Genomic DNA, 461,373 nt, shown 5'->3' with positions numbered 1-461,373 from the left:
CTGATGCGGTCGTAGGGCTGGCGCACCGTCGTGAGGGCGGGGGTGGCCTCCGTGGCCGCGCTGGAGTCGTCGAAGCCGCCCACGGACACGTCCTCGGGCACCCGGCGGCCTGCCCGGTGGAGCGCCGTCAGGGCGCCCTGTGCCATCAGGTCGGAGGCCACGAACAAGGCGTCCATGTCCGGGGCCTGCGCCAGCAGCCGCTCGGTGCCCGCCTCGCCACTGGCCCGGCTGTAGTCGCCGGAGACGATGAGCGCATCGTCGATCTCGACGCCCGCTTCCGTGAGTACCTCCTTGTAGCCGGCGAGGCGATCGACGCCGCCCGGGGTGTCCAGCGGGCCGCTCACCACGCCGATCCGGCGCCGGCCCAGGGACAGCAGGTGGCGCACCATGTCACGGGCGCCGTCCCGGTCGTCCGCCGCCACGTAACTCACCTTGGAGCCGAGCCCCATGGGCTTGCCGCACTGGACGAGGGGCACCCCCGCCTCGCGCAGTTCGTCGGCCACCGGGTCCCCGGAGTGGCTGGACACCAGCAGCACCCCGTCGACGTGCCCCGCCGTGATGTACCGCGTTATGCGCCGCCGTTCGTCCGGCGTGCCCGCCAGCATCAGCAGCAGCGGGATGTCGTGCGCCGCGAGCGCCTGTGTGCAGCCGCTGAGCAGGACGTTGAAGTTGGGGTCCTCGAAGAACCGCTCCTGCGGCTCGGTCAGCAGGAAGCCGATCGAGTCCGAACGCCCCGTGATCAGCGAGCGGGCGTGCCGGTTGACGACGTAACCCGTCTTGCGGATCGCCGCGTTGACCGCCTCCTGGGCGGTCGGGCTGACGTAGTGCCCGCCGTTGAGCACCCGCGAGACCGTGCCCCGTGAGACTCCGGCCTCGCGCGCCACGTCGTGGATCGTCGGCGGTCTGCGTCGGCCCCCCGTGTTGCTCATGGTCATGACTTTACGGCTCCGGAGAGCAGATCGAGGCTCCAGAACCGCTGGATGACCAGGAAGAGCACCACCAGCGGAATGACCGCGAGGAACGCACCGGTGATCACCAGCGTGTACAGCGCGGGCGTGTTGGCGCCCTGTTCGAGGAGCGTGAACAGACCGAGCGTGATCGGGAACTTCTCGTCGTCGCTGAGCATGATGTACGGCAACAGGAAGTTGTTCCAGATCGCCACGAACTGGAAGAGGAACACCGTCACCATGCCGGGCACCATCATCGGCAGCGAGACCCGGGTGAAGATCCGCCACTCGCTCGCCCCGTCCATGCGGCCCGCCTCGACCACGTCACCGGGGACGGCCGCGGCGGCGTAGATCCGCGAGAGGTAGACGCCGTACGGCGAGAGGATCTGCGGGAGCAGCACCCCCAGGTAGGAGTCCGTCAGGTCGGCCTTCGCCAGCAGCAGGTACTGCGGGATGGCGAGGATGACCGGTGGCATCAGCACACCCGCCAGCAGCACGTTGAAGATCGTCTCGCGGCCGCGGAAGCGGTAGATCGCCAGCGCGTAGCCGCTGAATGCCGACACACACGTCGACAGCAGGGCGCCGAGACCGGCATACAGCGCGGAGTTGCCCATCCACTGCCAGTACACGCCGTCGCGGTAGGCGCTCAGGTCCGAGAAGTTGTCGGCGAAGCCCGTGCCCGGCAGGAAGGTGAACGTGGAGAACAGCTCACTGCCGGACTTGGTCGCCGCGATCACCACCCACGCCACGGGCAGCAGGCAGTAGAGCGCGCCGAAGAGCAGCGTGACCGTGGGGATCAGCGCGATCCGGCGGCGCAGCGGCGGGCGGTTCTGGACGGTGCCGGGCGTGGTGCCGGCGGCCGATTCGGCCTTGCCGACGGCAAGGGAACTCATCGCGCCCCTCCTTGACTGACGTCCTGCTTGTTACGACGGTTCGCGGCCCGCAGGAACCCGAAGGACAGCAGCAGCGTCGCGAGGGCGATGATCGTGGCCTGGGCGGCCGCCGCGTAGATGTCGCCCTTGCCGAAGGCGTCCTGGTACACCTTCATCAGCGGACTCCAGGTCGTGGACACGGAGTTGGTGAGCGGCTTGAGGGTGGTCGGCTCGCTGAACACCTGGAGCGTGGCGATGATCGAGAAGAAGAAGGTCAGCACCAGTGAGGGCGCCACCATCGGGATCTTGATCTTCAGCGCGACCTGCAGCGGTGTGGCACCGTCCAGCTTGGCCGCCTCGTACACCTCGGCCGGGATCGCCTGCAACGAGGTGTAGATGACGATCATGTTGAAGCCGGTGCCGCCCCAGACCGCGATGTTCGACAGGGCGAGGTACAGCGGGCCGCCGTCCAGCAGGTCGGGCTGCGGCATGCCCAGCTTCTCGAGCACGTAGTAGAACGGGCTGACGTCCGGCAGGTACAGAAAGCCCCACAGCAGCGCGGCCACGACGCCGGGGATGGCGTACGGCAGGAAGATCGCGAGCCGGGTGAAGGGCGCGAGCCGCACCTTCTCGGAGTCCAGCATCAGGGCGAACAGCAGGGCGAGGCCCAGCATCACCGGCACCACGATGCAGCCGTAGCCGAGCACGCGCAGCGCGCCGTCGACCAGCTCGTTGTCGGTGAGGGCGTCGGTGTAGTTCTCCAGCCCGGCCCAGACCTCCTTGCGGGCGCCGGCGCCCAGGCCGAGCCCGGAGACCTTCACCTTGTGGAAGCTGAGCCAGATCGCGTACCCGATGGGCAGGGCGAAGAACAGCGCGAAGAGGATCGTTGCGGGGAGGAGGAAGGCATACGGGGCCCCCTTGACCCCGTACGCCCGCCGGCTTGTGCTGGTCACTCGGAGACCTCGAAGCCCTGCTTCTCGAGGTCGGCGACCGTGTCGTCCTGCATGGTCTGCAGGGCGGCGGCGAAGTCCGACTTGTCCTTGGCGGCCTTGCCGAAGGCGTCCTTGAAGGTCGTGTAGGCGACGTTCACGTTCGGGCCCCAGGCCGACGGCGCCGTCGTCTCGGCGATCTCAGCGGCCTTCGTGTAGAAGTCGGGCTGGTTGGAGAAGTAGTCCGGCGGGGTGGTGAAGGCGCCGCTGAGCTGGGCCGACGTGGAGGCCGGGTAGATGCCGCTCTCCTTGGCCAGGGCGTTGAGGGCGTCGCCGTCGGTGTTCAGCCAGGCGGCGAACTTGGCGGCGGCCGCCTTGTTCTTGGAGTCCGTGGTGACGGCGGTGGAGGAGCCGCCCCAGCTGCCCGTGACGTTCTCGGAGTCCGACCACTGGGGGAGCGGCGCCATGGCCCACTTGCCCTTGGTGTCGGGCGCGGCCGTGGTCAGGGTCCCCGGCGCCCACACGGCGCTGACCCAGGCGATCTGCTTGCCGGTGTTGAGCGCCTTGTTCCAGGCCGGGGTGTACATCGGCTGGTTGTCGATGGCGCCCTCCTTGACGAGGTCGCCCCAGAACCCCGCGACCTTCTGCGAGGCCGCGTCGTCGATGCCGACCTTCCACTTGTCGCCGGAGGTCGTCCACCACTTGGCGCCGGCCTGCTGGGCCAGGCCCGCGAAGAGGCCGGAGTCATTGGCGGAGAAGGTGGTCAGGTCCTTGTCCGGGGCCTTCTTCTTCAGCGCGCGGGCGGTCTCGGCGAACTCTTCCCAGGTGGCCGGGACCTTCAGGCCGTACTGCTTGAAGAGGTCCGCGCGGTAGTAGAACATCATCGGCCCGATGTCCTGCGGCACCGCGTAGACCGCGTCCGTGCCCAGCGTGGTCTGCTGCCACACACCCTCGGCGAACTTGTCCTTCGCGTCGCCGACCTCGCTCGCTATGTCCGCGACCGCGTCATTGCTGACCAGCGTGGGCAGCGCCTGGTACTCGGCCTGGACCAGGTCCGGGGCCTTGCCCGCCTTGTGCGCGGTGAGGATCTTGGTGACCAGCGTGTCGCCGGACGCCTGCTTCTTCACCGTGACCGTGATCTGGTCCTTCTTGCCCTGGCCCTTGTTCCACAGGTCGACGACCTTGTCCATGCCGGGCGTCCAGGTCCAGTACGTCAGCGAGACCGGCCCCGACGGGTCCTCGCTCGCGTCTTCGGAGCCGCAGGCGGCGAGGGCGGTGGCGCCGAGGGCGACGGCGACGGACGTAGCTGCACTTCTGACAAAGAGTCGCCGGCGCTTCGTGTTGGGCATGGATCTCTCCCCTGACCTGGGGTCTCCGCCTGGTGCGAAGACCTGCCATGCTTCTGTGAGCGTTCACAGTAGAGAAACATCCCGGACACTTGTCAATGGTTGTTGCTGTGCGGTTATGTTGGGCTCGCACCGCCGATCCAGTGTGTGCACGTTCCCAAATGATCGATAAAACGGGAGAGATCCATGCCGGAGACCACCCCCAGGGGCCTCACCAGGCTCGCCTTCGGTGGGGACTACAACCCCGAGCAGTGGCCGGAAAGCGTCTGGCAGGAAGACGTCCGGCTGATGCGGGAGGCCGGCGTCACGATGGTGAGTGTCGGGATCTTCTCCTGGGCCCTGCTGGAGCCCTCACCCGGGGTGTACGACTTCGGCTGGCTGGACCGCCTGTTCGACCTGCTGCACGAGAACGGCATCCACGTGGACCTGGGCACGCCCACCGTCTGCCCGCCGGTGTGGTTCTACCGCGCGCATCCTGAGGCCCTGCCCGTCACGGCGGAGGGCGTGCACTACGAGTTCGGCTCGCGCGCCGCCATCTGTCACAGCAACGCCGACTACCGCGCGGCCGCCGCGAGCATCACCACCGAGCTCGCCGAGCGCTACGGCGACCACCCGGCGCTGGCGCTGTGGCACGTGCACAACGAGTACGGCGTCCCCGTCTCGGCCTGCTACTGCGACTCCTGCGCCGCGCACTTCCGGCGCTGGCTGGCGGTGACGTACGGGACGGTCGACGCGGTCAACGAGGCCTGGGGCACGGCATTTTGGGGCCAGCGCTACTCCGACTTCGAGCAGATCAACCCGCCGCGCGCCACGCCGACGGCCGTCAACCCGGCCCAGGCGCTGGACTACAAGCGGTTCGCCGACGCCACCATGCGCGAGAACTTCCGTATGGAGCGGGACATCCTGCACCGCCTCTCGCCAGGCGTCCCGGTCACGACCAACTTCATGACCGCCCTCAGCCAGTGCGACTCCGTGGACTACTGGGCCTGGGGCCGTGAGGTCGACATCGTCACCAACGACCACTACCTGATCACCGACGGCCGCCGCACCCACGTCAACCTCGCGATGGCCGCCGACCTCACGCGCTCGGTGGCCGGGGGAGCGCCCTGGATCCTCCTGGAGCACTCCACCTCGGGCGTCAACTGGCAGCCCCGCAACCCCGCCAAGGCCCCCGGCCAGATGGCCCGCAACTCCCTCGCGCACGTGGCGCGCGGCTCCGAGGGCGCCATGTTCTTCCAGTGGCGGCAGTCCCGGCGCGGCGCCGAGAAGTTCCACTCGGCGATGCTCCCGCACGGCGGCACGGACACGCGCGTGTGGCGCGAGGTCGTCGAACTCGGCGCCGCCCTCGACTCGTTGAGCACCGTGCGCGGCACCCGCACACAGGCCGACGTGGCGATGCTGTGGGACTGGCACTCCTGGTGGGCGCAGAACCTCGACTGGCGCCCCAGCGAGGACCACGACCCGCGCGAGCGCGCCGACGCCTTCTACGAGGTGCTCTACGACCGCCACCTCACCGTCGACTTCGCGCACCCGGAAGCCGACTTGTCGGCCTATCCCCTTGTCGTCGTGCCCGCGCTGTACCTGATGACGGAGACGGCCGGCCGCAATCTGCGCCGGTACGTGGAGAACGGCGGCACCCTCGTCGTGTCGTACTTCTCCGGCATCGTCGACGAGCACGACGCCGTGCACGAGGGCGCCTACCCCGGACCGCTGCGGGATGTCCTCGGCCTGACGATCGAGGAGTTCTCGCCGCTGCTGCGGGAGCAGCTGGTGCGCATCACCGGCCCGGACGGCTCCGAGCTCAGCGGCGACGTGTGGACCGAGTTCGTCGTCCCGCGCGGCGCCGAGACGGTCTGGACGTACGCCGACGGCCTGGCCGCGGGCCATCCGGCGGTCACCCGGCACCGCCTCGGCGAGGGCACCGCCTGGTACGTCTCCACGCGCCTGGGCGCCGAGGGGCTCGACGCGCTGCTGGGCTGGGCGATCGAGGACGCGCAGGTCGCCCCGCGTGTCGACCTGCCCCGTGACGTCGAGGTGGTGCGCCGCGCCGGCGAGTCGGGCAGCTACCTGTTCGCCGTCAACCACACCGCGGCGGACGCCAAGGTGCCGCTGGAGACGCACGGCACCGAGCTGCTGACCGGTGAACGCGCCGCGGGCCGCCTCGAGGTCCCCGCGGGAGCCGTCCGGGTCGTACGACTCGACGGCTGAGCCGAACTCCCCTCCGCCCGCGCGTGCCACGAGCCGCGGGCGGAGGGGCTCCTCACCGCCCAGGTGAGGGACACCCCCAATCCCCATTTACGTCGAAGGGACGACGGACGACGATGTTCCATCCCAGACGCACCCTCCGAGTCCTGCTGCTGCCGCTCGCAGCCGGACTCGCCCTCACCGCCCTGCCCGCGCAGACCGCCTCGGCGGCCAGCACGCTCACCAACGCCGGCTTCGAGTCCGACGGCACCGGCACGGCGACCCCGGCCGGCTGGTCCACGTACTCGGCGGCCGGTCAGAACTCCGCCTCCTTCACCGAGGCCGGCGGCCACGGCGGAAGCTACCGCCTGACCCACTACGCGTCCTCCGCCTACAAGGTGGAGACCTACCAGTACCTGTCCGGGCTCACCAACGGGAACTACAAGCTCACCGCGTGGGTCCGCTCCGGCGGTGGCCAGAACTCGGCGTACATAGCCCTGAAGAACTGCGGCGGCACGGAGCAGCGCACCGACCTTCCGGTCTCGGCCAGCGGCTGGATCCGTATCGTCGTGCCGGTCAACGTGACCAACAACCAGTGCACCATCAGCATCAACAGTGACGCCAACGCGGGCAACTGGATCAATGTCGACGACCTGACCTTCGCCTCCGGCACGGGTGGCACGTCGATCCATGGTGCCGACATCTCTTCCCTCGCCAAGAGCGAGGCCAAGGGCGGTGTCTACAAGACCAGTTCCGGCACCACCGGCGACGCGGTCACCATCCTGAAGAACGCCGGCATGAACTACGCGCGCCTGAAGGTCTGGGTCAACCCGGCCGACGGCTACAACAACAAGACGCGCGTCCTCGCCACGGCCAAGCGCGTCAAGGCGGCCGGCATGAAGCTGCTGGTCGACTTCCACTACTCGGACACCTGGGCCGACCCGGGCGCCCAGAGCAAGCCGTCCGCCTGGGCCGGGCACTCGTACAGTCAACTCAAGACCGATGTGTACAACCACACCTACGACGTGTTGAACGCGTTGAAGGCTCAAGGCACCACCGCCGACATGGTCCAGGTGGGCAATGAGATCAACGGCGGCATGCTGTGGAACGAGGGCTCCACGAGCAACTGGTCGCAGCTCGCCGGTCTGCTCAACTCGGGCTACGACGCGGTCAAGGCGGTCAACTCGTCCACCACGGTCGCGCTGCACCTCGCCAAGGGCGGTGACCTGTCCGGCACCCGCTGGTGGTTCGACAGCGCGGTCGCGAACGGCGTGAAGTTCGACGCGATCGGCCTGTCCTACTACGGCTACTGGCACGGCTCGCTCTACGACTTCCAGACGACCCTGGACGACGCGGCCTCCCGCTACGGCAAGCCCGTCTTCGTCGCCGAGACGGCCTACCCGTTCCGGCTGGACAGCGAGGACTCGCACGAGAACATCATCGACACCACCGGCGAACTGGTCTCCGGCTACCCGGCGAACACGGCCGGGCAGCGCCGCTGGATGAACGACGTGACCAGCATCGTGGAGGCCGTCCCGAACGGCCGTGGCCTCGGCGTCTTCTACTGGGAGGCGACCTGGACCGCCGTCTCCGGCAACGGCTGGGACCCGACCGACGCCTCCTCCGGCAACGGCTGGGAGAACCAGGCCCTGTTCGGTTACGACGACACGGCACTCTCGTCGATGGCGTGGTTCAGCCACCGATGAGCCAGTTGAGTCTGTCGTCTCCGTGACAAAGGGGCCCGGCCGCGTGCATGCGACCGGGCCCCCGGCGCGTCGGGCCGAACAGCCCTGTGTCGTACGGCCGTTCGGTACCGGACAAGGGTCGAAGAGTCCCGCTCACCGCGGCTTCGACTGCGGGACAGTGGGAAGACGCGTTAAGACGCGGCCCTACGGAGGGGGGACGAGATGCTGAGGACTCCCGTCAGCGCAAGGCGCCTGGACATCCTGGAATGTCTGAAGGATCCGGCCGCGCACTTCCCGCCGGGGCGGCAGGCCGACCCGGTCGAGGACGGCGTCACCGCGGACGCCGTGGCCGCGAAGTTCGGCCTGCCGCGCAAGGTCGCCGAGACACACCTCGCCCTGCTCGCGGACATCGGCCTGCTGCGCACGAAGCGGATCCGCCGACGCCTGTACTACCGGCGTGACGAGATGCGGATCGCCGAGGTCGCGCGCATGTTTGAGAAGGGCTGGTAAGCGCAGGGCGGCCACTGGACCCTCGCACCCCTAGCCCGCGCCGCGTCCCGAGCCCGCGCTGTGTCCCGATCCCGCACCGAGTTCTCGATGCTCGCCCACCGCGATCCGGGCCAGCTTCGTCAGCATCATGCCGTTGCGGATCGCGACGACATAGTCGACGGGCAGCCCGTGCATCCGGATGCCGGGGCCCCGTAGGGGGTGCCAGTCGAGGACGAAGAGGGTGTGCTCGCCCCAGGGGATCAACCTCATGGCGATACGGGCCGCCCCGAAGGGATCTGCCTTCGCCTCCAGTTCCAGACGGTGCTCCGGCTCGCAGATGCGGACGACACAGGTGTCCTCGAGGGCCAGTCGGCCGACCCCGACCCGGACTTGCAGACGGGCGCCCACCTGCGGCCAGTGCGGGTCCGCGGCGAGCACCTCCTGGGTGCCCGTGACCCACTCCCCGTAGCGATAGCCGTCGGACAGCAGGCTCCAGACCTCCGCGGGCGAACTCAGGATCAGGCGGCGATTCCGGGCCACGCCGACCACGCTCCTTCTCCTCAGCCGCTCACCTGCTCTTCAGCTGCTCACCCCGCACTTCGACAGTAGCCGCGCGGCGCACCTCCAGCACCCGCAGCGCGGTCGCGCGGGGCGCACCCGAAGTGCCCCCCGCGGTCGCCCGGAGATAGCCTGTTGACCGGCCGCGACCACCCTCGCGGCGCGGTGGTGGGGCCCGCCGTACCCGAACCGCGGCAGTGCTGCCGCCAACGGTCCCTACTTGCAACGACGCGGCCGGCATGCCCGGGCCCCGGCGAGTAGGAGACGTACGACCATGACAGCCCCGGACACCGAGAGCCTCCGCGCCCCCGCCCGCACCCCGCGGTCGCCCGCCTGGCGGACGCAGGCGCCGATCGTCGCGGTGGTCGCAGTCGGCGGAGCCGTCGGCGCCGCGGCCCGGTACGCGGCCGCACTGTGGTGGCCGGCCGACCCGGGCGGTTTCCCCTGGGCGACCTTCTGGACCAATGTCGTCGGCTGCACCGTGATCGGCGTGTTCATGGTGGTCATCACCGATGTGTGGGCCGCCCATCGCCTCGTCCGTCCCTTCTTCGGCACCGGTGTGCTCGGCGGCTTCACCACCTTCTCCACGTACGCCGTCGACATCCAGAAGCTGGTCGACAGCGGGCACCCCCGCACCGCCCTGGCCTACCTCGCCGGCACCCTGGCCGCGGCGCTCACGGCGGTCTGGCTCGCTGCGGCGACCACCCGCCGCATCCTGCAGTGGAGGCAGCCATGACGAGACCGACCGGCAGGGCCCTGCGTCTGACCGTCTTCGTCGGCGAGCACGACACCTGGCACCACAGGCCCCTCTACTCGGAGATCGTCCACCGCGCCCACGCCGCCGGCCTCGCGGGCGCCAGCGTCTTCCGCGGCGTCGAGGGCTTCGGCGCGTCCTCGGTGATCCACACCTCCCGGCTGCTGTCCCTGAGCGAGGACCTGCCGGTCGCGATCGTGATCGTCGACTCCGGGGAGCGGGTACGGGCCTTCCTGCCGCAGCTCGACGAGCTCGTCACCGAAGGGCTCGTGACCCTCGACGAGTGCGAGGTCATCCTCCCCCAGTCTCAACTTCGTTCGACCGGGGGCACCCCCATCGTCGGCCGCGACGACACTCCACCCGCATCGGACACGGAAGGTAAGAAGTCGCCGTGAACTGGCTCCTCGTGATCGCGGGTGCCATGGTCGGCGCCCCGCTCCGCTATCTCACCGACCGCGCGGTGCAGTCCCGCCACGACTCGGTGTTCCCCTGGGGCACCTTCGCGGTCAACGTCACCGGCTGCCTGATCCTGGGCCTGCTCACCGGCGCGGCGGCCGCGGGCGCCGCGAGCTCCCACGTCCAGCTGCTGCTGGGAACCGGCCTGTGCGGGGCGCTGACCACGTACTCGACCTTCTCGTACGAGACGCTTCGGCTGACTGAGACGGGGGCGGGGCTCTACGCCGTCGTCAACATCGTGGGCAGCGTGGCCGCAGGCCTGGGCGCGGCGTTCCTGGGCGTCTCGATCGCCGAGGCGGTCTGGTCGTAGGCGACCTGCCCGGGTCGCCGTATGCCACGGATCCACACCTGCACCTGGTAGGACAGTGCGCGCCACTGTCCCGCCGAACTCCCGGAACTGGATCCCATGAGCGCCATCAGCGTCGGTCAGGCCGTCGTCCTCGGAGCCGTCGAGGGGGTGACCGAGTTTCTGCCCGTCTCCTCGACCGGCCATCTGAAGATCGCCGAGGGGCTCATGAACATCCCCGTCGACGACGACGCGGTCGTCGGGTTCTCGGCCGTCATCCAGGTCGGCGCGATCGCCGCCGTGCTCGTGTACTTCTTCAAGGACATCGTGCGCATCGTCTCCGCGTGGCTGCGCGGGCTGCGGGACAAGGAGGAGCGGTACCACCACGACTACAAGTTCGCCTGGTGGGTGATCTACGCGACGATCCCGATCATCGTCGTGGGCCTGGCCGCCAAGCCGCTCATCAAGGGCCCGCTCGCCTCCCTGTGGGTCGTTGCGGGTTCGCTGATCGTCGGCAGTGGCGTGATGTGGGCGGCCGATCAGATGGGACGGCACAAGCGAGGGGAGGACGACACCTCCTTCAAGGACGCGATGCTCGTCGGCAGCTCCCAGATCCTCGCCCTGCTCTTCCCGGGCTTCTCGCGCTCCGGCGCCACTATGTCCACGGCGCTGATGCTCGACCTGGACCGGGTCGCCGCCACCCGCCTGTCCTTCTTCCTCGGCATCCCGGCCCTGACCGGCGCCGGCATCTACGAGTTGAAGGACGCCCTCGGCACCACCGGCACGGGCGCGCTGCCGCTGGCTGTCGGTACCGCTGTCTCCTTCGTCGTCGCCTACGCCTCCATCGCCTGGCTGCTCAAGTTCGTCGCCAAGCACTCCTTCAACGCCTTCGTGATCTACCGGATCGTCGTCGGGGTGCTGCTGTTCGGGCTGCTGGGCGCGGGGGTGATCAACAGCTGACCAGGTCCGGGCGGGGAGTCGATGTGAAGTCTGCTTTCAGGCTTCACATCCGGTGAATCTTTCCTTTCGGCTCCCTTGACACCACCCACGGCTCACCCGGAGTATCTCTCCCGTGAACCTGTCAGACAGCCGGACAGCCAGTCAGCCTCCGCGGCGCGTCAGCGCCATGGAAGCGGTTCTGGCGCACCTGCGTAGTGCCATCGAGCGCGGCGAGTACGCCATCGGCGACAAGCTCCCCTCCGAGGCCGAGCTCTGCCGCACCCTGGAGATCAGCCGACCCGTCCTGCGCGAGGCCCTCAGGGCCCTGCAGACCATGGGCCTGACCGTCTCCAAGACCGGCAAGGGCACCTTCGTCGTCGCGAACACCGTCGAGGACCCCACCTTCGGCGACTACGCGGCCAGCGACCTGCTGGAGGTGCGCCGGCACGTCGAGATCCCGGTCGCCGGGTACGCGGCCCTGCGCCGCACCCCGGAGAACCTCGACCACCTGGCTCATCTGCTCGACCGTATGGAGCGGGAGACGGACACCACCGCGTGGGTCGCGATGGACACCCTCTTCCACCTGGCCGTGGCCGAAGCCGCCCAGAACCCGGTGTTCCGCCGGGTCATCGAGGAGATCCGCGACGCACTGGCGCGTCAGTCGGCCTTCCTCAACGAGCTGGGCGGCCGCCGCGAGCAGTCCAACCGCGAGCACCGGGCGATCGTCGAGGCGCTGATCGACGGTTCCGAACTCGACGCGACCGACGCGATGGCCCATCACCTCGACCGCGTCGAGACCACCCTCACCGACATCGTGCGCCCCGCGCGCACGGACAGCCCCACGGAAGGCGGACCCGAGGCGTGAGCGAGCAGCACCTCAAAGAAGAGACGCGCCCCCAGTCCGGTCACGTCGACGCCGGAGACCTCGGCTACAGCAAGTCGCTGAAGTCCCGGCACGTCAACATGATCGCCATCGGCGGAGCCATCGGCACCGGCCTGTTCCTCGGCGCCGGCGGCCGACTCGCCGACGCCGGCCCGTCCCTGTTCATCGCCTACGCGGTCTGTGGAATCTTCGCCTTCCTCGTCGTCCGCGCCCTCGGCGAGCTCGTCCTGTACCGCCCGTCCTCCGGCGCCTTCGTGTCGTACGCCCGAGAGTTCATGGGGGAGAAGGGCGCCTACACCGCGGGCTGGATGTACTTCCTGAACTGGGCGACCACCGGCATCGCCGACATCACCGCGGTGGCCACCTACACCCACTACTGGGGCATGTTCTCCGACATCCCGCAGTGGGTGATCGCGCTGATAGCCCTGGCCGTCGTCCTCACCGTGAACCTGATCTCGGTGAAGATCTTCGGCGAACTGGAGTTCTGGTTCGCCATCATCAAGGTCGGCGCGCTCGTCGTCTTCATGTGCATCGGCATCTTCCTGCTGGTCACCCAGCACCCGGTCGACGGCACGACCCCCGGCCCGTCCCTGATCACCGACCACGGCGGCCTCTTCCCCAACGGCCTGCTGCCCATGCTGCTGATCATCCAGGGCGTCGTCTTCGCCTACGCCTCCGTCGAGCTGGTCGGCGTCGCCGCCGGTGAGACCGAGAACCCCGAGAAGATCATGCCGAAGGCGATCAACTCGATCATGTGGCGCGTCGGTCTGTTCTACGTCGGCTCGGTCGTCCTGCTGTCGATGCTGCTGCCCTGGTCGTCGTACAAGGCGGGCGAGAGCCCGTTCGTCACCGTGCTGTCCAACATCGGCATCCCGGCCGCAGGCGGCGTCATGAACCTGGTCGTGATGACGGCGGCCATGTCCTCGCTCAACTCCGGCCTGTACTCCACCGGCCGCATCCTGCGCTCCATGGCGATGTCCGGCTCCGCCCCGAAGTTCACCTCGGTGATGAGCCGCAGCCAGGTCCCGTACGGCGGCATCCTGCTCACCAGCGGTATCTGTGTCCTCGGCGTCGGTCTCAACTTCGTCGTCCCCGCGGACGCGTTCGAGATCGTGCTGAACTTCGCGGCGATCGGCATCCTCGCCACCTGGGGCATGATCATGATCTGTCACCTGCTCTTCTGGCAGAAGACCCAGAAGGGCGAGCTCACCCGCCCCGGCTACCGACTGCCGGGCTCCCCCTGGACCGAACTCGTGACGCTGGCCTTCCTCGCCTCCGTCCTGGTCCTCATGTACGCCGACGGAGGCGCCGGCCGCACCACCGTGCTGTGCCTGCCGCTGATCGTCGCAGCGCTGGTCGCGGGCTGGTACGCCATCCGAAGCCGTGTCGCCCGCGCCGCCACCAAGGCCGACGCGTGAAATCCGTGTCGGTCGACGACCCCTCATCGACCCACCACAACCAGGTAGTGATGTACAGCAGTTCCATAGCGGACGCACCCCTTGTCCGCGAACCTCTCCACGCCCCCGTCGCCCACCTCATACGCGGCGGAATGATCGAAGGCATCCACTACGGCTCCGTCGTCGTCCTCGGCGCCGACGGTGAGGTCCAGTTCCAGCTCGGTGACATCGAGGCCGCCTTCTATCCGCGCTCGGCGCTCAAGCCTGTCCAGGCCGTCGCCATGGCGCGGGTCGGGCTCCCGCTCGACGGCGAGCTGCTCTCGCTCGCCGCGGCGAGCCACTCCGGCGAGGAACGCCACCTCGCCGGAACCCGGCGCATCCTCGAACTCGCCGCGCTGACCGAGGACCACCTGCGCAACGTCCCCGACATGCCGTACGACCCGGTCGTGCGGGACGCCTGGGTACGGGAGGGCCGCCTGCCCTCCCGGCTCGCCCAGAACTGCTCCGGCAAGCACGCGGCCATGCTGTACGCCTGCCGGCTCAATGGCTGGTCACTGGAGGACTACCTCGACCCCGGGCACCCCCTTCAGCAGGCGATCGCCGAGATCGTCGAGGACCTCACGGGGCAGCGGATCGCTCGCATCACCGTCGACGGGTGTGGGGCGCCGTTGTTCTCCGTGTCGCTGCACGGCCTTGCCCGGGCCGCCGCCCGGATCACCACGGCGGCGCCGGGTACGCCTGAGGCGCGGGTCGCCGACGCGATGCGGGAGCATGCGGAGATGGCCTCCGGTTCGGGGCGGGACGTCGCGGCCTTGATGCGGGCCGTCCCCGGGCTGCTCGCCAAGGACGGATTCGAGGGTGTTCAGGTAGCTGCGCTTCCGGACGGCCGGGCCGTTGCCGTGAAAATCGCCGATGGGGCGAATCGGGCGCGGGTGCCGGTCGCTGCGGCGGCTCTCGCCAGGGCCGGGGTGGATCCGGAGCTGCTGACCGAGTTCCAAGGCGAGGCGCTGCTCGGAGGCGGCCAGGCGGTCGGGTGTGTGCGGCCCGTTCGTTCGCTGGAGCCGGTTGTTGTTTCGGCTTGCGCCTAAGGATGTGCCGGACTACCAGTACGGCGGCTGCGGGTTGTTTGTGGCTTGTCCCGCAGTTCCCCGCGCCCCTGACGGGGCGCTGACCCTCACCCTCTCAGAAAGAAGAACCGTTCCCTCATGAACGCCGTCACCCGCAGCGAGCACGATCTGCTCGGCGACAGGGACATTCCCGCCGACGCCTACTGGGGTGTTCACACCCTGCGCGCCACGGAGAACTTCCCGATCACCGGGACGCCGATCTCCGCGTACCCGCACCTGATCGACGCTCTCGCCGCCGTCAAGGAGGCCGCCGCCCTCGCCAACGAGGAACTCGGGCTGCTGGAGGCGAAGAAGGCCGCCGCGATCGTCGCTGCCTGCCGCGAGATCCGTGCCGGCAAGCTGCACGACCAGTTCGTCGTCGACGTCATCCAGGGCGGCGCCGGCACCTCGACCAACATGAACGCCAACGAGGTCGTGGCCAACCGGGCGTTGGAGCTGCTGGGCCACGCCAAGGGCGAGTACCAGTACCTGCACCCCAACGAGGACGTCAACCTCGGTCAGTCGACGAACGACGTCTACCCGACCGCCGTCAAGATCGCGACGGTCTTCGCGGTGCGCGGGCTGCTCAAGGCGATGTTCGTCCTCCAGGACGCCTTCGCCCGCAAGGCCGTCGAGTTCCGCGACGTGCTCAAGATGGGCCGTACACAGTTGCAGGACGCCGTGCCCATGACGCTCGGGCAGGAGTTCTCCGCGTACGCCGTCATGATCGACGAGGACCGGTCCCGTCTTGCCGAGGCCGTCGAGTTGATCCATGAGATCAACCTGGGTGCCACGGCCATCGGCACCGGCCTCAACGCCCCCGCCGGGTACGCCGAGTCGGCGCGCCGCCATCTCGCCGAGATCACCGGGCTGCCGCTGGTCACCGCCGCCAACCTGGTCGAAGCCACCCAGGACTGCGGGGCGTTCGTCCAGATGTCCGGCGTGCTCAAGCGCATCGCCGTGAAGCTCAGCAAGAGCTGCAACGACTTGCGTCTGCTGTCGTCCGGGCCGCGCGCGGGGCTCGGTGAGATCAACCTGCCGCCGGTGCAGGCCGGTTCGTCGATCATGCCCGGCAAGGTCAACCCGGTCATCCCCGAGGTCGTCAACCAGGTCGCCTTCGAGGTGATCGGCAACGACGTCGCCATCACCATGGCCGCCGAGGCCGGACAGCTCCAGCTCAACGCGTTCGAGCCGATCATCCTGCACTCCCTGTCGGAGTCCATCACGCACCTGCAGAGCGCCTGCCTGACCCTCGCCGAGCGTTGCGTGGACGGCATCACCGCCAACACCGAGGCGCTGCGCCGGACCGTGGAGAACTCCATCGGCCTGGTCACGGCCCTCAACCCGCACATCGGGTACACGGCGGCGACCGACATCGCCAAGGAGGCACTGGTCTCCGGCCGAGGCGTGGCCGAACTCGTCCTGGAGAAGGGCCTGTTGCCGGCCGAGACCCTCGCCGACCTGCTGCGGCCCGAGGTCGTCGCGGGCAGCGGCCAGGCCCTGGCCTGACCAGCCCGAACCCCTACTCGGATGCGCGCCGGGACCGGCAGGAAGGCACAATGGTGATCATGGCAGCGTCGACGTCGTCACTGACCTTCCAGCCGATCCTGGAGCGCATCGCGGAGGAGATCGAGCGGACCCCCGGCCGTGGCCGGCCCGCCGACTACATCCCGGCGCTCGCGGTCTGCGACCCCCGCAGCTTCGGCATGGCCGTCGCGGAACTCGACGGCTCGGTGTACGGCGTGGGGGACTGGCGCGAGCCGTTCTCCACGCAGTCCATCACCAAGGTCTTCACCCTCGCGCTCGACCTGGCCCGCGAGGGCGACGAACTCTGGGAACACGTGGGCCGCGAACCCTCCGGCAACCCCTTCAACTCCCTGGTCCAGCTGGAGTACGAGAACGGCATCCCGCGCAACCCCTTCATCAACGCGGGCGCGCTGGTCGTCACCGACCGCCTCCAGACCCGTACCGCAGACGCGGCGGGCGAACTCCTCGCCTTCCTCCGCGCCGAGAGCGGCAACCCGACCCTGGACTTCGACAAGGACGTCGCCGCCTCCGAGTCCACACACGGCGACCGCAACGCCGCCCTCGCCCATTTCATGGCGGCCTACGGCAACATCGACAACCCCGTCCCGGTCCTGCTCGACCAGTACTTCCGGCAATGCTCGATCAAGGCGTCCTGCGCCGACCTCGCCCTCGCCACCACCTTCCTGGCCCGCCACGGCGTCCGCGCCGACGGCACCCGCCTCCTCACCCGCAGCCAGGCCAAACAGGTCAACGCCGTCATGCTGACCTGCGGCACCTACGACGCGGCAGGCGACTTCGCGTACCGCGTGGGCCTCCCCGGCAAGAGCGGAGTGGGCGGCGGCATCATCGCGGTGGTCCCCGGCCGCTGCACCCTGTGCGTGTGGAGCCCGGGCCTGGACGAACGGGGCAATTCGGTGGCAGGAGTGGCGGCACTGGACCGCTTCACGACGCTGACAGGCCTTTCGGTGTTCTAAGGGAACTTCTCGGCGCCGGATGCGGACATGCCGTCAAGGGGCGCGGGGAACTGCGCGACCAACCCCCAACGGCCCGCAGTCTGCGAACAACCGCACCAGGCAGACGAGTAGCAGCCTGCAACCCCCTCGCGGTAGATCACCGGCCGGCCACACTCCGGCTTCCCCCCGGAGGGCCCCGCGTCAACTCAAAGCCACCCGGCGTTGACACGCTGACCGAGTGTTGGCCATGGCTTTCCCCCTCGATCTCCGCCGCTGCCAGATACTCGGTCTGGCAGGCACCGCCTTCCTCGCCCTGGGCGGTGAGACGGCCGGCGCGCTGCCGGTCCGGGAACTCCTGGCCCCGAGCTCCCCGCACGCGGCCCTCGGTCTGGTCGGCGTCTACTTCGGCGTCGTCCTGCTGATAGCGGCCTGGCTGCTGCTCGGCCGGCTCGTGCGCAGCGCCGACCCGCCGACCCCGCGCGCCCTACTGCTGGTGCTGGCCGTCTGGGCCGCCCCGCTGCTGATCGCGCCGCCGCTGTTCAGCCGTGACGTGTACAGCTACCTGGCGCAAGGCGCCATGGTCGACGCACACATCGACGTGTACGCGTACGGGCCCGCCCACCTCGGTGGCCCGCTCGCGGACGAGGTCGCCCCGCTGTGGCGGCACACCGCGGCCCCCTACGGCCCGGTGTTCCTCGGCGTCGCCTCCGCGCTGTCCGGTCTGACGCGCGGCGAACTGCCCGCCGGTCTCCTCGGCATGAGGCTCATAGCGCTGCTCGGCGTGGCGCTGATGGCGGCCGCGCTGCCCCGCCTCGCCCGGCACAGCGGGGCCGACCCGTCCGCCGCACTGTGGCTGGGCGCCCTGAACCCGCTGGTACTGCTGCACCTGGTCGCGGGCGCCCACAACGACGCCATCATGCTCGGCCTGCTCGGCGCCGGCCTGGTCGCGGCGCTCGGCCGGTGGCCGGTCGTGGGCGCCGTACTCGTCACCCTCGCCGCCCTGGTCAAGGCTCCCGCAGCACTCGGCCTCGCCGCGGTCGTGCTGCTCCAGATACGGGCCGGTCACCGCCCGGCGAAGGCCGTCGTCACCACGGCGGCCGCGTCCGCCGCCACCACGGTCTCCGCAACGGCCGCCGCGGGCACGGGATACGGCTGGATAGGAGCCCTGGACACCCCGGTCTCCCCGCAGAACTGGGCGCTGACCAGCCTGCTCGGTCGTGCCACCGCCTCGCTGCTGGAAGAGGTCGGCAGCGATCTGGCACCGCTGGCCGTTCCGGTGTGGCACGTCCTCGGGCTGGTGCTCACCGCGGTGCTGGTGGTCCTCATATGGTGGCGCTGGCGTCCACGCCCCGTGTACGCGCTGGGCCTGAGCCTGGCGGCCGTGGCCGCCTTCGGGCCGGCGATCCGCCCCTGGTACGCCCTGTGGGGCCTGTTCCTCATCGCGGCCGCCGCGCCCAGCACTTCGGTACGGCACCGGGTGGCGGCGCTGACGGGAGTGCTCGCGCTCGCCGTCCTGCCCAGTGGCGGTGCCGCGGACGTCGGCCAGTTGGTGCTGGCGGTCTCCGGGGGCGCGCTCGCGGTCGTCGTCCTGTGGCAGGCGCATCTCGCGGCGCAGGCCCCGGCGCTGGAGCGCACCGCATGAGGCTTCCGCGCACCGACCGAGGCCGGGTCGTACTGGTGCTCCTGCTGGCCGCCGCAGTGACCGTCTTCACCGCGACCGTGCCGTTGCTGCGCGACTGGTTCGACCTGCGCGTCTACTACGGCACCGTGGACAGCTGGATCCACCACGGCGGCCGTATCTACGACTACCGGGTGCCCGGCACGACGTACGGCTTCACGTACCCGCCGTTCGCCGCCGTCGCCATGCTGCCCATGGCGCTGCTCGATCTGCACGTGGCGATCGCGGTGGCGCTGCTGCTCAACCTGGCGGCACTGGCTTTCGTCCTGCGCATGCTGGCCGGACGGGCCTGGCGGCGCTACGGCTGGTACGGCTGTGCGCCGGCCGCCTGCGCGCTGGCCCTGTTCGAACCCCTGAGGGACACCTTCAGCTTCGGCCAGGTGAACATCCTGCTGCTGGCGCTCGTGCTCCTCGACTGCCGGCTGCTGGCCACGGGCCGGGGCCGCTGGGCGGGTGTGGGCATCGGCCTCGCCGCCGCGATCAAGCTGACGCCCGCCGCGTTCATCGGCCTGCTGCTGGTGGCCCGGCGCCCGCGAACCGCCGCCGTGGCGACGGCCGTTGCCGCAGCGGCGACGGCCCTCGCGGCCTGGGTGGCCCCCGACGCCTCCCGCTTCTACTGGACGCACGCGATGTGGGACACCACGAGGGTGGGCCGGCTCGACTATGTCTCCAACCAGTCGCTGCAGGGCATCCTGGCCCGCCTGGACGTGTCGAGCCGGGCCGTCTGGGCGGTGGTGGTCCTGCTGGTCCTGGGCGTCTGGGTGGCGCGTACCCGCCGGGCGGTCGCGGCGGGGGACTGGACGGCCGCGTTCGCCCTCACCGGGCTGACCGCCTGCCTGGTCAGCCCGATCACCTGGGTCCACCACCTGGTGTGGCTGCTGCCCTCCTTCGCCGTCCTGATCCGCGCCGGGCACCTGCGGATCGCGGGCGCCCTGTACGCGATGCTGTGCACCAGCGTGGTGTGGCTGTGGTTCGACGACGCCTCCGGCGTCGACGGCTTCCTCGGCAGCAACGCCTACACCTGGATCACCCTCGGCCTGCTGCTCAGGCTGCCGGTCGGTCAGTCCGACTCCGACGGCTCGACGACCCTGCCGCGCAGCACCAGCGACGTGGCACCGGCCCCCATCCCGGCGGCGCCCGCGATCGCCCACGCCTCCGCCCAGCCCGCCCCGCCCTCCGGCGCCACCTCCGCCACCACGGGCACCTTCGCGGGCCCCGGCCTCGGCTTGACCCGCAAGGCGTCCAGCGACCCCACCGGTTCGACCCGCCCGGCCGCGTCGAACCCCCAGTCGAGCAGCTCACCGGCCTCCTCGTAGACGGCGAACCCGCCCGCCCGGGGGTTCATCACCGTGACGACGAGGGTGCGGTCCCCCCGGCGGGCGGCGGCGATGAGCGTGTTGCCCGCCTTGCTGGTGTAGCCGTTCTTGACCCCGATCAGCCCCGGATACGGGTCCACCCCGTCCGCGCCGGTCAACAGCCGATTGGTGTTGCGGATCTCGTACGACCAGCCGCCCCCGCCCGGGAACCGCGCCTTGGCCGTGCCGCAGTACCGCGCGAACTCCGCGTTGCGCAGCCCGGCCCGGCCGAACACCGCCAGGTCGTACGCCGACGACACCTGGCCGGGTGTGTCGTAGCCGTCCGGCGACAGCACATGAGTGTCGAGGGCGCCCAGCGAGATCGCCTTGGCCTGCATCTGGGTGGCCGTGGCGCGCCAGCCGCCGTTCAGCCCGGCCAGCACGCGCACGGCGTCGTTGCCGGAGCTGAGGAACACCCCGCGCCACAGATCGGCGACGCGGTACGTACGTCCCTCGGCGAGCCCCACCAGACTGCTGCCGGGCCCGATCCCCGCCAGTTCCTCCTCGCGCACCGTGTGCGGGACGCCGGCGGGCAGGGTCGGCAGCACGGTGAGGGCGAACAGCGACTTGAGGGTGCTGGCGGGCGGCAGCTTCCGGTGCGCGTTGTGCGCGGCGAGCACCTCGCCGGTGTCGGCGTCGGCCACCAGCCACGACAGCGCGGAGACGCGCGGAATGCGGGGCACCGCGGAATCCGGGCGCACATGGGTGCCGGGCCGGTACAGCAGCGCGGGGCGCGGCTGCGCCGCCGTCGGCCCGCCGGGCGGGTCGGGGTCGTGCCCGGTACGGGCGACCGCGGTGGCGGGCGCGAGCGCCAGCAGGCCGGCCGCGCACAGTGCGCAGATGGACACGAGCACCCGGGTGGGAAGTGCGATCGTCATCCCGTCAACGTAGGAAGGCAGCCGTCGTACACCGTGCTGCCCGGGCCGGGAGGGGCGCGTCGGCACCCGGACGGGCGATGCTTCTACGACGCGTCACTCGCCCGGCAGCGTCGGCTGGATCCGCCGCAGGAACGTGGCGTTGTCCGGCGTCTCGCGCATGCGCTCCAGGAGGGTTTCCAGGTTGGCCTGGCCGTCCCGGGTCTGCAGCGCCCGGCGCAGGCCGCGCACGGTGGTCAACTCGGCCGGGGGGAGGAGGAGTTCCTCGCGTCGGGTGCCGGACGGGTTGATGTCGACGGCGGGGAAGACGCGGCGGGAGGCGAGGTCCCGGCTCAGGCGCAGCTCCATGTTGCCGGTGCTCTTGAGCTCCTCGAAGAAGAAGTCGTCGGCCCGGGAGCCGGTCTCCACGAGGGCCGTGGCGAGGATGGTGAGCGAACCGCCCTCCTCGGCCAGGCGCGCGGCGCCGAAGAACCGCTTCGGCCCCTGCAGCGCGGCCGCGTCGACGCCGCCGCTCAGGGTGCGGCCACCGGACGCGGCGGCGTTGTTGTGCGCCCGGCACAGCCGGGTCAGCGAGTCGAGGAGGATGACGACGTCCTCGCCGGCCTCGACGAGCCGCTTGGCCCGCTCGATGACGAGCTCGGCGAGCGCGATGTGCTGCTTGGGCGCCCGGTCGAAGGTCGAGGCGTACACCTCGCCCCGCACCGAACGCCGCATGTCGGTGACCTCCTCGGGGCGTTCGTCGAGGAGCACCACCATCAGTCGGCACTCCGGGTGGTTGCCGGCGACGGCCGCCGCGATCTGCTGGAGCAGCACGGTCTTGCCGGTCTTCGGCGGGGCCACGATCAGCCCTCGCTGGCCCTTGCCGACGGGCGCGATCAGATCGGCGACCCGCCCGGTCAGACCGGACGCCGGGTGCTCGAGACGGATCCGCTCACGCGGGTGAAGGGGCGTCAGCTCGCCGAAGCTGCGGCGGTTCTTGCCGGGGGTGCGGCCGCCCACGCGGGCGACTTCGGTGAGGGTGCGCTGGGTGCCGCGTACGCCGTCGACGAGGTCGCCCTTGCGCAGGCCGTAGCGGCGGATCAGAGCGGGGGAGACCTGAGGGTCGGAGGGAGAGGGAAGCAGGTTCTCGGCGCGCAGGTGGCCCTTCCCGTTCGCGTCGATGTCGAGGACGCCGGTGACGGCACGGACCGGGGTCTGCTGCTGGACTGGGGGGTGTTCGAGTGTGGTGGTCATGGTGGTCGGTCCTTTCACGGACGGAGGGCATGAGACATGCGGAAGGAAGGGGGGAGCCGCAGACATCAGGAAGGCGGACAGAGCACCTTCGGGCGGCGGGAAACAGCACCTCGGATACGACGGAACCAGTGGTCACGAGGTGGTGAGGTGAGCCGGCACGACGACCGGCCAACTGAAGGAGAACCAGTACCAGCGCCCACGACGGGGCGTACACAAGTACTAACGGGACGGTACCACGCTGGTTCAGCGTGTGGCGAGCAAACCGTAGAGCAGGGGGATCCGCGGCTCGGGGAGCCGCCACCAGCCGGAGGGGGTGCGCACCATCTGCGGCCAGCGCTGCCAGGGCAGCTCCTCGCTCTCGCGCAGCCGTCGCACGGTCAGTCCCGCTCCGGTCAACGCGCCGACGACCTCTCCTATTCCGTGCATCCACTCGTAGCTGTCGGTGGCGCCCTGCACGGCCGGACCGTCCGTGTAGGTGTGCGTCGCGTCCCGGTGCACGGCGCCGACGCCGCCCAGGTAGTCGTGGCGCAGCAGCAGCTCGGGTCCTTCGCCCGGACCGGGCTTCGGGCCGAGGGAGTTGAGCAGCGGGTGGAACTCGACGATGTACAACAGCCCACCGGGACGCAGGAGTTGAGCCAGGACCGCCGCCCACCGGTCGAGGTCGGGCAGATAGCACAGGGCACCCTTGCCCGTGTACACCACGTCGAACTGCCGCCGCCCCAGGGCCTCCACGGCGTCGTACACATTGGCCTGTACGTAGGTGACGTCGAGCCCCGACTTCTCGGCGATGTCGTTCGCGGCGGCCACGGACGCCTCGGAGAAGTCCAGGCCGACGGCCCGGGCCCCGCGCTGCGCGAAGGCGATCGTCTCGGTGCCGAGGTGGCACTGCAGATGGAGCACATCGCGGCCGGTCAGCTCACCGAGGTCGTCCCACTCGAAGGAGGCGAACCAGCGGGCGGGATCGAGGTCCTGGTCGAGGCCGTAGAACCGGCTGGCGAGGTGGACGGGGGTGCGGGCGTCCCAGTTCGCCTGGTTCGCCGACATCATCCGCGCGTGCTCGTCGGTGGTCATGAGGACATCCAATCGCGAACGGGCCACGCCCGGCGGCAGGAATGCGGGACACCGGCCACCCGGGTGTCGATTCCGGCCGGTCCCGTTCGTCGGTGGGGTGTAGGAAGCTCATGAGGACCGGGAGGATCCATGAAATACATGCTGCTCGTCTGTGGCGACGACACCGCCGATGCCTCGGGCATGACCCCCGTCGAGCCCTGGGTGGAAGACCTCGGCGACCGGAACGTACGCCTGCACGGCCACCGCCTCGCGCTGCCCGCCCAGGCCGTCACCGTGCGGGTGCGCGGCGACGAGGTGCTGCGCAGCGACGGTCCGTTCGCGGAGACGAAGGAGTACGTCGCCGGGTTCGACATCCTCGAGTGCGACAGCATGGAGGAGGCGATCGAGGCGGCCGCGAGGCATCCCGTGGCCACCATCGGGGCCTTGGAGGTGCGGCCGTTCTGGGAGGACGAGGACGCCGAGGCGCAGATCCGCGCGCTCGACGCCGAGCTGACCGACGCGGCGCGAGAGCGGGACGCCGACCGCACGGCGGACTGCTACGCCCCGGACGTGGCCGCGTTCGTCGACGGCCGGGAACACCGCGGCATCGACGCCCTGCGCAAGTCGCTTCAGGAGCTGTTCGCCGACGTCACCGGCCCCGTCGTCCGCGAGGTGCTGGACTTCCGGGTCCACGTCGACGAGAGCATCGCCTTCGGCCACGCCCTCGTCCGCCTGCGCGCCACCCGCACGGACGGCGCCCCACTCGACGACCTGATGCGCGTCACCACCGGCTACCGCAACGTCGGTCTGCGCTGGCTGATCGCGCACGAGCACGTCTCCGTCGACTCTCTCGCCTCTCCCGAAACCGAGGAGCGGTCATGAAGTACGTCCTGTTCATCTGCACCCCTGCCGACGGCGAGGAACTCAGCCCCGAGGAGATCGCCGAGGACCCCCGCTTCACCTCGTACATCGACGAGGTCCGCAGCCGCGACATCGTCAAGGGCGGGGCCCGGCTGCGCCCGCACACCGACGCCACCACCGTGCGCGTCCAGGGCGACGAGGTCCTGCTCAGCGACGGGCCCTTCGTGGAGTCCAAGGAGTACGTCGCCGGCATCGACATCATCGAGGTCGCCGACCTCGACGAGGCCATCGCCCTCGCCTCCCGGCACCCCGCCGCGCTGGGCGGCGGTTCGGTGGAGGTGCGGCCGGTCTGGGAGTGAACGAAGTGCCCGATGTCGAGGAGGCCGTCACCGTCGCCTTCCGCGAGGAGTGGGGCCAGGTCGTCGCCACCCTGATCCGGGTGACCGGCGACTGGGACCTCGCCGAGGAGTGCGCCCAGGACGCCTTCGCCCAGGCCCTCGACCGGTGGCGGCGCGACGGAGTGCCGCGCCGCCCCGGCGCCTGGCTGACCACGACCGCCCGCAACCGCGCCCTGGACGTACTGCGCCGGGAAGCGGTGGGGGCGGCGAAACTCCGGGAGGTGGCGGTGCTGGCCCGCGACGAACCGTCGTACGAACCCGAGGACGCCAGCGGTGACGGCAGAGGTGACGACAGCGGCGTGCAGGACGACCGGCTCCGGCTGATCTTCACCTGCTGCCATCCCGCGCTGCACATCGAGGCCAGGGTCGCACTGACCCTGCGGACGCTCGCGGGCCTGACCACACCGGAGATCGCCCGCGCCTTCCTCGTCCCCGAGGCGACCATGGCGCAGCGCCTGGTGCGCGCCAAGCGGAAGATCCGCAACGCCGGAATCCCGTACCGGGTACCTCCCGCGCACCTTCTGCCCGAGCGCACCACGGGAGTGCTCGGCGTGATCTACCTCCTGTTCAACGAGGGGTACGCCGCCACCGCCGGCGCCGAACTCGTCCGCACGAACCTCTGCGCGGAGGCGATCCGCCTGGCCCGCGTCCTGGCCCGCCTCATGCCCGACGAGCCCGAGGTGCTCGGCCTGCTCGCGCTCCTGCTGCTGCACGATTCCCGCCGGCACACGCGTGTGGACGCCGCGGGCGACCTGGTGACCCTGGAGGACCAGGACCGCACCGCCTGGGACCGCGCCGAGGCCGACGAGGGCACCGCCCTGCTGGAGGCCGCTCTGCGGCGCGGCCGCCCCGGGCCCTACCAGATCCAGGCCGCCATCTCCGCCTGCCACACCAACGCCCCCACCGCCGAGGAGACCGACTGGGCCGACATCGCGGCCCTGTACGGCGAGTTGGCGCGCTTCGTGCCCTCCGCCGTGGTCCGCCTCAACCGTGCGGTGGCCGTCGGTATGGCCGAGGGCACGGAGGCGGGCCTCGCCCTGGTCGCGGAGCTGGCGGACGAGGGCGACCTGGCCGGGTACCACCTGCTGCCGGCGACCCGGGCCGATCTGCTGCGCCGCAGCGGCCGTATGGACGAGGCGGCAGAAGCGTACCGGCGGGCGCTGGAACTGGTGGAGAACGACGCGGAACGGAGGTTCCTGGAGAAGCGGCTCGCGGAGTGTCGATCCGCCTGGAGCCGGTTCGTCGGTGGGGCGAAAGCACCCTTACGGCACTGGAGCCGATGACCACTCACGCCCGCTCGGGAGGCTGACCGATGACCGCCTCCGACGCCCGCCGCTGGTACGCCCTCGCCCTGCTCTGTCTGGCCGGGTTCATGGTGATCCTGGACGCGCAGATCGTGCTCCTCGCCCTGCCGTCGATAGCCGCCGACCTGGGCCTTTCGGCGAGCGGCGCCCAGTGGGTGATGAGTGCCTATCTGCTGAGCTTCGGCGGCCTGCTGCTCCTCGGCGGCCGGACCGCCGATCTGCTGGGCCGCCGCCGCGTGTTCCTCACCGGCACCTTGCTGTTCGGGCTGTCCTCGCTGGTGTGCGGGTTCGCCTGGACGGCCGGTGTGCTGGTGGCGGCGCGTGCCGTGCAGGGCGTGTCGGCCGCCGTGATGGCGCCGAGCGCGCTCTCGATCCTGCTCGACACCTTCGCCGAGGGACCCGAACGCAACAAGGCCCTCGCCATCTGGTCCGGCAGCGGTGGCTTCGGCGCCACCGCCGCCCTGCTGATCGGCGGACCGCTCACGGACGGGCTCGGCTGGGAGTGGGTGTTCTTCCTCAATGTGCCCGTCGCACTGCTCCTGCTGGTTCTGAGCCCGCTGCTGCTGCGCGAGAGCCGTACCGAGAACCGGGCCCGCACCCGGGCTCGCTCCTACGACCCGGTCGGCGCCCTCACCGTCACCGCCGCGCTGGTGACCTGCGTGTACGCCGTCGTCGAGGCACCCCGCGCCGGATGGCTGTCCGCGCGGACGCTCGCCCTGCTGGCTGTGGCGGTGCTGCTCGCACTGCTCTTCGTCCGGATCGAGGTGCGGTCCGCATCTCCCCTCGTGCCGCTGCGGCTGCTGCGCTCGCGGACCGTGATCGGCGGCAACCTGGTGGTGATCCTGCTCGGCGCCGCCGCCTTCGGAATGTCGTACACGCTGTCCCGGTACGGGAAGGACGTGCTCGGCTACTCGCCGCTGCGCTTCGGGATCGCCAACGTGGTGATGCCGGCGGGAGCGGTCGTCGGGTCGTACGCCGGGCAGGCGCTGGTCACCCGCGTCGGGCCGCGACCGGTCGCGATGGGCGGGCTGGCGCTGGTCGGTGCGGGCAGCCTGCTGCTGGCCGGGGTGCCGGTGGACGGCGGTTTCGTACACGACCTGCTGCCCGGGCTGTTCCTCTTCGGGCCCGGGCTCGGCGCCTGCGCGGTCGCCGGGGCGATCGCCGCGCTGACCGGGGTGGGGGAGCGGGAGTCGGGGGTGGCGTCCGGCATCAACACCGCGGCCTTCCAGATCGGCGGGGCCTTCGGGGTCGCCGTCGTCACGTCCGTGGCCGTGTCCCACACCACCGGTACCGAGCGGCTGACCGCCCTGACGGCGGGCCACCGGGCCGCGTTCATGGCATGCGTCGTGCTCGCGGCGGCCGGGTTGGCCTGTGCGACGGCGCTGCTGCGCGCGCCCCGGCGCCGACGTTTCGCTCGGCGTTCCGATCGGCGTTCCGATCGGCGTCGCGATCGCCCTGGCGCGGCAGTCAGGCCGACCGCGCCTCCGCCTCCTTCGCGATCTGCTCGAACTGCGCCCCCATCGCCTCGGCCAACGCCTGCGCGCCCGACAGCGGACGGACCATGACCATGAAGTCGTCGATGAGGCCGTCCTCGTTCACCCGGAGGAAGTCGCAGCCGGTGATCTGCCGGTCGCCCACGCGCGCGGTGAAGACCAGCGCGTGATCGCGGCCGCCCGGGTCGTTGATCTCCCGCACATAGCGGAAGTCCTCGAAGACCCGCACCACACCGCGCAGGATCGCCGCGGTGATCGCCTTGCCGGGGTACGGCTTGAACACGACCGGGCTGGTGAAGACGACATCCTCCGCCAGCAGGGCCTCCACGGCATCGAAGTCGCCGGCCTCGACCGCCTCACGGAACGCGCGCATCGGATCACCTCATAGTCAATTAATTGAGTAGGTGCCGATGAGGATAATCACCTGCTGCTACCGTGTCCATGTGTCCCTCAAGTACGCCGTCCTCGCCGCCCTCCTCGAGGGCGAGGCCTCGGGCTACGAGCTGTCCAAGGTCTTCGACGTGTCGTTCGCCAACTTCTGGCCGGCGACCCCGCAGCAGCTTTACCGGGAGCTGGAGCGCCTGGAGCGGGACGGTCTCGTCGAGGCCCGGTTCGTGCAGCAGGAACGGCGGCCGAACAAGCGGATGTTCACGCTCACCGCGGCCGGCCGGGACGACTTGCGCACCTTCGCCGCTGAACCGCCCCGGCGTCCCACCGCCGTCCGCGACGAACTCCTGATCAAGCTCCAGGCCATGGAGGACCCGGAGACCACCCGCGCTCTGATCAAGGAGCGCAGGACATGGGCGCGCGGCAAACTCGACCGCTACGAACGCGTCCGCGACCGCCTCCTCGACGGACGGAGCGAGGACGAGTACCTGCGCGAGTCCGACCGCATTGGCCCGTACCTGACGCTGCTGCGCGGAGTCTCCTTCGAGGAGGAGAACCTGCGCTGGTGCGAGCGCGTTCTCGCCGTCCTCGAGCAGCGCGTCGCCGCGGGATGACGCGGATGTTCAGTCCCGAGGGCCCCTCCCTGCGCGAACTCGCCGTCCAGGCGCTGTCGTCCGTCGAGCGCGGATACGACCTGCTCGCCCCGAAGTTCGATCACACACCGTTCCGTACGCCGGACTCGGTGCTCGAGGCCGTCACGTCGGCGCTCGACCGGAACGGGCCGTACGACGACGGCCTCGACCTGTGCTGCGGGACGGGCGCGGGTGTGGACGTGCTGGCCGAGGTGTGCCGGCGCAGTGTCACCGGCGTCGACTTCAGCGCCGGCATGCTCGACATCGCCGTCGCCCGGCGGCGGGAGCGGGGTGGGGAGGCGGGGGCGCCGCGCGTCGACTGGGTCCGCGCGGACGCCCGTGCCCTGCCGTTCGCGCCCGCCTTCGACCTCGTGGTGAGCTTCGGGGCGTTCGGCCATTTCCTGCCCGCCGAGCTGCCGGGGCTGTTCGCCCAGGTGCACTCCGTCCTGCGGCCCGGCGGGATCTTCGCCTTCCCTCTCGTGGCTCCCCCGCGTCCCGTGTCCGTCGAGTACTGGATGCTGCTGGGCTTCGACGCCGTGATGCGCGTGCGCAACGCCGTGTGGCGCCCGCCCTTCGTCATGTACTACCGAGCCTTCCGACTCGGGGAGGTGCGAGGCGAGCTCGCCCGCGCCGGCTTCCGGGTGGAGCTGCAGGTCCTGCCCGAGTTCGGGCGGCGGCGGGACGGGAGCCCGCGCGTGCGGATGGTCGTGGCGCGCCGCCCGGACTAGATCGGTTGGAATTTCCAACTTCCACTCGCCGGTGGGTTTGTTTTTCAAACTCACAACGTTATGGTGGGCCCGTGACTGCGACGACGACTGGCTCCGAGATCCATGTCGACCCCCTGTGGTGGTCCTGGGAGGGCGCACATGGCGGCCATGTCGCCGCCCTCGCCCTGACCGCCGTGCGTGATCGGTTCGCCGGTGGGGCCCACCCGGTCCGCACCCTGACCACGCACTATCTGGCGCCGGTCGACGGCAGCCCGCTGCACTTCTCGGGTGCGGCTCCCGCCGCCGGCCGTCGCACGGCGACCTGTGTCTTCACCGGTCACCAGAACGGCACACCGGTCGTCCTCGGCTCTGCGCTGTTCGGCTCGCAACGTCAGGCGCCGTCCTACGACGGACAGCCGATCCCACGGGTTCCGGCGCCCCAGGACTGCCGCCGCCTGGATCTCCCCCATGAACTGTCTCCTTTCGCCCGGCAGTTGGAGATCCGTCCCGCCACCGACGCCCTCCCGCTCGCCGGAGGTGACAAGGCCGAGCTCATGGCCTGGATTCGGTTTCTGGACGGCCGCCCCCTCGACGCTCCCGCGGCCGTCACCCTCACCGACGTCCTGCCGCCCGCGCTGTACGCCTGCTGGCGCACTCCGCGCCCGGTGCCGACCGCGGAACTCACCGTCCACCTCACCGACGCCCTCGACGGCGGTGCCCATGAGGGCTGGGCTCTCGTCCGGATCCGTACCGAGCACGCGGGAGGTGGCTGGGCGGTCGACGACAGTGCGGTCTGGTCGGCGGACGGCCGGCTGCTGGCGCTGGCCCGGCAGTCCAGGGTCGTGCGCGCTCAGCCCGCCGCGGGCAGCGTGAACTCGTAGACCAAGGCGTCCTGTTGGGCGTCCACGACGAGGTCGGTGATCTCCAGGGGCCGGGCGTACTGGTCGTGCACGCGCCGGGTGACCCGTACCGAAGGCGCGCCCGGGGGTCGGGTGATGGCGTCCCGGTGGTGCAGAGTGAGGCCCGCCTTGCGCATCCAGTCGTAGGCGCGGCGCAGTTGGGCCGTTCCGGTGCCGTCGGCGCGGTCGCGATAGCGGGCGAGCTCGGCCACCTCGGCGAGTGCCACCGCGGAGAAGGACGTCACGGCCGTACGCCGGCCGTGTCCATCGGGGCTCGCGGACTCGTAGCGGTGCACCAGGGTCGGCCGGTGCGGGGCGAGCCCCAGGGCCTCGGCGTGGTCCGGCGGGGGAGTCTCCCAGGCAACCGTGGCCCGGTCGACGGCATCCGGGCTCGTGGTCCGTGCGCCGACCGGAAAGGTGAGGGACGCCGGGGTCTCGACCGGCGGGCCGGGCAGGGTGGCATGGCTGCCCCGCCGGTCGGTGGCGACCAGACCGCTGCGGCGCAGTACCTCCAGCGCCTGCCGTACGGTCTCCCGGCTGACCTCGAAATGCTCCGCCAACTGCCTTTCCCCCGGCAGCCGTTCGCCGGGCGGAATGGTTCCGTCGCGCAGCTCGCCGACCAGCTGGGTGGCGATCCTCCAGTACAGCGGCTGCGCTTCGGCGAGCGGGCGGTCGTGCGGGGTGGTGCGGGCCATGCCGCGCCTCCTGTTGGTGACGTGTCGTAGCCGTGCGGGTTCGTTGCGCCACCAGATCTAAGCATTGGTCTAAACCACCAGGGAAGGGTGGCCTGTCACTTCGGCTGAAACGGCCCGCGTGGACCGGTCGTCACAGGGCGCTGTAGAAGGCGTCGAGCAGAGCCATCTTCCTTGGATCGTCGGCGATATGAGGCCCCATCCGGTTCATCACATAGCCCAGTGACACCCCGGCTTCCGGATCGGCCAGACCGCAGGAGCCGCCGAAGCCGTCATGTCCGAAAGCCCGCGGGTTGGGTCCGTACGAGCCGTTCGGACCGCTGAGCCACAGGCCGAGTCCGACTTCGGTCTCGCTCTCGAACCCGGCTCCGAGCACCAGATCGCGGCAGCTGCCCTGTCCCTCGCGCACCCGCTCGGCCGCCTCGGGGGACAGGACGCGATGGCCGTCGTACGATCCCCGGCCCGCGAAGATCCCGTACAGCGCGGCGACGGCCCGTGCGGTGCCGTGCCCGTTCGCCGCGGGGATCTCAGCGGCCCGCCACTCGGGCGAGTTGGCGTGGGGCGCCCCCACCGCGGGGTTGGTCAGCGCGGCCAGGGCGGCGGGCGCCAACTGGCTGAAGACCGCGGCCTGTTCACTGGTCGTGGCGACCGGCGGCTGCACCAGCTCGGCCACCCGCCCGGAGTCCTTCTCCGGCAGCCCGATCGCGAAGTCGATCCCGAGCGGCCCGGTCACCTCCCGCTCCAGGAAGGCCCCGGGCAGCAGCCCCGACACCCGCCGCACGACCTCCCCGACCAGGAAGCCGTACGTGAAGGCGTGATACCCGGACTGCGTCCCCGGCGCCCACCACGGCTCCATCGCCGCGAGCCGCTGGGTCGTCAACTCCCAGTCGCAGAGCTGCTCGAACGAGTGCGGCTCCCGCAGCCCGGACAGACCGGCCCGGTGCGAGAGAAGATGCCGTACGAGTATCTGCTCCTTGCCCGCGGCGGCGAACTCCGGCCAGTACGTGGCCACCGGCGCGTCGAGGTCGATCAGTCCCCGGTCGGCGAGGATGTGCGCGCACAACGCCGTCGGCCCCTTGGACGTGGACCATACGTTGACCAGCGTGTCGCGCTCCCAGGAGCGGCTGCGCGACGCGTCGGCCCACCCGCCCCACAGGTCCACGACGGTCTCGCCGCCGACGGTGACGGCGACCGCGGCGCCCAGCTCCCCGCGCTCCCGGAAATTCGCCTCGAACGCCGTCCGCACCGCCGCGAACCGCGGATCGCAATGCCCGTGTACCTGTGCCTCGTGCTCTGCCATTCCCCACCCCTGGTCGTCCGCCGGAAACCCGGGCCGCGACAGTGCGACTCGGGCTCCCTGAACGTACCGACTGGTCGGACTGGGTGGAAGGAGCCGAACACGCCGAACTCACACGAAGAACCGCGTGCCTTCCGGCTCCCGGTGACCCTCGACCGTGTGCCAGTAGTCGCGGGTCTCGACGGCCAGCCCCGCCGCGTCGAAACGCACGAAGACGCAGCCGGCCAGCGTCGACGGCACGCCGTCCTCCTCGGCGAGGACCCGGAACTCGGCCGCGGCCACGCCGTCCGCGCCGACGAGCGGCGCGGAGAAGCGCACGTCGGTCACCCGCTCGCCGGCGAACGACCAGCGCAGATAGGCGGCGAGTTCCGCGCGCCCCCGGTGCGGCGCGCGGAACGGCATCGAGCGGTGGACGCAGCCCTCGGCGTACAACTCCAGCAGCGCCTCCACGTCATGCTCGGCCCACGCCCGCTGCCAGACCCGGACGAACCGCTCCGCGGCCTCATGCGTCTGCATGCGCGGCCGCTCAGGCGTGTGAGCGCAGCCAGTCCAGCTTGGCCGCCTCGTGGAACGGGCCGCCGCCCTCGTGGTCGTTGAAGTCGTACACCTCGATCGCCTTCTCGTCGTGCTCCCAGGCGTTGTAGGCCGCGAACACGGTGGAGGGCGGGCAGGTCTGGTCCTCCAGGGCCGCCGAGAAGAGGGCGGGCGACCGGCCGCGGGCCGCGAAGTGGACACCGTCGAAGTAGGACAGGGTGCGCAGGACGTCGTCGGTACGGCCTCGGTGCGTCTTGAGGTAGAGGCCGATCTCGCGGTACGGGTGGCGGTCCGTGAGGGTCGCCGCGCGCGGGTAGTCGCACAGGAACGGCACGTCCGGCGCGATCGCCGTCAGGTCCGGCACCAGGCCACCGACCGCGATCGTGATGCCGCCGCCCTGGCTCGCACCGATCGCGATCGTGCGCGAGGCGTCGGTCAGGGGGTGCGAGCGGGCGGCCTCGACGGCACGCACCGCGTCCGTGAACACCCGGCGGTAGTAGTAGTTCTCGGGCGCGTCGATGCCGCGGGTCATGAAACCGGGGTAGGCCGGCGCGGCTCCCACCGGGTCCGGCGTCCCGCCACCGGCGCCCCACGCGCTGCCCTGACCGCGCGTGTCCATCATGAAGTGCGCCCGCCCCGTGGACGCCCACAGCAGATTCTCGTGCGGCAGGCCGCGCCCACCGCCGTAGCCGATGAACTCCACGACCAGCGGCAGCGGCTCGGCGGCCCCGGCGGGCAGCCGCAGCCAGCCCTTCACCGGGTGACCGCCGAACCCGGCGAACGTCACGTCGTACACCTGCACCGTGGAAAGCCCTGTGTCGACCGGCTCGAAGCGGGCGTCCAGCGGATGCTCGCGGGCCTCATCGAGGGTCTTGGACCAGAACGCGTCGAAGTCCTCGGGTTCGACGGACTTGCTGCGGTAGTCGCGCAGTTCGTCGAGCGGAAGGTCGAACAGGGCCATGGAGGACCGCCTTTGCGAAGAGTGAGTGCGGATGATCACACCGTACGTGGGTGATCGGAGGACTCGCCAGAACTTTCCGGTGCCGAGCGCCTACGATGGCGCCATGACGTCTGCCGTCGATGCTCCGGTGCAGACTGCGGACCTGCTGGTCAGGGACGCCGAACTGCTGGTCGTGGACGGGGAGCGGGAGATCCCGGGCGGCTGGCTGGCCGTCACCGGTGGTCGGGTCACCGCCGTCGGTACCGCCGGCAGCGAGCCCGAGGCCCGCACGACCGTCTCGGCGGCCGGACGGCTCGTCACCCCGGGCCTGGTCAACACGCACCATCACATCTACCAGAACCTCACCCGCTCCTACGCGCCCGCCGTCAACGGCTCGCTGTTCGACTGGCTGACCACCCTCTACCCGCTCTGGGCGGGCCTCGACGAGGAGGCCGCGTACGTGTCGGCGTACGTCGGTATGGCCGAACTGCTCATGGGTGGCTGCACCATGTCGTCCGACCACCTGTACGTCCATCCCCGCCCGCACCTCGTCGACGCCGAGATCCGCGCCGCCCGCGACATCGGCTTCCGCTTCCACGCCACCCGGGGCTCGATGACCCGCTCCGTCGAGGACGGGGGACTGCCGCCGAGGAGCGTCACCCAGACCGAGAACGAGGTGCTGGCCGACAGCGAGCGCCTCATCAGGACCTACCACGACCCCGAACCGGGCGCGCTGGTGCGGGTCGCGCTCGCGCCCTGCTCGCCGTTCTCGGTCACCAAGTCGCTGATGACCGCGACCGCCGAACTCGCCGAGCGCTACGACGTACGGCTGCACACGCACCTCGCCGAGGACCACGACGAGGACACGTACTGCCTTCAGACGTACGGCTGCCGTCCCGTCGAGTACTTCGAGGAGACGGGATGGATGAGCGACCGCAGCTGGGTCGCGCACTGCATCTACCCGAACGACGACGAACTGCGCCGCCTCGCGGACGCGGGCGTCGGCGTGGCGCACTGCCCCAGCTCCAACATGCTCATCGGCGGCGGCACCGCGCGCGTGAAGGAGATGCGCGAACTGGGCCTGCCCGTCGGCATCGGCTGCGACGGCTCCGCCTCCACGGACCACGCCTCCCTCTGGATGGAGACCCGGGCGGCCCTGCTGCTGGGCCGCTATCGCGGCGGACCCGGCGCGATGACCGCCCGCGACGCCCTCGACATCGCCACCCGCGGCTCGGCGCGCTGTCTGGGCCGGGACGACGAACTGGGCCATCTGCGGCCCGGTGCCTGCGCCGACCTGGTCGTGTGGGACCTGCACGCGGTCTCCCTCGCCGGCGCACTCAGCGACCCCGTGGAGGCCTGGCTGCGCTGCGGGCCGGCCCGGGCCTGGACCACGGTGGTCGCCGGCCGGATCCTGGTCGACCGCGGCGAGCCCCGGCAGGCCGGGCTGGCCGGGCTGGCGGACGCCCTGCGGGCGCACAACCGGATCGCACGCCGGATGCAGCAGGGCGAGTAGCGTCGGCCGCACGAAGCGCGCCCAAGAGACTGGCCGTCGGGACGTCACCGGTCATGCCCGGCGGCCCGTCCACTCCGGCTCCGTCCGGGCCCACTCCTGATCCCATTCGGCCAGGCGACGACGCATCGCGGCATGGCGTACGACCGCGTGGCCGAGGAGGATCACGGCGACCGCACCGCCGGTCGCGCAGACGCCGATGGCGACGGTGTGCTGCCAGACCGCTGTGCTGTCCGCGGGCGCGGCCACCGTCCGGCCCCGGGAATCCAGCCATACGTCGACCGTGTCGCCGTTCCGTGTGCCCGCCGGGACGCGCGCCGAGGCCGTACGCGGACCGCCCTCCGGCTCCGTCCAGCGGACCGTCGTCCTCGCGGACGGCTGCCGTCCGCCCTGTGTCATGGGCAGCGCGTCGGAGGTCCTGCCGACGACCTCGGCCCGGATCTGACGGCGATCGGCACGCTGTTCCCGGGCGGTGGCCCGGGCGTCGTCATGGGCCCACCAGGCCGTGAGCACCCCGACCAGGGGAGCGACGACGAGCAGCAGAACCGCCACGGTCAGTAACGTCCACGCCTCGACGACATCCGACCGGCGCCGCAGCGGACTGTGCCGCAGGCGCCGGCCACGCACCCGGTATCGCATGGCGTCCAGGTACCCCGTACACCGGACATCGTTCCTGACGATCCCAGCCGGCCCTGGGGCAGGCGCCGGACCACCGGTCAGCCGAAGCGTTCGATCCGGATGCGGTGCACGGGCTGACCTGCCGCGACGAGCAGCCGGGAGGCATGCTCGGCGAATCCATTGGAGCCGCACACATAGGCCTCCCACCCACCAGGAGGTTGCTCGGCCAGGAGTGGCGCCACATGTGTGGCGGCCATACGTCCCACTCGCACACCCTCCGGCGCGCTCCGCGTGAACACGGCCGTCGTCTCCGCGCCGTACTCCCGCGCGTAGATCAGCTCCTCGGGGCTGCGCGCCGACACCAGCAGCCGCAGCGGCACCTCCAGGCCCTGCGCCCTGTGGTGTCGCAGCATCGACATCAGCGGTACGACGCCGGAGCCGGCGCCTACCAGCAGCGCGGGCCGGTCCCCGGGCCAGGCGAAGAACCCGCTGAGCGGGCCGCGCACCTCGACCGTGTCACCGGGCTCGGCGAGCGTGTGGAACCAGCCGGACACCTCACCGCCCTCGACATGGTCCAGGGTCAGCTCGATGTGCCCGGCGTCGTCCGGCGCGGACGCGATCGAGTAGTGGCGCTGGGCCACATAGCCGTCCTCGGCGGTCAACCGCAGCATCAGGTGCTGGCCGGGCAGGTGGCCCGCCCAGGCGGGCACCGCGAGACGGAAGGTGGCGGCGTGCGGGGTCTCGCGGCGGATCTCGGTGATCGTGGCCGTCTGCCACACCGCGGCGGCCCGGTTGCTGACGGCGATCCGCCCGGGCACGGCGAAACGGGTCGGGGGAGTGAACGTCTCAGTCACCGTCGTCTCAGTCACAGTCACCTCAGTCACCGGAGTACCGCTGCTCCTCCCAGGGGTTGCCACGGGCGTGATAGCCGTTCTGCTCCCAGAAGCCCGGCTCGTCGTGGTCGAGGATGCGCAGGCCCGCGATCCACTTGGCGCTCTTCCAGAAGTACAGGTGCGGCACGAGCAGCCGTGCCGGGCCCCCGTGCTCCGGGGCGAGCGGCTCCCCGTCGAACTCCCAGGCGATCCACGCCCGCCCGCCGGTCAGGTCGGCGAGCGGCAGGTTGGTGGTGTACCCGGTGTGCGAATAGGCGACGGCATGTGTGGCGGACACATGGGGCCGGACCACATTGAGGAAGGCGTCCAGCGACACGCCACCGAACCGGACCCCGAACTTCGACCAGCTCGTCACGCAGTGGATGTCGCCCTCGTACGTCGACGCCGGCAGTTCGTGTGCCTGCTCCCAGCTCCAGCTGCGCTCCTCCTCGACCAGGCCGTCGATCCGGAAGGACCACTCGGCGGGCGTCAGCTCGGGCGTGACCTCTGCGGACAGGACGGGCCAGTCGTCGCCCGCGTCGTACTGGCCGGGCGGCAGTGCGGCGTTCGGGACGCGGGGGCGCCCTGTGAAGCCTCTGGTGACGTTCATACGGGTGGGGCCTCCAGGCCGCCGTGGGCGACGGCCCGCGGGTCGAGCGTGATCAGTACGTTTGTCATTCAACCGTATAGGCCCTGGCTGGCCGTCGTCGATGCGCGGGAGCTTCCGTGATCGTTGGGGTAGGGTTGCCGTTCGGTCGGGACGGTCCCGGTCGTGCGGAGCCCAGGAGGTGAGACCCATTACCGCTGTGTCAGGTCGGGTGCTCTCACCTCGGATCGACGCGGATCACCGCCAGTAGGCGACCGCGAGAGCACCCTTCGGCTTCCGAAAGGTTCTCGGCTTCCATGCCCTCTCTCTCCTCTTCGTCACCCTCGTCCTCCTCGTCCCGTTCCCCGCTCTCGCGTGATGTCGTCGTGACCGCACTCCGTGCCGCCGGGTGTGTCTTCGCCGAGGACGAGGCCCGGTTGATCCTGGCCGCCGCCCGCACCCCGGACGAGCTGGCCGCCATGGTGGACCGTCGCGTCAGCGGCCTGCCCCTCGAACTCGTCCTCGGCTGGGCCGAGTTCCACGGCCTGCGCGTCGCCGTCGAACCCGGCGTCTTCGTGCCCCGCCGCCGTACCGAGTTCCTGGTCGAACAGGCCCTCGCCCATGCCCCCGACGCGTCCGTCGTCGTGGACCTGTGCTGCGGCTCGGGCGCGGTCGGTGCGGCACTGGCCGTCGCGCTCGGCAAGGTCGAGCTGCACGCCGCCGACATCGACCCGGCGGCGGTGCGCTGCGCCCGCCGTAACGTGGCCGCCTTCGACGGTCAGGTGCACGCGGGAGACCTCTTCGAGGCGCTGCCCGACAGCTTGCGCGGCCGCGTCGGCATCCTCGCGGCGAACGTGCCGTACGTACCCACCGACGAAGTCGGCCTCCTGCCCGCGGAGGCGCGCGACCACGAGCCGCTTGTCGCGCTGGACGGTGGTCCGGACGGGCTGGACGTCCTGCGCCGCGTCGCCGCCGAGGCGCCCCGGTGGCTGGCCCCCGGCGGTTGTGTGCTGGTCGAGACGAGTGAACGCCAGGCGCCGACGGCCCTGGAGGCCTTCATCGGCAGTGGACTGTCGGCGCGTCTGCTCGCCTCCGAAGAGCTGTATGCGACGGTCGTGGTCGGCCTCAACCAAGCCGTCTGTTCTGCACCAGCCGACCGGTCAGCGGCGACCCGTTTCGGGTTTGCAGCATGTCCTGGCCGGGGTGAAGCTGGAAGCGTCAGCGATTCGCCAGAGTTCAATGAATGTGAATGCTGAAACGCCCATTTGCCAGAATGGAAGGTTTGACATGGCGGACACACTTCCCAACCCGGCAAGCGACAACACGACCCGATTTGAAGCCGCACCCGACGACACCTTGATCCCGATCCCCTCAGAGGCGCCGCAAGGCAAGGCAATTCGAGACGATGCCAGGATTATAGTCAGCGCACGTCAGGAACGCGGCTACTACGTGGAAATCTATAACGGCCCGCCCGACCCGCCGAGCGAAATCAACGACTTCATTGATGACCTCCTCACCGAGGCCACCATGAAAGAAATCGAAGACGCGCTCCTTGTCGGGGCGCCCAAGATTCTGGGTTTCCTCTCTTCGGTTGCCGGAGTGGTGGCCTCGGTACTCACAACGTCGCCCTTGCTGAACGAGCAACTGTTCAGAGGTGTCATGGACGACGGGACACAAGTCACGTATGTGGTGCTCACTCCCAAGGACTGAGCTTGGCAATTGAGTTCGCGGCACCGTAGCCGTCAACTCGGCGGCAGCACGCGCGCGATGAGCAGTGCCACGTCGTCGGAGTTGTCGGGCTGGTGCAGGGTACGCAGGAGGAGGTCGCAGCACTCCTCCAGGGGGCGGTCGGGGTCGTCGAGGAGCTCGAGGAGCGCGTCGAGGCGTTCGTCGAGCGGGTGTTGCCGGGTCTCGACGAGGCCGTCGGTGTAGAAGACCAGCTGGTCGCCGGGTTCGAGGTCGATGGTCGTCGTCGAGAAGGCGACGCCGCCGACGCCCAGCGGTGCTCCGGTGGGCAGTTCGAGGAGTTCCGGCGGGTGGCCGTGCCGGACACGGGCGGGCGGCAGATGGCCGGCGTTGGCGATCCGGCACTGCCTCAGCTGTGGGTCGTGGACGGCGTAGACGCAGGTGGCGATCGAGTGGTCGAGGCCCTCGGTGATCTTGTCGAGGTGTTCCAGGAGCAGGGTCGGTTCGAGGTCGAGGGAGGCCAGTGTGTGCGTCGCGGTGCGCAGCCGGCCCATCGTCGTGGCGGCGTCGATGCCGCTGCCCATCACATCGCCGACGACGAGCGCGGTCTTGCCGCCCTCCAGCGGAATCACGTCGAACCAGTCGCCGCCGACCTCGGCGCTGGCGCCCGCGGGCTGGTAGCGGGAGGCCACCTCCAGGCCGCCGGTCACCGGCGGATGGCTGGGCAGCAGGCTGCGCTGCAGGGTGAGGGCGGTGTCGCGGGCGTTCTGGTACCACCGGGCGTTGTCGATCTGCACCGCCGCGCGGGACGCCAGTTCACGGGCGAGCAGCAGGTCGTCCTCGCTGAACGGCAGCGGATTGCGGGTGCGCTTGAGGTCCAGGGCGCCGAGCACCTCGCCGCGCGCGATCAGTGGCACCGCCAGATAGGAGTGCACGCCCGCGCGGCCCAGCTGGACGGCGGCCTCGGGGGAGCGGGCGATGCGCGGCAGGTCCTTCTCCTCGACCCGCGCCACCATGACCGGGTTGGCGGTGCGCACGCACTCCGTGACGAGGCGGTCGGCGCCGTAGCGGGCGACCTGGCCGGGCTGGTCGGCGGCGTCGAGGGCCTCCGTGGCGTGCTCCCCCTTGACGGCCAGGGCGCGGATCACCGCTGATTCCGCGGGCCCGAGGCTGCTGCGTCTGCCCTCCACCACGGCTTCCAGCAGATCCACGGCCGCCACGTCGGCGAGCTCCGGCACGGCGACGTCGGCCAGCTCGCGCGCGGTGCGGTCCAGCTCCAGCGTGGTGCCGATCCGCGCGGAGGCGTCGGCGATGAGTGCCAGGCGCCGCCGTGCCGTCTCGGCCTCGACGGCGGCCTGGTGCTGCTCGGTGATGTCCACGGCCATCCCGGCCACGCCGAGCACCGTCCCGGCGGTGTCCTCCAGCCGGTAGAGCGAGATGGACCAGAAGTGCTCGCGGTTCGGGTCGGCGGGGGTCCGGCCCGTGATGCGCTGGTTGATGAGCGGATCACCGGTCCGCAGCACCTCGCGCAGTGCCCCTTCGATGGCGTCGGCGTCGATGTCCGGCAGCAGCTCGCGCGGCGTACGGCCGATGTGGTCCTCGGCGGGGATGCCGTTGAGCAGCGCCAGCGCCTCGTTGACCGAGACGTACCGCAGTTCGGTGTCGAGGACGGCCAGGCCGACCGGGGCCTGTGCGATCGTCCGGGTCGACAGCGCGACGTCCCGCTCCACCTGGCGGACCGTCGACCGGTCGGCGCACAGGCCCAGCGCGTAGACGTCCCCCTGGTCGTCCAGCAGCCGCATGTTGCGGAACTCCACCAGTCGTGTGGTGCCGTCCTTGCGCCGGATCGGGAAGGCCCCGGCCCAGCCCTCACCGGTCTCCATGACGTCGGCGAACAGTTTGACGACCAGATCCAGGTGCTGCTCGTGGACCATGATCCGGGCGGCGAACTCGCCCAGCGCCTCCTGCGCCGAATAGCCGAACAGCTCCTCCGCCTGCGGGCTCCACAGCACGATGCGCCCCTCGGTGTCCAGCACCACCGAGGCCACGCCCAGCACGTCGAGCAGCCCGCTCGGCCCTACCGGCCCGCGCACCGGCTCGTCGCCCTCGGTCACGGGACGTTCGGCTGCAGACATCCCACGCACCGCCTTCGCCCATTCACGCGGCACGCCGTTCCCCCGTGCCGACTCCCCTTGTTCTACCGCGTTCAACCGGATCCGGGCCCCCCTTGGTCGTTCACCTCCACCATCCCTCAACACGGCGGCAAACGTCCGCCGAAGTCATCGCGAGAGAACGTGACTGTGGCCCATCAGACAGCACACGTTCGTCCGCTTGGTCTGTACATGACCACGTGAGGTCGCGAAACTGTCCGCCGACACGCACCCCACCCCCCAAGGAGTCGCTCCCATGGCCATGCGCGCCCGGCAACGTTGTCACGCTGTCCTCACCGGCCTCGTCGCCCTCGCCTCCGCCGCCGTGCTGTCCACCGCGGCGCCCGCGCAGGCCGCCGACACCTGGACGGAGGTGGGCTCGGACCGCGCCGATCCACTCACCGAGAGCCAGGGTCTGACCTCCGTCGAGGTCCCGGCGAACAGCTCCAACCGCTACACGGGCATCGGCACCATCCCGACCTCGGTCAGCAGCCGTGGCTGGAACCATGTGGGTGACCCCGACGCCTCCTACAGCGGTTACTACATCGAGCCGTACCAGGCGGACTCGGGCAGCGCGAAGATGTTCCGGGTGCAGGCGCCGGGCGGGACCTGGTCGGAGTACGTGCACACGCTGGGCGCCGGGGAGGCGCTGAACAACTCCTTCGTCGCCATCACGCCCGGCGGCCAGTGGATGGTCTCCGGCGAGTGGGGCACCATGACCCGACTGCTGGTCCACCCGACACCGGGCGTCAACCCCGCCACGTCACCGTCGGCAAACCTGCCCTGGACGTCCAGCATCCGGCTCGACCACGCCGTACGCGACATCCAGGGCTGTGACTTCCTCGGCGCCACGACCTTGCTGTGCTCCTCCGACGACCCCGCGGGCACCCTCTTCGGCATGACCAAGCCGCTGCTCCAGATCGACCTCTCCGCCGAGCCGGGGACCTCCGACGTGACCGGCCACGTCACGGCACTGCGCCGGCTCCCGCTGCGCAGCTCCTGCTCGGGCGAGTTCGAGACGGAGGGCATCGACTACGACCGCCGTACCGGCACCCTGCGCGTGATCGTCATCTCGCCGGGCTTCTGCGTGCTGACGGACAGCAAGACGTACCGCTTCACACGCGGCTGAGGCGCGGACGGGGCGGTTCCGCCGGTAGTGCTCTGCGGCCCGTGGTGCTTTTCTTGGGGTTGGGGTCCGCTTCCGCGGGCAACCCGTGGTAGCGCGGTGCGGCCACGAGAGGAGCGATCACGATGGACCGTGAACGACTGCACGAGGAGCCCGTCTCCGTCGAGATCAGCGGATGCAGTAAGGAGGACGCCCGGATCGTCTTCGACACGCTGTGCACGTGCTTCGAGTCCGACCGGCGCCCCGAGGAGGTGCCGCAGCAGCTCCATGAGACGCGGCCCATGGTGTGGCTCGGCACGTTCGAGGTCACGGACACGCACGAGTGCCCGCCTCCCGCCCGGCTCTCGGCGTCCGTCGAGGCCGACGCGCAGGGCGGCTACTGGGCCATCGAACGGCTCCGTACGGCGCTGGACTCCCTGTTCACGGTGCACGACTTGTCCTCGGCCTCGGGCGACCAGGAGAGGGAGCTGCACGTGGTGCTGGAGAGCCGCGGCTCATGACGAGTCCAGCCATGAGGGGCTCGGTCATGGCGAGCCCAGCAGGCTGAGCACGGCACGCAGGTAGACGGCGTGGACGGCGGGCAGGTCCTCGAGGCAGGCCCGCTCGTCCACGCCGTGCAGCCCCTCGTGGCGCACTCCGAAACCCGCCGTGGCCGGGATGCCCTCACCCGCCAGCAGATTGCCGATGTTCGACGGACCGGCGGTCTTCGGCCGCACGGCCAGGCCTTCCCGGGTGGCGGCATCCAGCAGCGCGGCGGCGGGCTGCTCGTCCGTCACCAGTCGATAGGGCGGCCAGGCGGCCACCGGGGTGATCGTGGTCGGCCGTGGGGCGGGCACCCGTACGTCCAGCTCGCCCACCGCCGCACGCACCAGCTGCTCGGCGGAGCCGGCATCGAAGGCCGGAGTAGTGCGGATGTCGATGCCCAGCTCGCACAGGTCGGGCACCACCGAGAAGCCCTGACCGCCGTGGCAGGAGGTCACCGTCAGCTTCGGCGGCAAGGGGAACTCCCCTTCCGTGCCCGGGAGTTCGGCTTCCTCCAGGAGCCGTACGAGATGTGCCGCGCGGGAGACGGCACCCGGTGCCGTACGGCGCGAGCCCGAGTGGCCCGAGGCCGCGTGCACGGCGACCGTGGCCCGCCACAGGCCCCGCCCGCCGATCACGACCTCGTCGAGCCCGGGGTAGCCGATCATCACCCCGGACGGGCGGACCGCCTCCGGGTCGGCCAGGTAGGCGCGAGCACCGCCGAAGCCGCCCGTGTGCTCGTCGACGTCGAGCAGCACCGCGAGCCCGCCGTGCAGGGCGCCGGCCCGCCCGTGCAACTCGGCCGCGATGCCGCAGAACATCGCCGCGGCGAGCTTGGAGTCCGCGGCGCCCCTGCCGCGCAGCCAGCCGTCGACCACCTCGCCGGAGTCCGGCGTGAACGACCAGGCGGCCTCGTCGCCGTACGGCGCGGTGTCGACACAGGCGTCCAGCGCCCACCAGCGGCCGGGCCGGTCGCCCGCGATCTCGATCAGCAGGCCGACGGCGCCGCCCGTGTCGCCGTAGAGGCGGCGATACGGCAGCTCACGCCCCGCGAGCCAGTCTTCCAGGACACCGAGTACGGGGCCGTAGTCGTCGATCCCGGCGCGGCTGGGGCAGCGGATGAGCTGCTGGGCGAGGTCGATGATGTCGGCGTGTGTGGTCATGGGGTCACTGTGCCCGAAGCCGGATGTGGGGGCGGGCTGTGGATGTGCGGCGGCCGCGGGTGCGTGGGGGCTGGTCGCGCCCACGCGGCGGTAGCCGCACATTGAACACCGCCCCGCGCCCCTGAAGGTGCGTCCGCCGCACGCCCTCAAGGGGCGCGGGGAACTGCGCGAGCAACCACCCGCGACCCGCAGCCGCCCGGAGGTACGAGTGGCCCGTGTCACCCCAGCCCGGTTGTGCAACTAGTTGCATAAACGGCTCGCGGTCCTCTACAACTACGTCAGGCAAGACACCGCGCACGGAGGGGCCCCATGAGCCGTTACCCGCACCTGCTGAGCCCGCTCGACCTGGGCTTCACCACGCTGCCCAACCGCGTCCTCATGGGCTCCATGCACGTGGGCCTGGAGGAGGCCGAGCGCGGCTTCGAGCGCATGGCCGCCTTCTACGCGGAGCGGGCGCGCGGGGGAGTGGGCCTGATCGTCACCGGCGGCATCGCGCCCAACGACGAGGGCCGCCCGTACGAGGGCGGCGCCAAGCTCACCACCGAGGCCGAGGCCGAGCAGCACCGGGTCATCACCGAGGCCGTGCACCGCGAGGGCGGCCGGATCGCGATGCAGATCCTGCACTTCGGCCGGTACGCCTACCACCAGGACCTCGTCGCCCCGAGCCCGCTCCAGGCGCCGATCAGCCCCTTCCCGCCCCGCGAGCTCACCGACGCCGAGGTCGAGCGGACCATCGACGACTACGCGCGTGCCGCCCGCCTCGCCCGGGAGGCCGGGTACGACGGCGTCGAGATCATGGGCTCCGAGGGCTACCTCATCAACGAGTTCATCGCCACGCAGACCAACCGGCGCACCGACCGCTGGGGCGGCTCGTACGAGAACCGCATGCGCTTCCCGGTCGAGATCGTCCGGCGGGTGCGCGAGGCCGTCGGCGAGGACTTCATCATCGTCTACCGGCTGTCCATGCTGGACCTCGTGCCCGGCGGGTCGACCCTCGACGAGGTGATCACGCTCGCCAAGGCCGTCGAGGCCGCCGGGGCGACGATCATCAACACCGGCATCGGCTGGCACGAGGCGCGCATCCCGACCATCGCCACCTCCGTGCCACGCGGCGCCTACACCTGGGTCACCAAGCGGCTGATGGGCGAGGTGTCGGTCCCGCTCGTCACCACCAACCGCATCAACACGCCCGAACTGGCCGAGGAGTTGCTGGCGGACGGCTGCGCGGACATGGTGTCGATGGCCCGCCCGATGCTCGCCGACCCCGACTTCGTCGCCAAGGCCGCAGCCGGTAAGCCGGAGGCCATCAACACCTGCATCGGCTGCAACCAGGCCTGCCTCGACCACACCTTCAGCGGCAAGATCACGTCCTGCCTGGTCAACCCGCGCGCCTGCCACGAGACCGAGCTGACGCTGTCCCCGACCCGGCGGCGCAAGCGCGTCGCGGTCGTGGGCGCGGGACCCGCCGGAATGGCCTGCGCCGTCAGCGCGGCCGAACGCGGCCATGACGTCACGCTGTTCGACGCCGCGAGCGAGATCGGCGGCCAGCTGAACGTCGCCCGCAAGGTCCCCGGCAAGCAGGAGTTCGACGAGACGCTGCGCTACTTCCGCCACCAGCTCGACTGGCAGAGCGTGGATGTGCGCCTGAACACCTGGGTGTCGGCCGAGGACCTCGCCGCCTACGACGAGGTCGTGGTCGCCACCGGCGTCACCCCGCGCACCCCCGACATCCCCGGCATCGACCACCCGAGCGTCGTGGGCTACCTCGACGTCCTGCGCGACGGCGTCCCCGTCGGCGAGCGCGTCGCCGTCCTCGGCGCGGGCGGCATCGGCTTCGACGTCGCCGAGTTCCTCACCGACGGCGGCGACAAGGCGAGCGAGGACCAGGCGACGTACTTCCGCCAGTGGGGCGTCGACATGGACTACACGGGCCCCGGCGGCCTGGCCGCCCCCGAGCGCCCCGCCCCGCCCCGCACCGTCCACCTGCTCCAGCGCAAGACCACCAAGGTCGGCGCGGGCCTCGGCAAGACCACCGGCTGGATCCACCGCACCGAGCTCAAGCACCGGGGCGTCACCATGGTCCCGGGCGTGCGCTACGACCGTATCGACGACGCCGGACTGCACGTCACCGTCGGCGAGGAGAGCACGGTTCTGGCGGTCGACACCATCGTCCTGTGCACCGGGCAGGAGCCTCGTCGCGACCTGTACGAGGCACTGCTCGCCGCGGGCCGCAGCGTGCACCTCATCGGCGGTGCCGACGTGGCCGCCGAACTGGACGCCAAGCGCGCCATCAAGCAGGGCACGGAGCTGGCAGCGAGCCTCTAGCGACCGTTCCGGCACTGCTCAGGCCCCAAGGGCCGTACCTAGGATGAGCCCATGTCACTCCCGCACGCGATCCTCACCGCCCTGGTCGAAAAGCCGTCCTCGGGGCTGGAGCTGACCCGTCGCTTCGACAAGTCGATCGGGTACTTCTGGTCGGCGACGCATCAGCAGATCTATCGCGAGCTGGGAAAACTGGAGGCCGAGGGCTTCATCCGCACCCTGCCGAGCGCACAGCCGGCCCGCGGGCAGAAGAAGAGCTACGAGGTCCTGCCCGCGGGCCGCGCCGAACTGGCCCGCTGGACCGCCGCGTCCCAGGACCCGAGGCCGCACCGCGACACGCTGCTGTTGCGGATGCGTGCCGCGGCCGTCGTGGGCACCGAGGGCATCGAGGCCGATCTGCGGCGCCATCTCGATCTGCACCGGCGGCAGTTGGCCGAGTACGAGCAGATCGAGAAGCGCGACTTCCCGCCCGGCAAGGACAGTTCCCAGGACCGGCTGCGGCACCTGGTGCTGCGCGCCGGCATCGACCTGGAGACCTTCTGGACGCAGTGGCTCACACGCGCTCTGGACGAGTTCGCGGAACTGCCGCCCCACGAGCCGGCGTGAGCCGAGGGCCCTTCGGAGCCCGCACGGCCTTCGGATCCGGTACGGCGTTCAGAGCCGGTACGGCTTCGAACGGCGGCGCATGACCCAGGCCGCCGTGGCCAGCACACCCGTGCCCACCAGGGCGCCGCCCGCCACGAACGTCAGCGTGCCGTAGTCCTTGCTGCCACCGCCCATGCCGCCCATGACGCCGCGCGACGGCGAGGCGGTGGCGGAGACCCTGGGGGCCGTGACGATGACCGACTGGGTGCCCGCCGTGGAGCCGTTGGAGCACACGACGATGACGGTGTACGTGCCCGGGCTCACGCCCGACCAGGCCGCCGACTGCAGCGCGGCCGTCCCCGACAGGGAGACCTGGCGCCCCTGAGCGAAGTTCGCCTGGCGGCTGTTGAGCAGCGAGGCGGTGCCCCAGCTGCCGTTGACGTTCGTGCAGGCGCTGGTCGTGACGGAGACCGTGGACCCGGTGGTGCTCACGGAGATCCCCGAGACCGCGGCGGCCGGACCGGCGGCCAGGGTGAAGGGAAGAGCGGAGGCGGCTGCCACGGTCAGGCCCGAGCGGAGGAATAGCAATGATTTGCGCATGTGATGCCCTCCGGCGGCACGGTTGGCGGTACGTCCGTTGCGCCGCCGAGGGTCGGGAACGCCCGTGCTGCCTCAGGGGCAGCCAACGCGCCCCGGATCCGTCCCGCATGCGGACCTCCGCCGGACAGGTGACCGGTTGCTGCATCCGGGGGACGCCGGAGGGGGACGTCAGCCCCGCCCGCCGGTCGTCACCGTCCGCTGCGCCGAGAAGCCGCCCCAGGTGCCGTCCGGTAACCTGCCCCGGATCCGCACCCGGTGACCGACTCCGGCCTCCCGGCCCAGGTAGAAGCTGTACGTGGCCCGATCGCGCGGCGCGCTCCCGCCGTACACCAGTGAGGTGGCCGGACGGCCGTCGAGCTCGACCTGGTACTCCGCGACCACGCCGTCCGTGCGCGGCGGAACCCAGCTCAGATCGAGGTAGTACGCCCCGTCCGCGCGACGGGTCGTCGCCCGGAAGTCGGTCGGTGCGGTGCCGCGTCCGTCGTCGGTGCCGGGCGTGGTGACGTGGACCGCTGCCGTGGCGGGCGAGAGGTTGTCGGCCGCGTCCCGGGCCCGGACGGTGAAGGCGTAGCGGGTGCCGGGCCGCAGTCCGGTGACCACGGTCGCCGTCTGGTTTCCGCCCACACCGTGGATCTTTGTGTCGCCCTGATAGATGTCGTAGGACACCACGTCCCGGTCGTCCGTCGCACTGGACCACGACAGCTGAACCGCCCGGCTGCCGACCGCTCGGCCCTCGGCCCGCCCCGGACGAGTCGGGGCGGAGTGGTCGGCGGCCACGTCGGCGGGAGTCGTCGCCCGGACCTCCTTGCTCGGCGGCCCGAGCCGTCCGTCGGTGTCACGGGCTCGCACGGTGAAGGCGTACGCGGTGGACGGTCTGAGCATGGTGACATCCACCATGTGTGCAGAGCCCGGCACTTCCTTGACCTTTGTGGGTCCCCGATACACCTCGTAGCCACGGATGCCGCGGCCCGCGGCGACCGCGTTCCACATGACGTGCACGCTGGTCGCGCTGCCCGCGTCGGCCGTGACACCGGTGGGCGCCGCGGGCAGTCGGCCGCCCTCCTCTTCCGTCCCGCTCCACGCGCAGGACGAGAGCAGGGCGAGCACTGCGCAGAGCACGGGCACGAGGACGGGAACGCGTCGCACGACTCTGCCTCCCGGGGCCAACTGGCGGAAATGGTCCGGACCAATAGGGCTCCACTATCGCGCTGCTGACGCGATCACCTCAAGAGGGCGGTCGTTGGTGAACGGCCAGCGGCGTTACGTATGCTGAAGCCCCTCACGGCTGAACTCCCCATGAGGGAATGGGAGTTCGCGCCACCGGCATGGGCCGCTGTCGTCGCTGATCCCGTGCCGGACGCGGGGCGGCCGAGGGGCCGGGGTCCCGTCCGTGGGCTCAGGCCCCCGGCTCCTGCCGGAAGTTCGGGAACGATCGTCGTGTCGTCGTGTCGTCGGGGTGCACGCCGTAAGGCTCCGCTGGTGGCAGCATGATCGACACAGCATCGGACGGACTGCGTGTCCGTCGGTGTTCCTCGACGAGAGGGTTCCCCATCGTGCGTTTCCACTCGCTGACGCTGGCCGCGGCAGGCGCCGCCCTGCTCGCCCCGACGATGCCGCCCCCGACCCCGCCGCCCGTGCCGGAAGGGTCAACGGCCCACCGTGAGGCCGACGTCAGCGCCGCTGACCTGCTGTCGAGGGTGCGTGAGTGCGCCGCCGTCTCTCAGGGGCGCTACCGCAGCGACAGCGGTGCGCCCGCGACGATCCGGGTCTGCGAGGCGGGGGACGCGGTGTTCTGGAAGGCCGACATGGACATCGACTGCGACGGACAGCGCACCCGCCACTGCAACCGCCGTACCGATCCGTACTTCTCCGCCGCGACGGCCTATCAGCAGTCCGACGGCCGCCACTTGAGCGCCGAACATCTCCCGTACATCGTCGTGCCCGCTCCGAGCCGCCTCTGGAACCCACTTGACCACGGCATCCGCGGCGGCTCGGTCGCCGCGGTCGTGTACCAGGGCCGGGTGCGGTACGCGGTCGTCGGCGACGTCGGCCCGAACGACATGATCGGCGAGGCGTCGTACGCCGCCGCCGAGGCCCTAGGCATCTCGCCCGACCCGCACGGCGGCGGCACGGCCTCCGGGGTCACCTACATCGTCTTCAGGGACACGCAGGTGACGCCCATCGAGGACCACGCGGCCGCCGTGACGGCCGGGGAGAGGTTGGCGAGGGAGTTCGTGCACGGGAAGCGATTCGTGCCGGGCTATTGATGCGCGTACGGCACCTGATTTGTACGACTGGTGATCCGTGTACGGCAACTGTGCGCGCGGCTGCTGATTCGTGCGCGGTAGACGATGGCGTGGACGGCCAGTGTGGGGACGGCCAGTGTGGGGACGGCCAGTGTGGGGACGGCGAGTGAGGGGACGTCAGACCGCCGACCAGCCGTCGTCGACCGGCAGGACCACGCCGTTGATGTTGCTCGCCGCGTCCGAGGCGAGGAACACGATGGCGGCGGCCTGCTCCTCGGGCTGGGCGATCCTGCCGAGGTTGACGAAGTGCGGGCCGAGCGCCGCCGGTCCGTGCGCGTCCTGCGCGGCGTCCACCACGATGCCGGTCTGAGTGCCGCCCGGGGCGATGGCGTTCGCGCGGATTCCCTGCTTGCGGTACATCACCGCAAGGGACTTGGTCAGCCCCACCACGCCGTGCTTGGACGCCGTGTACGCGGCGCCCGCGGCGCTGCCGCGCAGGCCGGCCTCGGACGCGGTGTTGACGATGGCACCTCGGCGCGCCCGGAGCATGTGCGGCAGGACCGCCCGGGTGAGCAGGAAGGGGGCGGTGAGGTTGACCCGTATGACCCGCTCCCACTCGGCGTCGCCGACGTCCGCCAGTGCCGACATGCGGTCCATGATCCCGGCGTTGTTCACCAGGACGTCCACACCGCCGAAGCGCTCGACGGCGGTCTCGACGACCTGGTCGACGACGGCCTGCTCGCTCAGGTCGCCGACCACGGCGACCGCGCCGCCGCCCGCCTGCTCGATCTCCTTGACGATCGCCTGCGCGCCCTCGGCGTTCAGGTCCGCCGCCACGACCCGGGCACCCTCCTTGGCGAAGGCCAGCGCGGCCGCGCGCCCGATGCCCGAACCCGCTCCGGTGACGATGACGCTTCGTCCGTTCAGTCCGCCGGTCATGAGGTACTCCCATCCGTGAGTCCGAGGGCTGCCTGTCGAACACGCCCGGGAGCCCACCCTACGACTTAATGTCTCTCGGTGACATAAAGTCTTCGGGGAGAATTTCGGGAGAGAATTCCGGGAGAGCGAGCAGCGCCGGCCGGAGGAGAACATGACCGCAACCCGTGGACGTACGAGGCGACCTACGGGACGACCGCCCCTCACCGAGGAGCGCAAGGCCGAGATCCGGCTGGAGATCGCGCGGGCGGCGGTGGACCTGTTCGTCACCCAGGGCGTGGCGGCGACCACGGGCGAGCAGATCGGAGCGGCGGTCGGTGTCTCCGCACGCACCGTGTGGCGCTACTTCCCGAGCAAGGAGAGCTGCGTACGGCCGCTGTTCTCGGCCGGTATCGACCTGATCGCCGACTGCCTGCGGCGGTGGCGCCCCGGGCAGCCCCTCGATGAACTCCTCGACGAGGAACTCGCGGTCGAGGACCGCCTGCTCGCCGGACCCGACCGCGCCACCGTGGGGGCCCTGGTGCGGCTCACCCGCACCGAGCCCGGCCTGCGCGCGATCTGGCTCCAGACGTACGACGAGGCCGAACCGGCGTTCGCCCGCGCCCTCGCCGAACGCGCGGGCCTGTCCGCCGAGGATCTGCGCCCGAGGATCCAGGCGGCGACGCTCAACGCGGCACTGCGCGCGGCGGTCGAACACTACGCCTGGCACACCGCCGACATTCGCCCCGACCGGGCGACTGCACAGACCGAACTGGCGGCGACGCTGCGGTCGGCGCTGGGGGTTGCGGCGGAGGGGGTCGCGTAAGGGGCGGCGGGCTCGTGGGCGTGGGGCCCCGCGGCGCGCGAACCGTAGCCCGTAGCACGGGACACGGCCGAGGGGCCCGTGGTGCGGCGGCTGCCGTAGCTCGTCCTCACACCTTCCGATAGGTGTACGCCTCCGCGGCCGCCGCCTCCACCGCCGCGAGGTCGGCGCCCGTGGCCGCCGTGACGACCGCGGCCACCGTGCCCTCGACGAATGGTGCGTCCACCAGACGTGTGTTGTCCGGGAGTTCGTCGCCCTCGGCGAGCAGGGCCTTGACGGTGAGGACCGCGCTGCCCAGGTCGGTGAGGACCGCGACTCCGGCGCCGCGGTCCACGGCTGCCGCCGCCGCGGCGATCAGCTCGGCGCTGGTGCCGAGGCCGCCCGCCTCGGTGCCGCCCGCCGCGGCCACCGGCACCGCCGTTCCGCCGCCCGCGAGTCCCAGCGCCAGCTCGGCCACCGACGCGGCCACCTGCGCGCTGTGCGAGACCAGCACGATGCCGACGAGCCGCTCGCTCTTGTCGTCACCCGCCTTCTCGGCGCCCACCTTCTCGTCACTCACCGTTCGCCTCCACCAGCCCCGCGATCAGCAGCGCCGAGGACGTGGCCCCGGGATCCTGGTGTCCGATGCTGCGCTCCCCGAGATAACTCGCCCGTCCCTTGCGGGCCTGCAACGGCGTCGTGGCCAGGGCGCCCTCCTCGGCGGCCGCCCGTGCCGCGGTGAAGCCGTCGCCGAGCGCGTCCACGGCCGGCACCAGCGCATCGATCATGGTCTTGTCGCCCGGCGCCGCCCCGCCGAGCGCCATGACCGCGTCCACCCCGGCCCGCAGCGCCTGCGCGAACTGATCCTCGCTCACCTCGCCGGCCTCCCCGAGGGCTTTGCCGGTCCGGCGCAGCAGGGTCCCGTAGAGCGGTCCCGACGCCCCGCCCACGGTCGAGATGAGCTGCCGCCCGGCGAGCATCAGGACCGCACCGGGTGTCTGCGGGGACTCCTTCTCCACCGCCGCCGTGACGGCGTTGAACCCACGCTGCAGATTGCTGCCGTGGTCGGCGTCCCCGATGGGCGAGTCGAGGGCGGTGAGCCGCTCCGCCTCACGGTCGACGGCAGCGGCGGTCGCCGTCATCCAACGGCGGAAGAAATCGGCGTCGAGCACTGGATCTCCTTGCGTGACGGGTGCGTTGCGAGCGTCCGGCTCCGGATCACATACCCCACCGCAGCCCCGGCGTCTTCACCGGCGCGTTCCACAGCCGCAGCAGCTCCTCGTCCACCTGGCACAGGGTGACGGAGGCGCCGGCCATGTCGAGCGAGGTGACGTAGTTCCCGACGAGGGTGTGGGCGACGTTGACACCGCGCTCGGCGAGCACCCGCTGGACCTCGGCGTTGAAGCCGTACAGCTCCAACAGCGGTGTCCCGCCCATGCCGTTGACCAGGACGAGGACCGGGTTGCGCGGGGGCATGTCCTCCAGGATGGCGCCCACGGCGAAGTCGGCGATCTCACCCGACGTCATCATCGCCCGCCGCTCCCGGCCCGGCTCGCCGTGGATGCCGATGCCCAACTCCAGCTCGCCGGGCGGCAGATCGAAGGTGGGGCTGCCCTTGGCGGGGGTGGTGCAGGCGCTGAGGGCGACGCCGAAGCTGCGGGAGTTCTCGTTGACCTGCCGCCCGATCGCCTCCACCCGCTCCAGCGGCTGCCCCTCGTCCGCCGCGGCACCGGCGATCTTCTCCACGAACAGTGTCGCGCCCGTGCCGCGCCGGCCGGCCGTGTAGAGGCTGTCGGTGACCGCCACGTCGTCGTTGACGAGCACCTTCGCGACCTGGATGCCCTCGTCCTCGGCCAGTTCCGCGGCCATGTCGAAGTTGAGGACGTCACCCGTGTAGTTCTTCACGATGAACAGCACACCCGCACCGCTGTCCACGGCGGCCGCGGCACGCACCATCTGGTCGGGCACCGGCGAGGTGAACACCTCACCCGGACAGGCCGCCGACAGCATCCCCGGCCCCACGAATCCACCGTGCAGCGGCTCGTGCCCCGACCCGCCACCGGAGACGAGGGCGACCTTCCCCTCGACGGGTGCGTCCCGCCGTACGATGACGCGCTTCTCCACATCGACGACCAACTCGGGATGGGCGGCCGCCATACCGCGCAGCGCGTCCGTGACGACGCTCTCCGCGACGTTGATCAGCATCTTCATGGGTACCTCCTGGTGAAGCCGGCAGATGGGGTGGTGAAGCCGGCAGATGGGGGTGAGGCGGCGTTTTAGCAGGTCAGAAGGGATTCGGTCAGGAGTTGATCTTGGCGGTCGGTGGAAAGGCTACTGTCGGCAGTATCGACCTTGCGGCAGTGAAGGTCACGTGCGCGGGTGTTCCTGGGCGTGCCCGGCGCTCGAGCAGCCGAAGGAGTCGCCGCGCCTCCGGGGGCGGGAGCGGAAGCTGTCAAGACGTACGAGGCGACCGTGCGCGCGCCGGGCACGGCGGCGGCTTCAGGGAGCAGGCCGGGGATCGATCCACAATGACTCGGAGACGGCGCACAGTTCGCCCTCGGCCGTGGCGAGCGCCACGCCCATCATGTGCTTGCGGCCGGATTCCGACAGCAGCCACGCGTACGAGATGTACGGCTCACCCGCGGCGACCGGCCGAAGAATGGTGCCCGTGAGGCTGGCGGTGACCGCGCCCGGCTGCTGGGTGCCCAGGAAGCGGCCCGCCCAGTGCCCCGGGCAGTCCAGGGCGCCCCAGACCAGTGGGGGCGGGAGCAGGCCGTCCGGGTCGGCGAAAGCGCGGGACGGGATCCAGGCGGAGGCCACCAGGCCGAGGTCCGGCACGGGGGTGCCGTGCACCCGCAGACCGCGGTCAGCGGCGCGCAGGCCGCAGCCGAAGCAGTCGACCACACCCGACGGCGGCGCCGCCCGGAACCTCTCGGCCGCGGCGGCCGCCTCGTCCCAGGAGGGCGCGGCCGGCGCGTCGAGCAGCAACTCGGCGGGACGCGCCGTGGCAAGGGGCCGCTCGGCGGCGCCCAACTCCACGCCTCCGCCCGCCGTTTCGGCGATCCGCACGGGCGTCTCGACCGGCACCGGCCCTCGGAAGTCCACCCGTACCGCCTGCGCCCCGGACCTCTCCGCCAACACGCCGGCGACGTAGCCGCCGAAGGCCACCTGGGGGTAGCCGGCGTACAGCTCTGGCACCACGATCGCGTCACTGGTCGTCATGATCCCCACTTCACCACACCCCGAGGGCAACGCTCCTGCCGACGGTGAGGTGACGTGCAAGGGCTGCCCGTGCTGCTCGTCCCGTCCGACCTGCTCGCCCATGGCGCCTCCGCATGTTCGTCCGGCGTGCGTGCCGTGCCGCGGGGTTGCCGTGATGCTGCGCGAAGTCTTGACACCTTCTGTTCGACTGCGTAGATATGACACCGCAGTCATGACAGCGCAGTCATACAGGGCGACGGCTCCTCGCGACTGGCCCTGACTCGCTAGGATCTGAGCCGCCGGACATCGGGAGACAGCAATGACGCGAGTGGGAGGACAGGGCGCAAGCCCTGCTGCGCCGCGTGCCGTGGACGTGGCCCGGCGGGCCGGCGTCTCCCAGAAGACGGTCTCCCGGGTCTTCAACGGTGAGCGCTACGTCTCCGACGACGTGCGCCGGCGGGTCCTCGAAGCCGCCGAGGAGCTCGGCTACCGGATGAACAGCGCGGCCCGGGCACTGGCCTCCGGCCGCACCCGCACCATCGGCGTGGTCACGCTGGGGACCGCCCTGTACGGGCCGGCCTCGCTGCTCATCGGCATCGAACGGGCCGCCCGGGACGCGGGATATGCGCTCCGGGTGTACAACACGCTGGAGGGCGACCCGGGAGGCGTCGCCGGGGCCGTGGAGTCGCTGCTCGAGCAGGGCGTGGACGGCATCGTCGTATCCGAACCGATCGACGAAGGAGACGAGGGATCGGTCGCGCTCGGCGTCGACGTGCCGGTTCTCGTCTTCGGTGCGCCCGCGCCCTTCGGCGGTCCCCGGGCCGTGACCGCGGGGGTCGGTGCCGAGTCGCTGGCGCGGGCGGCCACCGAACACCTCTTGGACCTCGGGCATGTGACGGTTCATCATCTCGCCGGACCGCAGCGGTGGTTCGCCGCCCGTGATCGCCTCGCGGGCTGGCGGGCGGCGCTGTCGGCGCGCGGCAGGCAGCAGCCGCCCGTCCTCGAGGGCGACTGGTCGGCCGCCTCGGGCTACGCCGCGGGCCGCGAACTCGCCTCCGCCGGTGACGTCACCGCGGTGTTCGCCGCCAACGACGACATGGCCATCGGGGTGATCCGCGCTCTGACGGAAGCCGGCCTGCGGGTGCCGGACGATGTGAGTGTCGTCGGCTTCGACGACATCCCCGTCTCCGCCTATGTCACTCCTCCGCTGACCACGATGCGCCAGCCGTTCGACGCCGTGGCGCACGACGGGCTCCGGCTCCTGGTGCAGGCCATCGAGAAACCGGACGCGGAGCCGGCGCCGGCCAACGATCCGCCGATCGAACTGGTCGTCCGTGCCTCGACCGCGCCCCCGGCGGGCCGGAAGGCACCGGCACGCGGGCGGCGCTCGCCCTCCCGCTCGAACGACTCGGCACACGCACCGCCGGGCGGGGAGAACGGACCGCCCGCCGCCGACTGAGCAGCCCCCGCCCGAGCAGCACCCACCCCCCTCCTGAGCAACACCCCCGGGCCCGAGCGGCATCCGCTCACGGTCGGGCGGTGAGCCTGCCCACGGCGGAGCGGCGAGCCCCCTGCGGTCGCCCACCGCCCCGCAAAACCCTTCCACGACCGTGGACTTCCGCTGTCAGGCACGCGACGCGCGTGCCGGCCGCAGCCCGCGCGACGCACACCCGAACATGGCGACCCCGATGCCCCGGTAGCGACGTCCGCGCCTCGCTCCTCCTTACGCCTCTCCATCTCTCCACCTCTCCCTTCCCACCCTGCGACGCGCCCTCGCCAGGCGTGCCGTCCCTATGCCCATCGGCGGGAGTCCACCATGCCCCGATCCTTCGTTCCCACGTCCTCCATGAGCCGGCGGCGGTTCCTCGCCGCGACCGGAGCGCTGTCCCTCGGTGCCGCGCTCGCCGCGTGCAGCGGCGACAGCGAGTCCGGCGGCTCCTCAGCCGCCACCGAACCGGTCAGCCAGGCCGACATCGACAAGGCGATGAAGACCCCGACCCAGCTGACGTTCTGGACCTGGGTCCCGGATATCCAGCAGGAGGTCGCGCTCTTCGAGCAGAAGTACCCGGCGATCAAGGTCAAGGTCGTCAACGCCGGTCAGGGCGTCGAGCACTACACCAAGCTGCGCACCGCCCTCAAGGCCGGCACGGGCGCACCCGACCTGGCGCAGATCGAGTACCAGGCGGTCCCCACCTTCACGATCACGGACAGCCTGCTGAACCTGGGCCCGTACGGCGCCACGGCGCTGAAGGACCAGTTCGTCGACTGGACGTGGGGACAGGTCAGCGGGCCCGGCGGCGAGGTCTGGGCGATCCCGCAGGACACCGGCCCGATGGGCATGCTGTACCGCAAGGACATCTTCGACAAGCACGGCATCCAAGTGCCGAAGACCTGGGACGAGTTCGCTGCGGCGGCCCGCAAGCTCCACAAGGCCGACCCGGATGTCTACCTCACCAACCTCGCGGCGAACGAGCACGCCGCCTGGCACGGTCTGCTGTGGCAGGCGGGCGCGAAGCCGTACGCCACCTCCGGCAAGAGCGACCTCTCCATCAGCGTCGACGACGCGGTCTCCAAGAAGCTCGCCGAGTACTGGGGCGGGCTCGCGAAGGAAGGCGTCATCAGTACCGACCCGGACTTCACCGACGGGTGGTACGCCGGGTTCAACAAGGGCAAGTACGCCACCTGGCTCACCGCGGCCTGGGGTCCGGCGTTCCTGTCGGGTTCGGCCAAGTCCACCTCGGGCAAGTGGCGGGCGGCGCCGCTGCCGCAGTGGGACGCGGCCAAGCCGGTCTCGGGCAACTGGGGCGGCTCCACGACCGCGGTCATCCGCGCCACGAAGAACCCGATCGCGGCGGCCCGGTTCGCCCAGTTCCTCAACAGCGACCCGGCGAGCGCCAAGATGTTCGCCACCGAGCAGTTCTTCTTCCCGGCGACCAAGTCCCTGCTCGCGGACCCGAGTTTCACCGGCGACGCACCCGCCTTCTACGGCGGCCAGAAGGTCAACCAGATCTTCGCCGACATCAGCGACACCGTCCCGACCTCGTTCCAGTGGCCGCCGTTCCTGGACCAGGCGGCGAAGGACTGGACCGAGACCGTCGGCAAGTCCCTCGCCGACCAGGCCGACACCGTCGCCGCCCTCGGCACCTGGCAGTCGCGGCTGACGGCGTACGCCAAGAACCAGGGCTTCACGGTCAAGGGGGCCTGACATGGCAGCCACCACCGCGGCATACGCCAGGAAGCCGCGCCGAGCCGGGCCGTCGCGGCGCCGGTTCGGCGGTCCGGGCCCCCTGTTCGTGGCCCCGTTCCTGATCCTCTTCCTCCTGCTGTTCCTCGCCCCGCTCGGCTACGCCGCCTACCTCAGCCTCTTCCAGCAACGCCTCATCGGCGGCACGGTCTTCGTCGGCCTCGACAACTACGTCACCGCCCTCAAGGACCCGCTCCTCCTGCACGGCGTCGGCCGCGTGGCCCTGTTCTTCCTGATCCAGGTCCCGCTGATGCTGCTGCTGGCCCTGGTGTTCGCCCTCGCCCTCGACAGCGGCCTGCTGCGGCTGGCCCGCGTGATCCGGCTGGGCATCTTCGTGCCGTACGCCGTCCCGAGCGTGGTCGCCGCGCTCATGTGGGGCTATCTGTACGGCCCCGACTTCGGCCCGTTCGCCCAGCTGAGCCGGAAGCTGGACATGGCGGCCCCGCACTTCCTCAGCGAGGGCTGGATGCCGGTCAGCCTGGCGAACATCGTGACCTGGGAGTTCGTCGGCTACAACATGATCATCCTGTACGCGGCCCTGCGCACCATCCCGCAGGACCTGTACGAGGCCGCCGCGATGGACGGCGCGGGCGCCTGGCGGATCGCCTGGTCGATCAAGCTGCCCGCGCTGCGGCCGGCGCTCCTGCTGACCCTGCTCTTCTCGGTGATCGGCAGCTTCCAACTGTTCAACGAGCCGAACCTGCTGATGAAGATCGCCCCGGACGTCATCAGCAGCTCCTACACCGCCAACCTCTACTCCTACTCCCTCGCCTTCACCGGAAACCAGCTCAACTACGCGGCCACGGTCTCCTTCCTCCTCGGACTGGTCATCGTCATCGCCTCCTACGTCGTACTGCTCACCGCGAACCGCAGGAGGGCCGCATGACGACCACCTTGCAGCCGCCGACGACCGCAGCGGCCTCCACCGCCCCCGCGCGGCACCGGCCCGCGGCCCGCCGTCGCAGCACTCCACTGACCATCGTCATGCTGGCGGCGCTGGCCTACTTCCTCCTCCCGCTGTTCTGGCTGCTGGTCGCCTCGACCAAGGGCACCCAGGACCTGATCAACAGCTTCGGCCTGTGGTTCTCCGACGCCCCGCAGCTCCTGGCGAACATCAAGGCCACCTTCACCCAGGACGACGGCGTCTTCGTCGACTGGCTGCTCAACACCGCCGTGTACGCCGTCGTCAGCGCGGTCGGCGCCGCGCTGCTGGCGGCCGCCGCCGGGTACGGGTTCGCCAAGTTCCGCTTCCGCGGTGACCGCGCCGCCTTCAATCTGGTCCTCGGCGCCATCATGGTCCCCGCCACCGCGCTGGCGATTCCGACCTATCTGCTGTTCGCCAAGGTCGGCCTGGTCAACACCCCCTGGGCGATCATCCTGCCCTCGCTCGTCAACCCCTTCGGCCTCTACCTCATGCGCATCTACGCGGCCGACGCCGTCCCCGACAGCCTCCTGGAGGCCGCCCGCATCGACGGGGCCGGGGAGGCACGGATCTTCTTCCGGATCGCGCTCAGGCTGCTCGCTCCCGGACTGGTCACCGTCCTGCTGTTCACGCTCGTGGCGACGTGGAACAACTACTTCCTGCCGCTGATCATGCTCAACGACCCGCAGCTGTACCCCATCACGGTCGGCCTCTCCTCCTGGGCCGCGCAGGCGCAGAACGGGGGAGGCGGCGCCAGCAGCGACATGCTGCCGCTCGTCGTGACCGGCTCCCTGCTCTCCATCGTGCCGCTCGTCATCGCCTTCCTCCTGCTCCAGCGCTACTGGCAGAGCGGCCTGGCCACCGGCGGCGTCAAGCAGTAACTCCCCCTCACTTTCCGGAGGTTCCCTCATGGCGGATCTACCCGCCCGCGTCCTGTTCGGCGCCGCGTACTACCACGAGTACACCCCCGAATACGACCCCGAACTGCGGCCCGACGAACGGCTCAAGACCGACCTCGACCTGATGGCCGAGGCGAACTTCACCGTGATCCGCGTGGGCGAGTCGGTCTGGTCGACCTGGGAGCCTACGAACGGACGCTTCGACCTCGACTGGCTCCAGCCGGTGCTCGACGGCGCCCACGAGCGCGGCATCTCCGTCATCCTCGGCACGCCGACGTACGCCGTACCGCCGTGGCTGGCCCGCCAGTACCCGGAGATCACCGGCGAGTACGCCACCGGCCGGCGCCTCGGCTGGGGCGCCCGCCAGGAGGTCGACTTCACGCACCCCGCCTTCCGCTTCCACGCCGAGCGGGTCATCCGCAAGATCGTCGCCCGGTACGCCGACCATCCGGCGGTCATCGGCTGGCAAGTGGACAACGAACCCGGCCTGCACCTCTTCCACAACCAGGGCGTCTTCCAGCGCTTCGTGGACCACCTGCGCGACAAGTACGGGGACGTCGAGACCCTCAACCGCGAATGGGGCCTGGTGTACTGGTCCCACCGACTCTCCGACTGGGCCGACCTGTGGACGCCGGACGGCAACGCCCAGCCCCAGTACGACGTCGCCTGGCGGGAGTTCCAGGCCCGCCAGGTCACCGAGTTCATCGGCTGGCAGGCGGACATCGTCCGCGAGTACGCCCGCCCCGAGCACTTCGTCACGACCTGCATCTCCTACACCCGCCAGGGCGTCGCGGACGACGAGCTGTCCGCCCGGCTCGACATCGCCTCCGGCAACCCGTACTACGACATGCAGGACGGCCTCCTGCTCCCGGACCCCACCCCCGACGACCACGAGCAGATCTGGAAGACCACCGGCGTCTGGTCGATGTACCAGACCGCCGACTGGATGTTCTCCTCCCGTCAGGAACCCTTCCTGGTCACCGAGACCAACGCGAACTCCATCGGCTTCGCCTGGGACAACCGCCCCGGCTACGACGGCCAGTGGCGGCAGGCCGCCTGGGCGCACGTGGCGCGCGGCGCGCGGATGATCGAGTACTGGCAGTGGCAGACCCTGCGCTTCGGCGCCGAGACCTACTGGGGCGGCGTCCTGCCGCACAGCGGACAGCCAGGCCGCACCTACGCCGAACTCGCCCGCCTGGGCGCCGAGTTCGACAAGGCCGGCCCGCTCGTCGCGGGGCTCGAGCCGGACGCCGACATCACGGTGGTCTACTCGACGCCCAGTAAGTGGCTGATGCAGAAGCACCCCCCGCTTGCGACCGCCGACGGCGAGCCCGATCCCGCCGCCTACCACCGCATCCTCGATCCCTTCTACCGCGGCGCGTTCGAAGCGGGGCGCCAGGTGCGGATCGTGCACGCCCACCAATTGCACGATCCGAGCGGCACACGGGAGGGCATGGCGCCGGGGGAGGCCGCACGCCGTCACCCGGTGCTGGTCGTACCGGCGTTGTACCTCGCCGCCGACGCGACCCTCGACTGGCTCACCGCCTACGCCGACGCGGGCGGGCACCTGGTCCTCGGCCCACGCACCGGATACGCCGACCATGAGGCAAGGGCCCGCCTCGAACCGCAACCCGGACGCCTCGCCGAGGCCGCGGGCGTCACGTACGACGAGTTCAGCAACCTCGCGAGCGACCTCCCCGTCCACTCCGTGCCCGGCGGCCCGCTCCAACTGCCGCAGGACGCGACGGCAACCCGCTGGGCCGACGGCCTGACCGTCACCGACGCCGAAGTCCTCGCCGCGTACGACCACCCGCACTTCGGCCGCTGGCCCGCGATCACCACCCGCCGGCACGGTGCGGGCCGCGTCACCCACGTCGGCACGATCCCCGGCCGCTCCCTCGCCCGCGCACTGGCGCAATGGCTCACGCCCTCCGCGATCAGCGGCTGGCGCGACCTGCCGGAGACCGTCACCGCGACGACCGGAACGTCCCCCGAGGGACGCCGGATCCATGTGGTCCACAACTGGAGCTGGGAGCCGACCCGCGTGACGGCCCCGGTGGAGCTGCACGACCTCCTGTGCGGCAGCCGTATCCCCGCGGGCACGGCGGTGGAGCTTCAGGCGTGGGACGTACGGGTGTTCGTCACCGCGGACGGAACCACAGACGGACCAGCGGTTTAGGACGAAGGTCGCCGGCACGGCATAACCGTGGCCATCCCCAAAGGAGAGGCAATGCACAGAAGAACGCTCAGAAGGGCGCTGGGCACCGTCGTCGCGGCATCCGCGATGGTGGCGATACCCATGAGCAGCGCGCAGGCGTACAACCCGACCGGCGGCACCCTGTACCAGCTCGGGAACGAGCCGTGCCTGAAAGGGCGGGGCAACTGCGCGGTCTACCCGAAGTCGGCTCAGCTGCCGAGCGGGCGTCTGGTCGCGTCGTTCGAGAAGTCCACGGTCGTCGCGGAGACGGCAAGCGCGGACAAGCAGACGCTCCCGGTGTACAAGAGCGACGACCACGGGACGACGTGGCAGCCGCTGTCCGAGGTCAAGGCCCCGGCGTACCTCTCCAGCGACCCCCAGTACGCGAAGTACACGAGCAACTGGACCAACCCGTACCTCTATGTCCTTCCGCAGGACGTCGGGAACCTGAAGCAGGGCACCCTGCTTCTCGCCAGTGTCGTGTCGGGCGACGACTACTACTACAAGGAGCACAAGGCCGCCGACCCCAACTGGACGCCGTCCAACGACGGGGACCGCAGGGACATGGCGATCGCCCTCTACTCCAGCACGGACGACGGCGCCACGTGGAAGGTCGTCAACGTCGTCGCCACCGGCGGCTGGCAGGGCGGCAGTGCGGGTGCGACCGGCCAGAACATCGCCGCCGCGAACACGAACAAGCAGGTGGACCCCCTCTGGGAGCCCTACCTGATGGTCTACAAGGGTCGACTCGTCTGCTACTACTCCGACGAGAACGACTACATCGGATTCAACGCGACCACCGGCGTCCCCACCCTGGACCCGGCCAACGACACCGCCACGGACTCCAAGGGCCAGATCCTCGTCCACAAGACCTGGGACGGCCGCAGCGCGGCGTGGAGCGCCCCCGTCGTCGACATCGCCGGGCTGACCGAGGACATGGGCGGCGGCAAGACGGAGATCGGCGGCGGACGGCCGGGCATGACGAACGTCGTCCGGACGACGGACGGCAAGTGGCTGCTGACCTTCGAGTACTGGGCCGGCGGAGCCAATACCCGATACGTGCTGGCCGATGACCCGTTGAAGTTCTACCTCGGCTCCGCCACGGGCACGGGCGTCACCTCACTGCCGCTCGACGCCGGTTCCCGCGCCCTCGCGACGGGCGGCAGCCCGGTGATCATCAGGCTCCCTGGTGGTCGCCTGGTCTACAACGCCTCCGGCAGCGGCAACGTCTGGGTCAACGACAGCGGACGCAGCGACGGCGCCTGGAAGGAGTACCAGACGACCTCGCAGGCCGGCTACAGCCGCAATCTTCAGTACGTCGAGGGCACCGGCCGCGTCTCCATACTCAACAACCAGGGCACGTCGACACTCCGCTTCGCCGAGGTCGACCTCGGCCACTCCGACGGCGCCTACTACCAACTCGTCAACCGCAGGACCGACCAGGTGATCGGCACCGGAAACAAGACCAACGATGCGAACATCGGCAACGGAGATGTTCCCGACGTCCGCCTGGAGGCGCCCGGTTCGGTGGCGAACGGGGACACCCAGTACTGGCACGTGCTCACCGAACCGAACGGTGGCGTGAGCCTGCTGAACAAGTCGGGCGGCCGCGCGGCGGCCATCTGGACCGGGAACGCGACGGTCGGCCAACGGATCGGCCAGTGGGTCGACAACAGCGCCACGGGCAGCTGGAACCTCATCAAGACCGCCGACGGGTTCTACAAGTTGCAGTCGGTCAAGAACACGAGCCTGTACCTGACCGGTGCGACCGCCGGCGCGCCCCTGACCCTGCAGAACGCGGTCAGTGACGGTTCACAGGACTGGGAGCTCGTCCAGTAGGTTCCGCCACCCCGGAACCGGACGCGGTGGACGGCTGGAGACGAGAGGTCTCCAGCCGTGCTTGCCGGTCACGCGGTCAGCCCCCGTTGGGGGAGGGAGGCGAGCCGTCCTGGTTGAAGGTGACCGGCGTGACCGTGCCGGAGTTCGCCGTGTCCAGGAACATGCGGTAAAGGTCCACGCCCTGATACGTGCCACTGGGCGCGCCGCCGATGATCTCGACCAGCGCCAGGTGCAGATGCGAGTCGATGCCCGCGAACTCGTAGACCTGGCCCAGCACATCCCCGCGGGAGACCTGTGTACCGACGCCCAGCCCGCCCGGGATGTTGGTGAGATGGGTGTAGAAGCCGCCCATCTCGTCGTTGGGGGAGCGCATGAAGAGCTGCGCGCCATAGACCTTGCCGCTGTCGGTGGCAGGGTCGTGCGGGCTGAACTTGGTGATGTGGGCGTCGAAGGCGGCATGCACCTCCGTGCCCGCGGGGGCGCCGAGATCCATGCCGTACTGGATGTACCAGTGAGGCGACTGGTGGCCCCCCGTGCCGGGTCCGCCCAAGCCGGCGGTGAAGCCGCTGGGGAACGGGTTCGACATGTCGATGGTGAATGCGGACACCTGTCCTGCTCCTTGTTCGAGTCGCCGGCCCAACCGCATTCCAGTCTCCCGTCCTGCCTTGTCGATGGCGACTGCAATCACCCGCCGGGAAAAGGCAGTTGTGGAATGCGAAACGAATACTGCGGTGGCTGCCCGAGAAGGCCGAGCCTATACTGGAGCCAATCTGCGCTCCCGCCTCTCGGAGGCTCTCGGAGGCCGTTATGACCTGGTCCAACGTGACCGACTTGGAGCCAGGCGACGTCATCAGCATTCTCGGTGTGGACCATGTCTTTTACGACGACGTGATGCGCACGGGAGGCAGCATCGCCTGGAACGACCAGAATCCCGGGAACATCGTCAATTCTGGCGAAGCAGTGAGTTACGGCGCGTATCCCGGCAAACACAATGACATTTTCGCCGTCTTCCCCGACGAGGAGACGGGGTTCCAGGCCGTGCGCCGCTATCTCGCACGCCGTAGGGACAAGACCGTCCTCGAGGTGATGAAGGCGTACGCCCCGGCAGGGCACGGGTCCAACGACCCCCAGCGGTACGCCCAGCAGGTCGCCGACGCCATGGGGGTCGGTACCGGCACCGCCCTCGCCGCCCTGGACGACAACCAGCTCACCACGTTCGCCGACGCGATCCGGCGGGTGGAGGGCTGGCGGCCCGGAGCGGCGCACGGCCCCGACGACCTGCCGGGAGACGTCGCGCAATGGCTCGCCGAACACCCCAGCCGCCCCGAACGAACGGCGGCGGACCAGCCCTTCGCCCGCAAGGGCACCGTCGCGGAAGGCGTCAAGAACATCCAGCAACGCCTGAACGACCTCGGCTGCGACCCGCCCCTCGTCGTGGACGGCAACTTCGGCCCGCGCACCCAGGAGGCCGTGCAGCGGTTCCAGGCCGACAACGGCCTCACCGCGGACGGCATCGTCGGCAACAAGACCTGGCGGCAACTCGTGGGGGTCTAGGGACAGCGGGGCTCAGGAACAAGGCAGACGACAAACACGAGACGACAAACACGAGACGACAAACACGAGACGACAAACACGACTGGAGGAGACCCATGACCGCGACCGCGACGATTCTCGACGTCTACTGCGTCCACGCGGCGACCGGCACCGACGCGACCGTGAACGAGGCACTGGGCGCACTCGCCGCCAGAGTCCCGCTGAGCGAGGTCGGTGCGAGCTCCGTGCAGGACTTCGTGCAGTCGGTCCCCCAGGCCATCGCGGCGATCGACGCCGCCCGCGGCGACCCGGACGACCTGTACATCACGACGACCACTTCGAGCGGCGTCGACGGAGCCATCTGGCCGGGCAACGGCTCGACGGGCTCGGTGAATTCCGGCCAGACACAGCCGCTGGGAGTGAGCGTACCGGTGGACTTCGTGCAGAACCTCTCCCTGTGGGACTACGACAGCGCCTCCGGCGACGACCTGCTGGGCTCGATCCGGATCGAGGAGTCCGAGCGCGGGGCCGGCCCCATCGCCCGGCTCGCCTCGTCCCCCGGGGAGGGTTCGGCGTACTACGTCACCTACCGCGTCGAATAGGTCACGACGGTGGACGGCGCCTGGACGTGCGACCGGTGCGGAGCCGAGGCACCGCCCGACGCCCAGCGCTGCCGCAACTGCGGTGCCTGGCTGCCGGCGTACGCCGAAGACCAGGACACGGTGACACGAGGGCGGCGGCGCCACTGGCCCAGGACCGTGTTCACGCGGCAGCCGCCACCGCCACCGCCGCCCCCGGAGCCTCCGCCCCGGCCGTACGTCCCCCCACCACCCACGTGGAACCCCCCGGTCGAGCCTGAGCCGGAACCGCCGCGCCGGCTCCCGGTCGGCACCCTCCAGGGCAGCGGCAGCGTCGAGGGCGTGGCGCGCAACGTGCAGTTGCGCACCGAGGTCCGCGGCAGCGGGGGCAACACCGGCACGACCGTCGTCTGCAACTTCCGCGTGGAGGTGTACGACCGCCGAGGCCGCCCCGTGCGGCTGGTGCCGGTGGAGATGCGGGGCGACTCCTTCGAGGGGGCCGTCACCGAAGGGGACCGGGTGCGCGCCGAGGGTAGGGCCAAACGCGGCACCCTGCGGGTCAAGCGGCTGTACAACCTGACCACCGGCGCCGAGGTCTCGACCCGCGGTACGCACTGGGCCGTGGCCGTCGTCGTACTCCTGCTGTTCGCCGCCTGGATGATCTTCATCTTCTTCATCGCCGGACGCTGAGTCCTCTTCGCCGGACCTCCGACAGGCCACCGTGCCGGCCTACCGCCGGTGCGGAAACGGCACCCGTAGGTCGACCAGTTCGAAATCGTCGCCGCGTGGATCGATATAGGCGAGCGGGGCGTAGTGGTAGTGCACCCCGTGCGGGCGGCGCCGCAGCGGCTCGCCCTCGCGGCTGCGGGGCCATTCGACGTCCCCGGTGAGCACCCGGGCCGGGATGAGCCAGTAGTCGCCCCGGCGGTAGACGCGGGGCCACTCGTCGCTGGGTGAGAAGCGGATCTCGATGCCGTCCTCCAGCGGCAGCCACGTGTCCTCCCGTACGGGAAGGGCCGTTCCCTCCTCGCCGCACTCGCTGTCCCAGCGGCGCAGGAAGGGGTGCAGGGACCGGCGCTGCCCGGCGTCGTCGGCGGGTTCGGAGTCGAGCACGACCCGGTATCCGGCGTAGTCGACCTCACGGACCGTGTACAGCCGCCCGCACCGGGCATCGGGCCGGTCCGACGCGCCGCGGCACACCACCGCGTCGTCGACGATCTCCACCACGTCGCCCATGTCCACACCGAGCTTGTCGTCCCGGCCCAGCGTCTCCAGCTCGACCACGGCACCCTCGATCTTCCGGACGGGCAGCACGACCGAGCCGTTCTCCCGCGACCACTTGAACGTCGCCGTCCCTTCCCTGCCGCCTCGGTGCACCTCGACCCGGTACAACTGGTTCTCGAGCCCCCGGTAGCCCGAGGACGGGGGCAGCTCGCTCAGGGCCAGGTCGTCCTCGTCGGGGCGCCTGGTCCGGGCGGCGAGCAGGCCGCGCGGCTCGAAGTCGCCCCGGATGCGCTCCCGCAGGAAGCCCGCGGCGCTGCGCATGTCCGGCCGGAAGGAGCCGGGCTCCAGCGGCAGCCGGCACACCTGCCAGACCACGCGGGTGCGTGCGGTCGTGTCCGGGCCGCCCGGGCCGAGCGCCACCTCACGGATCCAGGGCGCCTCCACCGCGGTGATCAGGCGCTCCCACACCCTCAGGTACACGAGGAACGGCCCGGACGGCAGCCGGTCGTCGTCCCGGTCGCTGTCGAGGTGGCCGTCGGGCTGGTCCCAGTAGTCCGTGCCGTCGCACTCACAGAGGATGCCGTCGACGTACATGCGGCCCGAGGCCACGCTGAAGGTGTCCCCGTCGAACCCGTCGACCCCGAACCCGCCGAGGGCGTCCTCGTCCTTGTCGGGCGGGTACGCGGCCGGCCCCAGCAGGTCGGCGGCGAGCGTGCGCACGTAGTGCAGGAGGATCGCCGTCTGCTCGTTGATCTCGGCATCGAGCTGGACCCGCCCCTGCTGGGAGAGGACCGAGGAGAAACGCCGGGCGGGATCGAAGATGACGCGGGAGAAGTCGCCGTGCATGGGTGCTTCCTGCCTGGGCCGAGGGGGGTTGGGAGGTGGGGGGGGACAGCGGCCGGGGGTCGTTGCAGTGGGCTCAGGTGACGAAGAAGAGCCCCGTGTCGCATCCGGCGGGGGTGTACTCCTCCAGCCGGGTGCGGAGGTTGTCCTCGCGCAGCGGCTGGAAGAGGTGGTGCAGTGCGCCGGGCTCGCAGCCGTTGGCGCCGCCGCGGCGGATGGCGTCGGTGCAGTCGTCGGCGAGCCGCACGTAGTCGGGCGAGCCGTACCGGGTGGCGGCGAAGCGCAACCTCACCCGGTCCGGATCCCCGGAGTGGTCGGGTTCGCAGTGGAAGCGGGGCGGGGTCCGGGAGTGTTCGGGCAGCCAGCAAAAGCGCAGGGAGCCCTGGTCGCGCCGCTCGACGGACACCTTGCCGGCCAGCAGGCAGTCCTCCAGCACGTCGACCGCCCGGGCGTGCACGGCTCCGAGGACGGTGGTGCGGCGGGCGGTGAGGAGGATGCCGGCGGGGCCGCCGTCCGGCGCGCCGATCGCCGTCGCCTCGGACCCGGTGGCGTCCACCACGCTGTCGTAGAGCTCGACGCGGTTCTCCTCGCCGCCGTCGACCGAGAGGGCGCCGACGATGCTGTGGTGGATCTCGGTGCGCACCGGAGTGTCGGCGATGTCCAGCCCGGGCGCACCCGGCGCCAGCGGCGTGCCGCGCGCCTCCAGCACCCAGCCCGGTACGAACGTGCAGTGCCGCACGACGAGACGCTCCACCCCGCCCCGCACTCGCACGCTGCCGCCGGTCACCAGCAGACCGTCGAGGACGATCCGCGCCGTCGGCCTGCCGGCACCCGTGATGGTCAGGGCGCGCTGACGGTCGCCGCCGTGCCGTCCCCTCAGCCGGACGACGGGCCGCACCCCGTCCGCGGCGCGCAGGGTGAGCCGGTCGCCAGGGTCGAGGCGGATGTCGGTCAGGTCCTCGTACACCTCGTTGGCGGTGATCTCCACGATCACCTCCGTCTTGCCGCCGTGCGCCCGCTTCCCCGCGCGCCAGCGGTCGAGCGCGTCGGCGATGCTCGCATGGTCCTCGCCGGGGCCCACCCGGAAACGCTCCGGCGCGTCGGTCGTCGCGGGCTCGGGGCGCGGGTACTCGCCGCCGCCGAGGTCACCGGAGAACGCGTGGTGGTACGTCACCCGGACGCCATGGGCGGGAGCCGTGCCCGGCGGCAGCGCGAGCCGGCCGAGCACGGGGTCGACGGCGACCTGCCCACGGGCGGGGCGGTAGCGCCAGTCGGACAGATCGGCGGCGACGATCCGGTCGGGCGGCACGGCGTCGCCGTCCGGATCCGGACCGGTCCACACGCACAGGCTCTTGCCGGGCCCGTAGTAGTCGTGGAGCCGCTCGGCCAGGGCCCTGCGGCCGATGGGCTCCGGCACGTTCGTCTCGTCGGCGACATGACCGCTCGACGGCTCGGGCACCGGGGCGGTGTACAGGGGTGTGTCGATGGCGAGCACGTTGAAGGTGTAGCAGGCCCGGTCGCGATCCAGGCAGTACGCGGGGGCTCGTGTCACGGAGTACGTGCGCAGCCGCCACAGGTGCAGGCCGACGGACCGGACCCCGTAGCGGCCGGGGCGGCGGGCGGAACCGGCGCGCGGCACCTCCACGGTGCGGGCGCAGTCGTCGAACGGGCCGCCGAGGCGGTCCAGTGCCCCGGCGCGGCGTACGTCGACCAGCGCACCGCGTGCCGACCTGCGGCGGGCGTCGCGGCCGTCGGTGGAGTAGCGGCGCACCGGCTGGGTGACACAGAGCAGCCGGTGGTACTCGACGACCCGGGCCGGCCAGCCGGCCACGCCGGACGCCAGGTCCTCCAGCAGCGCCAGGGTGCCCTTGCGGCGCCGGTGCGTGACCGTGTCGGCGACGTCCCTGCGGGGCACGGCGGCGGCCGGCAGCCCGGTGGCCCGGGAGGTGTCGTCCGACAGGGCGGCGGCGATGCGGGGCAGCATCTCGTACCCGACGAGATCCCCGAGGTAGGGAACCACCCAGTCGTCGCAGGTCTCGATGAACCAGTTGTCGTAGAGCCCCTCGATGTCCTCCTGGACCACGGCCGCCTGCTCGGCGACAACCGTCAGCAGTGCGCGCAGCGGGCCGCCCTGTTGCGCGTCGCGTCTGCGGTGCACGGCGGGCAGCAGGTCATACAGCTCGTCCGGGGTCATGGAATCCTCCGCAGGATCAGGGTCCCCGGGACGGCCGGGTCCAGCAGGACGAGTTGGGCGGGGCGCAGCACCAGTCGCGGGGGCCGCCGCTCGGGCCGACCCGGTGCGGTCCGGCGGTCGAGGAGCACCGTGGGGGCCTGCGCGGCGTCGACGACGGCGGCCGGATCCTGCGGGCCGCCGACGGGGGAGAGGTCGCGCACCGCGCGCGGCCCGGCGGACAGGGCGGGCACGCAGGAGTCGACGGAGGGATGCGTGACGAACCGGACCACTTCGGCCGGGTCGGCGCCCTCCGGGATGCCGCCGAAAGCGTCCACGTCCACGAAGTCGACGCCGGTGACCCCGTGCGCGGCGGCGACGACGGCGCTCAAGTACACCGGCCGGGCCAAGTGCGCCTCCGCGAACCCCAGTCGGGCGGCCAGCGCCTCACGGACCCGCCGTTCGACCTTGTCAGGCAGATGACCGGGGGCCGTACGCACGCCGAGCACCAGCACCAGCCGGACGCGCTCGCAGGGCTCGACCCGCACGGGCAGCCGGGGGTCGCCGTAGCGCCGCAGTGCCGTGCGCAGTCCGGCGAGCAGCGAGGAGGAGGCGTCCAGCGGGGTGTCGTCGCGGGCCGCGACGGTGACGTGCAGGACGGGACGGCCGCCGTCCGTGCAGCGCTGGGCAACGGCCTTGTCGACGCCCGCGAAGGCCCGCGCGAAGGACTGGTAGTCGCGCACCGACACCAGCCGGTCGAAGGCGGCCAGCCGCAGCGGGATCGCCCGGCGCAGCTGTGCCGGCCCGTCGGCGTCGGCCCCGCCGGTCGCGGGCAGCGGGTTGGTGACGCCGCTGACGCCGAGCGGCCGGCTCACCACCTGGCTGATCCGCCCGGCCGCGACATTGCCGGCCCGCCCGCCCCCGACGCGGTAGCGGGCGGTGACGTTCTCGGTGCCCGAGGGCAGCCGGGCGCCGCGCAGGCCGTCGCCGAACTCCACGGCGGCCCTGCCGTCCGGGCCCGGGCGCAGTTGGAAGACCTGGGCGGTCGGGCCCGCCTCGCCCAGATCGACGGTGCGCCGCCACGCCACGTCGTCGACCCGGACGGTCAGCGCCTCCTCGCCGCCCTGGGCGGTCGCCGACGGCAGCCACACCAGCGGGCCCTGCCGCAGCGGCAGCACCTGGCCCGCCCGGCCGGAGTCACCGCTGCCGAGGATCTCCGTCACCGTCTCGCCCGCGGTGGCCGGGACGACATTGCCGTGTACGACGACCGTGTCCCGCCGGTAGCGGTGGGCGAGCGGAGCGGTCAGCTGCAGCGTCGTGCACAGCCGGTCGTCGAAGGCGTGGCGCACGCCCGCGAGAACGGCGAGTTCGCAGCCCGGCACGCCCGTGCCGGCGCCGGGAACGACGTCCGTGCGTTCCCCGGAGACGATGAGCAGCCGTCCGGGGGCGAGCCCCTCGAAGGTGCCGTCCAGCGTGAGGGCGTCGCCCTTCACATCGCTCGGATCGGGCGGGGCGGCGAGGACCAGTGGCTCACCCGCGGCCCACACGGTGGTCGCGCGCCGGGCGGCGATGTCGTCGCAGTCCTCGGTCCACGCCCCGGCCAGCCGCAACCGCGTCACCCGCACGGCGTCCTGCCCGTTCGCCACCGACAGTTGGCCGACCTCGGTGACCCGCAGGACACGGGTGCGCGGACGGCCCACCACGCGCACCGCGATCCAACTGCCCGGCTCGATCTCCTCGTGCACCGCGTCCAGCAGCAGGACGTCCGCCGCGAGGGGGGCGGTGCCGTCCGGCCGTGACCGTACGGCGGCGCGCAGCAGCCGTCTCACCCGGTCGTCGTCCGGGACGGAGGCACCGAGGGGGACTGCGGTGATCCGGAAGCGCTGCACACCCGGCCGGGCGGCGGCCGGGACGGATACGGCGGTCAGCGCCTCGTACAGGGACGCGGTGAGGCCTGGCCGGTTGCCCGCCAGCAGGCGGGGCAGGCCGTCGGAGCCGGCGCCCAGGGCATCGGCGACGGCGGGCGGGGTGCGCGGCGGGGGCTCGCTCCGGTCGAGCGCCCGCAGCAGCGGGTCCACGGCGTGCAGCACCGGGCGGCCGGGACTGCCGAGGTCGCGCAGCAGCGCCTGCGCGTCGGCCGACGTGGGCCGCGTGGGCTCCTCGGTCATCCGGCTCACGGCGTGCCGCACCGTCGCGAGCCGGACGGCGGCCCGCTCGGCCAGCGCGTCGGCGTCGTCGCCCCCGCCGAGGTCGGCGAGCCGCTCGCGCAGCCGGCCCAGCCTGCGGTCGAGCCGGGCCGCGAAGGTGTCCGGGTCGCGCAGCTCCTCGGCGCGGTCGCGCACCTCCCGCAGCAGCGCCAGCAGCTCCTCGAAGGGGCCGCGCGAGGGCGCCCGACGGGCGGTTTCCTCCACATCCTCCTGGAGCGCGTCCACCGCGCTGTCCAACTGCCGTGTCGCGTCCGGCACCCGCAGCCGTACGGCGGTCCGCCCTCGCGCGGGGTCCGGTTCCACGTCCCCCACCACCCGGGTCACGTTCAGCCGGGCGTCCGGATACGTGAACAGCAGACGGTCACCGGGCCGCAGGGCGGGCTGGACACCTTCGACGTCGACGGACGCGGTGGTGACGGCGAGCCCGGCCGCGAGGCCGGCCGGCCGGGTGGTGCGGACGGGCAGCCGGTTCCAGTCGGCCCGCGCGGTGAGGTCCTTGGCGGTCTCGAAGACCAGCGGCAGCCCACCGGGCTCCGGTTCGCTGCGCACCTGCGAGCCGGCCGGAACGACACAGCAGGTGCCGGTGTCCAGCGTGTAGGCGAGGTGGGTGGCGGCCGCCAGCGCGGGGCACGGCCGGTGCCCGACCAGCCGCCCCAGCCGGACCAGGGACTCCTGCTCCGTCGCGGTGCGCAGGAACCCCTCGTTGGCGATGCGCTCCTGATAGAAGGTCAGCACATCGGCGACCACGGCCCATGCGTCGAGCAGGGCGATCGAGGCGTCGTCGGGTTCCCGGGCCGTGAGCGCGGCCAGGGGAGGCTCCTCCCCGGCCGGGCCGGGCGGCTTGTCCCCGGCCGACGGAAGCCGGGCCGACATCGCGTCCAGGAACTGCTGATACGTCCCGACGCGATACGACAGCGCGGGCAGCCCGGGGCGGTTCCACACCCGCGTCGAGGGGGGCTCCGGGGCGGTCATCGTCCTCCTCGCAGCCGCAGCACCAGTTGCCCGTTCTCCGGGCGCGTGACATCGCCGTCGAGCCGCGGGACCTCCAGCGGGCGCAGCCGCAGCTCCCCGGAGGGCGGCACGTCCGGGCCGTCGGCCTCGGGCCCGGGCGCGTGGAGCCTGCGCAGCCGGGTGACTTCGGCGTGCCGCACCCCGGGCACCGCCATGCAGACGGCCACCAGGGCACTGGCCCGCACCGGGGTGCCGAAGGTCAGCGCCGCCGGGTCGAAGAACCCCGCCTCCCCCGGCAGGAGGCGGAGCTGGAGCGCCTGCCGTACCTCGGCGGTGACGTGGTGCGGGTCGACCAGGACGTACAGCGCCACATCGAGCGGCACCAGCTGCGCGGGGTGGGTGACGACCTCGTGGCCGATGCGCCGGTAGCGGCGCAGTGCGGCACGTACGTCCTCCAGCAGCTCCGGCGAGGGCACGGCGCCGCCCGCCGGATCGACGGCCACGTCGGCCTCGTACCAACTGCCGGTCCAGCGCAGCGCCGCGGCGGCGCGCTGCACACCGGGGCGGCCTTCGGCGAGCGTGGCGTAGTCCTCGGCGGTGACGGCGCGCAGCAGTGTGCGGAAGGGGGCGCGGGGCGCGGCCAGCCGCACCTCGGCCACCGGCTCCGGATCGGTGCCGCCGGTCGCAGGCACCGGGTTGCGCACCCGCGTGACCAGGCCCGCGAGGCCCCCGTCGCGGTGGGCGATCCGGTTGACGGCCTCGCTGCCCGCGTTGCCCGCACTGCCGTTGCCCACGCGGTAGACGGCGCGCAGCGTGCTGCCGGGGCGGGGCGCCCGGCCGCAGCGGTCGTCGCCGAACCGCAGGGTGAGCACACCCTCGTCGTCGGTCTCGCCGACCACATGCCGGTCGCGCGGGCCGCTCTCCAGCAGGTCCCGGCGCGGCTCCCACCGGGCCCGGGCACCCTCCGCCTCCACCAGGCGTACCGCGGGAAGCGCCTCGCGCGGATCGGGACGCAGGGCCGTGCTCGCGGGGCCGTGCAGGGCCGGGTTGTCCGGGCGCAGGCCCTCTGCGGCCAGGGCACCCCAACTGTGCCGGATCTCCCAGTCGGCCTCGGCCGGGTCGAGCACGTATCCGGAGCGGGCTCGGCGGGCGAGGGTTTCCAGGCGGCGCAGCCGGGGGGCGAGTACGTCTTCGAAGCGGGAGAGCAGACGGGCGGCCCGGCGGGGGTCGCTGACGCCGGAGACGCCGAACAGGGTTTCCAGGAGGTCCCGGCCCTCGTCGTCGATGTCGCCCTGCTGGTGCAGGTCGCGCAGCAGTTCACGGGCCCGGGCGGCGAGGCCGCGCAGGTGCCGGGACTGGGCCGCGGCCAGGTCCGCCGGGCGGGGATGGGGAGGGGACCAGGTGACGGGTGTGCCGCGCAACTCCGCCTTGAAGGGACGGGCCGTCTGCGGAACCTCGATCAGCTCGTCCGTGTCGCCGCCGGGCAGCCAGGTGTTCTCCAGACCGTGCTCGACCAGGAGCGCGTTGCCGCGGGCCACCACGGTCGCGCTCTTGCGGCCGTCGGGCCCGGGCGGGTTGCCCACCCACAGCGGGAAGGTGAGCGCGTCCTCCTCGGCCCAGGCGATCTTCACGACCGGCGTGCCGTGGTCGGCGTCGTAGTCCCGGACGGCACGGGCGAGCCGGACCGCCTGCCGATGGCCGGGGTCGGGCGCGCCGCCGTCGGGGGCCTGCAGCTCCTCCAGGACGAGGAGGTCACCGGGCTTGAGGTCCAGCGCACGCTCCACGTCGAGCAGCGCGGCCCGCGTGGTGCCGACGGGCAGGTGGAACGTGTCCTGACCCCACGCCCACAGCGGGATGCCGTTGTGCTCCGGACGCAGCCACATCCTGCGCCGCTCCAGGGGCCGGTAGACGGGATGCGACCCCGAGGCGAGGTCCTCGACGGACAGCACGGGGTCGCTGACCGGGCGCAGTGCGTCATCCGGCTGCGCGGCGAACGCCAGATGGTCGGTCCGCACCGACCGCGGCGCGGCCGTCTCCACGCACACGACGGTGCGGGCCGCGCAGCCGTCGTGCATCGGATAGCCGACGAGGCGTGCGTGCCGCCGCACCGAAGTGCGCAGCCGCGCGGTGTCGAGGTACGCCTCGGTGGCCACGGCGTCCTGCTGGTAGCTGAGCCGGTCTGCGACATGGGCCAGCAGCTCCACCAGGGTGACCCAGAGGTCGGGGACGTGGCGCTCGGTCCACTGCGGCAGGGTGAGGGACAGCCGCTCCAGGAGGAGGCGGCGGAAACTGGCGTAGTCCTTGGCCAGATAGTCGATGGCGGGTGCGGGGCGGCTCGGCGCCCGGGGCGGGGCGGGGGCGTCCTGCGGCCGGCGGGCGGTTCGGCGGAAGGTGAAGTCGGCCCGGTCGTGGGCGCCGTGGAAGCCGCGCCCCAGGACGCGCAGGCGGTAGGTGGAGTCGTCCCCGGGGCGGTCCAGGAACAACCGGAACCGCTTCGCAGGCGCACCGCCCTCGGACTCCTCCGTGACGGTAGCCGGCTCCTCGCCGGCCTCCGTGACGGGAGCCGGCTCCTCGCCGCGCTCGGGAACGACCCGCAGCACGCGAATGCCGACGACCCGCTGCCCGCCCTCGATCACGAACCGGGTGCGGTCCACGCCCCGCGGCAGCACCCCGGAGAAGGTCACCGTCAGCGTGCGCCGGTCCGGGTGCGCCCATACGTCCTCGATGCCGGCCGGACGGCTCCGGCGCCCGTCCGCCACGGTCATGAGCCGGTCCCCCCGCTCACGGTCAAGGTGCGGTTCTCCCCGGTGGCCGTCAGCACATAGGCGACCCGCACATGGAGCGTCGCCTCCTCCGCGGTCACGGTGAGGGAATCGACCGTCAGAAGGTCGCCGAGCCAGCGCTGCAGGGCCGCCTGAGCGGTCATCTCCAGGGTCGCGGCGAGTTCGGGGCTGCTTCCGGCGAAGACCAGGTCGAGCAGACCGCAGCCGAAGTCGGGCCGGTTGACCCGCTCGCCCGGGGTGGTGAAGAGGACCAGCTCGACCATGTCCCGGACGTGGTCGGCGTAGGCGGCCGACGCCGTGCGGCCACGGGCGTCGACGCGGTAGGGGAAGGCGACGTCCATGGCGCTCACATCCCCCGGACCCGCAGCTGCATGGCCTGCACCAGCGGGGGATTGGGCGGCGGCGTGCCGACCCCCATCGCCGGGCCGGGGCTGACCGGCGGGCTCGGCTGGAGCAGGACGGGCAGCCCGCCCACGAAGACCCGCGTGGAGGTGTGCAGCCACACGATGCTCGTGCAGGGCGGCGCCCCGAGCGTGGCGGCCGGGAAGCTGCAGCCCGCCACCAGGAACGTGTCGGCGCTGGTGGCGACGGGATGGGGGCCGACCAGAACGCGCTGCTGCACCGGCGCGGGAATGGTCACGAGGCCGGGCGGATGGGCGCACATCATCAACGCGCCGTAGTGGAGCAGCAGTCCGGGCATGGCGTCCTCACAACACCGTCAGCGCGCCGCCGTTGACGGTGAGCTGGGGTCCGACGAGCTTGAGCGTGGCGAGTCCGGACCCGCAGGAGATCTCGATCGACATCTCGTCGATCTTGATGAACGGCCCCTTCTCACCGTGCAGTTGGAGCTTGATCCCGCCCGCCGGACCGGGCATGTCGCTGATGACCAGGGCGTTGCCGGAAGGTGTGGCCAGCACGATCTGCGGGACGCCGGGCGGCGCCGACTTCGCCGCCGACGGCACGTCACCCGACCCGCCCCGCCGGAACCCGACCCACACGGCGCGCTCCGGGTCCCCGTCGAGGAACCGCACCCACACACCGGAGTCCGGCGGCGGCACCACGTACATGCCGCAGTCCGAACCGGCCAGCGGGGTGAGCGGGGCGGCCCACACGGGCGCCTCGTCGCCGAGTACCTCCGGGACCCGCACCAGAAGCCTGCCGACCCCGGTCGGGTCCACGGCGGAAACCACGACACCCTCGTACATGCCGTGCCACTGATGTGTCGTGTGCGTCTGCGCTGCTGTCATACGGTCACCACCTGGGTGTCGGCGCCGAGTCCGTCGCGGACCAGCGTGAAGTGCTGTCGGAACGTGGCCCGGGTGAGGTCGTGGGTCACCGCGGCCACGAGATAGCGCCCGTCGTACGCCGCTCCCGCCCCGCGCACCCCCACCAGAGCGTGGGCGGCCAGGACATGGCCGTAGCGCAGGACGTCGACGGTCCCGTGCCCGGTGACCGCGTCGGCGGCGACCTCGCGGCCGAGTCCGGCCAGCAGGGTCCGGGTCAGGGAGCGGCCGGTCTGCCCGGTGAGGGCACCGGCACGCAGGGCCTCGGCCGGTCGGGCCGCCAGGGATCCGCGCAGCACGAGCGGCTGCGGAGCGGTCGCCTCGGAAGCCGTCGTGGACGGGGGCTGCAGCCGGTGCGTGCCATAGCCGGACGCGGCCAGCCCGTCGAAGGAGAACGTCAGCTCCTCCACGTTGTCGGCGGCACCGCACCCGGTCGTCAGGGCCGGCTGGAGGGCACCCTCGCGGCGCTGCGGCCCCCAGTAGGCGGTGCTGACCCCCGGCGAGGGCCCCGGCTCGAGATGGAAGACATGACCGACGTCCGCCGCCATCGCCCGCAGATAGGCGAGGTCGGTCGCCACCTGCACCGGAATGTCGATCAGCGGATTCGGCTGGTCCGCGAGCACCGGCGCCACGGCCTTCGGCGTGATGCCGTACTGCGCGTACGCGGCACACACCGCCGTCGCCCGCAGGTGCGGCGCGAGTCCCGGATACGCCCGCCGGACGTGCCGCAGATTCATCAGCAGTGACAGATCCTCACCGGTGACGACGAGGAACGACGCCCCGGGAGCCCGCGCCGCGTGCAGCTCCTGATGCGTGATCACACCGTCCACGAGGACTTGGCACCGGCCCGCGAGGACCACGGCGACCACGACCCGCTTCTTCGCGTGCAGCGCCCCGTCCGGCAGGACCGCCCGGGGCAGCGCCGAGCCCGGAGCGACCGAGAAGGTCAGCTGGAAGCCGCTCGTCGCCCCGCTCGCCGAAGTGATCCGCACCCCGTGCAGGGCGTCGACGAACGCCGCCGGGGCCGGAGCGGGCACCGTGTCGCCGAGGAGCAGCATCACCTGCGGGCTGTGCTTCATCACCACGCCCGTTCGCCGCCGACAGCCCCCGCCGACGCCTCGGCGGGCAGGGTGATCCGCAACCTCCGGCCGGGCACGGCCGTCAACTCGTCCGGCCGCATCGCCCGGTTGGCGTCGGCGATCCGCCACGACTGCTCCGGCTCGCCGTACCGCCGGGCCGCGATGCCGTCGAGCCGTTCGCCGGCGGCGACGACATGCTCGCCGACGGCCGTCAACTCCTCCGGCCGGGGCAGGAACCGGCGGCGCAGGTGCGTGACGGTCCGGCCGTCCGCAAGGGTGTACGTCGTCGTGGGCAGCCCGTGGTACCTGCTGCTGGGCTCGAACATGGGACCTCCTCCGGCTGCTGGTGGGTACGCGGCGCGAGTGCGGCTCAGCCGCCCGGATAGCCGACGGTCGCCGGGCCGTTCGCGACCGTTGCCGCGAGGCGCTCCCGGCCCTGCTGGTACTGGAGGTAGAGACCCCCGGCCTTGTGGCCGAATCCGACGTCGTCGACGGTGAGGACCCGCACCGTCAGCGTCACGCGCGCCCGGATCGGATTCAGCTCCCCGTCGTACGCCTCCTCCGTCACGTCGATGTCCAGCATCCGCACGGGCAGCACCCGGCGCGGCCCCAGCACCAGCACGGACAGCGGGGCCTGCACGGGGGCGATCTCCAAAATTCCCTGCCCGGCCAGGTCGTTCTGCCGGGTCAACTGGGCGCTCGTCGGGGTGACGGCGCTCTCCAGCGCGGCCAGCGTCGCGCTCAGCCCCGATCCCGTGGGCGGTGCCGACATGGTCTTCGAGGCCGCTTGGTCCACGGCATCGAACTCCGCGTCGATCCGAAACGTCTCCCGGGCCGGACCCTGCAACCGCAACGCCTCCAGCCGGTCACCGGCGTCGGCGCCGATGCCGCGCGGCTGGAGGGTGCGGGTGATGCTGTCGGGGTTGTACTGGAAGGGCATGACCCGCAGCACCTGGCCCTGCTCGGGGTCCAGGAAGACGAAGCCGCCGCGGCGGGGGGCGGGGGTGGTCATGGGATGAGGGCTCCTGCCTTTGGCCGGGGACCGGACGTGGGAGTGGCGGGGGCGGCGTCGGGGGCCGGATGCTGGACCAGATGCCGGGAGCAGCGCTGTGGGTCCGGCGGTTGCCCGGCTCGGAGCAGGTCATGGACGGCGCGGGCGATCCGGCGGGCGTGCGCGGTGAGGGCGCAGTCCGCAGGTACGGCCGGGTCGGGGGCGTCGGCGGCGACGGTGGGGGAGTCGCCGAGCAGCACGGCGAGTTCGGCCTCGACGGCCGCGCACAGCGCCGCGGGCGAGGGCGGGCCGGCCCCCTCCCACACCAGCCGGCGGATGCGCAGCTCGACCCGCGTGGCCGTCGTCATGTGATCACCACCGCCGCGTCGGCGTCGAACTGCCCCGCCTCCACATCGATCAGCGGGCTGTCCACCCCGTCGACGCGCAACCGCAGCGGATACCGCCCCGGCGCACCCGCGGCCAGCCGGAACCGCAGCGTCCGAGTCGCCCGGGTGAACGGCTCCGCGAGCACGGGCCGATCCGCCACCAGCAGCTCGGCCCGCTGACCGGGATGCACGGCGGGCGCGCACTCCACGACCAGCGTCACCGCCCCCTTCTTGTCCCGCTCGGCGGTCAGCGGCAAGGAGCTGGTGATGCGCGGCGCGATGTGGAAGTGCCGTGGCTCGGTGGTCCGTTCACTGCCGTCGGGCGCGGTGAGGACGACGACGGCCGACCAGCTTCCCGCGCCGAGCTCCTCGCCGAGCGTCGCCCGCAACGAGCCGGCCTCGTCCGCGCGGGCCGGCAGTACCAGCGGCCCGCCGAGCAGCGGGTGCGTCAGACGCACGCTTACCGTCCCCGCCTCAAATCCGCTCCCGCTGAGCACGATGTCGGAGCCGGGCGCGGCGACCGGGGGCGCGACGGCCTGCAGTACCGGCCAGCGCGCGGCCGCCGTCGGGATCGCCTCGGGCCCGGTCCCGGCCGCCCCGCGCCGCAGCACCGGCAGGGGTGCCCGGCCGGGTACGGCGCTGTCGATGAGAACGACACGTGCCTCGTACGCGACCGACAGCCGGTAACCGTGGCCCAGGGCCGCCCACAGCAGACACATCTCCTCGGCCGTCATCATCGCCGGAGTGACCTTCACCGGCTCCTGCTGAAGATGCAGATCACTGAAGCCTGCGGCGGCCCTGAGGTCGTCGGCACGCAGCTGCGGCCGCTCGTGCAGCGCCGCCATCGCCGCACCCAGCAGCCGCTCGGGAACGGTGGAGTTCTCACCGGCCGGTACGTGCGCGGTGAACAGGTAGTGCAGGACCAGCGGCAGCGCGGGATGCCGACTCTCACCAGGGCGCGAGCCCTCGGGGTCGGCGTTGCGCCAAGCGGGGTCGATACCGGTCCGGTGGAGGAAGAGGTTGAGCACGGCCGTCGTGCCCTCGCCCTCGCCCTCGCCTCCGGCGAAGGCTGCGGCGACATCCGCCGGGTGACAGACCGTCACCTCAGCCCCGGGCACGATCTGTTGGAGGGACCTGCGCAGCACGGCCCGCAGCGTCTCGGTCACGGCGGCAATCGCCAACGCATCACTCACGCCCGCCTCCCCAGGTACTCCTCGAGACTCAGCCGGGGCTTGCGGTGCGGGGGAGGGGGCGGGGCGTCGACGGGGCGGGGAGGGGCGGTACGGACGACCAGGTGGTCGATGGTGACGCGAACGACGGTCGCGTGCGCCGCCGGTTCTTTGGGGGGTGGTGTCGCCGGCCGCCGGGTGGGGGTGGTGGCGGCAGGGCTTGCGGAACGGAGGTGGGGGGTGCGGCCTGAAGTGAGTGTGGAGGCGGGCTCCGGGGCGAGCGCGAGTGGAGATTCGGGGCGGGCTGGGGGCGGTTGGGGGAGGTCGTCCGATGGGGAGGGGCTGGTTGTGGGGGGCTTCGGTGACGGGGACGAGGACGGGGACGGTGAGGGTGAAGGCGGGACGGGGACGGGGAGCCCTACGGGCGCTGGAGGGGGAGATGTGGTGGAGCCGAGGGTGGATGAACCGATGTCTTCGCTCTCCATTCCGGAGCCCCCTAGCGGCGCGCCCGGGTGGCCGGGAGACATCGATTGACCTTGAGGCGCTGTGCCGGCTCCTGTCGGAAAGGGAGGGCGGTCCGCACCGAGGGCCTCCCGCAGGCCGAGCGTCGGGGCAGCCGTGTGCGTCCGGGTGCCGACGGGACGCTCCGGGCGACTTTGGCGACGTACGGGCGGCTCATCGGTCGTAGGACCACGCCTGTGGCCTGCCGAGGCAGAGCCGATCGGCAGGGCGTGGTGGCTGATGGCAGAGCCTGTCGGAGAGGGCCGCGACTGCTCTGCGCGCGGCGTTTCCGACGCGGCCGCGTCGTCAGGGACTTGGCTGGCAGGGGTCGTAGGAGAGGCGCCCCGCACAGCCTGCGGTTCGCCGTCGTCGCCCCGTTCGCGACGGCCGACACCGGGGGCCTCCGCCCAGGACCCGGCACCGGACGCCGGCCGCGACGCTGCGCTCGGCGATGGGGCCGCTCCGTTCAGTCGTACGTCCGTCCCGCCGGCCAGGCGGACGCCGTCCCCGGCCTCCGGGCGTACCTCGCTCCCGTCGGCGGGAGGCGTGGCCTCGACATGGGCCCGGCGGTGCTGCTCGGGCTGGGCGGTGTGCGTGGCATCGGCGGTCGGGTGTGCTTCCTCGGCGTCCGCGGGGTGTACGGCCTTGGTCTGTGCTGGGCCTGTCTTCTTGCGCTCAACCGGACGCAGGCCTCTGCCACCACCGCCCCCGTCGGCTGGATACGCGCCGTCGCAGTCGGCCGGGGCCGGACGCACGGCTCTGCTACCGCGCCCGTCCATCGGATGCACGGCATCCCTGCCGGTCCGAGCCGCCCTGTCGCTGTCGGCCGCCGGCAGAGCCCTGCCACCGCGCCCGCCGACCGGATGCGCCCCATCCCTGTGGGCATACCTGTCGGCCGGCCCCGCGCCATTGCCGTCGCCCGGATGCACGCGCCCAACCTCGCGGCCGTCAACCAAGCCGGCGCCACCGTCCCCGCCAACCGGACGTCCCCTATTGCCATCGGCCGGATGCACGCGCCCAACCCTGTGCCCGTCGACCAACCCGGCGTCACCGCCCGCGCCAGCCGGCCCCACGCCCCCGCTGTCGCGCGGACGCACGTCCTCCCCGCCAACGGGACGTCCCCTGTTGCCGTCGGCCGGATGCACCCTCTCCCCGCCAACGGAACGTCCGCTCTTGCCGTCGGCGGGACGCACCCCCTCCCCGCCCACCCAAAGCCCATCCGCCCCACCGGCCGTTCCCAGACCCTCCGCCGAGCCCCCGCCTCCGCCCCCGACCACGCCGCCCCCGTCCCCCGGAGCCACGTCGTACAACAACCCCCCGCCCCAGGCCGCCTCATACGAGAGCTCCCCAACTCCCGTCACCGCCAGCCCCTTCACCGGCCCCACCACTCCCTCCCCGGACGGCAGCGTGGACACCCACGTCTCCGCCTCCGCCTCCGCCTCTGTCTCTGGCTCCGCCTCTGTCTCCGCGTCCCCCTCGACCCCAGGCCCGAACACCGCCGCCCCCCGCCCGCCCCCAGGCAACCGCGGCGCGCCCGGGTCGAACACGTTCGGTGCGAGCGGGCGCAGTCTTGGGCCCGGTGCTCTGAGGACGCGGTCCACGAAGTCGTTCATCCGGTGCTCGCCTCCAGATAGAACTGCCTTCGCGTCGGGCTGATCGCGAGCACGTCGGCCTCCGTCCAGCCGTAGGCACGGGCGAGGGCGTGCACTTCGTGCAGGAGGCGGCGCACGTAACCGGACACGTCGGTCCACAGGTGTTCGGCGAGGTCGAGGGCAGCATCCCAACTGTGGTCGCACTGCGGGCAGTTCAGGGGGAGGACGGCATCGGCGCCGGGGTCGAGGTCGGCGAGCAGCCGGGCGACGTCCTCCAGGACCTCGTCGGGCAGGTCGTCGGCCGGTGGGTCGACGCGCAGGACGCAGCGCCGCAGCAGGGCCTGGCGGGCGCCGGGCGCGGCGGGATCGACGGCGCGGACGTCCCGCCCGGTCAGCGCGCGATACGTGACCGTCCTGCCGTACGACGTCACAGTCGCCGTAGCGGCCACGGCGCCGCCGCCTCCGCAAGGCAGCAACTCGCCCGCCGTCACGGTGACATCGAGACTCTCGCCGCACTCCGGGCAGTCCGCCGTGCACGGCAGCGCGTCGCCGAACGCACCGCGGCGCAGCTCGAGCAGAAGGGAGTTGAGCGCGCTGAGCGGCAGGTCCGCGACGCTGTGCCCGCTTGGCGCCGCCAGCGAGGCGAGCAGCAGGGAGCGAGCCGCCGGTGGCCCGGCGAGCCCGCTCTCCCACACGTCGAGGACGTTCGCCTCGGTCAGCTGCCGCGGCACCCCGCTCACCCCGCGGTGTCGGAGAACTGCGGTTCCTGCGGCGGGTTGGTGTGCTCCCGAACCCAGCCGTGGTGCTCCACCTTGATGTGCTCGAAAGCCACGCCGTTGGAACCGGCGTCCAGTTCGGGCAGCCCCTGGTACTCGGAGACCCAGCAGTCATGGACGGAGTAGGACAGCACCTGCTGTCCGCCCTCGTCGAAGACGTCGATGATGAGGTCGCGCCGGAAGTCCTTCAGCGAAGTCTCCAACCCGCCCGACGAGTTCTTCAGGCTCCAGACGCGGTTGGCCCACTCCTCGAAGGCGGTGTCGACGGTGCAGCCGCGTTCGAGGGTGATCGCCTCGTACTCGGTGCGGCCGGGAAGCTTGCGGCTGGTGCCGGGGTCTCCGCCGTCGCGATGCCGGATGACCTCGGTGGTGCGCTTGAGCCCGCTGACCTTGCTGATTCCCGCGATGTAGTCGGTCTCGCCGCTGAACTTCACCCGGAACCGGAAGTTCTTGAACGGGTCCCGGCGCTTGACTTCGGGCATCGGTCGTCCTCCTGGAGCTGGATCTCGACCTAGACCTGGATCTGGCCGGCGAGCTGCTGGATGTGCACGATCACGAACTCCGCGGGCTTGAGCGGGGCGAAGCCCACCTGGATGTTGACGATGCCGCGATCGATGTCGTTCTGCGGGTTGGTGTCCTTGTCGCACTTCACGAGATAGGCGTCCTGGGGCGTACGGCCCTGGAACGCGCCCGCTCGGAAGAGGGAGTTCATGAAGGCGCCGACGTTCAGCCGGATCGAGGCCCACAGCGGCTCGTCGTTCGGCTCGAACACCACCCAGTGCGTGCCCCGGAACAGGCTCTCCTCGATGAAGAGCGCGAGCCGGCGCACCGGGAGGTACTTCCATTCGCTGGCGAGCCGGTCGGCGCCGCGCAGCGTCCGCGCCCCCCAGGCGACCGGACCGGCCGCGGGCAGCCGCCGCAGGCAGTTGACTCCGACCGGGTTCAGCCGCCCGATCTCCAGGTCCGTCAGCGGCACCTCGAGCTCAGTGACACCGCCCAGCGAGGCATCCGTACCGGCCGGTGCCTTCCAGACCCCGCGCTGGACGTCGGTCCGGGCGAGCACGCCGGCCATCACACCGCAGGGCGGGAAGGGCCGGACGGCGCCGCCGAGCAGGGGGTCGGGCGCGAGGACACGGGGGTAGTAGACCGCGGCGTTCTTGCCGGGGTCACCCAGCTCCAGCTCCTTCATATTCGTCAGGACGGTGCCCACGACAGCGGCTTTGGAGTCGCCGCCATCCTGCCCGCCGGTCCACGATGCGGGCGGGTCGACCAGCAGAATGGCCCGCCGCTCGACGCACAACTGCAGCGCAGGGACGAGCAGGGCGTTCACGCTCCCGCCCGTGGCCCGCAACTTCTCGTCGAGCCAATGGACGTCGGGCAGGCACAGGATGTTGAAGATGTCCGTTTTCAGCAGCTGATAGAGGCCGGTCTTGGCTGCTGGGTCGCCCCGGTACGGCTTCAGCTCCTCGGGCCGTTCGTCCGCGTCCGTCTGGCTGCCCCCCGTCTCGGCAGGGGCATAGCAGTACGGCGGCTGCCCGGCCGGCGCAACTTCGGCCGTGGTGAAGGGATCCACTCCGTCCTTCGGATCGGAGTTTTCCTCGGGCACCGCGTGGATGGTGGCCTTCGGGTCCTCGACGCGCACGAGTTGAGAGGACTCCAGCAGGTGCGCGAGATTGCGGGGACTGTCCGGCTCGATACTGACGTTGAGGTAGCGCTCCTCCGCGCCTGTCTCCAGGTCTCGGACCGTGAGATTGAACAGCTTCCGCTTCTGATCCGGGATTTTCCCCTCGGCGGTGTCCCAGTCGACGCGGGCGCGAAGTTTGCGCGCCCACCGTCCAGGGGAGGCGGCGAGCAAGGCCGGGCCGTTTGCGGAAGCCGCCCCCGACGATCCGGAGGCCGAGGACCGCCTGGCGTCACCGCCGGACTCGTGCTCGCCCCGGCCCTTCTTCTTGTCCTCGCCGGAGGATTCGTCCTCCCCGGTGCCGGCGGAGGACTCGCCACCCTCACCGCCCGCCGCGGGCGCGGGCGCTGGCGAGGGCCGTGCGGACTCCCTCGCGGGTCGGGCGGCGCTCGTGCCGAGCGGCAGGCGGACCGTCTTCTCGTCCTTCACCACCCTGACGATCTCGGCCTCGCTGCCGCCGTTCAGATAGAACTGGTAGACCGCGTAGCTCAGCGGGCAGTTCGCCCGCAAGCCGCCGAAGACGGCCTCGTAGTCGGCCCAGCCGGTGATGTGCACCGGCCGGTCTGCCGGGCCGCGCGGCGCATGACCGACGAAGGCGGCCACGGCGGTGGGAACGCCCGTGATCGTCTTGACGGAACTCTTGACCTCGTCGACGTAGACACCCGGGTAGGTGACGTTCACCGGCATGCCGGCCCCTTCCGCTGCAGCCCCGATCCGCGATCACCGTATCCGGATATGTCCGGATACGTCATTCTGTGCGGTGCCGTCCCTGAGGCGTTCGGGTGACGCGGGCGTCGCCCGTGGGCAGGGCCTGGAGCTCACTCGGCGGAATGGGTCCGGCTCGGCGCGGCCGACCGCACCGGCGGTGAAGGTGACGCCCGCCCCGCACCTCGGCGACCGCCCCGCCCGTTGGCGACCCGCCCCGCTGCACCGGCATCGGCCGCCACGGGCGTGCCAAAGCCCACCACCTCGCCGGCGACCCCCGACCCACGTCTAGGTTATGCACAGACGTCCGCGCTCAACTCGGGGAGCACCCATGCCAATTGAACGTCCGCTCATCAACAGCGGCGTGCCGCACTCGGCTCGGATCTGGAACTACTGGCTCGGCGGCAAGGACTGCTACGAGATCGACCGGCAGGTCGGCGACCAGATAGCCGGCGCCAACCCGGCGATCCTCGACATCGCCCTGGCGCAGCGGGCGTTCCTCGTCAGGACGGTGGAGTATCTCGTCGGTGAGGCCGGTATACGACAGTTCCTCGACGTGGGGACCGGCCTGCCCACCGCGAACAACACCCATGAGGTCGCCCAGAGACTGGTCCCGGAAACCCGGATCGTCTACGTCGATCACGACCCGGTCGTCCTGGCGCATGCCGAGGCGCTGCTCACCAGCACGCCCGAAGGGGCCACGGACTACATCGACGCCGACCTGCGCGATCCCGAGGCCATTCTGGAACAGGCCGCCAAGACACTGGACTTCACCCAGCCGGTCGCGCTGATCCTGCTGGGCATCACCGCCCACATCACCGACGACACGGTCTACGACATCGTCAGGCGCCTGGTGGACGCACTGCCCTCCGGCAGCCATCTCGTGCTGTGCGACGACACCGAGGTGCTCAACCCGCAGCAGATGCGCGAGATGATCGAGCAGTGGAACGAGGCGAGCGACAACCCCCGTGTCAACCGCAGCCCGGAGGAACTCGCCCGGTTCTTCGCGGGCCTGGAGCTGCTGGAGCCCGGCGTGGTCTCCGTCTCCCGGTGGCGCGCCGGCGAGTCCGGTGAGCAGGCTCCCGCCGAGGTCGACGACTTCGGCGGTGTGGCGCGAAAGCCATAGCGTCGCCTGGCGAGCGCGCCGTCGGCGTCAACGGGGAGCGGGACAGCGTGAGTGCGCTGTCCCGCCCGGCGTCGGGGCTTGTGGGGGTCAGCTCGCTGCGGCCTCCTGGAGCTGTGCGACCTGGCCGGCGTTCAGTTCCAGGTGCGTGCCGGTGAAGCGGGTGCGCATGCGGCGGTCGTGGGTGACGACCACCACCGCGCCTCGGTAACCGGCCAGCGCTCCTTCCAGTTCCTCGACCAAGGCCGGGGACAGATGGTTGGTGGGCTCGTCGAGCAGCAGCAGGTCCACGGGTTCACTGACCAGGCGAGCCAGTTCGATCCGGCGCCGTTGCCCGTAGGACAGTTCGCTCAGTTTCAGGCGCAGGTCGCAAGGACTGAACAGGCCGAGCGACAGCAGGTGGTCGGTGTGCTCGTCCAGGTCGCCTCCGCGACCGTACGCGAACGCCTGCGGGACCGTGAGGCGGGGCGGCCACGGAGTTTCCTCCTGCCTCAGATGCCCGACCCGGCCCCGCGTGCGCACCGTCCCCTCATCGGGCCGCAGCTCACCCGCCAGCACGCGCATCAGCGTCGTCTTGCCCGCCCCGTTGGGCCCGGTGATCAACAGCCGCTCCTCGCCGCCGACCCGCAGTGACGGCACGTGCAGCCGGTCCCCGACACGGACGTCGGTGAGCTCCGCCGCCGGCTGCGACGTCCGGCCGTCGGTTGTCGTCATGCGGGCGGCGAACACCAGAGGTTCGGGCGGCGGCGCGACCGGATGGTCCGTGAGCCGTTCGACACGCTCCTTCGCGTTGCGGATGCGGCCCATCGCGCCGTGGCCACGGCTGCGGCTGCGGAAGCCGCCGTGGCCGAACACGGCGAACGGCAGCTTGCGCGGGATCGCCTCCAGCCGTGCCACGTTCGTCGCGGCCAGCTTCTGGTTGCGGGCCAGCTCCGCGCACCAGTCCTCGTACTCCTGCAGACGGCGCCGCCGCTCGGCGGCCTTGGCGGCGAGGTAGCCGTCGTAGCCGTCGCCGTAACGCGTCACCTTGCCCTCGCCGACCTCCAGGATCGTGGTGGTGACCCGTTCCAGGAACACCCGGTCATGGGTGACCGCGAGCACGGTGCCGCGATGCGCCCGCAGGTGGGCCTCCAGCCAGCCCACCGCCTGGTCGTCCAGATCGTTGGTCGGCTCGTCCAGCAGTAACAGCTCGGGCTGGGACGCCAGGGTCGCGGCCAGCGCCAGCCGGGAGCGCTCACCGCCCGACAGGGTGCCCAGGGTTCGGTCCCGTGCCAGGCCGGGCAGCCCGAGCCCGTGCAGGGCGATGTCCACCCGGGCGTCGGCCTCGTAGCCGGCGCGTGCCTCGTACTGGGCGAGCAGCCGGGCGTAGGCGTCCAGCGCCGCGGTGAGCTCCGCTCCCGTCAGGCCCTTGAGCCCGGCTTCGGCGTGGCGCATCCGCGCTTCGAGATCGCGTAGGTCGGCGAGAGCCACATCCACCGCGTCCTGGACGCTCGCCTCGGGTGGAAGGGCGAGCGACTGGGCGAGATGGCCGACGCCGCCGGGCGTGATCACGGTCAGCTCGCCGTTGTCGGGCCGGTCCTGACCGGCGATCAGCCGCAGCAGGGTGGACTTCCCGGCTCCGTTGTCGCCGATGACGGCGGCCTTCTCGCCCGGCTTGATGCTGAAGGACACGTCGTCCAGCACGGTGTGGTCGTCGTAGCGGCGGGTGACGTTCTGAAGGGATAGCTGTGCGGTGAACATGGAAGAGTCCCCTGTTCTCGGCCGAGCCGATCGGCACGGGCGGATGGACGCATCCGCGCACGCCGGATCACTCCGCTGCACGCCGGACGGGCGGCATCACGGGAGGGGCGCAAGCACGGATGAGAACGCGCGACGGCGGAGCGGAGCTCGACGCGGTCGCGCGGGGACTGTCACAGAGAACCCATGCGCAGCACCGTAGGCCGGGAACCAGAGCGCCTGCAAGCCTTTTTCGTGCCGGCCGCCACGGCTCGCATGACCGTGCGTCAGTTCCGCGAGGTCAGGATGCTCAACGAGTTGGCGGCGACGATGGCACCGATGCCCGCCCACTCCGGCCCACCCAGCCCCTGACCCAGGCCGACCCAGCCGACCGCGGCCGCCAGCACCGGGTTGACGCTCATGAACAGGCCGAAGGCCCGGGGCGGGACGTGCCGCAGGGTGAACAGGTCCGCGAGGTAGGGCACGGCCGAGGCGAGCACACCGGCCGCGACCGCGCAGGCGACGGCGCCGACCGTGGGCGGATGCCGTACGGCGACGGTGATGCCGATCGGCAGGAACAGCACGGCGGAAAGGCCGGCCGCGGCGGCCGCGCCCTGGGCTCCGGGGATGCGTCGGCCGACCGTGCGGTTGAGCAGGATGTACGAGGCCCAGCAGCCGGCGGCCAGCAGGCCCAGGGCCATCCCGAGGTAGTCGGTCGAGGGCTGTGGGCGCATCAGGGTGATGACACCGGCCGCGGCGATCACCGCGCAGCACACGTCCGCTCGACGGCGCGACGTGGCCAGGGCGAGGGTGAGCGGGCCCAGGAACTCCAGGGTCACCGCCAGACCCAGGCCGACGCGCTCCATCGCGGAGTACAGCGAGAGGTTCATGGTGCCGAACACCAGGGCCAGCAGGACCACCGGCCACCACTGGCGCCATGTGAACGAACGCCAACTCGGCCTGCCGACGGCCAGCAGCACCAGGGCGGCGACGTACTGGCGTACGGCGACGACGCCGACGGCGCCGAGGACGGGGAAGGCGAGGGAACCGATCGCGGCACCGGTCTGGGTGGACAGACCGCTGCCGATCATCGTGGCCACGCCTGCGAGACGGCCGTCGGTCTGCTCGGAACTCTTCCGGACGAGCGGGGCTGCCGGGGCAGCCTGGGCCGACGCGGGTGCGGGTGCGGGTCGGGTGCGCATGAGCTGATCGTGCGGACGGCCGATCTTTGCGCAAAATGCGTCACCGTCGGCATCCATACGCTGCAGTCATGGATGCTTGACCCATGGATGTGGAGCTGAGGCAGTTGCGCTGTCTCGTCGCGATCGTCGACGAGGGCAGTTTCACCGACGCCGCCATCGCCCTCGGCGTCTCCCAGGCAGCCGTCTCCCGTTCGCTGGCCTCGCTCGAACGGGCCCTGGGAGTACGCCTGTTGAGGCGCACCTCCCGAGAGGTGAGCCCCACGGGGACCGGGCTGCGCGTCCTGGCGCATGCCCGGCGGGTCCTCGGCGAGGTGGACGACCTGGTCCGGGAGGCCGGCTCCGGGCACGACCGGCTGCGGATGGGCTACGCATGGGCGGCGCTCGGCCGGCACACCCCGGCCTTCCAGCGTCGCTGGGCCGCGGCGCACCCCGGGACCGATCTGCACCTCGTGCGCGTCAACTCGGCCACCGCCGGTCTCGCGGAGGGCGCCTGTGACCTGTCCGTCGTACGCCGATCGGTGGACGACCGGCGGTTCGACTCCGCGATCGTCGGCCTGGAGCGGCGGCTGTGCGCCGTGGCCGCCGACGATCCGCTGGCCCGGCGCCGCGCGGTCCGGCTGGCCGACCTCAGCGGCCGTACCCTCCTCGTCGATCGTCGCACCGGCACCACGACCACCGACCTGTGGCCGCCCGATGCGCGTCCGGCGACCGAGGAGACGCACGACGTCGACGACTGGCTCACGATGATCTCCACCGGCCGCTGCATCGGCGTGACCGCCGAGGCCACCGCCAACCAGTACCCGCGCCCCGGCATCGTCTACCGGCCGGTACGGGACGCCGAACCCATCGCCGTACGGCTGGCCTGGTGGCGCGACGACCCGCCGCCCGCCGCGCAGGCCGTGATCGAGCTGGTCACGGCGTTGTACCGGGGCGACTGACGCTCTCGACGGCCCTTTGGTGTGCGGCGACAGCACAGGGCGGGAAGGGCCCTATCCACTTCTCGCGGATCCTGATTACGCGGTGCGCGGCCGTCATCCGCTTCCCCGCGTCGTTCTGGGTCCTTCCCGTCACCTCCAGCACACCATGCGCGCGGCGAATGCGCCAGAGCCGCTCACGGGTACTCGAGGAGCCGGGGTCCCGGGGGTGACAAGGCGCGCCCGGCGGGTACCCATGAGCGGATCCCGCCGGGCGCGGGAGGGCCGGCGAGTGGAGGTGAGCAGGCCGTGCGGTTCGCGTTCCGTGGTGCCGACCCACGCGGGCATCCCCTGGATGCCGTACCCGCGTGGCGCTGCCGCGCCCTCTGCTCGATCAGCGACCTGCCGGGACAGGTGTGACCGATGCATCGGCCCTCCACCCCGGACAGCTCCCGCGACATGCTCGCCCCGGTCCTGCGGGACGTACGCGCCGTCGTCTTCGACACCGACGGAGTGATCACCGACTCGGCCAAGGTGCACGCCGCCGCCTGGAAGGCGGCCTTCGACGGCTTCCTGCGCGCCCACCCGCCCGAGGACTCCGACCGGCGGCGCCCCTTCGACGAGCAGGACGACTATCTGCGGCACGTCGACGGCAAGTCCCGCCTCGACGGAGCCGAGGCCTTCCTGACCGCACGCGGCATCGAGGCATCGGCGAAGACGGTGCGGGCGGTCGCCGCGGACAAGGAGCGTCTCTTCACGGAGCGGCTGCGCGAGCACGGCGTGGAGGCCTTCCCGGGGACCGTACGGCTGGTGAAGGCGCTGCGTGCGGCGGGAGTGCCCCGGGCCGCGGCCTCCGCGTCCCGGCACGCCGGCGAGTTGCTGAGCCGGGCAGAGGTGCTCGACCTGTTCGACGCCCTCGTGGACGGTGACGAGGCGGCCCGGCTGGGCCTCGCGGGCAAGCCGGCGCCCGACCTCTTCCTGGAGGCGGTCCGCCGGCTCGGCGCCCCCGCCGACCGGGCCGCCGTCGTCGAGGACGCCCTCGCCGGGGTGGAAGCGGGCCGGCGCGGTGGATTCGCCTTGGTGGTCGGCGTGGACCGGGCCGCCGGCGCGGACACCCGGGCACGGCTGCTGCGGCACGGCGCCGACATCGTCGTACACGACCTCGGAGAACTCTGCGCGGGAGGAGCGCCGTGGTGACGGACGACCGGAGCTCTCAGGCCGAGGCAGCGGGCTGGAGCTGGGAGTACGAGGGCTACAAGCCTGCCGACGAACGCCTACGGGAGTCGCTGTGCACGCTCGGCAACGGCTACTTCGCCACCCGAGGCGCGCTTCCCGAGTGCGCCGCCGACGAGATCCACTATCCGGGGACGTATGTGGCCGGCATCTACAACCGGCTCACCTCCCGTGTTGCGGGCCGCCGTGTGGGCAACGAGGACATGGTCAACGTCCCCAACTGGCTGCCCCTGCGCTTCCGGCTCCCCGACGGGCACTGGATCGTCCCCGACACCGCGACCGTGCTCGACCACCGCCAACTGCTGCACCTGTCCACCGGGATGTTGGAGCGCCGGACGCGGTACGGCCTGGGCGGGGAGCGGGTGTTGACCGTGCGTCAGCAGCGGCTGGTGCATATGGCCGACCCCCATCTGGCCGCGCTGCGCACCGAGTTCACGGCCGAGGGATTCTCCGGCCCCCTCGAGGTGGAAGCTGCCCTGGACGGCTCGGTCACCAACTCCGGTGTGCCGCGCTACCGGGACCTCGACGGCCGTCACCTGACCCACATCCATACCGGCACCGCCGCCCCGGACACGGTCTGGCTGCGCTGCCGTACCCGCACCTCCGACATCCGGATCGGCATCGCGGCCCGGCTGGCCTCCGACGCCGATGCGCCCGTCACGATCCGTCACGAACGGCCGTACGCCATCCACCGGTTGACGCTCGACATGGTCCCCGGCCACACCGTCACCGTCGACAAGACAGTCGCCCTGCACACCTCCCACGACCCCGCCATCAGCGACCCGCTGCACGCCGCCGTCGACCGGGTGGCACGCGCCCCCGGCTTCGACTCCCTGGCCCAGTCGCACCGCACCGCCTGGAACCAGCTGTGGCGCCGGGCCGAACTCGACGTCCCCGGCGAGTCGGGACGCATCCTGCGACTGCACCTCTTCCACGTCCTGCAGACCCTCTCCCCGCACACCGCCGACCTCGACGTCGGCGTGCCCGCACGGGGACTGCACGGCGAGGCCTACCGCGGCCATGTCTTCTGGGACGAGCTGTTCGTCCTGCCCTTCCTCAACCTGCACTTCCCCGAGGTCTCCCGCGCCCTGCTCCGCTACCGCCACCGGCGCCTCGAACAGGCCTGCACCAGCGCCCAGGGAGCCGGGCACCGGGGTGCGATGTACCCCTGGCAGAGCGGCAGCGACGGGCGTGAGGAGACCCAGCAGCTGCATCTCAACCCGCGCTCGGGACGCTGGCTGCCCGACCACTCGCGGCTCCAGCACCATGTCGGCTCGGCGATCGCGTACAACGTGTGGCAGTACTGCGAGGCGAGCGGCGACATGGAGTTCCTGCACACCAAGGGCGCCGAGATGCTGTTGCAGATCGCCCGCTTCTGGGCGGCCAAGGCGGTCTACGACGACAGCCTGGGCCGCCACCGGATCAAGGGCGTCGTCGGCCCCGACGAGTACCACGAGTCCTACCCGGGGGCCGATCGGCCCGGCCTCGACGACAACGCGTACACGAACGTCACCGCCGCCTGGGTGCTCACCCGCACCATGGAACTGCTGGACATGCTGCCCGAGCCCCGCCGTCGCGAACTCCTCGAACGCACCGGCCTGGACGCCGGCGAGCTCGACCGGTGGGAGGACGTCTCACGCACCCTCCACGTCCCCTTCCACGACGACGTCATCAGCCAGTTCGCGGGCTACGGCGACCTCGCCGAGCTCGACTGGAACGGCTACCGCGGCAAGTACGGCGACATCCGGCGGCTGGACCGGATCCTGGAGGCGGAGGGCGACACCGTCAACCGCTACAAGGCCTCCAAACAGGCCGACGTCCTGATGCTCGGCTACCTCTACGCACCGGCCGAACTGCAGGGCCTGTTCCACCGGTTGGGGGTGCCGCTGGACGAGGACACCTGGCGGCGCACCGTCGACTACTACATGCACCGCACCAGCCACGGCTCCACCCTCAGCGGCCTGGTCCACGGCTGGGTGCTGGCCCGGTGCCGGCGCAGCGAGGCGTGGAAATTCTGCCAGGAGGCCCTCCAGGGCGACATCGCCGACGTCCAGGGCGGCACCACCGGCGAGGGCATCCACCTCGGCGCGATGGCCGGCACCCTCGACCTCGTCCAGCGCGGGCTGACCGGCCTGGAGACCCGGGGCGGCGCCCTGTGGTTCGACCCCGTGCCGCTGCCCGAGCTGTCCTCGTACGGCTTCGCCCTGCGCTACCAGGGCAACTGGGGCGTACGCCTGCACCTGGAACGCGGACTGCTGGAGATCGCCGTCCCGTCCCACGACGTCTCACCGATCCACGTACGGCTGCCGGGCCGCGAGGTGTCCCTGCAGCCGGGGGAGACGGGACGGCTCGTCCTTCCGGACTGACCCGGCCCTGTGCGGGACGCGGCCGACGGAGGGAGGCTGGGTGACAGCGGATCCTGCGCGAACACCCGCGGTTCCTGCACGGAAAGGGGAGCGCGATGAACGGCCCGGTTGTCGTAGGGGTGGACGGTTCGCCGTCGAGCATGGCGGCCGTGGAGGTCGCGGCCCGCGAGGCCGGGCTGCGCGGCGTGGGGCTGCGGCTGGTGCATGCCTTCGGCTGGCCGGCCGCGCACATACCGCACGGCGGGCGCCCCTGGGAGCCGAGCGGCGCCGGTCTGCGCGAGCTGATCGACGGCACGCTCAGCAAGGCCGAGCGGCGCGCTCACGAGGCGGCGCCGGGCGTCGAGATCTTGCGCGAAGTCGTCGTCGGCGAACCGGTGACGGTGCTGGAGATCGAGTCGCGCACCGCGTCCCTGGTCGTGGTCGGCAGCCGGGGCCACAGCCGGTTCGGCGCCCTGCTGCTCGGCTCCACCGCAGGTCATCTGGCCGCCCACGCCGGCTGCCCGGTGCTGGTGGTGCGTGGCAGGCCGAACCCCGAGGGGCCCGTCCTCCTCGCCGTCGACGGCTCGCCCGCGGCCCGGGGAGCCGTCGAGTTCGCCTTCGCCCTGGCATCCCTGCACGGCACGGACCTGGTGGCGCTGCACGCCTGGAGCACCCGCACCGAGCGCGCCTACGAGGCTCCCGCCGACCCGCCCTTCGTGACGTACGACGAGGAGCGACTGCGCGACGAGGAGGAGCGCGTGCTCGCCGAGGCGCTGGGCGGGCTGCGTGAGACGTACCCCGACGTGGCGGTGGACCGCAGGCTGGTGCGCGGCCGGATCCGCCACACGCTCATCGAGGCCAGTGCCGAGGCCGGGCTCGTCGTGGTCGGGGCACGCGGACGGGGCGGGTTCGCCGGGCTGCTCCTGGGCTCGGTCAGCCAGGCCGTGCTCCAGCACGCGCACTGCCCGGTCGCCGTCGTGCGGTCCGGTGCGGGGTGACGGGGGGAGCGGCCTGGCGGTGCGGGCTCAGAGGTTTGCCGCGTGGTCCGGGACGTAGTTCTGCAGATCGCGCGGCGGCCGTCGGTAGCCGGTCGACTCCGGTCGCTTGGGCAGGTCGGGGACCGGCGGGGACACGTCCTGGTACGGCAGGGAGCCCAGCAGGTGGGCGATCATGTTCAGCCGGGCCCGGCGCTTGTCGTCGCTCTCGACGACGTACCAGGGCGCCTCGGTGATGTCGGTGTGCACCATCATCTCGTCCTTGGCCCGGGAGTAGTCCTCCCAGCGGGTGATCGACTCCATGTCCATCGGGGACAGCTTCCAGCGCCGCAGCGGATCTTCCAGCCGGCGCCGGAAACGCTCCTGCTGCTCCTCGTCGCTCACCGAGAACCAGTACTTGCGCAGCAGGATCCCGTCCTCCACCAGCATCCGCTCGAAGAGGGGGCACTGGTGCAGGAAGCGCTGGTACTCCTCCTTGCTGCAGAAACCCATGACGTGCTCGACACCGGCCCGGTTGTACCAGCTGCGGTCGAACAGCACGATCTCCCCGGCGGCCGGCAGATGCTCGATGTACCGCTGGAAGTACCACTGCGTGCGCTCGCGCTCGGTCGGCTTGGGCAGGGCCGCGATCCTCGCCACCCGTGGGTTGAGATGCTCCGTGACCCGCTTGATGGTGCCGCCCTTGCCCGCCGCGTCCCGCCCCTCGAAGACGACGATCAGTCGGGCGCCCTCCGTACGCACCCACTCCTGCAGTTTCACCAACTCCATCTGCAGGCGCAGCAGTTCCTTCTCGTACGTCTTGCGCGGCAGCTTCTCCGCCTTGTTGCCGGCCATGCCGCCTCCCGCCGCCTGCCCGAACATCAGAACAGCACCGTACTGACCGACGACGGGCCGCGCACCCCGGACGCGGACCTGCGGCCTTCGTGTAGGCGGGCGGGCGACGGGCAGGATGGGCTCATGGACGGTGTCGATCCGCATATCCATGTCGAGCAGAGCGTGACCCGGTACGACGCCCGCGTGCGCAATCTACTGGCGGGCACGTTCGGGCTGGTCGGCGATCTGCCGGAGACGGTCGGGACCGGCTGTGGGGTGCGGGTGCCGTACGCGATGACGTCGTCGCGGCCGGAGAGCGTCACCTGCCTGGCCTGCCGTGAGCACGCCCGCGCCCAGCACCTGCGCCTCGCCGAGCAGGTGGCACGCCTGGGCACCATGCCGGGATCCACCGTCACCGGCGCCCAGGTCGACGGGGCGGTGCAGCACCATCGCGACCTGGCACGGAGGTTCGCCGAAGGGAGCGGCGACAACGACTGAGGCGCACGGGTGAATGCCCCGCCACACAGGACTGACCGCACCGCCGCCCGGGTACCCAGCGGCCCATGGCGGTGGACAGCAGGACCGAGCCGGTGCGCGCGATGCCGCCCCGGCCGCGCGGGAGACTCGGCCGGGCGTTGCTGCGGTGGGCGACGACGACCGACCACAAGGTGATCGGCAACCTCTACATGACGACCGCCTTCGGCTTCTTCCTCCTCGGCGGCGTCCTCGCGCTGCTGATGCGGGCCGAACTCGCCCGCCCCGGGCTCCAGTTGTTCAGCAACGACCAGTACAACCAGCTGTTCACCGTGCACGGCACGGTCATGATGCTGCTCTTCGCGACCCCGCTGTTCGCCGGGTTCGCCAACGCGATCATGCCGCTGCAGATCGGCTCCCCGGACGTGGCGTTCCCGCGGCTGAACGCCCTGTCGTACTGGCTGTACCTGTTCGGCGGCCTGATGGTCGTCGCGGGCTTCGTCGTACCCGGGGGAGCGGCCAGCTTCGGCTGGTTCGCCTACGCGCCCCTCAACAGCGCGGTGCGCAGCCCCGGCTCGGGCGGTGACCTGTGGACCATGGGCCTGGTCGTGACCGGTGTGTCCACCACGCTCGGCGCGGTCAACTTCATCACCACGATCCTGTGCCTGCGCGCCCCCGGCATGACCATGTTCCGGATGCCGCTGTTCACCTGGAACGTGCTGTTCACCTCGATCCTCGTCCTGCCCGCGTTCCCCGTCCTCACAGCCGCCCTGTTCGCCCTGGAGGCGGACCGCAAGTTCGGGGCGCACATCTACGACGCGGCGAACGGCGGCGCGCTGCTGTGGCAGCACCTGTTCTGGTTCTTCGGCCACCCCGAGGTGTACATCGTCGCGCTGCCGTTCTTCGGGATCATCTCCGAGATCATCCCGGTGTTCAGCCGCAAGCCGCTCTTCGGCTACGTCGGCCTCATCGGCGCCACCATCGCCATCACCATGTTGTCCGCGGTGGTGTGGGCCCACCACATGTTCGCCACCGGGGCCGTTCTGCTGCCGTTCTTCTCCCTGATGTCCTTCCTCATCGCGGTACCGACCGGAGTGAAGTTCTTCAACTGGATCGGCACGATGCGCGGCGGCTCCCTGTCCTTCGAGACACCCATGCTGTGGGCCTGCGGCTTCCTGGTGACGTTCCTGCTGGGCGGCATGAGCGGCGTCATCATCGCCTCCCCGCCCCTGGACTTCCACCTCACCGACTCGTACTTCATCGTCGCCCATCTGCACTACGTGCTGTTCGGCACGGTGGTCTTCGCGATGTTCGGCGGCTTCTACTTCTGGTGGCCGAAGTTCACCGGCAAGATGCTCGACGAACGCCTCGGCAGGATCCACTTCTGGACCCTCTTCGTCGGCTTCCAGACCACGTTCCTGGTCCAGCACTGGCTCGGCGAACAGGGCATGCCGCGCCGCTACGCCGACTACCTGACCGCGGACGGCTTCACGCTGCTCAACACGATCAGCTCCATCGGCGCGTTCCTGCTCGGCCTGTCCACGCTGCCGTTCCTCTACAACGTCTGGCGCACCGCCCACTATGGAACGCCGGTGGCCCGCAACGACCCCTGGGGATACGGCCGCTCCCTCGAATGGGCCACGTCCTGCCCGCCCCCGCGGCACAACTTCACGGCGCTGCCCCGGATCCGCACCGAGTCCCCGGCGTTCGACCTGCACCATCCCGCCATCGCCCGCCTCGACCAAAGGCAGCAGCAGTGAAGACCGAAGCCCGTCTGTTCATCGGCGTGGCGGGGTTCTTCCTCGTCACCGCGGTCGGCTACGGCTGGCGTTCCAGGGAACCCGCCGGCACCGCCGTCCTGACCATCGCCTTCCTGATGGCCGCCCTCGTCGCGTTCTTCCTGCACATGCAGTACCGCAGACGGGGCCTGAGGGCACAGGACCGCCCGGACGCCGAAGTCGCCGACACCGCCGGCCCGCTCCACTTCTTCGCGCCGCACAGCCCCTGGCCCATCACGACCGCCCTGGGCTCCATCCTGGCGGCGCTCGGCGTCGTCTACGGCCTATGGCTGTTCCTGCTGGGCCTCGGCGTGCTCGGGCACGGGGTGTTCGGCATGGTGTTCCAGTACGTGGGCCGGGGCGCTCAGCGCTCCAGCTCGTCCGCCGACGATGCCCGCTCTTCCTCGACGCGGTAGCCATAGCTGCGCAGCACATACCGCTGCTCCTCGTCGAGCGGCTCGTGGCTCTCCTCGTAACCGCCCGCGATGGTCTGCCGCACCTCGCCGGTCTCCTCACCCTTCGTCAGCCGCTCCTGGTCCGCCTCCTGCAGCGCCACACAGACACGCTTGGTGACCATGAACGCGAGCAGCGGCAGCAGCACGAAGGCGATCCGGAACACCCAGGTCAGTGCGTTCACGGAGATCTCGAAGGCGTGCGCGATGATGTCGTTGCCGCCGGCCGCCAGCAGGACGGCGTAGCAGCTGAGCGCCGCGACACCCAGGCCCGTGCGCACGGGCTTGTCGCGGGGCCGGTCGCACAGATGGTGCTCCTCGCGGTCACCGGTCGCCCATCGCTCGACGAACGGGTACGCGTACAGCACGGCGAACAGGACGCCCGGCAGCACCACGGCGGGCAACAGCACGTTCCACATCACCGTGTGCCCGGCCACCACCGTCTCCCAGGGTGGCACCAGCCGCAGCGAGCCCTCCAGGAAGCCGACGTACCAGTCCGGCTGCGATCCCGTCGACACGATGTCCGCGCGATAGGGGCCGTACGCCCAGATCGGGTTGATCTGCGCGATGCCCGAGAGCAGCGTCAGCAGCCCGAAGACCATCAGGGACAGGCCGCCCGAAGCCGCCGTGAACTGCGGGAACATGGGCTTGCCGACCGCGTTGCGGTTGGTGCGGCCACGGCCCGACCAGTGCGTGTGCTTGAGGTAGAAGACCAGGATCAGGTGCACGGTGATGAGCGCGAGCAGCAGTCCGGGGAGCAGCAGGATGTGCAGCGCGTAGAGCCGCGGGATGAGTTCCTCTCCCGGGAACTCGCCGCCGAACGCGAACATGCTCACATACGTCCCCACCACCGGGATCGACAGCATGATGCCCTGGGCGATCCGCAGGCCCGTCCCCGACAACAGGTCGTCCGGCAGCGAGTAGCCGGCGAAGCCCTCGGCCAAGGCCAGCATGAACAGCGTGACGCCGATCAGCCAGTTGACCTCGCGGGGCCGACGGAACGCGCCGGTGAAGAAGATTCGCAGCAGATGCAGCCCGATCGCGGAGAGGAACACCAGGGCCGCCCAGTGGTGCAGCTGACGGAGCAGCAGACCGCCGCGCACGTCGAAGCTGATGTCCAGCGTCGACTCGTACGCGGACGACATGCGCGTCCCGTCGAGCGGCACGAACGAGCCGTGGTAGACGACCTCCGTCATCGACGGGTGGAAGAACAGCGTCAGCCAGACGCCGGTCAGCAGCAGGACGACGAAGCTGTAGAGGGCGATCTCACCCAGCAGGAAGGACCAGTGGTCGGGAAAGGCCTTGCGCAGCAGACCGCCGCCCTCGGAGAGCGGCAGTCGTGCGTCGACGTAGTCAGCGGTGCGCTGAGCGGCATGACGGGCCCGCGCGTCGGCACGGGCCCTGCTCCTCCTCCACAGCACGGATCACCAGTGCCCCCGGCACCGCACCCGGAAACGGACAGTCACGCACGATCACTCTTTGGTTTGCCCCGCTGGTCGGGCGTACCGTGCGGCGGCGGGCCGAAGGGCTGGGCGGAGGTGGCGGGGGACACCGGGGAGCCGGCGTGGCGCGCGCTCTGCTCCGGACGCAGGGCGCCCGGATCGCCAGATGTCGGCTCGGCGCCGGCCTGGAGTTGCTCCAGCCGGGCGGCCAGCAGCTCGGTCACCGGCAGGCGGTCGGCGTGCGACCGTTCGTAGGCCACCAACTCCTCCACCTCCTCGGCGGTCAGCGACCGCACACGGCTCTTCAGTCCGCCGATCGGCAGGTGATCGTAGTCGGGCAGCGGCAGGGTGTCGCGTGCGTGGTCGGCCATGGTTCTCACTTCCCTGTGTACGACGGCGTACGGCGGCGTGCGACGACCTCGGACCAGGGCCGGACGACGCAGGACGGCGTCGACTCGCGGCCCGATCCGGCGACGGGCGTCAGGTTCGGCCCGGGCCCCCGCCGCCGAACGACCCGCTGCTGCCCTCGCTCCAGCGGCGCCGTGCCTTCGAGGTACTGGTGCGGGAGGGAACGTTGCCGTGGGCGGGCAGTTCGTGCGGGGTCAGCCGGTGCTCGCTTCTGGGCACCTCGTCGGGCTCCCGGTGCTCCCGGACCTCGTGCACCGGGCCCTCCTCGGGCAGCCTGGGCTGATCCTCGGGGCGTGGCGGCGGCGGTTCCCGGCGCCTGATGCGGGCGCCCAGCACGAAGGCGCCGATGAGCAGCGCCACGACGACCAGACCGGCGACCACCAGTCCGATGCCGAGCGCACCTTCCGCGGCGATGTCCGTCCTTGCGATGTCCATGCGGCCGCGAGTACCCCCGGCACCCCGCGTGAACCCGATCACCGGCGTGCTCAGCGGATTGCTCAGCGGCGTCCTCAGGGACGCGCTCAGGGGTGTGCTCGTCCGATCGCGCCGCCCGCGGAACCGGCCGGAACCCTTGCCGGCACAGGGTTTGGGCTCACTCGCTCCGGCTACCCGACCGGTGTGACACAGACAACGTCCCAGCAGCAGCTCGTCCAGTTCCTGGAGGACCGTTTCGCCGCCGCGCAGGCCTGCACCGAGTGCGCTCGAGCCTGCGCCCTGCGCGCGAGCCTGGTGGATCCGGACGGGACTGAGGATCAGGAGCTTCTGCGCCGCAAGGGCATCCTGTGCGCCGAGGTGTGCGACGCGACATGCCGTGTGCTCTCCGAGGAGTGCCACGCGGACGAGGGCGCCGAGGCCGCCCTGCGCGTCCAGCTGGAGTGGACCCGCACGGTGTGCCTGGAGTGCGCGCACCTCTTCGACCGGTACCCGGGCGCGGAGGACACCGCGAAGGCGTGCCGGGAGTGCGCCCAGGCCTGCACGGACTTCATGGCCACGCTCGACTGAGCGGAACACGCCCGGTCCGCGCCGCCGCCCCCGCACCGGATCAGGCCGCTCCTCGCCATTCCCAATTTCTGGAACACGTTCTACGGTGTGCGCCGTCAGGACCGGCCTTGGGGAGCCTGGAGGCGCCGTGCATCTCGAATACACGCCCGAGCAGCAGCGGCTGCGCAGCGAACTGCGCGACTACTTCGCCGAGTTGGTGCCGGATCTCGCGCACAGCCTCCCGCCCGGCCCGATAGGCGGGGGAGGTGCCCCCGCCGCCGACCCGGCGGCCCAGAAGCGCCGCTACCGCAAGATCATCCGGCGGCTCGGCACGGACGGCTGGCTCGGCGTGGGCTGGCCCAAGCAGTACGGCGGGCGCGGCCTGACCGCGATGGAACAGTTCATCTTCTTCGACGAGGCGGCCCAGGCGGGCGTACCGCTGCCCCTGATGGCCCTGAACACCGTCGGCCCGACGATCATGCGGTACGGCACGGACGAGCAGAAGGCGTACTTCCTGCCGAAGATCCTCTCCGGCGAGATCGACTTCGCGATCGGCTACAGCGAGCCCGACGCGGGCACGGACCTGGCCTCGCTCAGGACGCGCGCGGTACGGGAGGGCGACGAGTACATCGTCAACGGCCAGAAGATCTGGACGACCAACGGCGACACGGCCGACTGGGTCTGGCTGGCCGTCCGCACCGACCCGGCCGCCCCGCCGCACAAGGGCATCACCATGCTCCTCGTCCCGACCACCGAGCCCGGCTACTCCTGCACCCTCATCAACACCCTCGCCTCGCACGACACCACGGCCAGCTACTACGAGAACATCCGCGTCCCCGTCTCCCGTCGCGTCGGCGAGGAGAACCAGGGCTGGCGCCTGATCACCAACCAGCTCAACCACGAGCGCGTCACCCTCGCCGCCCACGGCACCATGGCCATCCGCGCCCTGCACGACGTCCAGCGCTGGGCGATGGAGACCAAGCTCGCCGACGGCCGCCGGGTGATCGACCTCCCCTGGGTACGCCGCCGCCTCGCCCAGACCCACACCAAGCTCGACGCCCTCAAGCTCCTCAACTGGCAGATGGTCAGCGCCGTCCAGGAGGGCACACTCACCCCGCAGGACGCCTCCGCCGTGAAGGTCTACGGCTCCGAGGCGCGCCGTGACGCGTACGCCTGGCTGATGGAGATCGTCGCCGCACCAGGGGCGCTGAAGGAGGGCTCGGCGGGGGCGGTACTCCACGGTGAGCTGGAGCGCGGCTACCGCTCGGCCGTCATCTTCACCTTCGGCGGCGGCAACAACGAGATCCAGCGGGAGATCATCTCGTGGATCGGTCTGGGGATGCCGAGGGTGCGGCGTTAGCCTGCGGGAGTGGACGCCATACGCACCGGTGACCCCGGTCTGTTCGGCCCGAGCTCCGTGACCTGGCAGATGCACGGCGACCCCGTCATGTGGGTCGCCGGAGTCCGCGCGCTCTACCTCCAGGCCCTGCACCCGCGTGCCGTGCGCGGCGTCATGCAGAACTCGGACTTCCGGCGCGATGCCTGGGGCCGCCTGCTGCGCACCGCGAACTTCGTCGGCACCATCACCTACGGCACCACCGAGGCCGCCGAGAAGGCCGGCGCCCGGGTGCGGAAGATCCACAGCATGCTGAGCGCGACCGACCCCGGCACGGGGGAGCGGTACGGCGTCGACGAACCCGAACTGCTGTTGTGGGTGCACTGCGCCGAGATCGACTCGTATCTGCAGGTCGCCCGGCGCTCCGGGTTCCACCTCACCGACGCGCAGGCCGACCGCTACCTCGCCGAACAGCGGGTCAGCGCCCGCCTGGTGGGCCTCGAACCCGCGGCCGTACCGGCGAACCAGCAGGAGATGGCGGCGTACTTCGAGAAGATGCGGCCCGACCTCGCGTGCGGACCCGAGGCACGCGCCGTGGACGACTTCCTGCTCCGCCCGCCGACGCATCCCCTTCTCGTCCCGGCGCGCGAGGTGCTGTGGCGGCGCGTGGCGCAGTTGGCGTACGCCGCCCTGCCGCCGTACGCCCACGAGCTGTACGGCAGACCGGCCCCGAAACCCGCCGCCGTCACCCGTCAGTTGCGTGCCACGGGCACCCTGCTGCGCTGCATTCCCGCACGTCTGCGCTGGCAACTCCCGCCGAAACACATCCTGCGCGCCATGGCACGGCTCGGTCCCGACACGCGCCCGGCACCGTACAAACTCGGACGATAGCTCGCCATACTGGACGAGCCGGGGGAGGGTGGGGCGGACCGTGACGGGGGGCGATCGCGGGAGATGGGGGACAGCAGGCTGATCCAGGGCCGGTACCGGCTGCTCGATCTGATCGGGCGCGGCGGTATGGGCGAGGTGTGGCGTGCGCGCGACGAGTCGCTGGGCCGTCATGTCGCGGTGAAGTGCCTCAAGCCGCTCGGACCGCACCACGACCAGTCGTTCACCCGTGTACTGCGGGAGCGGTTTCGGCGTGAGGCCCGGGTGGCCGCGGCGCTTCAGCACCGCGGGGTGACCGTCGTCCATGACTTCGGCGAGTCCGACGGCATCCTGTTCCTGGTCATGGAGTTGCTTCAGGGCCGCAACCTCAGCCAGCTCCTGGAGGACAACAAGCACCACCCGCTGCCCGTCCCGGACGTCGTCGAGATCGCCGACCAGGTCGCCGCCGCCCTCGCCTACACCCACCGACAGGGCATCGTGCACCGCGACCTGAAGCCCGCCAACATCATGCGGCTCGCCGATGGCACGGTGAAGATCTGCGACTTCGGCATAGCGCGTCTCGGCCACGACATCGGCTTCACCTCCCGGCTGACCGGCACCGGCATCGCGATGGGCACCCCGCACTACATGTCGCCGGAACAGATCAGCGGGGGCGAGGTGGACCAGCGCAGCGACCTGTACTCGCTGGGGTGCGTGCTGTACGAAATCGCCACCGGGGTACCGCCGTTCGACCTCGACGACCCCTGGGCCATCCTCGTCGGCCACCGCGACACCCCGCCCCGGCCGCCACGCAGCCACCGCGCCGAGCTGCCCGAGTACTTCGAGAAGGTCATCCTGGACCTGCTCGCCAAACGCCCCGAGGAACGCCCGCACGACGGCCGAGAGTTGGGGCGTCGGATCGGCCTTGGCCGTACGACACCGACGTACGTGCCGACGGTGGTGACCCCGCAGCCGGACCTCAGGCCCCCGGCGCCCGCGGCCCGCGAACCCCGCCTGCCGTCCTGGACCCGAGGCATGACCACCGGCCACAAGGCCACCGGCGCCGGACTGCGCACCACACCTCCCGACGCCGGGGCCGGCCTCACCGGCGAGTGGGTTCCGCGCACGACCACCGGCCGCATCGAGGAGACCGCCGTACCGTCCGAGCCCGCCGCCCCTTCCGCGGCGACGCTCACCGCGCTGGCCGGACGCCACAACGCCGGGCTCAGCCTGGGCCGGCTCGGCCGCTGGACCGAGGCGGGCGAGGTGCACCGGGCCGTCGCCGCCGAGCGCGAGCACCTCCTCGGGCCCGACCACCCCGACACGCTCGCCAGCCGCTTCGAGGTCGCCTTCACCCTCAGCCGCACCGGCCGCGCGGCCGACGCCCTGCGCGAGTACAAGCACGTCGCCCGCGCCCGCAGCCTCGCCCTCGGCCCGGACCACCCCGACACGCTGGCCGCCCGGCAGGAAATGGCGTACGTGCTCGGCCAGTTGGGCCGCCACTTCGACGCGCACCAGGTCTACACATCCGTGCTGACGGCACGGGAGAGCACCATGGGCGCCGAGCACCCCGACACCCTGCGCTGCCGCCACAACCTCGCCTTCAACCTCAGCAGGCTGGGGCGCCTGGAGGATTCGTACCGCATGGCCGACGAGGTCGCCGCGGCCCGTGCCCGCATCCTCGGCCCGCATCACCCCGACACCCTGGTCACCCGCTACGAAGTCGCTTACGCGCTGGGCCAGTTGGGCCGCTGGACGGAGGCCCTGCAGACCTATCGCGAGGTCGCCGAGGCGCGCGGGCAGGCCCTCGGCCCGGACCACCCCGACACCCTCGCCGCCCGCTACGAGGTCGGCATCAGCCTCGGCCGCCTCGGCCGCAGCGCGGAGGCACTCCAGCTCTACCGCGAGTTGATCGACGACCGCACCCGAGTCCACGGCCCCGCCCACCCCGAGACCCTCCGGGCCCGCCACGGCCTCGGCGTCAACCTCGGCCGACTCGGCCGCTGGGAGGAGGCCCTCGCCGAATCCCGCGACGTGTGCGCGATCCGCGAGCGGGTGCTGGGCTCCGACCACCCGGACACCTTGGTCAGCCGACGCGAGGTCGCCGTGAGCCTCGGCTGGCTGGGCCGCTGGCCCGACGCGCTCACCGAGTACCGCACGGTGGCCACCGCCCGCGAACGCGTCCTCGGCGCCGACCACCCCGACACCCTCGCCAGCCGCAACGACGAGGCCCACTGCCTTCAGCAGCTCGGGCGCGGCGCGGAGGCGGTCGAGCTGTACCGGAGGGTGGCGGTGCTGCGGCAGCAGCGCGGATCCGGCGGCCCGTGAGCTCGGCGGCGTCCCCTGGCCGGTGACTCCTGCGAGGCCGACCTATGGCCGACCTAGATCATCACGTGTTACGAAGAACCATGCCTGCACACGAGGGACACCCGGGACACCGTACGTACGACGCAGTCATCGTCGGCGGAGGCCACAACGGCCTGATCGCCGCCGCCTACCTGGCCCGGGCCGGACGGTCCGTGCTGGTGCTGGAGCGACTGGACACCACCGGGGGCGCCGCCGTGTCCACCCGGCCGTTCGCCGGCGTCGACGCACGGCTGTCGCGCTACTCGTACCTGGTCAGCCTGCTGCCGAAGAAGATCGTCCGGGACCTCGGCCTGGACTTCCGCGTCCGCACGCGCAACGTCTCCTCGTACACGCCCGTGGAACGGGACGGGCAGCCGACCGGACTGCTGGTCGGGGGCGGCGAGCGGCGCACCAGGGAGGCGTTCGCCCGGCTGACCGGCGGCGAGCGCGAGTACGCGGCATGGCAGCGGTTCTACGGCCTCACCGGCGAGGTCGCCAAGCGGGTGTTCCCGACGCTCACCGAACCCCTGCCGAGCCGCGAGGAGCTGCGCCGACGCGTCGACGACGAGGAGGCCTGGCGGATCCTCTTCGAGGAACCGATCGGTGTCGCGATCGAGCACCGCTTCACGGACGACCTGGTGCGGGGCGTGGTCCTGACGGACGCCCTGATCGGCACCTTCGCCGACGCCCATGACACCTCCCTGAAGCAGAACCGCTGCTTCCTCTACCACGTGATCGGCGGCGGAACCGGCGCCTGGGACGTCCCCGTCGGCGGCATGGGCGCCCTCACCGACGCCCTGGCCACGGCGGCTCGCGCGGCGGGCGCGGTCGTCGTCACCGGGCACGAGGCGGTACGGATCGACACGGACGGCCGTACGGCGGAGATCACATATCGGACGGCGGACGGTGAGGGCGTCGCCACCGCCCGGCACGTCCTGGTGAACGCCGCCCCACAGGAACTGGCCGCGCTCACCGGCGACACACCCCCGGCCCCCGCCGAGGGCGCACAGCTCAAGGTGAACATGCTGCTCAAGCGCCTGCCCCGGCTGCGCGACAGCTCCGTCGACCCCCGCGAGGCTTTCGCCGGCACCTTCCACATCGCCGAGAGCTACGGCCAACTGGCCACCGCCCACGCCCAGGCCGCCGCCGGCGAACTCCCCGCCGCGCCGCCGTCCGAGATCTACTGCCACTCACTGACCGACCCCACGATCCTCGGACCCGACCTCGTAGAACAGGGCTACCAGACCCTCACCCTCTTCGGCCTGCACACGCCGGCCCGGCTCTTCGAGCGCGACAACGAAGCCGTACGCGAGGAACTGCTGAAGTCGACCCTCGCCCAACTGGACGCCCACCTCGCCGAGCCGCTCGCCGACTGTCTGGCCACGGATGCGGACGGACGCCCCTGCATCGAGGCCAAGACCCCACTGGACCTGGAACGCGACCTGCGCCTGCCAGGCGGCAACATCTTCCACCGCGACCTGGCCTGGCCGTACGCCCAGGAAGGCACCGGACGCTGGGGCGTGGAGACGCGGCACGCGAACGTGCTGCTGTGCGGGGCGGGCGCGGTGCGTGGGGGCGGGGTGAGCGGCGTGCCGGGGCACAATGCGGCGATGGCGGTGCTGGAGGCCGCCAACGGCTGAAGTCCGAACCGGACTCGGGCGCGTAGTCGCGTGCGCCAGAGCCTTGGACGCTCGCGCGGCGGCCTGACCACCAAGCTGCACCTGGCCGTCGAGCAGGGCCAGAAGCCGATGTCGATCGTCATCACGGCCGGACAGCGCGCCTGCCACTCGCGCACGTCGGTGCAGCCCTGAGGTCGGCGTCGGGCCAGTGATCTTAGCTCCGGACCAGGGCCGGCCATCACTCACCACCATGATCCACTTCCGATACACGCCCCAGCAGACCGAGTTCGCCCCTCCCGCTGACCTGTCGGCTCCCGCAGTGTGATGATCGAACCCGTGATCAGCAAGGGGACTGGACCAGCCGGACGCAGTACGTGGATCGTGATAGCGGCTGCAGCGCTCCCGCTGTACCTGACGATGATCGCCGCCTCAGCCGGCGCCCTGGTCGACACCGCACTGCTCGGCAACCACGCCACCGCAACCCTCGCGGCCTTCGCCGTCGCCATGGCCGTCTTCAGCCCCGCTACTGCCACGGTGGCAGGCGCGCTGCGCGGTGTGATGCCGTTCGTCACGCCGAGCAAGGAGGATCCCGACCGTCTCCTGCCCGTGGTGCGCAGCGGAACGTGGCTCGCGATCACCGTCGGCGCCATCGCTGCGGCGGCGGTCGCGTCCGTTCCTCTGATCGGCCGAGCGGCCGAGGTTCCCCGCACCACCCTCGACCAGCTGGGAATGTTCCCCCTCCTGCTGGCCGGCAGCGTACTCGCCATCGCGGTCAGCTCGTCAGCAACATCCGTCCTGGTGGCACTCGGCCACTCAAAGTCGGTGATGCGGGCCGGACTGCTCGGGACCGCCGCATCCACCATGCTGTCCGTCCTCCTCGTGGGTGCTCCCGGCCCGCTGCCGAGTTACGGCCTGACCGGGGCAGGCATCGCCATGCTCGCCTCCAGCGTGGTCAGCGCCTGTGTCAACCAGGTGGCCATCAGCCGCTCTACCGTGCTCAGCGGCCACTCTTTGTATCCGGGCCGGCCTGATGTGAAGCAGGTCTGGGCATTGGGCACCGTGGGGATTCCGCTGGCCGGCACGGTACTCGTCAAGTTCGCGGTCCTGGGCGTATTGACCTTCGCGGCCGCCAGGATGGGGACGGACAGCGCCGCGGTTCACAGCGTCGGCATCTCCCTGGTCAACCTCATCTTCACAGCTGCGGTGGCGGTCGGCCAGGCCACCGTCCCACTGATCTCCGACTACGCAACGAAGCACGACAGCGCGCGCATTCGGCGCAGCGTTCGGGCGGGCACGTGGCTGGCACTGGCCGTTGTGGGGTCCATCGCGGCAACGGTGATCGCCCTCAGTTCGTGGGTCGTTCCGCTGTTCACCCAGGACGTCGATGTGCGGCCCCAGATCACGGACCTTCTGCCCCTGGTGCTGGTCGTGGTCGTCACCGACGCGCTGCAGGCAGTCGTCGGCTTCGGCCTCATCGGTCTCAAGCGCACCGTGCCGAGTTTCGTGTCGACCTTCATCTGCTACGGAGGCCTGGCCGCCGTCGCCGCTCCGGTAGCCACAACCGGAGGGCTTACCGCTCTATGGACGGCTCTCGCCCTTGCCAACCTCCTCCAGGCAGTCAGCAAGGCCTACTCCTTTCACCGACACAGCACTGACTGAGGGGCTGAGAATTCAGTCGGCGGAGGCTGCCCAGCCCGTCGCCTCGATCCGCGCCGCGTCCGCAGGGCGGGCTTCGTCGAAGAGGACGGTGGCCGGCGTTTCGACGCGCAGTCCGTCGACGTACGCGCCACGGCCCACGTACAGGCGGTCGGTCGTGTACCGCCAGCGGATCACCAGCTGCCGGTGCGCCGGGAGCTGGGCCGTGAGCCGGTGCCAGACGCGGCCCGACCAGCCGTTCACCGTGCCGGTCGGGTGATCCTGGGGTCGCTCGCCGTGGCGGGTTGTCGTGAAGGGGAGCTGCTGCCAGGTGGTGCCCCCGTCGGTCGTCGACTCCAGGGTGAGGGCGTCCGACTGGGGTTCGGTGTCCCACCACAGAGCGCAGCGCAGCCGTACGTCGCCGCAGGTCGTGTCGAGCGCGGGGAGCGCGAGGGTCGCGGTCGTGGCACTCGCCATTCCCGAGAACCACGCGGTACGACCGTGCCGTGGGCGTACCGGTACGGCCCGCGCCATGTGGTCGGCGGCGGCGACCCGGGGCGCGGAACCGGAGCGCCAACTGCGCACGGGGTGGACCGAGTTGCCCAGTACGACGAGGAAGGAGTCGGTCGTCGGGTCGAGAACCAGCGAGGTGCCGGTGAAGCCGGTGTGCCCCGCGGTGCGCGGGGTGGCCATCGCGCCCATGTACCAGTGCTGGTAGAGCTCGAAGCCGAGGCCGTGCTCGTCGCCCGCGAATGCGGTGTTGAAGTCCGTGAACATCAACTCCACCGACTCCGGCTCCAGGATGCGGGAGCGGCCGTAGGCGCCGCCGTTGAGCAGCGTCCGGCCGAGGACCGCGAGGTCCCAGGCGTTCGAGAACACGCCCGCGTGGCCCGCGACCCCGCCGAGGCTGAAGGCGTTCTCGTCGTGCACCTCGCCCCATACGAGCCCACGGTCCAGGCCGGACCAGGGGCGCCGGGCGTCCTCGGTGGCCGCGATCTTCGGCTTCCAGGCGGCGGGAGGGTTGTAGCGGGTGTAGCGCATGCCGAGCGGGGCGGTGATCTCGTCGCGGAGGAGGATGTCGAGCTCACGGCCGGTGATCTTCTCCAGGACGAGCTGGAGGGAGATCAGATTCAGGTCCGAGTAGAGGTACTTGGTGCCCGGCGCGTTCAGCGGCGCCTCGTTCCAGATGAGTTGGAGCTTCTCCTCGTACGTCGGCGCGTTGTACAGCGGGATCCAGGCGCGGAACCCCGAGGTATGGGTGAGGAGTTGGCGGATCGTGATGTCCTGCTTGCCAGCGCTGCCGAAGTCCGGGAGGTAGGAGGCGACCGTCGCCTCCAGCCCGAGCGCACCCCGTTCGATCTGCTGCACGGCGAGGATCGAGGTGAACAGCTTGGACACCGAGGCCAGATCGAAGACGGTGTCCTCGGCCATGGGGATCTGCTGGTCGGGCGGGAACTCGACGCCGGTGTCGGTCTTCTCGTCGTACGCCTGGTAGCGCAACGCCATCCCGATGGGCTGGTGCAGGGCTACGGTGCCGCCGCGCCCGGCGAGCAGGACGGCGCCCGCGTACCAGGGGTGCTTGGGGGAGGGGTCGAGGAACGTCTCGGCGTCGGTGACGAGTCGGTGGAGGTGGGCGGGGAGGAGCCCGGCGCGTTCGGGGGAGCCGTGGCGCAAGGTGCTGCGGCCGGACGAGGAGGCGGCTATCGCCGGTCCGACGGGGAAGGGGGTGATGGCCAGGGCGCCGCCCAGGACCAGGGCTGTTCGCCCCAGTTGACGCCGGGTCAGTCTGCTTCTGTCGTCCGTCATCGAGGTTCCTCCCGCCGCTCCGGCTGAAAGTATCTTTCCGGGATCACCTTGCGTGGTGAAACTTTCGTGTCAGGTGTGGGTCGTGTCAACGGGGCGGTCTACCCAAGAGACCTGGACGGTCGACCCAAGAGGCCTGGACGGTCGACCCAAGAGGCCTGGACGGTCGGCCCAAAGAGATCTGACGGTGTATCAGAAAAGGCCTTCCGTCGTCCGGAGGACTGCGGCATCCTGCGCCCATGCAGACGGAGCTGAGCAAGAAACTGGGAGTCGAGCACGCCATCTTCGGCTTCACGCCGTTCCCCGCCGTCGCCGCGGCCATCAGCCGGGCCGGCGGCTTCGGAGTGCTCGGCGCGGTCCGCTACACGGCCCCCGACGACCTCAAACGCGACCTCGACTGGATCGAGGCCCATGTCGACGGCCGGCCCTACGGCCTGGATGTCGTCATGCCCGCCAAGAAGGTGCAGGCCCCGAACAATCAAACACTGACCGAGGCCGATGTCGAGGCGATGATCCCCGAGGGGCACCGGCAGTTCGTCAACGACACTCTCGCCAAGTACGGCGTGCCCGAACTGGCCGAGGGGGAGGCGTCCGGCTGGCGTATCACCGGGTGGATGGAGCAGGTCGCCCGCAGCCAGCTCGACGTCGCCTTCGACTACCCGATCAAGCTGCTCGCCAACGCCCTGGGCTCACCGCCCGCGGACGTCGTGGAGCGCGCCCATGACCGGGGTGTGCTGGTCGCCGCGCTCGCGGGCAGCGCCCGGCACGCCGTCAAGCACAAAGAGGGCGGTATCGACATCGTGGTGGCCCAGGGCTACGAGGCGGGCGGCCACACCGGAGAGATCGCCTCCATGGTGCTCACGCCCGAGGTGGTGGAAGCGGTCGACCCGCTGCCCGTCCTGGCGGCCGGGGGGATCGGCAGTGGCCAACAGGTGGCTGCCGCACTCAGCCTCGGCGCACAGGGTGTGTGGCTCGGCTCCATATGGCTGACCACCACAGAGGCCGAACTGCCCTCGCCCAGGCTCATCCAGAAGTTGCTGGCCGCAGGCTCCGGCGACACCGTGCGCTCCCGCGCCCTGACCGGAAAGCCCGCACGTCAGCTGCGCACCGAGTGGACCGACGCCTGGGACGACACGAACGGGCCCGGCACCCTCCCCATGCCCCTGCAGGGGCTGCTCGTCGCCGAGGCCGTCTCCCGGATCCAGAAGTACGAGGTCGAGCCGCTGCTCGGCACACCCGTCGGCCAGATCGTCGGCCGGATGAACAGCGAACGCAGCGTCCAGGCCGTCGTCGACGACCTCACCCGCGGCTTCGAGCAAGCCGTCGATCGCATCAACCGCATCGCCGGAAGGAGCGGCCAGTGACGAGCACACCCCCCGCGGGCTTCTGGGCCCAGGCAGCGGCCGACCCCGACCGCACGGTCCTAGTCGCCCCCGACGGCGAGGAGTGGACCGCCGGCCGACTGCACGCCGCCGCCAATCGCCTCGTCCACGGCCTGCGCGCGGCCGGGATGGAACGCGGCGACGCCTTCGCCGTCGTCCTGCCCAACAGCGCCGAGTTCTTCACCGCCTACCTCGCCGCCAGCCAGGCCGGCTTCTACCTGGTCCCCATCAACCACCACTTCGTCGGCCCCGAGATCGCCTGGATCGTCGCCGACTCCGGCGCCAAGGTGCTCCTCGCCCACGAACGCTTCGCCGCCCCCGCACGTCACGCCGCCGACGAAGCCGGCCTGCCCGGCACCCACCGGTACGCGATCGGCACGGTCGAGGGCTTCAGGCCGTACGCCGAACTCCTCGACGGACAACCGGAGTCGGCGCCTGCGGATCGCGAGCTCGGCTGGGTCATGAACTACACCTCGGGCACCACCGGCCGACCGCGCGGCATCCGGCGCCCGCTGCCGGGCAAGGTCCCCGAGGAGGCGTACCTGGGCGGTTTCCTCGGCATCTTCGGCATCCGCCCGTTCGGCGACAACGTGCACCTCGTCTGCTCGCCGCTCTACCACACGGCCGTCCTCCAGTTCGCGGGCGCGTCCCTGCACATCGGCCACCGTCTGGTGCTGATGGACAAGTGGACGCCCGAGGAGATGCTCCGGCTGATCGACCGTGAGAAGTGCACCCACACACACATGGTCCCGACCCAGTTCCACCGCCTGCTCGCCCTGCCCGAGGAGGTGCGCGCCCGCTACGACGTCTCCTCCATGCGGCACGCCATCCACGGCGCCGCCCCCTGCCCCGACCATGTGAAGCGGGCGATGCTCGACTGGTGGGGCCCATGTGTGGAGGAGTACTACGCGGCCAGCGAGGGCGGCGGCGCCTTTGCCACCGCCGAGGACTGGCTGAAGAAGCCCGGCACGGTCGGCAAGGCCTGGCCCATCAGCGAACTCGCGATCTTCGACGACGACGGCAACCGGCTCCCGCCAGGCGAACTCGGCACCGTCTACCTGAAGATGAACACCGGCGGCTTCGCCTACCACAAGGACGAGGCCAAGACGAGGAAGAACCGCATCGGTGACTTCTTCACCGTCGGCGACCTCGGCTGTCTCGACGAGGACGGCTACCTCTTCCTGCGCGACCGCAAGATCGACATGATCATCTCCGGCGGGGTCAACATCTACCCGGCCGAGATCGAGTCCGCGCTCCTCGCCCACCCGGCCGTCGCCGACGCCGCCGCCTTCGGCATCCCGCACGACGACTGGGGCGAAGAGGTCAAGGCCGTCGTCGAACCGGCCCACGGCCACGAGCCGGGCCCCGACCTCGCCGCCGCGATCCTCGACCACTGTGCCGAGCAACTCGCCGGCTACAAGCGGCCCAAGAGCGTCGACTTCATCACCGAGATGCCACGCGATCCCAACGGGAAGCTGTACAAGCGGCGGTTGCGGGATCCGTACTGGAAGGGCCGCTCACGCCCCGTGTGACCGCGGCCGACACGGGATCCGGGGCCGGCGGTTTCAGGCGCGATGGCGGGGCACGGACTCCAGGCACAGGGCGAGGCCGCTGGCGTCGGTGCCGATCTTGCGGTAGACGGAGGACAGCAAGTGCCGCACGCCCTGCTCGGTGAGACGCAGCTCCTTGGCGACCACTGCCACCGGCTGGCCCTGGACGGTCAGTTCGGCGGTACGGCGTTCCTGAGCGGTCAGCGTGTCGGCTTGCACATACCGCAGCGGCAGCGGGCGCAGACCGGCCCCCGACAGTTCCTCCCTGGCCCGGGCGGCGAGCGCCTCGGCCCCACAGTGGACGGCGCCTTCCAGGCCTTGGTAGAGCCGATCGGCGGCCTCCTGGAGCCGCCCGTTGCGGGACAGCGAGGCGCCGTGGCCGACCAGGGCGCGGGCGAGTTCGTACGAGGACGGTGACTGCTCCAGGTGCTCGACGGCCTCCGCGTACAGGTCGAGCGCCGCCGGCCCGCCGGTCACCTCGGCGAGGGTGTGGAGGGACTGGCCGATGGTGGAGGCGGCGCCGAAGTCCCGGGCTCGCTTGACGGCCTCCTGGGCGTGGTCGACCGCCTCGTCCGGTGCGGTGGGCGCGAGCGCGGACGCGAGCCGCAGCTGCCACGGGCACCAGGCCGGATTGCGCCACGCTCGCTGGTCCAGCCAGTCCCCGACCAAGGACAACAGCGCCGCCGCTTCGGCGTGCCGCCCCTCCGCCAGGAGCAGCTCCGCGTACACGGTGCGCGGGTCGGGGTAGATGACGGCGTTCGGAGTCATCTCCCCGAAGTGGTGCTCGTCGGCCAGTGCGCGCGCCTCGGCGATGCGCCCACGGGCCAGTAGGGTCTTGATGAGAATGCCGACGGCGAACCACTGGGCGGGCACCGCCCCTTCCACCTTGTCGGCGATGCGCAGCCCCTCCCGTACGCGGTCCTCGGCCTCGGCCAGGCAGCCGCGGCGGTAGCGGATGTAGCCGGCGAGGGTCTGGCCGAAGGCGAGGTGAGAGCCGCGCCAGCCTTTGGCCGCGCACTCCTCGATGTCCTTGTTGAACAACTCCTCGGCCCGTCGCGGCTGGTCGCCGTACATGAACACCAGGGCGACCGAAACGGGTACCTCGAAACCCCGGTTCTCGTCGGTCCAGCTCATGCCGCCGCGCAGGGCCTTCTCGGCGTAGGCGAGGGCGGTCTGCCTGGGTTCGCCGCGCTTCACCGCGTCCCAGGCCCGCAGCCCCAGGATGTAGCGCTCCTCCAGTCTGCGACCGGGCAACTGCTCGGCCAGCCGCGTCAGCGTCCGGGAACGGGCGGGCGAGTCGGGGTCATCGGTGCGGACCATGCTCCAGACGAAATGATCGGCCTGCATACGCAGTTTGACGCGCGGATTCGTGGCCTGCCGCGCCTCCTCGGCCGCCACGGTCACGGCCTCCGCCAGCTGATCGGTGTGGGCCAGAGCCTGCGTCAGCCGATAGACGATGGAGGCGCGCAGATCGGGGTCGACGTCGGGTTCCGCCAGCGCCTGGCGCAGATACCGCACGGTGGCCGTGGGCTCGATCAGGAACGTGGAGCACGCGAGCTCGTGAAGGATCGCGGCACGGTCCTCGGGAAGCGGCGGCTCCTGCAGCGCACGGGTCAACAGACGCCGAGCCGCCTCGGTCGCCCCGGCGCGAAGGTATTCACCGGCCGCCTCGCGCAGACATGCGACCGCCTCGGGGTTGCCCTCGCAGGGGACCTCCAGCAGGTGCCGGGCGGCGGCGGTGGGGCCGTACCCCGCGGCCAGGACGGCCTCCGCGGCGGCGTTGTGCAGACCGACCCGGAAGGCTGAGCGGATGGACCGGTAGATCGTGGTGGCGATCAGTGGGTGAACGAACTCGAGCTCACCCCCGGGACCATGACCGTCGGCCAGGATCCGGGCGGCGCGCAACTGCTGGGTCGCCTCGGCGACGGCCTCGTCGCCGAGCACCGCGATCGTCGCGGCGAGCTGCGGTGAGAAGGGCGAACCCAGCACGGCCGCGATGTGCGCGAAGCGGACGGTCGACGTGTCGAGCCCTTCGAGACGCTCGATCAGCCCCGGGCCCTTGACCGCCGCGGCCAGCTCACGCATCGCAGGCAGGTCGCCCTCGGCGCCCCTCAGCTTCCGCTCGCCGAGTTCGAAGGCGAGCTCCACCGCCTCGAAGGGACTCCCGCCGGTGGCCGACCAGCATTCCTTGCAGAACCGGTCCTCGGCCTCCTCCCCGACCTCGTGCCTGACGATCCGCGCCACTCCGTCGGCGGTGAGCCGGTCCAAGGCGTGGGGACGGCCCCCGTGTCGTCCGACGAGTCTGCGGAGCTCCTCCGCCTCGGGCGGCAGTTCGTCGGGCCGGTAGGCGAGCACGATCAGCAGCGGAAGGTCCTCGACCCGTTGCGCGAAGGAGGAGAGCCAGTTGAGGGACTCGGCGTCCGCCCAGTGCAGGTCGTCCAGGAGCAGCACGACGGGCGCCTTCTTCACCGTGAGACGCGTCATGACCCAGTCGAGGCCTTCGCGGACCCCCGTCGGGTCCGGCACAGGGACGGGGTCGCGCGCCTCGAGACCGAGCGCGGCGGCGACGATGTCGTACCAACTGCCCAGGAAGGAGCGGAGGTCCGCCCCGTCCATCTTCGCCAGCGGAGGCTGCACGAGCTGGCGCACCACGCGGAACGCCAGCCCCTGTTCCTTCTCACCGCCCCGGCCCGAGAGCACGGTGAACCCGTGCGCCGCAGCCCGGGAGCGGGCAGCCCTGATGAGAGCGGTCTTGCCCAGCCCGGCCGACCCGGTGAAGGCCAGCAGCCCCCTGCGCCGCGCCCGCGGAACGCCGTCCGTGGTGTGCCGCAGTTCCTTGAACGCGGCGTCGAGGGCATGAAGTTCCCGCTGCCGCTCGATCAACATCCCTTGCTCGGTGACCGGGGGCCGCGGCTCCTTCGCCATGTGCCGTACCGCCTTCAGTAGTTCGGCCTCGGAGCAGCCGAGCGTACGCCTCCTGGAGGTACGGCAGGCCGGAATGTGCACCAATGGATGAATCATGGATCGAGGGGAATGAGAAAGCCCGTTTCTCGGGTAGGAAATTCGGATGGGCCCCTTCCCGGGAGCCTTTTCACCGCCCCGTGACGGCGGCCGTCACGGGAGCGCCGACACACACGCCGCATCCGCGTAGCGCGGCACGGTTCGGGACCAGTAGTAACAGCCGCGGATCCAGCCGATCATGCCCTCCACATAGCCGACGCCCGAGGGGCTCAACTCCGGTTCGACCTGCGCGTAGAGCCCCTGGAACTCCTTGATCGTGCCGTTGATCTGCCGGATGGCCAGCATGACGGCCGCCGGCAGCGAGCAGCGCTGTTCGCGCTGGTGCGCGAGGGCCAGGTTGATCATTCCGCCTGCGCGTTGTTCCTTCACCGCGGAGAACAGGTCGGGTATCCACACCGCAGCGTCGGCGGACAACCGGCCCAGTCGGCGTACGACGGGGTGGTGGAGTTCGGCGAGGCTCAGCTCGTGCGGCTGGGCGGCCTCGCACAGCGGATGGAACGGCTCGACGCCCGCGGTCAGTGACCGTATCGACGTGCAGTGCCCGGTCCGCAGGGGGAGGGGGTCGGCCTGTGCGACCGCTTCGTACAACAGGCCGTGCACGTACTCACGGCTCTTCCACGCCCACCGGGCGGCCTGGGCCGGCGTGCACCGTTCCCGGACCTGCCGGTGGAGATCGGCCAGGGCCGCGCCGAGCGGAGTGCTGGGCTGTCGGCTGTCCCGCAGAATTGCGATGCTCTCGAAGAGCATGGGCAGGAGCAGACCCGGAGAGTGCCGGCCGATTTCCTCCGCCCGGTCGTCGAAGACGAATTGATAGGCGATCTGATTGGCCACGATCTGGAGGAGACCGGAATCCATGGTGGGGCAGTTGTAGGAGGCGAGCTCGGCGGGGCGCGTGCGGGCGATCATCGACGCCACCTCCGGATCGTCGGTCAGACCCCACACGGCCAACCATGCGTCGACGCCGGCCGTGACTGCGGATTCATGGCGATTCCGCATGAATGGGAAGGGCATGTGGAGGTGGGTGTCGATCAGTTCCTTGAGATGGGGAACCGGAGTTCCGTTTTGCACACCGACCGTGATTTCCTCATGCGTTGTCGACACCGTTGCCACCTGCCGTCCAGGAATCCGATACGCGATGTGTGGCCCTGGGTTCGCAGTCCATGACCAGGGTGCGCGGCCCCAGAGTGATCGCGGGGCGCGGTTTGGGTTCGACATGCCCGGGCAGATGGCGCAGCCGCCAGCGCCCGGCAATGGTCGCGAGCGCCAGTGTGGCCTCCACCATGGAGAACTCGTCTCCCAGACATTTGCGGCTGCCTGCGGAGAACGGCATCATCGCGCGGCGCTGTACGGCGGTGACCTGCCCCGGCAACCAGCGGTCGGGGAGGAAACGATCGGGTTCGGTGAACGACGAGGCGTCGTGGTGCAGGAGATAGGGGCTGTACAGGACGGTGGCGCCCTGCGGCAGGCGGCACCCGGCGAGTTCCGTCTCCTTGGTGGTGAGGCGGGTGAAGAGCCAGCCGGGCGAGGTGTGGCGCAACGTCTCGGAGACGACGCACCGGGTGTAGACGAGGTGCGGCAGATCGTCGGGGCCGGGCCGGCGACCTCCGGGGAGAACGGCGTCGAGCTCGGCGTGCAGACGGCGTTCCGCCACCGGATGGCGGGCCAGCAGGCTGAAGGCGTCGGCCAGGCACAGCGCGGGGGCCTCGACACCGGTGAGCAGGAGCGTGATCAGGTGATCGTGGACTTCCTGGTCGGTGATCGCCGGCGTTCCGCCCTCCCCCCGCGTGGCCGCGAACAGGGTTCCCAGCACATCGTCGTGGGAGGCACCCCGGCGACGGTCCGCGATGGCGGCGTCGATGATCGTGTGCAGCCGGTCGACCGCGCGCAGATAGCGGCGGTTGGCGGGAGTGGGAAGGCGGAACAGGGCGTCGATCGGCACGGCCGTGCGGACGAACAGGCCACGGACGATGACGGTGAGACAGTCCCGCACCTCGGCGGACGTGGCGTCGTCGAGTGAGTCGGAGAGGAGAACACGGCTGATCACCCGGGTCGTCAGCGCCATCATCGCGTCACTGACGCGGACCGCCTGCCCGGCAGACCACGCCTGGCACACCGACTCGGCCTCCTCACCGACCAGGTTCGCGTAGGTGGCGACGTGGGAAGGGCGAAAACCTGGTTGCAGCAGCCTGCGTTTTTCCCGATGCGCCGGTTGGCGGCAGGTGACGAGACCGTCGCCCATCAGCTTCCCGAGCTTGTCGTAGAGCGGGCCCCCTTTGTCGAAGGTGTGGGGATCCTTGAGCATCTCGTGGACCAGCTCCGGGTGACACACCATCCAGGCGCGCTGGGGGCCCAGCCGTATCTCGACCAGATCCCCGTACGAGGGCAAAGAATTCAGAAACACCAGCGGTTGACGGAACAACGCGATACCGTGACCGAGGATGGGGAATATGCCTGGAGCAGTACCTGTCCGCCATACTCGCTCCTGTTCAGGCACAGCACGGCTCATGGGAAACCTCCTGCCTGATGTGACACGCAAAAAATCGGTGAACGTGCCACGGACTTGACACTTGAGACAAGTCCTGCCCAGTTCAAGCAGCAATCGGTTTCCGGAAACCTTTCTCCAAAGGGGCGCACAGGGGCACGGAGAAGCAAAGGAAGCATTCGGCCAGGGGTAGTTGATGCATCGTACGGCGATAGGCGAATTTCACCTGTCACTCAGATGTGGTTCCGCCCCATGTGGCCCCGCCCTATGTGGTCCCGCCCCATGTGGGACGGGACCACAGTCGCTCAGCGTTCGCGTACGTGGACGACCTTCAGGGCGGGAGACGACAGGATGTCCTTCTCTCAGAACCGCGCGGTCACCCACTTCTCACCCGAGAACAACCGGGTCTGGTCGCTGAAGTGGGCCGACCTCGGGTTCGAGGACTGCGAGTACGTCAGCAGCGTCCGGGCCACCGGGCAGCGGCCGCCGTCCCAGCCCACGGCCTGGATGTAGCTGGATCCGGTCGTCACCTCCGCGTAGCCGCCGCCCGCCGGATTCCACACCGGCTCGATCTTGTTCCACACGCCCAGCCCCTCCGTGCCACCCGGAACGGGGACGCGCTGACCGTTCCGTACGACGAACTGGTGCTCACCGAGGCGGGAGTCGAGGGCGATGCCCGTCGCCCGGAGTTCGGCGACCGTGTCCGCGAGGGCCGCGGCGAAGCCGGGGGCGGCGGTGTTGAGGGTGTTCGGCGTGCGCACCGGGTCCGCCGCCGAGAAGGGCACCTTCCAGCGCTGCGCGGCCGGCACCTTCGCCGTCAGCTTTCGCCAGAATCGGTCGAAGAGCAGGGCGCCCCGGCTGCCGGTGTCCATGGTGCGATCCCATCCCGCGAGCACCGAACAGGCCTCGGTGACGTCAACGGCCTTGCCGTCACTTCCTGTTGCCGTCCCGCCCGGCAGCGCGGCGCACGCCGTCGCCGTGTCGGTCGCGGCCAGGTCGGCCGCGGGCGCCCGGTTCGCGAACTGCTGCCGCTCCAGATCCCGGACGGTCAGCCCGCCCCGCTCGGCCAGCGCCGCCACGTCCTCGATCGCTCCACGCGTGCGCAGCGAGCGCTGGGTGCCGATGTTGCCGAAGATCCGCTCGTATCCGGTGAGCGGCCGGTCGGCGTTGGCCAGCCACGCGCTGTCGTTGGAGTTCTCCGCGTACGGCGCGTCCTTCAGCGTAGGCATGTGCGCGGGCCCGAAGGTCCCGGGCTGGACGGCGTCGGTGTCGCGCCCCAGGGCGCAGTCGCCCCGGGAGCCGTCGAGGACCGCGAGGCCCGCCGCCGGGTAGGTGACCTTGCCGAGGTCCGTGGAACACCGCGCCGCGACGTCGTCGGTGATCCGGGGCAGCACCTGCGACTGGGTGTACAGGGAATGCCCCGAGGAGTCCGCGGCGACGGTGTTCACCCACGGGAGCCCCTGGTGCCGGGCGAGGGAGGCGAGGACGTCGGCGGTGCCGCGCGCCTTGCTGAAACCGAGCGAGGTGTCGGCGAAACGCATGTTGGCCGCGTTGGGGTCATTGATCGCGTACGCCGTCGACGCGGTCCAGGGCAGCGGCAGCTCGCCGTCGGCGGAGGCGACCACCGGGCCGTACCGGGTCCACCACTGGGTGCGGGTCACCGGTGCGCCGCCCTTGACCGCGACGGTCACGGTCCGCTTCTTCATCCGCTCGGATTCACCGTCCACCACATAGACGGTGGGGTCGGCCGGATCCAGGGTCAGACGGTGCAGATTGAACGGGACGCCCGTAGAAACAGTGTGGCTCCACGCCACATGTGAGTTGTAGCCGATGGAGATCGTCGGTGAACCCAGCAGCGAAGCACCGGCCACGTCGAGCTCGCCGGGAATCGTCTGCTGCGCCTGCCAGAAGCGGCGTCCGCCGTGCCACGGGTAGTGCGGGTTGCCCAGCAACAGGCCTCGGCCTGTTGCTGTGGTGTCGCCACGGAGGGCGACCGCGTTCGACCCCATGCCCGCGTCGGCCGTCCGCTCGCGCACGGCCCGGATGAGGGCCGCGGCACTCGGACCGGTCCCGGTGCCCCGGGCCATGGCGGCTGATCCGGTGGTGGGCGGCTGGGCGCTCGTGATGTCGTCCACCGCGCCGCCCTGGCCGCCGAGCACGGTGATGGCGTAGAAGCGGGCGGCCACGTCCAGCGAGGTGACCGGCCGCACCCAGGCGGCGCCCTTGCACGCGGGGTCGGTGACCCGGTTCTGCTTCAGCCAGGCGTTGTACCCGGCCGCGAAGCCCCGCATGAGGTCCTTGACCTGACGGCTCGGACCGCGCGGTGCCGGCTCGGCGAGGAGCTTCTCCACCGTGCGCGTCTGGCGTACGCCTCGGAAGTACAGGTCGCTGGAGAGGTTCTTGGTGGCCGAGGACAGCGAGAAGTCGGTCGCCGCGTCCGGCCCGAAGAACCGCGAGCGCTCGCCGCGCACGGTCACGAACCCGTCGGCCAGCGTGCACACCTGGTCGGCGGCCTGCGCCCAACCGGTTCCGAAACCAAGGGACTTGTAGTCCTTGGCGACAATGTGCGGAATGCCGTACTCGGTATAGCGGACGTCGGCGGACAGGCCGCCGTGCGAGAGCTGTTCGTGCAGGTCCTGCCGGCCCTGACTGTCGTTCCGGTCCTGTCGTTCGGCCGCGGTCGCGGGCAGTCCGGCCGTGGCGGCGAGCAGGGCGACGGCCGCGACGACGAGCCGTCTGGGGCGGGTGCGCATCGTGCCTCCCAACGTCATTGAGGGAAGGAACCGTTGAGCGTACCAACGGGTATGTGCCCCCGGTGCAGTCTCGTGCCGTCCTGCTTGACCTGTCCGTGCGACACACCGAGGATCATGTGTCATGACGCCAGGACACGGCAGCACGGTTGACGGAGTACTGCGCCGAAGTGCCCGACGCACCCCGGCGCGCGTCGCGGTCGACCACCGCGACCGCTCCTGGACGTACGAGGAACTCGACGAGGCCGTATCGCGCGCGGCGCGCGTGCTGCTCGACCAGGGCCTCACCCCGGGCGACCGGGTCGGCGCCTACGGACACAACTCGGACGCCTATCTCATCGCCTTCCTCGCCTGCGCCCGCGCGGGCCTCGTCCACGTCCCCGTCAACCAGAACCTCACCGGCGACGACCTCGCGTACATCGTCGGCCAGTCCGGCAGCTCCCTGGTCCTCGCGGACCCGGACCTGGCGGACCGCCTCCCGGACGGTGTCCGTACGTTGCCGTTGCGCGATGCCGACGACTCACTGCTGGCGCGGCAGGCCACGGCGTCCGCCTACGACGGCCCGGAGCCGCGCAGCGAGGACCTGGTGCAACTGCTCTACACCTCGGGTACGACCGCCTTGCCCAAGGGCGCGATGATGACCCACCGCGCCCTGGTCCACGAGTACCTGAGCGCGATCGCCGCCCTCGATCTGAGCGCCGGCGACCGCCCCGTCCACTCGCTGCCGCTGTACCACTCGGCGCAGATGCACGTGTTCCTCTTGCCGTACCTGGCGGTCGGCGCCACGAACATCATCCTGGACGGGCCCGACGGCGAGCAGCTCTTCGATCTGATCGAAGCGGGCCGCGCGGACAGTCTGTTCGCGCCGCCCACCGTGTGGATCGGCCTGGCCAACCGACCCGACTTCGCGACCCGCGACCTGGATGGACTGCGCAAGGCGTACTACGGCGCGTCGATCATGCCGGTGCCGGTACTGGAGCGGCTGCGTGAGCGGTGGCCCAAGCTCGCCTTCTACAACTGCTTCGGCCAGAGCGAGATCGGCCCGCTGGCCACCGTGCTGGCCCCGGACGAACACAAGGGCCGCATGGACTCCTGCGGCCGCACCGTCCTCTTCGTCGACGCCCGTGTGGTCGACGAGGACGGCGAGGACGTGCCCGACGGCACGCCCGGCGAGATCGTCTACCGCTCCCCGCAGTTGTGCGAGGGCTACTGGGACAAGCCCGAGGAGACCGCCGAGGCCTTCCGGGACGGATGGTTCCACTCCGGCGACCTTGCGGTGCGGGACGCGCACGGCTACTTCACCATCGTCGACCGGGTGAAGGACGTCATCAACTCCGGTGGCGTACTGGTGGCTTCGCGCCAGGTCGAGGACGCGCTGTACACGCACGAGGGCGTTGGCGAGGTGGCCGTCATCGGCCTGCCCGACGAACGGTGGATCGAGGCGATCACGGCGGTCGTCGTCCCACGCGGCGGCGTGACCGAGGCCGAACTGATCGAGTACGCGCGCGAGAAGCTCGCCCACTTCAAGGCGCCCAAGCGGGTGGTGTTCGTGGACGAGCTGCCGCGCAACGCGAGCGGGAAGATCCTCAAGCGGGAGCTGCGGGACCGGTTCGCCGGTGACTAGCCGAGGCCGGTTCGGCAGCGGCTGCGGCTAGCGGGGCCGCAGGTCCTCGATCCGCCTGATCTTGCCCACGGACCGTTCCAGCGACTCCGGTTCGACGATCTCCACCGCGACCGACACCCCGATGCCGTCCTTCACGGCCGCCGCGATGGCCTGCGCGGCGGCGTCCCTCGTCTCGGGCGACGCGTCGCGGCGAGCTTCCGCCCGCACCGTGAGGGCGTCGAGACGGCCCTCCCGGGTGAGCCGCAGCTGGAAGTGTGGCGCCACCCCAGGTGTCCGGAGCACGATCTCCTCGATCTGTGTGGGGAAGAGATTGACCCCGCGCAGGATGACCATGTCGTCACTGCGCCCGGTGATCTTCTCCATCCGCCGGAACACCCGGGCGGTGCCCGGCAGGAGCCGCGTCAGATCCCGCGTGCGGTACCGGATGACGGGCATGGCCTCCTTGGTGAGCGAGGTGAAGACCAGCTCGCCCTCCTCGCCGTCCGGCAACACCTCACCAGTGATCGGATCGACGACCTCGGGCAAAAAGTGGTCTTCCCACACATGGAGCCCGTCCTTGGTCTCCACACATTCCTGCGCGACCCCCGGCCCGATCACCTCGGACAGCCCGTATATGTCGACGGCGTCGATCGCGAACCGCTCCTCGATCTCCTGACGCATCTGCTCCGTCCAGGGCTCGGCACCGAAGATGCCCACACGCAGGGAGGTACCGCGCGGATCGACGCCCTGCCGCTCGAACTCGTCGAGGAGAGTGAGCATGTACGAAGGCGTCACCATGATGATCTCGGGCCTGAGGTCCTGGATCAGCTGGACCTGGCGGGCCGTCATACCGCCGGACGCGGGGATGACCGTACAACCGAGCCGTTCGGCACCGTAGTGTGCGCCGAGCCCACCGGTGAACAGCCCATAGCCGTACGCCACATGCACCTTGTCCCCGCGCCGCCCGCCCGCCGCTCGGATCGAGCGGGCCACCATGTCGGACCACAGGGAAAGGTCGGCGTCCGTGTAGCCGACGACCGTGGGACGTCCGGTGGTGCCGCTGGAGGCATGGATGCGGCGAACACGGTCCTGGGGCACGGCGAACATCCCGTACGGGTAGTTCTCGCGCAGGTCGGCCTTGGTCGTGAACGGGAAGCGGGCCAGATCGGTGAGGGAACGGCAGTCGTCGGGCCGTACGCCTGCCTTGTCGAAGGACTCCCGGTAGAACGGCACGTTGTCGTACGCGTGCCGAAGTGACGTCCGCAACCGCTCCAGCTGCAACGCCCGCAACGCCTCCGGGCCGAGCCGTTCCCCCGAGTCCAGCAGCTCCGTCGCATCCGCCATGGGGAGTTCTCCCTCGCCAACCACATCAATCCGGGCGACCGATCATTCGGTCCGGCTGTTCGGGATCAGTAATCCAGGCGGCGAATGATCAGGCAAGGGGGTGGCTCGTACTTTCTGCGAGTGGCGCCGTTCAGAATGGAGCACCTCGGACCTGCGTGGCACCGGGGACTCCTCGGTGCCGGTGGATCCAGCCCACGTACCGCTGCGACCATCTTGTGGACGACGTCGACGTGTTGCGGGCCCACATGGGGCTGGCCCACATGAGGCGCGCCCACATGGGACCAGCCCACACCCGCTCCGCGCTCTCCCGACTCGCCGCCCCGTCCTCGTCCTCGCCGTCGAACGGGCTGGATCGGCCCGGCTGCTCGCCGGTCGTTAAAGTTTCGTCAAAGAGAGCTGGAAGAGGGACCTCAACGAGGGGGGACAGCTGTGGGCGCTCCACGCCTGAGCAGTACGCCATTGCCCGGCATCGGGGTCCGCTACGACCTCACCACGCGCGAACAGCGCCGCCTGTCGGTGGTCGCCCACCGGGACGGATCGCGGACGCTGAGCGCGTACCGCAAGGACGATCCGGACGCCTGTGCGCTGTCGGTGCGGCTCACCTCGGGTGAGGCGGCCACGCTGATCGACGCGTTGATGCCGGCGCACCACAGCCCCAACCTGCTGTCCACCACCGAACTGGGCCTCGTCGCCGAGCGGGTCGAGCTGTCCGCCACGTCGCACTGGAACGGACGGCTGCTCGGCGAGACCCGGATGCGCACCGAGACCGGCGTGTCCATCGTGGCCGTGCTGCGCCGCGCCGAGGCCATCCCCTCGCCGACGCCGGACTTCCGGCTGTCCGGCGGAGACACCCTGATCGTGATCGGCACCCGCGAGGGTGTGGAGGCGGCCGCCGCGATACTCGGACGGGAGTGAGCCGCGATGCACTCCTCCGCGGTCTTCCTCATCGAGTTCGGCGCGATCATCCTCGCCCTGGGTCTGCTGGGCCGGTTCGCCGGGCGGTTCCAGTTCTCGCCGATCCCCCTGTACCTGCTGGCCGGGCTGGCCTTCGGCGAGGGCGGTCTGCTTCCCCTGGGCACCAGCGAGGACTTCGTCGCCATCGGCGCCGAGATCGGTGTGATCCTGCTGCTGCTCATGCTCGGCCTCGAGTACACGGCCAGCGATCTGGTCTCCAACCTCAAGACCCAGTACCCGGCCGGTCTCCTCGACGCCGCGCTCAACGCCCTGCCCGGTGCCGCCATGGCGCTGCTGCTCGGCTGGGGCCCGGTCGCCGCCGTCGTACTGGCCGGCGTCACCTGGATCTCCTCCTCCGGTGTCATCGCGAAGGTCCTCGGCGACCTCGGGCGGCTCGGCAACCGCGAGACCCCGGTCGTCCTGAGCATCCTGGTCCTGGAAGACCTCTCCATGGCCGTCTACCTGCCGATCGTCACCGCCTTGCTCGCCGGTGCAGGTCTCGCCGCGGGAAGCGTCACGCTCGCCATCGCGCTCGGCGTCGCGGGACTCGTCCTCCTGCTCGCGGTGCGCTACGGCCGCCACATCTCCCGGTTCGTCTCCAGCGACGACCCCGAGAAGCTGCTGCTCGTCGTGCTCGGCCTGACCCTCGTCGTGGCCGGACTCGCCCAGCAGCTCCAGGTCTCCGCCGCCGTCGGCGCGTTCCTGGTCGGCATCGCGCTGTCCGGTGAGGTGGCCGAGGGTGCGCACCACCTCCTGGCGCCGCTGCGGGACCTGTTCGCCGCCGTGTTCTTCGTCTTCTTCGGTCTGCACACCGACCCCGCGAGCATCCCGCCGGTGCTGCTTCCCGCGCTCGCCCTGGCCGTCGTCACCGCGCTCACGAAGATCGCCACCGGCTACTGGGCCGCCAAACGCGCCGGGATCTCCGCGAAGGGCCGCTGGCGTGCGGGCGGCACGCTGGTCGCCCGCGGCGAGTTCTCCATCGTCATCGCCGGGCTCGCCGTCACCGCCGGCATCGAGCCGTCACTGGGCCCGCTGGCCACTGGCTACGTACTGATCCTGGTGGTCCTGGGCCCGCTGACCGCCCGCTACACCGAGCCCCTGGCAACCCGTCTGACGGAGCGTCTGGGCAGGCGTGCGCCGGGGCGCTCAGCATCCACGGCGAGCGAGGCCGTGGTCGAGGCCGACCCGTCGGCGGACGCACCGCACGATGTGGTGGAGGACCAGGACGTCGTCGGTCGGCCCCGAACGTGAGCGAGGGCCACGTGGTGCCTGGTATGGCCGGGGGTTGCCGGTCTGCGGCCGCCGTATGGGAGGGCCACACATCGGCTACGGACAGTCAGGGGCGGTCCGCCGGACAGCAGGTGCGCCTCAGCGGCTGAACCGGCGCCGGTACACGAAGTACCCGGCGGTCAGAGCCACCGCACCGACGGCCAGGCCGGCTCCCAGAGCCACCTCGAAGCTCGCCGGTCCCGTGCTACCGCCCAGGCCGCCCCTGACTCCCTGTGTGGGGAGGGGCGAGAGTGTGGGGATCGGCGAGCGTATGGGGAGGGGCGTGGAGACGGCCGCGTTGCGGTGGGGCAGGACCTCACAGGCGATGCCGTCGTGCCTCCCTCGGTCCTCGTCCAGGCGATGGTGGTCGTCGGGATCGCGGTTGAACTCCGCCTGTGCGTCTTCCTGGAAGGCGAAGTCGCTGCAGTCCATGTCGTTCCGGGCGTGGGCGATGTCGCTCGCCGGGCCTGCGGTGACAAGGACGGTGATCGCGGCTGCGCATATCGCGTGGATGCGTCGCTTCACGGGCGCTCCCTTTCGGTCCTGCGGTCTCGACGACCGTCATTGCGACCGTAGGGAGACCACCCGCTCACCGGCGCGTCCTGCTACGCCATACGACTTCTTCGCACGTCGGCGATGCCCGAACGGCCCAACCCGGGGTGCTCAGTCCCTCTGTGGCCCGTACGCCGTCATGAAACGGTCGCGGAACTTGTCCATGCCCCAGGTCGGCGCGTTCTCGGCCGGCTTGAGGCCGTCGGTCCACTGCCAGTCGGCGATCTTGTCCAGGACCTTCTGGTCGCGGGCGACGATGGTGACGGGGACGTCCTTGCTCGTGCTGCCTGCCGTGACGGTCGGGACGGGCTGGTGGTCGCCGAGGAAGACGAGGACCGTGTCGTCGGTGCCGTAGCGCTGCACCCATTCGGTGAGGCTGTGGATCGAGTACTCGATGGCACGGCGGTACTCGGTGCGGACGCGCTCGGGGTCCTTCCAGACCTCCTTGGGGTCCGTGCCCTCCTTCTTGATCTGGTGGAAGACCGAGCCGTCGCCCAGGTCGTCCCAGTCGACCATGCGGGCGATGGGGGACCAGGGGTTGTGGCTGGAGGCCAGGATGATCTCCGCCATGATCGGCTCGCGGTTCTTCTTGCCGTGCTCCAGGCGCTGGAAGGCCTCCAGGCTGAACTGGTCGGGCACGGGCGTCCAGCTGAAGTACGGGCCCTGGTAGCCCAGGTGCTCGGAGTCGTAGATGTGGTCGAGGGCGAAGAACTTGCCCTCCGGCCAGGCCCGCCGCACTCCGGGCACGACGCCGACCGTGCGCCAGGCACCGGTCTTGCGGAAGTAGCTGTTCAGTGTGGCGCGGTCACTGGTGGTCAGACTCCGGTACCGCTGCTGGTTCTTGATCCACAGACCGGACAGGAAGGTGGAGTGGGCGAGCCAGCTGCCGGCTCCCGTCACCGGGGACCTCAGCCAGGCGCTGCGCGACTGGAAGCCGGCCGTCTTGAGCGAGCTCGTCCCTTCCTTGAGTACCGCGTCGATCTGCGGCGCCATCGCCGGGTCGTCGATCGCGACACGGCCGTAGCTCTCGATGAACGTGAACAGCACGTCCTTGCCGCGTAGCCCCGTCAGCAACTGGTCCGGCGGGGTCTTCGCGAAGGCGTCGACCGATGCCTGCTTCTCGAAGACCCGTCCGTCCTTCAGGCCCGCGCGCACCTGCTCGATACGGTTGTTGACGAGGTCGGCGTTGCCCTTGGTGGCGAGCGGAACGCTGGTGACCTGGATGTTCAGCGTCATGCAGGTGATCCAAGCGGTGCCGAGGATCAGTGTCGTGCGGGCGGCGACGGCGCGGTGGCGGACCATCAGGTTCGTCACCCGCACCATCGCGAGCGTCATGAGGACGAGCACCGCGACGATCAGGACGAGCACCCCGACCACCGCGAGCACCTGGCCGGTACGCCCGAAGGACTCCCGCACGAACTCCGCCGCGTCGTCGAGCAGGATCCAGTCCAGGACCAGGTCGAAGGGGCGTGCCAGAACCGAGTAGAAGCCCATGTCCACGAACTTCAGGACAGTGAGCAGACCGAGGAGCGAGCCCGACACCACGGCCATCAGCCGCCGTGACCGCGTCGGGAGCGCCAGCAAGAGGCCCGCGAGCAGGATTCCCTCGGCCGGGAGGCGGAAGAACGCCTCGGCGTCGAGTCGTTCGAGGCGGTTCGGCACGAGGAGCGCGAAGAGCAGCAGTGCGCCGGCCAGGACCGTCGTCCCGATGGTGACGCCGCGTGCGGTACGGGGGTAGCGACGCCGCCAGCCGAACCAGCCGGGCGCTGGGGAGTCGGAGGCTGCCGGAGAGGGGCTCGCCATCGTTTCGCCGGCCGCCTCGACTGCCTGAGGGGTCTCAGCCGCGTCGGCTTCGTCGACCATCTGGGGCGTCTTAGCTGCGTCAGCTTTGTCGACCGCCTGGGCCGTCTCAGCAGCGTCAGCTCCGTCGGCTGCCCCAGCCGCGTCCGTCGTCCCCGCTTCTTCCTTCTCCTGCGTTACTTCGTCTGTTGCCTCCTGCGACACCCGGAGGTCCTCCCGTGCGGTCTTGCGATGGCATGGCAAACAGCGCCCGATGAACGAGCCTGCCACCACGAGTACGTCCGCACGTCACCTTAGGTTCAATCGGGCCTGCCCGGAATTCACCCGTCCGCCGCCGACACCGCCGCCACCGCCGTCTCCCGCGCCCACCGGTAGTCCGCCTTGCCGCTGGGCGAGCGCCGGATCGAGTCCGCGATCACCAGCTGACGGGGGATCTTGTATCCCGCGAGGTGGGAGCGGCAGTGGGTCTGGATGTCCGCCAGCGAAGGCTGTACCGCACCCGCCCGCAACTGCACCACGGCCGCCACATGGTGCCCCCACTTCGGGTCCGGCACCCCGGCCACCAGTACGTCGTACACGTCGGGGTGGGACTTGAGCGCCTGCTCGACCTCCTCCGGGTACACCTTCTCGCCCCCGGTGTTGATGCACTGCGAGCCGCGGCCCAGCACGGTGACGACGCCCTCCTCGTCGACCGTGGCCATGTCGCCGAGCAGCACCCAGCGCTCGCCGTCCTTCTCGAAGAAGGTCTCGGCGGTTTTCCCCGGGTCGTTGTAGTAGCCGAGCGGCACGTGACCGCACTGCGCGACCCGGCCCACCTCGCCGGCGGCGACCGGCTCGTGCGTGGCCGGATCGACCACCTGCGTACGGGAGTTGACGCGGATGCGGAAGCCGCGCTCGGGGCCGGAGTCCTCGGTGGCGGTGCCGTTGAAGCCGGACTCCGAGGAGCCGAAGTTGTTCAGCAGCAGCACGTTCGGAACCAGCGCCTGGAACTGCCGGCGCACCGTGTCCGACATGATCGCCCCGGACGACGACACGCTGAACATCGACGAGCAGTCCGTGCCCTTCATCGGCCCGCTCAGTGCGTCGACCAGCGGCCGCAGCATCGCGTCGCCGACCAGCGACATGCTGGTGACCTTCTCCTTCTCGATCGTGCGCAGAACCTCCTCCGGCACGAACTTGCGGTGGATCACGATGCGTTGACCGAAGTTGAAGCCGATAAAGGCGGTCAGCGTGGAGGTGCCGTGCATCAGTGGAGCGGTGGGGAAGAAAGTGATCCCGTCGCCGCCCGCCGCCACCCGCTCGGCGAGCTCCTGCGGCTTCTTCACCGGCTCACCGGTCGGCGCGCCGCCGCCCAGCCCCGAGAAGAACAGGTCCTCCTGGCGCCACATCACACCCTTGGGCATCCCGGTGGTGCCGCCTGTGTAGATGATGAACTGGTCGTCTCCCGACCGCGCCGGGAACCCGCGCTCGGGCGACCCGGCGGCCTCGGCGTCCGCGAACGCCACGGCCGGCACGACCGGCGCATCGGCCGCCCCGCGCGCATCGGCCGCACCCGACGCCACGGCGCCGACCCGCATCAGATGCCGTATCCCGTCCACCCGCGGCAGCGCAGCCGCCACCCGGTCCGTGAACTCCGCCTCGAAGACCAGGGCCACCAAGTCGGCGTCCCGGTACAGGTACACCAACTCCTCTTCCACGTAACGGTAGTTGACGTTGACCGGGACGATCCGCGCCTTCAGGCACGCCAGCACCGTCTGCAGGTACTCGATGCCGTTGTAGAGGTGGAGCCCGAGGTGCTCGCCGGGACGTATCCCGCTGTCGATCAGATGGTGTGCGATCCGGTTGGCTGCCGCGTCCAGCTGCGCGTATGTCAGACGGCGCTCCACGCCCGTGCCCGGATGGTCGATGTACACGAGCGCCTCGCGGCCCGGAACCACGTCGACGACCGACTCGAACAGGTCGGCAAGGTTGTACTCCACCGTTCCTCCTGACCTCGCTCTCCACCGGCTGCCGGTCATCAGAGCAAAGGGCGGCACAACTGTGAAGGGTCCGCGCACAAGAAATCTGACTGTCTGTCAGAAAACCCTTGAAGTGCCCCGGCGCCTCCTGCAACCTGTTCTCGTTCTTTCAGAGGGGAGATGGGCGATGGGTGGGACGGAACACCTCACCGTGCAGCGCGAAGGCGCCACACTGGTGCTCACGCTGAACAGGCCGGAGGCCAAGAACGCGCTCTCACTGGCGATGCTCGTCGGTCTGTACGACGGCTGGCTCGAGGCCGACGCCGACGACTCGGTCCGCTCCATCGTGTTCACCGGGGCGGGCGGCTCGTTCTGTGCGGGCATGGACCTCAAGGCCCTGGCCGGCAGGGGCATGGAGGGCGAGCAGTACCGGGACCGGCTGAAGGCCGACCCCGACCTGCACTGGAAGGCGATGCTGCGCCACCACCGCCCCCGCAAGCCGGTGATCGCCGCAGTCGAGGGGTACTGCGTGGCGGGCGGCACGGAGATGCTCCAGGGCACCGACATCCGTGTCGCGGGGGAGTCGGCGACCTTCGGGCTGTTCGAGGTGAAGCGCGGCCTGTTCCCGATCGGCGGCTCCACGGTCCGTCTGCAACGCCAGATCCCGCGCACCCACGCCCTGGAGATGCTGCTCACCGGACGTCCGTACAGCGCCCGCGAGGCCGCCGGCATCGGCCTGGTCGGGCACGTCGTACCCGACGGCACGGCACTGACCAAGGCTCTGGAGATCGCCGAACGGATCAACGCCTGCGGCCCCCTGGCCGTCGAGGCCGTCAAGGCGTCCGTCTACGACACCGCAGAGATGACCGAGACCGACGGCCTCGCCGCCGAACTCGAGCGCGGCTGGCCGATCTTCGACACCTCGGACGCCAAGGAAGGCGCCCGTGCCTTCGCGGAGAAACGACCGCCCGTCTACAAGCGCGCCTGACCGTCGTGACCGGCCCGTGCGCCCAACCTCCAAAGGAGATCCGCGGGATGCCCGAAGTCCTCAAAGCGCCGCTCGTCGTCGAGTTCCCCTTCACCCGCTCCCTCGGCCCCGTCCAAGGCGCCTTCCTCACCGGCCTGCGCGAACGAGTCGTGCTCGGGGTGCGCACCAGCGACGGCCGCACACTCGTCCCGCCCGTCGAGTACGACCCCGTCACCGCCGAGGAGATCCGCGACCTGGTCGAGGTCGCTCCCACGGGCACGGTCACCACCTGGGCCTGGAACCACGCCCCCCGCCGCGACCAGCCCCTCGACACCCCCTTCGCCTGGGCCCTGGTCCGCCTCGACGGCGCCGACACGGCCCTCCTGCACGCTCTCGACGCCCCCGGCCCGGACGCCGTGCACACCGGCATGCGCGTCCGCGTCCGCTGGGCCGAGGAGCGCGTCGGCGCCATCACGGACATCGCCTGCTTCGAGCCGTACGACGACAGCCCGAACGGCGGCGGTCCGGCCGAACCAGCGCACCACACCGGCGAGTTCGAGGACCCGGTCACGGGCATCGTCGCCCCCGCCCGCCTCGACTACACCTACTCGCCCGGCCGCGCCCAGACCGCCTACATCAACGCCCTGGCCGACCGTCGGAACGTCGGCGAACGCTGCCCGTCCTGCCGCAAGGTGTACGTCCCGCCAAGGGGTGCGTGCCCCACATGTGGTGTCGCCACATTGGAACAGGTCGAAGTAGGTCCGCGCGGCACAGTCACCACGTTCTGCATCGTCAACATCAAGGCGAAGAACCTCGACATCGAAGTGCCCTACGTCTACGCCCACATCGCCCTCGACGGCGCCGACCTCGCCCTGCACGGCCGTATCGGCGGCATCCCGTACGACCAGGTGCGCATGGGCCTGCGCGTCGAACCGGTGTGGACGGAGGGCGCCCGCTACCCCGACCACTACCGGCCGACCGGCGAGCCCGACGCGGACTACGACACGTACAAGGAGCTGGTGTAGATGACCAGGGACCTGCCGGTCAGGGACGTCGCCGTCGTCGCCTTCGCCCAGACCGACCACCGGCGTACCAGCGAGGAGCTCTCCGAGGTGGAGATGCTCATGCCGGTCCTGCACGCCGTGCTCGCCCAGACCGGCCTGAAGACCGCCGACATCGGCTTCACCTGCTCCGGCTCCAGCGACTATCTGGCCGGCCGCGCCTTCTCCTTCACCCTCGCCCTCGACGGCGTCGGCGCGTGGCCGCCGATCTCCGAGTCACACGTCGAGATGGACGGCGCCTGGGCGCTGTACGAGGCGTGGACCAAGCTCCTGACCGGGGACGCCGACACCGCGCTCGTCTACTCCTACGGCAAGTCCTCGCCCGGCCCCCTGCGCGATGTACTGACCAGGCAGCTCGACCCGTACTACGTCGCCCCGCTCTGGCCTGACTCCGTCGCCCTGGCCGCCCTCCAGGCGCAGGCCCTCATCGACGCCGGCGACACGGACGAACCCGCGCTCGCCACCGTCGCGGCCCGCAGCCGTGACGACGCCACCGCCAACTCCCACGCCCAGCTGCGGGGTTCGGTGCCGCAGGGGGAGTACGTCGTACGACCGCTGCGTACCGGCGACTGTCCGCCCATCGGCGACGGGGCCGCCGCCGTGATCCTCGCGGCAGGGGAGCGGGCCCGCGAACTGTGCGACCGGCCCGCCTGGATCCGGGGCATCGACCACCGCATCGAGGCACACGGCCTGGGGGTCCGTGACCTGACCGACTCGCCCTCGACCCGCCTGGCCGCCGAGAAGGCCGGCGCCTTCGAACGGCCCGTCGACACCGCCGAGTTGCATGCCCCCTTCACCTCTCAGGAAGTCGTCCTGCGCAAGGCACTGAAGCTCGACGGCAGCGTGCGCGTCAACCCGTCCGGCGGGGCGCTCGCCGCCAACCCCGTCATGGCCGCCGGGCTCATCCGCGTCGGAGAGGCCGCCGCCCGTATCCACCGGAGCGAGTCCGACCGGGCGCTCGCACACGCCACGTCCGGCCCCTGCCTCCAACAGAACCTGGTCGCCGTACTCGAAGGGGATCCACGATGAGCAAGGAGCCCGTGGCCGTCGTAGGCATCGGCCAGACCAAGCACGTCGCGGCGCGCCGGGACGTGTCCATCGCCGGGCTCGTCCGGGAGGCTGCCGGGCGGGCCCTCGACGACGCCGAGTTGACCTGGGCCGACATCGACGCCGTCGTCATCGGCAAGGCGCCCGACTTCTTCGAGGGCGTCATGATGCCCGAGCTGTACCTCGCCGACGCGCTCGGCGCGGTGGGCAAGCCCATGCTCCGGGTGCACACCGCCGGTTCGGTCGGCGGATCCACGGCCCTCGTCGCCGCCAACCTGGTCGCGGCCCGTGTACACGGCACCGTGCTGACGCTCGCCTTCGAGAAACAGTCCGAGTCGAACGCCATGTGGGGGCTCTCCCTGCCGATCCCCTTCCAGCAGCCCCTGCTGGCCGGGGCGGGCGGGTTCTTCGCGCCGCACGTGCGCGCGTACATGCGACGCAGCGGCGCGCCCGACACCGTCGGCTCGCTGGTGGCGTACAAAGACCGCCGCAACGCGCTGAAGAACCCCTACGCGCACCTCCACGAGCACGACATCACCCTGGAGAAGGTCCAGGCCTCGCCCATGCTCTGGGACCCGATCCGCTACTCGGAGACCTGTCCGTCCTCCGACGGCGCCTGCGCGATGATCCTGACCGACCGTGCCGGAGCCGCCCGCGCGCCCCGCCCGCCCGCCTGGATGCTCGGCGGCGCGATGCGCAGCGAGCCCACCCTCTTCGCCGGCAAGGACTTCGTGTCGCCGCAGGCCGGCAAGGACTGTGCGGCCGACGTGTACCGGCAGGCGGGCATCGCCGATCCGCGCCGGGACATCGACGCGGTCGAGATGTATGTGCCGTTCTCCTGGTACGAGCCCATGTGGCTGGAGAACCTCGGCTTCGCCGCCGAGGGCGAGGGCTGGAAACTCACCGAGGCGGGGGTGACCGAGCTCGACGGGGACCTGCCCGTCAACATGTCGGGCGGCGTCCTGTCCACCAACCCCATCGGGGCCTCCGGCATGATCCGCTTCGCGGAAGCGGCCCTCCAGGTGCGCGGGCAGGCCGGGGAACACCAGGTCGACAGGGCCCGCAAGGTGCTCGGGCACGCCTACGGCGGCGGCTCCCAGTTCTTCTCCATGTGGCTGGTGGGCTCCGAGCCCCCGGACGCCTGAGCGAACTCCCCGGACGGGGTGGCGGCGACTCCGGAAAGGTCCTCCTCACGTGGCCTGTTGACACTCGGAACCGATCGCTAGGCTGGCCCGCGGACGACGCGAATCGGGAGGAGCACGGACGTGGCCGAGAGCACCACCATCCAGCAGCAGCCGCTCACGGGCTGGGACAAGCCGGAGCTGGACCTCAGCAGCGCCGACTGGCACTCGAGCAGCCGTGGCCTGGGGGATGTCCAGATCGCCTTTGTCGAGGGGTTCATCGCGATGCGCAACAGCGGCCGCCCGGAGAGCCCTTCCCTGATCTTCACACCCGCCGAGTGGGGTGCCTTCGTGTCGGGCGCGAGGGAGGGCGAGTTCGACCTGACCTGACAGCCGTCCTCGGGCCGATCCGAGGGTGTTCCACCCGTTTTTCCGGACACGCGACCTTGACAACCCCCCTGGGGCCGATGCCTGAGCCAGGCTGACCCCGGGGAGGGGGAAGGTCGTATCCGGAGGTGAGGAACCCATGAGCACCCTGCCGGTCATCGCGGCGGTCGACGGCTCGGACGACAGCCTGGTCGCGCTGGACTGGGCCTTCGAAGCAGCCCTGCTGCGCGAGGCGCCGCTGCGGATGGTCCACGTGCAGCAGTACGCCGCCTGGGCGAAACCCGGAGTGCTGCCCGCCGGGCGACCGCAACCGGAGGACGATCCGGTGCTCGACGACGTACGCCGGTATCTGGCGGCGCGGGTCGAGCGGCCGGTGACGGAGTACCTCGCCCTGGAGGGCGCGCCCGCCGCGGAGCTGCCCGAACTGGGCTCCACCGCCCAGCTGTTGGTGCTCGGCTCCCGCGGACGCGGGGGCTTCGCCGGCCTGCTGCTCGGCTCCAACGGCATGGCCGCCGCACGCGATGCCGAGGCCCCGGTCGTCGTGGTGCCCAAGCCGGGACGCCAGGTCCACGACGACATGCCGATCGAGCCGGGCCCGCGGGTCGTCGTCGGCCTGCAGGTCGACAGCCCCGACGAGGCCACGCTGTCCTTCGCCTTCGCCGAGGCCGCCAGGCGCGGCGCCCGACTCCAGGTCGTCGCCGCCTACTCATGGCCGGCCCACCTCTGGACGGCGGCCCCCACCCAGATCGTGCCGCCGCCCCTCGACCAGGACGCCGTCGAGAACGAGACCCGCGCATTGATGGACGGCTTCCTCGCCCCGCACCGTGACCGTCACCCCGAGGTCGACACGGAACCCTACGTCGCCCCGGGCGATGCGGCCGGCCACCTCGTCGCGGCCTCCCGGGACGCGAACCTGGTCGTCGTGGGCCGCCACCGGCGCCGTCTACTGGCCCCCGCCCGCATGATGGGCTCGGTCACGCATGCGGTGCTGCTGCACGCCGCGAGCCCGGTGGCCGTGGTGCCGCCTGCGCCGCCGGAGCAGTGACAGGACGCCGGAGCGCGTCACGCGGTGCCGAACCAGGCCTCGGCCAGGGACGGCAGCGTACCGTCGGCCGGTGCGCCCAACTCCCGTATGTACCAAGGGAGATTGCTGTACACGTGCAGCAGCGTGTACGCCAGAAGCTCGGCTGGGGCGAAGACGGCGCCGTACGACTTGGTGAGGCGGGCCAGGAGTTGCGGATCGCCGCGGGTGACGAACAGGCCCACGCCGACGAAGTCGTACGCGCGGTCGCCGATCATGGCCGGCTCGAAGTCGAAGAGCCCGGTCAGGCGCCAGCCGTCGGGATCGACGAGGAAGTGCTGCTGCATGACCTCGGTGTGCAGCAGGGACCGGTGCGGGGTTCGCGGCAGCGGTACCGAGGCGAGGAACTCCGGGATCTGCTCCAGCCAGGCGGCCGGCAGACCGCGCTCGCGCTGCTGCTCCACCGCCCCGGCACGCTGCCGGTCCACGAACGCGCCCCAGTCCCCGGGCCCGAGGACGTCCTCGAGCGGCGCGGCATCCAGTGCGTGGAGTACGGCCAGGGCCTCGCCGATCTCGGTGACGAGCCGCTCACGGTCGGGGCGCGGGACGCGGTCCCAGGCGCCGGCCAGGTTCTCGCCGCGCAGCCGGGACATCAGGACGTACCGCCAGCCGTTCTCGTACGGACCGGCGTCGTGCACGGTCGGCGTCGGGACGGGCAGGAGCCCCTGGACATGGGACAGGACGCGGCCCTCGGCGATGCCGTCCCGGGCGGCGGCTCCCGGGAACAGCTTGAGGACGTGTCCGTCGCCCACGGCGTAGACCGGCTGCGACCCGTCCGGGAACCGCGTCAGCGGGAGGCCGGCCAGACCGAGGCGGGCGCACAGGTCCTCCGCACCGACTCGCATCACTTTCTCGTCGGGGACGACGGCGTCCCATTCCTCGTCTGTTTCCACCGGCGGCAGCATGATCGGGACCGTAGGACGTGCCGCTGCCGAAGGGCAACGGAATTCCGCGGCCCGCGACGGCTTCGCGGAGCACTCGGGAAGTCTCGCCCGCGCGTCAAGGAGCAGGCCCCGAACCCATGCCCGCACGTCACGGAGCAGGCCCGGCCACGTACCATGGCGACATGTCGTTCCTCCGCCGCCGCAGCGCCACGCCCGCCGGGCCCGACTTCGACGTACTGGCCATGGATCCGGGCGACTGGCCCGGCAATCTGGGCGCCGGGCTGTTGCCCGCCCCGGACGGCAGCTGCCAGGGCGTCTTCCTGCGCTACGACCTCTTCGGTGGCCGCGGCCCCGCGATGATCATCGGCAATCTGCCCGAGGGCTCCCCGGCCCGCGAGGTGGAGGACGGCGAGATCCCGTTCGAGGTCGCGCAGCTGCTGCTGGCCCTGGAGAACGAGGAGGAGGTCACCGTCGTCGGCAGCGAGGAAGTGCCCGTGATGCAGGGCGACAACCTCCTGATCGTGCGCCGTCTGAAGCTCTCCGAGAGCCGGATCTCCTGCGTGCAGTTCGACCGCAGCGACAACGTCCTGGTGACCATCGCCGCGTGGGACCGCCCCATCACCGACGATCTGTACGCGCTCCTGAAGCCGCTGCCCGCGGAGCTCTTCCAGCAGGGCTGAGTCCTCCGACCTGAGACCCCCGTTGTTCGGGGTTCCGCACATGTTGTCATGACCCTTGTCGCAGAGTCATCGGACCTCTAGCGTCAGGGGTCATGTCGTATGAGCCGCATGAGCCGCATGAGCCACATGAGATCACTCGAAGGACGACACTAAAGGCTGCAGTCAGCGGTGCCGGAGCGCTTGCTCTGGGGGCTGGTGCCGCCGAGGCAGCTGCCGCTGATTCCTCCGATGTATCGAGGGAGCCGTCAGTGCTCTGGTACACCGCTCCCGCCGCCGACTGGGAGCGCGAAGCCCTGCCCATCGGCAATGGCGCACTCGGCGCCATGGTGTTCGGCACCCTCGCCTCCGAACGGCTGCAGTTCAACGAGAAGACCCTGTGGACCGGCGGCCCCGGCTCCACCCAGGGCTACGACCACGGCAACTGGCGCGCACCCCGCCCCGACGCGATCACCGCCGTACAGGACGACCTCGACACGCGTACCACCCTCGACCCCGAGGCCGTCGCCGACCGCCTCGGCCAGCCGCGGATCGGTTACGGCGCCCACCAGACGTTCGGCGACCTCCACCTCGACCTGCCCGGCGCGCCGACGACGCCCCCGGCGGACTACCGCCGCCAACTCGACCTCGACAACGCCGTCGCCTCGGTCGCCTACACGCACCAAGGCGTCCGCCACCAAAGGGACTTCTTCGCCTCCCACCCCGACGGCGTGATCGTGGGCCGACTCGGCGCCGACCGGCCCGGCAGCGTCACCTTCACCCTGCGCTACACCTCGCCCCGCGCCGACTTCACCGCCACCGCGGCCGACGCGACCCTGACCGTGCGGGGCGCACTCGCCGACAACGGGCTGCGCTTCGAGGCGCAGGTACGGGTGCGCAGTCGGGGCGGCACCGTGGTGTCGGACGCGGACGGCACGATCACCGTGACCGGGGCCGACAGCGCGTGGTTCGTGCTGGCCGCGGGCACGGACTACGCCGACACCTACCCCGACTACCGCGGCCCGGACCCGCACGCCGCCGTCACCCGTGCCGTGGAGCAGGCGGGCGACCGCTACGAGGCACTGCTCGTCCGGCACACCCGCGACCACCGAGCCCTGTTCGCCCGAGTCGGCCTCGACATCGGCCAGTCACCGGCGGCAGACGTTCCCACCGACGCGCTCCTGGCCGCGTACACCGGCGGGACGAGCGCGGCGGACCGTGCCCTCGAAGCCCTGTACTTCCAGTACGGCCGCTATCTGCTCATCGCCTCCTCACGCCCCGGCTCCCTGCCCGCCAACCTCCAGGGCGTCTGGAACCACAGCACCACGCCCCCGTGGTCGGCGGACTACCACACCAACATCAACATCCAGATGAACTACTGGCCCGCCGAGGCCGCGAACCTCGCCGAGACGACGGCGCCGTACGATCGTTTCGTCGAGGCCCTGCGCGCGCCCGGGCGCCGTACGGCGAAGGAGATGTTCGGCTCGCGCGGCTGGGTCGTGCACAACGAGACCAATCCGTACGGCTTCACCGGCGTGCACGACTGGGCGACCGCGTTCTGGTTCCCCGAGGCGGCGGCCTGGCTCACCCAACAGCTGTACGAGCACTACAGATTCGGCGGCTCGACCGACTACCTGCGCACCACCGCGTACCCCGTGATGAAGGAGGCGGCCGAGTTCTGGCTCGACAACCTGCGCACCGATCCGCGCGACGGGAGCCTCGTCGTCACCCCCAGCTACTCGCCCGAGCACGGCGACTTCACCGCCGGCGCGGCCATGTCGCAGCAGATCGTCCACGACCTGTTCACCAACACCCTCGAAGCGGCCCGGATCCTGGGCGACACACCCGACTTCCGCCGCCGCGTCGAAGACGCGCTGAACCGGCTCGACCCTGGTCTGCGCATCGGCTCCTGGGGCCAACTCCAGGAGTGGAAGCAGGACTTGGACGACTCCACCGACACCCACCGGCACGTGTCCCACCTGTTCGCCCTCCACCCCGGACGGCAGATCGAACCCGGCAGCAAGTGGGCGGATGCCGCCAAGGTCTCCCTCACCGCGCGCGGCGACGGCGGTACCGGCTGGTCCAAGGCCTGGAAGATCAACTTCTGGGCCCGGCTGCGCGACGGCGACCACGCCCACAAGATGCTCGGCGAACAGCTCAAGTCCTCGACCCTGCCCAACCTCTGGGACACCCACCCGCCGTTCCAGATCGACGGCAACTTCGGCGCCACCTCCGGCATCGTGGAGATGCTGCTGCAGAGCCAGTACGACGCCATCGAGGTACTGCCCGCACTCCCGGCGTCCTGGCCGACCGGCTCGGTGCGCGGCCTGCGGGCCCGCGGCGGAGCCACCCTCGACATCCAGTGGGCGGCCGGCCGGGCGACCCGCATCGCCCTGAACGCGTCCCGGACACGTGAACTCACCGTACGCAGCGACCTGTTCAAGGACGGCCACCTGACCTTCAAGGCGGTCGCCGGGCGACGCTACACCTGGAAGAAGGAGGACTGACCCCGGCTAGGAACCCGACCCCACCACCCGCACATCCACCGCCCGCACGAACCCCACCCGATGGCCGAACTGGATCTCGTAGTAGAGGTCCTTGCCGACCACGTCCCGGTGCGAGGCCCCGTCGAAGGTCACGGCGTAGTAGTACTCGCCCGTCAGCTTGTCGCCCACCGCATACCTCTGGCCCGCGGGCACGGTGTACGGCAGCGGCGACACCGCCTGGGCGGGTACGTCCGTCGGATAGGCGGAGGCCTCGGGGTAGGCGCGCCCGTACACCGGGACGCTCTTGACGCCGTCCTTGGGCGTCACCACGAGGCCGGTCGCGTCCACCGCGGTCGGGTTCGTCTTCGGGTTCTTGAACCACGCCTTCTGGCCCAGGTACCAGATCGCCGTCCAGTCGCCGTCCCGGCCGGCGACCGCGTACTGCTGACCGGTCGAGACCCGCGAGGACAGGTCGTTCACCCCGGTGGTCGGCGTCGAACCCAGGCCGACGTCCTTGATCAGGGGATACGACTCGCCGGGCCCGGAGTACAGCCGCACCGCGCTCGAACCGTGGTCCGCGCAGGGCCGGCCCGCGCTGACGCAGCCGGTGTACCGGGGCCGGTTGGCGGCGTAGTCGGGGCGGATCGTCACCAGGCCACCGTTCGGGCCGGCGGTGGGCTCGAAGGGGCGGCCGAGCAGCTCGAAGTAGTGCCGCCAGTCCCAGTACGGGCCCGGGTCGGTGTGCATACCGCTGACCGTCGACGTGGTCGGACCCGGCACATTGTCGTGGCCGAGGATGTGCTGCCGGTCCAGTGGGATGCCGTACTTCTTCGCGAGGTACGTCACGAGGCGTGCCGAGGACCGGTACATCGCCTCCGTGTACCAGGCGTCCGGCCGCGCCAGGAAGCCCTCGTGCTCCAGGCCGATCGACTTGGCGTTGACGTACCAGTTGCCGGCATGCCAGGCGATGTCCTTGGCCTTCACATGCTGGGCGATGTGCCCGTCCGTGGAGCGCAGTGTGTATTGCCACGACACATAGGTCGGGTCCTGCACCATGGTGAGGACGCCCTCCCAGGCGCCCTCCGTGTCATGGATGACGATGTAGTCGATGTCTGGGGAGGCCGGACGGTTGCCCAGGTCGTGATTGCCGTAGTCGCCTTCCCCGAACTGCTCGTACGGTGCCGGGACCCACTCGCAGGACACCGTCGGCGGGCATTCGGTCTGCGTGGCGTCCAGCGTCCGCAACCCCGCCCGCCTCAGCTGCCCGGTGTCGAGGGAGAGGCGCGGCTGGGCGGCCAGGGCGACCAGCTGACCCGCGTCCGTGGCCCGCTTCTGGCCGGTACGCAGCACGTCGTAGACGTCGTTGGCGTACGCCGTCGCCGTCGCGGTGTCGTCGGCGCCGGAGAAGCGGGCCACCGCGCCGTACCAGTCCGCCGGGTCGGAGCTCAGCGGTGCACCCAGCTCCTTCTGCGCGGCGGCGAGCAGGGCGGCACCGCCGGCCACATTCGCAGCCGGGTCCGTACGAAGCTGCTCAGGGCGTAGCCCGGTCAGTTCGGCCGCCCTCGGCAACGTCCTGAGGCGGGCCGGAATCTCCGCGGTCTCCGGCAGCTTCGCCTCGGGGAGGAGGGGCGCACGGGCGCTGTCGCCGCGCGCGTCCTCCGAGCCGTCGCCGTGGTGCGGCGGCACGTCGGCGAGCGCGGTGCGTGCATCGGTGAGGTGCATCGGGCCGTAACCGCCGGTCACGCTCGGCGCCCCGGCATGCGCGTCCCAACGGGACTGGAGGTAGGAGACGCCGAGCAGGACGCTCTGCGGCACGTGATACTCGGCGGCCGCGGAAGCGAAGGCCGACTGAAGGCCGTTCTCGGAGTTCCGGGCATCGGACGGGGCCGCGCCCAGCAGCGGGAACAGCAGTGCCGCAGCGGCCATGGCGGTGACGGATCCTCGCAATGCAGCCTCCAGGGACGGTCGGGCGCGATGAGCCGTGCGGGGCCGGGCGTGCGTTTTGTGGTACCGGCTGTCCGACGATCCGTCAATCATGCCGACCGGCAGGCGAATACCCCTGTAAGTCGAGGGTCCCGGGAGTTTCGCGGCGGCGGCCTCAGGGCCTGCGGGGCGTCAGAGGCGTACACCAATGGGCCGTTTACGGCCGTACACACGACGATCCGCGGTGCGCCGCTGTCCAGCGCGCACCGCGGACCGTCGTCCCCGTCAGCGAGTGCCGACCGCCGCGCGCACGGCCCGTCGGGCCAGTTGGCAGTCGTCGTGCAGCCGCCTCAGCAGCAGCCGCTGTTCCTCGCCGGACGGCGCAGCACCCGGGTGGGCCACTCCTGGTGCCGCCGGGGTCGGAGCGTCGTGCATCGAACGCTGCACGGCCATCTCATAGGTACGGATCTCACGGGTCAGCACGAGCATCAGGTTCACCAGGAAGGCATCCCGTGAAGCCGGGCCCGCCGACTGTGCGATCTGGCTGATCTGCCGACGTGCGGCCGGTGCGTCCCCGAGCACCGACCACAGCGTCGCCAGGTCGTAGCCCGGCAGGTACCAGCCCGCGTGCTCCCAGTCCACCAGCACTGGACCGGCCGGTGAGAGCAGGATGTTCGAGAGCAGTGCGTCGCCGTGGCAGAACTGGCCCATGCCCTGCCGGCCCGCGGTCGCCGCGATGCCGTGCAGCAGCTTCTGCAGATCACCCATGTCCCGGTCGGTGAGCAGGCCCAGCTCGTGGTACCGGGAGATCCGGGTCGCGTAGTCCAGCGGGGCGTCGAACGTGCCCGCCGGTGGCCGCCACGCGTTGAGCCGGCAGATCGCTCCGAGTGCCGCCCTGATGTCCGCACGCGGCGGCGCCTCCAACGGGTGGCGCTGCAGTGCCGCCACCCGGCCCGGCATCCGTTCGATGACGAGCGTGCAGTTGTCCGGATCCGCTGCGATCAGTCTCGGCGCGCGCACCGGGGGGCGGTGCCGGACGAACGAGCGGTATGCCGCTATTTCGTGGCGGATTCGCTCGGCCCACGCCGGCGAGTGGTCGAGTAAACACTTGGCGACGGCCGTGCTGCGTCCGGTCGTGCCGACCAGGAGCACGGACCGCCCACTGCGGCGCAGCACCTGCACCGGAGCGAACTCCGGACAGATCCGGTGCACCGACGCGATCGCCGAACGCAGCTGGGCGCCCTGAGGGCCGGACAAGTCGAGTCTCCCGCTGAGCGGTTGCGTGCCGAGCCCCGCGGGGCGCCGCGTCCGGCCCGCTCCGAGCACGGGGGCGGCCGTCGGCCGCGCGGGGTCGAGGTAGGGGCCGCCGCCCGCCGGGCGGGGGCGCAGCGACCGGGGTGGGGCGGACACGGAGGACGATGCTGCGTACATGGGAGAGACAGATCCCTTCGTGTGCCTGCGAAGTCAAAGCGCCGCCCGATCCGGCCGCCCGGGTACACCCTGGGGAATGCACCAGCCGTATCAATAGGGCGACCGGGTCGGGGTGGCGCGTTCCTACCTGACACCCGATGCCCAGTGGCACACCATCTGGCGCACCCTGGCGAACCCTGGCGAATAGTCCCGGGGCAACTCTCACCGGGCTACTGTCAACTCAGCCGAGAACCTGGGGGCTTGACGTGAGCGGAGAACCCAACACCCGCCTATCGGACCTGTTCGGCCTGGCCGGCTGGTCCAAGGGCGAGCTCGCGAGGCTGGTCAACCGGCAGGCGGCGGCCATGGGCCACCCCCAGCTGGCGACCGACACCTCGCGGGTGCGTCGGTGGATCGACATGGGAGAGATCCCGCGCGATCCGGTGCCACGGGTGCTGGCGGCCCTGTTCACCGAGCGTCTCGGCCGTGTCGTGACCATCGAGGACCTCGGTCTGGTCCGGCACGGGCGTGCGGGGAAACGGCAGGACGGCGGGAGTGTGGAGCATCCCGACGGTGTGCCGTGGGCGCCCGAGCGGACGGCTGCGGTCCTCACCGAATTCACGGGAATGGACCTCATGCTCAACCGACGCGGCTTGGTGGGCGCGGGTGCCGCGCTCGCCGCGGGATCCGCACTCAGCAGCGCCATGCACGACTGGCTGCACACCGACCCGGCCCTCAAGGCCGACGCCCCCCAGTTCGACGACCCCTTGCACGCCGACCCCGCCGGGTTCGACCGGTACGAGGCGGCCCCGATCGGCTCACAGGAGATCGAGGAACTGGAGCGCTCGGTAGAGGTGTTCCGGGCCTGGGACGCGGCCCGCGGCGGCGGGCTGCAGCGCAAGGCAGTCGTAGGCCAACTCAACGAGGTGGGCGGCATGCTCGCCTACCGACACCCCGAACATCTGCAGCGGCGCCTGTGGGGCGTCGCCGCCAACCTCGCCGTCCTCGCCGGCTGGATGTCGCACGACGTCGGCCTGGAACCCACGGCCCAGAAGTACTTCGTCATCGCCGCCCACGCGGCCAGAGAAGGCGGCGACCGGCCCCGCGCCGGGGAGGCGCTCTCCCGAGCGGCTCGCCAGATGGTGCACCTCGGCCGACCCGACGACGCACTCGACCTCATGAAACTCGCCCAGTCCGGCTCCGGCGACGAGGTGCTGCCGCGCACCAGGGCCATGTTCCACACCATCGAGGCCTGGGCACAGGCGTCGATGGGCAAGGGCCAGGCCATGCGCCGCACCCTGGGACAGGCGGAGGACCTCTTCGTCTCCGACAAGAGCGACGTGCCGCCCCCGAGCTGGATGCAGACCTTCAAGGACGAGGATCTGTACGGCATGCAGGCCCTGGCCTACCGCACGCTGGCCGAGTTCGAGCCCGGCGCGGCAGCCCACGCCCAGCACTACGCGGAGAAGGCCCTGGCCCTGCGGATCGACGGCCGGGAGCGGTCGAAGATCTTCGACCATCTGTCCATGGCGTCCGCCTGCTTCATCGCGGACGACCCCGAACAGGCCGACCGGTACGCACGACTGGCCCTGATGTCCATGGGCTCGAACTCGTCCGGCCGCACCTGGGACCGGCTGCGCCAGATGTACCGGCTCACCGCCGAGTACTCCAGCTACCCGAGGATCAACGAACTGCGGGAGGAGATCCGGTTGGCGCTGCCCAAGGCGAGGAAGCCGGGCGGACGCAACAGCGCACAGGCATAGGGGGACTGTGCGACTGATTGATCCCAGTAGGTTCTAGGACGTCGTAGCTTCTAGGACGTAGTAGTTCTAGGACGTCACCCTGGCCACGAGCACACAGGCATTGTCCTCGCGCTCACTGTCACCGAACTCCTCGACGACCAGCCGTACGCAGTCCTGTGCGGTGTGTGCCTCGCCGACGCGGGGACCGAGGTCGAGGAGGCGCTGCACGGAGTCCGCCCCGCTGTGCCTCGGCACCAGTCCGTCGGTGTGCAGCAGGAGCAGGTCGCCCACCTCGAGGGTCTCTTCGGCCTGTGCGTAGACGGCACCCGAGGTGGCGCCGAGCAGGACGCCGTCCGGCGCGTTCAGCCTGCGCCCCGTCCCGTCGCGGAACAGCAGCGGGGCGGGGTGTCCGGCCTGTGCCCAGCTCAGGGTGCGGGTCTCGGGTCGGTAGCGGCAGCAGACGGCGCTGCCGAGGGCCGGCTGGACGGTGGCGTCGAGCAACTGGTTGAGCCAGGACATCAGTTGCCCCGGCTGGGTGCCCGCCATGGCCATGCCGCGTACGGCGCCCAGCAGGGTCGCCATGCCCGAGGCCACGGCGACGCCGTGCCCGGTGAGGTCGCCGATGCTCAACAGCGTTGCTCCGTCGGCCAGTTCGAGCGCGTCGTACCAGTCGCCGCCGATCAGCGCGCTCGTCGACGCCGGCAGATAGTGAGCCGCGAGGTCCAGGGTCTCCGGTCCCTGGTGCGGCAGCCGCAGGGAGCCGCGCCACGGCGGCAGCACGGCCTCCTGCAGCTCGACCGCGAGCCGGTGCTCGCTCTGCGCGTGGTGCCGGTGGCGCTGGAGCGAGTCACGGGTCTCGCTCACCTCGCGCTGGCTTCGGCGCAGTTCGCTGACGTCCCGCAGCACGGCCCACATCGAGGCGGTGCTGCCGTCGGTGTCGAGCACGGGCTCGCCCATCATGTGCACGGTCCGGACCTCGCCGTCCGGCCGTACGACGCGGAACTCGCCGTCGATGGGCTTGGCGTCGACGAGGCAGTTCGTGACCATCGCCGTCAGCTTCGGCCGGTCTTCGTCGAGCAGCAGGGACGGCAGCTCGTCGAGGGTGAGCGGTGGAGTGGCGGGGTCCCGACCCAGGATCTGGTAGAGCTCGCCGGACCAACTCGCCTCGTCCGTCAGCAGGTTCCACTCCGCGCTGCCGACCCGGCTGAGCAGCGAGCCGCGCCGAGGAGCGGGCGGCACGGCGTCGGGCGCGGCCGCGGGAGCCACGTCCACCGGGGCAGGGCCGTCCCGCAGCTGCGCCAGGTGCTCGTCGAGGTCGTCGAGCTGGTGCAGGGCGAGGTCGTACAGCGCCCGCTGCCACCGCTGCTGCGGATCCGAACCGTCGTCGCTCCGCGTGTCCCGTCGTACGGCGTCGACGTCGCCCTTCAGTCGCCGCGTCTGCGATATGAGCGCTTCGACCGAGCCGCGTCCGGGCGGCTGAGCGGCTGAGCGGTCCGCAGAGAGATGGGGCGGCATGACGCACTCCGATGCGAGGACGGTACGACCAAGGCTGACGGAAGGACCGTTACGACTGTTGCACAGCCCGCGACGCCCTGTAAGGGATTTGGCAACACCCGATACGGTGGTGCGTCTGGCATATGCCAGAGTCTTCACGGCGGGCTCGCGCCATGCGATTGCTGTAGGTCGCCGAAGGGGTCAAGTCGTAGACGGGGTACGTGATTTGAGGTCCTCTCGGAGTGATTGCGTAGCGCTCAATCGAGTGTTCGACGGCTGGATGTTCTAGGGGCGGGGCGGCGGTGGCGGTCGGTCGGGGCGATGCACTCTTCCGGAGTGATGCAGGTCACATAAATGATGTGCGTTCCGGCGTAATGCAAACGGCATCTGCGGGGTCGTAAAAGCACAGCGGCAAAAACCGTCCTACCTCCGACCCGCAGGGGAGACCGCCCATGGACATCGCCCTCGAGCAGCCCGCCCGCGCCCGTCTCATCACCGGCGAGGAGCGCGAACGCCCCGTTCCCGCCAAGCTGCGGTACGCCTCCACGGACCCGCTGGCGGTGCACATCGACTTCCCGGGCGAGGTCTCCCTCGACGGCCATGGTGCGACCTGGATCTTCGCCCGAAGCCTGCTGGAGGAGGGCCTGCGCGGGCCGGCCGGGGACGGGGACGTGCACATCTGGCCCTGCGGTCCGGAGCGTACGGTCGTGGAGCTGCACTCGCCCTACGGCATGGCGCTGCTCCAGTTCGACACGGCCGCACTGAACCGCTTCCTGCTGCGGACCTATGCGGTGGTCGCGACCGGTGAGGAAGACCTCGGGGCGGTCGTGGAGCGCGGCCTGAGCTCGCTCTTCGGCAGCGTCTGAGGCGGTCGACCGGACGAGGAGGCCGCGTAGGAGGAGGCGGCGTAGGGAAGGCCGGCCGTATGAGGAGGCGACCGGGCCACCGCCGCTGTGCCTCCTCATCGCTCCGGCGTCAGTACCGCAGCACCCCGGCGATCCCCTGAGAGTCGCTCAGCGTGCCGTCCGGTACGAAACGGACCTCGGCACCGGTCTCCAGGCACTGCTCGACGATCTCGTCCACGATGTCCTCGCGGGCGTCGAGCTCGCCGCTCTCGGCGGGGATGAGATGGTCGCCGTCCTCGCCGCGTACCGTCACCCGGTAGTTCTCCTCGACGGCCAGTAGCCGGATCCGGCCCTCCCGGGCGCTGCGCCAGACCTCGTCGACACCGGCGGCGAACGCCTTGCGGCCGAGGGCGGTTTCCAGTTCCCGGGCCACGGCGTCGGTGTTTCTGCGGTCCTCGGCGGTGATCACCGGCCGGATCGCCTGCCACACCGCCTCGTGCGTGCCGTGCGCGAGCCCGCCGTGCGGGACGTGCACCGCGTCCTTGGCGGTGCCGCCGATCTCGTCCAGCAGGGACAGCGCCGCCTGCTCGCCGGTGATGTACAGCGGCCGCGGATTGTCCCGGAGGATCGCGCTCATGGCGGAGTCGGCGTCCTTGAGGAAGTGGCGGGTGCCCTCGTCGCGGTACGTGCTCGGCATGTCGCCGATCTGCTCCTGGCGCTCGGCGTCGAAGTTGTCGAAACGCCTGGTCAGCGGGAAACCGCCGATGCGGGCCTCGGTGACGCGGTCCAGGCTGCCGGCCCACAGGGTGACCCGGTCGGGGGAGACCGAGAGCACCCAGTACGGCCGCTCGGCGGCCTCCGCGGAGACGAGGTTGCGGGTCAGGAAGGTGTCCGAGAGCACCACGCGCTCGGGCACCGTGCGGGCGAGCGACCACACCTGGTGCTCGCCCGGGGCTGCGAAGATCACCAGGCCGTCCTCGGCATAGGTGAGATCGACCTCGGCGAGGGCCTGGTCGAGCTGTCGCTCGACATCCACCCGTCGCTCGCGGGTGACCGAGGGGTCGGCCTCCAGCTGTTTCTTGGCCTCGGCCACGACGTTGCGCAGCCGAACCTGGTCCTGGGCCCGATAGGGCTCTCGGCGATGTGTGGGCGTCAGCACGGACACGGCCGGATAGGGGCGCGGGCGCCGCAGCTCGATGAGGGTCGTGGGACTGAGTGCGTGCTCCATAACAGCACGATAGGACCGATTCACCGATCGGGCATTAGGGGCAATCCCATCGCCCTTGCCCGGCCTACTCCCCGACGTCCTCCGGCCCGCAGGAGCTGCCGTCGGCCGGCAGCGTGCCGTACAGCAGAAAGGCGTCGATCTTGCCGTGCACGCACTTGGAGGAGGCGTATCCGGTGTGGCCGCCGCCCTTGTTGTCCAGGACCACGGCCGAGGGACCGAGTCGCTTCGCCGTCTCCACGGTCCAGCGGTACGGCGTCGCCGGGTCGCCGCGGGTGCCCACGAGAAGCATCTTCGACGTGTGCACGTCCTTCACGTCGTCGCGGATGAAGTCCGTGCCCCTGGGGCGGCCGTAGCACATCAGCACTCCCGTGAGCCGGTAGGGGCCGAAGACCGGTGACGCCTGCTCGTACTCGGCGCGCAGCCGGTCGAGATTGCCGATGATCTGCTCGTCCGTCGGGCGGTCCGGATCATCCGCGCAGTTGATCGCCATCAGTGCCGCCGGGAGGTTGTCGAGCGGGACGTCCTCGTCGTCGACGAGCCCGCCATCGGGATCCCCGGTCTCCTCGGTCACCTTGGTCGCCCCGGTCTCCTCCCGGCCCGTGGGTGCGGCCCCGCCGGTGGCGAACGTCTCGATGGCGTGCGGGTCGCCGTCCTCGAACAGCGAGGCGAGGGCCCGCTCCAGGGAAGGCCACAACTCCTCGCTGTAGAGCGCCTGTGCGAGGGCCCCGACCAGGTCCTGCCCGGTGAACGGCTCACCGAAGGCCGACGGCAGCGGGTCCTCGTCCAGCGACTCGACGCGTCGTACGACCTCCTTACGGGCCTCGCGAGGGTCCTGCCCGAAGGGACAGGCGATGTCCTTCACACACCAGTTGATGAACTCCTCCAGCGCCTTCTGCTGCCCCTGGGCGCCTGCCACCCCCTGCTCGGTCAGCGGTTCGGTCAGCGTGTCCACCCCGTCGAGCACCAATCGGCCGACTCTCTCGGGGAATTGGGCGGCGTACACCGCGCCGAGCCGGGTTCCGTAGGAGAACCCCAGGTAGTTCAGCTTCTTGTCGCCGAGGGCCTGGCGTATCACGTCCATGTCGCGCGAGGTGTTGACCGTGCCGATGTGGGGGAGTACGGGCCCGGAGTGCCGGGCGCACGCGTCGGCCGCCTTCCTCAACTGCTTCAGGACGGACTGCGGATCGCGGCCGATTTCCGTGCCGTCGCCCGTCACGGCGATGTCCTCCTCGCCGTCCCCGCAGCTGACCGGGGAGGACCTGCCGACGCCGCGCGGATCGAAGGTGACGATGTCGTAGCCGTCCGTCAGCTCCATGAACTCCTTGCCGCCCTCGGCGAATTCAGGGATACCGGGGCCGCCCGGCCCGCCGAAGTTCAGCAGCACCGAGCCCTGCTTCTCGCCCGTGGCCCGGTAGCGGGCGAGCGCCAGATCGAGCTTCCCCGCCCGGGGACGGGCATAGTCGAGGGGGACGGTCACCTTGCCGCACTGCAGATCCTTCGGCAGGCCCTCGCCCGGACACTTGGCCCAGGTGACCTTCTGCCGGTAGAAGCGGCTGAGGTCGGGCTCGGCGCTGTCCGTGGCCGCCGGCAGTCCAGTGCCGAGCAGGACCAGTCCGACCGCGCCGGTGACCGCGCAGCGCCGAAGTGAGGGCCGCGTTGACAGCTTGGCCAGCATCAATGCCTCCAGGGACGCCCGTCGCGGACCGGGGTACGGCGTCCTCGATCACGATAAGCGGGCCCTGGAACCCACGCCTCCGGACGAGCGGGCCGCCTGGCCGCCCGTACGCTGCGCGCCTTGTGTGCCCGTCGGGCGGGCCGCAAGCGGAGGGGATCGTACCGGTGGTGCGGATGATCTTTGATTGATTAGTGTGAACGTTCGAATTCCAGGCATTCGGAAAGTGGGCAGACAGATGCAGCAACCGACCTTCGTGTTGGTTCACGGAGCCTTCGCGAACTCCTTCTCCTTCGCACCGCTCCAGGCCGAGCTCGGTCTCCTCGGGCACCGCTCGGTCGCCGTGGACCTGCCAGGTCACGGCTTCAGGGCGACCTACTCGCGCGCCTATCAGGCCCCGCAGGATCTCGAAGCCCTCGCCACCACGCCCGGCTCGATCAAGGGCGTCACGCTCGCCGACAACGCGGCGCACCTGATCGGGATCCTGGAACGGGCACGTCGCAACGGTCCCGTGATCCTCGTCTCGCACAGCCGCGGAGGCGTCACCGCCACCGCCGCGGCCAACGCACGGCCGGACCTCATCGACCGCATCGTCTACGTCTCGGCCTGGTGCCCCGTCGATCTCGACGTCAGCGACTACTACGCCGAACCGGAGATGGCCACGGTCGACGCAGGCTCCCTGGCTGCGGCGATGGCCGGGAACCCGGCCGAACTCGGCCTGCTCCGCGTCAACTTCCGCACCGCGGATCCGGACGCCCTCGCGGCGTTCAAGGCGGCCTTCCTGGCCGACGGCACCGACGAGGAGTTCCTGACCTTCCTGAACACCTTCCAGCCCGACGAGAACCTGGATGTCGGCACCTCCGCCGACCGGGCGCAGGCCGCGACCTGGGGCCGCATTCCGAAGACGTACGTGCGCCTGGCCGACGACGCGAGTCTGCCGCTCGCCCTGCAGGACCGGCTGATCCGCGAGGGCAACGCCCTCACACCGGACAACCCGTACGACGTCCACACCCTCGAGGGCAGCCACCTGAAGTGGCTGGTCGCCCCGGCAGCGGCGGCCCGAGTGCTGGGGGAACTCGCCGCGACCAGGACGCAGTAGAGGCAGTGGAGGGCGGCCTGCGGGCGAGCGGCAACAACGGGGTCCGGCGTATGGCACAGCAGCCCCGCATGCGAGCGGCCGACGCAGGCCGCACCCTGGTGCCATGGACGGCGAGCAGCCCATCGCGATCTACCCGCCCGCCGAGGACGGCGGCCGACGGGTCCGTGCCGGTGACCATTTCCTCGGCATGGCGTACGGGCTGCTGGACGTCGCCGAGTTCCTGCGCCGGGCGGGGATCGAGGACGCCGACGAGGAGTACGTACGGCGGTCCAGGCTGATCGAGTGGCGCGGCGGCGGCCCGGAGGCGTGGAAGCGATGACGTCCAGCACCGCAGCAAGGGCACAGGGACCTTGCTGCGTGCTTCGTCGGCATCACCACATCGACGTCCCCCTCCTTGGCGAGCCTGAACAACAAGTCGGGTGAATGCGGAGTCATCACTCAGTTCGACAACCATGCCGCTCGATGGGGTGAAAGACCGATAAGCCATAACTCGAATGGTTCATCGGCGTTTTATCCGGTGCGGGCGAGTGCTCGCGAGCATGTCTGGAAGGCAGGGAGGGAACCTATGAGACGGGTTACCCGAAACGGTGTGATCGCCTTCGCCGCCACCGGCGCGATGGCTGTGACGATGCCGGCGTATGCCGACTCCGCGGCGGACGGTGCCGCGGCCGACTCACCCGGGCTGGTCTCCGGCAACACCATCCAGCTCCCGGTGCACGTACCGGTGAACGTGTGCGGGAACACCGTGAACGTGGTGGGGCTGCTCAACCCCGCCGTGGGCAACACCTGCACCAACAAGGGCGGTGGCGGCAAGACGGGAGGCACGTCGAACGGCGGAGCCTCGGCCGAGGGACGCGGAAAGGATTCGCCGGGCGTCGCCTCCGGCAACACCATCCAGCTGCCCGTCCACCTCCCGGTGAACGTCAGCGGCAACACGGTGAACGTGGTCGGCGTCGGCAACCCGGCGACCGGCAACGAGTCCGTGAACACCCCCGGCGACCACCCTCCGCACACCACCGAGCCGGCGCCCAAGCCGGCCGTACCGCCGACGAGGCACCAGCCGCGTCCGGCGCCGCCCGCGTTCGTCCCGCACGGGCCCGAGGTCGCCCTCGCCCACACGGGAGCGGACCAGACCCTCGCCGCCGTGGCGGGTGGCACGGTTCTCGTCCTGAGCGGGGCCATCCTGTACCGGCGTTTCCGTCCCGGGGCGGTGCGCTGACCCCGCGTCTTCGCACGCGGCACGGAAGGCCCCACCGGGCTGGCGAGCGGTGGGGCCTTCGTCGTGCCGAAGCACTTCAGTACTGAAGTACCGAACACCCGGACGGCCAAGGCCCTTTGGGGCGCGTCAACGGCTTGATCACGCCGTGGCGTCCTCTCGGACGATCCGCAAGGATGCTCCGTGCGCGGTCGATCACCGTGCGCATGCGAAGCCCCCATGGAATGGAGCGTACTCATGGCCTCTCCGGCCTCCGAAGACCTCGTCGTCAGCCGTGCAGGCCTCGACGACTGGTCGGTCATCCGCGGATGGGCCGCCGACGAGAGCTGGAACCCCGGGCTCGCCGACGGACCGGCCTTCTTCGCCGAGGACCCCGACGGCTTCTTCCTCGGCCGGATCGACGGCGAGCCCGTCTCGGCGATCTCGGTGGTCAACTACGGCACGGACTACGCCTTCCTCGGCCACTACCTGGTCCGCCCCGACCTGCGCGGCCGCGGCCACGGCCTCACCACGTGGAAGACCGCGCTGGCCCACGCCGGAGACCGCACGATCGGACTCGACGGGGTCGTCGCCCAGCAGGACAACTACCGCCGCTCCGGCTTCCAACTCGCCCACCGTACGGTCCGGTTCACCGGAACCGCGCCCACCTCCGAGGTGCCGGCGGATGTGCGGGTCGTACGGTCCGACGACATCGAGGACATCACCGTGTACGACGGCACCTGCACCCCGGCCGGCCGCCCCCGCTTCCTCGCGCACTGGCTCACCGGCACCGGACACCACGCCGTGGTCCGCCGCACCGGCGGCCGTGTCACCGGCTACGGCGTGATCCGCCCCGGCCACGACTGCCGGCGCATCGGCCCGCTCTTCGCGGACACCGCCGAGGACGCGCGGGCCCTGTTCGCCGCCCTGACCGCCGAGGCGGCCGGCCGCGAGGTCGCCATCGACGTGCCCGAGCCCAACGCGGCGGGCGTGGCCCTCGCCGAGGAGGCCGGTTTCACCCCCTCCTTCGAGACGGCCCGCATGTACACGGGCCCGGTGCGGCCGTACGCCGAGGAGCGCGTCTTCGGCGTCACGACCCTGGAACTCGGCTAGCACGTACGCCCGGTCCGCAGCACCCCTCTCGGCAGGCCTCAGCCGGTTCGCCGGTGGAAGCGGAAGTGCAGTGCGCGGACGTCGTCCGTCAGCTCGGGCACCGGGCCGTCCACGACCACGCCGGGGGCGACCTCCTGGACCGGAAGAGTCCGCACGGGCGGCGCGGGCACCCCCAACTCGCCCAGCCATCCAGCCAGTTGCTCGGAGGAGGCGACGTACGCGATCCGACCCAGGCCCACCCACGCGTGCGCGGCCGCGCACATCGGGCAGTGCTCGCCGGAGGTGTACACCGTGGCGGCGGCCCGCTCCTCGGGCGTCATGTGGGCGGCGGACCAGCGTGCCAGCGCGAACTCGGGGTGCCGGGTGCGGTCGCCCGAGGCCACCCGGTTGTGGTCCTCGGCGAGCACCACGCCGTCCGCCCCCACGAGAACCGAGCCGAACGGCTCGTCCCCGGCCTCCAGCGCCTGGGCCGCGAGCGCGACGCAGCGACGCAGGTGCGGCAGTTCGGAGTCCTTCACGACCATGACGTACGGCCCTCCTCGCGGTGCGGCTTTGCCTTGCGCACCCCATGTTCGCCCAGACTGCGTGCGGTCGGGTCGAAAAGGCCTTGCCGCGGCACGGGCGGGGTGCTGGAGTGATCCCATGGATCATGCCGCGGTGCTCGCCCTCTTCGATCGGGACATGCGGGAAGGCGCGCGGCCGGACGGTCCCGATGCCTTGGTCGAGAGGGTCGGCGGGGTGGTCCGCCAGGTGTCGTCCGCACTCGGCTGGAACGGCGTCGTGTGGTCCGACCTCGACGAGGCGAGCGCCGACGCGGCGATCGCCGCACAGATCGCCCACTTCTCCGGGCTGGGGCACGAGTTCGAGTGGAAGCTCTACGGCCATGACTTCCCGGTCGACCTCGGACAGCGGCTCAGGGACGCCGGGTTCACGTCCGAGCCCGAGGAGACGCTGATGATCGGTGAGGCAGCCGACCTGAACCTGGACGCGGAGCCGCCGGAGGGCATCCACTTCCTCTCCGTGACCGACCGGGCGGGAGTGGACCTCGTCGCCGAGGTGCACGAGAAGGCGTTCGGCACCGACGGCTCCCGCCTCCGGCACCAGCTGCTCGCCCAGCTCACGGCCGACCCGGACACCGTGGTCGCGGTCGTCGCGCTGGCCGGTGACACCCCGGTGAGCGCGGCCCGGATGGAGCTCGTGCCGGGCACGCGGTTCGCCGGGCTGTGGGGCGGCGGGACCGTCGAGGGCTGGCGGGGCCGGGGCATCTACCGCGCACTGGTCGCACACCGCGCCCGTGCCGCCGTGGACCGTGGCTACCGGTACCTCCAGGTCGACGCCATGAGCACGAGCCGGCCCATCCTGGAACGGCTCGGCTTCGAACCGCTGACCACGACGACGCCGTACGTGTACGCGCCGTAGGGACACCGAGGCGCACCGATCACGCCGGGTGGTCACCTCGGCCGGGATGTCACATCCGGGCTCGTTCGATCCGTCGCAAGGTCATGACGACGAACCAGAGCAACGACAGCGGCCACAGCCGGAGCATCCTCCTCGCGGGCGCCGGCGGCGTCCTGGGCAGGCACATCACCCATGCCCTGACGGAGGCGGGCCACAAGGTCACCGGCCTCGGCCGTGGCGGGCGCAACGACATCCAGGCCGACCTGACGAACCGCGACGCCCTGCTGCGCGCCGTCGACGGCCACCACTTCGACACCGTGATCCACGCGGCGACCGCGCTGCGCAAGCCGCCCATGCGCCACCGCGACATGCACGCCACCAACGCGCTGCGCGTCGACGGAACCGCCCACCTGATCGAGGCCGCGCAGGCCACCGGCGCCCGACGCTTCGTGGCGGAGTCCATGGTCTTCGGATACGGCTACGGCGACCACGGCGACCGTGTGATCGTCGAGGCCGACACCTTCGGTCCGCGCGGCCGCTCCCCGGAGCTGGAACGGCACATCGCGGCGATGCGCATCAAGGAACAACTCACCCTCAATACCCAGGGGCTGGACGGCATCGCGCTGCGCTTCGGCCTGTTCTACGGCCCCGGCGGCACCGACGCCCTCCTGTCCATGCTGCGCAAGCGGCAACTTCCCGTCCCCGCCGATCACGGCCGGGTCCTGCCCTGGATCGACCTCACCGACGCGGCCCGAGCGGTGGTCGCCGCCGTCGAGCGCGGGCGCCCCGGGCAGGCGTACAACATCGCCGACCGCACCCCGATGGGTTTCGGCACCCATGTCCGGTGCGTGGCCGAGGAGTTCGGGCTGCCGAGGCCGCTGACCGTACCGCTGTGGCTGATGAGGCCCATGTCGTACGCCCACACGGTGATGTCGACGACTCTGCGGGTGTCCACGGCGAAGGCGGAGCGGGAACTGGGCTGGACGCCCGCCCACCCGGCGACTCGCGACGGCCTCGCCGCGATGCGGGCCGCGGCACTCACGTGAACGGCGCGCCGCATGCCGTCGGCGCGCAGTCCCTTCACGACCCCGTGTCTGCGCGTTTGCCGCCTTCCGCGTGTGCCTCGCCCTGCTTCTCTTTGCTTCCCTTTATGTCTCTCTGCGTCCAACTATCCGCTTGGCGCGTCAGCGGCGCGCCTTCGTCCGGTCCAGTGCGACGACGCCCAGTGCGGCGAGGCCGATCTGGATGAGCCATTCGATCCAGTCGACGCCGTCGGTGTCGGCCACGTCGAGGCCGGCCGCGAGCGCCGAACCGAGCAGTGCGGCCACGATGCCGACGAGGATCGTCCACAGGACCCCGATGCGCTGACGGCCCGGCACCACGAGCCGCCCCAGCACACCAATGACGATGCCGATGACGATGGCACTGATGATGCCCGAGATCTCCATTTCGCCCCTCTTCCTCCTTCCCCCGCAATAAGTCGAGTTCCCCCTGGAGGGAGGGACAGTCCGTTCCGCTTCAACCAGCGGTGGACGCCGGACCGATCACCGCTCCGCCCCTGCCCGTGATGTCCGTGACCCACCCGGTGGTGGCCACCACCTCCGCGGCTATGTCGATCACCGGGCGGCCGTCGGTCACCACGCGCAGAACGTCCGCGGGCGCCCGCTCGTCCAGAAGCCGTGCCTTGCGGGCACTGCCCCTCACCTCGTGCTCCAGCTCGGAGCCGAGCTCGCGCCCGGTCAGCCGCTGTTCGGCCGTCTCGTCGGTGGCGGTGAGCAGAACCCGTACGAGTCGTACGCCGTCGCCCATGGCCCGGCGGAACATGGGCGCTGCCTCGTCGAGCACGCTGACGGTGTTCGTGTAGACGAGACGCCGGTATCCGAGCCGGGCATAGTTCCCCCACACGGCAGTCAGGTTCCGCTCCGTGATGTGGGCCCGGTGTGCGTCCCCGGTAGGCGCCGGATGGACGGCTCCCATGAAGTCCCCGTCGATCACGGCATGCGCGACCTGCGCGGCCCGCAGCCGAGCCGAGACCTCCCAGCCCACCGTGGTCTTGCCGACCCCGGCCCGTCCTCCGATGAGTAGTACCTCCGCATGATCCATGCGGGCAGCGTGCCCGGGCGTGGGCATCCTTGGCGAGCGGTTTTGGGTCGTGCTCGTGGTTATCGGCTGAGCTGCGCGTCGCCCGAACGGCCCGGACATGTGCGGGAGTTGCTCACGCACCCATGCGGCGCTCGTGCGCGTCGGCAGTCAACTCGTCCGACGTTTCCATGGCTTGACGCACTCAACGCCATTGGCAGGTGATCAGGACGGCGTATGCCACAACGACCTCGCCCATGTTTGGCGGCGCCGCCGGCCGCCCGGCCTGATTGACATGCAGGTAATTGCCTGCATAACGTTGAGTGTGCGATCAGAGAGCGACTCCGCGATGGACAAGGTCTTCAAGGCGCTGGCCGACGACACACGCAGACGGCTCCTGGACCGGCTGCACGAGGACAACGGGCAGACCTTGGGGGAGCTGTGCGCGCGTATCGACATGACGCGCCAGTCGGTGACCCAGCATCTGGCCGTCCTGGAGGCCGCCAACCTGGTCGGCACCGTGCGGCGGGGGCGGGAGAAGCTGCACTACCTCAATCCGGTCCCGCTCCACGAGATCCAGGAGCGGTGGATCGACAAGTTCGAGCGCCCGCGCCTGCGCGTGCTCGGCGCCGTGAAACGACGAGCCGAGGAAGCCATGACCGACAAGCCCACATTCGTGTACGTCACCTACATCGAGAGCACGCCCGAGAAGGTCTGGGACGCGCTCACCGACGCGGACCTGACCGCCGCGTACTGGGGCCACAGCAACGTCTCGGACTGGCGGCCCGGATCCCGCTGGGAACACGTGCGTACGGACGGCTCCGGCATCGCCGACGTCGTCGGCACCGTCGTGGAGAGCGAGCGCCCGAGCCGCCTGGTCACCACCTGGGCGGCACCGGACGAGGAGGGGCAGCAGGACAAGCACTCCCGGGTCACCTTCGACATCCAGCAGCACGCCGAGATCGTCCGCCTCACCGTGACCCACGAGGACCTCCCGGACGAGAGCGCGCGCGCCGACGTGTCGTCCGGCTGGCCGGCGGTGCTGTCCAACCTCAAGTCGCTCCTGGAAACCGGCCACGTACTGCCTCAGGAGCCGTGGCTCATGCCGGCCCGCTGAACGGGGTTGCCGCAAAGGCGGACGTGAGACGGCCGGTCCGCGTGGGCGGACCGGCCGACCTGTTGTCCTCTCGGGTGGGCTGCTACGGCCTGGGGGCGCTCTTCGCCGCCGTACCGGCACACACCAGCCCCAGGATCACGGCCAGCGCGCCGACGATGATGTTGTTCACGACGACACCCGCGTCCGGGCTGTCCCCGACGACCCACGGCGCGATGATCATCCAGACGCCGATCGCGCAGAAGGCCCAGCTGAGGCCGTACATGCGTTCCGGAGCCCGGGTGAACCCCAGGGCCAGCAGGCCGATCGCGATACCCATGATCAGGTTGTGGGTCACGAGCGGCGGCTGGCTGGTCGTGTAGTGGAGTATCCACGGGGACGCCGCGCAGTACAGACCGAGCAGGAACACCGGTCCGTCCAAGAGCGTCACATCACGACCGCCGAGCATGCGGGCGTAGCGTTCCCGCATTTCGGATACATCAGGGTGAGCAGTTATGTCACCTCTGGTGGGCGAGACGTTGGCCATGACTCGTCTCCTTTGACTCGCAGGCCTGACCGCGTCTGGTGCGGTGTGCGGTAAGCGCCGCCTACGCACATTCTGCGCTTATTTTTTCTTTATGTGTAGAGCTCGACGAGTTCATGACGATGTAAGCGGAGTCGCTCTCCGAAAAACCTGTCCGGTGTCGGTGTGCGGGGTGTCGATCCGGGGCCGCGTCGTTCGTGTAGGAGGTGAGAAAGGCCCAACGCCAACAGGAGGCCGTCATGAAGTACTACCTGCTCGCCATGCATCAACCCGTCGGGGACCCGCCCCCGCCGGAGATCCTGGACCCGATCATGAAGGACCTGGCAGCCGTGAGGGAGGAGATGGAGGCGGCCGGCGTGTGGGTCTTCGGTGGCGGTCTGCACGGCCCCGAGGCGTCCACCGTCGTCCGGATGCGGGACGGCGAGGTGCTCACCACGGACGGTCCGTACGCCGAGGGCAAGGAGCACCTCGGCGGGTTCACCGTCATCAAGGTGCCCGACCTCGATGCCGCGCTCATGTGGGCCCGCAAGAAGGCGGAGGCCGTGCGGCTGCTGCCCATCGAGGTCCGGCCGTTCCAGGGCGAAGCCGAGGACGGATGACCGCTGACGTCGAGGCCGTCTTCCGCGCCGAGTACGGCCGTGCGGTCGCCGTCCTCGTCCGCTTCCTCGGCGACATCGACCTGGCCGAGGAAGCGGTACAGGACGCCTTCACCACGGCGGTGCGGCGCTGGCCCGAGACCGGTGTGCCGCCCAGCCCGGCCGGGTGGATCATCACCACCGCCCGCAACCGTGCCATCGACCGGCTGCGCCGCGAGGCCAGACGGGACGAACGGCACGCCGAGGCCGCCCTGCTGCACGCCCCCGACGCACCGCCCGAGGAGGGCCCCGTGCGCGACGAACGGCTCCGGCTCATCTTCACCTGCTGCCACCCCGCCCTCGCCACCCAGGCCCAGATCGCCCTCACCCTGCGCCTGCTCGGCGGACTCACCACCGCCCAGATCGCCCGCGCCTTCCTGGTGCCCGAGCCGACCATGGCCCAGCGCCTCGTGCGAGCCAAGGCGAAGATCCGCGACGCCCGCATCCCCTATCGCGTGCCTCGCGACGCCGACCTCCCGGACCGGCTGAACGGCGTCCTCGCCGTCGTCTACCTGATCTTCAACGAGGGGTACGGCGGCTCGCCCGAGCTGTGCGCGGAAGCCGTACGCCTGGGTCGGCTGCTGTCCGAGCTGATGCCGGACGAGCCCGAGGTCACGGGCCTGCTCGCGCTGATGCTCCTCGTCGAGTCCCGCCGGCCCGCGCGGGAGGACGCCGACGGGGCGCTCGTGCCGCTGCCCTACCAGGACCGGGATCGCTGGGACCGCCGCCTCGTCGCGGAAGGACAGGCCCTCGTACGGCGGTGCCTGCGCCGGAACCAGCCGGGGCGGTACCAGATCCAGGCCGCCATCCAGGCCGTGCACAGCGACGCGCCCACCGCCGAGGCCACCGACTGGGGGCAGGTGCTACAGCTGTACGACCAGCTGATGGCTCTGGCCCCCAGCCCCGTCGTCGCCCTGAACCGGGCGGTGGCCGCGGCCGAGGTCGAGGGCGCGCAAGTGGCCCTCGACCTCGTGGACGCTCTCGACCTGAACGGCTACCACGTCTTCCACGCGGTCCGCGCCGATCTGCTGCGCCGCCTCGGCCGGGCCCCGGAGGCGGTGCGGGCGTACGAGGCCGCGCTCGCCCTGACCGAGAGCCCGGCAGAGCGTGCCTGGCTCGAACGCCGGCGCCGGGAACTCCTGCGCGCATGACAGCCGTACCGCGGCGCGGCTGCTCGCTCGACGCCTGGCGGGTGATCTCCCTGCTCTCCCTGCTCTCCGACGGCGAGGGCCACTACATGACGGTGGCGGCCGCCGCGTACTCGCCACCTCACCCCGCGCGGCGGGACCTGCCGACGACGGCCGTCCTGATGCCCCGGTGGCGAAACCGCTCCGATCTCCCTGGAAACCGCAGGTCAGCGACCTGGTGATCGTCACTCAGGTGGCGCAATGATTCAGCAACACCGCTGACCGGAAGCCGTGGGTATGGTCACCGCATGCCAGCCGAACGAACCCGCGAGCACACCGCGCCGCTCGCCGCCGCCCGCCGCCGACGGCTGCGTGCGGACCGGGCGCGGCAGCTCGCGGACCTGCTGCGGCACCTGGTCCTGACCGGGGGATTTCCCGGCGGCGCGCTGCCCCACGAGGACGTCCTCGCCGCCGACTACCAGGTGTCACGCAACACCGTCCGGCACGCACTGGACCTGCTGCGTGCCGAGCAGCTCGTGGAACGGCTGCCCGGCGTCGGCACCGTCGTCGTCGCCGAGAAGTACTCGCACGGCCTCGACCGGCTGATGGGACTCGCGGAGACCCTGCGAGAACACGGTCGGGTCACCAACGAGGTACGCACCATGGGGCCCGTCGCCGCGCCCGCACCCGTGGCCGAGCGGCTGCGGCTGCCCACCGGCACCGACGTGCTCTACATCGAGCGGCTGCGCAAGCTGAACGGACTGCCGCTCTCCCTCGACCTCACCTACCTGCCCCTGGACATCGGCGGCGAGCTGATCGGCGCCGACCTGGAGAACACCGACGTCTTCCGGTTGCTGGAGCAGATCACCGGGCAGGCGCTCGGGCACGCGGAGATCACGCTGGAGGCCGTCAACGCCGACGCGCACTCCGCCACCGTGCTCCAGGCACCGCGCGGTACCGCCGTACTGATGCTGGAGCGCCTCACCCACCTGTGTGACGGCAGGCCCGTGGATCTGGAGTTCATCCGGTTCCGCGGGGACCGCATCGCGATGAGCGGGCTGCTGCGCCGCTCCGTCTGAACGCCCGATAGGCGTCATCTCACCCCTCTCAGTACCTCACTGGAGACAGCCATGCCCTTGGTGCCCCAGCGGGCCGACGTGCCCGTGACCGTCGACGAGTCGAAGTGCATCGACGGCTGCACGCTCTGTGTCGACATGTGTCCGCTGGACTCCCTGGCGATCAACCCCGACAGCGGCAAGGCGTACATGCACGTCGACGAGTGCTGGTACTGCGGCCCCTGCGCCGCCCGCTGCCCCACCGGCGCCGTCACGGTCAACATGCCCTACCTGCTGCGGTGAAAGGCCCACTCCCGATGAAACGCACACGCCCCACTCCTGCCGTCCTGCTCGCGGCCGCCCTGGTCAGCACACTCGTCACCGGCTGCGGCGGCGACGCCTCGGCCGGCGACGACACCCACGTCACCGTCACCGTCGGCTACCAGTCCAAGACCATCAACACCGTCACCGCGGGCACCCTGCTGCGCTCCCTCGGCTACTTCGAGCGCGCACTCGCCGCACAGGGCAAGCGGGACGGCATCTCCTACAAGGTCGAGTGGCAGGACTACGCCACGGGCGCGCCCATCACGGCGCAGATGACCGCGGGGAAGATCGACATCGGGTCGATGGGTGACTTCCCGCTGCTCATCAACGCCGCCCGCGGCAAGCAGCTGAACCGTCCCACCCGGCTCGTGTCGGTCACCGGCTACAACCTGCGCGGCGCCCTCAACACCGTGGTGACGGCGCCGCAGTCGAAGCTCGGCTCGCTGCAGGACCTGCGGGGCAAGAAGGTGTCCACCAGCGTCGGATCCGCGGCCGACGGGACTCTCGTACGGGCGCTGCAGCGCGCCGGGCTCGACCCGGAGAAGGACATCGTCAAGCTCAACCAGCAGCCGGCGGTGGGCGCTTCGGCCCTCCAGGCGGGCAGCGCGGACGCCCTGTCGCAGTTCGTCGCCTGGCCCGGGCTACTCGTCTTCCAGGACAAGGCGAAGGCCCTGTACGACGGTGCGGAACTGAACCTGCCCACCTTCCACGGAGTGACGGTCCGCGAGGACTTCGCCGAGCAGCGGCCGAAGGCGCTCGACGCCTTCCTCACCGCGCAGATCGAGGCGACGCGGTACCTGAACGACCACCCTGTGCAGGCCGCCGAGAAGGTCGCCGAGGCCACCGGACTGCCCCCGGAGGTCGTCTACCTCTACAACGGCAGCGGTGGCATCGCCACCTTCGACCCGGCCCTCAAGCCACAGCTCGTCTCCGCGCTGCAGAAGGACGTCTCGGTGCTGCGCACGGCGAAACTCGTCGACGACGTCGACGTGGACGCGTTCGTCGACGACGGCCCGGTCAAGCGCGTGTACGGGAAGGAGTACGCCGAGCGGCTCGCCGCCACCCCCGGGACTTCGCGCAGCGAGGTGTGGCTCACCGGTGAGGACAGCACCCGCCCCTTCGACTCGCCCACCGCGCTGCTGAAGTTCGTCGCCGGGCACAAGGACCAGGTACGGGCCGCATACGTACCGGACGCCACCACCGGCACCCGCTGGTTCGCGGACCGGGCCGTCTGGGTGCGGGACGGCGAGGAGCTGAAGCCCTTCGTCACCGCCTCCGCCGCCCGCGCGTACGCCCAGGCGCACCCCGGCGCCCGTACCGTCTCCTACGCCACCGCACTTGAGCAGGCGGCGTCACGGGAGCAGAAGTCACTGGAGCACGCGTCATGACCACGGTGACCGCCCCGGCGGCCATGGAGGCGCCCGCGGGGCCGGCACCCGCTCGGCGCACGGCCCGCCTCCGGCCCGTCGTGCGCGCCCTGTCGCTGCTCGCGGCGCTCGGGCTGTGGCAGCTGCTCACCACGCTCGACATCCAACTGTGGCTGCGTTTCGACCAGTTCCCGTCCGTCGCCGACGTGGCCCGGGAGTTCGGGCAGCGACTCGGTGACGGCGCGTACTGGCAGGACGTGACCGACAGTCTGCGCAGGATCGTCACCGGCTTCCTGCTCGCCGCGGTGCTCGGCGTCGCGGCGGGCGTGGCTGTCGGCCGCTCCCGCTGGGCCGCCGATCTGATCGGGCCGGTGCTGGAGGTGCTGCGGCCCGTCCCGGCCATCGCGCTGGTGCCGGTGGCGATCCTGCTCTTCCCCAGCAACGAGCAGGGCATCGTCTTCATCACCTTCACCGCCGCCTTTTTCCCGGTCCTGGTCGCCACCCGGCACGCGGTGCGCGCACTGGCGCCGGTGTGGGAGGAGGCGGTGCTCACCATGGGCGGCGGACGGTGGCGGGTGCTCGCCTCCGTGGTGCTGCCCGGCGCGCTGCCCGGGATCTTCGGCGGGCTGTCGGTCGGAATCGGCGTCTCGTGGATCTGTGTGATCTCCGCGGAGATGATCTCCGGCGAGTACGGGATCGGCTACCGCACGTGGCAGGACTACACCGTCATCGACTATGCGGGCGTCTTCACCGGAATCGTCAGCATCGGCCTGCTGGGCTGGCTCACCTCCACCGTGGTGGAGCTCCTGGGCCGCCGGCTGACGCACTGGCTGCCGCGGCGCGAGGGGAGTGCCACGTCATGAGCACCGAAACGGACATCTCCACCACCGCCTCGCGGACCGACCTGCCCACGCCCGGTGCACGGATCGGCCTCACCGACGCGGAACTCGGACGGCCCGGTGCCGCCGTACTGCACGGGGTGGATCTCGAAGCCGCCCCCGGCGAGATCCTGACCGTCGTCGGCCCCTCCGGGTGCGGGAAGTCGACCCTGCTGCGGACACTGGCCGGGCTGCTGCCCGCGCTCGCCGGACAGGTCACCCAGGACGGGCGGCCCCTCACGGGCCCCGGCGCGGACCGGGCGCTGGTCTTCCAGGAGGACGCGCTGCTGCCGTGGCGCACGGCCCGCGCCAACGTCGAACTGCCGCTGGCCATCAGGGGACTGGGCCGCGCCGAGCGCAGGGCCACGGCCGAGCAGTGGCTGGAACGGGTCGGACTGGCCGGACTGGAGCGCCAGTTGCCGCACCGCCTCTCCGGAGGTCAGCGACAGCGGGTCCAGCTCGCCCGCGCCCTCGCCGGGCAGCCCCGGGCCGTCCTGATGGACGAGCCGTTCGGCGCCCTGGACGCCCAGACCCGGGCCGGCATGCAGCAGTTGCTGGTGGAGGTGTTGCGCGGGACCGGCGCCACCGTCGTCTTCGTCACCCACGACGTGGACGAGGCACTGTTCCTCGGCGACCGGGTCGCCCTGCTCGGCGCGGGCGCCCTCACCGGTATCCGAACGGTGCCGCGCCCCCGCGAACGCGACGCCCGAGCCGACCCCGCGACCGTCGCCCTGCGCCACGACATCCTCGAATCCCTCGGCCCCCGTACGTCCTGAGGGTGCTCCAGGCCTGTACGTCCTGAGAGTCCTCCGGGCCCTACGCCCTGAGAGTCCTCCGGCCTCTACGCCCTGAGGCCCTCCGGCTCCCTACACCCTGGAAGCCCCCCTCGGCCGCCCCCGCCCGCCCTGAAAGGCACCCCCGCCATGACCCCCGCGCTCCTGACGGAGATCCCCGACCCCGACTCGGCCGAGGAGCTGAGCTGCGACGTCCTGGTGATCGGCGGCGGCACCGCCGGCACCATGGCGGCGCTGACCGCCGCCGAGCGCGGTGCCTCCGTGCTGCTGCTGGAGAAGGCCCACGTACGGCACTCCGGGGCGCTCGCCATGGGCATGGACGGTGTCAACAACGCCGTCATCCCCGGCCGCGCCGAGCCCGACGACTACGTCGCCGAGATCACCCGCGCCAACGACGGCATCGTCGACCAGTCGACGGTTCGTCAGACGGCCGTCCGGGGCTTCGGCATGGTGCAGCGCCTGGAGTCGTACGGGGTGAAGTTCGAGAAGGACGAGCACGGCGAGTACGCGGTCCGCCAGGTGCACCGCTCGGGCTCGTACGTGCTGCCGATGCCCGAGGGCAAGGACGTCAAGAAGGTCCTCTACCGGCAGTTGCGCAGGCGGGAGATGCGCGAGCGGATCCGCATCGAGAACCGTCTGATGCCGGTGCGGGTCCTGACCGCGGGCGGCAGGGCGGTCGGCGCCGCCGCCTTCCACACCCGCACTGGGGCCTTCGTCGCCGTTCGCGCGGGCGCAGTGATCCTGGCGACCGGTGCCTGCGGCCGACTGGGGCTCCCCGCGAGCGGTTATCTGTACGGAACGTACGAGAACCCCACCAACGCGGGCGACGGCTACGCGATGGCGTACCACGCGGGTGCCGAACTCACCGGCATCGAGTGCTTCCAGATCAACCCGCTCATCAAGGACTACAACGGCCCGGCCTGCGCCTACGTCGCCAATCCGTTCGGCGGCTACCAGGTCAACCGGCACGGGCAGCGGTTCGTCGACTCCGACTACTGGTCCGGGCAGATGATGGCGGAGTTCGCCGCCGAGGTCGCCTCCGACCGCGGCCCGGTCTACCTCAAGCTCAGCCATCTGCCCGAGGAGTCCCTCTCTGCCCTGGAGTCCATCCTGCACTCCACCGAGCGCCCCACCCGTGGCACCTTCCACTCCGGTCGCGGCCACGACTACCGCACCCACGACGTGGAGATGCACATCTCCGAGATCGGCCTGTGCGGCGGGCACTCCGCGTCGGGGGTACGGGTCGACGACCACGCCCGCACGACCGTGCCGGGCCTGTACGCCGCCGGCGACCTGGCCTGCGTGCCGCACAACTACATGATCGGGGCGTTCGTCTTCGGCGACCTGGCCGGCGAGGACGCGGCGCAGTACCGGGCGTACGAGGGCGAGTTGCCGCGCGACCAACTCGCCGAGGCGCACGAGCTGATCTACCGGCCGTTGCGCAACCCCGACGGCCCCACGCAGCCCCAGGTCGAGTACAAGCTGCGCCGCTTCGTCAACGACTACGTCGCCCCGCCCAAGAGCGGCGCCCGGCTCTCCCTGGCCCTGGAACACTTCGAGCGGATGCGGGACGAGATCGCGGGCATGGGGGCGCGGACCGCGCACGAACTGATGCGGTGCGCCGAGGTCACGTTCATTCGCGACTGCGCGGAGATGGCGGCCCGGTCGTCCCTCGCCCGCACCGAGTCCCGCTGGGGCCTCTACCACGAGCGCCTCGACCACCCCCAGCGGGACGACACGGCCTGGCTGCACCACCTCGACCTGCGCAAGGGCCCGACCGGGGCGATGGAGTTCACGGCGCGCCCCGTCGACCCCTACCTCGTCCCCGTACCCGAGTTCACCCCCACCGGCGGCCCCGCCCGCCACCTGGGCGAGGTGCATCCGCTGCCGACGGCCACGGCCGGGCGCCGGGAGGCACCGCCGGCGGCCACCACGGAACCGGCCGGTGCGGAGCCCGGCGGTGTGGAGGCGGGCAGCGCGGCCGAGTCCACTGGTTCGGCGCACGGAGCCTCGGAATCCACCAGGGAACGACTTGTCGAACTCGTCGTGCTCACCGAGGAAGAACCCGACCTCCAGGCCCTGGAGCCGTACCTGAAGGACCCGGACGCCGCCGTACGTCTCGCTGCCGTGAAGGCACTGACCGAGACGGCCCCGCCCGGAACGGGCCCCGCACTGGCCTCCGCCCTGACCGACGGCGACGGACAGGTGCGGGCCGCAGCCGCAGCCTCGTTGCGCGAGCTGGCCGAAGTCCTCACGGCGGAGCCGGAGTTGCGCGCCCCGCTGGTATCCGCCGTGACGGCGGCGGACCCGACGGCCCGCAGCGCGGCCCTGGACGTGCTGCGAGCCTTGCGCCTCGGGGACGCCGCACTGTTCGCCGGGCACCTGGCCGACCCGGACGTCGAAGTGCGCCTGGCCGCCGTACGCGCCCTGGTCTCGGTGGACGCCGTCGACGCCCTCTGCGAAGGAGCGGGGGACGCGGCGCGCGAAGTACGGGTCGCCGTGGCGCGCGGGTTCGCCGCCCTGGCCGCGCACATCGAACGGGACCGTTTGGTCGAGGCGGACGAAGGCACGGCGATCGCCCTGCACCGTCTGACCGGTGATCCCGACGTCCTGGTGCGTGCCGCGGCCCTGGAATCCCTGGGTGTCCTAGGCGTCCCTGACGCCCTCCTCACCACCGTCACGGCGGCGCTCACCGACCCGGCCTGGCAGGTCCGCGCGGGCGTCGCGACCGCCCTCGGCGGGGCGGCACCGGACCACGGCGTGCCCGCCCTCGCCGAACTGCTGCGGGACACCGACGCCGACGTGCGCAAGGCAGCCGTACTCGCTCTGTTGCGCCACACCGCGCACGACGACGCCCGTACGGCACTGGCCACCGCAGTGGACGACCCCGACGCCGATGTCCGCGCGTACGCGGGCCGAGCGGGGCGGTGATCCGGCGCCTCGTCAACTCTCTCGGCCGTCTCTCGGCCAACTTTGCGAGTTGATTGGTCCGGACCATTGACTGGTACAGACCAAAGCGGTTGAGTGTGTCTCCACACCCCCCCACCACGGCCGCCCCCACGCCGTGGCCGACCTCGTCGGCGCGTGCGCGCAAGGCTCTGCTTCGCCCTGCCCTTGTCCGGGTGCGGCCGTGCTCCGCAAAGGAGTTGATCCCGTGTCGAGGCGCCGCATAGCCGCACTGCTGTCCTCACTCGCCCTCGCAAGCGCCGCGCTGCTGTTCCAGCAGGCCCCGAGCGCCTCCGCCGCCGGCTTCGTCGTGAGCGAGTCGCAGTTCAACCAGATGTTCCCGAACCGGAATTCGTTCTACACGTACAGCGGTCTCACCGCCGCCCTCAGCGCCTACCCCGGCTTCGCCAACACCGGCAGCGACACGGTGAAGAAGCAGGAGGCGGCCGCCTTCCTCGCCAACGTCAACCACGAGACCGGCGGCCTGGTCCACATCGTCGAGCAGAACCAGGCCAACTACCCGCACTACTGCGACTGGAGCCAGCCGTACGGCTGCCCCGCGGGCCAGGCCGCCTACTACGGACGCGGCCCCATCCAGCTCAGCTGGAACTTCAACTACAAGGCGGCGGGCGACGCCCTCGGCATCGACCTGCTGGGCAACCCCTGGCGGGTGCAGAACGAGGCGGCCGTCGCCTGGAAGACCGGCCTGTGGTACTGGAACACCCAGAACGGCCCCGGCACCATGACCCCCCACAACGCCATGGTCAACCAGGCCGGCTTCGGCCAGACCATCCGCTCCATCAACGGCTCCCTGGAGTGCGACGGCAAGAACCCGGCGCAGGTGCAGAGCCGCGTCAACGCCTACCAGCGCTTCACACAGATCCTCGGCGTCTCTCCGGGCGGCAACCTGTATTGCTGACGCCCCCGGTGTCCGAGGCGTGTGCGAGACTCCGCCGATGACCTCCGAAACGATCACCGCGGACGCCGCGGGCACCTGGAAACTGGGCGACCTGTCCGTGAGCCGCGTCGGCTTCGGCGCGATGCGGCTGACGGGCAGCGCCGCCTTCCACTTCGGCACGCCGAGCGACCGGCAGCGCTCGATCGCCGTTCTGCACAAGGCGGTTGAGCTCGGCGTCACCCACATCGACACCGCCGCCTTCTACTTCTCCGCGCTCCGCTCGGCCAACGAACTCATCAACACCGCGCTGGCGCCGTACCCCGACGACCTGGTCATCGCCACGAAGGTCGGCCCCTACCGCGACTACTCCGGCGAGTGGGGCACTTCGGCCCGCCCCGACCAACTGCGCGGCCACGTAGAGGAGAACCTGCGCCAGCTCGGCCGCGACCACCTGGACGTCGTATACCTGCGCCGTATGCGGCAGGACTCCATCGCCGAGCACTTCGGCGCGCTGGCCGAGCTGCGGGAGGCCGGCCTGATCCGCCACCTGGGCATCTCCGGCGTCGAGCCCCGCCACCTCGCCGAGGCCCAGGCCATCGCACCCGTCGTGTCCGTCCAGAACCAGTACGCCGTCGACCGCCTCGATCCCGTCGACGACGAAGTCCTGCGCATCTGCGGTGAGCAGGGCATCGCCTTCGTACCGTTCTATGCCGTGGCCGGCAAGGCCGGCGCGGAAGGCGGCACGACAGCCCACGACGACGAGGTCCTCGCCGTCGCCCGGGCGCACGGCGTCAGCCCCGCCCAGGTGCGCATCGCCTGGACCCTGCACCAGGGCCCGCACGTCCTCGCCATCCCCGGCACCGGCAACCCCGACCACCTGGCCGAGAACGTCGCCGCGGGCGCCCTGCGCCTGACCGCCGACGAGCTGGCGCGGCTCAACGCGGCGCGAGAACAAGCCGGTTGAGCCGGACCATCGCATCGTCGGCCTCGGTCAGCCCGTGTACCCGGTCACCGGATAGTGGTCGGAGAGGTTCGTGTACGTGTAGTCCGTCCCCCAGCTCGACACCGTCCAGGGCGCGCTCTGCTCCTTGACGACCTCGTTCTTCCAGACCGGGGGACGGGCGTGACCCGCCCGGTGCAGGACGTAGTCCAGGTCCTCGCGGGGGTCGTCGGGGTAGCGGTCGCGGGCGATGGAGTTGTCCCGCGTGTCGAAGGAGTACGGGTGCCCGGTGCGCGCGTCGGCCCCGACCAGACCGCCGTCGGCGAGCATCGAGGCGTACTCGGCGGTGCGCGAGTCGACGTTCAAGTCCCCGGCGACCAGGACCTGTTCACCCGAGGGGATGCTCTTGGCGTCCAGGAACGCGTCGATCGCCTTGAACTGCCGGCTGCGCATCGCGGCCGCCTCACCGGCGTCACAGCCCGCGTCGGTCGACTGCGCGTGCGTGCCGACGACGTGCACCTTCGTGCCGTTCACATTCAGCACCACGTACGCGAAGCCCTTGTTGGACCACCAGTCCGCCCCGCACGCGTCCTTGAACACGTACTGCTCCTTGCGCAGCACCGGCCACTTGCTCAGGATCGTGACCCCGCCGTCCTCGGGCGTCGTCGCCGAGTACGCCCCGCCCGTCGCGTCCCAGCCGTCCTTGCTCCGCCCCACCACCGGCGTCTGGTACGGATACTCGCCTGCCACCGCGGACTTCAGCGCGTCGGACGAGGAGTTGTCGAAGGCCTCCTGCACCACCACGACATCGTTCCCGCGGAAGAAGGACGCCTTGGCGATCTCCACGGCACGGTGGTCCTGGCCCCAGTTCGGGTACAGGGTCTTGCTGAACAGGAAGACGTTGTACGACAGCACCCGCAGCGGCGGAGCCTGTTCGGCGGCCGTCGCGGTGGGTGCGGCGCCCGCGAGCCCGGTGGTGGCGAGCGCGAGGGTGAGGACGGCTGCGCCCGGGGTGCGGCGCGAGACGAAGGGCGTCACTGGATCTCCCTGAGGGTGAAGGGGCCTGAGTGGCGCCGCACATCAAACCACCGGGGATTACTCCCAGGTAACTCCCGTGCGCAGAAAGAATGTCGGGCGGTGGTACGGCAGGGGAGCCGAACGAGCTGAACGAGCCGGACTCAGACGAGCCATACGCCGTTACGCATGAGGTGCCGACCCGTCATCTCGTGCTCCCCGTTCCGCACCTGCACCGCGCGCGGACGCACCCGGAAATAGACGTACGGTGCGCTGTCCGCCCGAGGGTCCCAGCCCGTCTTGGTCAGGAATGCCTCGGCGGCCGATCCCGGCACCTCGTCGGCGCCGTACATCTCCGCGTCGCCGTCGACGATCACGACATCCTGGGTGTCGCCCAACGCCAGCCGGGCCCGTCGGCGGTCCCGCAGATTCCGGCCGGTGGGGGTGGTCGGCCGGGTCGAGAGCCACAGGGCCTCGCCGTGCCACACGAACCAGAGGGGGACCAGGCACGGCAGCCCTTCGGCGCCCGTCGAGGCCACCCAGATGTCCCACTCGCTCTCCAGCCGGGCCAGGAGGTCGCGCTTGCGTCGCGCGGGACTGCGGGGCGGTTCGGTGATCTTCATGGCCGGGACGGTAGCGGGGGAGGGGAGCCGTGCAGATCGGACTCGGGTCCCGCCTCGGCTCGGGCTTGTGTCCTAGGCCGCTCTCGGTCCTGTCGTCAACTCCCTTCTGCCTCGCGACCCTCAGGTGCCCCACCCGTGCTCCAGTGGCTGAATCCCACTGCTTCTTTTGCCCCTTTCCGCCCCTCTTGTGCGGCACGGGCGTCATGTCTCGGCCGGGCAGGCATTCCCATGGCGTCGGTTCGGGGAAAGCCGCCGACGCCCGTCACGTGCGTACTCGTGCATGACGCGTACGAGTTGGAGGAGGCACAACATGGTGTGGGCATCGATGAACCGGCAGAGGCGGGCGAGCCTGAGAAGACGGGTCGGCGTAGGCGCGGCAGTGCTGGTGGGCGGACTGCTCCCGCCGATGGTGGGCGCCGACAGCGCGTCCGCGCAGCCGGACCAGCAGACGAGCTTCACGAATCCCGGCGTGTTCACCTTCACCCTCCCCGGTGGTCCCACTGACCTGAAAATCGTGACCTTCAGGGTCTGGGGAGCCGGGGCCGGCGGGAGTGGCGGAGCCGGTGGCGGCGGTGGTGGTGGCGGTGGGGGCGGCGGCAACGCCCTGCTCGCGCTGGGCGGAGGCGGCGGTGGTGGAGGCGGTGGCGGAGGGGGAGGTGCCGCCGGCGGTGGCGGCGGCTCCGGCAGCTTCGTGGAGTGCACCGAGGTACTGACCGGCGGCGTGACCCTGACCGTCGTGGTGGGAGCGGGTGGCAGTGCCGGCGGCGCGGGGACCGGCGCAAACGGCGGCCCGGGCGGCAGCGGAGGCGGCCCCTTCGGCGGCGGTCCCGGGAGCGCGGGCAGCTCCGGCTCCCTCGGTGGAGCCGGTCAGGAGAGCTCGGTGGGCCTCACCGCGGCGGTGGATCTCGCGTCCGCCTCCGGCGGGGCCGCAGGCACCAGGGCCCCCACGGGCGGCCGGGGCGGTGGCGGTGGCGCTGTCGGAGGGCTCGGCGGGGCCGGAGGGCTGGGCGGCGGCGGTGGTGCCGGCGGCGCCATCACCGGATCCGGCGGTACCGGCGGTCGGGTATCACGGTGTCTGGGTGTCCCCATCGCCGCGCTGAACGGCGATGACGGCAACGCCGGCGCCGCGGGCGGCTCCGGTACGGCAGGCGGCAGTGGCGCAAGCCAACACAGCGGTACGGGTGGGGCCGGTGGCAGTGGCGGCACCGGAGGCTCCGGTGGCAGCGGCGGGGCCGGTGGCGCCGGCGTCACCGTCGACGGGTTCACCTTCGGCGCAGGCGGCAGCGGCGGCGATGGCGGCATGGGTGGAGCGGGCGGCGCGGGTGGAGCAGGCGCCACCGGCGGCGGTGCTTCCGCGGCCGGCGGGTCGGCCGGTAGCGCCGGGGACGACGGTGTGGCCGGAAACGTCGGCGGAAACGGCGCCGTCGTCATCGACGCGACGCCCATCCCCTGACCGTGGAACCGGGGCGGGCCATGGCCCGGAGATGCGTCTCGGTCCGGTGATGCATCGCCCTGGTCCGGTGATGTGTCGCCATGGGCTGTCCGATGCCCAATTGGAGTTCCGACCGGCGCTTGCCGCCCCGGTCATGCCTGGGGCGCATCCCCGGGCATGACCGTTCGTTCACCGACTGGCGTCCACGACGTTTTACGTATAACCTCTCCCGTCAATCGCACCTCCCGGAAGGCCCCGATGAGACGCATCGCCCTGGTCACCCTCGTCGTCGACGACTACGACGAGGCGATCCGCCACTACACCGAAGCCCTCGGCTTCCGGCTCGTCGAGGACACCCCGCGCCCGGACGGCTCCCGCTGGGTCGTCGTCCAGCCCGGCGACGAGGGCACCGGTCTGCTGCTGGCCCGGGCCAAGGGTGAGCAGCAGCGCGCCCGGGTCGGTGACCAGACCGGCGGGCGCGTCGGGTACTTCCTGTACACCGACGACTTCGCCCGCGACCACGCCCGCATGCTCGCCGCGGGCGTGACCTTCCTGGAGGAGCCCCGGCACGAGCCGTACGGCTCTGTCGCCGTCTTCCAGGACCTGTACGGCAACCGCTGGGACCTGCTCCAGCCGGCCGGCTGACTCTCCTCCCGCGCCGTATCGAACCTCCGAAACTCCTCCCGACCCGCCGAGACCCTCCGACACTCCTCCCGCCGCTCCGAACCGCCCCGCTCAAGGCTCAAGGAAAGACCCGTCATGACTGCTACGCGCGTAGACGCCGAAGTGATCCGCCGCCTCCCCAAGGCCGTCCTGCACGACCACCTCGACGGCGGCCTGCGCCCCGCCACCGTGGTGGAGCTCGCGGAGACGGTCGGCCACACCCTGCCCACCACCGACCCGGACGAGCTCGCCGCCTGGTACTGCGAGGCCGCGAACTCCGGCGACCTGGTCCGCTACATCGCCACCTTCGAGCACACCCTCGCCGTGATGCAGACCCGCGAGGGGCTGCTGCGCACCGCCGAGGAGTACGTCCTCGACCTGGCCGCCGACGGTGTCGTGTACGGCGAGGTGCGTTACGCCCCCGAGCTGAACACCAACGGCGGTCTCACGCTCGCCGAGGTCGTCGAGACCGTCCAGGAGGGCCTGGCGGCCGGCATGGCGAAGGCGGCCGCGGCCGGCACTCCTGTCCGCGTCGGCACCCTCCTGTGCGGGATGCGGATGTTCGACCGCGTGCGCGAGGCCGCCGACCTCGCCGTAGCCTTCCGGGACGCTGGTGTGGTGGGCTTCGACATCGCCGGTGCCGAGGACGGCTTCCCGCCCGCCGACCACCTCGACGCCTTCGAGCACCTGCGCCGCGAGAGCGTCCCGTTCACCATCCACGCCGGCGAGGCACACGGTCTGCCCAGCATCCACCAGGCCCTCCAGGTGTGCGGCGCCCAGCGCATCGGTCACGGCGTGCGGATCACCGACGACATAGTGGACGGCAAGCTCGGCCGCCTGGCCGGCTGGGTGCGCGACCGCCGTGTCGCGCTGGAGATGTGCCCGACGTCCAACCTGCAGACCGGTGCCGCCACCTCCATCGCCGAGCACCCGATCACCGCGCTCAAGGACCTCGGCTTCCGCGTCACCCTCAACACCGACAACCGTCTGGTCTCCGGTACGACGATGACGCGCGAGATGTCCCTGCTGGTCGAGGAGGCGGGCTGGACGGTCGAGGACCTGCGCACGGTCACTGTGAACGCCGTCAAGAGCGCGTTCATCCCGTTCGACGAGCGCAAGGCCCTCATCGAGGACGTCGTCCTGCCGGGGTACGCGGCCGCGCTGTGAAGCGGCTCGCGGGCTGTGCGCTCCTCAGCGGCTATGAGCTCTTCAGCAGCCCGCGGAGATAGGCGGCCTGTCCGACGTGCTGCAGATCGTCGGACAGGACGCTGACCAGTCGTACGCCGAGAGTGACCGGCGGATCCCAGCGCTCGTCCACGATGCGCTCCAGATCCTTGGCGGCCACCTCGCGCAGTGCCCCGAGGGTCTGGGCGTGCACGGCGTCGTAGTAACGGGTCAGCAGGTCACCGGAGTCGACCCGCACCTTGGCGACCTTCGCGGCGCTATGCCCGTACCCGGTGTCATGGCGCGGCAGGTCGAGCCCGAAGGTCTTCTGGAAGTCCTGCGTCAGCCACACCTGGTCGAGTTCGAAGGCGTCGGCGATGTGGTCGTCCTGGACGCGGGTGAGATGCCAGACCAGCCAGGCGATGGAGTTGGTGTCGGAGGAGGGGCGGGCGTGCAGGTCGTCGGGGTCGAGGCCCTCGACGGCGGCGTGGACTTCTTCCTGGATGCGGTTGTACCCGTCGATGAGGATGTCCTTGGCATGCATGCATCCACCATTGCGCAAAGCCGTCCGTCACGCGCCCGCTGAGTCCAGCAATGCCATCAGCGCCCGGGCCGCCGGGCTCGTGGCCTGCGCGCGCGGCAGCAGGGCGACCGTCTCGTAGACCGTCTCGCCGGCGCCCTTCACCGGCAGCGCGGTCAGGGACCGCCGCTTGTGCCGGAAGTGACGCGGTACGACGGCGATGCCGAGGTCCTCGTCCACCAGGTCCAGGAGGCTGTGCACGTCGTTCACCTCCAGGGCGACGCTCCGCCGGACGCCGGCCGCGGCGAACGCGGCGTCGGTGGTGCGGCGCGGCCCCCAGTCCGGGTGGAAGTCGACGAAGACCTCGCCGCCCAGCTCCTCGGGAGTGACCGCGGCGCCGGCGGCGGCGAGCCGGTGGCTCGGATGGCACAGGACGGTCATCGGCTCGCTGGTCAGCGGTACGACCCGCAGCTGGTCGATGTCCTCCTCGGCCGTGCGCACCGCGAAGGCCAGGTCCAGGCGCCCGGCCGCGACCTCCTCCGCGAGCGCGCCCGACCCCGCCTGGCGCAGGCAGATCTCCACGTCCGGATGCTGCCGCCGGAAGGCCGCGAGCAGCCCCGCCACATGCACCCCGGCGATGCACTGCTCCGACCCGAGCGCCAGCATCCCGCGCAGCACGCCCTGCACCGCGGCCACCGCCTCATGGGCCGCCCGCACCTGCGCCAGGATCCGCTCCGCCTCGCCCAGCAGCGCCCGCCCGGCCGGGGTGAGCGTCACCCGGCGGGTCGTCCGCACGAACAGCGGGGTCTGCAACTCCCGTTCCAGGGCCCGGATCGAGGCCGACAGGCCCGACTGGGACACCATCAGGCGCTCTGCCGCCCGAGTGAAGTGCTGGTCCTCGGCGACCGCCACGAAGTGCTGGAGATGGCGCAGTTCCATGATTGAGCAGCGTAGCCGCTGAATCCCATCGGATTTACCTGTTGGACCACTGCCCGCAGGTCACGACAGAGTGGACGGCGACTGGAATACCGGTCGCCCACCGGTTCTGTGGAACCGTCCTCATGTGTGCCAACCCCTCTGGAGTCGCGTTGTACACCGCACACACCGACCGCTACGCGGACATGCCCTACCGGCGCACCGGACGCAGCGGCCTCAAGCTCCCGGCGCTGTCCCTCGGCCTGTGGCACAACTTCGGCCCGGCGGACCGCTCGGTCGAGCACCAGCGGGCCATCCTGCGCCGCGCTTTCGACCTCGGCGTCACCCACTTCGACCTGGCCAACAACTACGGCCCGCCGCCCGGGGCCGCCGAGTCGGCGTTCGGTGAGGCGCTGAAGACGGACTTCGCGCCGTACCGCGACGAGCTGATCATCTCCACCAAGGCCGGCTATCTGATGTGGCCCGGCCCGTACGGCGAGTGGGGCTCGCGCAAGTACCTGCTGTCCTCGCTCGACCAGAGCCTGAAGCGGATGGGCCTGGACTACGTCGACATCTTCTACTCGCACCGCCCCGACCCGGACACTCCGCTGGAGGAGACGATGGGCGCCCTGCACTCGGCGGTGCAGCAGGGCAAGGCGCTGTACGTCGGCGTCTCCAACTACTCGGCCGAGCAGACCCGCGAGGCCGCCCGCATCCTCGGCGAGCTGGGCACCCCGCTCCTCATCCACCAGCCGGCGTACTCGATGCTGAACCGCCGCCCTGAGGAGGAGGGCCTCCTCGACGCCCTGGACGAGCTGCAGGTCGGTTCGATCGTCTTCTCCCCGCTGGCGCAGGGCCAGCTGACCTCCCGCTACCTCGACGGCATCCCGCAGGACTCGCGGGCCGCGAGCGGCAGTCCGTTCCTGAACGCCGACGCGATCACCGGGGAACTGCTGGGCAAGCTGCGCGCACTGAACGACATCGCCGAGTCCCGTGGCCAGACCCTGGCCCAGCTGGCCCTGGCCTGGGTTCTTCGCGGCGGCCGGGTGACCTCGGCGCTTGTCGGTGCGAGCAGTGCGCAGCAGATCGAGGACAGCGTCGCCGCCACCCGCAACCTGGACTTCGACGCGGAGGAACTGGACCGTATCGACGCGATCCTCAAGGGCTGAGCCGCTCCGTCAGACGCACGGTCACCCAGTCGCCCTCCTGCTTCCCGATGGCCTTGCGCACATCGGCCTTGACGGGAAGCTTGTGGGTGCCGTCTCCGAGGGCCATGAACGAACTCTGGAACGGATGTCCGTCGACCGTCCCCCGGATCCTGACCAGTCCACGGGTACCGAAGAAGTCGACGGACTCCGGCCAGACGACATAGGTCCAGCCGCCCTTGGCGGTGCTCTTGACCAGGACGGCGGTGAATTCCGCGTCCAGTTTCCCGCTCGTGGTCATCTTCCCGTTCGCGGTCATGGTGTCCTCCCTCGCGGCGCTCTTCGCGGCCTTCACTGCTCAGACCGCCGCGAGGCACGGAACTCATCGCTCACGCCGTGCAGCAGCCCTGCGGGGTCCACTCGACGGCGACCGTCCGGGCCGGCGCACCGGGCTCGCGGGCGTTCCAGCCCTCGAAGGAGCGCGATCCCGCTCGCGGCGAACCGGCACCGCATCGATGCCCGCACGCTGCGGAAAGCTCGATCACTCCCGAGGTAATGCCCGGTCATCCCCCGAGGTTGACGTGTACCCGCCGTATTTCGGCCAACACCGGCTGTGAATATGCCAGGAGACTGGCCGGAAAGTCGTGGTGACAGTGTTTCAGTAGTGAACATACTCGACTACGAGGGTGCCTCACATGGGGCGACGGTGCCCTTACACACCGCTCACGAGCCGCACGGAAAGCGAGGTCCGCCGAGAGGCGAACACGGCAACACGGGGGAGGCTACGTGCACGACGAGTTCCTGTGCCATGTCACCGCATACGGCGTCTGCGGCGGACGGCGCATCGGTGTACCCCTGGGGACCTACCGGGCGCCCACCCTGGCCCTTGCCCTGTGGTGGTTACGTGACCGGGCTTCCTGGATCGCCGAGCGATTAGACCCGCAACCCGACGCCGAGCACTTCCCGCCGGGCGCGCTCGTCCCGGTCGGCGACACCGTGCTCGACGTACCGGCCGTACTGCGCACCTGGTGCGGCGACGTCGGCCAACAGGAGCTGGTCGCCGATGAGTTGGCGGCCGGGCGACTGGTGAGGCTCGCGGTGAGCGACGACACCACCGAGTACGAACTGCTCGCCGAGTCGGTGGACGCGCTGCGTATGCAGCGGACCATCCCGGCGCTGGTCGTGTCCGTCGGGTGAACCCGCTGTCCCGAGCGATCCCTGTTCTGAGCGGTCTCAGTCCCAGGTCCCGGGTGTTCTCAGTCCCGGGTGATCCAAGTCCTGGATCCAGGCAGGCGCATATATGGGCAGATCGATAGAATCTTGGCATGGCGGAGCGTTCGGCCGCACCGACTGCGCCCGTACTCGTCCTGGAGACCGAGTCGGGCTCCACCGTGATGACCCCGGGCCGTGACTACCACGTCGGACGCGACCCGCTCAGCGACATCGTCATCGACGACGCCCGCGTCTCCTGGCATCACGCGGTGCTGCGCCCCGAGGCCGACCACTGGACCCTCGAGGACGACAACAGCACGAACGGCACCTACACCGAAGGCCGCCGCATCCACGAGTGGGACGTCGGCCCCGGCACCGTCCTGCGCTTCGGCAACCCGTCCGACGGCCCCCGTGCGGTGCTGCTGGACCGCCCCGGCCGGACGGCGGCGCCGGAGCGTCCCTCGGCGGTCTCCATGCCCGGCCGCACCGGTACCTTTCGGCAGCCCACCTCCGTGCGCCCGCTGTCCACCCGCACCGTCCGCATCGGCCGCGCCGCCGACAACGACCTGGTCATCGACGACCTGATCGTCTCCCGCCACCACGCCGAGCTGCGCGCCCTCCCCGACGGGACCCACGAGATCGCCGATCTGGGCAGCCACAACGGCACCTACCTCAACGGCAGTCGCGTCACCGGCGCGCCCCTCGGCCCCGGTGACGTCGTCGGCATCGGCCACTCCGCGTTCTGCCTGGTCGGGGACCAGTTGCAGGAGTACGTCGACACCGGTGAGATCTCCCTCGAAGTGCAGGACCTCGAGGTCTTCGTCGATCACGGCCGCAGGACCCTGCTCGACCGCGTCTCCTTCCCGGTGGGGGAGAAGTGCCTGCTCGCGGTCGTCGGCCCGAGCGGCGCCGGGAAGTCCACGCTGCTCAACGCCCTCACCGGACAGCGCCCCGCCGACCACGGCACCGTGCTCTACGACGGCCGCGATCTCTACCGCGACTACGCCGAGTTGCGCCAGCGCATCGGTCTGGTCCCGCAGGACGACATCCTGCACGCACAGCTCACCGTCCGCAGCGCTCTGGCCTACGCCGCCGAACTGCGCTTTCCGCAGGACACCGCCAAGGCCGAGCGCCGGGCCAGGGTCGACGAGGTCATCCGCGAACTGGGCCTGCAGCAGCGCTCCGAGCAGCCGCTGCACAGCCTGTCGGGCGGGCAGCGCAAGCGGGTGAGCGTCGCCCTGGAGCTGCTGACCAAGCCGTCTCTGCTGTTCCTCGACGAGCCGACCTCCGGGCTCGACCCCGGCATGGACCGCTCGGTGATGCACATGCTGCGCGGCCTGGCCGACGACGGCCGCACCGTCATCGTCGTCACCCACAGCGTGCTCAGCCTCGACGTCTGCGACCGGCTCCTGGTGCTCGCGCCCGGCGGACGGATCGCCTACTACGGCCCGCCCGAGGAGGCCCTGCTCTTCTTCGGCTTCGAGCACTGGCCGGAGGCCTTCGAGGCCTTCGAACGCGACCAGGAGCGGGACTGGGCGGGCGACTACCGGACCTCGCTCCTCCACCGGAGGTACATCACCGACGCGACCGGACAGCCCCGGCAGCCCCGCACCGGCCCGGTCGTCATCACCCGGCCGCCCCGGCCGCGCAGCCGCGGCGCCCAGCTCGGCACGCTGATCCGCCGCTACACCACCGCGCTCGCCGCCGACCGCACCTTCCTCGCCATCATGATCGCCCTGCCGTTCGTGATGGGGGCGATGGCCCGCGCCCTGGCGGGGAGCAAGCTGACCCAGGAGACGGCGATGAACGCGCTGCTGATCCTGTGCGTCGGCGGAGTCCTCACGGGCGCGGCGAACGCCGTGCGCGAACTCGTCAAGGAGCGCGTGATCTACCAGCGTGAGCGGGCGGTCGGCCTGTCCAGATCGGCGTACCTGATGTCCAAGGTGGTGGTGCTGGGGACGGTCACCGTGCTGCAGGCGGTCGTGCTGACCCTGGTCGCCCTGCTCGGCGTCGACCTCAACGCCCCTGGCGGCGAAGGCGTGTTGATGCCACCCCTCGTCGAAATCACCGTCGCGGTGGCCCTACTGGCTTTCACGGCGATGATGCTCGGTCTGCTCGTCTCCGCGCTGGTGCGCAAGGAGGAGGTGACGATGCCGCTGCTGGTGCTGCTCGCCATCGTCCAGGTCGTCTTCTGCGGCGCCCTGCTGAAGCTGGACGGCGTGCCCGGTCTGGAGCAACTGTCCTGGCTGGTCCCCTCGCGCTGGGCGCTCGGCGCGATGGCCGGCACCGTCGAACTGTCCCGGATCGTGCCCGGCGACCTGACCGGCGATCCCCTGTTCGAGCACTCGGCCGGTGTGTGGCTGCTCAACGTGGCCATGCTGGTCGTGCTCTCGCTGGCCTTCGGCTACGTCGTCTCCCGGCTGCTGCGCCGGCACGAACCCGTCGTCATGCGGAAGTAGGAGGTCCAGGCGATGGCTCCCCCCGGCTTCCGGCCCACCCACGTCGTCCCCAAGCACGGCATGCCCGCCTGGCAGGCCCCCGACCCCGCCCGGCCCACCGTGCCCCTCGACCCGTTCCTGCCGGTCCAGCTCGTCGAACGGCGCGGGGACTGGGGGCACATCATGTGCGCCAACGGCTGGTCGGCCTGGGTCGACGGCCGCTTCCTGGTCGCCGTACCCCAGGACCCGCCCACCGCCGACGGTGGCCCGCTCACCGGCACCGCCGACCCGCGCCCGCTGCTCGCCCGGGCCGACCGGGCGCTGACCGGTTACCGGTCAGCGGTCGAGGACCTGGTCTCCGGCGACCTGGACGGCGAGACCTTCCGCGTCCGCACGCGGGGCCTGCGGGTCGGGGTCGTCGTGGACGGGGAGTCCGTGTGGCTGTACGACGCCGACCGGGGGCGGTGGATGTACGCGGAGGGCAACCGGCTGAGCACCTACGCGACGGACGAAGGGCCCCGCGACGCGGCCGATCACGGCCACGACCCGACTCAGATCGTGACGACCGATGACCCGTGACACGAGCCTCTTCTCGGGCCGGCCCTCCGAGCTGATCGGCCGGCAGGTCGCCGGCTACCGCATCGAGCGTGAGATCGGCCGGGGCGGCATGGCCGTGGTCTACCGCGCCCGGGACCTGCGCCTGGACCGCACCGTCGCGCTGAAGCTCCTCGCCCCCGAACTCGCCCGCAACGACACCTTCCGTCGCCGCTTCAGCCACGAGTCCCGGGCGGCCGCCGCGATCGACCACCCGCACATCGTGCCGGTCTTCGAGGCGGGCGAGACGGACGGCATCCTGTACATCGCCATGCGCTACGTCGAGGGCAGCGACCTGCGCCATCTCCTCGACCGCCAGGGCCCGTTGCCACCCGCGACGGCCCTGCGCATCGCCGCACAGGTGGCCTCCGCCCTGGACGCGGCACACGAGCACGGGCTGGTCCACCGGGACGTCAAACCCGGCAACATCCTCGTCGCGCGCGGCCCCGACAGCGACCACCCCGAGCACGCCTACCTCACCGACTTCGGCCTGACGAAGAAGTCGCTGTCCCTGACCGGCGTCACGAGCGTCGGCCAGTTCGTCGGCACGCTGGACTACGTGGCCCCCGAGCAGATCTCGGGCAAGCCCGTCGACGCGCGCTGCGACGTCTACGGATTCGCCTGCGTGCTCTACGAGTGCCTGGCCGGCCGGCCACCGTTCTGCCGCGACGACGACATGGCCCTGCTGTGGGCGCACCAGTACGACGAGCCGCCGCCCCTGACCGAGGCGCGCCCGGACCTCGCCCCGTCAGTCGACGCCGTGTTCGCCACGGCGCTGGCCAAGAACCCCGAGAACCGTCACGACTCCTGCCTCGCCTTCGTCGCCGACCTGCGCTCCGCAATGGCCGGGGGTGACAGGGAGCACGCGCCGACGGAGGTGGACCTCGAGGCCGTAGACCGCCCGAAGGAACCCACGAAGGACGTACCGAAAGCGGACGTACCGAAAGCACCACCCCGCTGGGCCGAGCCGGTCTTCGGGTGGTGACCGCGGGTCCGCCCCGCCGGCCCTCCCTCGACCGGATGCACGTCGATGTCCGACGTCATCCTTCCCCGAGTGCCGTGACCTCGCCCCTGTGCCGCACCGGCCGCGCCAGCAGCCCGCCGAGGAACCCGGCGATCAGCCCCCACAGCAGCGCCAGCCCGAACGCGGTCCACATCTCGGGCCTCAGGAACAGCTCTCCGCCCAGATCACCGCCCAGGTCGCCGATGCCGAGCACCGACAGGCCGTAGTGCGCGGAGATCCGGCCGACGAGGCAGATCATCAGCACCGTCAGCGCGAGAGCGACCGCCATGTGGACGGCGTGCTGCCAGGGACGCGTCCGGGCGGGTGAACGCATCGCCATCACGAACGCGACGGCCAGCAGCAGGGCCGAGTCGACGGCGACGAGCCACCACACCCGGCTGTCGTACTCGGCGAGCGTGCTCAGATTCAGCTCGGCGTCGTCCTGGCCGCGCAGCACCTCGTCGAGGACATGCGGCATGGGCAGTCCGAACGGCCCCTCCACGTGGCCGTTCCAGGTCGCGCCGAGCCCGATCGTGAGGGCGAGCCACACCAGGTTCGGCAACCCGAGCAGAATCACCGCGAGCGTCTCGACCGCGTGCCCGCGTGTCGCCGCGACGACCAGGCCGATGACGACACCCAGCGCGACCCACGCGAGCAACAGCACCACCATGGCGTGCGCGGCCGGCCGTACCGACTCCTGGAAGCGCAGCAGCCGCCCCGGCAGCGGAGCCCCGCGCGAGACCAGCAGGGCCAGCACCAGCACGCCCGCCAGCCACAGCAGGCCGAAGAACACGGTCGCCGGTACGTCCGTGGTGAAGCCGACCTCCGGTGAGATGCCGAACAGGTCACCGAGGTCACCCAGGGCGTCCTCGCCGAGGTCGTCGAGGGAGAGGGAGAAGGTCTGCCGGGCGGTGTAGGCCAGCGCCAGCAGACCGCCCAGCCACAGTACGGCGATCCTGACGGCCCATCCGGCCAGCTCCCAGGCGCCCGCGACCGCCCGGTGCCGCAGCGGCCGCAGGAAACCGGCGGCCAGGACGAGGGCTCCGACGAGCGTGACGGACAGCGGGATCACGGTCAGCCCGGCGTCGGACTCGGCCAGCCCACCGGCATCCCCGGAGAGCTCGACCGTGCCGCCGACCGCCGTGACCACGGTCGCGGCGACGACCCGCGGGAAGGCGTTGTCCGGGAGCTCCGTGGCCCCGGCCGCCCACAGCCCCAGCGCTGCGACCACCCCCATCGAGACCAGCGCGGCCAGCACCGAGGCGAGGGCCTGCACCCAGCCATGACTGGCCACGGCCGGACGAATGGGGGTCAGCACGCTCACCCTGCCCACGCTAAGCAGCGCCACTGCGGCGCGCCCGCCGGGAGGTCCGTCCGCGTCGGCTTGCGGGCGGTGCGGAACCCGGGCACAGAATGGGATCACCGCCGAAAGGCGACAAAAGCAGCAAAAAGTACTTATGCAGTGAAAGCGGATCAGGTAGCAGGAACAGGCGCCGCTGGAATCCCGTGCAGGGCTCCCGTGCAGGGAACCTGGCAGGAATCCCGCGTCGGGAAGAAGGCTTTGTGAGCGTCGAACCCCCGTCCTCCGGCCGCCCCACAGGACCGCCCTCGGGCCCCCTGTCGGGCCCCTCCGGCCCACCCTCGCAGCCCCCGGACGACGGCGGTCCCGGAGGACCCTGGCCCGAGCCCCAGCAGCCTTGGTGGAGGTCCGTACCCCGCCTCGCGGCGCTCACCGCCGTGGTGGTGGCAGCCGTGGTCCTCGCTGTCGTCTTCTCGCGAGGCGGGGGTGACAGCAGCCCCGTGGCCAGCGGTGAGGTCTTCCACGAGGGCAAGGACAAGCAGGGTCCCGCGCCGTTCACCGAGTCCACGGCGAACAACAACTCAGTCGCGCCCGTCACCCCGACCCCGGCCGGCGAGTCGGCGTCGACGAACGCCGTACGGCGTGTCGACGGGGGCGCACCCGGCCTGTACGGCGGCACCCGCAACGTGGCCAGCTGCGACGTGGAGAAGCAGATCGACTATCTCCGGGCGGACCCGGAGAAGAACAGGGCGTTCGCGTCGGTCGCCCAGGTCGACGTGTCCGAGGTCCCCTCCTATCTGCGCTCGCTCACCCCTGTCCAGCTGCGCATGGACACCCGCGTCACCAACCACGGCTTCCGCGACGGCGCCGCCACCACTTACCAGGCCGTCCTCCAGGCCGGCACGGCGGTACTCGTCGACGAGCACGGAGTGCCCCGGGTGCGCTGCGCCTGCGGCAACCCGCTGACCGATCCGGTCGCCCAGCAGGGCTCGTTCAAGCGGACGGGTGACTCGTGGCCGTCGTACAGCCCCTCGAACGTCGTGGTGGTCTCGCCCTCGACGACGATCGTCAACATCTTCGTCATCTTCGACGTCGAGCGCGACGAGTGGATCGCCCGCCAGCGCGGCGACGACGTCGACAAGGACAAGAAGACTCACCCGCCCGCGAGGCCCTCCCCGTCGGTGAGCGTGTCGACGCCGACGAGCTCCCCCTCGAAGTGCGTCCCGCTGCCCGACGACGCCACGGAGATGCCCCCGGGCTCCGTGTCGCCCTGCCCGCCCACGTCGACCGCCCCGTCCTCCCCGTCGACGAGTCCGGAGACGTCGACGAGCGAGCCGACGACCACGAAGCCGGAGACATCCAAGTCGTCCGAGACGTCCGAGTCGCCCGAGACGTCGGCTTCCACCTCCCAGCCGCCGTCGGACGGGGACACGACCGCGACGTCTCAGTCGGCGTCCACGGGGAGCGGGAGCGGTAGCGTGTCGGGGTCGCCGCCGCTGTGACGTACAGCGCCACCTGCACGGAGACTGCGCGGCTCCGCTCTGGGTACGAGGACTGGTGCAGCAGCGTCCGGCCAGTTCCGGCTTCCGAGAGAGAAACGCATGATCGAGCACGTGGACGGGGCAGTGATTCCAGCTGGTTTCGACGTGCCCGTGGAACCGCTTCGGCGGGCGGCGCACTACAGCGGTGAACCGGGATGCATCGCCGAGGCGCGGTCCTTCGCCGCAGTGTTCCTGGGCCGGCTCAGGACCGAGTGGTGCGCCACGATCGGCGAGCCGGCCGAGGACAAGGTGCTCCTGGTGGTCAGCGAACTGGTCACCAACGCCGACCGGCACAGCAACGGCCCGTACATCCTGGACCTGGAGGGTACGGACGACGCGGTGACGGTCTGCGTGTACGACAGCAGCTCCGCCCTGCCCCGCCGCTACCCCAAGGACCCGGAACGGGTCGGCCGCCACGGCCTGGAGATAGTGCACGCACTCGCGGCGGAGGTCGCGGTGGAAAAGGTGCCGGTCGGCAAGCGGGTACGGGCGCTGCTTCGGCTGACCGACGAGTGACGGGCGAACTCCGTCGGCGAGAGGGCGAGTTGGCCGGCGATTCTCCCCAGAGCAGAACGCCGATCCCTTCCCACCAGGTGCTGGGAATCTAGTCTGAAGTGGTGAGCAACCAACCGCCGAACGAAGCCCGCGTCATTCCGCTGCGCCCGCCCGCCGCGCGCCCGGCCGCCGCTCCGTCACAGCAGGGGGAGGCCAAGGAACCCCTGTGGCGCGACCTGGTCGGTGACGTCCTGCGCCGCGAGCGCCTGACCCAGGAGCGCACGCTCAAGGACGTGGCCGACGCCGCCCGGATCTCCATGCCGTATCTGTCGGAGGTGGAGCGGGGCCGCAAGGAGGCCTCCTCGGAGGTCCTCGCGGCCGCCGCCCACGCCCTGGGGCTCGGCCTCGGCGACCTGCTGTCGCGGGCGCAGGGCGAGCTCGTGCGGATCACCAGCCGCCGGGTGCCGGGCGCCGGCCGCAGCAGGGCCGGTTCGTCGTACGACGGGATGTGCCTGGCCGCGTGAGGACGCGCCGGCGCCTCAGACCCGCACTAGGCGTCGGCTCACCACCTCGTCGGCCAGCCCGTACGCCACCGCCTCCTCGGCGGTGAACACCTTGTCGCGGTCCATGTCCGCGCGCAGCGTCGCGATGTCGTGGTGCGTGTGCCGGGCCAGTACCTCTTCGACCTGCGAGCGGATCCGGACCATCTCCTTGGCCTGGAGGGCGAGATCGGACACCATGCCCCGGCTGCCCCCGCTGGCGGGCTGACCGAGCAGCACGCGCGCGTGCTCCAGCACGAACCGCCGCCCCGGGTCCCCTCCGGCCAGCAGTACGGCCGCCGTGGACGCCGCCTGTCCCACGCAGAACGTGGAGATCGGCGCCTGCACGTACGTCATCGTGTCGTAGATCGCCATGAGCGAAGTGAACGAGCCGCCGGGGGAGTTGATGTAGATCGCGACCTCGCTCTCCGGCGACGCCGACTCCAGATGGAGCAGTTGCGCGATGACGACGTTGGCGACGCCGTCGTCGATCTCCGTGCCGAGGAAGATGATGCGCTCCGACAGCAGCCGGCTGAACACGTCGTAGGACCGCTCGCCCTGCGGCGTGCGCTCGACGACGTTCGGAATCGTGTAGGTCCCCATGTCACAGCCCCATCCGTCGTCGGGAGGAAGCCGGGCGGACGTCCGTGAGGGACTCCACCACCCGGTCCACCATGCCGTACTCCCTGGCCTCCTCGGCCGTGAACCAGCGGTCGCGGTCGCCGTCGCGGGAGATCGTCTCCGGACTCTGGCCGGTGTGCTCCGCGGTGATCCGCTCGATGGTCTTCTTGGTGAACTCCAGGTTCTCCGCCTGGATCTCGATGTCCGCGGTCGTGCCGCCGATGCCCGCCGACGGCTGGTGCATCATGATCCTCGCGTTCGGCAGCGCGTACCGCTTGCCCTCGGCGCCGACGCTCAGCAGGAACTGGCCCATGCTGGCCGCGAAGCCCATGGCGAGCGTCGAGACGTCGTTCGGGATCAGCCGCATCGTGTCGTAGATGGCGAGGCCCGCGTGCACCGAGCCGCCGGGGCTGTTGATGTACAGGGCGATGTCGGTGCGCGGGTCCTCCGCGGACAGGATCAGCAGCTGGGCGCAGACCCGGTTCGCGGAGACCTCGTCGACCTGCGTGCCCAGCAGCACGATGCGCTGCGCCAGCAGCTGGGACGCGAGCTGGTCGTCGAAGCGGGTGGGAGGGGTGTCGCCCTCCTCCGCCCGCGGCGCGAGCGTGGTGGTGAGTGGTGTCATCGGTTCTCCTCGTCGTGGCGCGGATGCCGTCGACTCCACTGTTGACCGCGGACGAGGCCGGAACGCGGTTTCTCTGCCCGCGGCAGATTCGCCACGGGCAGAGCGCCGCCTCAGCCCTTCTCGCGCAGCTGCCGGAAGAACGCCCGTACGTCGTCCACCAGCAGGTCGGGCTCCTCCATCGCCGCGAAGTGCCCACCCCGGTCGAGCTCCGTCCAGCGCACGATGTTCTCCGTGCGCGCCGCCTTGTGGCGCAGCGGGATCTGCGGATCGCCGGGGAAGGAGGCCACCGCGGTCGGGGCGGTCGAGGGCTCGTGCGGGGCGGCGATCCGGTCGCCCGTGGCGTGGGCGCGCTCGTAGTAGACCCGGGCGGACGAACCGGCCGTGCCCGTCAGCCAGTACAGCATCACGTTCGTCAGCATCAGATCCCGGTCGACGGCCTCCTCGGGCAGCTGCTCGGAGTCCGTCCACTCCTGGAACTTCTCGACGATCCAGGCGAGTTGACCGACGGGCGAGTCCGTGAGCGCGTACGACAGGGTCTGCGGCCGGGTGGACTGCACATGGAAGTAGCCCGTCCCGTCGCGGAACCAGGCGGCCCACCGGCGCCACGAGGTGAGCGTCCGCTCCCGCTCCTCGGGGCTCAGTGCCGCCAGCTCCTCCGGCGTCGGCTCGGTGGCCGCCTGCGCGCCGGGCAGCAGGTTGACGTGGATGCCGATGGCCCGGTCGGGGTGGACGCGGCCCAGCTCGCGGGAGATCGCCGCGCCCCAGTCGCCGCCCTGGGCGCCGAACCGCTCGTAGCCGAGGCGGGTCATCAGCTCGGCCCACGCGTCGGCGATGCGGCGCGCCTCCCAGCCGGTCTCCCGGGTGGGACCGGAGAACCCGAAGCCGGGGATACTCGGCAGCACGACGTGGAAGGCGTCGGCGGGGTCACCGCCGTGCGCCGCGGGATCCGTCAACGGCCCCACGATGTCGAGGAACTCGACGATGGAGCCCGGCCAGCCGTGCGTGACGATCAGCGGGGTGGCATCGGGCTCGGGGGAGCGGACATGGGCGAAGTGCACATGCGCGCCGTCGATCTCGGTCGTGAACTGCGGCCACTCGTTCAGCCGTGCCTCGGCGGCCCGCCAGTCGTACTCGTGCCGCCAGTAGAGCACCAGCTCGCGCAGATACTCCGACGGAACCCCGTACGCCCAACCCACCCCCGGCAGTTCGTCGGGCCACCGGGTGGCGTCCAGGCGACGGTGGAGATCGTCCAGGTCGCTCTGCGGTATGTCGATACGGAAGGGACGGATGCCGCTGTCAGCGGGCGAAGACGTCATGAAAGGGATGCTAGTGCCGAAGGGTGTAGCGGCCATCTGGATTGACCGCCACGCGACCGATGAGTTCCGGGGCGAGGATCGGTCGACACAGGTGACAGCGTTCCGCACGCCCAGGAGGTACTCATGGCAACCGACGGATTCACCACGTGTCTCTGGTTCGACGGCCAGGCCGAGGAGGCCGCCCATTTCTATGTGTCGATCTTCAAGAACTCCAGCGTCGGCAAGGTCGCGCGCTACCCCGAAGGGGCGATGCAGCCTGCGGGCGGCGTGATGACCGTCGAGTTCACGGCCAACGGCCACAAGTTCCTCGGGCTCAACGGCGGCCCTCAGTTCAAGTTCACCGAGGCGACCTCCTTCATGATCTTCTGCGAGAACCAGGAGGAGATCGACTACTACTGGGCCAAGCTCACCGAGAACGGCGGCGAGCCCGGCCCGTGCGGCTGGCTCAAGGACAAGTACGGCGTGTCCTGGCAGGTCGTCCCGGACCGACTGCAGGAGATGGTCACCGACCCGGACCCGGCGAAGGCGGCCCGCGTGACCAAGGCGTTCATGGCGATGAGCAAGTTCGACATCGCCGCGCTGGACAAGGCCTACGCGGGCGAGTGAGGCACGCTAGCCGAGCTCGGCTCTGCCGATCATCCGTGTGATCTCCCTGGCGATCCGCAGGATCCCGGGGGAGCGGACCGGGCACGGCTTCGGCGTCGACGTCGTGGGCGCCAGACAGAAGTGCAGGTAGTCGTCGTCGCGGTGCAGCGCCGTCCGATCCCGGCCCGGCTGAGTGCAGTACCCGGAGAGTTCGCGCTCGTACCCCGTGCACGGCAGGTACTGCACCCAGGAGTAGCGCGCCCCGGCCGCACTCACCGCCTTGCCCGCGTCGGCGACCAGGTCCTCCGAGGCGGCGGCCTGCGCCTCGTAGAGGGCGTTGATGCGCCGGACCCGGTCGGGAGTGATCGGGTCCGGGCCCTGCGACACCCAGACGATTCGGGCGTCCCCGGCAGCGGCGATCTGGTCGGCGAGCCGCTCCATGTCGGCCGCGTACCGCTCGAAGTACTTCCCGGGGGAGGCGTCGTACGTGATCCCGTCCATGCACGGCGTGTAACCCCACGCGTTGCCCCAGAACTGCAGCACCACGAAGTCCGGCCGAAGCCGGCGCACCAGGGCGGCCGCCTTGTCCGCCACCGGCACGAGGGACCGCTTGCCCGTTCCCTCCAGGTAGTCGCACAGGGTGGTCCCCGAGTACGGGGCGCTCGTGTACGTCGCCCGCAGGTCGCGGCGCAGCTCCTGCCCGAGCACCTTCTGCGCCTCCATCGCCAGCGAGTCGCCCAGATACAGCACGGAGGGCGCCTTCGCGGCGGGCGCCTTCGCAGAGGTGCCGGGCGAGGCGGGCGCCCGCTGATGGGTGGTGGCCGACGCCTGAGGCACCTCGGGGGGCGCGGCGGCTTCGGGCCCGGACGCCGGGTCCCCGCACGCCCCGAGGAGCACGGCGGCCAGCAGCACCCCGACGATCCACGGCTTGCGCATACGGCAACTCCCGCCCCGGACACCGAAAACGGCTCCCCAGGCAAGCACAGCCGGGCCCACGGCGGAAGACCCGCGTCGGCCACGGAATGCCCGTGGCCGACGCGGGCCTGACGGTTGTTCAGAACGGTCGTTGAGAACGGTCGTTCAGACGCGGTCCGCCGCGATCAGCAGGTACTGGAAGCTGCCGTTCTTGTACGCGGTCAGGAACGTGTCCTCGATGCCCGTCACCAGGTGCTCGGCCTCGCGGCGCAGCTCCCAGTAGGGGATGGTCGCCTCGGTCAGGTCCTGCACATGGACCGGGACCAGCCGGTTGCGGGCCATGGCCCGGAAGTAGGCCGAGCGCGGGTGGATGTCGCAGATGTAGTGGGCGTTGATGAGCGACACCTCACGGGAGGCACGCCCGTAGGTGTCGTTGTAGCAGCCGGTGATCACCACATAGCGCCCGCCGCGGCGCAGCAGCCGGGCGTGCTCGGCGAACAGCAGGTCCAGCTCGACGTACATCGTGGACTCGTTGTTCCACGACGCCGCGAACTCCCCGGACGGCAGCCCGGTGTCGAGCATGTTGCGGCAGTGGTAGCGGACCCGGTCGTCGATGCTCCGCTTGCGGGCCTGCTCGTTGGCGAACTGGGCCTGCTTGGCGGAGAGCGTGACGCCGTCCGCCTGGCAGCCGTAGCGCAGATGCGCCACCACGCTGCCGCCGCCGCGTCCGCAGCCGGCGTCGAAGACCCGATCGGCGGGCGTCAGCGGGCCCAGGTGGGTGGCGAGCAGTTCGGCCTGGGCGTGTTCCAGCCGGTGCAGTTCGGCGGTGATGCGTTCGCTGCGCAGCCCGGGATCGGGTTCGTCGAGCACGGAGCGGTCGGCGTCGCCGATGCCGTAGTGATGGTGGTACAGGTCGTCGATCTTTCCGAGTTCGAGGTTGACCGGGTTCTCCTCGGCGTTCCAGTAGTCCGCGACGCGGGTCTGGTACGTGGACTGGGACGGCACCGGGACGGTCTTGGTGCCGGCTTCGGGGGCGATGGTCAACGGTGACTCCTCGTGCTGGTGCGTGTGACGTTCTGTCATTCGGTCGCGCATTACCAGTAGTTGGGCAGGTGGTAGCGGTGGGTGTTGGTGGCGTGCCACTCGTGGTTGCCGGCCACCCAGTCGGACAGGCTCCGGGTGTAGCGCTCGACGAGCGGCGAGGTGGCGGCCAGCACGGCCGACTCCTCGTCGAAGGCGTCCATGATCTGGTTGTGGATCTCGACGGCCTTCAGATAGGCGGCCTTGAGCCCGCACCGCTCGTTCGCGGCGATGACCTGCGGCAGGTTGAGATGCGTCGGATCGCTCGCCAGCTCCTTGGTGAAGGAGTACAGGTCGTTGACGATCGTGGTCGCGTTGCAGGCGAGCGCCGTCACCCGCTGGATCTCGGGCCGGGCGTAGAGCGCCTCGGGCAGTTCGTAGCCGTCCACGGCGTCCACGATCGACAGACAGGGACGGAAGTTGTTGAACTGCCGCATCACCAGGTACTCCCAGACCCTGGGCACATACCCGGTCTCCGCCCAGGCGGCCTCGGCGAGGTAGCCCATGTGCAGCCGGGCGATGTCGTGCACGAAGCGGTCGGTCTGGCTGGGCGTGGCGAGGTCGGCGTAGTCCTGGAGGGCGAAGTGGTACGAGCGCAGCGGACCGTCGGCCCGCACCCCCAGCCGCCACTCCTCTTCGTGTTCCGGAATGCCGTGGAAGGGGTCGATCGCCGACTGGGCCATGATCAGCCGGCCCGCGAGACCCCGGCGCTCCCCGCCCCGGCCCTCGTCCTCCTCGCAGTAGCAGGAGTCGACGACGTTCTCGGCGAGCAACAGCTCCCCGGCGACCGTCAGACGCTCCAGATCGACCGCCTCCGGATGCTGGAGCACCACGGCACGCCCGAACTGGAACCCCGTGAAGTCCCCGTTCCACGCCTCGGGGAACAGATCGAGGCGCCGCGCCCAGTCCTCCAGCCTGCGATCGACCTCCGCGGCTTTCTCGGGGTCGGCGGGGGCGACCTCCCGGTACCGCAGCCCCGGGATCGCGCCGCCGCGCCGGGCGTTCAGGCTGCTCGCCAGGTTCGGCGGGCCCGGCAGCGAGAAGGTGGACGACGTGCTCATGGCGTGCTCCACGCGGTCACTCGGCCGTCCGGCCGATCTGGGCGTTCTCCAGGATCCCGACGGCGTCGGGGACGAGGATCGCCATCGAGTAGTAGGCGGTGACGAGGTAGCGGATGATCGAGTTGGCGTCGATGCCCATGAACCGCACGTTCAGACCGGGCTGGTGCTCCTCCGGGATCCCCGTCTGGTAGAGCCCGATGGCGCCCTGGTCGTCCTCCCCGGTGCGCAGCGCGATGATGCTGCTGGTGTGCTGCGGGCTGATCGGGATCTTGTTGCAGGGGAAGATCGGGACCCCGCGCCAGGCGGGGATCTCATGCCCCTCCACGCTCGCGGTGCCGGGCACCAGACCGCGCCGGTTGCACTGCCGGAAGAACGCCGCGATCGCCTTCGGATGGGCGATGAACATCTTGGTCTTGCGGCGCATCGACAGCAGTTCGTCCATGTCGTCCGGGGTGGGCGGCCCGGTGAAGGTGCTGATGCGCTGCCCGTAGTCCACGTTGTGCAGCAGCCCGAACTCCCGGTTGTTGACCAGCTCCCACTCCTGGCGTTCGCGGATCTCCTCGACCGTCAGCCTCAGTTGCTGCTCGGTCTGGTTCATCGGGTTGTTGTAGAGGTCGGCGACCCGGGTGTGCACGCGCAGCACGGTCTGGGTCAGGGACAGCTCGTACTCGCGCGGGGCCAGGTCGTAGTCGACGTACCCGCCGTTGATGGTCGGCTCGCCGACGTGGCCCGCCTGCACCGGAACGTCGGCCTCGCCCTTGCGGTTCATGGGGAGGCTCTGCCGCGCGGCGTAGGCCTCCAGATGCGCCGCGAGGGACGGGACCCGGTCGGTGAACTCCTGGACCACGGTCCAGGGGAGCACGAGCAGCACGCCGGCGGTCTCCGCCCGCACCGAGCTCAGCCACAGCGGGTCGGGCTGGCCGATGCCTTCGTCGCCCATCTGGTCGCCGTCGGTGACGACCCCGAGGATCTCCTCCTCGCCGTACTTGCCCTCGGTGAAGCGGGTGAACCGGCCGTGCACGACCAGATAGGCCTCCGTGACGGGTTGCCCTGCCTCGACGAGCACCTGTCCGGCGCGGACCTCACGGACCCGGAACCGGCTGGCGACCTCTCTGAGCACGTCGATGTCGTCGTAGCCGCGCAGGACCGGCAGCTCGGTGAGGGTCTCGGGGATGACCTTGATGTCGTCGGCGCCGTTCTGGTCGAACTGCACCCGGCCCCGGCCGACGCGCAGTTGCAGACGGCGGTTGACCCGGTAGGTGCCGCCCTTCACATCCACCCAGGGCAGCATCCGCAGCAGCCAGCGCGAGCTGATCGCCTGCATCTGGGGTTCGGACTTGGTGGTTGTGGCGAGCTGCCGGGCGGCCTGGGTGCTGAGACTGGTGAGCTGAGCGTCGGAGTTCGGCTCGGGGTCGGGTTCGTCGACGGCGGGACCGGTGGCGCTGTCCGGTGTGGACACATTCACTCCTGGGAGGTGAGCGGGCTGACCGTGCGCGCGTCCTAGCCAAACAGTCGCCGTGACCAATGGATCAGGGCGTGAAAGGGGCGTCTTCAGGCCCTGGAGGTGCAAACCTGCCGCGTGAGGCAGTGGACGCACCGTGAGTGGTCCCGCTCCCCTCCCGTGCTCCCGCACGCCCGAGTGGCGGCGCTCAGGACAGGTCGTCCACCAGCACCGCCGCCCCGTCGAACCGGCCCGCCTTCAGATCCCGCAGCGCCTCGTCCGCCCGCGACAGCGGGTACGTGTGCGTCGTGGCGTGTACGGCGTGCTCGGCGGCGAGCGCCAGGAACTCCCGGCCGTCCGCGCGCGTGTTGGAGGTGACGCTGCGCAGCTGCTTCTCGTAGAAGAGCTCGCTCTCGTAGCGCAGCGCCGGGACATCGCTGAGGTGGATGCCGGCGATCGCCAGCGTGCCGCCCCGGTCGAGGGCCCGCAGCGCCACCGGGACCAGGTCGCCGACCGGCGCGAACAGGATCGCGCTGTCCAGCGGCTGCGGCGGCATCTCGTACGCGTCGCGCGCCGATGCGGCACCCAGGTCGAGCGCCAGCTTCCGCGCGGCCGCGCCCCGCGTCAGCACGTGCACGGTGGCGCCCTCGGCCAGCGCCACCTGCGCGCACAGATGGGCGCTGCCCCCGAACCCGTACAGCCCGAGCCGCCCGCCCGGCGGCAGCGCCGCCCGCCGCAGCGCGCGGTAGCCGATGATCCCGGCGCACAGCAGCGGCGCGCACGTCACGTCGTCGATGCCGCCCGGCAGCCGGTAGGCGTACGCGGCCGGTACGGTCGTGTACTGCGCGTAACCGCCGTCGGCGTCCCAGCCCGTGTACCGCGAGGCCGGGCACAGGTTCTCGGCGCCGCGCGCACAGTGGACGCAGGTGCCGTCGGTGCGCCGCAGCCAGGCCACCCCCACCCGCTCCCCGATGTCGAAGCCGCGCACCGCAGCCCCGACCCCGGCCACCTCACCGACCACCTCGTGCCCCGGCGTGACCCCCGGCCGGTGCACCGGCAGATCCCCCTCGACGACGTGCAGATCCGTACGGCACACCCCGCTGGCGCGCACCCGCACGAGCAGCTCGTCGTCCTCCGGCACCGGCACCGGCTTCTCGACGAGCCGCAGGGGCTCTTCCTCCACCGGCCCCGGCTCGACCACCGACCATGCGCGCATCGTCCCGCCCGTCATACCGTGTCCGCCTCCTTCCCCAGTCTGGAACGGAAGCGTCCATTCGGCGCGCGACCGGACCTCCGGGTGACTAGCGTGAGAATCCGGACAACTAGCCAAGCTGGAAGAGGGCCGCAGTCATGGCCGTGCAACCTGAAGGAACCCCCTGTTGGGCCGACGCGATGTTCAGCGACGTCGAGGGAGCCAAGAGCTTCTACGGCGATGTCCTCGGCTGGACCTTCGGCGAGGCATCGTCGGAGTTCGGCAACTACACCCAGGCCTACGCGAACGGCAAGGCCGCCGCCGCGGTCGTCCCGCCCATGCCGGGCCAGGAGGGCATGTCGCAGTGGTGCCTCTACTTCGCCGCCGCCGACGTAGCCGCGACCGCCGCCAAGATCCGTGAGAACGGCGGGGAGATCCTGATGGAGCCGATGGCGGTCGGTGACTTCGGCAGCATGTGCCTGGCCCGCGACCCCGGCGGCGTCGTCTTCGGGGTGTGGCAGGCCGGCACCCACGAGGGTTTCGACACGTCGATGGACGAGGCCGGCGCCTTCTGCTGGGCGGAGGTCTTCGCGCGCGAGCCGGAGAAGTCCGACGGCTTCTTCCCCGCCGTGTTCGGCTACGGGCAGCAGCAGATGGAGGACGACGCGATCGACTTCCGCCTCTACACCCTCGGCGAGGGGACCATGGCCCTCGGCCGGATGAAGATGACCGACGACTTCCCGCCCGAGGTCCCGCCTTACATCAACGTCTACTTCAACGTCCCCGACTGCGACGACGCCGTCGCCAAGGCGACCAAGCTCGGCGCTGTGCTGCGGTTCGGCCCGATGAGCAGCCCGTTCGGCCGGTTCGCCGCGCTGAGCGACCCGCAGGGCGCGAACTTCTCGGTGATCGACACCGGCACCACCGAGGGCGAGATGCCGAAGCTCGGCGACGTCTCCTGAACCCCCTCCGCGACCGGTCACCCGGCCCGACCATGGCATGATCGGCGCATGCGTGAACGAGTTGTGGCCGCGTGCGACGGGGCTTCGAAGGGAAACCCCGGGCCGGCGGGCTGGGCCTGGGTCGTCGCCGACGAGGAGGAGACCCCCACCCGCTGGGAGGCGGGCCCGCTCGGGCGGGCCACCAACAACGTCGCGGAACTCACCGCACTGGAACGCCTGCTCACGGCGACCGACCCCGGCGTACCGCTGGAGATCCGGATGGACTCGCAGTACGCCATGAAGGCCGTCACCACCTGGCTGCCGGGCTGGAAGCGCAACGGCTGGAAGACGGCCGCCGGCAAGCCGGTCGCCAACCAGGACCTGGTCGTGCGCATCGACGAACTGCTCGACGGCCGCACCGTCGAGTTCCGCTACGTCCCCGCCCACCAGGTCGACGGCGACCGGCTGAACGACTTCGCCGACCGCGCCGCCAGCCAGGCGGCCACCGTGCAGGAGTCCGCGGGCAGCGGCCTCGGCTCACCCGAGCCGCCGCCCTCCCCGGACACCCCGTCGGCCAAGGCCCCGCGCCGCAAGGCGGCGGCCACCCGGAAGAACGGCAACTCCTCCCGCACCATCAAGGCCAAGTTCCCGGGCCGCTGCATCTGCGGCCGCAGCTACGCGGCGGGCGAGTCCATCGCCAAGAACGCCCAGGGCTGGGGCCACCCGGACTGCCGTACCGCCGAGGCCTGACGGGCGGTCCGCACGGGCGGTGCGGACGGCGTCTCAGGCCGCGTCGAAGGTGTAGTGCGCGGTGTGGTCCAGCAGGTCGGCGGGACGCACGTCGTTCCACGGCTTCATCGTGTCGTTGAGGTCGACCACGTTCGGCGTCCCGGCGGCGGGCAGATAGCCGGAGCCGGGGTGCCGCCGCTGCCAGTCCGCCCACAGCTTGTCGATGTAGGCGTGGTGCAGCCAGAACACCGGGTCGTTGGGTGACATACCGGTCGCCATGTGCCCGCCGACCCAGACGTGGACCCGGTTGTGCAGATTGACGCCGCGCCACCCTTCGAGGTGGTTGCGGAAACCGTCCGACCCGCTGTTCCAGGGCGCCATGTCGTACGTCGGCATGGCGAGCACGGACTCCACCTCGGCCTTGGTCGGCAACTCCCGTACCGCGGTGCCGAGCGAGCGGCGCAGAAACGTACGGCCGTCGACGCGCACATTGATCGCCCAGTTGCCGGTCGACGCCGCGAACGGCCCGTCCATCACCTGACCGTCGCGGCTGCGCCCGGTGCCGCCGAGGAAGTCGGGCGCCCACAGCGAGGACCGTATCGAGCGGTCGGTGCTCCAGTCCCAGTACGGCAGCGCCACCGAGGCGTCCACCTCCTGCAACGCACGCTCGAACTCGAGCAGGAATCTGCGGTGCCAGGGCAGGAAGGACGGTGAACGGTGGCCGACGCGCTCCCCGTTGTCGGTGTCGCCGACGATGAAGGCATTGTGGGTCGTGACGAACGCGTCGTAGCGGCCGCTGCGCTTCAACTCCAAGAGCGCGGCGACGAATCGCCGCTTCTCGTCGGCGGTCAGCAGGGCCTGGTTCTTGCGGACGGTCATGGTCGCTGGTGCTCCAAAGTGCGGGTACGGCAGGTCAGTTGGCGGGGAAGGGCAGCAGTGCGGCGCCCTGTAGCTCGTCCACGGCGGCACGGGCGACGGCGCGCGGGGTGGGCACCGGGTCGTAGTGGCTGACGACGCTGATCCAGCTGCCGTCGGCGTTGCGCATCACATGCAGCTCCACTCCGTCGACGAACACGGCGTATCCGCCACCGTGATGCTGGTGGCCGCCGCCCGAGGCCGGCCGGCCCTGTATCCGGCGGCCCTTGTAGACCTCGTCGAAGGACGTGGGGGAGTGGTGGTCGTGCCCGGCGGCGGACGAGGTGGAGGCGGTGAGCGTCTGGACACCGGCCGCGGCCGCGGTGGCGAGGGTGGCCGCGGCGGTGAGCGCACGGCGACGGCTGAGTTCCGGCATGCGGACCTCCTGAGTTCGTTCGGTTGACGACTCCGCATGCCTATCGGGCCGGACGAGAGAGGGAGAAATCGGTCGGGAGTGGTTGGCTCCGATCAGGACAAGTCTGCACATGTCGTGCAGAGTTGAACAAAGATGATCTTGCTTTGGATGGCGCCCAAAAGTCCCGGAAGGGGGAATTCCTTCTCCTGGGAATCCCGTTTCGGGTGGTCCTTCGCGGGCGGGTGGGTCGCCAGTGGCCTGCCTCACCGGTCGAAACTGGCGCGATCCGAAATGTCGCGGCCGGACTGCTCTGCCTTGCTACCCTGCGAAGTGATATGACCGTTTTAAAACATTTCTAGGGGTGTGCGTGAAGGTTGTCTGCGTCGGAGCCGGGCCCGCCGGCCTGTATCTCTCGATCCTGCTGAAGCTGCGGGACCCGTCCCACGACATCACCGTCCACGAGCGCAACCCGGAGGGCTCCACCTACGGGGCAGGCGTCACGTACTGGCGCGGACTGCTCGACAAGCTGCACGAGCACGACACCACGTCCGCTCGCGCCGTCGAGGAGAGCTCGATCCGCTGGGACGAGGGCGTCGCCCACGTCCGGGGCCGCACGACCCGCCGCTCCGGCGACACGGGGCACGGCATCGGCCGCCACCAGCTGCTGGAGATCCTCGCCCGACGCGCCCGCTCGCTGGACGTGCGGCTGGAGTTCGAGCACGAGATCATGCCGGAGAAGCTGCCCGCCGCGGACCTGGTGGTGGCGGGCGACGGCGTCCACAGCACCCTGCGCACCCAGTACGCCGACGACTTCGGCACCCGGACCAGGCGCGGCCGCAACCGCTACATCTGGCTCGGCACCAGCAAGGTCTTCGAAGCCTTCACCTTCGCCTTCGTCGAGACCGGCCACGGCTGGATCTGGTGCTACGGCTACGGCTTCAGCCCCGAGGGCAGCACCTGCGTCATCGAATGCGCCCCCGAGACCTGGACCGGCCTAGGCCTCGACACCGCGAACGAGGCCGACGCGATGGCCCTGCTGGAGAGGGTCTTCGCCGACTTCCTCGACGGCCACCCGCTCATCGGCCGCTCCGGCGCCGACGGCAGCGCCCAGTGGCGGACCTTCCGCACCGTCACCAACCGCACCTGGCACCGCGACAACCTCGTCCTCATCGGCGACGCCGCCCACAGCACCCACTACTCCATCGGCGCCGGCACCACCCTCGCCCTGGAGGACGCCATCGCCCTCGCCGCCGCGCTGCACGAGCACGCCGCCCTCCCGCAGGCCCTCGCCCGCTACGAACAGGAGCGCAAGCAAGCCCTGTTGTCCGTCCAGAGCGCGGCCCGCTACAGCGCCCAGTGGTACGAGAACCTGCCCCGCTACATCCGCCTGCCCCCGCAGCAGATGTTCGCCCTGCTCGGCCAGCGCCACTCGCCCCTGCTGCCGTACGTGCCGCCCCAGCTGTACTACCAGATCGACAGGGCGGCCGGGCAGGTGGAGACGTTGCGGCGCCTCAAGCGCCGGCTCGGTCCCAAGATCGCGCGCACCATCCAGGCCAGGGCACTGGCCGCCCGCAAGTAGCCGCACTCACCGGAACAACCGGTCGAGGAAGGCATTGCCGAACACACCGTGCGGGTCGAGCCGATCCAGCACCCCGGCCGCCCGCCCCCACACCTCCTCCCCGAAGGAGCCGGGTACGGCCGTGCCCAGCACCTCGCCGTCGCTCCAGGCACTGTCCCTCGTGTAGGCCCAGCCCTTCGACCACTCGACCCGGGTCGTGGCGTACTCGCCGTCGAAGGTCCGCAGCACAAACCGCTCGATCTGGCTCAGGAACTCCTCCGCGTACGGCGTCCCCGGCAGCGTCAGGATGTTCAGCCACACGGCCGTGTCCCACTCGGGACGGTCGTCGCGCGGCCCGAGCGCCGACAACAGCGCGGTCCGCGCCCCGTCCACACCGGCGTCCGCCGGATCGTCGAGGCCCGTGACCCGGATCTCCAGCGAGCCGTTGACCGGGAATCGGCCCCGGTCGGCGTACGCAGTGAGCCGTTCCCGGTAGAAGGCGGTGAACTCGGCGACGACGCGCTGCACTTGGGCCCGGCTGGTGAGCACCGCGTACCCGTTCGTGGCTATCCTCAGCGTCGTCGGCCGCAGGTACAGCAGCGTGTTCTTGGACGGCCCCCAGATGTCCGCCGACAGCGTCGCCACCAGCCCGAGCGCGGCCACGTCGTACTGCGCGTTGCCGAGCACCGGCGCCAGATACCAGGCCTCGTCCGACACCATCCGCCCGACCAGGTCCGCCACCGGGCGCGGCACATTGTCGGAGAACGGGTAGTTGTACGGCGTCGTCACATGCCGTGAGGTCAGCGGTCGGGTGGGGGAGACGCTCCACACCTTCAGCCACGGGAACTCGGTGAAGGCGAACCAGATCGCCTCGACGCGCCCTGCCCGGTCCAGGAAGCTCGCAAGGGTGCGTCCGTCGGTGCCGGGCGCGGCGAAGAGCTCGCCGGCCGGGACGTCCGTACGGCTGACGCACCGCAGGTCGGTGTTGGCCCCCACGCGCAGCACGACCTCGGTGACCATCGAGCGGCCCACATGGGTGAGCAGCGCGGCACATTCCCCCTCGGCGCGGTCGTACGTCCGCAGCACGTACCCGCCACTGGCCTCGTCCCAGACGACGGCCGTCAGCGACAGCACGAGATTGCTCAGTGAGCCGTAGGTGTGCCCGGGCAGCCGCTGTTCGTCCCGCGCCGGTACGGCGGTGCCGTGCGCGCCGATGGCGAGCGCGCCGCCCAGGGTGAGGTTGCCGGGAGCGGGCGCGGCGGTGACGCCGAGGCCGTGTTCCTCCAGGTAGGTGAGCAGGGCCTCCAGGGTGACGCCGGTGCCGACCCGTACCGAGGTCGGCGACCGGAGCGACATGCCGGTGAGATGAGAGGCGGTGTCGACGAGGAGGACCGGCGCGTCCGACTCGGTGCCCTGGGTGATCGTCAGCGGGGACCAGCCGTGCGAGGAACCCCGGGCGCGGACTCTCCAGCCGTGCCGCCAGGCCCAGTTGACGACGGCCACCACCTGGTCCGGGCCGGCCGGTGCGCAGGCCCACAGCCCGTCGGCGGTGATCTCGCCGACCCAGTTCCGGTACGCGGAGCGGTACAGCGCCACATCCCCCGGGAAATCCGGCAACTCCTGTGCCGCGACGGCCGGATCCGCCGGGAGGAGAGTCGGTACGGCGGCCATGGCGGCGGCGGTGCGCAGGAAGCCCCTGCGGCTGAAGTCGTCGGTCACGGGCTCACGCTAGGGACGGGCTTGACAGTCACCACCGGCCTGTCGAATCGTTTCACTCGTGTGAGTGAAAGATTCACAGGTAACCACGCGGAGGGGCCCGTTCCGCACGCGTGCATGACGAATGACACACTGGCGCCATGGACGAGCGTGTAATCGGTAGGTCGGGTCAGCAGGCATCCGTCGTCGGTCTCGGGACGTGGCAGCTGGGCGCCGACTGGGGAGACGTCGACGACAAGGAAGCCCTGGCGGTGCTGGAGGCCGCGGTCGAGTCGGGGGTGACCTTCTTCGACACGGCCGACGTCTACGGCGACGGGCGCAGCGAGCAGACCATCGCCACGTTCCTGCGCGGCAGGCCCGAGCTGGACATCTTCGTGGCGACCAAGATGGGCCGCCGCGTCGACCAGATCCCCGAGAACTACGTGCTCGACAACTTCCGCACCTGGAACGACCGTTCGCGGCGCAACCTCGGCGTGGACCGCCTCGATCTGGTCCAGCTGCACTGCCCGCCGACGCCGGTCTACTCGACGGACGAGGTGTTCGACGCCCTGGACACCCTGGTCGAGGAGGAGCGCATCGCCCACTACGGCGTCAGCGTGGAGACCTGCGAGGAGGCGCTGACCGCGATCGCCCGCCCCGGCGTCGCGAGCGTGCAGATCATCCTCAACCCGTTCCGCATGAAGCCCCTGCGCGAAGTGCTGCCCGCCGCCGAGCAGGCGGGCGTCGGCATCATCGCCCGTGTGCCGCTGGCCTCCGGCCTGCTGTCGGGCAAGTACACCAAGGACACCGTCTTCCCCGCGAACGACCACCGCACCTACAACCGGCACGGCGAGTCCTTCGACCAGGGCGAGACCTTCTCCGGCGTCGACTACGAGTCGGGTGTGGAGGCGGCCGTCGAGTTCGCCGGCCTCGCCCCCGAGGGCTTCACGCCGGCCCAGCTGGCGCTGCGCTGGATCATCCAGCAGCCGGGCGTGACCACCGTGATCCCGGGCGCCCGCTCGCCCGAGCAGGCCCGCGCCAACGCGGCCGCCGCCGCGCTGCCGGAGCTGTCCGACACGACGCTCGCCGCGATCGAGGACCTCTACGACCGGCGCATCAAGGACCAGGTCGAAAACCGCTGGTAGACCCGTACGGCTCCGGGGCGGCCCCCAGCCGCTCCCGGAGCCCGCTCGTTTGAGTGTTCAGTGCCGGGGTTACCCGGCCCGCATGACCGAGAAGGAAAGACGGACGGGACGCGACGAGACCGCGGACGAGCGCGCCGACCGTATGTGGGGCGAACTCATCCAGGAAGTCCGGGTGGCCCAGATGGGCGTCCAGATCCTGTTCGGCTTCCTGCTCACCGTCGTCTTCACGCCGAAGTACGACACCCTCGACGACACGGACCAGACGATCTACATCGTGACGGTCGTGCTCGGTGCCGCCGCCACCGGCGCCCTGATCGGCCCCGTCTCCCTGCACCGCCTGGTGTCAGGACGGCGCATCAAGCCGAAGGCGGTGGAGTGGGCCTCCCGGCTGACCTTCGTCGGCCTGATCCTGCTCCTCGCCACCACGACGTGCTCGCTCCTGCTGATCCTGCGGGTCGCCACCCACGACGGCTATGTGCCCTGGCTGGTGTCGGGCGTCGTCGTCTGGTACCTGGTGTGCTGGTTCCTGCTGCCGCTGTGGACACGCCACCGCTACACAGAGTGAGCGGTGGCGTTCTCGCCGGCATGAGGACGGCTACTGCTGCCGCGCCGTGCCTCCCTGCGCCCCGCGCAGTGCGGCGATGCACGTGGAGATGGCCTGCTGGAGCTCCTCCAACTGCTGGACCATGTCGTCCTCGACGAACTCCTGCACATCGTCGAAGGTCAGTTCCTCGAAGACCCTCGTCGCCTTCTGCAGACTGCTGTAGAACTTCGTCCGCCGCTCCTGCACACGCAGTTCGGGGTCGGCCTCCACCACCTCGGCGACGAGCGACTTCATGGTGCCGTAGGCCTCGGTGGCCCACTCGCCGGTGTCCTCGTCCTCCTCCAGCTCGTCGATCAGCGACAGGTGCCGCTCGGCCTCCTGGCGAAGGTCGACGGGCGCGTCGACGGTCTGCCCGGCCGGGGTCTTGATCTGGCCGGACTCGGCGATCTGGCGGACGTAGTCGATCCGGTCGGCCGCCCGGCTCTCACTGGCGACGGCCTTCTTCAGGTCGTCGGTGCGTACGACGTCCCGCGCCAACTCGGCCTGCAGGTCGGGGTCCTCGAGGACCCGGTCGAGGAGAGCCTGGCGGGCCGCGCGGGCGGTCGAGGGGTCGGCGAGGATCGCGGCACGCAGCGCGGTGGGGTTCTCGGCGACCTCCAGGGCCTTCGTCGGGCGGATGCCCTCGGCCTCGGCGGCCTCGGCGATGGCGGTGCCGCGCTCGGAGGTGGCGCTGTTGCGGGAGACGTAGTAGCTGAGCCACACGTCGGCGTCCGGCAGCTCCACCTCCTGGCCCGGCGACAGCGCCTCGAAGTGCGGGACGAGGCCGTCGTCGGCGGCCCGGTCCCAGGCCTTGTAGTAGCGCATGACGCGCTCGGCGGAGCACCCGGCGAGCTCGGCGAACTCCTTCGCCGACACCTTCGGCGTCTCGCCCGCGCTCTGCCCGCCGGGCCGCACGCTGCGCGCCACCATCAGGCCGAAGGCCCAGCCGCCGGTCCGCGCGTAGACCCCGAACTCGCGCGCGTCCCGCGCGACGAGATCGGACAACGGGGCCTGGGGCGCGGGGGATGTCTCGGGCGGGACGAACGCCAGTGTCACGGGTGACTCTCCTGTAGGGACTGCTTGCCGATGGGCCCATTAGGTCATGGGGCCTGCTTGGACTGCAGAAATGCAGACCAGCAGCCTATGGCACCCGCGGACGTCGCTTTCGCGGTCTGCGGCGTCACCCGGTGCGACAGGAGCCGCGTACGCGTCCGGTCAGCCGAGAGCGTGCCGCAGCGCGGGCAGCAATGTCTTCTCCGCCCAGTCGAGATACGGCAACTGGGTCTCGCCGCCGATCTGTACCAGGGCGATCTCGGTGAAGCCCGCCTCGGCGTACGGGCGGACGGCCTCGACGAAGGCGTCCGGGTCGTCGCCGCACGGGATCGAGTCGGCGACGTCGTCCGGGGTGACGAACTGGTTCGCCGCCTCGAAGGAGTCCGGGTGCGGGAGTTCCGAGTTGACCTTCCAGCCGCCGCCGAACCAGCGGAACTGGGAGTGGGCGCGCTCGACGGCGGTGTCCCGGTCGGGGTCGTAGCACACCGGGAGCTGCCCCACACGCGGCTTGCCCGCGCCGCCGTGCCGGTCGAACGCCGCCAGCAGGTCCGCCTTGGGCTCCGTGGCGATCACCAGGTCACCGAGCCTGCCCGCGAGCTCGCAGGACTGCTCCCCGGAGACGGCGACGCCGATCGGCGGCGGCTGGTCCGGCAGGTCCCAAAGGCGGGCCGACTCGACGTCGAAGTGCGTGCCGCGACGATTCACATGGCCGCCCTCGAAGAGCGCCCGGATGATCCCCACCGCCTCCTCGAGCATCTCGTGCCGCACGTCCACGGACGGCCAACCGCCGCCCACCACATGCTCGTTGAGGTTCTCGCCCGACCCGAGCCCCAGCCGGAACCGGCCCTCGGACAGCAACTGCATCGTGGCCGCCTTCTGCGCCACCACAGCCGGGTGGTAGCGGAACGTCGGACACGTCACGTAGGTCATCAGCGGAATCCGCGACGTGGCTTGGGCGGCCGCGCCCAGCACACTCCAGGCGTACGGCGAGTGACCCTGCGATCGCAGCCACGGAAAGTAGTGGTCCGAGGTCACGGAGAAGTCGAAGCCCACCTCCTCGGCGCGGACCAGGTGGTCCACCAGCTCACGGGGGCCGGCCTGCTCGGTCATCATCGTGTATCCGATCTGCACCATACGGCCCGAGTCCCCGGACAGGGGTGAGGAAAACGGGACGGACGGGGCAGGGCCTCAGCTGACCGCGGGGGCATCGGGAGAGGATGCCCATATGTCTGTCCACCCGTTGCCCTCGAGCTCCCCCGCCGCCCAGGGCGTCGATGCCTCCGGTGTCCTCGCCTTCCTCGATGCCCTCGACACCGCCCCCGACATCGAGCCGCACAGCCTGATGATCCTGCGGCACGGCCACCTCGTGGCCTCCGGCTGGTGGGCGCCGTACGCCCCCGAACGCCCGCATCTCCTCTACTCGATCAGCAAGAGCTTCACCGCGACCGCCGCCGGGATCGCCGTCGGCGAGGGCCTGATACGGCTCGACGACCCGGTGATCTCGTACTTCCCCGAGTTCGAGGCCGACATCACGGACCCGCGCAGTCGCGCGATGCTCGTGCGGCACGTGGCGTCCATGGCCAGCGGGCACGAGACCGACACGATCTTCGCCGCCCGCGAACTCGACCGCGAGGACCTCGTCCGCGGATTCCTGCTGGTACCTCCGACCCGCGACCCGGGGACCGTCTTCGCGTACAACCAGCCCGCCACCTTCGCGCTCGCCGCCATCGTCCAGCGCGCGAGCGGCCAGTCGCTGACCGAGTACCTCCGGCCCCGCCTGCTCGATCCGCTCGGCATCGGCGAGATCGCGTGGCAGCGTGACCGCAGCGGCCGGGAACTCGGCTTCAGCGGGCTGCACGCCACCACCGACGCGATCGTCCGGCTCGGCCAGCTGTATCTGCGGGGCGGGGTGTGGGAGGGCGAGCGGCTGCTGCCCGAGTGGTGGGTGGCCGAGGCGACGCGCCGGCAGATCCCGAACGCCGGTGTCATGCCCTGGGACGACTGGCAACACGGCTATGGCTTCAAGTTCTGGATGTCCCGACACGGCTATCGCGGTGACGGCATGTTCGGTCAGTTCTGTGTGGTGCTGCCCGAGCAGGACGCCGTGATCGCGACGACCGCGGACACCTGGGACATGCCGGGCCTGCTGAACCTGGTCTGGGAGCATCTGCTGCCCGCGTTCCGGCCCGCGCCCCTGACCGGCGGCGAGGCGGCGGACGCGGCCCTGGCGGAGCGGCTGGCGGGCCTCGCGCTGCCGCCCGCCGCCGGCAAGCCCGCACCGCCCGAGCGCGTGGAGGCCTGGTCCGCCGCCGCGTTCACCCCGGACGACGGTGCCCGCGCGCACCTGCCCAAGCTGACCGCGATCGACCTCACGCAGGGCCCGGACGGCTGGACCCTGACGCTCACCGAGGACGGTCACCCGCTTCGGCTGCGGCTCGGCGACGCCGGCTGGAGCGTCGCCGAGGAGCCGGTGCCCACCGCGGTCAGCGGCGGCTGGACCGACGCGGACACCCTCGTCGCGGACATCGCCTTCCTGGAGACCCCGCACCACCTGGAGGTGACCTGCTCGCTCAAGGACCGGACATTCACGGCGAGTTGGCGCACCGCACCGCCGCACCGCCTGCCCTTGCGGGCGATGGGCGCACCTCGCGCGTCGGCCTGATCAGCCCTCGGGCACCCGGAAGGTCCGCAGGAAGACATCCAGGGCCTCCTGGTTGGCGGGGTCGTCCCAGTCGGCCGCCGGGGTCGTCCAGCGCAGTGAGTAGCCACGGTGATCATCGATGAGGAAGCCACGGCCGAAGGTACGGACACGGACGCCGTCCTTGTCCGAGAGCCACTCCATGTCGGCGGCCTCGTATCCCTGGTACGTCGTCGCCTTGATCTCGCCGATCCGCTGGAACCCGCTCCACTCCTCGAGGCCGGGCTCCACGGAGTCGCGCCAGACGGCGACGGGGTCCGGGCCCAGGCGTTCGCTGTAGGTGATGGCCAGCTTGCGCGCGTCGCCGTCGGCGCTGAAGAAGACGCGGTACGCCAGGTCCGAGGCACGCGTGGTGCGCAGCGGCTGCCAGCCCTCGGGCAGGGCGACCGAGAAGCCGTCCGGTGACTTGTACGTCGTGTAGTCGGGGGGCAGCGCCGTGCCCGAGGGGGAGGCCGTGGGCGGCTCCGCCTCCGTCGCTTCTTGCGTGGGGGACGAGCTGGGCGACGAACTGGGCGTGGGGGAGGGGGTGGGGGACTGGCCGGTCGGCGTCCCGGCGGAGGCGGGCGGACTGGGCGCCGTACCCGCCGCCGACGCATCCGAGTCGTCCGGCCGGCCGTTGGTCACCACCAGGACGGCGGCCGCGACGGTGACCACGGCGAGAGCGGTGCCGGCGATCATGGCCCGTCTGCCCCAGCCCGGCCCCACGGCGTACAGGCCGCGCAGACGGGGGCGCGACTGCGCCTGCAGGGGGGCCTGTGGGTCCTCGTTGAGGACGCGCACGAACGCGTCGCGGACCACCGGCCGGCTCAGCCGCTCCCGGGAGTCCTTGCGCAGCAGCCCCTGCACGGCCTGCGTGAGCGGCCCGGCGCGCACCGGGGCGCGCAGCGGCAGCCGGTCCACGCCCTTCAACGTGGCCTCGGGCCGATCGCGTTCCCGGTACGGCGGGCGCCCCTCGACCATCGTGTAGAGGATCGCGCCGAGCGCCCACAGGTCCGAGGCCGGTCCGATGCGCTCGTCACGGGCCTGTTCCGGGGACGCGTACGACGGCGCGGCGACTCGGGGCGCGAGGGTCGCGCCGGCCAGCCCGAAGCCGGTGACCACGACGGAGCCCTCGTCGCTCACGAAGACCTGGCCCGGGCTCAGCTCGCCATGGGTGATGCCCGCGACGTGCGCGGCCTCCAGCACGTCGAGCAGTTCGAGGCCGATGCGCGCGGCTCGGACATAGTTGAACGTGCCCTGCTGGGCGAGGAGTTCGCCCAGGGGCGTGCCGTCGAGCCACTCGGTGACGATCCACAGGCTGCCGGACTCCTCGACGGCGTCCAGGACGCTTGCGACCCGGCCCGGGCGCAGCAGCCCCATCCGCTCGGAGGTCCGCAGAATCCGCGAGGTGGCCCGGCGACTCTCCTCGGGGCACGGATCGTTCGGGAGTCCGATCTGGGTGAGGAGGCACGGACGTTCGGTCTCTATGTCCTCTCCGTAGTAACTGACGCGGTTCGTCTCGCGATGGACGACATCGACGAGCCGGTACCTTCCCGCGACCAACTCGGCTGTGGAGACACGCGCCTTGACCATGGTCATCCCTCGCTGAACCCCTGGCTCCCATTTCTCACAGGAAGTACGAGAGACGCGACGGGAAGCGTTCAACGAAAACCTCAACTAAAGGGCGTCTCTTTCTTTTTGCTTCTTACGTGTGAGTAAGTTTCAGGAAATCAACGCGAATTGAGCCAGCGGGGTTTCAGTGAAGACCGAAATCCGCCGCCCAGCGCAGCACATCCCCGGTCGTCGCGTTGCCCCCGCACACCACCAGCCCGAGCCGGGCGCCGCCCCCGACCCGCTCCACCACGCGCCGGGCCGCGGGCAGCAGACAGCCGGCGGCCGGCTCCGCCCACACCTTGGCGTGCTCGGCGAGGTCGAGCACGCCCCGCACCGCCTCCCGGTCCGGCACCACGAGCACCTCGTCGACCAGGGCGGACACATGGTCGTACGTCAGTTGCGACACGGCCGGCGCACTCAGCGTGGACACGATCGACGACAGCGCCACCGGCACCGGCGCGCCTGCCGCCAGCGCCTCGGACATGGCCTCGGCGCCCTCGGTCTCCACACCCCAGATCCGCACGTCCGGTCGGCGCGCCCGCAGTGCCACCGCGACGCCGGCGACGAGCCCGCCGCCCCCGACGCTGACGAGCACGTCCGTGAGGTCGCCGGCGTCGTCGGCGAACTCCAGCCCGACGGTGCCCTGGCCGGCGATCACCAAGGGGTCGTCGAAGGGGTGGACGAGCGTCAGCCCCTCGTCGCGCAGCCTCGTCACGAGCGAGAACGCGCCGTCCATGTCGTCCGTGAGCCGCACCGACGCCCCGGCGTCCTCGACGATCCGGACGGAGCGGGCCGGCGCCGTGCGCGGCATCACCACGGTGGCCTTCACATCGTGGACGGCGGCCGTCATCGCCAGGGCGATACCGTGATTGCCCCCGCTGACCGCGACGACCCCGGCGGCGCGCTGCGCGTCGCTCAGCGACAGCAGCTTCGCCGTCGCCCCGCGGGCCTTGAACGAGCCGGTGCGCTGGAGGAGTTCGAGTTTGGCCGTGACCGGAACGCCGAGGAGGGCCGACAGGCCGGGGCTGGGTACGGTCGGGGTGTGCACGACGTGTCCGGCGATGAGGTCGGCCGCGGCTTCGACGTCCGAGATCCCGATCAAGGCAGTCACCTCTCCGGCGTGGGGGCGGTGAACCACGCCGCTTCGCACCCTGACGCGGGTGGTGACGCCGGTCAACTCGGTTTCGCCGTGGGCGGCAAGGTGACGCGGAGTTCACCCCGGTGCGGCCGTGAACCGTGCTCTCACAGATCGCGCCGTACGAGGAAGTCGAGCAGCGCCCGCAGCTCCTCGGCGGCTCTCGCCTCCAGCGGCACATCGGCGAGAGCCCTCTCCACGGCGGTCACATGGCGCCGTGCCTGGGCGAGTGCGGCCGAGCGGCCACCCGACTCCTCGATCAGCGCGGCGGCCTCGGCGGGGTCGGCTGCCGACTCCAGGAGCGCGCAGAGCCGACCGGCGGCGGGGGAGTCGAGCGCGGCCAGCACGGGGAACGTCTTCTTGCGCTCCCGCAGATCGCCGTAGACCGGTTTGCCGGTGACGACGGGGTCGCCCCAGATGCCCAGCAGATCGTCGACCATTTGGAAGGCGATGCCCAGATGCCGGCCGGCACGGTCGAGGGCGGCCACGGTCGCGGGGGGCGAACCGCCGAGCAGAGCGCCCAACGCGGCCGCACACCCCAGCAGGGCGCCCGTCTTGTGCTCGGCCATGGTCCGGTACTCGTCCGGCCGCACCCGCTCCGGCCCCGTCCAGGGACGCGTGGCGAACAGCAGGTCGTCCGCCTGCCCGCGCACCAGGTCCTGCAACGCCACGGACAGCAGCCGTACGGCCTGCGGGCCCGCCGCTTCCACGGCGAGCGTCTCGACCGCGAGTGCGAACAGCGCGTCCCCGGCGAGAACCGCGGGTCCCGTGCCGTACGCCTTCCACACGGTGGGGCGGCGCCGCCGCGCCTCGTCGCCGTCCATGATGTCGTCGTGCAGCAGGGAGAAGGCGTGCACCAGCTCCACCGCGACCGCCCCGGGCACCGCGACACGCCCGGGCGCACCGGCTGCCTCGGCCCCGAGGACCGCCAGCGCCTGCCGTACGCCCTTCCCGCCGGACGCTGCGGCCGGTGCGCCGCCCACCTCGCACCAGCCGAAGGAGTACGCGGCCATCTCACCGACCCACGGATGCGTCCGCCCCACCGCCTCCCGCAGTGCGGGCCGCACCAAGGCGCGGCAGCGGTCGAGGACTTGGCGGGCGTCCGCCGGTGCCTGTACTGCGGAGGGGAACGCCGTCACCGTACGGCCACCGCCCCGGCGCCCACCACACCATGCTCAGCAGGGCTTTCTGCATCGGCCACGGCGCAGAACTCCTCCTGCGCCCGCGCCACCATCTCCCGCGCGTGCCGCAACCCGATCCGCTCCAACACCCCCGCCAGCTCGGCCAGTTCGGCGGCGGTCTCGGCACGATCGCGTCCCAGGTGGGCCCGCGACTTGGCCAGCCCCAGCCGGGACAGCGCCTCCCCGCGCGGCTCGCTCATGGCGCGGAACTCCGCGAGCGCCTGCTCGTACAGGTCCCGGGCCTCGGCGTAACGCCCGGCGCGGTAGAGGACGTTGCCTCGCATCTTGTGGTTGTAGGCCAGTGCGCTGGAGAGCTTCATCGCACGGCACGTCGTCTCCGCCTCGGACAGCAGGGCCAGCGCCCGCTCGACGTCACCGTCGCGCACCGAGACGATGTCCGCGAGTCCGCGCAGCGCCCAGGCGTGGCCACGCCGGTCCTCGGCACGCACGGCGATCTCGGCGGCCTCCTCGAACAGGGCGTACGCGGTGTCGTACGAGCCGGTGTTGCGATGGATCTGGGCTATGCCCTCCAGCGCCCACACGGTGTGCCGCGCCTCGCCGCGCCGCCGGGCCTCGGCCAGCAGCTGCTCGTGCAGCCGGTGGACGGCCTCGTAGTCGCCCTGGATCCGGCCGGTCTCCGCCAGGCCGGCCAGCGAGTAGCCGCGTACGACGATGTCGCCGCCCCGCTCGCCGAGGTCCGCCGCGAGCTGGAGCAGCCGCCGGGCCAGGGGGAACGCGCCGCGCTGCCGGGCCAGTGTGCCGCCGCTCCACAGCGCCCACGCCATCGCCGCGGTGTCGTCGACCTCCCGGGCGGCGCGGTAGCTCGCCTTCCACGCCCGCTCCGCGTCCCCGACCTGCCCCAGCCGGCGATGCGCCTCGGCGACCGCGAGCCCCGAGCGCGCCGCCTCGCCGTGCTGCCCGGCCCGCTCGGCCGCCTGCAACTGCTCGGTGCCGGCGGCGAGTACGTCGGTCAGCGAGGAGTTGACGGACAGTGTGGTCAGGGCGCCCTGATACTCCGGGGCGAATGCCTTGCCGTACATGGATTCCTTTCGATCCGGTATACACAGCATCTATACGCGCCGTGTATACATGGAGGGTATAGTGCGTCGGAAATGAGCCCCGGTCCAAAGGGCCAGGGCGTCATCCCAGGTCGGTCACCTGATGTTGTTCAGCTGTTGTCGATCAAGACGTCGGCGGGGCGGACAGGGTTGCTCGTGAGGCGCAGATCACGTCGCGGGACCCTATGCCTTCGGGGGGCCTCAGTGCTGCTGGGCCTTCTGCGGCGTCGCCTCGCTCGGCCGTACGACGACATGGCCCTGACCCTGCAGCATCAGCTGCACGGCCTCCCCGGAACCGCCGCGCAGCATCGAGCCGAGCGACTGCGAGCGGTGCAGCGAGGTCTGCAGTCCGGCGGTCCAGCCGACCACCGCGTCCGTGTCGACGTACACCGGGAACTGCGGCGAGACCGGTATGACCAGGGGGTTGCCCTCGCACACCAGGCCCAGCCGGCCCTGCCCCGAGAAGACGCTGTTGAACAGCCCACCGCCGGTGATGCCCGCGCCCTTCACCGTCGCGATCCGGTACGACAGCGAGGCGTCGAAACACAGGACGTTGCGGCCGTTGACCGTGAACTCGTCGCCGGGGTCGACCTCGACGATGAAGCAGTTCTGCGCCTCGTGCGCGAACCAGGCCTCGCCCTGCCCGCGCACCGCCATCAGCGGCAGCCCCTCACCGGTCACGGCCCGCTTGAGCATGCCGCCCACGCCCTGGCCCTTGCGCTCGAACTGGAGGTTGCCGCGGTAGGCGACCATCGCGCCCTGGCGGGCGTGCATCTCGCCGTTCACCGCGTACTTGATGCATTTGGCGTTCTCGATCGTCATGCCCGGCGCCGAGGCGGGCTGGACCATGTGCTCACTGGAAAAGAGGTCACCCTTCATGCGGGCATCCTGTCCCGGACGGTCCCGTTCCGACCAGATCGCGGCATGTCGCCGTCCTCCGGCCGTCAGGCGCCGAAGAGTTGTGTCCAGTACGTTCCCGCCGGTCCGCCGCCCGCGAAGCCGATCCCTATGTGGGTGAAGTCGCGCTTGAGGATGTTGGCGCGGTGGCCCGGGCTGTTCATCCAGCCCTCCACGACCTCGGCGGGGGAGCGCTGCCCGCACGCTATGTTCTCGCCGATCGCGCGCATCCGAGAGCCCGCGGCAGCCGCCCGGTCCCACGGCTGGGTCCCCTCGGGCGAGGTGTGGGAGTAGAAGGAGCGGGCCGCCATGTCGGCGCTGTACGCCTGCGCGGCGGTGCCGAGCGCGGGATGGACGGCCAGGGGGCGCAGTCCGGCCCTGGCCCGCTCCCGGTTGGTGAGGTCGACGACCTCGGCCGCCGTGCGGGACAGATCGCCCGGTGCGAGCGGCCTGGCCCACAGCGCCGTCCAGTAGGTGTCGCCGGAGCGGCCGCCCGTGACGTACGCGAGGGCGGCGTGGGTGAATGCCGGGTCCTGGAGGGTGCGGCGGGGGTGTTCGGTGCGCAGGCAGTACGCGACGAACTCGGCGGGCGTGCGGGGCCCGGAGACCAGCTGCTCGCCGACGGTCAGATACGCGTACCCGGCAGCCGTGATGCGCTGGTACACCGAGACACCGTCGCGGCCCTCGACGCCGAGCCGTCCTGCCGCGGCCATGGCGCAGGCGTGGGCCTGGGCGGCGGAGGCGAGACGGGCGTCGAGGGCGACCGGCGGTGAACCGATGCCGACGCGGGCGGAGTTGACCAGGCCCAGGAACCCGTCGCGATCGGGGAGCGGGGCGTGCAAGGTGGTGACGGCGGACAGGGTCTGCAGCGTGGGCCGTGCGGGGGGCGCAGGCGGAGCGGTGGGCACGGCAGGAGCGGTGGGCGGGGGTGCCGGTTGTGCGACGGGCGACGGCGGGGCAGGTGCCGACGGGACCGGCGAGGGCGTCGCATCCTCCACTACGTCGACCCCGAAGTCACGCGCGAGCCCCGCCAGCCCGTCCGCGTACCCCTGCCCCAGTGCCCGCAGTTTCCAGCCGCCGCCGCGCCGGTAGATCTCGGCGAGCAGCAGCACGGTCTCCTGTCGTGGGCGCGGCGGGGCGAACCGGGCGATCGGGTGGCCGCCCGGGCCGGTGACCTGGAGTGTGGGGGAGGGCAGGCGGGACAGGGGAGTGCCGGGGTCGGCGGGGCTGACGACCACCGTGACGCGGGTGGCCCCGGGGCGCAGTCGCGGTGGGTCGAGGGTCAGGGTGTCGCCGTGGAGCCGGGCGCCCGGAGCGGACGGCTGGTTGTAGAACACGAAGTCGGCGTCGCCGCGCACCTTGCCGCTGTCGTCGGTGACCAGCGCGGACACGTCGAAGGGGCCGGGCACCCGGACGCTCACGCTGCCGCCCGGGAGGGGCAGATTGCCCCCGGGAACCAACTCGCTCATCGTGCCGTCCTGGTGGGTGCTTCGAGATCCGATGGGGATGTCCGGAAAACGTCCACCGGATCTCTCGGGTTCCCGCCGGCCGGGAATGACGGTGTGGGGCCGCCCTCAGTGCGGCTTCACGCCCAGCGGGACCCCCGGCGCGATGTCCTCGCTCCGTTCGACGGGCACGGCACGACGCTGCGTCTTCACCTGCTTGCCGCAGAACGCGGACTCCAGCGTGCCCAGCATGGAGTTGAGGACCGTCCCGTTGTTGGAGGTGTTGGCGACCGCGGCCAGGCTGCGCTGACCGTCCTTGGACGCGAACGCATACGTGTAGTAGCCCTGCACGGCGCCCGTGTGGCCGTAGACGGAGATCCCGCACGACAGGTCGCGGCGCCGCAGCCCGAGCCCGTACGCCTGCGAGGTGCCCGACGGCACCCACCGCTCCATCTGGGCCAGTTGAGCCCGGGAGGTCAGCCGGCCGCCGAGCAGCGCCGACAGGAAGGTGTTGAGGTCCCGCGTGCTGGAGATCATCGCGCCCGCACTCTGTGCCCAGGACACCGTCTGCTCGGTGGAGTCGACGAGTGCCGCTCCGGCGGCATCCGGGGTGAGATAGCCGCGGGCGTGCCGACCGGGGATCTTCGTGCTGGGGTGCACATAGAGGGTGTCGCGCAGCTTCAGCGGGTCGATGATCCGGTTCTGGTACTCGGTCCGCACGGAGTGGCCGGTCAGTTTCTCGATGAGCATGCCGGCGACAACGAAGTTGGTGTTGGAGTAGGAGTACGCGCCGCCGGGCTCGGTGGTGCGGGGCTTGCTCAGGGACCGGTTCACCAGTTGCCGGTAGGTGAACACCTTGGTGCGGACCGCTTCGAAGCCGGGAACCGTCCGCGCGAACATCTCGTTGGTGTAGTCGTGCAGGCCGCTGCGGTGGCTCAGCACATGCCGCACGGTGATGCGGTCGTCGGGCAGCAGCCCGGGGAGATAGCGGTTGACCGGGGCGTCCAGCTTCAGCTTCTTCTCGTCCACCAGTTGCAGCAGGACGACGGCCGAGAAGACCTTGGTGACACTGCCGATGCGGAACCGGTCGGCGTTGCTGATGACCCGTCCGGACTTTCGATCGGCGACACCGACCGCCGCCCAGTGAACCGTGTTGCGGTCGTCGAGGCGCGCCATCGCGCCGGGTGCGCCCTGCCGCCGCACCGTGTTCAGGACGTTCCACACGCCCGCGACATCCGGCTCGGCCAGTGCGCGCGTCGAAGTGTCGGCCGTGGTGGTGGTGCCGGGTTCTCGCGTGGCGGCGTGTGCGGGAACCGCTACGAGCGACACGAGGGCCGCCGCTACCGCCGTGCCTCGGACCACCGTTGCTGAGACCATCCGGCTTCCTCCCATTTTCTGTCGATGTGCTGCCGATACGAGAACGATCACCTTCGTGCGGGGCAACGTTCTCGCATCCCGTCACATCGCCACAGACGACGCACAGTTGGACGACAGGGGATCACCGGGAGGGAGTCCTTCAGCGAATCCTGCTTCTTTTATTGACGGCGGAAAATAAGGGCTTTAGGTTCCGGGCATGTCCTCGATCCGCCGTGCCGAGACGTTTCCGGCGAACACGCCGGCCGCCTCGCAGATCTTCACCACGGTCCTGTCCCACGGGCCCCTCACCCGCCTCGAGGTGGCCCGGCGGGCGGGACTGTCCCCGGCCGCCGTCACCAAGGCGGTACGGCCCCTCATCGAGGCCGGCTACCTGGTGGAGGACGTGGACGAGCCGGCCCGCCCCGCGCTCGGCCGGCCCGCGAACCCGGTGCGGGTCGACGGGGGACGGGCGCTGTTCATCGGCGTCAAGGTGACCGGCGACGAGATCATCGCCGTGCTCACCGACCTGTGCTGCCGTATCCGCGTCGCCCGTCACGTGCCGCTCCCGGACCGGGAACCGAAGGGCGTGCTGGCCTCGGTGGCCGAGCTGGCGGGCGAACTGCTCGCCGAGGCGGGCGACTTGGGCGTGGCGGTTCTCGGCCTCGGCATCGCCGTCTCCGGTGACGTCGACCGCGGCGCGGGCGTCGTCCGCTACTCGCCGTTCCTGGAGTGGCGGGACGTGCCCCTCGCCGAACTCGCCGCCGCGACCACCGGGTTGCCGGTCACCGTCGACAACGACGTACGGGCCCTGACCGTCGCCGAGCAGTGGTTCGGCGCCGGTGTGGGCCTGTCCGACTTCGCCGTGGTGACGGTCGGCGCGGGCATCGGCTGCGGCCTCGTGGTGCACGGCCGGGTGGTCGCCGGGGCGCACGGCGTGGCCGGGGAGATCGGGCATGTGACCGTCGACCCGTCCGGCCCGCCCTGCCACTGCGGCAACCGCGGCTGCGTGGAGGCGATCGCGGGGGACGCCGCGATCGTCCGGCAGATCCGCGAGGCCACCGGCGTCGCGGTCGCCGACACCGCCGAGGCCGTGGCCCTGGCCCACCGAGGGAACGCCGGCGCGCGCGAGGCCTACGCCCGCGCGGGCGAGGCAATCGGCCTGGGCATCGCCACCGTGGCCAACCTGCTCGGACCCGAGTGCGTGATCATCTCCGGCGAGGGCCTCGCCGCCTACGACCTGTTCGCCGAACAGATCCGCGACGCCTTCGCCGCGGCCGCGTTCGGCTCCGCCGCCCAGTGCGACGTACAGACCCGCCCGCTGCCCTTCGAGGAGTGGGCGCGCGGGGCCGCGGCGACCGCGATCCAGTCCTTCATCCAAGCCGACCAGCAGCAGTAGAGCCGCTGAAACCACACCCTGGAGGTACGGCCCATGCGGTCATCCTCGTACTCCGTCATGCCCGCACGCACCCTCAGAGCCCTGGTGGTCCTGGCCCTCGCGGCGGGCGCCACCACCGCCGCACCGGCGGCCCAGGCGGAAACCACCGCGCCCGCCCTCGCCGCCAAGCCCTACATGGGCTGGTCGAGTTGGACCATGCAGTCGTCGAAGTATCCCGGCCTCAACCCGGACGGCGACTACAGCTACCTCACCGAGGCGAACGTCATCGAGCAGGCCGACGCCATGGCCGCCAAGCTGAAGAAGTACGGCTACGAGTACGTCAACATCGACGCCGGCTGGTGGATGGACAAGGCCTGGAAGTCCGGGTTCGACCAGTACGGCCGCCAAAAGCCCGACCCGGTCCGCTTCCCCAGCGGTATGAAGGCCGTCGCCGACCGCATCCACGCCAAGGGCCTCAAGGCCGGCATCTATCTCCCGGCCGGCCTGGAGAAGGGGGCGTACGGCGACGGGAGGAACCCGGTCTGGAACGCGGACGGCTGCACCACCGCCGACATCGTCTACGGCGACCTGCGCACCACCAACGGCTGGGACAGCGCCTACAAGCTCGACTTCTCCAAGCCGTGCACCCAGAAGTACATAGACTCCCAGGCCCAGTTGATCGCGGGCTGGGGCTACGACTTCCTCAAGCTCGACGGCGTCGGCCCCGGCTCCGGCAAGAGCGGCGATCAGTACGACAACGTTGCCGACGTGGCCGCCTGGCAGAAGGCCATCGCCGGCACCGGCCGCACCGTCCACCTGGAGCTGTCCTGGTCCCTCGACATCGGGCGGGTGGCCGACTGGAAGAAGTACTCCCAGGGCTGGCGCATAGACACCGACGTCGAGTGCTACTGCAACACCCTCGTCAGCTGGGAGAACTCCGTCGACGACCGCTGGGACGACACCCCCGGCTGGACCCGCCACGCCGGCCCCGGCGGCTGGAACGACCTTGACTCCCTCGACGTCGGCAACGGCCGGATGGACGGCCTCACCAAAGCCGAGCGGCAGAGCTACGCCACCCTGTGGGCCATCGCCAAGTCCCCGCTCTACACCGGCGACGACCTCACCCGCCTCGACTCCTACGGCCTGTCCCTGCTGACCAACCGCGAGGTCATCGCCCTCAACCAGGGCGCCACCCCGCCCGCACGCCCGGTCACCCCCTCCGACCCGCAGCAGGTGTGGGCCGCGAAGAACCCCGACGGCACCTACACCGTCGCCCTGTTCAACCTCGCCGACGCCCCCGCCGCCGTCACCGCCCACTGGGCCTCGCTCGGCTTCACCGGCAAGGCCGCGGTCCGCGACCTGTGGAACCACGAGAACCTCGGCACGTACAAGGAGAAGATCACCCAGGCGCTGCCCGCCCACGGCTCCCGCCTGTTCACCGTCACCCCGCACGGCAGCGCGCTCGGCACGACCGCCTACGAGGCCGAGTCCCCGGCCAACACCCTCGCCGGAAACGCCTCCGTCGCCGACTGCTCCGCGTGCTCCGGCGACCACAAGGTCGGCAACCTCTACCTCGGCGGCAAGCTCACCTTCGACAAGGTCGTCGTCGACAAGGCAGGCACCTACCAGGTGAAGGTCGCCTACATCAGCGGTGACGCCCGCTCGGTCGACGTCTCCGCGAACGGCGGCGGCGCCACCCGCCACAAGTTCCCCTCCACGGGGGACTGGAGCACCGTCGAGACGGTCAGCGTCCCGGTGACCCTCAAGGCCGGCGCCAACACGATCACGTTCGACAGCGGCTCGGGATACGCCCCCGACATCGACCGCATCGACGTACCCAAGTCGTCGTCCTGACCGAACCCGGAGCACCCCCATGGACACGAACCCGACCACCGGCCTGCCCAGACGCAGCCTCCTCGCCCTCTCCGCGGTGACCGGAGCCCTCACCGCACTGCCCGCCTTCACCGCCTCGGCCGCACCGCAACGGCCCGCCAACTCACCTGCAATGCCCGGCAGTTCAGCCCACGAGCTGTGGTGGCAGGCCCCTGCCGACGAGCACTCCATGATCGAGCAGGGCCTGCCCGTCGGCAACGGCCGCCTCGGCGCCCTCGCGAGCAACGACCCCGGCCGCGAACTCCTCCTCATCACCGACGCCACGATGTGGACCGGCGGCCTCAACGACACGCTCGACTCCGACGGCCAGTTCCCCTACGGCCGCGGCGACTTCGGCTCCCTCACCCTCCTCGCCCGGCTCACCGTCGACATCCCCGACCACGACCTGTCCGCCGTCTCCGGCTACCGCCGCGCCCTCGACCTGGACCGGGGCGTGGTGACCACGTCGTACGTCCGCTCCGGAGTGACATACCGACGGCAGATCTTCGCCGGCCGCCCCGACGATGTGATCGTCCTGCACTTCACCCAGAGCGGGGGAGGGCGGTACACCGGCACCGTCACACTGGAGGGAACGCACGGCGAGGACGCCGCGGTCTCGTTCGGCGCCGCCTTCCCCAACGGCCTGCGCTACGGTGCCGCCGTCGCCGCCCACGGAACCGGCGGGCGCGTCACGGTGAGCGGCTCGGGTATCTCCTTCTCCGGGTGCAGGGAGCTGACCGTGCTGGTCAGCGGCGGCACCAACTACGCGCCGGACGCGGCCAAGGGCTACCGCGACCCCTCCCTCGACCCGCAGAGTCTCGCCCGCACCAAGGTCCGCGACGCAGCCGCCCTCTCCGCGGACACGCTGCTGCGCACCCATGTCGCCGACTACCACGCCCTGTTCGGGAAGATGGACCTCTCCCTGGGAACGTCATCGCCCCAGCAGCGCTCCCTCGACACCTGGGAGCGCATCCGGGCACGCGCCCGCGACGGCGCGCCGGATCCGGAACTCGAAGCCGCCTACCTCCACTTCGGTCGCTACCTGATGATCTCCGGATCCAGAGGCAGCCTGCCGATGGGCCTCCAGGCACTGTGGCTCGACGGCAACGACCCGGACTGGATGGGCGACTACCACACCGACATCAACATCCAGATGAACTACTGGATGGCCGACCGCACGGGCTTGTCACCATGCTTCGACGCCCTCACCGACTATTGCCTCGCCCAGCTCCCGTCCTGGACCGACCTCACCCGCCGCCTGTTCAACGACCCGCGCAACCGCTACCGCAACTCCACCGGCAAGAACGCCGGCTGGACCGTCGCCATCTCCACCAACCCCCATGGCGGAGGCGGCTGGTGGTGGCACCCGGCGGGCAACGCCTGGCTGTGCACGACCCTTTGGGAGCACTACGAGTACACCGGGTCGCGGGAGTACCTGAAGAAGATCTACCCGCTTCTGAAGGGCGCCTGCGAGTTCTGGGAGGCCCGGCTGCTCACCACCACCCTCCCCGGCACCAAGCAGGAGGTGCTCATCGCCGACAGCGACTGGTCACCGGAGCACGGCCCGCTCGACGCCAAGGGCATCACCTACGCTCAGGAACTGGTGTGGGCGCTGTTCGGGAACTACTGCACCGCGGCGGCCGAGTTGCGCAAGGACGCCGACCACGCGGATACCATCGCCTCACTGCGCAGAAAGCTCTACCTGCCACAGGTCAGCCCGAGCACCGGCTGGCTGGAGGAGTGGATGTCACCCGACAACCTCGGCGAGACCACGCACCGGCACCTGTCCCCGCTCGTCGGCCTGTTCCCCGGCGACCGTATCCGCCCCGACGGCTCCACCCCGGCCGAGACCGTGGCCGCAGCCACCGCGCTGCTCACCGCGCGCGGCATGGAGAGCTTCGGCTGGGCCAACGCCTGGCGCAGTCTTTGCTGGGCCCGCCTGAAGGACCCGGAGAAGGCCTACCAGCTGGTCGTCAACAACCTCCGCCCGTCGACCGGCGGCAGCAACGGCACGGCACCCAACCTCTTCGACATCTACGAGGTGGAACGCGGCCGGGGCATCTTCCAGATCGACGCCAACTTCGGTACACCGGCCGCGATGATGGAGATGCTGCTGTACTCCCGCCCGGGGCACATCGAACTCCTCCCCGCGCTTCCCGACGCCTGGGCCGGCTCGGGCTTCGTCAGGGGTGTCGCCGCGCGCGGCGGCTTCGAAGTCGACCTGCGCTGGCGCGACGGAAAACCGACCGAGGCACGGATCCACAGCGTCGGCGGCCGCACCACGACGGTCGCGTACGGTGATGGGGCCCGCACGGTCACCATGAAGCCCGGCGCCTTTGTCACGTTGAAGGACTTCGCCCGGTGAGGGCCGGACTCCCGCTCGCCGCCGTCCTGTTGACGGCCGTGGCCTGTCAGTCCCCGCCCGCAGAGGCGACCGGCGACCCGAGCGGCGTCGTCACCTGGGCGGCGAGCGCCGACCGGATGGGCGACGGTGTCGCCGGCCGCAGCTACCGGCTCGTCGTGCACACCAGCGCGGGCGGGACCCACCTGCGGATCCGGCTCTCCAACGCCTTCGGGGACCGGCCGCTGACCATCGACAGCGTCCACGCGGGCATCCAGAAACAGGGCGCCGAGCTGCGGCCGGGCAGCAATCGGCGCCTGACCTTCGGCGGTGCGCGCACGGTCACCGTGCCGGCGGGCAGCACCGTGTGGAGCGACCCGCTGCCCGGCAGGCTGCCCGCCGCGACCAACCTCGTCGTCAGCCTGCACAGCCCGGACGCGGGCGGCCCGGCCAGCGGCCACTGGATGGCCCTGCAGTCGTCGTACGCCACCCAGGGCGACCACACCGCCGAGGAGAGCGGCGCCGCCTGGAACATCCCGACCGGCTCCTGGTTCTACCTGGACGCCGTCTCCGTACGCGCCCCAGCGGGCACCGGAGCGGTCGCCGCCCTCGGCGACTCCATCACCGACGGCTGGCAGTCCACCACCGACCTGAACCGCCGCTGGCCCGACTACCTGGCCCGCCGCCTGCAACGGGCGGACACAGCGGTGAAGGGCGTGGCCAACGAAGGCATCTCCGGGAACAAGGTCCTCGCGGACAACCCCGGCCAGAGCGCGCTGAACCGGCTGGAGCGGGACGTCCTGTCCCAGCCAGGGGTGCGGACCGTGTTCCTGTTCCAGGGCGTCAACGACATCAAGGCCCATACGGGCGTCACGGCCGAGGACCTGATCGAGGGCTACCGCGAGATCGTCGAGCGGGCCCACGCGGCCGGCAAGTGCGTCGTCGGCGCGACCGTCGGGCCCTTCAAGGGCTGGCACGAATGGGACCCGGCCGCCGAGGCCGTGCGCCAAGAGGTCAACACCTTCATCCGCACCAGCGGCGAGTTCGACGCCGTCACCGACTTCGACCGCATCCTGCGCAGCCCCTACGACCCCGAACGGATGCTTCCGGCCCTCGACGGCGGCGACCACATCCACCCGAACGACAAGGGGATGCAGGCGATGGCCGACGCCGTCGACCTGACCGCCCTCGACTGCGACACCACCGGCTGACGGCCACGACGGGAAGTCAGCCGACCGTCTCCTCGCGGGTGATCAGGCCCTCCCGATAGGCGATCGCCACCGCCTCCGTGCGGCTCGCGGCGCCCAGCTTGGCGAGGATGTTGGAGACGTGGACGCTCGCGGTCTTGCCGGTGATGTACAGCTCCTCGCCGATCTTCCGGTTGCTGCGGCCGAGGGCGAGGAGGAGCAGCACCTCCTGCTCGCGGGCCGTGAGCGGCGAGGAGCGGTCGGCGGAGGTTTCCGCGAGGCGGCCGCGCCGGATCAGGGCGTCCAGTCGCTCCAGCAGGAGTGTCGCGCCGAGCCGGGCCGCCGTCTCCCGTGCGGCCCGGGCCTCGATGGCCGCCGCCTCACGGTCGTCCGCGGCCAACAGGGCCTCGGCGTGGCGCAGTCGGCATCGCGCCCGCTCGTACTCGTCGCCGTAGTCGCAAGCGGCCACCGCCTTCGCCCACGCCCGCACGTCCGGTCCGGACACCACCCGTACCCACTCCGCCTCCGCACGGGCCAGCCACGCCACGCCTTCCGGGCCCTGTGGCGTGCCGCTCTCGCCGTGCACGGCCGTCGCCCGGGCCAGTTCGACCAGTTCGGTCGCCGTGTCCGCCCAGCGGCGCACCCCCGCCTCGTCCGAGGTGCGGCGCAACTCGGCGGCACGGTCGGCGACCGCGGCCAGCGCGAGGGCGACGAGCCGGACCGTGACGTCGGGCAGCGTCCCCGCATCGTCGGTGAGAGCCTCAACCGTGGACCGCATCCGCTCCACCGCCGCCTCCGCGTCACCGCGCAGCGCGGCGGCGTCGGTGAGCGCGATGCCCGCGACGAGTGTGCCCATCCAGTCGAAGGGTCCCTCCAGCAGGGCGCGAGCATGCTCGGCGGCCGTGAGGTTGCCGCGTGCGAGAGCGACGTACAGCGCCGGACCGGCCGTGTATCCGCCCATCGCGGGCAGCACTTCGGAGTCGGCCGCGGCGGCGTTCACGCACTCGTCCCAGTGGCCCAGCGTGTACAGCACCAGCAGCCGCAGATACCGCATCGCCAGCGGATACGTCGAGGACAGCAAACCGGCACGCCGGGCCCGGTCCAGCCCCTCCGTCAGCCAGGCCAGACACTCCTGGAGGTCACCTGACTCGTAGCAGCCGATGGCGAGGTTGAACAGCGCGCGCATCTCCACCGGCGCGTTGCCCGAGCGTCGCGCCAACTCCCGGGCCTCGCAGAGCCGTTCACGGCCCCGCGGTGTGTCGCGGCTGTCTCGTTCGAGTCCGGTCAGTGAGATGAGCAGGTCGGCCTGGGCATCTGTCACCTGCAGTTTCTCGGCGGTGCGCAGGGCCTCGCGGCCGACCCGCAGCGCGGTGTCGTTCTCCCCGACCTGGCGTGCCGCCATGACATGCGTGGCCGCCGCCCACGTCCACGTCCGCGACGCAGGCTCGGCGGGGATCAGCGCGAGCGCCTCGCTGCTGTAGGCGAACGCCGCCGTCAGGCTGTCGACGGTGAGCAGATTGCCGGCCAGCGTGTAGCGGACCCGGGCGGCGAGCTCGGTGTCCGTGTCCTGGCCGACGCCGGCCAGCGCGGAGCGGGTGAGGGTGACCGCGCGGTGCGACTCCCCGGCGTGCGCGGCCGCCGCGGACGCGCGCAGGGTGAGCGTCACCCGGTTGTTGCCCTCGCCCGAGGGCCGCGCCGACGGCTCCACCGACGACCACACGTCCAGGGCGGCCTCCAGATGCCGTAGCTCCTCGGCGGGAGCACCGACCCGGTGCGCGTGGTCGGCGGCCTCCAGTGAGGCGGCCAGCGCCTCGGCCAGGTCGTGGCTCTCGCGGTAGTGGTGGGCGCGCTCCGCCGCCGTCTCGGCGGGACGGCCGCGTCCGGTGAGCAGCCGGGCGAACGTGCCGTGCAGCCGGGCCCGTTCACCGGGCAGCAGATCGGCGTACACCGCCTCGCGCGCGAGCGCGTGCCGGAACGCGTACGTGTCGCCGTCGCCGGCCACCAGCAACTGCCGCCCGATCGCCTCCCGCAGTGCCGTCTCCAGCTCGCCCTCCGGGATGCCCACGGCGCCCCGCAGCAGCTCGTGTTCGACGTGGCGCCCCGCGACGGCGGCCGTACGCAGCACCTGCTGGGCGGTGTCGGACAGCTGCTCGAACCGTATGAGGAGTACGTCGGCCAGCCCGCTGGGCACACCGCCGGCCTCCGCGTCCGTGGCCGCGACCAGCTCCTCGGCGTAGAAGGCATTGCCCTCGGCCCGCTCGACGATCCGCCGGACCGTGACGTCCGACAGCGTCCGCTCCTGCACGGCCCGCACCAGCCGGGCCACTTCGGCGTCCGCCAACGGCCGCAGTTCGAGCCGCTCGACGGCGGGCAGCCGCACCAACTCGGCCAGCAACGGCCGCAGCGGATGACGCCGATGCAGATCATCCGCGCGGTACGACGCCAGCACGGCGAGCCGATGCCCGGGCGCCCCACCCGCAGTCCGCTGCAGGATCCCCCGACTCAACAGGAACCGCAGCAGATCACGCGACGACTGATCGGCCCAGTGCAGATCCTCCAGGACGAGCAGCACCGGCGCGACATCCGCCAGATCGGCGAGCAGCCCCGCAATGCCCTCGAACAACCGCAGCCGGTCCCTCACGGCGTCCGTCCCGCCGCCCAGCAGCCCTTCGACCACGGGATGCGCGGCAAGGACCTCCGCGAACCGCTCCTCACCGGCGAGCACGCCCAGCACCTCGGTGAACGGCAGATAGGGCAGCCCGACATCGCCGAGATCGACACAATGACCGGTCAGCACGATCATCCCGTCCCCGGCTGCACGCCCCGCCACCTCGTCGAGCACCCGGGTCTTGCCGACCCCGGCGTCCCCGGCGACCAGCACAGCCCGGGCCTCACCACTCCGGGCACGCTCCAGCACGGCGGAGAGCCGAGCGAGCTCGCCGTCCCGCCCGATCAACGGCGTGCTGAATGAGGTCTGCGACACGGAAACATCCTGTCACGCGCCACTGACAGCGCCTCTGGTTTTCAGGGGCGCGAGGAACTGCGCGACCAGCTACAAACGACCCGCACCCGCCGTAGAACCGACAGCCCCGAGCTCTCAGGCGCGCAAAGTCCTCGCCCAATCATCCGGCACCCGCCCCGCAGGCCCCGGCGCCGGCTGATCCACGGGATGACTCACCGGCGCCGCAAGCTCGGGCCCCGACTCGTACATCTCGTTCGTGGCGAAGTTCCAGAACCACTCCTCACCCGGCTCGAAACTCTGCACGAACGGATGCCCAGTAGCCTTGAAATGCCCCGTGGCATGCTTCGCGGGCGAACTGTCACAACACCCCACATGCCCGCACTGCGCACACCGCCGCAGATGGAACCACCACCCGCCGACCGCATCGCACTCGGCACACCCGCTCCCGCTCGGCGGAACGCTCGGGTCAATTCCGTTGTCGCTGCTCATGCAGGCTCCTCCTCGACCGATGTGAGCGGCAGCAGCACCTGGAAGCGGGTGTCACCCGGCTGCGACTCCACCTGGATGCTGCCGTGGTGCTTGTTGACCACGATCCGCCAGGAGATGTCGAGGCCGAGCCCGGTGCCCTCACCCACGGGCTTCGTCGTGAAGAAGGGATCGAAGATCCGCCCCCGGTGCTCCGGCGGAATCCCGACCCCCGTGTCGCGGAACTCCACCAGCAGCCGGTCGTGATCCGGCGCCGTCCGCACGGTCAACGTCCCTTCCCCGCCCGCGCTGTCGATCGCCGCGACCGCGTTGTCGATCAGGTTCGTCCACACCTGGTTGAGCTCCGCCGGGTAGGCCGGGATCTTCGGCAGCGTACGGTCGTACTCCTTGACGACCTTGATCTGCTTGCCGATCTTGCCCGACAGCATCAGCAGGGTGCTGTCGAGGAGTTCGTGCACGTCGGCGTTCTGGAAGGGCGCGCGGTCGAGCTGGGAGTACTGCTTGGCGGCGTCGACGAGGTGTGAGATGCGGTTGGTGGAGTCGTTGATCTCGTCCATCAACAGCTCGGTCTCGACGGTGTAGTTGAGCCATCCGATCGCGCTCGGCAGGATCTCCTCGTCCACGGCCGCCGCGATCTGGTCCAGCCAGTCCGCGTCGAGACCGGCCTGCACGAAGGTGGGCGCGATCCGCCAGCCCTCCGCAATGCCGTGGTCGTCCAGCCAGTCGGTGAGCTCGTCCTCCCGGTCCGACGCCTCCAAGGGGCTCAACGTCGGTGCCTTGGCGACCCGTTCCGCCGTGCGCTCCTGGATGTCGATGAGGTTCGCCATGACCTCGGGGGAGTAGGAGCCCTGCGCGATGATGGCGAGCTTGTGCCGCATCTTCGCCACCCGCTCCCGCAGCGTCGCGGTCGCCCGCACGGCCGCCGCCGCGGGATTGTTGAGCTCGTGCGTGAGCCCGGCGGACAACGAGCCGAGCGCCAGCAGTCGTTCACGCTGGCCGATGACCCGCTGGGTGCTCTTCGAGCCGAAGAAGAGCCCCTCCAGCAGATGCACCGCCATCGGGAACCACTCCTGCATGATGTCCGCGAACGTGTCGGCGGGCAGCACGAAGAACCGCGTCGGCTCGGTGACGCGCATGGAGTTGTTGTAGACCTGCCGCACCCGGTCACCCAGATACGCCTGCATGGACCCCGCGTACACCCCGCGCTGGGAAGTCCGGGTCACCTCCACGTCGTCCGTGCCGACCCGGCGGTACAGGACGACCGTGCCCTCGACCATCACGTAGAAGCACGTGGCCGGTTCACCCTCGGTGTACACGGGCCCGGGCTCGAACTTCTCCACCCGCCCCGCGCTGCACAACCTGCCGAGCTGCTCGGGCGTGAGCTTCTCGAACAGGAACAGCGCCCCGATCTCCTCGGGGCTGCACGGCATCAGCTGCCCGCTCATGACTGCTCCAGATAGCGGTGGACGAGCATGACGGCCATGGCTCCCTCTCCGACGGCGGACGCGACGCGCTTGGCGGACTCGGCGCGCGCGTCGCCCGCCACGAACACGCCGGGGATGTTGGTCTCCAGGTGGTACGGCGGCCGGTCCAGCTCCCAGCCGGCCGGCGGCCGCCCGTCGGACGTCAGGTCGGGCCCGGCCAGGATGAACCCGCGTTCGTCCCGCAGCACCGTCTCGCCCAGCCAGTCGGTCAGCGGGGCCGCGCCGATGAACACGAACATCCACTGGGCGTCGACGAGTTCGGTCCGACCGCTCTCCACGTCCCGCAGCGTCAGCTGCTCCAGGTGGTCGGAGCCGTGCGCGGACTCGACGACCGTGCCGGTGCGCACCGAGATGTTCGGCGCCTCCTCGATCTGCTGGATCAGGTAGTGCGACATGGACGCCGACAGCGACACCCCGCGCACCAGCAGCGTCACCGACTTGGCGCCCCGCGACAGATACATCGCCGCCTGCCCCGCGGAGTTGGCGCCGCCGACGATGTACACGTCCTGGCCCTGACAGGACGGCGCCTCCGTCAGCGCCGACCCGTAGAACACCCCGCAGCCGGTCAGGTCCTCGCAACCGGGCGCCGCCAGCTGCCGGTAGGACACGCCGGTCGCCAGGATCACGCTGTGCGCGGCGACCGCCGAGCCGTCCGAGAACCGTACGATCCGGGCGGCGCCGCTGACCTCCAGCGCCGTCACCTCGCGCGCGGTGAGGATCTCGGCGCCGAACTTCCCCGCCTGCCGCCGGGCCCGGTCGGTGAGCTGCGCCCCCGACACGCCGTCCGGGAAGCCCAGGTAGTTCTCGATCCGGGAACTCTGCCCGGCCTGCCCACCGGTCGCCGACCGCTCCACCAGCACGGTCCGCAGCCCCTCCGACGCCCCGTACACGGCCGCGCCGAGCCCGGCCGGGCCACCGCCGATGACGACGAGGTCGTAGAAGTCGGCCGTGGGCGTCGTGGCCAGCCCGACCTGCGCCGCCAGCTCGGGAGCCTCCGGGGCGACCAGCGGCGTCCCGTCCGGTGTGACCACCAACGGCAGTCGCTGCCCGTCCTGCCCGGCCGCGGCCAGCAGCCGCTGCCCCTCGGGCTCGTCGGCGGAGTACCAGCGGTACGGCACCTGGTTGCGGGCCAGGAACTCACGCACATCCGAGGAGCGCGCCGACCACCGGTGCCCGACCACCTTGGTGCTGGGCACGGGCCGGTAGTCGCTGCGCCGCCATGCCTCCAGCAGGTCGTCCAGAACCGGGTAGAGCTTCTCCTCGGGCGGATCCCACGGCTTGAGCAGGTAGTGATCAAGATCTACGACGTTGATCGCGTCGATCGCCGCGTTCGTGTCCGCGTACGCGGTCAGCAGCACCCGCCGCGCCCCCGGATACACGTCCAGCGCCTGTTCGAGGAACTCGATGCCGTTCATCTGCGGCATGCGGTAGTCGGCCAGGATCACGGCCACGAGATCGCCGCGCAGCTTCAGTTCCCGCAGCGCCTCGAGCGCGGACTCGCCGGACTCCGCCCGCACGATCCGGTGCGACGCACCGTAGCGCCGCCGCAGATCACGGGCGACCGCCCGGGACACCCCCGGATCGTCGTCCACGGTCAGAATGACGGTCCGCGCTGCGTCGGCGGCCTGTGCCATACGTCTCCCACCCCGAGGGTCGCGTTCTCGCCGCGGCGATCGCGCCCGGTGGCGCCCCCGCCGCGTCGACTCTGAGCCATCGTATGTTCGATCGCCCGGCTTCGCTCAGGTATGGCAGTCCGTCGCTCTCACGGCTTGGAGGTCCGAGAGACTCAGTCGCTGCTGCGTCGGCGATGACAGGCCACGACCTCGAGGGGATCAGCTGTGTCGCGGCCCGAGTACGCAAAACTCGTTGCCCTCGGGATCCGCCAGCGTCACCCACGGCTCCTCGCCGGTCTGCCCGACGTCCGCGTGGCGTGCGCCGAGCGCGAGGAGGCGGGCGACCTCCGTGTCCTGGTCGTCGGGACGGAAGTCGAGGTGGAGACGGTTCTTGACGGTCTTGCCCTCCGGGACCGGCACGAAGAGCAGGCCGGGCAGGCGGTCCTTCTCGGGCCGGATCTCGTACTCCTCGGCCGAGTCGTTCACCACGACCCAGCCCAGCGCCTCGGCCCACCAGCGTCCCAGGGCCGCGGCGTCGGCCGCGTCCACGTTCACTTGTTCCCATTCCAAAGACATGGGCGCAGCGTAGTGAAGACTGGGCCCGAAGGACGTGACCACGACACGAGGAGGCAGCCGGAATGACGCGCCCGATCACGGCAGGGGTGGACGGATCGGAGGAGAGCCTCGCCGCACTGGCCTGGGCGGCGCGGGAGGCGGTCCGGCGGGGACTCGCGCTGCGGGTGGTGCATGCCTGGCGGTTCCAGCCGCACGACGCGATCGACGCGGGGGACCCGGATACCCAGGCCCAGTGGGTGCGGGAGGGCCTGGTGGAGGCCGCCCGTACCGTCACCGAGCGGCACCCGGCCCTTGATGTGACCACCGACGTGCTCGACGGCGGGCCCGTCGAGACGCTGGTCGCCGCGGCGGCGGACGCCGAGATGCTGGTGCTGGGATCGCGGGGCCACGGCGCGGTAGTCGGGTTCCTGCTGGGCTCCGTCGGACAGCAGGTGATCGCCGAGGCCAAGAGCCCTGTCGTGCTTGTACGAGCCGGGGACCAGGCGTCCGCCGAGGCCGCCGGACGCGAGATCGTCGTGGGCCAGCAGGGCGACGCGGAGGACAGCGCCGCCGCGCTGCGGTTCGCGTTCGAGACGGCCGCGGCGCGCGGCGCTACCGTGCGCGCCGTACGGGCCTGGACCCTGCCGCCGCTGTTCGCCTACAGCCCGGCCTCCCTCAAGCTCCTCGACGAGGCCGGGGGCCTGGAGCCGTACGAGAAGAAGGCGTTGGGCGAGGCGCTGCGGCCGTGGCGGGAGCGCTTCCCGGACGTCCGTGTCGTCGAGCACGTGGAGATGGGCAGCGCCGGCCAGGTACTGCTGTCGGTCGCCGGGCGGACCCAGCTGATGGTCGTCGGGCGGCGCGCCCACCGCACGGCCGTGGGCGCCCGGATCGGGTCGGTCGCCCACGGCATGCTGCACCACGCCGACTGCCCGGTCGCGGTCGTACCGCACGACTGAGTCAGTCGGACGCCGTCGGCTGCAGCGTCTCCCGGGCCGTGGGCAGGATGTTCTTGATGTAGTCCTCGACCACCGCGTCCAGGCCGATGTCGTGCTGCGCCCGCTCGGAGAGGTACCAGCGGTGTTCGAGGAGCTCGTGGTAGATCTCCGCCGGGTCCATGGAGCCGCGCAGCTCCAGCGGCACGGCCCGGACCGTGGGGCGGAAGACGTCCCGCACCCAGCGGTGGGCGAGGACCTCCGGGCGGGCGCCGAGCGGGTCGCCCGGGGCGTAGTCGTCCTGGGTGGCCATCCAGCTCTCCAGGTCGTTCAGGAGCCGGCGGGCCTGGTTCTCCTCGGCATCCAGGCCCGTCAGCCGCAGCAGCTGACGCTGGTGGTGGCCGGCGTCGACGACCTTGGGCACGAAGGTGACCGTGTCGCCGTTCGTGGCGTGCTCGATCTGCATCTCGGCCACGTCGAAACCGAGGTCGTTCAGGCGGCGTATGCGGCGCTCTATGTAGTGGTACTTGCCCGCCGGGTAGACCGAGGTGCGGGTCAGCTCCTGCCACAGGCTCTGGTAGCGGGCGCAGATCTCCATGCCGAACTCGATCGGGTCGACGGACGGGTGCAGGGCCCCGGACGCCTCCAGGTCGAGCAGCTCGCCGCTGATGTTGACGCGGGCGAGGTCGAGGTCGTAGTCGCGCTGACCGGTGCTGAGCTGCGGGTGCAGATCGCCCGTCTCGGCGTCCACCAGGTACGCGGCATAGGCGCCCGCGTCACGCCGGAACAGCGTGTTCGACAGCGAGCAGTCGCCCCAGGCGAAACCGGCGAGGTGGAGGCGGACCAGCAGCACGGCCAGCGCGTCCATCAGTCGGTGCATGGTCGCCGGCCGCATCGTCGTCTCGAACATCGAGCGGTACGGCTGCGAGCCGCCCAGGTGCCGGGTCACCAGCACCGACTCCAGCGGGCCGCCGGCCGTGTCGATGCGGCCGGTGACCACGGCCAGCGGATCCACCGACGGGATGCCGAGCCGGTCGAGGTCACGCAGCAGCTCGTACTCGCGCAGTGCCGGACGCTCGGCGAGCTCCTTGACGGCGATCACCTCGCTGCCGGCCCGGGCGTACCGCACGACGTGGCGGGATATACCGCGCGGCAGCGGGACCAGGACCTCCTCCGGCCACTGCTCGAGCGGCAGATGCCAGGGCAGTTCCAGCAGGAGCGCGGGGTGCTCCGGATTCGTCGCGCTGATCTGCAGTGCCATGGGCCGTTCGTCCTCGCCTCGCCGGTGATCGTCACCTCACCCTAAAGTGCGCGCTCCCGCGCCTGAAGAGCAGCTTCTCGCACCGACCCCCGGTGCAGGGGGCCGTGTCCGGGCAGCAGCAGGTCGCCCTTGAGCCCTTCGAGCACCTCCAGCGAGGCCACGGCACGAGCCCGCTCGTGGTGGAACATGTCGGGCAGCAGCTGCGGCCCCTTGATCCGCGAGGTGGGATGCCCGCTGACCAGGGCGTCGCCCGCGATCACCACACCGGCGTCGGGCAGGTGGTAGGCGCAGTGTCCGCCGGTGTGGCCGGGCGTGTGCACCGGGACGGGCCGGCCGGGCAGGTCGAGCGGGCCGTCCGACGGGAACGGCTCGGGGGCGGTGACCGGGACGTGGGCTGTGCCGCCGGAGCGGATCGCGTGTACCGCCCAGGGCAGGACGCCCGGCCGCCAGCCGTTCTTCAGGACGGTGCCGACGTCCACCTGGTGCAGGAACTCCCGGCGGGCGTGCGGCAGTTCGGCGTCGTGGAGGTATATGGGCGTGCCGTGGGTGGTGCGCAGGTACTCGGCGTTGCCCAGGTGGTCCGTGTGCGCGTGCGTGATCAGTACGGCCCTGACGGCCTCCGGCGAACTCCCCACCTCCGCGAGCGAGGCGAGCAGCTTCGCCCGGTCCCCGGGGTAGCCGGTGTCGATCAGCGTGACCGCGTCGCCCTCGGTGAGGATCACCCAGTTGGTGTTGCTGCCGTGCACCAGATAGGTGCCGTCCGCCACTTGCTGCACATCTGCCCGCATGATCGTCCCGCGTGGTGAGGTCCGTGCCCGACGGACACAGCAAAGCAGATCACGAGGACGGTGTGACCGGCGGGTCGGGCCGCATCCCGAACAGGAACCGCGTCAGCCGCGTTCTGCGCACCACGCACTCGTACAGCACCAGGATCACCGCCAGCGAACCGGTCACGATCATGACGTACTTGACCACGATCGGCGCCGACCAGCCCACCACGCCGTAGGCGAAGGCGACCACCACCGGCTGGTGCAGGACGTACAGCGGCAGGGCCGCGATCCCGAGGTACACCATCGCGCGCGACGGCGGCCGCCCTTCGTGTGGCCGACCCCCGCGCGGCCGGTCCAGCAGCCCAAGGATTGCCACGACCCAGCACCAGCCCGCCGCCCCGAACACCGCCCGGGTCACCAGCGCCAGCGGGCCCCACTCGGTGAACGGGTCGTCCAGGGCGAGGAACCCGGGCGCGGTCCCCGCGAACAGGGCGACCCCGAACACGCCCACCGGCACGGCGAGTCGGCGCAGCCCGGCACGCACGCGTGCGTCGTCGGCGAGGACGTAACCGAAGAGGAAGAACACCAGGTACGCCCAGCGGTTCCAGCCCGCGAAGCCCTCCTCCATGCCCAGGATGGCGTTGATCGCGGCGAGCGGCAGGGCGGGCAGGAGGAGCAGGGCCGGGTGCCGCGCCACCAGTTGCCCGACGGGCTCCGTCCAGGCCGCGAGCGGCTTCGCGACCGGGGCGAGGAGCAGGCTGAAGGCGAGGAGCAGGACGACGAACCACAGATGACCGGTCTCGAAGTGCTCCCCTTCGAGGACGAAGGGGAAGTCGGCCGCATCCGGGCGGACGGTGAGGAAGCGCGGCCAGAAACGCCAGTACGACTCGTGGTAGCCGGGGTCGGCGGCCCGCAGCCGCAGCCACTGGGGGAGCGGGCACAGGACGAGCGTCGCGAAGACCAGCGGGACGCCCAGGCGCAGCAGGCGTTCACGGGTGAAACGGGCCGGCCCGCGGCGGCGGACCGAGTACCGCGAGCCCAGCCCGGCGACGAGGAACAGCACGGGCATGGCCCACACGACCCCGAGCCCGGCGAGCACGGTGATGGCGTCGGTCGTCTCCGGGTTCTTGACGTAGAAGTCGTCGTCCGGCGAGAAGACGAGGGCGGAGTGGAAGAAGACCAGACCGAGGACGACGAAGATCCGCAGCGCGTCCAGCTCGCCGCGCCGGGGAGCGGTGGCCGGTGCCTGCGTCTGAGCGCTCACCCGGACCAGTGTGGGGGCGCGGCAGGGCTTCGCCCAGAGGAAGGGCTGCCTCCGGCACCGTCCGCCGGAGGCAGCCCCCGCGTGCACCCGAGGCAGCCGCCTCCGAAGCCTCAGTGCACGCCGTGCGGACGGAACTGGACGCTGATACGCGGCCCCGTGGCGCGCGTGGTCTTCGGTACCGAGTGCTCCCAGGTCCGCTGACAGGAGCCGCCCATCACGATGAGGTCGCCGTGCCCCAGCGGACGGCGCACCGTCTCGCCGCCGCCCCGCATCGGGCGCAGCAGCAGATCCCGGGGCGCCCCCACGGAGAGGATCGCCACCATCGTGTCCTCGCGCGCACCTCGCCCGATCCGGTCCCCGTGCCAGGCGACACTGTCCCGGCCGTCGCGGTAGTAGCAGAGCCCGGCCGTGGTGAACGGCTCGCCCAGTTCCTCGGCGTAGTGCGCGGACAGCGCGTCGCGGGCCTGGGCGAGGACGGGATGCGGGAGTGCGTCGTCGACGCCGTAGAAGGAGAGCAGGCGAGGTACGTCGACCACGTGGTCGTACATCGTCCGCCGCTCCGCACGCCAGGGAACCTCGGCGGCGAGCTGTTCGAACAGGACGTCGGCCCCGCTCAGCCAACCGGGCAGGACGTCGATCCAGGCGCCGAGGCCGAGCCGGGTACGGCGGATCCCGGCGAGGGACCCGAGCCGCAACTCGTCGGTCTGGTCGAAGAGGGAGCCCTGGAGGTGCGTGGCCATGGCTCCAGCGTACCCCTGATTCGAAAATATGTTCCCATCAGATTTTCTACCGAGTTCCCGGCCTCCCCTTTGGATACGTTCGTGTATCGGATACATTCTCGTATCGAACGGAGGTCGGGACATGGCGGTGAAAGAAACGACCGGGCGCGTCACCAAGCGCCGGGTCCGCACGCGGGCCAATCTCCTCGACGCCGCGTTCGCCGTGTTCGCCGCCAAGGGGTTCGGCCGGGTCTCCATCGAGGAGGTCTGTGAGGCCGCCGGCTACAGCAGAGGCGCCTTCTACTCCAACTTCGACAGCCTCGACGAGCTGTTCTTCGCCCTCTACCAGCAGCGCGCCGACCTGATCGCCGAGCAGGTGTCCGGGGCGCTCGCCCTCGACGGGCCGGACCTGGACGTGCCCGCCGCCGTGGACCGGGTCACCGAGGTGCTGCTCCTGGACCGCGACTGGCTGCTGGTGAAGACGGACTTCCTGGTCCATGCCGCACGTGACCCGGCCGTCGCGCAGAGCCTGCTGGAACATCGCGCGCGGCTGCGCGAGGCGATCGCCGACCGGCTCTCCCGCGCGCGGGGACACACCGAACTGCCCGCGGTGCTCGGCGACATCGACGGCGCCGCGCACGCCGTGGTCGCCGCGTACGACGGAGTCACCACCCAACTGCTGCTGGACAGGGACGTCGAGCACGCTCGCGTCTGGCTGGGGCAACTGCTCACCGCGCTGCTCACCGACGGCAGCGACACCAGCGCATCAGCGCACAACAGGACATGAGGAAGGGACGGTCGCCATGGATGCCGACGTCATCGTCGTCGGAGCGGGACTCGCGGGCCTGGTCGCCGCGAGCGAACTGACCAGCCGGGGCCGCAGGGTCGCACTGGTGGACCAGGAGAACGCGGCCAACCTCGGCGGGCAGGCGTTCTGGTCCTTCGGCGGGCTCTTCCTCGTCGACTCCCCGGAGCAGCGGCGCCTGGGCATCAAGGACTCCCTCGACCTGGCCTGGAACGACTGGCGGGGCAGCGCCCAGTTCGACCGCGTGGACGACGAGGACTCCTGGGCGGTGCGCTGGGCACGCGCGTACGTCGAGTTCGCGGCCGGCGAGAAGCGGGCCTGGCTGGACGGACACGGCATCAAGTTCCTGCCCACGGTGGGCTGGGCGGAGCGCGGCGACCTGCGCGCCGACGGCCACGGCAACTCCGTGCCCCGGTTCCACATCGCCTGGGGCACCGGCACGGGCGTCGTGGAGCCGTTCGTCCGGTACGCCAAGCAGGCCGCGCGCGACGGGCTGCTCACCTTCTACCACCGGCACCAGGTCGACGAGCTGGTCATCGAGGACGGCGCCGCACGCGGCGTGCGCGGCACGGTCCTGGCCGACGACAACTCGCCCCGGGGCGTCGCCTCCAACCGCGACCGGATCGGCGAGTTCGAGCTGACCGCCCAGGCCGTCGTCGTCACCACCGGTGGCATCGGCGCCAACCACGACATCGTCCGCCGCTACTGGCCCGAGCGACTGGGTACGCCGCCCACCGAGATGGTCACCGGCGTCCCCGCCTACGTCGACGGACGCATGCTCGACATCAGCGCGCAGGCGGGCGTACGCCTCGTCAACCGCGACCGTATGTGGCACTACACCGAGGGCCTGCAGAACTGGGACCCGATCTGGCCCGGGCACGGCATCCGGATCCTGCCCGGCCCGTCCTCCATGTGGTTCGACGCCCTCGGCCGCCGCCTGCCCGACCCCTGCCTGCCGGGCTACGACACCCTCGGCACCCTCAAGCACCTGCGCACCGACGCGGACATCGCCGGGTACGACCACTCCTGGTTCATCCTCAGCCAGAAGATCATCGAGAAGGAGTTCGCGTTGTCGGGCTCCGAGCAGAACCCCGACATCACCGCCAAGGACCGCGCCGGGTTCCTGAAGGAGCGCGTGCTCGGCAAGGGCGCCCCGGGGCCGGTGGCGGCGTTCCTGCGCAACGGCGCGGACTTCGTGACCGCCCCGAACCTGGAGCAACTGGTCGAGAAGATGAACCAGTTGACGGACAAGCCACTCCTCGACGCCGAGGCCGTCCGGCGCCAGATCGAGGCCCGCGACCTGCAGATCGCCAACCCGTACAGCAAGGACTCCCAGGTCCAGGGCATCCGCAACGCCCGCCGCTACATCGGCGACCGCCTCGGTCGCGTCGCCACCCCGCACCGCATCCTCGACCCGGCGGCCGGCCCCCTCATCGGCGTCAAGCTGCACATCCTGACCCGCAAGACGCTGGGCGGCATCCAGACCGACCTCGACTCCCGCGCGCTCGCAGCCGACGGGACGCCCATCGACGGTCTCTACGCGGCCGGCGAGGTCGCCGGCTTCGGCGGCGGCGGCGTCCACGGCTACAACGCCCTGGAGGGCACCTTCCTCGGCGGCTGCCTCTTCTCGGGCCGCGCGGCGGGCCGGGCCGCGGCACGGCAGACGGCCTGACGGCGGCGCACGGCCCGTCTCCTTGCGATGTGAGCAGGCGTCACGCCTGCAGGAGACGGGCCAGCACGGCGGCGTGGCTCTGCTCGGGGGACTTCGACGAGGTCAGCAGGGTCACCTCACCCTTGCTCGCCAACTCCCTCACATGTTCGAGGAGTTCGGCCGCCTCCGGCTCGGCCAGCTCCGCCTCGTAGCGGCCGGCGAAGTCCTCGTACGACCTCTCGTCCGCGTGATACCAGCGGCGCAGCTCCGTCGACGGGGTGAGCCCTTTGGGCCACTCGTCCACGCGGGCCGCGTCCTTCGACAGACCGCGCGGCCACAGCCGGTCGACCAGGACGCGCACACCGTCTTCCGGCTCGGGCGGGTCGTACACGCGTCGGACGCGAATGCTCACAATCATGCCTTTCTCGGTCGAAGTCGTGCCCGGAGCCTACTGCCGCGAACTCTTACGGCCCTCGAAGCGACACAACCTGCCTCGAGCGAGGGGGTTCCGGGCGATCCGACGCCTAGGGTGAGGCCGTTGCCCACCCCCCCACGTTGGAGGAGCACAGGTGAAGCAGGCCAACAGAGAACAGGCCATCAGCCGCACGGCCGTCCTCCGCCGCGAAGCCGTGATCGTGACCGTTCCCCTCGCCCTGGCCGCGCTCCTCGCAGCCGCCGGGCCCGCGTCGGCCGGACCCATCGGCAAGGCCGGCGTGGGTGACCCCTACTTCCCGCTGGCCGGCAACGGCGGCTACCACGTCGGCCACTACGACCTGACCCTCCGCTACGACCCGACGAGCCGTCACCTCGACGGCCACGCGGTTCTCACGGCTCGTGCCACCCAGTCCCTGACCCGTTTCGACCTCGACCTCAACGGCCTGAAAGTCACCGGACTCACCGTCGACCACCGCAAGGCCGACTTCCGGCGCGAGGGTCAGGAACTCGTCGTCACCCCGCGCCGCGCCCTGCGCCAGGGCCAGGTGTTCCGTGTCGCGGTCAGCTACAACGGCACCCCCGGCCCGGTCACCGACCCGGACGGCTCGCTCGACGGCTGGATCCCCACCGACGACGGCGCCTTCGTCGCCGGGGAGCCACAGGGCGCCATGACCTGGTTCCCGGCCAACAACCACCCCAAGGACAAGGCGTCGTACGACTTCACGATCACCGTCCCCAAGGGCCGCACCGCCGTCGCCAACGGCGTCCTCCTGGGGCAGTGGACGACGAACGGCCTGACCACCTTCCGCTGGCACCAGCCCGAACCGATGGCCGCCTACCTCGCCACGGCGACCGTGGGGAAGTTCCAGGTCGAGCAGTACACCACCCGCGACGGCATCCGGGTCTACAACGCCGTCGACCCGCGCGAGGCCGCCGAGGCGGCACCCGTACTGAAGAAGCTGCCCTCCGTCCTGGACTGGGCGAGCAAGCTCTTCGGGCCCTACCCGTACCGGGCCGCCGGTTCGATCGTGGACCGGGCCCCGGAGGTCGGGTACGCGCTGGAGACCCAGACGCGTCCCGTGTACGACCGGGCGCCGAACCTCAGCACCCTCGTCCATGAGAGCGCCCACCAGTGGTTCGGCAACTCCGTGTCCCTGACCAGTTGGAAGGACATCTGGCTCAACGAGGGCTTCGCGACCTACGTCGACTGGCTCTACAGCGAGCAGCACGGCGGCAACAGCGCACAGCAGACCTTCGACGCGCTGTACGCCCGCCCCGCGGACGACGTTCTGTGGGAGTTCCCGCCCGGCGATCCGGGCAGCGGCGCGAACATCTTCGGCGTCCCCGTGTACGCCCGCGGCGCCATGGCCCTTCACCGGCTCCGTACGACGGTCGGCGACCGGACGTTCTTCCGGATCCTGCGGACGTGGGCGGGCGAGCGCCGCGACGGCCACGGCACGACCGCGCAGTTCGTGCGGCTGGCGGAACGCGTGTCGGGCAAGGAGCTGGACGCGCTGCTGCGGACCTGGGTCTACGGCGAGGGCAAGCCGAACGAGCCGTAGATCCTGCCGAGTCCTGACGAGTTCCTCACAACTGTCGGCCAAGGTCGACTCATGATCACCGACCGACCTCGTGCCGCGCTGCTGGCCGCCTCCCTGTTGTTGACCGGATGCGGCGGCGGAGCCGTGGCGACACCGGCTCACGAGCCCGGCGTCGCCACGGCCGCGACGGGCACGCCCACGACGGGCACTCCCACACCCGAGATCGCTCTGCGGGCCGCCCCGCGGCAACTGCCCGGCCTGGGCCCCAAGACGTGGGCCGAGGTGCCCTCCGAGACCCGGCAGGCCGTCGTCGTCACCGGACGCGGCAGGAACTCCCCGCAGTCCACCGTCGTCCTGTACGAGCGCACCGACGCCGGCTGGGAGGCCGGTGACAGCCGGCCCGCCCACAACGCGCTGCGCGGCTGGACCGACCACCACCGTGCCGGCGATCTGCGCTCACCCATCGGGGTCTTCACGCTCACGGACGCCGGCGGCCTGCTCCGCGACCCCGGGACCAGGCTGCCGTACGACCACGGCGTCGGATTCACCGCCACCGGCACCGGCTTCGAAGGCGAGCCCCTTGCCGGCTCCTTCGACTACGTGATCGCCATCGACTACAACCGCAAGCCCGGCACTTCGCCCCTCGACTGGACCCGTCCGCTCGGCGCGGGCCGAGGCGGTGGCATATGGCTGCACGTCGATCACGACGGGCCGACCCAGGGCTGTGTCAGCATCGCGCGGGAGCACATGCGGGAGCTGCTGCGGGCGCTGGACCCCGAACGGCATCCCGTCGTCGTCATGGGCGACGCCAAGTCGCTGGCCCGCTGAAAATCCCCCCGACCGCTTAGGATCCGCCGCGTGTGCGCACATGTGCTGGTCGCCGAGGACGACGAGATGCAGGCCGAACTCATACGCCGCTCCCTGCTGTCGGAGGGCCACACCGCCACCGTGGTCCACGACGGGGCCGCTGCCCTCGACGCCGCCCGCAGACTCAGGCCCGACCTGGTCGTCCTCGACCTGATGCTCCCCGTGATCGACGGGTTCGGCGTGTGCCGGGTGCTGCGCCGCGACGACGACATCCCCGTGCTGATGCTGACCGCGCGCTCGACCGAGGACGACGTACTGCTCGGCCTCGAACTCGGGGCCGACGACTACATGACCAAGCCGTACAGCCCGCGTGAGCTGATGGCCCGCATCCGCACGGTGCTGCGGCGCAGCGGACGTGCCGCCGACCGGCGGGAGGAACCCCTGGTGCGCGCGGCGGGCATCGCCGTCGACCCCGTACGGCACGAGGTGCGCTGCGACGGGGCCTTCGTCGAGTGCACGCCGGCCGAGTTCGAGATCCTGCTCGCCATGGCCGCCGAACCCGAACGGGTCTTCTCCCGGCGGCAGTTGCTGGAATGCACCCGGGGCACCGACCGGGCCTCCACCGAACGGGCCGTCGACGTCCACATCATGAACCTGCGCAGGAAGATCGAGGCCGATCCGCGCAGGCCGGTGCGGCTGCTGACCGTGTTCGGCGTCGGCTACAAGCTCAGCGGCGGCCGCGGATGAACCGGCGCGTACCGCTGCGCAAGCGCCTCCTGGTCCGGCTGCTGATCGCCACGGTGCTGATCGCCGTGTGCTCGGTGGCGGCCACGGCCTGGCTGGCGGTGGAGACCACCACCCGGGCGCTGCGGGAGGAGCAGGGGCAGGTCCTCGCGGAGGACATGGACGTCCTGGCCCGGCTCAGCGGCTACGCGGCGACGCACCCCGAGTGGCGGGGAGTGCAGGACGCCGTACGGGCGCTGTCGGCACGCACGGGTCGCCGTATCGCCCTGACGACCACAGACCGCAGGACCATCGCCGACTCGGCCCCGCCCGGCACCTCCCTGCCACCCCGCGCCGCCGCCACCGTCGACCCCCTGCACGTCGACACCTACACGGAGCGCGGAGCACAGCGCGGCGGCATCGATCCGCGGGTGGTGGGCCCGTACCGGGTGACGGATGCGGAGCGGGCCAGGCTGGACAAGCTCGCCCTGGTCCGGCAGAACTGCTTCGCCCGCAACGGCTACGACGCCGAGGTCGTCCAGACGCCGAGCGGCCGCCCCGTCGTCACGGACCACGACGGTCCCGTCGCGGGCGGCCATGTGCCCGACGCGTGCGCCGACGGGCTGCTCAACACCCCCACGCCGACCGAGGAGAAGGCCCTGGCCGATCTGGCCGAGCGCTCCCAGGCATGCCTGGACAAGCTCGGAACGAGTGGGGGCATGAACAAGTTCGTCGCGGTCGACGTGACCGAACAACGCCTCGGCACCCGCTACCTCCTGGGCGAGGCCGCCAGGCCCGGCGACCGTGAGGCGGTGCGCGAGGCCGAGCGGTGCGTCGACGCGGCACGCCGCGCCCAGCTCGACCCGTACGTCGCCCCCGTCGCCGAACTCTTCCTGGGCGGTGGGGACACCACCGCCGTGCGGTTCGACATGTCCCCGGCCAACAAGGCCAAGGTCGTCGGTGCCGCCGGGCTGGTGCTGGCCGTCACCGTGGCCGTGACCGCCGTCGTCGCCGCCCGGCTCGTCCGGCCGCTGCGGGCGCTGACGGAGGCGGCCCAGCAGCCGCCCGAGCTGCATGTGCGCGTCCCCGTCACCACCCTCGACGAGACCGGCATCCTCGCCGCCGCCTTCAACGACCTAACCGAGCGGCGCGAGCGGTTGGAGGCCCAGCGCAAGGCGATGGTCAGCGACATCGCCCATGAACTGCGCAGCCCGCTCACCAACATCCGCGGCTGGCTGGAAGTCACCCGGGACGGCGTCGTCGACCCGGACCCCGCCCTGCTCGCCTCACTGCACGACGAGTCCCTCGTCCTCCAACGCGTCATCGACGACCTCCAGGACCTCGCCGCCGCCGACGCCGGCACCCTGCGCCTGCACCGCGAGCCCGTCCGAGCCGACGAACTCCTCGACCAGGTCGCCGCCGCCCACCGCGTCGCCGCCGACACGGCGGGCGTCGGCCTGCGTACGGCAGCGGACGGCACCCCGTGGCTGGACGCCGACCCCGTCCGCATGCGCCAGGCACTCGGCAACCTCGTCTCCAACGCCCTGCGCCACACGCCGGCCGACGGCACCGTCACGCTCACCGCCCGGCGCGCCGGCGACGACGTGGTCCTCCAGGTCACGGACACGGGGACCGGCATCGACCCCGAGGATCTGCCGTACGTCTTCGACCGGTTCTGGCGCGCGGAGAAGTCCCGCAGCCGACGTACCGGAGGCAGCGGGCTGGGCCTGCCGATCGTCCGGCACCTGGTCGCCGCGCACGGGGGCACGGTCGAGGTGGACAGCGAGCCCGGTGCCGGTTCCGTGTTCACGCTGCGGCTGCCGGGAGCCGCGGCGCCCGACTGAGCCGCGCGGACGCGACGCGTCTGGCACTGATCCGCCGGTCATCCGGTTCGTCGGGCCCGCCGCCGCAGCGCCCGTCGCTCGTTCTCGCTCGTGCCGCCCCAGATCCCGATGAACTGCTCCGTGTCGAGCGCCCAGCGCAGACACTGCTCCTGGACCGAGCAGCGTCGGCAGACCGCCTTGGCCTGCTCCGTCTGCAGCAGCATCGGTCCGGATGTGCCGATCGGGTAGAAGAGGTCGGGGTCCTCATGGCGGCAGGCGGCGTGGTCTCGCCAGTCGTCCATCAAAGTCACCTGCGATCGTCGTACGTGCCCTCGGTGGATGCATTACTCGGTTTCGAGTCGCCTGTCGATGCGTGAGTGAAACCCCGTTGGACACCGGCGATTTCGGTCACTGTTCCCGCATGCCCCACGGAGAGCCGTATTCCGTCAGCAGATCCAGGAAGGGGCGGGCCGGGAAGGCCTCCGGGCCCAGCACGCCCGCGCCGGACCAGGCACCGGTGGCGAGGAGTTCGAGGGCGACGACCGGGTTGACGGCGGTCTGCCACACCACCGCCTGGCTGCCGTACTCCTTCATGGACCACTGGTTGTCGACCACGTGGTAGAGATACACTTCCCGCGCCTTGCCGTCCTTGACGCCCCGCACCCAGGTGCCGGCACAGGTCTTGCCGTGCATCCGCTCGCCCAGCGTCGCCGGGTCCGGCAGACACGCGGCGACGACGTCCCGGGGCGAGACCTCGACCGGCCCGGCGGCGCTCTGCACGGTCACCGGTTCGGTGCGGTCCAGGCCCAGCAGGTGCAGCGTCCTCAGGGTGCCGATGAACTCCTCGCCCAGACCGTACTTGAAGGTCACCCGGCGCGCGTCGACCCGGCGCGGGACCAGGAGCACCTCCTCGTGCTCCACGTTCACGCACTCGACCGGGCCGATCCCCTCGGGGAAGTCGAACACCTCGGGCTCGCTGAAGGGCTCGGTGGTGAACCAGCCGCGGCCGCTCTCGTAGACCACCGGCGGATTGAGGCACTCCTCGATCGTCGTCCAGATGTTGAAGGACGGGGCGAAGTCGTAGCCGTCGACGGTGAGGTTCGCGCCGTCGCGGACGCCGATCTCCTCGATCTGGTCGAAGAGTTCGTCCGCGGCGAACCGGGCGAAGACGTCCGACAGACCGGGCTCCACCCCCATGCCCACGAGCGCCAGGGCGCCCGCCTTCTCCCAGTCGGCGGCCTGCCCGAACTGGGCGTCGCCCAGCTTGACCCCGCACTCCTCGTACGGCCGCTGCGGATGCGGCTTCGACAGCGACATCGCCATGTCGACATACGTGGCCCCGGCCGTGCGCGCGGCCTGGAACAGCGGCATCACGAACCGCGGGTCGGTGGCGTTGAGAAGCACGTCGCACGCGTGCCGCTCCAGCAGCGCGGCCACCGCCGCCTCGTCACCGGCGTCGACGCGCTCGGCCCGGAACCGGGCGTCACCGCCGAGCGCCGCCACGGCCGCCTCGGCACGCGCCAGGTCGTAGTCGGCGACCACCATCGTCTCGAAGAACGGACGCCGGGCCGCGATCCGGGTGGCGGCGGTACCCACCCCGCCGGCGCCCACGAGCAGTACACGCATGACAAGACTCCCTCGGCTGAAGGTCAACAAGGTCTAGAAGGTCTAGAAGGTCTACGACGTGGTGGGGCCCCGCCGGAGATACAACGCCGCCCGTTCACGTAAGGTCAATGGCGTTGGCATAAGGGTGGAAGGATGGAGATCATGGTGCCGAAGCCGGTCGTTCCGGAAGAGAAGCGGCGCCGACGTCGTCCCACGAAGAGCGGCACCGTGCTCTCGGAGCGGCTGATCGTCGAGACGGCGCTGCGCATGCTGCGCGAACACGGCAGCGCCGGCCTCACCGCCCGCCGCCTCGGCCTGGCCCTCGACGCCGACCCCAGCACGCTGTACCGCTACTTCCGCGGCATGGACGAGCTGACCCTCGCCATCGGCGACGCCCTCATCGGCCAGGCGCTGGACGGCTGGGAGCCGACGGGACAGTGGCGGGCCGACCTGCGCGCCGTCGGGCTGCGCATCCACGCCGCGTACGTCGCCCACCCGCAGGCCGCCGCGCTGACGACGAGCCGGGTCACCGGCCGGGCCAACGAACTCGCCGCCGACGAGGCCGTGTTGGACATCCTGCGCACCGCCGGCTTTCCGCTGCCGGACACCGTGCGCATCTACCACGCCTTCATCGACCAGACGCTGGCCTTCGCCGCGCTCGACGCGGCGTCGCTGGCGTTGCCCCGCGAGTCGCTGCGTGCTGACGAGGACGTGTGGCGCTCTACGTACGGTCGGTTGCCCCGTGCCGTCTATCCGCGGATCGCCGAGGCGGCGCCTTTGCTGGCTGCCCGGATGGTGAACAGCGCTTATCCGACGGCGCTGGAGATGCTGCTGGACAGTGCCGCCGCCCAGTTGCCGGTCAGCGGTTCCGCAGCGCCCTGAAGGGGCGCGGGGCTGTATCGATCTGCGGCTCCGCCGCGTGGGCGCGACCAGCCACAGTGGTCCCGCGGACGAAGAACGGTATGGCGCGGCACTACCGGCGGAGCGCCTCTGTCGCCGCTGCCGTTACCGCCTCCGCCACCGCGACCAGTGCCGGTGAGTGCAGCTTCCATTGCTGCCAGTACAGCGGGACGTCGACCGGGCGCTCCGGGGCGAGCTGCACGAGGCGGCCGTCCCGCAGGAGGGGCTCCGCCTGGGACTCGGGGATCATGCCCCAGCCCATTCCCGCGGCCACGGCCGACAGGAAGCCCTCCGAGGTGGGGACGTAGTGCCGTACGGCACTCGCGCCGGTGCGGCTGCGGCGGAGTCTGCGGACGAAGGTGTCCTGGAGATCGTCGCTGCGGTCCAAAGCCATCACCGGCGCCTGAACCAGTGCGTCCCGCAGCGCGCCGCCGAGATGCCGCTCGGTGAACTCCGGGCTCGCCGCGGCCAGATAGCGCATCCGGCCCAGCGCGCGCACGGAACACCCCGCCACGGCATCCGGTGACGAGGTCACCGCGGCCATCACCAGGCCCTCCCGCAGCAGCGACGCCGTACGGCTCTCGTCCTCCCGCCGCAGCTCGAAGCTGAGCCATGGCTCCTGAGGCACGCGCGTGAGGGCCGGCAGGAACCAGGTCGCCAGCGAGTCCGCGTTGACCGCGATCGACACCCGGGTCGCCTCCCCGGCGCCGCTCATGCCGAGCTCGGCCCGCGCGTCGCGCTCCAGCCGCGCCAGCTGGCGGGCGAACCGGACGACGACCTCACCCGACTCGGTCGGCCGCACCGGCTTCGTCCGCACCAGCAGCACCCGCCCCGTGCGCTGCTCCAGCGCCTTCACCCGCTGGCTCACCGCCGACGGCGTCACATGCAGCGCGGCGGCGGCCGCGTCGAAGGTGCCCTCGTCCACCACCGCGAGCAGGGTGCGTACCTGGTCGAGGGGGAGCTCCGTGAGTTCTGTCTTCATCTCCGTCTCCATCTCTACCTTCAGCAGCGCTAATGATAAGTAAGAATCTTTAGCTGTACTTGAAGTGATCGTTTCCTTAGCGTCGATGTCATGACCAACGCCCTCACCACCGCGGCCGCCGGATTCGGCACCGGCCTCTCCCTGATCGTCGCCATCGGCGCCCAGAACGCCTTCGTCCTGCGCCAGGGGATCCGCCGCGACGCGGTCCTCGCCGTCGTCGGCATCTGCGCCCTGTCCGACGCGCTCCTGATCACCCTGGGAGTGGCCGGCGTCGGCGCGGTGGTCGTGGCGTGGCCCGGCGTGCTGACGGCGGTCGCCTGGATCGGCGGGGCGTTCCTGCTCTGCTACGGCGCTCTCGCCGCCCGCCGGGTGTTCCGGCCCAGCGGCGCCCTGCTCACCGACGGTGACGTGGCGGGATCACGGCGCCGGGCTGTACTGACCTGCCTCGCGCTGACCTGGCTCAACCCGCACGTCTACCTCGACACCGTCTTCCTGCTCGGCACGGTCGCCGCCGACCGCGGCCCGATGCGCTGGACGTTCGGGCTCGGTGCCGCACTCGCCAGCCTGTGCTGGTTCGCCGCCCTCGGCTTCGGGGCGCGGCTGCTGAGCCGTCACCTCGCGAAGCCCGTGGCCTGGCGCGTGCTGGACGGACTGGTCGCCGCGACGATGATCGCCCTGGGTGTCGGCCTGATCGCCGGAAGCTGAGACACGGACCCCAACTCCCGCCCGGTGCTGCGATAGTGATCCCGGACGAGAAAGATGTAACGAGCATCCAGGAAGCGTGTGGACACCAGCGAGAGCAGTACCGAACATCAGGAGAAGGACCCCTCTTCGGTGCCGCCCAAGCGGCGCGGCTGGCGCCGCTGGGCCATGGACACCCGGCCGCTGCGCCGCCCGGCGTACCGCCGCCTGTGGTCCTCGACCATCGTCACGGCCGTCGGCAGCCAGCTCACCGCGGTCGCCGTGCCCAAGCAGATCTACGACATCACCGGCTCCTCGGCCTGGGTAGGCGCCGCGAGCCTCGCCGGACTGCTGCCGCTCGTGGTGTTCGCCCTGTGGGGCGGGGCCGTCGCCGACACCATGGACCGGCGCAAACTCCTGCTGATCACCAACAGCGGCATCGCCGTCACCTCCGTGCTGTTCTGGCTGCAGGCCGTCACCGGCCTCGAGTCGGTGACCGCGCTGATGGTGCTGCTCGCCGTGCAGCAGGCGTTCTGGGGGCTCAACGCCCCGGCCCGCAACGCCTCCATCGCCCGTCTGGTGCCCGCCGACGAACTGCCCGCCGCGAGCGCCCTCGGCTCCACCGTCATGCAGACCGGCCAGGTCGTCGGACCGCTGCTGGCCGGGGTGCTCATACCCGTCATCGGCCTGGCCGAGCTGTACCTCATCGACGCGCTGGCCCTGTGCGTCACGGTCTGGGCGGTGCTGCGGCTGCCCGCACTGCCGCCCCTGGCGAGCGGGACGACCACCACGAAGCGGCGCGCCGGTGTGCGCGAGATCGCCGAGGGCTTCCGTTACATCGCCCTGCACAAGGTGCTGTTGCTGTCCTTCCTGGCCGACGTCGTCGCGATGGTCTTCGGCATGCCCCGCGCCCTGTTCCCCCAACTCGCGAGCCAGACCTACGCGTCGTACGGCGAGGGGCTGGCCCTCGGCCTGCTGTTCGCGGCGATCCCGATCGGCGCGGTGGCCGGCGGGCTGTTCTCCGGCACGTTCTCCCGGGCTCGCCGGCACGGCTGGATGGTGATCGGCGCCGTCGTCGCCTGGGGCGCCGCCATCACCGGCTTCGGGCTGAGCGGCAGCCTGTGGCTCGCGGTGATGTTCCTGGCCCTCGCCGGAGTCGCCGACATGGTCTCGATGGTCTTCCGCGGGGCGATCCTGCTGTCCGCCGCCAGCGACGAGATGCGCGGGCGGATGCAGGGCGTCTTCACGGTCGTCGTCGCGGGCGGCCCACGCCTCGCCGACGTCCTGCACGGCACGGTCGGCTCGGCCTTCGGCGCACGTACGGCGACCGTGGGCGGCGGGCTGCTCGTGGTCGCGGTCATGCTGGTCCTGGCCGCCGCGCTGCCCGCCCTGCGCCGCTACCGCGTCTGACGCTCAGAGCACACTGCGCCGGTGCTGCCCGTACTGCTCCATCAGCTTGCCCCGGGTCATCTCCAGCCGGTGCGCGAGGATTTCGGCGACATGCCGCACCAACGACATCCCGAGCCCCGGATCCTCCTCGCAGAGCCGCAGCACCGCCGCCGCCTCGAACTCGTAGGCACGCACAGGGCTGAAGGCCTCCGCGCCGAAGTCCCACTGGTACGGCGGGAACAGCCAGGACCAGCCGAGCAGATCGCCCGCGCCGAGGCTGGCCACGGTCACCCGCTGGATCGACGTCACGCGCTGGTCGAGTGAGACGGCGCCGGAGCGGATGACCCAGAAGCGGTCGGCCGTGCCGCCCGCCTCGAAGATCCGGGCGTCCTCCGGGAAGGAGACCTCCCGGGCCAGCGACATCAGGCGCTCACGCTGAGGTGGTGGAAGTGCCGTCAGCAATTTGATCGCTTTGGTCATGACAAGGGGCTCCTCACCGGCGACTGGGGTTCCGGGGCTTTCCCTGGATCCATTTCAGCTGCTGCCGCCGCCCTGAGCACCTCGGCGGAGGGCGGTTTCGGCCGGGAGTCTGCGCGCGGCGGGTCGCCGAGGGCATTAAAAAGCCCTGGCCGGACGGGGGAGGCCAGCCAGGGCCGTAGGTGGTGGTGCAGGGGGGACTTGTACGGTCTACCCCGTGACCACTTATGGATGAACCGTAAACCATCTACGAGGGTTCCGCGTAGCCGAAACCGGGTTACGTGACCCGTTTCACTTCGATCCGTGTTTCAGGGCCGCTCGGAGTGCTTGCCCGGGGTCAGGATCTCCTCCAGCACCGTGACGACGGCCTCGTAGGCCAGTGTCCGTACGGCGGCGTCGCGGGCCCCGTCGGGGTCGGCCGACCGCAGCTGCTCGCTCCTCGCCCGCCACGTCCGCTCCTCCTGCCGGGCGCAGGCCCTGGCGCGCTGCATGCGCCGCATCAGTTCGTCTGAGTCCACGACATCGGTCATGTCATCCGCGTACCCCGGTATCGGCCCGTTGAGCATTCATCCGTCCGACGCCTTCACCGGCACCCCCAGCGGACGGGCCAGACCGGCCACCCCCTCGTCGAGACGTTGCAGGTGCCGCAGGACGCGGTCGGTGACCCTGCCGTAGCGAGGTGCGCCGGGGGCGGCCGGTCCGAGGAGCGAGGCGATGCTCGGGCCGGTCTCGATCCGGGCCGTTGCGTGTTCGTCGGTGACGTGAGCGGCGATCGTCTCGATGTTGTGCGCGATGCGTGCCGCGGCCCGGCGCAGCCGGGGGTCCGCCGCGATCGAGGGGTGGGTGGGCAGCAGCTCGGCGGTCGCGGCCAGGGCACGCGCGTGGTACGCGCACGTCTCCAGCAGCGCGACGACGTAGCGTGCGGTATCCCGCCGGGCCCGCAGCGGCGTGACCGGATGCGTGAGCGGCTGGGTGGCGGCTCGCAGATCTGCCAGCGCCTGGTCCAGGTCGCGCGCCTGGTCGAGCAGGTCGAGAGGAGGCCCGCCGCTGAGCTGCTCGACGGCGCTGCGGGTGACGCCCCCGAGCCGTTCCAGGACCGTGGCGAGGAGTTCGTTCGTACGGCGGTCCGTCTGCACCGGCAGGACCAGTGCGGCCGCGATCACCCCGCAGGCCGCGCCGAGCGCCGTCTCCTCGATGCGCAGCACGAGCACCGAGAGGCTGTAGGTGTGCAGCAGGGTGTAGAGCAGCCCGAGCGCCGCGGTGACGAAGAACGACACCAGCGTGTAGGACAGCGGTGCCGAGTAGAACATCGCGAAGACGAACAGCAGCACCAGCGCGAACGCCGTCCAGGTGTGGTGCCCGACGGCACCCGCCAGCACGATGCCGGCCAGGACGCCGAGCACGGTGCCCAGCAGGCGGCGGTAGCCCTTGACCAGGATCTCGCCCGTGGACGCGGTGTTGAGGAACACGATCCAGCAGGTCAGCACCGCCCAGTACCAGCGGTCACGGGACAGCAGCTCGCCGCCCACCATGGCCAGCGTCGACCCGACGGCCACCTGCACGGCGGCACGCGTGGTGGGCCGCCGCAGCCCGGTGGGCTTCTCCTCGGCGTCCTCCGCGTCGGCGTCGGCGTCGAGCACGGCGTCCTCCGCGTCCAGTTCCTCGCGCGAACGGGCCGTGGCCGGGGTGTCGTCCGACTCGTCCTGGGGTCCGCCGAGGGCGATCCGCAGCCCGAGGACAGCGCGGGCGGCCTCGCCGACGGCCCGGAAGGCGTCCTGCACCGCGGGGGATGCGTCGGGCAGGTTCTCCTCTTCGCGGTAGTCGAGGAGCCGGTTGCGGACACGGGACAGGGCGGTTCCGGTGGCCTGGCCGACCGGACGCAGGACGAGCAGGCGCAGCGCCTGGAGGTCACGTCTCAGCGCGACGGTCCCCTCCTCCCGCACGGGCAGTCGGCCGCCCGAGGGGAAGGGCGCTCCCGGCAGATGCAGCGCCAGCGTGTCCGCCCGCTCGGCGCCGCGTGCGGCGAGCAGCGACAGCCCCAGCCGCTCGGCGGCGATCTCGGCGTCCGCGACGCGCCGTTGGACGAGTCGGGCCACGGCCTCGTCGGCGGTTCCCTCCGCCAGCCGGCCCTGGATCAGCAGCGCCGTCTCGTGCAGCCGCGCGGTGCCCTCGCGTACGCGCTCCAGCGCCCGGTCCGCTTCGTCCGGACCGGCGTCCAGCAGGTCGAGCTGCGCGGACAGCAACTGGGCCAGCCGGGCGCGGAAGGCCCCGCGCAGCCGCTCGAGGACCCCTGTCGGGGTCTCGGGTACGAGCGCGAAACGCACCAGCGCGCTGCACGCGAAGGCCACGGCGACAGCCCCGTACAGCTCGGGCAGACCGGAGACGGTGGCGCCGACGAACAGGGACACGAAGTAGATCTGGAAGCCGATCAGGCCGAGCGCGGTGCCGCGGTCGCCGAACCTGCGGCCGTAGACGGCACAGAAGATGAGCGCGACGAAGACGAGGTCGCCGGCCACGACATGGCTGTGCAGAGCCGCTGCCAAGGTCATGGACGCCAGCGCCACCGGCAGGCCGAGGGCGAGCGTGCCCGCCTGTTGTCCGCGCTGCTTCTCCCGGATGGCGAAGGTGGCGACCATCGCCGCCAGCGCCCCCGCCACCAGGTGGGTCACATCGGTGCCCAGCAGGGCGAGCACGGCGACCGCGAGGGCGATCGCGCCCGCCGTGCGCAGCCCGGCGGTCAGCCGCAGCAGTCCGGGGTCCGAGGCCGCGACACGGTCACGCAGTCGCGCCCGCACCGGCCGTCCCACTGCCCTCACGCTGCCCTCACGCCGCCGTACTCTCTTCCGCTCCTTCTCCCGCACTCTCCCCACTTACGCCACGAACGGGGCTCGGCCGAGGCCGTCACCTCACCCGTCCGCCCCGTCCGCCCCGTCCGCCCCGTCGGCGCCGTGCTCCCCGGTGACCTGCGCCCGCAGCTGCTCCGGCGTCAGATACGCGTGGACGAACTCGAAGTCCTTCAGCTTGGCCGGCCTGCGGGACTGGAACCCGGTGCGCACGAAATCGTCCCCCGCGACGGCGTTGAGCAGCCAGTTCGTCATGACGCGGGTCTTGGCGACGTTGGTGCGCAGTGCCGACCAGTGGTAGCCGCGGGCGACGGCGAGGGCGGGCAGGCCCTTCAGTTCGATGCCGAGGGGCTTGGAGACGGCGTCGCGGCCGCCGAGATCGACGACCAGGCCGAGATCCTTGTGCTTGTACGGCCGCAGCGGCTGGTTGCGCAGGGACGCGATGACGTTGTCGGCGACGACCTTGCCCTGGCGCATGGCGTGCTGGGCGGTAGGAGGGCAGACCGCGCCCTCCTCCTCCTTCGCCACGTCGGGCACCGCGGCGGCGTCGCCGAGGGCGAACACACCGTCGTGGCCCGGCAGGTTCATCTCGGCCGTGACCGCGAGCCGCCCCCGGACGGTCTCCGCGCCGAGCGTGCCGATGAGCGGGCTGGCGACGACACCGGCGGTCCAGATCAGGGTCCGGGTGGGAATGACGCGGCCGTCGGTGAAGGTGACCTCGTCGGGACCCGCCTTCGCGATGGACACGCCCAGCGAGATCTCGATGCCACGCTTGCGCAGGATCTCCTGGGCGTCACTGCCCAGCTTCTCGCCGAGCTCGGGCATCAGCCTCGGCGCGATGTCGATCAGATGCCACCGGATCAGCTTCGGGTCGAGCCGCGGATAGCGCTTGACCGCGTTGTGGGTGAGCTGCTGCAGGCACGCGGCGGTCTCGGTGCCCGCGTAACCGCCGCCGACCACCACGAACTGCAGCCGTGCGGCCCGCTCGGCCGGATCGTGGCTGGCGTCGGCGAGGTCCAGCTGGGAGATGACGTGGTCGCGGAGGTAGGCGGCCTCCGCGAGCGTCTTCATGCCGTACGCGTTGTCGGTGAGCCCCGGGATGTCGAACGTGCGGGTGATGCTTCCGGGGGCCAGCACGATGTAGTCGTACGGCTCGTTGACGACCTCGTCGGTGATGGTGCGGATGACGCAGGTCTTGGCCGCGAGGTCCACGCCGATGGCGCCGCCCGGGATGATCCGGGTGCGGTACTTGCGGCTGCGGCGCAGTGACACGGCGATCGACTGTGGGGTCAGGACGCCGGAGGCGACCTGGGGCAGAAGTGGCAGGTAGAGCTGGTAGGAGGACGGCGTCACCAAGGTGATCTCGGCTTCGTCCGGGGAGAGTTTGCGTTCCAGTCGGCGAACGCAGCCGACTCCGGCGAAGCCTGCGCCAACCACCAGGATCCTGGGTCGTGTCACGGTGATCTTCCCTTCTGCGGCTCCAGGCGGTCTGCCTCGACGTCGTTCGCCTGCCCCTGGATCGCTGCTTCGCACGCACCGATCCCACCGCGCCACCGGTCGTTCCGCCAGCCGGGTGCGGCAGGCAGATGAACCCGTCGACAGCCACCCTGCCCCAACCTGCGCGAGGGCACACCGGTTCGGAAGCGAAAGACATGTACGCGTGATCTCTTGACGGTTGATTGGTCTGGACCTAGCGTGCCAGTCGCTCGTCCAAGTCAGGGTCCGCAGTTCATGTACGTGACCGATGTGCCAGTGCGCGTGACCAGCGTGCGTGACGTGCGGCCCACCCCCACCTCGGACAGGAGGCAGGATGCTCGCACGCCTGCGCACCTTCACCGTCACCTCGGCGCTGTGCGCCACATCTCTGCTCGCCGCCCCGCAGGCCTTCGCCGAAGTCGAGCCCGGCGGCTGGCAGTCGGTCTCACCCGGCTACTCCGTGCAGGAGCGCGGCTGCGGCCAGGTCGACGGCCTGACGTTCCGGCTCACCTGCTCCACCGCGAGCGGTGACCAACGGGCTGAACGGCGCTACGCCACCTACACCGGAGGAACGCGCCAGTTCGAGGGCTACTTCCGCATCACCAGCCTCAGCGGCACCCGGATCAGCCTCAAGCAGACCTTCAACGAGTCCGCCTCCGGCCCGTACTTCATGCTCGCCGTCGAACGCGGCGGCAGGTTGTACGCGGTGCACGGCGGCACGACACTCTCCAATGCCGGGACAGTCGGCGCGACCGTCCGCGTCAACACGGTCCACCAGGTCGGCGTCGAGCACCGCACCTACATCAACGGCTCGCTCGAGCACACCTATGCGAGCCCCGGCGGCAGCTTCTACGACAAGTTCGGCGCCTACCGCACCAACAGCGGCAGCGGGCCGGCCACCGTGGAGTGGAGCAACATCCGCTTCTGGCGCAAGTAGCGGCGCCGTATGCGAGGAAAGGCGCGCATCGCAGCGTCGGCAGCGCTGCTCCTGGCGCTGTCGGCCTGCACGGCCGGCACGGCCGACGCCGAACAGCCGCTGCGAGGTGTCCTCACGACACCCACGGACATCGACCTCGACTGGCGGGACACCCGACCCGGCATCGCGGGCCACGTCCTGGAGTTCGCGACCGAGGAAGCCGGTCCGTACACCGTCCTGCGGTACCTCGCCCCCCAGGTGACGAGCTACCGCCACCCCGACCTCATGCCGCACACCACCTTCCACTACCGGCTGCGGTCCTACCGGGGCCCCACCGTCCGGCCGGTCCGGCTCGACCAGCCGGACCGCATCCGTTTCACCTGGACCGACCACTTGGCCGACGAGGACGGCTTCCTCCTGGAGCTCCGCAAGAAGAACAGCGACCGGTACGACCCGGTAGCCGTGCTCGCCCCGAACACCGAGGCCACCGAGTTCGTCCCCCTGCCGGGAGAGCAGCACGCCACCTACCGCATCCGCGCCTTCGTCCTCGGCGAGCAGTCGAACGTCGTAAGGCTCACCACCGGCGAATAGCTCCACTCGGCGCTCGGCGCTCGGCGCTCGCCGCTCAGCGGAAGACGTTGTCCGCGTCGTCCCAGTGCGCCAGCTCGTCCACCACGTGTTCCCGGGGCGCGCGCGAGCGGGCCTGGTACATCGCGTCGATCTGCGGCGCGTAGTGCCGCACGATCGCGTCCCGGCGCAGCTTCATCGACGGTGTCAGCAAGCCGCTGGCCACGTCGAAGGGCTCCGGCAGCACCCGGAACACGCGGATGGACTCCGAGCGGGACACCGCGCTGTTGGCGGCGGCCACGGCCCGGGCGAGCTCCTCCCGCAGCGCGTTCTCCTCCCGCGCCTCCCGGATCCGCGCGTCGCTGCGCACCGCGAGCGACTCGCGCCAGAACGCCAGGAAGTCCGGGTCCAGGGTGATCAGCGCACCGATGCAGGGCCGGTTGTCGCCCACGACCACGGCCTGATGGATCATCGGATGCTGTCGCAGGCGCTGCTCCAGGAGCGCCGGGGAGACGCTCTTGCCGCTGCTCGTGATGATGACGTCCTTCTTGCGCCCCGTGATCGTCAGATAGCCGTCGGAGTCCAAACGCCCCAGATCCCCGGTGGCCAGCCAGCCACCGCGCAGCGCTGCCCATGTCGAGGCCTCGTCGTTGACGTAGCCCTGGAACACCGACGGCCCCCGCACCAGGATCTCCCCGTCGTCGGCCACCCGGATGTCCACGCCCGGCAGGGCCTGCCCGACCGTCCCCGACATCTCCCGGCCCACCGGCTGCGCGGTCACCCCGCCGGAGGTCTCGGTGAGCCCGTAGGCGTCGTTCACGTAGATGCCGATGCCCTCGTAGAACAGGGAGAGTTCACGGTTCAGGGGCGAACCGCCGGACGTCGCCCGGCACACCCTGCCGCCCAGCGCGGCCCGCAGCTTGCGGTACACCGTCCGCTCGTACAGGGCGTGTTGCAGCCGCAGATCGAAACCGGGCCCGGGGCCGCCGCCCAACCGCTGCCGTTCCAGGGCCGCCGCGAAGTCCCGTGCCGTGTCGGCGGCCCGCTCGAACAGCGCGCCGCGGCCCGTCTGTTGGGCCGCCCGCAGGAAGTTCTTGTAGATCTTCTCGAAGATCGACGGTACGGCGCAGAACCAGGTCGGCCGGAAGGTGCGCAGCGCCGACGACAGTGCGGCCTCGTTGAGGTCGGGCTCGTGCCCCATCAGCATTCCGCCGCGGATGCACATGGCCTGCACCAGGAGGCCGTACACATGGGAGAAGGGCAGGAAGGCGAGCACCGACCCCTGCTGCTCGCCGGGCGGGATCACCGTGTGGCCCCAGCCGGCGAGGAGCGTGTCGCAGGGGCTCGCCAGACCGCGGTGGCTCAGCGCGCAGCCCAGGGGACGGCCCGTAGTGCCGGAGGTGTACATGACCGCGGCGGTGGAGTCCGGCAGCACGATGCGGCGCAGCGACTCGACCGTGGTGAGCGGAATGAACTCGCCCCGCTCCACGAGCTGCCCGAGCCCTCCCGTGTCCAGCTGCCAGACATGGCGCAGTTGCGGCAGCGATCCGCACACGGAGCCGACCGTCATGATCGCCTGCTCGTCCTCGACGACGACGGCCACGCACTCGGCGTCCCGCAGGATCCACTCGACCTGGTCGCGCGATGCCGTCGGATAGATCGGGACCACCTCGGCGCCCACCGCCCAGAGCGCGTAGCTGAGCACCGTCCACTCGTAACGTGTGCGCGCCATGATGGCCACGCGGTGTCCCGGCGAGATCCCGGACGCGATCAGCCCCTTGGCCAGATCGGTCACTTCGTCGCGCAGTTCCACGGCGGACACCTCCTCCCAGGTGGTGGAGGAGGGATCGGGGCGGCGCGCGAGCATCGGCAGTGTGGGAGCGAGGGCCGCCGTCTCGAAGACGCTGTCGGCGAGCCCGCCGGTCAGAGGTGTGACGGTCGGGGGAGCGAGGCCGAGATCGCGCATGCGCTGCTCCTGATGCGTACCGGGTGTGACGTCACCGATGAGTACTGTTATCGGCGCTGCCCGAATCTAGCCCAGCTGAGAGCGCGCGGTGCCCGGATCTGACAATTGACCCCGTTCGGTGATCTAGGCGCAGTGGGGGAACTCGGGTGGCATGACATATGCGAACCCTGATCCGAATTCCGCCCCGAACCACCGTCCGAACCCCGATCCGGAGCCCGAGCGCACCACCGGCCTCGAGCCCGGCGGGAGCGTACCTCCCGGCGAGACCCCGCCCGCGGAGAGCAGCATGCCCGGCGCGGGCCCCCGGGAGACACACAATCCGCCCAAGGGCTGGGCCAAGGCGCCCCTGGCCCTGATCCTCGTGCTCGCGGCCCTGATCGCCGCCTTCTTCCTGGTCTACGCCCTCATCCTGATCCTCTGAGCCCCACCGACCCGGGCTCACGGGATCAAGGCGACAACCACACCGTGGCGAGTGGAGGCAACGTCAGCCGAATGTGCCCGTCCTCCGGCTTGAGCGGGTCGGGGTTGGTGACGTCGCTGCCGCCGTAGTGCGCGGCGTCGGTGTTGAGGGTCTCCTGCCAGACGTCGATATGGTCCGGCACCCAGAGGCGGTAGTCGTGACGGACGACAGGGGAGAAGTTGGAGACGGCGAGCAGGACGTCGCCGTCGGCGCCGAACCGGAGGAAGGCGAAGACGTTGTCCTCGGCGGCGTCGCCGAGTACCCATTGGAAGCCGCCGGGGTCGGTGTCCCGCTCCCACAGGGCAGGAGTGGCCCGGTAGAACGTGTTGAGGTCACGGACCAGGTCCTGCACACCACGATGGTCACCCGCGGACGCGTACCCGGGATCCAGCAGCCACCACTCGGGACCGTGCGCCTGCGACCACTCCGCGCCCTGGGCGAACTCCTGGCCCATGAAGAGGAGCTGCTTGCCGGGGTGGGCCCACATGAAGCCCAAGTAGGCGCGGTGGTTGGCGCGTCGCTGCCACCAGTCGCCCGGCATCTTGGAGACCAGCGCCTGCTTGCCGTGGACCACCTCGTCGTGGGAGATCGGCAGGACGTAGTTCTCGCTGTAGGCGTACACCATCGAGAACGTCATCTCGTTGTGGTGGTACTTGCGGTGCACCGGCTCCTTGGCGATGTACTGCAGCGAGTCGTGCATCCAGCCCATGTTCCACTTCAGCCCGAACCCCAGCCCGCCGCTGTCGGTCGGCCGGGTCACCCCCTCCCAGGCGGTCGACTCCTCCGCGATCGTGACGACCCCCGGGTTGCGCCGGTACACGGTCGCGTTCATCTCCTGCAGGAACGCCATCGCGTCCAGGTCCTCCCGCCCGCCGAACACGTTCGGCGCCCACTGCCCGGAGTCCCGCGAGTAGTCGAGGTAGAGCATGGAGGCGACCGCGTCCACCCGGAGCCCGTCGATGTGGAACTCCTCGCACCAATACGTGGCGTTGGCGACGAGGAAGTTGCGCACCTCGGTACGTCCGTAGTCGAACTCGAACGTCCCCCAGTCCGGATGCTCGGCACGCCGCGAGTCTCCGGGCTCGTACAGCGGGTCTCCGTCGAAGCGCGCCAGCGCCCAGTCGTCCTTGGGGAAATGGGCCGGTACCCAGTCCACGATCACGCCGATGCCGGCCTGGTGCAGGGCGTCCACCAGGTATTTGAAGTCGTCGGGCGTACCGAGCCGGGCGGTCGGCGCGTAGAAGCCGGTGACCTGGTAGCCCCAGGAACCGTCGAAGGGGTGCTGTGCGACCGGCATGAACTCGACATGGGTGAAACCGAGGTCCTTGACGTACGCGGGCAGCTCCTCGGCGAGCCCGCGGTACGTCAGGCCCGGCCGCCACGACGGGAGGTGAACCTCGTAGACCGAGAAGGGGGCCTGGTGCACCGGGACGTCACCCCGGTGCGCCATCCACCTCTCGTCGCCCCACTCGTAGTGGGAGGCGTGCACGATCGACGCCGTGTCGGGCGGGACCTCCGCACGGCGTGCCATGGGGTCGGCCTTGAGGAAGCGGTGACCGTACCGGGAGGTGATCTCGAACTTGTACCGGGTGCCCTCGCCGATGCCCGGCAGGAACAGCTCCCACACCCCGGACGCCCCGAGGGACCGCATCGGGAACGCCGTCCCGTCCCAGCAGGTGAAGTCCCCGGCCACCCGCACGCCCCGGGCGTTCGGCGCCCACACGGTGAAGCGGGTGCCGGCCACGCCCTGGTGGGTCATCGGCTCGGCACCGAGCGCCTTCCACAGTTCCTCGTGCCGGCCCTCGCGGACGAGATGGAGGTCGAGCTCGCCGAGGGCGGGCAGGAAGCGGTACGGGTCATGGACCTCGCGCTCGTCGGACCCGTCCTCGGCGTACGACACCAGCAGCGTGTACGCGGGGATCGCATCCAGCGGCAGAACGCAGGAGAACAGGCCGCCGCCCTCCGAGACGAGCCCGGTGCGCTCGCCGTCGACCATGACGCTCACCGCACGCGCGAAGGGGCGCAGCGCCCGCACGGCGATCCCGCCCGGGACGGGATGCGCGCCGAGCAGCGCGTGCGGATCGTGGTGGGCGCCCGACAGCAGGCGCTCACGGTCGGCCGGGTCCAGGGCAGGCGCGGCGGCGGGCCGGCCCGGTCCGGCCGACTCGGGGCGCGAGGTCTCGTGCAGGGCCATGGGTCAGGCTCCTCTCACGGCGAGGCGTTCGATCGCCGCCATCGGTACGGGCAACCAGTCGGGTCGATGCCGGGCCTCGTACAGCACCTCGTACACGGCGCGGTCGGTCTCATACGCACGCAGCAGGCCGTGCTTCTTGCGCGGGTCCCAGCCCGCGAGGGCGGCATAGCCCGCGCAGTAGGCCTCCCGGCAGCGGCGCGCCCACTCCGGACGCCACGGGCGGCGCTGCCGGGCGGCGTAGTCGAAGGAGCGCAGCATGCCGGCGATGTCCCGCACCGGCGAGTGCAGGCCGCGCCGTTCGGCGAGCGGGCGGGACGGTTCGCCCTCGAAGTCGATGACGAACCACTCCCGGCCGGCCCGCAGCACCTGTCCCAGGTGCAGGTCGCCGTGGATGCGCTGGGCGGGCGGCCCGGGGTCGCAGCTGGCGAGGGCGCCGAAGGCGGTGCGCAGTCCTGGGACGTAGGGCTGGAGCGCGGGGACGAAGTGCGCGGCGATCTCCAGGCGCTCGGTCATCGCCGCCGCCGTACGCCCGTTCTCGCCGTGGGCCCGGGAGGGGAAGGCCGAGGCCAGCGCCAGATGCACCTCCGCCGTCGCCCGCCCCAGCTGACGGGCCTCCGCCGTGAAGTCGCCGCCCGAGGCCAGCGCGTCCAGCGCGAGCGTCCAGCCGTCGGAGGCGTCCCGCAGGAACGGCTGCAGCACACCGAGCGTGGCCTCCCAGGGATGCGTCGTCCGGAACCAGGCCACCGGGGCCGGTACGCGACGGCAGCCCTGTTCGGCCAGCGCGCCGGACAGCTCCAGGTCGGGGTTGACGCCCGGCTGGATGCGCCGGAAGAGCTTCAGGATGTACGCGTCGCCGTACACCAGCGAGGAGTTGGACTGCTCGGCGTCCAGCAGCCGGGGCACGAGCCCGGCCGGCAGCGACATGGACGGGTCCGCCTCGAAACGCAGGGGCCCCGCCGTGCCGGGGTGCCGCAGCCGGTCCAGGAGCAACTGGGCCGAGCGGGGGTCCTGAAGCGCGTCGAAGACCGTCAGGCCGGCCAGCGGCCCCTCCTCGGCAATGCCGATGAGCGCCTTCCCCAGGCGCGGCGACAGATGCTGCCGTACGCCGAGCAGCAGCTGGTAGCAGTCGCCGGCCGGGGGAGCGCCGCCCGGTGCGGGCACCGCCGAGTGGCCGGCGTGCACCAGCAGATGCAGACAGCCCGGGAACAGCTCTGTCATCGACAGCAGCGCGAGGTCCGTGACGGGCCGGTCCTTGCCCGCGAACCAGCGCTGCCGTGGCAGCCATTCGCGCAGCAGCCCGGCGAGCGAGGCCATGGGGCTCGCGTCGACCGTACGGCTCGGTCGGGGAGATGCGGTCTTCTGCATGGTGACCCGTCCTTTCCTCGGCACACGCTCGAAGCTCACGCTCAAAGTCGTCTGCCGATGCGGGATGCGACTCGGGAGAGCCGGAACCAGTAGAAGCCGTGGCCCCCGAGGGTCAGCAGATACGGCAGCTCACCGATCGCCGGGAAACGGACCCCGCCGAACAGTTCGACCGGGTGGCGTCCGCTGAACTCGCGCAGGTCGAGCTCGGTGGGCTGCGCGAACCGCGCGAAGTTGTTCACGCACAGCACGAGGTCGTCCTCGTATTCGCGCAGGAAGGCGAGCACCGCCGGGTTGGAGGACTGGAGTTCCGTGTAGGAGCCGAGTCCGAAGGCCGGGTTCTGCTTGCGGATCTCGATCATGCGGCGGGTCCAGTGCAGGAGAGAGGACGGGGAGGCCATCGATGCCTCGACGTTCGTCACCTGGTAGCCGTAGACCGGGTCCATGATCGTGGGGAGGCAGAGGCGCCCCGGGTCGCAGGAGGAGAAGCCTGCGTTGCGGTCAGGGGTCCACTGCATGGGCGTGCGTACGGCGTCGCGGTCGCCGAGCCAGATGTTGTCGCCCATGCCGATCTCGTCGCCGTAATAGAGGATCGGGCTGCCCGGCAGGGCGAGCAGCAGGGCGGTGAACAGCTCGATCGAATGACGGTCGTTGTCGAGGAGCGGGGCGAGTCGCCTGCGGATGCCGATGTTGGCGCGCATGCGGGGGTCCTTGGCGTATTCCGCCCACATGTAGTCGCGCTCTTCGTCGGTGACCATTTCGAGGGTCAGCTCGTCGTGGTTGCGCAGGAAGATGCCCCACTGGCAGCCGGAGGGGATGGCCGGCGTCTTGGCGAGGATTTCCGAGACCGGGTAGCGGGATTCCCGCCGTACGGCCATGAAGATGCGGGGCATGACGGGGAAGTGGAAGGCCATGTGGCATTCGTCGCCACCGCTTGGGAAGTCGCCGAAATAGTCGACGACGTCTTCCGGCCACTGGTTCGCTTCCGCCAGCAGCACCGTGTCCGGGTACATCGCGTCGATCTCGCGGCGGACGCGCCTGAGGAACTCGTGGGTGGCGGGAAGGTTCTCGCAGTTCGTGCCCTCCTCCGCGTACAGATAGGGCACGGCATCGAGCCGGAAGCCGTCGATGCCGAGGTCCAGCCAGAAGCGGAGGGCGGCCAGGATTTCCTCCTGCACGGCCGGGTTCTCGTAGTTCAGGTCCGGCTGGTGGGAGAAGAAGCGGTGGAAGAAGTACTGCCCCCGGACCGGGTCGTACGTCCAGTTGGAGGGTTCGGTGTCGACGAAGATGATGCGGGCGTCGGCGTACTGCTTGTCGTCGTCGGCCCACATGTAGTAGTCGCCGTAGGGGCCGTCGGGGTCTTTCCTCGATTCCTGGAACCACGGGTGCTGGTCGCTGGTGTGGTTCATGACGAAGTCGATGATCACCCGCATGCCGCGCTGGTGGGCGGAGTCGACGAATTCGACGAAGTCGGCGAGGTCACCGAATTCGGGGAGCACGGACGTGTAGTCGGAGACGTCGTAGCCGCCGTCGCGCAGGGGTGATTTAAAGAAGGGTGGCAGCCACAGGCAGTCGACGCCGAGCCATTGCAGGTAGTCGAGTTTGGCGGTCAGGCCTTTGAGGTCGCCGACGCCGTCGCCGTTGCTGTCCTGGAAGGAGCGGACCAGGACCTCGTAGAAGACGGCGCGCTTGAACCAGTCCGGGTCACGATCCTTGGCAGGGGTGTCCTCGAAGGTGTCCAGCACGGGCTCGTTGACGGTCATGAGGCTCAAGACCCTCCGATCTGCGGTGGTGATGCCTGGACGTGGAGCACGTGCGCGGGGGCCCTGCCGGGCTCCAGACGTACGTAGTTGGTCCTGCCCCAGCGGTAGGTCTCACCCGTCAGTTCGTCGTGCACGGACAGGGAGGCATCCCAGTCCAGGCCGAGGTGCGGCATGTCCAACGAGACCGTGGCCTCCTGGGTGTGGTGAGGATCAAGGTTGGCGACCACCAGAACGGTGTCCGGACCCGTGCGTTTGCTGTACGCGATGAGCGCGTCGTTGTCGGTCTGGTGAAAGCGGAGGTTCCTGAGCCGGTGGAGGGCGGGGTGGCTCCTTCGGATGGCGTTGAGCTGGGTGATCAGGGGGGTGATGGTGCGGCCTTCGCGTTCGGCGGAGGCCCAGTCGCGGGGGCGCAGCTGGTACTTCTCCGAGTGGAGGTACTCCTCGCTGCCGTTGCGCAGGGGGGTGTTCTCGCACAGTTCGTAGCCGCTGTAGATGCCCCAGGTGGGGGAGAGGGTGGCGGCGAGGACGGCGCGGAGTTCGAAGGCGGGGCGGCCGCCGTGCTGGAGGAATTCGTGCAGGATGTCGGGGGTGTTGGCGAAGAAGTTCGGCCGCATGTAGGTGGCCGCCTCGCCGGACAGTTCGGTCAGGTACTCGGTGAGTTCCTGCTTGGTGTTGCGCCAGGTGAAGTAGGTGTAGGACTGCTGGAAGCCGATCTGGGCCAGGGTGTGCATCATCGCCGGGCGGGTGAACGCCTCCGCCAGGAAGATCACGTCCGGGTCGGTGCGGTTGATGTCGGCGATGACCCGCTGCCAGAACACGACCGGTTTGGTGTGCGGGTTGTCCACGCGGAAGATCCGCACGCCGTGGGCCATCCAGTGCCGCAGCACGCGCAGGGTCTCGGTGATCAGGCCGTCCAGGTCGGCGTCGAAGGCGATGGGGTAGATGTCCTGGTACTTCTTCGGCGGGTTCTCGGCGTAGGCGATGGTGCCGTCGGGGCGGTGGTGGAACCACTCGGGGTGTTTGTGCACCCAGGGGTGGTCGGGGGAGCACTGCAGGGCGAAGTCGAGGGCGATCTCCAGGCCGAGTTCGCCGGCCCGGGCCACGAAGTGGTCGAAGTCCTCGAGGGTGCCCAGGTCGGGGTGGATCGCGTCGTGGCCGCCCTCGGGGGAGCCGATCGCCCAGGGCACGCCGACGTCGTCGGGTCCGGCGGACAGGGTGTTGTTCGGGCCCTTGCGGAAGGTGGTGCCGATGGGGTGGATGGGCGGGAGGTAGACCACGTCGAAGCCCATCGCGGCGATCGCCGGCAGCCGGCGGGCGGCGGTGCGGAACGTGCCGTGGGGGTGTTCGGGGGTGCCTTCGGAGCGGGGGAAGAACTCGTACCAGGAGCCGTACAGGGCCCGCTCGCGCTCCACCAGCAGCGGCAGCGGATCCGACGCCGTGACCAGATCCCGCAACGGATACCGCCCCAACACCGCATCCACGTTCGCCGCGAACGCCGCCTCCAGCCGTGACACGGGCGGCAGCGAGTCGTCCCGCAACGCCTCCGCGGCCGCCAGCACGGTCGCCCGCCCCGCGTCATCGGGCACCGCGGCCGCCGCACGCTCGTACAGCTCGCCGCCCTCCTCCAGGACGAGTCCGACATCGATGCCCGCCGGAACCTTGATTCGGGCAGTGTGGCGCCACGTGGCCACCGGATCGCTCCAGGCCTCCACCTGGAAGGTCCAGCGGCCCACCGAGGACGGCGTCACCTTGGCGCCCCAGCGGTCGCTCCCCGGGGCCAGCTCGTGCATCGGCGTCCACGGGCCGGGACGGCCGTCCGGATCGGTCAGCACGACATTGGCGGCCACGGCGTCATGGCCCTCGCGGAACACGGTGGCGGTGACCTCGAAGGTCTCTCCCGCGACCGCCTTCGCCGGATGCCTGCCGCACTCCACGGCCGGCTGTACGTCCCGTACCGGGATGCGGCCGATCGTCCCGGTCCTGGTCCTGGTTCCGGTCTTCGTCTTGGTCCTGCCCATGGTTCACCTCCGCCGTGCTCGAGGCCGGGCACCAGGCCCGGCCGGGGGGTCGAAACTGCGCCGGAAGGTGACTACCTCCCGGCAAGGAAACGCCACCGCCGTGATCTCGGTGGGCCCCGCCGGATGGCGGTCAGATGGGGCCGCTCGTCCTGCTCCCGGAGGTAGGCCGCCGGGGTGATGCGCAGATAGCGTTCCGCCGCGTCCGCGGCCTCGCGCGCGCAGCGCTTTCCCATCAGCACGCACAGGGTGTACCCGGCGTCCTCGAAAGTGGCGCGCACCGTGTGGTCGGCAGGGGCCGCGAGCATGGCGCGTTCCCAGGCCCGATATCGCCGCAGTTGCCGAGCGACTTCGGCTTTGGCCGGTAGCAGCATGGCGCCGTTCACCTTCCGGGCTGCTCGATGGCGCGTCTCCCGACCGTCGGGCGGCACCCGTGCGCGCACACACGGGTTCCGTTACGGGCATCGAGGTCTTCACACATGGTGCACGGTTGACGACTCAGCGTCTTGTTGGAGCTTCAACCACCCCAGGTGTTTCCTCCTGTTGCACGAATGGCGTACCACCCCCACCCTGGAGTGACTCAGAAGCGATCGGCGCTCACGCTCCGTGCTCGGGGCCCGTCCCGCAGGGGCGAGGAGAGCGGGAGCTTTCGCGGTGAGGAGGTAACGACGGTGAAGACCGCAGTGCCCTGCTACTACCACCTCGACGTGGAAGTCAGCCCCGAACGGGTGGGACAGGTCAGCCGAATTCTGGCCGCTCACCTCAGGTACTGGGACCTGGAGACACTTGTCGAACCCGTCCGCCACGGCACGGAGATGCTGCTGCGGGCCATCGACGAGCACGCCAAGGACAAGAACACATCGATCGAGATGTGGTGGAACGGCCAGCACCTCATCACCGCCATCGGCGACAACGACCGTGCCCTGCGCCCCGACCACGAACTGCGCGCCTGTCTGCAGCACCTGGCCGCCATGAGCGACGGCTGGGGATGCTGCGCCACCGAGACCGGCAGCAAGATCATCTGGTTCTCGCAGCGCGCCCGCGCCGGCGAACGTGCCCCGCTCGTGCCCACGGCCCCCGCACCCAACCTGCGGGAGGCGCTTCAGGTGCCCCGTGAGGTGCCCGTCACCGCCGTCGCCGATGCGGCGGGCACCCGGGACGTCGTCCTGGAGGAGGCCCGGTGACCGTGCGCCGACGAGGCAAAGGGGTGCCGGCCTGGAGCGGGCACCCCTACCCCCTGGGAGCCGTCTACGACGGACAGGGCACGAACTTCGCCCTGTTCAGCGAGGTCGCCGAACGAGTCGAGCTGGTCCTCGTCGACGACAAGGACCGGCACAACACCGTCGAACTGACCGAGGTCGACGGCTTCGTGTGGCACGGCTATCTGCCCGGCGTCGGCCCGGGACAGCGCTACGGCTACCGGGTGCACGGCCCCTGGGACCCGGGCCTCGGCCACCGGTGCAATCCGGCGAAGGTGCTGCTCGACCCGTACAGCCGGGCGGTGGACGGCCGGGTGGACAACCACGCCTCCCTCTTCGAGCGCACCCCGGGCGCCCCGTCCCCGGCCGACAGTGCCGGGCACACCATGCTCGGCGTGGTGACCGACCCGCACTTCGACTGGGGCGACGACCGTCCGCTCGGGCGGCCGTACGCCGACACCGTGATCTACGAGGCGCACGTACGGGGCCTCACACGCACCCACCCCGACGTCCCGCCGGAGCTGCGCGGCACCTACGCCGGACTCGCGCACCCCGCGGTCGTCGAGCACCTCACGTCCCTCGGGGTGACCGCCGTCGAGCTGATGCCGGTGCACCAGTACGTCCAGGACGGCGTACTGCTCGACCGGGGCCTGTCCAACTACTGGGGCTACAACACGATCGGCTTCTTCGCACCGCACAACGCCTACGCCGCCCATGGCACCCGCGGCCAGCAGGTCGACGAGTTCAAGTCGATGGTGAAGGCGCTGCACGCGGGCGGCCTCGAAGTGATCCTCGACGTCGTCTACAACCACACCGCCGAGGGCAACGAGAGGGGCCCGACCCTCTCCTTCCGAGGCATCGACAACGCCTCGTACTACCGCCTGGTGGACGGCGACTGGGCGCACTACTACGACACGACCGGCACCGGCAACAGCCTGCTCATGCGCCACCCCTACGTGCTCCAGCTGATCATGGACTCGCTGCGCTACTGGGTCACCGAGATGCACGTGGACGGCTTCCGCTTCGACCTCGCGGCCACCCTCGCCCGCCAGTTCCACGAGGTGGACCGACTCTCGGCGTTCTTCGACCTCATCCAGCAGGACCCGGTGATCAGCAGGGTCAAGCTGATCGCCGAACCGTGGGACGTGGGGGAGGGCGGCTACCAGGTGGGCAACTTCCCGCCGCTGTGGTCGGAGTGGAACGGCAAGTACCGCGACGCCGTACGGGACTTCTGGCGCGGTGAGCCCGGTTCGCTCGGCGAGTTCGCCTCCCGGCTGACCGGCTCCTCCGACCTGTACGCACACAGCCGGCGCCGACCGCGCGCCAGCGTCAACTTCGTCACCGCGCACGACGGCTTCACCCTGCGCGACCTCGTCTCCTACAACGACAAGCACAACGAGGCCAACGGCGAGGGCAACCGGGACGGCGAGAGCCACAACCGCTCCTGGAACTGCGGCGTCGAGGGCGAGACCCACGACCCGGCCGTCCTGCGACTGCGCGCCCGCCAACAGCGCAACTTCCTGGCCACCCTGCTGCTCTCGCAGGGCATCCCCATGCTCGGCCACGGCGACGAACTCGGCCGCACCCAGCGCGGCAACAACAACGCCTACTGCCAGGACAACGAGGTCTCCTGGATCGACTGGCGGCTCACCGACGAGCAACGCGACCTCGCCGACTTCACCCGCTACGTCATCGCCCTGCGCGCCGCCCACCCCGTCCTGCGCCGCCGTCGCTTTTTCCAGGGCGAGACGCCGACCCACCCCGAACAGCCGCTGCCCGACCTGGTGTGGTTGCTCCCGGACGGCCGCGAGATGACCGACGAGGACTGGCAGCGCTCCGACGCCCACTCGGTCGCCGCCTTCCTCAACGGCGACGCCATCGCCGAACCCGACTGGTGCGGCGAGCCCGTCGTGGACGACTCCTTCCTGCTGCTGCTCAACAGCTACTGGGAGCCGGTGGAATTCCAACTGCCGAACGCCTCGTACGGCGACCGCTGGACGACATTGATCGACACGGCGGAACCACAGGGCACACCGGACGAGTCAGAGCACAAGGCAGGCACCGCCCTGCTCATCGAACGCCGCAGCCTGGTGCTCCTGTCGAGACCCTCGCGTGCAACGCCCTGAAGGGGGCGCGGGGGACTGCGCGACCAGCCGGTCGCGCCTTCACCGCTGATGGCGTGAAGTCACCGTGAACTGCGCCCCATCAGGATCCCGCAGCACAGCCTCCTCGCTCCCCTTCGACAACACACTGCCCCCATGCAGCTCAGCCGCCCGCGCACACCCCGCCACGTCACCCACGGCGAAGTGCACCTGCCAGTGCGGCCGAATCGTCGGATCCGGCGCAGCCTCCAACGCACCCGACACGATCCGCGCCACGACATCACCGCCGCTGCGCAGCACGACCTCCCCTCCCTCGTAGCGCACCTCACAGCAACCGGGCCGCTCCGTCGCCCAGTCGAGTACCTCGCCGTAGAACATCGCGGCGTCGAAGGCGTCGCGGGTGTGCAGGCGGATGAAGGTGGGCGCCGCGCGCCGCCAGGTCTCCCAGCTGGAGTGGAGTTCCCCCTCCCAGACACCGAAGGTCGCACCGTCCCGGTCGGCCAGCAGCGCCGCACGCCCGGGCGGTAGCGAGAGCGGTCCGACGGCCGATGTGCCGCCGCGCTCCTGCACGCGTCCCACGGCCTCGTCCGCGCTCGGCACGGCGAAATAAGGCGTCCAGGCCACGGCCATCTGCCACATCGTGGCGACCGCCGCGACCCCGGCCACCGGGATGCCGTCCGCCAGCGCGACCCAGAAGCGGTCGCCCAGCTTGGCGGGCCGCCAGCGCCAGCCCAGCACGGCCGAGTAGAACTCGTGGGTCGCCTCGAGATCGCGGCTGGTCAGGCTCACCCAGCAGGGTGCCCCGTACACGGAGTGTGTGGACACGACATCGGTCGTGCTCCTGGGATTTCTCGCATCGTCGTTCATGGCAGTCGCGTCCTGGTCTCGCGCGACCGGCGGCCACCGGTCTCCTCCCAGTGTCCAGCCGGATCCGCTCCGGGGCCTGTCGAGTTACCCCCGGCGTGGCACCGAAACAGCCGAGGCCGCCCCTCCGCTTCACTGGCACACGACCGGCGAAACGGAGAGGATGGAGGCGTGGCACCGCTACCGCACGAGCCCGCGGACGAGACCGACCGGATCCTCGAGCTGCAAGAGGAAGTCGACCAGCTCAAGGAGGCGGTCGTCTCGCACGCCGTCGTGGACCAGGCGATCGGCATGGTCGTCGCACTGGGCCGTGTGTCGCCGGACCAGGGGTGGGCCGTGCTGAAGGAAGTGTCCCAGCACACGAACATCAAGCTCCGGCAGGTCGCGGAGCTGATCCTCCGCTGGGGCCGGAACGGGGAGATGCCGCCCGAAATCAGCGCCGAGCTCGAAGAGGCCCTGGAGCGTTACGGCCCGACGCAGATTCCGGGGTCGGCCCAGGAGTGAGTCACCCCTTCGGGCTCATCGGTTCGGGTTCACCGGGCCTCCGCGAGCATTTCGTCGCGCAGGTGGGCGAAGCAGCCGCTGAGCAGCCGGGAGACGTGCATCTGCGAGATGCCGAGCTGCTGCGCGATCCGGCTCTGGGTCATCCCGCCGAAGAAGCGCAGGTAGAGGATGGTCCGCTCACGCTCCGGCAGCCGCTGCAGGCACGGCTTGACGGTCACCCGGTCCACGACCACGTCGTACGCCGGATCCGGACCGCCGAGCGCGTCGCCCAGCGCGTAACCGTCCGTGCCGGGCATCTCCGCCTCCAGCGACAGCGCGGAGAAGCACTCCAGGGCCTCCATCCCGCTGCGGACCTCGCTCTCGCTCAGATGCGCGTGCTCGGCGATCTCGGCAACGGTGGGCGCGCGGCCGGGTGTCTGCTGCGACAGCTCCTTCGCCGAGCTCCGCACCCGGTTCCGCAGGTCCTGGACCCGGCGCGGCACGTGCAGCGTCCACATGTGGTCGCGGAAGTGCCGCTTGATCTCGCCGGTGATGGTGGGCACCGCGTAGGCCTCGAAGGCGTGGCCGCGTGCCGGGTCGTAGTGGTCGACGGCCTTCACCAGTCCCAGGGCGGCGACCTGGTAGAGGTCCTCGAGGGATTCGCCGCGCCCCTTGAACCGGACGGCGATCCGCTCGGCCATGGGCAACCAGGCCTGAACCAGCTCGTCCCTGAGGGCCTTGCGTTCCGGCCCGTCGGGCAGTTCCACGAGCCGGTCGAACGCTTCCGCGGTGTCGGGGGCGTCGTCGTGCGGATGCTGCTTCGTTCTGGTGGTGGCACTCATCCGTGCGCACCTCCTCCGCAGGTGCTGACTGGACAGACACCGTGGGAGGGGCGGATCGGGATCTCAGGAGGACACTCCGGAGCCCGGTGGGCCGGCTCCCACGGACGTGCCTCCTGTCCGAAGCACATATGGGTGAATTCCCCCCGAAAGGGGAACTGAAACAAATTTCGTGAATGCGACTTCGTGTTGTCGCCGAGTGACTGTGTGTTTGCGCGGAAACGGGTCGTCGTCGAGGCGGGACACATGGTGTCGTACGAGATCGGCGCGCCGCTTGCGCCACTCGCCGAGCCGGGCTTCGACCACGGGGGTGGGCAGCAGGCGCGCGGCGCGCCGGTCGGCCCGGTCCGTCTCACGGACCAGACAGCCCTGCCGGGCCAGCTGCTTGACCGGCGTCGACACCGAATTGCCCGCCAGGTACAGCTCCTTGGCCGCGTCCGAGATCCCGACGCCGGGCCGCTCCACGACCAGCCGCAACAGCTCCACCTCGGCACCGCGCAGCCGCGGGGCGGGCACCTCCCGCCGCAGCCTGCACCGGATCACTGCCCGAGGCGATCGGGGCACACTGCGCGAGGAGGCGGAGCGAGCATGACGCGAGACGTCGCCGAGGCGGTGACCTGCACCGGGCTCGCCTACTCCTTCGGTGAGACCAACGCGGTCGACGGACTCGACCTGACGGTACGGGAGGGCGAGGCCTTCGGGCTGCTCGGCCCCAACGGCGCCGGAAAGACCACGGCCATCCGGCAGGATCCGCGTCTTCGAGTACGACGCCGCGGACGACCGTATGGCCGTACGGCGCCTGCTCGGCTACGTCCCGCAGCAGCTGTCCGCCGATGCGAGTCTCGCCGGGCGCGAGAGCGTCGCCTTGTTGGCCCGCGTCTTCGACGTGCCCCGTCGCCAGAGTGCCGAACGGGTCGGCTAGGCGTTGGCCGCGGTCGGCCTCACCGACGCCGCCGACCGGCTCGCCGGCACCTACTCCGGCGGCATGGTCCGCCCGCTCGAACTCGCCCAGGCCCTGGTCAGCGCGCCCGGCTCACATCGGCGCCGTCCGCGCCGCCACCGGCACGACGGTGCTGGTCACCACGCTCCCCCAGAGGGGGTACACCCAACATGGACGAGGCCGACCAGTACAGCGACCAGGTCGGCCTGATGCAGCGCGGCCGCATCCGGGCCCTCGGCACCCAGACCGAGCTCAGGGAGGGGCTCGGCGCGCGCAGGCGTGCCGAGGGGGCGGCCGACAGCGACCCGGTGCCCACGCTGGAGGACGTCTTCCGCGACATCGCCGGCAGCCGACTCGACGAGAGTTCAGGAGACTTCCGCGATGTCCGAAGCGCCCGCCGCACCGCACGTTGCGTCGGCTGACCGGGACCGCGCCGACGGCATCGACCTGCTGCTGCGGCCGCCCGAACCCCGCCCCGGCTGGCGACTGCTGCCCGCCCGCGTCCTGGCGATGTGCGCCGTGGAGCTGCAGAAGCTGCGCCACGACCGCACCGAGCTCTACACCCGCGCGATCCAGGTCGCCCTCTGGCTGCTGATCTTCGGCCAGACCTTCACCCGGCTCCGAGCGATCCGGCATCCAGATCATCTGGGAGTGCGACGACGGCGTCCTCAACAAGCTCCCGGTCACCCCGACCCCGCGCTCGGCCCTGATCATCGGCAAGGCGTTCGCGGCCGGGGTGAAGTCCCTGGTCCAAGCCGTCGTCGTCCTCGGATCGGCGTTCTTCTCCTGCCTGTCGATCACCATCACCGGCATCGTCCTCAACCGCGACCGGCTGATGGGCTTCGGCCAGGCCATCACGATGCCGCTGATCTTCGGCTCCGACGCCCTCCACCCGCTGTCGGTGATGCCGGGCTCGCTCCAAGCGGTCAGCAAGGCCAACCCGATCAGCTACCAGGTCGACTCCCTGCGCGGCCTCCTCCTCGGCACCCCGGCCCACCTCGCGCTCGGCATCGCCGCTGCCTCCTCGCTGCTGGGCCGGCTGGCTCGCTGATCTTGGTGCGGAACGTGATGTGCGGCACGTGGCCGAACTCGGCCGCGGAGCCAGAAAGCGGATTCTTCCTGCCCACGGCTTGATCGGTGATCAAGGGGGCGAATGGGCTGGCCACAGCGCATTCTGCTCATTTGACAGTGCACTCAGCGCAAAGATAGGAAGCAGCTCTCTGGGTCGAGAGGTGGATTGTGTACGAGCCGAACGTGGTCGGGGACTGGCACGAGTACGACGAGCATGCCGGTCTGCGTGTCCGCGTCCACGGCCTGGAGGCCGCCGAGCCGCCGCGTGGACGGGACGACGCCGCCGAAGGGCTGACGTACTTCAGAGTCCGCGTCACCGTCGAGAACCGCGGCGAGAGGCACCTCGGCATCCATCTCGAGGACGGTCAGATCGACGTGCGGATCGGCCGCGACGGCGAGGCCGCGTTCATCGACTGGCGCAACTCGCAGTTCATCGAGGGCTTCGACGTCTACCCGCTGCGCCGGGCCACCGCCGTGCTGTACGCGGCGGGCCCGGAGGCGAGCCTGAGCCAGGTCGATGTGCAGATCCAGCTGCGCGTCGAGGAGGAGTGGGCGGACCGTCGGCTGTGGACCGGCGGCCTCGGCCTGCAGGAGAACTCGGTCGGCGCCCACGCCGCCACTCTGCGCGACGGCCTCGCGCTCCAGGTGAGCAACTTCCTGCGGGACCAGGCCGAAGAGGGCACCGCCTGACACGGAGCGCTACGGCGCGGGGCGTCACGGTGTGGGGCGTCGCCCGACGCGGGAGCGCCCTGCGGGCCCGATGTCTCAGTGCGGGATGCCGTCGATGATCTCCCGTGCTCCCTGACGCAGCAGCGCGACCGCCACCGACGTACCGAGCGTGGCCGGGTCGAGTCGACCCGCCCACTCGTGGGCGTTCAGCCGTGTCTTGCCGTCCGGGGTGAACACACAGGCCCGCAGGGACAGTTCGCCGCTGCGGTCCACGCGCGCGTACCCGGCGATCGGGCTGTTGCAGTGCCCCTGCAGGACGTGCAGGAACATGCGCTCGGCGGTGGCCTCCCGGTAGGTGTCCGGGTCGCCGAGGCCGCTGACCGCGTCGATGAGCGCGGTGTCGCCCTCCCGGCACTGCAGCGCGAGGATGCCCGCGCCGATCGGCGGCATCATCGTCTCGGGGGAGAGGACCTCGCTGATCACGTCAGGGCGGCCGATGCGCTCGAGGCCGGCCACCGCCAGCAACAGCGCGTCCGCCTCGCCGGCGGCCAGCTTCTCCAGCCGCCGGTTGGCGTTGCCGCGGAACGGCACGCACTGAAGATGCGGGTGGGTGGCGGCCAGTTGGGCGACGCGGCGCACCGAGGAGGTGCCGATCCGGGTCCCGGCCGGCAGCTCGTCCAGCGTCAGCCCGTCGGGATGGATGAGGGCGTCCCGGACGTCGTCCCGCTTCAGGAACGCGGCGAACGTCGTCCCCGCGGGCAGCGGCCGGTCGGCGGGGATGTCCTTGACGCAGTGCACGGCGAGATCGGCCTCGCCTGCCAGCAGCGCGGCGTCCACCTCCTTGGTGAACGCCCCCTTGCCCTCGACCTGGGACAGATCGCCCATCCACTTGTCGCCGGTCGTCTTCACCGGCACGACCTCGGTGCGCACGCCGGGGTGAAGGACCGCCAACTCGGCGCGGACACGCTCCACTTGGGCGAGCGCCATGGGCGAGTCACGGGAGACGATACGGATCAGTTCAGGGACGGACATGCGGACACGATAGACCGTCACAACCCCGCGTCCGTACGGTACCGCCCCATTCCCGCCCGGCCCTTGCCGCCCGCCGCGCCCTTGTCGCCCGCCCCGGCCTCGCCGCCCGTGCGCACCGGCCAGGTCAGAACCGCCGGCGCCGCCGCTGTCAGCAGTCCCCCGACCAGGAACGTGCCGCGCACCCCGACCACGGGCAGCAGGAAGCCCCCGAGCAGCGCACCGGCGGCGATGCCCACGTTGTAGGCGGCCGAGTTGGCCGCGAGGGCGGTCTCCGTGCGACCCGGCGCCACCTGGAGGACCCGGCTCTGCGTCGCCATGAAGATGGTCGCGACTGAGGCACCGAGCAGCATGATCAGCACGACGCTCACCGCCGGGACGTGTCCCGTCGCGTACAGACCGAGCAGCGCCACCGCCTGGACCGCCACCGGCACGGCCAGCGTGGCCCGCGGAAAGCGGTCGAGAAGTGGCCCGGTCACGGTGACCCCGGCCAGCGCCGCCGCACCGAACGCGAACAGCACCCCGCTCACCGCGCCCCCGCCCAGGCCGCTCACCTCGTCGAGGAAGGCGACGACGTAGGTGAACCCGGCGAAGAAGCCCGTCACCGACAGGGTGGTGACGATCAGCACGACGTAGAACCTGCGCCGGTCGGGGACGGCTCCGTACGCGCTGTGGCCGTCCTCCGGGCGGGACGACGGCAGCAGGACGCCGATGGTCACGAGCGAGACGAGCGCGAGCACGCCGAGCAGCGCGAAGGGTGTACGCCAGCCGGTGTGCCCGCCCAGCCAGGTCCCGGCCGGCACCCCGGCCACCGTGGCCAGGGAACCGCCGACGGACAGCAGCCCGATGATCCGCCCTCGCCGCTCGGGCGGAAACAGCCCCACCGCGACCGGCCCCATCACAGCCCAGAACAACGCCTGCGCCATCGCGGTCGCCACCCGCGCCGCCAGCAGCAGCCCGTACGGCACGCCTCCCAGTGCCGACACCCCACTGGCCACGGCGAGCAGGCCCAGCAGTCCCGCGAGCAGATACCGGCGTGGCAGGGCACGGGTGGCATGGGCGAGGGGCAGTGACACAACGGCCACGGTCAGGCCGTACCCGGTCACCAGGGCGCCCACGGAGGCCGGCGAAACGCGCAGGTCGTCCGCCATGAGCGCGAGCAGGCCGACCGGCAGGTTCTCCGTAGTGTTGAAGGTGAACGCCGCCAGCATCAGCGCCGCGACGACGGCGGCACGCCGCCAGGGTGCCGGACGTACGGTGCCCATCCATCCGCCTTTCCGACAGGGGGAGTCGGGGCAAGCGTGCCGGTCCGAGGTGGGCGCCTCTACTCTTTCGGTTCAGGACGAATCGCTGCTCACGACGGGGGTCGCCATGCCGCTCGCCCTGCACCTCGGCACCGACGACCTCACGCGCTGCCGGTTCGCGATCTCGCCGCTGTGCCAGACCCACGAAGCGCTGCGCATGCTCCGCCGGCCCGCCCGGCACGGCTATCACCAGGGCTGGCTGCGCCGCATGCGCCGTACGGTCGCGGGCCTCGACCTGGCACCGCTGTGGCTGTTCATCCCACCGGTCGGCGGCTACACCCCGGACTTCCTGGGCCCGCCGCCGCAGGAGCCGTATCCCTCGATCGAGGACGAGTTGGCGCGCATGCGCGCCACCGACCCCGACCTGGCCCACGCGGAGATGGCCCGCTCGCTCGACTGCACCCCCGGACTCGCCGAGTCACCCCAGGGGCGCGCCGCGCTCGACGACCCCGCCGGCACCGTCCGGCGCCTGGCCGACCTCACCGAACGGGCCTGGTACGCCCTGCTCGCCCCGGACTGGCCGCGCCATCGCGCCGTTCTCGAGGCGGACATCGCGCACCGCTCGCGCGGCGCGGCGGACGGTGGGCTCGACGTGCTGCTCGCCGGACTGCATCCAGCCGTCAACTGGGCCGGCCACACCCTCACGCTGCGCGAGTACGGCGATGTGCCGGACGCCCAACGCCCCGACGGCAGAGGCGTGTTGCTCATGCCGAGCGTGTTCGTGTGGCCGGACGTGGTGAGCGGCTTCGCCCGGCCCTGGCAGCCGACGCTCATCTACCCCGCCCGCGGCATGGGCCGCCTGCACACCGCGCCGGCACCGCGCCCGGCGCAGGCGCTGGCCCGGCTGCTCGGCCACCAGCGCGCCGCCGTCCTCGCCGGCCTCACCACCCCGTCGTCGACGACGGACCTGGCCCGCCGCCATGGCCTCGCCCCGTCGACCGTGTCGTCCCACCTCTCGGTCCTGCGGGAGGCCGGCCTGCTGGAGTCCCGGCGCCAGGGCCACTACGTCCTGTACGGGCGAACGGCCCTGGGCGACGCGCTCGTCGACGGGGACGTCAGGCGGGCGGCCGGCTGATTTCGACCGCCCGCAGGGTTGCCGCGAGGGCGGGTCCAGTGGTGCCCAGGGGGCGATGCGCGTTGTCGACGCTGTGGCGGCAGTCCGACCGTGCAGCACAGCTCTGCCCGGCATCGGCCCGCTGCTGGGTGCCGAGTTACTTGCCGCGACCGGCACCGACCTTGCGGGCTTCGCCGGCCCGGACCGGCTGGCAGCATTCGCCGGCCTGGCGCCGGCACCGAACGATTCCGGGAGGCGCAATGGCAACGTGACCGCAAGCGTGCTGAGGAGGGCCCTGATCCGAAACCGGCGCCCCAGCGAAGTGGCTCCGCCCCAGCCGATCGGCTAGTCCCGGCGATCATCCGACCGCCACAACCACCGCATGGCATCGGGGAGCAGGACTCCACCGTGGTTGGGACTGTGGCCGCCGTCGCCCAAGACGAGGCGGAAGTCGTACCCGGCTTCCGCGAGCGCGGCCGCGACGCGCAAGTTGCCGGCGAGCCAGTTCGCTTCGGGCTCGTTCCAGCGCAGGTCACGATGGCCCGCTTGCAGGAAGATGCGCAGCGGCTTGCGGGGAACGCCGGGGATCAGTTCGGGGTAGGGGTTGCCGCCTGGCATCTGCGTGAAGCTGGACAGATACCCGATGACGCGGCGGAACTTGTCCGGGCGCAGCCACGCTGCGGTAAAGGCGCAGTTGCCGCCACTGCTGCCACCACAGATGCCCCACCGGTCAGGGTTCTCGACGATCGTGTACCGCTGCGCGACCTCAGGGATGATCTCGTCCAGGAGGAAACTGACGTACCGGTCGTCGAACGCGTCGTACTCGGTGTTGCGGTTCTTCGGGTCCTCGGCGTCGGGGAAGACGCCGGGGTCGACGAACACGCCGATGGTGACCGGGATGTCGCCACGGTGGACGAGGTTGTCCAGGACGATCGCGCCGCGGACCTCTCCTTCGGGGTCCAGGTACCACCATCCGTCCTGGAACACCATCAGCGACGCCGACTGTGCGGGGTCGTACCGGGCGGGCACATGAACCCAGAACTTCCGGGACGTGCCCGGGTAGATCGCGCTGTCGTTCCAGCCGAACTCGATTGTCTCGCCGACAGGCACGCCAGGCTGGACAGCCGAGTCGGGGCCGTGGGCGTAGCGAACGTCCGACTGGTCGACCGGGAGGGACTGGTAGGGCACCTCGATCGTCACGCGGGCCAACCTAGGAGAGATCACGAGCCCTCTCAAAGGGGTTTGGTGCCGAGCGGCCAGACACGAGCCTCATCGGCGTCCGGCTCGGTGCCGAGTGCTGACTGTGCATACGTCCGTTTGCCCGGTCGGGCCCAGCGCGGAGCGTGGGAATGTACGACGTTCCCCTCGCTCGTCTGTGCCTGCGCGTCCGGGCTGAGCACACTGCGTCGACATGGAGCTGTCGGAGCTTCGTCCGGGGGTGGTCACATGACGAAACCAGACGACATGTCAGTCGCGGAGCTGCGTGCGGAGCTGAAAGCACGCGCGGAAAAGCAGGCAGTCGGTGGTGCCACGGCGGAAATGCTGCGGGACCCCGACTTGGAGGAGGTCGAAGACGCCGAACTCGTACAGACCCTCATCGCCAAGCAGAAGGTCATCTACGGCGTCGACGATCGGGCAGACATCTTCGAGCTGACCGACGCAGCTGACCGCCGGGACGCGGACAGCGTCGCTGCCCTCTTCAGGGCAGCGGAAGTGATCGACAACGGTGACGGTACCTCGAGGCTCGCCACACAGAACTTCGGTGTCTCGTACGGGTTGTGTGCCGGTGAACCCTTTCGTGACCAACCCGTGGGCGCGTTCTGTTCCGGCTTCCTGGTCGGGCCGGACGTCATCGCCACGGCAGGCCACTGCATCAACGCCACCACCGTCGGCACCGTGCGGTTCGTCTTCGGATTCCGCATGCAAGGGCCGGGGCAGCCGGCGACCGTGATACCCAACGGCGACATCTATCGCGGTGTTGCTCTGCTGGGCCACACACTGACATCCGCAGGCGCCGACTGGTCACTGGTCAGGGTGGACCGACCGGTCACCGGGCGGGCGATCCTTCCCGTGCGACGCGAGGGGAAGATCGGGAACACCGAACCGGTGTATGTCATTGGCCACCCGTGCGGTCTGCCGACGAAGTTCGCAGACGGCTCGGCGGTCCGCGGCAACACAGAAGCTGACTTCTTCGTCGCCAACCTCGATACGTACGGTGGAAATTCGGGTTCTCCGGTCTTCAACGAGAACACCCGCATCGTCGAGGGAATCCTGGTTCGCGGCGAACGAGACTTCCAGCAACTGGGCTCGTGCCGTGTCTCCTACCCCTGCCCCGACACCGGCTGTCGAGGCGAGGACTGCACGCGCGCAACGGTGTTCGCCGGACTCCTCACGCCGGCGAACCCTTGGCGGCACACCGATCTGACGGCGCACAGCAACGCTCCGTTGCCCGCGGGGCCTCTGCATGGGTACGTGATGGATCAGGGGGGAACTCCGAGTCAGCACGTGGTCTATCAGGGGGTTGACGGGCGTGCGCATGAGTTGTGGTGGTATGGGCACCAGGGTTGGTCGCACACCGATCTGACGGCGCACAGCAAGGCGCCGTTGCCCGCGGGGCCTCTGCATGGGTACGTGATGGATCAGGGGGGAACTCCGAGTCAGCACGTGGTCTATCAGGGGGTTGACGGGCGTGCGCATGAGTTGTGGTGGTACGGGCACCAGGGTTGGTCGCACACCGACCTCACCGCGCACTCCAACGCCCCTCTGCCCGCGGGCCCTCTGCACGGCAACACGAAGGTCTGGAACGGGGTGGCGAGTCAGCACGTCTACTACCAGGGCGTGGACGGTCACGCGCACGAACTGTGGTGGCACCCGGATCACGGGTGGAACCACACCGACCTCACCGCGCACACCAACGCCCCTCTGCCCGCGGGCCCGCTGCACGGCAACACGAAGGTCTGGAACGGGGTGGCGAGTCAGCACGTCTACTACCAGGGCGTGGACGGTCACGCGCACGAACTGTGGTGGCACCCGGACCACCAGTGGAACCACACCGACCTCACCCTGCGCACGCACGCCCCGCTCCCGGCGGGCCCCGTGCACGGATACGCACTGGACCAACACGGTGTCGCGAGCCAGCACGCTGTCTATCACGGCGTGGACGGTCATGCGCACGAGCTGTGGTGGCACCCGGACTTCCAGTGGAACCACACCGACCTCACCGTCCACGCAGCGGCTCCGCTGCCGGCCGGGCCGCTCCGGGGTTACACGATGCCCAACCAAGCGACCGCCGGGCAGCACGTCGTCTATCGAGGAGTAGACGGACGAGCCCATGAACTGTGGTGGCAGTAGAGGTACCGAGCGCGAGGCGCCGGAGATATCCGGTGCCTCGCGCCCGCTCGAGCAGTTGGGCCCCGCACCCCGGGCCCGAGGGGCTGATCAGGCGTAAGGGTCGAAGGAGATCCCCGACGGCTTCGCCGACGCCAGGTGGTTCGCGAAGTTGGCGTCCTTCAGGCCGAAGTTGGCGCTGCCGAAGTCGTACGCGACCAGCTTGTCGCGCACGCCCGACGGGTAGCCGTTCCAGCCGACCAGCGGCGGGTACTGCCAGTTGCCCTTGTGGTTCTCCGGCGGCTCGTCATTGGAGTTGGCCAGCCGGAAGCAGTGCGTGCTGACGCCGTCCTTGTGGTAAACGATCTTCGGATGGGTGCCGTCGAAGCGCACCGAGGACGCGGCGCTGATCGTGAACGAGCCGTGGTTGGACGTCGAGACGTACTGCACCGCGTTGTTCTGCACCCACACCACGACATGCTCCCAGTCGTGCCGGTGCCCGCCGATGCTGCTGCCCGCGACGGCCTGGTCCTTCTCGAAGTACAGGCCGTACATGTAGGCGCACCAGCCGTTGTTGCACTTGTAGCGCGAGTAGCCGTTGGTGTTGTCGAGGTCCGAGGCGTCACGGCAGTTGCCGTTGAGCGAACCGGTGGGGTTCAGGCCGCCGTTGACCGTTCCGTCGGGGCCTATCGCCGGCGTCGAGTAGCAGCCGTCGGTGTCGTAGTCGTAGGCCGGCTGATACGTCTTCTCGGCCGTGTCGGCGTTGGCGGGCAGCGCCGTCGGCGGGGCCGCGAAGGCCATGTTCGGAAAGGCGATGACAAGCGCGGCGGCACCGGCAAGCCCGGTGAGCCACCTCCTGCGATGTGTGCGGAACGTCTGTGACGCCACTGCGTCCTCCTCCTGGTCCGGGCGCAGCCCAACGGCTGTGGGGGGAAAAGCAGTTCAGGATCCTGGCTTTTCACTTCCGTGCCAAGAGTCACGGGCGTACCGGTGGTAACGATCAGTGCAACACTTGGGAGTGAAGCCGCCTCACACGCTCTCGTCCGGGATGTCGGCCGCCGACTCCTCCGGCGCGAGGTCGGGCCTCAGCCGCAGCCAGGACGGCTGGCGCAGCATCCCGGACCGGGTGCGGACGCTGTAGCGGACCTCGCCGACCAGCCGGGGCAGCACCCAGTGCGCGTCCGCCACGTGCGGGGCGGGGTCGAAGGGGCAGGTGTCCGTCCCGGACGCCCGCAACAGCTCGGCCAACCGCGTGCGTTCGGCCTCGCTCCAGCCGGTGCCCACGCCGCCGACGTACCGCAGTCTTCCGGCCGCGCGCTGCCCGACCAGAACCGCGCCCGGCAGACCCGTGAGCCGTCCCTTGCCGGGCAGCCAGCCCCCGACGATGACGTCCTCCGTGCGCATGTTGCGGATCTTGATCCAGGCGCGGGAGCGCACCCCGGGCTCGTACACCGAGTCCAGCCGCTTGCAGACGAGCCCTTCAAGACCGTGCTCGCGCGTCGCTCGCAGGGCCTCGGCGCCGTGTCCGACCAGCGCGCCCGGCGTCGACCAGAACGGCCCGCCCAGGCCCAGCTCCTCCAGGCGCCCGCGCCGCCGGGTGTAGGGCAGGGTGACCAGGGAGCGGCCCGCCAGGTGCATCACGTCGAACAGCACCAGATGGACGGGGGTCTGAGCCGCCATCCGCGCGGCCCGTGCCGGTGAGTGCGCCAGGCCCATGCGGGACTGCAGCAACTGGAAGTCGGCGCGGCCCTGTTCGTCCAGCGCCAGGATCTCCCCGTCCAGTACCGCGCGTGTGGTGCCGAGCGCGCCGCCCAGCGGACGCAGTTCTGGGTAGGCGGCTGTGATGTCCTCGCCGGAACGGGCGCGCAGCAGCAGGCTGCCGTCCCCTTCCAGATAGACCACCGCCCGCTGGCCGTCCTGCTTGGTCTCGTACGCCCAGCGCGCGTCCTGCGCGGCGGACGGCAGGGTGCCGGGCGTGGCGAGCATGGGAGGGATCAGCGGCAGACTCACGGGTCAGTTGTCGACGGTCCCGCCCGTCGCCACGCACCCCGGCCGCCGTTTTCCCCTGAACGGCGGCCGGGGCCTCAGCCGTCCCCGTTCGGCGGCACGGCCCGCACCAGACCCGACTGGTAGGCCATGACGACGAGTTGGGCACGGTCGCGGGCGCCCAGCTTCGTCATGGCGCGGTGGACGTGGGTGCGCACGGTCAGCGGGCTGACGAAGAGCTTCTCGGCGATCTCCTCGTTGGAGTGGCCCTCGGCCACCCAGGCCATGACCTCCCGTTCGCGGGCGGTGAGGCCGGCGAGGTCCTCCGGCGCGGTCGACTGCGAGCTCTCGGCGGGAGAGGCCAGGAACCGTGTGATCAGCGTGCGGGTCGCGGTGGGGGAGAGCAGGGACTCGCCGGCGGCCACGGTCCGGATGCCGTCGAGCAGCACGTCCGCCGTGACGTCCTTGCCGAGAAAGCCGCTGGCCCCGGCCCGCAGCGCCTGCGCGACGTACTCGTCGATCTCGAAGGTGGTGAGGATCAGCACCCGCACCGCCGCGAGGTCCGGGTCCGCACAGATCGCGGACGTGGCGGCCAGTCCGTCGGTGCCGGGCATGCGGATGTCCATCAGGACCAGGTCGGGGTGGTGGGCCCGGGCGAGATCGACGGCCTCGGCGCCGTCGGTGGCCTCACCGACCACCTCCATGTCCGGGCAGGAGTCGATCAGGATCCGGAAGGTGGCCCGCAGCAGGGCCTGGTCGTCGACGAGCAGTACGCGGATGGTCATGGGCGGGGGTCTTCCGGTTCCGGAGCGGTCGGGTGCGGAGGTGGAGCGGTGGTGACGAACGAGAGGTCTTCCCGCCTCGGACATCGGCCAGGGTCCATCTGGCCGGTCCCTCCGCCCGGTCCATCTGTCAGGGTTCATCTGCCAGAGTCCAGCGTCCAGGGAACAGCACCGCACGTCGTCGTGCGGCTGCCGACATTCGCCGGTACTCGGAACGCAGTACGCGCCACGGGCAAGGTCATCCCCGAGGGGGAGCCGGGCCCGTCCTCACCACACGCACGGCAGCTCCACCTCGATCACCGTCGGCCCTCCGGCCGGGCTCGACATCAGCACCGTCCCGTCGAGCGCCGCCACCCTGCGCCGCATCCCGAGCAGTCCGGAACCGTCCGACTCGTCGGCGCCGCCGTGGCCCCGGTCGGCCACCTCCACCCTGAGCCCGCGCCGCACACGGGCGATCCGCACCGAGGCCTCGGGTGAGCCGCTGTGCTTGGCCACGTTGGTCAGGGCCTCCGCCACCACGAAGTAGGCGGCCGCCTCCACCGCCGCGGGCGCTCTCGGGCCGTCGCCCTCCAGCCCCTCCACCTCCACGGTCACCCGCAGCCCGCTTCCGGCAGCCAGTGCCCGCACCGCACCGACCAGCCCGCGGTCGGTCAGGATCGGCGGATGGATGCCGCGCACCACGTGCCGCAGCTCGGTCAGCGCCTGCTCGGCCTGGTCCTGGGCATCGTCCAGCAGCTTGCGAGCGGCGTCCGGATCACGGTCGTAGGCCCGTTTGGCAAGCCCGATCCGCATGGACAGCGCCACCAGCCGGGCCTGCGCGCCGTCGTGCAGGTCCCGCTCGATACGGCGCAGTTCGGCGCCGTGCGCGGCGATCGCGTCGGCCCGGGACGTGCTCAGCTGCTCGACGCGCGCGGCCAGCAACGCCTTCGGGGACGGCCTGAGCAGCGCCGTCGACCAGTCGGCCTCCAGATCAGCCAGGCGCACGATCCACGGCAGCACGACGGCCCGCCGGCGCAGCAGCCCGCACCCCGCGCCGTCGACGACGAGCCCGACCGGCCAGAGCGGCAGGGCGAGGAAGACCAGCGCGCCGTAGACGTAGTAGGCGGCCATCCAGCGCAGATCGGTGAGCGTGCCGGGATCGCGTACGGCCGTCCGCAGCCGAACGGTCAGCGGCCCCTCGACGGCTTGATAGGCCTCGGGGATCTCGCGCCCGGTCCAACCGGCCGTGAGCCGCCGCTTCGCCCCGGCGATCCGCCGGACGATCAGCACCGTCTCGGGCAGCAGCCAGGCACCGATCACCGCGACGGTTCCGACGGCGGCGATCAGCAGCACCGTGATGAAGAGATACATCCCGAAGGCCATCGCGGCGGCCACCACCAGATGGACCGTCGCACGCCCTGCCTGTCGCACCGTCGCCCGCATGCCGGTCACGCCAGGTGCCCCGAGCGCCGCGCGCGTGGGCGCGGGCACCCGGGGTGCCGGTGTAGCCCGCTCCACCATCTGCCACCGTTTCGTTCAATCAAGTGACTTAGATTGTAGGTGTGCGAACCCGTGGCGGCTCGAGGGACTGGCCGTCGCAGGGCTGTGGGAAGTCCCGGTGCGGTGGTGATCATGGCAGGCAGGACGCTGCGGGACGAACAGGTCAACGCGACGCGGGAGCTACTCCTGACCGCGGCCGAGCGGCTGTTCGCCGAACACGGCGTGTACGCGGTGTCCAACCGCCAGGTCAGCGAGGCCGCGGGGCAGGGCAACAACACCGCGGTCGGCTACCACTTCGGCACCAAGACCGACCTGGTCCGCGCCATCGTCCGCAGACACGCCACGCGCATCGAGGACATCCGGGTCCGCCTGGTCGACGGCTTGGCGGACCCGGACGACCTGCGCGGCTGGGTGGACTGCCTCGTCCGCCCGGCCCTCGAACACCTCGCCGCCCTCGGCAGCCCTACCTGGTACGCGAGGTTCTGCGCCCAGGTCGTCTCCGATCCGGCCCTGCACCGGATCATGGTCGAGGAGGCCCTCGCCTCCCCGGCCCTCCAGAAGATCATCGAAGGGCTGAACCGTTGCCTGCCCGACCTCCCCGCCGAGGTCCGCGCCGAACGCGGCGAGATGGTCCGCCACCTGATCGTCCACGTGGCCGCCGAGCGTGAGCGCGCCCTCGCCGAGAACACCCCCACCCCTCGGTCCACCTGGGACGCCGCCGCCACGGGCCTCGCCGACGCCGTCGTCGGCATGTGGCTGGCACCCGTCTCACCCGGCCGCTGACCGCCGCCGCACAAGGAGTACGACCGTGAAAGCGACTCTCCGCCGAGGCCGCCGCCGCGGCGCCGCGCGACAGGGCGGGTTATGAGCCACCGTCAGGCAGCCGCGCCCCTGGACGGCGCCGGCGGCGAGAAACCCGCCCTCGCGCGCGGCGCCGGCCAACACCTCCTCATCGTCGCCGGTGAGCCCGACCTCGCCGAACTGCTCTCGACCACCCTGGAGTTGGCCGGCTACCGGATCAGCCTCACCGACACCGGCGCAGAAGCGCTGGCCCGCGTCGCGCGGCACCGCTTCGACCTGGTGGTCTTCGACACCACCCTGCCGGACATGGCGAACTTCAGCCGGGAGCGCCGACCCGCCCTCCCGCACCGCCCGCCGGTCCTGCTCCTCACCGAGTACGACCACCTGCACCGGCTGGTGCCCGAACTCGGCCTGGGGGAGCGGGACTACGTCACCAAGCCCTTCCGGGTGGCCGAAGTCCTCGCCAGGATCCAGGTGCTGCTGCGCGGCCCCCGCCCCGGCCCGCCCAGAGGCAACCCGCTGGAGTACGGCGACCTCGTGCTGGACGACACCGTGTGCCGGGCCCGGCGCGGGACGCGGGCGCTCGACCTCACGCCCGCCGAGTACCGGCTGCTGCGCCATCTCCTGGTCAACGCGCACCGGGTGCTGTCCAAGGAGCAGATCGGCCGCTACGTCTGGGGCGAGCACCGCGGCGACAACGCGATCGAGCAACTCGTCTCCCGCCTGCGCCGCAAGGTGGACCGGGACGACCCGGCGCTGATCCACACGCGCCGCGGCTTCGGCTACTGGCTGGGCCGGGCCGACAGCGGTTCCTGAGGCCCCGGCCCTCGATCCGGTCGCGACCCGGGAGCCGATCCAGCCCCCTCATGTGATCTGGGCCACGTCAGCCTCCTGTCAGGAAACTGACCGGAAGGCGTCAGACCCCTCTGTTTGCATGTGCCCATCGAGGCCTCGACACCCTTCGCCCCGGCGCTCCACCCCGACCGGAGCCCCCCACGTCCGAGGAGAACCATGGCCGACGCCACCCTGACCGGTCCCGCGCACCAAGCGCCGGACGCCGTCCCCGAGTTCCCGATGCCCCGGCAGTCCCGCTGCCCCTTCGACCCGCCGCCCGCGCTCAAGGAGCTGCAGGAACAGGGGCCGCTGACCAAGGTGCGGCTGTGGGACGGCAGTGAGCCCTGGCTCGTGACCCGGTACGCCGAGCAGCGGGCCCTGCTGGGCGACCAGCGCGTCAGCGCCGACACCGACCAGCCGGGCTATCCGACCAAGGCCAGCCCCGAGGCCGGTGAGGGCAAGCTCAGCTTCATCATGATGGACGACCCCGAGCACGCCCGGCTGCGCCGGATGGTGACGGGCCCGTTCGCCGTCAAGAAGGTCGAGGCGCTGCGGCCCGCCGTGCAGCGCATCGTGGACGGTCTCATCGACGACATGCTGGCCGGCCCCGGCCCCGGCCCGGTGGACCTCGTGGACGTGTTCGCCCTGCCGATCCCGTCGCTGGTCATCTGCGAGCTGCTGGGAGTGCCGTACGAGGAGCACGAGTTCTTCCAGGAGAACACCAAGACCATGGTCCGCACGACCGCCACGCCCGAGGAGCGGGGTGCGGCCAGCCGTGAGGTCGCCGGCTACCTGGCCGGGCTTCTGGGCAAGCGGATCGCCGAGCCGAAGGAGGACCTGCTCTCCAGCATCGCCGGACGCATCACCGCCGGTGAACTCACGCACCAGCAGGCGACCGAGATGGCCCTGCTCCTGCTGATCGCGGGCCACGAGACCACCGCCAACATGATCGCGCTCGGCACCCTCGCCCTCCTCCAGCACCCCGACCAGCTCGCCCTGCTGCGGGAGACCGACGACCCGAAACTCGTCGCCTCCGCGGTCGAGGAACTCCTGCGCTATCTGCACATCACCCACCTGGGCAGGCGTCGGGCGGTGACCGAGGACATCGAGATCGGCGGCCAGGTGATCAAGGCCGGCGAGGGCGTCATCATGGTCAACGAGATCGGCAACCGCGACCCCGAGGTGTTCGCCGACCCCGACCGCCTCGACATCACCCGCGACGCCCGCCGCCATGTCGCCTTCGGCTTCGGCGTCCACCAGTGTCTGGGCCAGCCGCTGGCCCGCATGGAACTCCAGGTGGTCTACGGCACCCTCTACAAGCGCATCCCCACGCTGAAGCTCGCGTGCGCGCTGGAGGACGTCCGGTTCAAGACGGACGCCTTCATCTACGGCGTCCACGAACTGCCCGTCTCCTGGTGACAGCTCCTCACCTCCCCGCACAACGAACCACACTCACGTCTGAAGAAGGGAAACCGATCATGAAGGTGGAGCTGGAAGCCGACAAGTGCGTCGCGTCCGGACAGTGCGTGCTCGCCGCGATGGACGTCTTCGACCAGGACGACGACGGCATCGCGATCCTGCTCGACGAGCGGCCGGCCGCCGAACACCTCGACGACGTCAAGGAAGCCATCGCCGTCTGCCCGGCCGCCGCGATCCGGCTGGTGGACCAGTGAGGCGCATTGTCGTCGTCGGGGCCTCGGCCGCCGGGCTCGCGGCGGCCGAGACGCTCCGCCGCGAGGGCTACGACGGCACGCTCACCCTCGTGGGCGACGAACCCCTCGCCCCGTACGACCGTCCGCCCCTGTCCAAGCAGCTGCTGGCCGCCGAGTGGGAGCCCGAGCGGCTGACCCTGCGCAGCCCCGACGACCTGGCCGGGCTCGACCTCGACCTGCGCCTCGGCGTGGCAGCCAGCGGTCTGCAACCGGCCGACAGGACGGTGGAGTTGGCCGACGGATCGACGGTGCCGTACGACGGCCTGATCCTGGCCACCGGAGTACGGCCACGCCGGCTGCCCGGTGCGGGCGGGCATGTGCTGCGCACCCTGGACGACGCGGTCCGGCTGCGGGACCGGCTGACGCCGGGCAGGCGACTGGTCGTCGTCGGCGCCGGGTTTCTCGGGGCCGAGGCCGCCGCCGTCGCCTGGCGGCTGGGCTGCGAGGTGACGCTCCTCGAACCCGCCCCGGTACCGCTGGCCCACGCCGTCGGCACGGAGGTCGGCGAGGTGCTGACGCGCGCCCATCTGGACCGGGGCGTGAACCTGCGCTGCGGAGTCACCGTGACCGAGGTGACCGGGGAGGGCGTGCGGCTCGCCGACGGTGAACTGGTCGAGGCCGACGAGGTGTTGGTCGCGATCGGCTCACTGCCCAACACCGACTGGCTCGACGGCAGCGGGCTCACCGTCGGCGACGGAGTGGTGTGCGACGAGTACAGCGCGGCCGCACCGAACGTGTACGCCGCCGGTGACGTCGCCCGCTGGCACAACCCGCTGTTCGGGCTGCCGATGCGCATCGAGCATCGCACCAACGCCGCCGAACAAGGCATGGCGGCCGCCCGCAACCTGCTCGCCGCACCGCAGGCCCGCAAGCCGTTCGCGCCGGTGCCGTACTTCTGGTCCGACCAGTACGGCATGAAGATCCAGGCGTACGGGTATCTCCGCGGCCACGACGAAGTCGCCGTCGTGGAGGGGGAACTGACGGAGGGCCGGTTCCTGGCCGCCTACCGCAGGGGCGAGAAGGTGACCGGGGCGCTGGCCGTGGGGATGCCGCCCAAGGCGATCCGGCAGTGGCGGCAGGCGATCGCGACGGGCGCGGACTGGGACGGGACCGTGGCGTCCCGGTCACGTGCCGAGGTTGTGCCGGAAGGGGTGTCCGCCTGATGTGTCGTGGGTGAACGTCCGCCGTAATTTAATTGAGTTACGCAACGAGATGGTAAAGTGGTCCCCATGTCCACACCACCGCTCCCCGAACTCCCCGACACACCCGCGTCCCCGGAAGTGATCGAGATAGAGCGCGCGCTCACCCGCATCACCTACCTGAGCACCCGCGCCCGGCAGCACGAGCGGCTCATGGCCCTGGCCGGTGTGCCGCTGGACCGGGCCGCCGTGGCACTGCTGCGCCAGGTCGCCGACTCGGAGTCGCTGCGCCCCGGGGAGCTGGCCGCCCGGCTCGGTGTGGAGGCCTCGCACGTCACGCGTACGGTGCAGCAGCTGCAGAGGACCGGGTACGTCACCCGCGTCCCCGACCCTCAGGACCGCCGCGCCCAGCGCATCGAACTCACCGAGCCCGGCCGGCAGGCCGTTGCCCGGGTCCGGGAGGCCGGCGCCCGCGGTATGCAGCTCGCCCTGGCCGACTGGACCCCCGAGGAACTGCGCCGGCTGGCCACCCTGTTCCACCGCATGGTCGACGACTTCCTCGCCCACGCCATCGACGAGGACACCGAACCGCAGACGACGGCACCGGCCGGCACCGCCTGACCGGACCGCACGGTCACCGCTCACGCCGACGCCGCGCGTGGGCGGTGCCCGGACGAGCCGGGTGCCGGGGCGGCCCCTGCGGGCGGTGCCGGCTCCCGCAGCCCGCACAGCAGCAGCCGCCCCAGCGCGGGCAGTGCGATGAGCGCCGCGAGCGAGGTCCGCAGAGACGTGGCGTCGGCCAGTGCTCCGACGACCGGGGCGAAGAGACCGCCCACGCTCACGGTCAGCCCCAGCGTCACACCGCTCGCGGTGCCCACCCGCCGGGGCAGGTAGTCCTGACCGAGCGTGACGTGCAGCGAGAACGGAACGTACAGGCCGGCCGACGTCAGGGCGACGAACAGATACACGCCCGGCCCGGGAACGACGACCACTCCGGCCACCGCGAGCCCGGTCAGCACATACGCCTGGCGTGCGACCGCGAGCCGCCCGTACCTGTCGGCGAGCCGCCCCCCGGCCACGGTGCCCACCGCGCCGCCCACGTAGAGCACACACAGCGCGGCCGTACCGGCCACGGCACCGCCGCCGGTCCGCTGCCGGACGTACAGCGAGACGAACGCGCTCAGCCCGACGAACACGATCGACCGGCACACAACGGCGCCGGACAGCCGCAGGAACGACCCCCAGTCGTCGGAGCCGGTGTCCTCGCCCTTGCCGACGGCGCCCCCACGGCTCCCGGCCGAGCGGACCGCTGCCGCACACAGGGCCGCTCCCACGACGGCCGGCGCGACCAGCAGGGGAGTCGCGCCCAGGCCGCCGGTGGCGACGACCGCCGCCACCAGCAGCGGGGCGAGGGCGAAGCCGACGTTCCCGCCGAGGGAGAACCACCCCATCGCCGTATGACTGCCGTGCGCGGCAGCGCGGGCCGCGCGGGCGGCCTCCGGGTGGTAGGCGGCCACCCCGATGCCGGAGACGGCCACCACCGCCAGCGTGAGCGCGTAGGAATCCATCACCCCGCTCAGCGCGACCCCGGCACCGCCCGTCAGCGCGCTCAGCGGCAGCAGCCAGGGCATCGCCCACCGGTCGGTGAGCGCCCCGAACAGCGGCTGCACCACGGACGACAGCAGGGAGGCGGCGAGGACGACGCCCGACGCGGCGGCGTAGCCGTAGGCGCGCTCGGCGACGAAGAAGGGCACGAGGGCCGCCACGGCGCCCTGGTACACGTCGACACAGGCGTGCCCCAGGGACAGCAGGGTGATGGCTCGGTTGCGTTTCGTGGACACCCTGCGATCGTCGCGGGACCGGTCAGTGGCCCGCTTTCGATAATCTGCCGAACTGTGTCGAACATCCGCCACACGCCGACCGCCCCGACCCGCGCCCAGGCACTCGCAGCCGGGGAACGCATCGACGCGCACCGGCACGACGACCACCAGATCGTCTACGCGGGCTCCGGCGTCCTCGCCGTCACCACCGACGCCGGCACCTGGTTCGCACCCCGCAACCGTGCCATCTGGGTCCCCGCGGGCACCGCGCACGCGCACCGCGCCCACGGCCACCTCGACCTGCACCTGGTCGGCCTGCCCGCCGACGACAACCCTCCCCCGGACTCCGTCCGGGGGCACCCCCATCCCGCTTCGCTCGGCCTGGACGCCCCCACCGTGCTCGCCGTCAGCCCGCTCCTGCGCGAGCTGATCCTCGCCTACACCCGCGACCCCGACGACGAAAGCCCTGAGCGCCGCCGACTGCTCGCCGTCCTGCGCGACCAGCTGCGCGCCTCGCCCCAGCAGCCCCTGCGCCTGCCCACCCCCACCGACCCCCGGCTGGCCGCGGTCTGCGCGCTCGTCCATGCCGACCCCGCCGACCCGCGCACCCTCGCCGCCCTCGGCGCCGCGACCGGAGCCGGCGAGCGCACCCTCAGCCGGCTCTTCCGCCGCGAGTTCGGCATGACCTTCCCGCAGTGGCGCACCCAGTCGCGGCTCTTCCACGCGCTGCGGCTGCTCGCCGAGGACACGCCCGTCACGACCGTCGCCCACCGCTGCGGCTGGTCCTCCGCCAGCGCCTTCATCGACGTCTTCCGCCGGTCCTTCGGGTACACACCCGGAACCCACAACCGCCGCACGGAGCAGGGCCGGTGACCGCAGGGGCGAGTGCCGGACCGCGATCTACCCTCCGGTAGCATCCGGCGGCAGATCACCCTAGGAGGATCCGTGCCCCGGTCCCAACGTTCGCCCCTGCTGCTCGCCGGCCTACTGGCCACCGCGGGCGTCGCCCACTTCGCCGCCCCACGCCAGTTCGACGCGACCGTGCCGCGCGCCCTGCCGGGCACGCCCCGGACCTGGACGTACGCCAGTGGTGTCGCCGAGCTCGCGCTGGCGGCCGGAGTGGCGCTGCCGCGTACCCGCAAGGCCGCCGCGCTGGCCACGGCGGCCTTCTTCGTCGGCGTCTTCCCCGCGAACGTGAAGATGGCCATCGACTGGCGGCACCGCCCCGCCCCGCAGAAGGCCGCCGCCATCGGTCGGCTGCCGCTGCAGATCCCCCTCGTGCTGTGGGCCCGCGGGGTCGCGAAGAGCGCGGAGGCCCAGGCATGAGCGCACAGCTGAAGGTCGGCGACAAGGTCGAGGACTTCGCGCTGCCGGACGAGACCGGCACCACCCGCAGCCTCACCGGGCTGCTCGCCGAGGGGCCGGTGGTGCTCTTCTTCTACCCCGCCGCCCTCACCCCGGGCTGTACCGCGGAGGCCTGCCACTTCCGCGATCTCGCCACCGAGTTCGCCGCCGTCGGCGCCCGGCCCGTCGGCATCAGCGGGGACGCGGTCGAACGGCAGCAGGAGTTCGCCGACCGGCACACGCTCGGCATCCCGCTGCTCTCCGACGCGGACGGGACGGTCCGGGACCGGTTCGGCGTGACGCGCGGCTTCTCGCTGGCGCCCACCAAACGGGTCACCTTCGTCATAGGGCAGGACCGCACGGTCCTGGAGATCGTCCGCAGCGAACTGCGGATGAACACCCACGCCGACCGGGCCCTCGCCGCGCTGCGCAAGTGAGCGGGCGGTCGCGCGGGGCGGCGGACGTGAGCGCCGTGACGGCGCGGGCGTAACCGTTGAGGCATCGCGGTTGATGCAGTGCGGCTCAGGACTCATCCTGGACGACATGGAGCACGTCTCCGCTGCGGCGATCATCGATGCCCACGGTGTCGTCACCGGGTGGAGCGAGGGTGCCCGGCGGCTCACGGGCCTGACATCCCAGGAGGCCCTGGGACGGCCGGTGCGGGAGCTGCTCGCCGAGCAGCCGCCGCCCGAAGCCGTGGCCGCGCTGGCCGGAACCGCCGTGGTACGTCACCGGGACGGCTCGGCCGTCGCCATGAACGTGACGGCATGCGTCCTGCTCGGCGACGACGGCGGACCGGGCGGTTACGTGATCACCACCGTGCCGCCCGACCGGGCCGGGCCCACGCTCGCCGAGCAGGCCTTCCAGCAGGCGTCCATGTCCATGTCCGTCTTCGACACCGACCAGCGCTACCTGCGGCTCAACGAGGCGGCCTGCATGGTCATGGGCGTCCCCGAGGAGATCCTGCTCGGCCGCCACTTCCCGGAGACCGTGGAGGACGGGACACACAGCCGGGGCTTCCTGTGGCATCTGCGCCAGGTCGCCGAGACGGGCAGGCCGCTGCGCTACGAGAGTTTCACCGGCGCCCCCGCCCTGAACCGGGAGCATGCCTGGACCACCGACATGTGGCCGGTGCGGGACTCCTCGGGCCGGCTGGTCGGAACCGCGCTGGCCGCGTTCGACAGCACCGAGCAGTACTGGGCGCGGCAGCGGCTGGCCCTGCTGAACGAGGCGGCGGCCACCATCGGCACCACCCTGGACCTGGTGCGCACGGCGGAGGAGCTGATCGGGGTCATGGTCCCCCGGTTCGCCGACTTCGCCAGCGTGGACCTGTTCGACTGGGTCCTGGGGGCGGAGGAGGCGCCGCTGCTGTCCGGCACCGAGATCGCGCTGCGCCGCGTCGCCCACGGCTCCGGCACCGAGGGCACCCCGGAAGCGGCCGTGCACCTGGGCGAGGTCGACTTCTACCCGCCGTTCTCGCCTCCCGCACGGGCGATCCTGGAGGGCCATGTGATCCTCAGCCAGGCAGGCGAGCCGGCGTTCATGCGCTGGGTGGCGGAACGCAACGCGCGCGCTCCGGCCGGCCGGCGCCACCGCGTCGGCGCCCACTCCATGATGGCGGCGCCGCTGCGGGCCCGCGGCACCACACTCGGCGTCGTGGTGGCCGTGCGCATCACGCAACCGGACGACTACGTCGCCGACGACGCCGTCTTCGCCGAGGAACTCGCCAGCCGGGCAGCCGTCTGCATCGACAACGCCCGCCGCTTCGCCCGCGAACGCACCACCGCGCTGGCCCTGCAGCACAACCTGCTCCCTCGGGGACTGCCCGGGCAGGCGGCCGTTGAGGTGGCCCACCGATACCGGCCCTCCGGATCGCAGGCCGGCATCGGCGGCGACTGGTTCGACGTGATCCCGTTGTCCGGCGGCCGCGTCGCCCTCGTCGTCGGCGACGTCGTCGGACACGGCATCCCGTCGTCGGCCACCATGGGCCGCCTGTGCACGGCCGTGCGCACCCTCGCCGACGTCGACCTGCCGCCCGACGAACTCCTCACCCACCTGGACGACCTGGTCATCCACCTGGCCGGGGACGACAACAGCGACGAGGTCGCCGAACTCGGCGCCACCTGCCTCTACTCCGTCTACGACCCGGTCACCCGCCACCTCACCCTGGCCGCCGCCGGCCATCCACCACCGGCGCTCGTCCTGCCCGACGGCACCACACGGGTCCTCGAGATGAGCGCCGGGCCCCCGCTCGGTGTCGGCGGGCTGCCCTTCGAGGCGCTGGAGGTGGAACTGCCCGAAGGCTCCCTGGTCGCCCTGTACACGGACGGCCTCATCGAGGACCGCGACCGCGACATCGACCACGCCACCGCCGAACTGTGCCGCGCGCTGACCGCGCCCGCCGAGACCCTCGACGCCCTGTGCGACACGGTGCTGAAGGCCGTCCTGCCGGAGGACCCCAGCGACGACGTGGCCCTGCTGCTGGCCCGCACCCGCGCCCTGGGCGCGGACCGCATCGCCACCTGGGACGTACTGCCGGACCCGGAGCACGTGGCGACCACCCGGCAGGCCGCCACCGAGCAACTGACCGCCTGGGGACTGGACGAGGCCGCCTTCGTCACCGAACTCGTCGTCAGCGAACTCGTCACCAACGCCATCCGGTACGGCGCACCCCCCATCCAGCTCCGCCTGATCCGCGACCGCACCCTCATCTGCGAGGTCTCCGACGGCAGTTCCACCTCCCCGCACCTGCGCCGGGCCCACGCCTACGACGAGGGCGGCCGCGGACTGCTGCTGGTTGCCCAGCTCACCCAGCGCTGGGGGAGCCGGCAGACCGGCAGCGGCAAGACGATCTGGGCCGAACAGCCGCTGCCGCCGGTGTGATCACCCCGACGCCGCGATCACTGGAACGGGCAGCCCGGGTTCGGCGCGTCCTGGGAGAACGGCGCGCCGTGCGGCAGCACATAGAGCACGTCGAGGACGACCGGCGTGTCCTCCAGGTTGCGGCCTATGTGTACGTTGCCGGGTCCGGCCGGCTCCTGGATGAAACTGCCCTGGGGGTAGACGCCGTCGGAGTCGCAGGTGGAGTTGAAGTGGCTGAGCGTGCCCTGCTTCGTGAACGCGTAGAGGGGGCCGTCGTGGAAGTGCCAGCCGGTGGCCTGACCGGGCGGAATGGTGACTTCCCGAAGTATGTAGTCGGTGTCGCCGACCGTCTTCTGGCTGATGATCCGGCCGGTGACGCCGGGCCCGGGCGGAGTCGCCTGGGCGGGCCCGGCGACCAGGACGGTGGCGGCGGCCACGGCGCCGGCGACAGCGGTGCGGAGCGCGGTGCGCATACGAGGAGCCTCCTGCGGCGAGAGCGGATGTCGCCGTGAACATAGAGGCAACGGACGGTAGTTGAGGCCGGAACCACATCATCCGCTGAACATTGCCACCGATCACCCCTCGACGCCGTCCGCGGCCACCTGGCCGAGCGTGCGACCGGTCCGCACCGAACGGGCCCGGTACGGGTCGGGCGTGCCGTGCCCGGGTGCCCGCCCCTTGCGGGCCTTCACCAGCAGCCACGCCTCCCGGTCACCGTCCTGCCCGTCGCGGATCCGGGTGAGCGCGTACTCGCCGTGCAGCTTCGACCCGCTCAGCCGGAACGTGGCATGACCCCGCTCGAGCGACTCGCCGAAGTCCACGGGCCGCCCCTTGCGGTCATGGCTCATCGGCTCGTACGTGCCGTTGTCCCAGACGATCACCGTGCCGCCGCCGTACTCGCCCTTCGGGATCACGCCCTCGAACTCCTCGTACTCCAGCGGATGGTCCTCGGTGGGCATGGCGAGCCGCTTGTCGTGGGGATCGTCGGAGGGCCCCTTCGGCACCGACCAGGACTTCAGTACGTCGTCCACCTGGAGCCTGAAGTCGAAGTGCAGGGTGCGGGCGTCATGGATCTGCACCACGAACCGCGGCTCCTGACCGGAGGCCGCCGCACGCCCCTCCGGTTCCCTGGTCCGCCCGAAGTCACGCTTGCCGTGGTAGTCCCGCAGCCGGTCCTTCTCGCCCATGAGCGCCTCCTTCCCGAGCGCCCCGAGTACCCTGCGGCGCGCCTGCGACGCCCGCTCAGAACTCCTCGTGCACCTCGGGATCCCCGCCACGGCGCCGTTGGGCGCGGTCCGCGATCGCCGTCATCTGGGCGGTGTCCAGTTCGAAACCGAAGACCTCGAGGTTCGCGCGCTGTCGCCGGGGATCGGCCGACTTCGGGATCGGGACGGCGCCCAGCTGGACGTGCCAGCGCAGGACGACCTGGCCGGGTGTCGCCCCGAGGGCGTCGGCGATCCCGGTCACGACAGGATCCTCCAGGAGACTGGTTCCGGGGGCCAGCGGGCTCCAGCTCTCGGTCAGGATGCCCTTGCCGGTGTGGAAGGCGCGCAGCTCCTCCTGCGGGAAGAAGGGGTGCAGCTCGATCTGGTTGACGCAGGGCAGGATCCCGGTCTCCTTCTCCAGCCGTTCGAGGTGCTCGGCCGTGAAGTTGGAGACGCCGATCGACCGGACGAGGCCGTCCTCCCGCAGCTTGATCATGGCCTTCCAGGAGTCGACGTACTTGTCGACGCGGGGGAGCGGCCAGTGGATGAGGTAGAGGTCCACGTAGTCCAGGCCGAGGCGGGCGCGGGACTCCTCGAAGGAGGCGAGGGTCTCCTCGTAGCCGTGGTGGCGGCCGGGGAGCTTGGTCGTCACGACGATCTCCTCGCGGGGCACGCCGCTGCCCGCGACGCCGCGGCCGACGCCGGTCTCGTTGCGGTAGTTCGTCGCGGTGTCCACGAGGCGGTACCCCAGTTCCAGCGCGCCGCGCACCGCCTGCTCGGCCTGCGCGTCGTCCATCGGCCAGGTGCCGAGGCCGAGGGCGGGGAGGGTCGTACCGTCGTTGAGCGAGTGGGTCGGGATGCTGATCACTGCCGGACCTTCCCTTGACTGTGTCGTGCATCCAGCGTCACGGATAGGGTGAGGATTGATCAACCGGACGGGTGGGGCATGAGGGCGGCGGACGGCATGGGCGGCACCGAGGAGAAGCACCCGACGGGATCGGGGCGACCCACGTCACGGGACGTCGCCCGACTCGCCGGGGTGTCGCACACGGCTGTCTCCTTCGTCTTCAACGGCCGCGCCGAGGGCAACCTCTCACCCGCCACCCAGGACCGCATCCGCCGCGCCGCCGCCGAACTCGGCTACCGCCCCGACCCCGTCGCCCGCGGCCTGCGCCGCCGCCGTACGGCTGTGATCGGGCTGGTCACCGACGAGATCGCCTCCTCGCCGTTCGCCGGCCGGCTGCTGCGCGGCGCCATGGAGACCGCCTGGGGCAGCGAGCACCTGGTCCTGACCATCGACTCCGGCGGCGACCCGGCCAAGGAGGACGCGGCCGTCGCCGAACTCCTCGACCGACGCGTGGACGGCATCATCTACGCCGCCATGTCGCTGCGCCGGGTCCGCGTCCCCGAGGGCCTGCACCGCACCCACTCCCTCCTCGCCAACTGCCTGCCGGAGGACGACTCGCTGCCCGCCGTCATCCCCGCCGAGCGCGCGGGCGGCCGTACGGCCGCCCGGCTGCTGCTGGACGAGGGGCACCGCAGGGTCGCCATGGTGGGCGGCCAGGACGACCTCGCCTCCGTCGACCGCCTGCGCGGCTTCCGCGACGCCCTGCGCGCCGAAGGAATCACGGTCCCCAAGGAGTGGGTCGTGCGCACCGGGGGCGAGATCAGCGGAGGATACGAGGGCGCGATGCGCGTCCTCGACGGCGTCCCCGCCGACCGACGCCCCACCGGCCTGTTCTGCTACAACGACCGGGTCGCGGCGGGCGCCCTGCACGCCGCGACCCGGCTCGGCATCACCGTCCCCGGCGAGCTGTCGGTGGTCGGCTACGACGACCAGGAGCACATGGCCGAGTTCCTCACCCCGCCCCTGACCACCGTCGCGCTGCCCCACCGGGCGATGGGTGAGGTCGCCGCCCGGCTGCTCCTCGACGCCATCGACACGGGCCGGACGCCGCCCGCGACGGTACGGCGCCTGGCCTGTCCGGTGATCAGTCGTGCGTCGGTGGGAGCAGCTCCCAGCCGGTGACCGTGGCTGCGGAGCCGGTGACGAGGAGCTTGGGCACGTCGTCGGGTCGCGGGTAGATCCGTTCGTTGCCTCGCCCCTCACCACGGTCGCGCTGCCCACCGGGCGATGGGTGAGGTCGCCGCCCGGCTGCTCCTCGACGCCATCGACACGGGCCGGACGCCGCCCGCGACGGTACGGCGCCTGGCCTGCCCGGTGATCAGTCGTGCGTCGGTGGGAGCAGCTCCCAGCCGGTGACCGTGGCTGCGGAGCCGGTGACGAGGAGTTCGGGCACGTCGTCCGGGCGCCGGTAGACCCGCTCGGTGACCGTGGCCCGGTCGCCGACGTACAGCTCGAGCAGCGAGCCGTCGACGAGGATCCGCACCTCACCGGCCGGCGCCCGCACCACGATCGGGGCCGATCCGTCGGGCCGTGCGCGCGGCCAGTCCCCGCGGTCGAGGGTCACCGTGCCCTCGTCCGGGTCCAGCACGACCGTCACCTCCGCGCCCGAGGCGGACCGCAGCAGGCTCACGGTGGTGCGGCCGGATGCGGTGACGGTCAGGTCGTACGCCTCCGGGAGCGCGGTACGGCGTCCGGGTGCCGTGACGAACGGCTCGGCCGCACGCAGCAGTTCGAGCTCCGGTGCCGGTACGACACGCAGGGCGCCGTCGGGATGGACGTCCACCACCCGAGGCGCCGTCAAAACCCCGGCCCAGCCCGCGTGGTCGACCTCGCCCTGCTCGCGGGCCTCCCACGACCAGCCCCACATCAACGCCCGGCCCGGCTCCTGGAGCACGGCGGGTGCGTAGAAGTCACGCCCGTGGTCGAGCCGCCCGCCGGTGCGGGCCTCGAAGCGCAACTCGCCGTCACCGTACGGCTGGAGACGGCCCGTCAGATAGCCGGTGGAGCACGGCTCGCCGTCCCACAGCGACACCACCAGCACCCACTCCCCGCCCGCCGTCGAGTACAGCTGCGGGCACTCCCAGCCGACCGCCTTGTCGCCGAACGCGTCCATCGCGACCGGGTCGTTGCCGTCGAGCAGCACCCCGGCGAACCGCCAGTCGGTCAGGTCGTCACAGTCGTACAGCAGAACCGACGCGGTTCCGTCGGCGTGTCCCGCGCCGACCAGTGCCCACCGTCGGCCACCGCTCCTGAACACGAACGGGTCGCGGAACATCACCACGTCCAGGTCGGCGGGTGGGCCGGTGACGACGGGTGTGGGCAGGGGCCGCCAGTCGGTCAGCGTCTCGTCCTCCGGCACCAGCGCCCGCGCCAGACAGATCGAGCCGAGGCCGGTGTGCTGCCGGTCGACGCCCGTGTACACGGCCGTCGGCATGCCGTTGTCGTCGACCACGCAGCCCGACCAGCAGCCCGCCTCGTCCGGGCCGCCCGGCGTCGGGGTGAGCGCGATCGGATGGTGCTCCCAGTGGACGAGGTCGTGGCTGGAGACATGCCCCCAGTGGACGTTCGCGTGCACCGGGGCGTCGGGGTTGTGCTGGTAGAAGAGGTGGTACCGGTCCCGCCAACGGAAGGGCCCGTTCGGGTCGTTGATCCAGTTGGCGGGGGGACGGACCCGAAAGCGCGGGGCGCTGGGGTCCGTGGACTGAGCGGTGAGGCTCAACGGTTGACTCCTGCGGACGTGATGCCCTCACGCAGAGGGCGCTGGCCGACGACGAACACGGCGACGGCGGGGATCATGGAGAGGACGACACCGGCGAGCACCACCGAGATGGAGCCGGTGCCCAGGTTGCCCTGGAGGGAGACGAGGCCGAGCGGCAGCGTGTAGTTCTGGCCGGAGGTCTCGAGGATCAGTGGGCGGAAGAACTCGTTCCAGTGGTAGTTGAAAGCCAGCACGCCCACGATCGCCAGACCGGGCGCGGCCAGCGGGGCGTACACGGACCGGAAGATCCGCCAGGGCCCGCAGCCGTCCAGCATCGCCGCCTCGCCCAGGTCCTTCGGCATGCCCAGGAAGTACTGGCGCATCAGGAACGTCCCGAAGGCGGTCGGGAAGGCCGGGATGATCAGGCCCAGCAGCGTGTCGGTCAGGCCCATCGACTTCAGCACCAGGAACACCGGCACGATGGTGACCTGCAACGGCACCATCATCGTCGCCAGGACCAGCCCGAACAGCGGCTTCTTGAACCGGAATTCCAGGCGCGCGAAGGCGTACCCCGCCAGCCCGGCCGTGATCATCTGGCCCACCGCGATCAGCGCGGTCACCAGCGTCGAGTTCAGGGCGAGCAGCCAGACGTCGATCTGGTCGAAGACCCCGCGGTACGCCTCCGTCGACGGGTTCGTCGGGATGATGCTCGGCGGCAGGTCGAAGGCCTCGGCGGGGGTGCGCAGCGAGGTGGAGACGGTCCAGATGACCGGGCCCAGGGTCAGCAGCGCGCACACGGCCAGCGCGGCGATCCGGGCCCATGGCGCGAGGGAGTGCCGGGTGCGGCTCAGGGACAGGGTTGCTTGGCTCAAGGGACTCACCCGGCTCACTGGTAGTGGACGAAACGCCGGCTGAGCCGGAACTGGAGGGCGGTCACCGCCATGATCAGCACGAACAGCAGCACACCGACGGCCGAGGCCTCGCCGAAGCGCAGCTGCTCGAAGGCGCTCTCGTAGATGACCATCACCACGGTCCGGGTGGCGTCACCGGGACCGCCGTTGGTGAGGACGTACGGCTGCTCGAAGACCTGCAGCGCGTTGATGATGCCGACCACCGAGGCGACCAGCAGCGTGGGCGACAGCAGGGGGAGCGTAATGCCGATGTGCTTGCGCAGGCCGGTCGCGCCGTCGAGGGAGGCGGCCTCGTGGACCTCCTTGGGGATGTTGTTCAGACCCCCGACGAACAGCAGGAACGAGAACCCGAACTGCTGCCACACATAGACCAGGATCACCGTCGCCATCGCCGCGTTCTCGGACGTCAGCCACGGCACCGGCGCGACCCCGACCAGCCCGAGCAGCCAGTTCACGACCCCGAAATCCTGGTTGAACAGGTACTTCATCACCACCGAGATCGACGCGGCGGACAGCACCAGCGGGAAGAAGAACGCCGACCGGAACACCGAGCGCAGCCACACCGGCATCCGCCCGTTCACCGCCAGCGCCAGCACCAGGGCGATCAGCAGCTGCAGCGCGACCGCGAACACCATGAACACCAGCGTGTTGCCGAAGGAGACCAGCACCGTCGAATCGGTGAAGACCTCCCGGTAGTTGGCGGCTCCGGCGAAGCTCGGGTCGTCGATCACGTTCCAGTGGAACAGGCTCAGCACCACCGAGCCGACGATCGGCACGACCGTGAAGACGACGATGCCGACGATCGTGGGCGCCAGGAACAGCGTGGCCAGCAGCCGGGTGCCACGGTCGCGGGTGGAGGGCCGGGGCGCGGGGGCCGGTTGTGCGGCCGGCTGCTTGGGCCGTACGGCAGGTATCTGGGTGTTCGTCATACGTCACGCTCCATGGCCTTCTCCAGGTCGCTCTGCATCCGGCGCAACGCGGGAGCCACCGAGCGCCGCGAGGCCAGGGCGGTACCGGTGTGCTTGAGCAGCACCTGCTCGACCTCGGCGACCTGCGGCGGCGCGGGGATCGGCCCGGTGTCGGGGAACTTGTCGAGGGTGTCGTAGAAGACCTGCCAGTGGTTCGGGCCGGTCTCGCGGTAGCGCTCGGCGGTCAGCATCGAGCGGCGCGCCGGGGTGGTCTGGTTGGTCTCGAACAGCCGCATCAGGGTGTCGCGGCGGGCGGCGTACTTGATGAACTCCCAGGCCTCCTCCTGCCGCTTGGAGGTGCGCAGCAGCGCGTAGCCGGCGGCGCCGTACTGCATGCGCTGGGTGCGCCAGCGCGGGAAGTACTGCACGTCGAAGGAGTCCGCCTTCATCCCGGCCAGATGCAGACCGCCCGCCCAGAAGCCGCCCGCGGGAGTGACACCGACCCGGCCGGTGGAGAACACGCCGATGAGGTTCTGGCCGTTGCCGCCCTCGGGCCGGCTGCACAGGCCCTCCTGGACGAGGGAGGCGAGGTAGTCGTACGCCTCCTCCACACGCGCGTCGGTGGCCTGCGGGGTCGTCCACCGGAAACCGCCCCCGCGCCCCTGCCGCTGGGCGGCCGGATAGAAGGAGTCCCACAGCCAGGCCCCGCCGGGCGCCTTGGACTCCGCGAGCAGGTTGGTGTCGTTGGCGAACAGCCACGGCACCACGCCGCCCCACAGTCGGTTGGTCCAGAAGTACGGCGTGAACTGGGAACCGCTGGAGCTCTTCATGTCCCGCAGCAGCGCGGTGAAGTCGTCGCGGGTCCAGTCGGCCGCCGGGAAGTCCGCTCCCGCCCGCTTCAGCACCTGGTTGTTGAAATACATGTCGGCCGCGTTGAACTCGACCGGCAGCTGGTAGAGGCTCCCCTCGTACATCATCGACTCCACCAGCGAGGGATGGACGTCGGCGAAGTACTCGCGCAGCTCCTCGGCGTCCCGCTTCACCCAGTCGTCCAGCGGGACGCCGAGGCGCTGCGCGAACAGCTGGACGCCCTCGGTGGCGACATATACGAGGTCGGGAGCGGTGCCCGCAGCGATCTGGGTGAGGATCTTCGCGAAGAAGTCCGACCAGTCGACGGCCTGCACGGCGTTGATGCGGAGCTTGATGTCGGGGTGGACCTGCTTGAAGCCCTCGGTGAGCGTGCGGATGGCCTCCGGGCCGTATGCGGGGCCGAGGGTGGCGACGACGAGCGAGCCGTCGTCCCGGCCGGGTATGTCGGCTCCGGTGAGCCGGTCCCAGCTCGCGGCGGTACCGGCCAGCGCGGCGGCTCCCGCGCCGTAGGCGCCGTACCGCAGCAGCGTGCGGCGGGTGAGGTGCGCGTCGGTCATCTAACGGGCCTAACTCGTGTTAGTCGAGTAGTGATGCCCCAGATGATGTGAAGGGTGTTACGTCCCTGTCAATAGTCGTGAAGCACTTGACCTTTAACGAGTTAGGTCGCAAAGTCCTGCTCCACGAGCCACAGTCCTGACGACGGCGTCGGGGAAGGAGCCGCACCATGCGTGGCGCATTTGGTATGCCCGGAATATCCAGGAGGTCGCTCTTCATCGCCTCGGCCGTGGGCGCGGCCGGCGCAGTGCTGCCGGCCGGTCCGAGACCCGCCGTGGCGGCGTCCGCGACGGCCGCCGCCTGCACCGGCAGCTACCGCGCCGAGTACCACTTGACGGTCCCCGACCAGTGGATGAACGACCCGCAGCGGCCGGTGTGGATCGACGGTGAGTACCACTACTACTACCTCTACAACCCCGACTACTCGACGGGCGGCACGACCGCCGGCACGACCTGGCGCCTGGCGACCAGCACCGACCTGGTCTCCTTCACCGACCGCGGGATCGCCGTGCCGAAGGACACCACACCCAACGGCGACGTCTGGTCCGGCTCGGCGGTGGTCGACACCGACAACACGGCGGGCTTCGGCGCGGGCGCGGTGATCGTCCTCGCCACCATGGCGCCCGGCGACGTCACCCAGGCGCAGTACCTGTACTACTCGACCGACGGCGGCCGTACGTTCACCAACCACGGCACCGCCCCGGTCCTGCCCAACCCCGGCGTCCGGGACTTCCGCGACCCCAAGGTCATCCGCGACGAGGAGCGCGGGCGCTGGGTGATGGCCCTCGCCGAGAACGACAAGGTGGGCTTCTACCACTCCGCCGACCTCAAGTCGTGGACGTACGTCGGAGGCTTCATCAAGGGCGGCATCGGCGTCCTGGAGTGCCCGGACCTGTTCCGCATCCGGGCGGCGGACGGCACCTGGAAGTGGGTGCTGGGCGTGAGCGCCAACGGGAAGGGATCCGGGCTGCCGAGCACGTACGCCTACTGGACGGGATCCTTCGACGGCACCACCTTCACGCCCGACCTGAGCGACCCGCAGTGGCTCGACCACGGCTGGGACTGGTACGCCGCCGTCACCTTCGAGAAGCGGGACGCCGGCGGCACGCTCGACCCGGCGGCACGGTACGCGATCGGCTGGATGAACCACTGGGACTACGCCAACACCACACCCACCATCGAGTGCGACGGCTTCAACGGCACCGACTCGATCGTCCGCGAGGTCACCCTGAAGCGGGCCACGGACGGCACGTACTACCTGGCCTCCCAGCCGGTCGCAGGCCTCGACGGCCACGTCTCCCGCACGGTCGACCTCGGCGACCTGGAGGTGAACGGGAGTCTGCTGCTCGATTACACCGGCACCGCCTACGAGCTGACCACCGAGATCAGCTGGGACCGACTGACCGGTGCCGGGCTCCAGTTGCGGCGCTCCTCGGACGGCGGACGTCACATCGACGCCGGGATCTACGGCACCTACGCGTTCGTCAACCGCGGGTACACCGTGAGCCCCGACTCCTCCGGACGGTGGCAGGAGAGCCGGAGCCCCTTCGCCCCGTCCGCGGGCACGGTGCGACTGCGCATCCTGATCGACCGTACGTCCATCGAGATGTTCGTGGACGACGGCCGGTACGTGCACTCCACCGAGGTCTTCCCGGACCCGGCCGACACCGGGCTCGCCCTGTTCACCATCGACGGCACGGCGGTGTTCCGGAACACGGTGATACGGGAGTTCGCCGTGGGTGAGTAGGGTCGACGGCATGCAGGACCTGCGTGTGGTGCTCATCGGAGGCACGTCCCACACCGGCAAGTCGACCGTGGCCCGGGCCGTCGCCGAGCGACTCGGGTTCGACTGCCGCTCGACGGACAAGCTCGCCCGGCATCCGGGGCGGCCCTGGCGGACGGCGGAGTGGGTGCCACCACCGCATGTCGCCGAGCACTACGCCGGCCTCGACGTCGACGAGCTGATCCGCTCGGTGCTCGACCACTACGCGCGCCTGTGGCCGCGCATCGAGGAACTGGTCACGGACCGTGCGACCGGGCACGGACCGGGCCTGGTGCTGGAGGGCTCCGCGCTCTGGCCCGCTCGCGTGGCCCGGTTGACCGTGCCGTACGCACGGGCCGTATGGCTCACGGCGCACGGCACGGTACTGCGCGGGCGGATGCGGGCGTCGGCCCGCTACGACGAACTGGCCGACCAGGAGCGGTACTTGGTGGACAAGTTCCTCGCCCGCACCGAGCACTACCAGGAGCTGATGGCGCAAACCGTCGACCGGTATGGCCTGGTGCGGATCGACACGGGAGGGCGCTCGGCGGCCGAGGTGGCGGAGCGGGTCCTGGCGGCCGTCGACGCGCGAGCCGCGTAGGCGAAGGGCTGACGAAGGGCTGGGTGAAGGACTGGGAGAAGGGCCCTGTCGCCGGCTCCGCGAAACACTGTCACGATCTTCGGGGAACCGGCTCGGACCGGAGCCGGTGCGGACTCACCTACGGAGCGCGCATGACGACGGACAGGGCCACTGCGGACGGGACGGAGCAGGTCGCGGGGATCGAGGTGAATCCGGTCGCCGGACACATCGGGGCGGAGATCACGGGCGTCGACCTGGCCGGAGCGCTCGACGACGCCGTGGTCGCCGCGATCCGGGCGGCGGTGCTGCGCTGGAAGGTGGTGTTCTTCCGTGGGCAGCGGCTGGACCACGCCGGGCATGTGGCGTTCGCGCGCCGCTTCGGCGAACCGGTCGTCCTGCGCAAGCGGGGGAGTGCCTCCCCGGCGGACTTCCCCGAGGTGGAGACGACCGCCGACCGGCTGGAGCTGGGCGGGAAGTTCGGCATGGAGCACGACGAATGGCTGCAACGCCGACGCCACACCCTGCTGCGCGGCTGGCACTGCGACCACGGTGCCCGCGTCGACCCGCCCGCCGCGACGATCCTGCGCGCCGAGACCGTACCGCCGTACGGCGGCGACACCACCTGGTCGAACCTGGCTGCCGCGTACGCCGGACTCTCGGGCCCGGTACGGGAGTTCGTGGACGGCCTGCGAGTCGAGCACCGCCTCGGCGTCGGCTACCAGCCGCGGCCCGGCGACGACGCGTACGTCCGCCATCTGCTGGACCATCAGACGGCCTCGCTGCATCCGCTGGTGCGCGTCCACCCGGAGACGGGGGAGCGGGTGCTGTACGTCAACGGCTACTACGTCGAGCAGATCGCCGACATCTCGCGGGCCGAGAGCCGGGCGATCCTCGACATGCTGCTGGAGCAGGCGGTACGGCCCGAGTACACGGTCCGCTTCCGCTGGGAACCCGGCAGCGTGGCCTTCTGGGACAACCGGGCCACCATCCACCTCGCCCCCAGCGACAACGCCCACCTCGACTTCCCCCGGACCATGCACCGGGTGATGCTCGCCGGTGACGTGCCGGTCGGGGTGGACGGCAAACCGTCGGAACCGATCATCGGGACCGCACCGGGGCGCTGGTAGCCGCCGTCGGCGCGGTCACCGGCGCGGTCACCGGTCAGTTCACCGTACTCAGCGGGCGAGCAGTTCCCGTAGAGCCTTCGCGATGTCGTCGGGCGCCTCCTCGGCCATGAAGTGGCCGCAGGTGACCGTGGTGTGCCGCAGGTCGGCCGCCCAGTCACGCCACAACGCCGCCGCGTCGAAGCCGAGGGCCGCGCCCCAGTCCTGCTGGAGCACGCTCACCGGCATCCGCAGCCGGTTTCCAGCAGCCCGGTCGGCCCGGTCGTGCTCGATGTCGACGCCGGCGGAGGCCCGGTAGTCGGCGACGATCGACGGCACCGCCGCACGGCACGCCGACAGGTAGGCGGCGCGGATCTCGGCCGGTACGGCCTCCGGGTCGGTCGTCCAGATGTCGAGGAAGTGGCCGAAGAACGCGTCCGGGGCTGCGCTGATCATGCGCTCGGGCAGGCCGGGCGGCTGGGCCATCAGGTAGAGGTGGAAGCCGACGGCGGCGCTGACGCCGCGCATCACCTCCCACATGTCCAGGGTCGGCAGGACGTCGAGACACGCCAGGTGGGTGACCGTGTCGGGATGGTCGAGCGCGGCACGGAAGGCCACCAGGGCGCCACGGTCGTGCCCGGCCAACGCGAAGCGCTCGTGACCGAGTTCGCGGGCCAGGGCCACGATGTCCGCGGCCATCGTGCGCTTGGCGTAGCCGGTGCCGTCGCTCTCCGCGGGTTTGTCGCTGGCGCCGTAGCCGCGCAGGTCGGGGCAGATCACGGTGTGGTCGGCGGCGAGGTCCGCGGCCACATGGCGCCACATCAGGTGGGTCTGTGGGAAACCGTGCAGCAGGACGACGGGCGTACCGGAGCCGCCGACGGCCGTGTGCAGGGACACCCCGTCGGCGACCGGGACGCGGTGATGATCGAAGCCGGCGATGACAGGTACAGGTGTCACGGCTGCGCTCCTTTCGATGCGATGGGGGAGGATTCCCCTCGGGAAGATCGGGTTCCTCGATCCTCTCGGCGGCGGATGAGCAGGCGATGAGCAGCAACTTGCAGGCGCCGAGCAGCGGCATGGCGGCGACCCGGGGTGGTGGACGGCGATGGAAGGCGTGGGCCCTGCCTTCGGCGTACTCGGGCCGGTGACCGCCTGGGACGGATTCGGGAACTCGATCGGCCTGAAAGGGCCGAGACACTGCTCGGTCCTGGCCCGGCTGATCGTCGCCCGCGGCCGAGTCGTTCCGGTCTCCCGCCCGGTCGAGGACCTGTGGGCGGACGACCCGCCCGCCGGCGCCGTGGGTGCCGTACGCACCTTCGTCGCCGCGCTGCGCCGGGTCCTCGAACCCGAACGCCCGCCCCGTAGCCCGGCCCGGCTGCTCGTCACCGACGGCCCGGGCTACGCCCTGCGCGCCGGGACGGACGCCGTCGACGCCTGGCGCTTCGAGCAGACGGTCGCCGCCGCCGCGACGCTGCCGACCGAGGATGCGACCGCACGGCTGGAGGAGGCGCTCGGCTGGTGGCGCGGGCCCGCCTATGCGGAGTTCGCCGACCAGCCGTGGGCCCGCGCCGAGAGCCGCCGCCTGGCCGAGCTGCGTCTGCACGCCGTGGAACTGCGCGCCGAGACGCTGCTGGCCCTCGGCCAGGCCGACCGGGCGGCCGCGGACCTTCGGGCGCACTCGGCCGAGCACCCCTGGCGGGAGAATGCCTGGCGCCTGCTGGCCCTGGCCTTGTATCGCACGGGCCGGCAGGCCGACGCGCTGGACGTGCTGCGCAGGGCCCGCGCGCTGCTGGCCGAGCAGCTGGGCATCGACCCGGGCCCCGCCCTGCGCTCCCTGGAGGCGGACATCCTGCACCAGGCCGACCACCTCGGCCAGGCGCTCGACCATCCCGCCGGCCGGGTCTGGGAGCAGGTCACCGCCACCTACGACCGCACCGTCGCCCCCGACGCCCGGGCCCGCCTGGAGTCCACGACCGGCCTGCTGCGCAACCTCGCCGTCACCGGAGGCAGCGGACTGCCGGCCGCCCGAGAGCACCGGGTCGCGGCGATCGCGGCCGCCGAGGAACTGGGCGACCCCGAACTGACCGCCCGGGTGATCGGCGCCTACGACGTCCCCGCCATCTGGACCCGCCTCGACGACCCCGAACAGACCGCACGCGTGGTCGCGGCCGCCGAGCGCACCCTCACCGCCCTGCCCGCCGAAGGCCATGAACCGGCCAAGGCCCGCCTGCTCGCCACGATCGCCCTGGAGTCGCGCGGCACCCCGCTCGCCCGTGGCCCGCAGGCCGCCCGCCAGGCCGAGGAGATCGCCCGCCGGCTGGACGATCCGGCGCTGCTGGCGTTCGCCCTCAACGCAGCCTTCATGCAGTGCTTCGACCGCACCGGGCTGGCGCCCCGCCGGGACGAGATCGGTGCCGAACTGGTCGCGCTCTCCGCCCGGCACGGCCTGGCCACGTTCGAGATCCTCGGCCACCTCGTCCGGCTGCAGGCCCGCAGCGCGCTGGGGGACTTCACCGCCGCCGACCGCCATGCGGCCGCCGCGGACGCGCTGGCCGTACGTCACGAGGCGCCGCTGGTGGGTGTGTTCACCGGGTGGTACGCCGCACTGCGGCTGGACGCCACCGGCCGGGCACCGGCGGCGGAAGTGGAGGCGGCCTACCGGGGCTCGGCCACCCTGCTGGACGGCGCGGGCATGCCGGGCCTCGCCGACGGCCTGCTGCCGCTCGCGCTGCTGTGCCTGCGCGTGCGGCACGCCCTGCCCCTCCGCTTCGACCCACACACGGACTGGGGCCCCTACGCCCCTTGGGCGCGCCCCCTGCTCCTCCTCGACCAGGACCACCGCCCCGAGGCAGCCGAGGCCCTCCGCGCGACGCCCGACCCACCCCGCGACCTCCTCCAGGAAGCCCTGTGGTGCCTCACCGCCCGAGCGGCGCTGACCCTCGGCGACCGGCACACCATGGAGCGCGCCCACACCGCCCTCACCCCGGCGACGCACGAACTGGCAGGCGCGGGCAGCGGCCTGCTCACGCTGGGTCCTGTCTCGGGACACCTGGCCGACCTGGCCGACGCCCTCGGTCGCACACGTGAACGGTTTGACGAAACTCGTCGTCGTACAGGTGAATGATCGACAACGCTCCTGCCCGACACCGGACTCCGGCACGGCACGGCACGGCGCGTCCGCGGGCCCTGGCCCAGTGCGATGAGGAAGGAAACGCATGTCGACTCCCGGGCGCCGCAGCGCCGGCACGCTCCTCGACATACTGCTGCACGCCGCCGAGGAGACGCCCGGTCAGGTCGTCGTCCATGTCCGGGGGGACGGCAGCGAGCGCCCCGTCACCTTCGCCGAACTCCGCGACGACGCACTGCGCGTGGCGGGGGGCCTGCGCGCGGCGGGACTGGAACCCGGCACCCCCGTGCCACTCGTCGCTGATCTCGGCGAGGACTTCCAGCCGATGTTCTGGGGAGCGCTGGCGGCGGGGCTCGTGCCCGTGCCGCTCGCCCCGGAGGCCCGCCGGGTGGGGCCGGTGTGGGAGTTCCTCGGCAGGCCCGCCGTCGTGGTGGACGCCGCCACCGAAACCCTGCTCGCCGAGATTCCGGGCCCCGTGCGCGCCCTGCGCGTGGACGTGCTGCGCGAGGCCGGCCCGTTGCACTCGCCGCCCTGCCGCGACGCACAGGATCTCGCCTTCCTGCAGTTCTCGTCCGGCAGCACCGGCACCCCGAAGGGCGTCGAACTCACCCACGAGGCCGTGCTCGCCAACCTCCGGCAGATCCGCGCCGCCATGGCGATCACGTCGGACGACGTGGTGGCGACCTGGATGCCGTACTTCCACGACATGGGCCTGATAGGCACCCACCTCGTCCCCATGGCGGCACGTCTGAAGCAGGTGCGACTGGAACCGCTGACCTTCGCCAAGCGCCCCACCCGCTGGCTGGAGGCGGTGGCCCGGCACCGGGCGACCCTGCTGTCGGCAGCGAACTTCGCGCTGGCGCTGGCGACGCGGCGGGTGCCGGCCGGCACCTGGGCCGGACTGGACCTGAGCTCCGTACGGCTGATGCTCGTGGGAGCCGAGCCGATCGCACCGCGCGTGTGGCGGGAGTTCACCGCCCGGGCGGGTGCGGCGGGGCTGGACGCCAGGGCGATGCTTCCCGTGTACGGACTGGCCGAGGCCACACTCGCCGTGACCGTGCCCCCGCTCGGGGAGATCGCCGAGCCCCTGCGCCTGGACCGGAAGGCGCTGAGCCGTGGCCGGGCCGTCCCCGCGGAACCCGGCCCGGACGCCGTCGAGTTGATGGACCTGGGCCGTCCGGTGCCGGACTGCGAGATCCGTGTCACCGACGATTCGGGCAAGCCGCTCGGCGACCGGCGGGTCGGTCACATCGAGGTACGCGGTCCGCAGGTCGCACGTGGCTATCATCGCGCCCCCGAGGCGAGCGCGGCCGCGTTCTGCGGGGGCTGGCTGCGCACCGGCGACCTCGGCTTCCTGAGCGGGGGCCGGCTGTGCGTCACCGGCCGCCACAAGGACGTCGTCTTCGTCGGCGGCCGCACCTTCCACGCACCCGATCTCGAAGAGACCGTCGCCGCAACTCCGGGACTGCCCGGCGGAACGGTGGCAGCGATCGGCTCCACCGACCCCGACGCCGGGAGCGATCGGGTGGTGGTGTTCGTGCAGTGGGCGCGGCTCGCCCCGGCCGCGGCCGTTGCGGTGCTCGACGCGGCGGCGGCCCGGGTCCGGCAGGCGCTGGGCCACGACGACGTACGGGTGTTGCCCCTGCCGCCCGGCGCGTTTCCCCGGACGACGAGCGGCAAGCTGCGGCGCGCTGTGATGCGCGCGCGGTTCGAGGCCGGTGCCTACGCGGCGATCGAGGAGCGGCTGTCGGCCGCGCGGGCAGAGGGCTTGCACGCCCCGACAGGGGGCTCGCCCGCTCGGCAGGAAGGGCGCGGTCCGCAGGGACCTGTGCCGCGTTCGCGGCGGGACGTCGAGGACGTGGTCCGGGGGATCTGGGCGCGGACGCTTGACCTCGCGCCGGCGGACATCGACCCGGACGTCCGGTTCTTCGCCCTCGGGGGCTCCTCGCTGAAGGCGATGGCGGTGCTCGCGGGGATCGAGGACGCCTTCTCCGTCGCGGTGGAGCCGCGCGTGTTGCGCGACCATGACACCGTGGCCGCGCTGGCCGGGCATGTGCTGGCACTGATTGCCAGTCGTGGGAGGGGAGTTGGCGAAGAAGCAGCCATCAACCTCGGGGCGAGCACGGACGCGGGGCGCGCGCCGCTGTCGTCCGCCGGGGATGCCGGAAACCGGGGGCCTGTTGCGGTTCTCGGTATGGCCTGCCGGTTCCCCGGTGCCGAAACGCCGGAGGCCTTCTGGGAGTTGCTCGTATCCGGCCGGGACACGGTGACAGCCGTACCCGAGGGCCGCTGGGATGGCCGCGAGAGCGCACCGGGCGCCCCCGGCCTCTTCGGCTCCTTCCTCCCCGAACCCGCCGACTTCGACGCCGCCTGCTTCGGCATGGACGACGACGAGGCCCGCGCGACCGACCCACAGGCCCGGATCTTCCTGGAGCTGGCCCACGAAGCCCTGGAGCGCTCGGGGTACGTGGGGCCGCGACGGACCGGCCGCAGGATCGGCGTGTTCGCCGCCCTCGGTGACAGCGGATACCGCGAGATCCTGGCCGCCGCCACCGACGGCGACCTCGCCGCCCACCCCGGCGCGCTCACCGGCAACCTGCCCAACCTGATCGCCGCCCGCCTCTCCCAGGCACTCGACCTCGACGGCCCCGCCCTCGCGGTGGACACGGCCTGTTCCTCCGCGCTCGTGGCGCTCCACCTGGCTCGGCGCAGCCTCCTCAGCGGCGAGTGCGACGTCGCCGTGGTCGGCGGCGTCCAGCTCGCCCTCACCGCGACCGGCCACCGGCTGCTCGCACGCGCGGGCGCGCTGTCCCCGACGGGCGGCAGTCGCCCCTTCGGTGCCGCCGCCGACGGAATCGTGCCCGGGGAGGGCGGAGCGGCCCTCGTCCTCGCACGCCTGGACGACGCGCTACGGGACGGCGACCCGCTCCTCGCCCTGGTCCGGGGCACTGCCGTCAACAACGACGGCCGGTCCCTCAGCCTGCTCGCCCCCAACCCGCGCACCCAGCGCGAGGTCATCACCCAGGCATACGGCGAGTGCCGCATCGACCCGCAAACGGTGTCGTACGTCGAGGCGCACGGAACCGGTACCCCGGTCGGCGACCCCGTCGAGGCGCAGTCGCTCGGGCATGCCTTCCCACCCCGCACGGACGGGCTCCCGCGCCTGCTCGGCTCGGTCAAGGCGAACATCGGACACCTGCTCAACGCCGCCGGCCTGCCGGGCCTGGTCAAGACGGTCCTGGCGCTCCAGCACCGCCAGGTCCCTCCCTCCCCGAGCAGCACCCCGCCCGCGCCGTACCTGCAACGCGTCGCGCCCGGCTTCGAACTCGCCACCGAGCTGCGGGAATGGCGGGCCCCCGGGCCTCTGATCGCGGGCGTCAACGCCTTCGGCTTCGGCGGCACCAACGCGCACGCCGTACTGGAGGAAGCACCTGGACGGACAACGGCCGCGGGTCCCGTCGCTCGCGGCCCGCACCTGCTCACGCTGTCGGCCCGCAGCGCCGACGCCCTGCGGGCATCCGCCGCAGACCTGGCCGGGTATCTGCGGGCGCACCCGGATCTGCCCGAGGCCGACATCTGCGCCACGGTCAACACCGCGCGCGACGACGGCCGTCATCGCCTCGCCGTGGCCGCCGACGGTGACCTCGCGGACCGACTCGACACCGCCGCCCGCACGGCGGACTTCACGGTCGCCCGGTCCTCGCGGCCGCGGACGGTGTTCCTGCTGCCGGGCCAGGGAGCACAGCGGCCCGGCCAAGGGCGCGCGCTGTACCGGTCGGCCCCGGTGTTCCGGGAGGTCCTGGACGAGGCATCGTCGCTGACGGGGCCGGTACTCGGGCGCTCGCTGGCCGAGTGGTGCCTCGATCCCCGTATGGATCCCGAGGAGTTGGCCAGGACGGAGGTGGCCCAGCCGCTGCTCGTCGCGTTCGGTGTGGGACTGGCCCGGCAGTTGGAGGCCTGGGGCCTTTCCGTGGACGCGGTCGCCGGACACAGCGTGGGCGAGATCGCGGCCGCGTGCGTCACGGGTGCGTTGAGTCTCGCCGAGGCGGTCGGGTTCGCCGCGGAGCGCGGCCGCCTGGTGGGCGAGCTGGCTCTTCCCGGTGCCATGGCCGCCGTCAGGGGCGACGAGGACACGGTCGCCGGGCTCGTCGCCGCATCGGGCGGCTCGCTGGGCGTGGCCGCCGTCAACGGGCCCGAGCAGGTGGTGATTTCGGGTGCCGAGGAGGCCGTCGAGCGAGCCCTCGCCGAGCTGACGGGGCGTGGCGTGGCCACGCGCAGACTCCGTGTCTCCCACGCCTTCCACTCGCCGCTGCTGCAGCCGGTCCTCGATCCCCTGGGGGAGGCCGCGAAGGCGCTCACGGTCAAACCGGCGGCCGTACCGATGCTGAGCACGGTCACCGGCGAGTGGCGACCCCGCCTCACGCCCGCCTACTGGCAGCAGCATGCCGTCGAGCCGGTCCGGTTCGGGGCGGCCGTCGCAATGCTCCTGGAGGAGGGCTACGACACCTTCCTGGAGCTCGGCCCGGGGAACACCCTGGGTGGGGCGGTCCGCGCGGTCGCCGGTGCGCACGGCGCCTCGGACGTGGCGGTGTCGACGACCGGGCACTCCCACGCCTCGGCCCGTGACGCCGATTCCTCCGAGGCGCGGGCGCTGCTGGAGACGGTGGGCCGACTGTGGACGCGCGGTGCGCCCCTGGACCGTGCAGCTCTGCACGGGACGAGCCAGGCCGCGGGGCGTCCGAGGGTCCCGGTACCGACGTACCCCTTCCAGCGCACCCGCTACTGGCCGCGCGAGGCCGACACGGCGGCTGCGGTGCGGCGCCTCGAGTGGCGGGACGCACCGCTCACACCTGCGGCGGGACCCCACGCGGTACGGCTGATCGGCGGCGACCAGGTGCTCGGCCGGACGCTGGCCGAGCGGCTCCTCGACCGTGGGGTGACGGTACTGGGGGACGACGTGGCTCACGGGTCGTCCGCGGCGTCGGCGGACACCGTGGTGTGGCTGGGAGCGGAGCACGCTGCTGGAGACGGAAGCCGGCAGGCCCCGGACGCCGCCGCGAGCGCCGCCGTGGCCGCACTGCGCCACGCACTCGCCCTGCTCACCGCTGACTGCTCCCGCCTCCTCGTGGTCACCGAGGACGCGTACGTCATCGGCGCATCGCCGAATCCGGCGCGCCCGGCCCAGGCACTCCTGCACGGCTTCACACTCGCGCTCCCGCAGGAGCACCCGGGACTCGCCGCCCGCAGCCTGGACCTTTCCTCCCGCGACCCGCTCGATGCCCGCGTCGACGCCCTGGAACGGGAGCTGTACTCGGCCCACGAGCCGGGCGCGGACGGCGCGGTCGCATGGCGCGCCGGCCGCAGGCTCAGCCGTACACCTGTCGACGTGACGGGCGCCCCCACGGCGCCCACCGCTCTGCGGCCGGACGGCACGTACCTGATCACCGGGGGAGCCGGCGGGCTCGGTTCCGCACTCGCGCGGGACCTGGCGGGACGCGGCGCGTGCGAACTGATCCTGACCGGACGCTCCGAGACCGCCCCCGACGATCTGCTTTCCGACCTCCGCGCCCACGGTGCCCGTGCCCGGTACCACGCGGCCGACGTGTCCGACGAAGCCGCCGTCCACGCCCTGTTCGCCGAACTGCCCCCACTGGACGGGGTGTTCCACGCCGCCGGCACGGTCCGGCCCGGCAGCCTGCGCTCCAAGGCCGACGGGGAGACCGAGCAGGTGCTCGCCGCGAAGGTGCGCGGCACGGTGCTGCTCGCCGAGGCGCTGCGCCGGCACGGCCACGAACCGGCCGTATGCGTCGCCTTCTCCTCCGTCTCCTCGGTGCTGCCCGGCCTTGCGGGCGCGCTCGGCGACTACGCGGCGGCCAACGCCTTCCTTGACGCCTTCGCCGCGTCCGAGCGCGCGGCGGGCCGGCCCTGGCAGTCGATCGGGTTCGGGCCCGTCGCCGATGCGGGACTGGCCGCCGGGTCACCTGCTCAGCAGCGGCTGCGCGCCCGGGGACTGAGCCCCATGAGTACGCGGGCGGCGATCACGGCGCTGCGCACGGCCGTCGCCACCGATGCCGCGCACGTGCTGGTGACCCGGACCGCGGCGTCCGCACCCCTGGAGGCCGCCGCCGCTGCGGACCGCACGCACGTGAGCGTGCCTCCCGCGCCGAGCGGCCTGCCAGTGGGCGACGGCGCCGTGACCGAGCCGACCCGCATCACCGACCTCATACGCCGCCTGCTGGCTGACTCACTGCACCGCGCCCCCGAGGACATCGGCGACGACGAGCAGTTCCTCGGCCTCGGGCTCGACTCGCTGACCGCCGTAGACCTCGCGCGCCGCCTGGAGACGGAACTCGGACTGCCCCTGCCCGCCACGCTGCTCTTCGAGTACCGGACGGTCGGCGAACTGACCGCCCACCTCAGCGGACAGAGGCCGACCACCCCCGTTGCGCCGGCCGCCGTCAGCCGCGACCAGGACGACACCCCACGCCCCCTCACACCGCTCCAACTCGCCTTTCTCACCACCGAGGCGCTGTACGAGGGCGTCACCGCGTACGGCTACATACGCCAGACCGTCCGCGGCCCCCTGGACCCCGACCTCCTCGGTCGCGCCCTGGCCCACCTCACCGCACGCCACCCCATGCTGCGCCTGCGCATCACCACGGACGGCACACCGCCGCGTCAGTACACGGCGCCGACCGACCCCGACGTCCGAGCTCCCCGCTGGTACGAGGTGCACCAGCCGGACGACACCGCGCTGCCGCTGCCGGACCTCGAACAGCGGCTGTACAACCGCCCGTTCGACCTGACCACCGAGGATCCGGTGCGCGCGGTCCTGGTCCGCGACCGGCGGGACGCACACCTCGCCCACCTCCTGCTGGTCGTCCACCACAGCGCCGCCGACGGCTTCAGCCTCAAGGTCCTGTGCGAGGAGCTCTGGTCGCTCTACACCGCACTCGCCGAGGACCGCAGTCCTCGCGAACTCCCCCTCCAGAAAGCTGAGTTCACCGAATACGTCGCCTTCGCCAACACAGAACGCCAGTCATCGGCGTTCACCCGGGACCAGCAGTACTGGCGTGACCGCATCGCCGAGCACACCACGGCGGCCCCGGCTGCGGCACTGCCGTACGACGGCGACCCGGACGCGCTCCCCACCCCGCCGCTCACCCACCACCAGACAGGCATCGACGCCTCGCTCACGGCAGCGTTGCGCGAGGTGGCCGCCCGGCACGAAGTCACCCTCTTCCACCTGCTGCTCGCGGTGTACGGCCGCTGCCTGGCCCGCTGGGGCGGACAGCGGGCCGTCGCCGTGAACGTGGCGCGTGCCCGACGCGAGGCGCCCCTGCCCGGCATCGACCGCCTCGTGGGGCCGCTCGCCGACACCCTGCCGGTGTTCGCCACCATCGACCCCGCCGAGCCCGTGACCTTGCTGGCCGGGCGGCTCCAGCGGATCTGGCAGGAGGCGGAGTCCCACGCCACCCTCGGCAGCCCCGACATCGCCGCGCTGCTGCCCGCCACCGGCCCCGCCCCGCGCACCGTCGCCCCGGCCGGGTTCAGCTTCGCCCGCTTCCCCGTGAGCCACGGCCGCGACTGGCCGGTCACCGTGACCCCGACCGCGGCGGCCACCGCCTCCGCCGCCACCCGGCTCGGACTGCTGTGCTGGGAATCGGACGCGACCCTTCACTTCTCCTGGAACCACCCCGCCCACCTCTTCAGGCCCGAGACCGTCGAGCGGCTCGCCGCGGAGTACGTGGAGGAACTGCACGCCGCGGCCGGGCAGTCCATCGATGCCGATGGGCATCACAGCCGCGCGGGGATCGTCGACCGCCTGTCTGCCCGGTTCCGCGCGACACCACGAGCCGTCGCGGTGGACACCGGCCGCACCACGCTCACCTACGCCGAACTCGACGCCGCCTCCGGCGCCCTCGCGGCCCGGCTGCACGCGAACGGCGTACGCCCCGGCGACCTGGTCGGCCTGCTCACCGAACCGGGCGCGGACACCGTCCTCGGTGTGGTGGGCATCCTCCGGGCGGGCGCCGGTTGGGTGCCCCTGGACGCGACCCATCCCGTGGCCCGCCTGCGGGACCAGGTACAACGCACCGGCGTCGGCGCAGTGGTCTGCCACGCGGCGACGCGCGAAGCCGTCGCCGCGCTGGACGGCATCACGCCGGTCGCAGCCGATGACACGCCCCCGGCCACCCCGTCCCCGGCCACTCCGTCCCGGGTCGAGCCACCACCCGCCGACCCTGACGCCATCGCCTACGTGATCTTCACTTCGGGTTCCACGGGCCGCCCCAAGGCGGTCCCGATCACCCACCGGTCCATGCTCAACTACCTCGACTGGTCACTGACCACCTTCGGATACCGCCCAGGGGACCGCCTCGTACAGACGGCGTCCGTCTGCTTCGACGCCTCCGTACGCCAGTTGCTGGCACCGCTGCTGGCCGGCGCCACGATCCACACCCTCACCAGGGACCTCCTGCGCGACCCCGAAGCGCTCCTGGACCGGATCGTCGACGACCGGATCACGGTGTGGAGTTCGGTGCCGACGCTGTGGGAGCGGCTGCTGACCGCCGCCGAGACCCGGGCGCGACAGGACGGAACACCCCCGGACCTCTCGGCGCTGCGCTGGGTCCACGTAGGCGGCGAGGCGCTGCCCGCCGCACACGTACGCCGCTGGTTCGACCTGCTCGATGCCTGCGGGGGACCGGTGCACAGGGTCTCGAACCTGTACGGGCCCACCGAGGCCACCATCAACGCCACCTGCCACATCATCGACACCCGACCGGCCGACGACGTACGTCAGTTGCCCATCGGCCGTCCGGTCGCCGGAACCGAACTGGCCGTCGTCACCGAGGACGGACGTCCCTGCGCGGCCGACGAGCCCGGTGAACTGCTCATCGCAGGAACCGGATTGACTCCCGGTTACCTCGGCGAGCCTCAGCTCACCGCGGAGGCGTTCGTCGAACGCGGCGGTCGCCGCTGGTACCGCAGCGGCGACCGGGTCCGCCGAACCACGGACGGTGTCCTGGAGTTCCTCGGCCGCCTCGACGACCAGGTCAAGGTCCGCGGCCACCGCGTGGAACTCGGCGAGGTCGAGGCCGCGCTGCTCACCCACCCGGACCTCGCCCGTGCCGCCGTGCTGCTCGTCGCCGGGCGTCTGGTGGCGTACGTCGAACCCCGGCCCGGCGCGGACGAGCCCGACGCACGCGAGGTGCGCGCCTTCCTGTCCCGGGTTCTGCCGCCGTACATGCTGCCCGGACCTATCCGCTCGATCTCGGCGATGCCCCTGACCGGCACCGGCAAGATCGACCGCAACCTGCTGGCGCGCACGTCGGAGGAGGGGGCCGACCTCGCCCCTGAAATCCCTGAAACCCCTGAAGCCTCTGAATCCCTTGAATCCCCCGAATCGCCTGAATCCCCGCCATCCGGGCCCGGGACCCCTCCCACCACCCCGACCGAGCACACCCTGGCGCGCATCTGGTCGACCCTCCTGGACGTACCGGAGGTAACCCGCGAGGACGACTTCTTCGAACTCGGCGGCGACTCCATCATGGTCCTCGAACTCTTCGCCCGCCTGCGCAAGGAACTGCCGGCTGTCCCACGGCCGACAACCGTCTACACCCACCGCACGCTGAGCGCACTCGCGTCGGCCCTCGACACCGCCGCCGACGCGACGCCCGATCCGACCGAGGAGGCCGCCCCCGCGCAACCGGCGGGTCCCTTCCCTCTCACCCCCTCCCAGCGGGGATTCCTGCTCGCCGAGACCATCAACCCGGGGGCCGGCTCCGGCTGGCTGGCCCGCTTCCGGCTGAGCGGCCCGCTGCGCCACGACGTCTTCCAGCGCGCCGTGGACGTCCTGGTGGCCCGTCATCCGATGCTGCGTACCGTCTTCCCGGCAGGCGCCCGCCCGCCCGTGCAGCAGGAACTGCCGGACTCGTTGCGCCTGCCCGTGGAGACGGAGACCCTCGCACACCCCGACCTGCTGGAGCAGCGGATCGCCGAGGAGGCACGGCGCCGACTTGAGCCCTGGGCCTGGCCGTTGCTGCGGCTGCGGCTGCTCACCGTGGCGCCCGGCGACCACGTGCTCCTCGTCCACGCTCACCACCTCATCGGCGACGGCTACAGCGCCGCCCTCCTCGCCAGGGAACTGCTCACCGCATACGACCGCCTCGAGCGAGGCCTGCCGCACGGCCTGGCGTCGCTCGACAGCACCTTCCGCGATCACGTCGCCCAGTCCGCCGTAGGCCCGCACTGGCTCGGACCTGAGGCCGAGGAGTACCGCGCACGCCTCCGCGCGCCCTACACGCCCCCTGTGCTGCGCCGGCCGACCGCCGACGACCCCGATGGCCAACCGGCGTTCCACACCACGGGGTTCACCCTGGACGCCGTCACGGCACAGGGGTTGCGCCGCCTCGCCCGAGCCGCCCACCGCACCCTGTACGCCCCGCTGCTCACCGCGTACTACCGCGCCCTCGTCGAACTCACCGGCCGACGCGACCTGCTGCTCGGGCTCGCCGTCACCGGACGCGAGGACTCCACGGTGGACGCACACCGGGTGTTCGGCCCGTTCGCGGAAGCGGTGGCGCTGCGCCCGGCAGCCCCGACCGACGCACACGAAGAGGTCCAACCGCCCGCATTTGACGAGGACTTGAAGCGTCTCGCCGCCGAAGCCGACTCGGCCCGGGCCGAAGGCCCCAGCGAGGTGCGCACGGCGGCGGGGTTGCCCCGCCACGCCCAGTTCTTCTTCACCTTCCTCGACTTCACTGCCCTCGGCTCCGAGGAAGGCGGCAGCCTGACACTGCATGCGGACGAGACGGACACCGCCCTCGCCCCGCCACCGCTGGGCACCGACGTGTTCCTGGCGGTGCGGCCGGTGGCGAACAGCGAGGCTCTGCGCGTCACCGTACGAGCTTCGGCTGCAGCCCTCACGACGGCCGAAGTCGCCAGGTTCACGCAGGAGATGTGGCGACAGCTGCGAGACGCGCTGAGCGAAGCCAGTTCCGACCCCGACCCCGACCCCGCCCCGGCCTGGAGCATCCGCCGACCACGCCCCCGCCTCGACGCCGCGCTCGTCGGATACCTGCCCGCCCCCGCCCATCTCGCAGCCCTCGCCGGACTCCCGCACGACAGCCCCGGCCTCGGCCGCGAGGCCGTCCGGGCGCTGCTCTTCCCGGACGGCCGCGCCCGGCTGCTGGAGCAGACCAGGACCCCGCTGGGGAACTCCGGGTTCGTCGCTCTTCCGCTCTTCGCCGACGAACTGGCCCCGGCCGCCGATCTGGGCGCCCGCACGGCCCGCGCCGTGGAGCAGGCCGCCTCACTCGGCGCCCGCTGCGTCTCGCTCGCGGGCATGATCCCATCCCTCACCGGCTACGGCTACGACGTCCTGCGGGAGACCACGACGAGCGCGGCGATCACCACCGGACACGCGTCGACGACCGTCGCCGTGACCAAGACCGTCCACTCAGCACTCGCGGCGACCGGCCGCAGCCTCGACGACCTCGCCCTCGCCGTCGTCGGATGCGGCTCGATCGGCACCTCGTCCCTACGACTGCTGCTGGCGACGGCATCCCGCCCACCGGCCCGGCTGCTGCTGTGCGACCTGCCCGGCAGCACCGTGCGACTCGAACGGCTGGCAGCAGACCTGTCGTCCGAGCATCCGGCGATGTCGGTCCAGGTCGTCGAATCGGGGCGGACCCTGCCCGCTCCGGTCTACGACGCCGACGTGATCGTCACCGCCGTCAGCGGCGCGACGGCCCTCCTGCAAGTCGACCGGCTGCGCCCCGGCACGATCGTGGTCGACGACTCCTTCCCGCATTGCTTCGACACCGCGAGCGCACTGGACCGTATGAGCCGGGACCAGGACGTCCTGGTCGTCGGAGGCGGGCTGCTGGCCCTCGACTCCACGGACACGCAGCTGAGCGAGGACCTGCCGACCGTGGCGAGCGCGGGCTTCGCCATGCGACCCGGGATCGCGGGCACCTTGGCTTCGTGCCGACTGGAGTCATTGCTCCACGCCCATCTCGGCGATTGCGGCCGAGACCCGAGCGCTCTGCCCTTGATCCACGGCCTCGTCGACCTGCCCCGCGCTCGCGCCCACTGGGACGCGGCCGAGGACGCCGGAGTGCGGCCCGCCCCGCTGCATCTGCTCGACCGCGTCATCGCAGAAGGCAGTGGGCTGCCCCTCAGGCCTTCGGACGCCATCCCAGGGCCGGACCCAGCCGGGCGGCGACATCGGTGAGGATCTGCACATAGTCGTCGTGCTCGAAGGTGAACGGCAGCGCGAACGCCACTTCGTCCACCTCACGGAACGCGGCGTGGGCATGGAGGCGTTCGGCGATCTCCGCCGAGGTACCGACGAGGTCCGGCGCGAACAACAGGCGCGCCGGACCCTGCGGTGACAGGGTCCGAGGGGTGCGCTTGGCGACGTACTCCTCGTACTTCGCGCGCTGCTCGGGCGTCGCGGAGTCGGTGGGGATGACGACGAGACCCTGCGACACGCGGGCGTTCTCACCGTCGGGATGGTGGGCGCGGAAGGCGCGTATGTGAGCGAGCTGGATCTCCGCGAAGTCCGGCGACTCCTCCGCTCCCTCCGCCCCCGCAGGCCCTTCCGCCTTGACGACGCTGCTGGTCAGGAAGTTCATCCCGTGCTCGCCGGCCCACTGCGCCGAACGCAGGCTGCCGCCGCCGTACCACATACGGCTGCCCAGGCCGGGGGAGTGCGGCTGCACACGGTCCGCGAACACTTCGAATCCCTCGACGCCGCTGAAGTCCGTGGCCGGCTTGCCCCGCACGAAGTCCAGCAGCCGCCGCACCCGCTCGTAGCCGAAGTCCTCGACGTCCGCCGTGTCGGGGTAGAGGGCCTCCTTGATGCGCTCGTAGTGCATCGGCGGACCCACGCTGACGCCCGGGTTGATACGGCCGCCCGACAGGAGGTCGACCGTCGCCAGGTCCTCGGCCAGCCGCAGCGGGTTCTCCCAGCCGAGCGGGATGACGGCAGTGCCGAGTTCGATACGGCGGGTGCGCTGCGAGGCCGCCGCCAGGACCGCGACGGGGGAGGAGATGCCGTACTGCAGATGACGGTGGCGGATCCACGCGCTGTCGAAGCCGAGCCGCTCGCCCAGCTCGATGATCTCGAGGGTGGACTCGTGGCCCCGACGTGGATCCGCCTCGTCGAACAGTCCGATGGTGAGGAAACCCAGCTTGCTGAGCGGTCGTGAGGTCGGCGGCACGGGCCCCTCCATCGTTCACTGATCGAGTCGTACGGCAGTGCCAACTGGCCCGCGGCCGATGATGTTCCCGTGCCCCCGGCTCAGACCAGGGAAATGGTGACCTCGTCCTCGACCGGCGGGTCGACCTCCTGGGCGCGGTTGCCGGTCGCGGCGTAGCAGCGCAGACGCACGGTCTGCGGGGTGACGTCCAGGCGCAGGAAGCACTTGAAGAACGGTGGGCTGTAGGTCGCCGAGCTCGGCGAGAACAGCTGGGTGTAGATCTTGCGCACAGGGAGGCGGAACCGCTTGGCCCGGTCGGGTCGGCGTCCGGTGCCCAGCAGGCCCGCGACCAGGCGCGTGCGCCATGTGACGCGGGCGTCCGGGGCCGGTGCGCGACCCGGCTGGATCTCCAGCCGCTCGGCGATGACGGCCGTCGCCTCCGCCTCGGTGAGGGAGAACAGGCGGCGCATGCGCAGCCGGCGTCCGTAGAGTCGGCTGTAGAAGGCCAGGGAGTCGCCGCGCAGGGGATAGCAGCGGAACTCCTTCTCGGTGACGTTCGCGATGTCGACCCGCGGAATGGTGTGCGTGGCGTGCATGAACGCACCGCCGCCGCCCGAGACCACGTACTGGATGGTGCGGCCGTCCACCTGCACCGGGTAGCGCTGGTAGTTGTGGATGTCGCCGCCTATCGCCGCGACATAGCGGTGCGCGGGGTCGCGGACGATCTCGTCGACGGTGCCGCCCCCTTCGATCGCGCAGGGGTGGTGCTCACCGTCCACGTACAGGGGCTGGCCCGTGATGAGGATCTTCGGCCGGGGATCCTTGGACACCTCGCGCAGCCACGCGCCCTGTTCGGCGTCGATGCCCCCCAGCAGTCCCGTGTCGATGCCTATGATCCGCACCGGCCCGGCGTCGATCGCCCAGTACGGCCCCGGCTGAACGGCTTGTTGGGCCGCGGCCGACCTCAACTGCCGTGCTTCGACAAGACGTTGGCCGTCCCCCTTGCGCGGCCGGTGCCACAGCAGCGACCGTAGCCACGCCCTGGTGAGCGGACGCGCCGCGGCCTCGGGTTCGAGGGGCGGGGCGTCGTCGCAGAAGACGCGCATGAACGCGCCGAGGTCCTCGTACCAGTCGTGGTTGCCCGGTATCGCGTACATGGGCGCCCGGTAGTCCTGGTACGGCCGGAAGAACTTGGTGCCGTAGTCGTCGGCGCTGCCCACCGGATAGATCACATCACTCGCGACGACCGCGAACCGTGTGTCCTGACCCACCTTCAAAAGGCCAGGTACGACGGCGTACTGGGAGTCGTCGCCCTCGCCCGTGTCACCGATGACGAGGAAGGAGAAGCTGTCCGGGTCGTCGCGCCGGATCACCTTGTCCGCGGGCGCCCCGGCGGCCGCCCGCTGCGCCGCCCAGCGGCTGCGGGTACGCCCCGTGGGGTCCCCGAACCAGAACGCGAGCACGCCGTTGCGGGCGGCCCACAGCGTCTTCGGGTTGAGCCAGGAGATCTTCTCGACCTTGTGCGGCATCAGCCGCTTGTACTCACCGAGTTCGGCGCCGCCCCAGCCGGCGCCTTCGGCGGTATCGCGTGAGGAGTCAGACACTGGTGCACCGTAACAATGATCTAGAGGATGCCGAGCAGGGGGAGGAGGGGCTCGGCGGGTCGCCCTGCCTTCCGCCCCCTCCATGTCACCACTTGTGGGCGTACGGCTCCCGGCTCCGGTGCGGCTGTCGGCCGCCGACAGGGGCAGCGAACGAGACATCGGCGCCGGGCTGTTGCTCGACGGCGCTGCTCGCACCGAACCGCCGGGCCGCGCCGGACCGGCCCCGTTCACCCTCTCCGAGGACCAGGAGCGGGTCGAACATCACCACCACTCCGGCCAGCACGAGGAAGACCATCGGCCCCAGGAGCATCGGCAGCAGCAGCGAGGTGGGCGAGTCACCGGCCCACGACCCGCCGGTCGTGTCGTGCAGATGCACACTCACGGCGGCCATACCCGTGTAGTGCATCCCGGAGACGGCCACACCCATGATCAGGCTGGCCCCGAGGCTGGTCAGAAAACCCCGGATGGTGACGGCCGCCCACAGTGCGGCGGTCGCGGCGACGATCGCGATCAGAACGGAGAGCCCCACGGCGAACGCGTCGTACCGGATGCTGCCGTCGAGGCGCAGCGCGGCCATGCCCAAATAGTGCATGGCGGCCACGCCGAGCCCGGTGATGACGCCCGCGCCGGTCAGCGCCCCCTTGCCCGCGCCCAGATAGCCCACGATGAACACGCCGATGCCGACGACGACGATCGCCACGGTGAGACTGAGGACGGTCAGGCCCGCGTCGTAACGGATCCGGGTCTCCTCGACCTCGAATCCGATCATGGCGATGAAGTGCATCGTCCAGATGCCGCAGCCGATCGACGCGGCGCCGAGCGCCAGCCAACCCGGCTTCCACGACTGTCCGTCGAGCAGGGACCGGACAATGCACCGAAGTCCCAACGCCCCTCCCAGGCAGGCCATCAGATAGGCCGCCACCGGGGTCACCGCTCCATAGCGGAACCCGTCAACCGTGCCTTGCATACGCCAACTCCCCCCAGAGTTGTGGCTGTTGTGAAAGGCAGGTGTACGCGTCAAGGGGGACATCAATCAAGCCTTTACCGCCGGTAGCAGTTGAACTCTGCATCACCTTGTTGAACTTCGGTCACTAAAAGGCGAGATTCAGCCAGTGAGGCGGACCAGGTGGTGTCGATCCTCAGGTGGTGCCGGGTCCGGGAATGTGGCACAGATGGTGTGGAGGCGCGGTCCGGTAGCCGAAGGGTCGGGACATGCGGAAACTGGCGATCATCGAGGCACCGTCCGTGCTCGGGCTGCGGCCGTCCGGCGTCCAGGAGCTGCCGGAGGCTCTGTTCGACGCCGGTCTGCTGGTCGGGCTCGATGCGGTACGCGCCGGCCGGGTCGAACCGTCGGCGTACGACCCGACGCGGGACGCCGACACCGGGATCCTCAACCCCCACGGCATCGCGGAGTACTCCGTCCGGCTGGCCGACGCGGTCGGGGGCGTCCTCGACGCCGGGCGTTTTCCCGTCGTCCTCGGCGGCGACTGCAGCATCCTGCTCGGCAACCTCCTCGCGCTGCGCCGCCGCGGACGCCATGGGCTGCTGTTCCTCGACGGCCACACCGACTTCTACCAGCCCCCGGCGGAGCCGGCCGGTGAGGTTGCCTCGATGGAACTCGCCCTGGCCACAGGCCGTGGCCCTCGGCTGCTCACCGACCTCGAAGGCCGTGGGCCCCTGCTGCGGGACGAGGACGTCGTAGCCTTCGGTTTCCGCGACGCCGCCGAGTCGGCCGAGGCCGGGATGCAGCCGCTCCCGGCCCACCTGCACGCGATCGACCTCGACGGCGTGCGCGCGACCGGCGCCACCACGGCAGCGCGCCAGGCGGTCGACCGACTCACCGACGGCACCGGCGCCGGATTCTGGGTCCACCTCGACGTCGACGTCCTGGACGACTCGCTCATGCCGGCCGTCGACTACCGCCAACCGGGCGGACTGACCTGGGAGGAACTGGAGGGCGTGCTGCATACGGCGCTGAGTGACCCGGGAGCCGTAGGGCTCGACGTCACGATCTTCAACCCCCGCCTCGACCCGGACGGCAGGATCGCCGCCCGACTCGCCGAGTGCCTGCGCCGGGGGCTGGCGGCACGGACCGATCACCTGCGTGACTGACCGTACCGCTGGGGCCGGGTACGCGCTGTCCGCACGTTCGTCCAAGCGTCGTCGATCTTTGTCCATGGGCAGATCCGCCACCGGGGACGAGGGTGGGGCCATGAGCGAATCAGGAGCCGGGGAGACGGACTTCCGCTTGCATGGGTCGCACGCGCGCACAACCGAACGGCGACGGATGCCCAGTGGACTGATCGCGCTGGCACTGGGCGGGTTCGGCATCGGGCTGACCGAGTTCCTGATCGCCGGGCTGCTGCCGCAGGTGGCGTCGAGTTTCGCGGTGTCCGAGGCGGCAGCGGGCCGGCTGATCTCCGGGTACGCCCTGAGTGTCGCGATCGGCGCCATCGCGCTGACCGCGGCCACGGCACGACTGCCCCGCAAGCCCGTCCTGGTCGGCCTGGTGGCGCTGTTCGTCATCGGCAACCTGCTGTCGGCCGTCGCACCGAGCTATCCGGTGATGCTGCTCGGCCGGATCGTCGCGGCGTTGTGCCACGGCTCCTTCTTCGGCATCGGCTCGCTGGTCGCTCGCAGTCTGGTCGCGGCGGACAAGAAGTCCCGCGCGGTGGCGGTCATGTTCGCCGGCCTGACGGTCGCGAACGTGCTGGGCGTGCCGTTCGGCGCGTGGGTGGGCGAGCGTTGGGGCTGGAGAGCGGCCTTCTGGGCGGTCACCGCGATCGGCGTCCTGGCGCTGGCCGCAATCGCCGCCCTCGTCCCCGGCCGGGCGGGCCGAGAAAAGCCGCCGACAGCGGCGACGAGCAGCTCACACCCCGTGCCGCCCAGCGACTTGCGGGCCCAGTTCCGTGCGTTCCGGTCCTGGCAGGTCTGGCTGACGCTGACGGCCACCGCGTTGAGCTACGGCGGCATGTTCGGTGCGTTCAGCTACATCGCCTACACGTTCACCGAGGTCGGCGGATTCTCACCGGCGGATGTCTCCTGGTTGCTGATGGTGTACGGCGTCGGCCTTGTCGTCGGGAACCTGATCGGCGGGCGAGCAGCCGACCGCGACCGTGACCGCGCCCTGGTCCACGCCCTGCTCGGACTCACCATCACCCTGGCCGCGTTCGGGCTGCTGGCCGACAGCGCCGTCGCGTCGGTGATCCTGGTGTTCCTGATGGGCCTCTTCGGCTTCGCCGGCGTGCCCGGCATGATCACTCGCGTCACCGATTACGCCCACGGGGCGGCGCTGGCCGCCAGTGCCAACGTGTCCGCGTCCAACCTCGGCAACGCCCTCGGCGCCTGGCTCGGGGGCGCGGCCATCACCGCGGGCCTCGGCTACACGGCGCCGCTGTACGTCGGTGCCGGTATCGTCCTGACCTCCGTCGCCGTCATGGCCGTAGCCGCACACCTGGCCAGATCACCGGCACACCAGTAGCCATCCCGGCGCCGTCGAGGAGCCGTCGATGACGGCCCAGAACCGATCACGCCCTGGGGCCGTACGAGAGTCCGTACCGGTGGCGTGCCGGGCCGGGCGGGGGCGGCGGGCGGGGTTACCGTCGGCGGCATGGACGGCGATCGCCGAGGGTGGCGCGAGTGTTTGCTCAGCGGGGCGGTGTTCGCCGTGTGCATGGCCGGCACCACACTGCCGACCCCCCTCTACCCCCTCTACCAGGAGAAGTTCGGGTTCTCCGAGCTGACGGTGACCATCGTGTACGCCGTGTACGCCTTCGGGGTCATCGGCGTGCTCCTGCTGGTGGGCAACGCCTCGGACGCGGTGGGAAGGCGCGCGGTCCTGCTGTGCGGCCTGGGCTTCGCGGCCGCGAGTGCCCTCTGCTTCCTGGGCGCCACCGGGCTGGGCTGGCTCTACGCGGGGCGGCTGCTGTCGGGGTTGTCCGCCGGCCTGTTCACCGGGGCCGCCACCGCGTACGTGATGGAGTTGGCGCCACCGGGCGGCGTCTCGCGGGCCACGTTCGTGGCTACGGCGGCCAACATGGGGGGACTGGGCTGCGGTCCACTGCTCGCCGGGGTGCTCGCCCAGTACGCCGACTGGCCGCTGTACCTGCCGTTCGTCGTGCACCTCGCCCTGGTGGCCGGCTCGGCCGCGGTCCTGCTGCGGCTTCCGGAGACGGTACGGGAGCGGTCGCCACTGAGCACCGTACGGCCGCAGCGGCCAGGCCTGCCCGCGCAGGTTCGGGCGGTGTTCGGGCCCGCGGCGATCGCCTCGTTCGTGGGGTTCGCGCTGTTCGGGGTGTTCACGTCGGTCAGCCCGGCGTTCCTCGCGGAGTCCCTCGACGTGGCCGACCACGCGGTGAGCGGGCTGGTGGTGGCGCTGGCCTTCTTCGCCTCGACCGCCGGACAACTGGCCGTCGGCAGGGTAGGGGTGGGGCGGTCGCTGCCGCTGGGCTGCGCCGGACTCCTCGCCGGGCTGGCGCTTCTCGCGGGGGCGCTGCGGTGGGACCTGATGGCGCTGGTGGTGGCGAGCGCGCTCGTCGGCGGGGGCGGGCAGGGACTGGCGTTCCGCGGCGCGCTGGCCGCCGTGGCCGAGGCATCTCCGGCGGACCGGCGCGCGGCAGTCATCTCGACGCTGTTCGTGGTGGCCTACGCGGGCATCTCGGTGCCGGTCATCGGCGTGGGGGTACTGACGGGCCCGATCGGCCTGGAGGGCGCGGGGCTGGTGTTCATCGCCTGCATGGCCGTCCTCGTCTCGACCGCGGCCGTCTACCTGGTACGGCGGCCGGTTCCGGCGAGAGCGTGAACGCCCCGCCCGAGGGTGAGCGAGGCCGGTAAGAGCAAGAGCAGACCAAAAGCAAAGGCAAGGAGGTGAACCACTCCTTGCCACTCTCAACGTATAACGCACCGGGGGCCTTGCGGCAAGACCCGGGTCGTGCCGCAGAATCGTCGGCCGAAGCCATTACCTGCGGAAATCAGGAATTCGCGAAGTGTGCGTAACATGGGGGTTTTCATGATCGACGTGATCGTGGTCGGCGGTGGCCCGACCGGCTTGATGCTGGCCGGTGAGCTGCGGCTGCACGGCGTGCACGTGGTCGTGCTGGAGAAGGAGACGGAGCCGGCCCCGTTCGTGCGGGCGCTCGGCCTGCACGTGCGCAGCATCGAGGTGATGGACCAGCGCGGGCTGCTGGAGCGGTTCCTCTCGCACGGAAAGCAGTACAAGGTCGGCGGTTTCTTCGCCGGCATCGACATGCCCTGGCCCGACCGGCTGGACACCGCACACGGCTACGTCCTCGGCATCCCGCAGACCACCACCGATCGCCTGCTGGCCGAACACGCCGTCGAGCTCGGCGCGGAGGTCCGGCGCGGCTGCGAGCTGGTCGGGCTGAGCCAGGACGAGGACGGGGTGAGCGCCGAACTGGCCGACGGCACTCGGTTGCGCTCGCGCTATCTCGTCGGCTGCGACGGCGGCCGCAGCACGGTGCGCAAGCTGCTCGGTGTCGGCTTTCCCGGTGAACCCACCAAGGTCGAGACGCTGCTGGGCGCGATGGAGGTGGGCGTGCCGCCGGAGACGGTGACCGCCGTGGTGGCCGAAGTCCGCAAGACCCAGAAGCGGTTCGGCCTGGGGCCCATGGGGGACGGGGTGTACCGCGTCGTCGTACCCGCCGACGGGGTGACCGAGGACCGCTCGGTCGCGCCGACCCTGGAGGAGTTCAGGACACAGCTCCGGGCGGTCGCCGGCACCGACTTCGGCGTGCACTCACCGCGCTGGCTCTCCCGATTCGGCGACGCCACCCGGCAGGCCGAGCGCTACCGGATCGGCCGGGTGCTGCTGGCCGGCGACGCGGCGCACATCCATCCGCCGACCGGCGGACAGGGGCTCAACCTCGGCATCCAGGACGCGTTCAACCTCGGCTGGAAACTGGCCGCCGAGGTGGCCGGCTGGGCCCCGGAGGGGCTGCTGGACAGCTACCACACCGAACGGCATGCGGTGGCCGCCGACGTGCTGAACAACACCCGCGCCCAGATGGAGCTGCTGTCCACCGAGCCGGGGCCGCAGTCACTGCGCCGGCTGCTGGCGCAGCTGATGGACTTCGAGGACGTGAACCGCTACCTGATCGAGAAGATCACCGCGATCGGAGTCCGCTACGACTTCGGCGACGGCCATGAACTGCTGGGCCGGCGCCTGCGGGACATCACGCTGAAGCGCGGTCGCCTCTACGAGCTGATGCACGGCGGCCGCGGACTGCTGCTCGACCGGACCGGCCGGCTCTCGGTGTCGGGCTGGGCGGACCGGGTCGACCATGTCGTCGACGTCAGCGAGGAACTGGACCCGCCCGCGGTACTGCTGCGGCCGGACGGCCACGTGGCGTGGGTCGGCGAAGACCAGCAGGACCTGCTCAGCCGGCTGCCCAAGTGGTTCGGAGCCCCCGTCAGCTGATCGAGCATCTGTGGCGCCCCGCCGACACGGGGCGCCACAGGGGGGACGCTTGCCGCCTGCTGCAGCATCGTCAGGCGTCGTACTCGTCCGGGGAGACGCAGTGCGGGGCCGCCGGCATGCAGGCGTCGGGCAGGTTCGCCCTGGTCGTCATCTCTGATCTCTCAGCTGCGCTCTTTCGCAACGTCACCTGAGCACACCAGAGGGGATCGATACTCAGAACGTCCGCTTCAGCAGATCGAGCAGCGCCGCCCAGTGCCGTTCGTCCGCCTCGGGGTTGTACGCGGAGGTGTCGGCCTGCGTGAACCCGTGGCCCGCACCCGGATAGACCTCGCAGCGGTGCCGGACCCCCGCCTCGGTGAGCGCGTTCTCGAGGCGCTCGATCTGCTCGGCCGGCAGGGACGGGTCCTGGTCAGCATGGCCGAAGTACAGCTCGGCGGTGATCTGCTCGGCCACCAGGTGCGGGCTGTCCGGCGCTTCCGTGGCCAGCCGTCCGCCGTGGAATCCGGCCGCCGCCGCGACCCGGTCCGGGAACGTGCCCGCGGTGAGCAGGGAGAGCCGCGCGCCCATGCAGTAGCCGGTCAGCGCCACCGGGCCGTCGGCGGCCACGGGGCAGTTGGCCAGCCAGCGCAGAAACACGTCGGCGTCCCGCATCGCGAGTTCGGGTGTCAGCGCCTGCATGATCGGCATGATGCTCTCGAAGATCTCCGGCCGGGCCCCGGGATCGATGAACTCCGGCAACTCGACCACCGGAGCGCGCCCATGACGGTAGAACACGTTCGGTACCAGCACCGTGTACCCGGCCTCGGCGAGGCGGTCCGCCATCTCCCTGAGCCGGGGCCGCAGACCGAAGGCGTCCATGTAGAGCAGGACCGCCGGACGGGGTTCCCCGTCAGCGGGATGGGCCAGATAGGCGTCGACGATGCCGTCCTCGGTGGCGATGTCGACGTCGGTTCCCTGTACGGCGGTCATGGCGGGGACATGCCTCTCTGCGTGGGGCGTAGGCGAGGGCCGGCCCGCGGGAGGGGCCGGGTCGAGATCATCGTGGCATGCAAGCCGGCGCACGCCGCGATCACCCCCCGCCTCGCCCCGTCTCACTCGAACCTGGACGTGTCGCCCGCTCCCTTCCGTACGATCTCGGCCTCACCGCCGGAGAAGTCGATCACCGTCGTCGGCTCGGTGCCGCAGTCCCCGGAGTCGACCACCGCGTCCAGCACATGGTCGAGCCGGTCCTTGATCTCCCAGCCCTGGGTCATCGGCTCGTCCTCGTCGGGCAGCAGCAGCGTGCTGGACAGCAGCGGCTCCCCGAGCTCGGCGAGCAGCGCCTGGGTGACGACATGGGCGGGGATGCGCACGCCGACCGTCTTCTTCTTCGGATGCTGGAGCATGCGCGGCACCTCCTTCGTCGCGGGCAGGATGAAGGTGTAGCTGCCGGGCGTCGATGCCTTGATCGCGCGGAACACGTCCTTGTCCACCAGCACGAACTGGCCGAGCTGCGCGAAGTCCTGGCAGACGAGGGTGAAATGGTGCCGGTCGTCCAGTCGGCGAATGGTCCGGATCCGGTCGATGCCGTCACGGCTGCCCAGTCGGCAGCCCAGCGCATAACAGGAGTCCGTCGGATACGCGATGAGCGCACCGGAGCGGACGCTGTCGGCGACCTGGGAGATGGTGCGCGGCTGGGGGTTGTCGGGGTGCACGTCGAAGTACTTCGCCATTCGCCGAGCCTATGCCCTCGATGCCCGGCAGCCGCGCAGGCCGGGGCACTCGGGTTCCTCGCGGCCGTCGGACGAGCGCGCCGCCGACCCATCGCCCCGCCGCCCCGCCGCCCCGCCGCCCCGGTCTCGCCGTGACCGCCCACGACCGCCGCCGCTCTCAATCCGCTGTACGCACCGAATCCCGGATCACGAGCTGCGTGCTCAACACGACGTGGTTGTCGGAGGCGAAGCCGACCTCTCGGTCCAGGGCGAGCCGTACGGCGGTGCGGCCCAGTTCCTCGTACGGGACACGGACCGTGGTGAGGGCCGGGGTGAGGTCGGCGGCGAACGGGACGTCGTCGAAGCCGACCAGGGAGACGTCGTGCGGTACGCGCAGACCGGCCTCGCGCAGGGCGGCCAGGGCCCCCAGTCCGACCACGTCGGACCCCGCGAAGACCGCCGTGAACTCGACTCCCGTGCGCAGCGCTTCCCGTGTCCGCAGGTAGCCCGACTTCCGGGTGTAGTCCCCGGTGGTGTCCAACTCCTCGAGGTACGGCGCGCCATGGGCGCGCAGGGCGTCCTGATGGCCGAGGTGGCGTTCCTCCGCGCTGCTGAAGCCGGGAGCGCCGCCGAGGAAGAGGACGCGCCGGTGACCGGCCGTCAGCAGGTGCGCGGTGGCCTGGAAGGCGCCGCCTCGGTTGTCGTAGTCCACGACCGTGGCCGGCACGCCCGCCGGCAGCGGGGGCCGGCCGCACAGCACCAGCCGGGATCCCGCGGAGTCCAGCGCCTTGGCGTAGCCGGCCATACGGCGGTGGTAGGCGTCGTCCGTCACGGTGCCGCCGACGAGGACGACCGCCGCGGCGTGCTGTTCCCGCATGAGCTGGACGAGGTCGTCCTCCCGCTTGGTGTCACCCTTGGTGGAGCAGACCAGGCTGAGGCGGCCTCGGCCGCCGGCCTCCTCTTCCACTCCCGCAGCCACGTGGGCGAGGGAGGGGCCGGTGATGTCGTGCATGACGAGGGCGATGGGGCCGGCGACACGTCCGGAGAGCGCCTTGGCGTGGACGTTCACGACGTAGTGGAGGGAGTCGACGGCGGCCATGACCCGCTGCCTGGTCTCCGCGGACACGGGGTAGTTGCCCGCCAGCGTCCGGGAAACGGTTGCTACCGAGACACCTGCCTTAGCGGCGACGTCGCGGATCGTGCTCGGCCTGTCGGTCGGCCTCCCCCTGCGCTTCGCCTTCTTCGCTCCCGGGGTGGCGGGTGGCCCCTTTTCCTCGTCCGTCACGGCTCCGACGTTACTGCACCGGCTCGGTCGTATTGAGCCCTGCCGATCAGAGAGGTACTCTCTAGTAGGGCGGTAAACGTTTTCTCTCCTCTGAGCCGGTGACGCTGTGCCTGCTGCCGGGGGTCAGCTCGGCTTCAGGACGACCGCCTGGCCGCCAGCCGGGGCCATGGCCATGCTCAGCGTGGTCTCCGAGGTGACGGTCCGGGTACTGACCACGACCGGGGTTCGGTACGGGCTGGTGCCCGGGGTGCCGTCGGCGTAGACGGTCGCGGTGTAGGTTCCGCTGCCCAGGAACGACAGGGGGATCGACAGGGTCCGGGACGTCTCGTTGGTCATGGCCCCGAGGTACCAGGTGTCGCCACCCCGGCGGGCGACCGCCACGTACTCGCCGATCGACCCGGCCAGGGTCCGGCTCTCGTCCCACGTCGTGGGGATGGCGTTGAACCAGGGCAGTCCCGGCCAGTTCGCGGGGTTGGAGTACTTGGACGGCTTGTCGTACCAGAAGAGGAAGTTGAGGGGCTGGTAGTACACCGCGGCCATCGCCATCTGATGGGCGTTGGTCGTCTTGTCGCGTGACTGGCCGTAGCAGATGGTGTAGTCCATCGGGCCGCCGATGTTGCGGGCGAAGGGCAGCGTCACGTTGTGCGTGGCCGTCGGGAACTGCTCATTGCCCCGGACGCCTTCCAGGCTGATGTAGTTCGGGTACGTGCGCTCGTAGCCGAACGGTCGGACGTCGTCGTGCATGTCGATCAGCAGCCGGTACTTGGCGGCCGCCTTGGCCCAGTCCGTGATCTGGTCGGTCATCGTCTGGGTGCCGTCGTTGATGAAGCCGAGCTTGATGCCCGCGACGCCCCAGCTCTTGTAGAGGCCGAAGAGTGAGTCCGCGTCGGTCAGCGCGAGCCGGTTGACGTAGAGGAAGACGCCGATGCCCTTGCTCGTGGCGTACGAGATGACGGACGGCAGGTCGATGGCGGCGATCGGCTTGGTCGCGTCGGGGGTGCTGAACTCGGGGCCGTACCAGCCGGCGTCGTACTCGATGTACTCCAGGCCCCGGGCCGCGGCGAAGTCGACGCCCGCGAGGCCCGCGGCGGTGCTGAGCTCGCAGCGGAAGACCTTGCCCGGCTTGATCCACGAGGTGTCGGTCAGCGCGCTGGGCGGGGCCAGGTTGAGGACCAGTTCCGCGTTGTCGACGAGTTCGGCGTGGGTGGATCCGATCACCAGCGCGCGCCACGGTGTGGCGAACGGGGTGGTGACCGTGCTGGTCGTCTCGACCGGGCCGGTGCCACGGGCGGTGTGCTCCATCAGGAAGGCGGACAGGGCACCCGGCTGTCCGTCGACCGAACTGAGCATCAGACGCGGGAAGTTCAGCCGCGAGGACTCGCAGATGCAGGCGATGAGCCCGTCGGCGAGGGTGGCGGTGAGCGGCAGGTCGGTCAGGGGGCCGTTGTCCGTGGTGGAGGTCCCGGTGAGCGGTATGGAGCCCGGCGCCACCGGGAGGTAGGCGTTCTCGTCACGGGCGCTGTAGACGGTGGTGCCGTCGGGGAAGACGAAGGTCGTCAACTCGTCGGCGATGGTGGCGGTGCCCTTGTCGAGCAGGACGTAGCGCAGCGCGACACCGGTCTTGTAGGCGCGGATCTGGACGCTGAAGTGGATCCCCGAGGCGGTGTCCCGCAGGTTCCAGCGCTGCTCCTGGTACAGGTCGGTGACGGTGGCGTTGCGCCCGTACACCGGTGTCCAGGTGGTGCGGGTGGTCCAGTGCTGGTTCCGGGTCACCGTCACATCACTGCCGAGGACGGTCCCGTCGCTCAGCCTCAGCCCCAGCACGGACGTGTCGATCACCGTCTTGCCGTTGTGCCGGGCGGACCACCGCAGCGCTCCGTCCACCACCGACATCGTGATGGCGTTGCCGCCCATCCGCGCGGTCACGCCGGCCGCGTCCCCCAGGACGGCCGCGTCGTCCGCCGCGTAGGCCGGCCCCGCGGCGCCGATGCCCGCCGCGGCCAGACCGGCGGTGACGGCCGTGCCCTTGAGCATCCCCCGGCGCGACAGTGCCACCGGGCTGCCGGCTCTGTCCGGCGTGGGCTCTTCCCGGTCCTGTGCAGTTCTCATCGTGCTGGGGACCTCTCCCTTGAGGGCCGCGTCGGTGCGCGGCTCGATCCGAGTGAAAAGAGGCGTTCAGTAAACGTTTTCTGCTGGGGAATGTTGTACGCGCCGACGCAGGGTGGGTCAAGACCTGCCGCCCGGCTTCGACACCGCAAGTCGGGGGATGGCCGCCGCGATCCTGGGAACCCGTCCCCGACGCCCACGTCGGCGTACCGCAAAGCAAAGGTGAGGTAACGTCCCGAGCGGTACGTCGTGGATGAAGTGCAGGACGAGGTGAAGGCCGACGTGGCTGGCAGAGAGGACGGGGTCCGTCAGGCGGGGGTGAGGGGCGCCGACGCCTCGGCTTGGGCGCAGGAGTTGCTGGACCACCTGCGGCCCACCGGGCAGGACGTCCCACGGGTCGTCGCCTGGCTCGCGGACGCCGTACAGGGGACCGCTTCGCTGCAGGACGACACCGGAACGCTCCTCGGCGGTACGCGGGCGCCCCTGGATGAGCACCTCGTCGCGGCCGTCACCGCCGGCCGTATCGCCTCCGCGGCCTGGGAGGGCCAGGGCCGACACCTGCGCATGGTCAGGGTGGCGTACCCGAACCGGCCGTCCGCCGGCGTCCTCGCGGTGTCGCGCGAGACGCCCTTCGACCGGCGCACCTCCGACATCGTCACGCACACCGTCCAGGTGATCGAACTCCTGCTCAAGGCGAGCGAGATGACCGCCGCCGGACGCCGGCTCGAGAGGGCGACGTCCGATCTGCGCCTGGCGATCCTGCAGTTGCTGATGGTGGAGGACACCGTCTCCGCACGCCGGGTGGCCGCGGGACTGTGGCCCGGCCTGCTCGACACCGACACCGCCTGCGTCTACGTCGTCGAGGGCACCGCCGAGGACCGGGACCGGTTGGCCGGGGAGTGCATCGACGCGACGGGCGAGCGGGCGCTGGTCGTACTCTGCCCGGCGGTGGACGAGCACGTGATCGTCGTGACGCCCGGCGAGGCCGAGGCCCGGGAACTGCGCTCACTGATCGGCCCACGCCCGCGCACCTTCATCGGCGGCAGCGCCCGGCAGAGCCTGGCCCGCACCGCCACCGCTTACGGCCAGGCCGTCAGCGCCCTCGCCGTCGCGCACTTCCGCCCGGACAAGGCCGCGGTCTACGCCGAACGCACCCACCCCGAGCGCCTGACCGACCCGGCGGCACTGCGCGGCTGGACGGCCCATCTGCTGCACCCGCTCGACACCCTGCCGCACCACACCCGCGCCGAACTGCTCGCCACCACCCGGCTGGGCCTGGAGTTCACCGCGGTGAACGCGGCCAAGGTGCTGGGCGTCAGCCGCAACACGGTCCGTGCCCGTATGGAACGCGTGGAAGCCCTGCTGCGCACGGACTTCGCGGACCTGACCGCCCGTGCCGTGGTCCACCTGGCACTCAACAGCCAGGTGAGCCTGGCGGGCACACCGGCCGACACCGGCTCCTCGGAAGCGGCCCACGCCTCGCTGTACGACCTGCTGTCCGGGCCCGCCATGCGCACCTGGGCGCAGGAACTCCTCGCCCGCCTGGAGCAGGACACCCGCGACCTGCGGCGCACCCTGCGCACCTGGATCGCCGAGGGCGGCAACGCCGAACGAGCCGCGCAGACCCTCGGCGTCCACGCCCAGACCGTCCGCGAGCACGTGCGCAGCGCGGAACCCGTCCTCGAACGGCAACTCCTCGCCGGCGGCAGCGATCTGTACGAGGTCGTGCTCGCCCATCTCGCCGTGGGCGACCTGGATCAGCCGGCCCTGCACGGGGCCAAACCGGGCCTTCCGGACTCACCTGTGCACAGGTGAGCCCTGCGGGCGCCGTAGCGGGCATCGACGCGATACCCAATCCCTGCGCGTAGACGTAAGTTCGACTCGCCGCGGGGGCACGACCGGAACGGGGGACCGGTCGCGTCCCCGTTTCCGGCCGTTCAGGCCCGCAACCGCACCGGAATCTCCTGCCAGCCGAACGCGATGAACGACGGCACCTGGCGCAACTCGTCCTCACCGACGGCAAGTCGCAGGTCCGGGAAGCGGTCGAAGAGCGTGGGCAGCGCCGTCAGGGCCTCCACGCGAGCGAGCGGGGCGCCGATGCACCGGTGCACTCCGATCCCGAACGCCAGATGGTCGTCGGCGCCGCGCGTCGCGTCGAAGCTGTCCGCGTCCGGCCCGTAGCGCTCGGGATCCAGCCCCGCGGCGGCGTACGTCGTGATGATCGCGTCTCCGGCCGCGACGGTCACGTCCCCGACCTTGATGTCGCTGACGGCGAACCGCAGGGGGAGCGAGGCGATCGACGGGTGCACCCGCAGCGTCTCGTCGATCACGGCGTCCCAGCCGATCTCGCCGGACCGTACGGCGGTCAGCTGCTCGGGGTGGGTCAGCAGGGCGACGACCGCGTTGCCGATGAGATTGACGGTCGTCTCGAAGCCGGCGCCGATCACCAGCAGCAGCGTGTACAGCAACTCCTCGTCGCTGAGCCGGTCGCCGTCCTCGTCGCGCACCCGGATCAGCTCGGTCGTCAGATCGTCCCCGGGGTGCTCGCTGCGGTGGGCGATCAGCGCCCCCAGTACCGCACCGATCTGCTGCTGCACGAACGCGGCGTGCTCCGGACTGGGGTCGGAGGTGTCCATGATGGCCGCGATGAGCGCCCCGGTGTCCTCCCGCAACTCCTCGGGCACACCGAACAGTTCGCAGATCATCCGCATGGGGAGGGGGTGCGCGAATGCGGCCTTCAGATCGACCACCGCGCCGTCCTCGCCGAGCGGAATGAGCGGAGCGAGCGCATCGACCGCGTCGAGCGAGTCGAGCAACTCCGTGGTGATCGCCTCCACCCGCGGCCGCATCATCTCCGTACGCCGCTGCGTGAAGCTCGGCGCGACCAGCCTGCGCAGCCGCGTGTGGTCGGCGCCGTACGTGGAGAGCATGTTGACCACGCCGACCCAGCCCAGGATCCAGCCCCAGGAGGGGTGTTCGGCGATCTCGGGCCACAGCCTCCAGTGCTGTCGCGGGTCCTTGCTGACCTGCGGATCGAGGATGAGCTCCTTGAGGGTGTCGTAGCCCGTGGGCGCCCATGCGGGGATGCCGCCGGGCAGCTCCACGGGCACGATCGGGCCGAGGGCGCGCAGCCGGGCGCTCTCGCCGGGGATGTCGGCGCCGAACGGGTCGATGGCGATGCGGTCGATACGGTCGGACACGGTCACGACGGAACTCCTGGCTGGTCGGGGGAGCGGGGGCTGAACCGGACGGGCAGGGAGGTCAGGGAGCGGTGGAAGGGGCCGGGGCGCCAGGTCAGGCGCTCGCGGGGCCGGACCGGCTCCAGGTCGGGAAGCCACTGGGTGAGCCGTTCGATCGCCTCGGTGGCGATGAGCAGCGTGTGCTGCCGGACCGGGCAGGCGTGCGGGCCCGCCGACCAGGACAGGTGCGAGGCGTCCTTGGGGTGACGGCCGCTGGTGACCTCCTGCTCGGCGAAGTGCGCGAGCGCCCCGTAGGAGACGACCACCGGCACCGCGGCCCTGATCCACGTGCCGTGGAAGGACACGGGGCTGCGGGCGTAGTGGATGCCGTAGTTCGCCAGCGGTGTCTCGTGATGCAGCACCTCCACCACCGCGTCCATCACGGGCCGCGCCCCGCTGGTGAGAGTGGAGTAGTAGAGCGGGTTGCCCAGGATCCGGGACAGGGCGTTCGACACCAGGTTCGCGGTCGGCTCGTGCCCGGCGCCGAGGGTGAGGAAGACCTGCCAGGTGACCTCCTCGGGGGTCAGCCCCGCCGGGTGGTCCAGCAGCCGGCTCGGCAGGTCCTCGCCCCGCCGCTCGGCCTTGGCGGCGATCAGCTCCAGCACGTAGCCGCCGAACTCCGCCTCGCCCTCGGCCGCTTCGGCGCCGCCCTCCATCATCTTGCCCAACGCCCCGTCGAGCCTCTCGCTCTGACTGTCCGGCAGTCCGAAGAGGTTGTTGAACACCAGCGCCATCAGCGGCCGCGCGAACTCGCCCACCAGATCGGCCTCGCCCTTCGGCCCGAACCGGCCCACCAGCACCCGCACCGCCCGGTGCACCCGCGCCCGCAGGTCGTGCGGCTCGATCTGGTCGAACGTGTCGATCAGCGAGGTGCGGTACCGGACATGGGCCGCGCCGTCGGCGAACAGCGTGTTGGGCCGCCAGCGCATCATGCCCAGGATCGGCGAGTCGTCGGCGACCGTCGACTCCCATGGCCGTGGGTCGTGCGAGAACGTGTCCGTGTCGTGCAGCAGATCCAGCGCCGCCCGCCGGTCGGTGACGACGTACGCCGGTACGCCCGGCGCCAACTCCGCCCAGCCGACCGGGCCCTGGGCGCGCAGGGCCTCGTAGTAGCGGTATGGATCCAGCGCGAAGTCGTCCTCCCACAGGCGCACGGGCGCCGAGCGGGTGAAGGCCTGCCGGTCGGGGGAGTGGGTGGTCACCGGTCGTCCTCCGGAGCGTTGCGGTCGATCAGGTGCTGGACCAGCGCGAGCAGCGCGTCGACGGACGAGTCGGCGTCCCGCGCGTCACACGTCACCATCGGCGTGTCCGCGTCCAGGTCCAGGGCGGTGCGCAGCTGTTCCTCGGTGTAGTGGCGGGGCGCGTCCGGAAAGGGGTTGAAAGCGACGGCGTACGGCAGCCCCGACTCCTCCACCAGCCCCAGCACGTCGAACGACGCATCGATGCGACGGCTGTCGACCAGGACCAGGGCGCCCAGCGCGCCGTAGGCGATGTCGTCCCACAGCGCCCGGAACCGCTGCTGCCCGGGCGTGCCGAACAGATACAGCACGACCCCGCCCGGCAGGCTGATCCGGCCGAAGTCGACGGCGACGGTGGTCGTCGACTTGTCCCGCACCCCGGCGAGATCGTCCACCTGCGCGGACGCCTCGCTGAGCGGCTCCTCGGTGTGCAGCGGCCGGATCTCCGAGACCGAGTCGATCAGCGTCGTCTTGCCCACACCGAAAGGACCGGCGACCAGGATCTTGACCAGGTCGCGGGCGGTGTCGGGCAGGTGGATGCCGCCGCCCGCGTCGGAGGTCTCACCAACTTCCCGGACAGTACGGCTAGTTGTGCTTGAGGGCGCGAAGGCCATCGGCCACTCTCTTCAGCAGGTCGGGGTCGAAGCGTCCGGCGGGTGGGATCGGCGCACGGGCCAGCACCAGGTCCCGGTCGATGAGTTCGGCCGCCAGGACGCGCACCGCGGACACCGGCAACCGCAGCAGCGCCGCGGCCTCCACCACCGTCAGTGAACCGTCGTCCAGGGCGTCCAGCAGGGCGAGTTGGGCGGCGGGCAGACCGGCGGGGGCGGGTGTGCCGGCGCCGGTCAGGACCGACAGCCGCTCCAGGTGGGGACGGCTGGGCCGGGCCACGCCGCCGGTCGACAGATACGCGGGAACCAGGGGGCGGCCGCCACGGCGGCCGGTCATGCCGGAGCGCCGCCGTCGGCACCTCGGGGCGCGGCGGCCATCGCCTTCTCGCCCATCCGGGCCACCTGCGAGTGCACCCGGTGCGCGAGCAGGTCAAGGCGCACCTCCTCGTCCCCGTAGGCGGCCACGCACGTGCCGTGGTCCGTCGGCACGATCAGCACGTAACCGTGGTCCGACTCGATGACGACCTGCCGCACCTCGGCCCGTTCCCGGTCGGCGAACGCGGCCGCCGCGGTACGGCAGGCTCCCTGCACGGTGCTGGTGATCGCAGCCACCCGCTCGGCCGAGGGCCGCGTGAGCGCGTCCGTGTACCCGGTCACCAGTCCGTCCCGCGTGAGCAGCACGGCGGCCACCACGTGCGGCACCTGCAGGATCGGTTCGAGCACCCACGCCGTGTCTCCCGCATCGCGGCTGGTCATCGAGCCGTTCCCCCTTCATCGTCGGTCTGATCGGTGTCGTTCGCCGCGGCTTCGGCCCGCTGCTGCGCCGCCCCCGCAGTCTCCGGTACGGCGGCCCCCGGTACGGCGGTGGAGGCGTCGCCGGTGCTTTCGTCGGCCGCGGACCGTGCGGCGGCGGTACCGGCCTGCAGCGCACCCAGCGCGGCGGCGGCCCGCTCCGGGCGGCGTACCGCAGTCCGCGCTGCGGGCACGTCGTTCGCCGCGGCGGCCACCCTCGAACGGCGCCGGCGCTGCGGCAGACCGCCGGCGTCTCGCGGAGCGTGATGCCCGGATACGGCGTCGGAGGCGTCGTCGTCGTGCTCGGCCCCGTATCCGTGTGAGGTGCTGGACGCCTCGCCCCGCGAGTCGGCGGACGCCTCGTCCCGGGAGGCTGTGCGGGTGGAGCGCGGCGCGCTCGCCGCGGGGGGTCGCTCGTCGGGGTCGATGGTGCTGAGCAGATGGCTGTCGACCCGCAGCACCGCCCGCACCCCGCCGTACGGCGACGGCGACGACACATCCACGCTCAGGTCGAACTGCCTGGTCAGCTGTCCGATCGCGGCGTGCCCCATGCGCGGCGGATCGCCGAGCTCGGTGAGGAGAATCGGCTCGGAGCCCGCCACCAACCGCTGCGCGCGGGCGCGTTCGTCCTGGGTCATGCCCAGGCCGGCGTCGTCGACGGTGACGCAGACGCCGTGATGGACGTGCTCCAGATTGACCACGACATCCGTGTCCGGCGCGGAGTGCCGCAGGGCGTTGTCGAGGAGTTCGGCGACGATGATCGCGACCGGCTCCACGGCGTGCGACACGAGCCCGGTCCCGGATGCCAGGTGGTTGTGGACCCGGACCCGGTGGTAGCCCACGAGCCGCGCCTGACCGCCGGTCACCGCGTCCACCAGATGCGACTCCTCGCGGGCCAGCCCGACCCAGGCCCCGCACACCACGGCGGCGACCTGCGCCCGCCGCAGCGACTGCTCGTTCTCGTGGTCCAGTTGGAACAGGGTCTGCGTCAACTCCGGGTCGTCGTACTTCTGTTGAAGCCCGCGCAGCGCGTCCTGCAGCCGGTACAGACCCGCCTGGATCTCGCGTGTCGCCCCGCGCATACCGGCCTGCGCGGCCGCGTCGATCCGGGTGCGCTGCGCGGCCAGCTCGGTCTGCATCCCGGCCAGCACCTGCTCCAGCGCGTGTCCCAGCGGTGCCCCCGCCGTCTGCGGATGCAGCGGACCCGGCACCGCGACGTGGGGATGCGCCGGCTGCCGGGCGGCGGCCGGGAGGCGCCGCGCCGCCAGATGCTCCACCTCGGCCGTGAACGCCTCCAGCACGCCCTCGAGTTGGCGGCGTAACGCGGCGTTCTCGGCGCGCTGCCTGGCCTGTTGTCGCTGTGCACGCAGCAGCCCGCCGCCCAGGGCGAGTGCGGACAGCATGCCGACGGCGAGCCCGCCGGTCGCCAGGTCCGGTATTTCGATCATCGAGTCGGTTCCCAGGGGGTCGGTTCGGGGGCAGTCGGGCAGGGCTCGTTCCGAGGCCTTGCGGCGAGGCGCTCGGAGCACAGTACACACCGTCATCGACCGATCTCGCACGGTCGATCGATACTTCGCTTCGAAAGCGCCCGGGCTCTGCTCGCTTCTGCGTCGACTGTCTGAATTGCCGTACAACATGGGGGAGTTGGTGTGGATGCCCGCCTCCAGCGGTGTCGGGTGTGTGCCGGTTCGGGCGGTGGGTACTCGGCGAGGCCAGGAACGACAACGCCGGAGGAGGCCAGAATGACCAGTGGCACGGAAACCGGCCGTGTGACCGGTACGCCGGACAAGGACTACAACCTGATCTGGTACGTGGAGGCATGCCTGAGCAACGCGCTGCGGCTGGAGACCTACATCGAGGACGCGGAGCGCGGCAAGGACACCGAGGTGGCCGACCTGTTCCGCAAGGCCCAGGCGGACAGCCGCAAGGGTGCCGAGCTGGGCAAGACACTTCTGAGCAGGCGGCTGAACGGCGGCTGATCCGTACGGCGGCCGACCAAGCCCTCCCGTAGGGTCAACCCCTCCCGCAGGGCCCGGACACTGACGAAACGGAGGTGTCCGGGCTTTCGTCCGTGCGGGGCGCGGTGGGGGACGCGTGGAGGGCCGTCACTTCTTCAACTACCTGTTGGACACATAGGGTTTACTTTCGTTCGGCCCGTCGCACCGAACGGGCTTGCTAGGGTGCTACTCGCCGGTAGCAAGTCGTATGGGGGGCGCGAGGGGTGGGCGGACCGCGCCACAGCTCCTCGGCGGGTCGTCGAGACGGAAGGTCTGGCAAGGGGGCCGGGCCGACCGAGGCGTCTGCGCGTTGTCATCACGCGCCCCTCGAACTCCAGTTCCTCACCCACTGATCCAGACAGGTGTGACTCGCCACATGGTTCGTTCCCTGGTCGATCTGCTGACCACGCACGCCTCGCACCATCCCGACCGAACCGCCTACCGCTACCTGGTCACCGGCGACTGCGACGGCGAGATACAGGAGATCTCGTACGGCCGTCTCACCCAACGGTCCCGGGCCGTGGCGGCCTGGCTGCAGGAGCGCGGACTGGCCGGCAGCCGCGCCATGCTGCTCTACCCGCCCGGCCCGGAGTTCATCTGCGGCTACCTCGGCTGCCTCGCCGCCGGTGTCGTCGCCGTACCGGGCGTCCCGCCGCAGGGCCGCGCGCAGAACCACCGTGCCCTGACCCGGATGAAGCGGCTCATCGCCGACGCCGACGCCAAGGTGATCCTGGGCGGCCGCGAGGTGATCACGGCCCTGTCCGGCATGGTGGAGCACTTGCCCGACCTGGCCGACATCACCCTCGTCGTCACCGAGGACATCCCCGACGAGGCGGCCGCCTCCTGGCGTGAGCCGCACCTCACCGCCGACTCGGTGGCCTTCCTCCAGTACACCTCCGGTTCCACCTCCGTCCCGCGCGGCGTGATGGTCACCCACGGAAATCTGCTGGACAACGAGCGGGTCATCACCGAGCGCATGGGCCACACGCCGGACGCCATCGCGGAGTACGGGCACGAGATGTTCGTCAGCTGGCTGCCCGTCTACCACGACATGGGTCTCATAGGCCCCGTACTCAACACGGTCTACCTGGGCGTGACCGCCACCCTCTTCTCCCCGCTGCACTTCCTCCAGCAGCCCCGACGCTGGCTGAGCGCGATCGACCGCTACCGCCCGCACACGAGCGGCGGCCCCAACTTCGCCTACGAGCTCTGCCTCAAGCACGCCGGCCCCGACCTCCTCGACCGCCTGGACCTCAGCAGCTGGAAGGTCGCCTTCAACGGCGCCGAACCGGTCCGCGCCGCCACCCTGCGACGCTTCACCGACACCTTCGCCCCGGCCGGCTTCCGCCGCGAAGCCCTCTACCCCTGCTACGGCCTGGCCGAAGCCACCCTGATGGTCACCGGCAGCACGGTCGGCACCCCGCCCACCCTCCTCCAGGCCCCCGAGAACGGCCCGCACGCCGGCCAGGCCGACGCGGCGGCCGTCAGCTCCGGACGCCCCGGACCCGACGTCACCGTCGCCATCGCCGACCCCGAGCGGCACGAGGAGCTGCCCGAGGGCGAGGTCGGCGAGATCTGGGTGCGCGGCGCGAGCGTAGCCAAGGGCTACTGGCGCAACGCCCTGGCCACCCGCGAGACCTTCCGCGCCACCTTGACCGGCCACGAAGGCCGCTTCCTGCGCACCGGCGACCTCGGATTCCTGCGCGACGGCGAGCTGTTCGTCACCGGCCGCCTCAAGGACCTCATCGTCATCGACGGACGCAACCACTACCCGCAGGACCTGGAACTGACCGCCGAGATGGCCCACCCGGCCCTGCGGCCGGGCTGCACCGCAGCGTTCTCCGTGGACAGGGGAGATGCCGATCGCGGAGACGGCGGCGGGGGAGGCGCGGGAGTCGGGTCGGACTTGAGCTTGTTCGGCGAGCAGCCCGTCATCGTCGCCGAGATCGCCCCCGACTCGGCAGGCGAGGCGGAGAAGATCATCGACGTCGTCCGCAGTGCGATCGGCGAGGCCCATGGTCTGGCGGTGCGTGACGTCGTCCTGGTGCGGCCGGGCACGATCCCCAAGACGTCCAGCGGCAAGATCCAGCGCCACGCCTCCCGGGCGGCCTACCTGGACGGCGTCCTCGCCGTGATCGACGCGCTCGCCCTGAGCTGACACCGCCCGGTTCACCGTCGTACGGCGATCTCCCTTGCCCGAATCCATGAGGACACCTGTCTACATGCCTGCGCACGAGTCCCCGAAGCAGTCCCCCGAGCCGTCCCTCACGACATCCCAGGATGTGCGGGCCTGGCTGGAGTCGGCGGTCGCCGAGGCGGCCGGGCTCGACCCGACGGCCGTCGACCCGGACCGGCCGATCGCAGAACTCGGACTGGGGTCACGGCAGTTGGTGACACTGGCCGCTGAGCTGTCCGCGCTCACCGGCCGATCCCTGGACCCGTCCCTGGTCTTCAACCACCCCACCATCGCGGCGCTCGCCGAGGCGGCCTTCGGCGACGCGCACGCTCGTACCCCGGTGGCGGATCCGGCCCCGGACGGCAGGCCCGCCCGAGTCGATGACGACATCGCGATCATCTCCATGGCCTGCCGCTTCCCGGGCGGTGCCGACGACCCCGAGGCGTTGTGGCGGCTGCTGGCGGCCGGCGAGGACGCCATCACCGAGGTGCCGGCGGGCCGTTGGGACACGCAGGGGCTGCACGACCCCGACCCGGAGGCCACCGGCAAGGCCTACTCCCTGCGCGGCGGCTACCTCTCGGGCATCGACCGCTTCGACGCGACCTTCTTCGGGATCTCGCCGCGCGAGGCGGCGGCCATGGACCCCCAGCAACGGCTGCTCCTGCAGACCAGCTGGGAGGCGATCGAACGCGCCGGGATCGTCCCGGACACGCTGAACGGCAGCTCCACGGGCGTCTACATCGGCCTGTACGACAGCGGGTACCTGGCCTCGGCCGCGCTGGACCAACTCGACGGGCACGTCGGCACCGGCTCGGCGTCCAGTGTGGCGTCCGGCCGTATCGCCTACACGCTCGGACTCCAGGGCCCGGCCGTCACCGTCGACACCGCGTGTTCGTCCTCCCTGGTCGCCCTGCACCTGGCGGCGCGGGCGCTGACGGGCGGCGAGTGCGACCTGGCCCTGGCGGGCGGCGTGACGCTGCTGGTGACCCCGCGCGGGCATGTCGAGTTCAGCAGGCTGCGCGGGCTGTCGCCGTCCGGGCGGTGCAGCCCGTTCTCGGCGGATGCCGACGGTGTGGTGTGGGCCGAGGGCTGCGGCGTGGTGCTGCTGAAGCGGCTGGCGGACGCACGCCGCGACGGTGACCGGATCCTCGCGGTCGTCAAGGGCTCGGCGATCAACCAGGACGGCCGCAGCCAGGGCCTGAGCGCCCCCAACGGGCCTGCCCAGGAACGGGTGTTGCGCGCCGCCCTCGACGCAGCCGGGCTCCGGCCGGACGACCTGGACCACATCGAGGCGCACGGCACCGGCACCCGGCTGGGCGACCCCATCGAGGGCCGTGCCCTCGCCGCCGTCTTCGGACCCGGCCGTCCCGCCGACCGGCCCCTCGGCGTGGGCTCACTGAAGTCGAATCTCGGTCACACCCAGGCCGCCGCGGGCATCGCCGGCGTCATCAAGACTGTACTGGCCCTCCGCCACGGACAGGTTCCGGCGTCCCTGCACGCCGAGACCCCGACCGAGCACATCGACTGGGCGCACAGCGGTCTGCGCGTACTCGCCGAGGCCCAGGCCTGGCCACGGGACCCCGAGCGGGTGCGGCGTGCGGGGGTGAGCGCGTTCGGGATCAGCGGCACGAACGCCCATGTGGTGCTGGAGGAAGCGCCCGAGGAGCAGACGCCGCCGCCCCGCGACCTCCCCGGCGCGACCCTCTTCCCGCTCTCCGCCCGCACCCCCACCGCACTTCGGGCGCAGGCCGGCCGCCTCCTCGAAACCCTCGACCGGCAGCCCGAGTTGCCGCTCGTCGCCGTGGCGGCGGCCCTGGCCCACCACCGCACCCACTTCGAGCACCGAGCCGTCGTCCGGGCGAGCGACCGCACCGAACTGCTCACCGCCCTGCGCGCACTCACCGAGCCCCAGCCCGCCGCCCACCCCGCCGCCGACCAGGACGCCGACGCCGACCTGATCACTGGCCCCCAACGGCCTGCCTCCACCGGCAAGTTGGCGTTCGTCTTCCCTGGGCAAGGAGCCCAGTGGCCCGGCATGGCACGCGATCTCCTCGACCGTGACCCGGTGTTCGCCGACGAACTCGACCGCTGCGACGCCGCCCTGCGCCCGTTCACCGACTGGTCCGTGACGTCCGTCCTGCGCGGCGACCCGGGTGCCCCGCCCCTGGACCGCGTCGACGTCGTCCAGCCGGCGCTCTTCGCCGTGATGGTGTCGCTCGCCGCCGTATGGCGTGCTCGTGGCATACGGCCGGACGCGGTTGTCGGACACAGTCAGGGCGAGGTCGCCGCGGCGTGCGTCGCCGGGGCGCTCAGCCTCAACGACGCGGCAGCGGTGGTCGCCCTGCGCAGCCAGGCCCTGACCGAACTGTCCGGAACCGGCACGATGGCCGTCGTCGCCCTGCCGCACACCGACGTCGAGTCCCAACTGGCCCGCCACGGCGGCCGGATCAGCGTCGCCGCCGTCAACAGCGGCCGCTCCACCGTGATCGCCGGTGCCGTGGACGCGGTGGAAGACCTGCTCGCCGTACTCGACCGGCAGCAGGTCTTCGCCCGTCGCCTCGACGTCGACTACGCCTCCCACAGCGCCCAGGTCGAGCCGGTCCGCACCACGATCCTCGACGAACTCGACGGAGTCACCTCCTACCCCACCCCCGTCGCCTGGTACTCCACGGTCACGGCGGAGCCGGTCACCGAGGAACTCGAAGCCGACTACTGGTACACCAACCTGCGCGAACCCGTCCGCTTCGCGCCCACCGTCGAGCGCATGGCCGCCGACGGCTACCGCTACTTCGTGGAACTCGGGCCGCATCCTTCCCTCCTCACCGCCCTGCACACCATCGACGAGGACCTGGTCGCGATCGGCTCCCTGCGCCGCGACGAGAACGGCCCCGCCTGCCTGGACCGCTCCACAGCCGAACTCCACGTCCACGGACGGAAGATCGACTGGCGCCGCCTGGTCCCGCACACCGCCCCCGCGGACCTGCCGACGTACCCGTGGGACGCACAGCGCCACTGGATCGAGCCCGCCGCCTCCGCCCACACCCCTGGCCTCTTCGACCGCGCCGCCCACCCGTTGCTCGGCATCCAGCTCCAGTCGGCGGACGAGACCCGCTGGACCTTCCGCAACGAGTGGTCCCCGGCCACCGCCGACTGGCTGCCCGACCACACTGTCTTCGGCCGAACCGTCGTCTCGGGCACCACCCTGATGGAACTCTGCCGCGCCGCGCTCGCCGTGGCCCGCCCGGACACCCCGGCCGACGTCACCGACCTGCTCCTCCTGACACCCCTCACCCTGCCCGGCGCCGGCGCCGGCACGGTCGAGGTGTCCGTGGAGGTGGTGACCGCCGGGACCGTCCCGGAGATCACGGTCCACAGCCGCCCGCGCGGCCAGGAGCCCACGCACTGGTCCCTGCACGCCACCGCGTCCGCCGCCGAGGCGCGTGCCCTGCCGACCGATGAGCCGCCGACGTGGCCCGAAACTGCCGAACCGGCCTGGGACGACGACACCTACGAGCGCCTGAACGGACTCGGCCTCGGCTACGGCCCGGCCTTCCGGGGCGTACGACAGGCCGCCGCGACCGGCGACGGAACTGTGCTGGCCCGCCTCTCCCTGCCGCCCGTGGCCCACGACGCGGCCGACCTCTACCCGCTGCATCCGGCGCTCCTGGACGCCGCCCTCCAGGTGGCCGCCGCCCTCGACACCAGCGACCGGCGGGTCCTGCTGCCGGTCGCGGTGGCCCGCTGCGTCCTGCCGCCCGGCGGCGCGACGGACCTGACCGCGTCCGTACGCCGGACGGGCGGCTCCGACACCGACCTCACCCTGGACGTCAGCCTGTGGGACGCCGACGGCTTCCCGGCGGGCCGCCTGGAGGGCGTACGCCTGCGGGCCGTGAACCCGGCCGACCTGAACAGCGGCTCGCCGCACGGCCGACACCTGTACGAGGTGGCGTGGACGGCCGTACCGGACAAGCCGGCCGGGACACCCGGCGCCGCCTGGGCCGTCCACGGCGAGCTGGCGGACCCGGCAGTCGCGACAGCCCTGTGCGAACTGCGCGCGGCGGGCGTCCAGGTCACCGATGCGGGAGCCGACACCGTCGTACGATTCTGGCCCCGGGCTGCGGCTCACGACGAACCGGCCGCCACGGCACATGAGTTGGCGACGACGGCCCTCGCCGAACTGCAGGCGCTGATCACCCTCCCGCCGGACGAGGCGCCCACGCGCACGATCTGGGTGACGCGCGGCGCGATCGCAGCCGCGGAGGGGGACGCCGTCCCGGGTCTCGCCCAGTCGGTGCTGTGGGGTCTGGCGCGCAGTGCCCGCACCGAACACCCGGACCTCGGGCTCACCCTGCTCGACCTCGACCTCCACGTCGACCTCGACGGCGACGACGAGGGGGACGAACCACCCCTTCTCTCCGCCCTCGTACACGCCGATGAGCCGGAACTCGCCCAGCGGGGAGGCGAGTTGCTCGCCCCCCGCCTGATACGGGCCCGTCCCGGGCCGTCCGAGCGCCCCGCTCCGATCCCCACCGACGGCACCGTCCTGATCACCGGGGGCCTCGGCGCGGTGGGCCGCCACATCGCCCGCATGCTCGCCGAGAACGGTGTCCCGCGCCTGCTGCTGACGTCCCGCCAGGGCGCCGACGACCCCCGCGCGGCCGAAGTCACCGCCGAACTGGCCGCACTGGGTGCCGAGGTCGAGATCGTCGCATGCGATGTCGCGGACGCTGCCGCCGTGTCGGCCGTACTGGCCCGAATCGGCGACGCCTCGCCCCTGCGCGGCATCGTCCACTGCGCCGGAGTCCTCGCCGACGGCGTGGTCGCCGAGCTCACCCCCGAACGCCTCGCACAGGTGCTGCGCCCCAAGGTCGACGGCGCCGCCCACCTGCATCGACTCACCGCCGACCACCCGCTCGACCTCTTCCTCCTGGTCTCCTCGGCCGCGGGAGTCGTCGGCAACGCGGGCCAGGCCAACTACGCGGCCGCCAACGTCTTCCTCGACCAACTCGCCCACCACCAACGCGCCTTGGGGCTGCCCGGCGTGTCCATCTCCTTCGGTGCCTGGGCGGGGGAGGGGCTCGCCGCCGAGCACGCCGACCTGGAGCGGATGGCACGCCTCGGCCACCGCGCCCTCACCCCCGACCAGGGCCGCGAGCTGACCGAGCTGTCCCTGCGACGCGACGCCGCGCACCTGGTCGCCTGGGCGCTGGACCTGCCCCGACTGCGAGCCGCCGCACCGACGGGCGCACTGTGGCGCTCCCTGCTGCCCGCACCCCGCCCCGAGCGGCCCGGCGACCACACCCTGGCGGACCGCCTGGCCCGGCTGCCGGAGCCCGAACGCGCCGCACGCGTCCTCGCCCTCGTCCGCGAGGAGGCCGCCCACGCGCTCGGCCTGCGCTCGGCGGAGTCCGTCCGCCCCGACCAGCCACTGCGCGACCTCGGCATGGACTCGGTGACCGCGGTCGACCTGCGCAACCGCATCAGCACCCGCATCGGCACCAAACTCCCCGCCACCCTCCTCTTCGACCACCCCACGCCCACCCGCCTCGCCGACTACCTGCTGGCCGGCGCCCTGGCGACAACAGGCCGGGCGAGTCACAGAGCCGCGCCCGCGCCCACACCCGCGTCCACATCTCCTTCGGACGAGCCGGTGGCCCTCGTCGCCATGGCCTGCCGGCTGCCGGGCGGAGTGCGCGACCCCGACGGGCTGTGGCGGCTGGTCGAGGAGGGCCGGGACGCGGTCGGACCGTTCCCGGCGGGGCGGTGGGACGTGGAGTCGCTGTACGACCCCGACCCGGACGCCCTCGGCAAGTCCTACGCCCGTGAGGGCGGCTTCCTCGACGACATCGAGTCCTTCGACGCGGGGTTCTTCGGCATCACCCCGAAGGAGGCGGCGGCCATGGACCCGCAGCAGCGACTGCTGCTGGAGACGGCCTGGGAGTCGTTGGAGCGCGCCGGAATCGTGCCCGCCGACCTGGCCGGCAGCACCACCGGCGTGTACGTGGGGATGTTCGGCAGCGACTACCTGTCCGGCACCCGACTCGACCAACTGGACGGCTACGTAGGTACCGGCTCCGCCCTGAGCGTCGCCTCGGGCCGACTCGCGTACACGCTGGGGCTGAACGGCCCCGCGCTGACGGTGGACACCGCGTGCTCGTCGTCGCTGGTGGCCGTGCATCTGGCGGCGCAGGCACTGCGCGCGGGCGAGTGCGATCTGGCGCTCGCCGGCGGTGTCACCTTGATGGTCACGCCGCAGACGTTCGTCGAGTTCAGCCGGCTGCGCGGCCTGTCGCCGACGGGCCGCTGCCGGTCCTTCTCGGACACCGCCGACGGCGCCATCTGGGCCGAGGGCGCCGGCATGGTCGTACTGAAACGACTGAGCGACGCCCGGCGCGACGGCGACCGGGTCCTGGCCGTCCTGCGCGGCACCGCCGTCAACCAGGACGGCCGCAGCCAGGGCCTGTCCGCACCGAACGGCCCCGCGCAGGAGCAGGTGATCCGGCGGGCTCTGGAGCAGTCCGGGCTGCGGCCCGCCGACATCGACCACGTCGAGGCACACGGCACGGGCACGACCCTGGGCGATCCGATCGAGGCGAACGCCCTCGCTGAGGTCTTCGGCGCCTCACGCCCCGAAGGCCGCCCGCTGTACCTGGGCTCGTTGAAGTCCAACATCGGGCACGCGCAGGCGGCTTCGGGCGTGGTCGGCCTGATCAAGGTCGTGCAGTCACTGCACAACGAAGCCCTGCCGCGCACCCTGCACGCCGACACGCCCAGCCGTCACGTCGACTGGGCGGACAGCGGGCTGCACGTGCTGCGGGAGCCGGTGCCCTGGCCCGCGGAGGCTCAGCGGGTACGGCGTGCGGGCGTGAGCGCGTTCGGGATCAGCGGCACGAACGCGCACGTGATCGTCGAGGAAGCCCCGCAGGCGGAGTCCGAGCCGGAAGCGACAGCTGAACTCCCGCCGGGCAAGCGCCTGTTCGTGCTGTCCGGCCGCAGCGAGGCGGGCCTGCGCGGACAGGCCGCGGCGCTGGCCCGCCACCTTGCCGAGGACGTCGAGGATGTCGCGGACGCCGAGGCCGAGTACGTCGATACCGCGCTGCCGGACATCGCCCACACCCTGGCCCACCACCGCAGCCACTTCGAGCGGCGCGCGGCGGTCCTGGCCGAGGGCCGGGAGGAACTGCGTTCCGCGCTCGGTGAGTTGGCCGCCGGACGGGTGCCGCTGCCCCCGCTCCGGGAGGAGCAGACGGGAAAGGTCGCCTTCGTCTACGCCGGACACGGTGGTCAATGGCCCGGCATGGGCCTGGACCTGATGACCGAGTCGCAGGCGTTCCGCGAGGAGCTGACCCGGATCGACGAAGCGGTGGAGCGGCACGTCGGCTGGTCGGTGCTCAACGCGCTGCGGGCACCGGAGGAGTTCTCCCCACTGGAACGGACCGAGTATCTGCAGCCGGCGCTGTTCGCGGTGAACGCGGCCCTGACCGCCGCCTGGCGCGCGATCGGCATCACCCCGGACGCCGTGACCGGCCACAGCCTGGGCGAGATCGCCGCCGCGTACAGCACTGGCGCCCTCACCCTGGACGACGCCGTGACCGTGGTGACCGGGCGCGCCCAGGCGGTAGCACCGGTCGCGGGCAAGGGCGGCATGCTGTCCTTGGACCTGCCGCGCCCGCGAGCCGAGGAACTGCTCGCGCCGTACGCGGGCCGACTGTTCGTCGCCGCCGTCAACAGCCCGCACTCCACGGCCGTCTCCGGCGACAGCGACGCACTGGCCGAACTGCGCCGGAGCCTCGACGACCAGGGAATCAAGGCCCGGCCGCTGTCGACGCCGTTCGCCTCGCACACGCCGCTGATGGCGCCGCTGCGCGGGCCACTGCTGGACCGAATCTCCGGCATCCGCCCCACACCTGCCGCGACTCCCCTGTACTCGACGGTGCTTGCGGAATCCGCGCCCGGCGACCGCCTGGACCCCGCCTACTGGTACGCCAACCTCAGCGAGCCAGTCCGCTTCGCGGACACGATCCGCCGCATGCTGGACGACGGCTACCGCTATTTCGTCGAGCTGAGCCCGCACCCCTCGCTCGGCTCGTCCATCGAGGCGGTGGCGGCGGAGGCCGGGATCGACGCGGTGAGCGTCGGCTCGCTGCGTCGGCAGCAGGGCGGGCGCGACGTACTGCTGCGCGGGCTGGGGGAGTTGTACTCGGCCGGACACACGCCCCACTGGCCGACGCTGTTCCCGGCGGGACGCCGTGTCGACCTGCCGACCTACGCCTTCGCCCGCGAACGCCACTGGCTCGCACCCGCTGCGGCCACCGCAACCGGCGCCTCACCCCTCCTCGGCACACACGTGGAGGCCAGCGACGAGGCCGACCGGCACATCTTCCAGAGCGAGGTGGACCTGCGCGACAGCCGCTTCGCCTATCTGGCCGACCACAAGGTCACCGGAGAGGTGTGGCTGCCCGGCGCCGCCTTCCTCGACATGGCCCTGGAGGCCGCGTCGGCTGTGCAGAACGGCGGCGAAGTACGGCTCGCCGAGGTCAGGTTCGTCCAGCCGCTCCGCCTCGACGAGTCCCGGCCGACCCGGCTGCAACTGGTCCTGCGCCCCACCGCCGACGGCTTCCGGGACTTCACCATCGCCTCGGCGCCCAGCGGCCACGGCGGACAGCACGCACGCTGGGAACGCCACGTCGGCGGACGCATCGCCGTCACCCCCGCCGAACCCACCGCCGCCCCGAGCGAGCCACTCGCCACGCTGCGCGCGCGGTGCACCGAGCAGGTCGACCTCCCGTCCGTCTACGGCGCCCTCGCCGCCCTCGGTATCGACTACGGCCCCGCCTTCCGAGGCCTGGAGTCGGGCCACCGTACCCGCTCCACCGCCCTCGCCCGACTGGCCGACAGGCCCGCCGCAGGACATCTGCTCCACCCGGCCGTCCTCGACGCCGCCTTCCACACGGCCGCACTACCCGGCAACGCTCCCCAGGGACGGGCGTTCGTCCCCGCCGGGGTCGGACGGCTCCGCCACACCGGCCGGCGCACCACCCCCGCCTGGGTCACGTGCGAGCTGCGCTCCGTGTCCGGCGACACCGCGACACTGGACCTTCGGCTGTACGACGACAAGGACCAACTGCTCCTGGAAGCCGAGGAGTTCGAGCTCGCCGCGCTCTCGCCCCTGGACGGAGCGCTGTTCGAGACCCGCTGGCGACCCCGCCCGATCGCCAACGAGCCGTCCACGAAGGGCAGTTGGCTGATCCTGGCCGACGATTCGGGCATGGCCGCCGAACTCGTCGAGCGGCTGGGCACCTCGGTGCCGTATGTGATCGCCCGCAGGGGCGAGGAGTTCGCCACCGAAGGCCCCGGCCGCTACGTCCTCGACCCGGCCGACCCGCAGCACCTGGCCCGCCTCCTCGACGAGGCCTTCGCGAGCGAGCCACCCGAGCGAGTAGTCCAGTTGTCGGCACTCGACGCGCCGGCGATCGAGGACGCGCGGACGGCCGAGGAGGCGGCGCGGCTGTGCTGCCTGAGCACCCTCCACCTGGTGCGCACGCTCGCCGAACGGACAGCGGGCCGGGCGCCCCGCCTCTTCGTCGTCGCACGGGGCAGCCAGGCAGCGGGTGACAGCACGTTGGTGACGAACCCTCAGCAAGCGCTCGCCTGGGGCTTCGGCCTCGCAGTGGCACAGGAGTACCCGGAACTGAGGACCACCCTCGTCGACCTCCCGCCCACGGACGGCGCCGACGCTCTGTGGACCCAGCTGCGGCACGCCGACGATGAACGGCTCGTCGCACTGCGCGGGGCCGGACGACTCGTACCCCGCCTGACCCGCACCCGCCCGGACGACGGCGGCCACGGCGCCATCACCCCGGACGGCGTGTACCTGATCACCGGTGGCCTGGGCGGCCTCGGACGCGTCGTCGCCGAGCGGCTGATCCGCCGCGGCGCCCGTCGACTTGCCCTGCTGAGCCGGAGCAAGCCCTCCGCGGATTCGGAGTCGGCGGGCTGGATCAGGGGTCTCGAGGAGCGCGGCGTGACCGTGCGAGTGGCGCGCGCCGACGTCGCCGACCGCGCCGGTCTGACCGCCGCCCTGGACGCCGTACGGCACGAACTCGGCCCGATCGCCGGCGTCGTCCACGCGGCCGGCGTCCTCGACGACGCCACGATCGCCAACCTGACCGACGAACGTGTCCTGCGCGTCCTCGCCCCCAAGGTCCTCGGCACCACCCTCCTCACCGAACTGACCCCGGACGCCCAGGACTTCGTTCTGTTCGCCTCGGCGGCCGGCCTGCTCGGCTCGGCCGGGCAGAGCCCCTACTCGGCGGCGAACGCCTTCCTCGACGCCTGGGCCCACCACCTTTCCCGCACGGACCGCCGGGCGCTGAGCCTGGACTGGGGCGCCTGGTCGGGCGTGGGCATGGTGTCCGCGTCCGGCGCCCGCGAGGCCGCGACGGCCCGCTCGGGCCTGGTCGCCTTCTCCGCACAGGACGGCGGCGAACTCTTCGACCGCGTCCTGACCACGGCCCGCCGCCAGCTCGCCCCCCTGGCCCTGGACCGGGAGATGCTGGCCCTCGACCCCGACGCGGCCCGCATCCGCCCGATCCTGGCCGACCTCATCGCCGCACCCACGGGCACACCCGGCACGGACGACCTCGTCAAGAAGGTGTTCGCGGCGACGACCGACACCGAGCGGGCCGTACGACTGGAGGCATACGTACGCGCCCGGGTCGGCGAGGTCTCCGGCGGCCCGGTGCAGGTCTCCGCGACCACGGCACTGAAGGAACTCGGCCTCGACTCCCTCATGCTCGTGCGGCTGCGCAACGCCTTCGCCCGCGAACTCGGCGTCGAACTCCCCGCCGCCACCGTCTTCTCGGCCTCCGACATCCGAGGCCTCGCCCAGGCCCTGTCAACGGCGCTTCCTGATCGGGAGACAACGACAGAGCGGGAGCAGGAGCAGGAGCAGGAGCAGGGGCAGGAGCGAGAGCGGGAGCGCACGACCGAGGTACCGCAGACCGCACTGCATCCCGCGACCCGCGACGTCGTACGGCTCCTCCGCAGCGCCCAGCCCGGCATGCCGGACGCCGCCCACGCCGTCGGGCTGGCGGTACGGCTCACCACCCCGACCACCCGCGAAACCCTCACCGGCATCGTCACCCGCCTCACCGCACGGCACGCGGCCCTGCGCACCGCCATCGTCACCGCCACGGAGGGTGGACGGCAGCTGAGGGTGGACCGCGAACTGCCGGAACCGCTCTTGCGGTGGACGGTCGTACCGCAGGACATCGCCCTCGATGCCGCCGACCGGCTGCGCGAGCTCCTGGAGCCACCGTTCGACCTGGCGGTCGCGCCCCTGTGGCGATTCGAGCTGCTGGACGGCGGCGCGCGCGGCCAGATCCTGGTGTACGGCGCCCACCACGCCGTCAGCGATCTGCAGTCGCTGCTGCTGGTGGCGGGCGAGATCGACGCCGAGCTGTCCGGGGGCATGCTCGGCGACACCGTCACCAACCGGGACATCGGCCTGCTGATCGAGGCGCAACAGACCAACGAGCAGGTCACCGAGCAAGCCGCTGACACAGTGGACGCGAACGCAGGCGACTGGCGCGAGGCGTTCCAGGGCAGCGCACGCCTCGACCTGACCCTGAGCCGACCGCGTCCCCAGACCCGCTCGTACCGCGCCGGCAGCGTCACCGTGCCGATCCCGGACGGGCTCATGGACCGCATCTCGGCCGCCGCGAGCCGCCTGGCCGTGACCCCTGCCGCCTTCTGCCTCGGCACCCTGACCGTCCTGCTGGCCAGGAAGCGCGAGCGCGAACGCTTCGTCCTCGCCGTGCCCGTGGACACCCGCATGCACGCCGACGCCTACGACTCGGTGGGTTTCTTCGGTGTGCCGGTGCCGTTCCCCGCCGAGGCGAACGCGGGGGAGCGGATCGAGGAGGTGCTGCGCCGCACCGACGGGCGACTGGAGAAGGTGCTGGCCAAGGGCGCCATGTTCTCCGACGTGCTGCCGGTGCTGGCCCGACAAGGCCTGTACCGGGCCAACGCGCCGCTGGTGGAGGTGTACTTCAACTACGTACGCGCCGCACGCGGGCTGACCGGCCTGGAGGTGCTGCCGGCCGGAACGGGCTACTCCGACCTCGACCTGATGATCACCATGACCCCGGACGCCGGCCGGATCCGCCTCGACCACAACCTCGACATCCTGGACGCGGCGACGGCCACCGAACTGGGCGAGGAACTGCTGGGCCTGCTTGCGGAGTCGGTCGAGGACCCGATGGGGTCGGTCCGTACGACGCGGACGGCCACCGAGGCCCCGGTAGCGGGGCTCTCCACCACGCCACGACCCGACACGCTCGCGTTCGCCGCCACTTTCGCCCTCGGCAAGCTGCCTCTGATGTGCGAGACGGCGATCAATGAGTCCGTCAACGAGTCCGTCAACGAGTCCGTCAACGAGTCCGTCGACAAGTTCGTACGGGACGCCGGCGTGACGACCATCGCGGAGGCCCCGTACCACCACGTACTGGCGAGCCTGCGTGACCCGTCCGGCGTGTTCGCCGACCCGGCCACGACGACGGGCGTCGTCCTGCTGAGGGCAACGGACCTGCAACGCTTCGGTCCCGTCGACGACGCGCTGCTCGCCGAACTGCGCACCGCCTACCCGGCCGCACTGCGTGCGCTCGCCGAGCGCACCCGCAGGCCACTGATCGTCGGCTTCCTGCCCGCCGTACAGGGCGGCGAGGACCGTTTCACCCGGTGGGAACGGGAGATCGCCGCCGAACTGGCCGACGTACCCGGCATCGCCGTACTCGGCCCCGGCGACTGGACCCGCCACCACCCCGTCGAGGAACGCTTCGACGAGCGGACCGAACGCCTGGCCCACCTCCCGTTCACCCCGCACTTCCAGGCGGCCGTGGCCCTTCGCCTCGCCGAGGTCGTCCAAGCGGTACGGCGCCCGGAACCGAAGGTGATCGCGGTCGACGGCGACGAGACCCTGTGGGGCGGCGTGGCCGGGGAGATCGGCCCCGAGGCCGTGGACCTGACCGGCCCGCGAGCCCTGCTGGCCCGCAGACTCTTGCAGTGGCGGGCAGCGGGCGCGCTGCTCGTGCTGGTCAGCAACAACGACGAGGACACCGTCCGCGCCGTACTGGACCGCCCGGACAGTCTCCTGAAGGCCGAGCACTTCAGCCTGCTCTCCGCAGCCTGGGACCCGAAAGCGGGCCGCCTCGCCGAGGCGGCACGTACGCTCAACCTCGGCCTGGACAGCTTCCTGTTCCTCGACGACAACCCGGCCGAGATCGCCAAGATGCGGGCCGTGCGGCCGCAGGTGCTGTCGCTGACCTGTCCGTCGGCGGCCGAACTGCCTGAGTTCCTGGGCCGGTTGTGGCCGCTGGTCCCAGCCGCGGCGACGGCCGAGGACGCGCTGCGAGCGCGGTTCTACGAGCAAGAGCGGGAGCGGGACGCCGTACGCGAACAGGCCGGCTTCGAGGAGTTCCTGGACGGGCTGGAACTCCAGGTCGACATCCGGGCCCTGTCCGACGCCGATGTGCAGCGGGCCGAGCAACTCGTCCGCCGCACCAACCAGTTCACCCTCCGCGCCCGCTCCGCCGACGGCGGCGACGTCGCCCGGTGGCGGGAACACGGCGAGGTATGGACGGCTGCGGCCCGCGACCGCTTCGGCGACTACGGCCAGATCGGCCTCCTCGCCCTGCGCCCCGAGGGCGACCAACTCGACGTCCTGGCCTGGCTGATGAGCTGCCGTGCACTCGGCCGAGGCGTCGAGGAACGCCTCCTGCAGTGGCTGGCCGACCGCGCCGAGGAACTGGACTGCGCCAAGGTCCGCCTGACCGCGCAACGCACGCCGCGCAACGCCCCCGCCCGCCGCCTGCTGTCGGCACTGGGAGGCGGCGATCAGGACGACGAACGGCTCGAGGCCGTGGTCACACCGGAGCAGCTGCGGACGTTCCGCTCCTGGCGGCAGCAATGACCAGGCGGACCAGTGTGCAGCCGGCAGCACCGATGAAGGGGCAGGGCAACACCGTGAAGGGCTCTCATGCGTGAGGTGAACGAGAACGTGTCGGCAGCCGCCGATCAGCGGGCGACCGCGGAGGCGATAGAGCGGGGTGGTGTCGGCCTGACCGTGACCGACCTGCTGGCCAAGGTCACGGGGGTGGCTGAGACGCCGCCTGCCCCCACCCCGCCGGGTGACGGGGACACGCTCGCCGCCACCGTCGCAGCCATAGCGGGCCGCTACGTTCCCTCAGGACACCTGGTGGCCGACGCCGACTTCTTCGACGCCGGGGGCACTTCGGTGAACGCCGTGGAGTTCGTCGGCGCGCTGGAGGACGAGCTGGGCATGGAGATCGACCTGGACGAGGTGTTCGCCGACGCCAGGCCGATCAGCCTGGCCAGGCGCCACCTGGAAAGGTCCGGTGCCGCCAGTGCCGTACCGGAAAGGGCTGCCCATGGGGCGATCCAGACGGTTCAGCCGCCGGCAGTCGCCGCTCCACCCCTCACCGTCGCCCGCACCGACGCGTCGGACTCCACAGCCCGCCCCGAAGACCTCACCCAGATCCTCGCCGACCTCGCCCTCGCCGACCGCCTCCCCTTCACCGCCTCGCCCGACCCCCTCCCGCCCCGGCGCATCCTGCTGACCGGTGCCACCGGCTTCCTCGGCAGCCACATGCTGCTGGACCTGCTGCGCCACAGCGACGCCCACGTGTACTGCCTGGTCCGGGCCACCGACGAGGAGGCGGCCGTAGCCCGGCTCGGCGAGGCGCTCAAGAGCTACGCGCTGCCCTGGTCGTCGGAGATCCGCCGTCGCATCACCGTGCTGCCCGGCGACATCCGCCACCCCCGCCTGGGCCTTACCGACGACCTCTGGAACACCCTCGCCCACGAAGTGGACAGCATCGTAGGTGTGGCGGCCGCCGTGGACTTCCTGCGCGGCTACCAGTCCCTGCGCACCAGCAATGTCCTCGGCGCCCTCACCCTCGCCGAACTCGCCGCGACCGGCCGCCCCAAGCCCCTGCACCACATCTCCTCCATCGCCGTCTTCAACGAGGTCGGCATCCCCTCCATGGGCGAGGACGACCCCCTCGCCCACATCGACCGCCTCGTCGCCGGCTACGACCAGACCAAGTGGGCCGCGGAAGTGGCCCTGCGCCGGGCCCGCGACCACGGCCTGGTCGTCACGGCCCTGCGTCCGGGCGGCATCGGCGGCCACACGAAGACCGGCGCGTACAACCCCCAGGACCTCAGCAGCGGCCTCATCTCGGCCTTCGGCCGCTTCCGCACCGTCCCCGCCTTCCGCTACCTCAACGCCGCCCCCGTCGACTGGGTCAGCCGCGTCGCCGTCGCCGTCATCTGCGACCCCGACGCCTGGGGCTTCGACTACAACCTCACCGGCGTCCCCAACACCCTCGACGACGTCGTACGGGACATGGCCCTCGGCGGCATGCACGTCCGCGTGCAGGACTGGGACGAGTGGCGCACCGACGCCCTGGCCCGCCTCCAGGCCGATCCGATCCCCGAACTGGCCTTCCTGAACCGCGTGTTGCAGAGCCCCACCGCCCTGAAACTCTGCGAGGCGACCCTGAAGGGCCCGGCAGCCACCGCCGACCGCACCGCGGCACTCGTCGAGGCCCTCGGCCTTCGCCCGGCCTCCCGCTACGACGCCCGAGCTCAGCTGAAGACCTTCGAACGCCTCGCCCACGACGGCCTGGCCCACCTCCCGCACAAGGACGACCAGCCCTACCTGTGGTTCACCGAGACCACCCAAGGCACCGTCACCCCGGTCGGGGCCCCTCCCACCACCCCCGAAATCCCCTGCGCGATGTCCCTCACCCTCTCCGTCGCGAGCATGCACCAGCTGGTGACGGACCGCCGCGTCGACGTCCGAGGCGAGCTCACCTGCCCCGCCCTGCACCCCGAGCCGCTCACCGTGGCACGCGGCGACATCTGGATCCGCCCCGAGGAAGGCATCCCGCACCGGCACGGCCTGCGCCACCAACTCCTGCGCTACCACCTGCAGTTGACGGACGCCGACGGCGGCCGCTGGTGGCTGGAGGGCCACAAGTACGCCCGCGCCCGCCGCGACCTCTGGCGCCAGACCCGCGCCCTGACCGTGGAGCTGGGCCGCGAGGGCGAACCGGCGAGCCTGGCAGGCGAGGTCGTCGTCCCCGCCGACTCCTACGTGCGCGACCAGATCGACGGCATCGAGGTCGACCCACGCCTGACCAGCCAGGAGAAGCGCGCCGCCAAGCTCACCTGGCTCGCCTGGTTCGGCCTGGAGATGGGCCGCGGCCTGCTCGGCCCCTTCGCCCGGGCCGCCGCGGACCTGCTCGACCTGCGCCGCACCACGAACCCCACGGAGCACCACCGATGATCTTCAGGACACCGAGCCCCAGGACCGCCAGGCCGGCCCTGCGCAAGGTCAGGACCACCACGACCCTGCGCCCCCTCCACCACCGCCTCGACCCGACGACGGTCGAGGAGATCCCGTTCCGCACGACCGACGGCGCACGCCTCGGCCTGACCCGCATCGACGCGGGGGACCGCGCCCCCGCCCACGACCGCCCCGCCGTCCTGCTCCTGCACGGACACACCGCGTCGGCCGACATGTTCCTGCTGCCGGAGACCCGCAACCTGGTCGACGTCCTCCTGGACGAGGGCTACGAGCCCTGGCTGCTCGACTGGCGAGGCAGCTGCCGGCTGCCGTACAACGAGACGGGCCGCCGCTACACCTACGACGACGTCGCCCTCTACGACATCCCCGAGGCCGTACGCCACATCCGCACCCGCATCGGCGGGCGTCCCCTGTTCGTCGTCGCCCACTGCATAGGCTCCCTCACCCTCTCCCTGAGCATGACGGCGGGCCTCGTCCCCGGCCTCGCGGGCGTGGTGTCCCAGGGCGTCTTCCTCACCCCGAAACTCGCGGGCCGCACCTCCCTGCGCATGACCCTGGCCGGGGAACTCCTCAAGTCCCGTATCGACCACATCCCCGTCGACTTCCGCAAGGTCGGCCTGTGGTCGAAGTACACCCCGCTGTTCGCCCTGGCCTCCCGCAAGGCGACCTGCCCGGACCCCACCTGCCAGATCCTGCACAACTCCGCCTGGGGAACCGGCGCCTCGCTCTTCGTCCACGAGCACCTGACCGACGCCACCCACGACCGTCTCGCCGAACTCCTCGGCCCCGCCCCGCTGTGGATCCTGCCGCACCTGCGCCGCATCGAACTGGCCCGCACCGTGGTCCGCTGGCACGACACCGACCAGCGCTACCGGACCCTCCCGCAGAACGCCCTGGACGCGGCGGCCCGCATCGACACCCCGCTCCTGCTCCTCGCGGGCAGCGAGAACGGCCTGTGGCTCGACTCCCAGAAACTCTGCCGGGACGTCCTCGCCCACCGCCAACCCCAACTGGACGTCACGTACACCGAGATCCCCGGCTACGGCCACCTGGACACGTTCCTCGGCAGGGGAGCGGCCCTCGACGTGTTCGGGCACATCCTCGATTTCCTGGGCGAACGCCGATGACGGCAGCCCGCACGGCCGGTTACCGTACCGGTCAGTAACCAGATATCGCACTCCAGGAGGCCACCATGCCGCAGCTCGAAGTCGACGGCGCGACACTGACGTACGACGACGAGGGCCCCCGCGACGGCGACGGTGTGCCCCTGGTGTTCGTCCACGGCTGGACGGCGAACCGGCACCGCTGGGACCACCAGGTGGCCCACTTCGCCGAGCAGCGCCGCGTCGTCCGCCTCGACCTGCGCGGGCACGGTGAGAGCAGCGGGTCGGGAGCGCGCACGATCGACGACCTGGCCAAGGACGTCCTCGCCCTTGTCGACCACCTGAAGATCGAGCGGTTCGTGATCATCGGCCACTCCATGGGCGGCATGATCGCCCAGACCATCGCCCTCGCCCACCCGGAGCGGGTCGAGCGCATGGTGCTGGTCAACTCGATCGGCAGGATGGCCTACAGCCGGGGCCGCGCCCTGCTGATGTCCGCCTCGACGCTCGCCCCCTTCAAACTGTTCGTCGCCGCCAACATCCAGCGCGCCTTCGCGCCCGGACACCCGCGCGAGGAGATCCGCGAGTACATCCGCGCCTCCGCCGGCACTCCCCGCGAGGTCGTCATGACGCTCTACGGCGCCATGCGCGCCTTCGATGTGCTGGACAAGGTCGGTGAGATAGCCGCGCCCACCCTGATGATCCACGGCTACCACGACGTCCAGCTGCCTGTCTCCCAGATGCTGCGGATGGCCAAGGCCTACCCGGACGCGGTGATCCGCATCCTGGACGCCGGCCACGAACTGCCGGTGGAGAAGCCCGCCGAACTGACGACGGCGCTCGACCGGTTCCTCGTCGGCAGCGACTAGCAGGCCAGTGCCTCGCTCGGGCCCAGGCCCGACCCTGGTCTTTATTTAAGCCTTGCCTTATATAAGCGCCAGCTGGCATAGTGAGCTCCGTGCACGCCTTCGATGTGCTGGGTGATCCGGTCAGGCGCCGGATATTGGAGCTGCTCGCGGTCGGCGAGCAGGCATCGGGCGACGTGAGCGCCGTGATCCAGGACGAGTTCGGGATCTCTCAACCCGCCGTGTCGCAACACCTGCGGGTGCTGCGCGAGAGCGGCTTCGCGTCCGTGCGGGCGGAGGGCACGCGGCGGCTGTACGCCGTCGACGCCGCGCCGCTGCGGGAGGTGGACGCATGGCTGGAGAGATTCCGGGGCTTCTGGGGGCAGCGGCTCGACGCCCTCGAAACGGAACTCGCGCGAGGCAAGCGCGAACGCAGAGCGAGAAAGGAAGCGAGCGGGGATGAGTGAGATCGTCGACGAGCTGAACCGCCTGCACCGGCAGGTCGGTGTACGGCAGGTCGAGGCGGGCGAGGCCCGCACAGTGCTGATGCGGCGTACGTACGACGCCGAGATCGCCGACGTGTGGGACGCGGTGACATCGCCCGAGCGGATCGGTCGCTGGTTCCTGCCGGTGAGCGGGGAGTTCAAGGTCGGCGGGCGGTATCAGCTGGAGGGCCAGGCCGGCGGGGAGATCCTGCGGTGCGAGGAGCCGACGCTGCTGCGGGTCAGCTGGCTGTTCGGGCCCGACCCGGGCTTCAGCGAGGTCGAGGTGCGGCTCACTCCCGACGGCGAGGAGCGCACGGTACTGGAGCTGGAGCATGTGGCCGTGGTGCCGCCCGACTTCTGGGACCGGTTCGGGCCGGGAGCCGTGGGTGTCGGCTGGGACGGCGCGCTGCTGGGCCTCGGCATGCACCTCGCCGGCGGCGGGATGAGCAGGCAGGAGGCCGAGGCCTGGCAGCTCTCGGACGAGGGCAAGGCATACGCGACGCGGTCGGGTGAGCTGTGGGGAGAGGCCTACGCCGCCTCGGGGGCCGACGAGGCAGTCGTGGCGTCCACCACGGCGGCGACGATCGCGTTCTACACGGGGGCCGAGTCGTAGTGTCTTGAGCCAACTTTCGGCGCCGCCGTCGCGGCGAACCAACAACGGCAGCCTGGCCGCCGGAGCGTCGACGAGCTTCGGCTTCACCGTCATGAAGAACGGCAACAGCACGGCCCCCGCGATCGGCGCCTGCACGGCATCCTGACCGACGCCGGATACGTTGCCCGACCGCCCACGGCCCGGTCCGGCGCGGCGCCCTTGCCGTCCGCGCCGAACACCCCCGCTGCTCAGCCGATGCGCAGGGTCCGCTTGGCGAGTTCGTATGCCGGCAGCATCGCCCGGTGCTCGTCGGTGTCCAGTCCGCCGAGGTGTATGATGACCGGACCCTTCTCGGTGGTGACGGCTATGGCCGACTCCTCCTTCGTCTCCTCCAGGAGCTCGCTGGTGTAGAGGTACTTCACCTCGGCGCCGACGACGTCCCCGGCCTTGAAGGTGCTGTACTTCGCCTTGCTCACGCCGTTCTCCGCCGCGACGAAGCCCTCCAGCACGGTGCGTGCGTCCACGTCACCCGGCTTGCCCGTCCAGACGCGGAGGAAGCCGATGTTCCCCGCCGGCTTGGCATCGACTTCACAGGCCGCGGCGACAGGGCCCTGGTACAGGAGTGCGTCGGCGATCTCCTGGGCCAGCTCTTCCTTCTCGGAATCGGCGGAGCCGTCACCGCTGTCGGCCACCTTCTCCTCGGCCGCCCCGGCGTCGACCGCCTCCGCCTCCCAGTCCTCGGCGATGTCGAATGTGACGGGCAGCTCACAGGCCGATCCGGCGGCGCCGATGGTGCCACCGCTCTTCACTGCCGTATCGCTGTCACTCGCCGCATCGGCCGACGCCGAGGCGCTCGCCGACGTCTTCGTGTCGGAGTCCTCCCCAGCCCCCGAACAGCCCGCCAGCACCCCGGCCAGCAAAGCCACCTGGGCCAGCCGGCGCCGTACATTTCCCGCCCCCACCAGCATCGCGTGCTCTCTCCCCACCTGATCCTGCTCCCCGATCTTGCTCAGGCGGCACACAGTATCCGAGACCACTGACAAGGGGGCCCTGGCCCTGCGGCATCATGAGGCGATGACCTCGCCGACCTTCGACCGCTACTGCGACGAGATCGTCACCCAGACCGAACGCCTCACCGCCCACGTGCGGGGCGCGGACATGACGGCCCCGGTGCTCTCCTGCCCCGGCTGGAACCTCGGCCAACTGCTGCGGCACGTGGGCGGCGACCACCGCTGGGCGGAGGAGATCGTACGGAGCCGGGCATCGGCCCCGACCCCCGACGACCTGGTGAACGACCCGACCACCTACCTCCACGAGGACGAGTCGTTCCTGATCCCGTGGCTCCTCGAAGGCGCCGCGAGCCTCAGTGCCACCCTCCGCGCGGCCGGGCCCGACGCACTGGCGTGGAACCCTTCCGAGGAGCGGCCCGCGCCGGTGACGTTCTGGGCGCGGCGCATGACGTACGAGACCGCCGTGCACCGCGCCGACGCGGCCCTGGCGGCCGGAACGGAGTTCGTACTGGAGCGCGACCTCGCCCTCGACGCGGTGGAGGAGTGGCTGGAATACTCGACGTTCCCCGAGGCGTTCGAGCCCCGGCCGGACCTGCCCGACCTGCTCGGCCCCGACCGTACGCTCCACTTCGACGCGACCGACGCCGGAGAATGGCTGGTCGACCTCACCGGCAAGCGGCCCGTCTGGCGCGCGGGGGCCGACAACGCCACCGCGACCGCACGCGGCCCGGCGACGGACCTGCTCCTCTTCTTCTACCGCCGCCCCGCGCCCGCCATCCGGACGCAGGGAGACAAGGAACTGCTCGATCTCTGGCTGACCCGGTCGGGCTTCTGGCTGGAGGCGCCGGAGGAGTGAACTTCCTGTCACGGGTGTGGAGTCCACGATCCGCACGACGGCGTGGGCCGCATCACCGGACGCCCTCGCAGAGCACGGTGTCGACGAGCCGCTGGACGGCTGCCTCGGCGCGCAACAGCGGTTCGTCCTCGGGAACCTTGCCGGTGGCGCTGATGACGATGCTGCGCGACCCGTCCTCGGTGAGGCCGTTCCTGACGGTGCCGCCGTCGGTGTCGCCGCCGTGGCCCCATCGGTACCCGCCGCAGCTCAGCGGTTGCCGCATCAGCCCCAGTCCGTAATGCAGTCCGGGGAAGGGCACCTGGAAGTCCTCGCCCACCGGCACGACGTGGCGCATCTCCGCCAGTTCCCGAGGCGGTAGCAGATGGCCGTCGAACAGCGCGCCGAGGAAGCGGTCCTGGTCGCGCTCGGTCGTGATGAGTGCGCCGGCGGCATCGGCCCAGGACATGTCACGGACCGTGGTGTCGGTCCAGCCGTCCGAACCCGGGAAACGGTGGTACGTGTGGGCGTGCGGTCCGCGAAGGAAGGGATCGTGTCCGGGGGCGTAGGTGCCGGTGAGGCCGAGCGGTTCGACGATCCGGTGGTGCACCTCCGTCGCCCAGGTTCGACCGGTGACCTGCTGGATGATCATGCCGGCGAGCACGTAACCGGAGTTGGAGTAGTTCCAGTCGGGCTCGGGATCGCCGGGGGCGGCCGGTGGGAAGTCGGGCCTGCTGCGCATCGCCCCGGCGATGAGCTGTTCCGGCTCGATGCGGTCGAACCTGTGCCGTTGGAAGGCGGCGGAGTCGTCGCCCGTGTCATCGGTGTAGTCGTAGTTGTGGACGCCACTCGTGTGCTGCAGCAGGTGGCGCACGGTGATACGGCTGCCGTCGTTGCCGTTGCCGGTCACGACTCCCGGCAGCCACCGCTCCACCGTGTCGTCCAACGACAGCCGTCCCTCCGCGACCAGTTGCAGCACCACCGTGGCGACGAACGGCTTCGTCACGCTGGCGGCCCGCAGGGAGCCGCCATGGGGAACGGGACGGCCGGTGCCCAGCTTCGCCTCCCCGGCCCGGGCCCGGAAGCGGTGGCGTCCGTCGCGAACCTCCACCGAGATACCGACGTACCCCGCCTCCTCAAGCGTGCGTTGCACCTCCGCCCGCAGGTCCGCCCGGCCCGACGGACCGGCCTGTGCGGGCGAGGACGGCGCCGCGGACGCGGGCATCACCAGGGCACCGGCACCGAGTGCCGCGCCGGCCAGGGCGGCCGCCAGGCGCGACCGGGAGTTCTTCACCTGTGGCTTGGTCATGGGGCCAGCTTCAGCGAACGGTGTCACCGGCGCCTGGTGGCATGCCCCGGAGGGAGGGTGAGGGAATCCCCCGCCTCACCGGCTCGTCACGGACCCGGCACGGCACTCGTCACTGACTGAGAGGTGACCCGCGTCCTCGACTCGAGCCGGTCGCGGGGGGGGGCTATTCCTGGTACTGCGTCAGGTCGATGCCGTGTACCACGACCTCGTAGCCGTGGACCGGGTGCTGGGCGGTGCCTTCCGCCTGCATGCCGAGTTTGTCCAGTACGTTCGCGGAGGCACTGTCGCCCGTCCGGCGCACGGCGACCACGCGGTCGAGGCCGCGGTCCTGCAGGGCGAACTCCAGTGTGGCGTGCGCTGCTTCGGAGGCGTAGCCCTGCCCCCAGAACGCCCGTCCGAGCCGCCAGCTGATCGCCACCTGGCCGGCGACCTCGGCCGGAGCGTCGGCGACGGACAAGCCGACGGCGCCCGCCAACTCACCGGAGCCCAGGAGCTCGACCGCGAACATCCCGAACCCTTCCTCGTCCCACTCCTCCTCCCACGCCTCGATGTCCTCGGCGGTCTGCTCCGGGGAGCGCGGCCTGCCGTCGCCGATGCCCTGCATCACCACCGGATCGGCGTGGATCTCGGACAGGGGGACGAGGTCGTCGTCCAACCATCGGCGCAGCACAAGACGGGGCGTGCGGATCTCGGTCATGGGCCCATCCTGCCGACCCGGCGCCGGGAGCGCGAACTGCGGCGTCGCACCCCGGCGCGGTGACTCGCCGCCAGCCGCCGACCAGGGACGTCAGCGGGGGCGCGGCCCCACCGCGCGTGCCTCGAACCCTTTGCTGAACCGGCAAGAGTGTTTGCCTCCCTCAGGGGCCTCCCGCAGCCTTCTTCAGCAGGGACCGGGCAGCCCCGCGCTCGTCCGAGTCCCTCCATGACAGCTGTGACCTGGGAGGCGCCATGACCGAGAACACCGCCCTGAGGGCCGCCGAGTTCTGGGAGGCCCGCTACCGAGACGGCGGGCGACTGTGGAGCGGCCGCCCGAACCCGCTGCTGGTCCGGGAGGCCTCCGGCCTCGGGCCGGGCAACGCGCTCGACCTCGGGTGCGGAGAGGGGGCCGACGCGGTGTGGCTGGCATCGCGCGGCTGGCAGGTCACCGGCGTCGACATCGCGCACACGGCTTTGGAGCGCGCCGCCCTGCACGCCGCCGAGGCCGGCGTGAGCGACCGCGCGGTGTGGGAACGTCACGTCCTGGGCGAGACGTTCCCCGAGGGCTCCTTCGACCTGGTGAACGCGCAGTTTCTGCAGTCGCCGATCGCACTGGACCAGCGGCGGATTCTGCGCCGGGCCGCAGCGGCGGTCTCGGCGGGAGGCACCCTGCTGATCGTCATGCACGCCGGCTGGCCGTCGTGGCAGAGCGAGCCGCCCTTCGAGGTGGAATTCCCGACGCTGCAGAGCGTCCTCGACGAACTCGCGCTGCCGGAGCACGACTGGACCGTGCAGACGCTGGACACGGTGCGCAGTGTGAGCGTGTCGCCCGACGGCGTGGACGGCTTCCGGGACGACAACGTGTGGCGCATACGGCGCGGCGCCGCCTGACGTCCCAGGCGGGCTCGCCGCCCTACATGTCACCCACCTGCGCCGACACCTCGTCCAGTACCTGGCGTACGACGTCCAGCGCCGCCGCCCGGTCGGACGGCACCAGCCCGATGCGGGTGCGCCGGTCGAGCAGGTCGGCCTCGTCCAGGGCGCCTTCGTGGCGTACGGCCCACAGCAGTTCGGCGGCGGTGACGGGATGCCCCGGCAGCACAGGTTCGCCCAGCCGGGGATCGTGTGCGCCGAGGGCATGGACGGCCGGTGCCTCGGTGCCGTAGCGCTGGACGAGGCGGCGCGGTGCCCGCACGGAACCGAGCGTGTCGGGTGACGCGGCCCCCACGAGGGGGAGTGAGGCGGTGGGGGACGGGCCGGCGGTGAGTTTGCGGGTGGCGACGGCCGAGTCGACGGCGTCCTCGGCCATGCGGCGATAGGTGGTGAGTTTGCCGCCGACCACGGTGATCACGCCGTCCGGCGAGGTGAGGACCGCATGCCGACGGGAGATGTCGGCGGTCCGAGGAGCCGCGCCGGAGTGCTCGCCCGAGGTGGTGTCGAGCAGGGGGCGCAGTCCGGCGAACGCGCCCACGACGTCGTCACGTTGGACCGGGATGTCGAGGACGGAGCCGAGGACGTCGAGGAGGAAGCCGATGTCCGTCTCGGGTACCTCGGGAACGTCGGGGATGTCGCCGTCGACGGGCTCGTCGGTGAGACCGACGTAGACCCGGCCGTCGCCCTGGGGCAGGACGAGGACGAAGCGGTTGGTCTCCCCGGGCACGGGCACGTGGAGCCCCGCGGGCAGCGGGCCGAGGTGCTCGGAGCGCAGGACGAGGTGGGTGCCGCGGGAAGGGCGGATCCGGATGCCGTCCACGAGGCCGCCCGCCCAGACGCCGGACGCGTTGATCACGGCGCGGGCCCTGATCTCGCCCTCTTCGCCGGTGAGTTCGTCGCGTATCCGGGCGCCGGAAGCGGTGAGTTGCAGTGCCCTGACCCGGGTGAGGATCCGCGCACCGCGGGCCGCGGCGGTGCGGGCGATCGCGGTCACCAGGCGGGCGTCGTCGGTGAGCCGGCCGTCCCAGGACAGCAGGCCGCCGCGCAGGCCCTGGGTGCGCAGGGCGGGGGCGAGGTGCCGGGTCTCCAGCGCCGAGAGCCGGCGCGGGGCGGGCAGGGTGGCGCGGGCCGTGCGGGCCGCCAGACGCAGCGTGTCACCGGCCCGGAATCCGGCCCAGGCCAGGGCGGACTGGCCACGGGAGACCAGCGGGGTGAGGGGCAGGACGAAGGGCTGGGCCCGCACCAGATGGGGTGCCGTGCGCTCCATCAGCACCCCGCGTTCGACCGCGCTCTCGTGGGCCACGTCGAGCTGCCCCGAGGCGAGATAGCGCAGCCCGCCGTGGATGAGCTTGCTGCTGAAGCGGGAGGTGCCGAAGGCCAGGTCGTGTGCGTCGACGGCAACGACCGTCAGACCACGCGCGGCGGCGTCCAGGGCGGCCCCGGCACCGGTCGCGCCCAGCCCGACGACCAGGACGTCCACGACCGGACCGCCGACCGTCTCGGCCAGCTCGCGCGAGCGCCGGGCGGCCGACAGGGACGATGCGGGAACCGGGGGAGGAGCAGTGGGGCTCATGGCGTCAGGGTCCTCTCGAGGATGCTGCGCAGTTCCGCCAGGAAGGCCTCGCTGCTCAGGTCGGCGTCGTCCTCGTCGGTCATGGTCCGCAGGGACAGCGTGAAGGACTGGACGATCAGCAGCAGGGCCCGCGCCTGCCGTTCGGCATGGCAGGTGCGTACGGACCCGTCGGCGTGGCCTTCGCGCAGGGCGTCGGCCAGCAGCGCGATGAGGGCCTCCTGGCTCGCGCCGCGGCGGTCGAGGACGTAGGGGAGGAGCAGTTCCGGATCGACGTCGACGATCTTCCGGAACAGCGGATGGGCGCGGAAGGCCTCCACCCCGGCCACGAGCCCGTCGACGATCAGGCTCCGCGCGTCGGCCCCGGGGCCCCGCTCGGGCATGGCCCCCGTGGCCACCGCGACCCACTCCCGGGTCATCAAGTCCCCCACCAGGGTGCGCACATCGGGCCACCGCCGGTACAGCGTCATCCGGGAGACCCCCGCGCGGCGGGCCACGTCGGTCAGCGTCGTACGACGGACACCGACGGCCAGGACGCAGTCGCGCACCGCGTCGAGCACCGCATCGCTGTCCGAATGGTTGTGACGAATAGGCGTCATGTGTAACAGTGTAACGCCTGCGAGGCCGTCCGGGACACGGCATCGCTCGAATCGACCGGTGAGGACGACGGCCATGGACATGTTGTGGAGCGGTTGGGGCGACCCGGCCAAGGCGGCACCGCTGCCCGAGACGGTGACCGGGCTGCTGCGCGACCTGCTCGGCGTCAAGCCGCGCACCGCCGGGGCGATCGCCCTGGAGGACATCGCGGTACCCGAGCCGAGCCTCGAACCCGCCGCGCGCCACGCCCTGTTCGCCGCCGTCGGAGGCGAGGAGCACGTCCGCACCGACGCCGAGACCCGTATCCGGCACACCCGCGGCAAGTCCACCCCCGACCTGCTCCGCATCCGCGACGGCGAAGTCGACGACATCCCCGCAGCCGTCGTACTCCCCGCAGACCACGACGACGTACGCGCCGTACTGCGCGCCTGCGCCGAACACGGCCTGCCCGTGGTCCCGTTCGGCGGCGGCACCTCCGTCGTCGGCGGCCTGGCTCCCGCCCGCCGGAGCCCTTTCGTCGCCCTGGACATGCGGCGCATGGACCAGCTGCTCGCCCTCGACCCGGTCTCCCGCACGGCCACCCTGCAACCCGGACTGCGTGCCCCCCAGGCCGAGGCGCTGCTGGCCGAACACGGCTTCACCCTCGGCCACTTCCCCCAGTCCTACGAGTGGGCCACCATCGGCGGATTCGCCGCCACCCGCTCCAGCGGCCAGGCATCCGCCGGCTACGGTCGCTTCGACGAGATGGTCCTGGGCCTGACCCTCGCCACCCCCGAGGGCACCATCGACACCGGCCGCGCACCGCGCTCGGCAGCCGGACCCGACCTGCGCCAGCTCCTCCTCGGCTCGGAAGGGGCCTTCGGCGTCATCACGTCCGTCACGGTCCGCATCCGCCCCGTCCCGCAGACCCGCGTGTACGAGGGCTGGCGCTTCCCCTCCTTCGAGGAAGGCGCCGCCGCGCTGCGCCGCCTCGCCCAGGACGGCCCGCGCCCGACGGTACTGCGGCTGTCCGACGAGACCGAGACACTGATCGGCCTCGCCCAACCCGACGCCATCGGCGCCGCCGTCGCAGGGCAGCAGCCTGCGGGATGCATGGCGATCACCGGCTACGAAGGCACGGACGAGGACACCGCGTACCGCCGGGAGCGGGCCGCGGCCGTCCTGCGCGAGTGCGGCGGAACCCTGCTCGGCGAGGAACCGGGGCAGCGCTGGGCACACGGCCGCTACTCGGCCCCGTACCTCAGGGACGCCCTTTTGGACGCGGGGGCGTTCGCGGAGACACTGGAGACGGCGACCTTCTGGTCACGCGTCCCCGAGCTGTACGCCTCGGTCCGCGAAGCCCTCACCGGCACGCTCACCGAGGCCGGCACCCCGCCCCTGATCATGTGCCACATCTCCCACGTCTACGAGAACGGCGCCTCCCTGTACTTCACCGTCGTCTCCGCACAGGGCGACGACCCGGTGGCGCACTGGCAGCGGGCCAAGCACGCCGCCAACGAGGCGATCCTCACCGCGGGCGGCACCATCACCCACCACCACGGCGTGGGCACCGACCACCAGGACTGGTACGTCCGCGAGGCGGGCGACCTGGGCATCGAGGCGCTGCAAGCCGTGAAACGCCGACTGGACCCGGCCGGCCTGCTCAGCCCCGGCGTCCTCCTGCCCGCCGACTGACCGCACGCCCCCCCCGCTCAGCCACCCGCCCCCCGCCTCCGGCAGCATCCTCCCGTCGGCCCGAAAGGCTCACCGATGCGAAAGTTCACCGCCATCGTCAACCCCACGGCGGGCGGATCCGCCTCAGCCGCCGCCCTGCTGCAGGTGGCCCGGCTGCTGCGGGAGGCCGGGGCCGACCTGGAGACCGAGTACAGCCGCAGCCTGCCCCACGCCCGGGAACTCGCCCGGGACGCCGGACAGCGCGGCAGAGTGGTGCTCGCCGTCGGCGGCGACGGAATCGCCGGCGGCATCGGCGGCGCCCTCAGCGGCACGGACACCCTGCTCGGCCTCGTCCCGGCCGGCCGCGGCAACGACTTCGCCCGGGCGCTGAACCTCCCCACCGACCCCGAAGCGCTCGCACAGGTACTGCTCCACCACGAGCCCCGCAAGGTCGACACCATCGAAGTCGAGTCGGCCGTCCACGACCGCACCGTGGTCCTCGGCAGCGTCTACGCCGGCGTCGACGCCCTGGCCAACCGCCACGCCAACAACGCCACACTCCTGCGCGGCGCCGCCTCCTACTACGCGGGCGGACTGCGCGCCGTCACCACCTGGCGCCCCGCGCGCTACCGGGTCACCGTCGACGGCCGCGAACACCCGCTCACCGGCTACACGGTCGTGGCCGCCAACTCCGGCTACTACGGCTCAGGCCGCCTCATCGCGCCCGACGCCCGCGTGGACGACGGCCTGCTGGACGTCGTCATGATCCAGGAGGCGCCGCGTCGGCTGTTCTTCGCCCTGATGAACGACCTCAAGACGGGCGCCCACGTCCACCGCCCCCAGGTGCGGATCCTGCGAGGCAGGGAAATCCGCATCGAGGCCGACCGCGAGGTGCCCTACGGAGCGGACGGCGAGGTCGACGCGACCCTCCCGGTCACGCTCCGAGTCCTGCCGGGAGCCCTGCACGTACTGTGCTGAGCCCTCATCCACCGTCCACCGACATCCGCTGGCGTGCCGACCTCAGCTGCTGGGGGGAGGAGGTGCGATCGGCCTCGTCCTGGGCGAGCAGGGAGAGCAGCGCGGCCACCGTCAGCCCGGCTTCGGCAGGATGACGCAGTACCTTGGCCGGGGCGATCCGGTAGGTATTGGTGCGTCCCTCGCGGGTGTGCGACAGATAGCCCTCCTGCTCCAGATCGGAAATGATCTTCTGGACGGCGCGCTCCGTGAGCCGGCAGTGCGCGGCGATACTCCGGATGCGGATGTTCGGGTTGTCGGCGATCGCCGCCAGCACCCGGGCATGGTTCGTCAGAAAGGTCCATCCGATGTGCGGCTCAGGGACTCCATCCATGTACCAAGACTACGACTGATTGTTCACGTATACAAAAACACGTACTGCATTTCATGTATCTGTTGACGTGTCCCGCAGTTCGGGTTCACTCTGGTGCAGAGACGGGGAGTACCTGAGGGAGAGGCGGTCATGGCAGAGCTCGCGTCCTCTGCGAACCCCCCTACGGGGGGCATTACCGACCCTGCGGACATCGCAAGCGCATTGGCGGCAGACCCGGCATGCTCGCTGGTGACCGCCGTCCGTCCGGACGGTGACCGGGTCATCGTGAAGGTCGGTGGAGAACTCGATCTCGACACCAGCGAGCGCTTCCGCAGCGTCCTGCGCGAAGCCCTGAACCGTTCGGTCGGCGGCGTCGACCTGGATCTGGAGGGCGTCACCTTCTGCGACTGCTCCGCCCTGAACATCCTGCTCACCCTGCGCCATCGCGCCCTGGAGCAGGCCAAGACGATCGCCATCCACCCGGCGAGTGCGGCGGTGGACCGCCTGCTCACCCTCACCGGCACGCAAGCACTGTTCGCCGGGCCGAGCCCGGACAGCCAGGACATGCAAGCCCAGCACACCCAGGACGCGCTGACGTCCGAGGGCGCCGACTACGACCTGCGGATCGAAGTCGCCCAGCTGCGACGGGCCATGCAGACGCGGCCGACCATCGACCTGGCCCGGGGCATCCTGATGGCCTCGTTCAGTTTGAGCTCCGAGGAGGCCTGGACCGTACTGGTCGCCGCCTCCCAGAACACCAACACCAAACTGCACTCCCTGGCCGGGGACCTGGTCACCGCGGTCAAGGGCGACGCGCTGCCGGACGCCGTGCAGGAACAGCTGTCCTCGGCGGTCGCCAGGGTCAACTCCTCCCCGGGAGACACGCGAGGCGAGCTGGAGGAGCCGGACCGCGCCCAAGCCGCCAACTGAACCGTTGCGGTTGCGTCGATCGGCAGCGCGACGGCAGGGTTCGGGGTGTGCCTACCTTGCTGATCGTGCATCACACCCCTTCGCCCAACTGCCAGGCCCTGCTCGAAGCCGTCATCTCCGGCGCGACGGCGCCGGAGATCGAGAACGTCGAGGTCGTGCGCCGACCGGCACTGTCGGCCACGGCGTCCGACGTACTGAACGCCGACAGCTTTCTCCTGGGCACGCCGGCGAACCTCGGCTACATCTCGGGAGCCCTCAAGCATTTCTTCGACCAGGTCTACTACCCCTGCCTGGACGCCACACGAGGCCGTCCCTTCGGCTACTACGTCCACGGCGGCAGCGACGTCACCGGCGCCGTCCGGGCGATCGACTCCATCACGACCGGCCTCGCCTGGCGACGCGCGGCGCAACCCGTGACAGTGACGGGCGAGCCAGGCAAGGCCGACATCGAGGCGTGCTGGGAACTGGGAGCCACGCTCGCCGCCGGCCTGATGAACTGACCCTGGTCATAAGGAATTTCTGTGAATTCGTGAGGCGGTTGAACACAACGCGGCCCGTCTCCGTATAAGGCCGGGGGATTTTCATGCCCTGACCGACCACGAGGCGTAGGAGTACTTCCTTGGGACGCAGCACGCGAAGACGCCCCACGGGCGCACGGCGCGCGACCTTTGCAGCGGTCGCGCTGATGTTGGGCGGCGGCGGCCTGGTTGGGGCCAACGTCTACGCCTCGGCCACCGAGGACGGGGGAGCGGATCCAGCTCGGACGCTGTCCTCCCCGGCCGGCACCATCGACTGCCCGGACGTCGGCAGCCGACTGACGGCGGTGCCGGACGGGGCGAAGGAGGACGTCGCGAAGGAACTCGCCCTCCTGGACCAACAGATCGCCGAGGCCTACCAGCGGTTGCAGGAGTCGGCCCAGGCCGTCCAGCAGGACGCCGGCTTCGCGGACAGCGCGATCATGACTCCGCTGAAGGACAAGCGCACGGCGACGATCGAACGGATCGCCATCGCCGTCGATCGCCAGGGAGAACGACCCGAGGGGCTGGAGTCCCTCGCGCCGTGCACCTTGCGCGCCGCCGACAGCGGCAACGGCGACCAGGGCAACGGTGGCCAGGACGAGGGCGGCGGCAACGAGACGGGCGAGGAAGACGCGGACCAGGGCAGCGAGCAGCCGGGCAACGGCGGCCAGCCCGGTAACGGCGGCCAGGCCGGCAACGGCCCCGTCGCCGCCGACTTCGCGGACATCACCGCCGTACAGCCGAACGTGCCCAGCCCGGCCCTGCAGCAGGACGCCTCCCGCGGCACCTTCGCCACGAGTTGCGGAGTGAACGAGAACGGTCTGTTCAACTCCGACAACGTGATCGTGGCCCCCGGCGTCTCCAACGGCGCCCACCACTTCCACGACTATGTCGGCAATCAGGCCAACGACGCCTTCGCGAGTGACGAGGACCTGGCGAACGCCGAGACGACGTGTGTCGACCAGGGCGACAAGTCCACGTACTACTGGCCCGTGATACGCCTGCAGAACGGAACCCAGGAGCAGGACGCGAACTCTCCCGGCGGCGGTATCGAGGGCAACGCCGGTGAGATCGTCACCCCCAAGGAAGTGACGCTGACGTTCGTGGGCAACCCGCGCAGCAAGGTCACCGAGATGCCGCGCCTGCTGCGCATCATCACCGGCGACGCCAAGGCGTTCGTGAACGGCACCGCCAACGCCAACGCGTCCTGGAGCTGCACGGGCTTGGAGGACCGGCAGCTGAAGGACAAGTACCCGCTGTGCCCGCAGGGCAGCGACGTGGTGCGCACCTTCAAGTTCCAGAGCTGCTGGGACGGGCAGAACATCGACAGCGCCAACCACCGCACCCACGTGGCGTTCGCGGCCGCCGACGGCAGCTGCCCGGAGGGCTTCAAGGCCATTCCGCAACTGGTGCAGCGGATCGTGTACGACGTCGACGCGCCGAGCCTTCAGGACGGCGGCCGTACGACCCCGTTGTTCGCGGTGGACTCCTTCCCCGAGCAACTGCACAAGCCGGTCACCGACCACGGCGACTTCATCAACGTCTTCGCCGAGGACCTGATGGGTGAGATGGTCGACTGCATCAACGAGGGCCGCGAGTGCGGCGCCGGAGCCGGCCAGGGCGGCGACCCGGGCGAGGAGGAGCCGTCCCAGGAGCCGCAGCCGACCCAGTCTCCAGACACTCCGCCTGGCGGGAACGAGGAGCCGGAGCCCGGCAACGGCGGAGGCGAGCCGACGCAGGCACCGGCGACGGAACAGCCCGCGACGAAGCCGCCCGCGGCCGAGGAGCCCGCGGCTGAGGAGCCGGCGACCGAGGCGCCCGAGACGGAACCGGCGAAGGATGACAAGCCGACCGTGTCGAGCACGGTGGCGCCGAAGTCCTACGGGACCCCGTCGGCCACGCAGGACGCCACCGCCCCCGCACAGGGCGGCTCGGCGGACGACGACGCCGATGCCGGAAGTGCTCCCGCGCAGACGCAGCCCGCCGCGGTCGGCGACGAGTCCGGGGCCGATTCCGGAACGGAGCCGCAGGCGGTCGCGGGTGGGCTCGCGGAGACGGGCACCACACTGTGGCCGGCCGCGGCCGGCGCCGTTCTCCTGGTGGCCGGTTTCCTGCTGCTGATGCGTACGAGGCGCCGCGCCGGATGACGGAAGCGGCCCGTCACGGCGCTTGACGCCCGCACGGGCCGTCGGGGCTCGGACCGGTCGTCCCGGTCCGGGCCCCGGCTCACGGTGTCGGGATGCCTGCCGGGCGGGCCGGGCGGCCGAGGCGGACCGGGACGCCGGGGGAGTACAGCACGCTGACGGGCGCGGTGTCCGGGGCGGGCAGCCCGGCAGCAGTGACGAGGTTCTCCTCGCAGGTGATCAGCTCGGCGCGATGCAGTGGCCATCGGGGGTGGTGGTTGGGCAGATACGCCAGTGACTCCGCCCCGCCGAAGAAGGCGTTGTGCATGCCCCAGCGGGCGGTGAGGAAGTGCTCCAGCTCGGTGGGTTCCTCGATGCGTTCGCCGGTGCGCACGGTGATACGGCTGGATGCGCGGCGCGGGCCGGGCCAGCGGCGGGAGCTGGTGTAGGTGACGGTGTCACCGGCGGTGCGGACGGCCATCCGCGACCACAGGTAGGGCAGCCGGAAGCCGACGCGCCCCATCACGACCGGGATCAGCCGTGCGGCGTCCATCGAGAGGAACGCGACGCCGCGCCGTCCGTGCGCGTCGACGGTGTACAGGCGCACGTTGGTCTCGGGAAAGGTCCCGAGATACGGCACCCCGGGCAGCCGCAGCCAGCCGACCCGGTGCATCCGGAACGCGACGAGCCCGACGTAGGTGACCCCCTCGTGCGTGTCCGCAACGGTCCCCTCCGGCAGCAGTCCGGCCACGCTGTCCGGTTCGACGGCCCAGTGGATGAAGGCGAGGTCGAGCCATTGCTGGGTGAGCAGCGGGGCGGGTATGCGGGCGGGCGCTTCGGGGGTGACGGGAGTGGGTTTCGGCACGATGCCAGGATGACAGAGCCTTGATCTGACGCGGGGCTATGCCGGACCGAGCCGGTCACCTCATGCTCTTGTGCCCCTCATGGCGCGCGGTGACGGCGGTGAGGTACCCGCGCAGCATGAGCTTGGCTTCGTCGAGGAGGCCCGGATCTCCCTCGGGGTCCCGGCGGAACGCCTCCTGCGCGAGGGCGTCGGCGGCCAGGGTCGCGGCGTGGCAGGCGCGGGCGAGTGCCGCGTCGTTGGGGGCGATGCCGAGGGCCAGTACGACGCGCCGGATGCCGTCCGCCATCCGCTGTTTGTGCTCACGGTCCGCGGCGCGGGTCTGCTCGGTGAGGCTGCTGCCGAACCACAGGGCCCTGAAACCGTGTTCGGTGCGGTAGATGGCGGCGTAGGCGTCGATGAGCACGCCGACGGGGTCGTCCCACTGCTCCTCGGCCGCGGCGCGGACGAGGTCTTCCATGGCCGACTCGAGCCGGGCGAAGTAGCCGGCGGCGAGGGCGTCGATGATCGCGTCGCGGTCGGGCAGGTACTGGTACAGCGAACCGACCGAGACCTTCGCTTCGGCCGCGATACGGGTCGTGGTCAGCGCCCGGACGCCCTCGCTGACCAGGACACGTTCGGCGGCCTGAAGGACGCGGGCCAGACGTGCCTTGCTGCGCGCCTGCTGGGGGGTGCGGCGCAGGGGGACGTGCCGCGCGCCGCCGGGCTGCGGTGTCCTCGGGTCCCCCATCTACAGCCTCCGAACATGAACGTGACTTTGTTTCAGGTTTACGTTACCGTCGCGTACATGACCGACTCAAGCTCGGCGCTGGGTCAGGAGCGCGCCGCGGTGGCCGAGGCGTGCCGCCGCCTGGGGGCGCAGGGGCTGCTGATCGGCACGGCCGGCAATGTCAGCCTGCGGGTGCAGGACCGTGTCGCCGTCACGGCCACCGGCGCCGTGCTCGCGGAACTGACGGCAGATCAGGTGAGCGTGGTCGACCTGGACGGAAAGGTCGTGGCCGGGGGCTTCGAGCCCACGTCGGAGTTGGATCTGCACCTGGGCGTCTACCACCGCTACGGCGCCGGCGCGGTCGTCCACACCCACGCCCCGATGGCGACGGCCCTGTCCTGTGTATTGGACGAACTGCCGTGCATCCACTACCAGTTGCTGGCGCTGGGCGGCTCGGTGCGCGTGGCCCCGTATGCCACGTTCGGCACGCCGGCGCTCGCCGAGTCCGTCCTGACAGCGCTGGAGGGCCGCAGTGCCGCCCTGATGGCCAGCCACGGCGCGCTCACACACGCTCCGACGCTGGTCAAGGCGGTCGAGCACGCGCTGCTGCTGGAGTGGGCGTGCGGCGTCTACCAGCACGCGGCCGCGCTCGGCACGCCCCGCGTCCTCGACGAACACCAGCAACTCGCGGTGATCGAGGCCGCGCTCGCCCGGAACTACGGCACCACCCACCCCGTACCGCCTGTGCAGGAGGGAAAGCGATGAAGGTCGTCACGATGGGCGTGCATGTGCTGGACGTGCTGGTGCGGCCGGTGGAGGCGATACCCGAGGGCCAGGGCGCGACGCTGGTGGAGGACATCAGGATGACCGCCGCCGGGACGGCCGGCGGGACCGCGCTGACCCTGGCCAAGCTCGGCGCATCCGTCCGCAGCGCCGGGGCGATCGGATCCGACCCCACCGGTGACATGCTGGTCCAACTGCTGGGCGCGGCCGGCATCGACACCCGGTTCCTCGTCCGCCGCACGGACACCCCCACGTCCGCGAGCGTCCTGCCCATCCGCCCGAACGGCGACCGGCCGTCGCTGCACCTGCTCGGTGCCAACATCACCTACGGCCCCGACGACGTGCCCTGGGACGCGATCGCCGAAGCGACCCACCTGCACCTGGGCGGCCCCGAGCTGATCGGAGTCGACACGGCCACGCGCATCCTGGCGTACGCCAAGGAGCACGGCGTGACCACCTCGGTGGACCTGCTCGCCCCCGGAGTGCTGGGGAGTTTCGAGCAGATAGCGTCCGCGCTGCCGTACGTCGACCACATGCTGCCCAACGAGGACCAAGTCCTCGGTTTCACCGGCGAACAGGACCTGGTGGCGGGCGCGAACAAGCTCCTCGCTGCCGGTGCCGGCCTGGTCGCGGTCACCCGCGGTGGTGACGGCGCGCTGCTGGTGACGGGGGCGGGGACGCAGAAGGTACCCGCTTTCGCGATCGAGGTGGTGGACACGACCGGCTGCGGCGACGCGTTCTCGGCGGGCTTCGTACGCGGCATGGGTCTGGGCCGCACCCCGTACGACTCCGCCGTCCTCGGCTGCGCGGCGGCGGCGCTGGTGGCGCAGGGGCTCGGCAGCGATCACGGGGACTTCGACCTGACTGCCGCCGATGAGTTCGCCGCGGCACACAAGCCCCGGTTGTGACTTGAGAGGCGGGGCCGACAGGCCTTGCGCAGGGATAAGGCCATGACCATGGCGAAGGGGCGCGGGCCCGAGCTGGACCCCGGGGCGGGGCGTCGAGGATGCGACGCTGCTCGGTGTGGGTTCGTTGCTGCGCGTGTCGGCCTTGGCCGGGCAGCCCCAGCGGGGTTCCGGCCTGGCATCGCCCTGCTTTGCAGCGTCGGTTCGCGAATCGACCTGTCCGACGACGCCTCGATCGGCCGAGCGCCTGCCCCTGCTGAGCCCATGGACTGCGAGGGCAAGGCCATCCACGCGCCGCGTACCGGCAAGAACATCGAGATCGTCCCCGTCGACTCCATGCCGCTCTTCGCTGCGTCTCGGCCCTGACCGCGATCACCGGTGGTCGCCGTTGCCGGCACCGGCTGACGGTGCTCGGAGTCACCAGCGTTCAGCCAGGGCGGCGGAGGCGTCCCACGAACGGCAGGCGTGCGCGAAGGCGAAGCGCGCCAGAGGGCGGACGCGCCTGGGCAGGGGCGAGAGATACACCTCCCCGGACTCCGCCTTACCCGCCGTCCTGCCCGGGTTCGGGCGGGCATCGCGGACACTGGGCAGCAGGGGAAGGGAGGCCGACCGTGCTGACCATAGTCCGTGAACAGCTGGGCCAGGCTCTGTTCCGCCGTGTGGCCGGCCCCGACGGACCGGCGACACGTGCCCGCATCCACCAAACCCCCGGCCCGCGCTGGTTCGGACCGGACCGCCCGATCCGCACCGTCCACGGTGACGCCTCGATGTTCATCGGCGGGCTCGGCGCACTGCTGCTGCAGTCCCTGCATCCGCTCGCCATGGCGGCGGTGGCCGGACACTCCGGTTACCGCGGCGACCCATGGGGCCGACTGCAGCGCACCAGCACCTTCCTGGCCGTGACGACCTTCGGCACCGCCGCGGACGCTCAGCGGGCGGTCGACCACGTCCGCGGCATTCACGACCGGATCCGCGGGACGACGGCCGAGGGCGTGCCGTACCACGCGGCAGATCCGCACCTGCTCGGCTGGGTGCACGCCGCCGAGACCGACAGCTTCCTGCGCGCCCACGAACGCTACGGAGCCCGCCCGCTGGACGCGGCCGGCTACGACGCCTACGTCGCCGACACCGCGCGTGTCGCCGAGGCGCTGGGGGTGAGCGACCCACCTCGCGACCGCCGCGAGCTGTCCGAGCGCCTGACCGCCTACCGACCTGAACTGAGGGCCACAGCCGAGGCGCGGGCAGCCGCCCGGTTCCTGCTGTTCCGGCCACCCCTGCCGCTTGCGGTACGGCCCTTCTACGGCGGGCTGGCCGCGAACGCCGTCGCACTGCTCCCGCCCTGGGCCCGCGGCATGCTGTGGCTGCCCCGGGTGCCGTTCGTCGAGGACCTTGCCGTACGCCCCACCGGACACGCCCTGACCCGGACCATCCGCTGGGTCATGACCCCACCGCGCCAGTCCCGTCCGACATGAGAGCCCGGAGCCGCCGGTTCCCCAGCCGGCGAGGTGACCGTGCCGTGGACCAGGGACGCCCTCTCGTCACGGCGCCGGGTAGAACTGGCGGGCCCAGTGGCGGAACAAGCCGATGGCCTCGTCGCTCGCGGCGAGGCGGGGGCGTGGCTCGTAGCGTTTGGTGTTACAGATCCTCAGGTCCTGATGGACCTTGCCGACCGCGGTGCGCAGCATCGCGTGGGCAAAGGCCCGGTGCAGGCCACGCCGTGGAAGCGATGCTTCGGTGGCGTCCTGCTTGTGGATGTCTGCACAGGCCGTCGCGACCAGCATGCGGGTACGTCGGGGCCCGGTCGGTGTGTGCATGGCCCACAGGTAGCTGACGAGTCCGAGCGAGGGCAGCGGGAGCTCGACGCGGAGATATCCAAGGCCGGCCAGCAGGAACGTATGGTCGGCCTGGATCTTCTGCTTGACGGCGAGAGGCCGGTCCGGCCCGAGGCGCAGACGCATGCGCAGGAGCGGGCCTTGGGGCGTCGGCGGGTCGAGTTCCTGCACGGAGACGTGGTGCAGGACCGGGAGATGCCGGTAGTCGAGGGTGTTCTCGATGATCTCCTGGGCGTAGGTGTGCACTTCCGTGCTCCAGGCGGCTGTCGGAACGATTCCGGCCTGGGCGGTGCCAGGGACTTCCCAGGTGGGTGGGGCGCCATCCGGTTCGTGCCAGGCGAAGAGGAAGCCGTTGCGCTCAATGATGGTGTGGTGCTGCAGGCGGGCACGCGGGGGCGGGCCGTCGGGCGTGCCGACGCAGGTGCCGTCGGGGGCGAAGGCGAAGCGATGGAAGGGGCATACCAGGTTCTGGCCCTCCACGGTGCCGCCCGCCCCCAGATGAGCGCCCAGGTGTGGGCAGTAGGGATGCACGGCGCGGGGCCGACCGTCGCGGGTGCGGTAGAGGACGATGTCCTCGTCCATGAAACGGCGGGTCAGGACCTTGCCGGGGACCAGTTCGCGTGACCGTGCCAGGCAGAACCAGCCCCTGGGGTACGGCAGATGCCGCCCCGGCTCGTCGACGTCGGCGAGGGGACTACGAGACCTGGGAAGTTCCTCCCTCATCGTCATGGGCGGCAGCCAAACACAGGAAAACGCACGGCATTCAGCCCGCCCGGCAAGATCCCCCTTATGGGGTACCTGCCGTCCATATCGTCACAGGTCCTCTCGGGCATCACTACGATCGGTTGCTCTGAGTAATCAGTCAGGGGCGGTTCGGCACCAGCGGCGGGACGCTCACAAGGCAGGCAGGGGGCGCCGGTGGCCGACGACAGCATCGACAACCATCGACATGAAGCGGAAGTCGTCGTCATCGGGGCCGGCCTCTCCGGCGTGGCCGCAGTGATCGCGCTGCGCCGGGCCGGTTTCGAGGACGTCGTCGTCCTGGAGAAGTCCGGTCACCTCGGCGGGACTTGGCGCGACAACACCTATCCCGGGTGCGGCTGCGACGTACCGTCGGTGCTGTACGAATACTCCTTCGCGCCCCACTCGTGGAGCCGGGGCTTCGCCGACCGGTCCGAGATTCTGGACTACCTCGACACCACGGCGGTAACGCACGGCGCGCACAAGGCGATCCGTTACGACACCGAGGTGCTGAACATCCGCTGGCAGCCGGACGCGCACCGCTGGAACCTGCAGACCACGTCGGGCACGTACATCGCCCGCGCCGTGATCGTCGCCACCGGGCCCTGGCATCGGCCCCGCCATCCCGACATCCCCGGCCTCGACAACTTCCCGGGCACCGCCTTCCACTCCGCCCGTTGGAACCACGAAGTCGACCTGACCGGACGGCGCGTGGCAGTGGTGGGCACCGGCGCGTCCACCGTCCAGTTCCTGCCCGAGATCCAGCCGAAGGCGGCTCATGTCGACGTCTTCCAGAGCACGCCGCAGTGGGTACTGCCGAAACCCGAGTACCCCCTCCCTCCCGGACTCCACCGCTTCTTCGAACACCACCCCGCAGCACGCCGCGCACTACGCGGCCTGCACCACTGGACCCAGGAAGCCATCGGCGTACCCCTGCGTCACCCCCACCTGTTGCGGCCCTTGGAGGCCATGGCCCGCTTCCATCTGCGTACCTCGGTTCGGGACCGCGCCCTGCGCCGGGCCCTTACTCCTGACTACCGCTTCGGCGGCCGCCGCCTGATCACCTCCGGCACCTACTACGTCGCCCTCACCCGGCCCAACGTACGGCTGCATCCCACCCGCGTGACCGCCGTGGAGGGCTCCGACGTCCTCGGCGCCGACGGCACCCGCACCCGCGCCGACATCATCGTCCTCGCGACCGGATACCACATCGGCGACATCCCACTGGCCCCCCATCTGCACGGCACCGACGGCACATTGGCCGAGACCTGGGCCGGCAACCGCCGTGCCTACCTGGGCACCAGCGTCAGCGGATATCCCAACCTCTTCCTGCTCGTCGGCCCGAATCTGCTCACCGGCACCACCGCGGTCCCTACCGTCATCGAGGCCCAACTCCGCTACATCACCGCCGCCCTCAACCACCTGCGCACCAGCGGGGCGTCCGCACTGGATGTCAAGCCCGAGGCCGAAGCAGCCCACCAGCAGGCCCTGCACGAGGCGCTGCGCAACACCGTCTACAACGCCGCCGGCGACACCGGTTACTACTTCGGCCTCCCGGGCGTCAACACCTTCTGCTGGCCCTGGTCGACCGCCAGGCTCGTCAAGCGCCTGCACGCCTTCGACCCGGAGGCCTACACCTGGTCGCTACCGCTGCCGGCCCAGGCTGGGGCCGAGCGGGACGGTCTGTGGGCCCGCCCCTCGGGCCGACTCCAGTAGGGCCGGTCACGCGCTCGTCGACGGCGCGGTGGTGGGGCGGAACATGGGGGCACCCGGCGACGCCAGGCGCCGAAGGGGCCCTCGCCCACGGCCAGGCGGGGCCGTTCCAGGGCCTTTCGGCCGGGCGCTGGCCCGGCGAGCTCCGAACCCGTCCGCCTATGCAGCACTGCGCGACCTTGCCGTATGCGTTCGGATGATGTCCGCGTACCGGTACCCGCTGCCCTTGATGGTGCGGACCTGCGTGCGGTAGTCCACGTGGACCAGCCCGAAGCGCTTGTCGTAGCCGTACGCCCACTCGAAGTTGTCCAGCAGTGACCAGGCGAAATAGCCGGCCAGAGGGGCGCCCTTGCGGGCGGCGGACGCGCACGCCGCCAGGTGGCTGATCAGGTACTCCTGGCGTTCCGGGTCGTTCACCGTCCCGTCGGGGCGTACGACATCGGGGTAGGCGGAGCCGTTCTCCGTGACATACAGCTTGCGGGCGTCGTAGTCGTGCGTCAGCCGGAGCAGGAGGCTTTCCATGCCGGACGCGTCGATCTCCCAGTTCATTCCCGTGCGAGGCGCGCCGGGACGCCGGACCGTGCGCACTCGCGGGGCCGGTCCGGTGGGGTCGTCGGCGACGGTGGAGGAGAAGTAGTAGTTGAGGCCCAGCCAGTCCAGGGGCTGCGCAATGGTCTCCAAATCGCCCGGTTTCTCGGGGAGTTCGACGCCGTACACCTCGCGCATGTCCTCGGGGAAGTCGCGGCCGTGGACCGGGTCCAGCCACCAGCGGTTGGTGTGCCCGTCCAGGCGCCGGGCCGCCGCGATGTCCTCGGGGCGCTCGGTGGCAGCCTCGACGACGGACAGGTTGTTGACGATGCCGACCTGGGCGCCCGGTGCCGCCGCGCGGATCGCCTGCGCCGCCAGGCCGTGACCGAGGAGGAGATGGTAGGAGGCGCGCACGGCGGCACTGAGGTCGGTCAGGCCGGGGGCCATCTGGCCCTCCAAGTGGCCGATCCAGGCCGAGCACAGGGGCTCGTTGAGCGTGGTCCAGTGGTGGACGCGGTCGCCGAGACGCTCGGCGACGACTGCCGCGTACGAGGCAAGGTGGTGGGCCGTGTCACGGACCGGCCAGCCGCCCCGGTCCTGGAGGACCTGCGGCAGGTCCCAGTGGTACAGGGTGACGGACGGGGCGATGCCCGCATCCAGCAAGCCGTCGACCAACGCGTCGTAGAAGTCGAGGCCCTTGGCGTTCACCGGTCCGTCGCCGCCCGGCAGCACCCGAGGCCAGGCGATCGACAACCGGTAGGCGTTCGTGGCCAGTTGGCGCATCAGCTCGATGTCCTCGCGCCAGCGGTGGTAGTGGTCGCAGGCGACGTCGCCGTGGTCGTCGTTGTCGATCTTGCCGGGTGTGTGCGAGAACGTGTCCCAGATCGAGGGGGAGCGGCCGTCCTCGGCGACGGCCCCCTCGATCTGGTAGGCCGACGTGGCCGTGCCCCACAGGAAGCCCTCGGGGAGTGCGGCAAGGTCGATGGTCACGGAATTCCCTTCGGGGACAGGGCAGTCGGAGACAGGAGAGCCGGAGACAGCGGAGTCGGAGACGGGGGAGTCGCTCACTTGACGGCTCCCGCCGTCAGTCCGGCGACGAGATAGCGCTGCAGGAGCAGGAACCCGGCGACCACGGGGACGCTGACGACGAGCGACGCGGCCATGATCTGGTTCCAGTAGACGTTGTTGAGCGTGGAGTAACCCTGGAGGCCGACGGCGAGCGTGCGGGTGGTGTCGTTGGTCATCACGGAGGCGAAGAGCACTTCGCCCCAGGCCGTCATGAAGGCGTAGACGGCGACCGCGACGATGCCCGGGATCGCCGCCGGTACGACGACCCGGAACAGCGCGCCGAGCGGCCCGCAGCCGTCCACCAGCGCCGCCTCGTCCAGGTCGCGCGGCACCGAGTCGAAGTACCCGATCAGCATCCAGATCGAGAACGGGAGGGAGAAGGTCAGGTACGTCAGGATCAGGCCGCCGCGCGAGCCGAACAGGGCGATGCCGGTGGCGTTGCCGATGTTGACGTAGATGAGGAACAGCGGCAGCAGGAAGAGGATGCCGGGCAACATCTGCGTGGACAGCACGGTGACCGTGAAGACGCGCTTGCCACGGAAGTCGTAGCGGCTCACCGCGTAGGCCGCGAACACCGCGATCACCACCGAGCAGACGGTCGCCGCGCCCGCCACGATCAGCGAGTTCACGAAGTACCGGGCCAGCGGGATCGTCGACCAGATGTCGATGTACGGCCGGATCGTCAGTTCGCTCGGGAGCCAGCGGAACTTCCCCGTGACGTCGGCCAGGGGCTTCAGCGAGCTGGAGACCATGACGTAGACCGGCACCAGGACGAACCCGGTGAGCAGGGTGAGGAAGATCCGCCGGGACCAGAAGAAGGACCGGGGCGGAGCCATCGGCGAGCGGGGTGCCTGGGAGGTGCTAGACATCGGCCGTCTTCCTTCCTCGGGAGGTCAGCAGGAGGTAGACGCCCGTCACCACGAGCAGGAAGAGCAGCAGCAGTACGGACATGGCGGAGCCGGTGCCGAAGTTCCAGGTGACGAAGGAGGCCTGGTAGATGTGGACCGAGATGAGGTCCGCGGCCTCCGGGGCGGTCTTGCCGAACAGGACGTACGGCGTGTTGAAGTCGTTGAAGGTCCACAGGAACAGGACCAGGACCAGGACTTGGTTGACCGGGCGCAGGGACGGCAGGGTGATCCGGCGGATCTGCTGCCACATGCCGGCCCCGTCGAGGGCGGCGGCCTCGTACTGCTCCTTCGGGATGTTCTGCAGGCCGGCCATGACGATGAGGAAGGCGAACGGCCAGCCCTTCCACACCGATACGACGAGCAGCGCGACGAAGCTGTTGTCGCCGATGAGCCAGAAGGACGGCTTGTCGGTGAGGCCCAGCTGGTCGTGCAGGACGTGGTTCACCAGCCCGTTGTCGTGCTGGAACATGAACACCCAGGTGATGACGGCCGCGTACACGGGCAGCGCGTACGGCACCAGGAACAGGGCGCGCAGCAGGCCCCGGCCGCGGAAGGGGTCCTGCAGGTAGATCGCGGCGGCCGTCCCGATCAGCCAGCACAGCCCGACCGACAGCACGGTGAAAGCGACGGTGATGAGGAAGGAGCGCAGCAGTGCCTCGCCGACGGGCGCGTCGAAGTCGACCGACACCTTGTAGTTGTCGAGGCCTGCCCAGGGGGCGGCGCCCCAGTCGCGGATGTAGAACTGCGTGAGCTCCTTGAAGCTCATCACCATGCCCATCACCATCGGCACCAGATGCACCAGGAGTTCGAGGATCAGGGCGGGCAGGAGCAGCAGATACGGCAGTCCGATGCGGCGGAGCCTGCCGGGGCGGCGGAAGCGGGGCGTTCGCTCCGCCGCCCCGGAGGGGCTGTCGTGCAGGTCAGCCTCGGCGGGAGCAGTGGTCGTCATCGTCTTCACTTCGTCGGCATCTGCTGCTGGGCCTTCTCGAGCGCCGCCTTCACCGAGTCGGTGGTGACCGGGCGTCCGGCGGCCGCGTCGGCGAACAGCTCCTTGACGGCCGTACCGACCGCCGTCTCGAACTGGGACTCGTCGGCGACCTGCGGCATCGCGACGGCGCTCTTGGCGAGGGTGCCCTTGAGGACGGCGTCGGCCCCGGCGCTGAAGGAGGCGTCCGCCTGGGCGGTCTTCACCGGCGGGATGGTGCTGAACGCGGTGTTGAGGACCTTCTGTTCCTCGTCACTCGTCATGAACTTCACGAACTTCTTGGCGCCGTCGAGGTTGTCGGTGTTCTTGAACACGGCGAGATTGATGCCGGCGACGATGGAGTTGACCTGCTCGCCGGTTCCAGGGGCGCCGGACTGCACGGGCACGGGGGCGATGCCGTAGTCGGCGTCGCTCATGCCCTGGGACTCGAGATTGGCGGACGCGCTCTGCCACAGCAGCATCGCGGTCCTGCCCTTGGCGAAGTCGCTGACGGACTGGTTCTGGGCGTACTCGGCGTTGCCCGGCGCGATGATCTTGTCCTTGGCCATCAGGTCGACGTACTGCTTGACGGCGGCGACCGCGCCGTCGCCTGTGAAGTCCGGCTTGCCGTCGGCGGTGAAGAAGTCGGCGCCGTGCTGCTTGGCGAAGACGAAGGCGTGGTGGACGTTCTCCGAGGGGTTCGAGCCCTCCGCGCCCAGTCCCCACTTGCCGTCCTTGGACAGCTTCCTGCCGTCGGCGACCAGCTCGTCCCAGGTGGCCGGCGGCTTGGTGATGCCGGCGTCGGCGAACATCTTCTTGTTGTAGTAGAGCGCGTACGACATCGAGTACAGCGGAACGGCGGCCGGGTCCTGGCCGTGCGCTCCGGTCGAGCCGAGCGCGGAGTCGACGAAGCGGTCCTTGCCGCCGATCGCGGTGAAGTTCTTCGCGTCCCAGGGCAGCAGCGCGCCGGTGGCCTGCAGCGAGGCGCTCCAGGTGTTGCCGATGTTGAGCACGTCGGGGCCCTGGCCGGAGGTGGTCGCGGTGAGGATCCGGTTCAGCAGGTCCGACCAGGGGATGACCTCCAGCTCCACCTTGATCCCGGTCTGCCTCTCGAACTTGTCGAGCTCGGGCCGGAGGACCTTCTTGTCGACCTCGATGTCGGCCCCCTGGTTGGAGGCCCAGTAGGTGAGCGTTTTCGGCGAGTCGTTGGACCCGCCGTCGCTCGTCGACGAGCCGCCGCCGCAGGCGGTCACGGCGGTCAGCAGGGAAACGGCGACCGCACCGGCGGCCGCGGCTCGGATTCTGCGCATGGCTCAGGCGTCCCTTTCCGGAGGGAGACCCACGAGTGCGTTCACTTCCCGAACGGCCTTCATGGGTTAATTTAGGGCGTGATTTAAGACCCGAAGGAAGGTCGCGTCAAGAGATCGCGCAGGGGTATGTTGCTGGTCGGGCAGAGTCGGAAGGGAGCCACATGGCAGGGCGGAACGGGCGGACGGTGCGTGACCTGCGACGGGGCAATCGCACCGCCGTACTGCAACGGTTGTATTTCGACGGGCCGATGAGCCGCTTCGAGCTGGCCCCGGCCACCGGACTGAGCGGCGGTTCCATCAGCAACGTGGTCGCGGAACTGGTCGCCGACGGCCTGGTCGAGGAGGCCGGCACCGTCGAGTCCGACGGTGGCCGCCCCCGCACCCTGCTGCGCGTCGCCCCCGCCAGCGGCCACATGATCGGTGTCGACGTCGGCGAAACCCGCGTACGCGTCGAGCTCTTCGATCTCACCCTGACCGAACTCGCCCGCACCGAACGGCCCCTGGAGCGCCAGGGCTACGACGTCGAGGTCATCGTCGGCCACATCCGCGACGGCATCGCCGAAGTCCTCGCCGAGACGGACATCACCCCCGAGCGGCTTCTCGGCGTCGGCGTGGGCGTCCCCGGCATCGTGGCCCGCACCCCTGAACAGGGCGCCGTGGTCCACGGCCAGACGATCGGCTGGGACGCCGTCCCGCTCGAATCCCTGCTCCGCTCGACGTGTGAACTCCCCGAGACCCTCCCGTACTTCATCGACAACGGCGCCCGCACGCTCGGGCATGCCGAGATGTGGTTCGGTGCCGGCCACGGCGCCGCCAACGCCGTGGTCGTCCTCTTCGGCTCCGGCGTCGGCGCCTGCCTCGTCACCCAGGAGGTGGAGCAGGGCCGATCCCTCGAGTGGGGGCATCTGACCGTACGGGTCAGGGGGCGCCGCTGCCGCTGCGGTGCCCTGGGCTGCCTGGACGCGTACGCGGGCGCCGAGGCGCTCCTGGACCGCTGGCGTGAGGAGGGCGGACGACCGCCGCAGGGCACCGACGAGGAGACCGCACTGACAGCGATGCTCGCCGCGGCCTACCCGGCCGAGGGAGCCGACGCCGACCCTGCGGCACTCAACGTCCTGGAGGAGGCCGCCGAGTACCTGGGCGCCGGCCTGTCCGACCTGATCAACCTCTTCCAGCCCGAGCGCATCCTCATCGGCGGGTGGGCGGGGCTCCAGCTCGGCCCCCGCATCCTGCCCGCCGTACGCCGGTACGCCGCCTCGTACGCCCTGCGCCATCCGGCCGAACGCGTCTCCATCGACCTCGGCGGCCTCGGCCCTGACGCGGTCACGGTCGGCGCCGCGATCCTGCCTCTCGCCGACTTCTTCGCAGCGGGCGGACAGCGCGGCACTCGTGGTCGCGCACGTCATGACAGACGTGCGTGATCCGGGCGGCCGGCGCCGGCGGTACCGCTGGTCTCGGCGCCCGCGGAGGTCGTCCGCGGGCGACGGACGCCGACTTCCTGTCTGCCTGCGCCGGCGAGCCACTTGAGCCCGTCGATGAGGAAGCGGTTCTGGACCGGGCTTGCGAACGTGGACGACAGGCGTGTGTGGGTGGCGTAGTCCATGGCGTTGTGGCCGAAGTTCGCGTACAGCATCCGGTAGCGGGTGTTGGTCCACAGGATCGGGTAGTGGCCGCTGTACCAGGACTGGTTCTGGTCGGTGCCCAGGGGGAAGCTCGTCGGGTCGACGGAGGCCAGGACCTTGATGGCAGGGTTGGTGCGCAGGTCGTTGGACCAGCTGTACCACTCGCTGACCGACGAGGTGAACGTCGCGGGCAGGCCGGTGGTGGACGGGTGTGTCCGGTCCTCGGTGCGCAGCACCGCGGTCGTTGGTTCCCAGGTGTTGGAGCGGAAATTGCCGCTGCCCAGGAAGCTGTTGTAATACCAGGGCCAGGATCCGGCGTCGGTGGTGAACGCCGAGACGTGGAAGCCCATCCAGCCGCCGCCGGCCTGCATGTACCGCTCGAAGCCGGCCCGCTGAGCCGCGCTGTGCGGCGCGTCGTCGAGGAAGAGGACGACCTGGTAGTCGTTCACTCCTCCGTTCGCGAGCAGCTCCCAGTCGGCCGTCGCCGTGTAGGTGAAGTCGTGCTGGGCGGCGGTGCGCGGGAACCACTCGTTGGCTTCCTTGACGAAGTCGATGTGCGCGGCGTCCCAGGTCCCGTTGTAGAAGGCGATGACCTTGAAGGCGGGCGCCTGCGGCGCGGCGGAGGCATCGAGCCCGGCGGGCGCCGGGGCTGCCGCCGGCCCCAGCACGAGCGCCAGGCCCGTCAGCAGTCGTGCAACGAGGCGCCTCACGGGTAGCTCACCAGGTTGGCCACGTTGGTGGACGAGTTGGAGGGTCCGCCCCGGTCGTTGATGACGTGCCGGATGGTTCCGGTCCCGCCGAGCGAGACGGTCACCATGTTCTGGAAGCGGACGCCCGGGTGGTTCGGCACCTCGAAGGCGCGCTCTGCGGTGACGGACGGGTCGGCGTTGAAGAAGCAGTAACTGCCCAGCCCGTACGCCTGGTGGCTGGTGACGGAGTTCGCGACCTTGTAGGCGGCGTATCCCTGGGTGGAGCCGTTCATCCAGGCGGCTTGGTTCGGCGGGTCGTAAGGCATCTCGTTCTGGTAGAAGTACGTCCGTCCGCCGTTGCCGTTCCAGATGGTCTGGTGCTTCTGGTAGTGCTCGACGAACAGGCCGTACATGGTGACGTTGTCGCCGTTGACGACGAGTCCGGTGTCGGCCGTGTTGGTGTTCCAGCCGATGCCGCTGCCGTGGTCGCCGCGCCAGATCCACATGTGGTCGCCGATGACATGGTCGCTGTTGACGACGAGGCTGGTGGTCGCCTTGCCCACGGCTGCTCCGCCGACGCGGAAGTACACGTCGTGCAGGGAGGTGGGGTTCGCCGCGTGGGAGGCGGCGGCGCCGGCCGGTCCGATCTCCACGAGCGTCTGGGAGTTGGAGGTGCCGGCGTCGAAGAGAACGCCCGCGATCTTCACCCCGTCGACGTCTGCGACCGTCATGGCCGTGACGCCGTTGTCCGGGATGAAGGTCGCCAGGCCGAGTCCGAGGACCACGGTGTCGGGGCGGGTCACCCGCAGAGTCTGGTCGAGGTGGTAGACGCCGGGTGTGACCAGGAGGTTCTTGCCGTCGGCGAGGGCGGCGTTGATCTGCGCGGCGGTGGCGCCGGGCTTGACGACGTAGAACTGGTCGATGCCGAGCGAGGCGCCTGGCGCGTTCCCGTTCGCCCAGCTGGTGGCCGCGGAATTGTTCCGCAGGGCGGGCACGAACACCCGGTAGGCGCCCGCGTTGTCGACGTACAGGAAGGGCTTCTCGCGCACCGTCGGGGTCTGGTCGACCGTCGTGTAGGGCGGGTTGGGGAAGGTGTTGCCCGGCACGCCCTGGCTGCCGACGAAGACCATGTTCCAGTTGGAGCCGCTCCAGCTGCCGAGCTGTGAATTGCGGGTCAGCCACTGCTGCTGCGTGCCGGAGCGGACCTGCCCGTCGATCTTCGTGTCGGCCATGAAGCCGCCGCTGGACCAGCCGCCGTCGCTGAGTTCAAGGTTGCCGCGGACGTGCATGCGCCGGTACCCGGACGCCTGGGAGACCGCCCACCGGTCGGTGCCGCCGGTGGGGTTCACCGAGAGGTTCTCCGCGCCCCGCCAGAAGTTCTGGGTGGCGTTCTGCGGCGGGAACCAGTCCGCCTCCACGTGCACGGCGCCGTTGATGGTGACCGAGTCGGGGGACTGACCCAGGCCCAGGACCTGGGTGTAAAAGCCGACGTTGACGTCATTGCTGTACGTGCCCGGCTTGAACATCACCGCGTAGCGCTGCGAGCCGAACTGGTTGGTCTCCTGCTGCCGGAAGATCGAGTCCAGTCGGCTCTGGATCGTGGACGAGGGCATCGAGGGATCGAAGACGACCACGTTGGGACCGAGGTCAACATCCCCCGGGGCGGTGCTCACCGGTGCGACCTGGAAGCGCTGGGCGGCCGTACCGTTGCATGTGTACTGCACCAGCTGGACACTGTCGGCTGTCGAGGCGGACGGAACGTCAAGGCATTTGCCACTGTGCCGGTTGACGAAGTGATAAGCGCCGCCGCCCTCGTCGACGGCCTGCCACTGCTGGTTGCCGCCACCGCCGTACGTCCACAGGTGTACGGCCGCGTTGTCGGCCGTGGACACGTCGCTCACGTCCACCACCTGCTGGGCGTCATTGCGGTTGGCGATCCGCACGAAGCCGTCGCTGGTCGGTGTGAAACTCCACTGCTGGGCGGTGCTGTTGTTGCAGGCGTACTGCTGCACCGCCGTGCCGTTGACGGTTCCGGCCGCTCGCGCGTCCAGGCACTTGCCGCTGCCGCTGTTCACCACCGTGGACCAGCCGGTGGGCAGGGCGGCGGCGGAAAGGGGCGGGGCGGCGGTCTGTGCGGTGACGGCCCGGGCGGTGTCGGCGTGCGTGGGCTGGACGGCGCTGAGGAGCGAGGCGGCCGTGGTGGCGGCGAGGAAGGCCGCGGTCAAAGGGCCGCGGGTGCGGGCCCGAGGTGACCTTTGGCGGCTTCTGATGGCTGGTCCGGGGGGCTGGAGCATGTCTTCTCCTGCGCCGGCGAAGCGGCATGAGTGGGGGGTGAGGGGGGAAGGGCGAGGCGTCAGCCGGTGTCTGGGGCGTGGAGACGGCTGACACCTCCTGAAGTCGACGATGGGTCAGAACAGGGCTTGGTCTGCGCATGACAGACGCGGACAGGTGTGCGGCACCTGCGGAACTCTGACCGCGCGGACGAACTCGGTGTGCTCTACCTCTGGATGCTTATTTCACTGCATGATTTAAGAAGTGATGGAAATGCTCTGTCAAGGCTTTGGTATAGGCCAACCTGAAGCTGTGTGCGTCCTCGATCTGCAAGCGCCGCAGCGGAGTTGAGCGCATCGTCAACCGGCTGAGGCAACTCCGCGCCGTGGCCGCGTACGACGCCAAGCGTGGTGGGGTGGGTGGGCCTGGTCTCGGGGTGGCGAAGGGACGTAGCTGATCACGGGAGGCGGCATGGCAGTACGATCCCGTTTCATGGTCGTGGACATGGGGCGGGACGAAAGACAGGACACGGTCGAGCTGGTCTACCGGCCAACGCGCGCCGACTTCCTCGCGGGCATCCGGCTGCGGGAGCGCCGCCGTCACCTCCACCTGGTCCGGTGGGGCTTGACGGGGCTGTTCGCGGCCGGAGCCTTGCTGGTGGTGACCACACCGGCAAGCTCCGCGCAGTCATTGGTGACGGCCCTCTTCTGCGCCGCCCTGATCTGGTCGATCCCCTACCTCCAGGCCCACCACGCGCTGCGCACAGTCTCCTGGCAGGGCGAGTACCGCACGTCCGTGAGCGAGACGTCGATCGCGGCCGAGACCGCACACGCGACGCTTGTACAGCGCTGGTCCGTCTTCCGCGGGTACCGCGAGACCCGTGACCACATGGTGCTGCTCAGCCGCGATCCGAACATCCTGCTCGTGGAGGTGTTGCCCAAACGCGGGCTGCGCTCTCCGCAGGACGCGGAGCGACTGCAGGCCCTCCTGAGTCGTCATCTGCCCCGCGTCTGAAGCGCCGTTCTGGCCGACCGTGGTCTGGTTTTTCGTTCTTTCCTCGCGGCCTGGCGACTTCCCCGGCAGACTGCGCACATGGTGGGGTTGTGGCACCGTGGACGCCGGTCGGCAAGATCGCCGCAGGCGATCAGTCCCAGAGTCCCACGACACCGTCGTGCGCGGCGAAGCGGCCCTTTGGACTGCACGGTCAGGCGCTTCTTGGCGTGGTCATTCGACGAAGTCGGCGATGAGCGTGGCGAATTCGTCCGGTGCGGCCAGGCGACTTGACGGTGTTGTTCACGTCGCATGGCCGACCAGTCCTCCGGCTCGGCGCTGAGGGCAGCCGCGGTCGCCGGGTCAATGGAGTCCGCGTCGGTGGGAGCCCGTCCCATGTGCTCGGCCATACGTCGCAGTCGGCTGGCCACGGCGCGTTCGGCCTTCGCCACCTCTCGTTCGTGCCGGGCGTCTTCGGGACTCGGGGCATCGAGTGCGGCGAGTTCACGGGCGTCCGCCTGGATGTCGGCTGCCGGCGCGAACTGGGCCGCGTCACTCAGGGACGCGGTGCGCTGTCCCCCGGCCGCGATCCCGGCGGACACGTGTACCGCGCGCCGCGCCGCCTGCGCCTGGGCGTACTGTTCGCTGTTCGTGGCAATCATCGGCCCCAACGGCAGGGCCGGCAGCACGGTGAAGGCGAGGAGATGGAAGCGCTGCGCACCACGTGTGGCGGGCGGAGCCGTCGCCGGCTGCGGAATGATCTCAAAGTCCCGCGGTACGCGTGGGGACCGGGACGCGGGGCGACGCCGCTGCGGGGGGCGCACGACACAGGCGGCGACTGCGGCCGTCAGGATCGCTGAGAAGGCCACCCCCCGCCGACGTCATGCCCCATACGCCCCACCCGGCCCCCTCCTCCAATGTCCCGTCCGGATTCAGGCCGTACAACTCCGGTGAGCGGCCCTGGAGATCCGCCAGACGGTGGGGCACGTCATACCCGAGGTCTTCGTGGGCGCAGCGGTCCCCCCACGAGGCTCTCCGGCTTGGCCGCATGCCGCAGGACGTACGAGGTCTGGGCGGCGAGCGTGAACTCCGATGCCGCCGGCCGCCCCCTGTCCTTGATCGGCTCAAGGGCCGCGGCCCGGGCCTCGGCCGCGGCGACTCGGAACGCGGGCGCCGCTTCGTCGGCGTGGAGATGCCGTACGTCTTCCTGCAGAGCCGCGTGGCGTCGTACGTCCTCACGGAGGGCGTCCTGCTAGGACCCACCAGCCTTGCTGAACTGCCACGTGGCCGAGAGGGTCGCCAGGGCGACAATGCTGTGTGTCACGAGTGCGAGGTGCCCGGGCCCAAATCCCCTCGAACCTCTTGTGGGCCCGTCAGCGAGCCGGCGTGCGGGCCGATCGTTCGGCGGGCGCGTTGGCCTGTGTTTCCCCTAGAGTCAGCCGTATGACCGAGGCACCGGCCCAGGACCGTGGCGCACGGTCGCGGGACGCCATTCTCGACACTGCCGGTGAACTGATGGCGCGGCACGGCTACGCCGCGACGTCCATCTCGATGATCTCGACCGCGTGCGGGCTGCCGGTCAGCTCCCTCTACTGGCACTTCGGCAGCAAGGACGGGATCTACGTCGCGGTGCTGGAGCGGGCCAGGACCGCACTGCTGGCGGCCCTGCCCCCGGCCGAGGTGCGGGGCGCCGACGTCGTCGAGCGCCTGGACACCTTCCTCGCCGACGTCGGGGATGCGTTCCAGCGTCATCAGCACGGCCTGCGGCTGCTGTTGGGGCTGGGCATGGTGCAGCAGGATGCCAGTGCGGCGGCCGTGGCCGAGGTGCGTCGGTACCGGGACGCGCTGGTGGTCTGGGGACAGGAATCGGTGAGCGCCGTCTTCGGGTTGCGTGACCGCCCTGAGGTGGCGGACGAGCTGGCGCGCTTCACGCTGAGAATGGCGAGCGGGACGGCCGTGGCCCGCTGGTTCGATGCGGGCGCTGTCCTCGAGATCGGCCCGTTGCGCGTGGCGTTGCTGGCACTGGCGGCCCACCACGGCGTGCCGGTGCGGGGCGTCCCGGGCGGGGACGCCCAGTCACGCGCCCTCACGAACAGGGAATGACGACCCTGTACCTGCCCCCGGAGGCTGCTCGGGTGGTTTGTGGGCGCGTTCGGCGCTCACCTGATCCGCCCCGTGAGAGGTGAGGAGGGCCACCAGGGCGTCCTGCCCTTGCCTCAGTGGCCGGTGCTCCTCCCGGACGAGGGCCCATGTCGACGTCACCGCACAGCCCTTCGGGAAGTGGGAGGCGGCTGCCAGAACGCGCATTGGTGATCGACCGCGAACCCGGTGGTGGGGCCAACCCGGTCGGGCGCCAGCACCTGGATCCGGTCCGCGTGAGCCGTGTAGCGGGGCCAGGCGGGGGTTTCCGGCCCGTTGGGGTCGCCGGTGGCGGCGAACCGGGCCCAGTAGGCGGTCATCGTTGCGGACAGGCGGCGCTGGACCGGTGTCAGGGGCGGCACTGCGTCCATGGGGAAGAGGTAGGCCAGTTCGGAGGCGTGGAAGGCGCCCTGCGGCGTGTGCGGTGCCGGGATGAACACCGGCGCCTGCGGGTCGGCGAACTCGTAGGCGTAGACCGGCGCCCGAGTGCCGTACAGCCGGCTGTCGGCCCGTGCGGGGCAGGCGAACCGCTGGTCCGTGCCGACGGCGGAGTACGCCAGGTTGGGAGAGGGATGTGCCGAGGCCGGGTACGTGTCGAGGACAGCGCCCGCGCGCTCGCCGTGCTGCAGCGTGATCAGGGCGGCGTACGAGGCGGGGGTCAGTGGGCCGCCACCGAGCAGATCCACGTACAGCGCGGTGAAGTAACGGTATTCGTCGTGGGTGTTGCCGCTCAGCGTGGGAACCGCGTTGACTCGTCCCTCTGCCCATGCCGTGCGCGGAGGACGCGGCAGGATGAGCGGCCCGGTGTTCGGGCCCCACAGGGGTTCTGCCCCGGTCCCGGCGGCGCGGATCAACTCGGTGACCGGCACGGCGCGCAGACAGGCGCCCGCGGTCGCCGGGTCGGGGCAGCCCACGGAGGCCGCGAAGCCGCTGCCCTTGCGCTCGGCAGCGTCCAGCGTGAGCGGTGTGAGCGCGCCGTGCGAGGCACAGCTTCCGCTCTGCTGGATGGCGCGGTGGAACAGGCCTTTCGCGGTCGGCGAGGCGATGTGGGCGCAGGTGTCCGCCGACCCGGCGGACTGACCGCCGAGCGTCACCCGGTTCCGGTCGCCGCCGAACGCGCCGATATTGCTCCGTACCCAGCGCAGCGCGGCCTGCTGGTCCATCAGGCCGTAGTCGCCGGAGGCGTGGTCCGCGCTCTCGGCCGACAGGGTGGGGTGGGCGAGGAACCCCAGTGCTCCGAGGCGGTAGTTGACGGTCACCACGATCACGCCACGTGCGGCGAGCGCGGCGCCGTCGTAGTCGCTGCCCGCGCCGTATGCGTTGCCGCCGCCGTGCAGCCAGACCAGCACCGGGAGAGGCCGGCCGGTAGTGCGGGCGGGAGTCCAGACATTGAGGTGAAGGCAGTCCTCCGTGGTGCTGCCGGTGCGGTTGGACTCGCCGGGCAGGACGGGGCCACCGCCGGGCAGCAGAGTCAGCGGCAGTTGGGGACATGGGTGAGCCGGTGCGGTGGCGTTCCGTACGCCGGGCCACCGTGCGGCGGGTCGCGGTGGATGCCAGCGCAGCGCACCGGTCGGCGGGGCGGCGAACGGTATCCCCTGGAAGACCCGCCCGCCGTCACGGCCGACTGCCCCGTGCACCCAGCCGCGGTCGGTACGCACGAGGAGGGAGTCGTGGCCGGCGTCGGTGCGGGCCGTGGCTGGGGGAGTGGTGAACAGCAGCAGAAGGGCTGCGACGGCGGTCGCGCCACGGGTCAGGGTGTGGCGCAGGCTTGAGAATCTCATCGAGTCGTCACTCCTGGTACCGGCGGGGGCCTGGGGCGGCGGTCATCGCGTGTGCTCGTAGGCGCCGATGTCGCAAGCGGCGCCCTGAGGACGGGCGATGCCGCGTTGATCGGTGGCAGGGCAGCCGTCGGCCGCGTCCAGGGCGGGGCTCCCCGGCAGCAGAGCCGCGGTGTCCGTCGGGCCGCCGTTGTCCGCGAGCGGTCCGAGCAGCGGGTCCCGGTGGGGCAGATCGCCCGCGGCGGTCAGCCGGCAGCTGCCGTCGCCGTCGATGTTGCGGCCCAGTGACGTGATGGTGGCGAAGGCCTTCTCGCAGTCGGCGGTCGTGCCGTCGACGGTGTTGCCCGCGACCACGGAGTTGCGAAGGCTCATGTGCCCCAGAGGCAGATCGACGATGTCGGGTAGGGGTGTCGGAAGGCTGTCGAGGTAGGCCGGCGCGATGTTGATTCCGCCCCCGCCGTCGCTGGAACGGTTGCCCGTGATGGTGGAGTTGAGGATCTGTACGGTTCCCAGGCCGCGAATGTCGATGCCTCCGCCGTAGCCGCCGAGGCTGCCGGGTCGGTCGCCGGGGTCGGTCACCCGGTTGTCGGCGATCGTCGAGTTCGTCACGGTGCCGCTGTCGTCGAATCTGATACCCCCGGCTTCTCCCGCGGCGTTGCCGCTGACCGTGCTGTCGACGAGATCCAGGTGGGAGTCCGGGATGTTGAAGATGCCGCCGCCGTAGCCGGCGGAGTTCCCGGTCACGGCGACCCGGCGCAGCGTCAGGTGCTGTTCGTTGGCGATGCCGCCGCCACCGGTGTCGGTGAAGGGCAGTTCGCGCTGCCTGGCCCGTCCTCCCGTGATCGTCACGTCCGACATGTACGTGTCAGCCCGCAGGCGGAAGACCCGGTCCAGGAAGTTGGCGTCGATGACGGTGGTTCGCGCGCCGGAGCCCTTGATCGTGGTGGGCGCATCGACGTTCAAGTCGCCTGTGGTGGGGTCTGGATGAGACCCGATGATGAGCCGGGGGTCGGGCGGGATGGTCAGCCGATAGCGGCCGGGAGGCAGTGTGATCGTGCTGCCCGGCCGGGAACTGGCGGCCGTCACCGCGGCGCGCAGACTGCACGATCCCGACGCGGTACGGCAACGGCCGTCCGACGGGTCGGCGTCCACCGCGTCGGAGGTGGTGTCGACGGTGAACTCCGTCGGCCCGGCGGTCGCGGGCGCTGCGGCGGATGCGGCGGGGGCGGCGAGCTGCGCTGCCGTCGCGAGGGCGATGGCTGCGAGTGCTGCCGGGATGGCTCGGACCCTCATGCGATGCGCTCCTCTCGGGGAGGGACCTGGGCGTACGAGGACTTGGTTGCTACGAGGACTTGCCCGCGGGGCGAGGTACGTGGCTCGTGCGGGGGTACGCGGCTTGCGGGGAATGTGGCCGGCCCGGGGCGGTCAGGCGGCGCCGTCCCATGAGGCGCACCGGCGAGCTGGGAGGGCCGACGGAAGACACGACGCGTGTGAACCACCCACGCTCTGGAGCGAGCGTTCCATTCAGGGCAGTCCGTGTCTACTGGCGGGTAGAGAATGACCGAATGGAGGCGGTACCGGTGCCGCTTGATACGCCCACCCGAACGGGCGGATGCCACGCGCCGACTGTGACCGTGCGTCCCGCGACGGACCGACGCCTCTCTTGATCACGGGAAGCTCGACAACAGGCCTGGTGGCGGGCATGCGGCTCGGGAAGGCGGAACGGATTTGGGACTTGGCTGCCGGGGATAGATGTCGGTCAGTGCCGTGCTGCTTCCCTATGATCGGTGTGAGTTCGGAACCGGGAGGAACGGCACGTGGGTGGGTGTGGCGAAGCAACCGGTCCGGACCGTACGCCCGTTCCGCGCTTGCTGTATGACATCAACAGCCTCGCCGCCTCACCGGTGTCCGCCGGGGTCGCGTGGAAGCTGAGCGAAGCGGGACGGCAGCTGGATGCGAATGTCGTCCAGCTCCCGCCGGGCGGGTGTGTGGACGCGCACGTCGAGCCGGACCTCGATGTGCTCCTCCTCGTCGTTGCCGGCGAGGGCACCGTGACAGGCGCTGACGGGATTGGGCACCTCTCGGAAGGAGCCTTGCTCTGGCTCCCGCGTGGCAGCCGCCGCAGCCTCGAGGCAGGGGACGACGGCCTTTCTTACCTGACGGTCCATCAGCGCCGCCCCGGTCTCCAGATCCGCTCCCACCAGGCCTGATCCCATCAGGTCGGTGCTTGCAACGCTTGAGCGCCCCCAGTGCCATCCACACCACGCGCACAGGCGCACAGCCGACGGGCCCCGCCCACGCACGCATGCTTGCCCGTCGAGAGGCCGTCTCGCCATACCTGCCGGAACCGCCTCCCCCCCCGTGCCGGTACGGCGAGTTCCTCACCCGACGGCGGACCGACGAGGGCGGGTCAGCCGGTGGGGTCGAGAAGGATCTTGCGGACGCCGTCGGAGCGGCTGGCGAAGAGTTCGTACGCCGCGGGGCCCTGGGAGAGAGGGAAGTGGTGGGACACCACGACCTCCGGCTTGATCCGGCCGGCCTGGGCGAGGGCGATCAGGGCCGGGAGTTCGTAGTGGATCGAGCAGAGCCCGATGGCGAACTCGAGTTCCTTGATCTGAGCCAGCCCCATGTGGAAGGGAAATGCCTTGTTCTGGCTGACTCCGATGACGCTGACCCGGCCGGCCGGCCTGACGGCCTTGAGGGCCAGCTCGATGGTGGCGTCGGAGCCCACGGCCTCCACCACCGCGTCCGGTCCGCGTCCGCCGGTCATCTCCCGTATGACGGCCTTCGCGTCCGCGCCCTCCACCGGTTCGACCCCCAAGGTGGCGGCGAAGGCGCGGCGCTCCGCGACCAGGTCCGCGCCGAGCACACGCGCGGCGCCCATCGCGAAGGCGGACTGGGCGGCCATCAGGCCGACCGGGCCGAGGCCGATGACCAGGACGGTCTCTCCGGGCTGGATGCGGGCACGGCGGCAGCCGTACCAGGCCGTGGGGGCGTTGTCCGTCAGGACGACGGCGGCCTCGTCGGAGATGCCCTCGGGCAGGTGCACCAGGTTGATGTCGGCATACGGCACCGCGAGGCCCTGGGCCTGGCTGCCGGGGAGTTGTGGACTGACGCCGTAGCAGAGCTCTGTGCTGGACTTGGCGCGCTCGCACCGGGCGGTGAACCCGGCCGCGCACGACCGGCACCGCGTGCAGCCGGCCGAGGCGGGCACCAGGACCCGGTCGCCGGGCTTGAAGCGGGTGACCTGGTCACCGGTGTCGACCACCACGCCCACGCACTCGTGTCCCGGTGTGTAGCCGAGTTCCGGGCTGAACGGGTTGCCGGCGTATATGTGCAGGTCACTGCCGCAGATGCCGGCTGTGGTCACCTGGACGACCGCGTCGGTGGGGCTGGTGACGGCCGGGTCGGGGACGTCCCCGTAGCGAATGTCGTGACGGCCGTGGTAGGTCAGTGCCTTCATCGGTTTCTCCTTCCTCTCTGCCCGGTCAGTCCGCGATCTTCAGCACGAGCTTGCCGTGGTTTTCACCACGGAACGGGCGCATCAGGGTGTCGGGGAACTCGGCCACTCCACCTGACACCACGTCCTCGAGGGACTTCAGTCGGCCCTCGGCCCGCCACGTGGCGAGCCGCGCAGTGCCCTCGGCGTACCGGTCGGCGTAGTCGAAGACCACCATGCCCGTCATGGTGGCCCGGTTGACCAGCAGCGACAGGTAGTTGGCGGGACCCTGCGGCGAGGCGCTGTTGTACTGGGAGACGGCTCCGCAGACGATGACGCGGGCGCCGCGCGCCAGCCGTGGCAGTACGGCGTCCAGGACGTCGCCACCGACGTTGTCGAAGTACACGTCCACACCGCTGGGAGCCTGGTCGCGCAGCGCCTTGCGGACGTCCTCGCTCTTGTAGTCGATCGCGGCGTCGAACCCGAATTCGTCGACCACGAGTCGGCACTTGGCCTCGCCACCGGCGATGCCGATGACCCGGCAGCCCAGGATCTTGGCGATCTGACCGACGACGCTGCCGACCGCTCCTGCCGCACCCGAGACGACGACCGTCTGGCCGGGCTCGGGACGTCCGATGTCGATCAAGCCGAAGTAGGCGGTCAGGCCCGACATGCCGAGAGCGCCGAGATACGTGGGCAGGGGGGCCGCTGCCGGATCGACCTTGGTGACGCTGCGCCCGCCCGACAGGCAGTACTCCTGCACACCGAAGGACCCCGACACATGGTCGCCGACCGCGAAACCGGAGTGCCGAGAGGCGATCACGCGTCCCACCGCACCCGCGCGCATGACCTCACCGATCTCCACCGGGCGGATGTAGGACCTGCCCGCGTTCATCCAGCCGCGCATCGCCGGATCGATCGAGAGACAGAGCACCTGCACCAGGAATTCGCCGTCGCCGGGTTCCCCGACCGTCTCCTCCACGTGCTCCCAGTCGGTGGGCCGAGGGTCGCCCACGGGACGCGCGGCCAGGCGCACCTGGTGGTTGATCGTGCTCATCTTCGGCGGCTCCTCAGACGGTCGCGGTGGATCGGCGGGGGACGGTCGGCGGCTGCCCGTCTGCGTGCGCCGCGGTGCCTGCAATGACGTACCGTCTGGTCGGTATGCTCCGTGAGCGTACGGCGGCGACGCGCGGGAGGCAAGGGGTGCTCGGCTCTGGGCGAGGCGGCACCGGGCCCGGACCGCGGCTGGAGCCCCGGGGGAGTGCAAGCGACTGAGAGTGAACATCGTCCGTGGACGCGGCGGGGAGCGGAGATCCGACTCCTTGACGGCTCAGACGCATGAGGTGCTTCCGCCGCTACTGGCTCACTTCTCAGCCGTCACCGACAGCCGGCTCCGGCGCTCCAACACATGGCGCGCCCCCTGGCGCGACGTCCCCACCGAGGTCGTGGCCGTCACCCGGCCCGCTGTCTGCGTCACGGGCCGGCCTGTGATCGCCTCGCTGGGGGCGGGACGAGTAGCGGAGGACAGGGCGAAGTGGACTGGGGTCGGTTCGCGCAACCAGTTCCCCGGGGGAACCTGGGCCTGGACGCCGGCGCAGCCGATGTCCGGGGAGAGCCGCAGTCTGGGGCTGATCGTGCGGGAAGGGGCCGTACGGGCGTACGCGGTGGAGTCGCGCAAGCCGCGCAGCCATACGCCGCATCGGACGGGAGGTCCCGGTCATGTCAGGACACCCGCGTTCGGAGACCGGCGCTCCCTGAGGCGCCGGGGGAGTCGACTGTCCTGGAGTTTGCGCTGGGCTGGTCCGCGTCGGTCGAGGAGTTCACCACCACGACCCCGGCCGCCGGCCGTGTTCTCCGCGTACGCCGCCGAGTTGGGCAAGCCGATCACCGTCGAGGCATTCTCGGTGGGCATCCCGGATCCGGACGTGAAGGTGGAGCCCGCGGCGCAGGGCCGTTACCGGGTCCAGGCCAAGTGGGCGATCGGCCCGCGACGCGTCCAGGACCGGATGTCCGGAAAGCAGCGGCGCGTGACGCTGCGTCAACTCCACACTATTGCGTAGCGATCGAATCCTGCCGCCGCCGATACCCGTTCCGGGCTTCGGCGCGGCCATGAGAGTCAGGGCGCAAGGGCGCTGCCCCTTTGGAGGGCGGCTCGCGGACCACACGGGGGATCACCTTGACGGAGCATGAAGACGCACACCGGCCCCCGACGGGCCAGCCACAGCAGGATTCCCCCTACGAGCCGCAGCCCGGCACTTTCGGGCCGCCGCTCCCAGCCCTTCCGGCCGCCCCACCCCAGTACTCCGCATACGCCGCTCCGCCCGGCGCGTTTGGGCCACCGCCACAGGGCCCGCCCCGGCAGGGCCTACCCGCCCCACCGCCCGCCCCCCACGGCGCCCCCTACGGCTGGCCGTCTCCGCCGCCGGGCGGGCAGGGACGGCGACTGCTGCCCGCCGAGCGGCGCGGGCGCTTCCTGCTCTTCGGCGGCGTCGGTGTGCTGATCGTCGCGCTGATCGTCGGGCTGCTGGTCTGGAACAACGCCTCAGGCTCAAAGGCGCCGGAGGCCAAGCGGGACCTGGGGCCGTTCCGGCAGGCCGTGGCCGCGCTGGCCGATTCTCCCGGCCTGCGATACCAGGACTCCGTCGTCGGCCTGATGAAGCGGGACATCACTGTCACCGCCTCCGGCAGCAGCTTCGGCACCAGCGGCTTGGGCAGCGGCGGACTTGACCGCGAGATCCTGCACATCGGTGGCAGGACCTTCACCCGCTACAAGGGACTGGCCCAGGGTACGGAGCCAGGCGCGGAAGCCTCCGGCACATGGGCGGTCGCGGAGGAGAGCGGCATCCGCGAGACGCAGGAGGTCGTCGGACGCAGGCCGTCCCCGGCCCTGCTCGCGATCCAGCTCGCCAAGGCCCTGAACGCGCTGGAGAACACGCCTGCACCCAGCGAATCCGCCAAGCCGCCCACGGTGAACGGCACTCCCGCCCTCGCGCTGGACACCTCGATGGGCCGTCTCCTCGTCACCGAGAACAAGCCCCACCGGTTGCTGCGCATGGAGCCCTACGGCCCCTCTTGGCCGGCCAAGGCCTCCGGTGGCGCGACTGAGCCGGCCTCGGCCCGGTTCGCTCACGCCACGGCCCAGAGAGCCTCCGAGGACGAGGACCCCTTCAAAACCCCCGAGGTGACGGACGGCCCACTCAAAGGCAGCGATTCCGACGGCCTGGACCTGGCGCCCGTCACCGGGGATGCCGCCGACACCATGTTCGACACCCTGGAGAAGCAGGCAAAGGAGCTGAACAACGCCACCGACAGGGGCATCACCCTGAACCTAACCGGTTCGGGAACGGTGCACTGCGGCCCAGGCGGGTGCACGGCCAGGAACAGCTTCGCCGGGCAGATCACCACCAGTGCCAAGAGCCGTCTGGTGGACGGCAAGGTCACCGCGGTGATGACCGCCTCCTTCAGCATCGACGGCAGGCCCGCGGGCCAGTGCACCAGCCCGCAAAGCTCCTTCGCGGTCACCAGCACCAGCGTCTCCGGCAGTCTGTCCTGTTCCAGCCCTGGCGCCGGTCCCACCTTCGCCTCGGTCGAGGCGCAGAAGAAGGCCGAGGCACGGGCCCGCTCCCGGGCCAGCGGCGGCCGCCCGGTCCAGTATCAGGTCCCCTACCGCGCCGACACCCTGATCACCGCCCGCGCCCTGGCGACGATCGAGGTCAAGAGGCTGGTCGACAAGGTGCGGCAGGAACGCGACGGCGCGAACTGCCCCACCTCCCGCGGCGCCTCGGGGGCGACCCACCACATCCCCGGCATCGCCGAGGATCCGGTCCGAGGCGGCGTCCAGGAAGTCCGGCACACCGCAGCCTTGGCAGGCCACAACCCGTCGGCCTGGCCTGCGGCGCAGACCGCCAAGACCGCCGGTGACGAAGACTGTGTGAACTGGTCGGCCAAGAGCGTGAAGACCTTCGGGCACAGCTTCAAGACCCATGGCGCAGGCGCGAAGAACACGAAGAAGCTGACCGATCGCGCCCGAAGCACCGGCAACCAGCAAGGGCAGTGGCTGGACAACGACGCCGCCGCGCAGTTCCTGCGCAGCGCGCACGTACCCGGCTCCGGCCCCCGCACGGTGCCCATCCCGGAGGGGCTCGGACAGGTGATCATGCCGGACGGAGCCATCGTCGCTGCCCGGGCGGCTACCCTCGTCCCGGGCCCGGGCGGGCTCTATCGCACGGCATACCCGGTCGTTGACCTGGAATAATAGGAAACTTGAGGTCATGAGCTTTTCGGTTTCGTTCCGCCCACCTGTACCCAGGGGTGCCCCTGCCGGCGCCCCGGTCCCTCCGGAACCGGACGCGGAGTACGAAACCCTGGTCATGGAGGCGTGCGAAGCTCTCGCCGAGGCCGGGGGCGGCAGCTTCCACATGAGCGGCTTCGGTACGCCGGAGTGGCCGCTCGACGTGGCGTACGACCTGTCCGCGTTCATGGAGCAGTTCCCGGATCTGCTTGCGGGGCTGAGGGCGCATCGGGAGGTGGAGATCGACCTCTACTCCCAGGGCGTCGAGAGAACGCTGACCTTCCGCCCGGAAGGCGAGGCCGTGGCCATTCACTGCGCCTCGCGCACACAGTGGGTGCCGGACCCGGAGTGGGAGCGACTTCCTCAGGGTGAACTCATGGCCATGCTGACCACGCTGGCCGCCGACTTCGCCGACGGCCTGGCGGACGTCCACCCTGGCCTGGCAAGGGTCGCCCCCTTCCATGAGTGGCGCCAACGGGGGAACCGGCAAACGCGCCGCGCCGCTGGCACCGGCTGACCCGTGAACCGTCCGGCGCAGAGCCGCGAATCGGTGAACGTCCTTGCCCTCCCGTGAAGCAAGGGGCTCTCGGCCCTGAGTGACACGTGGTGGCGGACCCAGTCAACAGAACCACCAGTTGTTGACGGTCACCGCCGGCTCGACGACGGTACGTGGCCGCAGTTCGGCACTTTCGTCATCTCGATGGGCGCCTCCGCCAAGCCTTGGCCATACGCCGCCCCAGCAGGGAGTCGACATGCGCGCACGCTGGAAACGCTGCGCGGGCGTGCCGCTGTCCGGCCACGCCCGCTGCGTGTGCTTCCGTCCCCCCCCGGCGAGCGCGGCAGGGTCAGAGCCGCTCGACGGTGTACCAGAGTTGCCAGTCCCCGACGTTCCCGGGATCGTGCCGTTCATCGTCGGGGCTGTAGGAGCCAGCCCCCATGAGCCGCGTCACTCGACTCGCGGGCAGTCCCCGTGGCGCCGACCCGGGCCTGCCTGAACCAAGGGCGGTTGAGGCTCAACTACGAAGAAGCACGCGGCCAGACTGGCCAGAAGGACGAAGCCGCCGTCGTCTCTCTGGATGAGTTGGTGGCACTTCGCAGTCCGCCATGCGCAGCTTCCCAGAGGCGGGATCGGTGGGGGCGGCCGGAGGTCTCCGGCCGCCCTGCTCAGACCGAGGGCCGCCCCGCTGCTGATCGTCGACATCGCCCTGGATCTCGCCGCGAACCGGGAATGAGCGACCCGGCCGCGGCGAGCAGGCGCTGTGCGGGAGGGGATCAGCTGCCGGTGAGGGAGATGGCTATGTCCGTGATGTTCAGCGGGAATTGGTAGATCGGGGTCACCGCACCGGTGAGCAGGTTGACCGTGTAGAGCGTCGGGGTGCTGGCGCCGTACGGGGTGAGGGAGGCGAAGGCGGCGTTGTCGACCGTCTTGCCGCCGCTCAGGGTGCTGTAGATGTCCATGCCGGCCTTGAGCTGGGCGTCGATGCCGAGGCTGCCGGTCGGGGCGAGTGTGCCGTTGTTGGCCGGGGACTGGATGACGACCTGGTCGCTGGTCGTGTTGACGTCGAACAGGGTGGTCGCGGTGGCCGCGTTGAGGTCGTTGTTCGTGTACGCGGCGGCTGTGACGCCCTTGGTCGTGCCCTCGGTCGGTGGGGTCGTGAGGTTCAGGTCCTGGATGGTGGTGTGATCGTTCAGGTTGTGCCGCAGGTTCTGGCCATTGTCACTGATCACGCGGAGCCGGTCGGCCGCAGGGTTGAAGTCGACGCCGAATGTCGTGCCGTTCAGCGCGTACTGGAGCTGGGACACCTTGGTGACGACGACGTCCGTGGTGGCCGGCGGGGTCTTGATGGTGTAGATACCGCCCTTGTTGCCGACGCCGTACATCAGGCCGTCCTGGACCCGGAAGTCGATGCCGACCAGGGCGGTGTCACCGCTGAGCCCGGTGATGACCCGCACCCAGTTGAGCACGTCCGGACGGTCGGTCGTGAACGTGGCCATCAGGGTGCCGTCACCGCTGATGCCGAACGCGCGAAGGCTGGGGGCGGCTGCGGGCGCGGCCGAGGCGGAGCCCGGTGCGCTCAGCATGAGCGCCGTCGACGTAGCCATGACCGCGAGCGCCGCCGCGATTCTCTTTCTCATGCCCGCTTTCATCGGTTTTTCCCTCCCGTTTGAGAAAACGCCAACGTGTGGCGTCACGAGTGACGTGCGGATGAGAAATTACTGTGCCCAGCCCGTACCGATCGCCAGAAATCGCGCCGGAATGATCACCGTGGTTCTCCCCCAACGGGCGGGTACATGGCCCCCATTAAACCTACTTCACTCCGCCTCTACAAGCGGAACCGGTGGCGGAAACGCCCCAGTCCGGTAATTCTGTGCACAGTGACAAAGGCTCCGGCGATACGCCCGTCATGGATTTATGCGAAGTGATAAACGGCGTCCGGATTTCGTCTGTCCGCCCGTTCGGGCGGAATGGCATGCTCACCGCTCATGGGGAGCCTCTTCGCCGAGCTGGCCCGGCGGGCGACGGCCAACGCCCGCAGGGAGGTCGAGACGTATGTACGGGAGATCCCGGAGTTCGGGATCCTGGACACGGATCCGCGCGCCATGGCGCAGACGTTGGAGCATGCGGTCTGGTTCCGTCGTCGCACGGACGAACTGTCGCCGGACAACACCGAGTTGAGGGACGACGATCTGAGCTACATCTCCGCGATGGGCGAGCTGCGCGCCGGGGCGGGCATGTCGCTCGACGCGCGACAACGGGTGCTGCGGGTGCACACCGCGCTGATGCTGCGCGAGATCAACGAGGTCACCGCCACCCAGCGCGGCGGCAGTGTCGAGGAACTGATGCGGATGATGACCTGGTTCGCCCTGCAGGGCGAGCGCGGCATCGGCGCCTACCGCCAAGGATTCGTGACGGTGCTGCGGCGCCGGCTGCCGTATGCCGAGCAGGTTGCCCTGCTGGCCCGGTCATTGCTGGCCGGGGATTCTGTGGCCGCCGAACTCGCCTCGGTGGTGGACATGGATGTGTCCGACTATTACGCGGTAACCGTCTTCCGTGTGCCGGACCGTCCGACCGTCGCCGATCCCGCCCTGGAAAACGAGATCGAGACCCTGGTGAAAACGCACCGAGTACCTGTGACGTGGGCCCCGGAAAACGGTTACGAGAGGGGAGAACTGGTCGTCCTGGCTCCGCGTCCGTCCGACGCCGGGAAAACGGTACCCGACCTCTTGCCCGGTCCATCCGACTCCCACGACCTGTTACCCGACGGGCCCGATTTACCCGCACTCGTACGGGATTTCGCCCAGGCCCTCGCCCGCCCCTGCGCCGTCGGTACCGCCACCGCACCGCTCGCCGACCTCACCGGCGCCCTCGAACGCGCCCGCCGGATCAGCAGGGCGGCCCCGCTGAGCCGACCGTCCGCCCGACTGCGGGCGCACACCGTGGCGGACGTCTTCGTCGAACTCGCCGTCGCGGACATCCCGTTCGTCGACGACTGGCTCCGCACGGTGGCCCGCCGCCTGCAGGACGGCTCCGACCTCCTTCTCACACTCGACGCCTACTACCACCACGACATGCACCGGGGCACCACGGCCACGGCCCTCAACGTCCACACCCGCACCGTCGACTACCGCCTCCGCCGAGTACGGGAGCTGACCGGCATCGACCCGGGCTCGACGAATGGCGTGCGCGTACTGAGCGCGGTCGTGGCCCGGATGCTGTCGGGGGCGTGGGAGTGAGGGCGGGTCGTGATGCGGCCGGCTGTAGCGGGCGTCGTACCACAGGTGCACCCCGGGATGGGCGGCGATGAACTTGCGGACTGTGCGGGCGTGGTGGATCTGGTCGTGGTCGCAGGGGACCACGACCGCCTGGGCGTGCAGGAATGCCGCCACCGGCCGGCGCAGCAGGGTGAGGAAGTCGGCAGCACGCCGTTGGCCGCGACCGCAGCGGACGGCGGGGAGCAGTGGCCGTCATGCCGTGGGCGCACTGCTCCCTGACGCTTGGACAGCATGTGTTACTCCCGGGCTGGGACCGCCATCTCCCCAAGGAGCGACCAGTCATCCTGCGGAATCGTCGCGTTTACGATGCGCGGCGTCTCGACCAGATGGGGCGGCAGCGTCTGCTGCGCAGCCTTGAAGTGCGCGGACTGTACATGTGCGGCCCCGGCCTCGTCATCGCGGAAGGCCTCGACCAGGACGTACTCCGTCGGCTCGTCCACGCTGCGCGACCATTCGAACCACAGGCAGCCGGGCTCGGCGCGCGTCGCCCCGGTGAAGTCAGCGGTGATCTCGGGCCATCGGTCGGCGTGCTCGGGACGGACTCGGAACTTGGCGGTAATGAAGATCACGGAATTCCTTAGTTGAAGATTGTGCACCCTGCATCGCAACAGGCGTGGTGTCCGACCCGGCAGGACGACGAACCGATCCAGGGACAGGTGGGCCTTGCTCGCGTTCTGGCCGTGCCATCAGGACTGGCGAAGGGATCGTACGAGCTCCCTTGTCGGTGCCGGCTTGCGGACTTCGCGACACCGAACGCGTCGCGCCAATGGCGGACGGCTCGTTACGACCGGAGTACCAACTTACCGTCCGCGTACGGCAGGACCTTGGCGCGCGGCAGCTGCACGAGGACCTCCTCGCGGACTGGCACTCCGTCCTCCCGCGGCCTCTTGACCCTGACGGGTTGCCCGGCGACCTCGACCTCGAGCACGCGCTGCGCGCCGTGGTCGCTGACGCTCCGCAGCCGGCCGGGAAAGGTGTTGGGGCCGGGGTCCGTGACGATCTTGACGTATTCGGGCCGGACGCCGACCTGGACCTCGGTCGTGCCGCGGGGGACGTCCCAGGCGACGGACAGTGGCCGGCCGCCCAGCGCGAAGGGCCCGTCGCCGCGGTCCAGGGTCAGGAAGTTCATCGCCGGTGAGCCGATGAAGTAGCCGACATAGGTGGACGAGGGCGCCTCGAACAACTGCTCAGGGGTGCCTTGCTGCACGGCGCGGCCGTCCTTCATGACGAGCAGTTCCTGTGCGAAGCTCATCGCCTCGTACTGGTCGTGCGTCACATAGATCACCGTCGGCCGGAACTGCTCGGTGATCTCCCGGATCCTGCGCCGCAGCGAGTGCTTCAGCTGCGGGTCGATCACCGTGAGCGGCTCATCCATCAGGACGGCCGCCACGTCGTCACGGACCAGGCCGCGGCCGAGTGAGATCAGCTGCTTGTCGTCGGCGGTGAGCCCGCGAGCGGGCTGCCCCAGCCGGTCGTGCAGGTCCAGGGCCTCGGCGACCTGGCGGACCTTGGCGTCGATCCTCGCCTTGTCCCAGCGCCGGCACCGCAGCGGGAAGGCAAGGTTGTCGTAGACCGTCATCGACTTGTAGATGACGGGGAACTGGAAGACCTGGGCGATGTTGCGCGCCTTCGTGGGCAGGGCGGTGACGTCGACGCCGTCGAACAGCACCCGCCCCCGGGACGGTCTGACCAGGCCGGACAGGATGTTCAGCAGCGTCGTCTTGCCGCAGCCCGAGGGTCCGACCAGCGCGTAGGTCTTGCCGGACTCGAAGGTCAGCTGCAGCGGCTTCAGAGCCCACCGCTCCTCCTCGGCGCCCGGGGCGTACGCGTGCCCGACGTCGACGATGTCCAACTGCGCCATGTCAACGCCCTTCCACTGAAACGAGATCGTATGAAGGTGTCCGCACGAGCGCCCCCTGCTCGTCGAAGGCGAACAGCCGGTCGGGACGGAGCCGGAGTTTGACCAGGTCGCCGAGGGCGAGGTCGTGGATGCCCTCGATCTGTACGACGAAGGGGGTCTCGCCGACGACCACATGGACGAAGGTCTCGGAGCCGGAGATCTCGACGTACGTCACTTCGCCCTCGACTCCGCTGGAAGCCAGGCTGACGTCGGTGGCGCGCAGGCCGAACTGGTAGGCACCGTCGGGCAGGTCGGCCAGGTGCGCGGAGACGTGCGTGGCCTGGAAGCCGGCCACCGTGACCTGGCCGCCCTCGAGCCGGCCCGCGAAGATGTTCATGGGCGGGTCGTTGACGATGGACGCCACCGTGGTGGTCGCCGGGCGTTCGAAGACCTCCTGCGGGGTGCCGGTCTGGAGGATCCGCCCCTCGTGCATGACCAGCACCACGTCCCCGAGCATCATCGCCTCGGCGGGTTCGGTGGTCGTGTAGATGACGATCGCGTCGCCCTGGTCCGAGAAGAGGGCCTTGAACTCGTCGCGCAGCTGTTCGCGCAACTTGTAGTCCAGGTTCGCCAGTGGCTCGTCGAGCAGGAGGATGCCGGTACCGCGGGCCAGGGCGCGAGCCATCGCGACGCGCTGCTGCTGGCCGCCGGAGAGCTGGGCGGGCTTGCGCTTCTCGAAGTCCGCGAGCCCGACGCTCGCGAGGGCCTGCCGGACCCGTCGCCGGATCTCGTCCCGTGACAGCCTGGCCCGCTTCAGTGGGAAGGCCACGTTGTCGAACACATTGAGATGCGGGTAGTTGATGAACTGCTGGTAGACCATGGCGGTGTCGCGCCGCCACACCGGCGTCTTCAGGAAGTCGGCTCCCGCCAGGGTCAGCGAGCCGGAGTCCACCTTCTGCAGGCCGGCCAGGGCCCGCAGCAGCGTCGTCTTCCCGGCCATGGTCCGGCCGATGACGGTGTGGAGCCGTCCCGGCCGGAAGGTGGCGGTCACGTTGTTGAGGTGGTCGACGCCGTCGACGGTCAGGCACAGATCAGTGGCGTTGAGGTTCATCGGACGGCTCCCGACAGGTTCCCCTTGGACAGCAGGCGCTCCACCCACAGGGCGAGCAGGATCAGTGGTGCCACGCCGAACAGTGCGGCGGCGGACAGCGTCCACCAGGGTGGAATGGAGGAGTTGAGGGCGACGACGGCCTGGGGCAGGGTCTGGACCTCGGTGAAGGTCAGCCGGAAGGCGAAGAAGAAGTCGTTCCAGCCGAACACGGCGCAGAACATCGCCGCGACGGTCAGCCCGGGCAGGGAGTTCGGCAGGATCGCCCGTACGAAGGTCTGGAACGGTGGGTAGCCCTCCAGCATCGCCATTTCGTCGATCTCCCGGGGGATGCCGTTGAAGAAGTCCACCATCACCCAGACCGCGATCGGCAGCAGGAGCGCGACCGTCACGATGACCAGGCCCGGGATGGTGTCCAGGAGGCCACCCCACTGCAGGAGGTAGAAGAACGGGATCACCAGGACGACGGGCGGCATGATGCGTTGGGAGACGAAGAAGAAGACGATGTCGCTGTTCTTGATGAAGCCCAGCCTGAACCGGTACCGGGACAGCGCGTAGGCGGCCAGCGACCCCAGCGCCAGGCTGATGGCGGACGCGGCGATCGTGACGATGGCACTGTTGATGAAGGGATCGATCACATCGATGCCGCCGGCTCCGCCGAAGATGTTGCGCCAGCCGGTGAGGGTGGGCTCGAACTGGGCCCAGGGGACGTATGTGGGGCCGCCCTGGACGGCGTTGGCGTTCTTGAAGCTGGTCGTCATCGCCCAGAAGAACGGTCCCGCGACGAAGCAGGCCCACAAGGCGATCACGGTGTACTTGAACATGGGATAAAGGCGCGACCTCATGAGTCCCCCTTCAGCTTGAGGGCCCTGGTGAGCAGGGCGGCGACGACCGTGAGCGTGAGGATCATCAGGACGAGGTAGGTCAGGGACATCGCGCCGCTGTAGCCGGTCTGCTGGTCCCGGAGCCCCTGGATGTACAGGTAGTAACCCGGGGTCTCCGTGGAGGACCCCGGCCCGCCGGACGTCAGGACGTAGACGCTGTCGGAGAGCTTGGACGCCTCGATCAGCCGGATGATGACCGCCGCGACCGAGACCGGTGCCATCAGCGGGAAGGTCACCTTCCAGAAGGTGCGCCAGGTGCCGGCGCCGTCGATCGCGGCGGCCATGAACGGTTCCTTGGGCAGGCTGAGCAGGCCGGCCAGCAGCAACAGGAACATGAAGGGGGTCCACTGCCAGACCTCGACGGTCATCAGCGCGAACAGGGCCGGACCGGACTCGGTGAGCCAAGGTATTTCCGTCAGGCCCAGCATCCCCAGCAGGTCGTTTACCGGTCCCAGCGACTCATGGAAGATCGTCTGCCAGATGGCGGCCATCACCACGGGCGTGGTCATCATGGGGACGAGGAAGAGCACCCGCCAGAATCTGCGGCCGCGTACCTCGCGCCAGACCAGCAGAGCCATGCCGAACCCGATGAGGTACTGGATCAGGACCGTGCCGCCCGCCAGCAGGATCAGCCGGGTGATGGAGGCCCAGAAGCGGCTGTCGTGCAGCATCGCTGTGTAGTTGGCCCCTCCGATGAAGTCCATCTGAGGGTTGCTGACGTTCCAGCCGGAGAAGCTGACGCGGATGGTGAACAGAAGCGGGAAAATGATGATCAGGAAGAGCGTGAGCAGTCCCGGCAGCAGGAACATGCTCTTGTGCCGGCGCAGGCCGTCCATGGTTCTCCTTGCGGAAGGGGGCGGGAGTCCCCGGGGGGCCGGCCGGTGCGGACCGGCTACCCGGGGCGCCCTGCGTTCGGATCAGGACTTGTCCTCGAGCGCGACCACGTTGCGGTAGGCGCTTCGGACCTTGTCCTTGCCGATCTGATCGGTGATCTTGGCCCACTCCACGGCCACGCCGTCCAGTGCCCGCTGCGGGGACTCCTGGCCGGCCAGCGCCGCGGCGACGCCGCCGGCCAGCGCGGACATGTACTGGTTGACACCGGGGACACGCAGGTCAAAGACGCGGTTGGGGTTCTCTTCCATGCCGGAGAGGGTGTTCACGTACGCCTTGGCGACGTCCTTGTCCCAGCCCTGCTCCTCCCAGAACACCGGGTCGAAGTGGGAGATGCGGTAGGGGTTGACGCCGAAGCGTCCGATGGTCAGGTCGAGCGCGGTGTTGGCCTCGTTGCTGAAGAAGCACAGGTAGTCGAAGGCCATCTCCTGGTGGCTGGACGCCTTGGTCACTGCGGAGGTCCATCCCCAGGTGAAGTAGGCCGCCTTGTTCGGCTTCTTGTCCCACGAGTTCGTGGTGCGGTTGTAGACCTCCGACGAGCCCGGCAGCGGCGCCGCCTCAACGCTGTTGCGGATCCTGCTGTCCGGCTGCTGGGCCTGGATGAAGGCGTCGTCCCAGGAGTAGGACATCAACGTCTGGCCGCCTCCGAAGGAGAAGATCTCGTCCCCCAGGCCGAAGTTGGCGCCGCCGGGTGCCCAGGTGGACTTGGCCTTGACCATGTCCTCCAGGGCGCGCACGAAGCCGGGCGTGTTGATCAGCGGCTTCATGGTCTCGACGTCGAAGAAGACACCGCCCTTGACGTCCGGGTTCTTCACGTACGGTGCCGCCCGGCTGATGAACGCGGAGAAGGTGAGGTCGTCGCGCTTGGTGACCTCGGCGCTGCCGTAGTTCTTCTTGCCGTCGCCGTCGAAGTCCTTGCCGCTGAAGGCCTCGGCTATGTCCTGGTATTCGGCCCATGTCGTGGGAACCTTCAGGTCCTTGCCCGTGGCCTTCTTGTACTGCGCCTGCCAGTTGGGGTCCTTCAGTACGTCGGTGCGGACCTTGAGGTAGTGCCGGTCACCGTCCACCGGGTACTGCACGACCTTCCCGTCCCAGGTCGCCACGTCCATGTAGGCCACGGTGACGTCCCGCATGCCGGTGGTGTTGAGGTACTTCTCCGGCACCGGTGCCAGGTACGGGGCCATGTCGCCGATCCACAGGGACGGGTAGAACATGACGTCGTACGCCGGCTGGCCCGCCTGGAGGGGCGTGAGGATCTTCTGGTGCAGCTCGCCGAAGGGGACGTTGACCACCTCGACCTTCCCGCCGGTGATCTCCTCGAACTGCTTGGCATGCAGTTGCGTCGGCTCACCGATGACCGGGACGGCATGGCTGATGATCTTCAGTGTCTGTCCGGAGTAGTCCTTGCGGCTGATCGACTCGTAGCTGCAGGCGCCAGGGACGTCCTTGACCTTCGTCGCCGGGTAGTTCTTGCCGTACTTCTGGTAGCTGATCTGCGAGCCGGGCTTGAAGAGCGCGGCCTTCTCCTTGGGCTTGTGCTGAGCCTCGCTCTGGGCGGTGCACGCGGTGGCGGTCAGGGCCGCTACGGCCGCGAAGGCGACCAGGCCCGGGTACGGTCTGCTGCGCATGGGGCTTCTCCTGCGGTATCAGGGGATCAAGATCGCTCGGCCGCGTACGGCGCCGGCGTGCAGGTCGTCGAGGGCCTGCCGGAAGGAGGCGAGGGGGTAGCGCTGGGTGTGCAGGGTGACCTTGCCGCGGGCCGCCAGGACCATCAGTTCGGAGAGGTCGTTGTAGGACCCCACGAGGTTGCCGATGAAGTTGATCTCCGTGGAGATGACGTCGATCGTCGGCACGTGGAGGTGGCCGCCGTAGCCGATGACGTAGTAGTTGCCGTTGCGGCGCAGGCAGGCCACGCCCGTCTCGACGGCGCCGCCCTCACCGACGAAGTCCAGGACTGCTTCCGCACCGTGCCCCGCGGTGAGGTCCCGTACGCGGTCGGCTTCGGTGCCGTCCGCGAGGAGCGTGTGGTCGGCGCCGAGTTCCTTGGCCAGTGCGAGGGCCTCGACGCTGCGGTCGATGACGATCATCTCGACCGGCGACAGGGCCCGCAGCACCTGTATGCCGATGTGTCCGAGTCCGCCGGCGCCGATGACCACGGCCCTGTCACCGGGCCACAGGGCCCGGGCCGCCTTGGCGACGGCGTGGTAAGCCGTGAGCCCGGCGTCGGCCAGGGCCGCCACCGAGGCCGGCTCCAGGGACGGGGCGAGGGGCACGACCGATCGGGCGTTGGTCTTGAGGTACTCGGCGTAGCCCCCGTCGGTGTCGATACCGGGGAAGGCCGAGTTCATGCAGTGGACGTCGTCGCCGTCCCGGCAGGCGCGGCACAGACCGCAGGTCACCAGCGGGTGCAGAATGACCGGGTCACCCACCTCGACGTTGGTGACGGCCTCCCCGACCTCCGCGACCCAGCCGGCGTTCTCGTGACCGATCGTGTACGGAAGGGCGACCCCGCTCTTCTCCCTCCACTGTCCTTCGAGGATGTGCAGATCGGTCCGGCAGACTCCGGCGCCCCCGATCTTCACGATCACATCCAGCGGGCCGGTGATCTGCGGGTCCGGTACGTCCACGAGCACGGGCGGCTCGTCGTACTCGATGACCTGCACGGCTTTCATGGCGGCTCCCTGCGAGTCGGCGGGGTGGGTGGTGCGCCGATTACACAGGCGGCCGATCGCAGGTCGATGTCTCAGAATCCGTCCGCGGATGTCTCAATGTGGTACACGCCGTAGGCGCGACGCAGCCGAGCTGTTCCAATCACTGCACCGAGGAACGTGACGCGCGCCGCACGGGAGTGTTAAATGCCCCGACATCAACCCGGAAACTCACTGAGCACAGCCAGAGAGCTCTATCTGGAAGCCACCAACGATCCGAGCGCCAGGCCACTCGTGGTCGCCTCATGGCAACGCTCGATCGAGTACAAGGTGAAGTCGGGCAGCCTCGACGCTCCCTACCTGGACAACCCCAATCTGGACAGCCCCCTTGCCAGGGCGGCGCTGCCCATCCTGGACACGCTGCACGAGCAGCTCGCCGACGACCCGGTCTCCACCATGATCACCGACCGGAACGGCGTCGTACTGTCCCGGAAGGTGTCCCACGACGGCCTGACGACGCACCTCAACCGCGTGCGTCTGGCCCCGGGCCATGTGTTCTCCGAGCGCTACGTCGGCACCAACGGCATCGGGACCGCGCTGGCCAGCGGCCGCCCCGTCGTCATCGCCGGAAGGCAGCACTACGTCGAAGAGCTGCGGGACTTCCACTGCGCGGCCGTACCGATCCTGCATCCCACCCGTGGCAGCCTGCTGGGAGCGTTCAACCTCACCACCATCCGCCAGGGCTCCGACGGCATGCTGATGGCCTTCGCCCGCTCGGTCGCGGCCCAGATCGAGGCCGAGATCGCGGCGATCACCTCGCGGCGCGAGCGGGCCCTCTTCCAGGACTACATGGAGGCGTGCTCCTCGACGCGCCCGGGCCCCGTGCTGGCACTCAACCGCGACGTCGTCATGATGAACGAGCAGCTCCGCGCCGCCGTGACCGGGCCCGACCACGATGCGCTGCTCGACCACGCCCGTGAGATCGCCGACCATCACAGGCTGGAGGGGACCCGCAGCATCGCCCTGCCCTCGGGGCGGGTCGCCGAGCTGAAGGTCAGTCGCTGCCGGCGCGAGGACAGCGACGCGGGCGCCGTCTTCCGAGTCCGGCTGATCGGAAGGGCCCAGCCCACACCTGCGGTTTCCGCCGCGCCGGTACGCTCCAACCTGGGACTGGTGGGCTCGTCCCCGCACTGGCTGCGCGCGGTCGCCGACAGCGAAGCAGCGTTCGTCGCCGGGACATGGCTTCATCTGCTGGGCGAAGCCGGCGTCGGTAAGAGGACGCTGGTCGAGGCCCTGCACCGAGCCCACGGCGCCGGGCGTCGGCTGGAGATACGGGAAGCGCCACTGTCGGATTCGCCTGCCGTCACCGAGCGCTGGCTGCACGACATCGAGGAGCTGCTCGTCGTGCCGTCCAACGTGCTCGTCCTGCGCGATGTCCACCTGCTGGGCGACAAGCAGCGGCAGCGGCTGACGAACCTGCTGGCGCGGTGGGACGGCAGCGAGACCGGGCAACTGGTCATGACCAGCCAGCCGTCGATGGTCGGCGCCGACGACGAGCTCGACCAGCTCTGCGGCGCCTTGGTGGAGGTACCTGCCCTGCGTCATCGTTATGGGGACAGCGAGCACCTGGCGCGGTTCTTCCTGCGCAAGTACCGGCCGAGCGGTGCGAGCGGGTTCTCCCCGGATGCGCTGACCCTGCTGCAGCGATGTCCCTGGCCGGAAAACGTACGGCAGTTGGAGTCGGTGATCCGGGGCCTGGCGCGGCGGCCTTCGGGCCAGGCGATCCATGCGGAGGACCTGCCGCCGGAATGCCGGGTGTCGTCGAACAAGGTCCTCACGACCATCGAGGCGCTGGAACGTGACGCCATTCTGCGTGGGTTGATGGACCGCGACTCCAACGTCCAGCGGACCGCCCAGGACCTCGGGATCTCCCGCGCCACGATGTACCGCAAGATGCGCCGCTACGGGATCGTTCCGTCGAGCCTGACCTGAGTTTTCCGCGGGCACCCACACCGGCCCACTGCCCGTGTCACCGCCCCGACCTGCGCTTACACTGAGCCCATAAGGGACGTTCGTGACGTACCGGAACCATCGTGCGCTATCAGCGGATGCTCGTACCGGCCCTCGCCCTGGCCCTCGTAATGGTGCCCGCGATCTCCGCGCGGGCGCAGGGTGAGGAAGTCCCGCGCGGACCCACGTTCGCCGCGCGCGCTCTGCAGGCGCTGATCGACGGTATCCAGTTCGGAGTGATCATCGCGATCACATCGGTCGGGCTCTCGCTGATCTTCGGCACCATCCACCTGATCAACTTCGCGCACGGTGAGTTCGTCACGATCGGCGCCACCTTCGCGTTCTTCCTCAACGCCTCCGCCGCCGGCCCGGGCTGGCACCTGATTCCCGCCGCCCTCGCCGCGGTGGTCTTCGGCGCCCTGCTGGGCGGTGCGGTCGATCGCGGCATCTGGCGCCCGCTGCGGGCTCGGGGTACCGGGCTGATCAACATGTTCATCGTCACCATCGGGCTCTCGCTGCTGCTGCGCCACGTCGTACTCGTGCTGTACGGAACCCGGCCCGCCTCCTACGCGCAGTACGACATCCAGAGCACGATCGACCTGGGCCCGGCCGGCATCACCCCTCGGGACCTCACGGTCACCCTGCTCGCCGTGCTGGTGCTGCTCGGCATCGCCGCGCTCCTGCAGAAGACGCGGATCGGCACGGCCGTCCGGGCCGTCTCTGCCAACCGTGACCTCGCGGAGGCGTCGGGCATCGACGTGCAGCGGGTGGTGCTGTTCGTGTGGATGCTGGCCGGTGGACTGGCCGCACTCGGCGGGGTCTTCTTCGGCCTGGTGGAGATCGTCACCTGGGACATGGGCTTCAAGCTCCTGCTGCTCATGTTCGCGGGGGTCATCCTCGGCGGCCTCGGCTCCGCCTACGGTGCGATGGTCGGCAGCCTCGTCGTCGGCATCGTCGCCCAGATGTCCACCCTGTGGTTCCCGGTCGACCTGCAGTACGCCTGGGCGCTGCTCGTCCTCATCCTCGTCCTCCTCGTCCGGCCGCAGGGCATCCTCGGCCGGGCCGAACGCGTCGGGTGAGGAGCGCGCCATGGACTTCTCGGCCATCGTCTCCGACGCACTCCGCTCCGGAATCGGCCCCATCGCCGCCGCCTACGCCCTCGCCGCGATGGGGCTGAACCTGCACTTCGGTTACACGGGGCTGCTGAACTTCGGACAGGTCGGATTCATGCTGGTCGGCGGTTACGGACTCGCCATCACGGTGTCGACGTACGACGGCCCGATGTGGCTCGGCGTCCTGGGCGGAATCGCCTGCGCGATCGTGCTGGCCCTGCTCCTCGGCCTGCCCACCCTGCGGCTGCGCGCCGACTACCTCGCGATCACCACGATCGCGGCGGGGGAGGCGCTACGGCTGTTCTACCGATCCAGCTGGGCCGAGCCGGTCACCGGCGGGGTGTTCGGGCTGCAGAGATTCGCGAACGACTTCTACGAACTCAGCCCCATCGAGCCCGGCACCTACGGCGTGTGGCTCGTGAGGTTCAGCTCCCGCGACCTCTGGGTGATGATCGTCGGATGGGCGCTGGTGCTCGTGGTCGGAGGTCTGCTGGCCCTGCTGATCCACAGCCCCTGGGGCCGTGTCATCCGGTCGATCCGTGATGACGAGGACGCCACGCGCAGCCTCGGCAAGAACGTCTACGCGTACAAGATGCAGAGCCTCGTGCTCGGCGGCGTCATCGGGGCGGTCGCAGGCATGATGCAGGCGATCCAGGTGCAGTCCGTGAACCCGGACAACTACGATCCGGGCGTCACGTTCTTCCTGTACACGCTGCTCATCCTCGGGGGTGCAGGGCGGATCCTCGGGCCGGTCGTCGGCTCGATCCTGTTCTGGTTCGTCCTCAGCTTCCTCGACAGCGCGCTGCGCCAGGCCATCGACGCCGAGTACATCTCGCCGGACCTCATCAGCACGTCGGAGGTCGGCGCGGTGCGCTTCGCCCTGGTCGGGGTCGCCCTGATCCTGCTGGTCGCGTTCCGGCCACAGGGCATCCTCGGCAGCCGGAAGGAGATGCTGCTCAGTGGCCGCTGACCCTGTCGTATCCCGCCCGGGCCGGCTCTCCGCGGTCGCCCCCGAGCCGGGGGTGCGCAAGCCCGACCCGCTGCTGGTCCTGGACCAGGTGACCCGTACCTTCGGCGGCCTCGTCGCCGTGTGGGTCGAGCACCTGGAGGTGCAGCGTGGGGCCATCACGGCGCTCATCGGCCCCAACGGCGCCGGCAAGACCACTCTGTTCAACGTGGTGAGCGGGTTCGACCGGGCCGACGGCGGCCGTTGGTCGTTCGACGGACAGCTGCTCACCGGCACCCCGGCATACCGGGTGGCGCAGCGGGGACTGGTCCGTACGTTCCAGCTCTCCAGGGCGCTCGCCCGGCTCACGGTGCTGGAGAACCTGCTGCTCGCCGCGCCCGGGCAACGCGGCGAGCGGGTGCTGCCCGCGCTGCTGCGACCGCTGTGGCGCGGCCAGGAGCGGGAGTTCGAGCGCCGGGCCGACGAACTGCTGGACCGCTTCCGGCTCGGTCCACTGCGCGACGACCATGCCGGCACGCTCTCCGGTGGTCAGCGCAAACTGCTGGAACTGGCCCGCGCGCTGATGGCCCGGCCGGTCATGCTCCTGCTCGACGAGCCGATGGCCGGGGTGAACCCCGCGCTGACCCAGTCGCTGCTCGGACACATCACGCAGCTGCGCGACGAGGGGCTGACGGTGTGCTTCGTAGAGCACGACATGGACGTGGTGATGGGCATCAGCGACTGGGTGGCCGTCATGGCCGACGGCCGACTGGTGGCCGAGGGCCCACCGCACACGATCAGCCGGAACGCCGCCGTAGTGGACGCCTACCTGGGCAAGCAGCACGACGAGCCGGAGGCGACCGAGGAGAAGGGCGAGGAGGAGTAGCGATGTCCGCCGAGGAGCAGGCACCGGTGCTGGCGGCCGACGACATCGTCGCCGGGTACGTCCCCGGTGTCGATGTGCTGCGTGGATGCAGCGTCGAGGTGCGACCGGGCGAGGTGGTCGGCGTGATCGGCCCCAACGGCGCCGGCAAGTCGACGCTGGTCAAGGCCGTCTTCGGGCTGCTGCAGGTGCGCGGCGGGACCGTGCGGCTGCGCGGCGAGGATGTGACCGGCCGGCCCGCGCACGAGCTGGTCCGGCGGGGCGTGGGCTACGTACCGCAGCTGCAGAACGTGTTCCCCACGCTGACCGTCGAGGAGAACCTGCGGATGGGCGTGTATCTGCGGCCCAAGGACCACGCGCGGCGGGTCGCAGCCGTCGAGGAGCTCTTCTCCGTTCTGGCCGACCGCCGCAAGCAGAAGGCCGGCGCGATGTCCGGCGGCGAACGCCAGATGCTCGCGATGGCCCGCGCCCTGATGATGGAGCCGCAACTGCTGCTGCTCGACGAGCCGTCTGCCGGCCTGTCACCGCTCCATCAGGACCACGTCTTCGACCGGTGCAGAATGATCAACAGCGCGGGCGTAGCCGTGCTCATGGTCGAGCAGAACGCCCGCAGGTGCCTACAGTTCTGCGACCGCGGCTACGTCCTGGACCAGGGCCGCAACGCGTACACCGGCACAGGTGCGGCCCTGCTGCACGACGAGAAGGTGATCGAGCTCTACCTCGGCACGCTCGCCCGCGTCCGTTGACCACCGATTCCTCGGTCCTGCCTGTCAGTCCTCCCGGTCACTCCTCGGCCTTGCTGGTCTCGGTACGCAGGGTCTGCAACTGTCCCTCGTCGTTGTAGCCGTACACCTCGATCGACGCCTGGCCGGGTTCGCCCTTGTCGGTGAAGTCGAGCGGACCGCTCACACCGTCGTAGTCGATGTCCCTGCCGTCGGCGAGCAGCTCCTTGCAGGCGGCGAACGAGTTGCACTTCTCGCCGTCCTTGGTGATCCCGTTCATCTCCTTCACGTACTCGCCGGGGTCGTCGGACTCCGCCTTCTCCGCGGCGAGCGCGATCGTCGTCACGCAGTCGAACACCTGCGGTGCGAACTGCAGCTCCTTCAGGTCCGGCGCGAATTCCTTGAGGTCCTTCACGTACTGCTCGTTCGACGCCGATGCCGGTGCTGTCCCCTTCATGCCGGAGAGCCTCTCCGGCTGGCCCGGGGCGACGAGCGAGGGCAGTTCCTCGCTGCGCAGTCCGTCGGCGCCGTAGACGCCGATCCGGTCGGGCCCGAGGCCGGACTCGATCATGCCCTGCAGGATCTGGGTGCCTTCCTCGAAGGCGATCACCACGGCGGCGTCCGGCCTGGAGTTCTCCACCTGCTGGACGACCTGGTCGAAGTTGCTCGCCTTCGGGTCGTAGGTCTCGGCGAGCGTCACCGTCGCACCGCGTTCCTCCAGCGACTTGCGGGTGGCCTCCATCAGGCCGCGCCCGTAGTCGTCCGCCCGTGCGACCAGGGCGACCCGGTTGTGGCCGTCGTCGCGGACGACATCCGCCAGGATGGGTCCCTGCAACGCGTCGCTCGGGACGGTACGGAAGTAGAAGCCGTCGTCCTCGTAGTCGGTGAAGGTGGGAGCGGTGTTCGACCCCGAACACTGAACGACACCCGCTCCGGTCACCCGGTCGATGAACGCCAGCGACATGCCGGAAGCCGCGGCGCCGACGATCGCGTCCACGCCTGCCGCGAGGACCCGGTCCGCCGACTGCGCGGCAACGGCCTCCTGGCCCGCCTCGTCACTGGAGACCGCATTCGGCACGGACTTGCCCAGGACCCCGCCGGCGTCATTGATCTTCTCTATCGCGAACTTCAACGACTCGATCTGGGGTGGGCCGAGGTAGGCCAGCTGTCCCGTCTCCGGCAGGACGTAGCCGAACTGGAGTTCACCATCACCCGGCTCGGCCTGGGCAGTGCCCGTCGTACCGCAGACGGCTATCACAAGAGCAGCCGCGCTTGCGAAGATCGCGGACCGCCGTATCGACGCTTTCATCTCCGCCTCCGCTCGTCACAGGCGGCGGTGGTCGACTGGCCGGCCGTCCGCCCGCCATCTGTACATGAGGGTAGAACTCAATTGGAGTCCGGAAAAGTGCAAACGTAAACTTTTGCGATGTTCGCGCTTGTCGCCCCGGCCGCGTCAGTGCCGCCGCCGGGTGGCGGCACGCAGCACGACGTATCCAGGAACAGCGCGTTCCAGCGCCGCCACCGCTGCCTTCTGGCCCGGCGCAGAGGCCACCGCGGCTTGGACCGCGGGTAGCGCGTAAGCCTGTGAGCCAGGCTCTTCAGCTCGATCCGTGGCCTCGCGCCCTTGCGCTGCGCCAGGCCACGGAATCGCGGCTGTGCCCTGTTCCCGAGCAGTCGGCACACGCCCTGGGGCATGAGCGGCTCGTCGGGCGAGCGGGCTACGTCGAAAGCCTTCCGGTACTGCTCGGGAAGAGCCTTCTCGTCCATTCCCTTCTCCCGATGTGGCCCGAGGAGCACCGCCGGGCCCGCGGGCTTGCCCGGCAGCCGCCTCCGCGTGCAGCCGGGCAAGCACCCGCTCCGCGACCACGAGTTCCTCCTGCTCGGCCCGGACGGTCTCCAGTTCCTTGGTCGTGCCCTCGGGCGGGGCGGGCTCAGCCCTTGGGCAGGGTGTAGGTCCGCGCCGCGGGCACCTCGTGGGCCGGTTCGAGGTTCGTGAGGCCGCCGGGGGCCGTCTTCGACGGCTTGTGGATGAAGGACTGGTACGTCGCCGGCTTGGTGCGGTCCGAGAAGTTCAGCGGCACGCCGAGCACCGTGAGCTTGGCCTGCTTGCGGTGCGCCGCCGCTATGCCCTCGCGGGTCAGGTCCTTCGCCTTGCAGGCCGCCTTGAGGTCCTCGCCGAGGACGCTGATCGCGTTCCAGCCGCTGACGACACCCGGGTCGAGCAGGTCCTTCGGGTACTTCGCCTTGTAGTCCTTGGCCAGCTTCTCCATGGCGGGGTTGTCGGCGAACGCCGGGGCGGGGCTCACCACTTGGAGCATCTTCTCCAGGGCGGGTCCGACCGGGGTCGCCATCAGCTGCGGGGCGAAGCCCGGCGAGCTGGTCAGGACCGGGACGGTGAAGCCCGCGGCGGCGGCGGTGCCGACCAGGGCGGCCGTCTGACGCGGACCGGCGCTGATCAGGATCGCCTTGACGCCGGCCTGCTTGAGCGCGGTCACCTGGGCGGTCAGGTCCTGGTCGGTGGGCTTGATCTTCTGCCCGACGACCTTCAGCTTCGCCTTCTTCGCCGCGTACTCGGCACCGGCGAGCGCGTTCTCGCCGTACTCACCCTCGAAGTAGACGTGGCCGATCTTGTCGCCCGCCTTCAACTTGGCCGTACGGACGACGTGGTCGACGCCGTTGATCATGTCGATGTCGTAGGTGGATCCGACCACCTGGACGTATTCGCGGCCCAGCAGGGTGGAGGCCCACGCCATCGGGAACGTGAGCAGGTGCTTGGACTCGAGTTCCTGCGACAGCGAGGACACCACCGGGGAGCCGACCATCTGGGACACGGCGGCCACGTTCGGCTCGGTCTCGGTGAACGCGGACACGGCCTTCTGGACGTCGTAGCCGTGGTCCTTGACGGTGATCTTGACGGTGCGGCCGCAGATGCCGCCGGAGGCGTTGAGCTGGTCGGCGTACAGCTGCTGGGCGTTGACGATGCTCTTGCCGAGCGAGGCGTACGGGCCGGTGAGGTCGGTCAGCGCGCCCAGGGTGATGGTCTTCTCCGTCACTCCGGGGCCGGTCTTGACGCCGTCGCTGTCGGCGCCGTTCGCGTCGGTACCGCTCTTGGTGCTGCAGGCCGTGGCGCTCAGGGCGAGTGCGGCGATGACGGCTGCGGCCGGGGCAAGTCGGGTGCTTCTCACGGGGTGTGCTCCTTAGGGGCGGTGCGGGTGCGGAGAGGGAAACGCCGGGTGCGGGGGGAGCCGTCGCCCTTGCGGCGGGGCCGTCTGTGAGCCAGTCCGGCCAGGCCGCCTGGGGCGAAGATCAGAACGAGGACGATCGCGGTGCCGTAGAGGTAGCGGGCCGCGTCGCCCGGGGACACGCCGGATCCCGTGGTGCCGGGAGCGGTGAGCAGGGGAAGGTCGTCGGCGTACTTGGTGAGCAGGTGGGGGATCAGGGCGACGAAGACCGCGCCGCAGGCCGCGCCGCCTACCGAGCCGAGGCCGCCGATGACGATCATCGCGAGGTAGTCGATGGACAGCAGCAGGCCGAAGTGGTCGGGGACGACGCGCTTGAACACCAGGGCCAGCAGGGCGCCGGCGGCACCCGCGTACATCGAGGAGACGATGAACGCGGAGGCGCGGTAGCGGGTGAGATGTACTCCCATCACGGCGGCGGCGACCTCGCTGTCGCGTACGGCGCCGAGGGCCCGGCCTGGGCGTCCCCGCAGGATGTTGCGGGCGGCGAGCCAGGCCACGGCCACCAGGGCCAGGCCGACGTACCACAGACGCTCCAGTCCGCCGAATGGGACGCCGAGGACGGCGAGCCCGTCGGGGGAGGTGTCGGTGAAGGAGAAGCCGAAGATGTCCAGCGGCGGTACGGAACGGCCGTTGAAGCCGCCGGTGACATGTGGGGCGTTGAGCATCATGTGATGGCCGAGGAAGACCAGGGCGAGGGTGGCGATGCCCAGGTACATGCCGCGCAGCCGGCCGGAGATGGGGCTGAACAGCCCGCCCGCCGCGCCGGCGAGCACGATCGCAAGCACGAAGGCGAGGACCGGCGGGAGACCGAGGCCGTACAGGCTGCCGGCACCGGTGCCGGACGGCTCGGCCGCCAGCCACACATAGCCGTACGCGCCGACGGCGAGGAAGAAGGCGTGGCCGAGGGAGAGCTGTCCCGTCGTCCCGGAGAGCAGGTTCAGCCCGATGGCGCCGATGACGGCGGCCATCGCGAACAGGCCCGTCTGGAGCCAGAACGAGGTGACGTAGAAGGGGAGGGCGAGCAGGAGCACTACGCCGGCGGTCAGAGTGGCCGCGCGCCGCCCGCGGGGGGCGCGCCTGCCGGACCACCGAGCCTGGACGGGTGGGGAATCAGCGGGCGCGGGGGCGGGAGCCGCCACGGTGTCGACGGTGCCAGTGGTGTCGACGGTGTCAGTGGTGTCAGGGGAGCCAGTGGTGTCGCGGGTGTCAGACACGGGTCAACTCCTTCGATCCGAAGAGACCGGTGGGCCGGACCAGGAGCACGAGCACCATCACGAGATAGGGGGCCACATCGGAGAATCCGGCGCCCAGGACGCTGAGTTCGTTCTGATAGCCGGCGGCCATCGCCGCGGTCAGGCCGATCACCAGACTTCCGATGAGTGCGCCGACGGCCGAGTCCATGCCGCCGAGGATCGCCGCGGGGAAGGCGCTGAGGGCGATCTGACTGGTCGTACGATCGAGTCCCGGCGCGGGGAACGCGGCGAGGAACACGGCGGCGAGCGCGGCCAGCGCCCCGGCGACGCACCAGGCGATGAGCCGTACGCGGTCCAGCCGTATCCCCATCAGCGCCGCGGCTTCCGGGTCGGCGGCGGCGGACCGCATGGACAGGCCCCAGCGGGACCAGCGGAAGGCGGCGAAGAACGCGCCGATGACGATGATCGCGACGGCAATGCTCGCGATCCGGGCGTCGGCGACGGTGATGCTGCCGAGCCGGGTCACATCGGCGCCCCAGGGGTCGCCCATGGTGAGGTAGTCGGCGCCGACCTGCCGGTTGAGTTCGGTGCTCAGCAGGACGTCCACGCCGATGGTGAGGATGGTCAGCGTGTGGATCTCCGCGCCGCGCAGGCCGCGTGTGGCCAGCAACTGGACGAGTCCGGCGAGGGCCGCGGCGAGCGCGGCGCCGACGAGGACGGCGGGGATGAAGCCGATGGCGTCGTGGAGGCGGGCCGTGACGTAGCCGCCGAAGAGCAGCAGGGAGCCGTGCGCGAAGTTCATGACGCCGGACGCCTTGAAGATCACGACGAAGCCCAGGGCTATCAGCGCGTAGACGGAGCCGAGTGCCAGGCCGTTGAGGACGGTTTCGGTGAGCTTGATCATGATGCTTCCTCCGAGTCGCGCTCGGTGTCCTGGGCGGTGTCCGGGGCGGTGCCCTCGGCGGTGTCCGTGCCGGTGCCCGTGCCCGTGCCCGTGCCCGCGCCCGTGTCCGTGTCCGGGTCCGCGGCAGTTCCCGGTTCCGGCTCGGCTTCCGCTTCCGGCTCGGTGTCCTGGACCGGGGTGCCGAGATACGCGCTGATGACCGCCGGGTCGTTCTGGATGCGCTCGGGCGGCCCGTCCGCGATGAGGCGGCCGAAGTCGAGCACGGTCACCGAGTCGGCGATCCGCATGATCAGCCCCATGTCGTGCTCGACGATGAGGATCGAGATGTTCAGGGCGTCACGCACCCGGGCGATCGTCTCGGCCATTGCCGAGCGCTCGGTGGGGTGCATGCCGGCGACTGGCTCGTCGAGCAGCAGCAGTCTGGGCTCCATGCAGAGCGCACGCGCCATCTCCACCCGCTTGCGGTCGCCGTACGCGAGCCCGCCGACCGGCTTGTCGAACGCCGGGCCGAGGCCCAGGAAGTCGGCGATCTCGGCCGCGCGCTCCCGGTGGCGGCGCTGCTCGCGCACCGTATGGGGCAGCCGCAGCGCGCTCGCCGTGAAGCCTGCCCGGGTCAGCCGGTGGCGGCCGAGCATGAGGTTGTCGGCGACGGTCCCGTGGGTGAGCACGATGTTCTGGAAGGTGCGGGCCACGCCGAGCTGAGCGATGCGGTGCGGTGCGAGGCGGGTGAGGTCCTTGTCCGCGTACCGGACGGCTCCGGTGGTGGCGCGGTAGACGCCCGAGATGACGTTGAAGCAGGTCGACTTGCCCGCGCCGTTGGGGCCGATGAGCGCGTGGATCGTGCCCGGCGCGACCGTGAAGGACAGGTCGTCGAGGGCGACCAGGCCGGAGAAGCGCACGGTCAGGTTCTCGACCGTGAGGGCCGGGACCGGGTCGGGTCCGCTGTCCGGGCGGGGGGCCGTAGCGGCCTCGGGGGTCGTGGGCGTCGTGCCGATGCTCATCCGTTCCACCTGCCAAGCTCCGTCAATCCCGGTCCCGTCACGGACGGGGCGCTGGCGGCCGTCGCGTACGCGGCGTCGCCGTCGGCGTCGGGCGCGCCGCAGCCGGTCTCGTACGTCTCGCCCAGGTACAGCCGTCGCACCTCGTCCGCCGCGGCGAGGTCGGCCGACGCCCCCTCCAGCCGCACCTGGCCGACGTCCAGCACCGACGCGCGGTCGGACAGCTCCAGGGCCATCGCGGCGTTCTGCTCGACGAGGAGGATCGAGGTTCCCTGGGCGTTGATCTCACGGATGATCTCCGCGATGCGCTGGACCATCAGCGGTGCGAGCCCCAGTGAGGGCTCGTCGAGGAGCAGCAGCCGCGGCGCCGCCATCAGTGCGCGGCCCATCGCGAGCATCTGCTGCTCGCCGCCGGACATCAGCCCGGCGGCCTGCCGCCGCCGCTCGGCCAGCACCGGGAACTGCGCGAAGACGCGCTCGCGGGCCGCCCGCAACTCGGCGCGGGAGCGGGATGCCGACCCCAGGAACCCGGCCCGGAGGTTGTCCTCCACCGAAAGGGCGCCGAAGATCCGCCGGCCTTCGGGCACCTGCACCACGCCGGCGGCCACGGACCGCGCGGCGTCGCCGCTCAGGCGTACGCCGTCGAAGTGCACCGTGCCGCGCTCGACCGTGCCGCGGTGCAGGGCGAGGGTCCCGGAGACCGCACGGAGCAGCGTGGACTTTCCCGCTCCGTTGGAGCCGAGTACGGCCACGATCCGACCCTGCGGAACGGTCAGTGACACCCCGTGGAGCGCCTGCACGGACCGTCCGTAGCTGACGTGCAGATCGCAGACCCGAAGGGTCCCGGCCTCGGTCTCAACCTGGGTCTCAGCCTCGGCCTCGGCCTCGGTCTCTGGTGGGCTCATCAGGGCGTTCTCCTTGCTCATCGTCGAGCGGGCGCGTGCCGGGCGCCGGACTGGAGCGCAACGAGAACACGGCGGTAGCAGGGCGTCCATGGACTGGGAGCGAGCCGCTGTCAGTTCCCAGCCGGGGCGTGATCCGCTTGTGAGGGGGCACAATCCGTACCTCCTGCCGTGCGTGGATCATCACGATTTGACGGACGTTTCGTCCGAGGGGGTGACCGACTGCTTAGCATGTGGATCCTTGAAGTGCGCTCCATCGGCACACGCCGATCGCCGACCGCTGGAGCCACCCGCCTGCGACCCGCGCAGCACAAGACATGGCGACCCGCCGTGGTGTTCTCGCACGCCCCGTCCGTCTGGAGGGTCCATGCACACCAGTTCCGCCCGTGGCGCGGTCCGCCCCCGCGTCACCACCGCCAGCACCACCGCCTCCGCCGGTGCGCGGTCGAGTGCCGCCGTCGGTCCACCGTCCGGCGCCGTCGGTCCATCACCCGGCGCCACCGCCGTCGGCTCGCCGCCCTCCCTTCCCGAGCCCGCCGACGAGCCCTCGCCGCACCAGCTCTTCGACCACGCCTGTCGGCGCTTGCTCGGTCGCGGCCAGGCATTCAGCGACGCCGTGGTGGACCAGATCCGCACCGAGGTGCCGTACTACGCGGACCCCGTGCTCGCACCGCCCGACCTGCCGCAGTCCGTGTACAAGGGCGTACGCATCACCCTCGAAGCCGCCCTCGACCCGGGCCGGATCGTGGACGTCGAGCGCTACACCCGTGAGCTCGGCATCCGCCGGGCCGAGGAGAGCCGCCCCCTCGACGAGGTGCTGCACGCCTTCCGGGTGGCCGGATCGGAGGTCTGGAGCGGGATCATCGGCGCCGTGCAGGGGGACGGCCTCGGCGACCAGCGTCACCTCGTGCACGTGGCCGAGCTGGTGTGGAAGAGCAACGACCGCGACTGCGTCCTGCTGGCCGACGCCTACCGTCAAGTCGCCAAGGGGGTGGCCAGCCGCCACAGCGAGCGCGTACGCCTGATCCTCGCCGCCGTACTGGAGAGCCGCAACGACCCTGCGTTCATCCGGGACGCGGCGTCGATCCTCAACCTGCCGCCCGACGGACGCTTCGCGGTCGCGGAGATACGGGCCACGCCGCCCGTCGGCCGCACGCCCGACGCCGTCCCTGAGATCCGTGGCATGCGCGTCCTGCGCCACACCGGGGGCCGGCGCGATGTGCTCGTCGCCCATCTCGGCGACCGCCCGCTCGACGCGCTTGTCTCCGCCCTCGACGCCGGTCCCGGCATGCGCATCGGCGTCAGCCCGGTCGTCCAGGGGCTGGAGCACCTGCCCAGGGCGCGGGACATGGCCGGACTCGCCGTGCGCACCTGCCGGGGAGACGGCGAGGTCGCCCGGCTCGACGCCCGTCTGCCCGACGGTCTGCTCATCTCACGGCCCGACCTGTCCGCCGAACTCGCCCTGCGGGTGCTCCGGCCGCTGTACGACCTGGAGCCCGCCGACCGCGAAACGCTGATCGACACGCTCGGGGTGTGGATCGAGAAGGGCGGCTCGGCGGTCCAGGCGGCCCGGCACATGCTGTGCCACCGCAACACGGTGCTGAACCGGCTGCGCCGCTTCGAGCAGATCACAGGGCTCGAACTGTCCCGCCCCCGCGACCTCGTACGGCTCACGCTCGCGTTCGACGCACTCCAACTGCTCGGGCCTGCGGCCGTCCTCGGCTGCGCGGACGCCTGGGATCGTGACGTGGACGGCTGAGGCCGCAAGGGGCGACTCAGGCCCGGTGCGAACATGCGATGCGTGCCCCGGCACGGGCCGCCGCCGCAGATGCCCCTCGGCTCTGCCGGCGGCCGTACCGCCGTGGCTGGTTCCCTTCCCGCAGGGTGGCTGAATGGGCATCAGCACAGTCGCCGCCCTCCGGCGTTGGGAGCGGACAACGGCGTGGCCGAAGCGCATGGACTGACTGGTCGGTACGTGCTCTCGTGAGCCCTCATCAGGGGCACTGCCGTCAGGGGCAATGCCCGCGCAAGGCATCGCCCGAGCCAGGTGATGCGCGCTTCCCTGCCCGCCAGGAGAGCTCCATGGCCCATCAGCACGCCCATCCGCACACCCACCAGCTCCATCAAAGACCCCGGCCCCACTCGCCCGGCAGATTCTTCGCGCTCGTCAACGGGCTGACCTTCGCGGTCCATCTCCTGCTCGCCTGCACCGCCGAGGATCTGCTGGCCACGCGAGTAGCCGGACAGATCACCTTCGGCGTCGTCGCACTCCTCGCCCAGACTGCGCTCCTGCTGTGGACGGCGGCGCGTTACGACCGCGCCCCCTACGGCGACGCTCACGACGAGGCCCCCTACGGCGAGGCCCCCTACGGCGAGGCCCCCTACGGCGCAGCCGCGTACGAGTGGCAGGGGGAGCGCTGATGCTTCCTCAGATGCTGCTCGCCGCAGGGACACCCGGCACCCTCGACCTGGACACGGACACCCGCGCCTGGGTCCTCGTCGGCTTTCTGACCTTCATCGTCCCGATGCTGCTGATCTGTGTGCTCAACGGCCCCGAGCGCGACCGGGTCAACGACTTCTACACCGCGAGCCGCAGGCTGCGCCCCGTGCAGGGCGCCATCGTCCTCTCCGGCGTCTACCTCTCCGCCGCGACCGTGCTCGGTACGACGGGAAGCGTCGCGGTCTTCGGCTTCGACGGCCTCTTCATCGCCCTGTGCACCGTGCTGTCGCTCGGCGTCCTGCTCCTGCTGTCCGGCCCGCTGCGCGAGCGCGGCAGCTACACCCTCGGCGACACCTTCGCCCTGCGCGCCCCGGGGCCCGCCGTGCGGATCGCGGCCGCCGTCGTCACGCTGAGCGCCTGTATCCCGTATCTGATCGTCCAGCTCTCCGGCGCGGGCCGGACCACCGCCATGCTGCTCGGCCTCTCAGGGCAGGGCGCCGAACAGACCGCCATCGTCATGATCGGCACGCTCGTCGTCTGCGCCACGGCCTTCGGCGGGATGCGGGGCATGATCGCGCTCCAGATGTTCAAGACAGTGATCCTGCTCGCCATGGCGCTCGCCGTGGCCGCGGTGCTGCTCCACCGCTTCCACTGGAGCGCCGACTCCCTCATCGACGCCGCCGCTCAGGGCAGCGGCCGCCCCGAGGGCTATATGCGTCCGGGCCTGCGCTTCGCCGCCGGCAGCCCGGTCGAGAGCACGCTCGACTTCATCGGCCTGATGATCACCGTGGTGCTGGGCGTGGCGTGCCTGCCCCATGTCGCCACCCAGCTGAACACCGCCCCCGACCCGGCCGCCGCCCGACGTACGGTCCGCCACACCATCGGGATCGTCGGCGCCGTCTGCCTCGTCACCACCGTGATGGGCTTCGGTGCCGCGGCGCTGATCGGTGCCCCGAAGATTCTCGCCGCCGATCCCGGCGCCACCAGCAGCCTGCTGATGCTCACCGGCGATCTGGCCGGAGGATCGTCGGCGCAGACGGGCAAGGCATGGCTCGTCGTGCTGGTCGTCTGCGCGGTGTTCCTCACGACGCTTGCGGTCGTCGCGAGCGTGACCCTGGCGGCGGCGGGCGCGGTCGCCCACGATCTCGTCACCAACGTCGTGCGCCGCGGGCGCACCACCGAGGGCCGGGAGGTGGCCGCGGCCCGCATCGCGTCCGCTCTGGTCGGGGTCCTGAGCATTTTCTGCGCGGTGTGGGTGCAGGGCTGGAACATGGGTTTCCTGTCCACTCTCTCCCTGGCGGTGGCGGCCTCCTGCCTGCTCCCGGCGCTGGTGTACGCGTTGTTCTGGAGCGGCTTCACGCGCCGGGGGCTGTTGTGGACGCTGTACGGAGGCCTGGGCTCCGCGATCGGACTCCAGGTGTGCAGCCCCGTCTTCTCGGGCAACCCGATGGCGCTGATGCCCGAGTGGCACATCGACTGGTTCCCGCTCCAGACAGTCGCTCTGGTGTCGCTGCCCGTCGCGTTCCTGCTCGGCTGGCTCGGCAGCGTGACGGGACGGCGGCATACGGCCCCGGTGGCGGAGGCGCAGGTCAAGACTGACGTACTGACGTACTGACGCACTGCCGTAGGAAGGCGGAGGCCGGCGGAGCGCCCTCACACGCTTCACCGGCCGCCGCCCCACGACGCCGAGCCGCCCCGCGCCGACCACGACTCAGCCAGCCTCGACCTCGTCGACATCGCTGTCGTCGCGGTGCAGGAGGCCGTGGGAAACCGACGCAGCGATGCTGGAGTGGGCGTCGCTGGGGGAGTGGCGGATGTACCAGTCGAGCACCCTGCTTCCTCATCGATGCCGTCGCACGGCTGGGGAGCCGCTTCGCACCCGCCCGGCACCTCCGCTGGACGTTCAACTCGCGCACCCTTACTTGGAGTCTGCCGGGCTTTCCTGGTCCGACGTTGCTCTGTCCCTCTGCGCCATCATCACCGGGTTGACGGCCGTACTTGCCGATGCCCGCACTGCTGCATCACCGATGGCACTTCTCCGTGAAGACCAACGCAACTGCGTGCAGTTCCTCCTGGCTCCGTCCTGGCGGGCGGCTTGTTCCTCGGCCCTGGTATCGCGCTCGGCCACACCGTAGTCGGCGCAACCATCAGCCTGGATGACCAGCTCGTTTTCGTGGCAGCGGGCTCGGATTCTGGATGGGGAGCATCATCGGCGGGCACGGGCTGATCCGCCTCTGTCTGGTCCTGCGGTGGAGGGTCCCCTGGAACGTGATGGCATTCCTCGACGCCCACCAGCACCTCGGCGTGCTACGGCAAGCGGGATCGGTCTATCAGTTCCGGCACCTCGACCTGCAGCGACACCTCGCAGCCTCGGCCGCTGCCCCATTTGCCAGGCCGCGCACACCTCCGCCGTCCACCTGTCCGTCAGCACGACCCCGGACAGTGTGGGCTGTCGACAGGCACGGCATCTTTCCGACACAGATCAGTACGGCCGAGTCCTGGCGATGCCCCATCAGAGGCTTGTAGTCATCACGGAAGCCCGGTGTGAACCGCCTAGTTGGCTGGGCTGAGCCTCCCGGTTGGCCGGTCGGGCAGGTGCGGTGGCGCGCCACGGGTAGGTACGTGGCCGGACGATGTCTCCAGTTGACGGGTTCGCGTTCTTGGTCTGGCTGGGTCGAGATCACGAGATCGTCTCTGCTGTAGGCGGCCTGCTGGGCCAGGTTGCCGTCGAGGTCGCCGAGCGTGACGTGGAGGCCCTGGGGGGCGTACGCCTTCGCGGGGGCAAGTCCGATGCCGCGTGCCGCGCCGGTGACGGCGAGTCGGCGCCGCGCATGTCGATGGCGGGGAATCTCATGGGTTGAGCTCCTGCCGGTCGGTGGGGTGGATGACGGTGAAGTCGCGGGCGTCGAAGCGTGCCACCTGTGCGCGGAGCCGGCTGGTGGACCAGGGCCAGCTGAAGCTGTTGCGGCCGTTGGCGTCGAGGTAGTAGCTCCGGCATCCGCCGGTGTTGTAGACGGTGCCCGCGAGGGCGGCCTGCAGTTCGGTGTTGTAGGCGGTCTGCACGTCGTGGCGTACCTCGACCGACGCCCACCCCTCGGCGCGTGCTGAGCGGATCGCGCCGAAGGCGAGATCGAGCTGGGCTTCGAGGATGGTGAACGCGGAGCTGTGTCCGGTGCCCAGGCCGGGGCCGAGAAGCAGAAACGCGTTGGGGAACCCGGCGGTGACGGTGCCGAGGTACGCCTCGGGGGAGCCCTGCCAATGGTCGGCGAGGGAACGTCCGGCGCCGTCGTGGATGAGGTTCGACACGGGCATGTCGAGGATGTGAAAGCCCGTGCCCAGGATGATCGCGTCCACTTCGGCGCAGGTGCCGTCGGCGCCGAGCACGGTGGTGCCGTCGACCGAGCGGACGGCGCAGGCGTGCACGTCCACATTCGGGCGGGTCAGCGCCGGGTAGTAGTGATTGGAGAACAGGATGCGTTTGCAGCCGATGGTGTAGTCGGGGGTCAGCTTGCGGCGCAGTTCACGGTTCCGGACGGTGGCGCGCAGGTGGGCGCGTGCCACGGCCTGTACGCCGCGCAGCAGCGCAGGCCTGCGGAATCCGCGGCCCAGCATCTCCATGGCCCGGTACTCCACGGCGGCCACCGCGGCCCGGGCGCCGGGCACCTGCCGCATCACCCACCGCTCGGCGTTCGGTATGCGATGGTCCGGCTTGGGCAGCACCCACTGGGAAGTGCGCTGGAACAGGTGGAGCCGGTCGACCTGCGGGGCGATGGCCGGGACGAACTGCACGGCCGATGCCCCGGTGCCGAGCACCGCGACCCGCTTGCCGCGCAGGTCGTAGTCGTGGTTCCAGCGCGCGGAGTGGAACACCTCGCCGGGAAACTCCGCAAGGCCCGGGATATCGGGGATGAGAGGCTCGTTCCACGGCCCGGCACCGGCGATCAGGAACCGGGCGGTGAACTTGCCGGCATCAGTGCTGATCCGCCACCGTGCCGCGTCGGGCTGCCAGTGCGCCTCGGTCATGCGCACGCCGAACCGGGTGTGCTCGCGCAGCCGGTGCCGGTCGGCGACCCCTTTCACGTAGGCGAGGATCTCCGGCTGATGCGCGTACACCCTCGTCCAGTCCGGGTTCGGCGCGAACGAGTAGCTGTAGAGCCGGGACGGCACATCGCACTGGCAGCCCGGATAGGTGTTGGCCCGCCACGTGCCGCCGAAGTCGTCGGCGGCCTCGATGATCAGGAAGTCCCGTATCCCGGCCTCACGCAACCGGACCCCCGCGCCGACCCCGGAGATGCCGGCGCCGATGATGACGACCTCGAAATGGGCGCTCATGCCATGGTGCTCCTGTCGATGGCTCGCCGGACACGGTCGGGTGCGGTACGCAGGGAGACGTCGAGGGTGGCCGGGCGGCGGGCGCCGTCCATGAAGTTGAAGCCCATGACGGCCAGTTCCTCGGCGCCGGGCTCGATCCGGACGACGCGGGTCCCCGCTGCCCGAAGCAGGTGTTCCTCCGCGTCGAGGGTCCGGGTCATCCAGCGCCTGAGGACGCGTTCGAGGCGGCTCAGCCCGGTGGCGGGCGCGCCCCCGGACGTCGCCATCGGGGCGACGATCACCACCTCGTCCAGGCCGAGCGGGGCAACGAGGTCGGCCGACGTCGGCGACACCACCCCGCCGTCGAGGTAGGCGCGTCCGCCGATCCGTACGGGAGGGAACCAGCCCGGGATCGCCCACGACGCGGCCATCGCGCTGCCGATGTCGGCGACCGGGGCGTCGGGCGAACCGAACGCGACCCGTCCGCCGGAGCGCGTCTCGGTCGCCACCAGCCACGTACGTGACGAGGCGAGCCAGGTGTGGCCGTCCGCCAGCGCGGCGCCGAAGCCCCGCAGCCACCCCGCATCCCCACGGCCGCGCGGCAGGAGGCCGAGCAGCCCCGACCCGAGCGGGACACGGCCCCGGGCTGCCGCCGCCGTCAGCCCGGCGCCCGGCAGTCCCGGCCACGGAACCGGTGGCAGTGCACCCGGGTGTGCGCCGACGTGCCGCAGGAGCAGCGGATCCGCGTCGGACCGGCCCTGCAGTGCCGCGAGCAGGTCGCAGACCGACCGGCCGGACCCGAGCGCGGACACGACCTCCGCCCCCGCCGACGTCCCCACCAGCACTTCTGCCGTGCGGGCATCCCAGTCGAGCTGCTCCTCGACCGCGGCCAGCGCCGCAACCGCCCATGCGAAGCCCAGGGTGCCGCCGCACCCGACGACCAGCCCGCGTCGCTGACACCCCGCCATAGATTCTCCCGGTATTGGAATTCCAAAGGAATCCGAAAGCTAGCGGTATCCTGCGGGGGTGGCAAGACTGACCCGGGCCGAAAGCCAGGCCCGCACCCGCGAACACGTCCTCGACACCGCGTACGCGCTCTTCCTGGGAGACGGCTTCACGGCGACGTCAATGGAGCGTGTCGCCGAGGCGGCTGGCTACTCGAAGGGGGCGGTGTACTCCAACTTCGCCACCAAGAACGAGCTGTGCCTGGCCGTGCTCGACCGCATCGCCGCGGAACAGGTGACACAACTGGCCGCCGCGATGGGCGACGCCCCCCGCTTCGAGGACCGGATCGCGGGATTCGCCCGCTGGGCCGACGAGACCATCGGCGACAGCTCGTGGACCTCGCTGGAAGTCGAGTTCGCCACCGCCAACCGCCGCGACAAGCAGGTGTGCGAGCAGCTCGCCCGGCGTCGGCGCACCGTCACCGACGCGCTCGCGGACCTGATCCGGGCACAGGCGGACGAACTTGGCATCACACCTGCCTTGCCCGCCGATACCGCCGCCCTGACCCTGCTCAGCCTCGGCATCGGGCTCGGAGTCCAGCGCGCCTTCGACCCGACCGTCCCAGTGCAGCCCATCGTCGACCTGCTGCGCAGCGTCATGAGCGGGCGCCCATGAGGGTGCCCATGCTGCTGCGCTGACGGTGCGGGCACCTGGCTGGAAGGGGCGGCTCGGAGGCGGGCGGAGCGATCGGCGCGAAAGCCGTGTTGCCGAGGGAGGCGCTGGGCCGTGGCACCGTTCACGGAGCCGTCGCCGACCCGGAAGGAACCCCTGCGGACGGCCATTGGCGCGCCGCACAGCGGGGCTCGCTGTACAGCCAGTGGGCCGGGGTGGAGCGCTCGCTGGGGGTGTTTTGGGGGTGTTTTGCGTCCACGGATCCCGACAACGGCCTGGCCCGCACGCACGAGTCGCCCACTCCACCCAAGGCTGAGTGCGGGCGTCCTAGGGTGAGACGGGGCGCGAGGGAGACACTCCAGCTCAGCTCACCCTGGAGATCGTCAGACGTTCGGACGACACCACGGGGTTCGTGGTGCTGCCGAGGCGATGGGGTGGTGGAACGCACGCTGAGTTGGCTGGTGCGGCCGCGTCGTCGGGTGCGCGATTACGAGGTGCTGCCCGCCATGCATGAGGCGATGGTGCAGCGGTCCATGACCATACTGATGAGCAGCCGGCTGGCCGGACGCCGCAGCGACGCCCTCACCTCGCGGTCGACACCGCACCTGACCGCGCCGAATACTCCCGGCTCGACCTCGGTGGCCCATCCCCGGGCGGCCCGCCCTTCACCCGGCCCAGCACCCCCTCCACCCTGGCGGGCATCGTGTCCCAGCCCAACGCCAGGCGATCTGCTTCGCCCGCATGCCTCCGGCGCCCGCGGCGCGGCCAGTACCGTCAGAATCTGCTGATACCAGGCCGCGAGTGCTCCACACCGACACCGTCGGCCCGGTGCGGCACCACCGAGCCCGCCACCACGCTTCGCGCCGACCCGGCGCCCCCGGCCGGAGCGTCGGCCGGCACCTCCGCCACCGTCGCCCAGGCCCCCGCCGGCCGCTCCGGGGCATCTTCCGCCGCAGCCAGCGCAGCCTGCGCCCGCTCGGCCTCCTCCCGCAGCTGCGCGACCCCTTCCCGGATCTTCTTCTTCCGGGCCTCGATCAGTCCCAGCACCGACGGCATCAGCCACCTCCACGCTCGAGTACGAGCGGACGAACCACCCCATCTCTCCCGCCGTCAACCGCCGTTCATGCTCGCCAACCGCGTCCGGAGCACCGTCGAGGCTTGGCCCGATGCCGGCCCCGGCCTTCACCCACCAGACGCGAAGGTGCCCGCCTGGCTTTCGCGGCACCAGTCCCGCTGACCCAGCGATCCCAGACACCGCGGAGCCCTGCCGTACGGATTGACGGGACCGGGGCGGCGGCTGCCGACGGTACTGCGCGCCGTAGTCGGCGGGGCCTCGTCGCCGGTGGTGTCCTGCTCAACTGGAGCTAGCAGATACACCGTCCCACCGACTGGCCCGCAATCGGTGCAACCCGGCGAAGCAGTCTGTGCCATGGCGGCACCGTCGGTGGTCACCTCGGTGAAAGCAGTTGGGACTGTGTCAGAGCTGGCCGTTTTTCGGGCTTGCGGGCGTGCGGCGTGATCGAGGACGGTGGCGCGCTTTACTCGGGCTCCGCCTGGTGCATGGCGCATGGGGTCAGCTCGGCAATGAGGTGCTCGAGCGCGACGGTGGCGATGGTGCCGGTGGCGGCGACTTCGGGCACGATGTCGCAGGCGGAGCGGCGTAGTTCGAGCCATCCGAGGAAGGCGGCGTACGCGGCGACTGCCTGGCGCCGGGCTGCGGCGGTGTCCAGGCCCAGTTCGGTGTAGAGGTCGGTGAGGTAGGCGATCCGCCGTTCGGTGACCCGGCGCAGGACCGGGGCGACGGCGGGATGGTCGGCGTGAGCGACGATCGCAGGCTCCAGACCGTTGATGTCTTCCTGCCCCAGCGCGATGGTGAACAGAGCCGCCAGCCGCTGCCGGGGATCGGTGATATCGCCCAACGCTGCGATCAGCGCTGTGGTGTCGTCCCGCTCCCACACCTCCAGCGCGGCCGTCAGCAGCGCATCGCGATCCTTGAAGTGCCAGTAAAAGCTGCCCCGCGTTGCCTCCAGCTCGCCCGCGAGCGCGTTGACCGACACTGCGGCGACTCCGCCGCGTGCCATCGCGCGCAGCGCCGCGGTCGACCAGTCCTGGGGGGTGAGGTGCCTTCTAGCCATGTCCGTACAGTACTGTATGGTCATTCCATACAGGGGTGTACGGCATGTCTGGGGGGAAGTATGACGCTGAAGAAGCTCGCTGGTGGGACGGCCGCAGTCGGCCTCGGCGCGGTCGGGGCACTGCACGGGATCTGGACCTTCTCTCCATGGCCACTGGCCGGCCGTGCAGAGTTCGCCCGTACGGTTGTTGGGGTCGCTGAAGCCGACCTGCCCACACCGGAGTTGACGGCCGCAGTCGCGGCAGCGCTCAGTGCGGCGGCATATGTGATCGCGGTCCAGGCCGACTTGGTCCCGAAGCTGGGGCCACATCGTTTGGTGCGCCAGGGAGTGTGGGTTGTCGCAGGCGTGCTGCTGCTACGAGGTTCGATGGGTCTGGTGTCCTCCGCTCTGACCAGCCGGCCGACTGATTTCACCCGCTGGGACTTGGCGCTGTACTCCCCGCTGTGTCTGGCGCTCGGAGGGCTGGCGGCATACGTCGCTACCTCCACTCGATCCCCTCGCCGCCCAGACCGGAGCCATGTCATCAAGAGACTCAAGGACCTCAAGAATCGAGGAAGCTGACAATGATCCGGTTGATTCCCCGACTAGTGATCGGACTGACCGCAGTGCACTTCGCGGTCGCCCTGATCGCCTCCAGCACCTTCGGTGACATGGCCCGCGACGGATTCTGGAACGCTGTCCCCGGAAACCCGCAGCGCGGGTACGAGATGTGGTTCTTCCTCGCCGGGTTCGGCCTCCTCGCCCTGGGCACACTCAGCCAACGCATCGTCCGTGACACCGGCAGGCTCCCGGCCCAGCTGGGCTGGTATCTGCTTGCCATCGGCGTGCCACTGCAGATTCTCTGTCCCGTCTCCGGCGCGCCCGGCCTGATCGTGCTCGGGGTGCTGGCCCTGATCGCGGCCCGGCGGGACAGCTCAGGGGAGGGCCGTCGGGCACCCCTGTCCACAACTACCGACCGTGAGCAGTGCTCCTGATCACCCGGAAATGCTCAACCCGTGGCTCATGATCACCTGGGATTGCTGACAGAATCGCGGCCCTACAGATCCCGGAGGGCGAGGACAGTGCGCAGGCTGCGTCCGTAGTTCCAGGCATGTTGTCGGGCGCGGGCCTCCAGGACGTCGTACGAGTCCTGGCTGGTCATCTGGCCCGAGTGTTTGCGGTAACGGTAGACCGGGACGGACAGCAGGACGTCGGGCGCGAGACTGGTCACGCCCGACGGCGGCCATGTAGTCCTCGCCCTGGACGAGCCGCCATCGGGGCGGCGCGCACGAGATCGGTGCGCGCCAGGATCGTGGTCGGCCTGTTCGGGATCGTGCCCGCCGGCTTCTTCCAGTACGTCCACACGTCGCCGGCCGCGTGCCGGCCGGGCGGTGCCGGGCATCGCCATACCGTCGTCGTACGGTCCGGGTGGAGGTCTTCGCTGTATCCCGCACCATCCCAGGCCGGAAGTCTCCAGCGTGCGCAGCCGTACGGCCATGGCGTCGTCAGTGAACTCATCATCGTTGTCCGCCCAGTTGACGTATTCGGTACGCACTTCGTTGAGAGCGAGGTTGCGGGCACCGCCTCCCACGGCACGCTCTGCCGGGCGAGGCTGTCGTACACGGCTTTCAGGTAGCCGAGCCGGTCGGCCCGGGAGCCGGGTGGCGACGACCACGGTGATCTTGGGGGCGATGGGTGCGGGAGGTTCTCCGCGGCAGAAGGGGCGAGAAGGGGTCAGCGGCGGGGTGCGGTCCGTGCCGCCGGCGCGGGTGCGGAAGCGGGGGCCGGCGCGCTGGGAGCGGTAGTCCGAGGCGGCAGCGTCGGCCGGGAGTGGGTGGCCGGGGACCAGCAGTAGGCCCGTTGCTGAACCGGGCGCGTGGGTCGGTGCCCCCGGGCCACGACCGGGCTGCGAACCTCCGCGATGAGCGAGATGACCTCAAGGCCGTCAGGGCGCAGGACGTATCCCAAGTCCAGACCTCCGACGGACTGCTCGGCGATGGTCCACGGCTCGGACTAGGCGGCACCGACGATGAGGACATGGCCGCGGTCGTACCTTCGGCTGGGGTGTTGCACTTCCGACGAGTTCGGCGCGCAGGGGTTCGTGAGCCGGTCCCGGCCGGGGCAGCCGAGCCACAGCCGTACCAGCTGCTCGATCCGAACGGCTTGCCGGTCATTGCGGTCGCGTCGTTCGTCACCGAGTTGGGCGGCGAACTGGCCGGCGACCACAATTCGGTCCTACGGCATGGATCTGCTCCGGTGGTTCCGGTTCGTGTGGTTGGTCGACGTCGCCCAGGACCGGGCGACCCGCGGAGAAGCCCGGGACTTCGCCGCTGGCCGCCGGCTCCAACTCGTGGACAAGCCGGGCCGCACGTCGGGCGCAACGGCCATCGCTACGGGGTGATGATGTGCCCGCTGCGCGGCGAGGTCCGCCCCGACTGAACCTCGTGCCAGACACGCTCGAGGCTCTGCGGGCCGTCGCTGTGCACGATGTCGACCCACCCCGCGGCCACGGGCAGGAACTCCTTCCACGCCGCGGCGAAACGGCGGTCCAGTCCTTCTCGCCCCCAGTCGCCGATCCGCTTGCGCATCTGGTCGGGGGCGAAGAACATGCCCGGTCCCGTCTCCGCAAGGGTGCCGGCGGGCGCGGGTTCCTGGTTGGTGATGCCGACGACCACCTGGTGCACCAGGGAGTCGCCGAGGTGGGCGCCCAGCCGGGCGGACAGTTGCTCGTCGCCCGCGAAGTCGGCGTACAGCGTCTGTGTGCGCGGGAGCCGGGAGACGTCCTCGTAGGTCAGCACCTGGTCGTAGCAGCCGAGGCCCTCGGTGAAGGCGAGGTTGCGCGGGGAGGTCAGGCCGACCACCTCGCACCCCTGCCCCTGGAGCAGGTGGGCGGCGCCGTAGGCCGTCTTGCTCGAGGCGGACGACAGGACGATGGTCTTCGCGCCCAGCCAGGCGTTGTCGACGAGCCAGTCGGCCAGCATGAACGAGGTCCAGAACAGCGGACGGTACAGGACGTGTAGGTCCTCCCGGCCGGCCTCGTAGGCGAGGTCGCCGGTGGTGAGGGCGTAGGCGTTGTAGGGCCGGGGCAGTGGTCGGCGATGGGGGCTGGCCTCGCGGAAGCCGCGCTCGTCGACGCGGTCGGGGCGCACCAGCAGGTGGCTCGCCGACGGAAAGTAGCCGTAGTAGCGGCTGCCGGTCTCGATGCCGTCGACCTGGGAGGCGACGACGTCGGCGAAGCCCCAGAGGGGGACGATGCCCCAGCCGGCGCGGGGCGCGGGGAAGAACTCCCAGTAGCGGAACGAGTCGCCGAGCGCGGCGTAGGTGACGTTGTTGGCGGTCAGGCCGACCCGGTCGACGCGTAGCAGCGCCTCGCCGTCCCGCACCTGCGGGACGGGGGTGTCGGTCAGTTCCGCGGTGGACAGGTCGTCGCGGCGGACGAGCAGGTTCCAGGCGGTGGCAGCGGTGGTGTTGTCCATGGCCGGAACCTACTTGAATCCGCATTCGGATTCAATAGTGGTCTAGGATGCCCGCATGCTCTCCCCTGACTCTGGAACCGAACAGCCCGCGCAGCCCCAGCCGGCCGGGACGCGTACCCGGCGCGGCATGCGCACCCGTGACGCCCTGGTGGCCGCGGCCAGGCGGATCTTCGAGCGGGACGGCTATCTGGACGCCCGCATCGTCGACATCGCGGCCGAGGCGAAAGTGGCCACCGGCAGCTTCTACACGCACTTCTCATCCAAGGAGGACGTGTTCGCGGCCGTCCTCGCGCGACTGCAGGACGAGATGCTGCACGCGGGAGTCAGCGACGGGAGTGACGGCGACGGCGACGGCGGGCGCAAGGACCTCTGGCGGGGGGTCGAGGACGCCAACCGCGCCTACCTGGAGTCCTATCGCCGCAACGCCGCCCTGATGGCTGCCATGGAACAGGCCGCCGCCGTCGACCCCCAGTTCCTGCGGCTGCGGCTTGAACGGTCGCGCGTGTTCATCGACCGCAGCGCCGCCGCCGTAGCCCGCCTCCAGCAGTCGGGCCTCGCCGACCCGGAGCTCGACCCGGACATCACCGCGCGGGCCCTGAGTGCGATGGTCAGCCGCCTTGCGTACGCGACCTTCGCCCTGGGTGAATCCGTGCCCTTCGACACGCTGGTGGAGACCGTCACCAAGCTCTGGACGAACGCGCTGCGCATGCCGCGGGACTGAGCCCGGCACGGGCGCGCCCTGTGGTCCGAGTCACGGCGGGGCGATGGCGGTAGGCGGTTGACGGTGGCGCCGCACATCCGCAAGGTTGACCACCAGCTAAGCGTTAAGCAAGCGCTTAGTCAGCTAATGAGAGGTGGCCGACCATGAAGCGCCGCATGTTCGAAGCGGATCACGAGACCTTTCGGGCTTCCGTACGGGAGTTCCTGCACCGTCACGTCCACCCGCGCACCGACGAGTTCATCGAGACGGCCGCGATCCCGCGCGACATCTGGATCGAGGCCGGCAAGCAAGGCTTCCTGGGGCTTGAAATCCCCGAGGAGTACGGGGGCGGCGAGGCGCGCGACTACCGGTACAACACCGTGCTGGCGGAGGAGCTGGCCAAGGTGACCGCGGCGCTCTCCTCCTGCCTGGGCATCCACACCGACATCGTCGCCCCGTACCTGGTCGATCTGACCACCGAGTGGCAGAAGCGCCGCTGGCTGCCCGGCTTCTGCTCCGGGGAGATCGTGACAGCGATCGGGATGACCGAGCCCGGCGGCGGCTCCGATCTCGCGGCCCTGCGCACCACCGCGGTGCGGGACGGTGACACCTGGGTGCTCAACGGGTCGAAGACCTTCATCACCAACGGCTACTCGGCCGACCTGGTCGTGGTCGCCGCACGGACCAGTCCCGAGAAGAAGGCCCATGGCATCACCCTGCTCGGCGTGGAGACGGGGATGGAGGGGTTCACCCGAGGGCGCAAGCTCGACAAGGTGGGGCAGACCGAGTCCGACACGGCGGAGCTGTTCTTCGACAACGTTCGGGTACCGCACGCCCATGTCATCGGCGAAGTCGATCAGGGCTTCGCCCACATGATGGAGCGACTGCCCCAGGAACGCCTCGGAGCGGCAGTCGCCAACCTCGCGCACGCCGCGCAGATCCTCACGGAGACCATCGAGTACACCAAACAGCGTAAGGCGTTCGGCCAGGCGATCGGCTCCTTCCAGTACAACAAGTTCCTGCTCGCCGAACTGGTGACGCAGCTGGACGTGGCCCAGGCGTTCGTCGACCAGGCGGTCATGGCCCACAACGACGGCGAACTCACGGCCGTGGACGCGGCGAAGGCCAAGTGGTGGTCCGCGCAGGCACAGAACGACGTGCTCGACGCCTGCGTCCAACTGCACGGCGGCTACGGCTTTATGAACGAGTACCGGGTGGCACGGGCCTGGCGCGACGCCCGGGTCACCAAGATCTGGGCCGGCTCCAACGAGATCATGAAGGAACTCATCGGCCGCGACCTCGGTCTGTGACCGCACCGCTTCCAGGGCCGGTCGAAGGTGCCCGCATGACGTTCGGCCGTGCCGCGGGTCTGGCGGAGGCCGCACGCGCGCCGGCCGGCCGCTCAATGATCGCGGCCGGGGCACCAACCTCCTGAGACGGCACAGCCTAACGACCTCGTGCACGGTCGGCCGTGGCTCGGCGCCCGGGTGGCTCGTTGAGCTGTGCATGGTGGGGGCTGGGGCGCGTGAGTTGATCGTGGCGGAGTACCGGGTCACTGGGCTGTCGCCGGTTGTGATCGCTGAACTCGTCGCTGAGGTAGGGCCGTTGTGGCACGAGCAGCATCAGGCGCGGCTGACGGCTCGGCCGCGGCAGCGGGCTGTAGGAGCCGGGGCGAAGCACAGGTTCGTCTTCGTCGACCGCCTGCTGGCTACCCTGGTGAGTCTGCGCCATGGCACCGCGCATGACGTGCTGGCCTGCTGGTTCGGCGTGGACCGCTCCACCATCACCCGCGCCATCGGCGAGGTGCGGCCCCTGCTGGCGCAGCGGGGCTGCACGGTCGCGCCGGGCAGACGGCTGTGCACGCTCGCCGAGGTCATCGAGCACCTGGGCGCCAGCGGTCAGACGGGGATCATCAACGGCACGGAGATGCGCGTCCGGCGCCCGGCCGCAGGCCGCAAGGACCGCGACAAATTCGTCTCCGGCAAGACCAAGCAGAACGCCGTGAAGGCGATGGTCCTCACGGACGCCGAGGGGCGCGTGTTGTTCTGCAGCCGGTCCGGCCGGGCAGTAGCGCCGACAGCACCCAGGCCCGGCAGCTCGGACTGGTCGAGCTCCTGGCCGACGGTCCGTTCATGGAGATCCTCGCGGATGCCGGCTATCAAGGCATGGGCGCGCCGACCGGCGGACGAGTGGTGACACCACCCCATCGCAAGTTCAAGAAGAACGCTCCCGCCTGGTATGAGGAGCGGGACGAGCAACAGCGCAAGGCGCACTCCTCGTGGCGCATCCGCGTCGAGCACGGCCAGATCGAGCACGGCCAGATCGACACCGACTGCGCCGACCCGCACCTGCCCCACCCGATACGGCGCCGACTTGAGCTCTGCCGCGCGAGCCGAGAGAAGATCATTCAGGCGCATGGGGCCGCAGCCGGCCGGCCGGACGGCGAGGACAGCAGATGACGACAGCTCAGGACGAGTGCCCGACCTTGAGTGAACACGCCGGTGACACGGATGCCCTCGCGGCGCCGCCCGCGGCGGGCATTGCCGAGACGGTGGGCCGCGTACCCGCGATGGCCGCCGCGGCGGCAAGTCCGTCGCGCCCCGGCGATACCGCCGAGATCGAGGCCATCACCGACGCGATGATCCGTCTGCTGGTAGGCACTCCTCTGCGCTCGGACGGCCAACCGACGATCAAATCCCTCGCCCAGGAGGCGGGCCTCAAGCGCAACAAGCTCACCCACAAGCACACCGGCCTGAAAGACCTGTTCTACGCCCTGGTGCGCATGCAGGACACACGGCCGAAGGTCGTCGACGGCCTGAAGCGGACCAACGACGAGCTGCAGCAGAAGATCACCCGTCTGCGTGCCGAGCGCGACCAACTTCGAACGGACATCAAGCAGTTGGTGAGGGTCGTACACCTCCTGGAGATCGAGAACCAGCAGCTGCGGGAATCCGCCGGCAGCGACGGTGTCGTTCGGGTTCTGCCCACGTCACACGGAGGTGGTCCCCCGGGGGGCGGTACGGACCGAGGCCGTGCCGCCCGGGGCCCGGAGCCGGTAGCGGAGGAACAGATATGACTCCCGTCGCCGGATGCTGATCAGGTCCGTCCGCTCCGGCCGGTTCGGCAGGAGTTCTAGTCCGGCGATCAGACCGGGCCGGGGGGTGTCGGCACGGCCGGCGAGCACCGGGGATGTCGTGAGGAACAGTTCATCCAGCAGGCCCTCACCAAGCAGGTGTCCGATGAGGTGTGGCCCGCCCTCAGTGAGTACTGCGGTGTGTCCTTGAGCGCGGAGAGCCGCGAGTACGTCGGCCAGGCGAATAGCGGGCCCTTCGCCCGTGGTGAGTACCGTGCACGCGGCGGGCAGGCGTCCTTCCAATCGGCGGGCGCCGTCCAGGGTGGTGGCGACGACTGCGCCCGACTGCAGCGCTGGGTGCTGGGTGGGCAGGTCGCCGCTCGCGGTGACTACGACCAGCTGTGGCTGGGTGGGGCGGCGCAGGCTGCGCCGTAGTTCGGCGAAGTCGGGGGCGGCCTGGGGACAGACGTGGTCGGGTGTCCACTGGTGGCGGGGGGTGGCTCGGAGTGTGCCGGCTCCGATGAGGACGGCGTCGGCGCAGGCGCGCAGCAGTCCCATGACGAATCGGTCCGCGGGTTCGCGTCCGCTGATCGCCGAGCCGGAGGAGGGGTATTCGGGACCGAGGGCGACCACTCCGTCAAGGGAGGTGACGAAGTTCGCGTACACGCACGGCGGGGTGAAGCCCAGATCGCCGCCGTAGGCCGTGGCGAGCGCCGGAGGCAGACCGAAGCGGGGCTGCTCTGCCTTCTCGTAGAGCAACTTCAAGGGCTCCAACGGGCTTGTCTGGGTGGGGCCGACGGGGTGCGCGGCGCTCGCCTCAGCCATGTCCGGCCAGGCCCCGCTGGCCGCACAACGTGAAGAATTCGCCGCGCAGCTGCGGGTCCTCGTCGTAGGTGCCTCGCCAGTGGGTGGTACGGGTGCTGGACTCGATCTCCCGTACGCCGCGCATCTGGGTGCACAGATGCACCGCTTCGAGGTGGACCGCGACGCCGTGCGGCAGCAGGATCTGCTGCAGGGATTCGGCGAGCTGGTGGCCGATGCGCTCCTGCACCGAGAAGCGGCGGGCGAACAGCCGCACCAGCCTGGTCAGCTTGGACAGGCCGAGGATGTGCTCGTGGGCGATGTAGCCGATGTACGCCTTGCCGAAGAACGGCAGGGCGTGGTGTTCACAGAGGGCGAAGAACGGGATCGGTCCTTCGACGATCTGGCTGATCCGGCAGTCCGAACCGCCATGGCATTCGGTCTCGAAGGCGGTGACCAGCTTCTCGTCGCCTTCGTACCCGCTGGTGGCGTCGAAGAGGGCGCGCAGGAAGCGGCGGGGGGTGTCTGCCGTGGCCGCTGATCCCACGGCCATGCCGAGCGCCTCGAAGATCTCCTTGAGGTAGCCCTCGAACCGCTGCCACTCCTCGCGGGTGATCTGCCGCGGGGACACGGCCGCCCACTCCACCTCGTCCGTAACGGGGACGAGGCTCTCGCCGACCAGCCCTACGACGGGCGGGGGACCGTTCATCTGCATGGGGTGATCGTTCATACGCAGTCCCCAGACGTGAGGCACGTCTCGCGGAAATCGGTCGCTTCCATTATCGATCGATGTGTGCGTGCTCGCTGCGCGAGCTGCAACGCCTCCTGCGGCAGCCCATTCGATAGGGGAGTGCCGGTCAGGGCAGCGGCCCGCTACCGGCGGGCCCGTAGAGGTCCAGCAGGTGCGTCCGGGTGGATTGAAGCCGGTTCCCGACCACGGTGGCGACACAGCGGGTGACCGCCTGCCCCAGCACTGGATCTTCCTCGCACATGGTGCGCACTGCCGCAGCGTCGAATTCCAGTGCGTGGACCGGGCCGTGTGCCTCGGCGCCGAGCTGCCAGGTGTGCGGCGGGACCAGCCCCAAGGGCATCGGCGGTCGCCGGCCCTGCGGCCAGGGACGTGCACGTCGAGCGAGACCATGCCCGTGCGGATGATCCAGATTCTGTCGGCCTTGCTGCCCTCCTCGACGATGCGGGTGCCTGCCGGGAAGGACACCTCGGTCGCGCATGCCGGCAACCGGTCGCTGTGTGCGGGCGAGAGCATCTCGAGCAGGTTTGTCGTGGGCATCATGGCCGTCCTCCCGTATCTGCGCGGAATCTGCCGGGGCCCGTACGAGGGCGGCAGCCGTACCCCACCACGCGCCGTGCCCGGATTTGCCCGCCGGCGATGTCGTGGCACCTCCAGGATCGGCGTGAGTGTGGAGCTCGCCCCACCGGTGCCGTCAGCCCCGGAGGAGCTCCGCGAGCACTTCGGCTTCGCTGATCTCGGGATGCTTGGTTGCGGTGAGCAGTGTCAGGGTCCGGTTTTGGGCAAGATCGCGCAGGTGCGCCACAGCGTCTGTGTGCTCGGGATCTTTGAGCTCTGTCCGGTAGCGGCGGCTGAATTCAGGGAATCGTTCAGGGTCGTGGCTGTACCACTTGCGCAGCTCCGTAGAGGGTGCGACCTGCTTGCACCACTCGTCGAGGTGGGCCTTCTCCTTGGTCATTCCCCGGGGCCAGATGCGATCGACCAGCACTCTGGTGCCGTCGGTCTGCGCGGGCTCCTCGTAGACGCGGCGGACGTGGACGGTCCTTTTGTGTGCCATCGAGGGACCTCCTGGTGGGCGTCATACGTAGTAGCGAGCGATGATCTCGAGCCGCGCTACTTCGTCGGGTCCTGGATAGGCCACCAGCACGGGCAGCCCGCTGGGATCCCGGCCCTCGATGAGGGTGAAGCCGTCCCCGTGCCGGGTGTCGACACGGTCGGAGCGGGCTTGGAGCACGCGCTCGCACCGCTGGAAGTCGTCGGGGCCGCCCGCCGTCCAGATGACATACTGCGCGCCGACGTGGCCCACCGGGTGCATCGCCTTCCGGCCCACGGTGCGCAGGTATACCTGGAAGCCGCCCTGGCCCACGAGCAGCGCGGCCGTGGCGGTGCGGACCGTGACCTCCATTTTCAGCAGCTCCTGGTAGAAGTCCGCTGATTCGTCGTGGTCGTGGACGAAGAGCACGACCGAGGCCAGCCGTGGCCCGTACGCGTCCGTTCCGGTACCGGTCGCCTCAGACGTAGCCGGATGCGGTGCAGAGCGCGGGCCGGAACGTGCCGATTCATGTGGATGTGCCATGAAGACTCCGCCACCTTCGACCGTTGTACGGGGTTCCTGAGCGGTTCCCGGTCGTTTTCCCACGCTACCCGGCATGCGCCATGGCCGCCGGGAACCGCGCAGCGGGCCCCGGGGCGCCGGCCGGGCTCGTCAGGCCGGCCAGGCGAGGAAGCCTCCGACGAGGGTTCCGTAGGCGAGGTGTGCGGCCAGGGTGACGGTGGGGGTGCTGGGACCGTAGTTGAGCATGAGAAATCCGGGTGGTTCGAGCAGGGCGACATCGGGAGCGCTGGTCTGGGATGTGCCCATGCGGGGGTGGATGAGAGGCAGCAGGATGTTGACCAGTGCCGTGGCGGCGAACAGGCCGTGGACGAGGCCGAAGACACATCCCAGCCACCAGCTGCTGTAGCCGATGGCGGCGAAGACCGCGTAGTACAGCAGGGCGAAGATCTGCCCGTTGATGAAGTGCGCGCCGTAGCCGAGGGCCTTGGCGCGGGTCCGGTCGCTGGTGAAGGCGGTGCCGAGCAGGAACGGCAGGTCGATGCGGGTGAGATTGAGGGCGTTGGCTGCGCGCAGGCCCGTGGTCAGGACCAGGGTGCCGGCGAACCCGCCCGCCAGGGCCGCCCAGATGCTCATCGCGTGGCCTCCCCGATCGCGCAGGCGGCGCTGATCAAGGCCAGGTGGGACAGGCCCTGGGGCAGGTTGCCCAGAAACGCGCCGGTCGCGGGCTCGACTTCCTCGCTGTAGAGGCCGACGTCGTTGCCGAGCGCCACGAGCTGGTCCATGAGGGACACGGCTTCGTCGGCGCGGCCGCAGCGGGCGAGGGCTTCGGCGAGCCAGAAGGAGCAGGCGAGGAAGGCGCCCTCGCTGCCGGGGACGCCGTCGGCGCCGAGGTAGCGGTGGACGTAGGGGCCGTCCTGCAACGCCTGCTGGACGGCGGTGAGGGTGTTGCGCATGCGCGGGTCGTCGGGCGGACGGTAGCCGTGCAGCAGCCCGAGCAGCAGACTGGCGTCCACGTCGTCGCTGCCGGCGGAGCGCACGTAGCTGTTCAGCCGGGTGGAGAAGCAGCTCTCGTCGACGAACTCGGCGATGGCCTGTCGCGCGTGGTGCCACCGGGCCGCGTGCCGGTCCGGGATCTGTTGCCGGCCGGCGAGGTCGAGGGCGCGGTCGAGGGCGATCCAGCACATCATCTTGGACTGGGTGAAGTGTTCGGGGGTGCTGCGTACCTCCCAGATGCCCGCGTCCGGCTGCTGCCAGACCGTGCAGACGAAGTCGGCGGTCTCGGCCAGCCGGCGGGCGATGTCGGCGTCGAGCCGGTGGCCCGCGGTGGTGTAGAGCCAGGCGGTCTGCAGCAGTTCCCCGTAGGTGTCCAGCTGGAGCTGGTCGGCGGCGGCGTTGCCGACGCGTACGGGCGCTGAGCCGCGGTAGCCCGCCAGAGGCAGCGTCCTTTCGGGCGCGCGGGTGCCGCCGTCGAGGCGGTACAGGACGTGCAGGCGGGGGTGGGTGAGCTGGGAGGCGTGCATCAGCCACCAGAAGTAGCCGGTCGCCTCCGGCGCGCAGCCCAGCTTGAGAAAGGCGTTCAGGGTGAAGGCGGAGTCGCGGATCCAGCTGAAGCGGTAGTCCCAGTTGCGTTCCCCGCCGAGCTCCTCGGGCAGTGAGCAGGTTGCGGCCGCGGCGACTGCGGCGGAGGGGGCGAAGACCAGGAGCTTGAGGGCGAGGGCGCTGCGCAGCACCGCCTCGCGCCAGGGGCCCGCGTAGGTGCGCTCGTCCGCCCAGTGCCGCCAGGTGGCGGTGGTGTGGTCCAGGCGGGCCTCGCACTCGGCACGCGTGGGCAGAACCAGCGGCTCCTGGTGCGCGTACGGCAGCGCGAGCAGATGCCGGGTACCGGCCTCGGTACGGAACCCGGATGCGATGGCATCCCCGGTGAACTGCGGCTGTCCCGCGTTCCAGGCGCAGACCGCGACGGCATCGGGTCCCAAGGTGGCCACCGGTACGCCGGCACGGTGGGTCAGGTGCGGCGCCCGGGTGCCGTAGCCGAACCGCGGCTGAACGCTCCAGCGCATGGGGACGCTGCCCGCCAGACCCTCGACCCGCCGGACCAGCTCCCGCCCGGGCGCCAGGGCGTGGGGGGTGGCGATGGTCAGCGCGTCGGTGACCCTGACCGTGCCGCCCGCGGTGGTGAACGTCGTCTCCAGCACGTTGGTGCCGGGCAGATAGCGGCGGGCAGCGGTGCAGGGACCGTCGGGCTGCAGGAGGAACCTGCCGCCGCGGACGGGGTCGAGGACGGCGGCGAACAGGGTCGGCGAGTCCAGGTCCGGCCAGGCCAGCCAGTCCACCGAGCCGTCCCGGGCGACGAGCGCGACGCAACGGCCGTCCCCGATCACCGCGTAGTCCCGCAGCTCCGCGTACCCGTCCATGCGTGCCGGCCGCCCGGCCGGGACAGCGGCCAGTCGCCGGGCCCTCGCCGGTGGGACTGGTGCACCAATCTGCTCCCTACGGGAGGCGGGCTCAGTCATAAGGGACAACGGCGAGGGGGCAGGTCGCATGGTGCGCGGCCGCATGGGCCACGGGTCCGAGGCGCTGGGCCAGGGCGCCCCGGTGTCTGCGTCTGCCGACGACCAGCAGCCCAGCTTGTGCCGCGTCGCGTACGACGGCCCTGGCCGGGCTGTCGAGGGTGACGACGTCGACGACTCGCACGTTGCGGAACTTCTTACGCCATGGACGGAGCTTCTTGCGAAGCTTCTTCTGTGCCTTGTCCGTGATCTCTGCGGCGACTTCGGGGTCGACGCCCCAGGGCATGTGCGCCTGCAGTGGTGCCTCGCGGTAGTGGACGGCTCGCAGGGGCACTCCGCGTGCGGCGGCTGCAGAGAAGGCGAACTTGAACAGCTCATCGCACGGGTCCCGGAGGCTCAGGCCGACCACCACACAGTTGCCTTCGTTTACGGGGGAAGGCGCTCTTTGCTCCAGGCTTGGACGTACGAGGACCACTGGCCGCTCGGCCCGTGACGCGACGTCCATGCTGATGCTGCCGAGGAAGTAGCCGCTGGCAAAGGCCAGTTCCCGCGAGCCCAGCACGATCATCCGGGATTTGGCTGCGGCTTCCAGCAGTGCGGACCGGGCGTCGTCGGCCACGAGATCCTCAACGATGGACAGAGCGGGATATCGCTTGCGGAGCACGACGTGCGCGTCGTGAAGAATGCGCTGGGCCCAATAGTGCTGGTCACTCTCCGCGGACATTCCGCGGGGCTGGGGCGACAGCGGGACCCACGCGTGCAGCAATCGCAAGGTGAGCCCTTGCCGGTCGGCTGCCGCTGCGCCCCAGCGGGCCGCGGCCAGGCTCTCGGGGGTGCCGTCCAGACCCACGGTGAGCGCTGGCTTCATGGCGACTGCCTTCGTCTCGGTAGAAGCTGGGTGCCGAGAAGCGGGAGCATCGGCCCCTGTCGGTGGCCTTGAGGCCCAGTTGCCCGGTCAACGGGCTTCTGTACCAATACACCCCAAACAACTTCCCCTCGCACTGCGAACATCCAGAGCGTCTTCGCGCCCGGAGCGGTCGGCGAGCCGTGCAGTCCGGCCGACCCGGGCCTGCCCGGTGTGTGGATTGCGGGCCGCTGGCCTTCCAGAGACGATGGAGCGACAGGCAAGCTCTGGTGCGGGCCGCGGACGAGCAGCAGGAAGCCTTGAGCTCCCACTCCGCCTCGCGCGCGGGAGGAGCGGCGGCGTCATGAATCCCTTGAACACACTGAGCGATGCCGGAGTGTCGATCTGGCTGGACGATCTCAGCCGGGAGCGGCTGGTGTCCGGGAGTCTGGCGGACCTGGTCGTGCGGGACCGGGTGGTGGGGGTGACCACCAATCCGACGATCTTCGCCAAGGCCATCACGAGCGGCGACGCGTACGACGGACAGATCCGTGACCTGGCGGCCCGCGGAGTCGGGGTCGGTGAGGCGCTGCGGGCGCTGACCACGACCGACGTGCGGTGGGCGTGCGACGTGCTGCGCCCGGTCTACGACGCGACGGACGGCGTCGACGGGCGGGTCTCCATCGAGGTCGACCCCCGGCTCGCGCACGACACCGCGGCGACGATCGCGGAGGCGCGGGCGCTGTGGTGGCTGGTCGACCGGCCCAACCTGTTCGTGAAGATCCCGGCCGCCCGGCAGGGCCTGCCGGCGATCGCCGCGTGCCTGGCGGAGGGAATCAGCATCAACGTCACGCTGATCTTCTCCCTCGCCCGCTACGAAGAGGTCATGGCCGCCTTCCTCGACGGGATGGAACGCGCCCGCGATGCGGACCGGGAGCTGTCCGGGATCGGCTCGGTGGCTTCGTTCTTCGTCTCCCGCGTCGACGCCGAGGCAGACGCACGCCTGGACAAGATCGGCACCGCGCAGGCGGCCGAGCTGCGGGGCCGGTTGGCGATCGCCAACGCGCGGCTGGCCTACCAGCACTACGAGCGGGTGTTCTCCTCGTCCCGGTGGCATGCCCTTCGGCAGGCGGGGGCCCACCCTCAGCGTCCGCTGTGGGCTTCAACCTCGGTCAAGGACCCCGCCTACCCCGACACCCGCTACGTGACCGAGCTCGTCGCACCCGGCGTGGTCAACACCATGCCCGAGGCCACCCTGCGCGCGGTCGCCGACCACGGCCAGGTACCGGCCGACTCGGTCCGCGCCCACTACGACGACGCTCATCAGGTGCTCGACGGGTTGCGGGCCGTCGGCGTGGACTACGACGACCTCGTGCAGACCCTTGAGGACGAAGGCGTGTCGAAGTTCGACGCCAGCTGGGAGCAGCTCTCCGAGCAACTCGCGGAAACATTGCGGAGCCGGCCCGCAGCCCGGGAAGGGAACTGACGATGCCCACCGATGACGCGTGTGTGATCGTCGGGGCCAGCCTGGCCGGGGCCAAGGCCGCGCAGACCCTGCGCGAGGAGGGCTTCGACGGCCGGCTTCTGCTGGTCGGCGAGGAACGCGAACGGCCCTACGAGCGGCCGCCGCTGTCCAAGGGCTATCTGATGGGTAAGGACGCGCGGGTGCAGATCTACGTTCATCCGCCCCAGTGGTACGCCGAGCACGATGTGGATCTGCGGCTCGGCATGGCGGTCACCGCCGTCGACCCGTCCGCGCGCGAGGTGACCTTCGCGGACGGCAGCCGGATCGGCTACGGCAAGCTGCTGCTGGCCACCGGATCCTCGCCGCGCCGCCTGCCTGTCCCGGGTGCTGACCTGGAGCGGGTGCTGTACCTGCGGCGCGTCGAGGACAGCGACCGGATCAAGGAGGCGTTCCAGTCCGCATCCCGTGCAGTGGTCATCGGCGCGGGCTGGATCGGTCTGGAGACCGCAGCTGCCGCGCGCACGGCCGGTGTGGAGGTCACCGTGCTGGAGATGGCCGAGCTGCCGCTGCTGCGCGTCCTCGGCCGTGAGGTCGCTCAGGTTTTCGCGGACCTGCACCGCGACCACGGTGTGGATCTGCGGTTCGGAGTGCAGGTCGCCGAGATCACCGGCAGCGGTGGCGCGGCGGACGGGGTGCGGCTGGCCGACGGCACCCGCATCGACGCCGATGTGGTCATCGTCGGGGTCGGCATCATGCCGAACATCGGGCTGGCGCAGGAGGCGGGCCTGGAGGTCGACAACGGCATCCGCGTGGACGAACGGCTGCGCACCTCCTACCCGGACATCTACGCCGCCGGTGACGTGGCCAACGCCTTCCACCCTCTGCTGGGCAAGCACATCCGCGTCGAGCACTGGGCCAACGCGCTGCACCAGCCGCAGACCGCGGCCAAGGCGATGCTCGGCCGACAGGACGCGGTCTATGACAGGGTTCCGTACTTCTTCACCGACCAGTACGACCTGGGCATGGAGTACGCCGGGTACGTCGAGCCCGGTGGCTACGACCAGGTCGTCTTCCGCGGTGACGTGGCCGGACGTGAGTTCATCGCCTTCTGGCTCGCCGACAACCGGGTGCTCGCAGGCATGAACGTCAACATCTGGGACGTCAACGACCAGCTCCAAGCCCTCGTCCGCACCGCCCAGCCAGTCGACATACACAGGCTCACCGACCCACAGGTACCCCTCGAGTCTCTCCTGCCCAATCCCCAGCACTGACGAGCGGTTCAGTGACCTGCCCCACCGCTGGCTGGTCTGGCCGTGAGGTCACCACCGGTCCGCTGGAGCTGGCCGAACTGATAGCGGCGTAACGGATACGACGACCGCTTCCGGGGCTGACCAGACTGCAGCTCGTCCTGCCGATGCGAGCTGCCTTGGAAGGATCTCCCATGACCGACACTCCCGCGCACGTCCCCGCTGGACCGATCGTCGTCGGCACCGACGGCTCCCCGCAAGCCCGGCACGCAGTACTTTTCGCGCTACGCGAGGCACAACTGCGCGGCACCGGCCTGCGGGCGGTCTGCGCCTACGACTACAGCCCTGCTCGTTACACGGGCTATGGATGGATGGCCGCGCCGGAGGACAACGGCGGCCTGTACGAACAACTCCACGACGTCGCCCGACAGGCGGTGACCGACACGGTCCACGAACTACGGCGGCAACTCGGCGGCCCCGACGTGGAGGTGGAGATCATCGCCGAGGCGGGACGCCCGGCACAGGTTCTGCTGGACGCGAGCAAGGACGCCTCTCTGCTGGTGGTCGGTACCCGCGGTTCAAGCGCCTGGGGGCGCCTCACACTCGGATCGACCAGCACCGAGGTCGTGCACCACGCTCACCTGCCCGTCGTGGTCGTGCCGGCCGACCCCCGCGGCGCCTCCTCCTGACGCATGCAGAACCAACTCCCGCATGCCGCCTGACTGTTGTCCCTTCGGACCGGCAACAGACAACACCCCGCCACTTGGCCATCACGTCCAGCACCTGCTCGTACACGTCCAGGGTGTCGGGCGGGCAGGTGGAGGTGGGCGTGGAGGATCTGCCGTTGACTCATCGGGATCACCCGGCCGATCCGGGGCTGCGGTGTCCGAGTCTGCGCAGGTCGGCGGAGCGTGTCCCGGCTGGCTGGAGATCAGCGTAGGGGTGGAGCAGTGCTCCGGCGGTGCCATCCGGCAGGGTCCGCGCCGGCGGTGTGCCGGAGGGCGTGGGCTGGGCGGGGGTGGGCGCGGGCGCGGAGCGGCCGAGCAGCTCGAGTGCGGCCTGAGGGCCGTGGTCGCGGCGGGCGCGCGCGACCTGGTCGAGGTCCCAGGCCATCTCGCCGACGACGGTGCGCCGGTTTCCCCGGCGCTCGACGGTGCCCCGCACCAGCAGCAGCCCGGAGTGGAACACGGTGTGGGCGCACGCGTCATGGCTGTCTTCGAAGAACGCCAGGTCGACGAGGCCGGAGCCGTCTTCGAGCGTGAGGAAGATGATCCTCTTACCGGACCGGATGGGTGGCGTCTGGGTGGAGGCGCGCACGCCGGCGACGAGGACACGCTGCCCGGGGCGGAGCCGTTGCAGGTGGGCGGCGTCGGTGGCTCCGAGCTCGCACAGCAGCCGGTGGTGGTGCTCCATCAGGTGCTGGCTGATGTCGATGGACAGGATGTTGAGTTCCGCGGTGAGTTGGTCGCGGCGGGTCATCTCGGGCAGGCCGCTCGCCGTGGTGGTGACGGCATCCTCGCCGAGCGGCAGTTGCCCGTCGACCACGGCGCGGTTTCGGGAGCGCCGGTGTAGTTCGGTGGCCTGCAGCAGGAGATC

General features: G+C 71.0%; 392 protein-coding genes and 8 pseudogenes (2 of these 400 running past the window's edge). 203 read left to right on the top strand and 197 right to left on the bottom strand.

Annotated features, from left to right (window positions below; translation table 11 throughout):
- The 4 genes in view from EHO50_RS11515 to EHO50_RS11500 are tightly spaced (each overlapping or abutting the next) and all read right to left on the bottom strand, a layout consistent with a single transcriptional unit that may run on beyond the window.
- Positions 1–935 carry the 5' portion of a LacI family DNA-binding transcriptional regulator gene (locus tag EHO50_RS11515; RefSeq protein WP_128429798.1) on the bottom strand. It extends 97 nt beyond the left edge of the window, so 935 of the gene's 1,032 nt are visible here — the first part of the coding sequence; the start codon lies at positions 933–935; its stop codon lies beyond the left edge, outside the window.
- Positions 932–1,840, bottom strand: a complete 909-nt coding sequence (locus tag EHO50_RS11510; protein ID WP_128429797.1) for a carbohydrate ABC transporter permease — start codon at positions 1,838–1,840, stop codon at positions 932–934. The genes EHO50_RS11515 and EHO50_RS11510 overlap by 4 nt, the downstream gene beginning before the upstream one ends.
- Positions 1,837–2,772 (bottom strand): carbohydrate ABC transporter permease, encoded by a 936-nt coding sequence (locus tag EHO50_RS11505; protein WP_128429796.1) that lies wholly within the window; start codon positions 2,770–2,772, stop codon positions 1,837–1,839. Before EHO50_RS11505 ends, EHO50_RS11510 begins: the two co-directional genes overlap by 4 nt.
- Positions 2,769–4,097, bottom strand: a complete 1,329-nt coding sequence (locus EHO50_RS11500) for an ABC transporter substrate-binding protein (RefSeq protein ID WP_128429795.1) — start codon at positions 4,095–4,097, stop codon at positions 2,769–2,771. Before EHO50_RS11500 ends, EHO50_RS11505 begins: the two co-directional genes overlap by 4 nt.
- A gap of 183 nt (positions 4,098–4,280) precedes the next feature.
- On the opposite strand from EHO50_RS11500, the gene EHO50_RS11495 reads away from it, so the two are divergent.
- The 3 genes from EHO50_RS11495 to EHO50_RS11485 all read left to right on the top strand — a co-directional run bounded on the left by EHO50_RS11495 (position 4,281) and on the right by EHO50_RS11485 (position 8,473).
- Positions 4,281–6,302, top strand: a complete 2,022-nt coding sequence (locus tag EHO50_RS11495; RefSeq protein WP_128429794.1) for a beta-galactosidase — start codon at positions 4,281–4,283, stop codon at positions 6,300–6,302.
- A gap of 113 nt (positions 6,303–6,415) precedes the next feature.
- Entirely contained in the window at positions 6,416–7,984 is a 1,569-nt protein-coding gene (locus tag EHO50_RS11490) for a glycoside hydrolase family 53 protein (RefSeq protein WP_128429793.1), read from the top strand.
- 201 nt (positions 7,985–8,185) lie between these two features.
- On the top strand, positions 8,186–8,473 hold the full coding sequence (locus EHO50_RS11485; protein ID WP_128429792.1) for a helix-turn-helix domain-containing protein: 288 nt from the start codon (positions 8,186–8,188) through the stop codon (positions 8,471–8,473).
- A gap of 30 nt (positions 8,474–8,503) precedes the next feature.
- Here EHO50_RS11485 and EHO50_RS11480 read toward each other — a convergent pair whose 3' ends face one another.
- Entirely contained in the window at positions 8,504–8,992 is a 489-nt protein-coding gene (locus tag EHO50_RS11480) for an SRPBCC family protein (RefSeq protein ID WP_128429791.1), read from the bottom strand.
- Between the two features lie 292 nt (positions 8,993–9,284).
- Here EHO50_RS11480 and crcB (EHO50_RS11475) point away from each other — a divergent pair, with 292 nt between their 5' ends.
- The 11 genes from crcB (EHO50_RS11475) to EHO50_RS45810 all read left to right on the top strand — a co-directional run bounded on the left by crcB (EHO50_RS11475) (position 9,285) and on the right by EHO50_RS45810 (position 20,305).
- The gene (crcB, locus tag EHO50_RS11475) at positions 9,285–9,746 is read left to right on the top strand and encodes a fluoride efflux transporter CrcB (protein ID WP_128429790.1); all 462 of its coding nucleotides are present in this window, start codon (positions 9,285–9,287) and stop codon (positions 9,744–9,746) included.
- A complete protein-coding gene (locus EHO50_RS11470) occupies positions 9,743–10,159 on the top strand; it encodes a DUF190 domain-containing protein (RefSeq protein ID WP_128429789.1) in 417 nt (138 codons plus the stop codon). Before crcB (EHO50_RS11475) ends, EHO50_RS11470 begins: the two co-directional genes overlap by 4 nt.
- Positions 10,156–10,530 carry a fluoride efflux transporter CrcB gene (gene crcB / locus EHO50_RS11465; protein ID WP_128429788.1) on the top strand — a complete coding sequence of 125 codons (375 nt, stop codon included), beginning with the start codon at positions 10,156–10,158 and terminating at the stop codon, positions 10,528–10,530. The genes EHO50_RS11470 and crcB (EHO50_RS11465) overlap by 4 nt, the downstream gene beginning before the upstream one ends.
- A 96-nt stretch (positions 10,531–10,626) precedes the next feature.
- Positions 10,627–11,466, top strand: coding sequence for an undecaprenyl-diphosphate phosphatase (locus EHO50_RS11460; RefSeq protein ID WP_128429787.1), 840 nt, complete (start codon positions 10,627–10,629; stop codon positions 11,464–11,466).
- A gap of 166 nt (positions 11,467–11,632) precedes the next feature.
- On the top strand, positions 11,633–12,310 hold the full coding sequence (locus EHO50_RS11455) for a FadR/GntR family transcriptional regulator (protein ID WP_128429786.1): 678 nt from the start codon (positions 11,633–11,635) through the stop codon (positions 12,308–12,310).
- Positions 12,307–13,746, top strand: a complete 1,440-nt coding sequence (locus EHO50_RS11450; protein ID WP_128429785.1) for an amino acid permease — start codon at positions 12,307–12,309, stop codon at positions 13,744–13,746. The genes EHO50_RS11455 and EHO50_RS11450 overlap by 4 nt, the downstream gene beginning before the upstream one ends.
- A gap of 50 nt (positions 13,747–13,796) precedes the next feature.
- The gene (locus EHO50_RS11445) at positions 13,797–14,813 is read left to right on the top strand and encodes an asparaginase (RefSeq protein ID WP_128429784.1); all 1,017 of its coding nucleotides are present in this window, start codon (positions 13,797–13,799) and stop codon (positions 14,811–14,813) included.
- A 117-nt stretch (positions 14,814–14,930) separates the two neighbouring features.
- Positions 14,931–16,340, top strand: a complete 1,410-nt coding sequence (gene aspA / locus EHO50_RS11440; RefSeq protein WP_128429783.1) for an aspartate ammonia-lyase — start codon at positions 14,931–14,933, stop codon at positions 16,338–16,340.
- Positions 16,341–16,390: 50 nt separating this feature from the next.
- Entirely contained in the window at positions 16,391–17,332 is a 942-nt protein-coding gene (locus EHO50_RS11435) for a glutaminase (RefSeq protein ID WP_128429782.1), read from the top strand.
- A gap of 226 nt (positions 17,333–17,558) precedes the next feature.
- Positions 17,559–18,953: a polyprenol phosphomannose-dependent alpha 1,6 mannosyltransferase MptB gene (gene mptB / locus EHO50_RS11430; RefSeq protein ID WP_128429781.1), complete on the top strand. Its 1,395-nt coding sequence runs from the start codon at positions 17,559–17,561 to the stop codon at positions 18,951–18,953.
- Complete coding sequence (locus tag EHO50_RS45810) at positions 18,950–20,305, top strand: glycosyltransferase 87 family protein (protein ID WP_128429780.1); 1,356 nt, start codon at positions 18,950–18,952, stop codon at positions 20,303–20,305. Before mptB ends, EHO50_RS45810 begins: the two co-directional genes overlap by 4 nt.
- 32 nt (positions 20,306–20,337) lie before the next feature.
- Here EHO50_RS45810 and EHO50_RS11420 read toward each other — a convergent pair.
- From EHO50_RS11420 to EHO50_RS11410, 3 genes and pseudogenes are all read right to left on the bottom strand, one after another.
- Positions 20,338–21,222, bottom strand: a pseudogene (locus EHO50_RS11420) (D-alanyl-D-alanine carboxypeptidase family protein); the annotation flags it as partial.
- Between the two features lie 93 nt (positions 21,223–21,315).
- Positions 21,316–22,452 (bottom strand): transcription termination factor Rho, encoded by a 1,137-nt coding sequence (rho, locus tag EHO50_RS11415; RefSeq protein ID WP_128429779.1) that lies wholly within the window; start codon positions 22,450–22,452, stop codon positions 21,316–21,318.
- A 243-nt stretch (positions 22,453–22,695) separates the two neighbouring features.
- The gene (locus tag EHO50_RS11410; protein ID WP_128429778.1) at positions 22,696–23,523 is read right to left on the bottom strand and encodes a class I SAM-dependent methyltransferase; all 828 of its coding nucleotides are present in this window, start codon (positions 23,521–23,523) and stop codon (positions 22,696–22,698) included.
- A 129-nt stretch (positions 23,524–23,652) separates the two neighbouring features.
- Here EHO50_RS11410 and EHO50_RS11405 point away from each other — a divergent pair, with 129 nt between their 5' ends.
- From EHO50_RS11405 to EHO50_RS11390, 4 genes are read left to right on the top strand one after another with little or no spacing between them, the layout of a single operon-like run.
- Entirely contained in the window at positions 23,653–24,384 is a 732-nt protein-coding gene (locus EHO50_RS11405; RefSeq protein WP_128429777.1) for an SgcJ/EcaC family oxidoreductase, read from the top strand.
- Positions 24,381–24,722 carry a YciI family protein gene (locus EHO50_RS11400; protein ID WP_128429776.1) on the top strand — a complete coding sequence of 114 codons (342 nt, stop codon included), beginning with the start codon at positions 24,381–24,383 and terminating at the stop codon, positions 24,720–24,722. The genes EHO50_RS11405 and EHO50_RS11400 overlap by 4 nt, the downstream gene beginning before the upstream one ends.
- 5 nt (positions 24,723–24,727) lie before the next feature.
- Positions 24,728–26,044 carry an RNA polymerase sigma factor gene (locus EHO50_RS11395; protein ID WP_425472184.1) on the top strand — a complete coding sequence of 439 codons (1,317 nt, stop codon included), beginning with the start codon at positions 24,728–24,730 and terminating at the stop codon, positions 26,042–26,044.
- Between the two features lie 29 nt (positions 26,045–26,073).
- A complete protein-coding gene (locus EHO50_RS11390; protein ID WP_128429774.1) occupies positions 26,074–27,630 on the top strand; it encodes an MFS transporter in 1,557 nt (518 codons plus the stop codon).
- Here the strand turns inward: EHO50_RS11390 and EHO50_RS11385 are convergent.
- On the bottom strand, positions 27,533–27,931 hold the full coding sequence (locus EHO50_RS11385) for a nuclear transport factor 2 family protein (RefSeq protein WP_128429773.1): 399 nt from the start codon (positions 27,929–27,931) through the stop codon (positions 27,533–27,535). The genes EHO50_RS11390 and EHO50_RS11385 overlap by 98 nt on opposite strands.
- Before the next feature lie 70 nt (positions 27,932–28,001).
- Here EHO50_RS11385 and EHO50_RS11380 point away from each other — a divergent pair, with 70 nt between their 5' ends.
- The 3 genes from EHO50_RS11380 to EHO50_RS11370 all read left to right on the top strand — a co-directional run bounded on the left by EHO50_RS11380 (position 28,002) and on the right by EHO50_RS11370 (position 30,165).
- Positions 28,002–28,559 (top strand): PadR family transcriptional regulator, encoded by a 558-nt coding sequence (locus EHO50_RS11380; protein ID WP_128429772.1) that lies wholly within the window; start codon positions 28,002–28,004, stop codon positions 28,557–28,559.
- A 5-nt stretch (positions 28,560–28,564) separates the two neighbouring features.
- The gene (locus EHO50_RS11375) at positions 28,565–29,305 is read left to right on the top strand and encodes a class I SAM-dependent methyltransferase (RefSeq protein ID WP_128429771.1); all 741 of its coding nucleotides are present in this window, start codon (positions 28,565–28,567) and stop codon (positions 29,303–29,305) included.
- Positions 29,306–29,376: 71 nt separating this feature from the next.
- A complete protein-coding gene (locus tag EHO50_RS11370; protein WP_128429770.1) occupies positions 29,377–30,165 on the top strand; it encodes an acyl-CoA thioesterase in 789 nt (262 codons plus the stop codon).
- Here the strand turns inward: EHO50_RS11370 and EHO50_RS11365 are convergent.
- The 4 genes from EHO50_RS11365 to EHO50_RS11350 form a co-directional block, all read right to left on the bottom strand.
- A complete protein-coding gene (locus EHO50_RS11365) occupies positions 30,135–30,878 on the bottom strand; it encodes a GntR family transcriptional regulator (RefSeq protein WP_128429769.1) in 744 nt (247 codons plus the stop codon). The genes EHO50_RS11370 and EHO50_RS11365 overlap by 31 nt on opposite strands.
- 130 nt (positions 30,879–31,008) lie before the next feature.
- Entirely contained in the window at positions 31,009–32,175 is a 1,167-nt protein-coding gene (locus EHO50_RS11360) for a serine hydrolase domain-containing protein (protein WP_128429768.1), read from the bottom strand.
- A 108-nt stretch (positions 32,176–32,283) separates the two neighbouring features.
- Entirely contained in the window at positions 32,284–32,688 is a 405-nt protein-coding gene (locus tag EHO50_RS11355) for a nuclear transport factor 2 family protein (RefSeq protein ID WP_128429767.1), read from the bottom strand.
- 10 nt (positions 32,689–32,698) lie between these two features.
- Positions 32,699–33,667 carry an acetylxylan esterase gene (locus EHO50_RS11350; protein WP_128429766.1) on the bottom strand — a complete coding sequence of 323 codons (969 nt, stop codon included), beginning with the start codon at positions 33,665–33,667 and terminating at the stop codon, positions 32,699–32,701.
- A 103-nt stretch (positions 33,668–33,770) separates the two neighbouring features.
- Here EHO50_RS11350 and EHO50_RS11345 point away from each other — a divergent pair, with 103 nt between their 5' ends.
- Complete coding sequence (locus EHO50_RS11345) at positions 33,771–35,159, top strand: 8-oxoguanine deaminase (RefSeq protein WP_128429765.1); 1,389 nt, start codon at positions 33,771–33,773, stop codon at positions 35,157–35,159.
- Between the two features lie 51 nt (positions 35,160–35,210).
- Here the strand turns inward: EHO50_RS11345 and EHO50_RS11340 are convergent, their stop codons facing one another.
- From EHO50_RS11340 to EHO50_RS11330, 3 genes are all read right to left on the bottom strand, one after another.
- Complete coding sequence (locus EHO50_RS11340; protein WP_128429764.1) at positions 35,211–35,795, bottom strand: Rv1733c family protein; 585 nt, start codon at positions 35,793–35,795, stop codon at positions 35,211–35,213.
- A 77-nt stretch (positions 35,796–35,872) separates the two neighbouring features.
- Positions 35,873–36,628, bottom strand: coding sequence for a ferredoxin reductase (locus tag EHO50_RS11335; protein WP_128429763.1), 756 nt, complete (start codon positions 36,626–36,628; stop codon positions 35,873–35,875).
- A 22-nt stretch (positions 36,629–36,650) separates the two neighbouring features.
- Positions 36,651–37,256: a sulfite oxidase-like oxidoreductase gene (locus EHO50_RS11330; RefSeq protein WP_128429762.1), complete on the bottom strand. Its 606-nt coding sequence runs from the start codon at positions 37,254–37,256 to the stop codon at positions 36,651–36,653.
- 293 nt (positions 37,257–37,549) lie between these two features.
- Between EHO50_RS11330 and EHO50_RS11325 the strand changes: the two genes are divergently transcribed.
- Both EHO50_RS11325 and EHO50_RS11320 read left to right on the top strand, forming a co-directional pair.
- Entirely contained in the window at positions 37,550–38,488 is a 939-nt protein-coding gene (locus tag EHO50_RS11325; RefSeq protein WP_246101111.1) for a putative protein N(5)-glutamine methyltransferase, read from the top strand.
- Between the two features lie 31 nt (positions 38,489–38,519).
- Complete coding sequence (locus EHO50_RS11320; RefSeq protein WP_128429761.1) at positions 38,520–38,942, top strand: hypothetical protein; 423 nt, start codon at positions 38,520–38,522, stop codon at positions 38,940–38,942.
- Between the two features lie 32 nt (positions 38,943–38,974).
- On the opposite strand, the gene EHO50_RS11315 is transcribed toward EHO50_RS11320, so the two are convergent.
- Positions 38,975–41,053 (bottom strand): SpoIIE family protein phosphatase, encoded by a 2,079-nt coding sequence (locus EHO50_RS11315; RefSeq protein ID WP_128429760.1) that lies wholly within the window; start codon positions 41,051–41,053, stop codon positions 38,975–38,977.
- Between the two features lie 271 nt (positions 41,054–41,324).
- Between EHO50_RS11315 and EHO50_RS11310 the strand changes: the two genes are divergently transcribed.
- Positions 41,325–42,197 (top strand): hypothetical protein, encoded by an 873-nt coding sequence (locus EHO50_RS11310; protein ID WP_128429759.1) that lies wholly within the window; start codon positions 41,325–41,327, stop codon positions 42,195–42,197.
- 122 nt (positions 42,198–42,319) lie between these two features.
- On the top strand, positions 42,320–42,694 hold the full coding sequence (locus EHO50_RS11305; protein WP_128429758.1) for a hypothetical protein: 375 nt from the start codon (positions 42,320–42,322) through the stop codon (positions 42,692–42,694).
- A 24-nt stretch (positions 42,695–42,718) separates the two neighbouring features.
- Here the strand turns inward: EHO50_RS11305 and EHO50_RS11300 are convergent, their stop codons facing one another.
- Positions 42,719–43,879, bottom strand: coding sequence for a M20 family metallopeptidase (locus EHO50_RS11300; RefSeq protein WP_128429757.1), 1,161 nt, complete (start codon positions 43,877–43,879; stop codon positions 42,719–42,721).
- Between the two features lie 309 nt (positions 43,880–44,188).
- Here EHO50_RS11300 and EHO50_RS11295 point away from each other — a divergent pair, with 309 nt between their 5' ends.
- Positions 44,189–46,204, top strand: coding sequence for an NADPH-dependent 2,4-dienoyl-CoA reductase (locus EHO50_RS11295; RefSeq protein WP_128429756.1), 2,016 nt, complete (start codon positions 44,189–44,191; stop codon positions 46,202–46,204).
- Positions 46,205–46,255: 51 nt separating this feature from the next.
- The gene (locus tag EHO50_RS11290) at positions 46,256–46,807 is read left to right on the top strand and encodes a PadR family transcriptional regulator (protein WP_128429755.1); all 552 of its coding nucleotides are present in this window, start codon (positions 46,256–46,258) and stop codon (positions 46,805–46,807) included.
- Positions 46,808–46,855: 48 nt separating this feature from the next.
- On the opposite strand, the gene EHO50_RS11285 is transcribed toward EHO50_RS11290, so the two are convergent.
- Together EHO50_RS11285 and EHO50_RS11280 are read right to left on the bottom strand one after the other, a co-directional pair.
- A complete protein-coding gene (locus EHO50_RS11285) occupies positions 46,856–47,386 on the bottom strand; it encodes a hypothetical protein (RefSeq protein WP_128429754.1) in 531 nt (176 codons plus the stop codon).
- A 168-nt stretch (positions 47,387–47,554) separates the two neighbouring features.
- Positions 47,555–48,532 (bottom strand): fibronectin type III domain-containing protein, encoded by a 978-nt coding sequence (locus tag EHO50_RS11280; protein ID WP_128429753.1) that lies wholly within the window; start codon positions 48,530–48,532, stop codon positions 47,555–47,557.
- 407 nt (positions 48,533–48,939) lie between these two features.
- Between EHO50_RS11280 and EHO50_RS11275 the strand changes: the two genes are divergently transcribed.
- Positions 48,940–49,653, top strand: coding sequence for a glycoside hydrolase family 75 protein (locus EHO50_RS11275; protein WP_128429752.1), 714 nt, complete (start codon positions 48,940–48,942; stop codon positions 49,651–49,653).
- A 156-nt stretch (positions 49,654–49,809) separates the two neighbouring features.
- Here the strand turns inward: EHO50_RS11275 and EHO50_RS11270 are convergent, their stop codons facing one another.
- Positions 49,810–50,571: an SDR family NAD(P)-dependent oxidoreductase gene (locus tag EHO50_RS11270; RefSeq protein WP_128429751.1), complete on the bottom strand. Its 762-nt coding sequence runs from the start codon at positions 50,569–50,571 to the stop codon at positions 49,810–49,812.
- A gap of 151 nt (positions 50,572–50,722) precedes the next feature.
- Between EHO50_RS11270 and EHO50_RS11265 the strand changes: the two genes are divergently transcribed.
- Positions 50,723–51,373, top strand: coding sequence for a TetR/AcrR family transcriptional regulator (locus tag EHO50_RS11265; RefSeq protein WP_128429750.1), 651 nt, complete (start codon positions 50,723–50,725; stop codon positions 51,371–51,373).
- Positions 51,374–51,479: 106 nt separating this feature from the next.
- On the opposite strand, the gene EHO50_RS11260 is transcribed toward EHO50_RS11265, so the two are convergent.
- From EHO50_RS11260 to EHO50_RS11245, 4 genes are all read right to left on the bottom strand, one after another.
- The gene (locus tag EHO50_RS11260) at positions 51,480–51,929 is read right to left on the bottom strand and encodes a PTS-dependent dihydroxyacetone kinase phosphotransferase subunit DhaM (protein WP_246101110.1); all 450 of its coding nucleotides are present in this window, start codon (positions 51,927–51,929) and stop codon (positions 51,480–51,482) included.
- The gene (dhaL, locus tag EHO50_RS11255; RefSeq protein ID WP_128429749.1) at positions 51,922–52,521 is read right to left on the bottom strand and encodes a dihydroxyacetone kinase subunit DhaL; all 600 of its coding nucleotides are present in this window, start codon (positions 52,519–52,521) and stop codon (positions 51,922–51,924) included. The genes EHO50_RS11260 and dhaL overlap by 8 nt, the downstream gene beginning before the upstream one ends.
- A 46-nt stretch (positions 52,522–52,567) precedes the next feature.
- On the bottom strand, positions 52,568–53,560 hold the full coding sequence (gene dhaK / locus EHO50_RS11250) for a dihydroxyacetone kinase subunit DhaK (protein ID WP_128429748.1): 993 nt from the start codon (positions 53,558–53,560) through the stop codon (positions 52,568–52,570).
- A gap of 288 nt (positions 53,561–53,848) precedes the next feature.
- Positions 53,849–54,571 (bottom strand): hotdog fold domain-containing protein, encoded by a 723-nt coding sequence (locus EHO50_RS11245; protein WP_128429747.1) that lies wholly within the window; start codon positions 54,569–54,571, stop codon positions 53,849–53,851.
- A gap of 298 nt (positions 54,572–54,869) precedes the next feature.
- Here EHO50_RS11245 and EHO50_RS11240 point away from each other — a divergent pair, with 298 nt between their 5' ends.
- The 6 genes from EHO50_RS11240 to EHO50_RS11215 all read left to right on the top strand — a co-directional run bounded on the left by EHO50_RS11240 (position 54,870) and on the right by EHO50_RS11215 (position 63,651).
- A complete protein-coding gene (locus EHO50_RS11240) occupies positions 54,870–56,009 on the top strand; it encodes a LacI family DNA-binding transcriptional regulator (RefSeq protein ID WP_128429746.1) in 1,140 nt (379 codons plus the stop codon).
- A 357-nt stretch (positions 56,010–56,366) separates the two neighbouring features.
- Positions 56,367–57,755, top strand: coding sequence for an ABC transporter substrate-binding protein (locus EHO50_RS11235; protein WP_128429745.1), 1,389 nt, complete (start codon positions 56,367–56,369; stop codon positions 57,753–57,755).
- A gap of 1 nt (position 57,756) precedes the next feature.
- Positions 57,757–58,680: a carbohydrate ABC transporter permease gene (locus EHO50_RS11230; protein ID WP_128429744.1), complete on the top strand. Its 924-nt coding sequence runs from the start codon at positions 57,757–57,759 to the stop codon at positions 58,678–58,680.
- On the top strand, positions 58,677–59,597 hold the full coding sequence (locus tag EHO50_RS11225) for a carbohydrate ABC transporter permease (protein ID WP_128429743.1): 921 nt from the start codon (positions 58,677–58,679) through the stop codon (positions 59,595–59,597). Before EHO50_RS11230 ends, EHO50_RS11225 begins: the two co-directional genes overlap by 4 nt.
- A 28-nt stretch (positions 59,598–59,625) precedes the next feature.
- Complete coding sequence (locus EHO50_RS11220; RefSeq protein ID WP_128429742.1) at positions 59,626–61,794, top strand: beta-galactosidase; 2,169 nt, start codon at positions 59,626–59,628, stop codon at positions 61,792–61,794.
- A 51-nt stretch (positions 61,795–61,845) separates the two neighbouring features.
- A complete protein-coding gene (locus tag EHO50_RS11215) occupies positions 61,846–63,651 on the top strand; it encodes an RICIN domain-containing protein (RefSeq protein WP_128429741.1) in 1,806 nt (601 codons plus the stop codon).
- Between the two features lie 76 nt (positions 63,652–63,727).
- On the opposite strand, the gene EHO50_RS11210 is transcribed toward EHO50_RS11215, so the two are convergent.
- On the bottom strand, positions 63,728–64,258 hold the full coding sequence (locus tag EHO50_RS11210) for a peptidoglycan DD-metalloendopeptidase family protein (protein ID WP_164904815.1): 531 nt from the start codon (positions 64,256–64,258) through the stop codon (positions 63,728–63,730).
- Between the two features lie 200 nt (positions 64,259–64,458).
- Between EHO50_RS11210 and EHO50_RS45595 the strand changes: the two genes are divergently transcribed.
- From EHO50_RS45595 to EHO50_RS11190, 3 genes are all read left to right on the top strand, one after another.
- Positions 64,459–65,205, top strand: coding sequence for a peptidoglycan-binding protein (locus EHO50_RS45595; protein WP_220096431.1), 747 nt, complete (start codon positions 64,459–64,461; stop codon positions 65,203–65,205).
- Between the two features lie 95 nt (positions 65,206–65,300).
- The gene (locus tag EHO50_RS11200) at positions 65,301–65,786 is read left to right on the top strand and encodes a hypothetical protein (RefSeq protein ID WP_128429738.1); all 486 of its coding nucleotides are present in this window, start codon (positions 65,301–65,303) and stop codon (positions 65,784–65,786) included.
- A 318-nt stretch (positions 65,787–66,104) separates the two neighbouring features.
- Positions 66,105–66,452 (top strand): hypothetical protein, encoded by a 348-nt coding sequence (locus EHO50_RS11190; RefSeq protein ID WP_128429736.1) that lies wholly within the window; start codon positions 66,105–66,107, stop codon positions 66,450–66,452.
- Positions 66,453–66,491: 39 nt separating this feature from the next.
- Here the strand turns inward: EHO50_RS11190 and EHO50_RS11185 are convergent, their stop codons facing one another.
- The 15 genes from EHO50_RS11185 to EHO50_RS11115 form a co-directional block, all read right to left on the bottom strand.
- Complete coding sequence (locus tag EHO50_RS11185; RefSeq protein WP_128429735.1) at positions 66,492–67,832, bottom strand: DUF6519 domain-containing protein; 1,341 nt, start codon at positions 67,830–67,832, stop codon at positions 66,492–66,494.
- A 73-nt stretch (positions 67,833–67,905) separates the two neighbouring features.
- Entirely contained in the window at positions 67,906–70,023 is a 2,118-nt protein-coding gene (locus EHO50_RS11180; RefSeq protein WP_128429734.1) for a hypothetical protein, read from the bottom strand.
- The gene (locus tag EHO50_RS11175; protein WP_128429733.1) at positions 70,020–73,178 is read right to left on the bottom strand and encodes a putative baseplate assembly protein; all 3,159 of its coding nucleotides are present in this window, start codon (positions 73,176–73,178) and stop codon (positions 70,020–70,022) included. Before EHO50_RS11175 ends, EHO50_RS11180 begins: the two co-directional genes overlap by 4 nt.
- Entirely contained in the window at positions 73,175–75,922 is a 2,748-nt protein-coding gene (locus EHO50_RS11170) for a putative baseplate assembly protein (protein ID WP_128429732.1), read from the bottom strand. The genes EHO50_RS11175 and EHO50_RS11170 overlap by 4 nt, the downstream gene beginning before the upstream one ends.
- Positions 75,919–76,281 carry a GPW/gp25 family protein gene (locus EHO50_RS11165; RefSeq protein WP_128429731.1) on the bottom strand — a complete coding sequence of 121 codons (363 nt, stop codon included), beginning with the start codon at positions 76,279–76,281 and terminating at the stop codon, positions 75,919–75,921. Before EHO50_RS11165 ends, EHO50_RS11170 begins: the two co-directional genes overlap by 4 nt.
- A 5-nt stretch (positions 76,282–76,286) precedes the next feature.
- Positions 76,287–76,640 carry a hypothetical protein gene (locus tag EHO50_RS11160; protein WP_128429730.1) on the bottom strand — a complete coding sequence of 118 codons (354 nt, stop codon included), beginning with the start codon at positions 76,638–76,640 and terminating at the stop codon, positions 76,287–76,289.
- Positions 76,641–76,647: 7 nt separating this feature from the next.
- Positions 76,648–77,187 (bottom strand): phage baseplate assembly protein V, encoded by a 540-nt coding sequence (locus tag EHO50_RS11155; protein ID WP_128429729.1) that lies wholly within the window; start codon positions 77,185–77,187, stop codon positions 76,648–76,650.
- On the bottom strand, positions 77,184–78,302 hold the full coding sequence (locus EHO50_RS11150) for a hypothetical protein (RefSeq protein ID WP_128429728.1): 1,119 nt from the start codon (positions 78,300–78,302) through the stop codon (positions 77,184–77,186). Before EHO50_RS11150 ends, EHO50_RS11155 begins: the two co-directional genes overlap by 4 nt.
- Positions 78,302–78,628, bottom strand: coding sequence for a LysM peptidoglycan-binding domain-containing protein (locus EHO50_RS11145; RefSeq protein ID WP_128429727.1), 327 nt, complete (start codon positions 78,626–78,628; stop codon positions 78,302–78,304). The genes EHO50_RS11150 and EHO50_RS11145 overlap by 1 nt, the downstream gene beginning before the upstream one ends.
- A 44-nt stretch (positions 78,629–78,672) precedes the next feature.
- The gene (locus EHO50_RS11140) at positions 78,673–79,314 is read right to left on the bottom strand and encodes a hypothetical protein (RefSeq protein ID WP_128429726.1); all 642 of its coding nucleotides are present in this window, start codon (positions 79,312–79,314) and stop codon (positions 78,673–78,675) included.
- Positions 79,311–79,661: a hypothetical protein gene (locus EHO50_RS11135; protein WP_128429725.1), complete on the bottom strand. Its 351-nt coding sequence runs from the start codon at positions 79,659–79,661 to the stop codon at positions 79,311–79,313. The genes EHO50_RS11140 and EHO50_RS11135 overlap by 4 nt, the downstream gene beginning before the upstream one ends.
- Positions 79,658–80,872 (bottom strand): Pvc16 family protein, encoded by a 1,215-nt coding sequence (locus tag EHO50_RS11130; RefSeq protein WP_164904814.1) that lies wholly within the window; start codon positions 80,870–80,872, stop codon positions 79,658–79,660. Before EHO50_RS11130 ends, EHO50_RS11135 begins: the two co-directional genes overlap by 4 nt.
- 2,086 nt (positions 80,873–82,958) lie before the next feature.
- Positions 82,959–83,672, bottom strand: a complete 714-nt coding sequence (locus EHO50_RS11125; RefSeq protein ID WP_128429723.1) for a hypothetical protein — start codon at positions 83,670–83,672, stop codon at positions 82,959–82,961.
- A 5-nt stretch (positions 83,673–83,677) separates the two neighbouring features.
- Complete coding sequence (locus EHO50_RS11120; RefSeq protein ID WP_128429722.1) at positions 83,678–84,199, bottom strand: phage tail protein; 522 nt, start codon at positions 84,197–84,199, stop codon at positions 83,678–83,680.
- A 29-nt stretch (positions 84,200–84,228) separates the two neighbouring features.
- The gene (locus tag EHO50_RS11115) at positions 84,229–86,085 is read right to left on the bottom strand and encodes a phage tail sheath family protein (protein WP_128429721.1); all 1,857 of its coding nucleotides are present in this window, start codon (positions 86,083–86,085) and stop codon (positions 84,229–84,231) included.
- Positions 86,086–86,434: 349 nt separating this feature from the next.
- Here EHO50_RS11115 and EHO50_RS11110 point away from each other — a divergent pair, with 349 nt between their 5' ends.
- Positions 86,435–87,229, top strand: a complete 795-nt coding sequence (locus tag EHO50_RS11110; protein ID WP_128429720.1) for an SAM-dependent methyltransferase — start codon at positions 86,435–86,437, stop codon at positions 87,227–87,229.
- A gap of 87 nt (positions 87,230–87,316) precedes the next feature.
- Here the strand turns inward: EHO50_RS11110 and EHO50_RS11105 are convergent, their stop codons facing one another.
- Together EHO50_RS11105 and EHO50_RS11100 are read right to left on the bottom strand one after the other, a co-directional pair.
- A complete protein-coding gene (locus tag EHO50_RS11105) occupies positions 87,317–88,966 on the bottom strand; it encodes a TlrC/CarA/OleB/SrmB family ABC-F type ribosomal protection protein (protein ID WP_128429719.1) in 1,650 nt (549 codons plus the stop codon).
- Between the two features lie 263 nt (positions 88,967–89,229).
- Positions 89,230–90,144 carry an EamA family transporter gene (locus EHO50_RS11100; RefSeq protein ID WP_246101109.1) on the bottom strand — a complete coding sequence of 305 codons (915 nt, stop codon included), beginning with the start codon at positions 90,142–90,144 and terminating at the stop codon, positions 89,230–89,232.
- Positions 90,145–90,227: 83 nt separating this feature from the next.
- On the opposite strand from EHO50_RS11100, the gene EHO50_RS11095 reads away from it, so the two are divergent.
- The 4 genes from EHO50_RS11095 to EHO50_RS11075 all read left to right on the top strand — a co-directional run bounded on the left by EHO50_RS11095 (position 90,228) and on the right by EHO50_RS11075 (position 95,634).
- Positions 90,228–91,082, top strand: a complete 855-nt coding sequence (locus EHO50_RS11095) for a LysR family transcriptional regulator (protein ID WP_128429718.1) — start codon at positions 90,228–90,230, stop codon at positions 91,080–91,082.
- 399 nt (positions 91,083–91,481) lie between these two features.
- Complete coding sequence (locus EHO50_RS11085; RefSeq protein ID WP_128429717.1) at positions 91,482–92,255, top strand: HAD family hydrolase; 774 nt, start codon at positions 91,482–91,484, stop codon at positions 92,253–92,255.
- Entirely contained in the window at positions 92,252–94,657 is a 2,406-nt protein-coding gene (locus EHO50_RS11080) for a glycoside hydrolase family 65 protein (RefSeq protein ID WP_128429716.1), read from the top strand. Before EHO50_RS11085 ends, EHO50_RS11080 begins: the two co-directional genes overlap by 4 nt.
- Before the next feature lie 95 nt (positions 94,658–94,752).
- Entirely contained in the window at positions 94,753–95,634 is an 882-nt protein-coding gene (locus EHO50_RS11075; protein WP_128429715.1) for a universal stress protein, read from the top strand.
- A 27-nt stretch (positions 95,635–95,661) separates the two neighbouring features.
- On the opposite strand, the gene ppk2 is transcribed toward EHO50_RS11075, so the two are convergent.
- Positions 95,662–96,465 (bottom strand): polyphosphate kinase 2, encoded by an 804-nt coding sequence (gene ppk2 / locus EHO50_RS11070; protein WP_128429714.1) that lies wholly within the window; start codon positions 96,463–96,465, stop codon positions 95,662–95,664.
- A gap of 123 nt (positions 96,466–96,588) precedes the next feature.
- Between ppk2 and EHO50_RS11065 the strand changes: the two genes are divergently transcribed.
- The 3 genes from EHO50_RS11065 (at position 96,589) to ctaF (ending at position 99,112) form a co-directional block, all read left to right on the top strand.
- Complete coding sequence (locus EHO50_RS11065; protein ID WP_128429713.1) at positions 96,589–96,942, top strand: hypothetical protein; 354 nt, start codon at positions 96,589–96,591, stop codon at positions 96,940–96,942.
- A 65-nt stretch (positions 96,943–97,007) separates the two neighbouring features.
- The gene (gene ctaD, locus EHO50_RS11060; protein WP_128429712.1) at positions 97,008–98,678 is read left to right on the top strand and encodes an aa3-type cytochrome oxidase subunit I; all 1,671 of its coding nucleotides are present in this window, start codon (positions 97,008–97,010) and stop codon (positions 98,676–98,678) included.
- Positions 98,675–99,112 carry an aa3-type cytochrome oxidase subunit IV gene (gene ctaF / locus EHO50_RS11055; RefSeq protein WP_128429711.1) on the top strand — a complete coding sequence of 146 codons (438 nt, stop codon included), beginning with the start codon at positions 98,675–98,677 and terminating at the stop codon, positions 99,110–99,112. The genes ctaD and ctaF overlap by 4 nt, the downstream gene beginning before the upstream one ends.
- On the opposite strand, the gene qcrB is transcribed toward ctaF, so the two are convergent.
- From qcrB to EHO50_RS11040, 3 genes are all read right to left on the bottom strand, one after another.
- Positions 99,061–100,569 carry a cytochrome bc1 complex cytochrome b subunit gene (qcrB, locus tag EHO50_RS11050; RefSeq protein WP_128429710.1) on the bottom strand — a complete coding sequence of 503 codons (1,509 nt, stop codon included), beginning with the start codon at positions 100,567–100,569 and terminating at the stop codon, positions 99,061–99,063. The two genes, ctaF and qcrB, sit on opposite strands and share 52 nt — an antisense overlap.
- 41 nt (positions 100,570–100,610) lie before the next feature.
- Positions 100,611–100,961 carry a DUF8129 domain-containing protein gene (locus tag EHO50_RS11045; protein WP_128429709.1) on the bottom strand — a complete coding sequence of 117 codons (351 nt, stop codon included), beginning with the start codon at positions 100,959–100,961 and terminating at the stop codon, positions 100,611–100,613.
- A gap of 109 nt (positions 100,962–101,070) precedes the next feature.
- Complete coding sequence (locus EHO50_RS11040) at positions 101,071–101,433, bottom strand: DUF6479 family protein (RefSeq protein WP_128429708.1); 363 nt, start codon at positions 101,431–101,433, stop codon at positions 101,071–101,073.
- 183 nt (positions 101,434–101,616) lie between these two features.
- Here EHO50_RS11040 and EHO50_RS11035 point away from each other — a divergent pair, with 183 nt between their 5' ends.
- The 7 genes from EHO50_RS11035 (at position 101,617) to EHO50_RS11005 (ending at position 109,806) form a co-directional block, all read left to right on the top strand.
- Positions 101,617–102,000 (top strand): four-helix bundle copper-binding protein, encoded by a 384-nt coding sequence (locus EHO50_RS11035; RefSeq protein WP_128429707.1) that lies wholly within the window; start codon positions 101,617–101,619, stop codon positions 101,998–102,000.
- A 127-nt stretch (positions 102,001–102,127) separates the two neighbouring features.
- On the top strand, positions 102,128–103,339 hold the full coding sequence (locus EHO50_RS11030; RefSeq protein ID WP_128429706.1) for an acyl-CoA dehydrogenase family protein: 1,212 nt from the start codon (positions 102,128–102,130) through the stop codon (positions 103,337–103,339).
- Between the two features lie 69 nt (positions 103,340–103,408).
- Complete coding sequence (locus EHO50_RS11025; protein WP_181449624.1) at positions 103,409–104,206, top strand: oxygenase MpaB family protein; 798 nt, start codon at positions 103,409–103,411, stop codon at positions 104,204–104,206.
- A 63-nt stretch (positions 104,207–104,269) separates the two neighbouring features.
- Positions 104,270–106,510 carry a serine/threonine-protein kinase gene (locus EHO50_RS46005; RefSeq protein WP_128429704.1) on the top strand — a complete coding sequence of 747 codons (2,241 nt, stop codon included), beginning with the start codon at positions 104,270–104,272 and terminating at the stop codon, positions 106,508–106,510.
- Between the two features lie 80 nt (positions 106,511–106,590).
- Positions 106,591–108,168, top strand: coding sequence for a phytoene desaturase family protein (locus EHO50_RS11015; protein WP_128429703.1), 1,578 nt, complete (start codon positions 106,591–106,593; stop codon positions 108,166–108,168).
- Between the two features lie 30 nt (positions 108,169–108,198).
- A complete protein-coding gene (locus EHO50_RS11010; protein ID WP_246101108.1) occupies positions 108,199–108,339 on the top strand; it encodes a hypothetical protein in 141 nt (46 codons plus the stop codon).
- Positions 108,340–108,528: 189 nt separating this feature from the next.
- Complete coding sequence (locus tag EHO50_RS11005; protein ID WP_246101107.1) at positions 108,529–109,806, top strand: MATE family efflux transporter; 1,278 nt, start codon at positions 108,529–108,531, stop codon at positions 109,804–109,806.
- A gap of 12 nt (positions 109,807–109,818) precedes the next feature.
- Here EHO50_RS11005 and EHO50_RS11000 read toward each other — a convergent pair whose 3' ends face one another.
- Positions 109,819–111,588: a serine hydrolase domain-containing protein gene (locus EHO50_RS11000; protein ID WP_128429702.1), complete on the bottom strand. Its 1,770-nt coding sequence runs from the start codon at positions 111,586–111,588 to the stop codon at positions 109,819–109,821.
- A gap of 236 nt (positions 111,589–111,824) precedes the next feature.
- Between EHO50_RS11000 and EHO50_RS10995 the strand changes: the two genes are divergently transcribed.
- Both EHO50_RS10995 and EHO50_RS10990 read left to right on the top strand, forming a co-directional pair.
- On the top strand, positions 111,825–112,949 hold the full coding sequence (locus tag EHO50_RS10995) for an NAD(P)H-dependent flavin oxidoreductase (RefSeq protein ID WP_128429701.1): 1,125 nt from the start codon (positions 111,825–111,827) through the stop codon (positions 112,947–112,949).
- On the top strand, positions 112,946–114,499 hold the full coding sequence (locus tag EHO50_RS10990) for an acyl-CoA synthetase (protein ID WP_128429700.1): 1,554 nt from the start codon (positions 112,946–112,948) through the stop codon (positions 114,497–114,499). The genes EHO50_RS10995 and EHO50_RS10990 overlap by 4 nt, the downstream gene beginning before the upstream one ends.
- Before the next feature lie 33 nt (positions 114,500–114,532).
- Here EHO50_RS10990 and EHO50_RS10985 read toward each other — a convergent pair whose 3' ends face one another.
- From EHO50_RS10985 to EHO50_RS10970, 4 genes are all read right to left on the bottom strand, one after another.
- Positions 114,533–117,442: an ATP-binding protein gene (locus EHO50_RS10985; RefSeq protein WP_128430654.1), complete on the bottom strand. Its 2,910-nt coding sequence runs from the start codon at positions 117,440–117,442 to the stop codon at positions 114,533–114,535.
- A 189-nt stretch (positions 117,443–117,631) separates the two neighbouring features.
- Entirely contained in the window at positions 117,632–118,549 is a 918-nt protein-coding gene (locus EHO50_RS10980; protein WP_220096430.1) for a (-)-alpha-amorphene synthase, read from the bottom strand.
- A 73-nt stretch (positions 118,550–118,622) separates the two neighbouring features.
- Positions 118,623–120,044: a cytochrome P450 gene (locus EHO50_RS10975; RefSeq protein WP_128429698.1), complete on the bottom strand. Its 1,422-nt coding sequence runs from the start codon at positions 120,042–120,044 to the stop codon at positions 118,623–118,625.
- Between the two features lie 338 nt (positions 120,045–120,382).
- Entirely contained in the window at positions 120,383–122,773 is a 2,391-nt protein-coding gene (locus EHO50_RS10970; RefSeq protein WP_128429697.1) for a penicillin acylase family protein, read from the bottom strand.
- Between the two features lie 121 nt (positions 122,774–122,894).
- On the opposite strand from EHO50_RS10970, the gene EHO50_RS10965 reads away from it, so the two are divergent.
- Complete coding sequence (locus EHO50_RS10965; RefSeq protein WP_128429696.1) at positions 122,895–124,394, top strand: acyl-CoA synthetase; 1,500 nt, start codon at positions 122,895–122,897, stop codon at positions 124,392–124,394.
- A 27-nt stretch (positions 124,395–124,421) separates the two neighbouring features.
- Here the strand turns inward: EHO50_RS10965 and paaK are convergent, their stop codons facing one another.
- Positions 124,422–125,717: a phenylacetate--CoA ligase PaaK gene (gene paaK, locus EHO50_RS10960; protein ID WP_128429695.1), complete on the bottom strand. Its 1,296-nt coding sequence runs from the start codon at positions 125,715–125,717 to the stop codon at positions 124,422–124,424.
- A 429-nt stretch (positions 125,718–126,146) separates the two neighbouring features.
- Here paaK and EHO50_RS10950 point away from each other — a divergent pair, with 429 nt between their 5' ends.
- Positions 126,147–126,632, top strand: coding sequence for a cation:proton antiporter regulatory subunit (locus EHO50_RS10950; protein ID WP_181449597.1), 486 nt, complete (start codon positions 126,147–126,149; stop codon positions 126,630–126,632).
- Between the two features lie 6 nt (positions 126,633–126,638).
- Positions 126,639–127,922, top strand: a complete 1,284-nt coding sequence (locus tag EHO50_RS10945; RefSeq protein ID WP_128429694.1) for a cation:proton antiporter — start codon at positions 126,639–126,641, stop codon at positions 127,920–127,922.
- Positions 127,923–128,039: 117 nt separating this feature from the next.
- On the opposite strand, the gene EHO50_RS10940 is transcribed toward EHO50_RS10945, so the two are convergent.
- The 3 genes from EHO50_RS10940 to EHO50_RS10930 form a co-directional block, all read right to left on the bottom strand.
- A complete protein-coding gene (locus EHO50_RS10940) occupies positions 128,040–128,465 on the bottom strand; it encodes a hypothetical protein (protein ID WP_128429693.1) in 426 nt (141 codons plus the stop codon).
- A gap of 138 nt (positions 128,466–128,603) precedes the next feature.
- A complete protein-coding gene (locus EHO50_RS10935) occupies positions 128,604–130,295 on the bottom strand; it encodes an alkaline phosphatase family protein (protein WP_246101164.1) in 1,692 nt (563 codons plus the stop codon).
- A gap of 317 nt (positions 130,296–130,612) precedes the next feature.
- Positions 130,613–132,271 carry an acyl-CoA synthetase gene (locus EHO50_RS10930; RefSeq protein WP_128429691.1) on the bottom strand — a complete coding sequence of 553 codons (1,659 nt, stop codon included), beginning with the start codon at positions 132,269–132,271 and terminating at the stop codon, positions 130,613–130,615.
- 166 nt (positions 132,272–132,437) lie between these two features.
- Between EHO50_RS10930 and EHO50_RS10925 the strand changes: the two genes are divergently transcribed.
- From EHO50_RS10925 to EHO50_RS10900, 6 genes are all read left to right on the top strand, one after another.
- Positions 132,438–133,238 carry a crotonase/enoyl-CoA hydratase family protein gene (locus EHO50_RS10925; protein WP_128429690.1) on the top strand — a complete coding sequence of 267 codons (801 nt, stop codon included), beginning with the start codon at positions 132,438–132,440 and terminating at the stop codon, positions 133,236–133,238.
- 47 nt (positions 133,239–133,285) lie between these two features.
- Complete coding sequence (locus tag EHO50_RS10920; protein WP_128429689.1) at positions 133,286–134,242, top strand: Zn-ribbon domain-containing OB-fold protein; 957 nt, start codon at positions 133,286–133,288, stop codon at positions 134,240–134,242.
- Positions 134,243–135,307, top strand: coding sequence for a thiolase domain-containing protein (locus EHO50_RS10915; protein WP_128429688.1), 1,065 nt, complete (start codon positions 134,243–134,245; stop codon positions 135,305–135,307). It abuts the gene before it with no gap.
- On the top strand, positions 135,304–136,470 hold the full coding sequence (locus EHO50_RS10910; protein ID WP_128429687.1) for a thiolase domain-containing protein: 1,167 nt from the start codon (positions 135,304–135,306) through the stop codon (positions 136,468–136,470). Before EHO50_RS10915 ends, EHO50_RS10910 begins: the two co-directional genes overlap by 4 nt.
- Before the next feature lie 120 nt (positions 136,471–136,590).
- Positions 136,591–136,836 carry a DUF397 domain-containing protein gene (locus EHO50_RS10905; protein WP_128429686.1) on the top strand — a complete coding sequence of 82 codons (246 nt, stop codon included), beginning with the start codon at positions 136,591–136,593 and terminating at the stop codon, positions 136,834–136,836.
- A gap of 136 nt (positions 136,837–136,972) precedes the next feature.
- Positions 136,973–137,878, top strand: a complete 906-nt coding sequence (locus tag EHO50_RS10900; RefSeq protein WP_128429685.1) for a universal stress protein — start codon at positions 136,973–136,975, stop codon at positions 137,876–137,878.
- A 17-nt stretch (positions 137,879–137,895) separates the two neighbouring features.
- Here EHO50_RS10900 and EHO50_RS10895 read toward each other — a convergent pair whose 3' ends face one another.
- Positions 137,896–138,819 (bottom strand): phosphotransferase family protein, encoded by a 924-nt coding sequence (locus tag EHO50_RS10895; protein ID WP_164904811.1) that lies wholly within the window; start codon positions 138,817–138,819, stop codon positions 137,896–137,898.
- Positions 138,820–138,980: 161 nt separating this feature from the next.
- Between EHO50_RS10895 and EHO50_RS10890 the strand changes: the two genes are divergently transcribed.
- Both EHO50_RS10890 and EHO50_RS10885 read left to right on the top strand, forming a co-directional pair.
- Positions 138,981–139,478 (top strand): hypothetical protein, encoded by a 498-nt coding sequence (locus EHO50_RS10890; protein WP_128429684.1) that lies wholly within the window; start codon positions 138,981–138,983, stop codon positions 139,476–139,478.
- A 248-nt stretch (positions 139,479–139,726) separates the two neighbouring features.
- Positions 139,727–141,961 carry a glycoside hydrolase family 95 protein gene (locus EHO50_RS10885; protein WP_128429683.1) on the top strand — a complete coding sequence of 745 codons (2,235 nt, stop codon included), beginning with the start codon at positions 139,727–139,729 and terminating at the stop codon, positions 141,959–141,961.
- A 6-nt stretch (positions 141,962–141,967) separates the two neighbouring features.
- Here the strand turns inward: EHO50_RS10885 and EHO50_RS10880 are convergent, their stop codons facing one another.
- Complete coding sequence (locus tag EHO50_RS10880; protein WP_128429682.1) at positions 141,968–143,866, bottom strand: N-acetylmuramoyl-L-alanine amidase; 1,899 nt, start codon at positions 143,864–143,866, stop codon at positions 141,968–141,970.
- A 282-nt stretch (positions 143,867–144,148) separates the two neighbouring features.
- Positions 144,149–145,294: an aminoglycoside phosphotransferase family protein gene (locus EHO50_RS10875; protein ID WP_128429681.1), complete on the bottom strand. Its 1,146-nt coding sequence runs from the start codon at positions 145,292–145,294 to the stop codon at positions 144,149–144,151.
- Positions 145,295–145,539: 245 nt separating this feature from the next.
- Between EHO50_RS10875 and EHO50_RS10870 the strand changes: the two genes are divergently transcribed.
- Positions 145,540–147,036: a DNA-binding protein NsdB gene (locus EHO50_RS10870; protein WP_128429680.1), complete on the top strand. Its 1,497-nt coding sequence runs from the start codon at positions 145,540–145,542 to the stop codon at positions 147,034–147,036.
- A gap of 66 nt (positions 147,037–147,102) precedes the next feature.
- Here the strand turns inward: EHO50_RS10870 and EHO50_RS10865 are convergent, their stop codons facing one another.
- The gene (locus EHO50_RS10865) at positions 147,103–148,530 is read right to left on the bottom strand and encodes a PP2C family protein-serine/threonine phosphatase (protein ID WP_128429679.1); all 1,428 of its coding nucleotides are present in this window, start codon (positions 148,528–148,530) and stop codon (positions 147,103–147,105) included.
- A 431-nt stretch (positions 148,531–148,961) separates the two neighbouring features.
- Here EHO50_RS10865 and EHO50_RS10860 point away from each other — a divergent pair, with 431 nt between their 5' ends.
- Positions 148,962–149,375, top strand: coding sequence for an SsgA family sporulation/cell division regulator (locus EHO50_RS10860; protein WP_128429678.1), 414 nt, complete (start codon positions 148,962–148,964; stop codon positions 149,373–149,375).
- A gap of 109 nt (positions 149,376–149,484) precedes the next feature.
- On the opposite strand, the gene EHO50_RS10855 is transcribed toward EHO50_RS10860, so the two are convergent.
- Both EHO50_RS10855 and EHO50_RS10850 read right to left on the bottom strand, forming a co-directional pair.
- A complete protein-coding gene (locus tag EHO50_RS10855) occupies positions 149,485–150,582 on the bottom strand; it encodes a baeRF3 domain-containing protein (RefSeq protein ID WP_128429677.1) in 1,098 nt (365 codons plus the stop codon).
- 64 nt (positions 150,583–150,646) lie between these two features.
- Entirely contained in the window at positions 150,647–152,257 is a 1,611-nt protein-coding gene (locus EHO50_RS10850; RefSeq protein WP_128429676.1) for an alpha/beta hydrolase, read from the bottom strand.
- A 235-nt stretch (positions 152,258–152,492) separates the two neighbouring features.
- Between EHO50_RS10850 and EHO50_RS10845 the strand changes: the two genes are divergently transcribed.
- The 4 genes from EHO50_RS10845 to EHO50_RS10830 all read left to right on the top strand — a co-directional run bounded on the left by EHO50_RS10845 (position 152,493) and on the right by EHO50_RS10830 (position 155,661).
- Positions 152,493–153,353 (top strand): alpha/beta fold hydrolase, encoded by an 861-nt coding sequence (locus EHO50_RS10845; protein ID WP_128429675.1) that lies wholly within the window; start codon positions 152,493–152,495, stop codon positions 153,351–153,353.
- Between the two features lie 103 nt (positions 153,354–153,456).
- The gene (locus tag EHO50_RS10840) at positions 153,457–153,672 is read left to right on the top strand and encodes a hypothetical protein (protein ID WP_128429674.1); all 216 of its coding nucleotides are present in this window, start codon (positions 153,457–153,459) and stop codon (positions 153,670–153,672) included.
- A gap of 246 nt (positions 153,673–153,918) precedes the next feature.
- Positions 153,919–154,572 carry a chaplin gene (locus EHO50_RS10835; protein ID WP_128429673.1) on the top strand — a complete coding sequence of 218 codons (654 nt, stop codon included), beginning with the start codon at positions 153,919–153,921 and terminating at the stop codon, positions 154,570–154,572.
- Positions 154,573–154,806: 234 nt separating this feature from the next.
- Complete coding sequence (locus EHO50_RS10830) at positions 154,807–155,661, top strand: GNAT family N-acetyltransferase (protein WP_128429672.1); 855 nt, start codon at positions 154,807–154,809, stop codon at positions 155,659–155,661.
- A 38-nt stretch (positions 155,662–155,699) separates the two neighbouring features.
- Here the strand turns inward: EHO50_RS10830 and EHO50_RS10825 are convergent, their stop codons facing one another.
- Complete coding sequence (locus EHO50_RS10825) at positions 155,700–156,185, bottom strand: nucleoside deaminase (RefSeq protein WP_128429671.1); 486 nt, start codon at positions 156,183–156,185, stop codon at positions 155,700–155,702.
- A 118-nt stretch (positions 156,186–156,303) separates the two neighbouring features.
- On the opposite strand from EHO50_RS10825, the gene EHO50_RS10820 reads away from it, so the two are divergent.
- Positions 156,304–157,080: a GNAT family N-acetyltransferase gene (locus EHO50_RS10820; RefSeq protein ID WP_128429670.1), complete on the top strand. Its 777-nt coding sequence runs from the start codon at positions 156,304–156,306 to the stop codon at positions 157,078–157,080.
- Between the two features lie 83 nt (positions 157,081–157,163).
- Positions 157,164–158,105, top strand: coding sequence for an NAD-dependent epimerase/dehydratase family protein (locus EHO50_RS10815; RefSeq protein ID WP_128429669.1), 942 nt, complete (start codon positions 157,164–157,166; stop codon positions 158,103–158,105).
- Between the two features lie 138 nt (positions 158,106–158,243).
- Here the strand turns inward: EHO50_RS10815 and EHO50_RS10810 are convergent, their stop codons facing one another.
- Entirely contained in the window at positions 158,244–158,507 is a 264-nt protein-coding gene (locus EHO50_RS10810; protein ID WP_128429668.1) for a GlsB/YeaQ/YmgE family stress response membrane protein, read from the bottom strand.
- A 70-nt stretch (positions 158,508–158,577) separates the two neighbouring features.
- A complete protein-coding gene (locus EHO50_RS10805) occupies positions 158,578–159,162 on the bottom strand; it encodes an AAA family ATPase (RefSeq protein WP_128429667.1) in 585 nt (194 codons plus the stop codon).
- Positions 159,163–159,487: 325 nt separating this feature from the next.
- Between EHO50_RS10805 and EHO50_RS10800 the strand changes: the two genes are divergently transcribed.
- Entirely contained in the window at positions 159,488–160,255 is a 768-nt protein-coding gene (locus EHO50_RS10800; protein WP_128430651.1) for an ArsR/SmtB family transcription factor, read from the top strand.
- 82 nt (positions 160,256–160,337) lie between these two features.
- Here the strand turns inward: EHO50_RS10800 and EHO50_RS10795 are convergent, their stop codons facing one another.
- Positions 160,338–160,778, bottom strand: a complete 441-nt coding sequence (locus EHO50_RS10795; protein WP_128429666.1) for an SPW repeat protein — start codon at positions 160,776–160,778, stop codon at positions 160,338–160,340.
- 236 nt (positions 160,779–161,014) lie between these two features.
- Between EHO50_RS10795 and EHO50_RS10790 the strand changes: the two genes are divergently transcribed.
- The 11 genes from EHO50_RS10790 (at position 161,015) to EHO50_RS10740 (ending at position 171,763) form a co-directional block, all read left to right on the top strand.
- Positions 161,015–161,374: a YciI family protein gene (locus EHO50_RS10790; protein WP_128429665.1), complete on the top strand. Its 360-nt coding sequence runs from the start codon at positions 161,015–161,017 to the stop codon at positions 161,372–161,374.
- Positions 161,371–162,561, top strand: a complete 1,191-nt coding sequence (locus tag EHO50_RS10785; RefSeq protein ID WP_128429664.1) for an RNA polymerase sigma factor — start codon at positions 161,371–161,373, stop codon at positions 162,559–162,561. Before EHO50_RS10790 ends, EHO50_RS10785 begins: the two co-directional genes overlap by 4 nt.
- Positions 162,558–162,779 (top strand): hypothetical protein, encoded by a 222-nt coding sequence (locus EHO50_RS10780; protein WP_128429663.1) that lies wholly within the window; start codon positions 162,558–162,560, stop codon positions 162,777–162,779. The genes EHO50_RS10785 and EHO50_RS10780 overlap by 4 nt, the downstream gene beginning before the upstream one ends.
- 66 nt (positions 162,780–162,845) lie before the next feature.
- Positions 162,846–163,616 (top strand): GntR family transcriptional regulator, encoded by a 771-nt coding sequence (locus EHO50_RS10775; protein WP_128429662.1) that lies wholly within the window; start codon positions 162,846–162,848, stop codon positions 163,614–163,616.
- Between the two features lie 51 nt (positions 163,617–163,667).
- Positions 163,668–163,895 (top strand): 4Fe-4S dicluster domain-containing protein, encoded by a 228-nt coding sequence (locus tag EHO50_RS10770; RefSeq protein ID WP_031480193.1) that lies wholly within the window; start codon positions 163,668–163,670, stop codon positions 163,893–163,895.
- A gap of 14 nt (positions 163,896–163,909) precedes the next feature.
- Positions 163,910–165,304, top strand: coding sequence for an ABC transporter substrate-binding protein (locus EHO50_RS10765; protein WP_128429661.1), 1,395 nt, complete (start codon positions 163,910–163,912; stop codon positions 165,302–165,304).
- A 23-nt stretch (positions 165,305–165,327) separates the two neighbouring features.
- Positions 165,328–166,146, top strand: coding sequence for an ABC transporter permease (locus tag EHO50_RS10760; protein ID WP_128430650.1), 819 nt, complete (start codon positions 165,328–165,330; stop codon positions 166,144–166,146).
- The gene (locus EHO50_RS10755) at positions 166,143–166,937 is read left to right on the top strand and encodes an ABC transporter ATP-binding protein (RefSeq protein WP_128429660.1); all 795 of its coding nucleotides are present in this window, start codon (positions 166,143–166,145) and stop codon (positions 166,935–166,937) included. Before EHO50_RS10760 ends, EHO50_RS10755 begins: the two co-directional genes overlap by 4 nt.
- 147 nt (positions 166,938–167,084) lie before the next feature.
- Positions 167,085–169,886: a fumarate reductase/succinate dehydrogenase flavoprotein subunit gene (locus EHO50_RS10750; RefSeq protein ID WP_128429659.1), complete on the top strand. Its 2,802-nt coding sequence runs from the start codon at positions 167,085–167,087 to the stop codon at positions 169,884–169,886.
- 280 nt (positions 169,887–170,166) lie between these two features.
- Entirely contained in the window at positions 170,167–170,820 is a 654-nt protein-coding gene (locus EHO50_RS10745; protein WP_425472183.1) for a chitinase, read from the top strand.
- A 37-nt stretch (positions 170,821–170,857) separates the two neighbouring features.
- The gene (locus EHO50_RS10740; RefSeq protein WP_164904810.1) at positions 170,858–171,763 is read left to right on the top strand and encodes an aldo/keto reductase; all 906 of its coding nucleotides are present in this window, start codon (positions 170,858–170,860) and stop codon (positions 171,761–171,763) included.
- Between the two features lie 27 nt (positions 171,764–171,790).
- Here the strand turns inward: EHO50_RS10740 and sph are convergent, their stop codons facing one another.
- Positions 171,791–172,777, bottom strand: coding sequence for a sphingomyelin phosphodiesterase (gene sph, locus EHO50_RS10735; RefSeq protein WP_128429656.1), 987 nt, complete (start codon positions 172,775–172,777; stop codon positions 171,791–171,793).
- Between the two features lie 140 nt (positions 172,778–172,917).
- Complete coding sequence (locus EHO50_RS10730; protein ID WP_128429655.1) at positions 172,918–173,376, bottom strand: pyridoxamine 5'-phosphate oxidase family protein; 459 nt, start codon at positions 173,374–173,376, stop codon at positions 172,918–172,920.
- Between the two features lie 310 nt (positions 173,377–173,686).
- On the opposite strand from EHO50_RS10730, the gene EHO50_RS43960 reads away from it, so the two are divergent.
- The 3 genes from EHO50_RS43960 (at position 173,687) to EHO50_RS10705 (ending at position 176,638) form a co-directional block, all read left to right on the top strand.
- The gene (locus EHO50_RS43960) at positions 173,687–174,829 is read left to right on the top strand and encodes a hypothetical protein (protein ID WP_164904809.1); all 1,143 of its coding nucleotides are present in this window, start codon (positions 173,687–173,689) and stop codon (positions 174,827–174,829) included.
- 237 nt (positions 174,830–175,066) lie between these two features.
- Positions 175,067–175,453 carry a VOC family protein gene (locus EHO50_RS10715; RefSeq protein ID WP_128429654.1) on the top strand — a complete coding sequence of 129 codons (387 nt, stop codon included), beginning with the start codon at positions 175,067–175,069 and terminating at the stop codon, positions 175,451–175,453.
- A gap of 114 nt (positions 175,454–175,567) precedes the next feature.
- Positions 175,568–176,638, top strand: coding sequence for an adenosine deaminase (locus tag EHO50_RS10705; RefSeq protein WP_128429653.1), 1,071 nt, complete (start codon positions 175,568–175,570; stop codon positions 176,636–176,638).
- A 31-nt stretch (positions 176,639–176,669) separates the two neighbouring features.
- Here EHO50_RS10705 and EHO50_RS10700 read toward each other — a convergent pair whose 3' ends face one another.
- Positions 176,670–177,179 carry a mycothiol transferase gene (locus tag EHO50_RS10700; RefSeq protein WP_128429652.1) on the bottom strand — a complete coding sequence of 170 codons (510 nt, stop codon included), beginning with the start codon at positions 177,177–177,179 and terminating at the stop codon, positions 176,670–176,672.
- A 27-nt stretch (positions 177,180–177,206) separates the two neighbouring features.
- Positions 177,207–178,094: a LysR family transcriptional regulator gene (locus tag EHO50_RS10695; RefSeq protein WP_128429651.1), complete on the bottom strand. Its 888-nt coding sequence runs from the start codon at positions 178,092–178,094 to the stop codon at positions 177,207–177,209.
- Between the two features lie 149 nt (positions 178,095–178,243).
- Between EHO50_RS10695 and mgrA the strand changes: the two genes are divergently transcribed.
- Complete coding sequence (gene mgrA, locus EHO50_RS10690) at positions 178,244–179,239, top strand: L-glyceraldehyde 3-phosphate reductase (RefSeq protein WP_128429650.1); 996 nt, start codon at positions 178,244–178,246, stop codon at positions 179,237–179,239.
- Here the strand turns inward: mgrA and EHO50_RS10685 are convergent.
- Positions 179,229–179,516, bottom strand: a complete 288-nt coding sequence (locus EHO50_RS10685) for a DUF1905 domain-containing protein (RefSeq protein ID WP_128430648.1) — start codon at positions 179,514–179,516, stop codon at positions 179,229–179,231. The genes mgrA and EHO50_RS10685 overlap by 11 nt on opposite strands.
- 485 nt (positions 179,517–180,001) lie before the next feature.
- Here EHO50_RS10685 and EHO50_RS10680 point away from each other — a divergent pair, with 485 nt between their 5' ends.
- The 4 genes from EHO50_RS10680 (at position 180,002) to EHO50_RS10665 (ending at position 184,444) form a co-directional block, all read left to right on the top strand.
- Positions 180,002–180,412: a hypothetical protein gene (locus EHO50_RS10680; RefSeq protein ID WP_128429649.1), complete on the top strand. Its 411-nt coding sequence runs from the start codon at positions 180,002–180,004 to the stop codon at positions 180,410–180,412.
- Between the two features lie 128 nt (positions 180,413–180,540).
- The gene (locus tag EHO50_RS10675; protein WP_128429648.1) at positions 180,541–182,886 is read left to right on the top strand and encodes an ABC transporter ATP-binding protein/permease; all 2,346 of its coding nucleotides are present in this window, start codon (positions 180,541–180,543) and stop codon (positions 182,884–182,886) included.
- 12 nt (positions 182,887–182,898) lie between these two features.
- Positions 182,899–183,444: an SH3 domain-containing protein gene (locus tag EHO50_RS10670; RefSeq protein WP_128429647.1), complete on the top strand. Its 546-nt coding sequence runs from the start codon at positions 182,899–182,901 to the stop codon at positions 183,442–183,444.
- Entirely contained in the window at positions 183,434–184,444 is a 1,011-nt protein-coding gene (locus tag EHO50_RS10665; protein WP_128429646.1) for a serine/threonine-protein kinase, read from the top strand. Before EHO50_RS10670 ends, EHO50_RS10665 begins: the two co-directional genes overlap by 11 nt.
- A gap of 55 nt (positions 184,445–184,499) precedes the next feature.
- On the opposite strand, the gene EHO50_RS10660 is transcribed toward EHO50_RS10665, so the two are convergent.
- Positions 184,500–185,786, bottom strand: coding sequence for a streptophobe family protein (locus tag EHO50_RS10660; RefSeq protein ID WP_128429645.1), 1,287 nt, complete (start codon positions 185,784–185,786; stop codon positions 184,500–184,502).
- A gap of 239 nt (positions 185,787–186,025) precedes the next feature.
- Between EHO50_RS10660 and EHO50_RS10655 the strand changes: the two genes are divergently transcribed.
- The 3 genes from EHO50_RS10655 (at position 186,026) to EHO50_RS10645 (ending at position 188,322) form a co-directional block, all read left to right on the top strand.
- The gene (locus tag EHO50_RS10655; RefSeq protein ID WP_128429644.1) at positions 186,026–187,264 is read left to right on the top strand and encodes a DUF6777 domain-containing protein; all 1,239 of its coding nucleotides are present in this window, start codon (positions 186,026–186,028) and stop codon (positions 187,262–187,264) included.
- A gap of 99 nt (positions 187,265–187,363) precedes the next feature.
- Positions 187,364–187,819, top strand: coding sequence for an ATP-binding protein (locus tag EHO50_RS10650; protein ID WP_128429643.1), 456 nt, complete (start codon positions 187,364–187,366; stop codon positions 187,817–187,819).
- A 101-nt stretch (positions 187,820–187,920) separates the two neighbouring features.
- Positions 187,921–188,322, top strand: a complete 402-nt coding sequence (locus EHO50_RS10645) for a helix-turn-helix domain-containing protein (RefSeq protein WP_128429642.1) — start codon at positions 187,921–187,923, stop codon at positions 188,320–188,322.
- Positions 188,323–188,337: 15 nt separating this feature from the next.
- On the opposite strand, the gene EHO50_RS10640 is transcribed toward EHO50_RS10645, so the two are convergent.
- The 3 genes from EHO50_RS10640 to EHO50_RS10630 form a co-directional block, all read right to left on the bottom strand.
- Positions 188,338–188,940 (bottom strand): ClpP family protease, encoded by a 603-nt coding sequence (locus EHO50_RS10640; protein WP_128429641.1) that lies wholly within the window; start codon positions 188,938–188,940, stop codon positions 188,338–188,340.
- 1 nt (position 188,941) lies between these two features.
- Entirely contained in the window at positions 188,942–189,583 is a 642-nt protein-coding gene (locus tag EHO50_RS10635; protein WP_128429640.1) for an ATP-dependent Clp protease proteolytic subunit, read from the bottom strand.
- 110 nt (positions 189,584–189,693) lie between these two features.
- A complete protein-coding gene (locus EHO50_RS10630; protein WP_128429639.1) occupies positions 189,694–190,899 on the bottom strand; it encodes an epoxide hydrolase family protein in 1,206 nt (401 codons plus the stop codon).
- Positions 190,900–191,022: 123 nt separating this feature from the next.
- Between EHO50_RS10630 and EHO50_RS10625 the strand changes: the two genes are divergently transcribed.
- A complete protein-coding gene (locus tag EHO50_RS10625) occupies positions 191,023–191,505 on the top strand; it encodes a VOC family protein (RefSeq protein WP_128429638.1) in 483 nt (160 codons plus the stop codon).
- A gap of 6 nt (positions 191,506–191,511) precedes the next feature.
- Here the strand turns inward: EHO50_RS10625 and EHO50_RS10620 are convergent, their stop codons facing one another.
- The 5 genes from EHO50_RS10620 to EHO50_RS10600 all read right to left on the bottom strand — a co-directional run bounded on the left by EHO50_RS10620 (position 191,512) and on the right by EHO50_RS10600 (position 197,197).
- A complete protein-coding gene (locus EHO50_RS10620) occupies positions 191,512–192,420 on the bottom strand; it encodes an SGNH/GDSL hydrolase family protein (RefSeq protein ID WP_128429637.1) in 909 nt (302 codons plus the stop codon).
- Positions 192,421–192,564: 144 nt separating this feature from the next.
- Entirely contained in the window at positions 192,565–193,443 is an 879-nt protein-coding gene (locus EHO50_RS10615; RefSeq protein ID WP_128429636.1) for a geranyl diphosphate 2-C-methyltransferase, read from the bottom strand.
- Positions 193,444–193,493: 50 nt separating this feature from the next.
- A complete protein-coding gene (locus EHO50_RS10610; protein ID WP_128429635.1) occupies positions 193,494–194,540 on the bottom strand; it encodes a family 2 encapsulin nanocompartment cargo protein terpene cyclase in 1,047 nt (348 codons plus the stop codon).
- A gap of 16 nt (positions 194,541–194,556) precedes the next feature.
- Positions 194,557–195,999, bottom strand: a complete 1,443-nt coding sequence (locus EHO50_RS10605) for a family 2B encapsulin nanocompartment shell protein (RefSeq protein ID WP_128429634.1) — start codon at positions 195,997–195,999, stop codon at positions 194,557–194,559.
- A 190-nt stretch (positions 196,000–196,189) separates the two neighbouring features.
- Positions 196,190–197,197, bottom strand: coding sequence for a zinc-binding alcohol dehydrogenase family protein (locus tag EHO50_RS10600; protein ID WP_181449622.1), 1,008 nt, complete (start codon positions 197,195–197,197; stop codon positions 196,190–196,192).
- Between the two features lie 134 nt (positions 197,198–197,331).
- Here EHO50_RS10600 and EHO50_RS10595 point away from each other — a divergent pair, with 134 nt between their 5' ends.
- Positions 197,332–198,135, top strand: a complete 804-nt coding sequence (locus EHO50_RS10595) for a VOC family protein (protein ID WP_128429632.1) — start codon at positions 197,332–197,334, stop codon at positions 198,133–198,135.
- Positions 198,136–198,183: 48 nt separating this feature from the next.
- On the top strand, positions 198,184–198,864 hold the full coding sequence (locus EHO50_RS10590) for a ribonuclease H family protein (RefSeq protein ID WP_128429631.1): 681 nt from the start codon (positions 198,184–198,186) through the stop codon (positions 198,862–198,864).
- Between the two features lie 33 nt (positions 198,865–198,897).
- On the opposite strand, the gene melC2 is transcribed toward EHO50_RS10590, so the two are convergent.
- Positions 198,898–199,722, bottom strand: a complete 825-nt coding sequence (gene melC2, locus EHO50_RS10585) for a tyrosinase MelC2 (protein WP_128429630.1) — start codon at positions 199,720–199,722, stop codon at positions 198,898–198,900.
- Positions 199,723–199,756: 34 nt separating this feature from the next.
- Positions 199,757–200,134, bottom strand: coding sequence for an apotyrosinase chaperone MelC1 (gene melC1, locus EHO50_RS10580; protein WP_128429629.1), 378 nt, complete (start codon positions 200,132–200,134; stop codon positions 199,757–199,759).
- A gap of 346 nt (positions 200,135–200,480) precedes the next feature.
- Here melC1 and EHO50_RS10575 point away from each other — a divergent pair, with 346 nt between their 5' ends.
- Positions 200,481–201,692: an FAD-dependent monooxygenase gene (locus EHO50_RS10575; protein WP_181449594.1), complete on the top strand. Its 1,212-nt coding sequence runs from the start codon at positions 200,481–200,483 to the stop codon at positions 201,690–201,692.
- 6 nt (positions 201,693–201,698) lie between these two features.
- Here the strand turns inward: EHO50_RS10575 and EHO50_RS10570 are convergent, their stop codons facing one another.
- The gene (locus EHO50_RS10570) at positions 201,699–203,342 is read right to left on the bottom strand and encodes a cholesterol oxidase substrate-binding domain-containing protein (RefSeq protein WP_128430647.1); all 1,644 of its coding nucleotides are present in this window, start codon (positions 203,340–203,342) and stop codon (positions 201,699–201,701) included.
- Between the two features lie 185 nt (positions 203,343–203,527).
- Here EHO50_RS10570 and EHO50_RS10565 point away from each other — a divergent pair, with 185 nt between their 5' ends.
- On the top strand, positions 203,528–204,511 hold the full coding sequence (locus EHO50_RS10565; protein WP_128429627.1) for an aldo/keto reductase: 984 nt from the start codon (positions 203,528–203,530) through the stop codon (positions 204,509–204,511).
- A gap of 82 nt (positions 204,512–204,593) precedes the next feature.
- A complete protein-coding gene (locus EHO50_RS10560; RefSeq protein ID WP_128429626.1) occupies positions 204,594–205,076 on the top strand; it encodes a DUF6328 family protein in 483 nt (160 codons plus the stop codon).
- 30 nt (positions 205,077–205,106) lie between these two features.
- Here the strand turns inward: EHO50_RS10560 and EHO50_RS10555 are convergent, their stop codons facing one another.
- On the bottom strand, positions 205,107–206,150 hold the full coding sequence (locus EHO50_RS10555; RefSeq protein ID WP_128429625.1) for a hypothetical protein: 1,044 nt from the start codon (positions 206,148–206,150) through the stop codon (positions 205,107–205,109).
- Positions 206,151–206,309: 159 nt separating this feature from the next.
- Complete coding sequence (locus EHO50_RS10550; RefSeq protein WP_128429624.1) at positions 206,310–207,281, bottom strand: LLM class F420-dependent oxidoreductase; 972 nt, start codon at positions 207,279–207,281, stop codon at positions 206,310–206,312.
- Positions 207,282–207,372: 91 nt separating this feature from the next.
- Between EHO50_RS10550 and EHO50_RS10545 the strand changes: the two genes are divergently transcribed.
- A complete protein-coding gene (locus EHO50_RS10545) occupies positions 207,373–208,809 on the top strand; it encodes a serine hydrolase domain-containing protein (RefSeq protein WP_128429623.1) in 1,437 nt (478 codons plus the stop codon).
- Here EHO50_RS10545 and EHO50_RS10540 read toward each other — a convergent pair whose 3' ends face one another.
- From EHO50_RS10540 to EHO50_RS10510, 7 genes are all read right to left on the bottom strand, one after another.
- A complete protein-coding gene (locus EHO50_RS10540; protein ID WP_128429622.1) occupies positions 208,810–210,423 on the bottom strand; it encodes a serine/threonine protein kinase in 1,614 nt (537 codons plus the stop codon).
- Between the two features lie 157 nt (positions 210,424–210,580).
- The gene (locus EHO50_RS10535) at positions 210,581–211,540 is read right to left on the bottom strand and encodes a threonine/serine dehydratase family protein (protein WP_128429621.1); all 960 of its coding nucleotides are present in this window, start codon (positions 211,538–211,540) and stop codon (positions 210,581–210,583) included.
- 140 nt (positions 211,541–211,680) lie between these two features.
- A complete protein-coding gene (locus tag EHO50_RS10530; protein ID WP_128429620.1) occupies positions 211,681–212,712 on the bottom strand; it encodes a polyprenyl synthetase family protein in 1,032 nt (343 codons plus the stop codon).
- Positions 212,709–213,794 carry a tetratricopeptide repeat protein gene (locus EHO50_RS10525; RefSeq protein WP_128429619.1) on the bottom strand — a complete coding sequence of 362 codons (1,086 nt, stop codon included), beginning with the start codon at positions 213,792–213,794 and terminating at the stop codon, positions 212,709–212,711. Before EHO50_RS10525 ends, EHO50_RS10530 begins: the two co-directional genes overlap by 4 nt.
- Before the next feature lie 219 nt (positions 213,795–214,013).
- Entirely contained in the window at positions 214,014–214,691 is a 678-nt protein-coding gene (locus EHO50_RS10520) for an AIM24 family protein (protein WP_128429618.1), read from the bottom strand.
- Positions 214,692–214,756: 65 nt separating this feature from the next.
- On the bottom strand, positions 214,757–216,178 hold the full coding sequence (locus EHO50_RS10515; RefSeq protein ID WP_128429617.1) for a CAP domain-containing protein: 1,422 nt from the start codon (positions 216,176–216,178) through the stop codon (positions 214,757–214,759).
- Between the two features lie 105 nt (positions 216,179–216,283).
- Positions 216,284–217,531 (bottom strand): serine hydrolase domain-containing protein, encoded by a 1,248-nt coding sequence (locus EHO50_RS10510; protein ID WP_128429616.1) that lies wholly within the window; start codon positions 217,529–217,531, stop codon positions 216,284–216,286.
- Positions 217,532–217,727: 196 nt separating this feature from the next.
- On the opposite strand from EHO50_RS10510, the gene EHO50_RS10505 reads away from it, so the two are divergent.
- From EHO50_RS10505 to EHO50_RS10490, 4 genes are read left to right on the top strand one after another with little or no spacing between them, the layout of a single operon-like run.
- The gene (locus tag EHO50_RS10505; RefSeq protein WP_128429615.1) at positions 217,728–218,906 is read left to right on the top strand and encodes an ROK family transcriptional regulator; all 1,179 of its coding nucleotides are present in this window, start codon (positions 217,728–217,730) and stop codon (positions 218,904–218,906) included.
- Positions 218,907–218,939: 33 nt separating this feature from the next.
- The gene (locus tag EHO50_RS10500; RefSeq protein WP_128429614.1) at positions 218,940–220,739 is read left to right on the top strand and encodes an alpha-galactosidase D; all 1,800 of its coding nucleotides are present in this window, start codon (positions 218,940–218,942) and stop codon (positions 220,737–220,739) included.
- Between the two features lie 19 nt (positions 220,740–220,758).
- A complete protein-coding gene (locus tag EHO50_RS10495; protein ID WP_128429613.1) occupies positions 220,759–223,122 on the top strand; it encodes a glycosyl hydrolase family 95 catalytic domain-containing protein in 2,364 nt (787 codons plus the stop codon).
- Complete coding sequence (locus EHO50_RS10490) at positions 223,119–224,309, top strand: SGNH/GDSL hydrolase family protein (protein ID WP_128429612.1); 1,191 nt, start codon at positions 223,119–223,121, stop codon at positions 224,307–224,309. Before EHO50_RS10495 ends, EHO50_RS10490 begins: the two co-directional genes overlap by 4 nt.
- Positions 224,310–224,325: 16 nt before the next feature.
- Here the strand turns inward: EHO50_RS10490 and EHO50_RS10485 are convergent, their stop codons facing one another.
- From EHO50_RS10485 to EHO50_RS10465, 5 genes are all read right to left on the bottom strand, one after another.
- Entirely contained in the window at positions 224,326–227,268 is a 2,943-nt protein-coding gene (locus tag EHO50_RS10485) for a helix-turn-helix transcriptional regulator (protein ID WP_128429611.1), read from the bottom strand.
- Positions 227,269–227,382: 114 nt separating this feature from the next.
- Positions 227,383–227,736, bottom strand: a complete 354-nt coding sequence (locus EHO50_RS10480; protein WP_128429610.1) for a UBP-type zinc finger domain-containing protein — start codon at positions 227,734–227,736, stop codon at positions 227,383–227,385.
- Positions 227,733–229,178 carry an ATP-binding protein gene (locus EHO50_RS10475; RefSeq protein WP_128429609.1) on the bottom strand — a complete coding sequence of 482 codons (1,446 nt, stop codon included), beginning with the start codon at positions 229,176–229,178 and terminating at the stop codon, positions 227,733–227,735. Before EHO50_RS10475 ends, EHO50_RS10480 begins: the two co-directional genes overlap by 4 nt.
- Positions 229,175–230,851 (bottom strand): NAD(P)/FAD-dependent oxidoreductase, encoded by a 1,677-nt coding sequence (locus EHO50_RS10470; protein ID WP_128429608.1) that lies wholly within the window; start codon positions 230,849–230,851, stop codon positions 229,175–229,177. The genes EHO50_RS10475 and EHO50_RS10470 overlap by 4 nt, the downstream gene beginning before the upstream one ends.
- A 198-nt stretch (positions 230,852–231,049) precedes the next feature.
- Positions 231,050–231,406, bottom strand: a complete 357-nt coding sequence (locus EHO50_RS10465; protein WP_128429607.1) for a VOC family protein — start codon at positions 231,404–231,406, stop codon at positions 231,050–231,052.
- A gap of 62 nt (positions 231,407–231,468) precedes the next feature.
- On the opposite strand from EHO50_RS10465, the gene EHO50_RS10460 reads away from it, so the two are divergent.
- Positions 231,469–232,341: a universal stress protein gene (locus EHO50_RS10460; protein WP_128429606.1), complete on the top strand. Its 873-nt coding sequence runs from the start codon at positions 231,469–231,471 to the stop codon at positions 232,339–232,341.
- A 1-nt stretch (position 232,342) separates the two neighbouring features.
- Here the strand turns inward: EHO50_RS10460 and EHO50_RS10455 are convergent, their stop codons facing one another.
- The 4 genes from EHO50_RS10455 to EHO50_RS10440 form a co-directional block, all read right to left on the bottom strand.
- Positions 232,343–233,578 carry a DUF4032 domain-containing protein gene (locus EHO50_RS10455; protein WP_128429605.1) on the bottom strand — a complete coding sequence of 412 codons (1,236 nt, stop codon included), beginning with the start codon at positions 233,576–233,578 and terminating at the stop codon, positions 232,343–232,345.
- Positions 233,579–233,619: 41 nt separating this feature from the next.
- Positions 233,620–234,366, bottom strand: a complete 747-nt coding sequence (locus tag EHO50_RS10450) for an MBL fold metallo-hydrolase (protein ID WP_128429604.1) — start codon at positions 234,364–234,366, stop codon at positions 233,620–233,622.
- A gap of 49 nt (positions 234,367–234,415) precedes the next feature.
- Positions 234,416–235,612: an acyltransferase family protein gene (locus EHO50_RS10445; RefSeq protein ID WP_342786908.1), complete on the bottom strand. Its 1,197-nt coding sequence runs from the start codon at positions 235,610–235,612 to the stop codon at positions 234,416–234,418.
- Positions 235,613–235,722: 110 nt separating this feature from the next.
- Positions 235,723–236,352: an alpha-ketoglutarate-dependent dioxygenase AlkB gene (locus tag EHO50_RS10440; RefSeq protein ID WP_128429603.1), complete on the bottom strand. Its 630-nt coding sequence runs from the start codon at positions 236,350–236,352 to the stop codon at positions 235,723–235,725.
- Positions 236,353–236,473: 121 nt separating this feature from the next.
- Here EHO50_RS10440 and EHO50_RS10435 point away from each other — a divergent pair, with 121 nt between their 5' ends.
- Both EHO50_RS10435 and EHO50_RS10430 read left to right on the top strand, forming a co-directional pair.
- The gene (locus EHO50_RS10435) at positions 236,474–237,118 is read left to right on the top strand and encodes a TetR/AcrR family transcriptional regulator (protein WP_128429602.1); all 645 of its coding nucleotides are present in this window, start codon (positions 236,474–236,476) and stop codon (positions 237,116–237,118) included.
- Between the two features lie 16 nt (positions 237,119–237,134).
- Positions 237,135–238,808: an FAD-binding dehydrogenase gene (locus tag EHO50_RS10430; RefSeq protein WP_128429601.1), complete on the top strand. Its 1,674-nt coding sequence runs from the start codon at positions 237,135–237,137 to the stop codon at positions 238,806–238,808.
- Between the two features lie 40 nt (positions 238,809–238,848).
- Here EHO50_RS10430 and EHO50_RS10425 read toward each other — a convergent pair whose 3' ends face one another.
- Positions 238,849–239,199, bottom strand: a complete 351-nt coding sequence (locus EHO50_RS10425) for a DUF488 domain-containing protein (RefSeq protein WP_128430645.1) — start codon at positions 239,197–239,199, stop codon at positions 238,849–238,851.
- A gap of 157 nt (positions 239,200–239,356) precedes the next feature.
- On the opposite strand from EHO50_RS10425, the gene EHO50_RS10420 reads away from it, so the two are divergent.
- The 4 genes from EHO50_RS10420 to EHO50_RS10405 are packed head-to-tail and all read left to right on the top strand — an operon-like array spanning position 239,357 to position 244,137.
- Positions 239,357–240,784 (top strand): M1 family metallopeptidase, encoded by a 1,428-nt coding sequence (locus tag EHO50_RS10420; RefSeq protein WP_246101104.1) that lies wholly within the window; start codon positions 239,357–239,359, stop codon positions 240,782–240,784.
- A gap of 51 nt (positions 240,785–240,835) precedes the next feature.
- Complete coding sequence (locus EHO50_RS10415; protein ID WP_128429600.1) at positions 240,836–241,591, top strand: hypothetical protein; 756 nt, start codon at positions 240,836–240,838, stop codon at positions 241,589–241,591.
- A 30-nt stretch (positions 241,592–241,621) separates the two neighbouring features.
- Positions 241,622–242,317, top strand: a complete 696-nt coding sequence (locus EHO50_RS10410; protein ID WP_128429599.1) for a response regulator transcription factor — start codon at positions 241,622–241,624, stop codon at positions 242,315–242,317.
- A complete protein-coding gene (locus EHO50_RS10405; protein WP_128429598.1) occupies positions 242,314–244,137 on the top strand; it encodes a sensor histidine kinase in 1,824 nt (607 codons plus the stop codon). Before EHO50_RS10410 ends, EHO50_RS10405 begins: the two co-directional genes overlap by 4 nt.
- Before the next feature lie 38 nt (positions 244,138–244,175).
- On the opposite strand, the gene EHO50_RS10400 is transcribed toward EHO50_RS10405, so the two are convergent.
- Complete coding sequence (locus EHO50_RS10400; RefSeq protein ID WP_128429597.1) at positions 244,176–244,418, bottom strand: WhiB family transcriptional regulator; 243 nt, start codon at positions 244,416–244,418, stop codon at positions 244,176–244,178.
- Positions 244,419–244,524: 106 nt separating this feature from the next.
- Positions 244,525–245,742 (bottom strand): saccharopine dehydrogenase family protein, encoded by a 1,218-nt coding sequence (locus EHO50_RS10395; protein ID WP_128429596.1) that lies wholly within the window; start codon positions 245,740–245,742, stop codon positions 244,525–244,527.
- A gap of 144 nt (positions 245,743–245,886) precedes the next feature.
- Between EHO50_RS10395 and EHO50_RS10390 the strand changes: the two genes are divergently transcribed.
- Positions 245,887–246,603 carry a TetR/AcrR family transcriptional regulator gene (locus EHO50_RS10390; protein ID WP_128430643.1) on the top strand — a complete coding sequence of 239 codons (717 nt, stop codon included), beginning with the start codon at positions 245,887–245,889 and terminating at the stop codon, positions 246,601–246,603.
- Between the two features lie 91 nt (positions 246,604–246,694).
- Here EHO50_RS10390 and EHO50_RS10385 read toward each other — a convergent pair whose 3' ends face one another.
- Positions 246,695–247,603 (bottom strand): LysR family transcriptional regulator ArgP, encoded by a 909-nt coding sequence (locus EHO50_RS10385; RefSeq protein ID WP_128429595.1) that lies wholly within the window; start codon positions 247,601–247,603, stop codon positions 246,695–246,697.
- Positions 247,604–247,693: 90 nt separating this feature from the next.
- Here EHO50_RS10385 and EHO50_RS10380 point away from each other — a divergent pair, with 90 nt between their 5' ends.
- Both EHO50_RS10380 and EHO50_RS10375 read left to right on the top strand, forming a co-directional pair.
- Complete coding sequence (locus tag EHO50_RS10380; RefSeq protein ID WP_128429594.1) at positions 247,694–248,308, top strand: LysE/ArgO family amino acid transporter; 615 nt, start codon at positions 247,694–247,696, stop codon at positions 248,306–248,308.
- Positions 248,309–248,386: 78 nt separating this feature from the next.
- Complete coding sequence (locus tag EHO50_RS10375) at positions 248,387–249,694, top strand: MFS transporter (protein ID WP_128429593.1); 1,308 nt, start codon at positions 248,387–248,389, stop codon at positions 249,692–249,694.
- 3 nt (positions 249,695–249,697) lie between these two features.
- Here EHO50_RS10375 and EHO50_RS10370 read toward each other — a convergent pair whose 3' ends face one another.
- The 4 genes from EHO50_RS10370 to EHO50_RS10355 form a co-directional block, all read right to left on the bottom strand.
- Positions 249,698–250,153 carry a cyclic nucleotide-binding domain-containing protein gene (locus tag EHO50_RS10370; RefSeq protein ID WP_128429592.1) on the bottom strand — a complete coding sequence of 152 codons (456 nt, stop codon included), beginning with the start codon at positions 250,151–250,153 and terminating at the stop codon, positions 249,698–249,700.
- Between the two features lie 305 nt (positions 250,154–250,458).
- Positions 250,459–250,680 carry a hypothetical protein gene (locus EHO50_RS10365; protein WP_128429591.1) on the bottom strand — a complete coding sequence of 74 codons (222 nt, stop codon included), beginning with the start codon at positions 250,678–250,680 and terminating at the stop codon, positions 250,459–250,461.
- Between the two features lie 36 nt (positions 250,681–250,716).
- On the bottom strand, positions 250,717–252,966 hold the full coding sequence (locus EHO50_RS10360; RefSeq protein ID WP_181449593.1) for an FUSC family protein: 2,250 nt from the start codon (positions 252,964–252,966) through the stop codon (positions 250,717–250,719).
- Positions 252,967–253,056: 90 nt separating this feature from the next.
- Positions 253,057–254,457, bottom strand: a complete 1,401-nt coding sequence (locus EHO50_RS10355) for an NAD(P)/FAD-dependent oxidoreductase (RefSeq protein ID WP_164904839.1) — start codon at positions 254,455–254,457, stop codon at positions 253,057–253,059.
- Between the two features lie 346 nt (positions 254,458–254,803).
- On the opposite strand from EHO50_RS10355, the gene EHO50_RS10350 reads away from it, so the two are divergent.
- Together EHO50_RS10350 and EHO50_RS10345 are read left to right on the top strand one after the other, a co-directional pair.
- Positions 254,804–255,406 carry a hypothetical protein gene (locus EHO50_RS10350; RefSeq protein ID WP_128429589.1) on the top strand — a complete coding sequence of 201 codons (603 nt, stop codon included), beginning with the start codon at positions 254,804–254,806 and terminating at the stop codon, positions 255,404–255,406.
- A 9-nt stretch (positions 255,407–255,415) separates the two neighbouring features.
- Complete coding sequence (locus tag EHO50_RS10345; protein ID WP_128429588.1) at positions 255,416–255,976, top strand: fibronectin type III domain-containing protein; 561 nt, start codon at positions 255,416–255,418, stop codon at positions 255,974–255,976.
- Positions 255,977–256,010: 34 nt separating this feature from the next.
- Here EHO50_RS10345 and EHO50_RS10340 read toward each other — a convergent pair whose 3' ends face one another.
- Positions 256,011–257,918, bottom strand: a complete 1,908-nt coding sequence (locus EHO50_RS10340; RefSeq protein ID WP_128429587.1) for an AMP-dependent synthetase/ligase — start codon at positions 257,916–257,918, stop codon at positions 256,011–256,013.
- A gap of 151 nt (positions 257,919–258,069) precedes the next feature.
- Between EHO50_RS10340 and EHO50_RS10335 the strand changes: the two genes are divergently transcribed.
- Positions 258,070–258,339, top strand: a complete 270-nt coding sequence (locus EHO50_RS10335) for a DUF6480 family protein (RefSeq protein WP_128429586.1) — start codon at positions 258,070–258,072, stop codon at positions 258,337–258,339.
- Positions 258,340–258,364: 25 nt separating this feature from the next.
- On the opposite strand, the gene glgB is transcribed toward EHO50_RS10335, so the two are convergent.
- The 5 genes from glgB to EHO50_RS10310 all read right to left on the bottom strand — a co-directional run bounded on the left by glgB (position 258,365) and on the right by EHO50_RS10310 (position 266,086).
- Complete coding sequence (glgB, locus tag EHO50_RS10330) at positions 258,365–260,572, bottom strand: 1,4-alpha-glucan branching enzyme (RefSeq protein ID WP_128429585.1); 2,208 nt, start codon at positions 260,570–260,572, stop codon at positions 258,365–258,367.
- Positions 260,573–260,575: 3 nt separating this feature from the next.
- The gene (locus tag EHO50_RS10325; RefSeq protein WP_128429584.1) at positions 260,576–261,937 is read right to left on the bottom strand and encodes a maltokinase N-terminal cap-like domain-containing protein; all 1,362 of its coding nucleotides are present in this window, start codon (positions 261,935–261,937) and stop codon (positions 260,576–260,578) included.
- 41 nt (positions 261,938–261,978) lie between these two features.
- Complete coding sequence (treS, locus tag EHO50_RS10320; RefSeq protein WP_128429583.1) at positions 261,979–263,697, bottom strand: maltose alpha-D-glucosyltransferase; 1,719 nt, start codon at positions 263,695–263,697, stop codon at positions 261,979–261,981.
- A 5-nt stretch (positions 263,698–263,702) separates the two neighbouring features.
- On the bottom strand, positions 263,703–265,715 hold the full coding sequence (locus EHO50_RS10315) for an alpha-1,4-glucan--maltose-1-phosphate maltosyltransferase (RefSeq protein WP_128429582.1): 2,013 nt from the start codon (positions 265,713–265,715) through the stop codon (positions 263,703–263,705).
- Between the two features lie 71 nt (positions 265,716–265,786).
- Positions 265,787–266,086 (bottom strand): DUF5133 domain-containing protein, encoded by a 300-nt coding sequence (locus EHO50_RS10310; RefSeq protein WP_128429581.1) that lies wholly within the window; start codon positions 266,084–266,086, stop codon positions 265,787–265,789.
- Between the two features lie 297 nt (positions 266,087–266,383).
- On the opposite strand from EHO50_RS10310, the gene EHO50_RS10305 reads away from it, so the two are divergent.
- A complete protein-coding gene (locus tag EHO50_RS10305) occupies positions 266,384–266,896 on the top strand; it encodes a pep a2 (RefSeq protein WP_128429580.1) in 513 nt (170 codons plus the stop codon).
- A complete protein-coding gene (gene glgX / locus EHO50_RS10300; RefSeq protein ID WP_128429579.1) occupies positions 266,893–269,037 on the top strand; it encodes a glycogen debranching protein GlgX in 2,145 nt (714 codons plus the stop codon). Before EHO50_RS10305 ends, glgX begins: the two co-directional genes overlap by 4 nt.
- Positions 269,038–269,076: 39 nt before the next feature.
- Here the strand turns inward: glgX and EHO50_RS10295 are convergent, their stop codons facing one another.
- Positions 269,077–269,880, bottom strand: coding sequence for a VOC family protein (locus EHO50_RS10295; RefSeq protein ID WP_128429578.1), 804 nt, complete (start codon positions 269,878–269,880; stop codon positions 269,077–269,079).
- Between the two features lie 168 nt (positions 269,881–270,048).
- Here EHO50_RS10295 and EHO50_RS10290 point away from each other — a divergent pair, with 168 nt between their 5' ends.
- A complete protein-coding gene (locus EHO50_RS10290; protein WP_128429577.1) occupies positions 270,049–270,381 on the top strand; it encodes an ANTAR domain-containing protein in 333 nt (110 codons plus the stop codon).
- 29 nt (positions 270,382–270,410) lie between these two features.
- Here EHO50_RS10290 and EHO50_RS10285 read toward each other — a convergent pair whose 3' ends face one another.
- Positions 270,411–271,202 (bottom strand): RNA polymerase sigma factor SigF, encoded by a 792-nt coding sequence (locus tag EHO50_RS10285; RefSeq protein ID WP_128429576.1) that lies wholly within the window; start codon positions 271,200–271,202, stop codon positions 270,411–270,413.
- A 63-nt stretch (positions 271,203–271,265) separates the two neighbouring features.
- Positions 271,266–271,742: a MarR family winged helix-turn-helix transcriptional regulator gene (locus EHO50_RS10280; RefSeq protein ID WP_246101103.1), complete on the bottom strand. Its 477-nt coding sequence runs from the start codon at positions 271,740–271,742 to the stop codon at positions 271,266–271,268.
- A 45-nt stretch (positions 271,743–271,787) separates the two neighbouring features.
- Between EHO50_RS10280 and EHO50_RS10275 the strand changes: the two are divergent.
- From EHO50_RS10275 to EHO50_RS10265, 3 genes and pseudogenes are all read left to right on the top strand, one after another.
- Positions 271,788–272,561 (top strand): annotated as a pseudogene (locus EHO50_RS10275) (ATP-binding cassette domain-containing protein).
- Positions 272,521–273,190: pseudogene (locus EHO50_RS10270) on the top strand (ABC transporter permease). The pseudogenes EHO50_RS10275 and EHO50_RS10270 overlap by 41 nt, the downstream one beginning before the upstream one ends.
- Positions 273,191–273,378: 188 nt before the next feature.
- Positions 273,379–273,900: a hypothetical protein gene (locus tag EHO50_RS10265; RefSeq protein WP_128429575.1), complete on the top strand. Its 522-nt coding sequence runs from the start codon at positions 273,379–273,381 to the stop codon at positions 273,898–273,900.
- Positions 273,901–273,975: 75 nt separating this feature from the next.
- Here EHO50_RS10265 and hemC read toward each other — a convergent pair whose 3' ends face one another.
- Both hemC and EHO50_RS10255 read right to left on the bottom strand, forming a co-directional pair.
- Positions 273,976–274,911: a hydroxymethylbilane synthase gene (gene hemC, locus EHO50_RS10260; RefSeq protein ID WP_128429574.1), complete on the bottom strand. Its 936-nt coding sequence runs from the start codon at positions 274,909–274,911 to the stop codon at positions 273,976–273,978.
- Between the two features lie 17 nt (positions 274,912–274,928).
- On the bottom strand, positions 274,929–276,173 hold the full coding sequence (locus EHO50_RS10255) for an MFS transporter (protein ID WP_181449592.1): 1,245 nt from the start codon (positions 276,171–276,173) through the stop codon (positions 274,929–274,931).
- Between the two features lie 106 nt (positions 276,174–276,279).
- On the opposite strand from EHO50_RS10255, the gene EHO50_RS10250 reads away from it, so the two are divergent.
- Positions 276,280–277,287 (top strand): ArsR/SmtB family transcription factor, encoded by a 1,008-nt coding sequence (locus EHO50_RS10250; protein WP_128429573.1) that lies wholly within the window; start codon positions 276,280–276,282, stop codon positions 277,285–277,287.
- Between the two features lie 100 nt (positions 277,288–277,387).
- A pseudogene (locus EHO50_RS10245) lies at positions 277,388–277,615 on the top strand (transposase); the annotation flags it as partial.
- Here EHO50_RS10245 and EHO50_RS10240 read toward each other — a convergent pair.
- Positions 277,612–278,466 (bottom strand): alpha/beta hydrolase, encoded by an 855-nt coding sequence (locus EHO50_RS10240; protein ID WP_128429572.1) that lies wholly within the window; start codon positions 278,464–278,466, stop codon positions 277,612–277,614. The pseudogene EHO50_RS10245 and the gene EHO50_RS10240 sit on opposite strands and share 4 nt — an antisense overlap.
- Positions 278,467–278,712: 246 nt before the next feature.
- On the opposite strand from EHO50_RS10240, the gene EHO50_RS10235 reads away from it, so the two are divergent.
- Positions 278,713–280,617 (top strand): trypsin-like serine peptidase, encoded by a 1,905-nt coding sequence (locus tag EHO50_RS10235; protein WP_128429571.1) that lies wholly within the window; start codon positions 278,713–278,715, stop codon positions 280,615–280,617.
- Between the two features lie 87 nt (positions 280,618–280,704).
- Here EHO50_RS10235 and EHO50_RS10230 read toward each other — a convergent pair whose 3' ends face one another.
- The 4 genes from EHO50_RS10230 to EHO50_RS10215 all read right to left on the bottom strand — a co-directional run bounded on the left by EHO50_RS10230 (position 280,705) and on the right by EHO50_RS10215 (position 284,783).
- Positions 280,705–281,481: an NPP1 family protein gene (locus tag EHO50_RS10230; RefSeq protein ID WP_128429570.1), complete on the bottom strand. Its 777-nt coding sequence runs from the start codon at positions 281,479–281,481 to the stop codon at positions 280,705–280,707.
- 141 nt (positions 281,482–281,622) lie between these two features.
- Positions 281,623–282,603, bottom strand: coding sequence for an ATP-dependent DNA ligase (locus tag EHO50_RS10225; RefSeq protein WP_128429569.1), 981 nt, complete (start codon positions 282,601–282,603; stop codon positions 281,623–281,625).
- A gap of 74 nt (positions 282,604–282,677) precedes the next feature.
- A complete protein-coding gene (locus tag EHO50_RS10220) occupies positions 282,678–283,364 on the bottom strand; it encodes a response regulator (RefSeq protein ID WP_128429568.1) in 687 nt (228 codons plus the stop codon).
- Positions 283,365–283,628: 264 nt separating this feature from the next.
- Positions 283,629–284,783 carry a sensor histidine kinase gene (locus EHO50_RS10215; protein ID WP_128429567.1) on the bottom strand — a complete coding sequence of 385 codons (1,155 nt, stop codon included), beginning with the start codon at positions 284,781–284,783 and terminating at the stop codon, positions 283,629–283,631.
- A gap of 189 nt (positions 284,784–284,972) precedes the next feature.
- Between EHO50_RS10215 and EHO50_RS10210 the strand changes: the two genes are divergently transcribed.
- The 6 genes from EHO50_RS10210 (at position 284,973) to EHO50_RS10185 (ending at position 289,947) form a co-directional block, all read left to right on the top strand.
- On the top strand, positions 284,973–285,623 hold the full coding sequence (locus tag EHO50_RS10210) for a TetR/AcrR family transcriptional regulator (RefSeq protein WP_128429566.1): 651 nt from the start codon (positions 284,973–284,975) through the stop codon (positions 285,621–285,623).
- Positions 285,624–285,704: 81 nt separating this feature from the next.
- Entirely contained in the window at positions 285,705–286,457 is a 753-nt protein-coding gene (locus tag EHO50_RS10205; RefSeq protein ID WP_181449591.1) for a response regulator transcription factor, read from the top strand.
- Positions 286,458–286,652: 195 nt separating this feature from the next.
- The gene (locus EHO50_RS10200; protein WP_128429565.1) at positions 286,653–287,894 is read left to right on the top strand and encodes a cytochrome P450; all 1,242 of its coding nucleotides are present in this window, start codon (positions 286,653–286,655) and stop codon (positions 287,892–287,894) included.
- Between the two features lie 59 nt (positions 287,895–287,953).
- A complete protein-coding gene (locus EHO50_RS10195) occupies positions 287,954–288,148 on the top strand; it encodes a ferredoxin (RefSeq protein WP_128429564.1) in 195 nt (64 codons plus the stop codon).
- Positions 288,145–289,350 carry an NAD(P)/FAD-dependent oxidoreductase gene (locus EHO50_RS10190; RefSeq protein WP_128429563.1) on the top strand — a complete coding sequence of 402 codons (1,206 nt, stop codon included), beginning with the start codon at positions 288,145–288,147 and terminating at the stop codon, positions 289,348–289,350. The genes EHO50_RS10195 and EHO50_RS10190 overlap by 4 nt, the downstream gene beginning before the upstream one ends.
- A 66-nt stretch (positions 289,351–289,416) precedes the next feature.
- Positions 289,417–289,947: a MarR family winged helix-turn-helix transcriptional regulator gene (locus EHO50_RS10185; protein WP_128429562.1), complete on the top strand. Its 531-nt coding sequence runs from the start codon at positions 289,417–289,419 to the stop codon at positions 289,945–289,947.
- Between the two features lie 20 nt (positions 289,948–289,967).
- Here the strand turns inward: EHO50_RS10185 and EHO50_RS10180 are convergent, their stop codons facing one another.
- Entirely contained in the window at positions 289,968–291,167 is a 1,200-nt protein-coding gene (locus tag EHO50_RS10180; protein ID WP_128429561.1) for an MFS transporter, read from the bottom strand.
- 54 nt (positions 291,168–291,221) lie between these two features.
- Here EHO50_RS10180 and EHO50_RS10175 point away from each other — a divergent pair, with 54 nt between their 5' ends.
- The 4 genes from EHO50_RS10175 (at position 291,222) to EHO50_RS10160 (ending at position 295,373) form a co-directional block, all read left to right on the top strand.
- A complete protein-coding gene (locus tag EHO50_RS10175) occupies positions 291,222–292,019 on the top strand; it encodes an AraC family transcriptional regulator (protein WP_128429560.1) in 798 nt (265 codons plus the stop codon).
- 72 nt (positions 292,020–292,091) lie between these two features.
- On the top strand, positions 292,092–292,472 hold the full coding sequence (locus EHO50_RS10170; protein ID WP_128429559.1) for a DoxX family protein: 381 nt from the start codon (positions 292,092–292,094) through the stop codon (positions 292,470–292,472).
- Positions 292,469–292,927, top strand: a complete 459-nt coding sequence (locus EHO50_RS10165; protein WP_128429558.1) for a peroxiredoxin — start codon at positions 292,469–292,471, stop codon at positions 292,925–292,927. Before EHO50_RS10170 ends, EHO50_RS10165 begins: the two co-directional genes overlap by 4 nt.
- A 106-nt stretch (positions 292,928–293,033) precedes the next feature.
- Positions 293,034–295,373 carry an ATP-binding SpoIIE family protein phosphatase gene (locus tag EHO50_RS10160; RefSeq protein ID WP_128429557.1) on the top strand — a complete coding sequence of 780 codons (2,340 nt, stop codon included), beginning with the start codon at positions 293,034–293,036 and terminating at the stop codon, positions 295,371–295,373.
- Between the two features lie 17 nt (positions 295,374–295,390).
- Here EHO50_RS10160 and EHO50_RS10155 read toward each other — a convergent pair whose 3' ends face one another.
- From EHO50_RS10155 to EHO50_RS10145, 3 genes are all read right to left on the bottom strand, one after another.
- Positions 295,391–295,825, bottom strand: coding sequence for a cupin domain-containing protein (locus EHO50_RS10155; RefSeq protein WP_128429556.1), 435 nt, complete (start codon positions 295,823–295,825; stop codon positions 295,391–295,393).
- 102 nt (positions 295,826–295,927) lie between these two features.
- Positions 295,928–296,539: a DNA polymerase ligase N-terminal domain-containing protein gene (locus EHO50_RS10150; RefSeq protein WP_128429555.1), complete on the bottom strand. Its 612-nt coding sequence runs from the start codon at positions 296,537–296,539 to the stop codon at positions 295,928–295,930.
- A 55-nt stretch (positions 296,540–296,594) separates the two neighbouring features.
- Entirely contained in the window at positions 296,595–297,425 is an 831-nt protein-coding gene (locus tag EHO50_RS10145; RefSeq protein ID WP_128429554.1) for an aldo/keto reductase, read from the bottom strand.
- Between the two features lie 96 nt (positions 297,426–297,521).
- Here EHO50_RS10145 and EHO50_RS10140 point away from each other — a divergent pair, with 96 nt between their 5' ends.
- Entirely contained in the window at positions 297,522–298,586 is a 1,065-nt protein-coding gene (locus EHO50_RS10140) for a LacI family DNA-binding transcriptional regulator (protein ID WP_128430639.1), read from the top strand.
- 61 nt (positions 298,587–298,647) lie between these two features.
- Positions 298,648–298,820: pseudogene (locus EHO50_RS44910) on the top strand (substrate-binding domain-containing protein); the annotation flags it as partial.
- Here the strand turns inward: EHO50_RS44910 and EHO50_RS10130 are convergent.
- From EHO50_RS10130 to EHO50_RS10115, 4 genes are read right to left on the bottom strand one after another with little or no spacing between them, the layout of a single operon-like run.
- Positions 298,783–300,183, bottom strand: coding sequence for a glycoside hydrolase family 32 protein (locus EHO50_RS10130; RefSeq protein WP_128429553.1), 1,401 nt, complete (start codon positions 300,181–300,183; stop codon positions 298,783–298,785). The pseudogene EHO50_RS44910 and the gene EHO50_RS10130 overlap by 38 nt on opposite strands.
- Entirely contained in the window at positions 300,180–301,034 is an 855-nt protein-coding gene (locus EHO50_RS10125; RefSeq protein WP_128429552.1) for a carbohydrate ABC transporter permease, read from the bottom strand. The genes EHO50_RS10130 and EHO50_RS10125 overlap by 4 nt, the downstream gene beginning before the upstream one ends.
- A 14-nt stretch (positions 301,035–301,048) precedes the next feature.
- Entirely contained in the window at positions 301,049–302,002 is a 954-nt protein-coding gene (locus EHO50_RS10120) for a carbohydrate ABC transporter permease (protein WP_128429551.1), read from the bottom strand.
- Entirely contained in the window at positions 301,999–303,408 is a 1,410-nt protein-coding gene (locus EHO50_RS10115) for an extracellular solute-binding protein (RefSeq protein WP_128429550.1), read from the bottom strand. The genes EHO50_RS10120 and EHO50_RS10115 overlap by 4 nt, the downstream gene beginning before the upstream one ends.
- Positions 303,409–303,593: 185 nt before the next feature.
- Between EHO50_RS10115 and EHO50_RS10110 the strand changes: the two genes are divergently transcribed.
- From EHO50_RS10110 to EHO50_RS10100, 3 genes are all read left to right on the top strand, one after another.
- Entirely contained in the window at positions 303,594–305,153 is a 1,560-nt protein-coding gene (locus tag EHO50_RS10110) for a glycoside hydrolase family 32 protein (RefSeq protein ID WP_128430638.1), read from the top strand.
- A gap of 10 nt (positions 305,154–305,163) precedes the next feature.
- Positions 305,164–305,769 (top strand): nucleoside/nucleotide kinase family protein, encoded by a 606-nt coding sequence (locus tag EHO50_RS10105; protein ID WP_128429549.1) that lies wholly within the window; start codon positions 305,164–305,166, stop codon positions 305,767–305,769.
- 131 nt (positions 305,770–305,900) lie between these two features.
- The gene (locus tag EHO50_RS10100; protein WP_128429548.1) at positions 305,901–306,875 is read left to right on the top strand and encodes a TauD/TfdA dioxygenase family protein; all 975 of its coding nucleotides are present in this window, start codon (positions 305,901–305,903) and stop codon (positions 306,873–306,875) included.
- 48 nt (positions 306,876–306,923) lie between these two features.
- On the opposite strand, the gene EHO50_RS10095 is transcribed toward EHO50_RS10100, so the two are convergent.
- Positions 306,924–307,808, bottom strand: a complete 885-nt coding sequence (locus tag EHO50_RS10095) for an alpha/beta fold hydrolase (RefSeq protein ID WP_128429547.1) — start codon at positions 307,806–307,808, stop codon at positions 306,924–306,926.
- A gap of 148 nt (positions 307,809–307,956) precedes the next feature.
- Between EHO50_RS10095 and EHO50_RS10090 the strand changes: the two genes are divergently transcribed.
- A complete protein-coding gene (locus EHO50_RS10090) occupies positions 307,957–309,975 on the top strand; it encodes an AfsR/SARP family transcriptional regulator (protein WP_425472151.1) in 2,019 nt (672 codons plus the stop codon).
- 91 nt (positions 309,976–310,066) lie between these two features.
- Positions 310,067–322,216: a non-ribosomal peptide synthetase/type I polyketide synthase gene (locus EHO50_RS10085; protein ID WP_128429546.1), complete on the top strand. Its 12,150-nt coding sequence runs from the start codon at positions 310,067–310,069 to the stop codon at positions 322,214–322,216.
- Here the strand turns inward: EHO50_RS10085 and EHO50_RS10080 are convergent.
- The 3 genes from EHO50_RS10080 to EHO50_RS10070 all read right to left on the bottom strand — a co-directional run bounded on the left by EHO50_RS10080 (position 322,161) and on the right by EHO50_RS10070 (position 325,757).
- Positions 322,161–323,207 carry an LLM class flavin-dependent oxidoreductase gene (locus EHO50_RS10080; protein WP_128429545.1) on the bottom strand — a complete coding sequence of 349 codons (1,047 nt, stop codon included), beginning with the start codon at positions 323,205–323,207 and terminating at the stop codon, positions 322,161–322,163. The two genes, EHO50_RS10085 and EHO50_RS10080, sit on opposite strands and share 56 nt — an antisense overlap.
- 80 nt (positions 323,208–323,287) lie before the next feature.
- Positions 323,288–324,790, bottom strand: coding sequence for a metallophosphoesterase family protein (locus EHO50_RS10075; RefSeq protein WP_128429544.1), 1,503 nt, complete (start codon positions 324,788–324,790; stop codon positions 323,288–323,290).
- An 85-nt stretch (positions 324,791–324,875) separates the two neighbouring features.
- Positions 324,876–325,757, bottom strand: coding sequence for an MHYT domain-containing protein (locus tag EHO50_RS10070; RefSeq protein ID WP_128429543.1), 882 nt, complete (start codon positions 325,755–325,757; stop codon positions 324,876–324,878).
- A gap of 245 nt (positions 325,758–326,002) precedes the next feature.
- Between EHO50_RS10070 and EHO50_RS10065 the strand changes: the two genes are divergently transcribed.
- The 4 genes from EHO50_RS10065 to rox all read left to right on the top strand — a co-directional run bounded on the left by EHO50_RS10065 (position 326,003) and on the right by rox (position 331,226).
- Complete coding sequence (locus EHO50_RS10065; protein WP_128429542.1) at positions 326,003–326,902, top strand: arginase family protein; 900 nt, start codon at positions 326,003–326,005, stop codon at positions 326,900–326,902.
- A 175-nt stretch (positions 326,903–327,077) separates the two neighbouring features.
- Positions 327,078–328,271 carry an MFS transporter gene (locus EHO50_RS10060; RefSeq protein WP_128429541.1) on the top strand — a complete coding sequence of 398 codons (1,194 nt, stop codon included), beginning with the start codon at positions 327,078–327,080 and terminating at the stop codon, positions 328,269–328,271.
- A gap of 129 nt (positions 328,272–328,400) precedes the next feature.
- Positions 328,401–329,591: an MFS transporter gene (locus EHO50_RS10055; RefSeq protein WP_128429540.1), complete on the top strand. Its 1,191-nt coding sequence runs from the start codon at positions 328,401–328,403 to the stop codon at positions 329,589–329,591.
- 207 nt (positions 329,592–329,798) lie between these two features.
- Positions 329,799–331,226, top strand: coding sequence for a rifampin monooxygenase (gene rox / locus EHO50_RS10050; protein WP_128429539.1), 1,428 nt, complete (start codon positions 329,799–329,801; stop codon positions 331,224–331,226).
- A gap of 213 nt (positions 331,227–331,439) precedes the next feature.
- Here rox and EHO50_RS10045 read toward each other — a convergent pair whose 3' ends face one another.
- The 4 genes from EHO50_RS10045 to EHO50_RS10030 form a co-directional block, all read right to left on the bottom strand.
- Positions 331,440–332,195, bottom strand: coding sequence for a dienelactone hydrolase family protein (locus EHO50_RS10045; protein WP_128429538.1), 756 nt, complete (start codon positions 332,193–332,195; stop codon positions 331,440–331,442).
- Positions 332,196–332,317: 122 nt separating this feature from the next.
- Positions 332,318–332,938 (bottom strand): L-threonylcarbamoyladenylate synthase, encoded by a 621-nt coding sequence (locus EHO50_RS10040; RefSeq protein WP_030054015.1) that lies wholly within the window; start codon positions 332,936–332,938, stop codon positions 332,318–332,320.
- A 157-nt stretch (positions 332,939–333,095) separates the two neighbouring features.
- Positions 333,096–334,202, bottom strand: coding sequence for a LacI family DNA-binding transcriptional regulator (locus EHO50_RS10035; protein ID WP_128429537.1), 1,107 nt, complete (start codon positions 334,200–334,202; stop codon positions 333,096–333,098).
- 123 nt (positions 334,203–334,325) lie between these two features.
- A complete protein-coding gene (locus EHO50_RS10030) occupies positions 334,326–336,311 on the bottom strand; it encodes a glycoside hydrolase family 97 protein (protein ID WP_128429536.1) in 1,986 nt (661 codons plus the stop codon).
- 279 nt (positions 336,312–336,590) lie between these two features.
- Between EHO50_RS10030 and EHO50_RS10025 the strand changes: the two genes are divergently transcribed.
- Entirely contained in the window at positions 336,591–338,123 is a 1,533-nt protein-coding gene (locus tag EHO50_RS10025) for a helix-turn-helix domain-containing protein (protein ID WP_128429535.1), read from the top strand.
- 122 nt (positions 338,124–338,245) lie between these two features.
- Here the strand turns inward: EHO50_RS10025 and EHO50_RS10020 are convergent, their stop codons facing one another.
- The 6 genes from EHO50_RS10020 to EHO50_RS09995 are packed head-to-tail and all read right to left on the bottom strand — an operon-like array spanning position 338,246 to position 343,636.
- Positions 338,246–339,514: a cytochrome P450 family protein gene (locus tag EHO50_RS10020; protein WP_181449590.1), complete on the bottom strand. Its 1,269-nt coding sequence runs from the start codon at positions 339,512–339,514 to the stop codon at positions 338,246–338,248.
- A complete protein-coding gene (locus EHO50_RS10015; protein ID WP_128429534.1) occupies positions 339,511–340,749 on the bottom strand; it encodes a cytochrome P450 family protein in 1,239 nt (412 codons plus the stop codon). The genes EHO50_RS10020 and EHO50_RS10015 overlap by 4 nt, the downstream gene beginning before the upstream one ends.
- Entirely contained in the window at positions 340,746–341,399 is a 654-nt protein-coding gene (locus tag EHO50_RS10010) for a GTP-binding protein (RefSeq protein WP_128429533.1), read from the bottom strand. Before EHO50_RS10010 ends, EHO50_RS10015 begins: the two co-directional genes overlap by 4 nt.
- Positions 341,371–341,733, bottom strand: a complete 363-nt coding sequence (locus EHO50_RS10005; RefSeq protein ID WP_128429532.1) for a DUF742 domain-containing protein — start codon at positions 341,731–341,733, stop codon at positions 341,371–341,373. Before EHO50_RS10005 ends, EHO50_RS10010 begins: the two co-directional genes overlap by 29 nt.
- Positions 341,730–342,152, bottom strand: coding sequence for a roadblock/LC7 domain-containing protein (locus EHO50_RS10000; RefSeq protein WP_128429531.1), 423 nt, complete (start codon positions 342,150–342,152; stop codon positions 341,730–341,732). The genes EHO50_RS10005 and EHO50_RS10000 overlap by 4 nt, the downstream gene beginning before the upstream one ends.
- Entirely contained in the window at positions 342,149–343,636 is a 1,488-nt protein-coding gene (locus EHO50_RS09995; RefSeq protein WP_128429530.1) for an ATP-binding protein, read from the bottom strand. Before EHO50_RS09995 ends, EHO50_RS10000 begins: the two co-directional genes overlap by 4 nt.
- 294 nt (positions 343,637–343,930) lie before the next feature.
- Between EHO50_RS09995 and EHO50_RS09990 the strand changes: the two genes are divergently transcribed.
- The 9 genes from EHO50_RS09990 to EHO50_RS43955 all read left to right on the top strand — a co-directional run bounded on the left by EHO50_RS09990 (position 343,931) and on the right by EHO50_RS43955 (position 365,945).
- Positions 343,931–344,167, top strand: coding sequence for a hypothetical protein (locus EHO50_RS09990; protein ID WP_128429529.1), 237 nt, complete (start codon positions 343,931–343,933; stop codon positions 344,165–344,167).
- Between the two features lie 394 nt (positions 344,168–344,561).
- Positions 344,562–346,343, top strand: a complete 1,782-nt coding sequence (locus tag EHO50_RS09985; RefSeq protein WP_128429528.1) for a fatty acyl-AMP ligase — start codon at positions 344,562–344,564, stop codon at positions 346,341–346,343.
- A 64-nt stretch (positions 346,344–346,407) separates the two neighbouring features.
- Positions 346,408–360,333, top strand: coding sequence for a type I polyketide synthase (locus EHO50_RS09980; protein ID WP_128429527.1), 13,926 nt, complete (start codon positions 346,408–346,410; stop codon positions 360,331–360,333).
- 66 nt (positions 360,334–360,399) lie between these two features.
- Entirely contained in the window at positions 360,400–362,733 is a 2,334-nt protein-coding gene (locus EHO50_RS09975; RefSeq protein ID WP_128429526.1) for a thioester reductase domain-containing protein, read from the top strand.
- Entirely contained in the window at positions 362,730–363,881 is a 1,152-nt protein-coding gene (locus EHO50_RS09970; RefSeq protein ID WP_128429525.1) for an alpha/beta hydrolase, read from the top strand. Before EHO50_RS09975 ends, EHO50_RS09970 begins: the two co-directional genes overlap by 4 nt.
- A 65-nt stretch (positions 363,882–363,946) precedes the next feature.
- Positions 363,947–364,726 carry an alpha/beta fold hydrolase gene (locus tag EHO50_RS09965; RefSeq protein WP_128429524.1) on the top strand — a complete coding sequence of 260 codons (780 nt, stop codon included), beginning with the start codon at positions 363,947–363,949 and terminating at the stop codon, positions 364,724–364,726.
- Between the two features lie 80 nt (positions 364,727–364,806).
- Positions 364,807–365,169 (top strand): ArsR/SmtB family transcription factor, encoded by a 363-nt coding sequence (locus tag EHO50_RS09960; RefSeq protein WP_128429523.1) that lies wholly within the window; start codon positions 364,807–364,809, stop codon positions 365,167–365,169.
- Positions 365,162–365,800 (top strand): SRPBCC family protein, encoded by a 639-nt coding sequence (locus EHO50_RS09955; protein WP_128429522.1) that lies wholly within the window; start codon positions 365,162–365,164, stop codon positions 365,798–365,800. Before EHO50_RS09960 ends, EHO50_RS09955 begins: the two co-directional genes overlap by 8 nt.
- A gap of 4 nt (positions 365,801–365,804) precedes the next feature.
- Positions 365,805–365,945, top strand: a complete 141-nt coding sequence (locus EHO50_RS43955) for a hypothetical protein (protein ID WP_164904799.1) — start codon at positions 365,805–365,807, stop codon at positions 365,943–365,945.
- Positions 365,946–366,027: 82 nt separating this feature from the next.
- Here EHO50_RS43955 and EHO50_RS09950 read toward each other — a convergent pair whose 3' ends face one another.
- The gene (locus EHO50_RS09950) at positions 366,028–366,747 is read right to left on the bottom strand and encodes a lipoprotein (protein WP_128430635.1); all 720 of its coding nucleotides are present in this window, start codon (positions 366,745–366,747) and stop codon (positions 366,028–366,030) included.
- A 106-nt stretch (positions 366,748–366,853) separates the two neighbouring features.
- Between EHO50_RS09950 and EHO50_RS09945 the strand changes: the two genes are divergently transcribed.
- Positions 366,854–367,645 (top strand): maleylpyruvate isomerase family mycothiol-dependent enzyme, encoded by a 792-nt coding sequence (locus EHO50_RS09945; protein WP_128429521.1) that lies wholly within the window; start codon positions 366,854–366,856, stop codon positions 367,643–367,645.
- 52 nt (positions 367,646–367,697) lie between these two features.
- Here the strand turns inward: EHO50_RS09945 and EHO50_RS09940 are convergent, their stop codons facing one another.
- Both EHO50_RS09940 and EHO50_RS09935 read right to left on the bottom strand, forming a co-directional pair.
- Positions 367,698–368,930 carry a serine hydrolase domain-containing protein gene (locus EHO50_RS09940; protein ID WP_128429520.1) on the bottom strand — a complete coding sequence of 411 codons (1,233 nt, stop codon included), beginning with the start codon at positions 368,928–368,930 and terminating at the stop codon, positions 367,698–367,700.
- 163 nt (positions 368,931–369,093) lie between these two features.
- Entirely contained in the window at positions 369,094–369,627 is a 534-nt protein-coding gene (locus tag EHO50_RS09935; RefSeq protein WP_128429519.1) for a GNAT family N-acetyltransferase, read from the bottom strand.
- A gap of 251 nt (positions 369,628–369,878) precedes the next feature.
- Between EHO50_RS09935 and EHO50_RS09930 the strand changes: the two genes are divergently transcribed.
- Entirely contained in the window at positions 369,879–370,517 is a 639-nt protein-coding gene (locus tag EHO50_RS09930) for a class I SAM-dependent methyltransferase (RefSeq protein ID WP_128429518.1), read from the top strand.
- Between the two features lie 22 nt (positions 370,518–370,539).
- Here the strand turns inward: EHO50_RS09930 and EHO50_RS09925 are convergent, their stop codons facing one another.
- Both EHO50_RS09925 and EHO50_RS09920 read right to left on the bottom strand, forming a co-directional pair.
- Positions 370,540–372,132, bottom strand: coding sequence for a glycerol-3-phosphate dehydrogenase/oxidase (locus EHO50_RS09925; protein ID WP_128429517.1), 1,593 nt, complete (start codon positions 372,130–372,132; stop codon positions 370,540–370,542).
- A complete protein-coding gene (locus EHO50_RS09920; protein ID WP_128429516.1) occupies positions 372,129–372,728 on the bottom strand; it encodes a TetR/AcrR family transcriptional regulator in 600 nt (199 codons plus the stop codon). The genes EHO50_RS09925 and EHO50_RS09920 overlap by 4 nt, the downstream gene beginning before the upstream one ends.
- Before the next feature lie 73 nt (positions 372,729–372,801).
- Between EHO50_RS09920 and EHO50_RS09915 the strand changes: the two genes are divergently transcribed.
- The gene (locus EHO50_RS09915; RefSeq protein WP_128429515.1) at positions 372,802–374,400 is read left to right on the top strand and encodes an FAD-binding oxidoreductase; all 1,599 of its coding nucleotides are present in this window, start codon (positions 372,802–372,804) and stop codon (positions 374,398–374,400) included.
- Positions 374,401–374,475: 75 nt separating this feature from the next.
- Positions 374,476–375,357 (top strand): YegS/Rv2252/BmrU family lipid kinase, encoded by an 882-nt coding sequence (locus EHO50_RS09910; protein WP_128429514.1) that lies wholly within the window; start codon positions 374,476–374,478, stop codon positions 375,355–375,357.
- 4 nt (positions 375,358–375,361) lie between these two features.
- Here the strand turns inward: EHO50_RS09910 and EHO50_RS09905 are convergent, their stop codons facing one another.
- Positions 375,362–375,727 (bottom strand): helix-turn-helix transcriptional regulator, encoded by a 366-nt coding sequence (locus EHO50_RS09905; RefSeq protein WP_128429513.1) that lies wholly within the window; start codon positions 375,725–375,727, stop codon positions 375,362–375,364.
- Between the two features lie 228 nt (positions 375,728–375,955).
- Between EHO50_RS09905 and EHO50_RS09900 the strand changes: the two genes are divergently transcribed.
- From EHO50_RS09900 to EHO50_RS09890, 3 genes are all read left to right on the top strand, one after another.
- Positions 375,956–376,636, top strand: coding sequence for an anti-sigma factor antagonist (locus EHO50_RS09900; protein WP_246101102.1), 681 nt, complete (start codon positions 375,956–375,958; stop codon positions 376,634–376,636).
- A 47-nt stretch (positions 376,637–376,683) separates the two neighbouring features.
- Positions 376,684–377,136 carry a flavodoxin family protein gene (locus EHO50_RS09895; RefSeq protein WP_128429511.1) on the top strand — a complete coding sequence of 151 codons (453 nt, stop codon included), beginning with the start codon at positions 376,684–376,686 and terminating at the stop codon, positions 377,134–377,136.
- A 185-nt stretch (positions 377,137–377,321) separates the two neighbouring features.
- The gene (locus tag EHO50_RS09890; protein ID WP_128430634.1) at positions 377,322–379,301 is read left to right on the top strand and encodes a DUF1996 domain-containing protein; all 1,980 of its coding nucleotides are present in this window, start codon (positions 377,322–377,324) and stop codon (positions 379,299–379,301) included.
- Between the two features lie 79 nt (positions 379,302–379,380).
- On the opposite strand, the gene EHO50_RS09885 is transcribed toward EHO50_RS09890, so the two are convergent.
- The gene (locus tag EHO50_RS09885) at positions 379,381–380,142 is read right to left on the bottom strand and encodes a YqjF family protein (RefSeq protein ID WP_128429510.1); all 762 of its coding nucleotides are present in this window, start codon (positions 380,140–380,142) and stop codon (positions 379,381–379,383) included.
- 55 nt (positions 380,143–380,197) lie between these two features.
- Positions 380,198–380,869 (bottom strand): TetR/AcrR family transcriptional regulator, encoded by a 672-nt coding sequence (locus EHO50_RS09880; RefSeq protein WP_128429509.1) that lies wholly within the window; start codon positions 380,867–380,869, stop codon positions 380,198–380,200.
- A 57-nt stretch (positions 380,870–380,926) separates the two neighbouring features.
- Here EHO50_RS09880 and EHO50_RS09875 point away from each other — a divergent pair, with 57 nt between their 5' ends.
- The 3 genes from EHO50_RS09875 to EHO50_RS09865 all read left to right on the top strand — a co-directional run bounded on the left by EHO50_RS09875 (position 380,927) and on the right by EHO50_RS09865 (position 384,008).
- Positions 380,927–381,613: a class II aldolase/adducin family protein gene (locus tag EHO50_RS09875; protein WP_128429508.1), complete on the top strand. Its 687-nt coding sequence runs from the start codon at positions 380,927–380,929 to the stop codon at positions 381,611–381,613.
- Positions 381,610–382,539: a carbohydrate kinase family protein gene (locus EHO50_RS09870; RefSeq protein ID WP_128429507.1), complete on the top strand. Its 930-nt coding sequence runs from the start codon at positions 381,610–381,612 to the stop codon at positions 382,537–382,539. Before EHO50_RS09875 ends, EHO50_RS09870 begins: the two co-directional genes overlap by 4 nt.
- 608 nt (positions 382,540–383,147) lie before the next feature.
- Positions 383,148–384,008 (top strand): oxygenase MpaB family protein, encoded by an 861-nt coding sequence (locus tag EHO50_RS09865; RefSeq protein WP_128429506.1) that lies wholly within the window; start codon positions 383,148–383,150, stop codon positions 384,006–384,008.
- 66 nt (positions 384,009–384,074) lie between these two features.
- Here the strand turns inward: EHO50_RS09865 and EHO50_RS09860 are convergent, their stop codons facing one another.
- Positions 384,075–385,097: a Rieske 2Fe-2S domain-containing protein gene (locus EHO50_RS09860; protein WP_128429505.1), complete on the bottom strand. Its 1,023-nt coding sequence runs from the start codon at positions 385,095–385,097 to the stop codon at positions 384,075–384,077.
- 189 nt (positions 385,098–385,286) lie between these two features.
- Between EHO50_RS09860 and EHO50_RS09855 the strand changes: the two genes are divergently transcribed.
- A complete protein-coding gene (locus EHO50_RS09855; RefSeq protein WP_220096429.1) occupies positions 385,287–386,825 on the top strand; it encodes a flavin-containing monooxygenase in 1,539 nt (512 codons plus the stop codon).
- Positions 386,826–386,981: 156 nt separating this feature from the next.
- Here EHO50_RS09855 and EHO50_RS09850 read toward each other — a convergent pair whose 3' ends face one another.
- The 4 genes from EHO50_RS09850 to EHO50_RS09835 form a co-directional block, all read right to left on the bottom strand.
- Positions 386,982–388,340, bottom strand: coding sequence for a GH1 family beta-glucosidase (locus EHO50_RS09850; protein ID WP_128429504.1), 1,359 nt, complete (start codon positions 388,338–388,340; stop codon positions 386,982–386,984).
- A 74-nt stretch (positions 388,341–388,414) separates the two neighbouring features.
- Positions 388,415–389,254: a carbohydrate ABC transporter permease gene (locus EHO50_RS09845; RefSeq protein WP_128430632.1), complete on the bottom strand. Its 840-nt coding sequence runs from the start codon at positions 389,252–389,254 to the stop codon at positions 388,415–388,417.
- Between the two features lie 25 nt (positions 389,255–389,279).
- A complete protein-coding gene (locus tag EHO50_RS09840; protein ID WP_128429503.1) occupies positions 389,280–390,275 on the bottom strand; it encodes a carbohydrate ABC transporter permease in 996 nt (331 codons plus the stop codon).
- Between the two features lie 5 nt (positions 390,276–390,280).
- A complete protein-coding gene (locus tag EHO50_RS09835; RefSeq protein ID WP_128429502.1) occupies positions 390,281–391,600 on the bottom strand; it encodes an ABC transporter substrate-binding protein in 1,320 nt (439 codons plus the stop codon).
- Positions 391,601–391,761: 161 nt separating this feature from the next.
- On the opposite strand from EHO50_RS09835, the gene EHO50_RS09830 reads away from it, so the two are divergent.
- Positions 391,762–393,021, top strand: a complete 1,260-nt coding sequence (locus EHO50_RS09830) for an ROK family transcriptional regulator (protein ID WP_128429501.1) — start codon at positions 391,762–391,764, stop codon at positions 393,019–393,021.
- Positions 393,022–393,104: 83 nt separating this feature from the next.
- On the opposite strand, the pseudogene EHO50_RS09825 reads toward EHO50_RS09830, so the two are convergent.
- Together EHO50_RS09825 and EHO50_RS09820 are read right to left on the bottom strand one after the other, a co-directional pair.
- Positions 393,105–393,932 (bottom strand): annotated as a pseudogene (locus tag EHO50_RS09825) (ThuA domain-containing protein); the annotation flags it as partial.
- Entirely contained in the window at positions 393,929–396,205 is a 2,277-nt protein-coding gene (locus EHO50_RS09820) for an RICIN domain-containing protein (protein ID WP_425472150.1), read from the bottom strand. The gene EHO50_RS09820 and the pseudogene EHO50_RS09825, both read right to left, overlap by 4 nt.
- A 448-nt stretch (positions 396,206–396,653) precedes the next feature.
- On the opposite strand from EHO50_RS09820, the gene EHO50_RS09815 reads away from it, so the two are divergent.
- Together EHO50_RS09815 and EHO50_RS09810 are read left to right on the top strand one after the other, a co-directional pair.
- Positions 396,654–397,196, top strand: a complete 543-nt coding sequence (locus tag EHO50_RS09815; RefSeq protein ID WP_246101101.1) for a YcxB family protein — start codon at positions 396,654–396,656, stop codon at positions 397,194–397,196.
- 1,419 nt (positions 397,197–398,615) lie between these two features.
- Positions 398,616–399,275 carry a TetR/AcrR family transcriptional regulator gene (locus EHO50_RS09810; protein WP_128429499.1) on the top strand — a complete coding sequence of 220 codons (660 nt, stop codon included), beginning with the start codon at positions 398,616–398,618 and terminating at the stop codon, positions 399,273–399,275.
- A 155-nt stretch (positions 399,276–399,430) separates the two neighbouring features.
- On the opposite strand, the gene EHO50_RS09805 is transcribed toward EHO50_RS09810, so the two are convergent.
- From EHO50_RS09805 to EHO50_RS46000, 3 genes are all read right to left on the bottom strand, one after another.
- Positions 399,431–401,092 (bottom strand): carboxylesterase/lipase family protein, encoded by a 1,662-nt coding sequence (locus tag EHO50_RS09805; protein ID WP_128429498.1) that lies wholly within the window; start codon positions 401,090–401,092, stop codon positions 399,431–399,433.
- Positions 401,093–401,134: 42 nt separating this feature from the next.
- Positions 401,135–402,382 carry a choice-of-anchor Q domain-containing protein gene (locus tag EHO50_RS09800; RefSeq protein ID WP_128429497.1) on the bottom strand — a complete coding sequence of 416 codons (1,248 nt, stop codon included), beginning with the start codon at positions 402,380–402,382 and terminating at the stop codon, positions 401,135–401,137.
- 605 nt (positions 402,383–402,987) lie between these two features.
- Positions 402,988–403,167 (bottom strand): hypothetical protein, encoded by a 180-nt coding sequence (locus tag EHO50_RS46000; RefSeq protein ID WP_425472185.1) that lies wholly within the window; start codon positions 403,165–403,167, stop codon positions 402,988–402,990.
- Here EHO50_RS46000 and EHO50_RS45995 point away from each other — a divergent pair.
- On the top strand, positions 403,108–403,299 hold the full coding sequence (locus EHO50_RS45995) for an AraC family ligand binding domain-containing protein (protein ID WP_425472181.1): 192 nt from the start codon (positions 403,108–403,110) through the stop codon (positions 403,297–403,299). The two genes, EHO50_RS46000 and EHO50_RS45995, sit on opposite strands and share 60 nt — an antisense overlap.
- Before the next feature lie 200 nt (positions 403,300–403,499).
- On the opposite strand, the gene EHO50_RS09790 is transcribed toward EHO50_RS45995, so the two are convergent.
- Positions 403,500–404,552, bottom strand: a complete 1,053-nt coding sequence (locus EHO50_RS09790; protein WP_128429495.1) for an alcohol dehydrogenase catalytic domain-containing protein — start codon at positions 404,550–404,552, stop codon at positions 403,500–403,502.
- Positions 404,553–404,577: 25 nt separating this feature from the next.
- A complete protein-coding gene (locus EHO50_RS09785) occupies positions 404,578–405,585 on the bottom strand; it encodes an NADP-dependent oxidoreductase (RefSeq protein ID WP_181449588.1) in 1,008 nt (335 codons plus the stop codon).
- A 790-nt stretch (positions 405,586–406,375) separates the two neighbouring features.
- Here EHO50_RS09785 and EHO50_RS09780 point away from each other — a divergent pair.
- From EHO50_RS09780 to EHO50_RS09770, 3 genes are all read left to right on the top strand, one after another.
- Entirely contained in the window at positions 406,376–406,588 is a 213-nt protein-coding gene (locus tag EHO50_RS09780; protein WP_128429494.1) for a hypothetical protein, read from the top strand.
- Between the two features lie 116 nt (positions 406,589–406,704).
- Positions 406,705–408,783 (top strand): hypothetical protein, encoded by a 2,079-nt coding sequence (locus EHO50_RS09775; RefSeq protein WP_128429493.1) that lies wholly within the window; start codon positions 406,705–406,707, stop codon positions 408,781–408,783.
- 115 nt (positions 408,784–408,898) lie between these two features.
- The gene (locus EHO50_RS09770; protein ID WP_128429492.1) at positions 408,899–409,336 is read left to right on the top strand and encodes a hypothetical protein; all 438 of its coding nucleotides are present in this window, start codon (positions 408,899–408,901) and stop codon (positions 409,334–409,336) included.
- A gap of 755 nt (positions 409,337–410,091) precedes the next feature.
- Here the strand turns inward: EHO50_RS09770 and EHO50_RS09765 are convergent.
- The gene (locus EHO50_RS09765) at positions 410,092–410,922 is read right to left on the bottom strand and encodes a DUF4394 domain-containing protein (RefSeq protein WP_220096440.1); all 831 of its coding nucleotides are present in this window, start codon (positions 410,920–410,922) and stop codon (positions 410,092–410,094) included.
- A 381-nt stretch (positions 410,923–411,303) separates the two neighbouring features.
- Here EHO50_RS09765 and EHO50_RS09760 point away from each other — a divergent pair, with 381 nt between their 5' ends.
- Positions 411,304–412,554 (top strand): PucR family transcriptional regulator, encoded by a 1,251-nt coding sequence (locus EHO50_RS09760; protein WP_128429490.1) that lies wholly within the window; start codon positions 411,304–411,306, stop codon positions 412,552–412,554.
- A 275-nt stretch (positions 412,555–412,829) separates the two neighbouring features.
- Here EHO50_RS09760 and EHO50_RS09755 read toward each other — a convergent pair whose 3' ends face one another.
- The 7 genes from EHO50_RS09755 to EHO50_RS09725 form a co-directional block, all read right to left on the bottom strand.
- Entirely contained in the window at positions 412,830–413,162 is a 333-nt protein-coding gene (locus tag EHO50_RS09755) for a putative quinol monooxygenase (RefSeq protein ID WP_128429489.1), read from the bottom strand.
- 212 nt (positions 413,163–413,374) lie between these two features.
- Positions 413,375–414,454, bottom strand: coding sequence for an ABC transporter ATP-binding protein (locus tag EHO50_RS09750; protein WP_128429488.1), 1,080 nt, complete (start codon positions 414,452–414,454; stop codon positions 413,375–413,377).
- Between the two features lies 1 nt (position 414,455).
- On the bottom strand, positions 414,456–415,544 hold the full coding sequence (locus EHO50_RS09745; protein ID WP_128429487.1) for an ABC transporter ATP-binding protein: 1,089 nt from the start codon (positions 415,542–415,544) through the stop codon (positions 414,456–414,458).
- Positions 415,541–416,386: a carbohydrate ABC transporter permease gene (locus EHO50_RS09740; protein WP_128429486.1), complete on the bottom strand. Its 846-nt coding sequence runs from the start codon at positions 416,384–416,386 to the stop codon at positions 415,541–415,543. Before EHO50_RS09740 ends, EHO50_RS09745 begins: the two co-directional genes overlap by 4 nt.
- Entirely contained in the window at positions 416,383–417,261 is an 879-nt protein-coding gene (locus tag EHO50_RS09735; RefSeq protein WP_128429485.1) for a carbohydrate ABC transporter permease, read from the bottom strand. The genes EHO50_RS09740 and EHO50_RS09735 overlap by 4 nt, the downstream gene beginning before the upstream one ends.
- An 81-nt stretch (positions 417,262–417,342) precedes the next feature.
- Positions 417,343–418,944, bottom strand: a complete 1,602-nt coding sequence (locus EHO50_RS09730; RefSeq protein ID WP_128429484.1) for an ABC transporter substrate-binding protein — start codon at positions 418,942–418,944, stop codon at positions 417,343–417,345.
- Between the two features lie 18 nt (positions 418,945–418,962).
- On the bottom strand, positions 418,963–419,988 hold the full coding sequence (locus tag EHO50_RS09725) for an NAD(P)-dependent alcohol dehydrogenase (RefSeq protein ID WP_128429483.1): 1,026 nt from the start codon (positions 419,986–419,988) through the stop codon (positions 418,963–418,965).
- Positions 419,989–420,171: 183 nt separating this feature from the next.
- Here EHO50_RS09725 and EHO50_RS09720 point away from each other — a divergent pair, with 183 nt between their 5' ends.
- The 5 genes from EHO50_RS09720 to EHO50_RS09700 all read left to right on the top strand — a co-directional run bounded on the left by EHO50_RS09720 (position 420,172) and on the right by EHO50_RS09700 (position 425,661).
- Positions 420,172–421,956 (top strand): sigma-54-dependent Fis family transcriptional regulator, encoded by a 1,785-nt coding sequence (locus tag EHO50_RS09720; RefSeq protein ID WP_128429482.1) that lies wholly within the window; start codon positions 420,172–420,174, stop codon positions 421,954–421,956.
- Between the two features lie 101 nt (positions 421,957–422,057).
- A complete protein-coding gene (locus EHO50_RS09715) occupies positions 422,058–423,053 on the top strand; it encodes a branched-chain amino acid ABC transporter permease (RefSeq protein ID WP_220096428.1) in 996 nt (331 codons plus the stop codon).
- Between the two features lie 10 nt (positions 423,054–423,063).
- Positions 423,064–424,056: a branched-chain amino acid ABC transporter permease gene (locus tag EHO50_RS09710; RefSeq protein ID WP_128429481.1), complete on the top strand. Its 993-nt coding sequence runs from the start codon at positions 423,064–423,066 to the stop codon at positions 424,054–424,056.
- Complete coding sequence (locus EHO50_RS09705; RefSeq protein WP_128429480.1) at positions 424,046–424,918, top strand: ABC transporter ATP-binding protein; 873 nt, start codon at positions 424,046–424,048, stop codon at positions 424,916–424,918. The genes EHO50_RS09710 and EHO50_RS09705 overlap by 11 nt, the downstream gene beginning before the upstream one ends.
- Before the next feature lie 2 nt (positions 424,919–424,920).
- On the top strand, positions 424,921–425,661 hold the full coding sequence (locus EHO50_RS09700) for an ABC transporter ATP-binding protein (RefSeq protein WP_128429479.1): 741 nt from the start codon (positions 424,921–424,923) through the stop codon (positions 425,659–425,661).
- A 37-nt stretch (positions 425,662–425,698) separates the two neighbouring features.
- Here the strand turns inward: EHO50_RS09700 and EHO50_RS09695 are convergent, their stop codons facing one another.
- The 6 genes from EHO50_RS09695 to EHO50_RS09670 form a co-directional block, all read right to left on the bottom strand.
- On the bottom strand, positions 425,699–426,946 hold the full coding sequence (locus EHO50_RS09695; RefSeq protein WP_128429478.1) for an ABC transporter substrate-binding protein: 1,248 nt from the start codon (positions 426,944–426,946) through the stop codon (positions 425,699–425,701).
- A 622-nt stretch (positions 426,947–427,568) separates the two neighbouring features.
- Entirely contained in the window at positions 427,569–428,822 is a 1,254-nt protein-coding gene (locus tag EHO50_RS09690) for an ABC transporter substrate-binding protein (protein WP_128429477.1), read from the bottom strand.
- Complete coding sequence (locus tag EHO50_RS09685; RefSeq protein WP_128429476.1) at positions 428,819–430,093, bottom strand: branched-chain amino acid ABC transporter permease; 1,275 nt, start codon at positions 430,091–430,093, stop codon at positions 428,819–428,821. Before EHO50_RS09685 ends, EHO50_RS09690 begins: the two co-directional genes overlap by 4 nt.
- Complete coding sequence (locus EHO50_RS09680) at positions 430,086–430,976, bottom strand: branched-chain amino acid ABC transporter permease (RefSeq protein WP_128429475.1); 891 nt, start codon at positions 430,974–430,976, stop codon at positions 430,086–430,088. The genes EHO50_RS09685 and EHO50_RS09680 overlap by 8 nt, the downstream gene beginning before the upstream one ends.
- Positions 430,973–431,977, bottom strand: a complete 1,005-nt coding sequence (locus tag EHO50_RS09675; RefSeq protein WP_128429474.1) for an ABC transporter ATP-binding protein — start codon at positions 431,975–431,977, stop codon at positions 430,973–430,975. The genes EHO50_RS09680 and EHO50_RS09675 overlap by 4 nt, the downstream gene beginning before the upstream one ends.
- Complete coding sequence (locus EHO50_RS09670; protein ID WP_128429473.1) at positions 431,974–432,879, bottom strand: ABC transporter ATP-binding protein; 906 nt, start codon at positions 432,877–432,879, stop codon at positions 431,974–431,976. The genes EHO50_RS09675 and EHO50_RS09670 overlap by 4 nt, the downstream gene beginning before the upstream one ends.
- A 364-nt stretch (positions 432,880–433,243) precedes the next feature.
- On the opposite strand from EHO50_RS09670, the gene EHO50_RS09665 reads away from it, so the two are divergent.
- From EHO50_RS09665 to EHO50_RS09650, 4 genes are all read left to right on the top strand, one after another.
- On the top strand, positions 433,244–434,635 hold the full coding sequence (locus tag EHO50_RS09665; protein WP_128429472.1) for a PucR family transcriptional regulator: 1,392 nt from the start codon (positions 433,244–433,246) through the stop codon (positions 434,633–434,635).
- Positions 434,636–434,958: 323 nt separating this feature from the next.
- Positions 434,959–435,297 carry a hypothetical protein gene (locus EHO50_RS09660; RefSeq protein ID WP_246101100.1) on the top strand — a complete coding sequence of 113 codons (339 nt, stop codon included), beginning with the start codon at positions 434,959–434,961 and terminating at the stop codon, positions 435,295–435,297.
- Positions 435,297–436,931, top strand: a complete 1,635-nt coding sequence (locus EHO50_RS09655) for a sodium/solute symporter (protein ID WP_128429471.1) — start codon at positions 435,297–435,299, stop codon at positions 436,929–436,931. Before EHO50_RS09660 ends, EHO50_RS09655 begins: the two co-directional genes overlap by 1 nt.
- A 1,018-nt stretch (positions 436,932–437,949) precedes the next feature.
- Positions 437,950–438,177: a hypothetical protein gene (locus tag EHO50_RS09650; RefSeq protein WP_128429470.1), complete on the top strand. Its 228-nt coding sequence runs from the start codon at positions 437,950–437,952 to the stop codon at positions 438,175–438,177.
- Here EHO50_RS09650 and EHO50_RS09645 read toward each other — a convergent pair.
- Together EHO50_RS09645 and EHO50_RS09640 are read right to left on the bottom strand one after the other, a co-directional pair.
- On the bottom strand, positions 438,167–439,648 hold the full coding sequence (locus tag EHO50_RS09645; protein WP_128429469.1) for a flavin-containing monooxygenase: 1,482 nt from the start codon (positions 439,646–439,648) through the stop codon (positions 438,167–438,169). The two genes, EHO50_RS09650 and EHO50_RS09645, sit on opposite strands and share 11 nt — an antisense overlap.
- Positions 439,645–440,595, bottom strand: coding sequence for a patatin-like phospholipase family protein (locus EHO50_RS09640; RefSeq protein ID WP_128429468.1), 951 nt, complete (start codon positions 440,593–440,595; stop codon positions 439,645–439,647). The genes EHO50_RS09645 and EHO50_RS09640 overlap by 4 nt, the downstream gene beginning before the upstream one ends.
- Before the next feature lie 58 nt (positions 440,596–440,653).
- On the opposite strand from EHO50_RS09640, the gene EHO50_RS09635 reads away from it, so the two are divergent.
- Entirely contained in the window at positions 440,654–441,247 is a 594-nt protein-coding gene (locus EHO50_RS09635; protein WP_128429467.1) for a TetR/AcrR family transcriptional regulator, read from the top strand.
- Between the two features lie 367 nt (positions 441,248–441,614).
- Positions 441,615–441,733 (top strand): annotated as a pseudogene (locus EHO50_RS44900) (IS5 family transposase); the annotation flags it as partial.
- 285 nt (positions 441,734–442,018) lie between these two features.
- On the opposite strand, the gene EHO50_RS44505 reads toward EHO50_RS44900, so the two are convergent.
- Positions 442,019–442,300, bottom strand: a complete 282-nt coding sequence (locus EHO50_RS44505) for a hypothetical protein (protein WP_181449587.1) — start codon at positions 442,298–442,300, stop codon at positions 442,019–442,021.
- A 482-nt stretch (positions 442,301–442,782) separates the two neighbouring features.
- Positions 442,783–443,379 carry a TetR/AcrR family transcriptional regulator gene (locus tag EHO50_RS09625; RefSeq protein ID WP_164904807.1) on the bottom strand — a complete coding sequence of 199 codons (597 nt, stop codon included), beginning with the start codon at positions 443,377–443,379 and terminating at the stop codon, positions 442,783–442,785.
- A gap of 60 nt (positions 443,380–443,439) precedes the next feature.
- Between EHO50_RS09625 and EHO50_RS09620 the strand changes: the two genes are divergently transcribed.
- Positions 443,440–443,940, top strand: coding sequence for a DUF3995 domain-containing protein (locus EHO50_RS09620; protein ID WP_128429465.1), 501 nt, complete (start codon positions 443,440–443,442; stop codon positions 443,938–443,940).
- A 2-nt stretch (positions 443,941–443,942) separates the two neighbouring features.
- Positions 443,943–444,353 carry a DUF6463 family protein gene (locus tag EHO50_RS09615; protein WP_128429464.1) on the top strand — a complete coding sequence of 137 codons (411 nt, stop codon included), beginning with the start codon at positions 443,943–443,945 and terminating at the stop codon, positions 444,351–444,353.
- 62 nt (positions 444,354–444,415) lie between these two features.
- Here the strand turns inward: EHO50_RS09615 and EHO50_RS45790 are convergent, their stop codons facing one another.
- Complete coding sequence (locus EHO50_RS45790; RefSeq protein ID WP_342786904.1) at positions 444,416–444,589, bottom strand: hypothetical protein; 174 nt, start codon at positions 444,587–444,589, stop codon at positions 444,416–444,418.
- Between the two features lie 782 nt (positions 444,590–445,371).
- Positions 445,372–445,584: a hypothetical protein gene (locus EHO50_RS09605; protein ID WP_128429463.1), complete on the bottom strand. Its 213-nt coding sequence runs from the start codon at positions 445,582–445,584 to the stop codon at positions 445,372–445,374.
- A 16-nt stretch (positions 445,585–445,600) separates the two neighbouring features.
- Here EHO50_RS09605 and EHO50_RS43950 point away from each other — a divergent pair, with 16 nt between their 5' ends.
- Positions 445,601–445,759, top strand: a complete 159-nt coding sequence (locus EHO50_RS43950) for a hypothetical protein (protein WP_164904806.1) — start codon at positions 445,601–445,603, stop codon at positions 445,757–445,759.
- Here the strand turns inward: EHO50_RS43950 and EHO50_RS09600 are convergent.
- Positions 445,749–446,834, bottom strand: a complete 1,086-nt coding sequence (locus EHO50_RS09600; protein WP_128429462.1) for a DUF2855 family protein — start codon at positions 446,832–446,834, stop codon at positions 445,749–445,751. The two genes, EHO50_RS43950 and EHO50_RS09600, sit on opposite strands and share 11 nt — an antisense overlap.
- A 127-nt stretch (positions 446,835–446,961) precedes the next feature.
- Here EHO50_RS09600 and EHO50_RS09595 point away from each other — a divergent pair, with 127 nt between their 5' ends.
- The 5 genes from EHO50_RS09595 (at position 446,962) to EHO50_RS44500 (ending at position 450,610) form a co-directional block, all read left to right on the top strand.
- Positions 446,962–447,555, top strand: a complete 594-nt coding sequence (locus EHO50_RS09595; RefSeq protein WP_246101099.1) for a TetR/AcrR family transcriptional regulator — start codon at positions 446,962–446,964, stop codon at positions 447,553–447,555.
- A gap of 143 nt (positions 447,556–447,698) precedes the next feature.
- Positions 447,699–448,844, top strand: a complete 1,146-nt coding sequence (locus EHO50_RS09590) for an acyl-CoA dehydrogenase family protein (protein WP_128429460.1) — start codon at positions 447,699–447,701, stop codon at positions 448,842–448,844.
- Between the two features lie 196 nt (positions 448,845–449,040).
- Positions 449,041–449,730, top strand: coding sequence for a transposase (locus EHO50_RS09585; RefSeq protein WP_246101098.1), 690 nt, complete (start codon positions 449,041–449,043; stop codon positions 449,728–449,730).
- A complete protein-coding gene (locus tag EHO50_RS44895; protein WP_246101097.1) occupies positions 449,727–449,993 on the top strand; it encodes a hypothetical protein in 267 nt (88 codons plus the stop codon). Before EHO50_RS09585 ends, EHO50_RS44895 begins: the two co-directional genes overlap by 4 nt.
- Positions 449,990–450,610 (top strand): hypothetical protein, encoded by a 621-nt coding sequence (locus EHO50_RS44500; RefSeq protein ID WP_181449586.1) that lies wholly within the window; start codon positions 449,990–449,992, stop codon positions 450,608–450,610. The genes EHO50_RS44895 and EHO50_RS44500 overlap by 4 nt, the downstream gene beginning before the upstream one ends.
- Here the strand turns inward: EHO50_RS44500 and EHO50_RS09575 are convergent.
- The 8 genes from EHO50_RS09575 to EHO50_RS09540 form a co-directional block, all read right to left on the bottom strand.
- On the bottom strand, positions 450,524–451,432 hold the full coding sequence (locus EHO50_RS09575) for a RibD family protein (RefSeq protein ID WP_128429459.1): 909 nt from the start codon (positions 451,430–451,432) through the stop codon (positions 450,524–450,526). The genes EHO50_RS44500 and EHO50_RS09575 overlap by 87 nt on opposite strands.
- On the bottom strand, positions 451,425–452,138 hold the full coding sequence (gene folE / locus EHO50_RS09570) for a GTP cyclohydrolase I (protein WP_128429458.1): 714 nt from the start codon (positions 452,136–452,138) through the stop codon (positions 451,425–451,427). Before folE ends, EHO50_RS09575 begins: the two co-directional genes overlap by 8 nt.
- A 127-nt stretch (positions 452,139–452,265) precedes the next feature.
- Entirely contained in the window at positions 452,266–452,499 is a 234-nt protein-coding gene (locus tag EHO50_RS45785) for a cyclic nucleotide-binding domain-containing protein (RefSeq protein WP_342786903.1), read from the bottom strand.
- 351 nt (positions 452,500–452,850) lie between these two features.
- Entirely contained in the window at positions 452,851–453,213 is a 363-nt protein-coding gene (locus EHO50_RS09560) for a DUF488 domain-containing protein (protein ID WP_128429457.1), read from the bottom strand.
- A 21-nt stretch (positions 453,214–453,234) separates the two neighbouring features.
- Positions 453,235–453,732: a VOC family protein gene (locus tag EHO50_RS09555; protein ID WP_128429456.1), complete on the bottom strand. Its 498-nt coding sequence runs from the start codon at positions 453,730–453,732 to the stop codon at positions 453,235–453,237.
- 129 nt (positions 453,733–453,861) lie between these two features.
- Positions 453,862–454,344, bottom strand: coding sequence for a hypothetical protein (locus EHO50_RS09550; RefSeq protein ID WP_128429455.1), 483 nt, complete (start codon positions 454,342–454,344; stop codon positions 453,862–453,864).
- A complete protein-coding gene (locus EHO50_RS09545) occupies positions 454,341–456,125 on the bottom strand; it encodes a glycoside hydrolase family 15 protein (RefSeq protein ID WP_128429454.1) in 1,785 nt (594 codons plus the stop codon). The genes EHO50_RS09550 and EHO50_RS09545 overlap by 4 nt, the downstream gene beginning before the upstream one ends.
- Positions 456,126–456,216: 91 nt before the next feature.
- A complete protein-coding gene (locus EHO50_RS09540; protein ID WP_128429453.1) occupies positions 456,217–457,089 on the bottom strand; it encodes a universal stress protein in 873 nt (290 codons plus the stop codon).
- Between the two features lie 340 nt (positions 457,090–457,429).
- Here EHO50_RS09540 and tal point away from each other — a divergent pair, with 340 nt between their 5' ends.
- From tal to EHO50_RS09525, 3 genes are all read left to right on the top strand, one after another.
- Positions 457,430–458,551 (top strand): transaldolase, encoded by a 1,122-nt coding sequence (gene tal / locus EHO50_RS09535; RefSeq protein WP_220096427.1) that lies wholly within the window; start codon positions 457,430–457,432, stop codon positions 458,549–458,551.
- A 2-nt stretch (positions 458,552–458,553) separates the two neighbouring features.
- Positions 458,554–459,801, top strand: coding sequence for an NAD(P)/FAD-dependent oxidoreductase (locus EHO50_RS09530; protein ID WP_128429451.1), 1,248 nt, complete (start codon positions 458,554–458,556; stop codon positions 459,799–459,801).
- A gap of 170 nt (positions 459,802–459,971) precedes the next feature.
- Entirely contained in the window at positions 459,972–460,466 is a 495-nt protein-coding gene (locus EHO50_RS09525; protein ID WP_128429450.1) for a universal stress protein, read from the top strand.
- 169 nt (positions 460,467–460,635) lie between these two features.
- On the opposite strand, the pseudogene EHO50_RS09520 reads toward EHO50_RS09525, so the two are convergent.
- Positions 460,636–461,373: pseudogene (locus tag EHO50_RS09520) on the bottom strand (helix-hairpin-helix domain-containing protein); its annotated part runs 1,585 nt beyond the window's last position; the annotation flags it as partial.

This window comes from Streptomyces cyaneus, from assembly GCF_004028635.1.
GTDB classification, from domain to species: Bacteria; Actinomycetota; Actinomycetes; order Streptomycetales; family Streptomycetaceae; genus Streptomyces; species Streptomyces cyaneus.
Note: the sequence above shows the minus strand (reverse complement) of the source record. Positions and strands in the feature narration are given on the sequence as shown.

Excerpts from the sequence above, each read along its gene's own strand:
- EHO50_RS11510 (WP_128429797.1), bottom strand. The coding sequence starts at position 1,840 with ATGAGTTCCCTTGCCGTCGGCAAGGCCGAATCGGCCGCCGGCACCACG.
- EHO50_RS11500 (WP_128429795.1), bottom strand. The coding sequence starts at position 4,097 with ATGCCCAACACGAAGCGCCGGCGACTCTTTGTCAGAAGTGCAGCTACG.
- EHO50_RS11495 (WP_128429794.1), top strand. The coding sequence starts at position 4,281 with ATGCCGGAGACCACCCCCAGGGGCCTCACCAGGCTCGCCTTCGGTGGG.
- EHO50_RS11490 (WP_128429793.1), top strand. The coding sequence starts at position 6,416 with ATGTTCCATCCCAGACGCACCCTCCGAGTCCTGCTGCTGCCGCTCGCA.
- EHO50_RS11485 (WP_128429792.1), top strand. The coding sequence starts at position 8,186 with ATGCTGAGGACTCCCGTCAGCGCAAGGCGCCTGGACATCCTGGAATGT.
- crcB (WP_128429790.1), top strand. The coding sequence starts at position 9,285 with ATGACAGCCCCGGACACCGAGAGCCTCCGCGCCCCCGCCCGCACCCCG.
- EHO50_RS11470 (WP_128429789.1), top strand. The coding sequence starts at position 9,743 with ATGACGAGACCGACCGGCAGGGCCCTGCGTCTGACCGTCTTCGTCGGC.
- EHO50_RS11460 (WP_128429787.1), top strand. The coding sequence starts at position 10,627 with ATGAGCGCCATCAGCGTCGGTCAGGCCGTCGTCCTCGGAGCCGTCGAG.
- EHO50_RS11455 (WP_128429786.1), top strand. The coding sequence starts at position 11,633 with ATGGAAGCGGTTCTGGCGCACCTGCGTAGTGCCATCGAGCGCGGCGAG.
- EHO50_RS11445 (WP_128429784.1), top strand. The coding sequence starts at position 13,797 with ATGTACAGCAGTTCCATAGCGGACGCACCCCTTGTCCGCGAACCTCTC.
- aspA (WP_128429783.1), top strand. The coding sequence starts at position 14,931 with ATGAACGCCGTCACCCGCAGCGAGCACGATCTGCTCGGCGACAGGGAC.
- EHO50_RS11435 (WP_128429782.1), top strand. The coding sequence starts at position 16,391 with ATGGTGATCATGGCAGCGTCGACGTCGTCACTGACCTTCCAGCCGATC.
- mptB (WP_128429781.1), top strand. The coding sequence starts at position 17,559 with ATGGCTTTCCCCCTCGATCTCCGCCGCTGCCAGATACTCGGTCTGGCA.
- EHO50_RS45810 (WP_128429780.1), top strand. The coding sequence starts at position 18,950 with ATGAGGCTTCCGCGCACCGACCGAGGCCGGGTCGTACTGGTGCTCCTG.
- rho (WP_128429779.1), bottom strand. The coding sequence starts at position 22,452 with ATGACCACCACACTCGAACACCCCCCAGTCCAGCAGCAGACCCCGGTC.
- EHO50_RS11410 (WP_128429778.1), bottom strand. The coding sequence starts at position 23,523 with ATGACCACCGACGAGCACGCGCGGATGATGTCGGCGAACCAGGCGAAC.
- EHO50_RS11405 (WP_128429777.1), top strand. The coding sequence starts at position 23,653 with ATGAAATACATGCTGCTCGTCTGTGGCGACGACACCGCCGATGCCTCG.
- EHO50_RS11400 (WP_128429776.1), top strand. The coding sequence starts at position 24,381 with ATGAAGTACGTCCTGTTCATCTGCACCCCTGCCGACGGCGAGGAACTC.
- EHO50_RS11390 (WP_128429774.1), top strand. The coding sequence starts at position 26,074 with ATGACCGCCTCCGACGCCCGCCGCTGGTACGCCCTCGCCCTGCTCTGT.
- EHO50_RS11385 (WP_128429773.1), bottom strand. The coding sequence starts at position 27,931 with ATGCGCGCGTTCCGTGAGGCGGTCGAGGCCGGCGACTTCGATGCCGTG.
- EHO50_RS11375 (WP_128429771.1), top strand. The coding sequence starts at position 28,565 with ATGTTCAGTCCCGAGGGCCCCTCCCTGCGCGAACTCGCCGTCCAGGCG.
- EHO50_RS11365 (WP_128429769.1), bottom strand. The coding sequence starts at position 30,878 with ATGGCCCGCACCACCCCGCACGACCGCCCGCTCGCCGAAGCGCAGCCG.
- EHO50_RS11360 (WP_128429768.1), bottom strand. The coding sequence starts at position 32,175 with ATGGCAGAGCACGAGGCACAGGTACACGGGCATTGCGATCCGCGGTTC.
- EHO50_RS11355 (WP_128429767.1), bottom strand. The coding sequence starts at position 32,688 with ATGCAGACGCATGAGGCCGCGGAGCGGTTCGTCCGGGTCTGGCAGCGG.
- EHO50_RS11350 (WP_128429766.1), bottom strand. The coding sequence starts at position 33,667 with ATGGCCCTGTTCGACCTTCCGCTCGACGAACTGCGCGACTACCGCAGC.
- EHO50_RS11345 (WP_128429765.1), top strand. The coding sequence starts at position 33,771 with ATGACGTCTGCCGTCGATGCTCCGGTGCAGACTGCGGACCTGCTGGTC.
- EHO50_RS11340 (WP_128429764.1), bottom strand. The coding sequence starts at position 35,795 with ATGCGATACCGGGTGCGTGGCCGGCGCCTGCGGCACAGTCCGCTGCGG.
- EHO50_RS11330 (WP_128429762.1), bottom strand. The coding sequence starts at position 37,256 with ATGAACGTCACCAGAGGCTTCACAGGGCGCCCCCGCGTCCCGAACGCC.
- EHO50_RS11325 (WP_246101111.1), top strand. The coding sequence starts at position 37,550 with ATGCCCTCTCTCTCCTCTTCGTCACCCTCGTCCTCCTCGTCCCGTTCC.
- EHO50_RS11320 (WP_128429761.1), top strand. The coding sequence starts at position 38,520 with ATGGCGGACACACTTCCCAACCCGGCAAGCGACAACACGACCCGATTT.
- EHO50_RS11315 (WP_128429760.1), bottom strand. The coding sequence starts at position 41,053 with ATGTCTGCAGCCGAACGTCCCGTGACCGAGGGCGACGAGCCGGTGCGC.
- EHO50_RS11310 (WP_128429759.1), top strand. The coding sequence starts at position 41,325 with ATGGCCATGCGCGCCCGGCAACGTTGTCACGCTGTCCTCACCGGCCTC.
- EHO50_RS11305 (WP_128429758.1), top strand. The coding sequence starts at position 42,320 with ATGGACCGTGAACGACTGCACGAGGAGCCCGTCTCCGTCGAGATCAGC.
- EHO50_RS11300 (WP_128429757.1), bottom strand. The coding sequence starts at position 43,879 with ATGACCACACACGCCGACATCATCGACCTCGCCCAGCAGCTCATCCGC.
- EHO50_RS11295 (WP_128429756.1), top strand. The coding sequence starts at position 44,189 with ATGAGCCGTTACCCGCACCTGCTGAGCCCGCTCGACCTGGGCTTCACC.
- EHO50_RS11290 (WP_128429755.1), top strand. The coding sequence starts at position 46,256 with ATGTCACTCCCGCACGCGATCCTCACCGCCCTGGTCGAAAAGCCGTCC.
- EHO50_RS11285 (WP_128429754.1), bottom strand. The coding sequence starts at position 47,386 with ATGCGCAAATCATTGCTATTCCTCCGCTCGGGCCTGACCGTGGCAGCC.
- EHO50_RS11270 (WP_128429751.1), bottom strand. The coding sequence starts at position 50,571 with ATGACCGGCGGACTGAACGGACGAAGCGTCATCGTCACCGGAGCGGGT.
- EHO50_RS11265 (WP_128429750.1), top strand. The coding sequence starts at position 50,723 with ATGACCGCAACCCGTGGACGTACGAGGCGACCTACGGGACGACCGCCC.
- dhaK (WP_128429748.1), bottom strand. The coding sequence starts at position 53,560 with ATGAAGATGCTGATCAACGTCGCGGAGAGCGTCGTCACGGACGCGCTG.
- EHO50_RS11245 (WP_128429747.1), bottom strand. The coding sequence starts at position 54,571 with ATGACGACCAGTGACGCGATCGTGGTGCCAGAGCTGTACGCCGGCTAC.
- EHO50_RS11240 (WP_128429746.1), top strand. The coding sequence starts at position 54,870 with ATGACGCGAGTGGGAGGACAGGGCGCAAGCCCTGCTGCGCCGCGTGCC.
- EHO50_RS11235 (WP_128429745.1), top strand. The coding sequence starts at position 56,367 with ATGCCCCGATCCTTCGTTCCCACGTCCTCCATGAGCCGGCGGCGGTTC.
- EHO50_RS11230 (WP_128429744.1), top strand. The coding sequence starts at position 57,757 with ATGGCAGCCACCACCGCGGCATACGCCAGGAAGCCGCGCCGAGCCGGG.
- EHO50_RS11225 (WP_128429743.1), top strand. The coding sequence starts at position 58,677 with ATGACGACCACCTTGCAGCCGCCGACGACCGCAGCGGCCTCCACCGCC.
- EHO50_RS11220 (WP_128429742.1), top strand. The coding sequence starts at position 59,626 with ATGGCGGATCTACCCGCCCGCGTCCTGTTCGGCGCCGCGTACTACCAC.
- EHO50_RS11215 (WP_128429741.1), top strand. The coding sequence starts at position 61,846 with ATGCACAGAAGAACGCTCAGAAGGGCGCTGGGCACCGTCGTCGCGGCA.
- EHO50_RS45595 (WP_220096431.1), top strand. The coding sequence starts at position 64,459 with ATGACCTGGTCCAACGTGACCGACTTGGAGCCAGGCGACGTCATCAGC.
- EHO50_RS11200 (WP_128429738.1), top strand. The coding sequence starts at position 65,301 with ATGACCGCGACCGCGACGATTCTCGACGTCTACTGCGTCCACGCGGCG.
- EHO50_RS11185 (WP_128429735.1), bottom strand. The coding sequence starts at position 67,832 with ATGCACGGCGACTTCTCCCGCGTCATCTTCGATCCCGCCCGGCGTTTC.
- EHO50_RS11180 (WP_128429734.1), bottom strand. The coding sequence starts at position 70,023 with ATGACCCCGGACGAGCTGTATGACCTGCTGCCCGCCGTGCACCGCAGA.
- EHO50_RS11175 (WP_128429733.1), bottom strand. The coding sequence starts at position 73,178 with ATGACCGCCCCGGAGCCCCCCTCGACGCGGGTGTGGAACCGCCCCGGG.
- EHO50_RS11170 (WP_128429732.1), bottom strand. The coding sequence starts at position 75,922 with ATGACCGTGGCGGACGGGCGCCGGAGCCGTCCGGCCGGCATCGAGGAC.
- EHO50_RS11165 (WP_128429731.1), bottom strand. The coding sequence starts at position 76,281 with ATGGACGTCGCCTTCCCCTACCGCGTCGACGCCCGTGGCCGCACGGCG.
- EHO50_RS11160 (WP_128429730.1), bottom strand. The coding sequence starts at position 76,640 with ATGCCCGGACTGCTGCTCCACTACGGCGCGTTGATGATGTGCGCCCAT.
- EHO50_RS11155 (WP_128429729.1), bottom strand. The coding sequence starts at position 77,187 with ATGACAGCAGCGCAGACGCACACGACACATCAGTGGCACGGCATGTAC.
- EHO50_RS11150 (WP_128429728.1), bottom strand. The coding sequence starts at position 78,302 with ATGAAGCACAGCCCGCAGGTGATGCTGCTCCTCGGCGACACGGTGCCC.
- EHO50_RS11145 (WP_128429727.1), bottom strand. The coding sequence starts at position 78,628 with ATGTTCGAGCCCAGCAGCAGGTACCACGGGCTGCCCACGACGACGTAC.
- EHO50_RS11140 (WP_128429726.1), bottom strand. The coding sequence starts at position 79,314 with ATGACCACCCCCGCCCCCCGCCGCGGCGGCTTCGTCTTCCTGGACCCC.
- EHO50_RS11135 (WP_128429725.1), bottom strand. The coding sequence starts at position 79,661 with ATGACGACGGCCACGCGGGTCGAGCTGCGCATCCGCCGGCTGGTGTGG.
- EHO50_RS11120 (WP_128429722.1), bottom strand. The coding sequence starts at position 84,199 with ATGCCCGAAGTCAAGCGCCGGGACCCGTTCAAGAACTTCCGGTTCCGG.
- EHO50_RS11115 (WP_128429721.1), bottom strand. The coding sequence starts at position 86,085 with ATGCCGGTGAACGTCACCTACCCGGGTGTCTACGTCGACGAGGTCAAG.
- EHO50_RS11110 (WP_128429720.1), top strand. The coding sequence starts at position 86,435 with ATGCCAATTGAACGTCCGCTCATCAACAGCGGCGTGCCGCACTCGGCT.
- EHO50_RS11105 (WP_128429719.1), bottom strand. The coding sequence starts at position 88,966 with ATGTTCACCGCACAGCTATCCCTTCAGAACGTCACCCGCCGCTACGAC.
- EHO50_RS11100 (WP_246101109.1), bottom strand. The coding sequence starts at position 90,144 with ATGCGCACCCGACCCGCACCCGCACCCGCGTCGGCCCAGGCTGCCCCG.
- EHO50_RS11095 (WP_128429718.1), top strand. The coding sequence starts at position 90,228 with ATGGATGTGGAGCTGAGGCAGTTGCGCTGTCTCGTCGCGATCGTCGAC.
- EHO50_RS11085 (WP_128429717.1), top strand. The coding sequence starts at position 91,482 with ATGCATCGGCCCTCCACCCCGGACAGCTCCCGCGACATGCTCGCCCCG.
- EHO50_RS11075 (WP_128429715.1), top strand. The coding sequence starts at position 94,753 with ATGAACGGCCCGGTTGTCGTAGGGGTGGACGGTTCGCCGTCGAGCATG.
- ppk2 (WP_128429714.1), bottom strand. The coding sequence starts at position 96,465 with ATGGCCGGCAACAAGGCGGAGAAGCTGCCGCGCAAGACGTACGAGAAG.
- EHO50_RS11065 (WP_128429713.1), top strand. The coding sequence starts at position 96,589 with ATGGACGGTGTCGATCCGCATATCCATGTCGAGCAGAGCGTGACCCGG.
- ctaD (WP_128429712.1), top strand. The coding sequence starts at position 97,008 with ATGGCGGTGGACAGCAGGACCGAGCCGGTGCGCGCGATGCCGCCCCGG.
- EHO50_RS11045 (WP_128429709.1), bottom strand. The coding sequence starts at position 100,961 with ATGGCCGACCACGCACGCGACACCCTGCCGCTGCCCGACTACGATCAC.
- EHO50_RS11040 (WP_128429708.1), bottom strand. The coding sequence starts at position 101,433 with ATGGACATCGCAAGGACGGACATCGCCGCGGAAGGTGCGCTCGGCATC.
- EHO50_RS11025 (WP_181449624.1), top strand. The coding sequence starts at position 103,409 with ATGCACGGCGACCCCGTCATGTGGGTCGCCGGAGTCCGCGCGCTCTAC.
- EHO50_RS46005 (WP_128429704.1), top strand. The coding sequence starts at position 104,270 with ATGGGGGACAGCAGGCTGATCCAGGGCCGGTACCGGCTGCTCGATCTG.
- EHO50_RS11015 (WP_128429703.1), top strand. The coding sequence starts at position 106,591 with ATGCCTGCACACGAGGGACACCCGGGACACCGTACGTACGACGCAGTC.
- EHO50_RS11000 (WP_128429702.1), bottom strand. The coding sequence starts at position 111,588 with ATGACGGACGACAGAAGCAGACTGACCCGGCGTCAACTGGGGCGAACA.
- EHO50_RS10995 (WP_128429701.1), top strand. The coding sequence starts at position 111,825 with ATGCAGACGGAGCTGAGCAAGAAACTGGGAGTCGAGCACGCCATCTTC.
- EHO50_RS10985 (WP_128430654.1), bottom strand. The coding sequence starts at position 117,442 with ATGGCGAAGGAGCCGCGGCCCCCGGTCACCGAGCAAGGGATGTTGATC.
- EHO50_RS10980 (WP_220096430.1), bottom strand. The coding sequence starts at position 118,549 with ATGCCCTTCCCATTCATGCGGAATCGCCATGAATCCGCAGTCACGGCC.
- EHO50_RS10975 (WP_128429698.1), bottom strand. The coding sequence starts at position 120,044 with ATGAGCCGTGCTGTGCCTGAACAGGAGCGAGTATGGCGGACAGGTACT.
- EHO50_RS10970 (WP_128429697.1), bottom strand. The coding sequence starts at position 122,773 with ATGCGCACCCGCCCCAGACGGCTCGTCGTCGCGGCCGTCGCCCTGCTC.
- EHO50_RS10965 (WP_128429696.1), top strand. The coding sequence starts at position 122,895 with ATGACGCCAGGACACGGCAGCACGGTTGACGGAGTACTGCGCCGAAGT.
- paaK (WP_128429695.1), bottom strand. The coding sequence starts at position 125,717 with ATGGCGGATGCGACGGAGCTGCTGGACTCGGGGGAACGGCTCGGCCCG.
- EHO50_RS10945 (WP_128429694.1), top strand. The coding sequence starts at position 126,639 with ATGCACTCCTCCGCGGTCTTCCTCATCGAGTTCGGCGCGATCATCCTC.
- EHO50_RS10935 (WP_246101164.1), bottom strand. The coding sequence starts at position 130,295 with ATGGCGAGCCCCTCTCCGGCAGCCTCCGACTCCCCAGCGCCCGGCTGG.
- EHO50_RS10925 (WP_128429690.1), top strand. The coding sequence starts at position 132,438 with ATGGGTGGGACGGAACACCTCACCGTGCAGCGCGAAGGCGCCACACTG.
- EHO50_RS10920 (WP_128429689.1), top strand. The coding sequence starts at position 133,286 with ATGCCCGAAGTCCTCAAAGCGCCGCTCGTCGTCGAGTTCCCCTTCACC.
- EHO50_RS10915 (WP_128429688.1), top strand. The coding sequence starts at position 134,243 with ATGACCAGGGACCTGCCGGTCAGGGACGTCGCCGTCGTCGCCTTCGCC.
- EHO50_RS10910 (WP_128429687.1), top strand. The coding sequence starts at position 135,304 with ATGAGCAAGGAGCCCGTGGCCGTCGTAGGCATCGGCCAGACCAAGCAC.
- EHO50_RS10900 (WP_128429685.1), top strand. The coding sequence starts at position 136,973 with ATGAGCACCCTGCCGGTCATCGCGGCGGTCGACGGCTCGGACGACAGC.
- EHO50_RS10895 (WP_164904811.1), bottom strand. The coding sequence starts at position 138,819 with ATGCTGCCGCCGGTGGAAACAGACGAGGAATGGGACGCCGTCGTCCCC.
- EHO50_RS10890 (WP_128429684.1), top strand. The coding sequence starts at position 138,981 with ATGTCGTTCCTCCGCCGCCGCAGCGCCACGCCCGCCGGGCCCGACTTC.
- EHO50_RS10880 (WP_128429682.1), bottom strand. The coding sequence starts at position 143,866 with ATGGCCGCTGCGGCACTGCTGTTCCCGCTGCTGGGCGCGGCCCCGTCC.
- EHO50_RS10875 (WP_128429681.1), bottom strand. The coding sequence starts at position 145,294 with ATGTACGCAGCATCGTCCTCCGTGTCCGCCCCACCCCGGTCGCTGCGC.
- EHO50_RS10865 (WP_128429679.1), bottom strand. The coding sequence starts at position 148,530 with ATGCCGCCCCATCTCTCTGCGGACCGCTCAGCCGCTCAGCCGCCCGGA.
- EHO50_RS10860 (WP_128429678.1), top strand. The coding sequence starts at position 148,962 with ATGGACATCGCCCTCGAGCAGCCCGCCCGCGCCCGTCTCATCACCGGC.
- EHO50_RS10855 (WP_128429677.1), bottom strand. The coding sequence starts at position 150,582 with ATGGAGCACGCACTCAGTCCCACGACCCTCATCGAGCTGCGGCGCCCG.
- EHO50_RS10850 (WP_128429676.1), bottom strand. The coding sequence starts at position 152,257 with ATGCTGGCCAAGCTGTCAACGCGGCCCTCACTTCGGCGCTGCGCGGTC.
- EHO50_RS10845 (WP_128429675.1), top strand. The coding sequence starts at position 152,493 with ATGCAGCAACCGACCTTCGTGTTGGTTCACGGAGCCTTCGCGAACTCC.
- EHO50_RS10840 (WP_128429674.1), top strand. The coding sequence starts at position 153,457 with ATGGACGGCGAGCAGCCCATCGCGATCTACCCGCCCGCCGAGGACGGC.
- EHO50_RS10835 (WP_128429673.1), top strand. The coding sequence starts at position 153,919 with ATGAGACGGGTTACCCGAAACGGTGTGATCGCCTTCGCCGCCACCGGC.
- EHO50_RS10830 (WP_128429672.1), top strand. The coding sequence starts at position 154,807 with ATGGCCTCTCCGGCCTCCGAAGACCTCGTCGTCAGCCGTGCAGGCCTC.
- EHO50_RS10825 (WP_128429671.1), bottom strand. The coding sequence starts at position 156,185 with ATGGTCGTGAAGGACTCCGAACTGCCGCACCTGCGTCGCTGCGTCGCG.
- EHO50_RS10820 (WP_128429670.1), top strand. The coding sequence starts at position 156,304 with ATGGATCATGCCGCGGTGCTCGCCCTCTTCGATCGGGACATGCGGGAA.
- EHO50_RS10815 (WP_128429669.1), top strand. The coding sequence starts at position 157,164 with ATGACGACGAACCAGAGCAACGACAGCGGCCACAGCCGGAGCATCCTC.
- EHO50_RS10810 (WP_128429668.1), bottom strand. The coding sequence starts at position 158,507 with ATGGAGATCTCGGGCATCATCAGTGCCATCGTCATCGGCATCGTCATT.
- EHO50_RS10805 (WP_128429667.1), bottom strand. The coding sequence starts at position 159,162 with ATGGATCATGCGGAGGTACTACTCATCGGAGGACGGGCCGGGGTCGGC.
- EHO50_RS10800 (WP_128430651.1), top strand. The coding sequence starts at position 159,488 with ATGGACAAGGTCTTCAAGGCGCTGGCCGACGACACACGCAGACGGCTC.
- EHO50_RS10795 (WP_128429666.1), bottom strand. The coding sequence starts at position 160,778 with ATGGCCAACGTCTCGCCCACCAGAGGTGACATAACTGCTCACCCTGAT.
- EHO50_RS10790 (WP_128429665.1), top strand. The coding sequence starts at position 161,015 with ATGAAGTACTACCTGCTCGCCATGCATCAACCCGTCGGGGACCCGCCC.
- EHO50_RS10785 (WP_128429664.1), top strand. The coding sequence starts at position 161,371 with ATGACCGCTGACGTCGAGGCCGTCTTCCGCGCCGAGTACGGCCGTGCG.
- EHO50_RS10780 (WP_128429663.1), top strand. The coding sequence starts at position 162,558 with ATGACAGCCGTACCGCGGCGCGGCTGCTCGCTCGACGCCTGGCGGGTG.
- EHO50_RS10775 (WP_128429662.1), top strand. The coding sequence starts at position 162,846 with ATGCCAGCCGAACGAACCCGCGAGCACACCGCGCCGCTCGCCGCCGCC.
- EHO50_RS10770 (WP_031480193.1), top strand. The coding sequence starts at position 163,668 with ATGCCCTTGGTGCCCCAGCGGGCCGACGTGCCCGTGACCGTCGACGAG.
- EHO50_RS10765 (WP_128429661.1), top strand. The coding sequence starts at position 163,910 with ATGAAACGCACACGCCCCACTCCTGCCGTCCTGCTCGCGGCCGCCCTG.
- EHO50_RS10760 (WP_128430650.1), top strand. The coding sequence starts at position 165,328 with ATGGAGGCGCCCGCGGGGCCGGCACCCGCTCGGCGCACGGCCCGCCTC.
- EHO50_RS10755 (WP_128429660.1), top strand. The coding sequence starts at position 166,143 with ATGAGCACCGAAACGGACATCTCCACCACCGCCTCGCGGACCGACCTG.
- EHO50_RS10750 (WP_128429659.1), top strand. The coding sequence starts at position 167,085 with ATGACCCCCGCGCTCCTGACGGAGATCCCCGACCCCGACTCGGCCGAG.
- EHO50_RS10740 (WP_164904810.1), top strand. The coding sequence starts at position 170,858 with ATGACCTCCGAAACGATCACCGCGGACGCCGCGGGCACCTGGAAACTG.
- EHO50_RS10730 (WP_128429655.1), bottom strand. The coding sequence starts at position 173,376 with ATGAAGATCACCGAACCGCCCCGCAGTCCCGCGCGACGCAAGCGCGAC.
- EHO50_RS43960 (WP_164904809.1), top strand. The coding sequence starts at position 173,687 with ATGGTGTGGGCATCGATGAACCGGCAGAGGCGGGCGAGCCTGAGAAGA.
- EHO50_RS10715 (WP_128429654.1), top strand. The coding sequence starts at position 175,067 with ATGAGACGCATCGCCCTGGTCACCCTCGTCGTCGACGACTACGACGAG.
- EHO50_RS10705 (WP_128429653.1), top strand. The coding sequence starts at position 175,568 with ATGACTGCTACGCGCGTAGACGCCGAAGTGATCCGCCGCCTCCCCAAG.
- EHO50_RS10700 (WP_128429652.1), bottom strand. The coding sequence starts at position 177,179 with ATGCATGCCAAGGACATCCTCATCGACGGGTACAACCGCATCCAGGAA.
- EHO50_RS10695 (WP_128429651.1), bottom strand. The coding sequence starts at position 178,094 with ATGGAACTGCGCCATCTCCAGCACTTCGTGGCGGTCGCCGAGGACCAG.
- EHO50_RS10685 (WP_128430648.1), bottom strand. The coding sequence starts at position 179,516 with ATGACCACGAGCGGGAAACTGGACGCGGAATTCACCGCCGTCCTGGTC.
- EHO50_RS10675 (WP_128429648.1), top strand. The coding sequence starts at position 180,541 with ATGGCGGAGCGTTCGGCCGCACCGACTGCGCCCGTACTCGTCCTGGAG.
- EHO50_RS10670 (WP_128429647.1), top strand. The coding sequence starts at position 182,899 with ATGGCTCCCCCCGGCTTCCGGCCCACCCACGTCGTCCCCAAGCACGGC.
- EHO50_RS10665 (WP_128429646.1), top strand. The coding sequence starts at position 183,434 with ATGACCCGTGACACGAGCCTCTTCTCGGGCCGGCCCTCCGAGCTGATC.
- EHO50_RS10650 (WP_128429643.1), top strand. The coding sequence starts at position 187,364 with ATGATCGAGCACGTGGACGGGGCAGTGATTCCAGCTGGTTTCGACGTG.
- EHO50_RS10640 (WP_128429641.1), bottom strand. The coding sequence starts at position 188,940 with ATGGGGACCTACACGATTCCGAACGTCGTCGAGCGCACGCCGCAGGGC.
- EHO50_RS10635 (WP_128429640.1), bottom strand. The coding sequence starts at position 189,583 with ATGACACCACTCACCACCACGCTCGCGCCGCGGGCGGAGGAGGGCGAC.
- EHO50_RS10630 (WP_128429639.1), bottom strand. The coding sequence starts at position 190,899 with ATGACGTCTTCGCCCGCTGACAGCGGCATCCGTCCCTTCCGTATCGAC.
- EHO50_RS10625 (WP_128429638.1), top strand. The coding sequence starts at position 191,023 with ATGGCAACCGACGGATTCACCACGTGTCTCTGGTTCGACGGCCAGGCC.
- EHO50_RS10620 (WP_128429637.1), bottom strand. The coding sequence starts at position 192,420 with ATGCGCAAGCCGTGGATCGTCGGGGTGCTGCTGGCCGCCGTGCTCCTC.
- EHO50_RS10610 (WP_128429635.1), bottom strand. The coding sequence starts at position 194,540 with ATGAGCACGTCGTCCACCTTCTCGCTGCCGGGCCCGCCGAACCTGGCG.
- EHO50_RS10600 (WP_181449622.1), bottom strand. The coding sequence starts at position 197,197 with ATGCGCGCATGGTCGGTGGTCGAGCCGGGGCCGGTGGAGGAAGAGCCC.
- EHO50_RS10595 (WP_128429632.1), top strand. The coding sequence starts at position 197,332 with ATGGCCGTGCAACCTGAAGGAACCCCCTGTTGGGCCGACGCGATGTTC.
- EHO50_RS10590 (WP_128429631.1), top strand. The coding sequence starts at position 198,184 with ATGCGTGAACGAGTTGTGGCCGCGTGCGACGGGGCTTCGAAGGGAAAC.
- melC2 (WP_128429630.1), bottom strand. The coding sequence starts at position 199,722 with ATGACCGTCCGCAAGAACCAGGCCCTGCTGACCGCCGACGAGAAGCGG.
- melC1 (WP_128429629.1), bottom strand. The coding sequence starts at position 200,134 with ATGCCGGAACTCAGCCGTCGCCGTGCGCTCACCGCCGCGGCCACCCTC.
- EHO50_RS10570 (WP_128430647.1), bottom strand. The coding sequence starts at position 203,342 with ATGGCCGCCGTACCGACTCTCCTCCCGGCGGATCCGGCCGTCGCGGCA.
- EHO50_RS10565 (WP_128429627.1), top strand. The coding sequence starts at position 203,528 with ATGGACGAGCGTGTAATCGGTAGGTCGGGTCAGCAGGCATCCGTCGTC.
- EHO50_RS10560 (WP_128429626.1), top strand. The coding sequence starts at position 204,594 with ATGACCGAGAAGGAAAGACGGACGGGACGCGACGAGACCGCGGACGAG.
- EHO50_RS10550 (WP_128429624.1), bottom strand. The coding sequence starts at position 207,281 with ATGGTGCAGATCGGATACACGATGATGACCGAGCAGGCCGGCCCCCGT.
- EHO50_RS10545 (WP_128429623.1), top strand. The coding sequence starts at position 207,373 with ATGTCTGTCCACCCGTTGCCCTCGAGCTCCCCCGCCGCCCAGGGCGTC.
- EHO50_RS10540 (WP_128429622.1), bottom strand. The coding sequence starts at position 210,423 with ATGACCATGGTCAAGGCGCGTGTCTCCACAGCCGAGTTGGTCGCGGGA.
- EHO50_RS10525 (WP_128429619.1), bottom strand. The coding sequence starts at position 213,794 with ATGTACGGCAAGGCATTCGCCCCGGAGTATCAGGGCGCCCTGACCACA.
- EHO50_RS10520 (WP_128429618.1), bottom strand. The coding sequence starts at position 214,691 with ATGAAGGGTGACCTCTTTTCCAGTGAGCACATGGTCCAGCCCGCCTCG.
- EHO50_RS10515 (WP_128429617.1), bottom strand. The coding sequence starts at position 216,178 with ATGAGCGAGTTGGTTCCCGGGGGCAATCTGCCCCTCCCGGGCGGCAGC.
- EHO50_RS10510 (WP_128429616.1), bottom strand. The coding sequence starts at position 217,531 with ATGGTCTCAGCAACGGTGGTCCGAGGCACGGCGGTAGCGGCGGCCCTC.
- EHO50_RS10505 (WP_128429615.1), top strand. The coding sequence starts at position 217,728 with ATGTCCTCGATCCGCCGTGCCGAGACGTTTCCGGCGAACACGCCGGCC.
- EHO50_RS10500 (WP_128429614.1), top strand. The coding sequence starts at position 218,940 with ATGCGGTCATCCTCGTACTCCGTCATGCCCGCACGCACCCTCAGAGCC.
- EHO50_RS10495 (WP_128429613.1), top strand. The coding sequence starts at position 220,759 with ATGGACACGAACCCGACCACCGGCCTGCCCAGACGCAGCCTCCTCGCC.
- EHO50_RS10480 (WP_128429610.1), bottom strand. The coding sequence starts at position 227,736 with ATGAGCAGCGACAACGGAATTGACCCGAGCGTTCCGCCGAGCGGGAGC.
- EHO50_RS10475 (WP_128429609.1), bottom strand. The coding sequence starts at position 229,178 with ATGAGCGGGCAGCTGATGCCGTGCAGCCCCGAGGAGATCGGGGCGCTG.
- EHO50_RS10470 (WP_128429608.1), bottom strand. The coding sequence starts at position 230,851 with ATGGCACAGGCCGCCGACGCAGCGCGGACCGTCATTCTGACCGTGGAC.
- EHO50_RS10465 (WP_128429607.1), bottom strand. The coding sequence starts at position 231,406 with ATGTCTTTGGAATGGGAACAAGTGAACGTGGACGCGGCCGACGCCGCG.
- EHO50_RS10460 (WP_128429606.1), top strand. The coding sequence starts at position 231,469 with ATGACGCGCCCGATCACGGCAGGGGTGGACGGATCGGAGGAGAGCCTC.
- EHO50_RS10455 (WP_128429605.1), bottom strand. The coding sequence starts at position 233,578 with ATGGCACTGCAGATCAGCGCGACGAATCCGGAGCACCCCGCGCTCCTG.
- EHO50_RS10450 (WP_128429604.1), bottom strand. The coding sequence starts at position 234,366 with ATGCGGGCAGATGTGCAGCAAGTGGCGGACGGCACCTATCTGGTGCAC.
- EHO50_RS10440 (WP_128429603.1), bottom strand. The coding sequence starts at position 236,352 with ATGGCCACGCACCTCCAGGGCTCCCTCTTCGACCAGACCGACGAGTTG.
- EHO50_RS10435 (WP_128429602.1), top strand. The coding sequence starts at position 236,474 with ATGGCGGTGAAAGAAACGACCGGGCGCGTCACCAAGCGCCGGGTCCGC.
- EHO50_RS10430 (WP_128429601.1), top strand. The coding sequence starts at position 237,135 with ATGGATGCCGACGTCATCGTCGTCGGAGCGGGACTCGCGGGCCTGGTC.
- EHO50_RS10415 (WP_128429600.1), top strand. The coding sequence starts at position 240,836 with ATGATCACCGACCGACCTCGTGCCGCGCTGCTGGCCGCCTCCCTGTTG.
- EHO50_RS10405 (WP_128429598.1), top strand. The coding sequence starts at position 242,314 with ATGAACCGGCGCGTACCGCTGCGCAAGCGCCTCCTGGTCCGGCTGCTG.
- EHO50_RS10400 (WP_128429597.1), bottom strand. The coding sequence starts at position 244,418 with ATGGACGACTGGCGAGACCACGCCGCCTGCCGCCATGAGGACCCCGAC.
- EHO50_RS10395 (WP_128429596.1), bottom strand. The coding sequence starts at position 245,742 with ATGCGTGTACTGCTCGTGGGCGCCGGCGGGGTGGGTACCGCCGCCACC.
- EHO50_RS10385 (WP_128429595.1), bottom strand. The coding sequence starts at position 247,603 with ATGAAGACAGAACTCACGGAGCTCCCCCTCGACCAGGTACGCACCCTG.
- EHO50_RS10380 (WP_128429594.1), top strand. The coding sequence starts at position 247,694 with ATGACCAACGCCCTCACCACCGCGGCCGCCGGATTCGGCACCGGCCTC.
- EHO50_RS10370 (WP_128429592.1), bottom strand. The coding sequence starts at position 250,153 with ATGACCAAAGCGATCAAATTGCTGACGGCACTTCCACCACCTCAGCGT.
- EHO50_RS10365 (WP_128429591.1), bottom strand. The coding sequence starts at position 250,680 with ATGACCGATGTCGTGGACTCAGACGAACTGATGCGGCGCATGCAGCGC.
- EHO50_RS10350 (WP_128429589.1), top strand. The coding sequence starts at position 254,804 with ATGCTCGCACGCCTGCGCACCTTCACCGTCACCTCGGCGCTGTGCGCC.
- EHO50_RS10345 (WP_128429588.1), top strand. The coding sequence starts at position 255,416 with ATGCGAGGAAAGGCGCGCATCGCAGCGTCGGCAGCGCTGCTCCTGGCG.
- EHO50_RS10340 (WP_128429587.1), bottom strand. The coding sequence starts at position 257,918 with ATGCGCGATCTCGGCCTCGCTCCCCCGACCGTCACACCTCTGACCGGC.
- EHO50_RS10335 (WP_128429586.1), top strand. The coding sequence starts at position 258,070 with ATGACATATGCGAACCCTGATCCGAATTCCGCCCCGAACCACCGTCCG.
- glgB (WP_128429585.1), bottom strand. The coding sequence starts at position 260,572 with ATGGCCCTGCACGAGACCTCGCGCCCCGAGTCGGCCGGACCGGGCCGG.
- EHO50_RS10325 (WP_128429584.1), bottom strand. The coding sequence starts at position 261,937 with ATGCAGAAGACCGCATCTCCCCGACCGAGCCGTACGGTCGACGCGAGC.
- treS (WP_128429583.1), bottom strand. The coding sequence starts at position 263,697 with ATGACCGTCAACGAGCCCGTGCTGGACACCTTCGAGGACACCCCTGCC.
- EHO50_RS10315 (WP_128429582.1), bottom strand. The coding sequence starts at position 265,715 with ATGGGCAGGACCAAGACGAAGACCGGAACCAGGACCAGGACCGGGACG.
- EHO50_RS10310 (WP_128429581.1), bottom strand. The coding sequence starts at position 266,086 with ATGCTGCTACCGGCCAAAGCCGAAGTCGCTCGGCAACTGCGGCGATAT.
- EHO50_RS10295 (WP_128429578.1), bottom strand. The coding sequence starts at position 269,880 with ATGAACGACGATGCGAGAAATCCCAGGAGCACGACCGATGTCGTGTCC.
- EHO50_RS10285 (WP_128429576.1), bottom strand. The coding sequence starts at position 271,202 with ATGAGTGCCACCACCAGAACGAAGCAGCATCCGCACGACGACGCCCCC.
- hemC (WP_128429574.1), bottom strand. The coding sequence starts at position 274,911 with ATGTCCGTCCCTGAACTGATCCGTATCGTCTCCCGTGACTCGCCCATG.
- EHO50_RS10255 (WP_181449592.1), bottom strand. The coding sequence starts at position 276,173 with ATGGGCACCGTACGTCCGGCACCCTGGCGGCGTGCCGCCGTCGTCGCG.
- EHO50_RS10250 (WP_128429573.1), top strand. The coding sequence starts at position 276,280 with ATGCCGCTCGCCCTGCACCTCGGCACCGACGACCTCACGCGCTGCCGG.
- EHO50_RS10235 (WP_128429571.1), top strand. The coding sequence starts at position 278,713 with ATGACGAAACCAGACGACATGTCAGTCGCGGAGCTGCGTGCGGAGCTG.
- EHO50_RS10220 (WP_128429568.1), bottom strand. The coding sequence starts at position 283,364 with ATGACCATCCGCGTACTGCTCGTCGACGACCAGGCCCTGCTGCGGGCC.
- EHO50_RS10215 (WP_128429567.1), bottom strand. The coding sequence starts at position 284,783 with ATGCGGGCGACGGTGCGACAGGCAGGGCGTGCGACGGTCCATCTGGTG.
- EHO50_RS10210 (WP_128429566.1), top strand. The coding sequence starts at position 284,973 with ATGGCAGGCAGGACGCTGCGGGACGAACAGGTCAACGCGACGCGGGAG.
- EHO50_RS10205 (WP_181449591.1), top strand. The coding sequence starts at position 285,705 with ATGAGCCACCGTCAGGCAGCCGCGCCCCTGGACGGCGCCGGCGGCGAG.
- EHO50_RS10200 (WP_128429565.1), top strand. The coding sequence starts at position 286,653 with ATGGCCGACGCCACCCTGACCGGTCCCGCGCACCAAGCGCCGGACGCC.
- EHO50_RS10195 (WP_128429564.1), top strand. The coding sequence starts at position 287,954 with ATGAAGGTGGAGCTGGAAGCCGACAAGTGCGTCGCGTCCGGACAGTGC.
- EHO50_RS10185 (WP_128429562.1), top strand. The coding sequence starts at position 289,417 with ATGTCCACACCACCGCTCCCCGAACTCCCCGACACACCCGCGTCCCCG.
- EHO50_RS10165 (WP_128429558.1), top strand. The coding sequence starts at position 292,469 with ATGAGCGCACAGCTGAAGGTCGGCGACAAGGTCGAGGACTTCGCGCTG.
- EHO50_RS10160 (WP_128429557.1), top strand. The coding sequence starts at position 293,034 with ATGGAGCACGTCTCCGCTGCGGCGATCATCGATGCCCACGGTGTCGTC.
- EHO50_RS10155 (WP_128429556.1), bottom strand. The coding sequence starts at position 295,825 with ATGCGCACCGCGCTCCGCACCGCTGTCGCCGGCGCCGTGGCCGCCGCC.
- EHO50_RS10150 (WP_128429555.1), bottom strand. The coding sequence starts at position 296,539 with ATGGGCGAGAAGGACCGGCTGCGGGACTACCACGGCAAGCGTGACTTC.
- EHO50_RS10140 (WP_128430639.1), top strand. The coding sequence starts at position 297,522 with ATGGGCGGCACCGAGGAGAAGCACCCGACGGGATCGGGGCGACCCACG.
- EHO50_RS10120 (WP_128429551.1), bottom strand. The coding sequence starts at position 302,002 with ATGACGAACACCCAGATACCTGCCGTACGGCCCAAGCAGCCGGCCGCA.
- EHO50_RS10115 (WP_128429550.1), bottom strand. The coding sequence starts at position 303,408 with ATGACCGACGCGCACCTCACCCGCCGCACGCTGCTGCGGTACGGCGCC.
- EHO50_RS10110 (WP_128430638.1), top strand. The coding sequence starts at position 303,594 with ATGCCCGGAATATCCAGGAGGTCGCTCTTCATCGCCTCGGCCGTGGGC.
- EHO50_RS10105 (WP_128429549.1), top strand. The coding sequence starts at position 305,164 with ATGCAGGACCTGCGTGTGGTGCTCATCGGAGGCACGTCCCACACCGGC.
- EHO50_RS10100 (WP_128429548.1), top strand. The coding sequence starts at position 305,901 with ATGACGACGGACAGGGCCACTGCGGACGGGACGGAGCAGGTCGCGGGG.
- EHO50_RS10090 (WP_425472151.1), top strand. The coding sequence starts at position 307,957 with ATGGAAGGCGTGGGCCCTGCCTTCGGCGTACTCGGGCCGGTGACCGCC.
- EHO50_RS10085 (WP_128429546.1), top strand. The coding sequence starts at position 310,067 with ATGTCGACTCCCGGGCGCCGCAGCGCCGGCACGCTCCTCGACATACTG.
- EHO50_RS10070 (WP_128429543.1), bottom strand. The coding sequence starts at position 325,757 with ATGCAAGGCACGGTTGACGGGTTCCGCTATGGAGCGGTGACCCCGGTG.
- EHO50_RS10065 (WP_128429542.1), top strand. The coding sequence starts at position 326,003 with ATGCGGAAACTGGCGATCATCGAGGCACCGTCCGTGCTCGGGCTGCGG.
- EHO50_RS10060 (WP_128429541.1), top strand. The coding sequence starts at position 327,078 with ATGCCCAGTGGACTGATCGCGCTGGCACTGGGCGGGTTCGGCATCGGG.
- EHO50_RS10055 (WP_128429540.1), top strand. The coding sequence starts at position 328,401 with ATGGACGGCGATCGCCGAGGGTGGCGCGAGTGTTTGCTCAGCGGGGCG.
- rox (WP_128429539.1), top strand. The coding sequence starts at position 329,799 with ATGATCGACGTGATCGTGGTCGGCGGTGGCCCGACCGGCTTGATGCTG.
- EHO50_RS10045 (WP_128429538.1), bottom strand. The coding sequence starts at position 332,195 with ATGACCGCCGTACAGGGAACCGACGTCGACATCGCCACCGAGGACGGC.
- EHO50_RS10040 (WP_030054015.1), bottom strand. The coding sequence starts at position 332,938 with ATGGCGAAGTACTTCGACGTGCACCCCGACAACCCCCAGCCGCGCACC.
- EHO50_RS10030 (WP_128429536.1), bottom strand. The coding sequence starts at position 336,311 with ATGAGAACTGCACAGGACCGGGAAGAGCCCACGCCGGACAGAGCCGGC.
- EHO50_RS10010 (WP_128429533.1), bottom strand. The coding sequence starts at position 341,399 with ATGGCCTTCGCGCCCTCAAGCACAACTAGCCGTACTGTCCGGGAAGTT.
- EHO50_RS10005 (WP_128429532.1), bottom strand. The coding sequence starts at position 341,733 with ATGACCGGCCGCCGTGGCGGCCGCCCCCTGGTTCCCGCGTATCTGTCG.
- EHO50_RS10000 (WP_128429531.1), bottom strand. The coding sequence starts at position 342,152 with ATGACCAGCCGCGATGCGGGAGACACGGCGTGGGTGCTCGAACCGATC.
- EHO50_RS09995 (WP_128429530.1), bottom strand. The coding sequence starts at position 343,636 with ATGATCGAAATACCGGACCTGGCGACCGGCGGGCTCGCCGTCGGCATG.
- EHO50_RS09990 (WP_128429529.1), top strand. The coding sequence starts at position 343,931 with ATGACCAGTGGCACGGAAACCGGCCGTGTGACCGGTACGCCGGACAAG.
- EHO50_RS09985 (WP_128429528.1), top strand. The coding sequence starts at position 344,562 with ATGGTTCGTTCCCTGGTCGATCTGCTGACCACGCACGCCTCGCACCAT.
- EHO50_RS09980 (WP_128429527.1), top strand. The coding sequence starts at position 346,408 with ATGCCTGCGCACGAGTCCCCGAAGCAGTCCCCCGAGCCGTCCCTCACG.
- EHO50_RS09975 (WP_128429526.1), top strand. The coding sequence starts at position 360,400 with ATGCGTGAGGTGAACGAGAACGTGTCGGCAGCCGCCGATCAGCGGGCG.
- EHO50_RS09970 (WP_128429525.1), top strand. The coding sequence starts at position 362,730 with ATGATCTTCAGGACACCGAGCCCCAGGACCGCCAGGCCGGCCCTGCGC.
- EHO50_RS09965 (WP_128429524.1), top strand. The coding sequence starts at position 363,947 with ATGCCGCAGCTCGAAGTCGACGGCGCGACACTGACGTACGACGACGAG.
- EHO50_RS09955 (WP_128429522.1), top strand. The coding sequence starts at position 365,162 with ATGAGTGAGATCGTCGACGAGCTGAACCGCCTGCACCGGCAGGTCGGT.
- EHO50_RS09950 (WP_128430635.1), bottom strand. The coding sequence starts at position 366,747 with ATGCTGGTGGGGGCGGGAAATGTACGGCGCCGGCTGGCCCAGGTGGCT.
- EHO50_RS09945 (WP_128429521.1), top strand. The coding sequence starts at position 366,854 with ATGACCTCGCCGACCTTCGACCGCTACTGCGACGAGATCGTCACCCAG.
- EHO50_RS09940 (WP_128429520.1), bottom strand. The coding sequence starts at position 368,930 with ATGACCAAGCCACAGGTGAAGAACTCCCGGTCGCGCCTGGCGGCCGCC.
- EHO50_RS09935 (WP_128429519.1), bottom strand. The coding sequence starts at position 369,627 with ATGACCGAGATCCGCACGCCCCGTCTTGTGCTGCGCCGATGGTTGGAC.
- EHO50_RS09930 (WP_128429518.1), top strand. The coding sequence starts at position 369,879 with ATGACCGAGAACACCGCCCTGAGGGCCGCCGAGTTCTGGGAGGCCCGC.
- EHO50_RS09925 (WP_128429517.1), bottom strand. The coding sequence starts at position 372,132 with ATGAGCCCCACTGCTCCTCCCCCGGTTCCCGCATCGTCCCTGTCGGCC.
- EHO50_RS09920 (WP_128429516.1), bottom strand. The coding sequence starts at position 372,728 with ATGACGCCTATTCGTCACAACCATTCGGACAGCGATGCGGTGCTCGAC.
- EHO50_RS09915 (WP_128429515.1), top strand. The coding sequence starts at position 372,802 with ATGGACATGTTGTGGAGCGGTTGGGGCGACCCGGCCAAGGCGGCACCG.
- EHO50_RS09910 (WP_128429514.1), top strand. The coding sequence starts at position 374,476 with ATGCGAAAGTTCACCGCCATCGTCAACCCCACGGCGGGCGGATCCGCC.
- EHO50_RS09905 (WP_128429513.1), bottom strand. The coding sequence starts at position 375,727 with ATGGATGGAGTCCCTGAGCCGCACATCGGATGGACCTTTCTGACGAAC.
- EHO50_RS09890 (WP_128430634.1), top strand. The coding sequence starts at position 377,322 with ATGTTGGGCGGCGGCGGCCTGGTTGGGGCCAACGTCTACGCCTCGGCC.
- EHO50_RS09880 (WP_128429509.1), bottom strand. The coding sequence starts at position 380,869 with ATGGGGGACCCGAGGACACCGCAGCCCGGCGGCGCGCGGCACGTCCCC.
- EHO50_RS09875 (WP_128429508.1), top strand. The coding sequence starts at position 380,927 with ATGACCGACTCAAGCTCGGCGCTGGGTCAGGAGCGCGCCGCGGTGGCC.
- EHO50_RS09870 (WP_128429507.1), top strand. The coding sequence starts at position 381,610 with ATGAAGGTCGTCACGATGGGCGTGCATGTGCTGGACGTGCTGGTGCGG.
- EHO50_RS09860 (WP_128429505.1), bottom strand. The coding sequence starts at position 385,097 with ATGACGATGAGGGAGGAACTTCCCAGGTCTCGTAGTCCCCTCGCCGAC.
- EHO50_RS09845 (WP_128430632.1), bottom strand. The coding sequence starts at position 389,254 with ATGGCTCCGCCCCGGTCCTTCTTCTGGTCCCGGCGGATCTTCCTCACC.
- EHO50_RS09840 (WP_128429503.1), bottom strand. The coding sequence starts at position 390,275 with ATGACGACCACTGCTCCCGCCGAGGCTGACCTGCACGACAGCCCCTCC.
- EHO50_RS09835 (WP_128429502.1), bottom strand. The coding sequence starts at position 391,600 with ATGCGCAGAATCCGAGCCGCGGCCGCCGGTGCGGTCGCCGTTTCCCTG.
- EHO50_RS09830 (WP_128429501.1), top strand. The coding sequence starts at position 391,762 with ATGGCAGGGCGGAACGGGCGGACGGTGCGTGACCTGCGACGGGGCAAT.
- EHO50_RS09820 (WP_425472150.1), bottom strand. The coding sequence starts at position 396,205 with ATGCTCCAGCCCCCCGGACCAGCCATCAGAAGCCGCCAAAGGTCACCT.
- EHO50_RS09815 (WP_246101101.1), top strand. The coding sequence starts at position 396,654 with ATGGCAGTACGATCCCGTTTCATGGTCGTGGACATGGGGCGGGACGAA.
- EHO50_RS09810 (WP_128429499.1), top strand. The coding sequence starts at position 398,616 with ATGACCGAGGCACCGGCCCAGGACCGTGGCGCACGGTCGCGGGACGCC.
- EHO50_RS09805 (WP_128429498.1), bottom strand. The coding sequence starts at position 401,092 with ATGAGATTCTCAAGCCTGCGCCACACCCTGACCCGTGGCGCGACCGCC.
- EHO50_RS09800 (WP_128429497.1), bottom strand. The coding sequence starts at position 402,382 with ATGAGGGTCCGAGCCATCCCGGCAGCACTCGCAGCCATCGCCCTCGCG.
- EHO50_RS09790 (WP_128429495.1), bottom strand. The coding sequence starts at position 404,552 with ATGAAGGCACTGACCTACCACGGCCGTCACGACATTCGCTACGGGGAC.
- EHO50_RS09785 (WP_181449588.1), bottom strand. The coding sequence starts at position 405,585 with ATGAGCACGATCAACCACCAGGTGCGCCTGGCCGCGCGTCCCGTGGGC.
- EHO50_RS09770 (WP_128429492.1), top strand. The coding sequence starts at position 408,899 with ATGGAGGCGTGCGAAGCTCTCGCCGAGGCCGGGGGCGGCAGCTTCCAC.
- EHO50_RS09765 (WP_220096440.1), bottom strand. The coding sequence starts at position 410,922 with ATGGCTACGTCGACGGCGCTCATGCTGAGCGCACCGGGCTCCGCCTCG.
- EHO50_RS09760 (WP_128429490.1), top strand. The coding sequence starts at position 411,304 with ATGGGGAGCCTCTTCGCCGAGCTGGCCCGGCGGGCGACGGCCAACGCC.
- EHO50_RS09750 (WP_128429488.1), bottom strand. The coding sequence starts at position 414,454 with ATGGCGCAGTTGGACATCGTCGACGTCGGGCACGCGTACGCCCCGGGC.
- EHO50_RS09745 (WP_128429487.1), bottom strand. The coding sequence starts at position 415,544 with ATGAACCTCAACGCCACTGATCTGTGCCTGACCGTCGACGGCGTCGAC.
- EHO50_RS09740 (WP_128429486.1), bottom strand. The coding sequence starts at position 416,386 with ATGAGGTCGCGCCTTTATCCCATGTTCAAGTACACCGTGATCGCCTTG.
- EHO50_RS09735 (WP_128429485.1), bottom strand. The coding sequence starts at position 417,261 with ATGGACGGCCTGCGCCGGCACAAGAGCATGTTCCTGCTGCCGGGACTG.
- EHO50_RS09730 (WP_128429484.1), bottom strand. The coding sequence starts at position 418,944 with ATGCGCAGCAGACCGTACCCGGGCCTGGTCGCCTTCGCGGCCGTAGCG.
- EHO50_RS09725 (WP_128429483.1), bottom strand. The coding sequence starts at position 419,988 with ATGAAAGCCGTGCAGGTCATCGAGTACGACGAGCCGCCCGTGCTCGTG.
- EHO50_RS09720 (WP_128429482.1), top strand. The coding sequence starts at position 420,172 with ATGCCCCGACATCAACCCGGAAACTCACTGAGCACAGCCAGAGAGCTC.
- EHO50_RS09710 (WP_128429481.1), top strand. The coding sequence starts at position 423,064 with ATGGACTTCTCGGCCATCGTCTCCGACGCACTCCGCTCCGGAATCGGC.
- EHO50_RS09700 (WP_128429479.1), top strand. The coding sequence starts at position 424,921 with ATGTCCGCCGAGGAGCAGGCACCGGTGCTGGCGGCCGACGACATCGTC.
- EHO50_RS09695 (WP_128429478.1), bottom strand. The coding sequence starts at position 426,946 with ATGAAAGCGTCGATACGGCGGTCCGCGATCTTCGCAAGCGCGGCTGCT.
- EHO50_RS09680 (WP_128429475.1), bottom strand. The coding sequence starts at position 430,976 with ATGATCAAGCTCACCGAAACCGTCCTCAACGGCCTGGCACTCGGCTCC.
- EHO50_RS09675 (WP_128429474.1), bottom strand. The coding sequence starts at position 431,977 with ATGAGCATCGGCACGACGCCCACGACCCCCGAGGCCGCTACGGCCCCC.
- EHO50_RS09670 (WP_128429473.1), bottom strand. The coding sequence starts at position 432,879 with ATGAGCCCACCAGAGACCGAGGCCGAGGCCGAGGCTGAGACCCAGGTT.
- EHO50_RS09665 (WP_128429472.1), top strand. The coding sequence starts at position 433,244 with ATGCACACCAGTTCCGCCCGTGGCGCGGTCCGCCCCCGCGTCACCACC.
- EHO50_RS09660 (WP_246101100.1), top strand. The coding sequence starts at position 434,959 with ATGGCCCATCAGCACGCCCATCCGCACACCCACCAGCTCCATCAAAGA.
- EHO50_RS09655 (WP_128429471.1), top strand. The coding sequence starts at position 435,297 with ATGCTTCCTCAGATGCTGCTCGCCGCAGGGACACCCGGCACCCTCGAC.
- EHO50_RS09650 (WP_128429470.1), top strand. The coding sequence starts at position 437,950 with ATGTCTCCAGTTGACGGGTTCGCGTTCTTGGTCTGGCTGGGTCGAGAT.
- EHO50_RS09645 (WP_128429469.1), bottom strand. The coding sequence starts at position 439,648 with ATGAGCGCCCATTTCGAGGTCGTCATCATCGGCGCCGGCATCTCCGGG.
- EHO50_RS09640 (WP_128429468.1), bottom strand. The coding sequence starts at position 440,595 with ATGGCGGGGTGTCAGCGACGCGGGCTGGTCGTCGGGTGCGGCGGCACC.
- EHO50_RS44505 (WP_181449587.1), bottom strand. The coding sequence starts at position 442,300 with ATGCCGTCGGTGCTGGGACTGATCGAGGCCCGGAAGAAGAAGATCCGG.
- EHO50_RS09625 (WP_164904807.1), bottom strand. The coding sequence starts at position 443,379 with ATGGCTAGAAGGCACCTCACCCCCCAGGACTGGTCGACCGCGGCGCTG.
- EHO50_RS09620 (WP_128429465.1), top strand. The coding sequence starts at position 443,440 with ATGACGCTGAAGAAGCTCGCTGGTGGGACGGCCGCAGTCGGCCTCGGC.
- EHO50_RS09615 (WP_128429464.1), top strand. The coding sequence starts at position 443,943 with ATGATCCGGTTGATTCCCCGACTAGTGATCGGACTGACCGCAGTGCAC.
- EHO50_RS43950 (WP_164904806.1), top strand. The coding sequence starts at position 445,601 with ATGGATCTGCTCCGGTGGTTCCGGTTCGTGTGGTTGGTCGACGTCGCC.
- EHO50_RS09600 (WP_128429462.1), bottom strand. The coding sequence starts at position 446,834 with ATGGACAACACCACCGCTGCCACCGCCTGGAACCTGCTCGTCCGCCGC.
- EHO50_RS09595 (WP_246101099.1), top strand. The coding sequence starts at position 446,962 with ATGCGCACCCGTGACGCCCTGGTGGCCGCGGCCAGGCGGATCTTCGAG.
- EHO50_RS09590 (WP_128429460.1), top strand. The coding sequence starts at position 447,699 with ATGAAGCGCCGCATGTTCGAAGCGGATCACGAGACCTTTCGGGCTTCC.
- EHO50_RS09585 (WP_246101098.1), top strand. The coding sequence starts at position 449,041 with ATGGTGGGGGCTGGGGCGCGTGAGTTGATCGTGGCGGAGTACCGGGTC.
- EHO50_RS44500 (WP_181449586.1), top strand. The coding sequence starts at position 449,990 with ATGACGACAGCTCAGGACGAGTGCCCGACCTTGAGTGAACACGCCGGT.
- EHO50_RS09575 (WP_128429459.1), bottom strand. The coding sequence starts at position 451,432 with ATGGCTGAGGCGAGCGCCGCGCACCCCGTCGGCCCCACCCAGACAAGC.
- folE (WP_128429458.1), bottom strand. The coding sequence starts at position 452,138 with ATGAACGATCACCCCATGCAGATGAACGGTCCCCCGCCCGTCGTAGGG.
- EHO50_RS45785 (WP_342786903.1), bottom strand. The coding sequence starts at position 452,499 with ATGCCCTTGGGGCTGGTCCCGCCGCACACCTGGCAGCTCGGCGCCGAG.
- EHO50_RS09560 (WP_128429457.1), bottom strand. The coding sequence starts at position 453,213 with ATGGCACACAAAAGGACCGTCCACGTCCGCCGCGTCTACGAGGAGCCC.
- EHO50_RS09555 (WP_128429456.1), bottom strand. The coding sequence starts at position 453,732 with ATGGCACATCCACATGAATCGGCACGTTCCGGCCCGCGCTCTGCACCG.
- EHO50_RS09550 (WP_128429455.1), bottom strand. The coding sequence starts at position 454,344 with ATGAGCATCTGGGCGGCCCTGGCGGGCGGGTTCGCCGGCACCCTGGTC.
- EHO50_RS09545 (WP_128429454.1), bottom strand. The coding sequence starts at position 456,125 with ATGGACGGGTACGCGGAGCTGCGGGACTACGCGGTGATCGGGGACGGC.
- EHO50_RS09540 (WP_128429453.1), bottom strand. The coding sequence starts at position 457,089 with ATGAAGCCAGCGCTCACCGTGGGTCTGGACGGCACCCCCGAGAGCCTG.
- tal (WP_220096427.1), top strand. The coding sequence starts at position 457,430 with ATGAATCCCTTGAACACACTGAGCGATGCCGGAGTGTCGATCTGGCTG.
- EHO50_RS09530 (WP_128429451.1), top strand. The coding sequence starts at position 458,554 with ATGCCCACCGATGACGCGTGTGTGATCGTCGGGGCCAGCCTGGCCGGG.
- EHO50_RS09525 (WP_128429450.1), top strand. The coding sequence starts at position 459,972 with ATGACCGACACTCCCGCGCACGTCCCCGCTGGACCGATCGTCGTCGGC.